Annotated in this window: 387 protein-coding genes, 2 tRNA genes, 1 other RNA gene and 1 pseudogene (2 of these 391 cut by a window edge); 251 read left to right on the plus strand and 140 right to left on the minus strand. The window is 57.6% G+C overall.

Annotation, left to right across the window (positions count from 1 at the left end):
* On the minus strand, positions 1–338 hold the 5' end (the start) of the coding sequence (locus OOT55_RS14235) for a sensor domain-containing diguanylate cyclase (RefSeq protein WP_265366512.1). It extends 739 nt beyond the left edge of the window; 338 of the gene's 1077 nt are visible here — the first part of the coding sequence; the start codon lies at positions 336–338; its stop codon lies off the left edge, out of view.
* A 114-nt stretch (positions 339–452) separates the two neighbouring features.
* Positions 453–1013 carry a gamma carbonic anhydrase family protein gene (locus OOT55_RS14240; RefSeq protein WP_265366513.1) on the minus strand — a complete coding sequence of 187 codons (561 nt, stop codon included), beginning with the start codon at positions 1011–1013 and terminating at the stop codon, positions 453–455.
* 170 nt (positions 1014–1183) lie between these two features.
* On the opposite strand from OOT55_RS14240, the gene prlC reads away from it, so the two are divergent.
* Positions 1184–3241 (plus strand): oligopeptidase A, encoded by a 2058-nt coding sequence (gene prlC, locus OOT55_RS14245; protein ID WP_265366514.1) that lies wholly within the window; start codon positions 1184–1186, stop codon positions 3239–3241.
* Position 3242: 1 nt separating this feature from the next.
* Positions 3243–3491, plus strand: a complete 249-nt coding sequence (locus OOT55_RS14250) for a YheV family putative zinc ribbon protein (protein WP_265366515.1) — start codon at positions 3243–3245, stop codon at positions 3489–3491.
* Between the two features lie 207 nt (positions 3492–3698).
* Here OOT55_RS14250 and OOT55_RS14255 read toward each other — a convergent pair whose 3' ends face one another.
* A complete protein-coding gene (locus OOT55_RS14255) occupies positions 3699–4667 on the minus strand; it encodes an integron integrase (protein ID WP_265366516.1) in 969 nt (322 codons plus the stop codon).
* Positions 4668–4996: 329 nt separating this feature from the next.
* Between OOT55_RS14255 and OOT55_RS14260 the strand changes: the two genes are divergently transcribed.
* From OOT55_RS14260 to OOT55_RS14375, 24 genes are all read left to right on the plus strand, one after another.
* Positions 4997–5632 (plus strand): DUF6988 family protein, encoded by a 636-nt coding sequence (locus tag OOT55_RS14260; RefSeq protein ID WP_265366517.1) that lies wholly within the window; start codon positions 4997–4999, stop codon positions 5630–5632.
* 41 nt (positions 5633–5673) lie between these two features.
* Positions 5674–6057, plus strand: a complete 384-nt coding sequence (locus OOT55_RS14265) for a hypothetical protein (protein ID WP_265366518.1) — start codon at positions 5674–5676, stop codon at positions 6055–6057.
* 486 nt (positions 6058–6543) lie between these two features.
* Positions 6544–7485 carry a hypothetical protein gene (locus OOT55_RS14270; RefSeq protein WP_265366519.1) on the plus strand — a complete coding sequence of 314 codons (942 nt, stop codon included), beginning with the start codon at positions 6544–6546 and terminating at the stop codon, positions 7483–7485.
* A gap of 94 nt (positions 7486–7579) precedes the next feature.
* Positions 7580–8467, plus strand: a complete 888-nt coding sequence (locus OOT55_RS14275; RefSeq protein ID WP_265366520.1) for a hypothetical protein — start codon at positions 7580–7582, stop codon at positions 8465–8467.
* A 100-nt stretch (positions 8468–8567) separates the two neighbouring features.
* A complete protein-coding gene (locus OOT55_RS14280) occupies positions 8568–8927 on the plus strand; it encodes a hypothetical protein (protein ID WP_265366521.1) in 360 nt (119 codons plus the stop codon).
* 886 nt (positions 8928–9813) lie between these two features.
* Positions 9814–10263 (plus strand): AAA family ATPase, encoded by a 450-nt coding sequence (locus tag OOT55_RS14285; protein ID WP_265366522.1) that lies wholly within the window; start codon positions 9814–9816, stop codon positions 10261–10263.
* 403 nt (positions 10264–10666) lie between these two features.
* Positions 10667–11191, plus strand: a complete 525-nt coding sequence (locus OOT55_RS14290) for a hypothetical protein (protein ID WP_265366523.1) — start codon at positions 10667–10669, stop codon at positions 11189–11191.
* A 64-nt stretch (positions 11192–11255) separates the two neighbouring features.
* Complete coding sequence (locus OOT55_RS14295; RefSeq protein ID WP_265366524.1) at positions 11256–11651, plus strand: hypothetical protein; 396 nt, start codon at positions 11256–11258, stop codon at positions 11649–11651.
* A 91-nt stretch (positions 11652–11742) separates the two neighbouring features.
* Positions 11743–12093, plus strand: a complete 351-nt coding sequence (locus tag OOT55_RS14300) for a hypothetical protein (RefSeq protein WP_265366525.1) — start codon at positions 11743–11745, stop codon at positions 12091–12093.
* A 109-nt stretch (positions 12094–12202) separates the two neighbouring features.
* Positions 12203–12583: a VOC family protein gene (locus OOT55_RS14305; RefSeq protein WP_265366526.1), complete on the plus strand. Its 381-nt coding sequence runs from the start codon at positions 12203–12205 to the stop codon at positions 12581–12583.
* Positions 12584–13566: 983 nt separating this feature from the next.
* Positions 13567–13974 carry a hypothetical protein gene (locus OOT55_RS14310; protein WP_265366527.1) on the plus strand — a complete coding sequence of 136 codons (408 nt, stop codon included), beginning with the start codon at positions 13567–13569 and terminating at the stop codon, positions 13972–13974.
* 55 nt (positions 13975–14029) lie between these two features.
* Positions 14030–14374: a nuclear transport factor 2 family protein gene (locus tag OOT55_RS14315; RefSeq protein WP_265366528.1), complete on the plus strand. Its 345-nt coding sequence runs from the start codon at positions 14030–14032 to the stop codon at positions 14372–14374.
* 90 nt (positions 14375–14464) lie between these two features.
* A complete protein-coding gene (locus OOT55_RS14320; protein ID WP_265366529.1) occupies positions 14465–14908 on the plus strand; it encodes a DUF4279 domain-containing protein in 444 nt (147 codons plus the stop codon).
* A 574-nt stretch (positions 14909–15482) separates the two neighbouring features.
* Entirely contained in the window at positions 15483–15764 is a 282-nt protein-coding gene (locus OOT55_RS14325) for a hypothetical protein (protein ID WP_265366530.1), read from the plus strand.
* Positions 15765–15845: 81 nt separating this feature from the next.
* Complete coding sequence (locus OOT55_RS14330; RefSeq protein ID WP_265366531.1) at positions 15846–16286, plus strand: hypothetical protein; 441 nt, start codon at positions 15846–15848, stop codon at positions 16284–16286.
* 77 nt (positions 16287–16363) lie between these two features.
* A complete protein-coding gene (locus OOT55_RS14335; RefSeq protein ID WP_265366532.1) occupies positions 16364–16714 on the plus strand; it encodes a hypothetical protein in 351 nt (116 codons plus the stop codon).
* Positions 16715–17621: 907 nt separating this feature from the next.
* Complete coding sequence (locus OOT55_RS14340) at positions 17622–17999, plus strand: hypothetical protein (RefSeq protein WP_265366533.1); 378 nt, start codon at positions 17622–17624, stop codon at positions 17997–17999.
* Between the two features lie 427 nt (positions 18000–18426).
* Positions 18427–18822, plus strand: a complete 396-nt coding sequence (locus OOT55_RS14345; RefSeq protein ID WP_265366534.1) for a DUF1801 domain-containing protein — start codon at positions 18427–18429, stop codon at positions 18820–18822.
* A gap of 98 nt (positions 18823–18920) precedes the next feature.
* Entirely contained in the window at positions 18921–19412 is a 492-nt protein-coding gene (locus OOT55_RS14350; RefSeq protein WP_265366535.1) for an AAC(3)-I family aminoglycoside N-acetyltransferase, read from the plus strand.
* A gap of 861 nt (positions 19413–20273) precedes the next feature.
* The gene (locus OOT55_RS14355; RefSeq protein WP_265366536.1) at positions 20274–20702 is read left to right on the plus strand and encodes a hypothetical protein; all 429 of its coding nucleotides are present in this window, start codon (positions 20274–20276) and stop codon (positions 20700–20702) included.
* A 100-nt stretch (positions 20703–20802) separates the two neighbouring features.
* Entirely contained in the window at positions 20803–21351 is a 549-nt protein-coding gene (locus tag OOT55_RS14360) for a dihydrofolate reductase family protein (protein ID WP_265366537.1), read from the plus strand.
* A gap of 155 nt (positions 21352–21506) precedes the next feature.
* Positions 21507–22163 carry a glutathione S-transferase family protein gene (locus tag OOT55_RS14365; protein ID WP_265366538.1) on the plus strand — a complete coding sequence of 219 codons (657 nt, stop codon included), beginning with the start codon at positions 21507–21509 and terminating at the stop codon, positions 22161–22163.
* Positions 22164–22385: 222 nt separating this feature from the next.
* Entirely contained in the window at positions 22386–23015 is a 630-nt protein-coding gene (locus tag OOT55_RS14370; RefSeq protein WP_265366539.1) for a MarC family protein, read from the plus strand.
* A 17-nt stretch (positions 23016–23032) separates the two neighbouring features.
* The gene (locus tag OOT55_RS14375; protein WP_265366540.1) at positions 23033–23434 is read left to right on the plus strand and encodes a hypothetical protein; all 402 of its coding nucleotides are present in this window, start codon (positions 23033–23035) and stop codon (positions 23432–23434) included.
* Between the two features lie 83 nt (positions 23435–23517).
* Here OOT55_RS14375 and OOT55_RS14380 read toward each other — a convergent pair whose 3' ends face one another.
* Positions 23518–24390, minus strand: coding sequence for an ion transporter (locus tag OOT55_RS14380; RefSeq protein ID WP_265366541.1), 873 nt, complete (start codon positions 24388–24390; stop codon positions 23518–23520).
* 203 nt (positions 24391–24593) lie between these two features.
* Here OOT55_RS14380 and OOT55_RS14385 point away from each other — a divergent pair, with 203 nt between their 5' ends.
* From OOT55_RS14385 to modA, 11 genes are all read left to right on the plus strand, one after another.
* Positions 24594–26708 (plus strand): BCCT family transporter, encoded by a 2115-nt coding sequence (locus OOT55_RS14385; RefSeq protein ID WP_265366542.1) that lies wholly within the window; start codon positions 24594–24596, stop codon positions 26706–26708.
* A gap of 12 nt (positions 26709–26720) precedes the next feature.
* Entirely contained in the window at positions 26721–27977 is a 1257-nt protein-coding gene (locus OOT55_RS14390; protein ID WP_265366543.1) for a hypothetical protein, read from the plus strand.
* Positions 27978–27982: 5 nt separating this feature from the next.
* Entirely contained in the window at positions 27983–29077 is a 1095-nt protein-coding gene (locus OOT55_RS14395) for an ABC transporter substrate-binding protein (RefSeq protein ID WP_265366544.1), read from the plus strand.
* Positions 29078–29311: 234 nt separating this feature from the next.
* On the plus strand, positions 29312–31099 hold the full coding sequence (locus OOT55_RS17795; RefSeq protein ID WP_322113813.1) for a fasciclin domain-containing protein: 1788 nt from the start codon (positions 29312–29314) through the stop codon (positions 31097–31099).
* A 189-nt stretch (positions 31100–31288) separates the two neighbouring features.
* Positions 31289–31927, plus strand: a complete 639-nt coding sequence (locus OOT55_RS14415; RefSeq protein ID WP_265366545.1) for an RpiB/LacA/LacB family sugar-phosphate isomerase — start codon at positions 31289–31291, stop codon at positions 31925–31927.
* A gap of 241 nt (positions 31928–32168) precedes the next feature.
* Positions 32169–34733, plus strand: a complete 2565-nt coding sequence (locus OOT55_RS14420; protein ID WP_265366546.1) for an EAL domain-containing protein — start codon at positions 32169–32171, stop codon at positions 34731–34733.
* 46 nt (positions 34734–34779) lie between these two features.
* On the plus strand, positions 34780–35874 hold the full coding sequence (locus OOT55_RS14425; protein WP_265366547.1) for a sulfotransferase: 1095 nt from the start codon (positions 34780–34782) through the stop codon (positions 35872–35874).
* Between the two features lie 13 nt (positions 35875–35887).
* The gene (locus tag OOT55_RS14430) at positions 35888–37063 is read left to right on the plus strand and encodes a glycosyltransferase (protein ID WP_265366548.1); all 1176 of its coding nucleotides are present in this window, start codon (positions 35888–35890) and stop codon (positions 37061–37063) included.
* A 5-nt stretch (positions 37064–37068) separates the two neighbouring features.
* Positions 37069–37761 carry a polysaccharide deacetylase family protein gene (locus OOT55_RS14435; protein WP_265366549.1) on the plus strand — a complete coding sequence of 231 codons (693 nt, stop codon included), beginning with the start codon at positions 37069–37071 and terminating at the stop codon, positions 37759–37761.
* 159 nt (positions 37762–37920) lie between these two features.
* The gene (locus OOT55_RS14440; RefSeq protein WP_265366550.1) at positions 37921–39366 is read left to right on the plus strand and encodes a phosphate ABC transporter substrate-binding/OmpA family protein; all 1446 of its coding nucleotides are present in this window, start codon (positions 37921–37923) and stop codon (positions 39364–39366) included.
* Between the two features lie 64 nt (positions 39367–39430).
* Positions 39431–40153 (plus strand): molybdate ABC transporter substrate-binding protein, encoded by a 723-nt coding sequence (gene modA, locus OOT55_RS14445; RefSeq protein WP_265366551.1) that lies wholly within the window; start codon positions 39431–39433, stop codon positions 40151–40153.
* On the opposite strand, the gene OOT55_RS14450 is transcribed toward modA, so the two are convergent.
* Entirely contained in the window at positions 40150–41193 is a 1044-nt protein-coding gene (locus tag OOT55_RS14450; RefSeq protein WP_265366552.1) for a GGDEF domain-containing protein, read from the minus strand. The two genes, modA and OOT55_RS14450, sit on opposite strands and share 4 nt — an antisense overlap.
* Positions 41194–41357: 164 nt before the next feature.
* Between OOT55_RS14450 and modB the strand changes: the two genes are divergently transcribed.
* From modB to OOT55_RS14465, 3 genes are all read left to right on the plus strand, one after another.
* A complete protein-coding gene (gene modB, locus OOT55_RS14455) occupies positions 41358–42041 on the plus strand; it encodes a molybdate ABC transporter permease subunit (RefSeq protein ID WP_265366553.1) in 684 nt (227 codons plus the stop codon).
* Entirely contained in the window at positions 42038–43135 is a 1098-nt protein-coding gene (modC, locus tag OOT55_RS14460; protein ID WP_265366554.1) for a molybdenum ABC transporter ATP-binding protein, read from the plus strand. Before modB ends, modC begins: the two co-directional genes overlap by 4 nt.
* 363 nt (positions 43136–43498) lie before the next feature.
* Complete coding sequence (locus OOT55_RS14465) at positions 43499–44053, plus strand: peroxiredoxin (RefSeq protein WP_265366555.1); 555 nt, start codon at positions 43499–43501, stop codon at positions 44051–44053.
* On the opposite strand, the gene OOT55_RS14470 is transcribed toward OOT55_RS14465, so the two are convergent.
* On the minus strand, positions 44043–44693 hold the full coding sequence (locus OOT55_RS14470; protein ID WP_265366556.1) for a hypothetical protein: 651 nt from the start codon (positions 44691–44693) through the stop codon (positions 44043–44045). The two genes, OOT55_RS14465 and OOT55_RS14470, sit on opposite strands and share 11 nt — an antisense overlap.
* A gap of 270 nt (positions 44694–44963) precedes the next feature.
* On the minus strand, positions 44964–46292 hold the full coding sequence (locus OOT55_RS14475) for an MATE family efflux transporter (protein WP_265366557.1): 1329 nt from the start codon (positions 46290–46292) through the stop codon (positions 44964–44966).
* Positions 46293–46705: 413 nt separating this feature from the next.
* Here OOT55_RS14475 and coxB point away from each other — a divergent pair, with 413 nt between their 5' ends.
* Genes coxB through OOT55_RS14495 form a run of 4 tightly spaced genes read left to right on the plus strand, consistent with a single transcriptional unit; the run spans position 46706 to position 50967 of the window.
* Positions 46706–47851, plus strand: coding sequence for a cytochrome c oxidase subunit II (gene coxB, locus OOT55_RS14480; protein WP_265366558.1), 1146 nt, complete (start codon positions 46706–46708; stop codon positions 47849–47851).
* A gap of 11 nt (positions 47852–47862) precedes the next feature.
* Positions 47863–49413 carry a cytochrome c oxidase subunit I gene (gene ctaD / locus OOT55_RS14485; RefSeq protein WP_265366559.1) on the plus strand — a complete coding sequence of 517 codons (1551 nt, stop codon included), beginning with the start codon at positions 47863–47865 and terminating at the stop codon, positions 49411–49413.
* 47 nt (positions 49414–49460) lie between these two features.
* Positions 49461–50024 carry a cytochrome c oxidase assembly protein gene (locus OOT55_RS14490; RefSeq protein ID WP_265366560.1) on the plus strand — a complete coding sequence of 188 codons (564 nt, stop codon included), beginning with the start codon at positions 49461–49463 and terminating at the stop codon, positions 50022–50024.
* Positions 50025–50046: 22 nt separating this feature from the next.
* A complete protein-coding gene (locus OOT55_RS14495; RefSeq protein ID WP_265366561.1) occupies positions 50047–50967 on the plus strand; it encodes a cytochrome c oxidase subunit 3 in 921 nt (306 codons plus the stop codon).
* Positions 50968–50987: 20 nt separating this feature from the next.
* Here OOT55_RS14495 and OOT55_RS14500 read toward each other — a convergent pair whose 3' ends face one another.
* Positions 50988–51212, minus strand: coding sequence for a DUF2909 domain-containing protein (locus tag OOT55_RS14500; RefSeq protein WP_123639442.1), 225 nt, complete (start codon positions 51210–51212; stop codon positions 50988–50990).
* A 96-nt stretch (positions 51213–51308) separates the two neighbouring features.
* Here OOT55_RS14500 and OOT55_RS14505 point away from each other — a divergent pair, with 96 nt between their 5' ends.
* The 14 genes from OOT55_RS14505 to OOT55_RS14570 all read left to right on the plus strand — a co-directional run bounded on the left by OOT55_RS14505 (position 51309) and on the right by OOT55_RS14570 (position 63767).
* On the plus strand, positions 51309–52097 hold the full coding sequence (locus OOT55_RS14505) for an SURF1 family protein (RefSeq protein ID WP_265366562.1): 789 nt from the start codon (positions 51309–51311) through the stop codon (positions 52095–52097).
* Positions 52090–52722: a hypothetical protein gene (locus OOT55_RS14510; protein ID WP_265366563.1), complete on the plus strand. Its 633-nt coding sequence runs from the start codon at positions 52090–52092 to the stop codon at positions 52720–52722. Before OOT55_RS14505 ends, OOT55_RS14510 begins: the two co-directional genes overlap by 8 nt.
* A 20-nt stretch (positions 52723–52742) precedes the next feature.
* Entirely contained in the window at positions 52743–53780 is a 1038-nt protein-coding gene (locus OOT55_RS14515; RefSeq protein ID WP_322113814.1) for a COX15/CtaA family protein, read from the plus strand.
* Between the two features lie 22 nt (positions 53781–53802).
* On the plus strand, positions 53803–54729 hold the full coding sequence (gene cyoE, locus OOT55_RS14520) for a heme o synthase (RefSeq protein ID WP_265366564.1): 927 nt from the start codon (positions 53803–53805) through the stop codon (positions 54727–54729).
* Positions 54730–54758: 29 nt separating this feature from the next.
* Positions 54759–55439, plus strand: a complete 681-nt coding sequence (locus OOT55_RS14525; protein WP_265366565.1) for an SCO family protein — start codon at positions 54759–54761, stop codon at positions 55437–55439.
* Positions 55440–55630: 191 nt separating this feature from the next.
* The gene (gene fucP, locus OOT55_RS14530; RefSeq protein WP_265366566.1) at positions 55631–56920 is read left to right on the plus strand and encodes an L-fucose:H+ symporter permease; all 1290 of its coding nucleotides are present in this window, start codon (positions 55631–55633) and stop codon (positions 56918–56920) included.
* The gene (locus OOT55_RS14535) at positions 56917–57759 is read left to right on the plus strand and encodes an amidohydrolase family protein (protein ID WP_265366567.1); all 843 of its coding nucleotides are present in this window, start codon (positions 56917–56919) and stop codon (positions 57757–57759) included. The genes fucP and OOT55_RS14535 overlap by 4 nt, the downstream gene beginning before the upstream one ends.
* Before the next feature lie 59 nt (positions 57760–57818).
* The gene (locus OOT55_RS14540; protein ID WP_265366568.1) at positions 57819–58613 is read left to right on the plus strand and encodes an IclR family transcriptional regulator; all 795 of its coding nucleotides are present in this window, start codon (positions 57819–57821) and stop codon (positions 58611–58613) included.
* A 126-nt stretch (positions 58614–58739) separates the two neighbouring features.
* Positions 58740–59774, plus strand: a complete 1035-nt coding sequence (locus tag OOT55_RS14545; protein WP_265366569.1) for an aldo/keto reductase — start codon at positions 58740–58742, stop codon at positions 59772–59774.
* A 3-nt stretch (positions 59775–59777) separates the two neighbouring features.
* Complete coding sequence (locus OOT55_RS14550; RefSeq protein WP_265366570.1) at positions 59778–60122, plus strand: UxaA family hydrolase; 345 nt, start codon at positions 59778–59780, stop codon at positions 60120–60122.
* Positions 60119–61336: a UxaA family hydrolase gene (locus OOT55_RS14555; protein WP_265366571.1), complete on the plus strand. Its 1218-nt coding sequence runs from the start codon at positions 60119–60121 to the stop codon at positions 61334–61336. Before OOT55_RS14550 ends, OOT55_RS14555 begins: the two co-directional genes overlap by 4 nt.
* 2 nt (positions 61337–61338) lie before the next feature.
* The gene (locus tag OOT55_RS14560; RefSeq protein ID WP_265366572.1) at positions 61339–62064 is read left to right on the plus strand and encodes an SDR family oxidoreductase; all 726 of its coding nucleotides are present in this window, start codon (positions 61339–61341) and stop codon (positions 62062–62064) included.
* 27 nt (positions 62065–62091) lie between these two features.
* Positions 62092–62940, plus strand: coding sequence for a fumarylacetoacetate hydrolase family protein (locus tag OOT55_RS14565; protein ID WP_265366573.1), 849 nt, complete (start codon positions 62092–62094; stop codon positions 62938–62940).
* 44 nt (positions 62941–62984) lie between these two features.
* A complete protein-coding gene (locus OOT55_RS14570) occupies positions 62985–63767 on the plus strand; it encodes a platelet-activating factor acetylhydrolase IB subunit (protein WP_265366574.1) in 783 nt (260 codons plus the stop codon).
* Positions 63768–63802: 35 nt separating this feature from the next.
* Here the strand turns inward: OOT55_RS14570 and OOT55_RS14575 are convergent, their stop codons facing one another.
* From OOT55_RS14575 to OOT55_RS14595, 5 genes are all read right to left on the minus strand, one after another.
* A complete protein-coding gene (locus OOT55_RS14575; RefSeq protein WP_265366575.1) occupies positions 63803–64663 on the minus strand; it encodes a UDP-2,3-diacylglucosamine diphosphatase in 861 nt (286 codons plus the stop codon).
* Between the two features lie 117 nt (positions 64664–64780).
* Complete coding sequence (locus OOT55_RS14580; RefSeq protein ID WP_265366576.1) at positions 64781–64996, minus strand: hypothetical protein; 216 nt, start codon at positions 64994–64996, stop codon at positions 64781–64783.
* A gap of 92 nt (positions 64997–65088) precedes the next feature.
* Positions 65089–65874 carry a zinc ABC transporter permease subunit ZnuB gene (znuB, locus tag OOT55_RS14585; protein WP_265366577.1) on the minus strand — a complete coding sequence of 262 codons (786 nt, stop codon included), beginning with the start codon at positions 65872–65874 and terminating at the stop codon, positions 65089–65091.
* A complete protein-coding gene (znuC, locus tag OOT55_RS14590) occupies positions 65867–66622 on the minus strand; it encodes a zinc ABC transporter ATP-binding protein ZnuC (protein ID WP_265366578.1) in 756 nt (251 codons plus the stop codon). Before znuC ends, znuB begins: the two co-directional genes overlap by 8 nt.
* Positions 66615–67106 (minus strand): Fur family transcriptional regulator, encoded by a 492-nt coding sequence (locus tag OOT55_RS14595; protein WP_265366579.1) that lies wholly within the window; start codon positions 67104–67106, stop codon positions 66615–66617. Before OOT55_RS14595 ends, znuC begins: the two co-directional genes overlap by 8 nt.
* 80 nt (positions 67107–67186) lie before the next feature.
* On the opposite strand from OOT55_RS14595, the gene OOT55_RS14600 reads away from it, so the two are divergent.
* Positions 67187–68128, plus strand: a complete 942-nt coding sequence (locus tag OOT55_RS14600) for a zinc ABC transporter substrate-binding protein (RefSeq protein ID WP_265366580.1) — start codon at positions 67187–67189, stop codon at positions 68126–68128.
* A 143-nt stretch (positions 68129–68271) separates the two neighbouring features.
* Here the strand turns inward: OOT55_RS14600 and OOT55_RS14605 are convergent, their stop codons facing one another.
* Positions 68272–68550: a hypothetical protein gene (locus OOT55_RS14605; RefSeq protein ID WP_265366581.1), complete on the minus strand. Its 279-nt coding sequence runs from the start codon at positions 68548–68550 to the stop codon at positions 68272–68274.
* Positions 68551–68907: 357 nt separating this feature from the next.
* On the opposite strand from OOT55_RS14605, the gene polA reads away from it, so the two are divergent.
* On the plus strand, positions 68908–71634 hold the full coding sequence (gene polA, locus OOT55_RS14610; protein ID WP_265366582.1) for a DNA polymerase I: 2727 nt from the start codon (positions 68908–68910) through the stop codon (positions 71632–71634).
* Positions 71635–71993: 359 nt separating this feature from the next.
* On the opposite strand, the gene yihA is transcribed toward polA, so the two are convergent.
* Positions 71994–72632 (minus strand): ribosome biogenesis GTP-binding protein YihA/YsxC, encoded by a 639-nt coding sequence (yihA, locus tag OOT55_RS14615; RefSeq protein ID WP_265366583.1) that lies wholly within the window; start codon positions 72630–72632, stop codon positions 71994–71996.
* Positions 72633–72807: 175 nt separating this feature from the next.
* Here yihA and OOT55_RS14620 point away from each other — a divergent pair, with 175 nt between their 5' ends.
* The 8 genes from OOT55_RS14620 (at position 72808) to OOT55_RS14655 (ending at position 81382) form a co-directional block, all read left to right on the plus strand.
* Positions 72808–73488: a c-type cytochrome gene (locus OOT55_RS14620; protein ID WP_265366584.1), complete on the plus strand. Its 681-nt coding sequence runs from the start codon at positions 72808–72810 to the stop codon at positions 73486–73488.
* Positions 73489–73575: 87 nt separating this feature from the next.
* Positions 73576–74214, plus strand: coding sequence for a thiol:disulfide interchange protein DsbA/DsbL (locus OOT55_RS14625; RefSeq protein WP_265366585.1), 639 nt, complete (start codon positions 73576–73578; stop codon positions 74212–74214).
* Positions 74215–74394: 180 nt separating this feature from the next.
* Positions 74395–75972 (plus strand): GGDEF domain-containing protein, encoded by a 1578-nt coding sequence (locus tag OOT55_RS14630; protein ID WP_265366586.1) that lies wholly within the window; start codon positions 74395–74397, stop codon positions 75970–75972.
* A gap of 61 nt (positions 75973–76033) precedes the next feature.
* Entirely contained in the window at positions 76034–76684 is a 651-nt protein-coding gene (locus OOT55_RS14635) for a methylamine utilization protein (RefSeq protein ID WP_265366587.1), read from the plus strand.
* 17 nt (positions 76685–76701) lie between these two features.
* Complete coding sequence (locus OOT55_RS14640; protein WP_265366588.1) at positions 76702–79023, plus strand: putative bifunctional diguanylate cyclase/phosphodiesterase; 2322 nt, start codon at positions 76702–76704, stop codon at positions 79021–79023.
* On the plus strand, positions 79020–79880 hold the full coding sequence (locus OOT55_RS14645; RefSeq protein ID WP_265366589.1) for a DUF3034 family protein: 861 nt from the start codon (positions 79020–79022) through the stop codon (positions 79878–79880). The genes OOT55_RS14640 and OOT55_RS14645 overlap by 4 nt, the downstream gene beginning before the upstream one ends.
* On the plus strand, positions 79880–80308 hold the full coding sequence (locus tag OOT55_RS14650; protein WP_265366590.1) for a group I truncated hemoglobin: 429 nt from the start codon (positions 79880–79882) through the stop codon (positions 80306–80308). The genes OOT55_RS14645 and OOT55_RS14650 overlap by 1 nt, the downstream gene beginning before the upstream one ends.
* Before the next feature lie 84 nt (positions 80309–80392).
* The gene (locus tag OOT55_RS14655; protein WP_265366591.1) at positions 80393–81382 is read left to right on the plus strand and encodes a CobW family GTP-binding protein; all 990 of its coding nucleotides are present in this window, start codon (positions 80393–80395) and stop codon (positions 81380–81382) included.
* Positions 81383–81438: 56 nt separating this feature from the next.
* Here the strand turns inward: OOT55_RS14655 and OOT55_RS14660 are convergent, their stop codons facing one another.
* A complete protein-coding gene (locus tag OOT55_RS14660; RefSeq protein WP_265366592.1) occupies positions 81439–82059 on the minus strand; it encodes a DUF3299 domain-containing protein in 621 nt (206 codons plus the stop codon).
* 33 nt (positions 82060–82092) lie between these two features.
* Between OOT55_RS14660 and OOT55_RS14665 the strand changes: the two genes are divergently transcribed.
* From OOT55_RS14665 to OOT55_RS14675, 3 genes are all read left to right on the plus strand, one after another.
* Positions 82093–82830 (plus strand): ABC transporter ATP-binding protein, encoded by a 738-nt coding sequence (locus OOT55_RS14665; RefSeq protein WP_265366593.1) that lies wholly within the window; start codon positions 82093–82095, stop codon positions 82828–82830.
* A 1-nt stretch (position 82831) separates the two neighbouring features.
* On the plus strand, positions 82832–84205 hold the full coding sequence (locus OOT55_RS14670; RefSeq protein WP_265366594.1) for an ABC transporter permease: 1374 nt from the start codon (positions 82832–82834) through the stop codon (positions 84203–84205).
* A gap of 111 nt (positions 84206–84316) precedes the next feature.
* Complete coding sequence (locus OOT55_RS14675; RefSeq protein ID WP_265366595.1) at positions 84317–86731, plus strand: acyl-CoA dehydrogenase; 2415 nt, start codon at positions 84317–84319, stop codon at positions 86729–86731.
* A gap of 117 nt (positions 86732–86848) precedes the next feature.
* Here OOT55_RS14675 and OOT55_RS14680 read toward each other — a convergent pair whose 3' ends face one another.
* The 12 genes from OOT55_RS14680 to tviB form a co-directional block, all read right to left on the minus strand.
* A complete protein-coding gene (locus OOT55_RS14680; RefSeq protein ID WP_265366596.1) occupies positions 86849–88096 on the minus strand; it encodes an ATP-grasp domain-containing protein in 1248 nt (415 codons plus the stop codon).
* Positions 88096–89316 (minus strand): GNAT family N-acetyltransferase, encoded by a 1221-nt coding sequence (locus tag OOT55_RS14685; RefSeq protein WP_265366597.1) that lies wholly within the window; start codon positions 89314–89316, stop codon positions 88096–88098. Before OOT55_RS14685 ends, OOT55_RS14680 begins: the two co-directional genes overlap by 1 nt.
* Entirely contained in the window at positions 89316–90449 is a 1134-nt protein-coding gene (locus tag OOT55_RS14690) for a PrpF domain-containing protein (protein WP_265366598.1), read from the minus strand. The genes OOT55_RS14685 and OOT55_RS14690 overlap by 1 nt, the downstream gene beginning before the upstream one ends.
* A gap of 21 nt (positions 90450–90470) precedes the next feature.
* Positions 90471–91286: a class I SAM-dependent methyltransferase gene (locus OOT55_RS14695; protein ID WP_265366599.1), complete on the minus strand. Its 816-nt coding sequence runs from the start codon at positions 91284–91286 to the stop codon at positions 90471–90473.
* A gap of 177 nt (positions 91287–91463) precedes the next feature.
* Positions 91464–92903: a hypothetical protein gene (locus OOT55_RS14700; RefSeq protein ID WP_265366600.1), complete on the minus strand. Its 1440-nt coding sequence runs from the start codon at positions 92901–92903 to the stop codon at positions 91464–91466.
* Positions 92900–93298, minus strand: coding sequence for a hypothetical protein (locus OOT55_RS14705; protein WP_265366601.1), 399 nt, complete (start codon positions 93296–93298; stop codon positions 92900–92902). The genes OOT55_RS14700 and OOT55_RS14705 overlap by 4 nt, the downstream gene beginning before the upstream one ends.
* Positions 93295–93957, minus strand: a complete 663-nt coding sequence (locus tag OOT55_RS14710) for a hypothetical protein (RefSeq protein WP_265366602.1) — start codon at positions 93955–93957, stop codon at positions 93295–93297. Before OOT55_RS14710 ends, OOT55_RS14705 begins: the two co-directional genes overlap by 4 nt.
* Positions 93954–95048, minus strand: coding sequence for a GNAT family N-acetyltransferase (locus tag OOT55_RS14715; protein WP_265366603.1), 1095 nt, complete (start codon positions 95046–95048; stop codon positions 93954–93956). Before OOT55_RS14715 ends, OOT55_RS14710 begins: the two co-directional genes overlap by 4 nt.
* Positions 95049–95113: 65 nt before the next feature.
* Positions 95114–95190, minus strand: a tRNA-Arg gene (locus tag OOT55_RS14720).
* 67 nt (positions 95191–95257) lie between these two features.
* The gene (locus OOT55_RS14725) at positions 95258–96169 is read right to left on the minus strand and encodes an XrtA system polysaccharide deacetylase (protein ID WP_265366604.1); all 912 of its coding nucleotides are present in this window, start codon (positions 96167–96169) and stop codon (positions 95258–95260) included.
* 9 nt (positions 96170–96178) lie between these two features.
* Entirely contained in the window at positions 96179–97186 is a 1008-nt protein-coding gene (locus OOT55_RS14730; RefSeq protein ID WP_265366605.1) for an NAD-dependent epimerase, read from the minus strand.
* Between the two features lie 28 nt (positions 97187–97214).
* Positions 97215–98489, minus strand: coding sequence for a Vi polysaccharide biosynthesis UDP-N-acetylglucosamine C-6 dehydrogenase TviB (gene tviB / locus OOT55_RS14735; protein WP_265366606.1), 1275 nt, complete (start codon positions 98487–98489; stop codon positions 97215–97217).
* Positions 98490–98725: 236 nt separating this feature from the next.
* Here tviB and OOT55_RS14740 point away from each other — a divergent pair, with 236 nt between their 5' ends.
* The 8 genes from OOT55_RS14740 to xrt all read left to right on the plus strand — a co-directional run bounded on the left by OOT55_RS14740 (position 98726) and on the right by xrt (position 109632).
* A complete protein-coding gene (locus OOT55_RS14740) occupies positions 98726–100135 on the plus strand; it encodes a TIGR03013 family XrtA/PEP-CTERM system glycosyltransferase (protein WP_265366607.1) in 1410 nt (469 codons plus the stop codon).
* Positions 100136–100232: 97 nt separating this feature from the next.
* Complete coding sequence (locus OOT55_RS14745; protein WP_265368839.1) at positions 100233–100799, plus strand: XrtA/PEP-CTERM system exopolysaccharide export protein; 567 nt, start codon at positions 100233–100235, stop codon at positions 100797–100799.
* Between the two features lie 14 nt (positions 100800–100813).
* Positions 100814–102328, plus strand: a complete 1515-nt coding sequence (locus OOT55_RS14750; protein WP_265366608.1) for an XrtA system polysaccharide chain length determinant — start codon at positions 100814–100816, stop codon at positions 102326–102328.
* Positions 102329–102339: 11 nt separating this feature from the next.
* Positions 102340–103164 carry a CpsD/CapB family tyrosine-protein kinase gene (locus OOT55_RS14755; protein ID WP_265366609.1) on the plus strand — a complete coding sequence of 275 codons (825 nt, stop codon included), beginning with the start codon at positions 102340–102342 and terminating at the stop codon, positions 103162–103164.
* A 45-nt stretch (positions 103165–103209) separates the two neighbouring features.
* The gene (locus OOT55_RS14760; RefSeq protein WP_265366610.1) at positions 103210–104529 is read left to right on the plus strand and encodes a hypothetical protein; all 1320 of its coding nucleotides are present in this window, start codon (positions 103210–103212) and stop codon (positions 104527–104529) included.
* A 256-nt stretch (positions 104530–104785) separates the two neighbouring features.
* Entirely contained in the window at positions 104786–105436 is a 651-nt protein-coding gene (locus OOT55_RS14765; RefSeq protein WP_265366611.1) for a hypothetical protein, read from the plus strand.
* 133 nt (positions 105437–105569) lie between these two features.
* The gene (locus OOT55_RS14770; protein ID WP_265366612.1) at positions 105570–108185 is read left to right on the plus strand and encodes a tetratricopeptide repeat protein; all 2616 of its coding nucleotides are present in this window, start codon (positions 105570–105572) and stop codon (positions 108183–108185) included.
* Between the two features lie 4 nt (positions 108186–108189).
* The gene (xrt, locus tag OOT55_RS14775) at positions 108190–109632 is read left to right on the plus strand and encodes an exosortase (protein ID WP_265366613.1); all 1443 of its coding nucleotides are present in this window, start codon (positions 108190–108192) and stop codon (positions 109630–109632) included.
* On the opposite strand, the gene OOT55_RS14780 is transcribed toward xrt, so the two are convergent.
* Together OOT55_RS14780 and OOT55_RS14785 are read right to left on the minus strand one after the other, a co-directional pair.
* Complete coding sequence (locus tag OOT55_RS14780) at positions 109595–110749, minus strand: DegT/DnrJ/EryC1/StrS family aminotransferase (protein ID WP_265366614.1); 1155 nt, start codon at positions 110747–110749, stop codon at positions 109595–109597. The two genes, xrt and OOT55_RS14780, sit on opposite strands and share 38 nt — an antisense overlap.
* Positions 110728–111738 carry a glycosyltransferase family 2 protein gene (locus OOT55_RS14785; protein ID WP_265366615.1) on the minus strand — a complete coding sequence of 337 codons (1011 nt, stop codon included), beginning with the start codon at positions 111736–111738 and terminating at the stop codon, positions 110728–110730. Before OOT55_RS14785 ends, OOT55_RS14780 begins: the two co-directional genes overlap by 22 nt.
* A 323-nt stretch (positions 111739–112061) precedes the next feature.
* Here OOT55_RS14785 and OOT55_RS14790 point away from each other — a divergent pair, with 323 nt between their 5' ends.
* From OOT55_RS14790 to OOT55_RS14800, 3 genes are all read left to right on the plus strand, one after another.
* Entirely contained in the window at positions 112062–113171 is a 1110-nt protein-coding gene (locus OOT55_RS14790) for a glycosyltransferase (protein WP_265366616.1), read from the plus strand.
* Between the two features lie 64 nt (positions 113172–113235).
* Entirely contained in the window at positions 113236–115044 is a 1809-nt protein-coding gene (locus OOT55_RS14795; protein ID WP_265366617.1) for an ABC transporter ATP-binding protein, read from the plus strand.
* 61 nt (positions 115045–115105) lie between these two features.
* Positions 115106–116020, plus strand: a complete 915-nt coding sequence (locus tag OOT55_RS14800) for a glycosyltransferase family 2 protein (RefSeq protein ID WP_265366618.1) — start codon at positions 115106–115108, stop codon at positions 116018–116020.
* A gap of 22 nt (positions 116021–116042) precedes the next feature.
* Here OOT55_RS14800 and OOT55_RS14805 read toward each other — a convergent pair whose 3' ends face one another.
* The 3 genes from OOT55_RS14805 to OOT55_RS14815 all read right to left on the minus strand — a co-directional run bounded on the left by OOT55_RS14805 (position 116043) and on the right by OOT55_RS14815 (position 118985).
* The gene (locus OOT55_RS14805; RefSeq protein ID WP_265366619.1) at positions 116043–116843 is read right to left on the minus strand and encodes a glycosyltransferase; all 801 of its coding nucleotides are present in this window, start codon (positions 116841–116843) and stop codon (positions 116043–116045) included.
* A gap of 70 nt (positions 116844–116913) precedes the next feature.
* The gene (locus OOT55_RS14810) at positions 116914–118065 is read right to left on the minus strand and encodes a glycosyltransferase family 4 protein (RefSeq protein ID WP_265366620.1); all 1152 of its coding nucleotides are present in this window, start codon (positions 118063–118065) and stop codon (positions 116914–116916) included.
* A 2-nt stretch (positions 118066–118067) separates the two neighbouring features.
* Positions 118068–118985 (minus strand): glycosyltransferase family 2 protein, encoded by a 918-nt coding sequence (locus OOT55_RS14815; protein WP_265366621.1) that lies wholly within the window; start codon positions 118983–118985, stop codon positions 118068–118070.
* A gap of 469 nt (positions 118986–119454) precedes the next feature.
* Here OOT55_RS14815 and OOT55_RS14820 point away from each other — a divergent pair, with 469 nt between their 5' ends.
* On the plus strand, positions 119455–120279 hold the full coding sequence (locus tag OOT55_RS14820) for a hypothetical protein (protein WP_265366622.1): 825 nt from the start codon (positions 119455–119457) through the stop codon (positions 120277–120279).
* 84 nt (positions 120280–120363) lie between these two features.
* Here OOT55_RS14820 and OOT55_RS14825 read toward each other — a convergent pair whose 3' ends face one another.
* Genes OOT55_RS14825 through OOT55_RS14835 form a run of 3 tightly spaced genes read right to left on the minus strand, consistent with a single transcriptional unit; the run spans position 120364 to position 124287 of the window.
* Entirely contained in the window at positions 120364–121281 is a 918-nt protein-coding gene (locus OOT55_RS14825) for a glycosyltransferase (RefSeq protein WP_265366623.1), read from the minus strand.
* An 11-nt stretch (positions 121282–121292) separates the two neighbouring features.
* Positions 121293–122576 carry an O-antigen ligase family protein gene (locus tag OOT55_RS14830; RefSeq protein ID WP_265366624.1) on the minus strand — a complete coding sequence of 428 codons (1284 nt, stop codon included), beginning with the start codon at positions 122574–122576 and terminating at the stop codon, positions 121293–121295.
* 1 nt (position 122577) lies between these two features.
* Complete coding sequence (locus tag OOT55_RS14835; RefSeq protein WP_265366625.1) at positions 122578–124287, minus strand: glycosyltransferase; 1710 nt, start codon at positions 124285–124287, stop codon at positions 122578–122580.
* Positions 124288–124570: 283 nt separating this feature from the next.
* Here OOT55_RS14835 and OOT55_RS14840 point away from each other — a divergent pair, with 283 nt between their 5' ends.
* From OOT55_RS14840 to OOT55_RS14855, 4 genes are all read left to right on the plus strand, one after another.
* Positions 124571–125746 (plus strand): ATP-grasp domain-containing protein, encoded by a 1176-nt coding sequence (locus OOT55_RS14840; RefSeq protein ID WP_265366626.1) that lies wholly within the window; start codon positions 124571–124573, stop codon positions 125744–125746.
* A 152-nt stretch (positions 125747–125898) separates the two neighbouring features.
* Entirely contained in the window at positions 125899–126765 is an 867-nt protein-coding gene (locus OOT55_RS14845) for a polysaccharide deacetylase family protein (protein ID WP_265366627.1), read from the plus strand.
* Positions 126766–126801: 36 nt separating this feature from the next.
* On the plus strand, positions 126802–127809 hold the full coding sequence (locus OOT55_RS14850) for a polysaccharide deacetylase family protein (RefSeq protein ID WP_265366628.1): 1008 nt from the start codon (positions 126802–126804) through the stop codon (positions 127807–127809).
* 15 nt (positions 127810–127824) lie between these two features.
* Positions 127825–129189 (plus strand): FemAB family XrtA/PEP-CTERM system-associated protein, encoded by a 1365-nt coding sequence (locus tag OOT55_RS14855; protein ID WP_265366629.1) that lies wholly within the window; start codon positions 127825–127827, stop codon positions 129187–129189.
* Here OOT55_RS14855 and OOT55_RS14860 read toward each other — a convergent pair.
* From OOT55_RS14860 to prsK, 3 genes are all read right to left on the minus strand, one after another.
* Positions 129173–130213 (minus strand): GNAT family N-acetyltransferase, encoded by a 1041-nt coding sequence (locus OOT55_RS14860; protein ID WP_265366630.1) that lies wholly within the window; start codon positions 130211–130213, stop codon positions 129173–129175. The two genes, OOT55_RS14855 and OOT55_RS14860, sit on opposite strands and share 17 nt — an antisense overlap.
* Positions 130214–130280: 67 nt before the next feature.
* Positions 130281–131651 (minus strand): PEP-CTERM-box response regulator transcription factor, encoded by a 1371-nt coding sequence (gene prsR / locus OOT55_RS14865; RefSeq protein WP_265366631.1) that lies wholly within the window; start codon positions 131649–131651, stop codon positions 130281–130283.
* A gap of 82 nt (positions 131652–131733) precedes the next feature.
* On the minus strand, positions 131734–133779 hold the full coding sequence (gene prsK / locus OOT55_RS14870; protein WP_265366632.1) for an XrtA/PEP-CTERM system histidine kinase PrsK: 2046 nt from the start codon (positions 133777–133779) through the stop codon (positions 131734–131736).
* A gap of 353 nt (positions 133780–134132) precedes the next feature.
* Between prsK and OOT55_RS14875 the strand changes: the two genes are divergently transcribed.
* Positions 134133–135398, plus strand: coding sequence for an ammonium transporter (locus tag OOT55_RS14875; RefSeq protein WP_265366633.1), 1266 nt, complete (start codon positions 134133–134135; stop codon positions 135396–135398).
* Positions 135399–135547: 149 nt separating this feature from the next.
* Positions 135548–135886 (plus strand): P-II family nitrogen regulator, encoded by a 339-nt coding sequence (locus OOT55_RS14880; protein WP_024461944.1) that lies wholly within the window; start codon positions 135548–135550, stop codon positions 135884–135886.
* 72 nt (positions 135887–135958) lie between these two features.
* Here OOT55_RS14880 and OOT55_RS14885 read toward each other — a convergent pair whose 3' ends face one another.
* Positions 135959–136300, minus strand: coding sequence for a hypothetical protein (locus OOT55_RS14885; RefSeq protein ID WP_265366634.1), 342 nt, complete (start codon positions 136298–136300; stop codon positions 135959–135961).
* Positions 136301–136605: 305 nt separating this feature from the next.
* On the opposite strand from OOT55_RS14885, the gene OOT55_RS14890 reads away from it, so the two are divergent.
* On the plus strand, positions 136606–136896 hold the full coding sequence (locus OOT55_RS14890) for a hypothetical protein (RefSeq protein ID WP_265366635.1): 291 nt from the start codon (positions 136606–136608) through the stop codon (positions 136894–136896).
* Positions 136897–136956: 60 nt separating this feature from the next.
* Here OOT55_RS14890 and OOT55_RS14895 read toward each other — a convergent pair whose 3' ends face one another.
* The 10 genes from OOT55_RS14895 to OOT55_RS14940 all read right to left on the minus strand — a co-directional run bounded on the left by OOT55_RS14895 (position 136957) and on the right by OOT55_RS14940 (position 150750).
* Positions 136957–137250, minus strand: coding sequence for a hypothetical protein (locus OOT55_RS14895; RefSeq protein ID WP_265366636.1), 294 nt, complete (start codon positions 137248–137250; stop codon positions 136957–136959).
* Between the two features lie 40 nt (positions 137251–137290).
* On the minus strand, positions 137291–138829 hold the full coding sequence (locus OOT55_RS14900) for a methyl-accepting chemotaxis protein (RefSeq protein ID WP_265366637.1): 1539 nt from the start codon (positions 138827–138829) through the stop codon (positions 137291–137293).
* A gap of 248 nt (positions 138830–139077) precedes the next feature.
* Positions 139078–142134: a S8 family serine peptidase gene (locus OOT55_RS14905; RefSeq protein ID WP_265366638.1), complete on the minus strand. Its 3057-nt coding sequence runs from the start codon at positions 142132–142134 to the stop codon at positions 139078–139080.
* Between the two features lie 288 nt (positions 142135–142422).
* Positions 142423–143199 (minus strand): ThuA domain-containing protein, encoded by a 777-nt coding sequence (locus OOT55_RS14910; RefSeq protein ID WP_265366639.1) that lies wholly within the window; start codon positions 143197–143199, stop codon positions 142423–142425.
* 42 nt (positions 143200–143241) lie between these two features.
* The gene (locus OOT55_RS14915; RefSeq protein ID WP_265366640.1) at positions 143242–144483 is read right to left on the minus strand and encodes a hypothetical protein; all 1242 of its coding nucleotides are present in this window, start codon (positions 144481–144483) and stop codon (positions 143242–143244) included.
* A gap of 13 nt (positions 144484–144496) precedes the next feature.
* Positions 144497–145966 (minus strand): 4-hydroxy-3-polyprenylbenzoate decarboxylase, encoded by a 1470-nt coding sequence (gene ubiD, locus OOT55_RS14920; RefSeq protein WP_265366641.1) that lies wholly within the window; start codon positions 145964–145966, stop codon positions 144497–144499.
* 92 nt (positions 145967–146058) lie between these two features.
* Positions 146059–147318 (minus strand): transcription termination factor Rho, encoded by a 1260-nt coding sequence (rho, locus tag OOT55_RS14925; protein ID WP_024461953.1) that lies wholly within the window; start codon positions 147316–147318, stop codon positions 146059–146061.
* Positions 147319–147708: 390 nt separating this feature from the next.
* A complete protein-coding gene (trxA, locus tag OOT55_RS14930) occupies positions 147709–148038 on the minus strand; it encodes a thioredoxin TrxA (RefSeq protein WP_265366642.1) in 330 nt (109 codons plus the stop codon).
* A 226-nt stretch (positions 148039–148264) separates the two neighbouring features.
* Entirely contained in the window at positions 148265–149956 is a 1692-nt protein-coding gene (locus tag OOT55_RS14935; RefSeq protein ID WP_265366643.1) for a sensor histidine kinase, read from the minus strand.
* A gap of 11 nt (positions 149957–149967) precedes the next feature.
* On the minus strand, positions 149968–150750 hold the full coding sequence (locus OOT55_RS14940) for a response regulator transcription factor (RefSeq protein ID WP_265366644.1): 783 nt from the start codon (positions 150748–150750) through the stop codon (positions 149968–149970).
* Positions 150751–150936: 186 nt separating this feature from the next.
* Between OOT55_RS14940 and OOT55_RS14945 the strand changes: the two genes are divergently transcribed.
* Together OOT55_RS14945 and OOT55_RS14950 are read left to right on the plus strand one after the other, a co-directional pair.
* A complete protein-coding gene (locus tag OOT55_RS14945) occupies positions 150937–152409 on the plus strand; it encodes a hypothetical protein (RefSeq protein ID WP_265366645.1) in 1473 nt (490 codons plus the stop codon).
* Positions 152410–152429: 20 nt separating this feature from the next.
* On the plus strand, positions 152430–153113 hold the full coding sequence (locus OOT55_RS14950) for a vWA domain-containing protein (RefSeq protein WP_265366646.1): 684 nt from the start codon (positions 152430–152432) through the stop codon (positions 153111–153113).
* A 2-nt stretch (positions 153114–153115) separates the two neighbouring features.
* Here OOT55_RS14950 and OOT55_RS14955 read toward each other — a convergent pair whose 3' ends face one another.
* Both OOT55_RS14955 and rpiA read right to left on the minus strand, forming a co-directional pair.
* Positions 153116–154741, minus strand: a complete 1626-nt coding sequence (locus OOT55_RS14955; RefSeq protein ID WP_265366647.1) for a methyl-accepting chemotaxis protein — start codon at positions 154739–154741, stop codon at positions 153116–153118.
* 459 nt (positions 154742–155200) lie between these two features.
* Entirely contained in the window at positions 155201–155878 is a 678-nt protein-coding gene (rpiA, locus tag OOT55_RS14960; RefSeq protein ID WP_265366648.1) for a ribose-5-phosphate isomerase RpiA, read from the minus strand.
* A 37-nt stretch (positions 155879–155915) separates the two neighbouring features.
* On the opposite strand from rpiA, the gene ilvA reads away from it, so the two are divergent.
* Both ilvA and OOT55_RS14970 read left to right on the plus strand, forming a co-directional pair.
* Positions 155916–157505 carry a threonine ammonia-lyase, biosynthetic gene (gene ilvA / locus OOT55_RS14965; protein ID WP_265366649.1) on the plus strand — a complete coding sequence of 530 codons (1590 nt, stop codon included), beginning with the start codon at positions 155916–155918 and terminating at the stop codon, positions 157503–157505.
* 301 nt (positions 157506–157806) lie between these two features.
* Positions 157807–157947, plus strand: coding sequence for a hypothetical protein (locus OOT55_RS14970; RefSeq protein WP_265366650.1), 141 nt, complete (start codon positions 157807–157809; stop codon positions 157945–157947).
* A gap of 27 nt (positions 157948–157974) precedes the next feature.
* Here the strand turns inward: OOT55_RS14970 and OOT55_RS14975 are convergent, their stop codons facing one another.
* The 4 genes from OOT55_RS14975 to OOT55_RS14990 form a co-directional block, all read right to left on the minus strand.
* Positions 157975–158589: a 5-formyltetrahydrofolate cyclo-ligase gene (locus tag OOT55_RS14975; RefSeq protein WP_265366651.1), complete on the minus strand. Its 615-nt coding sequence runs from the start codon at positions 158587–158589 to the stop codon at positions 157975–157977.
* Between the two features lie 69 nt (positions 158590–158658).
* Positions 158659–158836, minus strand: a non-coding RNA gene (gene ssrS, locus OOT55_RS14980) — 6S RNA.
* A 67-nt stretch (positions 158837–158903) separates the two neighbouring features.
* Positions 158904–159209 (minus strand): cell division protein ZapA, encoded by a 306-nt coding sequence (locus tag OOT55_RS14985; RefSeq protein WP_024461963.1) that lies wholly within the window; start codon positions 159207–159209, stop codon positions 158904–158906.
* Positions 159206–159436: a TIGR02449 family protein gene (locus OOT55_RS14990; RefSeq protein WP_369755570.1), complete on the minus strand. Its 231-nt coding sequence runs from the start codon at positions 159434–159436 to the stop codon at positions 159206–159208. The genes OOT55_RS14985 and OOT55_RS14990 overlap by 4 nt, the downstream gene beginning before the upstream one ends.
* Positions 159437–159560: 124 nt before the next feature.
* On the opposite strand from OOT55_RS14990, the gene OOT55_RS14995 reads away from it, so the two are divergent.
* The 9 genes from OOT55_RS14995 (at position 159561) to OOT55_RS15035 (ending at position 166867) form a co-directional block, all read left to right on the plus strand.
* Positions 159561–160187, plus strand: a complete 627-nt coding sequence (locus OOT55_RS14995) for a UPF0149 family protein (RefSeq protein WP_265366652.1) — start codon at positions 159561–159563, stop codon at positions 160185–160187.
* 51 nt (positions 160188–160238) lie between these two features.
* Positions 160239–161567 (plus strand): Xaa-Pro aminopeptidase, encoded by a 1329-nt coding sequence (gene pepP / locus OOT55_RS15000; protein ID WP_265366653.1) that lies wholly within the window; start codon positions 160239–160241, stop codon positions 161565–161567.
* Positions 161568–161599: 32 nt separating this feature from the next.
* Positions 161600–162883: a 2-octaprenyl-6-methoxyphenyl hydroxylase gene (gene ubiH / locus OOT55_RS15005; RefSeq protein ID WP_265366654.1), complete on the plus strand. Its 1284-nt coding sequence runs from the start codon at positions 161600–161602 to the stop codon at positions 162881–162883.
* The gene (locus tag OOT55_RS15010; protein WP_265366655.1) at positions 162880–164121 is read left to right on the plus strand and encodes a UbiH/UbiF/VisC/COQ6 family ubiquinone biosynthesis hydroxylase; all 1242 of its coding nucleotides are present in this window, start codon (positions 162880–162882) and stop codon (positions 164119–164121) included. The genes ubiH and OOT55_RS15010 overlap by 4 nt, the downstream gene beginning before the upstream one ends.
* 6 nt (positions 164122–164127) lie before the next feature.
* Positions 164128–164880, plus strand: coding sequence for an AAC(3) family N-acetyltransferase (locus OOT55_RS15015; protein ID WP_265366656.1), 753 nt, complete (start codon positions 164128–164130; stop codon positions 164878–164880).
* Positions 164881–164888: 8 nt separating this feature from the next.
* Positions 164889–165218, plus strand: a complete 330-nt coding sequence (locus OOT55_RS15020) for a hypothetical protein (protein WP_265366657.1) — start codon at positions 164889–164891, stop codon at positions 165216–165218.
* Positions 165219–165550: 332 nt separating this feature from the next.
* Positions 165551–165763 carry a cold-shock protein gene (locus OOT55_RS15025; RefSeq protein ID WP_027328212.1) on the plus strand — a complete coding sequence of 71 codons (213 nt, stop codon included), beginning with the start codon at positions 165551–165553 and terminating at the stop codon, positions 165761–165763.
* Between the two features lie 206 nt (positions 165764–165969).
* Entirely contained in the window at positions 165970–166287 is a 318-nt protein-coding gene (locus tag OOT55_RS15030) for a DUF3301 domain-containing protein (protein ID WP_265366658.1), read from the plus strand.
* Between the two features lie 19 nt (positions 166288–166306).
* Positions 166307–166867, plus strand: coding sequence for an NUDIX domain-containing protein (locus tag OOT55_RS15035; RefSeq protein ID WP_265366659.1), 561 nt, complete (start codon positions 166307–166309; stop codon positions 166865–166867).
* Between the two features lie 277 nt (positions 166868–167144).
* Here the strand turns inward: OOT55_RS15035 and OOT55_RS15040 are convergent, their stop codons facing one another.
* The 6 genes from OOT55_RS15040 to OOT55_RS15065 form a co-directional block, all read right to left on the minus strand.
* Positions 167145–168566, minus strand: a complete 1422-nt coding sequence (locus tag OOT55_RS15040) for a sugar porter family MFS transporter (protein WP_265366660.1) — start codon at positions 168564–168566, stop codon at positions 167145–167147.
* A 180-nt stretch (positions 168567–168746) separates the two neighbouring features.
* On the minus strand, positions 168747–170390 hold the full coding sequence (locus OOT55_RS15045; RefSeq protein WP_265366661.1) for a family 43 glycosylhydrolase: 1644 nt from the start codon (positions 170388–170390) through the stop codon (positions 168747–168749).
* 278 nt (positions 170391–170668) lie between these two features.
* On the minus strand, positions 170669–172000 hold the full coding sequence (xylA, locus tag OOT55_RS15050; RefSeq protein WP_265366662.1) for a xylose isomerase: 1332 nt from the start codon (positions 171998–172000) through the stop codon (positions 170669–170671).
* Positions 172001–172072: 72 nt separating this feature from the next.
* Positions 172073–173572, minus strand: a complete 1500-nt coding sequence (locus OOT55_RS15055; RefSeq protein ID WP_265366663.1) for a xylulokinase — start codon at positions 173570–173572, stop codon at positions 172073–172075.
* An 87-nt stretch (positions 173573–173659) separates the two neighbouring features.
* Positions 173660–174718, minus strand: coding sequence for a LacI family DNA-binding transcriptional regulator (locus OOT55_RS15060; RefSeq protein WP_265366664.1), 1059 nt, complete (start codon positions 174716–174718; stop codon positions 173660–173662).
* A gap of 254 nt (positions 174719–174972) precedes the next feature.
* Entirely contained in the window at positions 174973–176793 is a 1821-nt protein-coding gene (locus tag OOT55_RS15065; protein ID WP_265366665.1) for a hypothetical protein, read from the minus strand.
* A gap of 317 nt (positions 176794–177110) precedes the next feature.
* Between OOT55_RS15065 and OOT55_RS15070 the strand changes: the two genes are divergently transcribed.
* Both OOT55_RS15070 and gshA read left to right on the plus strand, forming a co-directional pair.
* Complete coding sequence (locus OOT55_RS15070) at positions 177111–177440, plus strand: hypothetical protein (RefSeq protein ID WP_265366666.1); 330 nt, start codon at positions 177111–177113, stop codon at positions 177438–177440.
* A 44-nt stretch (positions 177441–177484) separates the two neighbouring features.
* Entirely contained in the window at positions 177485–179101 is a 1617-nt protein-coding gene (gene gshA, locus OOT55_RS15075; protein WP_265366667.1) for a glutamate--cysteine ligase, read from the plus strand.
* A gap of 18 nt (positions 179102–179119) precedes the next feature.
* Here gshA and OOT55_RS15080 read toward each other — a convergent pair whose 3' ends face one another.
* Positions 179120–179563: a flagellar basal body-associated FliL family protein gene (locus OOT55_RS15080; RefSeq protein WP_265366668.1), complete on the minus strand. Its 444-nt coding sequence runs from the start codon at positions 179561–179563 to the stop codon at positions 179120–179122.
* Positions 179564–179695: 132 nt separating this feature from the next.
* Here OOT55_RS15080 and OOT55_RS15085 point away from each other — a divergent pair, with 132 nt between their 5' ends.
* From OOT55_RS15085 to OOT55_RS15095, 3 genes are read left to right on the plus strand one after another with little or no spacing between them, the layout of a single operon-like run.
* Positions 179696–180184: a disulfide bond formation protein B gene (locus OOT55_RS15085; RefSeq protein ID WP_265366669.1), complete on the plus strand. Its 489-nt coding sequence runs from the start codon at positions 179696–179698 to the stop codon at positions 180182–180184.
* A 37-nt stretch (positions 180185–180221) separates the two neighbouring features.
* Positions 180222–180689 (plus strand): sigma D regulator, encoded by a 468-nt coding sequence (rsd, locus tag OOT55_RS15090; protein ID WP_265366670.1) that lies wholly within the window; start codon positions 180222–180224, stop codon positions 180687–180689.
* A gap of 32 nt (positions 180690–180721) precedes the next feature.
* Positions 180722–181726 carry a WD40 repeat domain-containing protein gene (locus tag OOT55_RS15095; protein ID WP_265366671.1) on the plus strand — a complete coding sequence of 335 codons (1005 nt, stop codon included), beginning with the start codon at positions 180722–180724 and terminating at the stop codon, positions 181724–181726.
* 75 nt (positions 181727–181801) lie between these two features.
* Here OOT55_RS15095 and OOT55_RS15100 read toward each other — a convergent pair whose 3' ends face one another.
* Positions 181802–182542, minus strand: a complete 741-nt coding sequence (locus OOT55_RS15100; protein WP_265366672.1) for an FKBP-type peptidyl-prolyl cis-trans isomerase — start codon at positions 182540–182542, stop codon at positions 181802–181804.
* A 308-nt stretch (positions 182543–182850) separates the two neighbouring features.
* On the opposite strand from OOT55_RS15100, the gene OOT55_RS15105 reads away from it, so the two are divergent.
* Complete coding sequence (locus OOT55_RS15105; protein WP_265366673.1) at positions 182851–183870, plus strand: histidine kinase; 1020 nt, start codon at positions 182851–182853, stop codon at positions 183868–183870.
* Between the two features lie 106 nt (positions 183871–183976).
* Here the strand turns inward: OOT55_RS15105 and OOT55_RS15110 are convergent, their stop codons facing one another.
* Positions 183977–184468, minus strand: coding sequence for a TIGR02444 family protein (locus OOT55_RS15110; protein ID WP_265366674.1), 492 nt, complete (start codon positions 184466–184468; stop codon positions 183977–183979).
* A gap of 64 nt (positions 184469–184532) precedes the next feature.
* On the opposite strand from OOT55_RS15110, the gene OOT55_RS15115 reads away from it, so the two are divergent.
* Both OOT55_RS15115 and OOT55_RS15120 read left to right on the plus strand, forming a co-directional pair.
* Positions 184533–186416 carry an ATP-binding cassette domain-containing protein gene (locus OOT55_RS15115; protein ID WP_265366675.1) on the plus strand — a complete coding sequence of 628 codons (1884 nt, stop codon included), beginning with the start codon at positions 184533–184535 and terminating at the stop codon, positions 186414–186416.
* Positions 186417–186425: 9 nt separating this feature from the next.
* Entirely contained in the window at positions 186426–187931 is a 1506-nt protein-coding gene (locus OOT55_RS15120; protein ID WP_265366676.1) for a Ppx/GppA phosphatase family protein, read from the plus strand.
* 9 nt (positions 187932–187940) lie between these two features.
* Here the strand turns inward: OOT55_RS15120 and ppk1 are convergent, their stop codons facing one another.
* Entirely contained in the window at positions 187941–190031 is a 2091-nt protein-coding gene (ppk1, locus tag OOT55_RS15125; protein ID WP_265366677.1) for a polyphosphate kinase 1, read from the minus strand.
* A 250-nt stretch (positions 190032–190281) separates the two neighbouring features.
* On the opposite strand from ppk1, the gene OOT55_RS15130 reads away from it, so the two are divergent.
* On the plus strand, positions 190282–191688 hold the full coding sequence (locus OOT55_RS15130) for a sulfatase (RefSeq protein ID WP_265366678.1): 1407 nt from the start codon (positions 190282–190284) through the stop codon (positions 191686–191688).
* A gap of 12 nt (positions 191689–191700) precedes the next feature.
* Here the strand turns inward: OOT55_RS15130 and OOT55_RS15135 are convergent, their stop codons facing one another.
* Positions 191701–192597, minus strand: coding sequence for a hydroxypyruvate isomerase family protein (locus tag OOT55_RS15135; protein WP_265366679.1), 897 nt, complete (start codon positions 192595–192597; stop codon positions 191701–191703).
* Positions 192598–192762: 165 nt separating this feature from the next.
* Here OOT55_RS15135 and OOT55_RS15140 point away from each other — a divergent pair, with 165 nt between their 5' ends.
* From OOT55_RS15140 to OOT55_RS15175, 8 genes are all read left to right on the plus strand, one after another.
* Positions 192763–193323, plus strand: a complete 561-nt coding sequence (locus tag OOT55_RS15140; RefSeq protein WP_265366680.1) for an RNA polymerase sigma factor — start codon at positions 192763–192765, stop codon at positions 193321–193323.
* Positions 193320–194378 (plus strand): FecR family protein, encoded by a 1059-nt coding sequence (locus OOT55_RS15145; RefSeq protein ID WP_265366681.1) that lies wholly within the window; start codon positions 193320–193322, stop codon positions 194376–194378. Before OOT55_RS15140 ends, OOT55_RS15145 begins: the two co-directional genes overlap by 4 nt.
* 176 nt (positions 194379–194554) lie before the next feature.
* On the plus strand, positions 194555–195409 hold the full coding sequence (locus OOT55_RS15150) for a sugar phosphate isomerase/epimerase family protein (protein ID WP_265366682.1): 855 nt from the start codon (positions 194555–194557) through the stop codon (positions 195407–195409).
* A gap of 36 nt (positions 195410–195445) precedes the next feature.
* A complete protein-coding gene (locus OOT55_RS15155) occupies positions 195446–197131 on the plus strand; it encodes a GMC oxidoreductase (RefSeq protein WP_265366683.1) in 1686 nt (561 codons plus the stop codon).
* On the plus strand, positions 197131–197697 hold the full coding sequence (locus tag OOT55_RS15160) for a gluconate 2-dehydrogenase subunit 3 family protein (RefSeq protein WP_265366684.1): 567 nt from the start codon (positions 197131–197133) through the stop codon (positions 197695–197697). Before OOT55_RS15155 ends, OOT55_RS15160 begins: the two co-directional genes overlap by 1 nt.
* Before the next feature lie 96 nt (positions 197698–197793).
* Positions 197794–199242, plus strand: coding sequence for a sulfatase (locus tag OOT55_RS15165; RefSeq protein ID WP_265366685.1), 1449 nt, complete (start codon positions 197794–197796; stop codon positions 199240–199242).
* 231 nt (positions 199243–199473) lie between these two features.
* Positions 199474–201657, plus strand: coding sequence for a tetratricopeptide repeat protein (locus OOT55_RS15170; protein WP_265366686.1), 2184 nt, complete (start codon positions 199474–199476; stop codon positions 201655–201657).
* Between the two features lie 85 nt (positions 201658–201742).
* Positions 201743–202875, plus strand: a protein-coding gene (locus tag OOT55_RS15175; protein ID WP_416140963.1) for an IS3 family transposase whose coding sequence is annotated in 2 segments (ribosomal slippage) — positions 201743–201998 and positions 201998–202875 — 1134 coding nt in all. Because the reading frame shifts where the segments join, the coding sequence is not laid out codon by codon here.
* 259 nt (positions 202876–203134) lie between these two features.
* On the opposite strand, the gene OOT55_RS15180 is transcribed toward OOT55_RS15175, so the two are convergent.
* Positions 203135–204190: an IS5 family transposase gene (locus OOT55_RS15180; RefSeq protein WP_265368840.1), complete on the minus strand. Its 1056-nt coding sequence runs from the start codon at positions 204188–204190 to the stop codon at positions 203135–203137.
* A gap of 424 nt (positions 204191–204614) precedes the next feature.
* Positions 204615–207938 carry a TonB-dependent receptor gene (locus OOT55_RS15185; protein ID WP_265366687.1) on the minus strand — a complete coding sequence of 1108 codons (3324 nt, stop codon included), beginning with the start codon at positions 207936–207938 and terminating at the stop codon, positions 204615–204617.
* 157 nt (positions 207939–208095) lie between these two features.
* Here OOT55_RS15185 and OOT55_RS15190 point away from each other — a divergent pair, with 157 nt between their 5' ends.
* Complete coding sequence (locus OOT55_RS15190) at positions 208096–208785, plus strand: hypothetical protein (protein WP_265366688.1); 690 nt, start codon at positions 208096–208098, stop codon at positions 208783–208785.
* Here the strand turns inward: OOT55_RS15190 and OOT55_RS15195 are convergent.
* The 4 genes from OOT55_RS15195 to OOT55_RS15210 form a co-directional block, all read right to left on the minus strand.
* Positions 208770–209081, minus strand: a complete 312-nt coding sequence (locus tag OOT55_RS15195; protein ID WP_265366689.1) for a DUF4156 domain-containing protein — start codon at positions 209079–209081, stop codon at positions 208770–208772. The two genes, OOT55_RS15190 and OOT55_RS15195, sit on opposite strands and share 16 nt — an antisense overlap.
* A gap of 167 nt (positions 209082–209248) precedes the next feature.
* Positions 209249–210673 (minus strand): PepSY-associated TM helix domain-containing protein, encoded by a 1425-nt coding sequence (locus OOT55_RS15200; protein WP_265366690.1) that lies wholly within the window; start codon positions 210671–210673, stop codon positions 209249–209251.
* Positions 210674–210685: 12 nt separating this feature from the next.
* Entirely contained in the window at positions 210686–211240 is a 555-nt protein-coding gene (locus OOT55_RS15205; RefSeq protein ID WP_265366691.1) for a hypothetical protein, read from the minus strand.
* 3 nt (positions 211241–211243) lie between these two features.
* A complete protein-coding gene (locus OOT55_RS15210) occupies positions 211244–213424 on the minus strand; it encodes a TonB-dependent receptor (RefSeq protein ID WP_265366692.1) in 2181 nt (726 codons plus the stop codon).
* Between the two features lie 251 nt (positions 213425–213675).
* Here OOT55_RS15210 and OOT55_RS15215 point away from each other — a divergent pair, with 251 nt between their 5' ends.
* The 3 genes from OOT55_RS15215 to OOT55_RS15225 all read left to right on the plus strand — a co-directional run bounded on the left by OOT55_RS15215 (position 213676) and on the right by OOT55_RS15225 (position 218570).
* Positions 213676–214743: an efflux RND transporter periplasmic adaptor subunit gene (locus OOT55_RS15215; RefSeq protein WP_265366693.1), complete on the plus strand. Its 1068-nt coding sequence runs from the start codon at positions 213676–213678 to the stop codon at positions 214741–214743.
* Positions 214744–214758: 15 nt separating this feature from the next.
* Positions 214759–217887, plus strand: coding sequence for an efflux RND transporter permease subunit (locus tag OOT55_RS15220; protein ID WP_265366694.1), 3129 nt, complete (start codon positions 214759–214761; stop codon positions 217885–217887).
* A 119-nt stretch (positions 217888–218006) separates the two neighbouring features.
* Complete coding sequence (locus tag OOT55_RS15225) at positions 218007–218570, plus strand: BLUF domain-containing protein (protein WP_265366695.1); 564 nt, start codon at positions 218007–218009, stop codon at positions 218568–218570.
* Positions 218571–218587: 17 nt separating this feature from the next.
* On the opposite strand, the gene OOT55_RS15230 is transcribed toward OOT55_RS15225, so the two are convergent.
* The 3 genes from OOT55_RS15230 to OOT55_RS15240 form a co-directional block, all read right to left on the minus strand.
* On the minus strand, positions 218588–219136 hold the full coding sequence (locus tag OOT55_RS15230) for a DUF2058 domain-containing protein (RefSeq protein WP_265366696.1): 549 nt from the start codon (positions 219134–219136) through the stop codon (positions 218588–218590).
* Between the two features lie 82 nt (positions 219137–219218).
* The gene (locus tag OOT55_RS15235) at positions 219219–220427 is read right to left on the minus strand and encodes a methyl-accepting chemotaxis protein (RefSeq protein ID WP_265366697.1); all 1209 of its coding nucleotides are present in this window, start codon (positions 220425–220427) and stop codon (positions 219219–219221) included.
* A 156-nt stretch (positions 220428–220583) separates the two neighbouring features.
* Complete coding sequence (locus OOT55_RS15240) at positions 220584–222791, minus strand: FdhF/YdeP family oxidoreductase (protein WP_265366698.1); 2208 nt, start codon at positions 222789–222791, stop codon at positions 220584–220586.
* 300 nt (positions 222792–223091) lie between these two features.
* Here OOT55_RS15240 and OOT55_RS15245 point away from each other — a divergent pair, with 300 nt between their 5' ends.
* Positions 223092–224279 (plus strand): MFS transporter, encoded by a 1188-nt coding sequence (locus OOT55_RS15245; RefSeq protein WP_265366699.1) that lies wholly within the window; start codon positions 223092–223094, stop codon positions 224277–224279.
* Here the strand turns inward: OOT55_RS15245 and OOT55_RS15250 are convergent.
* Positions 224276–225292 carry a LacI family DNA-binding transcriptional regulator gene (locus tag OOT55_RS15250; protein ID WP_265366700.1) on the minus strand — a complete coding sequence of 339 codons (1017 nt, stop codon included), beginning with the start codon at positions 225290–225292 and terminating at the stop codon, positions 224276–224278. The two genes, OOT55_RS15245 and OOT55_RS15250, sit on opposite strands and share 4 nt — an antisense overlap.
* A 383-nt stretch (positions 225293–225675) precedes the next feature.
* On the opposite strand from OOT55_RS15250, the gene OOT55_RS15255 reads away from it, so the two are divergent.
* The 9 genes from OOT55_RS15255 (at position 225676) to OOT55_RS15295 (ending at position 240089) form a co-directional block, all read left to right on the plus strand.
* On the plus strand, positions 225676–227130 hold the full coding sequence (locus tag OOT55_RS15255; protein WP_265366701.1) for a sulfatase: 1455 nt from the start codon (positions 225676–225678) through the stop codon (positions 227128–227130).
* A 254-nt stretch (positions 227131–227384) separates the two neighbouring features.
* The gene (locus tag OOT55_RS15260) at positions 227385–230321 is read left to right on the plus strand and encodes a TonB-dependent receptor (protein WP_265366702.1); all 2937 of its coding nucleotides are present in this window, start codon (positions 227385–227387) and stop codon (positions 230319–230321) included.
* A 93-nt stretch (positions 230322–230414) separates the two neighbouring features.
* Positions 230415–231989, plus strand: coding sequence for a glucoamylase family protein (locus OOT55_RS15265; RefSeq protein ID WP_265366703.1), 1575 nt, complete (start codon positions 230415–230417; stop codon positions 231987–231989).
* A 57-nt stretch (positions 231990–232046) separates the two neighbouring features.
* Positions 232047–234371 (plus strand): beta-glucosidase BglX, encoded by a 2325-nt coding sequence (gene bglX / locus OOT55_RS15270; protein ID WP_265366704.1) that lies wholly within the window; start codon positions 232047–232049, stop codon positions 234369–234371.
* A 36-nt stretch (positions 234372–234407) separates the two neighbouring features.
* A complete protein-coding gene (locus OOT55_RS15275) occupies positions 234408–236060 on the plus strand; it encodes a sulfatase family protein (protein WP_265366705.1) in 1653 nt (550 codons plus the stop codon).
* Positions 236061–236115: 55 nt separating this feature from the next.
* Positions 236116–237093, plus strand: coding sequence for a metallophosphoesterase (locus OOT55_RS15280; protein ID WP_265366706.1), 978 nt, complete (start codon positions 236116–236118; stop codon positions 237091–237093).
* Positions 237094–237178: 85 nt separating this feature from the next.
* Positions 237179–239455: a tetratricopeptide repeat protein gene (locus tag OOT55_RS15285; RefSeq protein WP_265366707.1), complete on the plus strand. Its 2277-nt coding sequence runs from the start codon at positions 237179–237181 to the stop codon at positions 239453–239455.
* 162 nt (positions 239456–239617) lie between these two features.
* On the plus strand, positions 239618–239893 hold the full coding sequence (locus OOT55_RS15290) for an acylphosphatase (protein WP_265366708.1): 276 nt from the start codon (positions 239618–239620) through the stop codon (positions 239891–239893).
* A gap of 19 nt (positions 239894–239912) precedes the next feature.
* The gene (locus OOT55_RS15295) at positions 239913–240089 is read left to right on the plus strand and encodes a DUF2256 domain-containing protein (protein ID WP_265366709.1); all 177 of its coding nucleotides are present in this window, start codon (positions 239913–239915) and stop codon (positions 240087–240089) included.
* Positions 240090–240114: 25 nt separating this feature from the next.
* Here OOT55_RS15295 and OOT55_RS15300 read toward each other — a convergent pair whose 3' ends face one another.
* Positions 240115–240726, minus strand: a complete 612-nt coding sequence (locus OOT55_RS15300; RefSeq protein ID WP_265366710.1) for a DNA-3-methyladenine glycosylase I — start codon at positions 240724–240726, stop codon at positions 240115–240117.
* A 39-nt stretch (positions 240727–240765) separates the two neighbouring features.
* A complete protein-coding gene (locus OOT55_RS15305; protein WP_265366711.1) occupies positions 240766–241770 on the minus strand; it encodes a Gfo/Idh/MocA family protein in 1005 nt (334 codons plus the stop codon).
* 115 nt (positions 241771–241885) lie between these two features.
* Between OOT55_RS15305 and OOT55_RS15310 the strand changes: the two genes are divergently transcribed.
* The 3 genes from OOT55_RS15310 (at position 241886) to OOT55_RS15320 (ending at position 243322) form a co-directional block, all read left to right on the plus strand.
* On the plus strand, positions 241886–242167 hold the full coding sequence (locus tag OOT55_RS15310; RefSeq protein ID WP_123639311.1) for a peptidylprolyl isomerase: 282 nt from the start codon (positions 241886–241888) through the stop codon (positions 242165–242167).
* Between the two features lie 239 nt (positions 242168–242406).
* On the plus strand, positions 242407–243003 hold the full coding sequence (locus tag OOT55_RS15315; RefSeq protein ID WP_265366712.1) for a hypothetical protein: 597 nt from the start codon (positions 242407–242409) through the stop codon (positions 243001–243003).
* Position 243004: 1 nt separating this feature from the next.
* Entirely contained in the window at positions 243005–243322 is a 318-nt protein-coding gene (locus tag OOT55_RS15320) for a winged helix-turn-helix domain-containing protein (RefSeq protein ID WP_265366713.1), read from the plus strand.
* A gap of 78 nt (positions 243323–243400) precedes the next feature.
* On the opposite strand, the gene OOT55_RS15325 is transcribed toward OOT55_RS15320, so the two are convergent.
* From OOT55_RS15325 to OOT55_RS15335, 3 genes are all read right to left on the minus strand, one after another.
* Positions 243401–243877 (minus strand): methylated-DNA--[protein]-cysteine S-methyltransferase, encoded by a 477-nt coding sequence (locus OOT55_RS15325; RefSeq protein WP_265366714.1) that lies wholly within the window; start codon positions 243875–243877, stop codon positions 243401–243403.
* On the minus strand, positions 243874–245259 hold the full coding sequence (locus OOT55_RS15330; RefSeq protein ID WP_265366715.1) for a DNA-3-methyladenine glycosylase 2 family protein: 1386 nt from the start codon (positions 245257–245259) through the stop codon (positions 243874–243876). The genes OOT55_RS15325 and OOT55_RS15330 overlap by 4 nt, the downstream gene beginning before the upstream one ends.
* A gap of 128 nt (positions 245260–245387) precedes the next feature.
* Positions 245388–246623: an MFS transporter gene (locus tag OOT55_RS15335; RefSeq protein ID WP_265366716.1), complete on the minus strand. Its 1236-nt coding sequence runs from the start codon at positions 246621–246623 to the stop codon at positions 245388–245390.
* A gap of 222 nt (positions 246624–246845) precedes the next feature.
* Here OOT55_RS15335 and OOT55_RS15340 point away from each other — a divergent pair, with 222 nt between their 5' ends.
* A complete protein-coding gene (locus tag OOT55_RS15340; protein ID WP_265366717.1) occupies positions 246846–249377 on the plus strand; it encodes a TonB-dependent receptor in 2532 nt (843 codons plus the stop codon).
* A 166-nt stretch (positions 249378–249543) separates the two neighbouring features.
* Here the strand turns inward: OOT55_RS15340 and gcvH are convergent, their stop codons facing one another.
* The 4 genes from gcvH to OOT55_RS15360 form a co-directional block, all read right to left on the minus strand.
* Complete coding sequence (gcvH, locus tag OOT55_RS15345; protein WP_123639303.1) at positions 249544–249939, minus strand: glycine cleavage system protein GcvH; 396 nt, start codon at positions 249937–249939, stop codon at positions 249544–249546.
* 32 nt (positions 249940–249971) lie between these two features.
* Complete coding sequence (gcvT, locus tag OOT55_RS15350) at positions 249972–251075, minus strand: glycine cleavage system aminomethyltransferase GcvT (protein ID WP_265366718.1); 1104 nt, start codon at positions 251073–251075, stop codon at positions 249972–249974.
* 122 nt (positions 251076–251197) lie between these two features.
* Positions 251198–252880: an ABC transporter permease gene (locus tag OOT55_RS15355; RefSeq protein WP_265366719.1), complete on the minus strand. Its 1683-nt coding sequence runs from the start codon at positions 252878–252880 to the stop codon at positions 251198–251200.
* A gap of 105 nt (positions 252881–252985) precedes the next feature.
* On the minus strand, positions 252986–254035 hold the full coding sequence (locus tag OOT55_RS15360) for a Fe(3+) ABC transporter substrate-binding protein (RefSeq protein ID WP_265366720.1): 1050 nt from the start codon (positions 254033–254035) through the stop codon (positions 252986–252988).
* A 222-nt stretch (positions 254036–254257) separates the two neighbouring features.
* On the opposite strand from OOT55_RS15360, the gene OOT55_RS15365 reads away from it, so the two are divergent.
* The 10 genes from OOT55_RS15365 (at position 254258) to OOT55_RS15410 (ending at position 263644) form a co-directional block, all read left to right on the plus strand.
* Positions 254258–256462 (plus strand): AsmA family protein, encoded by a 2205-nt coding sequence (locus OOT55_RS15365; protein WP_265366721.1) that lies wholly within the window; start codon positions 254258–254260, stop codon positions 256460–256462.
* A 46-nt stretch (positions 256463–256508) separates the two neighbouring features.
* Complete coding sequence (mutY, locus tag OOT55_RS15370; RefSeq protein WP_265366722.1) at positions 256509–257582, plus strand: A/G-specific adenine glycosylase; 1074 nt, start codon at positions 256509–256511, stop codon at positions 257580–257582.
* Between the two features lie 15 nt (positions 257583–257597).
* The gene (locus OOT55_RS15375; RefSeq protein ID WP_265366723.1) at positions 257598–259469 is read left to right on the plus strand and encodes a glycoside hydrolase family 2 protein; all 1872 of its coding nucleotides are present in this window, start codon (positions 257598–257600) and stop codon (positions 259467–259469) included.
* A gap of 37 nt (positions 259470–259506) precedes the next feature.
* Positions 259507–259794 (plus strand): oxidative damage protection protein, encoded by a 288-nt coding sequence (locus OOT55_RS15380; RefSeq protein WP_265366724.1) that lies wholly within the window; start codon positions 259507–259509, stop codon positions 259792–259794.
* Positions 259795–259806: 12 nt separating this feature from the next.
* Positions 259807–260700: a lipid kinase gene (locus tag OOT55_RS15385; protein ID WP_265366725.1), complete on the plus strand. Its 894-nt coding sequence runs from the start codon at positions 259807–259809 to the stop codon at positions 260698–260700.
* A gap of 17 nt (positions 260701–260717) precedes the next feature.
* Positions 260718–261170 (plus strand): hypothetical protein, encoded by a 453-nt coding sequence (locus OOT55_RS15390; RefSeq protein ID WP_265366726.1) that lies wholly within the window; start codon positions 260718–260720, stop codon positions 261168–261170.
* Between the two features lie 92 nt (positions 261171–261262).
* Positions 261263–261338 (plus strand) — tRNA-Phe (locus OOT55_RS15395).
* Positions 261339–261659: 321 nt separating this feature from the next.
* The gene (locus OOT55_RS15400; RefSeq protein ID WP_265366727.1) at positions 261660–262193 is read left to right on the plus strand and encodes a hypothetical protein; all 534 of its coding nucleotides are present in this window, start codon (positions 261660–261662) and stop codon (positions 262191–262193) included.
* Positions 262194–262398: 205 nt separating this feature from the next.
* The gene (locus OOT55_RS15405; protein WP_024462033.1) at positions 262399–262605 is read left to right on the plus strand and encodes a cold-shock protein; all 207 of its coding nucleotides are present in this window, start codon (positions 262399–262401) and stop codon (positions 262603–262605) included.
* 166 nt (positions 262606–262771) lie between these two features.
* Positions 262772–263644, plus strand: coding sequence for a mechanosensitive ion channel domain-containing protein (locus OOT55_RS15410; RefSeq protein ID WP_265366728.1), 873 nt, complete (start codon positions 262772–262774; stop codon positions 263642–263644).
* A gap of 28 nt (positions 263645–263672) precedes the next feature.
* Here OOT55_RS15410 and mtnN read toward each other — a convergent pair whose 3' ends face one another.
* Positions 263673–264527, minus strand: a complete 855-nt coding sequence (gene mtnN, locus OOT55_RS15415; protein ID WP_265366729.1) for a 5'-methylthioadenosine/S-adenosylhomocysteine nucleosidase — start codon at positions 264525–264527, stop codon at positions 263673–263675.
* A 355-nt stretch (positions 264528–264882) separates the two neighbouring features.
* Between mtnN and OOT55_RS15420 the strand changes: the two genes are divergently transcribed.
* Positions 264883–265923, plus strand: coding sequence for a purine-nucleoside phosphorylase (locus OOT55_RS15420; protein WP_265366730.1), 1041 nt, complete (start codon positions 264883–264885; stop codon positions 265921–265923).
* Positions 265924–265956: 33 nt separating this feature from the next.
* Here OOT55_RS15420 and OOT55_RS15425 read toward each other — a convergent pair whose 3' ends face one another.
* The 6 genes from OOT55_RS15425 to OOT55_RS15450 are packed head-to-tail and all read right to left on the minus strand — an operon-like array spanning position 265957 to position 272740.
* On the minus strand, positions 265957–267336 hold the full coding sequence (locus tag OOT55_RS15425) for an 8-oxoguanine deaminase (RefSeq protein WP_265366731.1): 1380 nt from the start codon (positions 267334–267336) through the stop codon (positions 265957–265959).
* Positions 267333–268055 carry a TetR/AcrR family transcriptional regulator gene (locus OOT55_RS15430; protein WP_265366732.1) on the minus strand — a complete coding sequence of 241 codons (723 nt, stop codon included), beginning with the start codon at positions 268053–268055 and terminating at the stop codon, positions 267333–267335. Before OOT55_RS15430 ends, OOT55_RS15425 begins: the two co-directional genes overlap by 4 nt.
* Positions 268056–268099: 44 nt before the next feature.
* Positions 268100–269158, minus strand: coding sequence for a BMP family ABC transporter substrate-binding protein (locus tag OOT55_RS15435; protein WP_265366733.1), 1059 nt, complete (start codon positions 269156–269158; stop codon positions 268100–268102).
* A gap of 35 nt (positions 269159–269193) precedes the next feature.
* Complete coding sequence (locus OOT55_RS15440; RefSeq protein ID WP_265366734.1) at positions 269194–270120, minus strand: ABC transporter permease; 927 nt, start codon at positions 270118–270120, stop codon at positions 269194–269196.
* Positions 270121–270129: 9 nt separating this feature from the next.
* Entirely contained in the window at positions 270130–271206 is a 1077-nt protein-coding gene (locus OOT55_RS15445; protein WP_265366735.1) for an ABC transporter permease, read from the minus strand.
* Complete coding sequence (locus tag OOT55_RS15450; RefSeq protein ID WP_265366736.1) at positions 271196–272740, minus strand: ABC transporter ATP-binding protein; 1545 nt, start codon at positions 272738–272740, stop codon at positions 271196–271198. The genes OOT55_RS15445 and OOT55_RS15450 overlap by 11 nt, the downstream gene beginning before the upstream one ends.
* A 190-nt stretch (positions 272741–272930) precedes the next feature.
* Here OOT55_RS15450 and xdhA point away from each other — a divergent pair, with 190 nt between their 5' ends.
* Genes xdhA through OOT55_RS15490 form a run of 8 tightly spaced genes read left to right on the plus strand, consistent with a single transcriptional unit; the run spans position 272931 to position 281387 of the window.
* Positions 272931–274394 (plus strand): xanthine dehydrogenase small subunit, encoded by a 1464-nt coding sequence (gene xdhA / locus OOT55_RS15455; RefSeq protein ID WP_265366737.1) that lies wholly within the window; start codon positions 272931–272933, stop codon positions 274392–274394.
* Positions 274387–276747, plus strand: coding sequence for a xanthine dehydrogenase molybdopterin binding subunit (xdhB, locus tag OOT55_RS15460; protein WP_265366738.1), 2361 nt, complete (start codon positions 274387–274389; stop codon positions 276745–276747). Before xdhA ends, xdhB begins: the two co-directional genes overlap by 8 nt.
* Positions 276744–277619, plus strand: coding sequence for a xanthine dehydrogenase accessory protein XdhC (gene xdhC, locus OOT55_RS15465; protein ID WP_265366739.1), 876 nt, complete (start codon positions 276744–276746; stop codon positions 277617–277619). The genes xdhB and xdhC overlap by 4 nt, the downstream gene beginning before the upstream one ends.
* Positions 277616–278134, plus strand: coding sequence for a 2-oxo-4-hydroxy-4-carboxy-5-ureidoimidazoline decarboxylase (gene uraD, locus OOT55_RS15470; protein ID WP_265366740.1), 519 nt, complete (start codon positions 277616–277618; stop codon positions 278132–278134). The genes xdhC and uraD overlap by 4 nt, the downstream gene beginning before the upstream one ends.
* A 5-nt stretch (positions 278135–278139) precedes the next feature.
* Complete coding sequence (gene uraH, locus OOT55_RS15475) at positions 278140–278481, plus strand: hydroxyisourate hydrolase (RefSeq protein ID WP_265366741.1); 342 nt, start codon at positions 278140–278142, stop codon at positions 278479–278481.
* 11 nt (positions 278482–278492) lie between these two features.
* A complete protein-coding gene (gene guaD / locus OOT55_RS15480; protein WP_265366742.1) occupies positions 278493–279833 on the plus strand; it encodes a guanine deaminase in 1341 nt (446 codons plus the stop codon).
* 13 nt (positions 279834–279846) lie between these two features.
* Complete coding sequence (locus OOT55_RS15485) at positions 279847–281055, plus strand: urate hydroxylase PuuD (protein ID WP_265366743.1); 1209 nt, start codon at positions 279847–279849, stop codon at positions 281053–281055.
* The gene (locus tag OOT55_RS15490) at positions 281055–281387 is read left to right on the plus strand and encodes a DUF1330 domain-containing protein (protein WP_265366744.1); all 333 of its coding nucleotides are present in this window, start codon (positions 281055–281057) and stop codon (positions 281385–281387) included. Before OOT55_RS15485 ends, OOT55_RS15490 begins: the two co-directional genes overlap by 1 nt.
* Here the strand turns inward: OOT55_RS15490 and OOT55_RS15495 are convergent.
* The gene (locus OOT55_RS15495; RefSeq protein WP_265366745.1) at positions 281348–281851 is read right to left on the minus strand and encodes a cupin domain-containing protein; all 504 of its coding nucleotides are present in this window, start codon (positions 281849–281851) and stop codon (positions 281348–281350) included. The genes OOT55_RS15490 and OOT55_RS15495 overlap by 40 nt on opposite strands.
* Before the next feature lie 88 nt (positions 281852–281939).
* On the minus strand, positions 281940–282863 hold the full coding sequence (gene puuE, locus OOT55_RS15500; RefSeq protein WP_265366746.1) for an allantoinase PuuE: 924 nt from the start codon (positions 282861–282863) through the stop codon (positions 281940–281942).
* Between the two features lie 335 nt (positions 282864–283198).
* Here puuE and OOT55_RS15505 point away from each other — a divergent pair, with 335 nt between their 5' ends.
* From OOT55_RS15505 to OOT55_RS15595, 19 genes are all read left to right on the plus strand, one after another.
* Positions 283199–284650, plus strand: coding sequence for an adenosine deaminase family protein (locus OOT55_RS15505; RefSeq protein WP_265366747.1), 1452 nt, complete (start codon positions 283199–283201; stop codon positions 284648–284650).
* Positions 284651–284995: 345 nt separating this feature from the next.
* Positions 284996–287425 carry a TonB-dependent siderophore receptor gene (locus OOT55_RS15510; protein WP_265366748.1) on the plus strand — a complete coding sequence of 810 codons (2430 nt, stop codon included), beginning with the start codon at positions 284996–284998 and terminating at the stop codon, positions 287423–287425.
* Positions 287426–287484: 59 nt separating this feature from the next.
* On the plus strand, positions 287485–288234 hold the full coding sequence (locus OOT55_RS15515) for a DUF3450 domain-containing protein (protein WP_265366749.1): 750 nt from the start codon (positions 287485–287487) through the stop codon (positions 288232–288234).
* A gap of 9 nt (positions 288235–288243) precedes the next feature.
* Positions 288244–289617, plus strand: a complete 1374-nt coding sequence (locus OOT55_RS15520; RefSeq protein ID WP_265366750.1) for a MotA/TolQ/ExbB proton channel family protein — start codon at positions 288244–288246, stop codon at positions 289615–289617.
* A 12-nt stretch (positions 289618–289629) separates the two neighbouring features.
* The gene (locus OOT55_RS15525) at positions 289630–290145 is read left to right on the plus strand and encodes a MotA/TolQ/ExbB proton channel family protein (protein ID WP_265366751.1); all 516 of its coding nucleotides are present in this window, start codon (positions 289630–289632) and stop codon (positions 290143–290145) included.
* Between the two features lie 18 nt (positions 290146–290163).
* A complete protein-coding gene (locus OOT55_RS15530) occupies positions 290164–290571 on the plus strand; it encodes an ExbD/TolR family protein (RefSeq protein WP_265366752.1) in 408 nt (135 codons plus the stop codon).
* A complete protein-coding gene (locus OOT55_RS15535; RefSeq protein WP_265366753.1) occupies positions 290571–291215 on the plus strand; it encodes an energy transducer TonB in 645 nt (214 codons plus the stop codon). The genes OOT55_RS15530 and OOT55_RS15535 overlap by 1 nt, the downstream gene beginning before the upstream one ends.
* Before the next feature lie 5 nt (positions 291216–291220).
* The gene (locus tag OOT55_RS15540) at positions 291221–292471 is read left to right on the plus strand and encodes a tetratricopeptide repeat protein (RefSeq protein WP_265366754.1); all 1251 of its coding nucleotides are present in this window, start codon (positions 291221–291223) and stop codon (positions 292469–292471) included.
* Between the two features lie 31 nt (positions 292472–292502).
* Entirely contained in the window at positions 292503–293417 is a 915-nt protein-coding gene (locus tag OOT55_RS15545) for a hypothetical protein (protein ID WP_265366755.1), read from the plus strand.
* Positions 293418–293421: 4 nt separating this feature from the next.
* Positions 293422–294501: a purine nucleoside permease gene (locus tag OOT55_RS15550; protein WP_265366756.1), complete on the plus strand. Its 1080-nt coding sequence runs from the start codon at positions 293422–293424 to the stop codon at positions 294499–294501.
* A 5-nt stretch (positions 294502–294506) separates the two neighbouring features.
* Positions 294507–295688, plus strand: coding sequence for an amidase (locus OOT55_RS15555; RefSeq protein ID WP_265366757.1), 1182 nt, complete (start codon positions 294507–294509; stop codon positions 295686–295688).
* Positions 295685–297265 carry a gamma-glutamyltransferase family protein gene (locus OOT55_RS15560; protein ID WP_265366758.1) on the plus strand — a complete coding sequence of 527 codons (1581 nt, stop codon included), beginning with the start codon at positions 295685–295687 and terminating at the stop codon, positions 297263–297265. The genes OOT55_RS15555 and OOT55_RS15560 overlap by 4 nt, the downstream gene beginning before the upstream one ends.
* Positions 297262–298086, plus strand: coding sequence for a sulfite exporter TauE/SafE family protein (locus tag OOT55_RS15565; RefSeq protein WP_265366759.1), 825 nt, complete (start codon positions 297262–297264; stop codon positions 298084–298086). Before OOT55_RS15560 ends, OOT55_RS15565 begins: the two co-directional genes overlap by 4 nt.
* A gap of 1 nt (position 298087) precedes the next feature.
* Positions 298088–299344 (plus strand): pyridoxal-phosphate-dependent aminotransferase family protein, encoded by a 1257-nt coding sequence (locus OOT55_RS15570; RefSeq protein ID WP_265366760.1) that lies wholly within the window; start codon positions 298088–298090, stop codon positions 299342–299344.
* Entirely contained in the window at positions 299341–300603 is a 1263-nt protein-coding gene (locus OOT55_RS15575; protein WP_265366761.1) for an allantoate amidohydrolase, read from the plus strand. Before OOT55_RS15570 ends, OOT55_RS15575 begins: the two co-directional genes overlap by 4 nt.
* 65 nt (positions 300604–300668) lie before the next feature.
* Positions 300669–301802, plus strand: a complete 1134-nt coding sequence (locus tag OOT55_RS15580; protein WP_265366762.1) for a helix-turn-helix transcriptional regulator — start codon at positions 300669–300671, stop codon at positions 301800–301802.
* The gene (locus tag OOT55_RS15585) at positions 301799–302677 is read left to right on the plus strand and encodes an alpha/beta fold hydrolase (RefSeq protein ID WP_265366763.1); all 879 of its coding nucleotides are present in this window, start codon (positions 301799–301801) and stop codon (positions 302675–302677) included. The genes OOT55_RS15580 and OOT55_RS15585 overlap by 4 nt, the downstream gene beginning before the upstream one ends.
* Before the next feature lie 96 nt (positions 302678–302773).
* On the plus strand, positions 302774–303583 hold the full coding sequence (locus tag OOT55_RS15590; RefSeq protein ID WP_265366764.1) for an ATP-grasp domain-containing protein: 810 nt from the start codon (positions 302774–302776) through the stop codon (positions 303581–303583).
* Between the two features lie 287 nt (positions 303584–303870).
* Positions 303871–304737 carry a lytic polysaccharide monooxygenase gene (locus tag OOT55_RS15595; protein WP_265366765.1) on the plus strand — a complete coding sequence of 289 codons (867 nt, stop codon included), beginning with the start codon at positions 303871–303873 and terminating at the stop codon, positions 304735–304737.
* 64 nt (positions 304738–304801) lie between these two features.
* On the opposite strand, the gene OOT55_RS15600 is transcribed toward OOT55_RS15595, so the two are convergent.
* From OOT55_RS15600 to cobA, 4 genes are all read right to left on the minus strand, one after another.
* Complete coding sequence (locus tag OOT55_RS15600) at positions 304802–305449, minus strand: flavin reductase family protein (RefSeq protein WP_265366766.1); 648 nt, start codon at positions 305447–305449, stop codon at positions 304802–304804.
* Between the two features lie 146 nt (positions 305450–305595).
* Entirely contained in the window at positions 305596–305949 is a 354-nt protein-coding gene (gene nirD / locus OOT55_RS15605; protein WP_265366767.1) for a nitrite reductase small subunit NirD, read from the minus strand.
* Positions 305950–305992: 43 nt separating this feature from the next.
* The gene (nirB, locus tag OOT55_RS15610; protein WP_265366768.1) at positions 305993–308536 is read right to left on the minus strand and encodes a nitrite reductase large subunit NirB; all 2544 of its coding nucleotides are present in this window, start codon (positions 308534–308536) and stop codon (positions 305993–305995) included.
* 81 nt (positions 308537–308617) lie between these two features.
* The gene (cobA, locus tag OOT55_RS15615) at positions 308618–309439 is read right to left on the minus strand and encodes a uroporphyrinogen-III C-methyltransferase (RefSeq protein WP_265368841.1); all 822 of its coding nucleotides are present in this window, start codon (positions 309437–309439) and stop codon (positions 308618–308620) included.
* Positions 309440–309885: 446 nt separating this feature from the next.
* On the opposite strand from cobA, the gene OOT55_RS15620 reads away from it, so the two are divergent.
* From OOT55_RS15620 to OOT55_RS15645, 7 genes and pseudogenes are all read left to right on the plus strand, one after another.
* Positions 309886–312591, plus strand: a complete 2706-nt coding sequence (locus OOT55_RS15620; RefSeq protein ID WP_265366769.1) for a nitrate reductase — start codon at positions 309886–309888, stop codon at positions 312589–312591.
* Positions 312592–312968: 377 nt separating this feature from the next.
* Positions 312969–313229, plus strand: coding sequence for a hypothetical protein (locus tag OOT55_RS15625; protein WP_265366770.1), 261 nt, complete (start codon positions 312969–312971; stop codon positions 313227–313229).
* Positions 313230–313231: 2 nt separating this feature from the next.
* Positions 313232–313708: a hypothetical protein gene (locus OOT55_RS15630; protein ID WP_265366771.1), complete on the plus strand. Its 477-nt coding sequence runs from the start codon at positions 313232–313234 to the stop codon at positions 313706–313708.
* Positions 313709–313814: 106 nt separating this feature from the next.
* On the plus strand, positions 313815–314183 hold the full coding sequence (locus OOT55_RS15635; RefSeq protein WP_265366772.1) for a transposase: 369 nt from the start codon (positions 313815–313817) through the stop codon (positions 314181–314183).
* Positions 314184–314224: 41 nt separating this feature from the next.
* Positions 314225–314581, plus strand: coding sequence for an IS3 family transposase (locus OOT55_RS17875; protein ID WP_416141007.1), 357 nt, complete (start codon positions 314225–314227; stop codon positions 314579–314581).
* Between the two features lie 89 nt (positions 314582–314670).
* Positions 314671–315180 carry a DUF4410 domain-containing protein gene (locus OOT55_RS15640; RefSeq protein WP_265366773.1) on the plus strand — a complete coding sequence of 170 codons (510 nt, stop codon included), beginning with the start codon at positions 314671–314673 and terminating at the stop codon, positions 315178–315180.
* 62 nt (positions 315181–315242) lie between these two features.
* Positions 315243–315413, plus strand: a pseudogene (locus OOT55_RS15645) (AAC(3)-I family aminoglycoside 3-N-acetyltransferase); the annotation flags it as partial.
* An 18-nt stretch (positions 315414–315431) separates the two neighbouring features.
* Here the strand turns inward: OOT55_RS15645 and OOT55_RS15650 are convergent.
* Positions 315432–315635: a helix-turn-helix domain-containing protein gene (locus tag OOT55_RS15650; protein ID WP_265366774.1), complete on the minus strand. Its 204-nt coding sequence runs from the start codon at positions 315633–315635 to the stop codon at positions 315432–315434.
* Between the two features lie 13 nt (positions 315636–315648).
* Here OOT55_RS15650 and OOT55_RS15655 point away from each other — a divergent pair, with 13 nt between their 5' ends.
* From OOT55_RS15655 to OOT55_RS15670, 4 genes are all read left to right on the plus strand, one after another.
* Entirely contained in the window at positions 315649–316143 is a 495-nt protein-coding gene (locus OOT55_RS15655) for a hypothetical protein (RefSeq protein ID WP_265366775.1), read from the plus strand.
* Positions 316144–316486: 343 nt separating this feature from the next.
* Entirely contained in the window at positions 316487–316939 is a 453-nt protein-coding gene (locus OOT55_RS15660; protein WP_265366776.1) for a hypothetical protein, read from the plus strand.
* 387 nt (positions 316940–317326) lie between these two features.
* The gene (locus OOT55_RS15665; RefSeq protein ID WP_265366777.1) at positions 317327–318979 is read left to right on the plus strand and encodes a SulP family inorganic anion transporter; all 1653 of its coding nucleotides are present in this window, start codon (positions 317327–317329) and stop codon (positions 318977–318979) included.
* Between the two features lie 38 nt (positions 318980–319017).
* The gene (locus tag OOT55_RS15670; RefSeq protein ID WP_265366778.1) at positions 319018–319458 is read left to right on the plus strand and encodes a YqaA family protein; all 441 of its coding nucleotides are present in this window, start codon (positions 319018–319020) and stop codon (positions 319456–319458) included.
* 30 nt (positions 319459–319488) lie between these two features.
* Here OOT55_RS15670 and OOT55_RS15675 read toward each other — a convergent pair whose 3' ends face one another.
* Positions 319489–320379 (minus strand): alpha/beta hydrolase, encoded by an 891-nt coding sequence (locus tag OOT55_RS15675; RefSeq protein WP_265366779.1) that lies wholly within the window; start codon positions 320377–320379, stop codon positions 319489–319491.
* Positions 320380–320523: 144 nt separating this feature from the next.
* Here OOT55_RS15675 and OOT55_RS15680 point away from each other — a divergent pair, with 144 nt between their 5' ends.
* From OOT55_RS15680 to OOT55_RS15700, 5 genes are all read left to right on the plus strand, one after another.
* On the plus strand, positions 320524–321513 hold the full coding sequence (locus OOT55_RS15680) for a serine hydrolase domain-containing protein (protein ID WP_265366780.1): 990 nt from the start codon (positions 320524–320526) through the stop codon (positions 321511–321513).
* A gap of 94 nt (positions 321514–321607) precedes the next feature.
* Positions 321608–322837, plus strand: a complete 1230-nt coding sequence (locus tag OOT55_RS15685) for an efflux RND transporter periplasmic adaptor subunit (RefSeq protein WP_265366781.1) — start codon at positions 321608–321610, stop codon at positions 322835–322837.
* Positions 322837–324057: an ABC transporter permease gene (locus OOT55_RS15690; RefSeq protein WP_265366782.1), complete on the plus strand. Its 1221-nt coding sequence runs from the start codon at positions 322837–322839 to the stop codon at positions 324055–324057. Before OOT55_RS15685 ends, OOT55_RS15690 begins: the two co-directional genes overlap by 1 nt.
* On the plus strand, positions 324050–324781 hold the full coding sequence (locus tag OOT55_RS15695) for an ABC transporter ATP-binding protein (RefSeq protein ID WP_265366783.1): 732 nt from the start codon (positions 324050–324052) through the stop codon (positions 324779–324781). Before OOT55_RS15690 ends, OOT55_RS15695 begins: the two co-directional genes overlap by 8 nt.
* 54 nt (positions 324782–324835) lie before the next feature.
* Positions 324836–325348: a phosphate-starvation-inducible PsiE family protein gene (locus tag OOT55_RS15700; protein WP_265366784.1), complete on the plus strand. Its 513-nt coding sequence runs from the start codon at positions 324836–324838 to the stop codon at positions 325346–325348.
* Positions 325349–325406: 58 nt separating this feature from the next.
* Here OOT55_RS15700 and OOT55_RS15705 read toward each other — a convergent pair whose 3' ends face one another.
* The 6 genes from OOT55_RS15705 to nudE form a co-directional block, all read right to left on the minus strand.
* Positions 325407–327173, minus strand: coding sequence for an alpha-amylase domain-containing protein (locus OOT55_RS15705; RefSeq protein ID WP_265366785.1), 1767 nt, complete (start codon positions 327171–327173; stop codon positions 325407–325409).
* A gap of 336 nt (positions 327174–327509) precedes the next feature.
* Positions 327510–328316 carry a M48 family metallopeptidase gene (locus tag OOT55_RS15710; RefSeq protein WP_265366786.1) on the minus strand — a complete coding sequence of 269 codons (807 nt, stop codon included), beginning with the start codon at positions 328314–328316 and terminating at the stop codon, positions 327510–327512.
* Positions 328316–328795 (minus strand): YbjQ family protein, encoded by a 480-nt coding sequence (locus OOT55_RS15715; RefSeq protein WP_265366787.1) that lies wholly within the window; start codon positions 328793–328795, stop codon positions 328316–328318. Before OOT55_RS15715 ends, OOT55_RS15710 begins: the two co-directional genes overlap by 1 nt.
* Before the next feature lie 4 nt (positions 328796–328799).
* Positions 328800–329117: a YbjQ family protein gene (locus OOT55_RS15720; protein ID WP_265366788.1), complete on the minus strand. Its 318-nt coding sequence runs from the start codon at positions 329115–329117 to the stop codon at positions 328800–328802.
* Between the two features lie 77 nt (positions 329118–329194).
* Positions 329195–329404, minus strand: coding sequence for a hypothetical protein (locus OOT55_RS15725; protein ID WP_265366789.1), 210 nt, complete (start codon positions 329402–329404; stop codon positions 329195–329197).
* 146 nt (positions 329405–329550) lie between these two features.
* Positions 329551–330099, minus strand: a complete 549-nt coding sequence (gene nudE / locus OOT55_RS15730) for an ADP compounds hydrolase NudE (RefSeq protein ID WP_265366790.1) — start codon at positions 330097–330099, stop codon at positions 329551–329553.
* Positions 330100–330138: 39 nt separating this feature from the next.
* Here nudE and yrfG point away from each other — a divergent pair, with 39 nt between their 5' ends.
* From yrfG to OOT55_RS15750, 4 genes are all read left to right on the plus strand, one after another.
* A complete protein-coding gene (gene yrfG / locus OOT55_RS15735) occupies positions 330139–330807 on the plus strand; it encodes a GMP/IMP nucleotidase (protein WP_265366791.1) in 669 nt (222 codons plus the stop codon).
* Between the two features lie 8 nt (positions 330808–330815).
* Positions 330816–331208 (plus strand): RNA-binding S4 domain-containing protein, encoded by a 393-nt coding sequence (locus OOT55_RS15740; RefSeq protein WP_265368842.1) that lies wholly within the window; start codon positions 330816–330818, stop codon positions 331206–331208.
* A gap of 87 nt (positions 331209–331295) precedes the next feature.
* Positions 331296–332171 (plus strand): Hsp33 family molecular chaperone HslO, encoded by an 876-nt coding sequence (hslO, locus tag OOT55_RS15745; protein ID WP_265366792.1) that lies wholly within the window; start codon positions 331296–331298, stop codon positions 332169–332171.
* Between the two features lie 577 nt (positions 332172–332748).
* Positions 332749–333900 (plus strand): AGE family epimerase/isomerase, encoded by a 1152-nt coding sequence (locus OOT55_RS15750; RefSeq protein WP_265366793.1) that lies wholly within the window; start codon positions 332749–332751, stop codon positions 333898–333900.
* Between the two features lie 17 nt (positions 333901–333917).
* Here the strand turns inward: OOT55_RS15750 and OOT55_RS15755 are convergent, their stop codons facing one another.
* Together OOT55_RS15755 and OOT55_RS15760 are read right to left on the minus strand one after the other, a co-directional pair.
* Positions 333918–334955 carry a LacI family DNA-binding transcriptional regulator gene (locus tag OOT55_RS15755; RefSeq protein WP_265366794.1) on the minus strand — a complete coding sequence of 346 codons (1038 nt, stop codon included), beginning with the start codon at positions 334953–334955 and terminating at the stop codon, positions 333918–333920.
* Positions 334956–335040: 85 nt separating this feature from the next.
* A complete protein-coding gene (locus OOT55_RS15760) occupies positions 335041–336627 on the minus strand; it encodes an MFS transporter (protein WP_265366795.1) in 1587 nt (528 codons plus the stop codon).
* 363 nt (positions 336628–336990) lie between these two features.
* Between OOT55_RS15760 and OOT55_RS15765 the strand changes: the two genes are divergently transcribed.
* From OOT55_RS15765 to OOT55_RS15775, 3 genes are all read left to right on the plus strand, one after another.
* Positions 336991–338865 (plus strand): sodium:solute symporter family protein, encoded by a 1875-nt coding sequence (locus OOT55_RS15765; protein WP_265366796.1) that lies wholly within the window; start codon positions 336991–336993, stop codon positions 338863–338865.
* 222 nt (positions 338866–339087) lie between these two features.
* Complete coding sequence (gene mgp130 / locus OOT55_RS15770; RefSeq protein ID WP_265366797.1) at positions 339088–340272, plus strand: 4-O-beta-d-mannosyl-d-glucose phosphorylase Mgp130; 1185 nt, start codon at positions 339088–339090, stop codon at positions 340270–340272.
* Positions 340272–341483: an AGE family epimerase/isomerase gene (locus OOT55_RS15775; protein ID WP_265366798.1), complete on the plus strand. Its 1212-nt coding sequence runs from the start codon at positions 340272–340274 to the stop codon at positions 341481–341483. Before mgp130 ends, OOT55_RS15775 begins: the two co-directional genes overlap by 1 nt.
* Positions 341484–341933: 450 nt before the next feature.
* On the opposite strand, the gene OOT55_RS15780 is transcribed toward OOT55_RS15775, so the two are convergent.
* The 3 genes from OOT55_RS15780 to OOT55_RS15790 form a co-directional block, all read right to left on the minus strand.
* Positions 341934–343199, minus strand: coding sequence for an IS110 family transposase (locus OOT55_RS15780; protein ID WP_265365638.1), 1266 nt, complete (start codon positions 343197–343199; stop codon positions 341934–341936).
* Between the two features lie 99 nt (positions 343200–343298).
* Entirely contained in the window at positions 343299–345023 is a 1725-nt protein-coding gene (locus OOT55_RS15785; RefSeq protein WP_265366799.1) for a bifunctional protein-serine/threonine kinase/phosphatase, read from the minus strand.
* Positions 345024–345410: 387 nt separating this feature from the next.
* The gene (locus OOT55_RS15790; protein WP_265366800.1) at positions 345411–346886 is read right to left on the minus strand and encodes a NarK family nitrate/nitrite MFS transporter; all 1476 of its coding nucleotides are present in this window, start codon (positions 346884–346886) and stop codon (positions 345411–345413) included.
* 487 nt (positions 346887–347373) lie between these two features.
* Between OOT55_RS15790 and OOT55_RS15795 the strand changes: the two genes are divergently transcribed.
* Complete coding sequence (locus tag OOT55_RS15795) at positions 347374–349764, plus strand: TonB-dependent receptor (protein WP_265366801.1); 2391 nt, start codon at positions 347374–347376, stop codon at positions 349762–349764.
* A gap of 22 nt (positions 349765–349786) precedes the next feature.
* The gene (locus OOT55_RS15800; protein WP_265366802.1) at positions 349787–351130 is read left to right on the plus strand and encodes a hypothetical protein; all 1344 of its coding nucleotides are present in this window, start codon (positions 349787–349789) and stop codon (positions 351128–351130) included.
* Positions 351131–351248: 118 nt separating this feature from the next.
* On the opposite strand, the gene OOT55_RS15805 is transcribed toward OOT55_RS15800, so the two are convergent.
* Positions 351249–352370 (minus strand): MipA/OmpV family protein, encoded by a 1122-nt coding sequence (locus OOT55_RS15805; RefSeq protein ID WP_265366803.1) that lies wholly within the window; start codon positions 352368–352370, stop codon positions 351249–351251.
* Positions 352371–352534: 164 nt separating this feature from the next.
* Between OOT55_RS15805 and OOT55_RS15810 the strand changes: the two genes are divergently transcribed.
* Both OOT55_RS15810 and OOT55_RS15815 read left to right on the plus strand, forming a co-directional pair.
* Positions 352535–354304 carry an SLC13 family permease gene (locus OOT55_RS15810; protein WP_265366804.1) on the plus strand — a complete coding sequence of 590 codons (1770 nt, stop codon included), beginning with the start codon at positions 352535–352537 and terminating at the stop codon, positions 354302–354304.
* A gap of 178 nt (positions 354305–354482) precedes the next feature.
* Complete coding sequence (locus OOT55_RS15815; RefSeq protein ID WP_265366805.1) at positions 354483–356549, plus strand: glycoside hydrolase family 3 protein; 2067 nt, start codon at positions 354483–354485, stop codon at positions 356547–356549.
* Between the two features lie 144 nt (positions 356550–356693).
* Here OOT55_RS15815 and OOT55_RS15820 read toward each other — a convergent pair whose 3' ends face one another.
* Positions 356694–357242, minus strand: coding sequence for a gluconokinase (locus OOT55_RS15820; RefSeq protein WP_265366806.1), 549 nt, complete (start codon positions 357240–357242; stop codon positions 356694–356696).
* A 113-nt stretch (positions 357243–357355) separates the two neighbouring features.
* Complete coding sequence (manD, locus tag OOT55_RS15825) at positions 357356–358564, minus strand: D-mannonate dehydratase ManD (RefSeq protein WP_265366807.1); 1209 nt, start codon at positions 358562–358564, stop codon at positions 357356–357358.
* Between the two features lie 312 nt (positions 358565–358876).
* On the opposite strand from manD (OOT55_RS15825), the gene OOT55_RS15830 reads away from it, so the two are divergent.
* From OOT55_RS15830 to OOT55_RS15870, 9 genes are all read left to right on the plus strand, one after another.
* Positions 358877–361105: a glycoside hydrolase family 2 protein gene (locus tag OOT55_RS15830; RefSeq protein ID WP_265366808.1), complete on the plus strand. Its 2229-nt coding sequence runs from the start codon at positions 358877–358879 to the stop codon at positions 361103–361105.
* 142 nt (positions 361106–361247) lie between these two features.
* Positions 361248–362456, plus strand: a complete 1209-nt coding sequence (manD, locus tag OOT55_RS15835; protein ID WP_265366809.1) for a D-mannonate dehydratase ManD — start codon at positions 361248–361250, stop codon at positions 362454–362456.
* A 104-nt stretch (positions 362457–362560) separates the two neighbouring features.
* Positions 362561–363292 (plus strand): FadR/GntR family transcriptional regulator, encoded by a 732-nt coding sequence (locus OOT55_RS15840; RefSeq protein WP_265366810.1) that lies wholly within the window; start codon positions 362561–362563, stop codon positions 363290–363292.
* 444 nt (positions 363293–363736) lie between these two features.
* Complete coding sequence (locus OOT55_RS15845; protein WP_265366811.1) at positions 363737–365944, plus strand: TonB-dependent receptor; 2208 nt, start codon at positions 363737–363739, stop codon at positions 365942–365944.
* Between the two features lie 287 nt (positions 365945–366231).
* Complete coding sequence (locus OOT55_RS15850) at positions 366232–366936, plus strand: 3-keto-disaccharide hydrolase (RefSeq protein WP_265366812.1); 705 nt, start codon at positions 366232–366234, stop codon at positions 366934–366936.
* Positions 366937–366939: 3 nt separating this feature from the next.
* Positions 366940–369366 carry a PVC-type heme-binding CxxCH protein gene (locus OOT55_RS15855; RefSeq protein WP_265366813.1) on the plus strand — a complete coding sequence of 809 codons (2427 nt, stop codon included), beginning with the start codon at positions 366940–366942 and terminating at the stop codon, positions 369364–369366.
* A 2-nt stretch (positions 369367–369368) separates the two neighbouring features.
* On the plus strand, positions 369369–370562 hold the full coding sequence (locus OOT55_RS15860) for a Gfo/Idh/MocA family protein (protein ID WP_265366814.1): 1194 nt from the start codon (positions 369369–369371) through the stop codon (positions 370560–370562).
* 56 nt (positions 370563–370618) lie between these two features.
* Positions 370619–372013 (plus strand): divalent metal cation transporter, encoded by a 1395-nt coding sequence (locus tag OOT55_RS15865; RefSeq protein ID WP_265366815.1) that lies wholly within the window; start codon positions 370619–370621, stop codon positions 372011–372013.
* A gap of 3 nt (positions 372014–372016) precedes the next feature.
* Positions 372017–373123, plus strand: a complete 1107-nt coding sequence (locus tag OOT55_RS15870) for a Gfo/Idh/MocA family protein (protein WP_265366816.1) — start codon at positions 372017–372019, stop codon at positions 373121–373123.
* A 204-nt stretch (positions 373124–373327) separates the two neighbouring features.
* On the opposite strand, the gene OOT55_RS15875 is transcribed toward OOT55_RS15870, so the two are convergent.
* From OOT55_RS15875 to OOT55_RS15890, 4 genes are all read right to left on the minus strand, one after another.
* On the minus strand, positions 373328–374122 hold the full coding sequence (locus tag OOT55_RS15875) for a gluconate 5-dehydrogenase (RefSeq protein WP_265366817.1): 795 nt from the start codon (positions 374120–374122) through the stop codon (positions 373328–373330).
* 11 nt (positions 374123–374133) lie between these two features.
* On the minus strand, positions 374134–374973 hold the full coding sequence (kduI, locus tag OOT55_RS15880; protein ID WP_265366818.1) for a 5-dehydro-4-deoxy-D-glucuronate isomerase: 840 nt from the start codon (positions 374971–374973) through the stop codon (positions 374134–374136).
* Positions 374974–375018: 45 nt separating this feature from the next.
* Positions 375019–377544 carry a glycoside hydrolase family 88 protein gene (locus OOT55_RS15885; protein ID WP_265366819.1) on the minus strand — a complete coding sequence of 842 codons (2526 nt, stop codon included), beginning with the start codon at positions 377542–377544 and terminating at the stop codon, positions 375019–375021.
* 728 nt (positions 377545–378272) lie between these two features.
* On the minus strand, positions 378273–378740 hold the full coding sequence (locus OOT55_RS15890) for a hypothetical protein (protein ID WP_265366820.1): 468 nt from the start codon (positions 378738–378740) through the stop codon (positions 378273–378275).
* Here OOT55_RS15890 and OOT55_RS15895 point away from each other — a divergent pair.
* The 8 genes from OOT55_RS15895 (at position 378723) to OOT55_RS15930 (ending at position 387157) form a co-directional block, all read left to right on the plus strand.
* Entirely contained in the window at positions 378723–380243 is a 1521-nt protein-coding gene (locus OOT55_RS15895) for a UxaA family hydrolase (RefSeq protein WP_265366821.1), read from the plus strand. The two genes, OOT55_RS15890 and OOT55_RS15895, sit on opposite strands and share 18 nt — an antisense overlap.
* A 268-nt stretch (positions 380244–380511) precedes the next feature.
* Positions 380512–381666: a Re/Si-specific NAD(P)(+) transhydrogenase subunit alpha gene (locus OOT55_RS15900; protein ID WP_265366822.1), complete on the plus strand. Its 1155-nt coding sequence runs from the start codon at positions 380512–380514 to the stop codon at positions 381664–381666.
* A gap of 10 nt (positions 381667–381676) precedes the next feature.
* Positions 381677–381961, plus strand: a complete 285-nt coding sequence (locus OOT55_RS15905) for an NAD(P) transhydrogenase subunit alpha (RefSeq protein WP_024462101.1) — start codon at positions 381677–381679, stop codon at positions 381959–381961.
* Positions 381962–381973: 12 nt separating this feature from the next.
* Positions 381974–383380, plus strand: coding sequence for an NAD(P)(+) transhydrogenase (Re/Si-specific) subunit beta (locus OOT55_RS15910; protein WP_265366823.1), 1407 nt, complete (start codon positions 381974–381976; stop codon positions 383378–383380).
* 560 nt (positions 383381–383940) lie between these two features.
* Complete coding sequence (locus OOT55_RS15915) at positions 383941–384900, plus strand: TRAP transporter substrate-binding protein (RefSeq protein ID WP_416141008.1); 960 nt, start codon at positions 383941–383943, stop codon at positions 384898–384900.
* A 17-nt stretch (positions 384901–384917) separates the two neighbouring features.
* Positions 384918–385415, plus strand: coding sequence for a TRAP transporter small permease (locus OOT55_RS15920; protein WP_416140964.1), 498 nt, complete (start codon positions 384918–384920; stop codon positions 385413–385415).
* A 37-nt stretch (positions 385416–385452) separates the two neighbouring features.
* On the plus strand, positions 385453–386754 hold the full coding sequence (locus tag OOT55_RS15925) for a TRAP transporter large permease (RefSeq protein WP_265366824.1): 1302 nt from the start codon (positions 385453–385455) through the stop codon (positions 386752–386754).
* 19 nt (positions 386755–386773) lie between these two features.
* Positions 386774–387157, plus strand: coding sequence for a VOC family protein (locus OOT55_RS15930; protein WP_265366825.1), 384 nt, complete (start codon positions 386774–386776; stop codon positions 387155–387157).
* 62 nt (positions 387158–387219) lie between these two features.
* Here the strand turns inward: OOT55_RS15930 and OOT55_RS15935 are convergent, their stop codons facing one another.
* On the minus strand, positions 387220–388155 hold the full coding sequence (locus OOT55_RS15935) for a sugar kinase (protein WP_265366826.1): 936 nt from the start codon (positions 388153–388155) through the stop codon (positions 387220–387222).
* Positions 388156–388368: 213 nt separating this feature from the next.
* Between OOT55_RS15935 and OOT55_RS15940 the strand changes: the two genes are divergently transcribed.
* Both OOT55_RS15940 and OOT55_RS15945 read left to right on the plus strand, forming a co-directional pair.
* Positions 388369–389844 carry a mannitol dehydrogenase family protein gene (locus OOT55_RS15940; protein WP_265366827.1) on the plus strand — a complete coding sequence of 492 codons (1476 nt, stop codon included), beginning with the start codon at positions 388369–388371 and terminating at the stop codon, positions 389842–389844.
* A 64-nt stretch (positions 389845–389908) separates the two neighbouring features.
* Positions 389909–391009 (plus strand): pectinesterase family protein, encoded by a 1101-nt coding sequence (locus tag OOT55_RS15945; protein WP_265366828.1) that lies wholly within the window; start codon positions 389909–389911, stop codon positions 391007–391009.
* A gap of 62 nt (positions 391010–391071) precedes the next feature.
* On the opposite strand, the gene OOT55_RS15950 is transcribed toward OOT55_RS15945, so the two are convergent.
* The 6 genes from OOT55_RS15950 to glnA form a co-directional block, all read right to left on the minus strand.
* Complete coding sequence (locus OOT55_RS15950; RefSeq protein WP_265366829.1) at positions 391072–392124, minus strand: class I fructose-bisphosphate aldolase; 1053 nt, start codon at positions 392122–392124, stop codon at positions 391072–391074.
* A 172-nt stretch (positions 392125–392296) separates the two neighbouring features.
* Positions 392297–393556 (minus strand): 6-phosphofructokinase, encoded by a 1260-nt coding sequence (locus OOT55_RS15955; protein WP_265366830.1) that lies wholly within the window; start codon positions 393554–393556, stop codon positions 392297–392299.
* Between the two features lie 454 nt (positions 393557–394010).
* A complete protein-coding gene (gene glnG / locus OOT55_RS15960; RefSeq protein ID WP_265366831.1) occupies positions 394011–395438 on the minus strand; it encodes a nitrogen regulation protein NR(I) in 1428 nt (475 codons plus the stop codon).
* Complete coding sequence (gene glnL, locus OOT55_RS15965; RefSeq protein ID WP_265366832.1) at positions 395425–396498, minus strand: nitrogen regulation protein NR(II); 1074 nt, start codon at positions 396496–396498, stop codon at positions 395425–395427. The genes glnG and glnL overlap by 14 nt, the downstream gene beginning before the upstream one ends.
* 244 nt (positions 396499–396742) lie before the next feature.
* Positions 396743–397276: a DUF4124 domain-containing protein gene (locus OOT55_RS15970; RefSeq protein ID WP_265366833.1), complete on the minus strand. Its 534-nt coding sequence runs from the start codon at positions 397274–397276 to the stop codon at positions 396743–396745.
* A 124-nt stretch (positions 397277–397400) separates the two neighbouring features.
* The gene (gene glnA / locus OOT55_RS15975; RefSeq protein WP_265366834.1) at positions 397401–398807 is read right to left on the minus strand and encodes a glutamate--ammonia ligase; all 1407 of its coding nucleotides are present in this window, start codon (positions 398805–398807) and stop codon (positions 397401–397403) included.
* Between the two features lie 336 nt (positions 398808–399143).
* Here glnA and thiI point away from each other — a divergent pair, with 336 nt between their 5' ends.
* From thiI to OOT55_RS16000, 5 genes are all read left to right on the plus strand, one after another.
* Positions 399144–400601, plus strand: coding sequence for a tRNA uracil 4-sulfurtransferase ThiI (gene thiI, locus OOT55_RS15980; RefSeq protein ID WP_265366835.1), 1458 nt, complete (start codon positions 399144–399146; stop codon positions 400599–400601).
* A gap of 23 nt (positions 400602–400624) precedes the next feature.
* Positions 400625–401098, plus strand: coding sequence for a hypothetical protein (locus OOT55_RS15985; protein WP_265366836.1), 474 nt, complete (start codon positions 400625–400627; stop codon positions 401096–401098).
* Between the two features lie 132 nt (positions 401099–401230).
* A complete protein-coding gene (typA, locus tag OOT55_RS15990) occupies positions 401231–403054 on the plus strand; it encodes a translational GTPase TypA (protein ID WP_265366837.1) in 1824 nt (607 codons plus the stop codon).
* A gap of 442 nt (positions 403055–403496) precedes the next feature.
* Positions 403497–404717, plus strand: a complete 1221-nt coding sequence (locus tag OOT55_RS15995; protein WP_265366838.1) for a glycoside hydrolase family 88/105 protein — start codon at positions 403497–403499, stop codon at positions 404715–404717.
* Positions 404717–405514 (plus strand): sulfite exporter TauE/SafE family protein, encoded by a 798-nt coding sequence (locus tag OOT55_RS16000; protein WP_265366839.1) that lies wholly within the window; start codon positions 404717–404719, stop codon positions 405512–405514. Before OOT55_RS15995 ends, OOT55_RS16000 begins: the two co-directional genes overlap by 1 nt.
* A gap of 7 nt (positions 405515–405521) precedes the next feature.
* Here OOT55_RS16000 and OOT55_RS16005 read toward each other — a convergent pair whose 3' ends face one another.
* The gene (locus tag OOT55_RS16005; RefSeq protein WP_265366840.1) at positions 405522–406205 is read right to left on the minus strand and encodes a TrmH family RNA methyltransferase; all 684 of its coding nucleotides are present in this window, start codon (positions 406203–406205) and stop codon (positions 405522–405524) included.
* Positions 406206–406497: 292 nt separating this feature from the next.
* On the opposite strand from OOT55_RS16005, the gene OOT55_RS16010 reads away from it, so the two are divergent.
* The 7 genes from OOT55_RS16010 to OOT55_RS16040 all read left to right on the plus strand — a co-directional run bounded on the left by OOT55_RS16010 (position 406498) and on the right by OOT55_RS16040 (position 420748).
* A complete protein-coding gene (locus tag OOT55_RS16010) occupies positions 406498–407034 on the plus strand; it encodes an RNA polymerase sigma factor (protein ID WP_265366841.1) in 537 nt (178 codons plus the stop codon).
* A gap of 13 nt (positions 407035–407047) precedes the next feature.
* Positions 407048–408079, plus strand: coding sequence for a FecR family protein (locus tag OOT55_RS16015; RefSeq protein WP_265366842.1), 1032 nt, complete (start codon positions 407048–407050; stop codon positions 408077–408079).
* A 243-nt stretch (positions 408080–408322) separates the two neighbouring features.
* On the plus strand, positions 408323–410839 hold the full coding sequence (locus OOT55_RS16020) for a family 49 glycosyl hydrolase (RefSeq protein ID WP_265366843.1): 2517 nt from the start codon (positions 408323–408325) through the stop codon (positions 410837–410839).
* An 87-nt stretch (positions 410840–410926) separates the two neighbouring features.
* Complete coding sequence (locus tag OOT55_RS16025; RefSeq protein ID WP_265366844.1) at positions 410927–413515, plus strand: MGH1-like glycoside hydrolase domain-containing protein; 2589 nt, start codon at positions 410927–410929, stop codon at positions 413513–413515.
* Positions 413516–413660: 145 nt separating this feature from the next.
* Positions 413661–416417: a TonB-dependent receptor gene (locus OOT55_RS16030; RefSeq protein WP_265366845.1), complete on the plus strand. Its 2757-nt coding sequence runs from the start codon at positions 413661–413663 to the stop codon at positions 416415–416417.
* A gap of 179 nt (positions 416418–416596) precedes the next feature.
* A complete protein-coding gene (locus OOT55_RS16035) occupies positions 416597–419632 on the plus strand; it encodes a TonB-dependent receptor (RefSeq protein WP_265366846.1) in 3036 nt (1011 codons plus the stop codon).
* A gap of 165 nt (positions 419633–419797) precedes the next feature.
* On the plus strand, positions 419798–420748 hold the full coding sequence (locus OOT55_RS16040) for a SusF/SusE family outer membrane protein (protein ID WP_265366847.1): 951 nt from the start codon (positions 419798–419800) through the stop codon (positions 420746–420748).
* A gap of 117 nt (positions 420749–420865) precedes the next feature.
* Here the strand turns inward: OOT55_RS16040 and hemH are convergent, their stop codons facing one another.
* Positions 420866–421903, minus strand: a complete 1038-nt coding sequence (gene hemH / locus OOT55_RS16045) for a ferrochelatase (protein ID WP_265366848.1) — start codon at positions 421901–421903, stop codon at positions 420866–420868.
* A 133-nt stretch (positions 421904–422036) separates the two neighbouring features.
* Between hemH and OOT55_RS16050 the strand changes: the two genes are divergently transcribed.
* Both OOT55_RS16050 and OOT55_RS16055 read left to right on the plus strand, forming a co-directional pair.
* Complete coding sequence (locus OOT55_RS16050; RefSeq protein ID WP_265366849.1) at positions 422037–422357, plus strand: DCC1-like thiol-disulfide oxidoreductase family protein; 321 nt, start codon at positions 422037–422039, stop codon at positions 422355–422357.
* Between the two features lie 102 nt (positions 422358–422459).
* On the plus strand, positions 422460–422771 hold the full coding sequence (locus OOT55_RS16055) for a DUF6482 family protein (RefSeq protein ID WP_265366850.1): 312 nt from the start codon (positions 422460–422462) through the stop codon (positions 422769–422771).
* A 66-nt stretch (positions 422772–422837) separates the two neighbouring features.
* Here the strand turns inward: OOT55_RS16055 and OOT55_RS16060 are convergent, their stop codons facing one another.
* Entirely contained in the window at positions 422838–424001 is a 1164-nt protein-coding gene (locus OOT55_RS16060) for a PQQ-dependent sugar dehydrogenase (protein WP_265366851.1), read from the minus strand.
* 188 nt (positions 424002–424189) lie between these two features.
* Positions 424190–425332: an endo-1,4-beta-xylanase gene (locus OOT55_RS16065; RefSeq protein WP_265366852.1), complete on the minus strand. Its 1143-nt coding sequence runs from the start codon at positions 425330–425332 to the stop codon at positions 424190–424192.
* A gap of 238 nt (positions 425333–425570) precedes the next feature.
* Between OOT55_RS16065 and pip the strand changes: the two genes are divergently transcribed.
* Together pip and dtd are read left to right on the plus strand one after the other, a co-directional pair.
* Positions 425571–426542, plus strand: coding sequence for a prolyl aminopeptidase (gene pip, locus OOT55_RS16070; protein ID WP_265366853.1), 972 nt, complete (start codon positions 425571–425573; stop codon positions 426540–426542).
* Between the two features lie 17 nt (positions 426543–426559).
* Positions 426560–426997, plus strand: coding sequence for a D-aminoacyl-tRNA deacylase (gene dtd, locus OOT55_RS16075; protein ID WP_265366854.1), 438 nt, complete (start codon positions 426560–426562; stop codon positions 426995–426997).
* Positions 426998–427002: 5 nt separating this feature from the next.
* Here the strand turns inward: dtd and OOT55_RS16080 are convergent, their stop codons facing one another.
* From OOT55_RS16080 to OOT55_RS16100, 5 genes are all read right to left on the minus strand, one after another.
* Positions 427003–428292 carry a substrate-binding periplasmic protein gene (locus OOT55_RS16080; protein ID WP_265366855.1) on the minus strand — a complete coding sequence of 430 codons (1290 nt, stop codon included), beginning with the start codon at positions 428290–428292 and terminating at the stop codon, positions 427003–427005.
* Positions 428293–428412: 120 nt separating this feature from the next.
* Positions 428413–430077, minus strand: a complete 1665-nt coding sequence (ubiB, locus tag OOT55_RS16085; protein ID WP_265366856.1) for a ubiquinone biosynthesis regulatory protein kinase UbiB — start codon at positions 430075–430077, stop codon at positions 428413–428415.
* Positions 430078–430079: 2 nt separating this feature from the next.
* The gene (locus tag OOT55_RS16090; RefSeq protein WP_265366857.1) at positions 430080–430706 is read right to left on the minus strand and encodes a ubiquinone biosynthesis accessory factor UbiJ; all 627 of its coding nucleotides are present in this window, start codon (positions 430704–430706) and stop codon (positions 430080–430082) included.
* A gap of 1 nt (position 430707) precedes the next feature.
* Positions 430708–431457 carry a bifunctional demethylmenaquinone methyltransferase/2-methoxy-6-polyprenyl-1,4-benzoquinol methylase UbiE gene (gene ubiE, locus OOT55_RS16095; RefSeq protein ID WP_265366858.1) on the minus strand — a complete coding sequence of 250 codons (750 nt, stop codon included), beginning with the start codon at positions 431455–431457 and terminating at the stop codon, positions 430708–430710.
* Positions 431458–431544: 87 nt separating this feature from the next.
* Positions 431545–432537, minus strand: a complete 993-nt coding sequence (locus OOT55_RS16100) for a retropepsin-like aspartic protease (protein ID WP_265366859.1) — start codon at positions 432535–432537, stop codon at positions 431545–431547.
* Positions 432538–432950: 413 nt separating this feature from the next.
* Between OOT55_RS16100 and OOT55_RS16105 the strand changes: the two genes are divergently transcribed.
* The 7 genes from OOT55_RS16105 (at position 432951) to OOT55_RS16135 (ending at position 442104) form a co-directional block, all read left to right on the plus strand.
* Positions 432951–433703 carry a winged helix-turn-helix transcriptional regulator gene (locus tag OOT55_RS16105; protein ID WP_265366860.1) on the plus strand — a complete coding sequence of 251 codons (753 nt, stop codon included), beginning with the start codon at positions 432951–432953 and terminating at the stop codon, positions 433701–433703.
* Complete coding sequence (locus tag OOT55_RS16110) at positions 433700–435040, plus strand: MATE family efflux transporter (protein ID WP_265366861.1); 1341 nt, start codon at positions 433700–433702, stop codon at positions 435038–435040. Before OOT55_RS16105 ends, OOT55_RS16110 begins: the two co-directional genes overlap by 4 nt.
* 109 nt (positions 435041–435149) lie before the next feature.
* A complete protein-coding gene (locus OOT55_RS16115) occupies positions 435150–436967 on the plus strand; it encodes an IucA/IucC family protein (protein WP_265366862.1) in 1818 nt (605 codons plus the stop codon).
* Positions 436960–438747: an IucA/IucC family protein gene (locus OOT55_RS16120; protein ID WP_265366863.1), complete on the plus strand. Its 1788-nt coding sequence runs from the start codon at positions 436960–436962 to the stop codon at positions 438745–438747. Before OOT55_RS16115 ends, OOT55_RS16120 begins: the two co-directional genes overlap by 8 nt.
* Before the next feature lie 3 nt (positions 438748–438750).
* Positions 438751–440010, plus strand: a complete 1260-nt coding sequence (locus OOT55_RS16125; protein WP_265366864.1) for an AMP-binding protein — start codon at positions 438751–438753, stop codon at positions 440008–440010.
* A gap of 1 nt (position 440011) precedes the next feature.
* Entirely contained in the window at positions 440012–441274 is a 1263-nt protein-coding gene (locus OOT55_RS16130; protein ID WP_265366865.1) for a DUF6005 family protein, read from the plus strand.
* Positions 441271–442104 (plus strand): sugar phosphate isomerase/epimerase family protein, encoded by an 834-nt coding sequence (locus OOT55_RS16135; RefSeq protein ID WP_265366866.1) that lies wholly within the window; start codon positions 441271–441273, stop codon positions 442102–442104. The genes OOT55_RS16130 and OOT55_RS16135 overlap by 4 nt, the downstream gene beginning before the upstream one ends.
* 12 nt (positions 442105–442116) lie before the next feature.
* Here the strand turns inward: OOT55_RS16135 and OOT55_RS16140 are convergent, their stop codons facing one another.
* The 5 genes from OOT55_RS16140 to OOT55_RS16160 all read right to left on the minus strand — a co-directional run bounded on the left by OOT55_RS16140 (position 442117) and on the right by OOT55_RS16160 (position 446850).
* Complete coding sequence (locus tag OOT55_RS16140; protein ID WP_265366867.1) at positions 442117–442407, minus strand: DUF3325 family protein; 291 nt, start codon at positions 442405–442407, stop codon at positions 442117–442119.
* A 1-nt stretch (position 442408) separates the two neighbouring features.
* Positions 442409–444049 carry a PepSY-associated TM helix domain-containing protein gene (locus tag OOT55_RS16145; RefSeq protein WP_265366868.1) on the minus strand — a complete coding sequence of 547 codons (1641 nt, stop codon included), beginning with the start codon at positions 444047–444049 and terminating at the stop codon, positions 442409–442411.
* Complete coding sequence (locus tag OOT55_RS16150) at positions 444046–444354, minus strand: DUF3649 domain-containing protein (RefSeq protein WP_265366869.1); 309 nt, start codon at positions 444352–444354, stop codon at positions 444046–444048. The genes OOT55_RS16145 and OOT55_RS16150 overlap by 4 nt, the downstream gene beginning before the upstream one ends.
* 74 nt (positions 444355–444428) lie before the next feature.
* On the minus strand, positions 444429–446402 hold the full coding sequence (locus OOT55_RS16155; protein ID WP_265366870.1) for a TonB-dependent receptor domain-containing protein: 1974 nt from the start codon (positions 446400–446402) through the stop codon (positions 444429–444431).
* Between the two features lie 94 nt (positions 446403–446496).
* Positions 446497–446850: a DMT family protein gene (locus tag OOT55_RS16160; protein ID WP_265366871.1), complete on the minus strand. Its 354-nt coding sequence runs from the start codon at positions 446848–446850 to the stop codon at positions 446497–446499.
* Between the two features lie 99 nt (positions 446851–446949).
* On the opposite strand from OOT55_RS16160, the gene OOT55_RS16165 reads away from it, so the two are divergent.
* The 6 genes from OOT55_RS16165 to OOT55_RS16190 all read left to right on the plus strand — a co-directional run.
* The gene (locus OOT55_RS16165; RefSeq protein WP_265366872.1) at positions 446950–452289 is read left to right on the plus strand and encodes an MG2 domain-containing protein; all 5340 of its coding nucleotides are present in this window, start codon (positions 446950–446952) and stop codon (positions 452287–452289) included.
* A gap of 7 nt (positions 452290–452296) precedes the next feature.
* Complete coding sequence (pbpC, locus tag OOT55_RS16170; protein WP_265366873.1) at positions 452297–454645, plus strand: penicillin-binding protein 1C; 2349 nt, start codon at positions 452297–452299, stop codon at positions 454643–454645.
* A 254-nt stretch (positions 454646–454899) separates the two neighbouring features.
* Complete coding sequence (locus OOT55_RS16175; protein ID WP_265366874.1) at positions 454900–456909, plus strand: hypothetical protein; 2010 nt, start codon at positions 454900–454902, stop codon at positions 456907–456909.
* A gap of 61 nt (positions 456910–456970) precedes the next feature.
* Complete coding sequence (locus OOT55_RS16180; protein WP_265366875.1) at positions 456971–457897, plus strand: hypothetical protein; 927 nt, start codon at positions 456971–456973, stop codon at positions 457895–457897.
* A gap of 147 nt (positions 457898–458044) precedes the next feature.
* Positions 458045–460105 (plus strand): hypothetical protein, encoded by a 2061-nt coding sequence (locus OOT55_RS16185; protein ID WP_265366876.1) that lies wholly within the window; start codon positions 458045–458047, stop codon positions 460103–460105.
* A gap of 186 nt (positions 460106–460291) precedes the next feature.
* On the plus strand, positions 460292–461373 hold the 5' portion of the coding sequence (locus OOT55_RS16190) for a hypothetical protein (protein ID WP_265366877.1). 994 nt of this gene lie beyond the right edge of the window; 1082 of the gene's 2076 nt are visible here — the first part of the coding sequence; it begins with the start codon at positions 460292–460294; the stop codon falls past the right edge of the window.

The raw sequence follows: 461373 nt of genomic DNA on the forward strand, positions 1-461373 counted from the left end.
TCGGCGGATTCCGGCTCCAGAGCGTAGGTCATGGTCTGGCCCATCATCTCGTCCGGTGTATAGCCCAGCAGTTTGGTGACCGAGGGGCTCACGTAGGACAGGCGGCTCTGGGCGTCTACCACCCAGACAAAATCCGTCATGTTGTCGGTCAGTAACCGCAGGCGCTGCTCGCTTTCCTGGAGCTGCTCTACCTGGCGCCTCAGGCGGGCTTTCAACCAGTGATTGTGAATCAGCAATCCGATGGCAATTGCAGCCATCAGAGCCATTAACCAGGGGTCGATCCATGGCTGGAAGCCGCCCAGCGCGGCCCCTCCGGCGTTGGTCGGGTTGGATGTCATCGCGGGTCAGTCCTGCAGGTGTGACGTGAGCGCATCCGTTCATCGCGGGTGACTAGGTGTCCGCCGGTGCGATGGGGCCCCCCTGTAACTCTCACTCAATCACACAGTACAACATTAGACGGTTTCGTCTAAATACACATTTTTCAGTGTGACGTAGTTATCGGCTGAGTACCGGAAAAATTGACGTTCGGTTTCTTTCAGGGGACGAACGGGCTTACAGGGCGCCCCCATATAAAGGTAACCACTCTCCAGGCGTTTGCCGGGGGGCACCAGGGTCCCGGCGCCGATCACCACCTCGTCTTCCACCACGGCGCCGTCCAGAATGGTGGAGCCGATGCCCACCAGAATGCGGTTGCCCAGGGTGCAGCCGTGCAGGGTGACCGAGTGGCCCACGGTGACGTCATCGCCGATGGTGAGCGGGTAACCGTCTGGATTGAAAGGGCCGGCGTGGGTGATGTGCAGGCAACTGTTGTCTTGAATACTGGCCCGTTCGCCTATACGTATACGGTGCATATCGCCGCGAATGACCGCACAGGGCCAGACGGACGTATCACTGCCCAGTGTCACGTCGCCGATCACCACGGCGGCCGGGTCAACGTAGACGCGCTCGCCCAAGGTCGGAGCGACGCCTTGATAGCGGCGCAGGGCGGGTGAAGAGGAAGCAGAAGCGGTCATGGGTTACCTCATACAGTACATCAGACACGGAGCCTCGGCTGGAGCGGGCGTCTACCCGCCGCCGCGTAACGATGTATCATGGTAGCGTTCCGGGCCGCCGAGCGCGAATGTTCAGCGCGATGAACCCCGTTTTTTGAGTCACGCACACAGAGTTTTGGAGCGATAACGTTATGGCCAACCCCCTGCTGGAAACCCACGAACTGCCCCCGTTTTCAGCCATCAAGCCGGAGCATGTGGAGCCCGCCATTCGTCAACTGATTGAAGAGAATCGCGCGCACCGCGAACGGCTGCTGGCCGGGCTGAGCCAGCCGACGTGGGGCAACTTTGTCGCTCCGCTGGAGGCCGAAGAGGACCGTCTTGAGCAGGCCTGGTCCCCAGTGAGCCACCTGAACGCCGTGGTCAACAGCGAGGCTCTGCGTGAAGCCTACAACGCCAGCGTGGCGCTGCTGACCGAGTACAACACCGAAGTGAGCCAGGACAGGCGCCTGTACGAGGCCTTTCAGGCGATTGCCGACAGCCCGGAGTACGACGAACTGAACCAGGCTCAGCGCCAGTCCATCGATAACGCCCTGCGGGACTTCCGTCTTGGGGGTGTAGCCCTGGAGGGCGAGGCCAAAAAACGCTATGGCCAGATCAAAAAACGCCTGAGTGAGTTGTCCACCCAGTTCGCCAACAACGTGCTCGACGCCACCCAGGCCTGGTACAAACACTTTACCGACCCGCAGGATCTGGCCGGCTTGCCCGACTCCGCCCTGGAACAGGCCGCTCAGGCCGCCAAGCAGAAAAACCTGGAGGGCTATGTCACCACCCTGGACATTCCCTCCTTCCTGGCGGTGATGACCTACGCCGAGGACCGGGCCCTGCGTCGGGAAACCTACACCGCGTTTGTCACTCGTGCCTCCGCTGAAGGCCAGAAGGCCGATGGCAGCAGTGCCGCCCAGTGGGACAACACGGCGATCATCGACGAAACCCTGGCCCTGCGCCACGAGCTGGCTCAGTTATTGGGTTTTAACAACTATGCCGAACGCTCCCTGGCCACCAAAATGGCGGACAGCACCGAGCAGGTGATCAGCTTCCTGACCGAACTGGCAGAGAAGTCCAGACCCCTGGCGGAGCAGGATATTCAGCAACTGAAGCGCTTTGCGGAAAAAGAAGGCTGCACCGACCTGCAAGCCTGGGACCTGGCCTACTACAGCGAAAAACTCCGCCAGGCGGACTACGCCCTGTCCCAGGAAGACCTGCGCCCCTACTTCCCGGCCGAGCGGGTGATCAGCGGCCTGTTCGAGGTGGTCAAACGTCTGTACGACATCGACATTGTGCCGGTGGCGAGCTTTGATAGCTGGCACCCCGACGTGCGTTTTTATCAGATCTATAAAGACGGCGAACACATCGCCGGCTTCTACTTCGACATCTTCGCCCGGGAAAACAAGCGCGGTGGTGCCTGGATGGCGGATTGCCGGGTACGTCGCCAGACCGACCGCGGTGTGCAGCGGCCGGTGGCGTTCCTGACCTGCAACTTCACCCCGCCCGTGGGCGAGACACCTTCACTGCTCACTCATGACGAAGTGACCACCCTGTTCCACGAATTCGGGCACGGCCTGCACCACATGCTCACGCAAATTGACGTGGCCGCCGTCAGTGGCATTAACGGTGTGGCCTGGGATGCGGTGGAGCTGCCCAGCCAATTCCTGGAAAACTGGTGCTGGGAGCCGGATGTGGTACCGCTGATTTCCGGCCACTACAAAACCGGTGAACCGCTGCCCAAGGACCTGCTGGACAAACTGCTGGCGGCGAAGAACTTCCAGTCCGGCATGCAGATGGTGCGGCAACTGGAGTTCTCCCTGTTTGACTTCCGCCTGCACGCGGAATACGACCCGGCGAACCCCAAATCTCCCCAGCAATTGCTGGACGAAGTGCGCGACCAGGTGGCGGTCATCAAGCCGCCGGCATTCAACAAGTTCCAGAACAGCTTCAGCCACATTTTTGCTGGCGGCTACGCGGCGGGCTATTACAGCTACAAATGGGCCGAAGTGCTCTCCGCCGATGCCTTCTCGCGGTTCGAGGAAGAAGGCATCTTCAATCGGGACACCGGCGAGAGCTTCCTGAAAGAAATCCTCCAGCAGGGCGGCAGCCGCCCGCCAATGGAATTGTTCGTCAACTTCCGCGGCCGCGAGCCCAGTATTGCGCCACTGCTGCGCCACAGCGGCATCGACGAGGAGGCTGCCTGATATGACCTTCAGCAAAACGCCCCGGTTTATCGCCGGGGCCGTCTGCCCCCGCTGCTCCGCCATGGACCGCCTTCGCGTGTACAACGAAGACGGCAAAGACTACCGCGAATGCGTCGACTGTGGCTTCAAACAGGAACAGCACATCCAACCCCAGGTGCGCGAAATCGAAACCCGCGTCAACACCAGCCAAGAGGAACGCAAAGCCCAGGAGCAAGTCGTCAAAATCCTCTCCCCGGACGACAATACCTAAACCGACCTTGCCGTAGGGTGGATAAGCCGCGTAGCGGCGTCATCCACCTCAATCAATCTTTTCTAAAAACTTGCAATCCCCACCCCGCCTGCTACCTTACCCAAACAACCAAATAAGCCCCGTTGCCACATGCTCTCTGAAATACTTTCTACCAAGAGAATATGTCGCACTACGGGCGGTAGCGTGCCTGAACGCCCTTGTGGCACATTAATCCACCAAAGTGTCGAGCGGACTACGCGTCCCCGCATAGTGCTGCCCCAGCACATGGGTATAAATCTGCGTGGTCTTCACATCGTTGTGGCCCAATAGCTCCTGCACGCTGCGTATGTCATAGCCGCTCTGTAGCAAGTGGGTGGCGAATGAATGGCGAAAGGTGTGGCAGTTCACTTTCTTCCCGGTGACCCCCGCCGCCTTTACGGCACGCTGCAAAGATTTCCGTATAACGGTTTCATGGAGGTGGTGGCGGCAGGTGACACCCGTGAAGGTGTGCTGACATAGCGCTGACGATGGAAAAACAAACATCCACGCCGGCATCCGATAGCCGCTAGGGTACTTCTTCCCCAGTGCCCCTGGAATAGAGGGGCCGATGCCGTGAGCATTGTCACTTTCCTGAACGGCCAAAGCGACCTCAATCTGTTGTTTAAGTGCCGGGACAGCAGACTGGCTCAGCAACGTTTGCCGATCTTTGTTGCCTTTCCCGTCGCGCACGGTAAGCGCCAGTCGGTCGAAGCAGACATCCTGAACGCGCAGACGCAAGCACTCCGTAATTCTTAACCCACTGCCGTATAGCAGGGAAATGATAAGTCGGTCCCTCTCAGGCAGTTGGCGTAAAATCTGGCTTACTTCACGCTTTGTCAGCGTAGTGGGCAGGTGGCGTTGCTTGGTTGCCAGCTTGAAATCGAGTTCGCCCAGCTCTACTTTGAGGACTTTATGGTAGAGAAACACCAACGCATTCAATGCAACTTTCTGCGTATTGACGGCGACTTCTTTTTTAACGGCAAGCCAGGTAAGAAACTCTTTGACTTCATTGGCGCCCATCTTTGTGGGATGCTCTTTACCATGGAATATGATGTAGCGGTAAATCCAAAACAAATAGGTCTTCTCGGTTCTAAGGCTGTATCCGCGCAACCGGATCTCACCACGAACCATTTCCAAAAAGGGGCTTTTTCGCGCCATATGGATGTCCTCCTTGAATAGAGCATAATATATGTATATATGTACAGTATATTTTGCCGATGCGCAAATGTAATGCTCGTATTGTCTTTCTTCTATGCTCGTTTTTCGAGGAGAGAAGTTAAAAAATCTAATTAAAACAGTTGGTTACGTTTTCGGCTTGGAAGATTATCGCGCATGCGCCAGAATGATATTGCGCATGCGCGAATTTCTCCTGAATGAGAAATGCAGATTTGTTAAAAACCATTTGAGAATCAATAATCTATCCTCTGTTTTTAATTTACTATCTTGGGATTAATAGCGCGCATGCGCGATATACAAATGTTAAAACTATGAGTCTACTGCCTAATTTCAGAAATATGCTCGCATTCATAGACCCAAAGGTCCATGAGTTTGCGAGCGCTGACTCTCAGCGTAGCGCGGTAGCCGGAGCATTATATGATGTCGCCAACGAACACGCTAAGGGTATATGTACCTTACTCGAAAACCATCACTACGCTTCTGCATTCGCTTTGACGAGATCATTGTTTGAGACTTTCGTTCGCGCCGCATGGATACTACACTGCGCGACTGATAAGGAGTTCAATACTTTCGTAACTAAAGACAAGATTGAGTTAGAGAGCAAAGAACGTTTCACCTTTGGTGAAATGGTAAAGGCAGTAGAGAAGGCTAGGGACTGGCCGGATACTTTATCCGGGATCAAGGACCATGCTTGGAACGCTCTAAATAGTTATGCACATGGCGGTCAGCTTCAAGTAACCCGGAGGTATGATGGCGTTACAATTCAGCCGCATCACGATCCCGAGCAAGTCGATGAGATAGTGCGATTTTCTGCAATGCTTACATTTTTAACTTTTAGTGAAATTGCAGAAATATCGGGGAGCGAAGAAATGCATGTGCACGCCGAAGCTCTATACAAGAAGATTAGCCCTTGGTGTTTTAACAAAGCGCTCAAAAATGACGCTTGAAAAGCAGCGCATTTTAGCGCGGCGTTAGGCGATAAAGACGTATGAGTATTGAGCCACTAGCCGTCAAATATGAAGAATCAGCTCATCCTATAGCAGGGAGCTGGCGGCCAATCTTTCGAGAGGTAGTCAAGGCGTTTGCAGAGGATGATTTTGAACTTTCCCAAGGAGTCGCTGGAGTGGCGCTAGTTGACCCTAGCATTGCATCCCAAAACCGAGCATATGTTAGAAACTATGGCGAGCTTTTGGTGGAGTTGCCGGAAGATACATGGGCTACATCATGCGCGCAGTGGATGGGACAACATTGGGAGGTTTTAGTTGACCTATATACCGAGGGCGAGGGAGCTAGCGATTTAGTTTTAACGGGCTACATGAATGAACTGAACGGAAAGCCACAATTTACAGTGGGGCTTATCTATGTCCCGTAGCACTTTCGAACTTCGACGCCTAACCAACCAAAGCAGTGGGACACATTTTTGCTTCGCTGCGCTCAAAACGCAAAAATCTGCCCCTGTTTGGGGGCGTTATTGGGCTCTGATTGAAAAGCGATTTTCAAGGTAAGTTGGTAGCATGAAGTCCGCTGCCAGTAGCAAGTCTACCGGCATCAAAGCAAGGGCAGCGCGCCCCGGTCCTGCAGTTCCGTTCCTGGCGGCTTCGGCAAATACAACAGCACCGGCAACATCACAGCGTTCTTCGTGGTGTGCCACTAAGATAATAATTTGGGCCGGGAAACTCAGCATTCTTTCCGGCGTACTTTTCTGAGCTCAAGCGAAGCTAGGCGGTAGCGTGTCTTGCAGGTAGCCCAATAACCATGCAATCAAGTACGCTCCCTTCGGTCGCCGGACGCTCGTAAACTCGCGCCGCTTATTGCGGGCGTTAAGCATCTATTATTCACTCGGAGGTTGGGGTCGCTAATGGCTGATAAGGACTTATTAGTACTTGTAGGCGCCGGTGCGTCCTTTGGCCAACATGATAAGTTCAAACCTCCTTTAGGAGCCCGCTTAGCCGAGCACTTGCGGAGAAAAGATAGCAGGTTCTCGGCCATAGAGAATTTCACAAAAGTCAAGTGCGGTGAGGATTTTGAAGAATGGATCTCGAAAATCGAGAATTGCCCTGAGGCATTCACTGGTTCGGTAGCCGTAGTATCCCATTTCTTTAGGCAGTTCAAGCAGGTGCACAAAAGATCTCGATATTATGACCTAATATCAATAATCGGCGCTAAGAATATGCAGCGAGCTTCCTTCGTCTCTTTGAACTATGAGTCACTTCTAGAAATAGCCCTTCGCCGAAATGGCTATGTATTGGACTGGGGGTCTTGTTCTATAAAAGGTGATAGATTTAATTCATCAAAGGTAGGTGAAAAAGTCCCATTCTATAAGCCTCATGGCTCGGCGCACTTTATCGCGCTTCTCGGAAGCGGTCCTGCAACCCCACAGGCAACGACTCTTGACCTCACATCCCAAATTCATATGGAAACGGATGTTGTGGATCCAACCTCTATGGTTTTTCATGAAAATGTCCTGTCGGTAATTAGCGCCTACGAAGCTGAGAAGCGCAACCCATTTAATAACCGTTTCGTGGATGAGATTAGGGAGTCGACGCTGAAGACTGCTAAGTCATCGAAAACTCTACTGGTTATCGGGGTTAGATATATACCGACAGATGCATTTTTGCCGAAGGTTTTTGGTTCCGCTTTTAAGCCAGGACTACAAATTGGATACGTCGGTAGTTTGACTGATTTTGAGGGTTACAAGGCTGAATTTGAGAGTGAAGATGTTTTAGTGTCTCATCTTGGGGAATATTTCGATGGATCGTGCTTGCAGCGGATAGAAGAGTTCCTTGAGTGCAGGATGTGACTATAAGTCAATGCTTAACCAGTGTGTCAACGGGACCGGTTCTCCGCTGGCGCTCCAAACCGGCCCGTTACACAGACGTTATGAGTTTCTGTAGATGACCAAGCAACGTAAGCCATATCGAAGTAAAAAGCGTGAAGAACCGCGAGTACTTCACGCAACTGGATTTCTTGGCGACTCGGGAGAACCGCCCTCAGAATCACTCACTGGCAGTTTGACCTACCGAACGGCGGGTCCGAGCTTAATGGAAATATTTGGAGGGTCAACTCGACTAAACGAGGAACGAATATCGAAAACCTTCCACAAGGAAATCGTTCGAATCGAAAGCAGTATAAATTTTCAGTATGAGCTTGCCTCTCACTATATGTGGCTTATAAATGCGCCGATTGGTGTGCGTATAAACGAAGTAAATGACATATTGACTCCATGCTTTCATAAGTCAATGATTGGCCTCACGACGGCGTTTTATCTCAACAGGCAGGGGCTTTGGGGCGCCGCGCGGCCTCTAATACGACATGCTTTCGAATCTCTTATAGTCGCCAAGTATTGTTCAGTTAACAATGATTCGGAGATTTTCGATAAATGGGTTGATGGGCTCGGTATATATTTTACTAATGGTATTTTGAAGAAGATTGAGCATCCTTCAACTGAAGAGTTCTCTCGCTTTTGGGGCTTAATGTCAGAGTATTCTCACTCAACAGTTTATGCCTTGCAGCCAGATTTTAATTTCGATGACTATAGGGACGACATTGACCTTAACTTTGTGTTCATCGAAATAATGCTTGAGTGTAAGTATCATCTTCTAATCTCACATATTATTACAAGTGACATGAAATACTATCAGGACAGGTATAAGGACAAAGAGCGCGCGAGCGAGCTGAGAAGGTTGCTCACCGCCAATTACTCTGAGGCGAAGAAAGGTATGGCTAAGGGATCCCGCTGTCTCATAAAGGACTACCGATGTTCCTGGAAAATCAACTCATAACCAGGCCAATCACGGCGACAGCTTTTTCGTTACGGCTTCGCCTTCACTACAAAGCTGCGCGTGTTGGCGGCGTTATGTGGCCGACCAATCGGAGAGTTCAATGAAGGTATTTGCCTCTGTGTTGCTATTGTTGGCGAGCGTGAATGTGCTAGCGAACAAAACGTATACATGTACTTTTGACTCGTTTAGCGATAATGAAGGAAAGCATGATAGTGATCTCTCGCTAACTTACCTTTTAGACGAAGATGCCGAGAAGTTCTACGTGATTGGCAACAATGGAAGAGGTGAGGTTATACACATCTTTCGTGGTGACGCTAGGTCATTTATAGAAGTCACAGGTACAGGAAATGTTATGGTCACGACCATTACACCTGAATTAAGGGCAGTTCATTCACGGAACTCTGTCATGTTTGGCGAGCTTATTCCGTCGCAATATTACGGTAAGTGTGTTGTTGAGTAGTCCACATAACCAGACGTACCAGTTCGCCGTCGCAAGCGGCGGCAGGACGCTCGCAAGCTCGCGCCTCTGTACGCGGCGTTATGTGGGTAGACACATCCGAGATTATGGGTAGTCTCTTTTTGAGCGTGATAGTGTAATAGTCAATGTAAAGGACGAAAAAATGGCAAGAATAATTGAAGAGAAGCTTCAACACTGCAGAAAATGTGCAAGGACTACAAAACATCACCGTAACAACAGCAAGTCAAGCGGTTTCATGCTTCTTGTTCATCTTGTGCTGACAGTGGTTACTTTTGGCGTATGGCTAGCTTTAGTTACTGTTTGGAAAATTTTAAACGCACAGATTGGTGGCTGGAAGTGTAGTGAATGTGGCAGCTGAGAGGCACATAACAATCGGCTGTTGTCGCCCCTTCGGGGCTGGGACGGCCTTTTCGCCGCTGCGCGGCTACAAGCCCGCCCCAAAGCCGGGCGTTACATTCTTCGAAGCTTACTATAGCCATGTACAAAATAACTTTTCACAAGATCGTATGGGAAGAAAATCCAAATAGCTCCACAGACGAGCTCATTGAACAAACGTTACTCTATTTTGATATAGATTTACCATTCCCTCCGTATCCGGGGTTGGAAGTACTCGATTCTATATATGAAGGTCTAAAAGACTTCAATTCATCGGCTTACAAGCAATTTGAGTCTGGCATGATAACTGAAGTCTCTTGGCTGAATGACGAGAAACGATTTGCCTGTTTCACTGAGGATTTATGGCCAAACCATCCAAAGAATCGTTTAGAATTGAATTACTCTCAGCTCATAGATAAATACTTAGAAATTGGGTGGTACGAGTGAGCATGTGTAGAAATAGAGCGATGATTCACCGACAATGAAAACTCATATGATTCTGGCCCAAGAGTATGAAGAAGTGATTGATGCGATCAAGAAACATTTATATCCTCGGAGAAAATACTTGATCGCTATAGATGGGTATCCTGGAACTGGTAAGTCGAGCCTCTCTAGATTCTTGGCCTTTAAATTGGAAATGCCTGCAATAGAAACTGACTTACTTAGAGTTCTTGAGGAAGAACAGCCTTCCTACCGTTTAGGTGAATTGCGCAACCTTATACAATCTCGCCATGATCAAAATCGTCCAGTTATTGTAGAGGGAATATTCACTTTGGACACTCTCGATAAGATCGGACTTGTACCAGACTATCTAATATACGTTGATAATTCTGAGGCAAATTGCGGCTATTCTCTTCGGCATTCTATGCCTGAATACCTTGAGAAATACAAACCACATGTACTTGCAAGCTATGTCTGCAACACTGATTTCATTAAAATGTAACAATGCGTGCCAATACACCGCCGCAAGCGGCGGTGGGACGCTCGTAAACTCGCGCCCTTGCACGCGGCGTTATGTGTAATCGATAATGGTACAAATTTACCTTAAATTGAATGATGAAGGTACGCCGGTTTGGCGGCCGGTTGAGGCCTCTGAGAATTCAGATGGCACCTATACAATATCCGAAAATGTGTCGGTTCCTGACGATGAAAAATGGGAGTTTGGACCAGGAGAGAGAGTGGCATGTAAATGGCAAAGGCTTTCTGGTGAAACTCCAGTTTTAGTTGCATATGAGCTAGCGTAATGCCAATACACATAACCATGCCATTAAATTCGCTCCCTCCGGTCGCCGGACCTCGTTTCACTCGGCCGTTTATGGCGGGCGTTAGGCTAAAAAGGAACTTCAATGAAATATTTGACCGTAGTGGTAATGGCGTTGATTTCATTAAACGCTAACGCAGAACCAGTTGGAGACTGTAAAGGAACCCCTAGTTCAGCAGTAACGTCTTTGCCGGAGCCGCTAAATAAGTGGGGACAAATAGTCTGCACACCATACGGCCACATCATAACAAACAAAGAAGGTTGGATTTGGTCAAACCCTGGAAGCTATAGCCCTGTAATGATTCCATCTCAAATAGTCCGCGATAATCCAGAACCACTCGCTAACGAATCATACTTTACCAAGATAGAAATGAGCGAAGTATCAGGCAAAGAGGCTCAAGAATCAGTGAATCTATTTGAAAAGGGTTTTGATACATCCGAGAGCATGCCCAGTGTTTACTCCCTTAATGTCACTTCTAGTTCAGGTAAGTCGCTTGATTTTAAGTTCTTTGATTATGGTAATTCTCAGTGGGGTATGTGGTGCAACAAAGAGTGCGATCCAAATTCGAAGTTCATGCTATTAAATATGGCCAAAGAGCCTAACCAGTAAAGGCACAGGACGCAGCAAAGCTGCGCCCGTGCTTTAGACGTTATGCAAAATGCGGTTGTAGCGAATGAAAGGAAAAGTAAAAGGAATAGCCATTTTTGCCTTCGTAATAGTCGGCGCTTATTGGCTAATAGATAGCGAAATTAATAAAATCGGTGAATGGCCGGAGTCAATTGTAGAAAACAACTATGAATTCTGCACTCTCGCTACGATTAGCTTGTGCAATGGAGGGGACTGGCTCGGGATATATGAATCTGAGCTCCCTGAATTCTCCACGGTTAGCAGGGTTTCTACCAGAGCGGATCCTCGGAGTGTGCTATGTCAGCCTATTGGAGACCCGCCCTCCAGCCAAAAGCACCGCATAGTGGCCACACAGGGAGGCGACGAACTGTGGCTCTGCAGGCTCAAGCCTAAGGAAGAGTTATTGAACAGTATTGATAGCCTCACTAAGGGCGTCGAATAAATGCATAACCAACCAAGCCAGCGGACATATTTTTGCATCGCTTCGCTCAAAGCACAAAAATATGCCGCTGCTCAGGGGCGTTATGTGAGTCATGAATAGAGAGCAGGCAAAACAGAAAGTAGAAGCTTCTTTAGCTCTCGGGTGCTATACGGCTGCTCCTTGGGTAGAATACCGGGAAGCGTATATTGCAGAGAAGGCGGCTGATCTGATCGCGTGCATTATTCAACCTGTTTCAGCTACGGTTGTGGCCGCTTCTTTCCCGGAGTGCAGTTTTGCGGAATACCAAGAATCAAAGGTATGGGCTATTGCCAAGTCCGGGGATAACTGGCTCCTCACCTTGGAAGGGAAGCCTGATTTTGCTCTAGGGTTTGGCAGTGATCCAGCGAGCATAGAGATGCTGGGATTTTCTTCAGCGGACGCACTTGGAGAATGGCTTGGATAAATCACATAACCAAGCGCAGCACTACACAGCCTTCGGCTGTCGGACGCTCGCAAGCTCGCGCCGGTGTGCGCGGAGTTATGAGTATCCGCCCTAGTGAAAGGAGTCATCTATGTTTGAAGTAAAAGCCACTCAGCATGTCCTGGCGGTCAAGGATCTCGAGAACACCGAAAGCTACTTTCTCGACAAACTTGGGTTTTCCGTCCGGTTCCGCGTGGACGGATGGTCGTTCTTGAGTCTTGGCAGTTTTCATATAATGTTGGGTCACTGTCCGGACGAGCTTTCGGCCCGTGATACGCATGACCATTCGTACTTTGCGTATGTGAACTGCGTGGGCATTGACGACCTCTACCGTGACTATCAGCAACGCGGCACCGAGATTTTCCAGGCAATATCGGATAAACCTTGGGGGTTGCGTGAGTTTGGTGTAGCAACACCAGAGGGTCATCGAATCATGTTCGGTGAGGACATTGAACCATCAGGGAACTCATAACCAGGCGGTCAACCGGACGCCAAAAGCCTGCCGCTTTTGGTTCCCTGCGCTGGCGCTCCGGCGCCGGTTACCTAAGCGTTATAGCCGATGAAGAAACTAGTTTTAGCCGTATTTCTAGCCTTATTGTTCCTCGGATGCGTAAGCACCGAGACGAAACAGACTCGACTAAATGAATGGGCTGAACCTTGCTTGGTCAATGAGACAGACTTGAATGTAGCGATAGCTTGTCTGAAGGAAAAGGGATATAGGAAGTGGCAGGAAGGAACGTATTACGTTAGCACTCAAAGCTGTGGCCCGTACTGGGGGTTTCCTTTCGTGGCGTCGTGTTCCGGTATACGCATTCAGAGAGAAGGCAACGAAATTAAGTCTTTCAACCTCTGGGCGGAATATGACGCTATATAGAGCTATAACAAAGTGCAGCAGTTCGTGCCCTACCGGGCACCGGACGCTCGTAAACTCGCGCCGCTGTGCACGGCGTTAAGTGTAAATAATGACTGCTCATACGCAAACATGTGCACACTGCCAATCGAAAGTCGAGGGTCAGATATATCACCTAGGCTTTAGCAATATGGAGGCCGTCTATTGCAGTGACTGTCCAAAGGTTCTGCTTATCAAAGACCAAGATTTCTTCGAGAAGAACGGAGTGGAATTTCCCAGCTTAATGCCGGGGGACAACGGATGGATGGAATACAATAAGCATCTGTTACCATACTATGAAAGAGCTGAAAAACTATTCCCCCGTTGTCCTTGTGGCGGACATTTCAGGTTTATGGCACCTCCTCGGTGCCCCAAGTGCCTTGAGTTTATACTTGGTAAGGACTACGACGGAAAGCCCTACTATCGAAGCAGTGGATATGCGTTCGTCACGGTGGGCTCAATCTTGTTGAGAAATGGTGGTGCTTTTGAGAGCACTTAACAATCGCGTCAAATGCGACGCTCGTACCTCGCGCGCTTTACGCGGGCGTTAAATGCCAGTGAGTGTCATGAAGAGAATTGCAGGATACGCGCTCTTTTTTGTATTGGGTGTACTTTTTGCTTATCTATACAACGATTATTTGGACGCCCGAAAGCATGCAGCGCATGATATAAGTTCAATGTCAGAGTCTCTGATTTACCAAAGCGTACTTCTGGAGACATATAGTGAGCACTGCGATATAGAGGGGTATAAGGAATGGAGGGAGCACTTTAAAGGCTCTATCGGAACCTACAACTTTCGGATTGCTATAGGTGAGGACTTCCCTTTTGTAGATTCCCCAGAATATTTTAATGAACATCGTGAGCGATCCAAAGGATATTCCAATAACCTGGTGAAGTTCGATGCAAAGATCGAGCGTTGTCATCAAGCATTTAACAAGTCAATTAACTTCGCGCCTCCGGCACCGGACAGCTAAAAGCGTGGCTTCGCCACAACGCTGCCGGTTATTGAGGCGTTAAACGGTCTTTGAAATGGACGTAGCTCAAACCTTAATTGACTTTGAAATGGAGCTGGTGAACCCTTCGGCTAGAGAGAATCGTGAGCGCATGAAAGAACTCCTTGCCGAAGATTTTGAGGAGTTTGGTAGCTCGGGAAAAGTTATTTCCAAGGCCGATGTTCTGAAGGCTGATGGCCCAGTTCCAGCGTATGAGCTTAGCGATTTTTCGGTACACATGCTTGGGGAGAGGGCGGCGCTAGTGAAATACCGTGCCAGTATTCCAGGTCATAACTCGCACAGGAGTTCGGTTTGGGTGAACTGCGAGAATAGGTGGCAAGTGCTTCACCATCAATCTACGGTGGTGCCAAGTGACGTTTAACCAAGCGCAGCACTACGCAGCCTTCGGCTGCCGGATGCTCGCAAGCTCGCACCGGTGTGCGCGGCGTTATGAGTCAATGAAGATTTAAACATGGACTACGATGACGAATACCCGACATGTGCAAAAACAGATGCCCTTTTAAGAATATTCTCTGACGATAAAAGCCCCAGTGAAATTTCGGGTTTTTTGGGTATAGAACCTACGAGCTCGCAGGAAAAGGGAGGATTAAGAAACCCAAATAATCCGAAATCCAAGAGTAAAGTTAATTGTTGGTATTTCGGAAGTAAAGCGGACGTTCAATCAAACGATAGCCGCAGACATCTCGATTGGGTAATCGAGAGAATCTATCCAAAGAAGAAGGAATTTATCGAGCTGAAGCAAGCTGGCGCAGACATAAGTATTTGCTGCATCTGGGAGTCTAGTTCAAATCATGGTGGCCCAACGATTGATCCAACGCAGATGGGACCACTGTCTGAATTAGGAATTCCTGTATGGTGGGAATTTTGGTATAACTATGACACAGAAAACTCATAACCAAGCGCAGCACTACGCAGCCTTCGGCTGCCGGATGCTCGCAAGCTCGCACCGGTGTGCGCGGCGTTATGCGTATGAATAAGCTAGAGCTCGGACTATCAATTGCCGATACAAGCTACCCATCTATATTTAGCGGGCCGGGTGAAGTCCGCATTGAGTTCAAGAGCTCTCAAGGCGTACAAAGATCTATTCAGTTCGTCGGAGTGCCTGCATTTCACTGGCAGGAGGCCGAGATCATTCTCGCACAAGGAGAGCCGTGGGATGGTGCATTCGAACTATATGGTACTAAGTGGCTCGAACAGCATTCTGTCGGTGGCACAATTTATAGCGCTACAGGACTACGGCACTTAAGGTTAAATTTTAATGCTTGGGGGCACTTCGAAGTGCTATGTACAACGTTTAAAGTCAACGCATAACCAGCCAAGGCAGTGGGACATATTTTGCTTCGCTGCGCTTAAAACGCAAAATATGCCCCTGCTTGGGGGCGTTAGGCAATATGAAGATATTTAGGTTTATCACAACCGTACTCTTTGCATCATTGCTATTTAGCATACCTATGCATGTAGTGCTTCTGATGTCTGACAGTGCTGACTACAGAACGTGGGTATATATCCAAATGGCGTTGCTTTTGCTTGCCGCCGCAGCAGCATGGCAGGTGCTCAAATTGAATGTATATGGGCTGGTTCTTTTGGGCGCGTTGTGGGTATCAATAACCTACATCAACTCAACGTATCTAAATTACGGAAATGGACCTTTAATATGGATTGTCCCGCTGGCGGCGCTACTGTTGTATGTCGGGTCTTTCTGCTATACAAAATACCATTTGCGGAACGATCCCGGAAATGACCATGCCTAACAAAGCCATTAAATTCGCTCCCTTCGGTCGCCGGACCTCGTTTCACTCGGCCGTTTATGGCGGGCGTTACGTGGTTCAAATATGAGCACGACTCCATTAAAGATTGCCAGGAGCATTTTTGAAACCCTGAAAAGTGAGTTTCCCCATCTCTATATGGAGATTGAAGAAGCGCCGGAGTATACAGAGATAGAGTTAACCATTCCGGCCCAGGATGGATTGGATCACGAGGTTGCACTAAATCTCCAAAACATAGACGAGCTGCACTTTAACGTTGATGATTTCTGGGGTGAGTGGTTTCCATGCACTGACTCCAAGATAGCTGAGGGATTCCTTCAGGCAGTACGAGGCTTTTTATCGGGCAGGTACAGGGTTGTAGTCTATTCTAGAAAAGGGAAATCCTATAAACGCTTATTACAATCACCTGTAGAGGATTCATGGAACACCGAGTATACCCACACTTCGGTTCATTGGCCTGGTTTTAGTCCACAGGTAAGGTATGTGCAAAATGGCAGCACCACGTAACCAAGCAATAAAAATCGCTCCCTACGGTCGCCGGACGCTCGTTCCTCGCGCCGTTTATTGCGGGCGTTATACGTTCTATGGCTGAGAACATAATTTTTTACTCAATTTGCCTGTTCTTCTCACTGATCGCCTTGGGAGCGGTGTGGAGCCATCGGTATTCCTACACCAAAGTATATTTGGCTCTGTTCTTGGGGATCCCAGCAGCATTGATAGGGGTAATGGCTGCAGGTCTTGATGTGGTTAGTATCTTGGATGTCCGGGAGTTCTTTCCGTATACATTTGATGCGGACAATCAACTCGAGGCCCGCGGTAAAGGAGTTGTTGCCGTTTTAATGATCGCTGCCGTCGTGGCGTTTTTTACATCAACTATGTGCCTTTTGATTCAGGCACGAAAACGTATAACAAGTGCAGGCAAGGGACGCTCCTGACGTCGCGCCCCTGCTGCAAGCGTTATGAGTAGAGAGCGCATAGAGAGGAGGGTGGCGTTGTGAAATGCCCAAAGTGCGGAGAGGAATTTGGATATCTTCACCTTGAAGAGAAAATGAAAGAGGGAAACCACTACTTATTTTATTGTCCTCACTGTTCGTGTCACTTGAGTAATGCATCAATTTCGCAAAGTAGTCGGAAGCAGATGGTGCTTTTTGTCAGCGCTGGTGTAGTGCTTTTGGCAATAGTGGCAGGAATAGACCTGTTGAAGATAGGTGGAGAACTTGGACTCATAGTTACATGGGTCGGAGTATCAATTTCGGTTTTATTGCTGTTAATTGGCTGCTTGGAAGTAAAGCGGTTCTCATCGCTCTGCTATGACAGGGCTAGCAGTTGATCCAGCTCATAACAAACCAAGGCAGCGGGACATATTTTGCTTCGCCGCGCTCAAAACGCAAAATATGCCCCTGCTTGGGGTGTTAGTGAGTAATGTAGACAATGATAGGGTTCACTGTCGGGCTTTTTCTTATATTCTTATTACCGGTAGCGATTTCGGTTTTAGCTATACGTAAACTTCCTTTAGCTTACCAAAAGCCTACGTTTATTGGAGTATGCATACTCTTATTAACTCCTTCATGGGGTCCGGCTACGATAGTAGGAGTCTTGGTGCCGTTCGGGCTCCTCTTCTTTGTGAGTTTGTTCGGCGGATTTATTCATGAGCTTCCGTCGCTGGTGATCTCCCTTTGGTGGTGGCATATAATTGCCTTTCCCCTCGTTGGCCTGGTGGCTTACGTTGTTGGTGGGAGGTTGTTCACTAACAAGGCCATTAAATGCGCGCAGCAAGCTGCGCCGGACGGCCAATAAAACGGCCGCCGTTTATGGCGGCGTTAAGCGATAAAGGGAGTCGCTGTGGATGACATAGAGTCTTACGTTGTAGCAATGTTCTTTGTGCTTTTGAGCGGATTCTTTGCGGGTGGCGCTGGTAAGTACTTATCTCTTTACCGAGAAGGTAAGCTCAGCGAAGGCATATCTCCTTGGGTTGGAGTATATGTGCCATTTTGTGGATTAATATCGGGGATTTACGCGATTCTCTGGGCGCTTGCGCTTAATCATAAATTCCTAGTTATGATTCCATATATCGCCGCTTGGTTTCTTGGCGCATACATAGGAAATAATTTCTACGGATCGAGTAGGAGTTGGAAGGCATCCTTGGTTGGGCTATTGGTTGTTCCTATTTCATATCATTTGGTATCTCCACATGTTTTACAGCAATATCCGTTTCCGTAGCGAATCGCTTAACAAGGCGTGGCAATACACCGCCGCAAGCGGCGGTGGGACGCTCGTAAACTCGCGCCCTTGCACGCGGCGTTGATGCACATACAGAGAACGATTTTTCTCGCGCCACGAAATTGCTGTATATAAAAACAGTATATTAAGGCGTGGCAATATTGCAAGAAAAACTAAGCGGATCGTTGACGAAGCAACTTTTAGTCATTACCGTGAAGACCAGAGGGCGCGCTCAGAACAAGGCGTGGTTTGTTACTGAGGACGCCCTCTGGGCTTTACGGGAAAGCCCTCCTCGTCGCCGCTTTTTGCGGTCGTTCTCCTCCAGGTAAACCTGCACTTTTTCAAAAGGAAGCTTTAATTTGTCTTGGGAAAAGCAACAATCTTTACCCGTGTACATGGGTCGTTAGGCGAAAACGGAGGATCAGTTATGAAGAATCAGAAACCGCTGTCTTCGAAAAATCCGCCAAAACCGAATGAAGACCATCAACTCATTGAAGAGTGGATTGCGAATGCCAAACCTGCTCTCAATCCCATTGTGTCAGAATTGGACAGGCTTATTCTGCAAGAGCTTAAAAATCCGAGATTCGCCATTAAGTGGGGCAAAGCGTACTACGGATCTGAGGACGTCGGTTGGTGTATCGAACTGGTAGCTTATGACGTTTCTGTCAATATCGTCTTTCTTAATGGCAGTCAACTCAACAAGCCACCGGAGCTTGGAGACGAAACGCGTTATGTAAAAATCAGGGATATTGAAGAGGCTAAATCTCCTCAAGTTACTGAGTGGGTCAAGCAATCATGTCAAATGCCAGGATGGGCTTGGTGAGCTCGCCTAACAAGGCCATCAAATTCGCTCCCTTCGGTCGCCGGACCTCGTTTCACTCGACCGTTTATGGTGGGCGATATGCGGCTTAGGAGAGCGTAATGTCGTTGATAATTCATCAACTTACTTCCGAAGATACCAACTTGATGGAAACCCTGTCGGCAATGTTCGGTGAAGCCTTCGGAGATATGGGCACTTACACCGGATGCCGCCCGAGTGCAGACTACCTACGGCGACTGTTGGGCGGTGATTCATTCATTGCACTGGCTGCTCTGAAGGATGGAGTCGTTGTAGGTGGTATTGCGGCTTATGAGCTACAAAAGTTTGAGCAAGAGAGCAGCGAAATCTACATCTATGACCTGGCGGTTCTAGCGGATCACCGCCGAGAGGGAATCGCGACGGAGCTGATTTCGAACCTAAAAAGGATAGCGGTGCAACGTGGTGCCTATGTCATATTCGTTCAATCCGATAAGGGCATTGAAGATGAGCCCGCGATTGGACTATACACGAAGCTGGGAGTGCGTGAGGATGTCCTGCACTTTGATATCGCAGTTGAAGAGGCGCATAACCAAGCCAAGCACTGCGACCGCTAGCGCCGCGTGTGCTGGCGTCGTTATGCGATAAAAATATGCGCCAGGTATTCGTAGGTCTTCTAGCGCTTGTAGCTACAGGGTGTGCAGGAATCGGAGCCAATTCTCCTATGTCGTTGTGTGCCGGAGAAAATGCCTACGAGTATGAACAAGTCGTTCTGGAGACAGCGCTAAAGAAGGCTCAGGTGTGGTCAAATAGGATATGCGGAAAAGATTGCGTGGTTTGTGCTGAACTTCTACCAGATCCTTCGGGGTCACGTTTTGAGCTTCACATTACTAGCCCTGGTGACTTACTGTTCAACACCTCTGCCACTATGGAGTTCAGAAAATCTGATGGGAAAGTCATTGAAAGCGCGATGTATCATTCTTGCAAAGTACGATCCAAACCAGAAAGTGGTCCAGGTCCAGCCGCAAAGCGGCGCAAATGAGGCCGGGCGTTATGCACAAAGATGAAGTAGTAGCTGACGTCAATTCCGCTCAGGATATTGGGTTTATGTATAACCGAAACCTGGCGGACCCTGATGGCCATGTCTGGGAGGCCATGTGGATGGATCCAACTGCAATGCCCGCAGACGATCAGGCAGGTTAGGGCTGCGACTAGTCGCTGATGACCAGCGCATAACAAATCGTTGGATTAGAACGGAAATCAAAAGAGCTATTTCTAGAAGTATCGACCAACTCCAACGTCAGACTGGTTGGGAAATACAGTCACTTTTGGCGGAGTATTCAGCTCTCCAGGTGCGGTGCTTGAAAAACGCGTCAAAGGCGACAATTATCGGCTCCGGACGCAATAATAGCGCGCACCGGTTATTGAAGCGCTAATTATGTAATCGACGTTTATTAAGTAACTTAGAAGGAAATACAATGAAAGGTTCTGTCACTCTGGTTCTACTTTTGTTTGTAACTTTCAACGTACACGCTGATAGCGTATGCGATAAGGCTTCCCGGGAGTTTTCGGATGCCGTTGAGGTATACAAAAAGGAAGGCGGAAAGGCCTTCATGAAAAGAATTCTCAAAAACGGGCCTTTAGAGAATGACACTAGATCACTTAGCCAATCTCAGTCGTTAGGGCAAATTGAAGACTTTTTTGGGCCTATTGAAAGTGCCTCTATATTAAGCACCAAAGTATTGGGAAAAAAGTCCTGCTATATAATAGGAATACTGGAGTACGAAAACGGCCCCGCGTTCGCGGTGGCCAACTATTACAGCGGTGCTAAAGGTGTTGGAGCCACATCAATGTTTTTCCAAACTGAGCCTGAGCAAATATTGCCTAAAGAGTTTCTCGTCCAGTAAAGTATTCAACAAGCGTACCAGTGCACCACCGAGCAGGTTGGGAAAGCGACGCCTCAGAGAGGTTCGTCACAAATCCGGAATGGAGAGCGCAATAGGACTCTTGACTTTCACCATCAACGTCACGCTGGACGGCTGCGTCGACCACGAGGAGGGAATCGCTGACGACGAGACACGCGCCCTCTTCACCCGCCTCATGGACGAGAACGGGGCAATGCTGTGGGGCCGGGTCACCTATGAAATGATGGAGGGTTACTGGCCGGCAGTCGCCCGCGGCGACACGGAGGCACCGCCAGCGATGCGCGAGTGGGCGGCCAAGCTGGAGGTCAAACCGAAGTACGTGGTTTCCTCGACGAGAAAGGACTTCCCATGGGCCAACAGCCACCTTATCGCCGGCGACCTTCGCACGGCCGTTCAGAAGCTCAAAGACGCAACTCCGGACGGCGTGCTCCTCGGCAGCGGCAAGCTCGCGGCCGAACTGGATCGGCTGGATCTGATCGACGAGTACCAGTTGCTCGTCCACCCCAGGATCGCCGGCCACGGCCCGACTCTTTACGAGAGTGGGCTGGTCCGTGCTCGACGCCTCGAGTTAATTTCGGTGAAGCCGCTCCGCAACGGCGCGGTTGCCATGCACTACCGACGAGCGCGCTGAGTGGGAGATAGTCATTTTGCCTGACAAACTCAAGCCAATGGCGGTCACTGCATTCGCGCCGTTTGGCGAATAGATGAAGTGTTCGTAGGCTGTCGATTCTGCATTGCGCCATTCGATCAATGGTAGCAATTGCAGAGTCTACGCTGGAGTGTTCTATGATCCCTATCATCACCGCTTTCGAACAGTCCCCTGATCGCGGCCGGGGACTGGCACGTGACATGCCCGTGCGTTGGGCACTTGAAGAGGTAGGTCAGCCCTACGACGTTCGCCTTGTTTCCTTCGGCGATATGAAGGAGCGAGCTCATCGCTCCCTGCAACCGTTCGGACAAATTCCTACGTATGAAGAACATGATCTGGTCTTGTTCGAGTCGGGTGCCATAGTGTTCCATATTGCCGAGCGCTATAAAGGGCTGCTGCCGAACCACACGGGCGCGCGTGCGCGAGCGATCACCTGGATGTTTGCTGCGCTATCTACGGTGGAGCCAGTGATCGTTCAACGTGAAGTCTCCCTGTACTTGGAGAGTGACAAGCCCTGGTGCGAGGAACGTCTTCCGATCGTCGAGGAGCGCATTCGAAGTCGCTTGGCCGAACTTGGCGCCCGGCTTGGAAATCAGGAGTGGCTCGATGATGCGTTTAGTGCTGGCGATCTGCTGATGGTCCAGGTACTGCGCAGGTTGAGCGGATCGAACATCCTGGATGATTACCCAAACCTTGGAGACTATGTCGCCCGCGGCGAAGCGCGACCGGCCTTTAAACGTGCTTTCGAGGCTCAGTTGACGGTTTTCACTGGCAAGGCTGACACGAAACGTTAAGGATGGACACACGCCTCGTTGTTGGGGGCGGGTGCACGCCGGTTTCCCGGCAGGAGCTATACTGTTCGGTAATGACTTGTATGTACTGAATACAACCAGCCAGAATAAGGATCATCTGGGGTCAAAGCTGATGGCCATTTGGCTCGCCAATGGGGGCCAGACCGTCAGGCTATCAAGGTACCGGACAGTTTACGCGGCCTTTACGGCTGAGAGAATCACCCCATGGACTTTTTCCTGCAAACTTTTGTGCTCCTCCTGGTCGTCGTCGACCCGTTTGGCCTGACACCAATCTTTTCCGCGTTGACCAGCCGGGAGAGCGTGGCCGCGCGGCGGCAAATTGCCATCAAGAGCGTGCTCATTTCCGCCGCGGTGCTGGCGTTCTTTACCTTTGCGGGATCTTTGCTTCTGGATTATCTCGGTATCGGTTTGCCCGCTTTCCGCATGGCGGGTGGCATTCTTCTGTTCCTGGTGGCCATCGATATGCTGTCCGTACGCCACTCCGGCCTCAGTTCCGCTACCGAAAAGGAGCGCATGGAAGCCCGCGAGCGAGGCGACGTGTCGGTGTTCCCGCTCGCCATACCGCTGATCGCTGGTCCCGGCGCGCTCACCACCGTCATGCTGCTGACCAGCGACCGTGGCCTTATGCTCTCCATCGGCGTCCTCGCCATCGTCCTGCTTGTGCTCGCCATCACATTTGCCATGTTCCTGCTCGCTGGCCGTATCCAGCGCCTCTTGGGCGAAACCGGTATCAATGTCATCACCCGCCTGCTTGGTATTCTCCTCGCGGCGCTGGCGATGCAGTTCTTCGTAGACGGCCTGCGGGACAGCCTGCCAGTGCTGGTCGGGGGGTAGGTTAATAGGAGTAATCAATGCTTACGGTAATCGCTTTAAAGGCTCTGGTGATCTGGGGCGGCATTTTGGTGCTGGCCGTCGCTAATGGAGCACTGCGCGAGTCTGTACTGGTACCTGGCATCGGAAATCCCGCCGCGTTCGTGGTGAGCGGACTGCTGCTTTCAGCCTTGATCATTGGCGTGGCGTACTTATCACTTCCTTGGCTACACATTAGCCGCCCCGTCCATCTCTGGGCGGTCGGGTTGGGCTGGCTTGCGCTCACGCTCATTTTTGAATTTTCGTTTGGACTCTGGCAAGGCCAGTCATGGCCGGAATTGCTCGAGGCCTATACATTCAAGGGTGGCAATATCTGGCCTGTTGTTCTCGTGGCAACGGCCCTTGCACCGTACATCGCCGCGCAGCTCAGAGGTTGGGTGTAGTGCGCCTGACCAACCGTTGCGGTGGACGAACGACTCAGTGGCAGGATAAGCATCAGTAGCGGCTGCACCGTTCCGCGGTACGCTTAGTCCGGTCGGCTGCCAGTGTCCGAGCGCGGCTCTTTCGCTTCTTCATTCAACCAGGTACCGCAGTATTTGCAGTACTTGGCATCGTGCTCATGCTGGTTCTTGCCGCAACCCGGACAGGCTTCGTCGGAATAGCGGTCCTCACGCAAGGAGCGTATGACTTCCGCCGAGAATACGCCAGCGGGCAGAGCGATGATCGAATAACCCGCCAGCATGATCATTACCGAGATGAATTGCCCCAGGGGAGTAACCGGTGAAATATCACCATAGCCGACAGTGGTCAGGGTGACAATGCCCCAATAAATGGAGGTGGGGATGCTGGTAAAACCGGCCTCATGCGGTTCGATGAGGTAGAGAAAGGAGGAAAAAATGGTCACCAACATCAGAATGGTGAACAGAAACAGCATTATCTGACCTCGGCTGCGCTTCAGCGCGTCCAGGAGCAAGCGCCCCTGACCCACCAGGGCCATCATTTCCAACACTCGGAACAGACGCAGTGTGCGCAACAGACGAATGACCACCAGCGTCTGGGCACCGGGCAGAATCAGCATCAACCATGTGGGTAGAACGGCCAGCACATCAATAATGCCATAGAAGCTTTTCAGGTAAAGCAGGGGCTTATGCAGGCAATAGATGCGCAACCCGAGTTCCAGTGTGAACAACAGGGTGATCACCCATTCCGTATAATAAAATAACGTGCCAAATCGTTCGTGGTATTCCTGGACACTGTCCAGCAGAATGACACCGACACTCATGAAGATGAGTATCGCCAATAAAACATCGAAGCCTTTGGCAATCGGGGTATCCGATTCAAATATGATCTGGAAAAGGCGCGTTCTGATTCCAACATCGGCGGGCTTCAGTGACGACATGGGCTGATTATCCTGTAAACGGGCACCGTGGTATGAGTGGGAGCATAACACCACCGGCAGTCGTGCCCAATGGCTCGGTGCCTGGTTCTGTGTCTGCGCTCACTTGACAATGCGTCTATACTGAACTCAATTGCGTACCCATTTTACCTGTTCGGCCATGTTTCTGCCGAAGTAGTCACTTACCGTACAATAAGGATGAACTCATGACTCAAGATGCGTCAAAGCCTGGTGTCGGCTCCACGGTACTGATACCGGTCTTCATTCCCGCTGTGATTGTGATTCTGCTGCTGGTGGTCGGTACCATCAGCAACCCGGAGCTGGCGGGCAAGGCCTTTGCGACCACCCTGAGCTATATCACGGAGACTTTTGGCTGGTTCTATATGCTCTCCGTGGCGTTCTTCCTGGTGTTTATCGTCAGTATGGCGCTCACCAAGTGGGGCCATATCAAGTTGGGGCCGGATCACGCCGACCCGCAGTACAGCTTCCCGGCCTGGTTCGCCATGCTGTTTTCCGCCGGCTATGGTATCGCGCTGCTGTTTTTTGGTGTGGCGGAACCGGTGTTGCACTTTGCCTCGCCCCCGGAGGGAGCGGCGGAAACGGTGAACTCGGCCAAGCAGGCCATGCAGATCGCCTTCTTCCATTGGGGTTTTCACATTTGGGCGATCTATGGTCTGGTCGGTCTGGTCCTGGCGTACTTTGCGTTTCGTCACGGTCTGCCCTTGTCAATTCGCTCAGCGCTATATCCACTGATCGGAGACCGTATTTATGGACCGATTGGTCACGCCGTGGATGTGTTTGCCATTCTCGGAACCATGTTCGGTATTGCGACTACGCTCGGGTTATCTGTGGCACAAATCAATGCCGGTATGAATTACCTGTGGCCGGAAATTCCGGTTAGTGTGACCGTTCAGATTATCGCCATTGCGGTGATCACCGGCCTCGCCATCTTCTCGGTCGTTGCGGGGATGGACAAAGGTGTGAAGCGCCTGTCGATCCTGAATATGGTACTGGCGGTTTCGCTGATGATCTTTGTTTTTATCGTCGGGCCGAGCGTACACATTCTGGAAACCTTTCTGCAGAACACGGGCAGCTACCTGAATAACATCGTCGAGCGGACATTCAATCTTCAGGCGTACTCGCGCAGTGACTGGATTGGTAACTGGACGCTGTTCATTTTTGGCTGGACCATTGCCTGGGCGCCGTTTGTCGGGCTGTTTATCGCCAAGATCAGCCGAGGACGGACCATCCGTCAGTTTGTGGTTGGCGTGATGCTGGTACCGTCCGTCTTTACGTTCATGTGGTTCTCGGTCTTCGGGGATACGGCTCTGAGTCTGATCATGAATGAAGGCTACACCACGTTGATTGGCGATGTGCAGGCAGATCATGCCACGGCGCTGTTCAAGTTGTATGAGGCGCTGCCACTGAGTTCGATCATTTCGTTTGTCACCGTCATTCTCATCATCACCTTCTTTGTGACATCCTCGGACTCCGGCTCATTGGTGATTGACTCGCTCGCCTCAGGCGGTGCGATCCACACGCCCGCCTGGCAGCGGGTATTCTGGGCCACCTCAGAGGGGCTGGTGGCGTCGGCGCTGCTGTTGGCCGGTGGCCTGAGCGCCCTGCAGACCATGACCATTGCCAGTGCCCTGCCGTTTTCCATCATCATGATCATTGCGGCGGTCGGCATGTGGCGCGCCCTGGTGATCGAAGGCCACCACCATCGCAGTCTGAAAACCGACGTACAACAGCGTCTCTCGGGTACGTCCGGCAAAGGGCTCTGGCGCCGGCGTCTCGCCGGACTGGTGAATTTCCCGGATAAGGCGAAGGTCTGGGAGTTTATGACCACAACGGTCAACAAGGCCATGCACCGGGTTGAGCGTGAGCTGACCAAGCAGGGCTGGTCCGCTGAAACGCATGTGGACGAGGAGCATCATCGTCTGTATCTGGAGGTGATCAAAGAGGATCAGGTGGATTTCATTTACGAGATTCGGATGCTCGAGCACCTGTTGCCGGATTACGCTTATCCGGAAATGCCGGATGAAGAGACTCAGCGTCATTATTATCGTGCTGAGGTCTTTTTGCGCCGTGGTGGTCAGCTCTATGACATTTATGGCTTTGATCAGCAGGACATCATTACCGATATTCTCGATCAGTTTGAGAAGCACCTGCACTTCTTGCACATTTCTCCCGGCAGCCTGCCCTGGCGTATGGAGAAGCACGATGACCTGCTCAGTACGCCGCCGGAGCCGCCGACCGAGGAGCCCGGCGTGCAGGCCCCCGAGCCGGCGGCCAATCCGGAATCCCGTCGGGACCGGTGAGGAGGCATCATCATGTTGAAGCGATCAGAACCGTTTGTGCTTGGCGCGCTGTGCGCCGGACTGTCCCTCAGCGTATCCGCCCAGGGGGATCCGGAGGTGGATGCGCTGATCGAGGAGATTGACCGGCTCAAGGAGCGGGTCCAGCAATTGGAGGAGGATTCTGTCCGCAGCGAATCGGTTCGCGACCTGGGGGACACTGATGGCTCCGATGTTCAGGCGACGTTGAAGGAGCCGGCGGTGCATGTGGGCGGCGCCCTGCGGTTTAACATCGTGCACCGGGATTTTGTGCCCAGTTCCGATGGTAAGCGTGGTGAGAGTGGACTGGATGTGTTCCGTCTGAATGTGGACGGGGAGATCGATAACATCCTGATCTCTGCGGAGTACCGCTATTACTCCTATATGCACACTCTGCACCATGGTTGGATCGGTTACGAATTTGAAGACGAGAGTCAGCTTCAGTTCGGCGTCCATCGGGTGCCTTTCGGTCTTCTGCCTTACCCGGCCCACAACGCCTGGTTCGGCGTGCCCTATTATGTGGGGCTGGGCGATGATTACGATATGGGTGTGAAGTATCAGCGTTCTGATGGCCCCTGGAGTTGGCATTTTGCGTTTTACAAAAACGAAGAGTTGAATGATTCGAGCAATCCGAATCGTTACTCCTTCGATCTGATCCGCGTCGATGATCAACAGAATGAGGAAATCAATCAGGTCAATGGTCGAGCCGCCTATACCTTTGGGTTGGGCACCGCCTGTGAAACGGAAGTGGGCGGTTCAGTGCAGGCCGGTGAAGTGTACAACGCCACCACCGATCGTCGCGGTGACCACTGGGCAGCGGCGGCGCACATGGACAATCGTTGCGGGCGCTGGAACCTTCAGTTCAAAGGAATGAGCTATCAGTATGATCCGGTCAATCCGGCCGGAGTGGACAACAGCGCGGTGACTGTCGGGGCATTCGCCGGTACCTACGACATCGCCAGCGAGGCGGATATACTGGTAGCGAACCTGGCCTACAATGTGCCGTCTCCCTGGGAGAGCGTGGACAGCATCACCTGCTATAACGACTACTCCCGGCTTTACAAAGGCCAGGACGGCGTTCTGGATTCGCAGATCAATACCACCGGTTGTGCCATCGGCAGTGGGCCGCTATTCACCTATGTGGATTATATTCTCGCCAACAATATGGCCTACTTCGGTAACGGCTCCATGGCCGGTGGTGGTGAGGACGAATGGCATGGCCGCTTCAACGTTAATATCGGTTTTTACTGGTGAGCTTTATGAGACAGCGATTCAAGGTAATGGTCATTACGGCGCTGACCCTATCCCTGTCGGCGTTCGGTGCGGCGGCCCAGGATGAACTCAATGTCGTGTCCTGGGACGGGGCCTATGTGAAAAGCCAGATTCTTGGCTTCATCCGCCCTTACGAGGATGAGACCGGCACGCGGGTCAACGTGATTCAGTACACCGGCGGCATTGAGGAAATCCGTCGTCAGGTGCGCGCCTGGAATGTGAAGTGGGATGTGGTGGATCTGGAGTTGTTTGATGCCATCCGCGCCTGTGAAGAAGGACTGCTCGAACCCATTGACCCGGACAGCCTCCCGGCCGCGCCGGATGGAACGCCGGCGACCGAGGACTTTATCAGCGTCAGTCTGACGCCCTGTGGTGTGGGAAATGTCGTGGGCTCAACGGTGGTGAGCTACAGTCGGGAGCAGTTTGAAGAAGGTCCCAAAACCCTGGAGGACTTTTTTGATCTGAAGCAGTTCCCCGGTCGGCGCGGCCTGCGCCGCAGTCCACAGGGGAACCTGGAGTGGGCCCTGGTCGCTGACGGTGTTTCCCGGGATAACGTGTACGACGTGTTGTCAACCGAGGCCGGTGTCGATCGAGCGTTCAACGTACTGAACCGGATCAAGCCTTACATCGAATGGTGGGAAGAGGGCGAAGAAGCCGTGCGTTTGCTGGAGACAGGGCAGGTGGTGATGTCCTCCGTGTACAGTGGTCGAGTGGATGACGCGGTGCAACGGGGTGAACCCCTGGAGATCGTCTGGGATCATCAGGTCTGGTTTTACGATGTCTGGGGTATTCCGCGCCACGGTCGTAACACCGAACGGGCCATGGATTTTCTCAAGTATGCGACGTCGACCGAAAGCCTGGCGGCCCAGGCACGCTACATTCCCTACGGGCCGGTTCGTCAGTCGTCCCTGGCCTTACTGGAACCCGAGTTGCGCAAACGGTTGCCAACCTCGGAGCAGAACCTGAAAACGGCCATTGAGCTCGATGCCCACTGGTGGTCGAAGAATCTTGATCGAATCGCGCCGCGCTTTGAACGCTGGGCCGAGCGCCCGGTGATGGTACCCAAAGCCCTGCCCCGATAGCATTCCCGCCACGGCACCCCTCGGGTGCCGTTTTCCCCGCCTTACTTGCACCGAAATAAACCGCTTGTCGTCAAAAACATCGCATTGATTATTTTTTAATCGTTTCCTGTTCAGTTTGTGATCCTGGAAAAAAATTCCCCCGTATAGCGCCACGTAGTTCAACAGTAATGTTAACAATCAGGAGCTAACACCATGAACGCGTTATTGAAATATACGGGAATATTGGGTCTGTCTATGAGCTTGATAGCTTGTGGCAGTGATGATGACGATCCGCCTCCGAAGCCCGAACCGGAAGTGAATACCGTGGTTGACGTTGCTGTCGACAACGGCAATTTTACTACACTGGTAGCCGCCCTTGAAGCTACCGGTCTGGACGAAACCCTCGACGATCCGGAAGGTGAGTTCACGGTGTTCGCCCCCACCGACGATGCGTTTGCCTTACTCGGTGAAGAGACCATCGAAGCCTTACTGGAAGACACCGATACCCTGTCGGACATTCTTCTGTACCACGTCATTTCCGGTGCTGAAGTGGATTCTTCCGGTGCCATTGCCGCCGCGGGAACCACCGTGGAAATGGCCAATGGCGACAGCGTCGGTCTGTCCCTTTGGGGTGAAGACCTGCTGGTCAACCTGTCACTGGTTACCATGGTGGATGTGGAAGCCGACAATGGCGTGATTCATGTCATTGACGCGGTTCTGATGCCACCGGAAGAAAACGGTGATCGCGATCAGACCATTGCCGATCTGGCCGTGGCGACAGAGGAGCTGTCGACGCTCGTCACTGCGCTGGACACCGCTGGTCTGGTGCCAACCTTTGATGATCCTGATGCAACTTTCACGGTATTCGCGCCGACCAATGCGGCGTTTGAAGCCGTGGGCGAAGAAAACCTGCAAGCCTTGCTGGACGACCAGGAAGCCTTGACGGCGGTGCTGAGCCAGCACGTGGTGTCTGGAGCCGAGGTGAATAACGTCGCGGCTTACGCTGCGAATGGAACCAGTGTTGAAACACTGGGTGGTGCCGAGGTGCTCGTCGAGATCAATGACAGCCGCATGTTGACTGTTGGTGGTGCCGTGGTGTCCATGACCAATATCTATGCCAGTAATGGTGTCATTCATGTGATCGACTCTGTGATCGTGGGTGACGTCGAACTGCCGGCTCCGCCCATGTCCATTGTCGACGTGGCCAGCGAAGCGGGCAATTTCGAAACCCTGATCGCGGCACTGGAAGCGACCGGTCTGGATACCACCCTGGCGGACCTGGACTCTTCGTTCACCGTGTTCGCGCCGACCGATGACGCCTTCGCCGAACTGGGTCAAGACACCATCGACGCCCTGTTGGCGGATACCGACACGCTGTCCGACATCCTGCTGTACCACGTAATTGCCGGCGATCCGGTTCTGGCCGATGCCGCCATCAGCATTGCCGAGAGCAATGACTCCCTGGTCGAAATGGCCAATGGTGATAACGCCGGTCTGTCACTGTCGGGCGAGAGCCTGCTGATCAACACCTCGACCGTATCGACTCCGAACGTGTTGGCTGATAACGGTGTGATTCACGTGATCGATAAAGTGATGATGCCGCCGGCACCGCAGTCTGTTGATGCGACCATCACCGGTGCGGCTGCTTCCCAGGGGCGCTTCTCCACTCTGGTTGGCCTGCTGCAAGACGCTGGTCTGGATACGGTGCTTGACGATGCCGACGGAACGTTCACGGTGTTCGCGCCGACCAACGAAGCCTTCGACGCCGTCGATCAGGCAACCATGGATGCTCTGGCCGCTGATCCGGACCTGCTCGAAACGGTGTTGCTGACGCACGTGGTGAGTGGAGCGGCTGTGGATTCCGTGACGGCTTATACCCTCAACGGTACCACGGTGGAAACGGCTGCCAGCAACAATATCAGTGTTGAGATTGTGGATGGCATGCTGCAGGTTGGCGGTGCCAATGTCACCGAAGCGGACATCAACACCACCAACGGCGTAATCCATGTCATTGACGCGGTGATTATGCCTCCCGCCGAGTAATGCTGGGAGATGCCCGCTCCCTGAGTGGGTGTCGGTAACGTGCTTGACCCCGGTATCGTCTGATGCCGGGGTTTTTTTATGGCAGGTGCCGCCGATTGGACGACGCGACGGCGCAGAGCGTATAATGTCGTACAAATAAAAACGCATAACGTGTATCGATTTTTGATTTTCTTCGGGAGAATGAGTGATATGAGAATTGCATTGATGAACGAGTTCAGCCAGGCGGGCAAGAACCCCATTGTGCTGGAGCAGTTGAACGCCGTGGCTGACGACCTGGGACACCAGGTGTTCAACGTGGGTATGAACGGCGATAACGATCATCGCCTGACCTATATCCATCTGGGAATCATGGCCGGTCTGTTGCTGAACTCCAAAGCCGTGGATTTCGTGATCAGCGGTTGCGGTACCGGCCAGGGTGCGCTGATGTCCCTGAACGCCCACCCGGGCGTGGTCTGCGGTTACTGCATTGACCCCTCCGATGCCTACCTGTTTGCCCAGATCAACAACGGCAACGCGCTGGCATTGCCGTTTGCCAAAGGTTTTGGCTGGGGTGCCGAGTTGAACTGCCGCTACATCTTCGAGAAGGCCTTCACCGGCGAGAAAGGGCAGGGCTACCCGCCCGAGCGCAAAGAGAGCCAGGTGCAGAACGCCCATATTCTGGATGGCGTCAAAGACGCCATGTGCAAGGATTACCTGACCGGACTGAAGTCGCTGGACCAGGAGCTGGTCAAAACGGCCGTGACCGGCGAGCGTTTCCAGGCGTGCTTCTTTGAACACTGTCAGGACAAAGAGCTGGAAGCCTACGTGCGCAGCGTTCTCGAGGCCTGATTCCAGGTCTGAGCTGGTCGCACCATCGAAAACCCCACCATGGCGTGGGGTTTTTTGTATCTGTTCGCGAAAATCAACAAGACCTGCTCCAGCGTCTCTGCTATAACTAGAGTCTGATCGCATTGTGTCGTCCGGCTGATCCGGGCGCATTCACTCATCGGCGGTAAGGACTCCTCGTTTGCGGCTAGGTAACGTTCGTTTGGTGACACCCCGGTCCTTGGGGTGGTGGGCAGGGCTGCTCATGCTGGTCTGCGTTGCGCCGCTGTCGGTGATTTCCGCCGAGCCCGGCCGCGAATCCGATACCCCGCGCCTTCGGGTCGGCGTGTATGAAAACCCCCCAAAGATTTTCCTCGACGAAGCCGGCCAGCCGACCGGCATCCTGGGTGACTTGCTGCGCCATATGGCGGACCGGGAAGGGTGGCAGCTCGAGCCGGTTCCCTGTCTGTGGCAGGCGTGTCTGAGCGCCCTGGCGCTCGGGGAAATCGATCTGATGCCGGATGTGGCCCTGACGCCCTCGCGCGCGACGCGATTTGACTTCCACGAGGTACCGGCCCTGTTGAGCTGGTCGCAGATTTATGTGGCGGCGGGGCGGGAACAGCCCACCAGTCTGCTGGAGTTGCAGGGCCGTCGGTTGGCCGTGCTCCAGGGGTCCGTGCAGCACGACTATCTGATGACATTTTTCACTGGTATGGACTTGCCGGTGCGGTGGGTGTTGGTGGACAGTCTGGAGGCGGGCTTTAAGGCCGTGCTGGATGGGCGTGCCGATGCGGTCGCGGCGAATCAGTTTTACGGCGACCAGCGTGCCGAGGGCACGGACCTGATCAGAGCGCCGGTGGTGTTTTTACCCAGCCGCCTGTATTACGCCGCGACGCCCGGCCGTTCGCCGAAGGTATTGACGACCATTGATGATTACCTGGATCTCTGGCGCAATGATCCGGGCTCCCTTTATTTCGAGACACTGCGCCGCTGGGAGCCCCGGCGCGCGTCGGGGCCTCTGCCGGCCTGGCTCTGGTGGAGCCTGGGCGGGCTCAGCGCCATGCTGTCGGTGGCTCTGTTGTTTGGCGCACTGCTGCGCCGTCAGGTACAGCGTCAGACCCACCGACTGCAGGAAAGCGAGCAGAAGCTCAGCACTATCCTCAACAGCGTTCAGGCGCATATTTACATCAAGGGAACGGATTTCCGTTACCAGTATGTCAATCAAAAAGTGGCCGACCTGTTGGGGGCGCCGCCGGAAGCCATCGTGGGCTGCCGCGATGAAGACTTCTTTGATGCCGACACCTGTCGCTTATTGAAGGAAAACGACGGTCGTGTGTTGCTCAGGGGCGAACGTTTCTCCAATGAAGAGGTGAATCGGGTCAAAGGCCAGAAAGCGCCCCATGTGTTTCTCTCGGAAAAACTCCCCCTGCGCACCCCGACGGGCGAGATCTACGCACTGTGCGGTATATCCACCGATATCACCGAGCATCGTCAGATTCAGGAGCAACTCCACCAGCTCTCGTTCTTTGATGCCCTGACAGGCCTGCCCAACCGGCGGCTGTTACTGGACCGGGTCCGGCGCGGGCTGTCCAGCAGCGCTCGCACCGGGTATGACGGGGCGCTGGTTCTGTTGGACCTGGACAATTTCAAGAGCGTGAATGACACTCTGGGACACGACGCTGGCGACCGGTTATTGTGCGCTGTAGCGGAGCGGATTCAGAGGCGACTGCGCGCCACCGACACCCTGGCCCGACTGGGTGCGGATGAGTTTGTGGTGTTGCTGGAGGATCTGGCGCTGCAGCCGGATCGCGCGGTGGTGGCGGTGCGCCACCTGGCCGATGAGTGGCTGGCGGCGTTGGCTGAGCCTTTTGCGCTGGATGGGGCTCCCTATGTGATCAGCGTGAGTCTGGGTGTGGCGCTGTTTTCCGATGCCGCTGAAGATGTTGATACGCTGTTGAAGGGCGCCGATCTCGCCCTGCAGGCGGCGAAAAGGCTCGGGCACAACCGGTTGCAATTTTTCAATCCGGCCATGCAGGTGGCCATCAACCGGCGTAGCCAGCTCGAAGGTGCGCTGCGTCAGGCCATTGAGTCCCGAAGCCTGGCGCTGCACTTGCAACCGCAGGTCAATACCGCCGGTGAAACCGTAGCCCTGGAGGCGCTGGCCCGGTGGGAGGCCCCCGGGCTGGGAACGATTTCGCCCGCCGAGTTTATCCCTCTGGCAGAGAGCACCGGTCTGATTGTGCCGCTCGGGGAGTGGGTACTGGAGCAGGCCTGCGCCTATCTGGCCGACTGGCAGGGGGATGAGCAGCTCAAGCGCGTTGTCCTGGCGGTCAATATCAGCCCGGCTCAATTCCGTCATCCCAACTTTGTGGCGCACCTCGAAAGTACCCTTGAGCGCTCGGGGTGCCCCCCGGAGCGGCTGGAGTTGGAGGTGACCGAAAGCCTTTTGATCGACGAGCTGGAGCAGGTGATCCAGCGGATGGAAAACCTGCGGGCGCACGGTATACGGTTTGCGCTGGACGATTTCGGTACCGGCTACGCTTCGCTCAGCTACCTCAAGCGATTGCCGTTGGCGCTGCTCAAAGTGGATCAGTCGTTTGTCCGCGATCTGCTGACCGACCCGAATGATGAGGCCATTGTGCGAACCATCATTGCACTCGGGCAAAGCCTGGACCTGAAGGTGCTCGCCGAGGGTGTGGAAACCGAGGCCCAGGCAAAGCGCCTGAAAGCGCTCGGGTGCACCCTCCTGCAAGGCTACCTCTACGGTAAACCCGCACCGCTCGAGCGGTGGCGGGAAGACCGACGCCTGACGGTCGCCCCAACCAATTAATACCACTGTCATTGGATTGTCATGCTAGTGCGGTTGCATAGGCGCCATGCACCTGATGATGGCCTGGATGAGATTGGGTGGGCACCTGCTGAGCGCACTGCCCGCTAACGGTTGGCGCGCCTGCTGGTGGCGCTGGCCACTGCTGTTGCTGCTCTGGCTGGGCAGCGGCCTGTTGTTCCTTTGCCACGGCGTGGGTTTTCTGCTCGATGAGCTGCTGTTTCGCGGCTACCGTCGCGTCGCCGTGCGGGCGCCGGTGTTCATCGTGGGGGTGCCTCGCAGCGGCACTACCTTTCTGCAGCGCCGCCTGTCCGAGGATCCCGCGTTCACGACCCTGACACTGTGGGAGTGCCTGCTCGCCCCCTCGATTTCCGAGCGCTACCTCTGGGCGTTTGTCGGTCGGTGCCTGGCGCCCCTGATGCGCTGGACCGGGCGCTGGCGCTGGTCGGCGATGGACCAGGTGCACCGGCTGGCCTGGCAGGAGCCCGAGGAAGACTTTCTGCTGTTGCTGTACCGGGGCGGCTGTTTTCTTCCGGCCCCGCTGTGCCCGGATGCGGAGCGCTATTGGCGCCTGGCGTTCTTTGACGACGCTGTGCCGGCTCCGGAGCGGTGCGCGATGCTGGACTTCTATCGGCGTTGCCTGCAGCGGCACCTGTATTTTCACGGGTGCGACAAGCGACTGTTGAGCAAAAACCCCTCCTTCACGTCCTGGACGCAGGACCTGCGCACCGCGTTCCCCGATGCGCGCTTTATTGCCTGTGTACGCTGCCCGGAAGAGGCGGTGCCCTCCCAACTGAGTGCCCTGCGTCCGGTGTTGCGCCTGTGGGGTGCCGCCCAGGTCACCCCGGAGCTGGGGGAGCGGATGATCACCGTGCTGCACGGCTATTACCGACGCATTCAGGCGTTGCGTCAGACGCCCTGGGTCTATGTCCTGCCGCTGTCACAGCTGTCGGCAATGGACACCCGGGGGTGGTTCAGGCTGTATGCGTTTCTCGGTCAACCCTTGCCCCGGGTGAGCGCCCACACGATGGGTAGTGAACCGCGTCGCGACGCGCGTCCGGGCCATCGCTATGGGTTGGCGGAGTTCGGTCTGAGCCAGGCCGGAATTCGCCAGCGATTTGCGTCTGTCTGGCCCCACCCATGATCGGAGTTGTCCTATGAGTCCCGAACCACGCCAATCCCTGATGCTGCCCGAGGCCCTGCGCGTGGCCGTGGTGTCCGACGCCGCGCCAGGTCGAAACGGTGTGGGTGCTTACTATCAGGATCTGCTCGATCAGCTGGCGCCGGAGCTGGAGCGTATCGTACTGTTTTCGCCCCGGGTGGAGGCTGGCCGTTGGCGGACGGGGGTGGCCTTGCCGCTGCCCGGTGACCGAACCCAGAAGCTGTGTATTCCCAATCCCTGGGCGCTCAGGCGCGCGCTGCGGGATCTCGCGCCCCAGGTGATGATCGTGGCCACGCCGGGGCCCTACGGGCTCCTGGGCGTCCGATTGGCGCAATCGCTGGGTATTCCCGTGCTCGCCGGCTTCCATACGTCCTTTGAACAACTGACCGAACTGTACTGGCAGGGCTCCTGGCGGGGCCGTCTGGTCCACCGGCTCTTCGATCGCTCACACCGCTATCTGTTCGCGCGTTCCCGCTCGGTGCTGGGCAACTCCCGGGAGATGCTCGAGCTGGCCCAGCGTATGGGGGCGCCCTCGACGGGACTGATTGGTACGCCGATCTCGGCGGAGTTTGCCGGCACGCCCCGGCGTCCTTACGGTGGGCAATTGCGCCGGGTGCTGTTTGCCGGTCGACTGGCGGCGGAGAAAAACCTCGATGCCGTGGTGGATGCCGCCCGGGTGCATCGGGATATGGTGTTCAGCATCGCCGGCGACGGGCCCCTGCGTCGCGAGCTGACCGCCGCCGCGCGGGAGTGCCCCAACTTGCGGTTGCTGGGCTGGCTGGACCGGGAGGCGTTGCGGGCGGAAGTGGATGACCATGACTTGCTGCTGCTGCCCTCCCACTTTGAATCCTTTGGCACCATTGCCCTGGAAGCCATGGTGCGGGAGCGACTGGTCATGGTGTCGTCCGGCTGCGGCATTACCCAGTGGCCGGAGCTCTGTCCGGGCCTTGCGATCATCGACCCGTCACACAGTGCCGCCGAGGCGCTGACGCAGCTGCGCAGCCGTTCCCCGGCCGAACGTCGGGCGTGTGCCCGGGCGGCCGCGCAGGCGGCGAGCGCACTCAATGAGCGCTGTCTGGCGCACTGGTGTGAGCTGCTCACTCATACCGTGGCCCAGCGCGCCACACTGCCACCCGTTCCCTCGCCCGCCGCGGCCCCGGCACTGGATTAGGGTCGGTGCAGGCACTGTTGTCCATTCACGACGTGATGCCGGAGACGCTGGATCGGGTAGAGGCCTTGCTGTCCCTGGTGCCCGCGCCGGCCCGGCCCGGCACTGTGCTGCTGGTGGTACCGGGACGGGATTGGCGACCCGGTGATCTGGCCCGCCTTGGTTGCTGGCAATCCCGGGGCCTCGAACTGGCGGGCCATGGCTGGTTTCATCGGGCTGAACGGGTCCGGGGCTGGTATCACCGCTGTCACGCTCGTCTGATTTCCCGTCAGGCCGCCGAGCACCTCAGTCAACCGCGAGTCGCACTCAAGGCCCTGATGGCCGACAACCACCGCTGGTTCGCCGCGCACCGTCTGGCACCACCGGACCTGTATGTTCCCCCGGCCTGGGCGCTGGGCAACCTGACGTTGCAGGATCTGGCCGAGTCGCCGTTCGCTTATGTGGAAACAACCTCGGGTCTGCTTCATACCGCATCCGGGACCCGACGGCGATTACCCCTGGTGGGTTTTGAGGCGGACACCGCCCTGAGGGCACTGGGGCTGCGGTTCTGGAATCGCTGCAATCAGGGGCTCACCCGTGAGCGACGCCCCCTGCGCATTGCCCTGCATCCGGATGATGCCTCGCTCAATCTTGCCCGGGATCTGCGCCAAACACTCGATTCGCTGACCCGTTGCATCGATTATCGGGCACTTTTCCATTAAATCTCCCACGGGGTGATAACACCCCAGGGGTGCTCCCGGGTTCCGGCATGGCATTCGCACTCTGCGCAAAGCCCGAGTTGTAGCGCTCTTTGTCCATCGTCACAGGCTGGTAACAAAGGCGCTCTATGCTGGCGCGCCTGAATCCAAAGGAGTCCATGTATGAGACTGCGTAGTTTGACCTGGGTCGTGTCAGTCTGGTTATTGTCCTGCGGTGCCTTGGCGGCGACCACGCCGTTTGCCTCCGGGGAGAGTGGCCTGTTGTTCAGCCTGCACGGGTCCAATACCATTGGCGCCAGTCTGGCCCCCAATCTGGCCAAAGATTACCTCGTGGCCAAGGGCGCGGAGGAGGTCAGCATCCGCTCTCGCACTGAACCCAACGAGTACCGGGTAGAAGGCCGGGTGGCGGGTGAAACCGTCTATATCGATGTGGCCGCTCACGGCTCGGGCACCGGGATGCGCGGGTTGGCTACCGGAGAGGCACAGGTCGCCATGGCCTCCCGCCCCATCAAACCTTCCGAGCAGGCGTTGCTGGCGGACTTTGGGCCCATGCGTCACTTTGAGGCCGAGCATGTCGTGGCCATCGACGGGCTTGCGGTCATTGTTCACCCCAGCAACCCGCTGAATGCTCTGACCGTCACCGATATTGCCCGGTTATTTTCGGGAGACATCCGCAACTGGGCCGAGCTCGGCGGGCCAAACCGGCCGGTCAGCCTTTACGCCCGGGACAACAAGTCGGGCACCTGGGACAGCTTCAAGAGCATGGTGCTCAAGGGCGATTATTCGCTGGATGCACAGGCGCGCCGGTTTGAGTCCAATGACCGTCTGTCCGATTCCGTCTCGGCTGATCCAGGGGCCATCGGTTTTGTGGGGCTGGCTTCGGTACGTGAGGCCAAGGCGTTAAGCGTCTCCCAGGATGGCATCAGTCCATTGGGCCCGGAGCCCCTCTACGTGGCCACCGAGGATTACGCATTGTCCCGACGCCTGTTTCTGTACACCCTGCCGGGCCAGACGCCGCCGTTGGTGCGGGAATTTATCGGGTTTGCCCAGAGCGAGGCCGGTCAGCGCCGGGTCGCGCAAGTGGGTTTTGTATCCCAGAATCCGGTGAGTCTGAAGCCGGCCATTCACCCGGATGCACCTCCGGCATACAGTGATCTGGTTCGCCACGGCGAGCGGCTGTCCATCAATTTCCGCTTTGATGCGGGCAGTTCACGACTGGACAACAAGGCCCTCTGGGATGTGGAGCGACTGCGCCAGTTTATGAGCCGGCCGGAGAATCAGCACCGCCAGTTGCAGTTGATCGGTTTTGGTGATGGTCAGCAATCTGAAGAGCGGGCGCTGATTCTGTCCCGCATGCGGGCCTTGCGGGTCAAGTCGGCGCTGCGCGCGCACGACATTCACGCCGCTTCGGTGGTGGGCTTTGGCGGTGACCTGCCGGTGGCCGATAATCAGGAGGCGGGGCGGATCAAGAACCAGCGCGTTGAGGTCTGGTTGTTTGATCCGGCGGTGTCGACGGCGGTGAACGGCGCAAAATCGGCATTGCTGGAACAGCGCGATTCACTCGACTCCGAGGTCGCTTCGAGTGTCTGGCCGGGGCGCGCGCCGTAACCGAAACCTCACTTTGCCTTGCGGCCCGATGATAGAATCCTGACTCATTCATCGGGAGATCATCATGTCCAGGCCGATTCACTGGTTTCTGTTGCTCGTCGTGCCGCTGCTGGCCACCTCCGCGCTCGCGGCCGAGGTCAGGGTCGCGGTGGCGAGCAACTTTGCCGGGGCAATGGAGCCGCTGGCCACCGCGTTCACCGAAACGACCGGACACAAGCTGCGTCTGTCCTACGGAAGCACCGGCAAGCACTACGCCCAGATTCGCCAGGGGGCGCCCTTCGATGTGTTTCTGGCCGCCGATGAGGAACGGCCCCAGCGGCTGGAGGCCGAGGGCGTCGGGGTGCCGGGCACTCGATTCACCTATGCCAGGGGGGTGCTGGTGCTCTGGAGTCCCGATGACCCGATTGCGGATCCGGTGACATCCCTTGAGCAGGCGCGCCGTGTTGCACTGGCCAACCCCCGTCTGGCGCCCTACGGTCGGGCGGCGCGGGACACCCTGCAAACCCTGGGGCTATGGGAGTCTGTCGGCCCAGGGGCGGTGCGGGGAGAGAATATTGCCCAGGCCTACCAGTTTGTGGCCACGGGCAATGCGAGCCTGGGGTTTGTCGCCCTGTCTCAGTGGCGGGCCCATCCCCGGGGTGACTATTGGGTCGTGCCCGAGACGCACTACCAGCCCATCGTTCAGCAAACCATCTTACTGCGCGACACCCCCGCGGCCCGCGACTTTCATCGCTTTCTGCAAAGCGATTTGGCGCGCGCCCTCATTCGCGACGGTGGATACCACTAAACCACCTGGTTGCGGCCGTTTTTCTTGGCGTTATAAAGCTGCTCGTCCGCGCGTTCGACTGCGGCACTCAGTTCGCCGGTGTTGTGGCAGACCGTGGTACCGAAGCTTGCCGTGATTCGGTGCGCCTTACCTTTGATGGGAAAGACTGTCTTCGCCAGCTGTACCCGTACTTTTTCGGCGACGATGCGAACATCCGCCAGCTCGGTCCGGGGCAGGAATATCAGGAATTCCTCGCCCCCGGTACGACAGGCGATATCCTGCCGACGCAGGGTTTTCCGGAACAGGCGGGCGACCTCTCTGAGTACATGGTCACCGGCCTGGTGACCGAACTGGTCATTGAGCTGTTTGAAATGATCGATGTCGCACATCACGACGCCCAGTGGCAGAAACTCTTCGGGTGTCCGGTTCATCTGACGTTGCAGACTGGCATCAATAAAACGCCGGTTGGGGAGCAGGGTGAGCGGATCGGTGTTGGCCTGCCGTTCGCGGGAGAGCTGCAATGCGCTCATTTTGTGGTGGCTGCGCTCGCGAAAGTAGTCGTTGATGCCGGCCGCGATCACCGTAATGACCAGCGAGGCGTAAAACCGGGTGGTTTCTTCAACCCGGTACTCCGCACGAATCCAGTCCGGCGCGAACAGCATCACCGCGATCGCGAGCAGGACGACGGCATTGCTGATCAGCGCGTTGCGTACCCCCAGCAGTCCGAACAAAATCAGCGGGAATGGAAATATCCAGTACAGCGCCGTATTCCGATAGCCGCCGTGATAGATCAGGGTCAATACAAAGCCGACCACCAGCAGCGCTTCGATTTTACAGGCGAGATCAATATCGCCGGTACGATGGTAGTAGACGACCGTCAACAGGAAGGTCAGGGAGGTTCCGAGCAGCAGGGAGGCCAGCGCCACATTTCCGGACATCAGGTGGGGCAGGCCGTAGAGCAGAATTACGGTGCCGGAGATATAGCTCACAAACGACAGAATGTATTGGCGCCGATCCTTGTCGACGTTTTGGGCCTGGGTCTGACTTTCAAAAAAGGTCATCAGGTACAACCTGGTTGATGCGGCGCAGCCGCCATCGTTGCGGTGACGTTCCATACTAAGCCTAGTTCAGGGCCCGAGTCCTGTCATGCGGGGCGCGGGTGGCTTTTCAAATGGTCGGTCCGTGCTAAAGTGGCCGTCAGAAATGGACAGACAGAGCTCGTTGCATGGTTCAAACCGCCGATTGGGTAGCGCTGGGGATTACCCTCAAGCTGGCTGCGATCACCACGCTCATCCTGCTGATAGTGGGCACACCACTGGCCTGGTGGCTGGCGCGCAGTCGTTGGCGCTTCCGGTTTCTGGTTGAAGCCATGGTCGCCCTGCCACTGGTGCTACCGCCTACGGTGCTCGGCTTTTATCTCCTGTTGCTGTTGGGGCCGTCCGGTCCGTTGGGTCAGCTTGCCCAGTGGTTTGGCGGTCATTCCCTGGCGTTCACCTTCACCGGCCTTGTGATCGGCTCGGTGGTGTATTCACTGCCTTTTGTGGTGCAGCCGCTCACCAGTGCGTTTCAGTCTCTGGGGACGCGTCCTCTTGAAGTGGCGGCCACGCTGCGCGCCGGATTCTGGGACCGCTTTGTCAGTGTCGTCGTGCCGCTGACCCGCTCGGGCTTTCTCACCGCTGCGGTGCTCGGCTTCGCCCACACGCTGGGGGAGTTTGGCGTGGTGTTGATGATCGGGGGCAATATCCCGGGGGAAACCCAGGTGTTATCGATCGCCATTTACGACCACGTGGAGAGTCTGGATTACGACCGGGCGCATGTGCTGTCCGGCGGCCTGTTGCTTCTGTCCTTTGTTCTGTTACTGGCGGTGTATGGCTTTAATCGACACCTGAGCCTGGTGAGGACCCGATGATGACAAGGACGGAAACCACTGCGGCGGGTACCGGGTTGGCCCTGAGTTTCCGGATTCGTCGGGGCGAGTTTGAACTGGCGGTGGACCTGCAACTGCCCGGGCGGGGTGTGACCGGTATCGTGGGTCCTTCGGGGTGCGGTAAAACCACTTTGCTGCGCGCTGTGGCCGGGCTGGACAAAACGCCGGGCGGGCGTCTGTCGTTGGGGGAGCGCTGTTGGCAGGATGAAACGCAGTGTGTGCCCACCCACCGGCGGCGCCTGGGTTATGTGTTTCAGGAGCCCAGCCTGTTCGAACATCGGTCGGTACGCGGTAACCTGGAGTACGGCTGGCGCCGCACGCCCGCGGCCGAGCGGCGCCTGTCCCTGGAGGAGCTTACCGAGTGGCTGGGGTTGGCACCGCTGATGGGTCGCCCGGTCGCGGCCCTGTCTGGTGGCGAACGTCAACGGGTGGCCATTGCCCGGGCACTGGCCACCAGTCCCGATCTTCTGCTGATGGATGAGCCCCTGGCGGCGCTGGATCCGGCCAGCAAGCAGACCATCATGCCTTACCTGGAAACCCTGCATGACCGTCTCGCGATTCCGGTCCTGTATGTCAGCCACTCTCCGGAGGAGGTGGCACGCCTGGCGGATCATCTCGTGCTGATGGAACGGGGACGGGTGCTGGCGGCGGGACCGCTGGCCGAACTGATGACCCGGGCCGATTTGCCGCTGGCTCAGGCCGATGACGCGGCGTCGGTGCTGTCCGGCACCGTCGCGGAGCACGATGATCACTACGCGTTGACCCGCGTGGCGCTCAATGGCGGCACCGTCACACTGGCACGGCAGCCCCGTTCGGAGGGGCAGCGTGTACGGCTGCGGGTGGCGGCCCGGGATGTGAGTCTGACCCTGAGTCAGGCCCGGGATACCAGCATTCTCAATTGCCTGCCGGTTCAGGTGGTGACCATCGATCCGTTCGATGCCACGCGGGTCACGGTGCATCTGGACTGCGCTGGTCAGCCGTTGCTCGCCCGAATCACCCGCAAGTCTGCCGATGATCTCGCGCTGAGCGCGGGCCTAACCGTCTATGCCCAGATCAAAACGGCGGCGCTGTTGTAACCTTCTGAGGAGCATCAGCTCATCCAGGCATGCACTGATAGGGTGCACTGGTAAGCATTGCACTGACGTGAGCCCGATAATGGTGCGCCGGATAAAATTCCGGTGTGCTTGCTGGCGGGCGCCATAAACCTGGAGCTACACTCAAAGAAGGGTCTCACGCTGACGCAATCGGCTGGCATGGGAATTGCGCTGAAAAATGACCGAAGTCGTCTGTGCCTGGCGGATCGACCGGCAATTAGAAGACCCGCAAGAGATACAAACGACAACGTCGATGATCGGACCCTCATTGGGCGGAAATCGTCACCGATCCACTGGCGAAGGGACGCACGAGGCAACCCTTCCCGATTGACAGGACAACAGCGAATGGCCAAGAACTTGTATATGTTGCCTGAGGGCCTGCCCGAGCCCCAGGACGATGGTGCCTGCGACCACCTCCAGGGCATGGCAATACCCAGTGTGGCGCTGCCGAGTACCCGAGACGAACCGGTAGACCTCAGCGCCATCAGCGGCACGGCCGTGGTGTTCTTTTATCCCATGACCGGCAAGCCGGAGCAGCCGCCAATGCGCGGTTGGAACAAGATTCCCGGGGCGCGAGGGTGCACGACTCAGTGCTGCGCGTTTCGGGATCGGTATCCGGAATTCCAGCGGTTGGGGGTGGAAGTGTACGGGGTGAGTGCCCAGCCCCTCGACGATCAGCGTGAGACAGTGGCGCGCTTGCGCCTGCCTTACCCTCTGCTCAACGACAGCGAGCTGAAACTGGTCAGGGCGTTGGAGCTTCCCACCTTCGATTACGACCATTCCCGTTACATCAAACGGCTGACGCTGTTGATTGAAGGGGGTGTCGTCCGGCAGGTGTACTATCCGGTGTTTCCGCCCCACCTCAATCCGACGGATATTCTTGCCCAGCTCAGGAGCTGAGACGCAGGCCGATATCCAGGTTGGCCGCCAGGCAGGGCCAGCGGCGCAGCTCCTCGGACCAACCCCGGTCCCGGTGTTGCGCGATGTAGTGGTTGAAGCTTTCGCCCTCGAACGGGTACTCATTGAGGAGCAGTTCGGCGGAAAAGAGCACCGCCTGGTCCAACTCGTTGGCGAAGGGTTCACCGATCAGTTCGTGGGCGATGACATTGGCTCGGGTGGTGTCCATGGGGGCGAGCGGGATGCCGCAATAACCGATGAAACGATCGTTGACCTCCTCCAGCAGGCGGTGCGCCAGGTAGGCTTCGTCCAGCAGCGCCACCAGATGACTGCGACCGCTGACCAGGTCCGGTGGTGACAGGAAGTAATCACAAGCGATGTTGAGCAGTGGCGCTACCCGGTCGTTGATGCCCGCTTCCCGGGTGAGGGCGTCGATGGCGCCGATGAAGGCCGGCACGTGCTCCACATAGCGCACCACGAAATCATGCAAAGCGGCCTCGGCCTGGTGCTGGGGCAACTGAATCGCCACATGCAACTGATCCGCCCGACGCTGGATGATCCGGCTCAGTTGTCCTGTCTCCAGGTCTTGCTGTTTCGCGGCCTGAATCAGGGCGCGAATGTCGTCGAGTGGTCGCAGACACATGACCTTGGCATGAACCTCCCGGCTCGTGATGGCAAATGCTCGATGAGTGTGACGGTGGCGGTGTGCACCGTGCTTGGCGTCCAGCCTGGGTCAGTCGGATGGCGACTCGGCCAGTGATGCGTCCGCGGGGGGTACCCGCAGAGGGAAATGTCCGCACGGTGTGTGCTCCCCCTTAAACTTAATTCAAAAGCCGGTAAATACAAGGCCATTTTAAGAGTGATTGCTTATAACAGGCGGCGAAAAGTGCATGGAACGTTACTTGAGCCGGTGTCAGGTCCGTAGCAACCAGCGGCGACGATGATTCAGGTAGTAATAAACCGTACCCAGCGAGATCCCCCGGGCCCCGTTAAAGGCCAGGAAGGCCAGCCAAAGGCCGTGATTGCCCAACGGTTGCAGCCACCACCACAACGGCAGAAACACCAGCAGGGCTGAGCCGACGACGGAATACTGCATGAGGGCGGTTCGACCGCTACCGAGAAAGACCCCATCGAGCTGGTAGCCCCAGACCCCCACCAGGGGCACCAGACAAACCCAGACGTAGTGGGCCCGCACCTGCTCGAGTACGGGCTCCAGGCTGGTGAACAGCCCGGGCCACCAGGGCGCGCCTGCAACGAAGACCAGACTGATCAGCCCCGCGCAAGCCAGTGCCCAGAGGGTGGTCAGACGCACCGTCTGGCGCAAAGCCTCAGCCTGACGGGCGCCGACCGCCCGACCCGCCAGCGCCTCCGCCGCGTGAGCGAACCCGTCCAGGGCGTAGGAGGTCAGCATCAGAAACTGCAGCAGAACCGCATTGGCCGCCAGTACCTGATCACCCAGACGGGCGCCCTGGGCGGCGAAAAAGGCAAAGACCAGCAGCAGACACAGTGTGCGGATGAACAGGTGACGATTGACCTGTAGCAGTGCCTGGTAGGCCTGCCACTGATGCAGTTGGGCACGGTTGAGTTGCCCGGGCAGGCGAACCAGGTGATGCCTGAGCAGGCCCAGACCGAGCAGCAGGCCGCCATACTCGGCCAGCACGCTGGCCCAGGCAGCTCCGTCGCTGTTCATCCCCAGCCCGAGAATCAGCAGGGCATCGAGCAGGATATTGAGCAGGTTGGTGGTCAGCAGAATCATCAGCGGGCGGCGGGTATCCTGACGGCCGATAAACCAGCCGACCAGGGCAAAATTCATCAGGCTGGCGGGCGCGCCCCACAGGCGGATCTGGCCGTAATTCTGGGCCAGTGCGGCCACCTCCGGACTCGCGCCCATCCATCCCAGCGCGGTGGGTATCAGCCAGGGACCGAGGACGATGATCAGCAGCGCCAGGCCCAGAGCGAATATCAGGCTCTGGGCCAGCACCAGGCGGATGGTGTCGTGATCCTCCGCACCCGTCGCCCGGGCGGCCACGCTGGTGGTGCCCATCCGCAGAAATCCGAATGACCAGAACAGCAGGGTTACGACACTTGCGCCCAGGCTTACCGCACCGAGATAGACCGGACTGCCGAGGTGTCCAAGAATGGCGGTATCCACGGCGCCGAGCAGCGGAATGGACAGGTTGCTCAGCATCATGGGCCAGGCGAGCTGCCAGATTTGTCGGTGGTTGGGGCGGGTATCAGTCATGGCGCCAGTATCAACAGGGTGGTAGCCGTGGGGCCCTTTGGGGAGGGCGAGTGTAACGCCTCCATACCCAACAATAAATAAACGCTAAGGGTATAAAAGCATTGACTTTTTTTCGTTGCTATGGCCTCCTTGTTGCCGGTGGTTGCGACATTTAGCCGCAGTGCACTGGCCGTACCCCGCCACACGAACCCGTTGGTTGTTCAGCCGACATTGACTCTCGCCCCTGGTTGCCGATAGCTGACGGCAGGTGTGGGAGTGTCGTATCGCGTGTCGGTTGGGGCCGGACACTGGGTCTGGCGCTACCGGGCGGTTGATTCCGGACCGTGGGTGCGACGCGTCGCAACGTTGGGGCATTGCAAGAGCCCCAGTAGTTTCACAATAAACATAAGCTAGCTACACGGAGAATTTGGGCGATGTTTAAACGAGCGCATAGGCGGTTCGCCTGGCTGCTTGCCCCTGCCGTGCTGATGACCAGTTATCAGACCCTGGCAGACGAGGTTGAGCGTTGGAAGTTTAATATGACCGAGGGGGTGACACCGGTCAGTCGCGAGATCCAGGGCCTCCATATGGAGATGTTCTGGTGGTGTGTGGCGATTGGTGTGGTGGTCTTCGGGATCATGTTCTACAGCATGATCATGCACCGCAAATCCCGTGGTGTGAAACCCGCCAACTTTCACGAAAGCACTGGTCTGGAAATTCTCTGGACAGCAATCCCGCTGGTGATTCTGGTCATCATGGCCATTCCTGCCACCAGCAGTCTGATCAAACTCTATGATTCGTCCGAAGCCGAAGTCGATGTGCTGATTACCGGCTATCAGTGGCGCTGGAAGTATGACTACGTCGAAGACGATGTCAGCTTCTTCAGCAACCTGAGCACCCCGCGGGACGAAATCGAAGGCTTTGCACCCAAAAATGCCAATTATCTGCTCGAAGTGGACGAACCACTGGTGTTGCCGGTGGGCCAGAAAGTCCGCTTCCTGATTACCGCCTCAGATGTCATTCACGCCTGGTGGGTCCCCGACCTGGGCGTAAAGAAAGATGCGATTCCCGGTTTTATCAACGAGTCCTGGGCGCTGATTGAGGAGCCCGGTGTTTATCGTGGCCAATGCGCGGAGCTGTGTGGCAAGGACCACGGCTTCATGCCGATTGTGGTCGAGGCGCTGCCGGAAGAAGAATACAACCAGTGGCTGGCCGACAAGAAAGCCGAAGCGGAAGAGCTGGCCAAGCTGACCGAGCAGACCTTCAGCTTCGACGAGCTGTATGCGCGCGGTGAAGAGGTTTACGGCCGCTGGTGTGCCGCCTGTCACCAGGCCGATGGCTCCGGTGTTCCCGGTACCTTCCCGGGCTTGAAAGAGGGCAGCCTGGCGGTCGGGCCAATCGAGGATCATATCGATGTGATCGTCAACGGCGTTCCCGGCACCGCGATGCAGGCGTTTGGCGAGCAGCTCAGCGAAGTGGATATCGCCGCGGTCGTGACCTACGAGCGCAACGCCTGGGGCAACAACATGGGCGACGAAGCCCAGCCCATCGATATCTATAACCATAAACAGGGCAACTAGGAGGTATCGCAATGGCTCACGGCCCCGCAAAAGGTATTACTCGCTGGTTGTACACCACCAACCACAAAGACATCGGCAGCATGTACCTCTGGTTCAGCTTTGCCATGTTCTTCCTGGGCGGTATCTTCGCCCTGGTGATTCGCGCCGAGCTGTTCCAGCCCGGCCTGCAGATTGTCGAACCCAACTTCTTTAACCAGATGACCACCATGCACGGCTTGATCATGGTGTTCGGGGCGGTCATGCCGGCCTTTGTCGGCCTGGCCAACTGGATGATTCCGATGATGGTCGGCGCACCGGATATGGCGCTGCCGCGGATGAACAACTGGAGTTTCTGGATTCTCCCCTTCGCGTTCCTGATGCTGGTCTCTACTCTGTTCATGGAGGGCGGGGCGCCGAACTTCGGTTGGACCTTCTACGCACCGTTATCCACTACGTACGCACCGCCGTCGGTAACCTTTTTCATTTTCGCTATCCATATCATGGGTGCGAGTTCCATCATGGGTGCGATCAACATCATCGCCACGATTCTGAACATGCGCGCGCCGGGCATGACCCTGATGAAGATGCCGCTGTTCGTCTGGACCTGGTTGATTACCGCCTACCTGCTGATTGCGGTAATGCCGGTGCTCGCCGGGGTGGTCACCATGATGCTGATGGATATCCACTTCGGCACCAGCTTCTTCAGTGCCGCCGGTGGCGGCGATCCGGTTCTGTTCCAGCATGTGTTCTGGTTCTTCGGGCACCCCGAAGTGTACATCATGATTCTGCCGGCGTTCGGTATTGTCAGCGCGATCATTCCCACCTTCGCGCGCAAACCGCTGTTTGGTTATTCGTCCATGGTGTACGCAACCGCATCGATCGCTTTCCTGAGCTTTATTGTCTGGGCGCACCACATGTTCACGGTGGGTATGCCCATCGCTGGCGAGCTGTTCTTCATGTACGCCACCATGCTGATTGCCGTTCCCACCGGGGTGAAGGTGTTCAACTGGGTGGCCACCATGTTCCGCGGGGCCATGACCTTTGAAACCCCGATGCTGTTTTCCGTGGCCTTCGTGATTCTGTTCACTATCGGTGGTTTCTCGGGCCTGATGCTGGCCATTGCCCCGGCGGATTTCCAGTATCACGACACCTACTTTGTGGTAGCGCACTTCCACTACGTGCTGGTGCCCGGCGCGATTTTCTCCATCACCGCGGCGGTGTATTACTGGTTGCCCAAGTGGTGCGGTCATATGTACAACGAGACCCTGGGTAAAACCCACTTCTGGTTGGCGTTTATTGGCCTGAACCTGACCTTCTTCCCGATGCACTTCTCGGGTCTGGCGGGCATGCCGCGCCGGATTCCGGACTACCACATGATGTTTGCCGACTGGAACATGATCTCCTCCGTTGGGGCCTTCCTGTTCGGCGGCGCGCAGGTGCTGTTCCTGTACATCGTGGTTGCCACCATCATCAAGGGTAAGAAGGCGACGGCCGAAGTGTGGGATAACCCGGAAGGGCTGGAGTGGACGGTACCGTCCCCGGCGCCTTACCACACCTTCAGCACTCCGCCGGAAGTGAAGTAACCGGCAGTGAAGTAAGAGCAACGAGAGGTCGACCCGTGAAAAGGCTCATGCCCACCAATCCGATCGCCGCACTCAGCCTCAAGCTGGGTGTGACCGTGGTGGGCATGTTTGTCTTTGCCATCTGGATCATGCCGCCGTTGTACGATGCCTTCTGTGAAGTCACCGGGCTCAATGGCAAAACCGGGGGACGCTACGAGGCGACCGATGCCGGCATCGATACCAGTCGGACCATCAAGGTTCAGTTTGTGGCAACCAACAACGAAGGGATGCCGTGGGAGTTCGAGCCCACCATCCGTTCGGTGACGGTACACCCGGGGGAACAGAAGCGGATCGACTATCTGGCGCGCAATCCGACCGAGCGCGACATGGTGGGCCAGGCCATTCCCAGCCTGGTGCCGTTCAAAGCCACCAACTATTTTCACAAGACCGAGTGCTTCTGTTTTGAACAGCAGCCCTTGGCGGGCGGTGAAACGGCCGAGCTGCCCATGTTTTTTATTGTCGACCGGGATATCCCGAAAAACATCAACACCATCACCCTGTCCTACACTCTATTTGATGTGACCGACCGCTTTGGTGATGACCACAATGACTTGGCTAGTTTGAAACAATAAAAACGAGCGCGGAGTAATCGATATGGCGACAAGCGAAGGAACTTATTACGTACCGGAACAGAGCAAACTGCCGCTCTGGGCCAGCTTCGGGTTGTTTTTGACGGTCTTTGGTGCCGCCAATTGGCTGAACGGTAGCGGTTCCGGCCCTTATCTGTTTATGGCCGGGGGCCTGATCTTTGCTGTTGTACTCTGGAACTGGTTTGGTGCCGTCATCAATGAAAATATGGCCGGGCTGAATAGCGCCCAACTCAAGCGCTCCTATGTGTGGGGGATGGGTTGGTTCATCTTCAGTGAAGTGATGTTCTTTGCGGCCTTTTTTGGCGCCCTTTTCTATGTCCGTAACCTGGCGTTGCCCTGGCTGGGCGGCGATGGCAACAATGCGGCGACCAATGAGTTTCTCTGGAACGGGTTCGAGGCCGCTTGGCCGTTGATGACCACCCCGGATATGGCGGTCAATGGGGACGCGGCCACGGTGCGCGGCCCAGAGCAGAATATGAGTTACTCCGAGGCCGGATCGCTCTGGACCTGGTTGCCCTTCTGGAACACCGTGCTGCTGTTGACCTCCAGTGTCACCGTGCACTTTGCACACAGTGCCATCAAAAACAATGCTCGCAAGGCATTCAACTGGTGGTTGGGTGGCACCATCATTCTGGCGATTGCCTTCCTGATTCTTCAGGTCGAAGAGTATGTGCATGCCTATACGGAGATGGGTCTGACGCTGGAGTCCGGCATTTACGGCACCACCTTTTTCATGCTGACCGGCTTTCACGGTATGCATGTGCTGTTGGGCACCTTCATGTTGACCGTCATGTGGCTCCGGTCAGTGCTCAAAGGCCATTTCAAACCGGATGATAACTTCGGCTTCGAGGCCGCCAGTTGGTATTGGCACTTTGTGGATGTGGTCTGGGTCGGTCTGTTCTTCGCGGTGTATATTTTCGGCTGATCGGACTCCCGACTCGCGCCTTACAGGCGCGAGTCCCAGGGGGCCGAGCTGGTCAGAATACCGCTGTAGAAACCGTAAAATACGCACAGCATCATCACGCTGGCCAGCACGATCCGAATGCCCAGAGCGTACAGCGTCCGTTTGGATTCCGGGACGCCGGCGTCCTTGAGCAAAAAACGCAGGCCGCTGGTGAGGCTGGCCAGAACGCCGACAAACAGCACCAGGATAATGATTTTAAGCCACATAAAAATTCCTGTTGTCAAGCCTGTTGAGTGGTGAATTGTTATAGAACGGCAGCTCCCTCCATTGAGCGTCGGTGAGAGCTCCCCGAGGTATCCAGTGTGAACGCCCAGCGAACGCCCGCCGAGCCACAGTGTAGCACCGCCTTCCACTGGAAAGTCACGCTGCTGTGCCTGCTGACCTTTCCGGTCCTGATGGCGCTCGGTTTCTGGCAGTTGGATCGCGCCGATCAGAAGCGGGCCCGGGAGGCCGCTCTCGATGCGGTACGCGCCCAGCCGCCGGCGTCCCTACCCGGTACGGATTTGGCCGAGATCGAAGAGCAGCGCCGGCTGCTACTGCAGGGACACTACCTGGCGGGACGAAACTGGCTGTTGGACAACCGGCAGCGCAACGGACAGGTGGGCTATGAAGTCATTACGCCCTTCCAGTTGACCGACGGGCGGATACTCCTGGTCAATCGGGGCTGGGTGGCGGCGGGAGAGGACCGCGCCGACCGACCCGACCCCCCGGCGCCGAGCGGTGAGCACACGCTGTTTGCACGCTGGCAAACACCCAGCGAACACCCACTACTCGACGGTCGCCCGGCCGAGGCCGAATGGCCCAAAGTGATTGTCGCCATCGAGCCGGAGGCGATGGCGGACGCACTGGCGCAACCGGTACTGGGGCACTATGCCAGACTGGACGAGGGTAGCCCGGGCGCCCTGAGAACCGAGTGGCAGAATCTCGAGGTCAGCGCCGCAAAACACCTCGGTTACGCGGTGCAGTGGTTCGCCATGGCGGCCGCCGTGGTAATCTGGTTGACTGTGGCCCTCATCAGCCTGCGCAAACGCAGGCGTTCAACAACAGCGAACTCCGCAGAATGCGGTAGCGGGAGTAGCCGTAATGACTGATCAAGACCTGAACGACCGCCAGCGCCGATCCAGGCGCCGGGGCCAGATTACCGCCATTGGACTGATGGCGGTGGTGGCGCTGCCCATGCTGATTGCCTATGTGCTGTTTCAGACCGGCGTGGGTATCCCCGACGGGCAGGTCAATCAGGGCGAGCTGCTGGACCCACCCCAGCGCTTTACCCAGTGGCAGCCAACAACCCTTGACGGAGAAGGCTGGACCCTGGACCCGGAACGGAAACACTGGCGCTACGTGATTCCGGTCGATGCCGCCTGCGGCGAACGCTGCCAGGCCAATCTGTATCTGACCCGTCAGGTCCATGTGCGGTTGGCGGACAAAGCCTATCGGGTCAAACGCATCATCATGCCGGTCGGTGGCGAGCCCTCGGATGCACTGGTTGAGCAGTGGCGGGAAGAACATCCGGGCACCGAGGTTCTGCAACCGGACGAGACCGAGTTGATGGCCTCACTGGAGACCACCAACCTGCCGGGTAACCCGGTGAGTGAGGGCCGCTACTTTCTGATGGACCAGGAAGGGTTTGTGATGATGGCCTACGGCCCCGATCACACGGGCAACCAATTATTGAAAGACATCAAGCGCTTGTTGCGCTACTCCTACGAAGATTGACCGGCCGAGGAGACGGACTCGTGGCGACGCTGAAAAATCAACAAAAACACGGTTATCGCTGGGCTTTGTTTGCCACCGCCCTGTGCGCGGTGGTGGTGGTTCTGGGGGCGTTTACCCGGTTGGTGGATGCTGGTCTGGGCTGTCCCGACTGGCCGGGTTGCTACGGTCATATGACCTGGCCCAGCTCGGATGAGCACGTGGCCAAGGCCGAAGCCCTGTTCCCGGAATCGCCGGTGGAACACGATAAAACCTGGCCGGAGATGGTACACCGGTATTTTGCCGGCACGCTCGGCCTGGTGATTCTGGGCCTCACCCTGGCCACCTGGCGGTTCGCCGCCCGGGCGCCGGCCATGAATTACCCGCGCTGGCATGCCACCGGATTGTTGGCCCTGGTGGTCCTGCAGGCGGCCTTTGGCATGTGGACGGTCACGCTCAAGCTGTGGCCGCAAGTGGTGACCGCCCATCTGCTCGGCGGCTTTGCCACCTTCAGCCTGCTCTGGTTACTGACGCTGCGCCTGCAGAACCGCCCCTGGAGCCTGTCCAGCAACAGCTATCGACGGCTCGCGGGGCTGCGGCCCCTGATCTGGCTGGCGCTCATTGTGGTCGTCATGCAGATTGCGCTGGGGGGCTGGACCAGCTCCAACTACGCGGCCCTGGCCTGTACCGATTTTCCCACCTGCCACGGCGAGTGGTGGCCAGATACGGATTTTGAGCGGGGTTTCAACTTTGCCCAGAGTGTGGGCCCCAATTATCTGGGGGGCTTGCTCGAAGGCGATGCCCGGACCGCCATCCATCTGACGCATCGCATCGGTGCCCTGGTGGTGACTCTGGTGCTGCTGGTGCTGCTGTACCGCTTGTGGCAGGTACCGCTCAGTCGCGCCCGTCGTCTGACCGGCCTGATCGGCTTGTTGTTGGTGGTGCAGGTATCGCTGGGCATCACCAATGTGCTGGCGTCACTGCCCCTGTCGGTAGCGGTTGCCCACAACGGGGTCGGTGCGTTACTGTTGCTGAGCCTGGTGACTCTGGCCCACCGGAGTTACTCGGCGATACGAATCTAGGGGTATAAAAAGCAGGCATCCCATGGCGAAAATAATGGATAACACCCGCGCATCCGGAGCCAGCATGAGCTGGCGAGACTACTATGAGCTGTGCAAGCCCAACGTGGTCATGCTGATGATCCTGACCTCGGTGATCGGCATGCTGTTGGCGGTGCCGGGTATGGTCCCGCTCGATGTGCTGCTGATCGGGAACCTGGGTATTGCGCTGTGCGCGGGCTCTGCGGCGGCGGTCAATCACCTGGTGGATCGCCACGTGGACCAGAAGATGGCCCGGACTTTCAACCGGCCGGTGGCCAAGGGGCGGGTCGAGCCCATGCAGGCGGCGATCTTCGCCCTGGTGATCGGAAGCCTGGGTATGGCCCTGCTGGTGGTGTTCATCAACACCCTGACCGCCGTGCTCACCCTGGTATCGCTGTTGGGTTATGCGGTGGTCTACACACTGTTTCTCAAGCGCGCCACACCCCAGAACATTGTCATCGGTGGTATCGCCGGCGCAGCACCCCCGTTGCTGGGCTGGACTGCAGTGACCGGTGAAATTCACGGCCACGCCCTGTTACTGGTACTGATCATTTTCGCCTGGACGCCGCCTCATTTCTGGGCTCTTGCGGTGCACCGCAAAGACGAGTACGCCAAGGCGGATATCCCCATGCTGCCGGTTACCCACGGGGAACAGTACACCAAGCTGCATATCCTGCTGTACACCGTGATCCTGATACTGGTGACGATGCTGCCTTACATTACCGGCATGCTGAACTGGCTGTATCTGCTCGGCGCCCTGGTGCTCGGTGCCGGCTTCCTCTACTGGTCGCTGGCGTTGATGTTCAGCAAAAAGCCGTCGGTGGGTATGGATACCTTCAAGTATTCCATCGTCTACCTGATGGCGCTGTTTGTGGTGATGTTGCTGGACCACTACCTGCTGCCCGTGCCGACCGACTATCTGCGCCTCTGACCAATCCCTGATGTACCGGAGTCAAGCCTGTGACTGACACTGCCCCCAACCCCGACGACCGCCGCGCTCGACAGCAGCGCGGTATCCGCCGCACCGTGGCTATTCTGGTTGTCGTAGTGGCGGTAGTCGTGGGCTTACAGGTTTACAAGGTGACCCGGGAGCCGGCCCTGGACCGGGAGGCGCTGCGCGAGCAGGGCACCCTGGTGTTCGAGCAGCCCCGCCGGGTCAGCGCGTTTGAACTGGTGGATCACCGGGGTGAACCCTTTACCCCCGAGCAGTTGCAGGGGCGGTGGACCCTGGCCTTCTTCGGTTTCACCCAGTGCCCGGACATCTGCCCCATGGCAATGGCGGAACTGGCCCGGACTATGGAGGAGCTCCCCCCGGAGCTGGCCGAGCGCACCCAGGTGCTGCTGGTCACCCTGGATCCGGCGAGGGATAGCCCGGAGGTGCTGGCGGAATACGTGCCCTATTTTCACGAGGACTTTGTGGGCGTCACCGGCGAGTTCCTGACCCTCAAACGACTGGCCAACGAGGTCAATGTCGCTTTTGCCAAAGTCACCCAAAGTGACGATGACTATACCGTCGACCACAGCGGCAATATCGTCCTGTTCAATCCCATGGGCGATTACCACGGTTTCTTCAAACCGCCGTTTGATCCGGCCAGGCTGGCTGAACATTACGCGTCCATCGCCGCCGCTTTTCCTTACTAGCGTCCTTGTTTTCTTTCGATACACTGTAGCTCTCCCTGCGCTGGAAGCGGGGAGGCAGTACTGTTTTTAAAAATAAACACTATTTTACATGTAAAGATCCCTGTGCTATACAGACAGCATAATAAATCCTGCTCAGGCGATTGAATGGCGCCTCAAAAACCAGCAGGTCACACCCGAGGAGTGTCCTACCCATGCAGTCTTTGCCCCGGACGAGCCACCAGTATCCAACGCGCTCTGGAGTCGCTCTGTGGCTGCCGCTGGTACTGATTGTCAGTCTGTTTTTCATGTGGGGTGTGGCCAACAACCTTAACGACATTCTGATTACCCAATTCAAGAAAGCCTTTGTGCTGAGTGATTTCGCCTCTGGCTGGGTGCAGTCGGCGTTTTATTTCGGCTATTTCGCGTTGGCCATTCCAGCGGCTCTGGCGATGAAGCGCTTTGGCTACAAGGCGGCGGTGATTATCGGCCTGCTGTTATACGGGTTGGGAGCGAGCCTGTTTTATCCGGCGGCGCTGGCGCATGAATACAGCTATTTTCTATTGGCGCTGTTTGTCATTGCCAGCGGCCTGGCCTTTCTGGAAACCTCCGCCAACCCGATGATTGTCGCCATGGGTGACCCGGAGACCGCTGAGCGGCGCCTGAACTTTGCCCAGTCTTTCAATTCCCTCGGAACCATTTCCGGGGTGCTAATTGGTCGGGAGTTTATTCTCTCCGGAGTGGAGCACAGTCCCGAAGCGCTGGCAGTGATGAGCGACGCACAGCGAACCGCTTTTTACACCACCGAGGTGCAGGCCGTTGCCGGCCCTTATCTGGCCATTGCGGCGGTCGTCTTTTTCTGGGCGCTGGCCGTTGCCTGTGTGCGCTTTCCGCCCTTGGGGAATGGATGTACGCAGGAGGAACGCGCGTTTCGGTTGGCTGATTTCCGGGCGCTGCTGAAAGAGCGGTATTACCTGTTTGGTGTCGCGGCGCAGTTTTTCTATGTGGGCGCGCAGGTGTGCATCTGGAGCTATATGATCCGCTATGGCCAGACCGCCTTGCCCGACGCCGGTGAAAAGACGTTGGCCGACTATCTGGCGTCGTCTCTGGTGGCGTTCATGGTCGGTCGGTTTGTGGCTACGGCGCTGATGGGACGCTTCACCCCGGCGAGTCTGATGTTGGTCTATGCCCTGATCAGTGTTGCTCTCTGCGTGGTGGCCATAGTGCTTCCGACGCAACTGGGGCTATTGGCGTTGGTGTTCACCAGTTTTTTCATGTCCCTCATGTTTCCCACCATCTTTGCCTTGAGTATCAAAGGCCTGGGGCCCCTGGCCAAAGCGGGATCCTCCCTGTTGATCATGGCGATCATAGGTGGAGCGATTATCACCGCCCTGATGGGTCTGGTGTCGGATCTGACGCGTATCAATGTGGCGGTGGTCGTACCCCTGGTGTGTTTTCTGGTAGTGGCGGCCTTCGCCCGCCGCACGCTGAGAGGCGCGCGATGACTGGCCTGGGCATCATCGATGCGCATCAACACTGCTGGCAGTTGGCGCGGCCGGAGTGCACCTGGCCCACGCGGGACCTGCGGACGATCTACCGCGACTTCAACCCGGAGGACTTTTGGGGGGAGGCCTCGCCTCAGGGTGTGGTGGGCTCGATACTGGTGCAGTCCCAACCGAACGAGGCCGATACCCGGTATCTACTGGCCTTGGCCGAGCGGTGGGCCTTCATCCTGGGGGTGGTGGGCTGGACGGATCTGGCTCGGGAGACGGCGCCGGGGGCAATCAGGGCGCTGGCGCAGTCGCCCTGGCTCAAGGGGCTGCGCCCCATGTTACAGGCGCTGCCCGAGGATGACTGGATTCTGCGCCGGGCCAATCCCGACGCCTTGTCCACCATGGCGAAGCAAAGGCTGGTGTTCGATGCGTTGGTGTGCCCGCGACATTTGCCGGTTATGTTGGAGCTGGCTTATCGCCACCCGGATCTGACCATTGTGCTTGATCACGGGGCGAAACCGGATATTGCCGGAGAGGGCTTACAAAGCTGGCAGGACGCTCTTGGCGCACTGGCAGCCTGCCCCCGGGTGTACTGCAAGCTCTCGGGACTGGCGACCGAGCTGGCGGAGGGTCAGTCCTGGGAGGACTTGCTTCCCTATCTGGATTCGGTAATCGAGATTTTCGGCCCCGGACGGGTGCTCTGGGGCAGTGACTGGCCGGTGTTGAACCTGGCGGGAGACTACACCCGTTGGCTGGCGCTGGCCTGGCACCGGGTCAATGCCTGTGCTCCGGGGCAGGAGGCGGCCATATTCAGAGACAACGCCCGGAGGATATACCGCCTGGCGTTGTAGGCCCGGCCAGCGGTGCGTCGCGAGACTTTACTGTTAACAATCGGCAATGGACTCCCTGGATGAATGACGATTACCGGAAAAACAACACGAACACAGAGGCGGAGGCTGAGCGGAAGTACAAGGCCCCCGCCCTGGAAAAGGGGCTGGATGTGCTGGAACTGTTGGCCAGTAGCCGAGAGCCCCTCACCACTTCCCAGATTGCCGTCCGTCTCGGGCGCTCGGTGAGCGAGTTGTTCCGGATGGTGCTGGCGCTGGAGTATCGGGGTTATATCGTGCCCGCCGAAGGACGCGATGGTTATACCCTGAGCAACAAGCTGTTTGCTTTGGGCATTGCCCGGGCACCCACCAAAACCCTGATTGAGCTGGCACTGCCGGTGATGTCCGTGCTCGCCCGGGAAATCAACCAGTCTTGCCATATCGCCATGGCGTCCGGCGACCAGATCGTGGTGATCGGGCGCATCGAAAACCCGGGAGATCTGGGCTTCTCGGTGCGGGTCGGCTATCGACGGCCCCTGATCAAGGCGGCTTCGGGATTGGTTCTGTATGGTTTTCAGACCGAGGATACCCAGGCGGTGATGCGCGGACAGTTGGCGGCGGGAGAGGAGTCCCTGGCCGACTTTGCGGCCCGGGCTGAGGCGGCTCGAGCCCAGGGGTATGTGCGCACGCCCAGTGACTTTATCGATGGCGTCACCGACCTGTCGGCACCCCTGGTTGGCACGCGGGGCGCCGTGGCCGCGTTGACGATACCTTTCGTGCGCTATAAGCCCGAGCGCTGCACGGTGGATGAGGCGGTCGTAAAACTTTGCGCGGCGGCAGCCGATCTGTCGGGCACTCTTCGCCAGCACAGCCTTTAAGGCGCATCTTTTCCCAGGTTGCCATAAAGCGGTTGACAGGGCGCCGATTTTTACTTTTACTTGTGATCGGTTTTTTAATTATAAAAACCTGTTTGCAACGCTCAAGGTGACTTCAGAAGGACTATCGTGACGCAATCCCGCTCCCTGCAACGCCGACCCCTGGGCGACACGGCTTTGGCCCTGCCCGCACTGGGGTTTGGCGCGGCGCCCATCGGCAATCTCTACCGCCCGCTCCCGGACGAGCAGGCGCTGGCCACCATTGCGCAGGCGCTCGACGAGGGTATCGACTATTTCGACACCGCGCCCCACTACGGCTTTGGCCTGAGCGAACAGCGGCTGGGCTCGGTGCTGATGGGCCGCCCGGTCATCCTGTCGAGCAAAGTGGGCCGAACCCTTGTGCCCCTTGACCCTCAGGCACACGACCCGGTCCGTTTCGGTTTTGCCGGGGCCGCCGATTTCACACCGGTCTTCGACTACCGTTACGAGGCCGTACAGCGTCAACTGGAGGAGACGGCCGGGCGGCTTGGTCGCCTACCGGATATCGTCTATGCCCACGATCTGGGCCCTGTGACCCATGGCACCCGGGATGAGTTTTTCTGGCAGCAATTCCGCACGGGGGGATACCGGGCGTTGCTTGAGCGAAAGGCTGTCGGTGATATTCAGGCCATCGGGTTGGGCGTCAATGAGATTGGCGTCTGTGAGCGGGCGCTGGCTGAGCTGGACCTGGATGTTCTGCTGCTCGCCGGTCGCTACACCCTGCTGGAGCAGGAAGCGTTGGGGCGACTGCTGCCCGAGTGTGAGGCACGGGGCGTGTCTGTAGTCATCGGTGGTGCCTTCAATTCCGGCGTTCTTGCCACCGGCGTGCAACCCCCCGGGCCGCATTACTACAACTACGCGCCGGCCCCCGCCTCGGTGGTCCACCGGGTTGCTGCGCTGGAGGCCGTCTGTGCCGAGTTTGCCGTGCCGTTACCGGCGGCGGCACTGCAGTTCCCAACGGCTCATCCGGCGGTGGTCTCGGTGATCGCCGGCTGTGCCAGCACCGCGGAAGTTCGTGAGGCCCGAACCCGGATGGATCAGCCGATACCCGCGGAATTCTGGACGACGTTGAAATCCCGGGGTCTGCTCCCAGCGCAGGCACCCTGTCCGGTGGGAGTCTTCTGACCCATGCGTGAACACAGTTCCGTATCGAGCGATGCCCTGATCCTGTTGCACCCGGACGACAATGTTCTGGTGACCGCCCGAAGCCTGCCCGAGGGCGCGACGATGACACTGGATGGCCAGGCGCTGGTATTGACCGGCGCACTGCCGGTCGGCCACAAGTTGGCACGTCGTGCGATGGCCGCTGGTGACAAAATCGTCAAGTACGGGGTGCCCATTGGCTCGCTGTTGGCGCCGGTGGCCCCGGGCGAGTGGGTTCATATGCACAACATGACCAGTGATTACCTGGCCAGCCATACCCGAGAGTCCGGCCGTCAGGCCACCCAGCCGTCACAGGAGTCGAACTCGTGAGTGAATCCGTCGCCCCCCTTCAGGGCTTTGTCCGTGCCGATGGTCGCAAGGGCATTCGCAATGTGCTGGTGGTCGCCTACCTGGTGGAGTGTGCACACCACGTCAGCCGCCGGATCGCTCAACATTTTGATGATCTGGATGTGCACCTGATCGGTTTTCCGGGGTGTTTCCCCAACCAGTACGCCAGTCGGATGATGCGCGCGCTGACCACCCATCCGAACGTGGGGGCGGTGCTGCTGGTGTCCCTGGGCTGTGAAAGCATGGACCGGGATGCCCTCCGTGAGCATATCGTCGCCTCCGGCCGCCCGGTGGACCTGCTGGTGATTCAGGAGAGTGGCGGTACCGCGACCACCATCGCCGCAGGCATCGAAAAGGTCGGTGCCATGCGCACCGAGTTGGCCAGGCAGACACCCGTCCCCATGAGCCTGGATGAACTGGTGGTGGGCACCATCTGTGGCGGCAGCGACGGCACCAGTGGCATTACCGCCAATCCGGCCGTGGGGCGTTGCTTTGATCATCTGGTCGCAGACGGTACCGCTTGTGTTTTTGAGGAAACCGGCGAGCTGATCGGCTGTGAAAATATCATGGCGGAGCGGGCGGTGACCCCCGAGCTGGGCGAGCTGATTCAGGCCTGCGTGGCCAAAGCGGAGCGTTACTATCAGACCATGGGCTTCGGCAGCTTTGCACCGGGTAACGCCGATGGCGGGCTCACGACCCTGGAAGAAAAGTCCATGGGCGCCTACTCCAAATCCGGCGCTTCGCCCATCAGCGGCCTGATCAAACCCGGGGATATACCGCCCGGTGGAGGGCTTTATCTGCTCGATGTGGTGCCCGATGGCGAGCCCCGCTTCGGTTTCCCCAATATCGCCGATAACGCCGAGATTGTGGAGATGATCGCCAGCGGTTGCCACCTCACGCTGTTTACCACCGGCCGTGGCTCGGTGGTGGGCTCGGCCATCTCGCCGGTCATCAAGGTGTGCGCCAATCCGGAAACCTATCAGCGCCTGAGTGCGGATATGGATGTGAATGCCGGCAAGATTCTGACCGGCGAGGCCAGTCTGGATGCGGTGGGCGAAGAGATTTACCGGCGCGTCAAAGCAGTGGCCGCCGGCGAGCGCAGCGTCTCCGAAGCGCTCGGGCATCAGGAATTCATTCTTACCTATAAGTCATTTGAGCCCATTGGGCCCGGCTGCTTGCCGGTACGGCAGGTGTGATTATGGCCCGCCTCTCTGGAAAAACCGCCCTGATAACCGGTGCCGGGCAGGGCATTGGCAAGGCCACCGCCGAGCAGTTTGTCCGCGAAGGTGCGCGCGTCATTGCCACCGACATCAATGCCGGCGCGCTGGCTCTGCTGGACATGGAAACCCGGGTGTTGGACGTCACCGACGCCGTTGCCGTGACAGCGCTGGCGGAATCACTCGGTAACATCGATGTGCTGTTCAACGGCGTGGGCTATGTGCATTCGGGGACAGTGCTCGAGTGTGATGACGCGGCCTGGCTGCGCTCGTTTGATATCAATGTGTCGTCCATGCACCGAACCATACGGGCCTTCTTGCCGGGCATGTTGGCCAACGGAGGTGGTTCAATCGTCAATATGTCCTCCGTGGCCAGCTCCATCAAAGGCGCTCCCAACCGCTATGCTTACGGCATGACCAAGGCTGCGGTTATCGGGCTGACGAAGGCGGTGGCGGCGGATTTCGTTACTCAGGGGGTGCGCGCCAACGCCATCTGCCCGGGCACTGTCCAGACGCCCTCTTTGGAGGAGCGGCTCGAGGCGACCGGTGACTATGAGGCGGCCTACCGGGCCTTTGTCGCCCGCCAGCCCATGGGGCGTATGGGACGGGCCGAGGAAATCGCCCAGCTGGCCGTCTATCTGGCCTCCGATGAGAGTGCCTTCACCACCGGCACCATCAACGTGATAGACGGTGGCTGGAGCAACTGATCGTTTTCGAACCATAAGGGTTTCATTATGAAATTATTGCGCTACGGCGAGCCGGGCCAGGAGCGTCCGGGCCTACTGGATGCTCGGGGGCTGCTCAGAGACCTGTCCGACCGGATTGGCGACATCGCCGGGGCGGCCCTGTCCGATGTCGAGCTGACCCGGCTTCGGGCGGTCGACTCCGAAAGCCTCCCGCTGGTGCCGGGGCAACCGCGTCTGGGGCCCTGTGTGGGGCAGGTGGGCAAGTTCATCTGCATTGGCCTGAACTATGCGGATCACTGCGCGGAAACCGGTCAGGCGGTACCGGATGAGCCGGTGGTATTCATGAAAGCCACGAGTGCCATCTGTGGTCCCGATGACGGCATTCTTACCCCCCGGGGCTCGAAAAAACTGGACTGGGAAGTAGAGCTGGGGGTGGTGATTGGCCGGCAGGCCCGCTATGTGTCGGAGGAAGCGGCGGAGCGCTGCATCGCCGGTTACTGTGTAGTACATGACGTATCCGAGCGGGAGTTCCAGTTGGAGCGCGGTGGTCAGTGGGATAAAGGCAAAGGCTGTGACACCTTTGGTCCCATCGGGCCCTGGTTGGTGACCCGCGATGAGGTGGACAACCCGCTGGAGCTGGGTATCTGGCTGGAGGTCAATGATCGCCGCTACCAGCAGTCCAATACCCGTAACATGGTGTTCAGCCCGCGCCAACTGGTGGCCTACCTCAGTCAGTTCATGAGCCTGCAACCGGGTGATATCATCTCCACCGGAACGCCCCCCGGTGTGGGACTGGGGCAGAAACCTCCGGTCTATCTGAAACCCGGCGACCAGGTGCGATTGGGTATCGACGGGTTGGGCGAGCAGCGTCAGACCGTGTTGCCACCGCTCGAGTAAGTGCCCAGCGCCACAAGATCAATAATCACGATGAGGAAAAAACCATGATTCGAAGGACTCACGCCGCATTACTGATGCTGCTTGCAACCCTCTCGGGCTGCGCCACGTCCGGCGAGCAAACCGACAAGACCGACCGTCAGGAGACCACTGTGCCCGCATTGACCATGGCACCTCTGGAAGAAGAGTGGGCCATCGACTGGTGGATACCCCGGCACAAGGAAAAGCTGGCGGCCCGGGCCGATGATCCCGAGCTGGTCTTTCTGGGCGACTCCATCACCCAGGGCTGGGAAAATGAAGGTGCCGAAGCGTTTGAAGACGCCTTTGGCCAATGGCGTACCCTGAACCTGGGATTCAGCGGGGACCGGACGGAAAATGTGCTCTGGCGCTTGGAGCATGGGGAAGTGGAGGGCATCGACCCGAAACTCGTGGTGATGATGATCGGGACCAACAATACCGGACACCGGATGGATCCTCCGGACGAGGTGGCGGCCGGGGTTACGGCGATCGTCAGTGAGCTGCGCCGCCGGTTGCCAGAGAGCAAAATCCTCTTGCTGGCCATCTTTCCCCGGGGTGAAACCCCCGCCGACGAGATGCGCACCAACAATCGCGAAATCAATCGGATCGTCCGCTCCCTCGCGGATGGCTCCAATGTGTTCTACGCGAATGTGAACCGGGTATTTATGGACGGACAGGGCCAGTTGTATACCGATATCATGCCCGATTTGCTGCACCCCAATGCCGAGGGTTACCAGCGGCTGGCAGAGGCCCTGGAGCCGCTGGTTCAGTCCCTGATGACCCGGGGAACGCTGCCAGCCCAGGAACGCTGAGCGTCAATGCCCCGGTCTCATGACCTGGAAGCGGCTCAGGCAGCCTGAGCCGTCTCCGGTGCATCCAGGGCTTCGTCGGCGGCACGGGAGTGCCACTGCACCTGATCGCTGTAGTGCAGCAGGTGAATCTCCCCCTGGTGATCTTCCAGCAGGGCGGTGCAGCTCTCTATCCAGTCACCGGTGTTGGCATAGTGCATGCCGTCCTGCTCGAGCAGCGCGGCGGCGTGAATATGGCCGCAGATCACCCCGTCAAAGCCACGTCGCCGGGCTTCTTCCATGGCCTCGGTCTGGTACGTCTCAATCGCGGCCCGGGCGCCTTTGATGTTGCTCTTGATCAGCCCGGCCAGGGAAAAGTAGGGACGACCGAACCAGCGCCGGAAACGGTTGGACCAGCGGTTGATAAACAGCAACAGCTCGTAGGCCAGGTCGCCTCCAAAGCGGGTAATCCAGCTCAGGTTGATGTAGGCGTCCATGGCATCGCCATGCATGATCAGCCAACGTCGGCCATCGGCGCTCTGGTACTCGTGCTCCTCAGCGATTTCAATGGGTCCGAACAGATCGCCGTCGAAGCGGCGCATGGGCTCATCGTGGTTGCCGGGAACGTAGATCACCCGCACTCCGCGCCCGGCGAGCTCATAAAGCTTGAGCATCACCTGATAGTGCTCGGCGGGCCAGCAGAAACGCTTTTTCAGCGCCCAGAAATCGATCACGTCCCCCACCAGATACAGCGTTTCACACTGGATGTCGTCCAGAAAACGCAGCAGATACTCGGCCTTGCAGTCCCGGTTACCCAGGTGCAGGTCGGAAATCCAGATGGTGCGGCTATTGATCAGTGGTGAAGGTTTTTTGGGCGCCCGGCTCCGGGCCTGCATTGCGGGGGAGGTTGCGTCGGTCATTGGTGGTATCCCGTCGGCCTGTAATGCGAACCAGTCTGGAGGCCGGCAATGACGAAACGACAACAATGTGATGAAAGTTTGATGACAAGGGCGCCATCGAGTCGCCCCGGGTCTGATTCAATGCGGTTCCGGGCTCTGGCTCAACCAGTCCAGTACGGCATAGCGGCTTTCCAGCATATCCCGATACACTTTCAGTACCTGGGGGTTGGGATTGGTCTGGTTTTCAAGGCGCTGGAGGCGATCGGTGAGGAAGGCAATATCCTGATGTACCTTCGCGGCGATAGCGTCACCACGCACCGATTCGCTGCCGATGACGACGTTGGGGCTGGCCATAAGCACGTTCCTTCTGCACAACGTGAGTAGATAACCCAGTATTGCACAAAATTCGCACAATGAAAGCCGTTCGGCGAAAATAATTTGCCGGGTTAAACGTCCGCCCGGCGCAGCAACGAGAGGATAAACAGCCCGGTGGCGCACAGTACGATGGACGGCCCGGCCGGGCTGTCCCAGTAGAATGACGCCGCCAACCCTCCGAACACCGACAGCGCGCCGAGCAGGCTGGCGCACAGGGCCATGGTTTCCGGAGTGTGAGTCAGGCGGCGGCTGGTGGCGGCGGGGATGATCAGCAGGGCGGTGATCAGGAGCACCCCGACCACCTTCATGGCAATGGCAATCACCAGTGCCATCAGCAACATCAGGGCGGTGCGCACCGCGGTGACCGGAATCCCCTCGACCCGGGCCAGGTCCTCGTGCACGGTAATGGCCAGCAGCGGTCGCCAGAGCAGAAACAGCAATGCGGAAACGAGCACCGAAATGACCCAGATGGTGACCACATCCCCGACGCTGGCGGAAAGAATGTCACCGAACAGATAACCAAGAAGATCAATGCGACTGTTGGTGAACAGGCTGACCATCACCAAGCCCAGGGCCAGGGTGGAATGAGACAGAATCCCGAGCAGGGTATCGGTGGCCAGCAGCCGGTTGTGCTGCAGGGCCACCAGAATCAGCGCCAGAAGCAGACAGCCCAGCGCCACGGCCAGATTCAGGTTTATGTTCAGTAACAATCCGAAGGTCACCCCGAGCAGGGCGGAGTGGGCCAGCGTGTCGCCAAAGTAGGCCATCCGGCGCCAGACCACCAGTGCGCCCAGAGGGCCTGCGACCAGAGTCACCCCGAGACCGGCGAGCAGGGCGTAGAGGAGAAAGTCAGGCATGCCGGTGTTCGTCCTTTTCCACAATATTGCCGTGGTCGTCGTGCGTGTGGTCGTGGTGATGGGTGTAGGGGGCCACCAGCGGTTTGGCACTGTCGCCGAACAGCGCAATATACGCCGGATCGCTGGTTACGTGCTCGGGGTGCCCGTGGCAGCACACGTGCTGGTTCAGGCAGATCACTGTATCGGTGGTGGCCATGACCAGGTGCAGATCGTGGGAAACCAGTAGCACGCCGCACTCGCGCTGGCGACGGATGTCATTGATCAACCGGTACAGGGCCTCCTGGCCGGTCACATCCACCCCTTGGACGGGTTCGTCCAGCACCAGGAGGTTCGGGTCCCGAAGCAGCGCCCGGGCGAGCAATACCCGCTGGGTTTCGCCACCGGACAGGTTGCTCATGGTGGCGCCGGTCAGCGCCTCAATGCCGGTCAGCGCCAGTACCTCGTCCAGAGGCAGGCGGGGAGTGCCACCCAGGGTGAGGAACCGCTTGACGGTCAGAGGCAGGCTCGGGTCGATGTGCAATTTCTGGGGCATGTAGCCAATGCGCAGCCCCGGGCGGCGCTCGATCTGGCCCTCGTCCGGGCGAATCAGCCCGAGCACGCAGCGCACCAGGGTGGTCTTGCCCGCTCCGTTGGGGCCGATCAGGGTGACAATTTTGCCGGTTTCCAGGGTCAGGTCGGCGCCCTGAAGAATGTTTCTTCCGCCCCGACGTACTCCGACCTGGCGGGCGGTCAGTAGCGGTTCACTCACTGGCCTGCCTCCGACAGTCGGGACACAGACCCGTCACCTCCAGAGAATGACCCTCGAGCTTAAAGCCGGCATTGTCGGCGTTGGCCTGAATCGCTCGGGTGATGGCGCTGCTCTCCATCTCCACGGCGACCCCGCAGGCCCGGCAGAGTAGAAAGTGGCTGGGGTGACGGTGTTCCGGGCTGGGGCAGCCGACATAGGCATTGAGGCCGTTGATTCGATGGATCAGCCCCTGTTCCAGTAGAAAGTCCAGCGCCCGGTACACCGTGGGGGGCGCCACGCGACGGGTGGACGCCTCGGCCAACTGGTCCATCAGTTGATAAGCGCCCAGGGGCTTGTGACTTTGCCATACGAGCTCGAGTACCTGCTCGCGCAGAGGCGTCAGGCGCGCTCCCCGCTCGGCGCACAGGCTGCGCGCGGACTCCAGAGCGCTGTGCACGCAGTGGCCGTGGTTGTGGTGTCGAAAGGCGATGGGGGTGTCGGTCATGACCGTGCCTCAGAGCGAGTTCTTTACAGCAAAGATGTTACACTATAACCTTTTATCCCTTTTCGCGCGAGTGCCTGCTTATGTTGTCTCACAAACCCCTCTTGCCGCGTTGGTTTGCCGTGCCTGGCGGCGGACGTTGCGTCGGGTACGCCTGGCTGCTGTTGTGGGCGCTGACAAGTCCGGCCCGGGCCGACGTCGAGGTGCTGACCAGCATCAGGCCGCTGGCGTTGATCGCCGAAGCCGTGGTGGGAGATCAGGGCCGGGTGAGCCATTTGCTGCCCGCCAGCGCCTCTCCGCATGATTACCCGCTGAAAGTCTCTGATATGCGCCGGCTGGAGCAGGCCGATCTGGTGCTCTGGGTGGGAGAGGATCTGGAGACGTTCTTGCGTCGCCCGCTCCGCAGTCTGCCCGATGCGCGCCGCATAACGCTGATCGAGTTGCCGACCCTGCATTGGCCGGCCCCGGGGGAAGGGCACGAGAGCGACGGCCATCATTCGGACGGGCATCATCATGGGCATGGGAGCCGAGACCCTCACCTGTGGTTGAACCCCGAGAATGGACGGGCGATTGCCACCGCGCTGGCAGAGCGTCTGGCCGAGTTGGAGCCGGCCCACGCTGAAGGGTATCGGGCACGAGCCAGGGCGCTGGCGGACTCGCTTGTGGCTCTGGATCAACGCCTCAACGCCCGGTTGGAACCGGTGCAGGCGCGCCCTTTCGCGGTGTATCACGAAGGGTACAGCCATTTTGTCAGCCACTATCAACTGAATCAGGTGGCGTCGGTGACGCTGTCACCGGAGCGGCGCCCCGGGGCGCGACACCTGTACGAGCTGCGTCAGCAGTTGCAGGATGCCGTATGTCTGTTTACCGAGCCCTACTACGACATGAGCTCCGCGCGCAGCCTGGCGGATGAGCTCGGTCTGAAACTCGGCGAGCTGGACCTGCTGGGGGCGGCTGATTCGACCACCACGTATCCTGCCTTGCTGGAGGCGCTGGGTGAGGCGGTGGTGGACTGCCTGCGGTAGCGGGCGCGCGGAACAAAAAAATCCCCGCCGGGCCGTTCAGCCGGGCGGGGAGACAAGCGAGGAGAGTAAGTCGTAACAGAGCCCGGCATTCGCCGGACAGGGAGGAGACAAATAGCCCGCCTGGGGCGGGCGCAAGCGAGGGGTTAAAGGTCCGCCTGCAACTGGCGGCTGAGCTTTTCGTTCAACCGCTCGTTGAGCTTTGCTTCCAGTTTTTCATTCAGTTCCCGGGATTGTTTCTCCAGGTCCTTACGCATCAGGGTGTCCTGCTCGGTGCTGTCGCTTTCCGGCAGATCCCACTGCATGGCGACACCGGCTTCAGCGGCGGCAATGGCCATGTTGGGCTGTGCACCGGCGGTAACACCTTCAGCGGCCGCGTTTGCGGCAAACAATACGGATACGATAATCAGGCCAAGTTTCTTCATGGTTTCGCCCTCCATGGGTTTCCCCAGATGGAAGCTGTTCACCTTGGTATAGAACAGCTCGTGAATGTGTGTTTAGAGGGATCGCCTCTATGTGTTACCTATAGTAACACAGTTGTTACTATAGTCTAGTGGTATTTCATATTGATGATAAAAAAATGAGAGTTTTGTTAAGTAATTCGCATAGTTAGCAGTAATTCCGAAAGTGAAGCCTCAAAAATGAGTGGGTAACAGCCCAGTAACAAACTTTTGGTTATAAGGCACGGCTGAATCCCCCCTCGGTTTTGGGGTATGCTTGCCCTCAACCACTCATGATTCGACACTCAGCGTTGCGATTCAGATTCAGAGATAAGAGATCTTATGACCGAAAAAGCCCCCCTGGTGTTGGTGGACGGTTCCTCCTACCTGTACCGTGCCTACCATGCCCTGCCTCCCCTGAATAACGCCAAAGGTCAGCCCACCGGGGCCGTGAAAGGCGTCATCAGTATGTTGCGTCGGTTGCTGAAGGACTTCCCCGACAGCCCGGTTGCAGTCGTTTTTGACGCCAAGGGCAAGACCTTCCGGGACGAGCTGTTCGCCGAGTACAAGTCCCAGCGCCCGCCGATGCCCGATGACATGCGCCCCCAGGTGCAGCCGATCAAGGACATTGTGGAGGCCATGGGGTTGCCCCTGTTGGTCATTGACGGCGTCGAGGCCGACGATGTCATCGGTACCTTGGCCCGTCAGGCGAGCGAGCAGCAACGGGACATGATTGTCTCCACCGGGGACAAGGACATGGCGCAGTTGGTGAACCGACATATTTCCCTGGTCAACACTATGACCGGCTCCCATCTCGATGAGGAAGGGGTACGCGAGAAGTACGGCTTCGAGCCGCCGCTGATGATCGACTACCTCGCCCTGATGGGCGACAAATCCGACAATATTCCCGGGGTGCCCGGGGTGGGCGAAAAAACCGCCCGGGCCCTGATCGAGGGGTTGGGCGGGCTGGACGCCATTTACGCCAACCTGGAAGCGGTCCGGGAGCTGGGTTTTCGCGGCGCCAAGACCATGCCGGAGAAGCTCGAAGAGCACCGGGACCAAGCCTATCTGTCCCGCCAGTTGGCGACCATCAAGACCGACGTCGAGCTGGACCTGAGACCCGAGGATATCGCCCGGGGTGAGCCGGATAACGACAAGCTGCGGGAGATATTCACCGAGCTGGAATTCCGCGCCTGGATAACGGAGTTGGAGCCGGCGGTGGAAGATGGCGCCGAGCCCACCGTCAGCGAACCCGACGTGGCGGTGGATTACGAGATTGTCACCGGGAAAAAGCGATTGGACGCCTGGCTCAAAGTGCTCAAGGAGGCCGAGCTGTTCGCCTTTGACACCGAGACCACCAGCCTGCACGCCATGGAGGCCAAGGTGGTGGGGCTATCCTTTGCGGTGGAGCCCGGCAAGGCGGCCTATGTGCCTCTGGCCCACGACTACATGGGCGCGCCCGAGCAGCTCGATCGGGATGAAGTGCTCGCCGCGCTCAAGCCCCTGCTGGAAGACCCGAACAAAGCCAAAGTGGGGCAGAACCTCAAGTACGATCGCAATGTCCTGCGCAATCACGAGGTTGAGCTGCGCGGTATCGCCTTCGATACCATGCTGGAATCCTACGTGCTCAACTCCACCAGTGGCCGTCACGATATGGACAGTCTGGCGCTGCGTTACCTGGACTACCGCTGTACGTCCTTTGAGGAGATTGCCGGAAAGGGTGCCAAACAGCTCACTTTCAACCAGATCAAAATTGAAGATGCGGCACCTTACGCCGCTGAAGACGCCGACGTGACCTTGCGCTTGCACCGGCGGCTCTGGCCGGAACTGAAACAGATCAAATCACTGAAGCGAGTGTTTGCTGACCTGGAAATGCCCCTGGTGCCGGTGCTGGCCAACATCGAACGCAACGGCGCTCTGGTGGATGCCAAGGTTCTGGGTGAGCATAGCCGGCAGTTGGGCGAGCGTATGGCGCAGCTTGAAAAAGACGCTCACGATATCGCCGGGCGCCCCTTCAACCTGGGCTCCACCAAACAACTGGGTGAAATCCTGTTCGATGAACAGAAATTGCCGGTGCTCAAGAAAACCCCCAAGGGCAAGCCGTCCACCGCCGAAGAGGTGCTGCAGGAGTTGGCGCTGGATTATCCGCTGCCCAAACTGTTGATGGAGTACCGCGGGCTCAGCAAGCTCAAAAGCACCTACACCGACAAGCTGCCGTTGATGATCAACAAGGCTACGGGACGGATTCACACCTCCTACCACCAGGCGGTGACCGCCACCGGTCGGCTGTCTTCTTCGGACCCCAACCTGCAGAACATCCCGATTCGGACCGAAGAGGGACGGCGGATTCGCCAGGCGTTTGTGGCGCCCAAGGGCTACAAGGTGCTGGCGGCGGATTACTCCCAGATCGAACTGCGCATCATGGCGCACCTGTCTGAAGACAAAGGCCTGCTCAATGCGTTCGACAAGGAGCTGGATGTGCACAAGGCGACCGCTGCGGAAGTGTTCGGCACCGAGCTCGAAAAGGTGACACCGGAAATGCGCCGCCGGGCCAAGGCGATCAACTTCGGCCTGATCTACGGCATGTCCGCCTTTGGCCTGGCGAAACAACTGCATATCGGCCGCCAGGAAGCCCAGGAGTACATCGACCGTTATTTCGACCGCTACCCGGGGGTGCTTCGCTATATGGACAATACCCGTGCCCAGGCCCGAGAGCAGGGCTACGTGGAAACCCTGATGGGTCGGCGGCTGTACCTGCCCGATATCAACGCCCGCAATGGCAACCTGCGCCAGGGGGCCGAGCGCACCGCGATCAACGCCCCCATGCAGGGGACCGCAGCGGATATCATCAAGGCGGCCATGATCGATGTCGATCGCTGGTTGCTGAAGGAAAAGCTGGATGCCCGGATCATGATGCAGGTGCACGACGAACTGGTGCTGGAGGTGGCGGAAAGTCAGTTGACGTCGGTGCGGGACGGCATTGTCGAGCGGATGTCCAAAGCGGCGGACCTGAAAGTGCCCTTGCTGGTGGAAGCGGGCGTGGGGGATAACTGGGATCAGGCGCACTAAATAAGGAGCCTGTGGCGCCGCCAGAAAAAAATTTCAGGGGGAGTGAACTTTTGGCAAACGGGACGGGTCCCATAACACATGAACAGTGTGTTTCATGTGCAACTCCCCTAACGTGGCATGATGCCACTTGGCTAACCGCTTTACTCAGCTACCCCGGCTACTGGCCGGGTTTTTTTTGCCTGCCGAACGCGGCTTTACAAAACCTGACAAATTTTCAGGCTGAGGTGCCGGAACTTTCCCCAGTGGCCATCGTCCTAATGCACAGACGCAACGATTGCAGTCTTTCCTCCGCTTAACTGGCGCCACCCCAAGGGTGCCAGTCATTGCCCCCGGCGGCCGCCCCCTGGTCGCCGGTTTTTTTATGTCAGAAGCCCCGAGTCCTCTTCCGGCGCGGGCGTCAGCCACCCGGTCAGTTTGCTCTTCAACTCATCCACCCCGGTGCGTTTGAGCGACGAGAAGCACTGGGCGGTGACCAGGTCACCCACCCCGGCCGCCTGCATCTGTTTGCGTACTGCCAGCAGGGTGCTGTTGGCCGGCCCCCGCTTGAGCTTGTCCGCCTTGGTGAGCAGGATGTGCACGGGCATTTCCACTTCCACGGCCCAGTTGATCATCATGGTGTCAAACTCCTGCATGGGGTGCCGGATGTCCATCAGCAGCACCAGCCCCTGCAGGCAGTCGCGTTTTTGCAGGTATTCGGACAGGTTGCGCTGCCATTCCTCCTTCATGGCCCGGGCGACTTTGGCGTAACCGTAACCGGGCAGGTCCACCAGGCGTTGTCCCTCACCCACGCTGAAGAAGTTGATCAACTGAGTGCGCCCGGGGGTCTTACTGGTGCGGGCCAGTTTGGAGTTGTCTGTCAGGGTATTGATGGCACTGGATTTGCCCGCGTTGGAACGCCCGGCGAAGGCGACTTCCAGCCCGCTCTCCGGTGGACACTGATGAATACTGGGGGCGCTCTGCTCAAACGTGGCGCCGCGGAAGTTGATCTCTGTGGTCATAAAACCCTGCAAAAGCCTGTGTTATCCCATATAATGCGCGGTGCCCCGTTGGGGCCCCGGCGCGAAAAGTGGCCCTGGGGCCGGGTGGGGCAGCCGATTGTAGCCCGTAGGCGACCAAATGTCGCCCGAACACTGCGGAGCGGGCCCCACAATAAACGAATTGACAGGTTAGCCAATGAAATATTCAGTGAAGCATTTGCTCCTCGCGCTGGGCGCACTGGTTTTGGTTCCGGGCGCAAGCGCCGCTGGTGACCCGGAAGCGGGCGCCGAAAAAGTGGCTGTGTGTGCCGCCTGCCATGGTCAGGATGGTAACAGCCCCGCGCCGAGCTTCCCCAAGCTGGCCGGTTTGGGGCAGCCGTATCTGTACAAGCAGCTTCAGGATATCCAGGCCTGGGATAATGCCACCGGAGACGCCAAGGCCACTACCGGCCGGGAAGTGGTCCAGATGACCGGCATGCTCAAGGGGATGAGTGATCAGGACCTGCAGGATATCGCCGCCTACTACGCCAGCCAGACCATTCAGCTCAGCGGTGCCAAAGAAATGCAGGTGCAGGTAAATTCCGGTGCCCAGGTGGACGCCCTGGCCCTGGGTGAGCGGATTTATCGCGCGGGCAACCCGGAAACCGGCGTGCCGGCCTGTATGGGCTGCCATGCGCCCAACGGCCAGGGAAATGAGCCGGGCGCCTTCCCGCGCCTGGGCGGTCAATACCCCGAGTATATTGAAGCCCAACTGCGCGCCTTCCGAGCCGGTGACCGGATCAATGATGGCGAGTCGATGATGATGCGCCTGAGTGCCAAAAATCTCAGTGACGCTGAAATCAAGGCGGTGGCGAACTACATTGGTGGTTTGAACTGATCGAGTGGAACTAAAGCGGTCCGTTCGGGTTCTGAGACAATCTGAACGGGCCAGAGCCCTCCGATAACGAATAACGTGGAGCCAACTATGCGCATTGTGTTAGCTGTTCTGGCGATGATGGTATCGCTGACTGCCGTAGCCCAGACCCCCGAGAACGGAACCGACTATAAGGAAGGCGAGCATTACGAGACACTGGCCGAGCCGGTTCCCACCAGCACCTCGGACAAGATTGAAGTCGTCGAAGTATTTGCCTACACCTGTGGCCACTGCTACAACTTTGAACCGCTGATTCGCGCCTGGAAAAAAGAACAGAAGGATGATGTTGCCGTCGTGCAGACGCCAGCCATGTGGAATGCCACCATGGAAGCCTATGCCCGTGGTTTCTATACTGCGAAAGCCATGAATCTGCTGGACGATGTGCATATGGCGGTATTTACGGCCGTGCATCAGGAGGGCAAACAGTTCCGCAGCGCCGAGCAGTGGGCCGATTTTCTGGAAACCTATGGCGCGGACCGTGAGCGGGTGCTGAAAACCTTCAATTCGTTCGGTATCACCAGTCAGGTCCGTCAGTCGGACGCCCGGGTTCGTGGTTACAAGATTACCGGTACCCCCGAAATGGTGGTCGATGGCAAATACCGGGTCAGTTCCCGCATGACCGGCAGTCACAGTGAGATGCTGCGAGTGGTGGATCACCTGGTTGAGCAGATTCGCCAGGGCGCACTCTGAGTATCCCTGTTGCTTCCCCGTTATGTCGACAACGCCCGCTCCCAGAGCGGGCGTTGTCGTTTCTGGGCGATAGAATGGGCGGTGGCCGCTCGGTAACGCCAAAAAGGTCGTTTTGGCCGACAGCCCCTGCAGGGAGCGGCTATACTGTGTGGGCAGTTTTCAGCAAATGCGGGATTTTCCATGACCCTCCGAGCAACGGACGACGATACCTGGCGAGAAAAATACCTGGATGCTCTGGACGCGCACGACGCGCTTGAGCGGCAGGCCGACGAGCAATACCAACGGCTGCGTCGGGCCCTGGTGCAACTGAGCATAGTCGCCGATGGACAGGACCGTCAGTTGGATGAGCTGCTGGATGAGTTGCGCAAAACCTTGCGTGGAGATCAGGCACTGGAACGGCTGCCGGCGCTGACTGATCAGCTCGACGAGAGCGTCAGAAGTTTTGAGCACCGACGTGAATCGGCCGATACCGAAGTGCTGGAAGCGTTGACGGCGCTGGTCAAGCAGTTGCAATCCCTGGGGCCACCCCGCGAACTCAAGCGCGAACTGAATCATTACCTCAACCGGTTGCCCATGCGCAGCCAGAAATTTTCGCTTTTCCCGGCGCTGCTCCAGCAGCTTGCACAACTCCAGCAGCAGGCGCTGACCCTGACGCGTGAGGCCAGGCCCGGTCTGTTGGGCAGACTGCGCGGAGAGCGCGCCGTTGAGCCGGGCTCTGCAGAGTCCCTGGGTGATGAAATCAATCAGGTGCTCGAAAGCCTGATGAATGCCGTGAACACCGAATACATGGGATCTGAAACCCTCGAGGGCATGATGGTGCGCCTCAAGCAGGGCATCCCCCTGAACCAGTTGCCGGGGTTTCTCGAGGAGGTTCGGGACCTGATCATGCATTCCTGGCTGGCGGCCAATCGTGTGTTTGCCGGTTACCTGAACTCGGTCAACCGGGAACTGGCGGAAATCGCATCCCTGATCAATGGGGCGGCCGACCACCAGGCCTGCCAGCGCGAGGCGGGCCGCAGTCTGTCCGAGCAGGTGGCCGAGCGCTGCGAGTCCCTGGCGGGGAGTGTCGAATCGGCGCGTGACCTGTCGGAATTGAAAAACCAGGTCGCCTCCCAGTTGGGGCAGATCCGCGAGAGTCTCAGCCAGTACCAGCGGGCTGAAGCCGCCTCGGAACCACTCACCGACCAACTGGCCCAGCTTGCTTCCCGGGTCAAGCAGATGGAGGATGAGGCCGAGGAAAATCGCGAGAGCCTCCGTCGCCATCAACACAAGGCGCTGCATGATCCCCTGACGCAGTTACCCAACCGCGAGGCGTATGACGAGCGTCTGGCCCACGAGGTCAAACGCTGGGAGCGCTATGGTCACCCGCTGACCCTGGCCGTCTGCGATGTCGACCATTTCAAGCGTATCAACGATCAGTTCGGCCACCAGGCGGGAGACCGGGTACTCAAAGTGATCAGTAAAGCCATTCGTCGGCGATTGCGGGAGGTCGACTTCTTTGGTCGCTACGGCGGCGAGGAATTTGTCATTCTCATGCCCGAAACCCGTGCCCAGGATGCGCTTCAGGTTCTGGATGATGTGCGTGCGGCGCTGGCGGACACGGCTTTCAATTATCGCAAGGAACCCCTGCAGATCACCATTTCGCTGGGGATTTCCGAATTCAGAGAGGGTGATACCGCCGACCGGGTATTTGGTCGGGCGGACCAGGCCCTCTACGCGGCCAAGGCCGCAGGTCGCAATCAATGCCAAATCGGCTAGAATGAAGGATTCTGTGCCATCCAGTGTTGTTGACTGGCGGCATTTGGCCAAAGAGGATGTTATGACCCTAATCAAACGGGTGGTGGTGTTGCTGGTGGCCTGGTTGCCCGGGGCGGCCATCGCCTCGTCGCTGACCATCACGGTGACCGATGCCGGGGGGCAGCCCCTGGGAGATGCCGTGGTGGCGCTGTATGCCGATGAGGGTGCTGGCAGCGGGAGTGTGGCCGCCGCTGAGGCGATCATGGATCAGCGCGATCGTCAGTTCCTGCCGCACGTGCTGGCGGTGCGCGTTGGTACACTGGTGCGCTTCCCGAACAGTGACAACATCCGCCACCATGTGTATTCCTTTTCCCCCGCCAAGCGCTTTGAGCTGAGGCTTTACCACGGCACTACCGCCGAACCGGTGCAGTTCGATCAACCGGGCAAGGTAGCACTGGGCTGTAATATCCACGACGCCATGCTGGGCTATATCTATGTGGTGGACAGTGATCGGTTTGGGGTCACGGGCGCCGATGGTCAGTGGGCATTCGAAGCCGTGCCGGACGGCACCCATGAGGTGCGGATTCAGCACCCGCGTCGCGCCAATCCGCTGACCCGTTCCATTACCCTCACCGGAGCGTCCCGGACCGAGACGATTGCACTGGACGATTTGCAACCCGACCCCCGTCAGCAATCGCCACAAACCGATCTAGAGCGGTTGTTTGACCGCTAGGGCCGGGGGCCGATTTCATGCGTACAAGCTATCTCGTCAAAGTCCTGTCACTGTTGCTCGGCCTGGTACTGCTGGTTGAGCTGTCCTCCTACACCGCCACGCGTCTGGTGGTGCACGATACCGTGACCGACAATGCCCGCCTCGAACTGCAGCGAGGCGGCGAGGTGTTTGCCGAGCTGATTCAAGCCCGGGCCGAGCAGTTGTCCCTGTCGGCGGAGGTGCTCACCGATGACTTCGGTTTCAAGGAAGCGGTGGCGGTGGCCGATGCCCCCACTCTGGTGTCCGCTCTGGAAAACCATGCCGCCCGAATCAATGCCGATATTGCTCTGGTGGCCGGTCAGCAGGGCGAACTGGTGGCCAGTACTCAACCGCTGTCCGATGCCAGTTGGGCGTACCTGCGTCGCTACACCCAAGTGCAGGACAGTCGCACGCCCCATCGGTCACTGATGATTGATGGTCGCCCCTACCAGTTTGTGGTCTCGGAGGTGCGGGCGCCGCTACCGCTGGGCGTGGCGGGGCTGGGGTTTGAAATCGATAACCGCCTCACGGAAACCCTCAAGCGCCTGACTGGCCTGGAGATTTCGTTTGTCAGCCTGGAGAACAACGAGGCCCGCTATCTGAGCGGCACCCTCTCCGGTTCGCAGCGACAGACGCTGCTGAATTGGTTGAGCGAGCGCGCACCAGCGGCGGATACGGTCATCACCACCGAGCAACACATGACGCTCATGTTGCCGGTGGCGGAGCAGCCCACGCCCCTGGCGGCGGTGCTGCAGGTACCTCTGGAGCAGGTCATGGCGCCCTTTGCCCGGCTCAACGGCCAACTGCTCTGGATTGCCATGGGTTTCTCCATCATTGCCGCGCTACTGGCGGTATTGCTCGCGCGCAGTGTCACCCAGCCGGTGAGCGCATTGGCGAACGTGGCCCGGCGTATCGCCGGAGGCTATTACGACACGCCGGTGCCGGTGCGCTCCCGGGATGAGTTGGGAGAACTGGCCCAGGGCTTCACCCGGATGCAGAGCGCAATCGCTGAGCGCGAACAACAGATTCTGTATCAGGCCCAGCACGACCAGCTCACGGGCCTGATCAATCGCAACCAGCTGTTTCCGGAGCTGGAGTCCGCGATTGAAAAAGCCACCTGGTCCGAGCAGCATTTCGCCCTGATGGTGCTGGATATCGACAACTTCACCCGGGTGAACGATGCCCTGAGCCCGGAAATGGGCGACCGGGTACTGGCCGAAGTCGGGCGGCGCCTGCTCGCCCAGGCCGGCCCGGACGACCGGGTGGCACGCCTGGGCAGCGATGAATTCGCGTTGATGCTCTGGCAGGTCGGTGAGGAGGATATTCAGGCTCGGGCAAAAGCGATACTCGACGGGTTTGAGGAGGACATTCAACTGGAAGACCTGCGCCTGGGGGTCGACATCAATCTCGGTGCGGTGCTGTATCCGGGCGATGGTGATCAGCCTGAAGTGCTGCTGCGTCGGGCCAACCTGGCTCTCAATCAGGGACGTCTGGAGCAACACCGCATCACGCTTTATGAGCGCGGCTGGGACGAAACGCATCTGCGTCGGTTGGCGCTGTTCGGTGAGTTCCGTCAGGCACTGGAAGACTCGCAACTGGACGTCTACTACCAGCCCAAACTCTGGCTGGACGACAGCGGGACTCTTGGCGCCGAAGCGCTGGTTCGCTGGCGGCACCCGGAGATGGGCATGATCAACCCGGAAGAGTTTGTCGCGGTGGCCGAAAGCACCGGACAGATAGGCCTGCTCACCCGTTGGGTATTGCGCCGGGCCATCACCCAGGCCGCTGGCTGGGCGGTGCCGGCGCACCTGTCGGTCAACCTGTCGGCACTGGATCTGCTCGATGACGAGCTGCCCGATTTTGTGCATAGTCTTCTGAGCGAGACTGAACTGCCCCCGGAGCGCCTGTGCCTGGAGATCACCGAGAGCGCCATCATGCGCGAGGCCGACAAGAGCCTGCACAATCTGGAGCGGTTGCGGGCACAGGGCATCAGCCTGTCGATTGATGACTTCGGCACCGGCTACTCCTCCCTGTCTCAGCTGAAAAAGCTGCCGGTCTCGGAGCTGAAAATCGACAAATCGTTTATTCTCAACCTGGATCAGAGTGAGGACGATCAGTTGATCGTCCGGTCCACCATCGACCTCGGTCACACTCTGGGCCTGACCATTACCGCCGAAGGGGTGGAGAACCAGGCGATCGAAACCCGACTGGTGGCACTGGGTTGCGACCGGGTTCAGGGTTTTTACTACAGCAAACCGCTGCCGCACCGGGACTTCCTCGACTGGTTGTCCGGCGCCGAGCGACTGGAGGTCAACGCGTGAGATTCCGCTATTGTGCACTGCTGCTGATGGCCCTGTGCGGTACCGCCGGAGCGGACAGCCAACGCAGTCAACTGCTGGCCACCGGTGGCGCCACCACTCTGGAAGGGGCCGCCGGCGGCGGGATTGTACCCATGGCGGTGCTCTCCGGCTACGGTACCCGGGAAGAACAGGGTGGCACGGTAACGGCAAGTCACGTCAGCACCGGCGAGTATTCGTTGTCGGTGCTCGGAGCGAGCTGGAGCTGGCGCAACCGGGTCGAGCTGTCCCTGGCCGAGCAGCGTCTGAGCCATCAGGCCCTGTCGGACCGCCTGGGGGTGGAACCCGCCAGCATTAGCCAGCGGGTGTTCGGCGCCAAGGTTCGCTTGCTGGGAGACCTGATTTATACGCCTTGGCCTCAGGTGAGCCTCGGCGTCCAACACAAAAAGAACCGGGACTTCTTTGTACCCTCGGCCGCGGGGGCCCGGAATGATTCGGGCACCGACGTATACCTTAGTGCGACCAAGCTGGTGCTCGGCGGCCTGGCCGGGCGCAACCTGCTGTTCAATGCCACCGCCCGGCACAGCAAAGCCAACCAGTTGGGGCTGGTGGGCTTTGGCGGCGACCGCAACAACGACGCCGAGTGGCTGGCCGAGGCCTCCGCCGGGCTCTTTATCAACCGCCATTGGCTGGTGGGGGCCGAGTACCGGCAGAAGCCCGACAACCTGTCTTTTATCCGCGAAGATGACTGGCAGACCGCCTTTGTCGGCTGGTTTCCCAATAAACAGATCTCGGTGGTGGGCGCCTACGTCGACCTGGGTGAAGTGGCCAGCTTTCCCGACCAGACCGGCTGGTATCTGTCCGTTCAGGGGAGTTTCTGATGCGACTGTCTTTATTGGCGCTGGTACTTTTCCTGAGCGCCTGTACTTCCACCTCTACCACAACCGGCGGCGACCGCACCCTCTATCAGGCCCTCGGTGGTGCCGAAGGAGTGGACGCCATTGTCTATGACCTGATCGTGCGCATCGCCGACGACGAGCGGGTGGTGCATCGCTTTAAAAACGTTGACATTAACCGTTTCAAAAGCGGGCTGGAAACCTATATCTGCAGCGTCTCCGATGGCCCCTGTGACTACACCGGTGATTCCATGCGGGTGGTCCACGCCGGCCATCAGTACACCGACACCGAGTTCAATACCATCGTAGAGCTGCTGATCGAGGCCATGGAAGCGCAGGGGGTGGCGACGCCGACCCAGAACCGCCTGTTGGCCCGGCTGGCCCAGGACTACGAAGACGTGGTCTATCACTGACGGCGGCCGAATTGGCGATTGCGCTCCGACCAGAAAGTGTTATAACGTAACATTTTCGCGAATAAGCAGGAGCGCGTCCACGCCATGACCACCGCCGTGCCCACCAATATCATCACCGGCTTCTTGGGGGTGGGTAAAACCACCGCCATTCAGCACCTGTTGCGCCACAAACCGGCCGGGGAAACCTGGGCCGTGCTGGTCAATGAGTTTGGCGAAGTCGGGATCGATGGCGCCCTGTTGCGCGATGGCGGCGCGCGGGTGCGGGAAGTGCCCGGTGGTTGCATCTGCTGTGTGGCGGGTCTGCCCATGACCGTGGCGCTCAACCAGTTGCTGGGCCGGGAGCGCCCGGACCGGTTGCTGATCGAACCCACTGGCCTGGGCCATCCGGCCCAGATCATGGCCACGCTCACCGGCCCCTTTTACCAACAGGTGTTGGACGTGAGGGCTACGGTGACCCTGGTGGACCCGCGTAAGCTGGCCGATAACCGCTACACCGACAACGAACACTTTCAGGATCAGATTGCCATCGCCGATGTGCTGATCGCCCACAAACGGGATTTATGTGCGGAGTCTGATTGGACGCGGTGGGAGACACTGGTTGCCGAGGTCGATCCGCCAAAAGCCCTGGTTGAACGGGTAAGCCAGGGTGCCATTGATCCCGCCTGGTTGAACTGCCCTCGTTCGGAGCGGCCGTTACACCACCCGCACCTTCACCAGAACAACCCCCTGAAGGCACCCACCGCGCCCGTGGAAACCCTGGCTTTTCTTCCGGAGGGTGAAGTCATGGCCCGCCGTGCCAATCAGGGGCAGGGGCATTTCAGTGTAGGCTGGGTGTTTACCCCGGACTGGGAATTCGACTATGACCGCCTGTTCAGTTGGCTCAATGGCTTGAGCGTGGCGCGGGTCAAAGCGGTGATGATCACCGACGAGGGTATTTTCAGTTTCAACGGCCAGGATGATGTGGTCAGCGTCAGCGAGCTGGATGAGACCCCGGACAGTCGAATTGAGTTGATTGATGAAAAACCGATTGATGCGGATGACGTTGAGCGCACGTTGAAATCGCTAGTGGCGTAGGGCGTGGTAAGCCGAAGGCGCACCCGCCGTAACCCAACCGTTAAGCGTCCACCCAACTACTCGGTGTACTCCACAATCTCCGCCGCATCCATCGAATACACCGACAGCGCCATATCGTTTTCGGTGCGCTCCAGCTTCAGGGTCCCGGACACCCAGAAAGGCGTGTACAGTGTATCGAGCTGGAAACCGGCCGGGTACCGCACGAAAATGATCTGGTTGGGCGGTGGTGGCGGCACATGAATGCAGGCACCGTAATACGGCACCAGAAAGAACTCGCGGATGTTCATCTCGTCGTCGAACTCCAACGGAACGATAAAGCCTGGCAAGCGGATATCGGTGTTGTCGAATTCCGGCCGGGTGTTGGTGGACACCAGGGCGTCCTCCCAGGTGCGGCCGTCCTCACCGGCGGTGTCGCCCATGGCCTGGGCGATGGCATTTTCGACATCGCCGGCCAGATCCCGGTCCTGGGGGCGAAGCGACTGGTTTGCGGGGTCTTCCGCCAGCTCCTCATCGCTCAGGTCGCCGTGATCGACGGTGGGCATGGACTCGAGCAGGCGCAGATCCTCCTCCGGCATCAGGTCGGTCCACTCGATGGTTTTCGGGGAATCCGCGAACGAATTGAGAGTCCATAGGACTCCGAATATCAATGCCGCGCTTTGGTACCGGGGACGACGCATCTTCTAACAACTCCAACAACAGCTTTCAGGATTATGGACACTGACCACAAAAACACCCCAATGACTCCGGCCATCGCCCTGCGCGATGTGCAATTTGCCTGGCCTGGACAAAACACGCCCGTACTGGATATTCCGGCCTTCAGTCTGGCGCCCGGTGAGCGCCTGTTTCTGTACGGTCCTTCGGGCGCGGGTAAAACCAGCCTGCTCAACCTGCTGGCGGGCATTGTCCTGCCACAACGGGGCGAGGTGACCCTGCTCGGTCAGTCGATGGCTGCGCTCAGCGGTCGCCAACGGGACCGGTTCCGGGCCCGACACATCGGGGTGGTGTTTCAACAGTTTAACCTGATTCCCTACCTGAGCGTGTTGGCCAATGTGTGTCTGGCCGCGCATTTCGCCCAACGGGCCCCGGGTGAAGGCATCGGGGCGACCCCATCGGAAGTCCGGGATCACGCCCGGGAACTGCTGTGTGCGTTGGGCTTACCCCCGGAGATCGCGGAGCGGCCGGCCAGTACCCTGAGTGTCGGACAACAGCAGCGGGTGGCCGTTGCCCGGGCACTGATTACCCGTCCGGAGATTCTGCTCGCCGACGAACCCAGCTCGGCCCTGGACAGCGACCACCGGGATGCCTTTATGGAGGTGATGCTCCGTCAGGTGGCCGACACCGGCTGCACCCTGATATTTGTCAGTCATGATCGCTCCCTGGCGACCGCGTTCGACCACCAGCAGGATCTGCGCGAGCTATCGCGGGTATCCATCGGGGAGGAGCTTTGAGATGTTGATTCAGATTGCCCGCGCCAGCCTCTGGAACCGACGTACCACTGTGGCCTTGACGCTGCTGGCCCTGAGTATTGGTGTTGCGCTGCTTCTGGGGATCGATCATTTGCGCCATCAGGCCAAGGACAGCTTCCGGCAGACCCTCTCCGGCACCGATCTGATTGTGGGGCCACGGGGTGGCCAGACCAACCTGCTGCTCTACTCGGTATTCCAGATGGGGCAGCCCGGCACCAGCTTGAGCCCGAGCGCGTTTGAGCGCCTGGCGCACCATCCGATGGTGGACTGGGCGGTGCCCATTGCGTTGGGCGATACGGTCCAGGGCTTTCCCGTTTTTGCGACCCATTGGTCCTACTTCGAACACTACCGGTATGGTGAGCGTCAACCCCTGGCGTTTGCCCGGGGCCGGCCTTTTGCGGCCCACAGCGGGGATGAAGTGGTACTGGGCGCGACGGCGGCCCGCGAGCTGGGTTACGGGGTGGGGGATTCGCTGGTGGTGGCCCACGGCAGCGCCGGGGTGAGCTTCACCCACCACGATGATCATCCCATGACGGTGGTTGGCATTCTTGAACCCACCGGCACGCCCGCGGATCGGCGGGTGCATATGACCCTGTTGGCCATGGAGAGTCTGCATGGGGGCGAAGCTCACGACGCCCACCCTAATCACGCTGAGCACAGCGCCGAGAGCCATGAAGAGCCGCACGGTCACGACGATCCTGGTCAGAATTCTCACGACCACAGTGATCATGGGCATGAGCATCACGAGCCGGACCATCATGACCATCACGGCGGCGATCATGGCGGGGCGCTGGAGCCGGTACCGGGCAACATCAATGCCGTTTTACTGGGTCTGAAAAGCCGGCCCATGGTCTTCGTCCTTCAGCGGGAACTGAACACCGCCCGGGAGGAACCCATGACCGCAGTTCTCCCCGGGGTGGCGCTGACCGAGCTCTGGCAACTGCTGGCGGTCGCGGAAAATCTGCTGTACCTGATCAGCTTCCTGGTGTTGCTGGCGACGCTGGCGGGGATGATGACCATGCTGCTGGCGTCCATGGGGGAGCGACGACGGGAACTGGCCATACTGCGTACGGTGGGGGCCAGCGGCCTGACCCTGATGGTGCTCATTGAGCTGGAAGTCGCGCTGATCACGCTGCTCAGTCTGGTGCTCGGAACCCTGTTGTTGATGGCGGGATTGGCGCTCGCCCAGCCCTGGCTGGCGAGTGAGTTCGGATTGTTTATCGCGATTAATCCGATGGGCGCACAGACCGCGTATCTAATGCTGGGCATACTGGGGCTCGCTCTGTTGATGGGGCTGGTGCCGGCGCTGGCGGCTTATCGGCGCGCCCTGGCGGCGGGGCTGAACCCCCGCCAGTGACGTGACCGGGCGGGGCGGAAAATTGTCCCCAAGGGAACCGTAAATTACGCTATTGTTAGGACTGTGTGGGCCGGAGTTCGAGCCCGACGTTGGAGAATAAGGGAGAAGGTTATGGTATTGCTGTCCATTGTAGTGCTGTTGGTGGTTATCGGCGTGGTCATCTATCGGCGCATTCCGCTGCCGCTGGGCTCCGCTGCGGTGGCCCTGACCTGGTATCTGCTGGGTTATTTGACTCCGGCCTTCTGGTCTCTGTGGCTGGTGGTGCCACTGGCGGCGGTTCTCCTGATTCTCAATGTCCCGGCGCTGCGCCGGCCCCTGTTGTCCAGGCCGGTGTTTCAGGTGCTGGGCAAAGCCATGCCGAGCATGAGCACCACCGAGCGCGAGGCGCTGGAGGCGGGCACCACCTGGTGGGAAAAAGACTTGTTCAGCGGCCGGCCCGACTGGCACGAGTTTGCGCAAATCGGCTTGCCGCAACTGACCCAGGAAGAGCAGCGCTTCCTCGATAATGAAGTGGAAGAGCTCTGCGGCATGCTCGATGAGTTCGAGATCCACCATCATCGGAAGGATCTGCCGGAAGAGGCCTGGCAGTTTCTGAAAGACAAGGGCTTCCTGGGCCTGATCATCCCGAAAGAGTTTGGTGGTAAGGACTTTGGACCTTACGCCCAGAGCCGGATCATGAGCAAGATCGCCAGTCGCTCCGGCACCACCGCCGTGACCGCCATGGTGCCCAACTCCCTGGGCCCGGGTGAGCTGCTGATGAAATACGGCACCGACGAACAGAAACAGCGCTGGCTCCCCGGGCTGGCCAACGGGACCGAAATTCCGTGCTTTGGTCTGACCGGGCCGGAAGCGGGCTCCGACGCCGGCTCCATTCCGGATGTGGGCATTGTCTGCAAAGGTGAGTTTGAAGGGAAAGAGGTGTTGGGCCTCAAGCTGACCTTCAGCAAACGCTGGATCACCCTCGCGCCGGTGGCCACCGTGGTGGGCCTGGCGTTCAAACTGCACGATCCCGAGGGGCTGCTCGGTGATTCCAGCAAATCCGACTACGGCATTACCTGTGCCCTGCTGCCCGCCAACCATCCCGGAGTGGAAATCGGCAAGCGCCACCATCCGGGCTCGCCCTTTATGAACGGTCCGATCAAGGGCCAGGACGTGTTCATTCCGGTGGACTGGATCATTGGTGGCGCGCCCATGGCCGGCAAGGGTTGGCGCATGCTGATTGAGTGTCTCGGTGCCGGGCGCGGCATCTCGCTGCCGGCTCTGGCCACCGCCAGCGGGGAAATGCTCTATCGCACCGTGGGTGCCTACGCGCGTATCCGTCGCCAATTCAACACCGAAGTGGGCAAGTTCGAAGGGGTGCAGGAAGCGACGGCGGATATCGCCTGCTGCGCCTACACCATGGAAGCCTTCCGTCAGATGGTGACCAAAGGGCTGGAAACCGGCTCGCCTTCCGTCATGACCGCCATGGCCAAGTACCATGCCACCGAAATGATGCGCCGCGTGGTCAATCACAGCATGGATGTGGTGGGTGGCCGCGCCATCCAGCACGGCCCGCGCAACTTCCTGGCGTTGCCCTACCAGAGTGTGCCGGTGGCCATCACGGTGGAGGGCGCGAACATTCTGACCCGCTCCTTGATGATCTTCGGCCAGGGCGCCATGCGCTGTCACCCCTACCTGTTCGACGAACTGCAGGCCATTCAGGCCAGCGATCAGGAACAGGGGCTGAAAGATTTCGACAAGCTGTTCATCCGCCACATGGGGCACCTGTTCAGTAACCTGCTACGGGTCAAGGTGTTTGGCATCACCCGTGCCCGTTTCAGCGGCGTGCCGGAAAACGCGAATGCGTTCAGTCGCCGCTGGTACCAGCGCATCAACCTGCTCAGTGCCGGCCTTGCGGTCACCTCGGATATGGCTCTGGGCATTCTCGGTGGCGACCTGAAGCGCCGGGAACTGTTGTCCGCGCGACTGGGTGATGTGCACAGTCAGCTGTTTATTGCCTGTGCCATTCTGAAATACCATTCGGCCCATGCCCGTACCGACGAAGAGGATGCCCACGCCGACTACGCCTTGCGTCACGCCCTCTACACCGCCCAGGAAGCGCTGTATGACTTCTACCGCAACTTCCCGAAGCGCACCATGGCCTGCGCGCTCAAGTGGATGGTATTCCCCCTCGGCCGGATTCTCACCAAGCCAGACGACAATGCCATCCGCACGCTCGGCGGTCTGATCCTGGAAGACAACCCGGTGCGCAAAGCCTTCCGCCCGTTTGTGTATGAAAACGATAAGGCCGACGACCCCATTGGCCGGGTGGAAACCACCTACCAGATGTTGCTCTCATTGGAGCCCACCTGGAGCACCTTTGTTCGCGCCCAGGCGAAAGGGGAGCTGACCGGGGACACCCTGGATGAGCGACTGAATGATGCCGCCGCGAAAGGCCTGATCCGCAACGAGGACATTGCCCGGCTCAAAGAGTACGACGCAAAACGCTACGATTGCCTGCTCACCGACGCGTTCGATAAGTTGTAGGAACTCGACGCAGGTTTCGTGGATTACATACGGCGGATGCGCTGCACTCCGATGCGTCGGACCGATCCGTCCTACAGGGAGGCTCGCAAGGTTTGCGTAGGGCGGATTACGTTGCGCTTATCCTGCTGACTGTGCCGGCCGAAGGCGGCGTGTGACGCGCCGGGTTACTCGTTTACCCACTGACATCAACGCTCTGCCCACCGACACAAAGAACGGTTTTGGATCGTCCAGACACCAATATTGAAAGACGTTTCGCCCCAGCAGAGAGCGAAGCCACGCCCAGGTACTCCAGTCCCCGTGTTTTCGATAGTCGAGAAACGCCCGGATATCGTGACTGAAGAAAACGTAGTTCACACCTTCCTCTTGCCGGGGGCGAGGTGGCAGTTGAATTCCGAGTGTTTCCAGGCAAGCCAGGTAGGGCAGGTTCACTCCGCAACGTTCCGCCAGCAGATTCCAGGAGCTGGCCCTAGGATTTATCTCCAGCAGCTTGAACGCGCCCGTGCGGCTGTCTTGCTTGAATTGCAGGAGCGCCATGCCGGTGTAGTGAAGTTTTCGTAAAATGTCGATACCAGAGGATACGAGCTCCGGTACATACACACTTCGAACGAAACAGCCGATACCGGCGTATGTGGGGTAGGTTCGAATCTTCTGACCCGTAAAATACGCGACGGGTTCGCCCTGATGGTCCATGTAAATGTGAAGCGAGTAAAGTCGATCATCCCTTCCGGGAATATAATCCTGAATGGCCATGTCTTTATTCAACGGTGCAATGGCTCTGTATCGGGCAATCAAGGCCTCCGGTGTATCGATGACCAATGCTTTCTTTTCATCCACAATGCGTTGTATTTCCGGTTGACTCCAGGTTTGGGGTATTAGTGGCTTGAGAATGGTTGGATAACTGATCGAGCGAGAAAGCGTTAACAGCTCGTCGAAGTCGTTGGGCGTGTAGGTATGGGGGATCGGAAAGTTCAGGTGCCTGGCAAACTCGAAAAATTTTCCTTTATCAAGGCAGGTGTCAATGAGCTCCCGAGTAGATAAGAACAGATGGAAATAAGGTTCCAGCTTATCTCTGAGGTCTGATAGCACCGTCAGATCCGGATCAGCGGTGGGGAAAATGATGGGCTTATGCGATTCGGATTCAGCGATTCTCATAAGACACGTCAGTGCGGAATCCGGGTTCTGGGTAAACCCGGGCTCACAGATCATCCGCTCGGCGTAGCGGGAGTGCTGGGCGATACTGGATGGGTATTCGGAAAGAAGAATGACGGAAACACCCGAGCGGCCCAGCGCCCTGACGACGCCAAGGTCCCCCTGGGAGCCTCCCATACAGGAGGTGACTATCACTTTGTTGGGAAATGCGGCCATTACTGCCCCCTGGAATTCATTATTGATGTAAGCTGGCGACCATATCGCCGAGTGATTCTCAGCAGATATCGTATTGCTGATAGCAGGTAACTGATCATAAGCAATGGTCGACTGAACAAACAGTAGCCGTTCACTATGTGGGCCCGATCGGGCCAGAATTTTTCGATATAGGAATCATGGGACGAGCCGCTGTCGACATAGTGAACGGAGTTTCTGTTACGATCCAGATAGTGCAAAAATTCATATTCATTCAACATGCCAGGGCTGAACGATCGGAAATCGACATCCCAGGATACTTTGAAGGCGAACACCCTGTTATCTATGCGGAAATTGCAGGTGGACGCAATGATCAACTCGTCAATGAGTATTTCGGTAAAAAATATCCGATTTTCTCTGGAGAAGTTATAGACCATTTCACGAAAGAAAGCCTCTTCTCTTGGGGAGGATCGGATGGAGGTATTTTGTTCACCCTTCCAGCCCTTATGCTCAAGATCAAGAAATGCCTCAACAGTACATTCCGCAATGTCTGATCCTTCGACAATCCGCCAGTGATAGACTCCCTTTTTGCCAAGATTTCGTTTGCACCGCTCCAAGTCTTTGACTTTCTTATGGTCCAGCGCACCCACCAGGGAGCGTGTCGAGGACCGAAGGTCAATAACCGCCCTTCGGTAGGAGTCATGCAGGTAGACTCCCGAACAAGGCGCATTTGACAGTTGGTGGTAGACATTGGAGTTTATGTACAGGTCATCAATATACAACGCTTTATACTTTGATGTCCTTGATCGAAAGTAGTAGGTAATCGTTTCAAACACTTCTTTCTGGTGTGCCCTGCTGATCAATACGCCACCAATAAAAGAATGAGGGGACTTGAAGAGCGCATAATGGCGAAATGGAAATCGTAGATTTGCGGCTCGCTCGGTGATAATCAACATTCCTCTCAAGCAATACCCGGGATCACTGATCGCAACCAGGAGGAGTGATGCCGGATTGCTCAGGTGACGTGCTGCGGGGATTAAGAAGTCAGCGGATAAATAAGGGTTTGGCTCAGAGGCGTTGGCTTCCAGCGTCTTCCAGCGCTCAATCATCGATGAATCAGTGTCCGCCAGAGGGGTAATCGACACCAGGTAGCCGTTGGGGGATCTCAGGTCCGAAACGGTGCCGGACCTGACCTCTGGTGTGGCTCCCAAGTTCTCCGATGGGTTCGACGGATGAATGTTCATCAGGAATATTCTGAAGGGTCGGGAATGAATGCGGTTCCTCGCATGAGGATGCGCGCAGTTCGGGATACCTCAGCGCTGGATATGCGTATTTCTTTAGGCTTCTGCTCGAAATCCACGGTTGTGCACATCGTTCCGCTGGGGTGCCGGATTCTTATTCTGGCCGGGGACGGGCCCGATGGGCAGAAATTGTGAGCGATCGTTTCGGGAATGACGGTGGCGGTGGCCAGACAGATTGCACCTGAAACGGCAAACGCCTTGTGGACATTAAAGGGATTTATGACTTTCGCGACGATGTCAGCCTCAGTGTCTTGCACGTCGGGTGCCGCCAGTACCGCAATCTTGAGGTCTTTCTTGTTCAGCAACCCGCTGCCAGAATCAATGCGGGGTTGGTCACGCATTTTTTCATTGAATGCTTCGACCACTCGCTCCCGAGCGGCTTCGGAACATGCTTTGAACGTCATGTTGCAGTCAAGTTCAGCGGGCGTTTCATGCCCGGTAATCCCGAGCTCTTCTGCCAGAAAGAAGGCATAGAGCGTTCCGGAATCGACGAGTGAATAACTCAGTCGTTGACCGTTACTCAGGGTGATCACAGATAGTGGCTCATCCATGGGCAGTAATCTACCGGTTACCGCACCGGCCGGGTCGATAAAGTTCAGTCTGACTTCCGGACCGCTTCCTGGAACGCCATGGATAGTGTAGCTCCCGTGTAAATCCGGGTTCCCGTGAGCGCTCGGAATGGACGCTATGATCGTTTTTCCGTTGTTCCTGGAATAGATGACAATGGAGGTTTCGGGAGATACAGGGTCCACCATTCCTTCCATGATGGCGAAATAACCGACCCCCGCAGCCAGGTTTCCACACATGATGCTGTTGTTCAGCGTACCCTCTGAAATACCCACTTCAATGGATTCATACTCAACGTTGATGCCGGGTCGGCTCGATGGGCAAACCAGGGCCAGCTTGCTGGTCAGGGGGTCTGCACCACCCAGGCCGTCAATCTGCCGACTATGGGGGCTTCCGAACAGTTGCAGAATCTGCCGCTTTCTGACGGCCGGATCTTTTGCAAGATCCCCATCCTGAACGAAAATACCCTTGGATGTTCCGCCCCGAATGATTGAACAAGACAGCTCCATGGGATGCCCTCCCGAAAGGGGTTACAGGTCTTTGTTGGGTTTACGGTATATCCACAAGCTCACATCAGCCAGCCATTTACCCAGCGAACGGTGTAAATGAACGGAGTTAAGTAAGCGATCAATGGCTCGGTCGAGATTTATCGATCGGCGGTGAGAAAAAATCGTTTTGCCGTTCCAGCGAAAGGGACCCATACCGATACTGGTGTGGGTAAGATACTCAAAACCTTCTCGTTCTATGTCAGAGCGGACCGCCTTGAATTTGAGGAAACGGCCTACCGAATGGTCTTCATCGTGCTTTCTGAGTAACCATTTGATGAACGTCTTCAATCCGATAATCGGGTCAAAGAGCACCGGGTTGTATTTGTTCCTGAAACTGATGATCAACGTACCGCCGGGCTTTATTATTCGATACAGTTCTTTAAGCGCAGGCTGATAGTCCTGAATGTAGCTAATGACGCCAAGACAAACAATGATGTCGAAATGGTTGTCGGGGAAAGGGAGAGCCTGGCAGTCCGCCTGAAGCAAGGCGGCATTGTGCTGTTGGGACTGATTGAGAACGTCCCGGGAGAAGCGGAGCATGTCAAAGGAGTAGTCCAGCCCGATGCAGTCACGATCATTCGCCAGCAGGCGGCTGACCACGGGGGCGGCTCCGCAACCGACATCAATGATCGTGGAGTCTGGAGTCGAATGAGACAGAACGTAATTTACGGTAAAGTCCCGCCGGCTCTGAAAAAGATGCTCTTCAAAGGTGACCGGATGACCGCGATACAGGTCGTTCCACAGTTTCCCGTCCTTGCGGCCGGAAAACATACTGGTTACTTCGTCTCGCCACGCCATAAACATGCTTCCTTACGGAATGATTATGAGCGTCACCAGAGACTGCAAGAGTCACGGAACCGTGGCTCCTCCGTGGGCGCCGAAATGTGTATTCATGCGTCTGAGTATAGGCAGCCATTCGAGGGGTTGGCAACTGACGGTTTTTTTATCACTTGGGCATTTCGGAGGGTTACGGCTCTACTTCAAAGTACCGCCTTCGCAGCTTGTCAGACGCTCAAAGTCGGCCTTTGACTGAGGGTGGGCGTGGCGGCGGAACTGGTCGATCAGACGTGCCAAACGGGAAAGTCTCAGGAGTTTCTCCGCTTGTGTGTAATCCCGGCCAATTTGGAGCTGCTGTGCATTGAGTACTTCCACCTCGCTCTGTAGTCGAACCAGATCCCCGTACTCCTCTAGTGAGCGTATCTGTTCAGCCAGTGCTTCCAGGGTAGCTCGAGGCAACGCGTCCAGATGTTCAGAGTCAATGGGTTGTTCGACCAAAGCACGGATCTGTTCTTGTCGTTCACTGACGGCGCGACGTGCCTCGCGTAGTTCACGAAGGGTATCCCGTTCGGCTCGTGCCAGATCCCTGCGTTTGCTCAACAGTCCAAGTCCGCTTTCCGGGAGTTCATGTTCAGACCGTACGGTAGCTGCTGCGCCAGAGTAGTCGTTGTTGGCGTCAGTGCCGATAAAAGAGTTCCAGCGCAGGTACCAGGGTTCCCAGCGCTCTATGAAGGTTTCGCTGGTCGAGCGTGACAGGTCGCTGCTGTGGGCATTCGTCAAAGTGTAGACGTGTGCCTCATGGAAACTGACATCCCCCGAATGGTCGAGATCGATTTCCGTTAGCGGAATCGGCTCTCCAAGTCGGGTTTCCTGATCCAACGCGGCGAAGAAATAGGTCGTATAATCGCGAAACTCCGCCTGATTGGTGCCGAGGTCACAACCTTCGGCCTCGCGACGATCTGACTCGGCCAGAAATCCGCATCGGGGTTGGTCGGCCAGTGTATCGCTATAAGGGTTTTCGTAGATCAGCGAACTGAAAGAACCAGAAAAGCACTGGGTCAGGACAAATCGGATGGGAACGCTGCTGGGGGCGTGATCGAAAACGTCGTCCAGCTCGCTGATGGTCAGCCGAGTGTCTTCCCAGAGCATCAAGTTGTTCTTGCGGGTGTCGTTGGTGTTGATGTCGCCGTGACCGTTGTAAACCAGTAACACCGAATCATCGTCATTCAATGCCTTGAAGTCGTCGATGAGTGCGCTGGTCAGTTCTGACTTCTCGGTACTTCCGTCTATGTTCGTAAGGCTGTTGCGGCGAGTCCGTTGCGCATAGGACAGTCCGCTACCATAAACCCGCAGTATGGGCTCCCAGGTCGGGTCCCGCTCCTCGGCGTGAGCAAAGTAAACTACGTCGTGTTCCTCGCTACCGCCATCGGTGTAGAACGTGTTAACGGAAATCCCCTGCTGGCGGAATACGGATTGTAACCAGCGGACATTCTCCTCAATTTGACCCTGGGAGTTTTCCAGAGTGTTACCACCGCCTATAAGCCATACCCGTGTTTCAGCGTGCACAACACAGGAGTAGCTCAGCGTCAGTAATGCGACAGGGATCAATGAGGTCCATCGCGCTAGCACAGGAATCATGGGTTCCCCCTTTGCCACAGGGTGTGAAAGCAGAGGTTGAGAATGCCGGCCCAGAACAGGAGTGCGCCAAAGATCATGGGCAGAAATGGAGGGAAGAGAGAAAACACCGTGGCAAGTAATCCGGCCGATATGACAAGCGCATGAACCCGACGGGTGGGGAAGTAACGGCTCAGCCCCCGCACGGAAAACCATAAAAGGATGCTGAGCGGCAGGGCGCTGGCCCAGTCTCTGAGCACGTTGATGATGAGCTCCCGACGTGACCCGAAGAATAATTCATTCAGGAACTCGGCTTGACCCAGCAAGGTGTCGGCAACAATCACCATCGCGAGCGCGACCGGGTAGAGGAGCAGGCTCAGAAGTACCGTTGCGATGCTGTAGATGATTTTTCTGCTCATGGCCATAGCCCCTTGGCTTTCTCCAGGCGATAGCCAACTTTGCGGCAGCCCTTCAGATTGAATCCGACGTATCGTTTCCTGCCAAGAAAATAGGCGAAGTAGCCGATGACGTCAGCGCCAACGGAGGCGGTAGTGCGACGCGAGCTGAAGTTGTTTGAGTCTATAGCCACCAGTACACCTTTCTTGCCCTGTTTCTGGTAGAGCGTCAGTGCATGATTCTTCACCCAACGCTGAATGTGTTGGCCCCTGTACTTTGGAATCGTCAGGTTCTTGTAGGCGTAGGCATAATCTTTGTCGAAGTAGGTCGTCAACCGGTTGGATGACGTCGAGGGATTCTCGGCGTACCATGCGTAGGAGCACAGCTCTCCGTTCATAAACGCACCAATGCATTTGTCGTTGTTGGCCAATGCCTGGTCGACATGAGAGCGTGGTAGCTCAAGGCCCGGAGTATCAACGTACTGACCAAGCTCCTCGGGGGTCATTTCGTGAATGTCCAACCCGGGGGGCATCGTCTCCTCGAGATCCTTAACCTTGCTATGCAGATAGATAAACATGAGACGAAACCGGACGATTTTTTCGATCGCGCTAATCGCCATGTCGTGGAACATGGGCCATATTCCGAATCTCTGGTAGATGGCTCTGTAGGCCGAAAAATTCATAGAGCGTTGCTCCTGCCTTGGGGGCGGACCGCTTTGAGCGTTGCCTGAAGCCGCCATACCTGACGCAGTACTCGTGCCGTTATGGTCTTGTTGAAATAGGTGGCTGACCACTTTTGTTCGGTTGAAAAATGCCACCGACTTGCCCAGGGAGGGTTGGTCACCAGGTTCACCTCCCGGCTCTTGAGATGCTCAGATTCCAGGCAGTGGAGTAGGGCAATACCTCCTGGACCGACATCGCGGAATCGTTCATCAAAACCAATTTTCAACAAGAACAGTCGTTCCCCGGTCCGTAAGCCAAGTTGAGCCGCGACGGGTGTACCATTGAATTTGAGCAGGTTGATCAGCGCCGAGCCGGTTTCAGAGAATGTCCTTAGTATTTCCTGGTAAAACGCTCTGGCGTTTGGCCTGAGTCTAATGGCGCTTTGCGTGCCGTTTTCACCCTTCCAGCTCGCGGCTTCTACGATAAGGAATGTCTCGTAGGCTTGATCTATCAATGAGTTATCAGTGATCGATTCGAAGTGAGTAGGACCAAACTGTGCCTCGGCATTCTTCAGGTGTCGCCGGGTGTTCTTCACCTGCTTCTTCGAAAGAGGCTCGATCAGGTCGCCAGTCGGGCCCTTCTGAACGTAGGCGGTTCCCAGCACCATGGCACGGGCGTGGCTCCCCACCAGCCGGTGGGTGGTTGAACGGTCGGGAAAGTGTGACAGCTCAATGATATCCCAGGGTTCGGGCGAGTGACGTTGCAGGTGCCTGAGAAAGGTGTTGAGCAGCGCCGGAGTGGCCTGGTCGCGCCTGACCAGGCAATCCGCCACATCGATTGGCGTGTCGTAGGGAAAGGTGAGGTATCGAACCGTCATGCCCAGGCGCTTTCGGGTGGTCAATGTCAGCGGTATGACCGCAACCAGCCGGTTTTTCCGGTAAAACGCAAAATAGTGGACGGGATTATTACACAGATGGCTCTGAACGGCGTGATGCCAGCGCCAATCATTGTAGAAGGAGGGGTTGTCCGACTCGTCAAACAATGCCTGCCACTCGGACTTCAGTTCTCTGAGTCCCTCTGATCCTGTGAAACAACGGACATAAGTATCCAAGCGCGACCTTCCCGGGAGCAATCTCGTTAGTGTGTGCTTGCTGCTAGCTCAGACCTCATCAAATATGGCGCACCTGGCAGGATTTGAACCTGCGACCAACGGCTTCGGAAACCGCTACTCTATCCAACTGAGCTACAGGTGCGTGTTCTCGGGACTCAACATCCGAAGAGGTGCGGATTTTACATAAGCGAGCGGCGTTCGTCTATCCGTCAGGCCGTGGTGGGCGCTTTTTCGGCTTCCAGATCCCGTAAATCCAGCGTCTTGGCCAGCTTCACCGTTCCCAGGCTCTCGCTCATGGTGCCGAACGGAAAATCCGCCAGCATCCGCTCCAGCCGCGGCAGGCAGCGGCGCAGGTTGGTGTAGTGGCGAAACCGCGAGAACCAGCGGGCGTTGGGAATCCGGGGCTGGTCGGGATCGATTTCCCAGGGGTGAAGGTAAAAAATCTGGGGTTTCTGACCGTCATTACTGGCTTTCCGGAACAGCCAGCGCGAGAGGGCATAGGGGTACTGGCGGAAATAACCCCCTCCGGCCGCCGGTACCGCCTGACCCAGCACCTTGGCCGTGGTCAGCGGAAATTCGGTCAGCTCGGCGCCGCCGGAGGTAATGATGCGATAGGGCTCCTCCGGGCTGCCCGGAATGCCGTAGTTATCATGTCGGGTCGGGAAAATGCTGGAGTCCCAGGTAAAACCCAGCTCCGCCAGGATATCCAGCGCCCAGAGCGACTGGCGGGTGATGGAATAGCTCGCCGCCCGGTAGCCGGTCACCGGCTGACCGGTCAGGTCCTCCAGAATGCGCTTGGAGCGGGTGGTCTCCTCCCGGAAAAGCTCGGGTGTCTGGGTGTAAATCAGCCGATGACTGTAGCCGTGGGAGGCGACTTCATGGCCCTGGGCGTGAATCCGCTTGACCAGCTCCGGATGTCGCTCCGCCACCCAGCCGAGAATGAAGAAGGTAACTTTGATGCCGACGTCATCAAACAGTTGCAACAGCCGATCGGTGTTGGCTTCGACCCGCGACGGCCAGTGCTCCCAGTCCTCGGGCTTGACCACGTCAAAGAAGGCGGCGACCTGGTAGTAGTCTTCGACGTCGACGGTCATGGCGTGGGTGACGGTTGGTCGTTCCATGTAGCACCTTTAAACCTGATAATAATCCCGATACCAGCGCACAAAATTCTCAATACCCACTTCCACCGGTGTGCTGGGCTTGTAATTCACATCCTCAATCAGCGCGTCCACATCCGCATAGGTGTCCGGCACATCGCCCAGCTGCAGCGGCAGCAGATTCTTCTCCGCCTTCTTGCCCAGGCAGTCCTCCAGAACCTCGATATACCGCAGAAGCTCCACGGGGCTGTTGCTGCCGATGTTGTACAGTCGATAGGGTGCCTTGGACGTGGCGGGGTCCGGCTGATCGCCGCTCCAGTCCGGGTTGGCCGGGGCCACATGGTCCAGCGTGCGGATCACACCCTCGACAATATCGTCAATATAGGTGAAATCCCGACGGTGGTGCCCGTAGTTGAACACGTCGATCGGCTCGCCGGCCAGAATCTTGCGGGTGAAAATGAACAGCGCCATATCCGGGCGCCCCCAGGGGCCGTACACGGTGAAGAAGCGCAACCCGGTGGTGGGGATGCCGAACAGATGGCTGTAGGTGTGGGCCATCAGCTCGTTGGATTTTTTGCTGGCCGCGTAAAGGCTCACCGGGTGGTCCACGTTATTGTGCACCGAGAAGGGCATCGCCGTGTTGGCGCCATACACCGAGCTGCTGGAGGCGTACACCAGATGCTCGGTCCCAAAGTGGCGACAGGCCTCCAGGATATTGATGAACCCGGTAATGTTACTGTCGATATAGGCTTGGGGGTTTTCCAGAGAGTAACGCACCCCGGCCTGGGCCGCCAGATTGACCACCCGGTCGGGCTTGTGATCCTTGAACACCTGATCAATGGCCGCTTTGTCCTGCAGGTCGGCCCGGATATCGGTAAAACCCTTATAGGGGGTAACCCGCGCCAGGCGGGCTTTCTTGATGTTCACATCATAGTAGTCATTGAGGTTATCGACCCCAATGACCTCGTCGCCGCGCTCCAGCAACCGCAAGGCCAGATGGTTGCCAATAAAGCCGGCGGTGCCGGTGACCAGTACTTTCATAACGTATTCCTGTTGTTTTGCCGGCGCTTCAGAGTCGACCGTCTACCTGCTCTTTGGGCAGAATATGCTTTACATCATAAAGCACATGTTGGGCTTTACCCAGTTTGCGGATAGCGCCGGGCCCCATGGCGCGAAACTCCCGGTGTCCGACACAGAGCACGATAGCATCGTAATGCCCCTGGCGGGGCTCTGAAACCAGCTTGAGGCCGTACTCAAGCTCGGCCTCCTCTGGGTCCACCCAGGGGTCGTAGACATCCACATTGGAGTGGTATTCCTGGAATTCCTCAATGATGTCCACCACCCGGGTATTGCGAAGATCCGGGCAGTTCTCCTTGAAGGCCAACCCCATGATCAGCACATTGGCGTCCACCAGATGCAGCTTGCGCTGGGTCATCATCTTGACCACCGAGGCGGCGATAAAGTGACCCATGCCGTCGTTGATGCGGCGGCCTGAGAGAATCACCTCGGGATTGTACCCGACCTGTTGGGCCTTGTGGGTCAGGTAGTAGGGGTCCACACTGATACAGTGACCACCCACCAGGCCCGGCCGGAAGGGCAGAAAGTTCCACTTGGTGCCCGCTGCTTCCAGTACCTCCAGAGTATCGATGCCCAGCCGGCTGAATATCAGCGAAAGTTCGTTGACCAGGGCGATATTGATATCCCGCTGGGTGTTCTCGATGACTTTGGCGGCTTCGGCCACCTTGATGCTGCTGGCCTTGTGAGTGCCCACGGTGACCACCCGGCGGTACAGCGCGTCGACATAGTCCGCCGCTTCCGGCGTGGAGCCGGAGGTCACTTTCACAATGTTGTGTACCCGGTGCTCCTTATCGCCCGGATTGATTCGCTCCGGGCTGTAGCCGGCGAAAAAGTCGCGGTTAAAGGTCAGCCCTGAACCCCGTTCAATGATGGGTACGCATACCTCTTCGGTACAGCCTGGATAAACCGTGGACTCAAAGACGACCAGACTGTTTTTCCCGATGACGCGCCCCAGCAATTCGGAGGCTTTTTCAAGGGGGGTAAGATCGGGTTGCTTGCTGTCGTTAATGGGCGTCGGAACCGTCACAATGTAGACGTCGCAGGCTTTGATGTCGTTCTCATCGGACGTAAAGTTCAGTCGCTCGGCGGCCCTGAGTTCCTCCGGGGCGACCTCTCGAGTGTGGTCCCGGCCGCTTTTCAGCTCGGCAATCCGCTTCGGATTGATATCAAATCCCCGGGTCTGAACCTGTTTTCCAAATTCGGCCGCCAGAGGCAAGCCGACATAGCCCAGGCCGATAACGCAGAGAGTGGGGTCGGTGGCGAACATAAGGCGTTTTCCTTGAGCAAACGGGTAGATCCTGAGCGTGTCAGACACGCTTTTGACGCTTTAACTTAGCATATTTTCAGGGCCCAAAGCGAAATAGCGGAACGGCCTTTTTAACTGTCGGAAATCTTGTCACTTTTGCGGTTAAAAAGCGTTCATGAGCGGTCGAGAAACGCCGCGGAAACCCGCTATAATGAGGTGCTTCTAGCGCAAAACACACCCTAAAAAGGACGCGGGTCTTGTCTTACATTCGGCTGAATAAACACTACATTCATTTACCCTACCTGTATCTGGGCGGTATTGAGTTCGGATTGCTTATCGCGGCGGCGTGGGGTGCTGAGTGGTGGTATGCCCAACTGAATACAATGAGGCCTCTGTGGGCCGACTCATGGGCGCCCAAAGTACTGTTCGCGGTGGTGTTGAGTTGCTGTACGTTATCCATGGGGGTCTATCCTGCGCTGGTACGGGAAGGGTATTCCAGTATGGTGTTGCGCACCCTGGTCAGCTTCTTCCTGCTCGCCAGCCTGACCCTGTTCGTTCTGGCCGCTCTGGGGCCTGAGGGATTCCTGCCACAGGGCGTGATTTTCTGGGGGGTTATTTTTTCGACGGCTCTGGTGCTGTTGGCCCGAGCGATCTTCCTCAGATTGGTGGATACCCATGAGCTCAAGCGTCGGGTAGTCATCTACGGAGCGGGCACCCGCGCCCAACAGTTGCTGGACAACCTGGCGCCTGAGCGGGACGTGATCGGGGTGGAGGTCGTTGGTTGCATCCCCGGGGAGACCGAAGCGCCCGCGGTAGACCCGGCGCTGGTTATGCCCGTTCCGAAGGACTGGGTCCATTTTGTCAAAGCTCACCATGTATCGGAAATCGTGGTGTCTCCGGACGAGCGGCGCCAGCGTGAGGGGGGCGGCTTTCCCCTGAATGAGTTGATCGACTGCAAGTTGGCCGGGGTGCCCACCAGTGATGCCCTGGGGTTTTGTGAGCGGGAGCTGTGTAAGATCGATATCCGGCTGTTGAAGCCGGGCTGGATGCTGTTTTCGGATGGGTTCAAGTACTCCAGGCGTCGTTCCGCCGCCAAGCGTCTGTTTGACATTGGTCTCGCGGGACTCTTTGTGTTGATCCTCTGGCCCTTCATGTTACTGACGGCACTGGCCGTGATGCTGGAAAGTGGCCGGCCGGTTCTCTATTTCCAGGAGCGGGTCGGTTTAAATGGCAAAACCTTTCGCATCTATAAATTCCGTAGCATGCGGCAAGATGCGGAAAAAGAGGGCAAAGCCGTCTGGGCCCAGAAAAATGACAGCCGTGTCACCCGGGTAGGGGCCTTCATCAGAAACACGCGCCTGGATGAGTTGCCCCAGCTATACAATGTGCTCAAGGGTGATATGAGCTTTGTCGGGCCGCGCCCTGAACGCCCGGAGTTTGTTCAGGATCTGTCGGCACAGATTCCTTTTTACGGTATGCGTCATAAGGTAAAGCCGGGACTGATGGGGTGGGCGCAACTGAAATACCCATACGGCGCCTCGGTAGAAGACGCGCGCAACAAGTTGCAGTACGATCTGTACTACACCAAGAACCACAGCTTCTTGATGGACATGTTGATCCTGATACAGACTGTTGAAATTGTTCTGCTCGGGAAAGGGGTGCACTAGCACCCTGCCGGCGGAACGCCCCGAGAGGAGATGAGGCGTGACAACGATAAATGTATGGTCCAAAGCCGCTTACGGACTGCTGCTCACACTGGCAGTCCTGCTTTCTGCCTGCTCCAATACGCCGGTAACGCCGCCCCCGCAGACAACGGCCGTGCTGGATGAGTACCGCATTGGGGTGGGGGATTCGCTCAGAATCAACGTCTGGCGGAATGCTGAATTATCCAGCGAAGTCCCGGTCAGGCCCGATGGTATGGTCTCCCTGCCGCTGGTTGGAGATATAAAGGCCGCCGGGCGGACCACGGCCGAGTTGTCTTCCGCCCTGACGGAGGCGCTCACCGACTACGTCCGCAACCCCCAAGTGACCGTCATCGTGACCAACCCCAGCAGTTCCGATTTCCAGCGCCGGGTCAGGATAACCGGTGCGGTTCAAAGTCCCCAGTCTGTACCCTATCGAGAGGGCATGACGGTCCTGGACCTGGTGCTGATGGCGGGCGGTCCCAACGAGTTCGCCTCCGCCAACAAAGCCAAGTTGTACCGGCGGGTAGAGGGGGAGGTCAAAGTGTACCCGATCTATCTGAATGATCTGATCGAAAAGGGTCAGGTACAGACCAACTACCCATTACAGCCGTCGGATATTGTGACGGTACCGGAGCGGGCGTTTTAACGTCGGGCTGACTTATGGATAAAACGTTTATAGCTGATCTTCTCAAATCTCTGAAGTTTGAAGCCATCCGCTTCAGGGTGTGGGTTGTTCTTATCTTTATTGCCGTATCGTTTGGCCCCCTCGTGGTGGGCTATTTCTGGCCCAATACCTATGCGACCAGCGCATTGCTCTATGCGGATGAAACCAACATTATTGAGCCACTTCTGAAAGGTCGGGCCTCGGTCACGTCGGTTGATCGCGCCAAGCAGGCTCAGGAGGTGCTTTACTCCCGTCGCGTGATGGAGGATGCCGCCAAAGCAGCGGGTCTGGTAGGTGAAAACCACAGCGCTGATCAGATGGCGCGTGCGGTTCGCCATCTAAGAAGCAGTGTGCGAGTGGAGACTCAAGGCAGCAATCAGTTCCGGGTCAGTTACAGCGCGCCAAATCCGGATAAAGCGTTCACGGTTCTCAACAGTGTGGTAAACGTTTTTATCCAGGACACGGCCCGTCGTAAACGCGAAGAGAGCCTGGGCGCCTTCAACTTCATTGACAGCCAGGCTGACTCCTATCGGCGTCAACTGGAAGAGGCGGAACTCAAGCTCAAGGAATTCCGGGCTCAGAACACGGACGGAACGGAGGCTCAGGTCACGTCGCGGATCAATCAACTGCGCAACGACATTGAATCCCTGAAACTGGAGATTCAGGATTCTGAATCCCGGCTGACGTCCATAAAGCAACAGCTTAACGAAGAAAGTCAGTATCAGCAGGCGAAAGGTCAGATTGATCTCTTGCGGGACCGTCGACGAGAGTTGAGCCGACAACTCGATCAATTACGTCTCAGTTATCAGGATAGCTACCCCGATGTGGTTTCTGTCCGACAACAGATTCAGGATCTGGATGAAGAAATCGCGCAGCTGGAATTCGCCGGCGATTCATTCAGTCGGGGGGAGACGGTTGAAAATCCTCTGTATGAAGAACTCCGCAAACAGCAGTCAGTGGTTGAGGTGGACCTGTCGGCGCAGAAGCGGCGGATGGAATCCCTGGAGGGGATGCTCCAGCGTGAGCTGGAGCGCGCCGAACGGGTCGCGGCCAACCAGGCGGAACTGTCTGAGCTGACCCGGGATCTGGATGTGTTGCGGGATATATACAACGAAATGCTGCAGAGGAAAGAGTCTGCGCGACTGTCCATGACGCTGGATATTGAGGGGCAAGGGGTCAGTTACCGAATCCAGGATCCGGCGACGTTCCCGCTGGATCCGTCCGGCCTTCGCTATGTGCATTTCGCTGCCGTCGGGCCCTTCTTGGGACTGCTGGCACCCTTTGGGCTCCTGTTTGTCTATGTGTTTCTTGATCCACATATTCGCTCGGCGCGAGCGCTACAGCAGCAACTTCCTCAAGGCATTGAAGTGATCGGGGTCATTCCACACTACAACACGCCTCTGGCTGAGCGGTTGGTAAAGAAGGACATGATTCTTCTGCTGGGCATCGCGTTGCTGGCAATGATTGCGTACGTGGCACTGGGTGTTACCTGGTACGGCGTCAAGAACTGACGGGGTGAACGATGAGTGACGATAGCAGAGAAACCGCTGATCGAAAGTCAGGCAGGCCTGAATTGAGCCTGCGCTCGTTTATTGAGAGGATCGAAACCGTGAAAGATGATCACCCACAGGATCCGCTGATCAAGAGTGCGGTTTCGGAGCATCGCAAACGCGAACAGATCAAGAGCATGTCCACGCCGGTTATCTGGACGCAGGACGAGCTGTATGAAAAGAAAGTGATTTTCACCGGCATGCGTCAGCGGGAGCTGCTGAATGCGTTTCGTGAAGTCCGGATTCGTATACTTCAGAAGAGCAAAACCGATAACGTCGTGGTGTTGGTGTCATCCATTACTGAGGGGGGTGGTGGCAGCTTTGTTGCCTTCAACCTGGCGGCAACCTTTGCGTTGGACCGCCATAAAACGGCCCTGTATGTCGACTGCAACCCGTACCACTCATCGGCTGAACAGTTTACCGTGACGCCGATAGAGACGGGGCTCACTCAGTATCTGCATGATTATACCGTCCCGCTGAAGCACATCATCTACCCATCGGGCGTAGAGCGCTTGCGGGTTATTCCCTCTGGTGCCGGTAGTGAGTCGGCCGCTGAGTTTTTTAATTCCAAACGCATGGAAGTGCTTATTTCAGAAATCAAAACGCGCTATCCGGATCGGTTTATTGTGTTGGATGCACCCTCCGTACAGTCTTCTACGGAAGCGCGCATATTGGCCCAGTACAGCGATCATGCGCTTTTGGTGGTACCTTTCGGTAAGACAACCCAGTCCGATATTCTTGCCGGTATTGATGCCGTGGGGAAAGAAAAATTTTCGGGACTGATATTCAATCACTGACCTCTGTGTATGGAGAGGATCGTCGGCGGGCAAGGAGTGAGTATCATGGCAATTGATGTACATCGTAAGTCTTATCGGCCTACTGACGTAGCGTTCTGGACAATGGTGGCGACCGGTCTGTCCTGTGCGTCCTCTGCCGCCCTGGCCCAGGCCGACTGGGAACTCGCCATCGGCGTTGGAAGCGAGTACTCGGATAACGCCGCGAAGTCACAGACGGATACGCTGTCCGAGCGCCGTGACTCGGCCGAGCTTCGCTTGAACCTGGACTATACCAACCAACTTCTTGCGGCGGCAGCAAACTATCAGGCCACAGAAACCCGTTATGACAAGGACTCGCAAGAGGATCGCAGTGTGGTGGAAGGGTCAAGCCAGCTTCAGCTTGGCCAACCGCGCCATCCAATCGACCTTCTGGTGACCCACAGTCGTCGGCGTGTGCTTAACGCCCCCGACGCCGTTGATCTCCTGGCCAACAACGATGAACGAGAAATTCTGACCGCTGCGCCGGGGCTCCGCTGGCGTGCCAGTGATGTCGATCTGCTGGCACTCCGCGGTCACTACTCAACCATTGAGTATCGCTTCTCTCCCGAGTTGGAGTCTGAGCGCACCGGCGGCAGCGTGTTCTGGTCGCGACAGTTGTCCGAGACCGACCAGCTCGATATGACGGCCCAGACGATGGATGTCGCGTTCGATGTTTTACCGACGTTGGATTATCGCTTTGATGCCTACGATATTGGCTACGAAGTCAGCCTTCGCCGACTGCAGTATCGGCTGCAACTGGGTTATAACGAAACGACGCCAGAGATCGGAGGCGGGCTGTCCAGTCCGAGCTTTCTGGTTGAGGGGCTCTATACGAGTGGCGTCCATGATTGGCAACTGAATGCACAACGATTTATCACGGACAGCTCCAGTGGCAGCGGCAATCGAGGGGATCTGAGTGAGTTTTTGCCCGGGGATGCCACTACAGGTGAAATTGATCAGATAGAGCGCACCGAAATTGAACTTGAGTGGTCCACCGAAGCGTTTTGCCAACGGTGCGATACCGGTGTGGCGCTGTACACCCGATCCGATGATTATCGTCAGGTCGATGAAGACGGCAGTGCTTCGGGTGTGCGCATCAATATGCGGTACGAACTCAGTCGACGATCGTCGGCCAGCCTGACCTGGTCGCTCCGCGATCAGTCGTTCGAGTCCGACGTGGCACGGGAAGACTTTACGGACCAACAAACCCGCTTAACGTATCAGCGCCGTTTTCAGAATGACCTCGAATGGTCGGCAACGGTTCTTTATATCGACCGCGATTCTGATGACCTGAGCAGACGATACAATGAAACCGTTGGGGGAATGCGGATCGGGTATGTATTCTGAATTGCGTTTATAACCATACGATTGCTAATGGTCTGATCAATATAATCATAACGACTTATATGCCATTAAGTTATAGCACGCGCCAAAAATTTTGGGGTGTGTTCCGCATTGAGGTTGCGGGTTGTTTCCCGAATTATAAAAAAATCCCTGTTTAGTCATGAAATTACCTGTCCCGGATGGTACAAAGTGCGTAAGGAATTTCGACGAGAAGGAGATGTATACCACTTTGAAAGGCCCTATGGCCGGGAAACAACCCATGAATCTTCACACAGCGCTAACCGATTCCATCACCCTGCTGGCGGCCCGTCGTCTGGCGGTTTCCCTGTGCTTGGCGTCAACGATTGCATTGGTGGCCTGTGGCGGTGGTGCCGGCACGGACGGCTCGCGCCTGGACAACCAGGGCCCTGGGTCGGACAACGGCTCCTCATCGTCCAGCTCAACGGCCAGTAGCCAGTCGTCTTCCAGCGCTTCGTCAGAGCAGCCCGAACCGGAGGAGCCCTCTGATCCGGAGCCCGAAGACCCCAATGACGACGGCTCGGACGACTCAGACGCCGGGGGCAATGACAACCCTGACGACGGCTCCGGTAATGATGACGATAGCGCCGATAGCGGTAACGATGACGTCATTGAAGACGTGCTGGTTGAAGTCAGTGGTACCGTAGTGCTTGAGTGGCAGCAGCCCGAAGTTCGAGAGAACGGTGACCCCATCTACGACAATGAGCTGGGTGGCTACGAAGTCCGCTATCGCGAAGTCAGTCAGGAGCAGTTTACCTCACAGATCATTGATGAGTGGTCTGTTCAGTTTACTGAAATCCACGACCTGAGCGGGACCTACGAGTTCGAAATTGCAGCGTACGATACGAACGGTCTTTACAGTGAGTTCGTAAATATCCTACCGGCCCAGTAAGCGTTGTAACCCACAGGTCTCAGAAAGAGACCTGTGGGTGTCAAAATATCCGGCATGTTTAATCCGCTTCAGTGGCGGCGTATACTTCGACAAAGACCTATCCTAACAAGGTTACATTGCCGAAGGGACCGCCATGCACATCCTGCTACCCCGCCTTTCCCTGATCTTACTGGTTGTCTGCTTTTCCCTGACCGGCTGTAGCCGGGAAGGCGATACCCAACAGGCTGAAGACTATCTGAAACGAGCGGATGTGTACCGCGACCAGGGACAGTATCGCGCGGCGCTCATTGAGATGACCAACGCGATTAATAGCGCGTCGGACGACCCCCGTTACGCGGTGGCGATGGCTGAAATCTATACCACCCTCGGTGCCCCCAAAAGAGCCTCCGAGCTGTTGGAAGGGTATCTCCCGCAGGCACCCCAAGTGGTGGCATTGGCGTTGGCGGATGCCTATCTCCAGCAAGGTAAATTCCTGTCGGCGGAAGAGGCATTGGCACAGTTCACTCCGGGCTCGGAGGAAGAAACCTGGCGGCACGCCATGTACCGGGCGGATGCGCAGCGCCTGAGGGGGCGGCTGGAAGACAGTGAGGCGGGTTATCGCGAGCTGTTGCAGGCTCATCCGGAAAACCTTGATCTCGCACTGAGACTGGCTCAAACGTTACTTCAGCAAGGGCGCTCTGAGGTGGCGGACGCACAGCTGCGTGATCTGCGTAAAGCGTACCCTGAAGAGGCCGAGGTCTATTACCTGAGCGCGCTGTTGGCATTGAAAGAGGATGAGCGGGATCAGGCTGAACGTTATCTGACCCAGGCGTTGGCCCACACGCCCCAAACAGATCTGATGCTGCCCGAGCGGGCCATGATTCTCAGGACTCTGTCAGAGACGTTGACGGCGCAGGGCCGGACTTCCGAGGCGCTGATTTATAACAAGATTCTGGCCGAAGAGTCCCCGGAAACCATAGAAGCTCAGCAGAGACTCAGGGAAGCCACGCTCGCCGCCGAATCCGGCAACTATGAACAGGCGGAGACGCTGCTCACAAGACTGCTGAGCGATAATCCGGACAGCCAGTCTGCGACCTTGTTACTGGGGATGATCAACCTCAGTCAGGGCAATCTGTCGGAAGCCGAAGCCCTGTTATCGCGCAGCGTGGATGTGGAAACGGCGGATACCGACGTGATTCGGGCGACCGTCATGGCTCAGGCCGAAGTCGGTAATCTTGAACAGGCCCTGGCGACATTGGAACGGTCCCTGGAGGTTCGCCCGGATGACCCGATACTGTTGTCGATCTACGGCATGTTGGCGCTCAACCAGCCGGACGCTGAAGAGAAAGGCTACCTCAGCCTGCAAAAAGCGTTGGCCCGGGATCCTCACCGCGGCGGCGTAAGACTGGCCCTGGCTCGTTATCACCTGCAGAAGAACGAACCGGAGCAGGCGATGGCGCAGCTGCGAACCGCATTCAGCTTCCAGCCAGCCGACTGGCCGGTGACAAACGTTTATATGGATTTACTGTTTGCACGCGGCGACCTGCCGGAAATCGCTCAGGCCCTGGAGCAGTTGAAACAGGCCGCTCCCAAAGCCAAGGAGACCGCACTGTTCGATGCCCGGTATCGGTTCCACAATGGTACACCTCAACAGGGTGTTCAGCAGCTTCGAGCGTTGCTGCGTTCAGAGCCGGCCTATACTCGCGGTCACGCGGTGCTGGCCCAAATGTACCGGGAAGCGGGTGATGATGCCGCAGCACTGGCGACGGTCGAGCGCCTCGCGAGGTTGGAGCCCGCGAACCTGCAAGTGCTTCGCGCCGGGTTGGACATCATTGCGAGTCGCCCGCAGCTGGCGAAACCACACGATTGGCTGCAGGGCCTGGCAAATCACTCACCAGAGCTGAAATCGTCGGCGAATGTCGTCAGAGCCCTATTGTACCGGGATGCCGGAGAGCACCAGCGTGCCGTGGAACTGATTCGAAGTCTGCCTCCGGAAAGCGGTGACGAAATCCTTGAAGTCAAAGCCCAGGTGTTCCGAGATGGTGCCAGAGCGCTTGCCGGGAACGAGCGATACACGGAAGCCCGATCGCTGTTGATGGAGGCATTGGAACGGGTTCCCAGCAACAAAGCGCTCAATATGGATCTGGTCCAGTTGGAGGTCGCTCAGGGCCGCCACGAGCAGGCCCGCATTCTGTTGAGTGACCTCAAGACGCGTCACCCGGATGATCCTGAAGTGGCGGTACTGAGTGCCCGGGCGACACAAGTGATGGAAGGGCCTGCCGCCGCCTACCGGGAATTGAACCGCGCCTGGGATGAGCAACCGAGTAGCGTCATTGCGGTGCCGCTATTGGCCCTGGCCCGCCAGGAGGAGCCCGAAGCGGTCCCCGGCATTCTGGCAACCTGGGAGCAGGCGGATCCGCAGAACCGGGGACGGATGTTGTATATGGCGGACCAGTACCAACGCCAGGGGGATGAACCCGCCGCGATTACGACCTACGAGACCCTGCTGGCCAACGACCCGAACGATGCGGTCGCGCTCAATAACCTGGCCTGGCTGCTGAAGGACCGGGACCTGACCCGCGCTCGGGAACTGGCGGCGCGGGCGGTGCACCTGCAACCGAATGCACCGGCCATTCTGGACACCTACGGTTGGCTGTTGTACCTGAGCGGTGAGCGCAATGAAGCCCTCAAGCAGCTCGAACGAGCGCTGGAGCTGGCACCAAACGCCACGGAAATACAAAAAAATCTGGAGACGGTGAGACGCGGCTAGGGACATGATGAAAACCTTGCCCCTATTGTTGACCCTGGGATGGTTTGGCCTATACAGCCGTACCTTTGGAGACCTCTGGCAGCGATGGATACGCTGGGACAGCGAAATGGCGCATGGACTGCCTGTGATGCTCATTTTTGTTTACCTGCTATGGCGTGATTGCACCAAAACGGCCTGGAATGAGAAACCGTTCGGAAAAGGGGTTGCCCTGGTAGCGCTGGCGGCCTGCTCGCTGATGTGGTTTCTGGCGGCCCTGATCAACATCCAGATTGTTGAGCAGGTGTTGTTGATCCCGATACTCGTCAGCGCACTGGCCAGCCTTTATGGATGGCCGGCAATATGGCGGCGCCGGTTCCTGTTATTGTTCCCCATCTTTGCCATTCCTGTGTGGGGTAGCCTGAACGAAGGGCTGTTGAGCCTGGCCAGCCTGGTGGTGGGTGAGTCGGTCCGGCTCATGGCCATGCCGGCCCTGATTCAGGGCAACAGCATTTACCTGCCCTATGGCCACATTCTGATTGCCGATGGTTGCTCCGGCATCCGCTACTTTGTCATCGCACTGACCCTCGGGTACCTGATTGCTTACCTGAACGGCTATAAAGAGTGGCGAATGCTCCCCATGTTACTGGTCGCCGGCTTTTTGGGGCTATTGACCAACTGGGTGAGGATATTCGTGCTTATCGTCATCGGCCACTACACCGAAATGGAAAGCAGCTTGATGGAAGACCACGAGCTGTTTGGCTGGTTGATATTTGCCGCGTTTATTCTGCCCGCCGTCTATTTCGCACCCCACGCCTCATCGTCGCCTTCCGCCGAGCCGGCCCTGTCGGCGCAAAGCGTACCTAAAGCGCGACTCGCGATAATGACCTTGTTGGCCGTGGCGGGCCCCCTGCTGATAATCATTTATGGTGGGCATTTTAACCGGATTGATCGGCCTGCGCCGATCACTGGCACCCCGCCCGCCAACCAACCCCGTATGCCGATGATGGTTCGAGCACCCGCTGGCGCCCTGACCGAAATCAACAGCCTGGGCAATACGGGTGTCATTCGAACGGATCATTACTGGCGCGGCTCCCTGGAGGACAAGTTGGTCCCTTATCTTCCCCGCCTGTTTGATCACGAGCGTTGGCAGCAAGTCACTCAGACGTCAGTCAACATCGATAGTACGGGCGTTTCGCAGGCTGTGTATGCAGAAAAGGGCGGTGGTCGACGGGTGCTTCAACTGCAGTGGTTCGAGGTGGGAGGTCAGCGGACGTCGAGCCGCACCTGGGCGAAAATTCTGCAGATCCCCGCGACGCTGGGCGGGAGAAATGACTTCTCCATTGTGACACTCCAGGCCGAATGCCGCAGAGTATCCTGCGCGGAACAAGCCGAAGAACTACAGCGCCACGCGCAGGCTCGGATCGCCGCCGTTACCCGGTCGGATCAAGCTCACTCAAAATCGCGCTGATGATGAGCGCCTGGTGTCGGGCCGTGACCCGGGAGTGAACCGGAAGGGTCAACAGTCGCGATGCAAAGTCAGTGGCGTTCGGGCAAAGGCCCTCCTTGCGCAGATAGCCGGAATTCACGAAATGATCGATGGATCGCTGATAAAGCGTCGTCACACCATACCCTTTGAGCGTCGCCATGATCCGCTGTTGTGCGATGGCATCGGGCACTAACAGGGGGTAACGCAACAGGCGACGCCGACGGTCCGAGAATAATCCGGTCAGGGCGTTGACGTTCCCCAGCGCCTGATCGTAAGCCTGTTCCGCCCCCCTGGACCGACCACGGTGCTGAGCAATGTTGCGGTCCAGCAGCGAGTACCGCCGATCGTCCATCCCTTCGATGCTCCGCAGTGGGCTATAACGGGTCTCTCCCAGTTTGATCAGTGGGTTACGACTGAGTGCCTGGTAGTAGAAGGGCTCCAACAGTTGATTGTAAACGGCGTACTTGAGGCGAAGCCTCAGGCGCTGTGCGGCGGATAATGAGCGCGGTGCGGGAGTCGATGCCTCCAGTGGTTTTCGGTGCAGCAACACCCCCCCTCCCAGCAGGCTGACGGGTTTACCGCGCCCGAATGAAAAAACCACATAATCCCCTGTCAGCCGCGAGTTGTCGCTGGCATCCGGGAACCACTGCGCATTATCCTCAATCAATGCCACCTCCGGAAAGTGACTGAGCAATGACCGGAGGGCTCCGAGGTCGTCGGATAACCCAAGGAAATTGACGGCGATAACGGCACAGGTGGCATCGGATAATGCGCGGGTCAGGCTGCCGAGGTCATACCCGCAATCATCGACGGCCAGGTCAACCGCGACGGGGAATAACCCGGCATAATGGATGGCGGCGACAAGATCTGGGCAACAGTAGGCTGGAATGATGACCTCATTCCGTCCCTCCCGACGCTGCCTGCGGGCAATGTCCAATAAGCCCAGCGCTAGCGCCGAAGTACCTGAGTCCACCCAGGTAGCGAGATAGCCGGGAAACCGTGTGGCTTCGGATGCGGGAGCAGGAGACGCCGGGCCAACCAGCACTTTCTCCCCGGCCGGGGGCAGGTGCCCCCGGACTAACGAGCCGAAGGTTTCCATGTGGTCATCCGATTGCCGCGCAGGAACTTGATCGACGCATCCAGAATCGCCAGGTTCACCTGAATAAAGAAGTAAATGATCTTCACCAGTGATCGTTCGCGTGTTGCGGGCCAGAGCTGACCGATGACCGCGACCAGATAGAACGCCGCCTGCCCGATCAGCGTCAGCGAATAGATCGGATGCGTATTCAGCAGAAAAACATTACTGATCAACAGCCCGAGCAGAAACCAGGGAACCAGCCAGCGCATCAGTTTGTGGGAAAATACCTGGAAGGCGAACAGGCCGAACTTGAACGGGTTCAACACCTCACTGTGTCGGGCAAGGCCCGCCATGCCCCGGAGTACGGTGCGAACCTTGCGCATATACTCCTTTCGGGGGTCTTTGAGGTCCTTGTAAAACCCGAGTACATCCGGGGCGGTCACCGCCCGAAGTTTGAGCCGGGCAGTATTCAGCGCTGTATTGAAATCACTGGGGGCATGGATATCCCACTGCTCACAGACCTCCCGCCGGGCGGCAAAAAAAGACCCGCTAAGACCGACCAGACCCGCCAGCCGGGACTCCTGACGTCGAAGCCACATCTCGTACCGGACGTAGGCCCCCTCACCAGCCACCTTGCCGTCGGTACTGATAAACCGATCCTCACTGGATACCGCGCCGATGGAAGGATCCTGAAAGTAGCGCTCCAACGCCAAAAGGGCATCGCTCGGAATCTGGGTCGCGACATCGGAAAACACCAGGATATCGCCCTGGGCCGCCTGAATCGCGGTCTTCTGCGCGTTCTCCTTGCCCAGCCGATCCTGGGCGCGCACCAGCTTTACACCCTGTTCGGCGTACTCTCTGACGATGTCGTCAGTGCCATCATCAGAGCAGTCGGAGGCCACGATCAATTCCAGCCGATCCGCGGGAAAATCGAGGGCCAGGGTATTTTCGATTTTCTCCCGTATTCGGTCTTTCTCATTGAACGCTGTAACAATAACCGACAGAGACATCAAACGGTCGCTCGTAGAAGGCGGGGTGGAAAGTTTAAAGCGAGTGGCTACCATGAGGCAGATAGGGTAAATAAAATAGCTATATACAGCACAGATGAATAGCAGCCAGAATAGCGATTCAAGCATGGATTACCGCTCCTTTGGGTTTAAGTCTTTGTAGTTTACAGCTAGCATAGGTGTAAGCAAAGGATAATGGTTTCTTGCCTGTGTCAATAAACTTTACAGTTAGGGTCAGCCTGTATGGCAGGCTGATAAAGCGGTCTTTCCCACAATTGTGATATGGTAATGCCTTGCAACAAAGGACGTATATGGAACCCTCTTCCATGCCAGATAAAACACATCCCCTCAAGGTCATGCATATCATTTCGGGCGATTTGTGGGCCGGTGCCGAGGTGCAGGCTTATACGCTGATTAGCCACCTTCGCGAGCAATGTCTGGTAACTGCGGTGCTACTTAATCCCGGCCGTCTGGCGGATGAGTTATCTCAGCTTGATATCCAGGTTATTGTTCTTGATGAAACAAAGATGAATAGCGCGGCTTTACTTGTAAAACTTCGGAAGCTAATGAAAGCGCTACGTCCAGATATAATTCACACTCATCGCCAAAAAGAGAACGTGCTCGGAAGTATCGCTAACCTCATAAGCATTAGGGCGAAATGCGTTAGGACTGTACATGGCGCCCCCGAATTTTCTCCAAAGGGGTTACAGCGAGTACAGGCGAAGTTAGATAGTTTGGTAGGAAGATGCCTACAGGACGCAATTATTGCGGTTTCCGACGAAATGAGTGAAAGCTTAGAGAAGATATTTCCTAAGCATAAAATACATTATATTGCCAACGGTATTAACGCTGATCTATTACGGAAAATTTCGAATCAAGCCGATTTCAAGGAAAGGTGGCCAAATGACATTCATATTGGAATTATAGGCCGTATAGAGCCGGTAAAACGAGTCGATTTGTTTCTTGAAATGATACCTCTCCTGATGGGAGAGCTCCAGAATAGAGCGCTACACTTCCATATTATAGGAGATGGAAGCCTTAGGTTATTACTTGAAAGTCAAGTTGACGCAATGAACTTTTCGGAATCTATACACTTCCACGGATATCGAAGTGATATTCCTACCTGCATTCGATCCTTGGATGCAGTAGTCATGTGTTCTGATCATGAAGGTATGCCTATGACCGCATTGGAAGCGTTGGCCATCGGGACACCTGTAATAGCTCATAAAGTTGGAGGGATGGCTGAGATACTAGCCGATTATCCCGAATTTCTCGTTGAGGAGCATTCCGCTTTCGGATATGCCGAATGCTTGAGGAAAGCACTAAATGAAATCGATAATTATGAGATTAAATTACCAGATAATTATACAAGCAAAGAGAACTTTAAGAGCACTTTATACCTATATAAAAAGCTAGTAAGCAATCAAAAAAATTGAAAAATAGTGGAAATCTATTTAATTTTGCACAGTAAATTTTGATACTATATTGTAGAGATTTTAAATGTATATACTAAGTGTTATAAAAAACATATTCAAAATTCTGGATAGTGGTACCAGAAAAAAGTATATCGTTCTCCAAATTTTCTTTCTTTTCTCGGCAGTATTTCAAGTCATTGGTATTGCTAGTATTGGTCCTTTTATATCCATACTGTCAAACCCTGAAATTATCCATAGCAATGCCGTTCTATCGAGTATATATAGAATAGGTGGGTTCAATAGCGACAATCAGTTTATTGTTGCTGCTGCAGTAGGATCACTGGTGATGATTATAGTGTCCAACGCAGTTGGAGCAATAAGTATGTGGTTCACTTATAGATTCTCGGTAATTCTAGGGAGTAGAATTCAGCAAACAGTTTATCGAAGCTTTCTCAGAAAAAGCTATCTTTTCCATAAGACAAAAAACTACAATAAACTAATAGCGGTAGTTTCTCATCAGATCCCCAGATTTGTTTATATGGTTTTTCAACCATTCTTGCTTTTGACCAGCAGTCTTTTTATTGTTGGAATAATAATCTCAGGTTTAATAATACTTGATCCTGTGCTGGCCGTACTATCCGGAGCTCTGATTGGAGGTTCGTATTTGATTACTTACGTAGTTTTAAGAACCAAGCTTGCGTACCATGGGAAAGTACTTTCCGACAGAAATGATCAAGTGCAAAGCATACTTTCTGAGTCCTTTATTGGAATAAAGGATATAAAACTTGGTTCAATGGAGCAAAATTATATTAACCAATTTGACGCCGTAAACACCAAAGGATTACGCTCCCAAGCATTTATTTCGCTTTCGGGAGAAGTGCCTAAGTTTATCATTGAATCTATATCATTCGGCGCAATTCTGGTATTGGCGCTAGTCCTTATTGGAACGAAGGATAACATAGAAGCAGTTATTCCAATGTTGAGCATCTACGCTCTGGCCGGATACAAGTTACTACCCACAATGCAGCAGATCTACAAATCTATTTCAAGTCTAAGCGGACATGGAGAGGTGGCAGGTATTATTAAAAGTCATATCGAATCCAAACACTGTTTCGAGGAAGCAACCGGAAAACCAGAGACTATTCGCATTGAGCATGTGTCCATCAATGAGATAAGTTTTTCTTATCCAGAAAGCAGTGTTCCGGCTGTTAATAAGGTTTCTCTTGATCTCAATAGAGGAAATATATACTCGTTGGCAGGGCATTCCGGCTCTGGCAAATCGACATTGGCAGATCTAATGCTGGGTCTTCTTGAGCTCGAATCCGGACAAATTCTAGTGAATGGATTACCGTTGAATAAAAATAACTTAATTTCGTATAGAAATAGTCTAAGCTATGTTGCTCAGAATATTTTCATTCTAGACGACACGGTGATATCAAATGTTGCTTTTGGAATACCCGAAGATGACGTCGATTTAAATCGAGTCCGAGAAGCTTTAAATCTATCAGGAGCTTATGAGTTTGTAGAGCAGCTCCCAGAAGGGCTGTATACCGAGTTGGGGCAAGATGGGAAACTGTTGAGTGGTGGCCAGAGACAAAGAATAGGAATTGCTCGTGCTCTTTACAGACAAAGTGATCTGTTGGTTCTTGATGAGCCTACAAGTGCGCTTGACATGGAGTCTGAGTACAATTTATTGAAGACTTTAAATGAAATAAAAAAAGATACCATTATCCTTATAATATCTCATCGTCCCGCATCTATACGGCTTTCAGATTATGTCGTTTTGATGAGTGAAGGGAAGGTTGAGGCTTTTGGAAGCTATCAGAATCTCATTAGCGACAATAAAAGCTTCAAAAAGCTCATGGAGTCTGAAACCGATACAGTTAGTTCGTGAGATAAATAGCTATGAAATTCATTGCCTACCGTTGAGGCTTCTTATAAGGAGTCTATAATAAATGAGTGAACCATTAGTTTCAGTAATAATACCGGTTTATAACAGGCAGAAAACTATAGCCAGGGCAATAGATTCCGTATTGAATCAATCATACAAAAATACTGAAATTATCGTCGTAGATGACGGCTCAATCGATTTGACAGAAGAGGTTGTAAAGAATTTATACAGAAACATACTTTATATAAAGAAAAATAACGGAGGTCCCGCTTCGGCTAGAAATATAGGTCTAAAAAATGCATCAGGAGATTACATTGCATATCTTGATAGTGATGATACTTGGCCTAAAGATAAGCTATTAACTTATATTGAGACGGCGAAAAAGTTCAGAGGGAAAAATTTTCTAATTTTTTCTGATCACTACAGGATCGATAAGAGTAAAAAGATAAGTAAACACTCTGAATACTACTCGAATATACATGATTATATATATGATCGGATGACACCACTCTCAAACCCTTTGGAAAAACTTAATCTAATATTAGAACCATATACTTTCTACCCTTCAACATTTATGCTCTCGAAAGAGGCGCATAAAAAATTAAAATGGAGAACAACTCCAAAATTCAACGAAGATCTATTCTTTGTGCTTGATGCCTCAAGAGTTTGCGATTTTATTTATATTGATCGACCACTGATGAATTACTATTGCACGGAAGATAGCATTAGTGACTCTATTGGAGAGTCTTCTACAGGGTGGAGTGAACTTGAGTTTGAAATACTCAATACTTTTCGAAAAGAGTACATGCTAGAAGTTGAAGAAGAGAAAATCATTATAGAAAAACTGTATAAGTTGAAGCGCAGCTTGTTTATGGCAAATCTTTTTTCATTAAAGCCTGTAAGCGCTATAAAGTACGGGTTTTATCTAATAATAAATAGAGTTACCTACAAGAGGTTCCTCTATAAATTCATAAAATGATTGATTGGTCTAATAAAGATAATCAAGGTTTTATTTTTCTGTAAACGTACTCAATAAATGACAAGCAAAATCTATCTGCTGTCCATCTGAAAATAGAGAAGTTCTTGCTTAGAAAGAAAAGCGTACTAGATGAGGCAACCTCACAATCAGATTTTATCTGAGTTAATCTAGCTCCGTATCTATGTCCACTAGGTCCGGCGTAATGAATGAAGTAGCTCTTGAATCTATTGTGTGTATCCTTAAGAACGCGAGTTCTATTAAATTTGTAACCTAAATCAATAAAATCATAATTTTCATGGTTTACTAAGTAGTTTAAAATTGGTTGATCTGACATGATGTGATCATTGTTCTCCTCACAAGAAATCCATTTCCTCAGGATTGGATTCTCTGGATTGAACATATCTTTATGCTTCCTATCAAAAATCATAACGCCGGAGTTGAAGTAAGGACGAGTCCAATCTACAGCCCCCAGTACGCGCTGAGTAATTAACTTGTGAGCCTTCGACATTGAGTATTTTTCTTCGTTTGCAGCAGCAAATACTCCTGGGGGGCATAATTCAAATAAGTTGGGAGCGTTTGGGCATACAACGACATCTGTATCAATAAATAATACCTTGTCAAAAGTTCCATCTAAATAATCAAATACCTGAAACTTTTCGTAGGTAACCAGACCTAGATCCTTGTCAAGTTTTCTTTGATCTAGCACAATAAACTCGGCATTGCATTTTTCAGCGTATCGTTTCATCAGGGGGTGGGTGAACTTCCCCATCTCCTCAAATGATTTTCCTATGGCGAGAGTAATTACGACGTACTTAGCAGTCATTAGATGGTGTCCTACCAGTTTAACGCGATAGATAAAAAACGTAATTGAAAGTAGGCCTAACCCAACAAATCTATGTTGCCTTGTTATTGTTGAAGTCAGGGCTCCAGTCCATCACTTTTTCAAAAGCCTTGGTAAATCTTAACAGCATGGCACTTTCTGAGAAGTCGGTTTCCACTTTACTTCTTGCCGAACAGCCCATTTTAATTCTAAGATTCTTTGATAATATTAGTTTCTTAAGTGCTGATGCAGCCTCATCAATACACCCTTCGCGATAAATTAATGCGAACTCATTGTGGACAAGTGCGGAGCTGACGGAAGGGTTGTCGGAGGAAACTATTGGTATGGAGGCTCTCATATACTCAAGAATAGCAATCGACATAGCTTCCCCCTTAGAAGGATGAAATGCTATATCGCATTGGAGAAGACGCTCTGCTATGTTGTCTACGGACCCTTGAAGGTGAACATAATCCGATACATTCAACTTATCGGCCAACTTCCTGAACTCTATTAAATCCGGGCCGTCCCCATACAAAACATACCGAATATCTCGAACCCCCTCGTGATGAACGAGTTTAGATATTGTGCGAATCGCAAAATCAATCCCTTTGTAATAAGTTGCTCTTGCGACAGTTACAATGACAACTATGTTGTTGTTCTTCGGTGAATCAATAAATCTTTGGTCAAGAGAGATTCCGTTTGTGACACAGTGAACTTTCCTTTCGGGAACGCAATTGACTAATTTTAGTCGATCTTCAATATAAGGACTAACTGCAAAGCATGCGGTACATGATATAAAAGGTAGAGTATTTAACAATCTTTTAAGAGAGGCTTTTAAGTATCCGGGCCTGCTTCTAACACCGGGAGTGTGGTCATGAACAATAATTTTACTTACTCCTGCCAAGCGAAAAAGCATATATCTCAGCGAGTAAGTAGGGAAATCTGTTAAGTAAACAACTTTAATTGAGTTTCGTTTCAAAAAAGATATTTGACGAATTAGGTCAAGTATTGACCGAGATGTAAAGTCCAATTGGTTTATCTGAATACCTTCTTTCTTCAGGCATTCTGGAATTGTCGATACACTAGGAAAGCAAATATGCGTTTCATAATTATGGGCTTTGGCGTTTCGAGAAAGCTCACACCATAGTCGCTCCATAAGCCGCCAGGCGTAGCCTACATTCGAGTCAAAGTTTCCTACGGCCAGTAGGCCTGATTTACTAGACATAACTATCCTTGAACCCTGGAAATAAGTTTTTGGGACAGCCGTTTCCAGTTTTCTGGGTACTTAAAAGAGTGCAATAGACTTTTGATCCCCTCCGACTTTAAACCTTGGCTTAAATACGATCTTCCATCAGAGAAGTACTTTTGCGAAATATAATGATTGCATAGCGAGCGTTTTGTCTTAGGGGAGTAGAGATCTCTATAAAGTTTCATGCTGGCTAAATTGATCTTGTTCTTGGTTAAAAAATCAGCTGATTTATTAGAGCCATGTACTCGAACAGTGGCCAAACTTTGGTGTAAATAAGTAAATGAATAACGACTAGATATTTTCAAAACTAAATTAAAATCTTCCGATTTCAGTATGCCTGGATCCCATCGGTAGTGATCATGAACATCCCGCCGTACCGCAAAAGTCGAGGGGTATAGCGGGTAGCCCCGGAACAGTAATTCTAAAAGATGGTCACCAGAAATCTCAAAATGATCCCCCCCTAAAGGATTGGCCAAATCAAGAATGTAGGGAAACATATCAGTATTAGAGACTTTGTAAGGTTGACTGAGCGAAATATCATGTTTATGAAAATCTGAAAATATAAAGGCTGGGCTCTGCCGGCTGTCAATGAGCAATTTGTAAGTGGATAGTTTGTTCTTTGGCCATAGATCATCACTATCCAAGTAGCAAATGTATTGTCCACTTGATAGTGAAATTCCCGCGTTACGTGCAGATGCGACCCCGCCATTGATTTGTCGGTGATAGTGCAGCTTATTCGAAAGTGAAGTCATTATATCGGCTGTGTTGTCGCTGGATCCATCGTCCACGACAATTAATTCGAAGTCAGAGAAATCCTGATTGAGAACAGACTGCACTGCATCGCGAGCCATTTCCGAACGGTTATAGGTAGGAACTACTACGGAAAAAAACGGCATTCTCCCTGCCTCGCTAAAAGTAGTGAAAGTGTTGAAAAACGATGTGAAAGCTTGGTTTCTGTTACTTGGATCGTGAGCTAGTAATTAGCTGTCATAATACCTCAAGTTATAAGTGGGTAAAAGGGCGTCATGGCGTCAATTGGCGCTTTATTCCGCCTCCGATAAGTCATTATCCATATATCGAATTGATCTTAATGTGGTAGTTTTTTATAAATTAAAGCGCAGTGTAGTCTTAATTGTGCTGCCTGAATCACAGTTTGTTGGCCACATGTGAACTGGAGCAGATTTAATTTATTCGGCATATAAAATAACGATATTGCTTGTATGCTCATTGCTCTATCAAGGGAATGCACTGAGGGGATAGAATATTACGAGTTCATACCTAGGGCTCCAGTAGGATATTGGTACACGGTATGGGTCTCTACATCGATATTAGCAGGGACACCATTTTTATATGAGGTATTTAGTAGTGAAAAAATTGATATCCGGTCTGGTTGCGACCTTTTTTGCATTATCTGCAGTTTCCGCTAGCGCGTGGACGATACATGCTGACTTTGACCAAGGTGAAATTGGTGATCAAGCGGACGGCGGCGGAGATGGCTTTCATGGGGCAGGAGGTCTTAGTACTTATTCTAGTGATCAAAAGCTTAAGAATAGTAGTGCCCGAATAGCAATCAGGGAGGGGACCACTGGATATGGAAGCTGGGGTGGAGAATTCCGCTTCCCTGAAAAGGCGTATAAAGGAGAAACAATCTGGTTTTCAGTGCACACTTACATGCCTGAAGATTTTGATCATCACGCCTATGGGGAAGGTAACCGATTGAAGTTCCTTCGTATCCAAACGCTTAGCTCTTCCGGATCGAACCATGGGTATAATGACCTGTATTTTGATCAAAAAGGGTCGGAGTATCCCTTCAAGTGGATATACGAAGGTGCGTCCCAATGGGTGAATGTTGGTTCGGATAAAGATCGACCAAAAAAGGAAAGTTGGGAGAGTTATGAGATGGCTGTAACCTTAGACACCGTGCCGGTATCAGAGGGTGGTCAGGCAAAAATTAGAATTTGGAAAAATGGTTCTCTTCTTAAGGAAATTTTGGATAAAACAACGTTACGAGATGATCAAGGTTACAGCAATCGGGCTCTTTTATTTACGTATTGGAATGGTGGTGCCCCAAAAGATCAACATATGTATGTTGATGAAGTTGTTATTACCAACGAGCAGCCAAGCAATACCGACGATAATGGAAACCACTATGTAGGAAGCTTGATAAAGAAACGTCCTCTGATGAACTAGTAGGCTTCTTATTATGAGCGTCATATCAATAAGGATGTTACATATGGCGCTTTTGTTGTACTCGCACAAATGATAACGTAAAGCTTATCTGTGTCTTTTAACAGAAAAAGAAGTACACCTTGCGAAGCAGTAGATGCAGTGAAGATAAAATAATGAAAAATAATCACTTATAGAGCTAATGCTGAATCGCTTGTGAACTGCGTAAAGGTTCAGTGTGACAAATAAAGAAATAGCTACTAGTCCATAGTAATATTGACCGACCAAAAGAAGTATAAAGCTTGTTAAGAGTAATATGGTAAGAATACAGGAAAATACGGCAACTTTAGATTTGATAAACATACCAAATGATGCTAGGTCACCAGATCCGTGCCAACGCTCTCTTTTTAAAAATTGAATAATTGTTTTTGGGTAGCCTTCATGGTGAGCCTTAAAGCATCGGTTAATGTTAATCGATATTCCTGACTGAGTTGCTCTTCTGCAAAAATCCACGTCCTCGCCTGTGGCTAGATTTTCGTTGAACCCATTAATTTTATTAATAACAAATTTGGTTGTTATTAGGTTTCCAGAGTTTATGTAACTTGTGTTCTTCGATTTCATTTTTCCGAACCACGACCTCTCTAACCAGCCAGGCTTTTCTGATAAAGAATATCGGCATCCGGTAATCTGGTAGGGATTCGACTGGAGGTCATTAATATTATTAAAAAACGCTTCAGACCATTCATCTGTTATTAGAACGTCAGCATCAATGAATGCGATTACTTCATGACTTGATGAGTTAAAACCTATATTTCTCGCTTTTGATATTGTGGATTTATCTTTCAGGTTAATTAGTTTTACAGAGCCGAAAGAAGAGGCTATGGACTCTGTTTTATCCGAACTGGCATTGTTAACCACAATAACTTCAAGATTTATCGTGTTTTTGAAAACATCGAAAATTCGGCTTAATGTTGCCGCTAGAAATAGTTCTTCATTGTGCGCTGGTATTATGATAGATAGTCCCATGATTCGGCTTCTTATCCGGTCACGCTTGAATTGGTAAATTGGTGCTTATGCACTTCTTTTTCATGATTAACAGAGTTATACAAAGATTGAGCAAGCATCAAAAATAGATAAAGGTACGGATAAAAAGCTACCGACATAAAAGTTGATCCTATAATGTATCCTATAAAAGCGATATTAAGACCCGTGCAGTACCCATGTACCCATTTGTGACGTGAAATGGTGGATCCATTATCTATCAGTTTTCTGGTTTTTGATGTTAATCGAAAAAATATAAAGATCAATAGTAAGTAGATCGAGAGCCCTATATAACCCATCTCGCTGCCTACTTGTATGTAGCTGTTGTGAGCGACTTCGCGACGATATCTAAAGTTTTCAAAGTTTACAGAGTGTACGTATTTGTCTTCGAAGTAGGAAGGAAATGCATAATAGCCAACACCAAATAATTTGTGGTCATGCATCATTTCCAAACCTTTTTCCCAGTAAATAAGTCTGGATTCAGATGTTGCGTCATCCCCCATAGTGGAGAATCGTTCCTTCTGTTCTTCTGGGAGTAAAGTGAACCCCGCCCAGCAAACAATTCCGAAGAGCACCATGTTTCTGAATCTTAGCTTACCAATCATGATCGCTAATAAAACTGCCACGACGGCCATAGCTAACTGGCTTCCCCGAGAGCTGGCGGCCAATACGGTCATCACGGCGGTGATGGGGACGATATAATAATACTTACTTATTGACTTGTTCGCAGCGATGTAAGAGAAACTCATGGCAGCAAAAATGACCATCAGTAATGACAATTCTCCAGAGTTTTGAAAAAATCCCCTTGGCCCCGAAATTCCCCACGAGGTAAAGCTGAAGCCTCTCATTACCCATGTTTTTGCGCCAAAAAGAGACATTTTAAATAAAAAAAGAAAAAGAAGGATGGTCAATAACTTATACTGCTCAAGATTCCTGACGGCCCCTGTAAAGAAAATTACAACAACAAACCAGGATACGATGTAGTCAATTCGATTAAAAGAGGCGGTCGGATCATAAGAAAGAAAGCTGGAAATATAGGCGGCTCCGACAAAGCACAGCAGTACGAAATGCATCATCTGGAACTTCAACTGACCTTTCACAATTACATAGAATAGTCCGAGAAGAATGGTCAGTTGTGTCCATGGGAGTATGTCGATAAAGGGGTAGATAACGTGCGGTCTAACGTATTCTAATAAAAGGTAAAGGGCTGCGGCATAAAAGCCGAAGTCCTGACCCTTCATGGATCTTAATACGTTTTTAGTATCTTGAATGAGCTGCACTTCAGCTACTCTTTACAGCTATGTCGAAGTTTTTTGCGAGTGAGTGCGCGCTGTTGACGATGTAATCCGTACAGCTTTGTGCATAGGGTCTAGGTGATGAGTAAGGGTCGTGTATATAGAGTTTTCTGGGCCTGCCAAAATATCCAAGAAGTATGACGTTAATGTTTCCGTATATCTTTTTTAAAGATTCGATATGATCCGGCTCCATGCAGACAAATAGGTCGTTTTCAAGCGGAGTGAAATCTTCTGCCGCGGTAGTCAAGTGTTGGGTCATGTCGATGCCAATCGATCTTGCGTAATGCACTATGGGTTCGTGTCCCGCTTTTCCGGTGTGTGTGTCCAAGCCGATTGAGGCTGTAGGGACCATGCTATACTTGCGGAACGCATGCTCGGCCACTGCACTACGGCAGATGTTTCCTTTACAGACAAAAACGACACGCCCCACACCCTCTGGTAGCGTGCGGTATTTTTTGTTCTTACCGGTAAGCAGGTTAACGGTCGAGTGCTTCAAACTATTAGCTAACCCACGCTTGCTGCCATAACGTTTTATAAGCTGGTTTCTTAGCCAAGAAGGGGTTTCAGTGGGTTCAATATTGTTTCGCATGTGGGCTCGATAGAGTGTTTTGTAGTTTTCAAACATGGCGTCAAGACTGAAAGTCTGCTTTACAACTGATCTGGCTTTCTCGGTAAGCTGGTCTTTGAGTGATGGGCTTCGGTAGACATTAAGTATGTTCTCTGCTAATTGAGGGGCATTACCGCATTCGACCAACATTGCGGTTTCGCTGTGCTTCAATATCTCTTCAACGCCGCACTGCGTTGCGACTATCGGAACGCCGACTGCCATTGCTTGAGTAATTGCCAATGGGTGGCCCTCTGAGCTAGAGCTGAGCAGGAAGATATCAATGGCATTCAGGAAGGCTGGGGTGTCTTTATAGAATCCCAGCCAGACTACCTTATTCTGAATGTTGAGTTCCTGAGCGTACTGCTTATGCTCCTCCGCCAGGCTGTTGCTGTCGTCACCGGCGATAAAAAGTCGTGCATCGACTCCTCGGTCATCAAGAGCCTTTAGGGTTTCCAGCGCGAGGTTATAATTTTTGGCTCTGCGAACGTTGCCCAAGCAGCCAATCATAATAGCACTGTCGGGAACATCATAATCCCTTCGCAGGGGCGCGGATGGTCCCCGAGCATACAGTTCGGTATCGATGCCGTTAGGTAGGGTAATTACCTTGGACGCTAAAACCGTGGGAACTCGAATAAGCATGTCCCTTAGCTTCTGTGTGACGGCGACAATGGATTGGCTGCCCAGTTGGATAATCAAGAACTTGAGTAGTCGTAGGCGCTCGTTCGGAGAGACATCTACGTGGCCATGGAACGTGGAGATGACCGGCGTACTCGTCCATAGGCCGGCGAGGCTTCCATACAGGGAGGATCCGAGAAGGTGAGCCTGTATGAGGTCGATCTCTTCCGTTCGGATGATGTCTCGTAACGACCGCAGGAACGAGATATTAAACGACCCCTTGCAGTTAAGCACTCTGGTCTCCACACCCAGGCGTTCGAGCTCGCGTTGGACCCAGCCTGGCCCGCGTATTACGGCGATTGACCGGAAGCCCTGCTTTTGAGTGTATGCGGCAAGCTGAGTGAAAATCGTTTCCGCTCCGCCGGGTCCGGTGGTGTCAATAAGGTGTAATATTGACCCTTGAGGGTAGCTCATCCTAGCGTTCCTTCATAAGGCCAGCGGCAGTTGGCCAACCGCTGATAAAGCTGGGTAGTGTGCTTGAAGGTCGCAGCATTTGGCTGCGAGCCGTTAAGCCTGTTACAGGGCACGTCATGTAATGTTGACGTCTTTTGGTTTATCATTCCTTCAGTCCTGGTCGGAGAAACCGCCACGGCCCAATTTACACTAAAATACCGGTGGATAGCTACCGGATTAAGGGGCCGGCGACGACTCCTTTCACCGCTAAACGCCCAAAGGGTCTAGGGAAAGTAATAACATCATGAAGTCAGGTCGTGTGTTAGTTTTAGATGCCAACCAGCGCAGTGCATTGGCTGTTACCCGGTCACTGGGTCGATCTGGCGTTCTTGTCGATACGGCGGATTGTACTTCCACTTCATTGGCCGGTGAGTCCCGCTTTTCTCAGCGGTATCTGAAGAGCCCCAATGTGACAGAGAGTCCCCGTGAGTATTTATCCTGGCTGTCGAATATATTGACAGTTAATGATTATGATGCGGTGTTCCCTGTTACCGAAGTGACCAGTCAGCTCTTGCTGAAGCATTATAAAGAACCCGAAAAGATCGGCCTGCCTTTCCCTCCTATTGAGCGGGTCATGGAACTGGCCGATAAAGGACAGTTAATGCGCAAAGCTGGTGAGCTAAACCTTCCTTTTCCCGATACTCAGTGGTTCGATAGTTCATCTGATCTTGATAAATCGTCTTTGTCTTACCCTTTAGTTATAAAGCCTTGCCTGTCGAGAATTTTTACCGGAAGTCGCTGGATCAATACCCGGGTTAGGGTGATTCGGTCCGAAAAAGAATTGATGAGTGAGCTGGTGGTTTCGGATTATCTGAACCATTATCCATTCATGTTGCAAGAGTTTGTCCCGGGGCGCGGTGCTGGAGTGTTCTGCCTTTATAATCAAGGGAAAGCGGTTGCTTTCTTTGCACACAATCGCATTCGTGAGAAGCCGCCTGAAGGTGGTGTTAGCGTTTTAAGCGAAAGTGTTGAGGTCGATCCGGTGATGAAAAACCACGCTGTAAAATTGCTCGACGGTGTGGGCTGGCATGGCGTTGCTATGGTGGAGTTTCGAGTGTCGGACGATGGCACACCGTATTTAATGGAAGTGAACACGCGCTTCTGGGGATCTTTACAGTTAGCGGTTGATTCTGGTGTCGACTTCCCGCTCTGGTTGTGGCAGATTGGAACCAATAGATTCAACGGAAATGTACCGGAGAACTATCAGGTTGGCCGTCGGCTACGCTGGTTGCTCGGGGACCTGGACAGTCTGTATCTCATGCTTAAAGGACGGTTTCCCGTGAGTGTGAAATTAAAGCGCCTTCTTACATTTGTTATCCCTCAAGGATTGAGGTGTCGGCACGAGGTGAACCGTTGGGGGGATATGGGTCCCGCCTGGTATGAGCTTCGTCAGTACGTAAAACAACTGTTGGGTCGTTGATGCTCATGGGCGCCTTCCTCAAACCCTACATTAAGTCGGCGCTGCGGTCTGCTTCGGCGTCGCTTGGCCCACACCGGCTACCGGTGGGCGAACCTCGCCTTTGGATCCTGATGTACCACAGGATACTGCCGAGGGAGGATAAGCGCTTCGCCTTGGAAGAGCCGGGCATGGTGGTTCACCCGGATACGTTTCAGATGCAACTTCGGGAGCTGAAGCGCCACTTTGACCTGGTATCCCTCTCTGACTGGTTGGATGCCAGAGATCGCGGTGAGCAGCTGCCCAAGCGAGCCTGCGCGGTTACCTTTGATGATGGCTGGCAAGACAATTACCAGTACGCCTTGCCTATACTTGAAAGTGAGAGAGTACCAGCGACGCTGTTTGCCGTGGCGGAAAAGATAGGCACTGATTTTCAGTTTTGGCCAAATATCGTGGCCGGATTGTTGGCAGAGGGGTATGGACAACGACTTGCTCAGCACCCGACCCTGGCGCAAGTGATGACTGAACTTGACCTCTCTCGCGCTGTTTTGGATCGCGAGCGGGTAGCTAAATGCATCGGGACGCTGAAGAAACTGACCGACTCGGAAATTTTCGCTGCTTTGGAGTCGCTTGAGTGGCGACGCCTTTGTGGGGAGGCACTGGGGACGGCCCTTATGAGCTGGAATCAACTGAAGTCCATGCAAGCTTCGGGCTGGGTGACAATAGGTTCACATACCTGCAGTCACCAGCGATTGACACAGGCTCTTAGCGAGAACGCGCTTGAACAGGAGATTGTTGAAAGTAAACGGATCCTACAGCAAAACCTGGGAAAACCGGTCGACTTGTTCTGTTTTCCCAATGGTGACTATGACCCGCGAGCATTGAATCTGGTTCGCGAGCATTATCGTGCCGCGGTGACAACTCGCCGCGGAATCAATCGGGCCGGCCGGATCAATAATCATGAATTGACCCGTATCGGTATACACGACGATATCACGCACACTGCTCGGCTATTCAGTGCAAGGCTGTCCGGGTGGGTCTAGTTCAATAAAAACCGACGTCGGAGAGGCGGTGGTGCAATGAACAGGATATTTCAGTTGGCTATGGCGAGCAAAGGGCTTGAGCGGTGCTTCAATGCATTTGCGGGGCCCTACGTCACGATATTTATGTTGCACCGGGCTGAACCTGAAGATGGATCCTATCAGGGAACCTCCGAGGCGTTACTTAGGCGGTGTCTGGATTATGCAGTATCCAGGGGCTACGACTTCATGTTTCTGGATGAGGTAGTAGAGCGATCTCTGCGAGGAGAGCGAGTCAATCGCCCGACGTTGTGCTTTACCCTTGACGATGGCTATTCTGACCAGGTAGCCCGATTGGTCCCGATTCTGCTTGAGTATCAGGCGAAGCCAACCCTGTTTGTGATCACAGATTTTGTGGATGGTATCGACTGGCCCTGGGACGCAAAAATTGGCTATGCCGTCCGGGTTTGTAACAAAGAGAGCTGCACGCTATCGCTGGACGGAAAATCAGCAACTTTGGGTTTCAGAAACACAGATGAGCGAACAGCGACGCGACGACAGCTGAACGCACACGGGAAAACATTGAATACGAAGGAGTTGCTGGCCTATTTGGCTGCTATTGAGTCTGTTTTTGAGGTGACTCTTCCCGAAAAGGCGCCCATCGGCTATGAGCCCGCGACGTGGGATGAACTACGAGCGCTGGAAAAAAGAGGATTGCGTGTTGGGTCGCATACTCGATCGCATTTGATACTGAGTGCCAATCACCCGGATGACGCTGCGGTGGAGTTGTCTGAGTCCAAGGATCGCTTGTCCGATGAATTGGCAAACCCGTCAGGGGTGTTCTGTTATCCCTCAGGGACAACGCGGGATTTCGCGCCCAGTGACGAGCGCCTGGTTCGAAAAGCCAACTATCGGGGTGCGGTTAGTACAATTTCTGAAACGTCTTACCTGAAAGATATCAAGAGAAACCCTTATCGGATCACCCGTATTGGTTTTCCTTATGGATTCGAGCAGTTTGTCCGTTATGCCTCCTGGATCGAGGCGTTGCGCAGTAAGCTACCCGTTTAGCACCCAGACCATTCAATGGAAGGCCTTATCGTCGAGCAGCCCGTGAATCAAACTTCTATTTCGAAAGGAGCGTCGTCAGGCAGTCATGAGTCTGAGCTGGATGCGCTCAAAAAAAAGCTCAAGATCCTCAAAGCCCAAAAGGCGGATGTCGCTCGACAGTTCAGAACGGCAGAACCGGGTAGTGAAGTGCACTCTAACCTGGTGGAACAGATGCAAGCGGTATCCAGGGAGCTGAAATCGCTGGAGGCGCATATAAAAGCTCTTCGATCAGAACCTCGAGTCATGGGAGATGACCAGGAGAAGCTTCCCCCATTTTTCCTTTTAGCTGATCAGTCGCGCTACTCAGGAGAGTTTTCTATCAGGGAACTATCAGAGGCCGATTGGCCCAAGTGGGAGGCATATGTTTCTGCGAGTCCCAGAGCGCCGCTATACCTGCAGCGTCGATGGTCCGACCTGGTCCGCCGGTCGTTTGGCCATCCGACTCGGGTGTGGGTCGGCATTACGCCGGAGGGAGAAATCCTTGGTGGTGTCCCTCTTACGTTCTTTCGCAGTCGACTGTTTGGTCGCTTTGCCGTTGCTACGCCATACGTGAATTACGGCGGTGTTTTAACCCCCTACTGGAATGTCGCTCGAGCGCTATTTGAACGTCTGCAAACCGTTGCGATGCAGGAAAATCTATCGCATATCGAAGTTCGATCAATGCAACCTGGGCTTTGGCCGAACAGTAGCGAAAAAAAGGTATCCATGGTTCTGCCGCTGCCCGGAACTCTTGAGCAGCTTGAGGATAGCCTGACGGCCAAAGTGAGAGCACAATCCAGAAAAGCGGAAGAGCACCACCCTACGATTGCCTTTGGTGGTCTGGATTTGTTGGATGACTTCTACCGGGTCTTCGCGCGCAACATGCGGGATCTGGGCACACCGGTGTACGCCAAGGGCTGGTTTGCCAATGTGCTCTCTGAGCCCGGGTTGGCGGCAACCCTGGTGGTGGTCAAAGTCAGGGGCCGAGCGGTGTCTGCGGGCTTTCTGCTCGGGCATGGTCCAATGCTGGAGATCCCCTGGGCATCAACCATCAAACCGGCCAACGCGTTGAACACCAATATGTGGATGTACCGCAAGATACTCGACTATGCCGTCTCAGAGGGCTATGAGTTTTTTGATTTTGGCCGGTCTACCCGGGGCGCGGGTACCTACCACTTCAAGAAGCAGTGGGGCGCGAAGCCCTACGAGCATCACTGGTATTACATTACGCCAGATCATTCAAAGCCGCCAGAATTGAACCCGGATAACCCGAAGTTCCGCCTGATGATCGCACTCTGGAAGCGGATGCCGGTATGGTTGAGCCGGTTGGTGGGCCCTCCGATCGTCAAGCACCTTCCGTAATCGCCGTCTTCGACAATCTGTCCTGCACGCGATAGGCCAGTTTGAGCAGGGGATGTCGCACCAGCAACAGGGTAATCAGGTCGGCCTGGCAGTTGGCGAGAGAGGCTTTGTATTGCGTGTTCTTGCCTTCGCCCGCCATAAAGTCATAGTGGTCGTACTGGGCCTGAAACGCTTTCTCAATCTGGTAGCCAAGGTGCAGGGTGCCGAGAGACAGGTTCTTCACAAGATCTTCTGCATAGCCTGCCTGAAGGTTGTAACAGCGCCCCTGAGCCGCGATGTCCAGCGTTGTTGATACCGGCTCTCCGTCAAGGGTGATGACCGACAGATCAATGCGCGCGCCGGCCTGATCGAGACGGGTCAGCAGCTTATCAATGAATGCCAGGCTGCGGCCGCGATAACACGGCTTTCCCCACCGTTTCTCGTGAAACTGGTTGAGAGTCTTGTAAAAGGCTTCTCGTCGGCTGGGCCACCAGTTTTCCAGGGCGACCTTTCCGGCTTCCTCGAGCTTCTTGCGTCGGTTGAAGAGCTTCAGCCGGGTGTTTTTCCCAAGGCTTGCCAGATAGTTTTCAAATCCACCCACACTCAGATCCACGGCAAAGGCGGTGTTGCGTTCTTGTTCTCGCACTTGTAATCCCAGATTCCTCGCGGCGGCCTGAATGGCCCCGAGTTCGGGGAAGCTTTCGGATATATCGGGTAAGCAGAGTTGGTCCCATTTCTTTTCCGCGGTCAGCTTTCCAAGAAGCTGTTCCGCGCCCACATTGGTGGTGGCATCTGTCAGAACCAGATACTCGGCCCGGATGCTGCGTATGCCGGGAGAGGTTGCGCCGATTGGGGTGGCGCTGCGGACTGGCAGAAGTCCTTTGAGCTTTTGCGGGTAGCTGTAAAGGCCAGCGTCAGGGTGCAGTCTGATGGCGGGGTGGTTGCCGTAAGCCTCATGCCACGCCTCCTGCCAGGCGCTGGAGTAGAACAGGCCTTGGCGATGGTGGGGAGGGAAAAATTCATCTTGGTGCAGGGTTTCAGTCATCGAGGCCGCTAACTCGGTTGCGGCGGATGCGCGCTTGGCGCTTATCCGCCCTACGGGTCGTCCGGGGTTAGGCCAATGTGTTGCTGCCTAACGGGATGTCGTGTTTTTTGATCAAGTCATAAAAGGTTGGCCGGGTGATGCCCAGCAGCTTGGCGGCGGCCGAGATGTTGTTGTCGGTCATGGCCACCGCCCGGAGTATGGCGTGGCGCTCGGCTTCCTGGCGCACCTGGCGCAGGTTCAGAGAAAGGTCTTGGCCGTCGGTGACCAGGCCCAGGTCGTCCCGGGTAATGTGCTTCCCGTCGGCCATGATGACCGCGCGTTTGATTTTGTTTTCCATTTCCCGGATGTTGCCGGGCCAGCCGTAACACTCGATAGATTCCACCGCATCCGGGGTGAAGCCTTTGATTTTCTGATCGTGTTCTTTGGCGAATTTGAGCATGAAGTGCCGCGCCAGGAGCACCTTGTCGCCTTGCCGCGCTCTGAGGGGAGGAATCTCCACTGTCATCTCGCAGATACGGTAGTACAGGTCTTCGCGGAAGCTGCCTTCCTCCACCATCTCCTGCAGGTTTTTGTTGGTGGCGCAGATGACCCGGACATCCACCGGAATTTCCTCGCGACCACCCACCCGTTCGATGACGCGCTCCTGCAAGAAGCGCAACAGTTTGGATTGCAGGTTGAGCGGCATGTCTCCGATTTCGTCGAGAAACAGGGTGCCTTCGTGGGCGGTTTCGACTTTACCCAGGGTCTGCTTGCCGGCGCCGGTAAAGGCTCCTTTCTCATAGCCAAACAGTTCGCTTTCGATCAGGTTTTCCGGCACAGCGGCGCAGTTGATCGCGACAAAGCGTTTGTTGCGCCGGGGGCTCAACTGGTGAATGGATCGGGCCATGACTTCCTTGCCGGTGCCGCTTTCTCCCAACAGGGTGCAGGTGACATTGGTGGGGGATATCTTTTCCAGCATGCGACAGATCTTGAGCATCTGGGGATCGTTGGTCACCAGGCCTTCCAGCGGGGTCTGTTGGAGGCGGGCCAGCCGGCGGTTTTCTTCTTCCAGTTCAAAAATGTTGAAGGCTCGCTGAACGATCAGGTCCAGCGTCTGTGGGTCCACCGGCTTTTCGTAATAGTCGTAGGCGCCCATCGCCACGGCGCGGATGGCGTTGTCGTGATCGGTCTTACCGGTCATGACGATAATCTTGGTGGTGGGGGACATGCGCAGAATGTCCTGTATGCACTTGAAGCCTTCGTCCACGCCGTCCTGGTCGGGGGGCAGGCCGAGGTCCTGAATGACCACGGGAGACTCGTGCAGCCGGAGGGCGGCGATGGCGTCCTGACGGTTCTCGGCAAATACCGTTTCGTAGTCCTCGAAATGCCAACGCAGCTGGCTCTGCAGGCCTCGGTCGTCCTCGATAATCAGCAGGGTGTGCTTGTTGTTTTTGCTCATAATGCCTTAGCCTTTTTGCGGAGGGGTGTTCACTCCGTTGGGCCGCTCCCGGCGCTGGGAACCGAGCCGGCCCTGCTCGTTTTTACTCTGGCGTGACCGGTAGGGTGACGGTCACGGTGGTTCCTTCGCCCACGGCGCTGATCACATTCAGTGTGCCGCTCAGTTCATTAATATACTCGCGGGACAGGTAGACGCCAATCCCCATACCCTTGCCGGACTTGGTGGTTTCAAACGGCTTGAACAGCCGGTTGTGAATGAAATCCCAGTCCATGCCGCTGCCGGTATCCTCAATGGCAATGACCGCTTCATGGTCGTCGCACCGGAGGGTGACGTGTACCCGCCCGTCATCCGGTGTTGCCTCAAGGGCGTTTTTGATGAAGTGGGTAAAGGTCATCACCAAACGCACTTCATCAGCTTCAATGTACCTTATATCGTCGCTGATTTCAGCCGTCAGCATGGGTTTTTGTCGCCAACATTCGGCGACGGCTTTTTTTACAATGTCGTTGATCGACAGACGGGTAATCAGGTCCTTTCCGTCGGTACGCAGCTTTTTGAGGAGGTTGTTCATCCGATCGACGGAGTTGCTGATCGTGTGGATGGCATCGTCGATGAACTCGGGTTTGTCCTTGTGTTTTTCCGCGTTGCGTACCACCAGCGCCTGCTGGGCAATCAGGTTGTTCAGGTCATGGATGATGAAGGCAACGAGTTTGTTATAGGTGTCGAACTGACGTCCCTCGGCGAGCTGCTCTGCCTGTTGGTGCCGTTTGAGGTAACTGGCCAACTGACGCCCCATGGTTTTCAGCAGGTCCAGGTCTTCCCAGGTCAGGGAGGCGTCCGCCACCGGCTTGGTCAAAGCCATGAAGCCGATCAGCTCGTCACCGACAATAAAGGGGAAGAGCAGCCACAGGTCGGGAATGTTGTGCACCCAGGGCGGCAGGTATTCGTTGTACTGGCTCAGGGCGAGGTTGTCGCCGCTTTCAGGGAAGAACACCCACTCGGATTGTAAAAAAGTCTGACAGAAAGGGCTGTCCACCGGCTCTTCCTGAAGGTCAATATAGCTGGGCAGGCCACTTTGATAGACCGGTTCGTAAAAACCCTGCTTGCGAATCCAGATGGCACCCCCCGGGGTTTTGGTCACAGAAGCCACCGCAAAGAAAGCGCGCTCATTGGCTTCGCTGGTTTCCGCCGGCTGCGCCAGGTAGTTGATCAGGCGCAACCATTCGCTGCGGTAATCGTACTTGTGCCGGAACAGGTGTTTGTTGATCAGGACCGACAGACGAGAGCGGATGGTGGTGGACGCGAACACGGTGGTGATCAACAACACCGCGCCGATCAACACCAGGCTGTAGATGACGGTACCCCAGTTGCCGCCATACAGGCGCACATAGTAGCCACCCAGCGCAAGAATGGTGATCAGCACTCCGACGGCAATCAGGGAAGTGGTGTAAAACGCAATCGGCCGGGACAGGGTGAAGTTGGCCGGTCGGTCATTGCGCTGGAGGAGCAACAGACCCCCCAGGGCCATGAACAGGCAGGTGGCGATGGAAACGGCGGCCCGGGATTGCCACAGCAGAGGATCTATCTGCTGGAAGATCAGCGCGTGGGTAAACAGATAAATGTCGTACAGAAACAGCGCGGCCAGGTTCATGCACAGCAGCTTGATCTGCCGGTCGTTGCCGGCGGCGTAGCGGAACAGCTGCTCCACGCTCACCAGTCCGATCACGGCCAATGACAGGGTCAGCCAGGCCTCCAGTGAAAAAATCAGATCCAGTTGCGTGACGGCCGCGGCCAGCGCAAACAGTGTGACGGGCCATCCGATCAGAAACAGAATCTTGAGGCTTCGTGGCAGGCTGCTGTTGGCGGCACTGGCCTTCAGGGTCAGGTAGACCGAGAGTGTCCAGATGTTGTAATGCAGGCACTCGAAGAAAAACGTCCAGTGAGTGGCCGGCCAGGGTTGATTGATGCCGGCGACGATGACCAGAAGATTCAGGGTGTGTACCGCCGCCGCAGGGGCAAAGATGGCCGTCTTCTGTTCTTTGAAGAACTGATAGATGTACGTCAACGTCAGCAGCGCGGCGACGACGGCAGCGCTCAGGTACGCCATAAAGGTAACGTTGTCGTATTCCATCAAGATCAGATTCCTGCCTTCTTTATTCCTTGAGCATATCACAGTGGTTGGCCGGCACCGCATTCGTGCGCTTTTAATGGTGGATGCTATTGACCACTGTATTGGGTGCCATTCTAAAGCGGAAAGTGGTGCCAGTTCCAGTTTGGTGCAAAGTTGGTGCGCACCGGGGCGGTGCATGCGCCAAGATGGTGCGAAGTGGCTGGCCGGGACGCGACCTTCGATCGTAATTATTCCCTAAGTCATTGATTGATAAGTTTTTTATCTTGTTGGCCTGCTCTATGCACTGTCCGGGGTCAGGCCGGCAATATCAGCTGTTTTTTCAACTCACAATCCATAAAGACGGGGAAAATGCAATGGAAGAAAATATTTTTCATTTGCAGTATGCGATCGACACGTTTTACTTTCTAGTATGTGGGGCACTGGTCATGTGGATGGCCGCGGGCTTCTCGATGCTTGAGGCGGGTCTGGTCCGTGCTAAAAACACCACAGAGATTCTGACCAAAAACGTCTCTCTGTTCGCCATTTCATGCATCATGTACCTGGTGTGTGGTTACGCCATTATGTACGACGGGGGAATTTTCCTCTCCGGTATCCAGAACGTGGATGTCGCCTCTACTCTGGGTGAGTTCTCCGAGCGTGGTGACTTCACCGGTGGTTCCATCTACTCCGGCGCTTCGGATTTCTTCTTCCAGGTCGTGTTCGTGGCCACCGCCATGTCTATCGTCTCGGGTGCCGTCGCTGAGCGTATGAAGTTGTGGGCCTTCCTGGCTTTCGCCGTTGTCATGACCGGCTTCATCTACCCGATGGAAGGTTCCTGGACCTGGAACGGTGCCGACGTCTTTGGCATGTATAACCTGGGCGACCTGGGTTTCTCTGACTTTGCCGGTTCCGGTATTGTCCACATGGCCGGTGCGGCCGCTGCTCTGGCCGGCGTGATCCTGCTGGGCGCCCGTAAAGGCAAGTATGGTCCCAACGGTGAAGTGCGCGCCATTCCCGGTGCCAACCTGCCGCTGGCCACTCTGGGTATGTTCATCCTGTGGATGGGCTGGTTCGGTTTCAACGGTGGTTCGGTGCTGAAGCTGGGCGATATTGCCAACGCCAACTCCGTCGCCATGGTGTTCCTGAACACCAACGCCGCAGCGGCAGCCGGTCTGGTGGCGGCGCTGATCCTGGGTCGCATCCTGTTCGGCAAGGCTGACCTGACCATGGCGCTGAACGGGGCTCTGGCCGGTCTGGTGGCCATTACTGCTGAGCCGTCTACCCCGAGCGCTCTGGGCGCCAGCATCATCGGTGCCATTGGCGGTATCATTGTTGTCTTCTCCATCGTGGGGCTGGACAAGCTGAAGATCGACGACCCGGTCGGTGCCATCTCCGTTCACGGTGTGGTCGGTCTGTGGGGTCTGCTGGCGGTGCCGTTCACCAATAGCGACGTCAGCTTCCTGGGACAGATTGTGGGTGCACTGACCATCTTCGTCTGGGTATTCGTGACCAGCCTGATCGTCTGGGGCATCCTCAAGGCTGTGCTTGGACTGCGGGTTTCCGAGGACGAGGAATACGAAGGTGTCGACCTGTCCGAATGTGGTATGGAAGCGTATCCGGAATTTGTCAGCAACAAGTAAAGACCGGCCGGGGGTGCCTCGCACCTCCGGCGTTCAAGCCACTTGCTTTTGAGTGGCGGGAGATGACCCAAACCGCTGTAACGTGTATCTTAGAGGCATAGGTCACTTCACAACCGTCACTTTAAAGTCGTTTAAGTAAGGAACTCACAATGAAACTGATCACTGCTGTAGTAAAACCGTTCAAGTTGGACGACGTGCGCACCGCACTGTCCGAGGTAGGCGTTCAGGGCATGACGGTCACCGAGGTCAAAGGTTTTGGCCGCCAGAAAGGTCACACCGAGCTGTATCGGGGTGCCGAGTACGTGGTGGACTTCCTGCCCAAGGTAAAGGTCGAGCTGGCTGTTGACGACTCTCTGGTCGAGCAGGCGGTGGAAGCCATTACCAAGGCCGCCCAGACTGGCAAAATCGGCGACGGTAAGATCTTTATCACGCCGCTGGAGGAAATCATCCGTATCCGTACCGGTGAAACCGGCCCGGACGCGATCTGATCCCGATTGCTCCCGTTGTACGCAAAACCGGCGCCTTCAGGCGCCGGTTTTGTTTTATGGGGGCTGAACCTCTCAGTTCTGGTCCCGGCTTCGCTCCACGATGGTGTCCACCTCGGGCCTCAGTTTGGCCACATACTGTCGGTGGCGCAGCACCATGAAAATGGGCAGAACCACCACCATGATGATTCCCCCGGTCACCGGCCGTCCCAGCCCCAGCGCCGGTCCCGCCACCAGCGCGATAAACAGCGATACCGCGCAGATCCACACCAGGCTGATAATGTTCCCCCGCCAGTGGGTCAGCTTTCTCTCCGGCGCATAGGCGCGCTCGTGGGCCTGCTGCAGAATCGCCGCCTGTTCTTTTTCAGACAGCTCTGCCAGTTGGGGGAAGTGTTTGCTCAGTAGCCGAACGTTCATAACTGCTTCCGTTAGTGGTCGAAGCGGCGCCAGGGACGCGCTCCTTAGGGTGGTTTGTGGGACTATACGCCCGTTCCGATGGTGTCGATGTGTCGGAACGATCTGAGCGCACCTGGTGGTAATAACCAAAATTTTACCCCGATTGCCTGCTAAGGTAAAAAAAGCCTAAAAACACCTTCAAAAACTCATGACGTCGTCGTTTTCTTGCGCTATAAATTACGCGAAAACGGGTCAAAACCGGCCGTTCTAAGCCGGCTTTTTTCTGGCCCGGATTGACGTGTAACTGGCGTGGTGGAGGTGTCACTATGGCAAGTCAATACCCCCTCGATGATAACGATGTGGATGATGTGCTTGAGGATGAAGACAGTGCCGACGATGAGGTGCTGGACGAGTCTGAAGTCGAGCTGTCGTATTCCGGTAAAAGTGAAGGCTACGAAGACTTCAGTGTGGCCGCCCGTCAGCGTTTACGCGATGAGCTGGCTCGCCAGGTGGAGGCCTTTCTGGCCCGGGGTGGACACATCAGTGAAATTCCCTCCACTTTGAACAACACCCGACCGAAGAAGCCGGTGTCCGATTATGGTGATCGGATGATGTGATGGGGTTCAGTAACGGCGGATAAGCGCGAAGCGCGCATCCGCCGTCACCAATCCCCCAAATCAACTATTCCGCGACTTGAAGGTCCGGATCGCCTCGTTAAACTCCGCCGCAAAATCCTCCAGCGCGGAAATTTCCTTGCGTTTCTCACCGCCACTCATGCGGGCACAGCCCAGATACTCCTCCATGGCCTTAACATAGGCTTTGACTTCGTTGTTGGCTTTGACCATCTGTGCGGTCTCCGCCGTCATCGGGTCCGGAATGGCGGGTTTGGCATCCGGGGCGCTGCACGCCTGGGCCAGGCCAGGCAGACCGAGGGTGGCTACAACACTGCAAAGGAGTAGAGTTTTTTTCATGCTGTTGTTCTCTCTGGCTTTTGGTTATTGGTGCGCCGTCCTATAGCTTGAAGCGATTCACCAGGCTGGTGAGTCTTTCCGCGGTTTCCGCCAGGCTGCTGGTGTTGGAATTGATTCGGCTGGAACTCTCCGCCGTGCTCTGTGCAACCTGGGAAATACTGTCGATATTGCCTTCGATCTGCTGGGTAGCCGAGCTTTGCTCTTCCGAGGCCACCGCTACCTGATTGGTGCGGTCACGGATGACGCTGACCAGCTCGGTGATGTCGACCAGAGAGCTGGTGGCTTCTCCGGCTTTTTCCACTGAGGCCTCGGCCTGGCTGGTGCCCTGGGCCATCATTTCGACGGCTTCTTTGGCGCCCACCTGCAGCCGCTCGATCATTTCCTGGATTTCCGTCGTGGAGCTCTGGGTGCGGGAGGCCAGGGTACGCACTTCATCGGCGACCACGGCAAAGCCACGACCCTGCTCGCCGGCGCGCGCGGCTTCGATGGCGGCGTTCAGGGCCAGCAGGTTGGTCTGTTCGGCCACGCCGCGGATGACATCGAGCACGGAACCGATGCTGACGGTTTCCTTATTCAGACGATCAATGACCTCGGCGGCGCGGCGGATCTCAGAGGCCAGACTCTCGATCTGGCGGGTGGTGGCGTTCACCACCTGCTTGCCATTGGTGGCGGACTGATCGGCCTGATGCGCCTTTTCGGCGGTTTCACTGACGCTCTCGGTCACGTCCTGTACCACGTTGGCCATCTGCTTGATGGCGACCACGACCTGTTCGATTTCGGCCTGCTGGTTTTTGATGGCATTCTCGTTTTCATTGGACAGCTGCGACACCATATGGGCGTTTTCACTGACTTCCTGAGCCGTGTCGGCCACGCTGGCGATGATACTGTGGAGACGTTCCACGAAGGTATTGAAGCAGGTGGCCAGCTCGGCAATTTCATCGCTTCCGCTGACCGGCAGACGCCGGGTCAGGTCGCCCTCGCCCTCGGAGATATCGCGCAGAGCCCGCACCACCTGATTGACCGGCTTGATAATGCTCGCCTGAACCAGGTAGGCGATGGAGGCGGCGATCACACTGATCACGATGATGAGAATCACGGCGTCCGCAATGGCTTCGCTGACCAGCTTGTTCAGCTCGCTCATGTCCACGCGCGCGGAGATGGTGCCGATCTGGGTGTCACCTTCCATAATCGCTTCGGTCATCACGATATGGCCGTCCTGTTCGATCATCCCAGTCTGACGGGGGGTGCGGGGAATGTCGCTGGGCAGTGCCCCCCCCTCCTGGCCGCGAATGAACCAGGCGAAAGGCTTGCCGTCGCTGTAGATCACGGCGTTGAGAACACGTTCGCTTTCGGTCAGTGCCTCCAGTGAGTTCGTGACGGTGGTGGTGTCCCCGAAACTGATGGCCCCCACATTGGAGGCACCCAGAACCTGGGTCAGCGTACGGGTGTCTTCAATGATCGTCTCTTCCGTGGTGGCAAGGCCACCGCGGACGGTCACCACCGTCGTTACGATGACTGCCAGGATGCAGGTCAATGTGACGCTCAGTAGGATTTTCCATTTCAGCGATAAATTATTCACGATACCCTCATTCTTTATATTTCATGGCCGACGCGTTGTTCCCGCTGATCCGGAAAGTGCTCCGTGGCGTATTTTGTAACATTTTGCCACATTGATCCTGATCAGACACGGAATGTTCTAGAAAAAAATGTGATAAAAATCCTGAAGTCCGCTAATCCGGAGTATAGCGAACCCGGTATCAGGCCCGGTGTTGGGGTGGCGGGCCTGATGGTGGGGCGTCCTGCTTTAGGGTTAACGGCTGAATAGGATTACTCTTGAGGACCTCTTTGGCGCAGACGCTCGGGCGGGGAAACGTGTCGGGAGTAGGTTGTGGGTGGTTCGGGCGCGCCGGATCCTTGCTGGGCACTGGATTCAAGCAGGCCGCCCAGAATGCCCAGGGTGAAGTCGAGCCCGGAGCGGTTCGCGTCGGTCACTTCAATCACCTGCTCACGCTCCAGGCTGGGGTAGGCCCCACACTGCTCAGCGAGTTGGCAAATGATGCCGTCGGCGTCGATATCGGAGCCCGCGACAACGGAATAGCGGCCCGGGAGTACGCCGGTGATTTCGAAGGTGGCCTCTTCGTTGGAGGTGTCCGTGGGAACGGCCACGGCCTGGTAGGCGGTGCCTTCGGCGTCGTCCTGGTCAATCAGTAGCACGTAGGTTCGCGTGAGCTGGCCGGTGGTTGAGACCGTGCCGACCTCCATGAACACCTCCAATGTCAGCGTACTGTCGCTGTCCACGGTGAACAGCACCCGGCCCCGGTAGAAACCCGGGCTGTCTTCCAGGGGCGCGCGATCGACGGTAATCCGGTAACGGCCCAGCCCGTTGGACTGAACGTCAAAAGGCTCAACCGCCAGCCAGGATACGTCGGTGTCAAAGGTGATCGAGTCCGGCTCACCCTCTCCCTCTGAAATCAGTTCGACCAGCGTTTCCGAGGTGGTGCCCAGGTTGACCCGGGACGGCTGCACGCTCACTCGGGCGGGCCACTGAAAATCGGCGTCATTAGCGATTTGGTATGCTTTGCCTACCGCCAATTCGGCGTCAATCTGGCCGTAACCCAGCTCATCGCTGCGCGTGCCGTCCCCCGCGGTCAGGTCTCCCTGTTCCAGCAATTGAGTGAATTCAGCGGCCGTCAGACCGGGGTATACGGCTTTCATCAGGGCGGCGACCCCGGCCACATGGGGGGCCGCCATGGAGGTACCCTGGTAGGACAGGCTATAACCGGGTTGAATGGCTCCCGAGGCATCGCGCTCCCCGCTGGTGCTGAGGATACCGTCCGGGATGGCATCGCCATTGGCGTCCTCGCCCAGGTTGCCGCCGGGAGCGACCACATCCAGGGTTTCCCCGAAGTTGGAATAAGGCGCACGCTGTCCGGCCGCAGTGGTTGCTCCCACGGAAATCACAGTGGGGTAGCTCGCGGGAAAAAGCGGCTCGGCGGTGTTTTCATTGCCGGAGGATGCGACCACCAGTATGCCCAGAGCTTCACTGATCTGCCGGAAGGTATCCGCTTCGACCTGGGAGTTCCCGGGGCCCCCCAGGCTGAGATTGATGATATCCGCCGGGCGTTCGGGCAGGGTGCCACTGTCGTTTTCCAGCCCGGCGGCGTAGAGCACACTCTGCAAGATGTCGTAGCTGGTGCCGCCGCCGACTCCCAGGGCGCGAAGGGGCATAATCTGCGCGCCCCAGGCAATCCCGGCACCGCCCTCGCCGTTGTCGCTGGCGGCGGCCACGGTGCCGGCCACATGGGTGCCGTGCCAACTGTCCGGGTCCAGGCTGTCGCCATCGCCCGGGTCGCTTGGGTCGGCGTCGATGCCCGGTTGGTTGTCGTTGGCGCGCTCGTCGTCCCGGATAAAGTCATAGCCATCCCGCAATTGGCCCTGCAGATCGGGGTGCTCGAGTATGACCCCGGTGTCTACCACCGCGATAATGGGGGCATCGCCTGTTTCCGGAGTGCCTGTGGTCAGGTCCCAGGCGCGGGGCAGGTTGATGACGTCGTAATGCCATTGCAGGTCATAGCGCGGATCGTTGGGAACGCGCTGGACCTGACGCAGGTAGTTGGGTTCCGCCAGGGCGACGGCCGGGTCGAGACGCCGGGCCTTGATGGCTCTCAAGGTGGAGAGCTTCTGATAGGCGGCCGGATTGCGCTGGCTGAGGCTGGCCAGGGCGCTGCCGGGGTGGTGGTAGGCCCGGGCACTCAGTGGGACGCTCTGCTCCAGGAGCACGCGGGCCGGTTGTCCCTTGCTCAGGCTTTTCCGACCGGTCTCGGCGGGGATCACCAGCATCTGTCCCGGCACGAAATCGCCGGATTGCGTCTGGCTCAGATCGGTCTGTGGGGCAGTGCCCTCCGGGAGCAGGCGCAGTATGTACTTGGAGGTTCCCTGCGCAGCGGTCACTTCGATCAGGTAATCCCCGGTTTCCGCAATGGTCAGTTCCTCAAACTCACCGGTGCCGGTGGAGCTTCCGACCAGGTCCTCTGTGGCGGAGTATAGGTAGAGGTCCAGGTCGCCCTGGTACCGGGTTTCATCGCTGTCCACCGGGGCGTAATCCACCACCTGCAATTGGATCAGCTGTCCCTCCTGCAGGCTGACCCGATAGTAATCCGCCGGGTTGGGGGTATCGGCGAAGTGTGCCGGGAAGCGCGGGTCGATGTCGGCGGGTTCGGCGGTGGCAAAGCCGGCCAGGGTGGTGCGGTTATTGATGAACTGGGGGGTATCGAAGCTGTCGTTCAACGCCAGCTCGGTGCTGGCGTCATTGAGTGTGCCGTCAAACTGGTTCAGGGCGGTGGCGTTCAAGGTGCCGCTGACGGTGTACACGTCGGGCTCGAAGCGGACACTGATGGTGCAGGCGGCGCTTACCTCCGCGACGGTGTACCGGTCGTCTTCTAGGCGGCCGCCGCAGCCGGAAATACTGGCCAGCCGGTAATCTTCAGCGGGAAGCACGACAAACTCGGTGGTATCCTCGATGGTGACCAGGGCAGACTCTGGAGACAGTGTGCCCAAACCGCTTACCTGGGTACTGATCCGATAATCGCTGAGCTGGAAGCGGGCGCTGACGGTGCAGTCACTTTGAACCGTATCGGTGGTGAAGATATCCCGGGTGCGCTCGCCGCCACAGCCGGTAATGCTCTGAAGCTCGTAGCCCGGGTCCGGTGTGATGGTGAAGCTCGTGGTCTGGCCCGCCTCCACCTGGCGCTGACTGGGCGTGATCTGCCCGCCCGTATTGTTCTCCGCGCGGACTTCGTAAACGGTGGGCCCCGGGTCGCCGCTGCAGGCGATCAGTGCCGCCGCCAGGGCGAATGGCCAAAGGGCTCTGTAGATGACAGACATAGCGAATACTCAGCCGGTGGATCAGTCTTCACAGGCTAGTATACGTCTGGGATAGGCGACAGGTTGTGCGGTGGGTGGCAAAATGGTGTGAAATGCGCCAGCGGAGATTGGTTTAGGTGTGGTTACGGCGGATGCGCCCTACTCGAGCCGCGGAGGTGCGCGTAGGGCGGATCGGTCCGACGCCTCGGAGAGCGAAGCCCGCATCCGCCGTTAGCCCCGTAGGTCGGATTAGCGCGCAGCGCGTAATCCGACAAACCGCCCCCGAGGCGAGGGCGCTGACACGAAGATCTACTTCTTGAGACCTTTACCCGTGGCCGCCCACATCAGGCCGCCATAGATATGCTCCAGGAACAGCCGATCTTCATAGGTGGCGGGAATATGGCCCAGTGCGGTGTAGAACGCGCGGCCGCCATCGTACTCGTGATACCAGGCGATGGGCCGGAAATCCATGTCCTGGCTTTCCTTGTCACCCCACTTGGCGTAGGTGTCGTAGGTGTCGCCATTCACGGACAGAATGTAGTTCAGCGTATCAATCCGCTCGGTGCCGAACTCATAGAACTCATCGGTCCACCAGAAGTTGTCGGGCATGCGCTCAAGCCCCGGGAACTTGCGGTCCAGTACTTCGAGCTCGGCGGTCTGGTTGCGGGGGTGAATGTGGAAGGTGCGGCCCACCATCTTGGTGTACCAGTCCCAGTCGTATTCAGTGTCCGAGGCGCTGTGAATGCCCACAAAGCCTTTACCGGACTGGATGAAGCGCTCCATGGCTCCCTGCTGCTCTTCGTTCAGGATATTGCCGGTGGTGAGCAAAAACAGGATGACGTCGTATTGTTCCAGGTTCTCGTCATTGATCAGATCGGCGTCTTCGTGCCAGTCAACGGCGAACTCGTGCTTTTCGGCCATCTCCCGGATGGCGGCCACACCTTCATTCACCGATTTGTGATGAAAACCGTCCATTTTGGTGAACATCAGTACTTTAAATTGCGGGACGGACTGGGCCTGAACGCCGGTAAAGGTAAACAGCAGGCCGAGTACGCAGGCGGCGGTAAACAGATACTTCTTGAGCATTGCCGTGGATCTCCGGGTGTTGGGGTTATAGTTAGTGTGACGCTATTGTGCCTTGGGTTGGGGCGTATTGGAAGGTTTGCGAAGCAACGGTGTATCCAACACCTTTGATGGCTTACCCATCACCTCCTCCACCACCTCCACAAACATCTCGGTGGTCACCGTACGCTTCTCGATCAACACCCGCGCGACGTCATCCAGGTTGCGCTCACCGTCCGTCGCACTCTGAATTTCCCGATCCAGTTCATCCAGCAGCACCACTGCCCGGGCACTGGTGGCGCCGGCGGAGTATTTCTTGCGCAGGGTTTTGATGTCGCTGCCCCAGTCCGCCAGCCCCTTCATGACCCGCGTGCGTCGCGCCTCGGTCAGCGATCCGGCCCGGTACAAGAGTTCAACGGCGTAGAATTCCGCCAGGCCTTCCACCAGCCAGTCGCTTTGATTGCGGCTGTCGATCCGGGTGACGACATGGATCAGTTCGTGAATGACCGTGCTGGTGCCGTTTTCGCTGACCATGGGCCGGTCACCATGGAGGAACAGGGCGTTGGGTCCGGACAGGGCGCCGCGCCACATGGGGTCGCCGTGGCCGATGACCGCGAATTTGGGGGGGGCGGTTTGAAACGCTTTTTCGACCTCGGGCCAGACGTTGGTAATCAGGGTCACCACATCCATCCGCCGCAGGTTACTGCCCTTGGGCGCACTGACCACCAATTCGGTATCGCCCAACTTCTCCCGGCGGGTGCCCAGTTGCCCGGCAATCATCCAGCCGGTGGGGCGGTCGAAACGTCGCTCGGGATTGTCGATCCGAAAGCGACGCGCCCCGGCTTTTTTCCAGCCGGTGCTGACACTGGTCCAGTGGTCGGGGAGCGTAAAGTGCAGCCAAGCCTCGGCCTGAGCGCCTACTGTGGAGCGTACCCGTGCAGCGGGAATAATATCGTCCCCCCGAAAGATGGCCCAGTCCTCGGTCATCAGGGAGTCGTATTCGCCCGGGTCGCGCTCGTGGGACACGTCAACGTGGAGGGAGAGACGCGCGTTACGTTTGGGCGGCGTCCAGATGGCCCGACCGTCTTCAAGTTGCAGCTCGCCGTTGGCTTCCAGGTTGGAATAGCGGCCGGAGCCGATATCAAAGTCCAACAATTTCAGAAGACCGTGGTGGTCGCTTTCGATCACCACCTCGGCCCGGTCGTGTTCGGGGTTCAGGGTGACGTGGTAATGCAGGGGATAGGTCGGGTTCTCTGCGTTGGCTGCGAGAGAGAGGAGCAGGATCGATATGACAGAGAGTAATCGCATGCAGTTTGCCGGTTTATGAATCTATCCCCAGTTCATCCCACAACGCATCCACACGCTGCTTGACCTCGGGGTCCTGGACAATAGGACTGCCCCATTCGCGATCCGTTTCACCGGGCCACTTGTTGGTGGCATCCAGCCCCATCTTCGAACCCAGCCCGGAGACCGGCGAAGCAAAGTCCAGATAATCAATGGGGGTGTTATCCACCAGCACCGTATCCCGGCTGGGGTCCATGCGGGTGGTGATTGCCCAGATCACATCCTTCCAGTCCCGCGCATTGACATCATCATCCACCACAATGACAAACTTGGTGTACATGAACTGACGCAGGAACGACCAGACGCCCATCATGACCCGCTTGGCGTGACCGGGATACTGCTTCTTCATGGTCACCACCGCCATGCGGTAGGAGCAACCTTCCGGAGGCAGATAGAAGTCCACAATTTCCGGGAACTGCTTGCGCAGAATCGGCACGAACACCTCGTTCAGCGCAACGCCGAGAATGGCCGGCTCATCCGGCGGGCGGCCGGTATAAGTGCTGTGGTAAATCGGATCTTTGCGGTGCGTGATGCGCTCCACGGTAAAGACCGGGAAGCGATCCACCTCGTTGTAGTAACCGGTGTGATCCCCAAACGGACCCTCATCGGCCATATCGTCCGGTGCCAGATAGCCTTCCAGAATGAACTCGGCCGAAGCGGGCACCTGCAGATCGTTGCTCTGGCTTTTGACGACTTCGGTTTTATCGCCCCGTAACAATCCCGCGAAACCGTACTCGGACAACGTGTCCGGCACCGGAGTGACCGCGCCAAGAATCGTGGCGGGGTCCGCGCCCAACGCGATGGAGACCGGGAAGGGCTCACCCGGGTGGGCTTTCTGCCAGTCCCGAAAATCCAGAGCGCCCCCGCGGTGGGCCAGCCAGCGCATGATCAGACGGTTCTTGCCGATCTTCTGCATCCGGTAGATGCCCAGGTTTTGCCGCTCTTTCTCCGGGCCACGGGTAATCACCAGTGGCCAGGTGACCAGCGGCCCGGCATCGCCGGGCCAGCAGGTCTGAATGGGGAGCTTGTCCAGATCCACCGCGTCGCCTTCCAGCACCACGTCCTGACAGGGCGCCTTGCGTACGACCTTCGGCCCCATATTCAGAACCTGTTTGAAAATTGACAGCTTTTCCCAAGCGTCTTTAAAGCCTTTGGGGGGCTCCGGCTCTTTCAGAAAGGCGAGCAGTTTGCCCACTTCCCGCAGCGCTTCCACCGACTCTTCGCCCATACCCAGAGCGACCCGTTCGGGCGTGCCGAACAGGTTACCCAGCAGCGGAATATCGTAGCCCTTGGGATTTTCAAACAGCAGAGCGGGGCCGCCGGCACGCAGGGTGCGGTCACAGATTTCCGTGATCTCCAGGTAGGGATCGACTTCGGCGGTGATGCGTTTCAATTCGCCGCGTTGTTCGAGCAGGTGGATGAAGTCTCGGAGGTCGCGGTATTTCATAGGCGAGGGTAGTGGGGGTAGGTTGTTTTAAGGCGCGTCGCGTTTGGGCAACGGCGGATAAGGGCAAAGCCCGCATCCGCCGTAACCAAAACCTACTTCCGCTTCATGGACAGGAAGAACTCATCATTGGTCTTGAAGTCCTTCAGCTTGTCCACCAGGAACTCGGTTGCGGCCACGTCTTCCATGTCGTGCAGCAGGCGGCGCAGAATCCAGGCGCGCTGCATTTCATCTTCCTTCATCAACAGGTCTTCGCGACGGGTGCCGGAGCGGCGCACGTTGATGGCGGGGTAAATACGCTTCTCGGCGATTTTCCGATCAAGGTGCAGTTCGAGGTTACCGGTGCCTTTGAATTCCTCGTAAATCACTTCGTCCATCTTCGAGCCGGTATCCACCAGCGCGGTGGCGATGATGGTCAGGCTGCCGCCCTCTTCAATATTCCGGGCCGCACCGAAGAACCGCTTGGGGCGCTCCAGGGCGTGGGCGTCCACACCACCGGTGAGTACTTTACCGGAGGAGGGGATCACGGTGTTGTAAGCGCGGGCGAGGCGGGTGATGGAGTCGAGCAGAATGATCACGTCTTTCTTGTGTTCCACCAGGCGCTTGGCCCGCTCGATCACCATGTCGGCCACCTGCACGTGACGGGCCGGCGGCTCGTCAAAGGTGGAGGCGACCACTTCGCCGCGCACCGAGCGCTGCATTTCGGTCACTTCTTCCGGACGCTCGTCAATCAGCAGAACGATCAGGTGGCACTCGGGGTTGTTGCGGGTAATCGCCTGGGCAATGTTCTGCATCATCAGGGTTTTACCGGCTTTGGGCGGTGCCACGATCAGGCCGCGCTGGCCTTTGCCGATGGGAGAAATCAGATCGATGATACGTGGAGTCAGATCTTCGGTGGAACCGTTACCGGCTTCCAGGCGCAGACGCTCATCGGGGAACAGGGGGGTGAGGTTTTCAAACAGGATTTTGTGCTTGGAACTTTCGGGCTTGTCAAAGTTGATCTCGTTGACCTTGAGGAGGGCGAAGTAACGTTCGCCTTCCTTCGGGGGCCGGATCTTGCCCGCAATGGTGTCGCCGGTGCGCAGATTGAAGCGGCGAATCTGGCTGGGGGAGACATAGATGTCGTCCGGGCCGGCCAGGTAAGAGCTGTCGGCCGAGCGCAAAAAGCCAAAGCCATCCTGCAGAATTTCCAGGACGCCGTCGCCGTAGATGTCTTCACCGCTCTTGGCGTGGCGCTTTAGGATATTGAAGATGATGTCCTGTTTGCGCGAACGGGCCATGCTTTCCAGCCCCATTTCCCGCGCGATGTCGATCAGTTCTTCGATGGGTTTGGTTTTCAGGTCGGTTAAATTCATACAGTGTGACTTTGGTGTGAAGGTTAATGGATTTGTTGTTGCACGAAAATTGTGATTTTGCGCGTGCGGGACTGGTGGTGCCGGGGTGCCGTTATCTCTGCTTACAGGCTGACTGCAGGCCAGGGTGGCTGAGCCACAGAGCGCCGAAACAGGGAGAACAAGCGGGAATTTAATGGAAATCAACTGGCGTTTCAGTCAACTCCCCGGAGCTGCCCATCGATTTGGCTGGTCCATCAATCTGGATGGTGGTTCAGAGCTGAATCAAGGCCGGGCAAACATCGAATGAAGGGAGTATAGCGATAAACGCCGGGTAGTGCAAAGGCGCAGCGGTTTGTCCGTCACGCGTCCGGCAACCACCCGCCATGCGGGGGCTGCCGACGGGGGTCGGGCTTACAGAGCGCCTTCGATAAACTCGACCAGTTGCTGTTTGGACAGCGCGCCGACTTTGGTGGAGTCCGGTTCGCCGTTTTTGAAGATGATCAGCGTCGGGATACCACGGATGTTGAATTTGCCGGGGACTTCTTTGTTGGCGTCCACATCCATCTTGGTGATTTTGATCTTGTCACCATGGGTGCCGGCCAGCTCGTCCAGGATCGGGGCGATCATTTTGCAGGGACCACACCAGGCCGCCCAGAAATCAACCAGTACGGGCTTGTCGGCCTTCAGGACTTCGGCCTCGAAGCTCTCGTCAGTGACGTGCACTATAGCGTCGCTACTCATAAAGCTGTGTCTCCAAATCGGTATCGTGAGTGAAGCGGTGTCGACCGCGCCAAGCGGGTCGTGGCCGCTTTATACGTGTGCCAGCATAATAAGGATTGCATTGCGGCCAGGCAAGGGGCAAAAAGCAATGGCGCTTATAAATGCCAACAATATAAAAGCCTATGCTGGTAGTAACGTTTAATTATATATGGGGGCCAATAGCTGAATTTCAATATCGATAAAGCACTCAGCCACGGTACTCCTCAAGGGCTTCAAAGGGGCGGTTCAGGTCCTCCACCTGCGGTGCCAGAGCGTCCAGATCCTCATCGTCGCCTTCCACCCGGGAGGCGGCCGTGGGCAGCAGCACCCGGAAACAGACGCCCGCCACATCCAGAGGGGTAAAGGTGAGCTTGCCCCCCTTGCGTCGGGGTTGGACCTCCAGTGCCCAGCGGGGTATGGCGGGGTTTTGAGGATCCAGCAGGGTCTCCCGAGCGCCTGTGGGATCCAGTTCGAGCGCGAGGGTGTCCTGACTGCCCGTCGGGGTCAACTCGACCCGGGTGATGGCTTGTTCAAAGTCCCATTCCAGGGCGGTGGCCCCGGGGGCGGACGGGTCGCTCAGGGTCTGCGCCCGCCGGCATTGCGGCTGACCGTCCTCGTTCAGGGTGACTTCGATCACTTCGGTGGTCAGCTGTCCGTCGGCCAGGGCGATACGCAGGGAATAATAGGCGGATCGGTTCTCGATGTTTTCCACCTGCACCCGCCCTTCATACCCTTTGACGATCTCCTGTACAAAGAACAATCCGAGCCCCTTGCCGTGATGCTCCCGGGCGCGGCGGGTGGAGTAGCCGAGCTGGAAAATCTGCTCCATGGCGTCCGGGTCGATATGCGGGCCCCGGTTGTACACCGCGAGTTCGACCCGGGCCCCGCGCTGGCCCAGGGTAAGTGCAACGCGGTTGTATTTGGATTTGGCTTTTTTACGGGCGAAGAACTGGGCGTTTTTCAGCAGGTTTTCCAGCATCAGCACAAAATGGTTCTCGTTCCCGAGCAGACTGTCGGTCGGGTCCAGGTAAGCGCGGAACTGAGGGTCATCGTCCAGAGTCAGTCGCTCATTGGCGCGCTCATCCAGCGCTTCGAGACGGGTTGGAGAGTCCTGCAGCAGGGGCGCGAGCGCTTTCAGCGTCGCTCTTCGTGGCAGATAGTCCGGGCGATGGGGGACGGCCTCGGAGGTATCATCGTTGAGTAAGCGCTGGTAATAGTGCTCCTCACACTCGCACAACTGGTTGCCGATGTGCAGGGCAATATTGTCCGTGGTGGACAGGTCCAGCAGGTCCCAGAGGTAGCGCATGGCATCGAAGGCGTCCCGATCCCGGGCATGGTCCTCATCGCTCGGGTACTGGCCCTGTTCCAGGTGAGCCTGCAGGGCCGTCTGTACCTTGTCAAAGCAGATGACCCCGTTGTGGCGCACTTCGGCGGCGATGCTTTTGAAATGCAGAAATTTCTCGTCGTACTCGATGTACTCCAGCAGCTTTTCGCTGATGAACAGTTTCAGTTTGTCGGCGTGCCCGGCGTAAGTGTGAGCCTTGAGTTGCAGTTGTTTCTTGCTCTGCCAGACCTGGTTCAGTTCGGTACGCAAGCGCTCGATGTCCCGGTCAAAGGCGCTCAGCCGCCGGCTGTGGTGGAACACATCGCGCAGGATCAGCAGGGCAAAGATCAACAGCGCCGCCAGTTTGACCTCCAGCGTCTGAAGCAGTGGGTGCAGACGGTAGCCGTCGGGCATCAGGCCGAACTCGCGCAACAGCTGGGGCTCGCCCGCCGCCAGCAGGTAGGCGCCCAGCGCCAACCCGGCCAGGCTGCTCAGCCAGGGAAAAGCCACCCGTCGCGGGCGAACCGCGGGAGGGCTGGCGGCGGAATCAACCGCCTTGTCGGAGGTCTCGGCCACGATGCGGCTCCTTAATCTGATTGGACCGGCTTCCAGCAATAGGCGCCGAGGTCCCCGAAGGTGACAATGCCTTCTCCCCGCTGGCACAAGGCCATGAAATCCAGGGCCGGTTGAGCCCGCTGAATGGCGTGGCGCAGAGTTTTGATGTGCTGGCGGTAATTGGCGTAGGAAAAGCGTTCCGGGTCGGCCTCCAATGCCTCGGCCATTTGCAGGGTGGATACCGGCCGGGGTGAGGCTTCCACCAGATAACGCAGAATTTTCCGGGGTGTCGGGCCCAGTGGGCGACGGGGATTGTTGGGGTTCATCAGCTTGTGGCCGTGCCAGAAGACTTCCCAGGTGACCTTGTCCAGCGTCAGTGGCCCACTGGTGAGCTGTTCGGTTTTGGGGGCTTCACGTTGACGCAGGGCCGCCTTGATCCGCCAGCACAAGACCGCTTCGATATTGCGTTGATGCTTGGCGATGAAATCCTGAATGCCGCCCTGCTCGAACGCACTCTGCTCAATATCCGTGCCGCTGTACTCGGACAGATAGACCTGGGGGACGTCGGGCCATTTGCGCTGCAGTGCCCGGGAGACCGAGGCGCCAGCGGTGTCCCGGCCGTTCATCTGGGCGTCCAGCAGGGCGATATCCGGCGCCTGGCCGGCGTCGCTCTGCTTGATATGCTGGCAGGCTGCTTCGGCGAACCGGAATACGCGCACACGGGTGGGCCGACCATCAAAATCGGTGGCCTCGAGTACCGGCTGGAACTTTTCGATCCAGTGGGACTGATCTTCAACCCAGAGTATGTCTGCCATGGACAAAGTGTAGCATTGGCTGCCAGAAAGGCTGTGATGGCGGTCACTCTTGGGCAAAGCCGCCTTCTTCCGATGCGTCAACAATCTCCGTGCCTGACCAACTCACCGATTTTTCACTGACGTTCGCGATACTTCGAGTCAAGCCAATCCACTGATTGGCACAGTCATTGATTCGGAGGATTCAACATGTTCAATCAACTACTGACCCTCTGGTCGGATTCGCCAGCACTCTCGCTGGCGATCTGGCTGGTGATTCTGGTGGTGGTGCTCTATCTGGGGCGCCGCCATGCCCATCAACTGTTTCGCGCCAGTGGCCGGGCCGTACACGGGGCCATGCGCCTGTGGAGCCGGTCCATTGGCCAACTGGAAGATCGCCTGGTGGCGCGCAACCGGGATGTTCTGCTGGCCATGGGGCGTCGCTCGGCGGAAGCCGCCATCGAGCGGGACTTCAACCGGGTGCACACCATCATGGAGCGGGATCTGAGCCGCTACCCCAATCTGCACCGCAAGATTGCCGACGCCATCGAGAAAATCGAGGCCGATTATCAGGAGGCCAGCGATGCGCCGCCGCTACCACCGGCCTGGTCGGAGGTGATCGAAACCGTCTCCGGTCTGCCCGGCAGCAGTGACCCGGCGGTGCACAAGGTGCTGGAAAACATCCGTGAGGTGATTGAAGACGCCCATAAAGAGACGTTGAAGCTGTATCAGAAAAGCAGCCGGGAACGGCACCGGATTCTGGCCGGCATGCAGCCCCAGTGGCGCTCCCTGGATCAGAACCTGAGCCAGGTGAAGCAGACCATTGATGGGCTGGATGAGCGCAGCAAGACCATTGATGAACAGATGCAGGAATACGCAGCGATTCGCGCCGGGGAAGACAAGGCGGTGAATTCCCTGACTGCGTCCTCCATGACCCAGTTTCTGATTGCCGGACTGGTGCTGGCCGTTGCCCTGATGGGCGGGCTGATCAACTTCCACCTGATCGCCATGCCCATGTCGGAGATGGTCGGCAGCAATAGCTATGTGGGCTCCATGCGCATTTCGGACGTCGCCGCGCTGGTGATTATCCTGTTGGAAGTGGCCATGGGGGTGTTTCTGTTGGAATCCCTGCGAATCACCCACCTGTTTCCGATCATCGGCAGTATGGATGACCGGATGCGCCGGCGGATGATGATTGTCAGCCTGACGCTGTTGACCATTCTGGCCAGCATTGAGGCCTCACTGGCCTATATGCGCGACCTGCTGGCGCTGGACCGCGAGGCGCTCAACCAGACCCTGACCGGAGCCGCCGTGGTGGAGGCCCAGTTCCGTTGGATTCCCTCCATCGGTCAGATGGTGCTCGGTTTCATTCTGCCGTTTGTGCTGGCGTTTGTGGCGATTCCGCTGGAGTCGTTCATCCACTCCCTGCGCACCGTGGTGGGGGTGATGGTCGTGGCCCTGCTGCGCGGGCTGCGTCTGGTCGTGCGCCTGGTGGGCGGTATGGCCAATCATCTGAGCAAAATGCTGGTGCACCTGTATGACATGCTGATTGTGGTCCCTCTGGCCATTGAGCAGTGGGTGAGTCGCCCGCGTTCCAGTGAGCGCAAAGTCGACCGCGAGGACCCGCCCTGGGACGACAGTGAGGATCTGGAAACGACCAAAGTGGTGGGGGTGAAGCCATGAAGCGGACAACGGAAACAGCCATGAAGCCCGGCCTCGGTGTCGTTTGGCGCGGCGTTATCGCCGCCGCGCTGCTCGGTGCACTGAGCCTCATCAGCGCCTGCAGCGACACCCAGCGCCCGGATAACCGCGCCGTGTATCTGCTGCTGGATACCTCCGGGACCTACACCGAGGAACTGGACAAAGCGCAGTCATTGATTGCCTATCTGTTGGGTTCGCTGGACAGTGGTGATTCGATGGCGGTGGCCCTGATTGACGGCGGCAGCTTTACCGAGAAAAACATCGTCGCGAAAGTCACCTTTGACGATCGTCCGAGTGTGGCCAATGGCCAGAAGCGGGCGTTCAAGGAAACGTTGGACGAGGTGTTGGGGGGTATCGAGCGAGGGGCCGCCAATACCGACATCACCGGCGGCGTGATTCAGGGCCACGACTATCTGACTGAAACCGGCGCCGGACAGCGCTACCTGTTTGTGTTCTCCGATCTGGAGGAAGATCTTCAGGAGGGGCAGATCCGGGACTTTCCCATCGATATGTCCGGGGTGGAAGTCGTGGCCCTGAACGTCACCAAGCTGCGCCGGGACAACATCGACCCGCGGGATTACGCCAAGCGCCTGGAGCACTGGCAGGGCCGGGTGGAGTCCGGCGGCGGCCAGTGGCGGGTGATCAATGACCTGGAGCGGCTGGGCGACATGATTCAGTGGCGGTGATGTTACACCCGGAAATGTGCAATCTGGGTGGACAGATGCCGCGACAACTCATTGAGATCCCGCGCGGTTTTCGTGGACCCCTGGGCGCTCTGATGGGCGCCCTGGACCAGTTCCACCACCCGCTCAATGTTCTTGTTGATCTCCTCGGCGGCGTAGCTCTGTTCCTCGGCCGCCGTGGCGATCTGGGCATTCATCTCACTGATGCTGGCGACGGCCCGGGTAATTTCGGCTATCGCCTCTCCGGCCTCGCCGGCACTGGCCACGGTGTTTTGCGCCTGCTCCTGGCTGGCGGTCATGGCGGACATGGCGTTGGCGGCGCCGGCCTGCACGGCGTCGATGATTTCGGCGATCTCCCGGGTGGAGTCCTGGGTTCGTCGGGCCAGGGTCCGCACCTCGTCGGCCACCACCGCAAAGCCGCGCCCCTGCTCGCCGGCCCGGGCCGCTTCAATGGCGGCGTTGAGGGCCAACAGGTTGGTCTGCTCGGCGACGTTCTGGATCACTTCGAGCACACTGCCAATCCGGTTGGTTTCACCCTCCAGTTGACGCATGGCCTCGGCGACGGAATTCACGTCGTCGGACAGGTGGTTGATCGAGTCCAGGGTGGACTCCATCACCGAGCGACCGCGCCGGGCCCCTTCATCGGCCTGGGTGGCCGCCTCGGCGGCTCCCGAGGCGTTGTTGGCCACCTCCTGAACGGTGGAGGACATTTCGTTGACGGCGGTGGCCACCTGGTCGGTGGACTGTTCGGTATCGCCGGTCAGTCGGGTGATTTCATCGGCGTTCAGGTTGATGTGTTCGGAGGCGCGGTTGAGTTTCAGCGCCGAGTCTTTTACCGAGCCGATGACACCGCCCATCTCCGACTGTAGCCGGGTCAGGTTGTCGCTCAGTTGGCCCAGTTCGTCGGCTCGCTGGATGCGCACTTTGCCGGTGAAATCCCCTTGGGCCATTTGCTGGATGTGGTCCATCAAGGCTTTGAGTGGGCGCAGGAAGGCGGCTCGCAGCGTCCACCACAGCAGCACCACCACCAGCAGGGCGACGCTCGCAATGGCCACTTGCGACCAGAAGCTGACCTGAGCGCTGCCCTGTTCGACGTCGCGGGTGAGTGTGGCGACAGTGGCACTGATGTGTTCGGCGGCCTCGTCCAGCAGTCGGCTGGGTTCCCGGTCGATGCCGGAGACGGCGTTATCACCCACCGTCGGGTCGTAGTTACTGGCGCTGAAGGCTTCAAAACCGGTGCGGTATTCGCGGAACAGTGTCTGGTGGGCGTCGAGAAAGTCGGCTACGTCCTGGCGCACGGGGCCGGGCGCCATTTGGCTGAGCAGTGCCTGCCCTTCGTTCTGGATGATGTTGTGCTGTTCTTCGAACTGCTTCCAGTACCGGACGCGTCGGCTGTCGTCGTACCCACGCAGGAGGACGTTTTTCCACTCCTGAACCTGGACTTTGAAGTCGAAGTTCATCTGGTTGATGGCCCGTTCCTGGGCGATGTTGACGGTAATCAGTTCGTTGTAGCGGTCCAGCCGCTGGTTCAACTGACTGATGGCGATCACCGCCGTCACCAGCAAGCCCCCCAACCCGAGCCCCACCACGGCCATCAGCCGAGTCTGCATGCTGCGCTTGATCCAGTTCATTTTAGAACTCCTTTAAAACTTGTAAGCCGGGGCTGGTCGAGTGTGTCGCAGTCGGAAAGCCCAGAGCACTTGGGGTGAACCCTTCCAAGACACGCCGTAAACCCATCCTTGGGGGCTCGACGCGCGGAGTCCCTCCGCTTACGGTCTTGGAAGGGTTCACCCCAAGCGCTCCTCAGTGCCGGCATCAATGGCCGTGGATTCGACGCACTTAAAACCAAATATAGAAGGGTTGTCGGCTGAAGGGCGTAATCCTTGATTGGCAGGTAGTAAAGTAGTTCTAGGAGAGGGGCCGGGAGGAATGGCACGGAGGTCCGGAGGGAGGTGTACCTATCCCGGACCGTGGAGCCGGGGACCGGCGATGCGAGCCTACAGGGATGTATTTACGGCGTGTCCGGGATAGGTACACCTCCCTCCGGACCGGACTTTATGCACAGCTCTGCAGCTCGACTTCTCCCGAGTTTAATACTTGGGCTTGATGGTCTTCACACCTTCAGATGTGCCCAGCAGCAACACATCGGCGCCGCGTCGGGCGAACAGACCATTGGTTACCACGCCGGCGATCTGATTGATCTCCGCCTCCAGCTTCTTCGGCTCCATAATCTCCAGATGGTGCACATCCAGAATCACATTCCCGTTATCCGTCACCACACCCGTGCGATACACCGGATCACCGCCCAGCTTCACCAACTCACGCGCCACATACGAACGCGCCATCGGAATCACCTCCACCGGCAGCGGGAAAGCGCCGAGTATATCCACCCACTTGCTCTCATCCGCAATACACACAAACTCCCGGGACACCGCCGTGACGATCTTCTCCCGGGTCAGCGCTGCGCCACCGCCCTTGATCAGCTCCAACTGGGCGTTGCTCTCATCGGCGCCATCAACGTACACCAGCAGCTCGCTGACCTCATTCAGGTCATACACCGTGATACCCAGCTTCTGAAGACGTTCCGCCGAGGCATCCGAACTGGCCACGGCGCCCGCGAAATCGTCCTTCAGCTTACCGAGTGCGTCAATAAAGTAGTTGGCCGTAGAGCCGGTACCCACACCAATGATGCTGTCGCGTTGCAGTTTCGGAGCGATGTAGTCGACGGCGGCCTGGCCGACGGCCTGCTTGAGTTCGTCCTGAGTCATGATCACCTCGCTATTGTGAAGGCGCTTATTATACGCGATGGATGCCAGCGGTTCGCAAATTGTTTACCATGGGGGTTTGCCGTCTCACACAGCTTTGGTGCAACACACTCCTATGCCCGATTCCTACATCAAACGTATCCTCAATGCCCGCATCTACGACCTCGCCGTCGAAACGCCACTCGATCCGGCGCCGCTGTTGTCCCAGCGCACCGGTAATCAGGTGTTGCTCAAGCGTGAAGACCTGCAACCGGTGTTTTCCTTCAAGATCCGGGGCGCCTACAACAAGCTGCTGCAACTGAGCCCGGAACAGCGGGCCAAGGGCGTGATCGCCGCCTCGGCGGGCAACCATGCCCAGGGGTTGGCGATGGGGGCGCACCATCTGGGTATCAAAGCCACCATCGTGATGCCGCGTACCACGCCGCCGATCAAGGTGGATGCCGTGCGCGCCCGTGGGGGCAAGGTGGTCCTGCATGGGGACAGCTACGATGAAGCCTCCGCCCACGCCAAAAAACTGGTGGAAGAAAAGGGCATGACCTATATCCACCCGTTCGACGATCCGGACGTGATCGCTGGCCAGGGCACCGTGGCGATGGAAATTCTGCGCCAGTATCCGGGCCATATCGATGCGATTTTTGTTGCCGTCGGTGGCGGTGGCCTGTGTGCCGGGGTGGCGGCCTACGTAAAGTATGTGCGCCCCAATGTGAAAGTGATTGCGGTGGAGTCCGACGAGTCCGCCTCGCTCAAGGCGGCGATGGAGAAGAAGCGTCGGGTGACCTTGCCCCAAGTGGGCATTTTTGCCGACGGCGTGGCCGTGGCCCAGATCGGCAAGGAAACCTTCCGGGTGCTCCGCAAGACCATTGATGGGGTGATCACGGTCACCACCGATGAAATCTGTGCCGGTATCAAGGACATTTTTGAAGACACCCGCTCCATTGCCGAGCCGGCCGGTGCCATCAGCGTGGCGGGCATGAAGAAGTATGTGGCGGAGAACGGTATTACCGGACAGACCTTCGTCGCCATCGACTGTGGGGCGAACATCAACTTTGACCGGTTGCGCTACATTTCCGAGCGCACCGAAATTGGCGAGCAACGCGAAGCCATTCTGGCGGTCACCATTCCGGAGCGTCCCGGCGCCTATAAAGAGTTCTGTAAGGCGCTGGGCAAACGCAACATCACCGAGTTCAACTACCGCTATGCGGACAGCCAGGAGGCGAAGATCTTTGTCGGTATCCAGGTGGGCAGCGGCGGCCATGACCGCGCGGAGCTGGTGTCCGAGTTACGCGAGCAGGGCTATGAACTGGTGGATATGACCGATAATGAGGTGGCCAAAATGCACATCCGCCATATGGTCGGTGGGCATGCGCCGAATGTGGGGGATGAGATGGTGTTCCGGTTCGAGTTCCCGGAGCGCCCGGGTGCATTGCTCGCCTTCCTCAATCGGGTGGCCGGGCATTGGAATATTTCCATGTTCCACTACCGGAACCATGGCGCAGCCTATGGGCGGGTATTGATCGGTATGCAGGTGCCGAAAAAGGAGCGGGCGCAGGTGCGCAAGTTTCTGGATGAAATCAATTATCCCTATTGGGATGAAACCGACAATGAGGCGTATCAGTTCTTTTTGAGCTGAGGCGTATTGAGAAATCGTTGAGTCGGTGGATGACGGGCGACGCCCGTCATCCACCAAAAAACAGCGGTTGAAACGCACCCAAGTTCCTGTTCCCGCAAAAACCCGCCCCTAAAATGTGATTTTCAACACATTTACTTCAAAAAACGTCCATTTTTCCGACGTTTTCCTTGAACTGTCACGATTTTCGACTAACCTTAGACCTCGTTGCGATAAAAACGGTACGCCAACAGGGAAATTTAGTTCTGGACGGATGTCGATTAACTGAATACCTGAACGGTTAAAAAAGAAGGTTCCGAATAAAATGAAAACCGATATCGTTACTCTGGTTATTTTTGTGTTCTGCCTGGGTGTGCTGATCAGTGCGCTGGATCTCGGCCGCTGGTTTGGTGACGACGACAGCAGCGCTGCCTCGGTGGTCCTGCAGCAGGCCGATAATTCCTGAAGTCCACCGCTCGGCAAACCCACCTTTCTACCGAACGATCCCCCGGTCGGTCACCACCGCCGTCAGGGGGATGTCCCATGGCTCGATCGGCAACGCCGGTACCTGCTGGCAGGCGTGAGCCAGGCCAAACAGGTCCGGGCCGTGCCCCGGGATGTGATGATCGCCAGCCTTGAACGCAAAGGTCCGGTCGTAAAAGCCACCCCCCATTCCGAGTCGTCCACCCTTGGTATCGAAGCCTACCAGGGGCAACAGTACCAGATTCAGAAACGGCGCCGCCAGGCGTGGTTCCCGGTACGGGTTCGGTTCAGGAATGCCATAGCGATTGGGGTAGAGTGCGGTGCCGCGTTGCCAAAGCACAAACCAGAGGCGCCGCGGCTGAATGGGATGTAAGACTGGCAGATAGCACTGCTTGCCCAACTGCCAGGCGCGCTCGACGATCGGGGTGGGATCGATTTCGCCATCGTTGGGCCAATACACCGCAATGTGACGACTGCGAATGAATTCCGCCGTGCGGCAGAGCTGACGGGCCACGGCGTGGGCCGCGTCGCGGTGTTCCCGGGCGGACAGGGCGTTGCGGCGGGCGCGCAATCGCTGGCGCAGTTGTTTCTTGTCTGGAGCGGGGAATTCGGAAATCGTGCTCAAGGGCGAGACGTCCGCGGTTGAATCGTCCGATAGGAACCACCGGGCCATTATGGGCCGGGCGAGAGAAAGGAGAACCCCAAGGTGCCGCTGTCAATTGGGCCTTGAACCCTAAGGCTCAAGGTGGCGAGGTTCGCGGTCCATCAGGCTTCCCGTTCGCGCGGTAATGCTCAACAGGACCTACAGAACAACGCCTGTACTGCGGTTATCGGCTCAAGGACGTGTTGACTGGCGAACACCCCAGGGCGTGCTTTCAGTATAACCCGGAAGTCGGGGGTGGACGCAACCGGATTCCTCGACGCAATGAAGGGTGGCGGTCAGTGTTGTTCGAACTGCTCCAGGCTGCGATCGATTTTGTCGTTCAGGCGTTGCAGTTCGTTCTGGTCCAGATCCAGGGACGGCTGCTGCGGTTGGCGTTTGGCCTGCAACAGTTCATGGCTCAGGTTCAGCGCCGCCATGACGGCAATGCGCTCCAGCCCGATGACAGAACCGCTGCGCTTGATGGCACGCATGCGCTCATCCAGTAACTCGGCGGATTCCTGCAGCGCGGCGCGTTCCTCCCGGGGGCAGGCGACCTGATAGTCTTTATCCAGAATTTTGACGAAAACCGTTTCGGTACTCACGAGTCTGCCTCCAGGCTCTTCAGGCGCGTAATCATGGCCTCTACCCGGCCGCGGGCCAGCTCGTTTTTTTCAATCAAACGCACCCGTTCCCGCTGCCAGTCATTGGCTTTGGCCCGCAGTTCGTCGTTCTCCTGCTGCAGGCGTTCACAGACCTGGATCAGACGATCCATCTTGGCTTCCAGGGCTTCTAGCAGTTCATCGGACATGATTTCGGGGACCGGGTTCATTATTCGCGTGCAGCTACTATATTGCGCCCTTTGCAGAGGGTCAATCACCGCCCGCCGTAACCGTACTTGCCGCCGTCAAATCGGGATTCGTGTTAGCATATCCGGTCAACGACACGAGGTGCCCATGACGACCGAACCCGAAACACCCCCCCTGAGTTACGAACAATTGAGCGAGCTGTTACAACCCCTGGGTATTCTGATCAACCCGGCGGAATTGCAGGGGCTGTTGTGCGGGAAGTTCTGTGGCGGGGCCAAACCGGATGAAACCGAGTGGCTGCTTGAAGCGGTGGAAGAGCTGGACTTTACCCAGGCGCCGGATGAGACCGTCCGCAATGCGTTGACCCAGGTGTACCGGGATACCCGGGCGCAATTGACCGGTAACGGCTTTGCGTTGCAACCGCTGTTGCCCAAAGACGAACGGGAAATCACCCTGCGGGTGCAGTGCCTCGGTCAGTGGTGTCACGGTTTTCTGGTGGGCTTCGGCAGCGCCGGTCACGCCGGCGACACCAACCTGTCGGACGAAGCCCGCGAGGCGCTGGAAGATCTGGCCGCTATTGCCCAGGTGGAACTGGACGATGAAGAGTCCGCCCGCGAAGCCGAGAACGATTACGCCGAAGTGGTGGAATATGTGCGCATGGCGGCGCTTTCGCTGTTTATGGAGTTTGGCGCGCGGGCACTGGTGGACGCCAATGTTCCCGGTGCCGAGGCGACGCAGGCTCCCTCGGAGGATGAACCCCCGACCCTGCATTGATATCGCTACCCCTTTTCGCGTTACCTAAAAGCTGAGCCCTAAGGTCGATCCATGAAAATCACACGTCAGGAGTTCGCCCGTCGGCGCAAGGCGCTGATGGAAGTGATGGAACCCAACAGCATTGCCATCGTGCCCTCGGCGCCGGAGCGTCAGCGCAGTCGCGATACCGAGTACCCTTACCGCCAGGACAGCGACCTGCATTACCTGAGCGGTTTTCCGGAGCCCGGCGCAGTACTCGCGCTGATTCCAGGGCGTGAGCACGGCGAATTCGTCCTGTTTTGCCGTGACCGTGACCCGGACCGGGAAATCTGGGACGGCTATCGTGCCGGGCCCGAGGGCGCCTGCCGGGATTATGGTGCCGACGATGCGTTTCCGATCGACGACATCGACGATATTCTGCCTGGCCTGCTCGAAGGCCGGGAGCGGGTTTACTATGCCATGGGTAAGGATCGGGAGTTTGACCGCCAGGTCATGGACTGGGTGAACAGTATTCGCGCCAAGGTTCGTTCCGGCGCCACCCCGCCCGGGGAATTTCTCGATCTGAACCACTTTCTGCATGATCTGCGCCTGATCAAAAGTGCCGCCGAGCTTCGGCTGATGCGCCACGCCGGGGAGATTTCCGCCCGGGCGCATACCCGCGCCATGCAATACTGCCAGCCGGGCGTCATGGAGTATCAGCTTGAAGCGGAAATACTGCACGAGTTTGCCATGGCCGGTGCCCGCTTCCCCGCCTACAGCAGCATTGTGGGGGGCGGTAAAAACGGCTGTATTTTGCACTATATTGAAAATAGCGCCGCGCTCAGAAACGGTGACCTGGTGCTGATCGATGCCGGCTGCGAGTACGAAACCTATGCCGCGGATATTACCCGGACCTTTCCGGTCAACGGCACCTTCAGCCCGGAGCAGCGTGCCCTGTATGACTGGGTACTCAAGGCGCAGCGAGCGGCAATTGCCGAGATTCGCCCCGGCAACCACTGGAACCGCCCCCACGAGGTGTCGGTGCAGGTTCTGACCGAAGGGCTGGTGGAGTTGGGGCTGTTGCAGGGTGAAGTGGACGAACTGATCGCCAACGAGGCCTATCGCGACTTCTATATGCACCGGGTCGGCCATTGGCTCGGGCTGGACGTGCATGACGTCGGCGACTACAAAATCGATGGCCAGTGGCGCCTGTTGGAACCGGGCATGGTCATGACCGTGGAGCCGGGACTCTATGTGGCACCGGACAATGAGCGCGTCGCCCGCAAGTGGCGAGGCATCGGGATCCGCATCGAAGACGATGTGGTGGTCACCAGAGAGGGGTGTGAGGTGCTGACCGATGGCGTTCCCAAAGACCCGGATGCCATTGAAGCGCTGATGGCCGACGCGTCTCGTTCGCGGTGATGAACGTCATTATTCCTGTGTGAGGCCTGTCCATGAATGAATCGCTTGCCCTGCCGGACTACGACATCGCCATTGTGGGCGGTGGCATGGTGGGGTCTGTGTTGGCCGGACTTCTGTCAGCCAGTGGTGCCGGATGGCGTACCGTGTTGATCGACGCCGGTGTCCCGGACCGGTTGGCGAGCGCTCACTACTCATCTCACTACGACAATCGCTCGACCGCCATTTCCGCCGGCAGTGCCGATATTCTCGAGCGGCTGGGCTTGTGGTCCCGGCTGAAAACCCACGCGACCGCCATCACCGAAGTGCATGTGTCCGATCAGGGGCATCTCGGTGGGGCGTTGATCGATGCCCGTGAGCAGCAGCGCGATGCGCTGGGGTACGTTCTGGAAAACGGCTGGTTGGCGCCGACATTGCGAACGGCGGCCGTTCAGGCGCCGGAGGTCAAGATACTGGCCCCCGCCCAGGTAACGGGCCTGCTGCCGGGCCGACACTTGAATACCCTCACCCTGAAAGGAGAGAGCACGCCGGGAACACTGACGGCGCGACTGGTGGTGCTTGCCGATGGGGGGGCCTCCGAGCTGCATCGTCAGTTGGGTATTGAGCAGGTGCGCCACGACTACCAGCAGCACGCGGTCATTGCCAATGTCTCCTTTGAGCGACCTCATAACGGGCGGGCCTACGAACGTTTTACCCCTCGGGGGCCTCTGGCATTGTTACCTCTGGATGAATGCCCGCAGGCCCAGCGGGCCGCGCTGGTATGGACTCTGCCACCGGGCGAGGCGGACGCGTTGCGGAACGCTCCGGAGGCGGAGTTTCTCGACGCCCTGCAGCAGGCCTTCGGATGGCGTCTCGGGCGCCTGACCCGGGTGGGAGAGCGGCAGTCCTGGCCTCTGGCGCTGGTGCAGGCTCGGGAGCAGGTTCGGTCGCGTCTGGTGCTGCTGGGGAATAGCGCGCACTATCTGCACCCGGTGGCCGGACAGGGGTTCAATCTTTCACTGCGGGATGCGGCGGCTCTGGCCGCCGGCCTGCGACGGGCGCGTCAGGAGGGGGCCGACCCCGGCGCGCTACCGGTTCTGAACCGTTATGTGGCGCAGCGCGCCCGGGATCAACGTCTGACCATCCAGTTGAGCGATAAACTGGTGCGGGTGTTCTCCAATCGCCGTCTTGGGCTGATGGCGTTGCGTCATCTCGGATTTGTCGGACTGGATTTTCTGCCTGGGGTCAAAGACTGGTTTGCCGCCCAGACCATGGGCACGGCCGGGCCGAGGGCGCCCTGGGAGCCCTCTGTCCAGCGATTGTCGGAGGTGGGTTCATGAGCCAGACAACGCACGATGTGATCGTGGTGGGCGCGGGGCAGGTCGGGGCGACCCTGGCTCTGAAACTATCGCCCCTGCTGGCTGCCCGTGGCCTTCGGTTGGCGCTGGTAGAGGCGAGCGACGCCGAGCCCGCCGTATACCGGGGGGAACAATTCGATCCACGGGTAGTGGCGTTGACGCCGGCGTCCCGCCGTTGTTACGAGGAACTGGGGCTGTGGCGGCACATTGAGGCCGAGCGCGCCAGCCCCTACCGGGATATGCTGGTGTGGGATGGCGAGGCCAGTGGACGAATCGGTTTTCACGCGGATGAGCTCAATTGTGATCAACTGGGCCATATTGTGGAAAACAGCGTTCTGGTCCGGCACCTCCGTCAGGCCTTGACCTATCAGTCCACCGTGGAATGGTTCCGGCCGGTGTCGGTCGTGAGCCTGAGTCACCGCGATGATGATGTGGTGGCCGTCAGTCTCGACAGTGGTCATACGCTGGTCGCTCCCCTGGTGATTGCCGCCGACGGTGCCCATTCCCGCGTGCGGGAGTTGGCCGGTTTCAACGTACGGGAGTGGCCCTACGAGCAGAGGGCTATTGTCACCACGGTGCGCACCGAGCGGCCTCATGGCCAGACGGCACGCCAACGCTTTATGCGTACCGGGCCGCTCGCGTTTCTGCCCCTGCGCTGCCACTGGGGCGATGCGGAAAAAGGGGCTTCTCCGTGGGATGAGCACTACAGCTCCATCGTCTGGTCCGCTGACTCGGACCTGGCCGATGAGCTGCTGGCGTTGGATGATGCGGCGTTCTGTACGCGTCTCGGGCGGGACTTTGAGTACACCCTGGGCGCTGTCACCAGCACGGATCGTCGTCACGGAATTCCGCTTTATCAGCGCCACGCACGGGATTACATCCGCCCCGGCGTTGCCCTGGTCGGGGATGCGGCCCACAGTATTCATCCGCTGGCGGGCCAGGGCGTAAACCTGGGGCTGAAGGATGTGCTGGCGCTGAGTGAAGAAATTGAGCGCGCCCTGAAACGCGGTCTGCCACTGTCAGAGCCGTCGATCCTGCGCCGTTATCAGCGTCAGCGCCTGGGCGACAACCTGGGCATGATGGCCTCCATGGAAGGTTTCAAACGACTCTTCGGCAGTCGTTCTCCCGCCTGGATCGCCCTTCGCAATGTCGGGCTCCGTCGGGTGGATAATCTGCCATTGTTAAAAAACACGCTTGCTCAAAAAGCCATGGGAGTATGAGCTGCTATGAATATCAACCCCCATCTGGAGTTATCCAATCTTCTCAAAGACCTCGGGGTGAAACCCGGGGATACCCTGATGGTGCACGCGTCTTTGCGTTCACTGGGTGAAGCCATGCCCGCCGACATTGTATCGGCCGGGCTGCGTCGGGCGCTGGGGCCGGAGGGCACGCTGGCGATGCCGACGCTCAGTTATGAAACGGTCAACGCCGGGAATCCGCTGTTCGACACCGAGGAGACCCCCTCCTGTGTCGGCAGCCTCAGCGAGGCGTTCCGTCGCCAGCAGGGTGTGGTGCGCAGCCTCCACCCGACCCACTCGGCGGCGGCGATCGGCCCCAACACTTCGGATTTACTGGTGGGCCATGAAAAGGACCACACTCCCTGCGGCGAGCATTCCCCCTTTGCCCGTCTGCCGAGGCTGGGTGGCCGGATACTTTTCCTCGGTTGCGATTTTACTGTCAACACCATGATGCATGCCGTGGAAGAACAGGTGATGCCGCCTTACCTGCTGGAAGATGAGCCGGTGGACTTTATCCTGACCGATGCCCGGGGCCGTCAGATCACCAACGCGGTTCGCTGCCACAGCTTCAAAGGTTATGTGCAACGCTACGATCGCCTTGAGGCGCTGCTGCCCGAGGGTGCCATCAAGCGCGGTCAGTTGCTGGCCGCCGACTGCATGCTGGTGGATGCCCAGGCGGCCTGGGATGCGGCGCTTGAGGCCATCAAGAAAGATCCTCTGTACTTCGTGGACAAGGAGTGACGCCCGATATGCCGTTTCTCACCCCTGAGCGCAAGCATCGGCTGGACGCCGCGCTCAACGGTCTGCTGATCCTGTGCCTGTTGGCGGCCGGAGCGGTGTTTCTGGGCTACTCGACGGGCTACGGAATGCTGCTGGCCCCGGTGGGCTGGGCGATAGCACTGGGCATTTTCCGGCGCTGGCGTTGGGCCTATTTCGCCAGCGCGGTCTGGGCGCTGGCCTGCTACCAACTGGCCAAGGAAGGGCTGGAGTTCGAAGTACTGAAGCGCGTTGTGATGATATTCAGCATCCCTCTGGTGGTGCTCTCCATCTACCTGCACGAAGTACTCGCCCGTCGGTAGCGCACCCATGTGGTGCCTCACACCTTTTTCGGCACCCCATGGGTGCCGTGCGTTGTCGCTTCGGAACCCGCTCAAAGTTTCATCAAATTATGCTTGAACTGCCCGGGGCGAAGTGCTTTAATTTTTTTTGCTAGAGATTGTGAACGGCCAAAGGCTAGGCTCCCGCGAGGCACCCTCCAGTAACTTTGTTCGACCCTTCCCTTAGCACAACCCTTGAGGGTTGTTTCATCCCGGCTTTTGCGTTGGTCGCCGATGCGTTGACCAAGGTCGGTTCATGTCAGGCGGGTTTTTCGGTGTTTCGAACCTGCGTTAGTTTGCAAGACGAGGAAAGTATGTCAGATCAACTGGTATCTGGTGTTGTTAAGTGGTTCAACGACGATAAAGGCTATGGCTTTATCGAGCGTGAAGGCGGCTCGGATGTGTTTGTTCACTTTCGTGCCATCAATGGGTCAGGTCGTCGCACTCTGAAAGAAGGTCAGAGTGTCACTTTTGAAGTGACCCAGGGTCAGAAAGGGCCTCAGGCGGAAAACGTCACGCCGCTGTAATCTGACCGAAAGCAATCACTTGCGCGGCCGCCGGTTCCGGCGGCCCGTATCGAACCAGGGCCCTCGCGGCACTGGTTCAACGCCCCCGCTGCTTTTCGCTTGCGTTAAGCCACAGAGTTTTATGTGCTGAAAAATTTCTTTCCTTCAGGGTGGCTCCGCTTGCCACCAGACGGTATGCTTCGGGTTTATCCGGGGATCCTGGTTTCATGTTCGATTTGAAAGCGTTGGTCTGGCTGACGGTTCTGGGCCTGTTTATTTATTACTGCTGGCGTGCCTTTCAGGCGAAAGACCGGGCGTTTGTCGCGGCGCGCCGCCACTGTGAGCAGATGCAGGTACAGATGCTGGATCAGAGCGTGTACCTGCGCAGACTCTGGATCAAACGGGACGCCCGGGGCCGCCCCGGTTTGTGGCGCGCGTTTTATTTCGAGTTTACCGTCACCGGCGGTGACCGTTATTTTGGACGGGTGTTAATGCTCGGTCGACACATTCAGCGCGTTGAGCTTGACCCCCACCGGCTGCACTGACGCGCTGAGCGTCCCCCCGATGACTGAAGGTGAGAATGTGACTGATACGATTGGCGGCTGGCAGCGCAAGTCGACGCGCTGTGTGTACGAAAACCCCTGGATCAGGGTGTCCCATGAAGAGGTGATAACGCCTGCGGGAACGGATGGCATTTATGGCGTGGTGCATTTTAAAAATACCGCGGTCGGTGTGGTCCCCATTGATGAAGCGGGGAATACCTGGCTGGTTCGTCAGACCCGTTACACCATGGGTGAATACACGTGGGAAATTCCGGAGGGCGGTTGTCCCCGTGCTGAAGACCCCTTGAGTGCTGCCAAGCGTGAGTTGCAGGAAGAGGTGGGGCTTAGCGCACAGCATTGGGAAAAACTGCAAGAGCTGCAGCTTTCGAATTCGGTGACCGATGAAACGGCCATTATTTACGTTGCCCGGGACCTGCAAAACGTCGAGCAGAGTCTGGATGACAGCGAAGATATTGAAGTGAAAAAATTGCCGCTGACCGAAGCCATCGCCATGGTGGATCGCGGCGAAATCACCGATGCGATATCGGTCGCTGCGTTATTGCGTTTGGCACTTAGCGTTTGAGTGTGCATCACGTCCGGGCCGGGAAGGGGTAGCCCTTTCAAGACACGCCGTTAATACATCCATGTAGGCTCGACGCGCGGAATCCCTCCGCTTACGGTCTTGAAAGGGCTACCCCTCCCCGTCCCTCAGTGCCAACGTAACGTTCCGGGAAATAGCACGTTTCGAACTGCACTTTGGGTTACGGCGGATGCGGCCGCTGGCCTTATCCGCCCTACACGACCTGCCGTGCTATGCGTAGGGCGGATAAGCAAAGCGCATCCGCCGTAACCCAAGGTAATTACCCCTCCATCTCCTCCAATTCCTTCCCTTTGGTCTCATGCACCATCATCAGCACAAACACCACGGAGAGCGCGGCGAAGAAGGTGTAGATGCCGTAAGCGGCGGATAAACCAATGCCCGCCAGGAGAATCGGGAAGCTCCAGGTGACCAGAAAGTTGGCCAGCCACTGGGCCAGACCGGCGACGGCCAGGCCGGAACCGCGAATCTGGTTGGGAAACATCTCCCCGAGCATGATCCACATCACCGGGCCCCAGGACAGATTGAACAGAAATACGTAGGCATTCGCCGCGATCAGGGCCAGCAGACCGGCATCGTCGGACAGGTTCAGGTTGCCCGTTTCCAGGTCCACCGGTGCGCCCGCAAAGGCGTAGGCGACCAGGCCCAGCGTGATGGCCATACCTGCAGAGCCAAACCACAGCAGAGGCTTACGACCGATCTTGTCGACAAAGAAGAAAGTGATCAGACAGGCCGCGATGCTGATACTGCCTGAAATGACATTGATGGCCAGCGCGTCGTTTTCGGAGAAGCCCGCCGCCTGCCAAAGTACCGCCCCGTAGTAAAACACCACGTTAATGCCTACGAATTGCTGAAGTACGGCCAGGCCAATACCGATCCAGACAATGGTGCGCAGTTTTCCGGTCTGTTTGTTGATCAGATCCGACAGGCGCGGGCGATGGTGGTCCTTGGCAAGAGAGGTATTGATCTCTTCGACTTTGGTCTCAGCGGTGCTGCGTCCGTAGAGTCGGGCCAGTACACCGCCGGCTTTTTCCATCTTCCCGGAGGCCACCAGATAGCGGGGGCTTTCCGGAATGGCCAGCAGGGCGAAGAAAAAGATGAACGCCGGGATCAGCTCCATCCAGAACATCCACCGCCAGGTTTCAAAACCCAGCCAGAATTCCTTTGTTGAGCCACCGGCGAACTTGGCCAGCAGGTAGTTGCTGAAGAATGCCATGGTCAAACCGGTGATGATGGCAATTTGCTGCACTGATGTGAGCATGCCGCGGTAGCGGGCCGGGGCCACCTCACTGATATAGGCCGGTGCCATGACGCTGGCGGCACCGACGGCCAGGCCACCGAGAATCCGGTAGAAGACAAATTCTATGGTGCCGCCGGCCACGCCGGAGCCCCAGGCGGAGACGATGAAAAACACCGACGCGACAATCAGCAGGGAGCGGCGACCGTACTTGTCCGCGAGACGGCCGGCAAAGAAGGCGCCGACGGCACAGCCGAGCAACATGGACGACACACTCAGGCCGGTGCCGGCGCTGTCGGAGTTGAAGGCGGTCTGCAGGCCTTCAACCGTGCCGTTGATGACGCCGCTGTCAAAGCCGAACAGAAAGCCGCCAATGGTGGCGACACAGCTGATCAGCACAATAAACAGAGTACTTCCCTGTTCAGGGTGAGTTGCATTTGTAGTCATGGAGTGAATACCTATGGTTTTATCGGATTCCAGAAATTGCCAGACCGTGGTTGTTATCGTTGAACTGGTTGTTGCCCCATGTTGACCCGGGGCTGATCGGGGGGCGCGTGGTCCCCCGATCAGCCCCTGTGCGCCCGGCCATTATTGTCTGTCTGTGGAGCCGGGCGCGGGTGTAGCTTATCAGGGCAGAGCGCGATACACCATGTTGCTGAAGCGCACTTTGCCCTCTCCGGAGGCGTAGATCGCCGGGCGCAGACTCATAAACCCGTACGCCACATTGTGATGGTAACCGGAGACTTCCATCTGGGTCGGATATTTGATCCAGGTTTCGCCGCCATCGGTGCTGGTATGGATGGTGAGAATGTGCCGGTCATTGGTGATCCGCATCCGCAGTTGGGTATCCATGCCTTCGGGCTTGGGCGCGGTACGCTGGTCCATACCGTAGCGGTGCAGGACGAAATGCGCCTTGTTGACGCCCACACCGGCGTAGAGCCTGTCATTGTAGAACACCATGGCTCCGGCCTGTGCGCCCTCATCAAAATCGATGTCGACTTCAAACTGGTAAGAGTGATCGCCGGCAATGAAGGTCAGAGGCGAGCTGTTGCTGGGTGAGTCGCCCTTGGCCTCCAGCTCCAGAACGCCAGCGTCGTGGTCGTAGTGCACCCGTTCGTTTTCGGAAATATCCCCTCGGAAAAAACTGTACTGGATACCGAACTTGTTGGTGGTGAAATCATCCGAGAGAGGGATACCATGCTTGATGGCGGTGCCGCCTTCGGGCTTGGGGATGGGCTGGCTCATATCGTAGCCTCTGGTGACCAGCCAGCCATCGTCGGTCCACTCCACGGGTTCCATCAGAGTCTGACGACCCAGAGTGTAATAGCCGTTTTCATAGCCGTGGTACATCATGTACCAGTCGCCGTCGGTGGGGCCCTCCACCAGGGTGGCGTGACCGCGCGACCACCATTTTTCCGCAGCGCTCTCGGTGCGCACAATCGGGTTGTGGGGAGAGTCTTCCCAGGGACCATGGATGGACTTCGAGCGGGCGTGAATCACCATGTGGCCGGTGGGCGGACCGGCGGTGCCGCCGACGGCGGTGATCATATGGTAGTAGCCGCCGTGCTGCATGATCTTGGGGCCTTCCTGGCAGTCGCACTCCACATCCCAGTGCTCCGGGTAGTCCCAGGCGTCATAGACGTGTTCCATGTCGCCGGTGATGCTCAGGCCATCATCCGACAGCGGCACACGATATCCGGCGGACAGGAACAGGTAGCGTTTGCCGTCTTCGCCCACGGCGTGACCCGGGTCGATCAGATCGTTATCCAGCGCGATCGGATCGGACCAGGGGCCTTCGATATTGTCCGCATAGACCACGTAGATATTGTTGTTGCCCGGGAACTTGGCCGGAATGTACAGGTAGTAGCGTCCGTCGTGCTTGGTCAGCTCCGGCGCCCAGATGCTGCCGACGTATTCGGTCAGGGCGGGGCCGACGGGTTCCCAGTTCACCAGATCTTTGGAGTGCCAGATCGTCAGGGCCGGGTAGGCCTCAAACGAGGAAAAGGTCATGTAGTAGTCGTCGCCGTCTTTGAGAATACTCGGGTCGGGGCGATCGCCGGACATGATGGGGTTCAGATAAGTGCCATCACCGAGATCCGCCTGACGTTGACCTTCGTGGGTGGTCTCCCACTGTTGACAGTGTTTGACGTAGGGGTTGCCGAGGTAAGGGCTACAGTCTTCGGCGTCGGTTTGGGTTTGATGAGGGTTGTTGGCCGATGTGCAGGCGCCCAATAGCAGCGCTGCCCCGGCAAGGGATAGCCATGTTTTCATTGTTTTTCTCTCTCATGTTTTTGGTTAACCAGTGTCTGGTTTTATCGTTGTATATAGTGGTGTTGCTTTTCGTGCGTGTCTTTTTTGGGTGTCGGTTCTCCATCAAGTTGGGTTGAAGGTCTGAAACCGGAGCGAGGGGGCGGCATTGTCTGAAAACACATGAATACGTCCCTGTAGCTCGCTCGCTTCTTCCCTGAAGCGAGCGTTTCAGAAAATGCCGCCCCCTCGCTCTGGCTGCCTATCGCAAGCCTATGGTGGGGCAGCGATAGGGGTTCTGCTTAGCGTACGAAACGGTTGATGATATTTTCGTACAGCTCCTGCTGGCCACTGATCTGCTTGGGCTCGCCCAGGGCGTTGCCAATCTCGGCCAGTTGCTCCAGAGTGAGTTTGCCCTGCTCGAAGTCGGCACCTTTGCCGTTGTCGAAAGAGGCATAACGCTCGGCGCGCATTTTCTCCAGCGGCGACTTCTGGATCAGGTCGTCGGCAATCAACAGAGAGCGGGCGAACACGTCCATACCGCCGATGTGACCGTGGAAGGTGTCGTTCAGGTCGGTGGAGTTGCGACGACGCTTGGCATCGAAGTTGACGCCGCCGCCCTGGAAGCCGCCGTGGCGCAGCAGAACCAGCATCATTTCAACGGTTTCGTTGATGTTGTACGGGAACTGGTCGGTGTCCCAGCTGTTCTGGTAGTCACCGCGGTTGGCATCGATGGAACCGAGCATGCCGGCGTTGGCGGCGGCCTGCATTTCGTGGTCCATGGTGTGCTGGGCCAGAGTGGCGTGGTTGGTTTCGATGTTCAGTTTGAAGTCTTTGTCCAGGCCGTGATGACGCAGGAAGCCGATGACGGTTTCGCTGTCGAAATCGTACTGGTGCTTGGTGGGCTCCATCGGCTTGGGCTCGATCAGGAAGTTACCCTTGAAGCCGTTCTTGCGGCCGTAGTCGCGGGCCATGGTCAGGAAGCGGGCCAGGTGCTCCTGCTCGCGCTTCATGTCGGTGTTGAGCAGGCTCATGTAACCTTCGCGGCCGCCCCAGAACACGTAGTTCTCACCGTCCAGAGCAATGGTTGCGTCCATCGCGTCTTTCAACTGGGCGCCAGCGAAAGCGACCACGTCGAAGTCCGGGTTGGTGGAAGCGCCGTTCATGAAACGCGGGTTGCTGAACAGGTTGGAGGTGCCCCACAGCAGCTTCACGCCGGATTCTTTCTGCTTTTCCTTGGCCAGCTCGACCCAGTTCTGCAGACGCTTCTGGGTCTCCGCGCGGGAATCACCCTCTTCAATGACGTCCACATCGTGGAAGCAGTAGTAGGGCACGCCCAGCTTGGTGAAGAATTCGAACGCCGCGTCCAGCTTCATGCGGGTGCGGGTTTCGTGGTCCTTGCCTTCGCTCCAGGGGAAGTGGAAGGGGCCGGGGCCGAAGGGGTCGTGGCCCGCGCCGCAGAAGGTGTGCCAGTAGCACACGGCAAAGCGGAAGTGCTCTTTCATGGTCTTGCCGGCCACTACGCGGTTCTCGTCGTAATACTGGAACGCGAAGGGGTTGTCGGACTCGGGGCCTTCGTAGGCAATTTTGCCAACGCCGGGGAAATACTCTTTATCGCCTAGGGTGATGCTCATGGTAATGACCTTTTGTGCTTTGTGTGAAAAGAGGTGGGCGGCGGTTGGGCCACCGCCCGGTTTCGGGTGTCCTTATCGGGCCTCGGCAAGGCGGCGTTCGACCGCGTCGCGCCAGTGGCCATAGAGCTCCTGGTAACGGGATTGCAGCGCCGCCTCCGGCTCGAGAATCGCCTTGCGGGTCAGGGTGCGGAACACATCCTCGCGGGAGGTGTAGTAATCGCAGCCCCAGGCCGCGGCCCGGGCGACGCCCTCGGCGCTGTCGGTCTGATACAGTTCCAGCGGTGCGCCGGTCAGGTTGACAAAGGCGCTGCTGAAAATCGGACTCAAAAACATGTTGCTGTGCCCGGCGCGTACCACCCGGGTTTCCGCCCCCAGGCCCTTGATCAGATCAAAGCCCAGGTTCATGGCATAGGCCACGCCTTCCTGGGTGGCCCGGGCGATGTGGTTGACGCTGTGACGGTTCAGGTCCAGGCCATCCATCTGGGCGGACAGAAGCTTGTTGCGCATGATCCGCTCGGCACCGTTCCCGAAAGGATAGACGTTCAGGCCGTCACTGCCAGGTGCCACGGATTCGCCCAGCTCGTTCAGTTTCGGGTAGGAGACTTCCCCACCGGTGCTCAGCACACCGCGCAGCCAGCTGTTCATCCGGCCCGCGCCGTTGATACAGGCCAGCAGGCCCTTGTGCACCTCGGCCTCGCCTTTGTTGACGTGGCGGAAAGTGTTGATGCGCTGATCCGGGTCGGCAATGTTCTTGTCGGTGACCGCATAGACCACGCCGGAGGTGCCGGCGGTGGTGGCCACATCGCCCGGCTCCAGCACGTTCAGGCTCATGGCATTGGCCACCTGGTCGCCGGCGCGGAAGGCGATTTTGGCGCCCGGGTTGATGCCCAGCTCGCGCGCCGCCTGTTCGTTCACCTCGCCCTGCACGCCCAGGTTCGGGACCTGTCTGGCCAACAGGCTGGGGTCGATATGCCAGTGCTTGAGCAGCTTGTCGGAGGCCTTGTTCTCGGCAAAGTCCCAGAACACGCCTTCGGACAGACCGGAGGCGGTAGTGGTGCACTCGCCGCTCAGTTTGTAGGCGATGTAGTCGCCGGGCAGCAGAATCTTGTCGATTTTGGCGTAGGTGTCCGGCTCGTTTTCCTGCACCCAGCGCAGCTTGGCGGCGGTAAAGTTGCCCGGGGAGTTGAGCAGGTGCTCCATGCACCAGTCTTTGCCCAATTCGTCAAAGGCTTTCTCGCCGGTGGCGACCGCGCGGCTGTCACACCAGATGATGGAAGGACGCAATACCTCGCCTTGCGCATCGACGGCCACCAGACCGTGCATCTGGTAGGAAATACCGATGGCGCCGATCTTGTCTTTCGCTTCGGGATGCTCGGCCCACATCTGGGCGCAGCCCTGACGCACCGCGTCCCACCAGGCTTCCGGGGACTGTTCCGCCCAGCCGGACTGGGGCGCGCTGATGGTCATTTCCTGGGGCGGGTAGGTGGCATTTGCCACACGTTCGCCGGTTTCGCCGTTGATGACGGCCAGTTTGACCGAGGAGCTGCCGATGTCTAATCCTAAAAAGTACATAGTTCTACTCTTTTGTTTGTTGGGTTTGAGCCGCTTGCCGCCCATCTTATAGTTTAGTTGACTACCAGTAAATCGGTGTTGTTCGATTTAGACCATCCGTTCCGCCGACTGACTCTGAGCCTGGCCGGAGGTATCGGAGCGCGGTGGCGCCGTGGAATCCCGCACTATCAGCCGGTGCTCCACGATTTCCGGTGCCTCGCCAATATCGTGGCCCTCAATGGCGCTGATCAGCCGGCGCATGGTGCGCTCGCCGATCTCTTCCGTGGGCTGCACCACCGTGGTCAGGGGCGGATCCATGATGGCCGCATAGCGGGTGTCATCGAAACCGACCACCGAAATGTCCTCGGGGACGCGCAATCCCCGGCGCTTGATTTCATAGATCGCCGCCATGGCCATTTCATCATTGGCGCAGAAAATGGCGGTGGGTGCCTCGGGCAGGCTGAGCAGCTTGCGGGTGGCCCGGCGCGCCCCGTCGATGGTCTGGTCGCCGTTGACCACCCAATCCCGGTGTTCGCCCTGGGGGCTGGCTTTCATGGCGTCGAGGTAGCCGCGCTCCCGGTCCCGGGTCAGTAGTGAACCGCGCGAACCGGCGATAAAGCCGATGCGCTGGTGGCCGAGCTGGAGCAGATACTGGGTGGCCTCGCTCGCGGCGCGGCGGTTGTCGACCCGCACGCTGGGAATATGGACCATTTCGTCGGTGACGTTTTCGCAGCCGAGCACGATCGGGGTGCGCCGTGCCTGGGTGGAGTACTGGCTGGTGCCGGAGAGAGGCGAGGGACTGGCGAGCACGATGATGCCGTCGGCCTCCTTGGACATGACCATCTTGCAGTAGTCGTCCAGCTCGGGCTGGCTGCTGGCGGTCTCCCGGATCAGGATCGAATAGCCGGTTTCCCGGGCGACCCCGTTGATGCCGCGCATCACACCTTCCCAGAAGGGTAGCCCCACGGACTGGAGCACCACCAATACCAGGCCGGTTTTGCCCCGACGGAAGTTGCGGGCCAGGGCATTGGGGGCGTAGCCGGTGGCCTCAATAGCCGACTGAACCGCCGCCAGGGTCTTGGGTTTGACCTGGTCAGGGCTGTTCAGGCACCGGGATACCGTGGAGATGGATACCCCGGCCAATTTGGCCACTTGCTTGATTGACACGGTTTCGCTCCGTTAGCGTTGTGTGCTTTGACGCCCCGGCCGGAATGGCACTGTTACAAAAACGTTTATGAAAACGTTGCCATTTCGACTTATGGTCGTAAAGACACTGAATGGTGCAGATTATGAACCCGCTTTTGGGTGCTTGGCAAGTGATTTGGTCAAAAAAATAGAAACGTTTTCATGTCGGGCGAGAGGGGAAGATATACCGCAGACGTCGGGGCGCGGGGTCTTACCCGCGCCCGCTCATTCCGTGGTTAGTTGAGTGTGCCGGTGAAAGTGCTGGTGCCGGAGCAGTATGGATCGGTTTCACCGTCCAGGGTAAAGCTCCAGCTACTGGAACCGGACATGCTCATGGCGCCATTGCTGTCGACGGCAACGGTGGCCTCCAGGCTGGTTTCGCTGGTGCCGCCGTCCTCCGGGTAGCTGCCGGACCATACCAGAGCGTCGCCGGAGAGGCTGCCACTGTAGCTGTGGCCGCCCTCGTCGGTGACCTCCAGGTCGGTACCGGTCTGCACAACGACAAAGTTCTCGGTGCGATCGTCCTCGCACTCGGCCACCTCTGTAGAGTCATTGATCTCAAAGGTCCAGGTGCCGCTGATATCCAGGGCGGTATCGTCGCCACTGCCGCTGTCGCCACTCGTGCCCACTTCCACTCCGGTGGGGCCTATCCGGGAAAATGCTTCCGGCTCTTCGGCGGGGTCATTGGTTCCGAACACCAGAGCATTGTTGTCGGCGTCGAAGGTCAGGGTTTCCACGATATCCCCCCCGTCGGGGCCGCAGGTGGTTTCTCCGGCCGACAGGTCGGGGCAGGGGTGGGAGAAACCGCTGTCGCCATTGGTGTCGGTCTCCACGGTCCAGGTGACGGCGTTGGTCTCGGCCTCAATGCTGTAGGAGCCGCGCTCAATCCCGGCTGACAGGGTCTGTGGGTCGGTATCCTCTTCCAGGTAGGCGAACATGCCATCGGCAAAAAGATGCAGAAGCAGGAATTCGTCGGCGTCTTCCATAAACCAGGTGCCCACCCGACCGTCGGTGTCGCTGTACAACCGGCTGAACTCGATCACGACGTTGCCGTCGCCCTCGGCTTCGTCGCAATTCTCGCCGACGCCGGTATCGGCGCCCAGCAGCAATTTGTCATCGCCCGGGGTGGCGCCCGTGACCAGATCGAAGGTAAACAGGCTGTCTTCCTCTGAAGCGCAGGTGCCGCCGGATAGGCCAATCTCGCCGTTGTAGTCGCGCACGTTCGACAGGGTGACCTGGCCGTTGTTGATGTTCCAGTCGATATCACCGACTTCGAAGCCATCCATTTCCGGCCAGTCTTCGTCGTTAAATATGGCGAAGCGACCGTCGGCGAACAGGGTCAGTACGATCACAAACTGTTCTTCCACATTCGCCGCCGAGGTGTCGACGTAATACCAGCTACCCACGGCCTGGTCGCGGACATCGGCGATTGAGGCCTGCAGATGAGCCTGCGCGTCCTCGGCGGACACCAGCGTGGTGTTGCTGCTGCCGGAGTTGGCGACCAGATCGGCCACCTGGGCATCGAAATCGTCGGCTGAGAAGTCCACGGCGGTGGCCACCTCGGCGGCACCGCTGGCGATATCGATGCCATTGCTGGCATCGCCGTCAAAATCGAGGGTCTGCAGCAGGCGGGCGATATTGGTCGCCACCACATCGGTGGGTTCATCGGTGCCGGCGATGGTCAGTGGCGTGACCACGCCGCGGGCGGTTGTCGGGGGCAGGCTGAGATCGCCGATAGAGAAGGTGACTTCGTCGCCGGGCTCGAAGGTAAAGCGGCCCTGGGCGTCGGTGGTACCGGTGATGCCGCTGGGCTGGTTGGTGAAAGTGATACCGGCGACCGCGCTGTCGACAAAGGTGCCGGTACGGCTGCCGGCGGTGGGTTCGTCGTCACCCGTGCCGTCATCGTCATCGCTCCCGTCGTCATTGTCATCGTCGTTGTCATTGCCGCCACCGTCGTCGTTGGGCGGTGGGGTGGTGTCACCGTCGCTGCCACCGCCGCAGGCAGCGAGTGTCAGCAAGGCGAAGCTCAACAGTAAGGTTCGAAGGAATAAAAGCATGATCTGGCTCCAATAGAGTTATAAAAGGTCGGTACCGAATCCCGGTCCGGACGGGTCCCTGTCGCTGCCGAAGGAGCGGAACAGCGGCTCCGGGCGCGAAGTTGTCGCTAAACTCCTCGTGGCAGTCTAGTGCAGGCGAGATAGGGCGGCATCGCCCATTTGGGGTATATGGCCAAACGTGACGCCACTTGAACGGCGGTTTGGTAAAAACCCCTTGCACTCAAAGCCCTAACACTGAACAATTCCCGTTTCGGCGGAGGTCAGGCTCCGCACGCCCCTCCGTCCAGTGACGTTGAGTGACGACTGCAAGGTGATCAATGACAGAGCTGTATATTCTGCGCAATCAGCATGGGTATTTTCTGGGCAAGCAAAAGGATTGGCTGGACGGTCGGGACCGCGGCGCCCTGTACAAGACGCCTCACAAGGACGAAGCCATCAACCTGAAGGTGGAGGTGAGTGCCAAGGATTTTGAGCAGCGGATTCATATTCTGCCCTGTCAGCCCGATGAGCGCGGCCTGCCGGTGCTGGCAGTCGATGACATGCCGCCGCCACGGGCCCGAGTAAAACCGGTTCGGGCTGACAGTGCCGAACTGGCGCCGGAGGCGTCATCCGACTCCCCTGAGTCCGCCCACGAGGCAGAAGACTAACGCGTTTTCAATTCCGGCCGGTTCGTGCTGTAAAGGAGCCAATCTTGTCCCATTCCGAGCGATTCCGCCATCTCCTGACGCACTTTGCGTCAACGGCCAACCAGACGCTGGGCGGTATCCGCCGGGGCGTGGAAAAAGAGAGTCTGCGGGTGACGCCCGAGGGCGAGCTGTCCCAGTTCGCCCACCCGAAGGGGTTGGGGTCGGCGCTGACGCACCCGCATATCACGACGGATTACAGTGAGGCGTTGCTGGAGTTCATTACCGAGCCGTTCACCCGGGTCGACGCGCTGCTCAATCAACTGGATGATATCCACCGTTACACATACAGTGTGCTGGAGCGGGAGCTGCTGTGGCCCACGAGTATGCCCTGTGCGCTCAAAGGCGAAGAGGGCGTGCCGGTGGCCCGCTACGGGACGTCCAACAGTGGCAAGATGAAAACCGTGTACCGTCTGGGGTTGGCCCATCGCTACGGACGGGTCATGCAGACCATTGCCGGGGTGCATTACAACTTTTCACTGCCCGACGATTTCTGGCAAACGCTGCAGCAAGAGGAGGGCGATACCGGCACCTTGCAGGATTTCAAAACCCGGCGTTACTTCGACCTGATCCGCAACTTCCGGCGCTATTCCTGGCTGTTGATCTATCTGTTCGGTGCGGCGCCTGCGGTATGCCGTTCATTCGTGCGCAACCGGCCCCACAAACTGGTGCCGTTCGAGGGCGATGAGCACACCTTGCACGCCCCTTACGCCACCTCGTTGCGCATGGGGGATCTGGGGTACCAGAGCGATGCCCAGCAACAGATGATTGTCTGCTACAACGATCTGCCCTCCTATCTTCAGACTCTGTGCAAAGCCATCACGCAGCCTCATCCGGCCTATCAGGCGGTGGGGGTGAAGGATGCGGACGGCGAGTATCAGCAGCTCAACACCAGTCTGCTGCAGATCGAGAACGAGTTTTACAGCAGTGTGCGCCCCAAACGCACCACACGACGCGGAGAAACGGCACTGCAGGCGCTTCGGCTGCGCGGAGTTGAGTACGTTGAGGTGCGCTGTGTGGACCTGAACCCCTATGAACCCCTGGGTATCAGTGCCGAGCAGATTCACTTTCTGGATGCCTTCCTGCTGCATTGCCTGCTGGCACCGAGCCCGAAAGCCGGCGATCAGGAGTACCGCAACATTCAGGAAAATCAGGCGCGGGTTGTGTACCGTGGCCGTGAACCCGGCCTGACCTTATGCCGGGATGAAGGTGAAGTGGCAATGGCCGAGTGGGCCGGGACGCTGCTGCAAGAGATGGACGCCTGCGCGGGTCTGCTGGATCTGAATGCCGGTGATGGGCACTTCCGGGCGGCGGTGGCGCAGCAGCGTCGTAAGGTGGACGACCCGGCCCTGACGCCCTCGGCCCGGGTTCTGGAGGATATGCGCCGGGAGAAGCTGACCTTTTTCCGCCACGCCATGGGGCTGGCCGAGCAGCATCGGGAGGTGTTCCTGCGCCGTCCGCTGGATCCGGAGCGGCAGGCCGCCTACACGCGGATGGCGGAGCAGTCACTGAGCGACCAGGAAGCCGTCGAGGCGGAGGATCAGCTCAGCTTTGAAGACTACCTGGCCAACTATTACCGCCAGTATCAGGATTGCGGTTGCGCGGCTCCCGTTCCCGAGGCTTAACACCGGCCATCGAAGCCCTCAGCGTTGTACGACAAAGTTCCGGAACAACAGGTCGCGGACGACATCCTCCCGGCCTTCCTCCTGCGCGAGTAACGCATTGGTTTCCGCCAGGGCCGTCTGGCGAAGTTGCTCGCGGCCGCTCTGGGTGTTGATCTCCTCTTCCCCCTGACGACTGAACAACATGACCAGGTGGTGGCGTATCAGCGGCATGTGGTGACGGATCACGCTGGCATCCCGGGATTTATCAAGACGCAGGGAAATTTCGGCACGCAAGTACTTGAGTCGTCCCGGTCCCCCGTAGTTGACCACCAGTGGCTCACTCAGCGGCACGTAGAGTTCGCCATCCTCCAGCTCGTCGTCCTGGGCGCTGACAGACCAACTCAATAGCAGACCGATGCTGAGTGCCAATGAAAGGAAAAAAACCGTCGACAGTCTGAGAGACGTATGTTTGCAGATCGACATCGAAACCTACCGGTGATCCAATTCGGGAATCTGTGCGCTAAATGGTGGCGCGCTCAGGGCGTTATTGCGTACCATTGTAGCCTAAAGGCGGCGCACTGATAGCGCCTTGTGATGGCCCCACGAGAAACGATTATGCCATTGACCATTCGTATGACCAACCTGCTCATCGTGCTTGCGGTGGTGGCCATGATGGCCGTTGCGCTTTATATGGAGCACGCCATGGGGTTGGAGCCCTGTCCGCTGTGTGTCAGCCAGCGCATTTTTGTCATTCTGGTCGGGGTGTGGGCTCTGGTGGCGTTTGTGCACCATCCGGGTCGAATCGGGCGGGGCATATACGCGGGGTTGGGGGTGCTATCGGCGGTGGCCGGTGGCGCCGTGTCGAGTCGCCAGTTGTGGCTCCAGAGCCTCCCCGCCAGCGAAGTGCCGGCCTGTGGCCCCGGGGTGGATTACATTTTGGATACGTTCCCGCTACTGGATGCCCTGCGGGTCATGCTCACCGGTGACGGCAACTGTGCGGAAGTGGCCTGGTCGCTGTTCGGGATCAGTATTCCCGGCTGGACTCTCATTGGATTTATACTACTGGGGCTTGCGCATTTATGGCAGGCCCTGCGTCGTCGCTGAATCGGGCGGCGATATTTCACTCGGTTAAGGACGGGTTATGTTAGACAATTGTAAAGATGCGAAAGAGCGCTGGGGCGGCGTCAGTACGATCATTGATCGCTGGCTGGAAGAGCGGCGCAAAATGCTGGTCCAGTTCTGCGATCTCAGTGCGCTCAAAGCCGGAGAGGCCAGCGATGAGTTGCGCGGTCACAAGTTGCGCCACCTGTGCGAAATCATGGTGGATTACGTCTCGGCAGGGCACTTTGAAGTGTATGACCAACTGATCAAGGAAGGGCGTGAATTCGACGATGAGGATGCGCTGAAAGAGGCCAGCCAGCTGTTCAAAGTGGTGGATTTGACCACTCAGGAAGTACTGGATTTCAACGACAAATACCTGGAAACCGACGATCTGGAAGCGTTGGACCGGGATCTGTCAACACTGGGTGAAACGCTGGAGACCCGGTTTACCGCTGAAGACCGCATGATTGCCGTGCTGCACACGGCACACAAAGACCTGGTGGCCTGATCGCCGGCCACCGATGCGAGCGAGTCCCGCCTATGCGCAATGCTGAATCCGTGATTCGTCATCTTTCCCGCCTGGGGCTTTGCTCGCTCATTGGCATGGTGCTCACCGGGTGCGACCGACCGGCAGAGCCTTTGGACAGTCTTGAGGTGGCCTCACGCAGTGTCCAGTCGGGTGCCTTGTCCCGGGACGGTGCCTGGGCCGTTGTGGGGTCGGGTTATCAGGGGGGCAGCCTCTGGGCGCTCGACTCGGATGAGCGGCGCTATGACTGGAACCACAAGGCTGACAGCGTCACCCTGATCACCAGCGCGAGTTTCTCTCCCGAGGGCAACTACGCCCTCACCACCGATGAGCGCACGTTGGTGCTCTGGAATCGCCAGAGCGGTCAAGCCGAACAATACTGGAGCAGCCCGTCGGAGATTCTGGCCAGCGAGCTGGGGCCCGAAGGGGAGCGCGCGCTGTTGGGGTTGGCCGATCACCGCGCCTCACTGTACAACGTCCGCCGTGGCGGTATCATCCGCAACCTGCATCACAGTGACCGGGTCTCGACGGTGGCGCTGAGCGTTGATGGCGCTCGCGCACTGACCGGATCCGATGCGGGAACCTCGACGTTGTGGGATCTCGAGACCGGCGACGCCATTGCGCATCAGCAGCACGAATCCCCCGTGCAGTACGTGACAATGAGTCCGGACGGCCGGAGAATGCTCTCCGCGGCACGCTATGAACGCCCTCGGCTCTGGAATTCGGAAGGTGACCTGGTCTGGGAGTTGCCTTTGCCCAAAGAGCGGGTCAAGCGCGGTACCCAAGTGACCGTGGCGCGATTCAGTGACGATGGTGACTGGTTGTTGACCGGGCAACCGTCCGGTCGTGTCGATCTTTGGGACTTGCAGAGCCGGGCGGTGGTCTACAGTTGGCAACTGCCCAAGAGAAAGGCCTTCCATCCGACGGCGGTGGCGGTGATAGACCTCGCCTTCACCAACAACCCGGATGTTTACCGGGCACTCAGTTCCGATGGTTTTGTACACGACCTGACGTATTGATACCGGTTTCCCCCGCGCATAAAAAAAGCCGCCTTGTCCAGGGCGGCTTTTTTGTGGGTGCGAGTTGAATTCCGCTTATTCAGCGTCTTCACTGCCGGTGTCGGCCTGGTCTTCAACCTCGAGCAGTTCCACCTCAAAAATGAGTGCCGCATTGGGTGGAATGGGACCGTTACCGCCGGGGCCATAAGCCAGGTCGGAGGGGATGTACAGTTCGTACTTGGAGCCTTCCGACATCAGTTGAAGCGCTTCAGTCCAGCCAGCAATGACACTGTTCAGTGCGAAGGTGGCCGGTTGATCGCGCTCGTAGGAGCTGTCAAATTCGGTACCATCCAGCAGGCGACCGCGGTAGTGAACGGTCACGGTATCGTCGGCTCCGGGCTTGGCGCCGTCACCTTCTTCCAGAACCTTATACTGAAGGCCGCTGTCGGTCTGGCTGACGCCTTCGGCGCTGGCATTTTCGGTGAAGAATGCTTCGGCTTCCTTCTTGTTGGTTTCCGCGGCCGCTTCTTGCTCGGCTTCGCGGCGGGCCATTTCCTGTTCCTGGAAAGTCTGCATCACTTCGCGCATTTCTTCCTCGCTCAGGCGTGGTTCTACGCCGTCGCGCTTGTCGCGCAGGGCCTGGGCAAAGGCGTCGGGCTCAATTGTCACTCCGCCTTGAGCCAGATTTTCGGCCAGATTCGTGCCGAAAACATAGTTGACCTTCTCTTCCAGCGTTTCGAGTTTGGCAGGCTCATTCTCGGGTTCGGCCTGATTACAGCCAACCATCAGAGCGGTTGCACCGAGCAGCCCCGCGATCAGTCGTACATTGCGTTTCATGCGTTGCACCTTCTTTTATAGTGGTTTGTCAGTCTGCCCGCTTAGCCAGCGGTGTCAAAGAGCGCTCCATGGTAACCCAACTTGGGCGGCAATGGGCGCCTTTTTGCGGCGCTAACTGGCCACAATGAGAACCTGTTGGTCCTCTTTGGGTGGTTTAGGTTCCCCTGGATGCGTTAAATGGCGGAAATTTTTGCCAATCTGGCCCAAATCGGGGTGCTGCCATACACATTTTTGCCTGACGATACTACAATAGCCGCAGAGGTTCTCGCCGGTAATCGTTCACTTTCCAACTGCACAGGAATTTCACTATGGCCGCCAAGAAAAAAGCTACCGTCAGCGTGACCGATCTGGAAAAGCAGGTCGAAAAAGTCCAGTCGCAGCTGGACCAGGCTCGCGCCAAAAAACTCACTCAAACCGAGAAAGCCGTCACCCAGGCGAAGAAGACGCTGGATGCTGCCAAGCGCAAGCTGAAAACGCTGCGCAGCAAGAAAGTGGCGGCCGGTAAGGTCAAGGCGAAAACCGCCGCCGCCCAGCAGCGGTTGCGCAAAGCCGCCGATGCCGTTGCCGCCCAACAGAAGGTGGTGGGTGCGGCGCAAATTACGCTGGATGAGGCCAAGCAGGCGCTCGCCACGGCCAAGGCTGAGAAGAAACAGGCGGATCAACTGGCTCGCGAAATTCGCAAGGCGACCCGCGCGGTTGAGAAAAAAATGAAAAAGAAAGCGGCTGGCAAGCGCAGTCCCCGCAAGAAAGCCGCAAGCAAAGCCACCACTACCAGTACAACCGCGACCAAGAAAGCGGCCACCAAGAAGAAGGCCGGAACCAAGAAGACCAGCAGCAAGAAAACCGCCAGCAAAACCACCGCCAAAAAGGCACCGGCGAAAAAGACCCCCGCCAGGAAAGCGGCTGGCAAGAAAGCCACCAGTACGGCACCGGCCACGGAACAGGAGTCACCCCAAAAGGCGACCACCAAAAAGTCTCCAGCCAGGAAGGCGGCGGCAAAGAAACCCGCTGCCAGGAAAGCACCGGCGGCCAAAAAGGCGCCTGTGAAGAAGGCGTCGGCCAAGCCGGAGAGCCGGAAGCCGGCGGCGTCAGAGCGCGCTACCCCGGCAGCGGGAGCCACCAGCGAAAGCAACGCGGGAGTGAACCGTAGCCCGGAAACGCCTCCCGTGCAGCCCGCGCAAGAGCATCCCCATGAGCCGGTTCCCGGTCATCAGAGTACGGAGTTGATTGAGCCGGCCGACAAGCCCAAGGCCGAGCCCGTTCCGGATCACCCCGCGCCCGGAAGCCTGTTTGGGCGGGACTTTTTCGACAGCGATGATAAGTTCTAAAGGGTAGTCCATCCGGGCAACGGGCCCGGATCGGAACACCAGGTCACTGCGGTGGCAACACCGCAGAAACAACGGGAGGCCCAGCCTCCCGTTGTGCGTTTGGGGCTCAGGGGCGAACCAGTACCTCAAGCATCTCCCGGGTTTTGTCTTCGGGAAGGTTCAGCGCGCGGGCATAGACGGACAAGTTGGTACCCGGCGTCACCGGCGCTTTGCGTTGGCCACCCAACCAGGCGTTAGCCAGTTTTTCGAGGCGGGCCTGAACCGCCTGTTCAGCTTGCAGTTCGGCGGCCTTGATGGCCTGGCGGCTGGCCTCAATGGTCGGGTCTGCCGTGCCGTAGTGGCGTTTGATGTGTTGGCGCATGTGGCGCAGCGGTTCCACAATTTCAGTGCGCCAGGGGGCGATATAGGCCTGGGCCAGGCGCAAACGGGTGTCGTTGATAGCCAGACCTTCCTGTTCCAACCAACGCAGCCAGAGTAGAATATTCACGTCGCCGCCCCAGCCGTCCTGTAGGCTCAGGCACAAGGGCTCAACCCCCGGCTGCTGGTAAAGCTGGAGCGAAAAGTCCCACAAATGGGTGTGGAGCCGGGCGAGGTTCATTGCCAATTTCCTGTTGGGCCACTCAACGGCCAGCCGGCCATTCAGAACGTGTAGAATACGCGCCATGATCCAATTACAGCAAGTTTCCCTGCAGCGCGGTCGCCAGTTCCTGCTCGATCACGCCGACCTCACCCTCTTCCCCGGTCAGAAGGCGGGCCTGATTGGTCCCAACGGCAGTGGCAAATCCAGTTTCTTCCAGTTGTTGCTGGGGCGTCTGCAGACCGATAGCGGCCATTGGGACATTCCGCGCCAATGGCGCATTGCCCATATGGCCCAGGAAGTGGAAACCCTGGATCGCCGGGCGGAAGATTATGTGCTGGACGGCGACACCGAACTGCGGCGTCTGGAGTCGGCCATCGAGTCCGCCCACGACGATGGCGAGCGGTTGGCCCGACTGTACGCCGAGATGGAAAACATTCAGGCCTACTCCGCACCAGCCCGGGCTCAGCAGTTGCTTTCCGGGCTCGGGTTTGCGCCCGGCGATGGCGATCGTCCGGTGTCCGACTTTTCCGGCGGTTGGCGCATTCGCCTGAATCTCGCTCAGGCGTTGATGTGCCCATCGGACCTGCTTCTGCTGGATGAGCCCACCAACCACCTGGATCTGGATGCCACGCTCTGGCTGGAACAATGGCTACAGCGCTATCCCGGTACATTGATCATCATCTCTCACGACCGGGACTTTCTGGACAATGTAGTGGACCGCATTGTTGCTCTGGAGAACGCCAAGCTGAATCTGTACGTCGGCAATTATTCCGCGTACGAGCACCAACGTGCCGAAAAACTCGCACAACAGGATGCGGCCTTCAAGAAACAGCAGGAACAGATTGCGCACATGGAGGCCTATGTGCGCCGGTTTCGCGCTCAGGCCAATAAAGCCCGTCAGGCCCAGAGCCGTCTGAAGGCCATTGAACGGATGGAGAAGATTGCCCCGGCCCATGTCGACTCGCCGTTCAGCTTCCGGTTTTCACCCGCCGGGAAAATGTCCAGCCCGCTGATCAACCTCAGCGATGCCGATATCGGGTATGGCGACAAGCGCATCCTGAGTCAGGTGAATCTCGGGATTTTGCCCGAGACCCGAATTGGCCTGTTGGGCCCCAACGGCGCCGGTAAATCCAGCCTGATCAAAACCCTGTCCGGGGAGTTACCCCTGCTGAGGGGCGAGTGCCATACGGGCGACAACTTTCAGTTGGGTTATTTTGCCCAACATCAGTTGGACGCGCTGGATCTGGACGCCTCGGCGGCCCAACATATTCTGCGTATGACTCCCACCGCGCGGGAGCAGGAAGTACGGGATTTCCTTGGAGGGTTCGATTTTCACGGCGACCGGGCTTTCGAACCCATTACCCATTTCTCTGGCGGCGAAAAAGCCCGGCTGGCGTTGGCGATCATTGTCTGGCAGAGACCCAACGTGCTTTTACTGGACGAACCGACCAACCACCTGGATCTGGAGATGCGCCAGGCGCTGACCTTGGCGTTGCAGGATTTTGAAGGCGCCGTGTTGGTGGTGTCACACGATCGTCATCTGCTGCGCAGCACCGTGGATGAGTTTCTGTTGGTGGCCGACGGCCAGGTGAGTGCTTTTGATGGCGATCTGGACGACTATTATCGCTGGTTATTGCAACGGCGCCAGGAGGACAATGCCGTCGAGCGCGCCGCCGCGCCACCGCCCCAGCAAGACAAAAAAGCGCAACGCCAGGAGGCGGCGGCCCGCCGCGCCCAACTCAAGCCGTTGACGGATAAGCTGAAAAAACTGGAGCGGGAAATGGATAAGCTGAATAAACAGCTTGCCGGCATCGAGCCGGAACTGTCCGACCCCGCCATCTATGAAGCGGCCAACAAGCAGCGGTTGCAGGAGCTGCTAAAATCTCAGGGAGAGACTCAGGCGCAACTCGACGAGTGCGAGGAACAATGGCTCGTGCTCAGTGAAGAACTGGAACAATACGCATAGGGTAACTGGATGTTCAATCTGTCCCGCTTGTTTGGTGCCCGCGCCAGCCATATTGCCGCCATCGATCTGGGTTCCAACAGTTTCCATATGATTGTGGCCCGCTGGGAAAACGATCAGCTCACCCTGCTCGATAAACTGCGCGACCCTGTGCGGCTGGGCTGGGGGCTGACCGAGGATGGCCGTCTGGACGACGCCGCCCGTGACCGGGCAATGGCCTGTCTGGACCGGTTCGGTGAACGGTTGCGGGACTACCCCTCTCGCAGTGTGCGGATCGTCGGCACGAAAACCCTTCGCAGTATCGAGGACTCAAGCTCGTTCTTGAGCGACGCCCAGAGTCGCCTCGGGCATCCGGTGGAAATCATCTCGGGTGAGGAGGAAGCCCGTCTGGTGTATCTGGGCGTGGCCCATTGCATCGCCCCCGGGGAAGGACGCCGGATGGTCGTCGATATCGGCGGCGGTAGCACCGAGGTGATTCTGGGGCAGGGCATGTTGCCGGAGCTGAAGGAAAGCCTGAGTATGGGCTGTGTGGCCCTCACCAAACGGTTTTTCTACGACGGCAAAGTCACCGACAAACTGATCAAAAAGGCGCGCCTGGCGTGTCAGCAGGAAATTGCGCCGGTCCTGGACAGCTTTCTCGACCAGGGTTGGCAAGAGGTGCTGGGTGCGTCCGGTACCATCAAAGCGGCGGCCAAAGTCTGTGAGCAAAATGGCTGGACCGATGGCACCATAACGCTCGATGGTTTGAAAAAGATCATCAAGGCTTATCAGGATCACGGCAAACTGGATTTGAGCTTGAAAGGGCTCTCCAGTGACCGGGAGCCGGTGTTTCTTGGTGGTGTGATTGTGTTGACCTCGATTTTCGAGAGTCTGGGCATTGAAAAAATGCTCGCCGCCGATTGGGCGCTACGGGAAGGTCTGCTTTACGATCTCAAAGGTCGGCTGGAAAACCGGGATATTCGCCAGGAAAGTGTCGATGCCCTGGCCAAGCGCTTCCACGTCAATATTCCGAAGGCTGAACAGGTTGAACAGACCGCCCGGGTGCTGCTCGATCAGGTGGCCGAGGCCTGGGGAATGGATAATGTGGAGGCCGGCAAGTTGCTGGGTTGGGCAGCGCGGCTGTACCCTGTAGGCTTGGACATTTCCCACACTGATTACCACAAGCACAGTGCCTATATTATCGATAATGTGGACCTGGCGGGGTGCTCAAAAGCCGAGCAGGCGCAATTGGCGGCTTTGGCCCTCGCGCATCGCAAGCGTTTTCCGGTGAAGAAATTTCCGATGGATAACACCGAGTTGGTGCAGTTGGCCGTGGTGCTGCGGCTGGCGGTGATTTTCAATCGGGCCCAGAAGAAAACCGACAATCCACCGATAACGTTCAATGTGCAAAAACAGAATCTGACCCTGAGTGTTCCGGGGCAATGGGTGGAGAGTAATCCCTTGACCCTGGCGGATCTGGAAACCGAGGCGGGGTACTTGAAAGATATTGGTTACCAACTGGATATTGTTGCGGTGTGACCATAATCCCTAAACCGACGTCAACTGCCGCGCCGCCCACCGGTCCAACAGAATCGCCTGGGCATCCACGGCTTCTTCACCGCCTTTGGGCTGCAGGTGCTGGTAACTGCCGTCGGACTGCAAAATCCAGGCGTGGGTATTGTCCTGCAGATACAGCTCCAGGTCGTCAATGATCCGGTCGCGAATTTTCTTGTGCTTGATCGGAAAGCAGGTTTCCACCCGGTGAAACATGTTGCGAATCATCCAGTCGGCGCTGGAGCAATACAGTTCCGGGTTGCCGTCGTTCTCAAAGTAGAACACCCGGCTGTGCTCAAGCAGCCGCCCGACAATGGAGCGCACCTGAATGTTATCCGACAGCCCCTCAACACCGGGGCGTAGCTGGCAGATGCCGCGCACGATCAGGTCTACCTTGACGCCGGCCCGGGCGGCCGCGTAGAGCTCGTTGGTGAGCTCCTCTTCGTACAGCGAGTTCATTTTGGCAATGATGCGTGCCGGCTTACCCTTTTCCGCATTTTCTTTTTCCGTGCGAATCCGCCGTACCATCCCTTTGTGAAGGGTGAACGGCGCGTATAGCAGGCAATCCATCTTGGACGCCTTGCCCAGGCTGCTCAGTTGCAGAAACACCCGGTATACGTCTTCACCGATTTCCCGGTCACTGGTCATCAGCCCGTAGTCGGTGTACAGCATGGTGGTTTTCGGGTGGTAGTTGCCGGTACCCAGATGGACGTAATAACGCAGTTTGTTTTCTTCCCGGCGGGCGACCAGCAGCATTTTGGCGTGGGTTTTAAATCCGACCACTCCATAAATGACGTGAATACCATAGCGCTGCAGGCGCTCGGCCAGGGCGACGTTCTGCTCCTCATCAAAGCGCGCCCGCAGTTCGACAATGGCGGTCACCTCTTTGCCGGCTTTGGCGGCGGCCACCAGAGCGTCCACTACGGGCGAGTTGGAGCCGGTGCGGTACAGTGTCTGCTTGATGGCCAGCACGTTCGGGTCAGTTGCGGCTTCGCGTAGAAAATCCACCACGGCGTGGAAGGAGTCGAATGGGTGGTGTAGCAGGATGTCCTGCTTTTTCAGCGCCGAAAAATAACTGTTCGCCCGTTTAGGCAACTTGGGCATGTTCTGTACAAATGGGATGAAGTAATAGGCGCTGTCTTTGATCAGGTCAAACAGGTCCGATAATCGGTTCAGGTTGACCGGGCCGTTGATGCGATAGACATCCCGCGGCTTGATTTCGCAGCGTTGCATCAGAAAATCTTCGAGCTCTTTGGGGCAGGTGTCTGCCACTTCCAGACGTACTTCATCACCGTACTGGCGATACACCAGCTCACCCTGAACCGCTCGCAGCAGGTCCTCGCTTTCCTCTTCGTCGAGGAAAATATCCGAGTTGCGGGTCAGTCGGAACTGATAGCTGTCGATCACCGTCATGCCGATAAAGATTTCCGACATGAAATAGTGGATGATCGACGAGACGAAAACGAAGGTTCGCCCTTCACCACTGAACTCAGCCGGTAGCTCGATCATATGATTGAGAGATCGGGGCACCTGCACAATGGCGCGGCCGGAACTGCGCCCAAAAGCGTCCTTGCCGTCGAGCTTGACGATGAAGTTCAGGCTCTTGTTGAGAATGCGCGGAAAGGGGTGCGCCGGATCCAGTCCAATGGGGCTGAGCAGCGGCAGAATATCGGTTTCGAAATAGTCGTGCAGATAGTCGATCTGTGCCTCGTTCCACTCGTCCCGACGCAGAATCCGGATGTGGTTGTCCCTCAGTAGAGGGAATAGCTGATCATTGACGATGCGGTATTGCTCATCCACCAGGGCGTGCGCCCGCTCGGATACCTCGGTCAGGGTCTGCTCCTGGCTCAGACCGTCGGGCCCGGCCGGACTGGAAGCATTCAGCTCCAGCATTTCCACCAGACCACCGACTCGAACCTCGAAGAATTCATCCAGGTTGGTGGAGAAAATGCAGATAAACCGGAGTCGTTCCAGCAGTGGTAGCGAATGATCGTAGGCCTGGTAAAGGACCCGTTTGTGGAACTCAAGCAGACTGAGCTCGCGATTGAAAAACGCGTTGGACACGGTGTAACCCTGTTGCGCCATAAAACGAAGGCCCTACCTTATTGCAGAAATATGACAATCATAAGTCAGGCGCCAGGGCGATTCCCGTTGGCCACACTCATACCGCCTCCAGTATAGCACTCGGGCAGGGGCATTTTTTTTTGGATTGCAATCGATTGCAGGTCAGAGTTCGGCACGCTATGATCCGCAGAGAACCGGGTGTCACCCAGCCCGGGCGCCAATAATAACCACCGTGCCCCGTGAGGCCGCGGTCCAACGCGAGGACTTTCCCATGAAATGGCCCATGACCCGCCGTACCTTCTCCCGAAATGCCCTGACCGCACTGGGCCTGACTCTTCCCCTGGGGCAGCTGAGTGCCCAAAGGGCCGAGCGACCGCCCAACATCCTGGTGCTGGTGGCCGATGATGCCGGAGCGCGACACTTTGGTTGCTATGGCAACCCGGAGATCAAGACACCGCATATCGACCGCCTGGCGCGGGGTGGGTTGACCGCCGATAACGCCATTCTGACCACGCCCCAGTGCAGTCCGTCCCGAATCAGTATTCTCACCGGGCGCTACCCGCACGAAACCGGGGCCGAAGACCTGCATATGCCCTTGCCGGAGGGCGATCCGATCGTCCCGGGGTTGCTGCAGAACGCCGGCTACTTCACCGGGCATATGCAGAAAACCCACTACGGCCCCCACGCCGATGCCCAGTTCCAGTGGTATGACCCGGGGTTGGATCAGCTCGACGGGTTCATCGACGCGGCGCAGGGCAAGCCGTTCTTCATGTGGGTCGGGTTTGACGATCCGCACCGTCCCTATCAGGACGATACCATTCCCGAGCCTCACGACCCGGCACGTCTGCCCCTGGCCCCCTGGCTGGCCGATACCCCCGACACCCGCAGGGACCTGGCGCGTTACTACGATGAAATCGCCCGGATGGACGGCGTGATCGGGCGGATGATGGCTACCCTCGCGGCGCGCAACCTGGCCGAGGACACACTGGTGGTGTTTCTCAGTGATAATGGTGCGCCTTTTCCACGGGAAAAGGGCGCCCTGACCGATGCCGGCGTCAAAACCCCGTTGATCTTCCACTGGCCGGGCAAAGTGCCCGCGGGCGAGCGGACGGCAGACGTGATCAGCGTCGTGGACCTGGCGCCGACCTGGTTGCAACTGGCGGGGCTGGATCCGTTGGAGACCATGGGTGGCAGCTCCCTGGTGCCTCATATCCTGGGGCTGGAGCCGTTTCCCCGGGAAGCGGCCTTCAGCGAGCGCAACTGGCACGACACCGATGAGCATCTGCGCAGTGTGCGTACCCGACGCTACAAACTGATTCACAACGCCTATATCCACCTGCCGTTCGGCTCCCCGGCGGACGTTTCGGAAAGCCCCTCCTGGCGGGCCCTGTTCGACCTCAAGCAGAAGGGGCAGCTCAGTCCGGAGCAGGCCCTATTGTTTCAGTCACCCCGCCCGGAGATCGAGTTCTACGACCTGGAGCGCGACCCCTGGGAGTTGAACAACCTGGCGGGTGACCCCGCTTACCGGGACCGGCTGCGGGAGCACGTCAGGCTGCTGGAGGACTGGCGCGAGAGCACCGACGACTTTCCGCCCTCCCGCCGCCAGCGCCGGGGCCATACCGACCGGATCCGCGGGGTGTTTTTCTCCGATACCATACCGCCGATGACCAATCCCTAGGAGGCGACAACTCTAGACATCGCAGATCCGGATAGCCGAGACGAGCGACTCGACCTTCTCTTTATCTGTGGCCCGCTGGGGGATAAACTCCTGGGCCACATAGCCTTTGAAGCCCACCTCCTGGATGGCCCGCATGATGGCCGGATAGTATAGCTCCTGAGAGTCGTCGATCTCGTGTCGTCCGGGTACCCCGGCGGTGTGGTAGTGGCCGAAATACTGATGGTTGTCGCGAATGGTGCGGATGATATCGCCTTCCATAATCTGCATGTGGTAGATATCGTAAAGTAGTTTGAAGTTCGGTGAGTCCAGCCGTTTGCACAGTTCAATGCCCCAAGCCGAGCTGTCGCACAGGTAGTCTGGATGGTCGACCTTGCTGTTGAACAGCTCCATTTGAAGCACAACACCGCGTTTTTCGGCCTGTGCGAGGACTTTCTTCAGTCCGGTAACGGCCGCCTTCAAACCATCCTCGGGATCCATCCCACGGGCATTCCCGCTGAAACAGATGAGGTTGGTGTAGCCCGCGTCACTGACCAGGTCAATGTGCTTACGATAACTGTCGATCAGGGCGCTATGGTGCTCTACGTTACCAAAACCCTCCTCCAGGCTTAATTCCGCGCCATTGCACATGGAGGAGTCCACCCCGTGCTCCTTGAGAATATGCCATTCTTTGGGGCCTATCAGATCGATGGCCGAGAAACCGATGCGCTGGACAACCCGGCACAGCTCCTCAACGGAGAGAAAATTGTAGGTCCAGCGGGCCACAGAGTGGCGGATATGGCCTTTGAGTTCAGACGATTGGCCGTGATTGTGAGCCAGTGCGCGGGGGGTGATAGCACTCAGGCTGGTGACACCAAAAGCACTGGCGACGGCGCCTCGCAGCAGGGCACGACGGCTGAAAGAGTCGGTCATGGTTTCTTTCCTCTTATTGTATGGCGGTTTTCCCAGTAACGCTGGAGTATGATTTGGCAGACTGTACTGGCGGATTTTACACTCTAACACGTCTTGTATGACAAGGGCCTGAAGCCGCCAGGCTGGCTTGGCCGGTGAATCGATGTCACAAACGCGAAAATAACTATGACAGACAAAGACAGCCTTGAGAACATTTACCTGTCGGTCCGAAAGGGTCTGATGAGGGTTGTGTCCCGAATGGTGCCTCCCAAAGAGATTGAGGACATTGTTCAGGAGACCTATGTGCGGATCTGCTCGGTCAAACAGTCAGAGCAGATCCGGCACCCACGGTCATTCATGTACCAGACAGCACGAAATCTGGCCCTTGACCACCTGAAGCGGGCGGAAACCCGGATGGGGGTTAGCATGGAAGAAGAGGGAGTGAATCCGGACTGGATGACTGAAGAGCTCGATCAGGTGTACGACCAGGTGTCAGCCAAGCAGGAGTTTGAACACTTCTGCGAAGCGGTTAGGCAACTGCCGCTGCAATGCCGTCGGGTGTTTGTGTTGAAGAAAGTATATGGCTACTCCCAGAAAGAGATAGCGAAAAGTCTCAATATCAGTGAAAACACCGTCGAAAAGCACATAGCCTCGGGTATGCGACGGTGTCAACAGATTATGAAAAGTGGTTCTATTGAGTCGCCCCGGAAATCAGAGTCCGGAGTGCGTCAAGGGCGAAAATCATGAGTAATGTAATTCCGTTGCAAACGGACGAGAGTATCTACGATGATGCCAGTCTCTGGATTGCTCGGCTTGATCGAGGTTTATCCGAGCAGGAGACCAGTGATCTGCGCCGATGGCTGAGTCAGAGCTCCCGTCATCGTGAGTGCCTAATGGAAATGGCGGAACTGTGGGATCGCATGGACAGCCTGTCTGTGCTCTCCGAGCTGTTTGACCCGCCGGCTCACTCGACTCGAGGCAAGTGGTTTGGCTTGGGGGCAGCAACAGCCGTCGCTGCGTCGGTGCTGTTTGTGGTGTCGGCGTTCGGGCTTTTCGCCCCGCTTGTCCCGTGGTCTGGAGAAAGCCAACCGCCCGAACTATCGACTATGGCTCAAGAGAACACCGTCTACGAGACGGGTATCGGCGCTCACTCCACCGTTAATTTGCCGGATGGCACTCGTATGTTGCTCAATACCAATACGCTGGTGTCGGTCACCTACTCCAACGATGAGCGTCTGCTTGAGTTGACCCGTGGTGAGCTTCATGTCGAAGTCGAACACGATCCGAGTCGGCCGCTCCGTGTAAAGGCCGGCGGAAAGGTTGTTGAAGCAGTTGGTACGGCTTTCAATGTGTACTTGATTGACGATGAGGATGTCGATGTCATTGTCACGGAGGGCACCGTGCATGTGAAATCAGCGCTTTCGGAATCCACGGATGAGCCTGTTCAGGAGTTGACCAAAGGGCAGACGCTGGCTATCCGTGCCCAGCAGCCCAAGTATGTTGGCGCGATGGATGAAGCCGTGATAGAGGACCGTCTGTCCTGGCGAGACGGAAACCTCGTATTCCGGGGAGAGACTCTCCAGGAGGCTTTGGCAGAAGTTAGCCGCTACACCACGTTAGAGTTCAAGGTTGCCGACCCCGCCATCACCAAGGTGCGCATCGCTGGTTTGTACCGGGCGGGCGACATTGATGGCCTTCTGATGGCGCTGCGTGAGAACTTCGATATTGAACATCATCGGACTGACGGTGGGACAGTTGTTCTGTCTTCCATGGATTCCACGACGCCGCCTAACGGCGGCTAATAATCAAAATAATTGATTCATTCTTGGTATCTCTCGGAGCTCCTATGCGTATTACAGTAAGTAATTTCCGGTCTGGTATCTGCCAAGCCGTTCTGAAACCGGTTGCGATGGTTGCGGCCGCGCTTCTAATGTCATCCAGCGTAAGCACCTTGGCCGAAGAGCCTGATTACGAGGGAGTGTCAGTTCAGCTGTGGTCAGTCAAAGAAGACGTGGCGGCGGATGTGCGGGCCACGCTAAAGTCACTGGCGGGGATGGGCTTTGACGGCGTTGAGTTGGCAGGTGATCTCGGTGACTTTTCCAATGATCCGAAAGGATTTAAGAACTATTTGGATCAATTGGGAATGACCATCAGCGCGGCCCATGTCGGGGTGGATCAGTTCAGCGAAGAGAATTTTGAAAAAACCATCGAGCTCTATCAGGCATTGGACGTTGATCAACTGATCGTTCCCATGGACGGACGGGCCTGGGACCCAGAGCAGGTCGATAGCCTGGTCGCTGATCTCAATCGCATTGCCGAGGCACTGGAGCCTTATGGCATGCAGACCGGTTATCACAATCACCATCGTGAGTTTGATGCCTATAAGGACAACACCTTCTTTGATTACATCGCGCGCAACACCCCGGACAATGTGCTATTGCAAGTGGATGTCGGTTGGGCCTACTTCGCCGGTCAGGATCCTGCCGAGATTCTGACTCGTTACCGGGACCGCATCAAAACCGTCCACTTCAAGGCCCAAATGACCCGCTATGCGGATATTCGTGAGCAGGCCGAGGAGGCAGCCAAAGAACACCCCTTCGGCGAGTTCGGCGTGATATTCCAGCACAACCAGGCCGCAGCGGACAACCATGACACCATCCAGCCGCTGATCGGGCAGGACCGGTTGGACTGGCCTTCCATTATTGAGGCATTGGACAGTGCGGAGAACCCCGTCTGGTTCGTCGTAGAGCAGGAAATCTACCCGAAAAAGATGGACCCGATGACGGCGGTTGAAGTCTCTATGAATGGCTTAAAAGCCGAGTTGGCAGAATAGCGAGCATTGCAATAATAACCAGAGTGAGAAGTACCCATGGCAGATAATCATTACGACGCAATTGTGGTCGGCTCCGGCATCAGCGGCGGCTGGGCCGCCAAAGAGCTGACCGAAAAGGGCCTGAAAGTGCTCCTGCTGGAGCGTGGCCGGAATATTGAACACGTGAAGGACTACACCAATGCCACCAAGGAGGTGTGGGACTACCCTCATCGCAATAAACCCACTCAGGAGATGATTGCAAAGTACCCGGTGCTGAGTCGGGACTACCCGTTGAACGAAGCGACCTATGGCATGTGGGCGGATGAGCAGAAGAACCCCTACGTAGAGGAAAAGCGCTTTGACTGGTATCGTGGCTATCACGTCGGTGGCCGGTCGTTGCTCTGGGGACGTCAGAGCTACCGTCACAGCCCCATTGATTTCGAAGCCAACGCCCGCGAAGGCGTGGCGATCGATTGGCCCATTCGCTATGACGATATCGCGCCCTGGTACGACTATGTAGAACGTTTTGCGGGCATCTCGGGGAGTCGCGATGGTCTCGATGTGTTGCCTGATGGGCAGTTCCTGCCGCCCATCCCGCTGAACTGCGTGGAGGAGGACGTCGCCAAGCGCCTGGAAAAGGCCTATGGCGGAACGCGGCACATGATCCACAGCCGGGTGGCCAACATTACTGAACCCAAGCCTGAACAGGGCCGGGTCAACTGCCAGTACCGCAACAAGTGCTGGCTGGGCTGTCCCTTCGGTGCCTACTTCAGCACCCAGTCCTCTACCCTGCCGGCGGCCATGAAAACCGGCAACCTGACCCTGCGGCCCTTCTCGCTGGTGAAGGAAATCATCTACGACAAGGACAAAAAGCGGGCCAAGGGCGTGGAGGTGATCGACACCGAAAACAACCAGACCTACGAGTACACCGCCGATGTGGTGTTCCTGAACGCCTCCACCTTCAACTCCACCTGGATTCTGATGAACTCCGCCCGGGATGTCTGGGACGGTGGTTTGGGCAGCAGCTCCGGCGAGCTGGGCCACAATGTGATGGATCATCACTTCCGTGTGGGCGCCGGCGGGATCGTTGAAGGCTTCGAAGACAAGTATTACTTTGGTCGCCGCCCGGCAGGCTTCTATGTACCGCGCTTCCGCAACGTGGGGAACGACAAGCGCGACTACCTGCGTGGGTTCGGTTACCAAGGCTCCGCCAGCCGCCAAGGTTGGGACCGCAATATCGCGGAACTTGACGTGGGCGCGGGCCTGAAGGATGCCCTCAGTGAGCCCGGCGCCTGGTCCATCGGGATGATCGGCTTTGGCGAGATTCTTCCCTATCACGACAATCGTATCTCACTCAATCATGAGGTGACCGATGCCTGGGGTCTGCCGGTGCTGGCGATGAACGTTGAGATCAAGGACAACGAGAAAAAGATGCGTAAGGACATGATCAATGATGCGGTGGAGATGCTGGAGACTGCCGGCCTCAAGCATGTTCAGCCCTTTGACTGGGGCTACGCACCGGGGCAGGGTATCCACGAAATGGGTACCGCCCGCATGGGCCGGGACCCGAAAACCTCGGTGCTCAACGCCCACAACCAGGTGTGGGACGCGCCCAACGTCTACGTCACCGACGGCGCCTGCATGACCTCCGCCTCCTGTGTGAACCCGTCCCTGACCTATATGGCGCTGACCGCCCGGGCCGTGGACCACGCGGTGAATGAACTGAAGAAGGGGAATCTGTGATGAATCGACGTGAACTCCTCAAACTGATCACCGCCGCCACCGGTACCGCCATGATCGGCAGTACCGGGGTCATCGCCGGCTGCGCCTCCAAAGAGGAGGCGGCCCCGAGCCTGAGCTTCACCGAACAGGACGTGTTCCTGCTCGATGAAGTGGCGGAAACCATCCTGCCGCGCACCGACACCCCGGGGGCCAAAGACGCCGAAGTGGGCCAGTTCATGACCGTGTTTGTCCGGGACTGCTACACCGAGGCCGAGCAGGCAATTTTCCACAGCGGTATGGATCAATTGAACGCCGCGGCCAACGAGCAGTACGGCCGCGACTTCATGAACCTGAGCGGCGAGCAGCGCACGGAGTTCATCCGGGCGCTGGATGCCGAGGCGAAAGCGGTGGCCGCCGCCGGCACCACCCCGCCGCACTACTTCACCATGATGAAGCAGCTGACCCTGTTCGGCTTCTTCACCTCCGAGGTGGGGGCCACCCAGGTGCTGCGCTACATCGCCATTCCGGGCCGCTACGATGGTTGCATGCCCTACGAGGAAGGCGATCGGGCCTGGGCGACCACCTGAATGTTATGTCTACGTCGTGAAAGTGGCCACTTATTATGGTGTGTATCTAGGCTTCACAGCCATCCAGTTGAATAAAATGCATAAGAGGATTTTAACATGTTGAGAAACGCAATACTGTATTTTGCAATAGTCTATGCAATTTCTGGCTGCTCCAGTGCAGCGTATACCTCAGGTTCGTCAGCAGATTTAGATAAGAAAAGTTCAGAAAAGCCAAATGTGGTTGTTATCTTTACCGATGATATGGGTTATGGAGACGCAGGATTCTCTGGTCACCCAACGATAGCCACCCCAAACCTAGATGAACTCGCCAATGAGGGGCAGAAGTGGACTAGTTTCTATGCGGCGGCCCCTGTTTGCACGCCTAGTCGAGCGGCATTGATGACGGGTAGGTTGCCAGTAAGAAGCGGTATGGCTTCATCAAAGCGACGTGTATTATTTCCAGATTCAAACGGAGGAATACCCCAAAGCGAAGTGACAATTGCTGAAGCTCTTAAATCATTGGGATATAAAACCGGAATGGTCGGTAAGTGGCATTTGGGGCACCTGCCAGAATACCTGCCAACAAATAACGGCTTTGACTCTTGGTATGGAATTCCATATTCGAATGATATGGATTTAAATATAGACCTTGTAAAACAGGTTAATGGAGAGGAGTGGGGATTTGATACTTGGCATAAAGGTGAGCATTGGGAGAACCCAAAACCTGAGTATTGGCAGGTTCCCCTTATGGTTGGTCAAAACATTGTTGAACGTGCTCCTGATCAAAACCTGCTGACAAAAAACTACACTGAGAAGGCAGTAGAATTTATTAGGAACAGTAAAGACGAGCCGTTCTTCTTGTATCTTGCGCATAGCTTGCCGCATGTTCCACTATTTGCTTCTGATGATTTTGATGGGGAAAGTAAAAGAGGACTGTATGGCGATGTTATCGAAGAGATAGATTGGTCTGTAGGTCAGGTTGTTAAAGCCCTAAAAGAAGAGGGCGTCGCTGAGAATACATTAGTGGTTTTTACATCTGATAATGGTCCATGGATGCTTTTTGATACGCAAGGAGGTAGTCCTGGGCTGCTTCGTGGTGAGAAAGGAGATACTTTTGAAGGGGGGATGAGAGTTCCAGCGGTGTTCTGGTGGCCGGGAAAAATACATTCTGGTGTCGTTATGGATATAGGAAGTACACTAGATCTGCTTCCTACAGTGGTTAGCCTTGCTGGGGGAAAACTGGATCATCAAACAGACGGTTATGATTTGTCTGAAGTTATTATGACCGGAAAAGGATCTGATAGAGATGAAATGTTTTACTATAGGGGGGATAAACTATTTGCTGTTCGCTCAGGGAAGTATAAGGCTCACTTTTTTACTCAGCCGGCATATGGTGAAGAAGGACCGGTAAAGCAGAATCCGCCACTACTATTTAATCTGGATGAAGATCCCTCAGAAAAATACAATATTGCGGACTCTCATCCCAATGTAATCAAAGAGATAGCTAAGTTGAAGAATGATCACGAAAGAAGTGTAGAGCCTGTTGAGAATCAGCTGGAAAAATAAACTTTTAGTTAAGTTTTAGATGCCGAAACAGCTATCAAGTTATCGCAGGGATGCGGTGAGCGGCACCCTGATAAGGTCGAGTGCTCGCGGACTGTCCAACTTGGTCTACGGGCACTCCATCGGGAATACCAGAGGTGCTGGATAACAATGTATAAGTTTATTGCTATATGCTTGGCCGTCTGTTTCAGCTTAATGGGGCCTGTTTCCTGGGCAAGTGGAGACGAGAGTTTCGTGGGCACGGAGGTCTGCGCCCAGTGTCACGGCAAGCAGCATCAAGCCTGGCAAGGCTCCCACCATGACTGGGCCATGAAACCCGCGACCCCGGAGTATGTGCTCGGGGACTTTGAAGATGTTCGCTTCAAGCACTACGGTGATAAAAGCCGCTTCTTCCGGCGCGATGACAAGTACTACGTGGAAACCGCCAATGCTGAAGGCGAGCAGGAAACCTTCGAAATCGCCTACACCTTCGGTTTTGAGCCCCTGCAACAATATCTGGTTGCCACCTCTGGCGGCCGGCTACAGGCACTGAGCCTGTCTTGGGATAGCCGCCCAGAGTCCGAGGGTGGGCAGCGTTGGTTTCATCTGTACCCTGATGAAGCTATTCCCCACGATGACGTTCTGCACTGGACCGGGCCTTACTTTAACTGGAACAGCCGCTGCGCCCACTGCCACTCCACCAACCTTGATAGAAACTACGACCCCCTGGAAGATCGCTACGACACCCAGTGGTCGGAAATCAATGTCGCCTGCGAGTCCTGCCATGGGCCGGGCGAGGAACACATCGAGTGGGCGAACAATCAAGAGACCGACGCCGATAACCGGGGGCTGGAGCGGTCCTTGAGCGCCATGGGGCGCTGGGTTATGGCGCAGGGCGACAGTACGGCACATCTTGAACAGGACGCCTCCCGGGGCCTTGACGGTCAGTTGTCGGCCTGCGGCAGCTGTCATTCCCGGCGTCAGCTGATTGATGATCCCGACCTGCCCGGCCATTTTCTGGACAAGCACCAGTTGGAGTTCCTGAGCCCACCGCAGTACCACGCCGACGGCCAGATCCGTGATGAGGTCTATGTGCTCGGCTCCTTCCTGCAAAGCAAAATGTATCAAGAGGGTGTGGTCTGCTCCAATTGCCATGAGCCCCACAGCCTCGAATTGCGCGCCGAGGGTAATGGCGTCTGTGCCCAGTGTCACAAGCCCTCGGTGTTTGACAATAAGCGGCACCACCATCACCCGGACGGCGCTGGCGCCCAGTGTGTCAGCTGCCATATGCCCGAAGAAACTTATATGGTGGTGGATCCGCGCCGCGACCACAGCCTGCGTATTCCGCGACCGGACCTTAGCGTCCAATTTGGAACCCCCAACGCCTGCAACCAGTGCCACAACGACCAGTCCGCAGAATGGGCGGCCGGTGCGGTCGATGAGTGGCTGGAGGCCTCAGGTAAATCGCTGCCAGCGCACTTCAGCGAGCAACTGGCGGCGGGCCTGACGGGAGCACAGAATGCCGAAGAACACCTCAGACAGCTTGCCGCCGACAAGGATGCCCCCGGTATAGCACGGGGCACAGCTCTCTCCCAATTGTCCGATATGTCCGGTGGTCACTCCCTACGGACCGTCCGGGCCAACCTGGACGATGATGACCCCCTGGTGCGCATTGGGGCGCTGAGGGCCATGACCATGCTCTCCGCCGAACACCGGATTGAGGATGTGTTTCCTCTGCTCACCGACCCGGTGAAAGCGGTACGAATTGAGGCAATCCGGCTATTGTACGAGGTGCGTCCTCAGGCCTTGACCCAGGCACAGCGAAAGACCTTAAGTGAGGCCGTAGAGGAGTATCTGGCGGTGTTGCAGCGTCACTCCGATACCTCCTCCGGGCAGTTCAATCTGGGTGTGTTTTACTTCGCACAAGGGAATTTCGATAAGGCGGAGCAAGCCTATCTCAGAGCCGTATCGCTCGACGCCCATAACCTGGCCGCCGTTATGAACCTGGCGGACCTGTACCGCGAGCGCAATCAGGACGCCAAGGGTGAGCCTTTGCTGCGAGCTGCGATAAAGGCCAGACCCGAAGAGCCTGATCCTCACCATGCGTTGGGACTGCTTCTGATTCGACAGAAACAGTATGACGAGGCCGAACAATACCTGGCACGCGCTGCGGAGCTGGCACCGAAGAACATCCGCTACGGATATATTCACGCGGTGGGCCTGATTTCGAAGAATAAAATCCGTGCCGGTCTGACGGTGCTCGCGGAATTGCATGAGCGTGAGCCCAAGAACCTGGAGGTGCTGTACGCCCTGGTGGATACGCACCGAAAGGCGGGGCACTGGCAGAAAGCGTTGGCGTATGCCGAATCGTTGCAAGCATTAGAGCCAGACAATGCACAATTCGAGCGGCTCGTTAAGTATCTAAAGCAAAACCTTTGATAGTTTTAATTTCTCAGTGAAGTGGACCCCAAATTTTGGACAGGTGCCTAAGCTCTGATTCATCATCTCCATAAGGAGGAGAATCATGAGCAAGAAACGCAAGCAATACAGCGCATCATTCAAGTCCAAAGTTGCCCTGGCTGCCCTCAAGGGTGACCAGACCACATCCGAAATTGCTGCCCGTTTCCAGATCCACCCCACCATGGTCAGCACCTGGAAGCGCGAGCTGCTGGAGAATGCACCGGGCCTCTTCAAAGGCAAGAAGAAGGCCGGCAAGCAATCCGATGAACCCAGCACAGACGAGCTGTACCGCGAGATTGGCCGACTGACGGTGGAACGCGATTTTTTGTCGCGCAAGCTCGATCAGTAAGCCGTCAACAGCGGTTGGCGATGATCGAGCGTGGTCATCCCCAAGTCAGTCTTTCGCGCCAGTGTGAGCTGCTCAAGCTGAGCCGCTCATCGGTGTACTACGTCCCTCGTGAGCAATGTCAGGAGGATTTGCATCTGATGTATCTGATTGATCAGCAGCACCTGGAAACGCCGTACTATGGCTCTCGCAAGATGCGGGTTCACTTGCAGCACCAAGGCTACCGCGTCAATCGGAAACGGGTGCAGCGGCTGATGCGCACCATGGGCATTCAGGCGGTGTATCCGCGCCCCAGAACCAGCATTCCGGGCGATGGGCACAAGGTGTACCCGTACCTGCTCACAGGGCTGAAAATCGACCGCCCCAACCAGGTGTGGGCAACAGATATTTCATATATCCCGCTGGCCCGGGGCTTCATGTATCTGGTTGCCATCATCGACTGGTACAGCCGCAAGGTGTTGTCCTGGCGAGTCTCCAACACCATGGACACAGACTTCTGTGTCGATGCCCTGGAGGAGGCTCTACAACGCCACGGAAAGCCGGAAATCTTCAATACTGATCAGGGTGCCCAGTTCACCAGTGAAGCCTTCACAGGCGTTCTCAAAGAGCATGGCATCCGGATCAGCATGGACGGCAAAGGCTGCTACCATGACAACATCTTTGTGGAACGGCTCTGGCGCAGCGTCAAACACGAGTGCGTCTACCTAACTGCCTTCGAGGATGGCCGACACTTGAAGCAGGCGCTCCACCGGTACTTCCGGCATTACAATCAGACCCGGTACCACCAAGCCCTTGATTACCAAACGCCCGATGAGGTGTACTACGGGCAACCCATAACCTTGGCAGCCTGAGCCAGGGAAACAACCGGATCATAGCTTAGGGACACCATCAGGTTGTCCAACTGACTGGGTCCACCTCACAGTGCCTAGCAGGCTGTTGAAAAAGCTGGTTTTCCTGATCGCTACAACCTTTCTACAAATCGAGCCTCAATAAAATTTATCTTGGTATTTCTCGATGCTTCAGCACCAATAATCTTCCTGCAGCAAGTCTTGTTCAAAATTTGATCAAAACACTCGTAAATGTCAGCTATCAAAGCCCTTAATTGCCCTTTCAGACAATCAACACCTTCAATCGGGTCAAATTATAGGCAGCCGCCGTAAAGCGGAAGACCCAAGAGACCTTGGCTCGCCCAACATGACGAAGTTTTCTCATCAGCCCTATATCTTTCATCCAGCCGAAGCACTCTTCAATTCGCTTGCGTTTGACTTGGCTGATTTTATAGCCCTCGGTGCCCGTCGTTCGTTTATCAATGCAGCTACGCAAGGACTTGGCAGCTACGTGTGGGGTAATGCCCAAGCCACGACTACCCTCAACAAATTCCAGGGTGTCGTAGCCTTTATCGGCACCTACGGTTCTTCCGGGACGTGTTCCCTGTTTTGCCAACATCGTGGTACCCGCATCCCACTCTCGGCTTGTGCCGGCTTCAGTGACTTCAGCCTCTACGATCAGTCCGTTTCGATTCTCCGTCAGGATGTGCCCCATGTGACACAGCTTTGACTCTTTCCCTTTGCCCTTGCGAAACAGCTTTGAGTCCGGATCTGTGCTTGATTGATGGGTCTCGTTGCTCCGCTTCTGGCCATGAAAGTTTTGACCATCACTGTCGTCGTCACCACCGTCATCTTTCGGCTTAAAAGATTTGACCGAGGCGCAGGCCTCCAGCAAGGTGCCATCCACGCTGAAATGATCTTTCGACATAAGCTGACGGGCGCTCGCTTGCCTCTTGATGGCATCGAAGAACAGCTCGTCGATCTCACTGGCAAGAAGGCGATCCCGGTTCTTTGAGAACACCGAGTGATTCCATACCTTGTCATCCATAGACAACCCAACAAACCAGCGGAACATCAGATCGTAGTCCAGGCGTTCCATCAGTTGACGCTCTGACCGGATCGTAAAGAATATCTGAAGAAGTAGTGCCCGAATCAACTGCTCTGGGGGGATCGACGGACGGCCAACAGCCGAATACATCTCAGAAAACGCAGGTTCAAGCTCGATCAACGCCTGATCGACTATTCCGCGCACCTTTCTGATGGGGTGCGACGTAGGAATTCGACTCTCCAGGTCAATATAGCTGAAAAGTGCCGCTTGAGTTTTGGATTGTCCCCGCATCGTCATTGCCCTTTGTAAACGGATGCGATATTTTCTCATAAATCGGGTTTTTCAACAGCCTGCTAGAACGCTGAACTATAGAAGCTTTGAATCCTGAGTGCTAACGATAACACTAAAATTGACACTCCGGGTTGCGTTATAAGCATTTTCGTAAGCTGGATTTTTCGAAAGCCTCGAGCTAGCTTTCATCGTTTCTGACTGAATTTCCCCTGGGTTCTCATTCTTATATCTTCGGTGTAATCTTAGCTGCTCTAGTTTTTTGAAAGTAAGTCCTACTATTTGAAAAATCTTCCATACTCTTTATCTGAAAATTCGAAAGGGAATTGGCTGGCGCCGATCAATGAATGCTGACCAAGAAACTAGATCCATAAAAAAGGCCGCCCGAAGGCGACCATAAAAAGCGTCTCTAATAAAGGGGACTGGCTTAAAACGTGTATCTAGCTCCGAGCTGGTAGCGAGCGCCTAGCTCTTCAAGAAACCACATTTGGCGGACTGACCGGCCATGCATCCTGATATTTTCTTCAGTTAAGTTTAACCCTTCAAAAGAGAGTGATAAATTGTCTGTTAGATCGTAACTTACATTCAGGTCCACTTGCGAATACTCCTCTGTATATTCTGGACTTCTGTAGCTCCCTCTGTTTGTGTTTGAGAGGAACTCGTCGCGCCAGTTGTAAGTAAGGCGTGCGGACAATCCGTAATTTTCATACATCAGTGCAAGGTTAGCGGTATCGCTTAGCCCAACAAGAGCGAACTGCGATGCGCTGGTTGAACCGGTGTCATCGAAGCCAATGTCACCTTTAACCATTGTGTAGTTGGCTTGAATTCCGAAACCAGAATCTCCGAAGAAGTGCTGAACAGCCCATTCAAAACCATAAATTTTCGCTTCCTTATTGTTCACGGGAATTGAAGTCAAGAACTCGTATTCTGGATCACTTTCATTTGGAACGATATCGTATTCGGTTGCGATTTGGGCCGCAAACTCACCTGATGGGTCGTAATCGTCAGCCCCGTTTGGAAAGTCCTGTGGATTATCTAAAACCGCTGTCATTACAAATAGTTCGGTTTCGTTGATAAAGCCATCATGATCATCTCTTGCGGCTAGTTCCTCGGCAGCTCGTTGAGCTCTGGGTCCGGCGGTAGCATCCCGTAGGCCAAAGTGGGGTTGACTGATTTGCTCATTACCTATGAAATTGGTAACCCTCTTCTCGTAGAAACCCAATGATACATAACTAGAGTCATCAAAATACCATTCGGCAGATAAGTCCAAATTATCTGACTCAAGTGGAACCAGTTCTGGATTAGAGGCAGAGGCTGTCGCTTGGATTCCAGTTAAAGTGGGGCCTGAAGGGTTTCCAATATTAACCGCTGACCGTAGTGCGTCGTAATTTGGACGGGCTATCGTTTTGCTGTAAGAAAAGCGTGCGATGAGATTGTTTACTATCTCAATGTCGAAGTCAAAGCTCGGTAGTAAGTGCTCGTATGAGGTTGATTTTGAAAAAGGCGTAATTGACGATTCTCTGTCTACGCGAAAATCATTGTTATCTGTCCATCGAATTTGTGAAGGTAATAACATAAAGGACGTCGACTTAACGTCAGTAGATTCATACCTCACGCCAGCCAGAATATTATATGGCATTTCTCCCAGGTCTTCTTGTAGCGAAAACTGAAAGTAAAAGGCATCGGTCTGCTCATCAACCTCATGGTTATCACTGAAACTCGGGTTTATGCCAAAGTCATGTCCATAGTGCTTGGCACCCCATTGGGATAGCGCTAAGGCATCACCGCGCCAACCTGAATTGCTCGCGTTAGATGTATCAAAATCTTCAAACTGACATGATATACAATAGGGGCTAAAAAGATCTTCGGGTAGTTCGCCAGGATTTGCAACACCGAAGTCTCCAAGGACCATATAGTTTTGTGACCACTTTTGACCCATAACGTTTGAACCAGATTCAATGCCAATGTTGAATTCCCCGTTGTCAAACTCAAGTGAACCATCTAGCTTGATTTGAGTTGTGTCCGTTACTTGAGAGCTATAGAACACTTCAGAAATCTGAGAACCCATGTCGGATTTGTCTAAGACCCCGTTGTTGTTACCTAGAGAGTCATCTATTTCAAATTGAAATGTCGGGAGAGTGCTGTTGTACATTGCACTGTGTGACGATACTACTGGTGCGCCGAAGAGAAATTGAACTCGACCTAAGCCCTCCGGGCCAGAAGGTAAACTTTCCATCGTAGAGTCATGAGCGTCAAGCGTTAGCTCAAGGGAGTCGGTTGCTTGCCAGTTTGTGTTGAAACCGAACGACTTGAGGGTATTTGTTTGATCATTATACATTTGTGTTGAGGGGGCAGGTTTGGTGTTTACAATGTCTTCGGATATAAAGACAGGCGTCGCAACTGGCTGGTCAGTGTCAAATTCGACACCATTCGATATTCTTGTAAACCAAACGGACTGACTCCCTTGCCAGTCTCGAAGTTTATTCTCGGCAAATGTATAATCGGTTGTGAAGGAAATATCATTTGAGGGTTGATATTGAAGGGTTATCTGTGCATTTATCCTCTCCCGCTTCCTGTCAGAAAATTGGTAGGCTAGGTTATTCGGTAGCCCATATAGTTGGCCTGGGGCGGGCTCATTAACAAGCTCTGACCCAGGTGTTAGCTCCATGGCCCCTGGATTCCCTTGAGGGATCCACTCGAAAATCCGCCAATCGGCGACATTTGCTGTCATCGCACCGCTGTGGCGTTTTTGGAAGCTTCCAGACACGGCTGCACCAAAGGTATCAGAACTGTCTGTCCAACTTACTAGGCCTGAGAGCTCCGGTGTGGCATCGTCACCAATGCGATTCGTTGTATCGTGTACTAATTTTCCACCCAAGCTTGCACTCAGCCCAGGGTTATCTAAGGGGCGGGCGGTTTTAATGTCGATCGTCGCGCCGATTCCGCCCGTTGTCAAGTTGGCTTTCCCGGTTTTGTACACTTCAATAGCGCTAACGCTTTCGGAGGCCAGGTTGGCGAAATTAAATGCGCGTGTTGTTCCTTGTGTGGTGCCATACGCATCGGCTGCAGGCATTTGGCGGCCATTCAGTGTAACCATATTGAAGCTTGCGCCGAAACCCCGAACAGTTACTCTGGCACCTTCACCGTTCTGTCGGTCTATTGAGACGCCAGTGATTCTCTGCAGGGATTCCGCCAAGTTGCTGTCCGGAAATTTACCCATATCTTCGGCGGAAATGGCATCAACCACACCGGAAGAGTCCCGCTTTACGTCCATTGCCCGCTCAAGTGAAGCGCGGACACCGGTGACCAGCACTTCCTCTAGTGCTCCTCCAGCGGAGTCCTGCGCAATGGCTTGGGCGCCAGCAAGCGAGGACATGGCCAGAACGACTGCACTGGATAGTTTATTTTTTTGTAGCATGGAATGATTCCCCTTAACGTCGTCTTCGGTTCGAATAAAGAGCTGGCCGTTGTTGCTGAACGAGAGCTTCAGGCCGGTTCCTTCAAGGAGATGAATGGCTGCGTCCACTAAAGGGTAGCGACCTTTCAATTCTGGGGTTTCGATGCCGACGACCTGGTCGTAGGGTACGATCACCGTCATGTTGGATTGCCGGGCAAACTCGGTCAGCGCGACGTCCGCTCTTTGTTTGGGAATGTTGAAGTGACTGGCAGCGCCCAGCGCAGGGCTTTCGGCCTGAGCCGAAGGAACCCAGAACAACATGGGTGAAAGCAGGGCGACAAAGTTCTTATTCAATTCAACATCTCCCTAACGGGACAGGCCCCGTTATCGAGTAGGACGAACGGAGAATTCTTTTCCTCCATACCTTTTTCAATTTGATTGCGAAAAGTGCCAAAAAAGGGTAAAACGCCAATATAGCGTATAACAAATCCGCAGTGTGTGCCGGGCGAGCATGTCAGGCACTAAAACAACGGTGATTCATAATAACGTGGATTTCTCTCGGCACAGAATAAAATCGGTTGTTGTTCATATCGCCATGGGGTTTCGTGCACCTACGCTAATGGTCAACGGGACCCTAAGCTGGCTTCGGCGGCCAGTGGTAATGGGTGCTCTTGCTCTCATCCTGGTCAGTTCGACCATACACTGTAAGGAAGTCAGCGAAACGGGGCTGGCGGCAGGGCTATCCATTATGTTGCCGGAATCCCTTGCGGTACACGAATATTACAGGAATGACGCTGACGAATTTCCGATTCTGATTGGTGAGATTGATGGTGAGCCTGCCTATTTCCTGGGTGCCGTCAGAGTGAAACGCTGGGAGCGAAGTAATGTCCTCTGGACCAAGTTGGAGACGGAGCTCCGCTACATAGATCCCTCAGACAACCTGTCGGTGATCGCCCGGGGTGGTTTTACTACGGATGGTGGCCAGGAAGTCAGATATCGAGGCTATCGGTTTCGACACAAAGAGGGGTTCCGGCGTCAGGTATATTTTCTGTTGCGGAGTGATACCCAAATTTACTGGTTAACCCTAACCGCTGTTGAAGGGGCAGACTTGGCAGTCGTTATTCCTTTGGCTCAGGCGCTGATCCGGCGCGCCCACCTTGTTGATGAGACGCGCCAGGATAGTTCTTACTGGCAGCGATAGATAGAGAATGTCTGGCGGCCATCTTCAGGCTCGCCTTGGGGTACGATGGTGTCGCCACCCAGGCGAATGGCTTCGTTCTTGCCCATGTTCAGCAGCTCGATCGCCACTTTCTCTTCGCTGCGGCTGATTGGTCCGATGCTGTCGGCGACGCTGACGTTGGTGTCGCTGAGTTTCTCGCAGCCGCGCACGTTGGCCTCTTTGCCGACGACGATGTCTTCGGCTTTCTCATCCACTTTCACCCAGGTACAGGCGCTGGCCAGGCTGGCCATCAGGATCAACAGGGATAATTTTTTCATGGAAGTGTCCTCTAGCAAAGGGTAAGTGTCCGTTTGGTGCCGGTGAGACCACGTGTTGGCGGGTTGGGTTCCGGCGTTGTAGGGCATCTTATACCAAAGCCTGAGGTGGCGTCACAAGCGACTGGGCCGCAACCCTGAGGATTGGCGGCCCGGTAAGATGGTGATGTTTAGTGGGTAGGTTGCCGCCAGGCCATCAGGCCCAGTGCCAGGGCGGCGAGCAGCAGGCCGGCGTTGATGCCTGGCGCCGCACCGGCGAAGGCATCGGCGCCGAAGCGCAGGGCGTGGCCCAGCGCCAGCAGCACCAGGCCGGCACTGGTCAGCCCCAGCAGCCAGCGCTTGGTGGGGGGATGCCGGTCGCGCCATTGCGCGAGGATCATGGTGGCCAGGATCACGCCCCAGAAAATCCATTTGGAAGGCCATTGGAGCAGCACCTGGGTAATGGCGCTGACGACAAACGCTAGGGGCGTGCCCCAGACAATGCCGGTCCAGAGGTTGTTCAGGGCATCCCGGTGTTTGCGTTTCGCCAACCAGATATTGATGCCACTGACTGATACCACGGTCAGCGCCAGGCCGAGCGCCACCCAGAGCAGTTTCACGCCCAGGCCGCCAAAGTGCCCAAAGTGGATGCGATAGACCGAGAATATCGCCTGCCGCCCGGGTTCACCGTCGCTGAAACCCACCTTGTTCAGGAAGTTGCCCGCGCCGTCGTAGTAAAACTGCTCGGCATAGATAAGCCGATCCGGATAGTGAGTGCCCACCAACAAATGTTCCTCGTCGGTATCCGGGTGCTCAACGGTGACGTAGATGGGACGGGTTCCATCCGGGGCGCGCTCTACGCTGTCCTGCAGGGCGCGAGCAATGCCCAGCGGGCCCTCGCGCTCGGGCAGGTTGTCCGGGTGGCCGCCGTACACGGTTTCAACCACCGCATCGGTATCACCGTCGTAAAAGGCTTCGGCCGCCACCCAACTGAGCATGGCGGCGAGACCGTAAAAGGCGCCGGTCACGGCAATCATGATGTAAAAGGGCAGCCCCCAGACGCTCAGTCGGTTGTGCAGGTCGGTCTGTTCCAGGCGCGCGTTGCCCTTGCGTCGGAAGTGAAAGGCATCCTTGAACAATCGTGGGTGGGCCAAGACACCGGAAACAATCAGGGCCAGCAGCATGGCGCCCAGTGTGCTAACCAGCACCATGCCCCAACTGCTCGGCAAGTGCAGGTACAGATGCAGGTCGGTCAGTATGTGAGTCCAGGGGTGTGCGGCGGGCGCCCCCAGGCTGCCGTCGGCATTGAGCACCCGCGCGCTGTGGTCGGACATCAATACCGTGCGGGGCATACCGGGGCGGGGCAGCAGGACGTAGGCGTGCTCGGTGGGCTCCTGGCCCTCCATGAAACGCTGGTAGGCGCTCTGGATGGCTTCGGGGTTTACCTCGGTGTACTCCGATACGGTCGGCGTCTCCCAGCGCTCGAACTCCGGATAGAGCACCGCCAGAGTGCCGGACAGGCACACCCAATACATCAGCGCGCCGATGGCGATGCCCATCCAGCTGTGGCTGGCCAGGGAGTTTTTTACCAGTTGGGGAGAAAGTCTGAAGGCCATAGGAGAGTGTCGTTATAGGAGAAACAGGTAGCCGGCGCTAAGCGCGCCGGTTGTGATCAGGACCAGCGTCGGGCGCCAGAGTCGGGTGTCGGCCAGCACCCAGTAGCTGGCCAGGCCCCAGAAAACCGGCATCATCAGCACCCCGGTCACCAGGCGGTTGACCGCCTCCCAGGGCAGCAGATCGGTGACCGCAAAGCTGAACAGGGCACTGGCGAGGCCCGCCAGAGGTACACTGATCACCAGTTTGAGCAATTGCTCGCCCAGTACCCTGAGCCGGGGCCAATTCAGAGTCCGCTGTTCCAGTTTGGTGTCCCGCGCGGGCTGCCGATCCGGGCTGGCCCAGCCGATCCAGAGCCAGGCGAGCAGGGCCGGGACGGTCAGCGCGAAGCACACGGCAAACTCCGCCGGCTGGGCCCAGAGCCAGGCAATCAGCGACAGCACCAGCAGTATCCAGCCCAGGCGGCGCCAGTGCGTCGGCTTGGGCAGGGGCAAGCGCCAGCTGCGGTAGAGACTCAGTACACCGGCAAAGCCGGTGGCGGTGGCCAGGGTTCCCAGTATCCAGCTCATGACTTAAAACTCGATCGAGGCGGACAGAACCAGGTTGCGCGGCTCGGACAACACCAGGTAGTTCGAGCCCGGGAAGCCGCCGACGGAGGCCCAGTAGTTTTCATCCGACAGATTGTTCAGTCGGGCTCGCAGGGTCAGGCCCCGTCCGTCCCACTGGGTCTGATAGCGGGCGCCCAGGTCCCAGCGGGTCCAGGCGGGGGCGCTCACGGTGTTATCGGCATTGGCGTACTGGTCATCGGTGTGAATGACCCGGGTATCCAGCGTCAGACCGGGCAGGGCGGTCAGGTCCCACTCCAGGTTCAGGTTCAACTGGAACTCGGGTACCCCTACCGCCTGCTTGCCGTCGTAAAGGCCGCCCTGGGTTTGGGTCTGCTCGCTGTCCAGGAAGGTCAGGCCGCCGAGCACACGCACTGTGTCCAGCGGCTGACCGAAAGCGCTCAACTCCAGCCCCCGATTGCGCTGCTCGCCGTTGACGGAAAACCGGTTGTTCTCCACATAGCCGCTGGGCAGCGCGGTATCAAACAGGCTGACGCTGCCGCCGTAGGTGTCGGCGTCGTATTTGAGCCCCACTTCGACCTGTTCGGCCTGATAGGGCTCGAAGACTTCGCCGGCATTGTCGACCGGCTCACCGCCACTGGTGGCCGGAGCCACATCGCCGGGCATCAGCCCTTCGATATAGTTGCCGTAAACAGACACCTGATCGCTGGGCTGGTAGACCACGCCGGCGACCGGTGATAAGCGACCTTCGTCGTACTCCGAGGTCAGATTGCCGCTGTTGTAATCGTAGCTTCGGGTGTGAATGTCCTGATAGCGGGCGCCCAGAGTCACCAGCAGACTGTCATCCCAGAAGCCCAGCATATCCGCCAACGCGACACTCTGGTTGTCCACCCTCTCGGTTACTAACGGGTTGTTCAAATCGCCGCCTGGGAACGTTATGTTGGTCGGCGGTGTTGCAGTTTCAGAGGCGTAGAGGTTATCTGAAAACCCATCATAGAAAGAGAAGGCATTGCGTGATTCAGAGGAATAGTCCGACGCCGAAATGACCGCACGATGATTCACCGCTCCAGTTTGAAATTCGCCCTGCAGTCCAAGGTCCGCGGAGCGAATACTGTCTTCACGAATGTTATCGAAACGTGAAGCCGTCATGTTCCCCTCAGCATCGCTGTTGGGGTTGGCCAGAATGTTGTCTTCCTCTCCTTCGCGCAGTCCGGCGGCGGCCCAGCCGGTGATGTGGTCGGTCAGGTCATACTCGGCCCGCACCACACCGAACAGCTGTTGTTCGTCGGTGTAGGTCCAGGGCTGGGCAAAATTGTGGTCCGAGTCCGGTGCCGCCGGCAACTCACCGGTGGGGGTCACACTGGGGCGGGGCGCATCAATACGGTGATCCTGAAACCCCAGGTCGGCGGACAGACGCAGACGCTCGCCCCGGTAATCGGTACCGACGGCGGCCAGGCTCAGTTCCCGCTCCTGGTTCTCCACGGCGGTCTCGCCGTCCCGGCGAACCAGGTTGGCGCGCACCCCGGTTTCCTGCTCAGTTCCGAAACGTTCGCCGATATCCAGCGCGGCGTAGCCCTGGCTCTGTCCCTCAAGTCCGAGCGTTACCCGGCGCACGCCGTCATCCGGTGCCCGCTTGGGCACCAGATTCACCGAGCCGCCGATGCCGCTGCCGCCGGGTGCCGCGCCGCTCAGGAAGGTGTTGGCACCGCGAAAGACTTCCACCCGCTCCAGCAACTCCGAGGCGACGTACTGCCGGGGCAGAATGCCGTACAGGCCGTTATAGGTCATATCGTCGGAGAACACGGGAAAGCCGCGAATCACATACAGCTCCTGGAAGTTGCCAAAGCCTTTGGCCACCCGGACCACGGGGTCGTTCTGGAGCACGTCCGCCACGCTGCTGGTCTGCTGGTCCAGCATCAGCTCGGCGGTGTAGTTGGTACTGGTAAACGGCGCATCCATCATGTCCAGGTTGCCGAACACGCCCACCCGGCCACCTCGCGCCACCTGACCACCGGCATAGGCCTCCGGCAGCAGTACCTGGGAGCCATCGGCGGTGACCACCATCTCTTCAATGCGCTCGGAAGACCCGGTCTGCGCCAGCGACGTTGAACACAGGGCGCTGGTCGAAATCAGCAGGGCGAGCGATTTGATCGGTACAAACTTGCGGGAGGGCAACGGGTTGCGCATCGGTGTCAGCTCCGGAGAGTCAATAAACGTGGGGATGTTGAATAAAATGCATGATAACGAGATAGTTTCTCATTTACAATAAGATTTGTGTCCAGCCGCGTTTTACGTTGAGAAACTGGTGTCCCGCATCCAACTCGGTCCTGCGGGCGCGTGTAAATTAGTGTTAAAGCATCAACCGGAGTCGTCTGGCATGGGGTGACTGGGCGTAAAATCGGCGGCTTACCCCAAGATCCCGACGAGCATTTGACGCAATGAACAAACCCCTCGCGCTGCCCCTGTTGATTCTGTCTCTTTTCTGGGCCGGCCTGGCGCACAGCCAATCCGGTGATCCGGGTGTCATTGTCCAGACGGTGGTTCAGGAGCCGATTCGTAATCGCATTGAGGCGCTGGGGACGCTGCGGGGCAATGAGTCCATCCGGTTGACCTCCAATGTCACCAAAACCGTTACCCGCCTGAACTTTGAAGACGGTGAGCGGGTAGAGAAAGGCCGGGTGCTGGTGGAAATGACCAGTGCCGAGGAAATTGCCCTGCTCGAGGAAGCGCGCACCAACGCCGAAGACGCCGAGCGACAGTGGCGCCGGGTGCGCTCATTGGTGGAGCAGGGGGCGGCATCGCAATCCATGCTGGACGAGCGGCAGCGGGAGTACCACTCGGCCCAGGCGCGGTACAACGCGCTGCAAGCGCGGCTGGAAGACCTGCGGCTGCGCGCGCCTTTTGATGGCGTGGTGGGGCTGCGCAATATCAGCGTCGGCGCCCTGGTCACCCCGGGTGATCTGATCACCACGCTGGTGGACGATCATCAGATGAAGCTGGACTTCACCTTGCCGGCGGTACACCTGCAAGCGGTGGAACCGGGTCTGGAAATTCGCGCGCGCAGCCGGGCGCTGGGCAACCAGCTGTTCGAAGGCCGGGTGTCGAGCATTGATAACCAGGTGGATCCGGTCACCCGGTCCTTTACGGTGCGGGCGCTTCTGCCCAACGATGACGGATTGCTCAAGCCCGGGCTGTTGATGACGGTGGAGCTGCTTACCCGCGAGCGCGAGGCGATCATGGTGTCGGAGGCGGCGGTGATGTCCGAGGGGGGGATTCACTATGTGTTTGTCATCAACAGCCCGGACAGCGAGCCGGTGGCCGAACAGCGAACCGTCGAGATTGGCGAACGGTTTGTAGGCTGGGTGGAAATTCTGGAGGGGCTGTCCGCCGGAGAAAAGGTGGTGACGCACGGCCTGCAGAAAGTGCGCCCCGATCAGCCGGTGGTTATCACCGCGGAGGATGCGGGCAGCGACCCTTTGCCCGAACTGCTCAATCAGTCCCGATAACCGAGGAGACACACCATGTTGTTGTCCGATGTCTCCATCAAACGGCCGGTGTTCGCCTCGGTCATCTCCCTGATTCTGATTGCCCTGGGCCTGCTGGCCTACGATCGACTGACGTTACGTGAATACCCGGATATCGATCCGCCGGTGGTGTCCATACGCACCAACTACCCCGGCGCTGCGGCGGCGGTGGTCGAGACCCGAGTGACCCGGCTGCTGGAAGACCGGGTGGCGGGTGTCGAGGGCATGGAATATATCGAGTCCTCCAGTGAGAATGGCCGCTCGGATATCACCATCCGCTTTGATGTGGGCCGGGATATTGATGCCGCCGCCAACGATGTCCGCGACCGGATTTCCCGCGCCCTGAATAACCTTCCCACCGAAGCGGATCCGCCCGAGGTGCAGAAAGTCAGCTCCGACGAGGATGTGATCGTCTGGTTCAATCTGGCGGGCGAGGGCCGTTCGGTGCCGGAGCTGTCCGATTACGCCGAGCGTTATTTGCGAGACCGCTTCTCGGTCATTGATGGGGTGGCGCAGATACGAATCGGTGGGCAGCAGCGTTATGCCATGCGCATCTGGCTGGACCGTCAGGAAATGGCGGCCCGTGGTCTGACCGTCGCCGATGTGGAAAATCGCCTGCGCGAAGAGAACGTCGAGTTGCCCGCGGGCAGTATCGAATCGGATCAGCGGCACTTCACGGTGCGCATGGCCCGGCTCTATCGGGAAGCCGAGGACTTCGGCCAACTGGTGCTGGCCGAGGGCAGCGATGGTTACCTGGTGCGCCTGAGTGATATTGCCCGGGTGGAAAAAGGCACCGAGGAAGACCGCAATATTTTTCGCGGTAACGGCATCCCGATGGTGGGCATCGGCATTGTCAAACAGTCCACCGCCAACACGGTGGATGTGGCGCGGGCCGCGCGCGAGGAAGTCGAGCGGCTCAATGAAACCCTGCCGGAAGGTATGCGCCTGGAACAGAGTTTCGACAGCTCGGTGTTTGTCGGTCAGGCGATCAAGGAGGTGTATTACACCCTGGCGTTTGCCATTGCCATGGTCATTCTGGTGATTTATCTGTTCCTGGGCAGCGCCCGGGCCATGTTGATCCCGGCGGTGACCGTACCGGTATCGGTGATCGCCACCTTCACCGTGTTGGCCGTGCTCGGCTTCTCGATCAATCTGCTGACGTTGCTGGCGCTGGTATTGGCCATTGGTCTGGTGGTGGACGATGCCATTGTGGTGCTGGAGAACATCGTTCGCCACATTGAGGAAAAAGGGAAACCGCCGCTGCTCGCCGCCTATCGCGGCACGCGGGAAGTGGGTTTTGCGGTGGTCACCACCACCCTGGTACTGATCTCGGTGTTTGTGCCCATCGCCTTTCTGACCGGCGATGTGGGGCGGCTGTTTTCCGAGTTTGCCCTCACCATGGCGGCGGCGGTGGGTTTCTCCTCGCTGGTCGCGCTGACGCTGTCGGCCATGCTCGCCTCCAAACTGATCAAGAAAAAAGAAAACACCTCCTGGTTGGTGACCAGGCTCGATCAGGGCATTGTCTGTCTGCGTCACTACTACGGCAGGGCCCTGCACCAGTGCCTGCGCCACGCGCGTATCGTGGCGGTGGTGTTTGTCGGCTTGCTGGTGGGCACCTGGTGGGTATCGCAACAGTTGCCACAGGAATATGCGCCGCGGGAAGACCGGGGTGCCTTCTTTGTCATCGTCGACGGTCCGGAAGGGGCGAGTTACTCCTACATGGTGGAGTACATGGACGAGATCGAAAAACGCCTGATGAAATACGTCGACCAGGGGGAGATGGCCCGTCTGCTGGTCCGTGCCCCCCGGGCCTGGGGGGCACTGGAGCGGTTTAACAGTGGCATTGTGATTGCGACCCTGACCGACTGGTCCGAGCGGCGCAGCGGTTTTGACATCATGGACGATGTGCGTGCGGATCTGGCCGACTTGCCGGGCGTGACGGCCTTTCCGGTCATGCGCCAGGGCTTTGGTTCCTCCACCCAGAAACCGCTGCAGTTTGTCATCGGCGGTGGCTCTTATGAGGAACTGGCCGAGTGGCGGGATATCCTGCTGGAAAAAATCGAAGCGGATAATCCGGGACTGACGGCGATCGACTGGGATTACAAGGAAACCCGGCCTCAGGTGGAGGTGATTGTCGACCAGGACCGCGCCGCCGACCTCGGCGTCAGTGTGGCCAACGTCGGCCGCACCCTGGAGACCATGATGGGCTCGCGTCGGGTCACCACTTTTATTGAGGACGGTGAAGAATACGAAGTGATGCTTGAAGGTGAGCGCAGCGAGCAGCGTACCCTGGACAGCCTGGAGAACATCTTCGTGCGCTCCGAACGCAGCGGTGAACTGGTGCCGCTGGCCAGCCTGGTCGAGCTGCGGGAATTTGCCGACGCCGCCACCTTGCGACGCTATAACCGGATACGCGCCATCACCATAGAGGCCAACCTGACCGACGGACTCACCCTGGGAGACGCACTGACCTATATGGAGGGGCTGGTGGCCGAGCACCTTCCGGAGAGCGCCGTGATTGATTACAAGGGGCAGTCCCGCGATTACAAACTGGCTGGCGGCTCGGTGGCCTTCATTTTCCTGATCGGTATTCTGATCACTTTCCTGGTGTTGGCCGCACAATTCGAAAGCTACATCCATCCCTTCGTGATCATGCTGACCGTGCCACTGGCCATGCTCGGGGGGCTGTTGGGGTTATACCTTACCGGTAATTCGCTCAACCTTTACTCCCAGATCGGCCTGGTCATGCTGGTGGGGCTGGCGGCCAAAAACGGCATTCTGATTGTGGAGTTTGCCAACCAGCTGCGGGACCGGGGTATCGCCTTCGACCAGGCGTTGGAGCAGGCCTCGCTGGCCCGCCTGCGGCCCATTCTGATGACCGGCATCACCACGGCAGTGGGTGCGGTGCCCCTGGTAATGTCTTCCGGGGCCGGCTCGGAAACCCGGGCGGTGATCGGGGTGGTGGTGATCTCCGGAGTCCTGGCGGCCACCCTGTTCACTCTGTTTATCGTGCCCACGGCCTACAGTCTGCTCGCCCGCCATACCGGCTCACCCAATGATGTGAAGCGCGAGCTGGAACGGGTGGCGGATGAGTACGATCGCAAACAGCAGAAGCACCCGTCCTGATGGATGAAGCGCCAGGGATGGCACTTATTTCCGCCTTTTAGGGTTGACCGGCCATCCAGGCCGGACTCCCGTGCGTATATAAAAAGACTCTCAATAACGCACAAATGGAGTGTTCCCCCATGACCGATCTTGTCCAGGTGGTATATATCAGCCGGGCCACTTTCAAAGCCATGCCCGCCTCGGGTGGCGTGGAGCCGCATGTCGCGCGCATCCTGCAACAGTCACGCACCAATAACCCCCGCCTGGGCCTCGGCGGCGTGCTCTATTACGGGGAAGGTTGCTTCTTCCAGTGTCTGGAGGGCGAGCGCGATGTGGTGGATAAGATGCTCAACAAGCTGAAAGGGGATGACCGCCACAAGGACTTCAAAATTGTGCTGCAGCGCAATATTACCCAGCGGCAGTTCACCGACTGGTCCATGAAATACATTCCCACCAATGCCACGGTCAAAGGGCTGCTGGCGCGGGCCGGCTATGACCGGTTTGACCCCTACCAGTTTGACCAGAAAACCATTGAAGATCTGCTGACCACCTTCCGCGAATTGCGCGCTCAGGCCGACCGTCCCATTCCCAGCCACGCGCCCCAGCCCCAGGTACGGGCCAATGATTCGGGCGCCATGCCCTATGTGCTGGCTGGTGTTGTGGTCTTGGTGTGTGCCGTCGCGGTGGGCTGGTTCGTGTTATAGCGAACGCTGATCCGCCGTTACCACATCAGGTCGTCGGGGATGACGTAATCCTTGTAGGGATCGTCCTCGTCGACCGCTTCCTGGGTTTTCTGGTTGGCGACCACAATATAGTTCGGGTCGCGCTCGGCGATCTTGTCCGATACCACTTTCGGAATCAGTTCGTAGTTCTCCCCGGCGCGGACCACAATGAGTTGGCCGCGGATGATCTGCTGTTGCACCCGAGGGCTGACCAGCAGCTTTTTGATCTTGGTGCCGTCGGTAAAGTTGTACTCCACTTCCCCTTCGCCGCTGCCGCGCTTGGCCTGCTTGTGGGTCTGGATCAACTGGCGGATCTGCGCCTCAATGGCTTTTTTCTCGGCGGCGGCCTGCCGCTCGCGATTCAGGGCCCGGTCCCGCTCGGCCTTTTCTTCACGGGCCGCCTGAGCCGACTGGCGGATTTCCGCGTGGGGGTCCTCACCGGTATGGCGGGCCTGTTTTTTCTGTTTGCGCTGCTCTTTTTTTACCTGCTTGGCTTTCTTGTCGTCCACCAAACCGGCTTTCAGCAGTTGATCCTGTAGGGAAGGCATAAGGGGTACCATATGGGTTGTGCTCGTTGGCGGTCATTATGCCAGCTTGGCGCCCATCGAGAAACGACGGGCGCCTCGGCCACTAGACTTTAAGCGCCGCCAACTGCTGTCCCAGGCTCTGGGTGTCTTTCTGCAGGTGCCGGGCGGAGTTACGCAGCTCGCCGCTGGTGCGGGTACTCTCGTCCGCGACCCGGGAGATGTTGGTGATGTTCTGATCGATTTCCTGCGCCACTTGGGACTGCTCCTGGGCGGCGGTGGCGATGAGCGTGCTCATTTCCTGAATCTGGTCAATGGCCGCAACCACATTTTCCAGGGCCCGGTTCGCCTCGCTGATTCGCTCAGAGCTGGCGTGGGCCTTCTCTGTGCTGGAGGCCATGGAGGTCACCGCTCGAGCGGACTGAGCCTGCAGACGTTCAATGATCTCCTGGATATCAGCCGTCGACTCCTGGGTGCGTCGGGCAAGCGTGCGCACCTCGTCGGCGACCACGGCAAAGCCGCGGCCCTGTTCGCCGGCCCGGGCGGCTTCAATAGCGGCGTTCAGCGCCAACAGGTTGGTCTGTTCGGCAATGCCGGTAATGACAGTCAGTACCTTGCCTATTTCCTGACTGTTGCGGTCCAACTCCTGCATGATGCCGACCGTATCGCTCATCGTCGTATTGAGTTCGTCGAAGGTGCGGTGCGTTTCGCGTACCACCCCGTGGGTGCGTCCGACTTCCCGGTTGGCGTCATCGGCCTGGGCGGCGGCGTCGCTGGCATGGCTGGCCACTTCCCCGACACTGGCGGACATCTCGTTCATCGCCGAGGCGGCCTGGTCCAACTCTCGGCTCTGGCTCTGGCTGCTTTGTTCGGTGTGCGCGGCGGCCTGCTCGAGGGTTTCCATCTGGGTGACAATGGTCCCCGAGAGCTGCTGAATCCCCCGGGTCAGGTCGCCCACCTGCTGAATCACGGTGTTGTAGGCCGCGAACATCTGACCGACCTCGTTGTCACTGGCGGCTTCGCAGATGGGGGCCGTAAAGTCACCAGTGCTCATTCTGTTCAGGTGATGGCGCAGCAGGGTGATCTGCTGGATCAGCCAGATCAGTCCCAACTGATGGGTCACCAGTGCCACTGCGATGATCAATAGAATGAGCACCGTCACCGGGCCGAAGCCTTCGGCGAGGTACTGGAGAATGGCCGCCACCAACGCCAGAGTGATGATGACCAGAAACGACAGGCCAAATTGGGCGTTGATGGATTTGAAGCCAATAGCCCTCATCAAGGCGTTAAGCCCGTAGGCCAGGTGGGTGCGCATGGGAAAGTCCATAATCATTGCGTGGGAAATTGTGCCAGATGATAGCCAACCGACCGATGATTCTCCATCAGTGATTAGCCTTTCCAGAGCTTGGGGTCAGGTGGATGGGTGGGTTTTGAACTGAAATTTGATGCAGGTCAACCCGTTGATGAAGGGCTATCCGGCCGGTACCAGTCGCACCGGTACCGACTTGAACGCCGGGGTCTGGCTGCGAGGATCCTGCTCGGTGCCGATCAGAATGTTCGCCTCCGGGTAGTAAGCGAGCAGGGAGCCGGCGGGCAGGTTGAACGGGCAGACCGTCAGGTTTTCCATCACCCCGTGAGCCGAACGCAAAGTGGCTTTGTCGCCGGCTTTCAGGTTCAGGTGTTCCCGGTCTTCCGGTCCGACCAGCACACACCAGCGGTGCTCGGTGCCCCGGTAGCTGTCCGACTCTTCGTAGATGATGGAGTTGAACTGCCCCTCGCTGCGGATACTGGCCAGGATAAAGGGGTAATCCGGCCGGCGTGCGACCGGCAGAGAGTGCACCTGAAAACGGGCCTTGCCGTTGGGGGTGTTGAAGGTCGGCGATGTCAGCAGGCGACCGCCAATGGTGAATTCCCGATGGCTGGTGCCGATGTCGGCCAGCGCCTCCATGCCGGGCACCGTCGCCGCTATGGCTGAGCGCACCCGGTCGTGCTCCCTAAGCGCCCCGAAATCAAAAGGCCCGGCGGGCAGTAAGCGCTTACCCAGTTCCGCCAGGATGGCCACTTCCGAGCGGACATTGGCCAGCCGGCGAATGCCGCCATCGCTTAGGCGCACATAGTTGAACATGGATTCCTGGGTGGTGCTCTGGGGTTCTTCGTCCCGGGCGGTCACTGGCAGAATCAGTGCTTCGCTGTGCTCCACGCCATGTACGTGTCCCTGGTTCAGGGTGGTGGTCAGATACAGCTTGAAACCCACCCGGTCCAACGCCCGTCGAGCGAAGTTGGCATCCGGCGTGGCCGCATAGAGGTTGCCGCCCATCAGCAGGGCCGCGTCCATGTCCCCGGCATCGGCCGCGCGCAGGCAGGCGAGGGTGTCCAGCCCCTGAGTGCGGGGCAGTTCAAGGTCGAAATGCGATTCCAGCGCCGCCAGCACATCCTCGGACAGCACCGGCTTTACGCCGATGGTGCCGATACCCTGGACATTGCTGTGGCCCCGCAAGGGCAGCAGTCCCGCCGACGGTTTGCCCAGCATGCCGCGCAGCAGTGCCAGATTGGCGATGGCCTCGACATTGTCCACGCCGTTGCGGTGATGGGTGATACCCATGCCCCAGGCAAACACCGCGTGCTCGGCCTGGGCGTAGTCGGCGGCCAGGGCTTCGATCTCGGTTTGACTGAGGCCACAGGCGGACGTCAGTGACGCCCAGTCCGTTTGTTCCAGATCGGCACGATAGGCTTCGAAGCCCTCGGTGTGGGCTTCAATAAAAGTGGTATCCAGCGCGTGCTGTTCGAGCAGGGCTTTGCCCACGGCTTTCAATAGCGCCAGGTCCGAGCCAATGTTCGGCTGCACATAGCGCGAGGCAATCCAGGTGCCGCCACTTAACATGGACCGGGCGCTTTTGGGCACGGCAAAGCGTACCAATCCCGGCTCTTTGGCCGGATTGATCACAATCACCTGGCCGCCGCGCTCGCGGCAGTGTTGTAACTGGTGCACAAAGCGTGGGTGATTGGAGGCCGGGTTGGCACCAATCACAAAAATCAGGTCCGCCCCACCCAGGTCTTCCAGGCTGATGGTGGCAGTGCCGGTACCAATCACATTGCCCAGGCCCACGCCGGTGGCCTGGTGGCAGTAATAGGAGCAGTTGTTGACGTTGTTGGTGCCGTACAGCCGGGCCAACAGCTGCAACACAAAGCCCGCTTCGTTGGAGGAGCGGCCGGAGGAGTAGAAAAAGCTGCGTGCGGGCTTGGTGGCCGCGAACCGCTCGGCGGCCAGCGCCAGGGCCTGATCCCAGCCGATGGGCTGGTATCGGTTGCTGCCGGCGGGCTTGTACAGTGGCGTATTCAACCGCCCCAGATGTTCCAGCTCATGGGCCGACAGCTCCTTGAAATCATCCAGCGTGTGCTCGAACAATTCGTCGGGAATCGGTGGCTGAATATCCGTGGACTGGGCCTGAATGCTCTTGTTGCACACCGAGGGGAACTCGTCCAGCTCATTGGTCATGCCCCCGCGCTGCCCACCCATGCCCAGGCCGCAGGCCTTGCAGGTGTTGCGGGATTTGAGTGCCTTGGTGGAGTTGAGCAGCCCGATCCGGCTCAGGGTGCGCAGCGTATACAGCACCTTCTTGGGGCCACCGCCTACTATCGTGATGGGATCGGCGGAGGTTTCGGAGGCACGCTCAGACATGGCAGACTCTTGGGTTACGGATGGCAACGGACAGACTATGCCGAACCGGCAAGCGAGGCAATACGTCAATCGCACCGACTCTCTGATCCGTACCTTTTCTATTGCTCGGTGCAAGTCTATGGAATCATGGTGCTTGCATGCGAATCTTGCTCGATACAGGCCCCCGTCCTATATGTCTTCCAGGCGAGATGCAATCAATTGTCGGGTACGTTATTATCGATCAGCGATCCAGGCGTGTCGGGATGACGCTAACGAGTTCCAGTCTCTTCTTTTCTAATAACAAACGAGTCGACAAATTGAATGTTTCATCCCATTAAATCCGTACCATATTGGCGGCTATCGAGCTTTTACTTCTTTAACTGTGCTGTTTTAGGCGCAATACTTCCCTACTGGGGGCTATATCTGAAGGACCTGGAATTCACCGCGAGCCAGATAGGTACCGTGGGCGCGGTATTGATGGCGACCAATATCCTGGCTCCAAATGTGTGGGGAGGGCTGTCTGACAGAACAGGGCAGAGGATGCGCATCATCCGTTGGGGGAATTTTGCGGCTTTCTTTGTCTTTCTGGGGGTGTTTGCCTTCAGCGACTTCGTACCTGTTCTTATCATCATCGCTTTGTGTAGTTTCTGTTGGCAAGGGCTCAACTCTCAGTTCGAGGTTATAACGCTGACGCACTTGAGTGACCGCTCCAACCTCTACGGATATATTCGTATGTGGGGCTCAATTGGCTTTGTCGTCTCGGTCAGTGTGCTTGGTGCGTTGCTTGATATCGTCGAAGTGAAATGGGTGCCATGGGTAGTCGCTTTGTTTCTTATGATGACCTGGGGGAGCGTGCTGATCGCACCGGCCCCGTCGAATACCGTGCTGAAAACACACCTGTCTGATGGGAACATCTGGAAAATCCTGCGTAGAAGTACTGTCTGGGGGCTATTTTTGGCTGTCTTTCTGCTACAACTCAGCCATGGGCCGTACTACACTTTTTTCAGTGTTTACCTGGATGGTTTGGGGTATCAACGAAGCTCGATCGGTTTGCTTTGGTCTTTGGCGGTCGCGTCCGAGGTATGCATGTTTATGGCGATGCACTGGCTTTCGGAATGGTTCAGTTTGAGAACCTTGCTGATCGCAAGCCTGGCTATCGCCACGGTACGGTGGTTGATGGTGGGATTTCTATCGGATTCAATTTGGTGGGTTGGGGTATCACAGCTAATGCACTCTTTCACCTTCACTGCCGCCCATGTTGCCGTGGTACAGCTGATCCGAAAGCATTTCGGCGACCGCTATCAGGGTCAGGGGCAAGCCTTATACTGTTCCTTTTGTATCGGCGGTGGAGCGGCGCTGGGAGCCTGGTCGAGTGGCGTGTTGTGGGACTGGAGTCCGAAAGGCACCTATTCCCTGGCAGCTGCCGCCTCACTGTTGGGGATGGCAGTCGCTTGGTTCAGTGTAGTGGGGTTGAATCGGTCTGCGCCCAGGCATACTGATACTGCCTAAGCTGGTGCGGGGCCGGTCGTTTTCCGAATGATCAGCTCATGGGGGAGCAGAATCAGTTTATTTGCAGGAGCCCTTCCCTCAATCAAATCTATCATCGTCGCCATGCAGGTTTTGCCAATCTGTTCCATCGGTTGGGCCACCGTGGTTAAGGGCGGCGCTGAATAGCGGCCCATGGAAATGCCGTCAACGCCTATGACCGAAATGTCATCAGGTACCCGGAAGCCAAGCTCTCTCAGAATGTGCAGAGCGCCCAATGCCACAAGGTCACCGAGGCAAAAAAGGGCTGTCGGTCGATCAGGACGCAGCATCAGTTTTTGAACCCCTTCGATGCCGGACTCCGTTGAGTAGTCGCCGTAAAAAATGGCTTGTGGATCAACCTTCAGGCCGGCTTTCTGCATCTCTTCGTGAAAACCGAGCATTCGATCCTTTGTGGTTCTCAAATCCGCCGGGCCAGCGATCAGTCCGATCCGCCTGTGGCCCAACTCCAATAGATGGCGGGTGGCGGTACGTCCAACCTCTACGTTATCGACAACCACGCGTGGAATTTCTTCTTCATCCACAATTTCGGAGGCGCTGACAATCGGGGGCAGCCGAGAGGCCTTTTCGGGGCGCCGAAGATAATCAAACGGAATTCTCTGAGAGTTGATGATGACGCCATCCGCCTGCCGGCTGCGAACCATGTTGGCGAAGGCATGTTCCAGCTTGGGGTCGTCCAGTGTGTCGCCGAGAAGTACAGAGTAGCGCTTGGCAATGGCCTCTTGTTCAATGGCTCTCACGATAGGAGAGAAGTACGGGTTGGTGATGTCCGGCAACATTACGAGTATGTTGCGGGAGCTTCCTTGCCGAAGACTGGCGCCGAGGCTGTTCGGGGTGTAATCCATCTGTTCTACAACGGCCAGAACTTTCTTGCGGGTTTTTTCGGAGACGATATCCGGGTTCCGTAACGTTCTGGATACTGTGGCCTCGCAAACTCCAGCCGCTTTTGCAATATCTTTGATCTTGATGTTCGACACCGCATTTCTCCTCGACATAGAATGCCTCTGGGTATGCATCGGAATGACTGCCGTGACCGATGATATCGATTTCATGTCCCGGTTAGCGCATTATGATCCCAGAAAAGCCTTTGGATGACAATTCCAGTCGGTATTTTGATGTAATTATCAGCAAAAACTGGGGCAGTACGCCTTTTTTGGCGATAACCCATTGAAATTTATAGGGAAACCAGGGATATAAAAATCCCCGGGGCAAGATTGACGGCCCGGAAATCAATTGGTAACATAATGACATCGATTTCATTTTGGTTCGGATGGCTTGCTCGGACCCCAATCGATCAGGTGCCATGTCTGCACCCTTAATACGTAATGACATACGTAATGACCCAAAGAGGTTTTGCAAATTGAATAATAATACCCATTGGTACGGCAATTTCGGTCCCCTCGCGTTGTTCCTCCTGTTTTTCGTGGCGGTGTCGCCCCCAGTGGAGGCGCAAAGGAACGTTGTGTTCATTTTGAGTGACGATCACCGCTATGATTTCATGGGCTTTATGGATGAGGCTCCGGATTTTCTGTCCACTCCAGCGCTCGATCGCATGGCGTCGGAAGGAATGCACGTGCGTAATGCCTTCGTCACAACGTCCTTGTGCTCCCCCAGCCGGGCATCCATCCTGACGGGCCGGTACGCCCACAACCATGGCATCGTCGATAACACCAGTCCGATTCCGGAAGGCACCCAATTTTTCGCCGAAGACCTTCGGCGAGCGGGATACAGCACCGCTTTTATTGGCAAATGGCATATGGGGGAAGAAAACGACGAGCCGCAGCCCGGGTTTGACCATTGGGTCAGCTTCGAAGGGCAGGGCGTGTATCAAGACCCCCACCTCAATATTAATGGCGAACATGTTCAGCAGGATGGTTATATTACCGACCTGTTGACCAACCATGCGTTAGATTGGATGCGGCAACAGAAAGATAAGGAAGCTCCCTTTTTCGTCTACCTGTCTCATAAGGCCGTGCATGCTGAGTTCAAGCCGGCGAGCCGGCATGAGGGGGGCTATGGTGATGTGGACATTCCGTACCCTGAATCAATGGCCAAAACCGAAAGCAATTATGACGGGAAGCCTGATTGGGTGAAGCAGCAGCGAAATAGCTGGCACGGTGTGGACTTTGCCTATCATGGCGCGATGGACTTTGATCAGTTCTATCGCCGTTACGTTGAAACACTGATGGCAGTGGATGAAAGCGTTGATCAAGTAATGAACTTCCTGAAAACCAATGACCTGGAGGAAGATACTCTGGTTATTTACATGGGTGACAATGGCTTCCTGTTGGGGGAGCATGGCTTGATTGACAAGCGAAACGCCTATGAGGAATCGATTCGGGTGCCGATGCTGGCGTGGGCTCCAGGCGATATATCACCCGGATCAGTGTTGCAAAGCCAGGTCAGGAATATTGATATTGCGCCAACCATTCTGGAACTTGCTGGCGCCGGTACCAGTATCCCGATGGACGGAAGATCGGTGCTCTCGTTGCTTCGGGGGAATGATGAAGCCGAGGATCGAGAGTTCCTTTACGAGTACTACTGGGAACATGCATTCCCCCACACGCCCACAACATTCGCGATACGCAACGATCGCTTCAAGTACATCTACTATCATGGGGTTTGGGATACCGCTGAGCTTTATGACCTGAAATCCGATCCGAAGGAACAGCATAATCTGATAGATGTGCCTGCGTACAGCGATGTGGTCCGCTCTATGAGCGCACGCCTGTTTGATCGCCTGGAGGAGGATGACGCCATGAGAGTCCCCATGCGTCGAGGTCACTGGCAGGCCGGGGAGCGGTTGCTGGACTAGCGGTCGCCCCCAGCGGAGCAGCGGCGGGGCGGTATGGCGGTTGCTGTCAGGGTTTCTGGAAGTTTGCGTTACACGAACATGAGTGTTGCGACACTCATTCTTAGGGAGTGAGATGAAATCGATTTCTTTTTGGCGCAAAAGCGCTGATACGAAAACGATTTCTGCGCTGTAGATAAGTGCATGGGTTTTTGCCATGCATGAACAATAAATCTAAACGACGAAACTGAACGTCTCAACAAATCAGGAGAGCCAACATGAATAAATACTCAAAGTGGTTGAAGCGGAGCGCTTTGTCTCTGGCGGTTGCCTCGGTGGGAATGTCTGCCCTTCCCGCCCTGGCCCAGATCGACAGCGCCAGTTTGCGAGGTAAGATCGCCAGTGGCGAAACGGTTCGAGCCGGACTGAAAGTCATTGCTACCGACGTTGATAGGGGATACACCTACACGGCGTTTACTAACCAGGATGGCAGTTATACATTCGTCGGGCTAAAGCCGGGAGAATACCGGGTACGCTTGGAAGGCCAGGCGCCCGGGCAAGGCGAAGAAATTACATTGAGGGTAGGTCAAAGTGCTTCGCTTGATTTTGGCGTGACCCGACAGCAGGCTGCCGACTCTCTCGAAGAGGTCATTGTGACCGCCCAGCGTGTTCAGGGGTTTGAGGGTGGCAGCGTAGGTACCAGTATTACACCGGAGCTGATGGCACGTCTGCCGCAGGTGAATCGAAACTTCCTTTCCTTTGCCGAGTTGGCTCCCGGCGTGCAGTTCCAGCAAGGTGCGGATGGCAGCTCCAGCATCCGTGGTGGCGCGCAACACCAGCGCGGCGTCAACGTGTTCCTGGATGGCGTCAGTCAGAAAGACTACGTGCTGAAAGGTGGCGTGACCGGTCAGGACTCCAGCCGCGGCAACCCCTTCCCGCAATCAGCCGTGGGGGAATACAAGGTTATTACCCAAAACTACAAGGCCGAGTTTGAGCACGTCGGTAGTACCGCAATTACTGCTGTCACCCGCTCGGGCACCAATGAATTCAAGGGTGATGTATTTTACGATTTCACCAACGAAGATCTACGCTCCTCTACCCCCCTGGAGCAAGATGCCGGTGAAAAGGCGGCTTCCTCCCAGGAACAGTATGGTCTGACGCTCTCCGGTCCAATCATCAAAGACAAGCTCCATTACTTCCTCGCTTATGAGAAAAAAAGTAATGAAGACCCTCGGGACGTGATGGCGGGCAACATAGCGGCGGACCTGCCTGCTGAGTACGAAGCCATGACCGGTCGCAAAGTCTCGCTTTTCAATGAAGATCTGTTTTTTGGTAAATTGGATTGGTCGATTAATGAAGATCAATCATTGGAAGCGTCCATCAAGTTCCGCCAGGAAGACGAAGTGGGCGGTTTTGGTGGCGCCAATACGGTCTCCCACGGCTCCAGCCGTGATCAGGAAGATACTCGTGTGAACATCAAACACACCTATTCGGGTGATGGTTGGGAAAACGAGTTGCGTTTCACCTACGAAGATTCCTTCTGGAATCCACGTCCGCTGACCTCGGGTTACGGCACCATTCTGGAAAATGGCTCCGGGGGGCGTGTGCTGGCGTTCGGCTCCAGCCCCAATTATCAAAACAAAGGGCAGGAGGGGTGGTCGCTGCAGGACGACATCACGTTCACCGAAATTGACTGGTATGGCGAACATGTCATAAAAACCGGTATCAAATACAAGGACGTAACGCTAAGATCACAGCAGCAGATTCCCTATAACCCGCAGTTCTTCTATAACGTCGAGTTTAACGGCGAAGGCAGCTTTGATCTGGTTCAGCCCTACAAAGTTGAATGGGGTGTTGGTGTTGAGGGGAAAGATAATAAAGGAGCAATTGAATCCGACAATATGCAGCTTGGCCTGTACATTCAGGACGACTGGTATGTCACAGATCGTCTGGTGTTGAATCTGGGTGTTCGCTGGGATTACGAGGAAACCCCTTCCTACAAGAACTTCGTGACCCCGCCGGAAGTAGCCGACGCTCTGCGTAACTGGGATAACATTCAGAATACGGACTATGACATCGAGAACTGGATCAGTACCGGCTCGGAGCGTGATTACTTCACCGGTGCCTGGGCACCGCGTCTCGGCTTTTCCTATGACCTGGATGCCGATGCACAGCATGTCCTGTTTGGTGGCTATGGCCGATCCTACGACAGAAATCAGTTCGATTACCTACAGATTGAGCAGACGAAAGGTACCTTCGTAAGTACTACCATCAACTTCGAAGGTGACCCGGATCACCCCTGCTCCGGTGACAATTGCGTAGATTGGGATCCGAAATACCTGACACCGGGCGGACTTGATGAACTGCGCACCAGCGTTTCGGGGGCTGGTCAGGAAATCAACCTTCTGAACAACGATATGAAAATGCCCTATTCCGATCAGTTCAGCCTGGGGGTTCGAAGCACTTGGGGCGACTGGAACACCGAAGTGACGTTGTCACGAGTTGAAGGCAAAGACGGGTTCAACTGGCTGTTGGGCAACCGTCGTGAAAATGGCGAGTTCTTCGCATCAGGATCCACCTGGGGGGCTCCGTGGGGCTTCTCTCCGGAGGGGTACGGTAATGTCATCCTGTCCAGCAACGATATGGAAACCAAGACCGATTCGGTTTACGTAAAAATCGAGCGTCCGCACCTGGATAACTGGGGGGTCAATGTCGCTTACACCTTCAGTGATGCGAAGGAAAACTGGCTTTACAGCGGACACTACACTCTGGATTACCCGAAAGTTTCCGACTATGGCTGGCGTGATTCTGTCGGTGTCTCCGATCACCGCGTAGTCGCCACCGGAACCCTGGATCTGCCCTGGGATATTCTGATGTCCGGCAAGCTGACCTGGGCGTCTCCGGCCTCGCATCAGTTTGTGAACTGCCTGAATGGTAATGATCAATGCTTCTTTGATCGAGTGGACCCAGATGAAGGTGGATTCAAACAGTTCGACCTGGCGCTGAGCAAGCATATTCCAACAGATTACCTGATGGACGGCTCCGAGTTCCGTATCCGCTTCGATGTGCTGAATCTGTTCGATACCCACAACTGGCGCAACTTCGATCTCTATCCGGGTAGTCCCACCGAAGCCAATCCGAACTTTGGCGATCCGCGTCGTGATCTGGCCGGTCCGTCCCGTACAGCGAAATTCTCAGTGGGATGGAGCTGGTAACAACACCGGGTCGACATGCCCCGGACGTAATGGCCGGGGCATGTCTTCAGCGCGGTAATAGCGCCTATTTACAGAACTTCAGAGGTAATCACAATGAACAATCAATGGGGCAAGGTGGCTGTCGCCGGACTGATGGTGATGCTGAGTGCCTGCACCTCGGCAACCTCCGTCATTTCGGCGGATGGTTATGATCGTCATGTTGAACTTAACTGGGATAGCGTCTACAGCCCGGATAAGACCTACGTGGTCAAGGCGTCCATCGACGGCGGTGACTGGGTCGAGCGAGTGGTAACGTCCAGCGACGGCTATCTGGATTATGTGGGTGATCAGGGGCGTAACCTGACCGTGGATTACAAGCTTTTCGAGCAGCGGGAAAACGGACTGTTTGAAGTTGGGGAAACGACGGCTGAAACCCGTGATTTTTCAGACGAAGAGCTCATCGATATGGTCCAGAAGTATACATTCCGGTATTTCTGGGACAATGCGCACCAGGAGACGGGCTGGGCTTATGAACGGATTCCCAACCCGAAAGACGGCGACATCATCACTTCTGGTGGCACCGGTTTCGGCATTATGTCCGTCATCGTGGGCGCCGAGCGCGGCTGGATTACCCGTGACCAGGCGGTAAAGCGAATGGAAACGCTCGTCAGCTCTCTTGAAGCGCTTGAAACCTTCCATGGCATGTGGGCGCACTGGTATGACGCATCCACCGAAGAGGTTTTCCACTTCAGCAAATACGATGACGGTGGTGATATCGTCGAATCCGCCTTTATGGCGCAGGGCCTGCTGGCCGCCCGCCAGTACTTCAACGCCGAGAGCACCGAGGAAGCCGCCTTGCGGGAGCGCATTACCGGCCTGTGGCAAGCGATGGAATGGGACTGGTACACCCAGGGGGAAAATGTTCTCTATTGGCACTGGTCCAAGGAACACGGGTGGAAGATGGATCACCCCATTCATGGTTACAACGAGGCGCTGATCGTCTACGTGCTGGCAGCCTCATCACCAACCCACGCCATAGATCCAGCGGTTTATCACGAAGGCTGGGCATCCTGGGACAGCCCTACCTTTGGTAACTACAATGATTATTACGGCATGGCGCTACCGCTGGGCAACAAAAAACACATGGGCGGACCCCTATTCTTTGCGCATTATTCTTTCCTGGGGCTGGACCCTCGCAATCTGCGCGACAGCTACGCCAATTACTGGGAACAAAACAAGCGCCATACCCTGATCAACCGGGCGTACTGCATTGATAACCCACATGGTTGGGAGGGCTATGGTGAGGATTTTTGGGGCCTCACTGCGGGTGACCGGGTGCCAGCCGGCTATGCCGCGCATGCGCCCGGATTCCGCCGGGATGAAGGGACCATCACGGTTACCGCCGCACTATCCTCCCTGCCCTACACGCCGGAAGAGTCCATGGAGGTGCTGAAAAACCTTTACTACAACCACGGTAAAGAGCTGTTTGGGAGCATGGGCTTCTACGATGGAATCAATCTCTCCGTTAGTGATGACCCCAAGGAGCAAGTCAGAAAAACTTACCTGGCCATCGACCAGGGGCCGATTGTGGCCATGTTGGAGAACTATCGCACGGGCCTTTTGTGGGAATACTTTATGCGCGACGAAGACGTCCAGAAAGGTCTGAAGCGACTGGGCTTCTCTTACTGAATAACTGCTGTGAACCTTAGTGCATAGGCTTGAACTCACAAACGTTTGGAATGAGACATGAATACTGCCAAAACATTACTGGCTTCTCTTCTGATTGGAGGAGCCCTGGGGATACTGGCCGGCTGCTCGGGCGACGTGGCTAGCGAAGCGGCAACGACCCCCGACAACATCGAGTCGGAACAAGAGAAGTCACCTATCCGCCAGGATGCGGAAATGAACGCTTTCATTGACGACCTGATGGAGAAAATGACGCTGGAAGAGAAAGTAGGGCAGCTTAACCTATTGACCAGCAACTGGGACAGAACCGGCCCGACCATGAAGGAGGACTACAAAAAGGATATTCGTGCCGGTCGGGTTGGTGCGATTTTCAATGCTTTTACCGCGGACTATACGCGTGGGCTGCAGAAAATTGCGGTGGAGGAAACCCGCCTGGGTATTCCTCTACTGTTTGGTTATGACGTCATCCATGGACATCGAACCATTTTTCCGGTCTCCATCGGTGAGTCTGCTTCCTGGGATCTGGGTGCCATAGAACAGGCTGCACGTATCGCGGCTATCGAAGCGTCTGCCGAGGGTGTTCATTGGACCTTCGCTCCAATGGTGGACATCGCACGTGACCCAAGATGGGGACGAATCTCCGAAGGCGCGGGTGAGGACGTTTTTCTGGCTACGGAAATCGCCAAAGCCCGGATTCGTGGCTTTCAGGGCGATGACCTGAGCGATACGGATACCGTCCTGGCCTGTGCCAAACACTATGCGGCTTACGGTGCGGCCCAGGCTGGTAGGGATTACCACACTACCGATATGTCCGAGCGTGAGTTGTTCAGTACTTACCTGCCACCCTTCGAAGCAGCGGTGGAAGAAGGCGTCGCCACCTTTATGACAGCGTTCAACGATCTGAACGGTGTGCCGGCGAGTGCCAGCAATTACCTGCTCAATGACCTTCTGAAAGATCAGTGGGGCTTTGATGGTTTTGTTGTCACCGACTATACCTCCATCAACGAACTGGTGCCCCACGGTTACGCCCGCGACGAAAATCATGCGGCAGAGCTGGCTATCAATGCCGGAGTCGATATGGATATGCAGGGAGCCACCTTCTACGAACACATGAGTGGTCTCGTCGAGGAAGGGAGGGTTGCTGAAGATCGAGTGGACGACGCGGTTCGACGAATTCTGGAGATGAAGTACCGCCTTGGTCTGTTCGAGGATCCGTACCGTTATTCGAACAAAGCGCGCCAGCAGGAATTTGTCTATAAAGATGAACATCTGAGGGCCGCGACCGAGATGGCCAAAAAGTCGATGGTGCTTTTGAAAAACCAGAACGACACTCTCCCGCTTCGCAAAAATGATCTGTCCATCGCGCTGATCGGGCCCCTGGCGGACAGCAAAGAGGACATGATCGGATCCTGGTCTGCTGCCGGCGACCGGTATGAGCGACCCGTCACGTTGTTGGAAGGTATCCGCGAAAAAGTTGGGGACAGCGTGGAAATCAATTACGCCAAGGGCGCCAGCTACGAGTTCGACAGCAAGGGAAGCGCCAGTGGTTTCAAGGAAGCCATTGAAAAAGCGCAACAGTCCGACGTTATCGTTCTGGCCATGGGGGAGAAGTGGAATATGACCGGCGAGGCTGCGAGTCGGACCTCCCTGGATATGCCAGGTAATCAGCTTGCACTGATGAAAGAGCTGAAAAAGCTGAACAAACCGATGATTCTGGTGTTGATGAGCGGTCGCCCCATGACGTTGACCTGGGAGGACCGCAATCTCGATGCCATTCTGGAGGCCTGGTACCCCGGCACCATGGCGGGGGTAGCGGTGGCCGACGTGCTGTTTGGTGACTACAACCCGTCCGGCAAGTTGACCTCAACCTTTCCGCGCACTGTGGGACAGGTTCCTATTTATTACAACATGAAAAATACCGGACGCCCCTATGAGCCGGAAGGTGCCGAACAGAAATACCGGTCTCGGTACCTGAGTACGCCGAACGAACCCCTGTATCCGTTCGGCTATGGATTGAGCTATACGACGTTTGAATACACCAACCTGACTCTCGGCGCCGATACAGTGACAATGGGAGACACGCTGACCGTCTCCGTGGATGTGACCAACACCGGAGACAGGAGTGGTGAGGAAGTTGTTCAGCTCTATGTCCGGGACGTGACCGGTAGTGTCACCAGACCGGTGAAAGAGCTGAAAGGATTCCGGAAAATTTCTCTGGAGCAGGGCGAGCGCAAAACTGTGGAGTTCACCCTCAGCGAGGAAGACCTGTCGTTTTACCGCGCGGACATGAGCTACGGCGCTGAGCCCGGCCAATTCACGGTGTTCGTCGGTTCCAGTTCCCGGGATGTGCTGGAAGCGGGCTTTAAACTGGTGTCCAACAAATAACAAGCAGGGGAAACCCCCGATCACTGGAGCATTAAAATGTTAAACCAACTCCTGAAAACTCACGCGAAAGTGGCGCTGGCGGCGTTGCTTTCGTCCACCACCCTGCTCAGTGCCTGTGTGCAGTCCGGGCAGGCCACGGTGGAAGCGCGAAAGCCGCCCAATGTGGTTTTCATCCTGGCGGATGATGTCGGCTTTGGTGATCTTGGCTCTTATGGTGGCAAGGTCCCGACCCCTAATATTGATCGCCTTGCCGAAGAGGGAATGCGGTTCACTGATGCCCATTCACCGGCGGCGCTCTGTGCGCCCAGCCGATTCAGTTTGCTGACCGGTAGCTACCCCTACCGTAACGGGCGGCCCGGCGGTAGCTGGGACGTGAACAACAGCTCGGGTTTCAGCGCAAACGGTGATCGCACCGACGCGGGTCGTCATATCACTGTTGCCGAAGTAATGCGGGAAGCCGGTTACAAAACTGCCTTCTTCGGTAAAATGCACCTGGGGGGAACCGTCTACAATGAAGATGGCGAACCCATTCGGGAAAAGGACAAGCTGAACACCAAGGATTTCAGTCGCGGCTTTGATGACGGTCTGAATGAACACGGTTTTGATTACTGGCTGGGTCTGCCCAGTGGTATTCAGCACGAGCCTTACGCCTTTTTCGAAAACGGCAAGTTCAAACCCATTGACCCGAGCAATCCGGCTGACAACTCCAGTACCCGTTTGTACCGGGACGGATTTTACCGGATCAGCGATAACGGCTTGTCCGAGATCGTGGAAGCCGCGCATGTACCGGCACGTGGCGACGTGGACTACGATTCCAGCCAGGTTGGCATTCAATTGACCAATGCTACGGCGGACTTTATTACGTCTCACGTTGAGAACAATCGCCGTACGGGAAGTGATCAGCCCTTCATGGTCTATTTCTCCTCCCAGGCGATCCATGTTCCGCACACGCCGCCTTTTGATTTCGATGGCGACCCCAGTTCCATTGATGAGCAGGTCTATGGAAAAACCGGCGCGATGACCTCCGACGTGCTCTATGAGTTGGATCTGCAGGTCGGTAAAATTCTTGAAACTCTGGAAGCGCAGGGCGTCGCTGACAACACGCTGATTTTCTTCACCAGTGATAATGGCGCGTTATGGCCCCGGATTACCCACTATGGCGACCCGTCTCATGACAATAATGGCCCGCTTCGTGATTACAAAGCCTCTATATACGAGGGGGGACACCGAGTGCCATTCATTGCCAAGTGGGGGGATGGAACGCCGGCGAATTCCGTCATTCGTCCGGGTAGCGTCTCGGACCAGTTGATAATGGGCCTGGATTGGGTGGCGACCATGTATGAGATGACGGGCGTACCAATGCAGAAAGACCAGGCGATGGACAGTATCTCCCTGCTGCCCGTGTTGACCGGAGAGCAGGATGAGAGCGACCCACTGCGTGAGTTTGCCATTTATCAGGCCGGCTTCGCCTACGACGGCGCGATCAGGGAAGGGGACTGGGTCCTGGTGGTGGACAAAGACAATCGGGCGACCGAGCTCTATAATCTGAAGAACGACCTGGCTCAGGAGTATAATCTGATCGATGATAAACGTTATCGAAACAAGGTTCGTTATCTGAAAGAGAAGTTTCTCACCTATAACGATCACGACGACGATACGGTCGAACCCAGAAGTACCCAGGTGCTGTGATCCCCATGTTTTCCCCCGGTAAAACGGGGGTTTTTTTTAGTTCATGAGTAGGTTGATGACCATGCGATATGCGTTTTTCATGATGCTGGCTTTGATCATTCTGACGGGGTGTTCCGCTGCCAGGCCTATGACGTTTGTGTTGGTACCCGACACACAAACCTATTCGGAACAATATCCGGAAATCCTGAAATCCCAAATTGACTGGATACTTGAAAACCGGGGATCAATTGATTTTGTCCTCCAGCAAGGGGATCTGACACAAAATAATAGCCTCGAGGAATGGAGTGTCATAACGGATAACTTTTACCGGTTGAACGGCGTGGTGCCATACACTGTTGCCGTTGGTAATCATGACATGGGGAGCGGCCCCGGTAAGTTCGCAGATGTTCGGGACACTAGCCTGTTCAACCACGCTTTTCCGGTCCGGATGTTGCGGGATATGCGTTTCTTCAGAGAATCTTTCCCCGAAGGAAAAAGTGACAACACTTACCATATTTTCAGCGTGGGTGGTCGAAAATGGATGGTCTTAAGCCTGGAGTTTGGTCCGAGAAATAAAGTGCTGGACTGGGCCAACAATGTGGTAAAGCGACACCCTGACGCCACGGTAATCCTGAATACCCACGCCTACATGTACTCGGACGACTCCCGTCAGGGGCGGGGGGACTATTGGCGGGCGCAGGATTATGGCATTGGGCAAGATAGCGGTGAAGATGCCGTAAACGATGGTGAGCAAGTATGGCAAAAGCTGGTTTACCCCAATGACAATATACGTTTTACCGTCTCCGGCCACGTTCTCAATGACGGGGCAGGAACCCTGGTGAGTACTAACAGAAGCGGAAAGAACGTGTACCAATTCTTGGCAAACTTTCAAGAAGGGGTAGCCGGCAGCGAGAATGGCGGCAACGGATGGCTGAGGATCATGAGGATATGGCCGAAATCCGGTAAGGTAACAGTGGAAACTTACTCCCCACACCTGGATTTGAAAAAGGACGATAAGAAGCATAATCTCGTGTTCAGAAATTTTAAGTGGTAATGGCGTACTTTTTTATCCTGAGCGAGGATGTCCGTTTGAGAAATGTAAGGCGGACGCCTTTTGGGTGGCGACAGTGTCAGGCTTTGTGAGCAAGATAGTTAGGTCGACTTTCTTCGGTTTGATTGCTTTTTTTCTGTTTCCGGCCATCAAGTTGTGTGCGGCGGAGGACGGGTTTGTCGGCTCCGGAACCTGTGCCGGCTGTCATGAAAAGCAGTACGAGCTCTGGCAGGGCTCGCACCATGACTGGGCCATGAAACCCGCCACACCCGAATATGTACTCGGCAATTTTGATAACGTCACCTTTGACCATTATGGCGATAAAAGTCGATTCTTCCGCCGCGACGATCACTTTTATGTGGAGACCGCTAACACCAGAGGTGAGAAGGAAGTGTTTGAAATCGCCTACACGTTCGGTGTTGAGCCTCTTCAGCAGTACCTGATTGCCTTCCCGGACGGTCGGTTGCAGGCGCTGAGCCTGTCCTGGGACAGTCGGCCGGAGTCCGAGGGCGGCCAGCGCTGGTTCCACATCTATCCCGATGAACGGATTCCCCACGATGACGTCCTGCACTGGACCGGCACCTATTTCAATTGGAACAGCCGCTGTGCCCACTGTCATTCGACCAATCTCGAAAAAAACTACGACCCCGAGACCAACCGCTACGATACCCGCTGGTCGGAAATCAATGTTGCCTGCGAGGCCTGCCACGGGCCGGGAGAATCTCATGTGGAGTGGGCCGGAAAGGACGAGGCTGAAACCGATGTCGGCAACCGGGGACTCGAGCGTTCCCTGAGCGCCATGGGCCAGTGGCTGCACAGTGAGGGGGAAAGTACCGCTCAACTCAAAGAGACGACCTCACCAGGCCTTGATGGGCAGTTATCTGTCTGCGGTAGCTGCCACTCCCGGCGTATGCTGATCGATGATCCGGACCTGCCCGGCCACTTTCTCGACAAACACCAGATCGAACTGATCAACCCGCCTCAGTATCACGCCGACGGTCAAATTCTTGAGGAGGTCTATGTCATGGGCTCCTTCTTGCAGAGCAGAATGTATCAGCAGGGGGTCGTCTGCTCCAACTGTCACGAGCCACACAGTCTTGAGCTGAAAGCGGAGGGTAATGCCGTTTGTGCCCAGTGCCACAAGCCCTCCGTGTATGACACCCAAAAACATCACCACCATCCCGCCGGCAACGGCGCTCAGTGTGTCAATTGCCATATGCCGGAGAAAACCTACATGGTTGTGGATCCCCGGCGCGATCACAGTCTGCGGATCCCCCGCCCCGACTTCAGCATCAAACTGGGCACGCCCAACGCCTGTACCCAGTGCCATGAGGAGCGATCTGATGCCTGGGCGGCCAGCGCTATGGAAAGCTGGTTGAAAGAAGTGGGCAAAGAGTTGCCCGACCATTATGGCGAAGCTCTGGCCACGGCCCAAACAGGAGCAGCAGACTCGGAAAGGCGGCTGAGTCAATTGGCGAACAGAGAGGGAGAGTCTGGCGTCGTTCGCGGCACGGCCCTGTCCCTGTTATCCGGTCAGCCTGGCAACCAGGCGCTGGTCACGGCCCGCGAAAACCTGAATGACGACGATCCGTTGGTTCGCCTTGGTGCTCTGCGCGCACTGGAAGTGCGTCCTCCCGAGCAGCGGTTGAAGGATGTGTTTCCGCTGCTGACGGACCCACGCAAGGTGGTGCGTCTCGAAGCCACAAGACTCCTGAACGACGTTCCTGACCGGGCCTTGACGGATTCACAGCGGGCAGTGCTGGAGGAGGCGAGGGACGCGTATGTGACCGTACTGCAGCAGAACGCCGACATGCCTGGCGCCCAAGTGAATCTGGGGATATTTCATGTGGCTCGAGGCGATCATGAGCGGGGCGAGAGAGCCTTCCGCCAGGCGCTAGTGCTGGAACCCTACCACCTGGCGGCGACCATGAATCTGGCGGACTTGTATCGTGTCCGCAATCAGGATACCAAAGGCGAGCCCCTGCTGCGGGCCATCCTTGAGGCCCTGCCAGAGGCGGCGGGCCCTCATCATGCCTTGGGCCTTCTGCTCATTCGACAAAAGCGCTACGAGGAGGCAATCAAGTTTCTCGACCGTGCCGCGGAACTCGAGCCAACCAACATTCGTTATGGCTACGTCCATGCGGTGGCGTTGACCTCCCTCGGTCAAGTTGCCGAGGGACTGGAGGTCCTGAGTGAGCTGCATGTGCGCCAACCCGATAACCTGGAGGTTCTTTACGCTCTGGTGGATACCCATCGGCGAGCCGAGCACTGGCAGCAGGCGTTGATTTACGCCCAAAAGGTGCGGTCGTTGCAGCCGGGCGATCCGCGAATCGAGCAGCTTATCCGTTACCTGAAGCGGCAATGACTCCATGGCAATAGTAGACGCGCTTACTCTCCCTCCTGGACCCACCCCCTACTATCGTGATGGGATCGGCGGAGGTTTCGGAGGCACGCCCAGACATGGCAAACTCTTGGGTTATGGATGGCAACGGACAGACTATGCCGAACCGGCAAGCGAGGCAATACGTTGATTGACGCTAAACACTACCTGATTCAGGGGCGCGTTCAGGGCGTTTCCTATCGCGCCAACACCCAGCGCAAAGCCCGGGAACTCGGCCTCACCGGTTGGGTTCGCAACTTGCCCGACGGTCAGGTCGAAGCGCTGGCCCAGGGGGCTCCCGAAACACTGCAAGCCTTCGAAACCTGGCTTTGGCAGGGCCCGGCGCTGGCGGAAGTCACCCAGGTTGAGGTCAGCGAGGCCGACAGCGAGCCGGCCGATTCAGATTTCATCGTGCGCTACTGATCCGCTGGAGCCACTCTACATGGCCAAAGCCCGTAAAAAGCGCAACCTGCCCAGCAAAACCTGCCCGGTGTGCGGGCGACCTTTCACCTGGCGGAAGAAATGGGAGAAGGACTGGGATAACGTCAAATACTGCTCCGAGCGCTGCCGCCGAACCGGGGCTGCGCCCGACCTGCCAAAACTCAGTAGGTCGGATTAGTGCGCAGTACGTAATCCGACAAGACTCACACAACTGGCCGCCTAAACCGCTTACGCGCCTTATCAATCTCCTGCCGCATACAACACTCGTGGGCATGATCATTCACCAGCCCCATTGACTGCATAAAGGCGTAAACCGTGGTCGGCCCGACAAACTTCCAGCCGCGCTTTTTCAGGTCTTTCGACAGTGCGACCGATTCCGGCGAGGTGCTCTGCGTCTGCGGGTCCACATCCGGTCGCTCCGTCGGCTCAAAACGCCACACATAGGCGGCCAATGATCTCTCCTCGGCAACCAGTTCTTTGGCTCGCTGCGCGTTATTGATCACCGCCTCGATTTTGCCCCGATGACGAACGATACCGGCGTCTTCCAACAGGCGCTGAACATCCTTTTCGGTAAAGCGGGCCACCTTGTGAAAATCAAAGCTTTTGAACGCTTTCCGGAAGTTATCCCGCTTGGCCAGGATCGTGCGCCAGCTCAAACCGGACTGAAAGCTCTCCAGGCACAGCTTCTCAAACAGCTGGCGATCGTCATCCACGGGAAAGCCCCACTCCCGATCGTGATACTCAAAAAACTCCGGTGCCGCCTTGCACCAGAAACAGCGCGGCTTGCCATCCGGTCCGGGTACGGTGTTGGTCATGGTCATTCTCCTTTTGATGGGGTGTTGTCAGGGTGGTTATCAAAGTCCGTCATTCTCGCACTCGTACTGCAGAGGCAATTGCCGTCGGATTTCGTCCATGACCGCCATGATTGCTACGGTTTCCGCCACGGGAATCACCGGGCTTTCCCGCAGACCGGCGCGCAGGCAGCGGGCGGCTTCCCGGACCTGAAAAATAAAGCCGTTGTCCGCGTTTTCGGTGCGGATGATTTCTTCGCGATCGATGGCACGATCTTTTAAGTACTTGACGGTAAAGGCGTCACTCTGCTGAAACTCCGGATAGTCAATATAGCCCTTGTCACCAAAGAACAACGCTTCCTGACGCATCAACAGATTGAAGCTGGTGTTCACCGTGGCAATGCAGCCTGAGGGGAAAACCAACTGGTAGGAGGCGATTTCATCAACGCCGGTGTCGCTGAACCGGGCGGTGGCGTGAATACTGGCGGGCCGTTCGCCCAGCACGTAGCAGAGCATGCTGATCGGGTAGATGCCCATATCCAGAGTGACGCCGCCGGCCAGTGCCGGATCAAACAGCCGTCCCCGGTAATGGTCCGGGGCAATGCCCCCGAAATTGATACTGGCGACTTTCACTTCACCGATGGTGTGGTTCCCGATGGCGTCACGCAGCGCTTTCATGCTGGGCAAAAATCGGGTCCAGATGGCTTCCATCAGGAAGCAGCCCTTGGCTTCGGCGGCGCTTTTCAGTCGACGTGCCTGCTCGGCGTTGACGGTAAAGGGCTTTTCTATGACCAGGTGCTTACCCTGCTCCAGCGCCATAAGCGCGTTGTCGGCGTGGAAGTTGTGGGTCGTGGCGATATAGATCACGTCGACATCGTCGCGTTCGACCAGCGACGCATAGGTGTCGGCCTCAATGGCGTACTCCCGGGCGAACAACTCGGCCTTGTCCGGAGATTTAGAGGCAACGGAGATGAGCTTGTTGCCTGTTTCAAGCTGGATGGCCTCGGCCATTTTGTGGGCAATCACGCCTGCGCCGATAATACCCCAGCGAATCGTCTTGTCTGACACTATGATTTCTCCTGTTGAAGGGCGCTCTCACGGTAACCCATTCCGGGCTGGATCTGAACGGCGTTACCGATTATCGTATGCCCTCAATCTACACCCATGACAAAGAGACACGATTATGCCTCAAGCAGCCGCCCGTCACATCCTGGTCGACAGCGAAGCGACCTGTAATGAACTGAAAGCCAAAATCGAAGCCGGTGAGGACTTCGCCAAACTGGCGCAGGATCACTCCAAGTGTCCCTCGGGTCGCAATGGTGGTGACCTGGGCACCTTTGGTCCGGGCCAAATGGTACCGGAGTTCGACAAAGTGGTTTTCAGCGCACCGGTCAATGAGGTGCAGGGCCCGGTGAAGACCCAGTTTGGCTATCACCTGCTGGAAGTCACTCAGCGCCAGGACTGAGCCTGATCGAATCGTCAGCGGCACCCATGGGGTGCCGCTTCCCTCGCTATCCATTCTGAACGCCCCCCAGCCCTGACCGCCATCGCCCAACCCGGAAACCAAATTTCATTTGACTGGGCATACAAAACAAAGTACTTTGTAAAACAAAGTATGGATGTAATCAGTGCCTCCTGAGAAGTGGGCTTTACGCCAGGGCGCTGAAAGATGCTTTTATTCTTTTGGTTAACAAGGAGAGCGAGATGACTGAACGTGCACAAAGCGACCTGGCTTACATTCGGGAGCTGATGAGCGAAACCCGCCGGGCGGCCTGTATCAGTGGCGGCTATTTCATAGTTTGGGGCGTCGTGGTAAGCGCGGGGCTCCTGCTGACCTGGTTACAGGTGGTCGGTGTTCTACCCTATTTACCCTACGTGACCTGGGTGCCCTGCATGATCCTGGGCATGCTCGGGAATGTCATTCTGGTACGCCGGGATAGGCGCGAACCGGTGCAGAGCTACGCGGGACGGTTAGTTGGCATGGTCTGGATAGCGCTAGGTCTCACCCAACTGTTGTTCTTTTTTGCAGGGCTGGGGCAAGGGGCTTTGCCAGGCGCCTATCTTCCCGCGGTATTTGGTGGACTCATTGCTGTGGGCATTTTTCTGACCGGCATACTGGCCGGGCTTGGTTGGCTGCGAAACATGGCCTTTGGCTGGTGGCTTGGGTCTCTGGCAATGTTTATCTGGCCGGGTGAAACCGCCATTTTATTGATGGGTGTCCTGTTGTTGCTGTTCTACGTGCTGCCCGGCGTACTCTTGATTCGGATGCGTCACCATCGGTTGGACGCGGTGGGAGCCTGAGGTGTCGGATTTTGATCATACCCAGATCGACGATCTGATTCACTCGCGCATTCGCTTGGCGGTCATCGCAGTACTGGCCGGCGTGGATAAAGCAGAGTTCACCTTTATCCGCGACCGGGTCAAAACCACTGACGGCAACTTGAGCACTCATTTACGCAAGCTGGAAGATCGTCGGTACGTGGCAATTGAAAAACGCATTGATGGCCGCAAACCGGTCACCGAGGTATCTCTGACCGAGTCCGGTCGAGAGGCGTTTGAGCGCTATTTAGCTCACCTTGAGTCGATGCTTGGTGCAGCGCAAAGCAGGGGCCAAACCTGAAAGCGGTATCATCGATCGCCCGCGGCCAGAAGGGCGTTGCGCAAGTGGTCGAGCCCGTTTCTGGTTCTGCTGGAAGCGTTACAGAGCGGCTGCACAGCGCCGCTCAAGGGCCAGTAACCAGGCTTTGCGTTCAACACCGCCGGCATAGCCGGTCAGTTTGCCGTTCTTGCCGATAACCCGGTGGCAGGGCACGACAATGGCAATCGGGTTGGCGCCGTTGGCGGCGCCGACGGCCCGGACGGCCTTGAGGCGCTGAATGAGTTCCGCCTGTTCGGCATAGGATCGGGTCTCGCCATAGGGAATGGTCAGCAGGGCCTTCCAGCAGGCCTGCTGGAAGTCGGTGCCGGCGGCGGCCAGCGGCAGGTCGAACGTCCGACGCTGACCGGCGAAATAGTCGCTCAGTTGCTGGCGGGCGAGCCGGGTCAGGGTGTTTTCAGCACGGGCGGGTGCGTCACCGGTATCGATAAAGTCAATGTGGGTGATGGCATCGTCACCGGCCAGAATGCGCACAGTGCCGATCGGTGAGTCCAGCAGGCTTTGGTAACGGGCGGTCATAGCAGACTCCACAGATAAACGGTCAGATAACTCTGCCAGGGCGAGGCATCCTCTGGCCGCCATTGGCGGCTTTGTTCCCCCAGCGCTTTTTGCACACCCAGATCGGAACCGAGCCAGACATCGCTGTCGCCCAGGCCCCGCATCCGGGCATAGTTTACCGTCCAGGGGCCGATGCCGTTGAGCGCCAGCCAATTGTCAGGGGCTGCCGCCCGCGCCGGCTGGCTGTTGAACAGCTCCGCCAGGTCGAGCAGGGTCTGGCGTCTACGACCGGGTATTTTCAACCAGCCGAGATCATTACCGGTCAGCTCGGCCGGGCCTGGGAATAGCCGGTACTCATTATGTTGGCCGGGTATTGGCTGACCCAACTCGGTGACCACCCGGGCGACGAGGTTGCGCGCCGCCGCAACGCTGATCTGCTGCCCGAGAATGGCGCGAACGCCGGCTTCAAACGGATCCCAGATACCCGGCAGGCGTAAACCCGGCCGCAACGGACCCAGATGCCTCTGGATCGGCGCCAGGTGAGCGTCGATGGTGCTGCTGTCGGCATCCAGGTCCAACAGGCGACGGATGGTCCGGACCACCGGCAACAGGGCGGTTGGTTGGCTCAGTTCCAGACTGACCTCGAAGCCAAAACGCTCGGGCCGGTGCCAGGCGGTAAAACGGCCACTGTGCCCGTCGGCCAGGCGAAAGGTCCGGCCGTAGTAGTCATCGCCGCACCATTCCAGGGTGTCGATCAGGCGGGTCTGGAGAAAGTCCCGCAGCGCTGGCCAGTCGTAGGGCGGCCGGTAACTGAGCAGGAGGCGCATGCCGGCCTCCGGGAGTTGGCGGGACGTCTGGCGTCGCAGGGCGCTGGGTGTCAGTCGCAGTGCTCTGGCAAAACAGTCATTGAAGCGGCGCACGCTGCCGAAGCCGGAGGCCAGGGCAATTTCGGTGACCGGTAGCCGGGTCTGTTGTAGCAGGCTCTTGGCGAACAGCACCTGCTGATAGAGACCGTACTGTTTCGGACTGGTGCCAACGTTTTGCTGGAACAGCCGGCCGAGGTAACGGCTGCTGATGCCGAGCCGGTCGGCCAGGTCGGTCACGCTGCCTTCCAGCAGTGCCCCGTCATCGATCAATCTTAGCGCCCGCTCCAGGGTGGTGTCGGTCCCTTTCCAGGCCCAGGAGGTCGGGGCGCTGTCCGGCCGGCAGCGCAGGCAGGGCCGAAAACCGGCGTTGGCCGCGGCAATGGCGCTGTCGAAATAGAGAACGTTCCGCTCTTTCGGCGCCGGGGCCGGGCAAATCGGACGACAATAGATGCCGGTGGTTTTCACCGCGACAAAAAACCGGCCATCGAAGCGATGGTCTCGGGCCAGTCGGGCTTGTCGGTAGTGGCTGTTGGTCACGGTGCCGTCCCCCAGGTCAATAAGGTCAGTGTAACCCGGGACGCAGAAAAAACTGGCCGGAAACGGAACTCAATAGGAGATTCGCAAAGTGGCCAGATCCAGATCCTTCAATGTGGCAGTGTCGATCACTACTCTTCAAAATCCGGGTTGCGGGGGTCCAGTACCTGAAGGCCCAGGGTCGCCTCGGGGGTGGTGGTGATGAACTGCTCCTGCTGGCTGACCGGAGTATGTTTTTCGTGGGTCTTCTTGAGCATGAACAGACTCAGTCCGCCCAGCACCAGAGCGCCGGTGATAAATAAACCGCGCGGCCCCAACACTCCCATAACCACACTGCTGACCACGGGGCCAATGCAACTTCCCACGCCGTAACTGAGCAAGAGGGCCGTGGCGGCGGCGGTGATTTTGCTGCTGTCCATCAGATCATTGGTAATCGCCACCGCGATGGGGTAAAGGGTGGCGGTGATTCCCATGTAGAGCCCTGCGCAGAGAATCAGCAGCGGCATGTTATGGTTGCCAAGCAAGGCTGCCAAGACACTGAAAGTCCCACCGCTTAACGATACCGCCAGCATAACCCGGTAACGGTCGTAGCGATCACAGATTTTCCCGACCGGCCAGGCCAGCAGCATGGCGCCAATAATGGCCGAGGCCATAAAGTTGGAGATCTGGTTTATCTCCAGCCCCATTTGATTGGCGTACACCGGGCCCATGGCATAGAAAGCGCTGATCAGAAAGCCGGCCAGCAAAGACCCTGTCGCACCCACAGAAGAGGCTTGATACAGGCGCCGCAGTGACATGCGTCTGCCCTGCTCAATAACCGGGGATTCGGTACGGGTAAGCGACAACGGAATCAGAGCCAGAATCACCAGGATGGCGGCCAGAGTGAAAGGCACATACCCGGCGGGATCGCTGACCCGAATCAGCACCTGGCCTCCGGTGGTGGATAGGAAAAACACCACCTGATAGATGGCGAACAGACTGCTGCGATTCTGATTGTCCGCTTTACTGCTGATCCAGCTCTCCACCACAATCATCAATCCGGCCATGACAAAACCGGCGAGAAAACGCAGCAGGCCCCAGAGTCCCGCCTGGACCGCCAATGGGTGCAGAAGGATCGCGACCGACAGCAGGGCGGCAAAAACCGCGAAGGCGCGGATATGACCGACGCGTTCGATAATCTTCCCGGCATAGAGCGTGCCGCCGACAAAGCCGATGGAATAAAAGACCAGAATCCAACCGATTACCTCCGCGTTGAAGCCGTCCAAGCTGAGCCGCAGTCCCAGGAGTGTCATCAGAAAAGCGTTGCCGGTTACCAGGAGAACAATACTGGTAATAAGCGCCGACAGGCTGAACGCCGTCTGTTTCATAGGTCCCTCCGGCGTGTTGGAGTGCAAGCAGGCGATGCGTTGGATGAGTGACGTTCACCTGAACATAGTGGCCACGGAAGGGCATTTCAACCAGGTTCTTCAGGCTGGGCAAGTTCACGCAGTTGTCATCAAACGGGAATCCCCCTGTCACATTCTCTCGTCACTATAACGATCCACAGAATCTCACGCCAATAATTCCACGATCAGTTATAAGGGGATGTTATGAAGTTCCGTCAAATGCCATTGGCAATCGCCGTTACCGCACTGTCTGCAGGTAGTGCCTCGCTGGCTTATGCCCAGCCGTCCAACTTGCAGGAAGAGTTGGTTGTTACCGGGCAGCGTGAAGCACGTAATGAAGCTATCGACCTGTACCGGGACTCGGACAGCATTACCAACTTTATTGCCTCGGACGCCATGGGTCAGTTTGTGGACCAGAACGTGGCCGAGTCCCTGCAGCGCCTGCCGGGGGTGTCCATCTCCCGTGACCAGGGCGAAGGCCGCTTTGTCAGCGTGCGCGGTGTGAGTGCGGGATTGAGCTCGGTATCCATTAACGGTATGCGCATCGGTACCCCGGAAGACGGCTCCCGCGCGGTACCGTTGGATGTGATTCCCACCGGCTCCGTTGAGCTGATCGAAATCACCAAGGTACCCACGCCGGATATGCCCGGTGACGCCATCGGCGGTGCGGTCAATGTGAAGTCTGGCTCCGCCTTTGATTACGACGGCGACACTTTCCGCTATCGTGCCGAGGGGTCCTACAACGAGTTGAGCGAGAAGACCAGCCCCAAACTGCAGGCCAACTACACCGACGTGGTGAATGCTTTTGGTGGCTCTGAGAACTTCGGAATCTCCCTCGGCGCCAACTTCCTGGATCGCGAATTCCAGTCCGACAATATTGAGGCCGCCTATTACGAAAACGATGATCTCGGTGAGACCGTCAAGGCCCTGCAGGAAGTTCAGCTGCGCAAGTACTACGTCAACCGCGAGCGCATCGGCGCCAACGTCAACCTGGAATATCGTCCGGATGACACCAGCCGCTACTACATGAATACCGTATTCAGTCGGTTCACGGATGCCGAAACCCGTCAGCGTAGTATTTACGTGTTTGAAGACGGCGCTCTGACCAATTTTGATGGCAACAATGGTACCTTTGAAGACATCGCCGAAGACGGCTTCCGTCGACGCATCCGCTTCCGCACCAAAGAGCAGGACACCACGGCTCTCGCGCTAGGGGGTGAGCACATCATGGAATCCATGGAATTGGATTACCAGTTGGGCTACTCGATGACCCGTGAGGAAGTGCCCGATGAAACCGAGGGTCGGTTTGAGTACCAGACCCAGGCGCTCGACGGTGAGTTCACCATTGGCCAGGGGATTCCGACCTTCCGTATTCTGAACGACGGCGTTGAAGATACCAGTCACCTGAATCACGCCGAGTATCTGCTGGATCGCGTGGTACTGGAGCCGAAATTCATCGACGATGACGACCTGAACTTCTCGGCCAACGCCCTGTTCCGCGATGCCTTTGGCCAGCGCAACTTCTCTCTGAAAACCGGTATTGATTTCCGGGCGAAAAGCAAAGATGTCGACGTCAATGAGATCGAACTGCGCGATGTGCCCGAGCTGGGCCTGGAGCCCTACACCATCGGCGCGCCGGATTACCCGTTCGCCAATTTGGGTGCGGGAATCAGTGAATCAATGTTCCTGAGCGATTTCTACGCTGACCGCGATGCATTCCAGATTCGCCCGCAGGATGAAGACGAAGCGCGCGAGTTGCAGCAGGCCGAAGATTTTGTGGCCGACGAGGATGTGCTCGCTGGCTACCTGATGGGCACCTGGCAGGCCGATAACTGGCAGGTGATCGCCGGGGCGCGGGTGGAGTACACCGACTACAGCGCCACGGGCAATCAGTTGGAATTTGATGAGAACGGGGATCTGTCGATCACCGATCGCTCCGTGGAATCCGACTACTCCAATGTGCTGCCCGGCCTGCATTACCGTTACAACCTGAGCGACGACATGGTACTGCGGGCGGCCTGGAGCACTACCGTCGCCCGTCCCAGTTTTTCCGACATCTCCCCGCGTTTTTCCATCAACCGGGAAGACCAGGAAATTGATGCCGGTAACCCCGATCTAGATCCCTACCAGTCCACCAACTTTGACATTATGTTCGATTGGTACCGCGAGGGGGGTGTGATCTCGGCCGGCGTTTTCCACAAGGATATCGACGATTACATCGCTGAATTCACCACCACGAATAACGCCGAGTTTGCCGGGTACGAAGTGACCACACCGGTCAATGGTACCGACGCCTCGGTGACCGGGGTGGAATTCAATCTGGAAGAGCAGTTGGGCGCCTTCCTGGTCGGCGGTAACCTGACTTTCCTGGACACCGAGTTGTCTCTGGAGCAGCGCGAGGGCGAAACCTTTGCCCTGCCCGAGTCGGCCGAACAGTCCGGTAACCTGTACGTCGGTTACGAGATGGGCCGCTTCAGCACACGCTTGAGTATTTCCCACCGTGACGAGTATCTTAGTGAGGTGGGCGACAGCCGGGCGTTTGATATTTATGTGGCGCCGCACACCCAGGTGGACCTGACCGCGTCGTATCGCCTGGCGGAAAGTCTGGATCTGGTGTTCGAGTTGGTGAATATCAATGACGAACCGCTGGAGTTGTATCAGGGTTCTGAGGGTTACACCTACCAGTTGGAGGAATACGGTCGCACCGCGTCGTTTGGGGTTAAGGGGAGTTTTTAACCCGCTTGGGTTACGGCGGAGCGCAGCGGCATAAACACACGTAGGGCGGATCGGTCCGACGCCTCGGAGCGGAGCGCATCCGCCGTAAACTCACCCGACGACACCACCAAACAAAAAACGGCACCCTCGGGCGCCGTTTTTTTATGCGTGCTTCCCAGGCTTTTTCTTAAGCCCCTTCGCTCTCCACCGCGTTCCGATACCCATCGGCATCCAACGCATCGTCCAGCTCCGCCGTATCGGTCGGCTGCACACGGAAGAACCAGCCATCGTCGTAGGGCGAACCGTTCACGGTTTCCGGCGAATCTTCCAGCGCGTCGTTGATGGCAATCACTTCGCCGCTGACCGGCGAGTAAATGTCGGAGGCGGCCTTCACCGATTCCACCACCCCGGCTTCCTCGCCCTTGCTGACGGTGCTGCCGACTTCCGGCAGTTCCACAAACACCACATCACCCAGACTGTCCTGGGCGTGATCGCTGATGCCGATGGTGACGGTGCCATCCTCTTCCAGCCGAGCCCACTCGTGGCTGGGCAGGTATTTCAGTTCATTGCGAATCTCGCTCATGGCTCGCTTTCCTGTGGTCAGTTGAATAAAAATTAAATGAGGGCTTTGCCGTTGCGGACAAACGCCGGTTTGGTGACTGAAACGGTCACCCACTTGCCGCGCAGTTCCACTTCGCACTGCTCGCCCACCTCGATGGGCACCCGGGCCAGGGCGATGCTGTGGCCCAGGGTCGGGGAGAAGCTGCCGCTGGTGATCACACCTTCGCGCTCGATCCCCGCAACACGCACTCGCTGGCCAGCGCGCAGCACACCGCGCGCGGTCATGCTCAGGCCCACCAGCTTGTCCTGCACACCGGCTGCCTTCTGGTCGGTCAGCGCCTGACGGCCGACAAAGTCGCGTTGCTCCGGTATCCAGGCGATGGTCCAGCCCATATTGGCCACCAGGGGCGAGGTCTGCTCATCCATCTCATGACCGTAGAGGTTCATGCCCGCTTCCAGACGCAGGGTGTCACGCGCGCCCAGACCGCAGGGCGCTACCCCGGCTTCAGCCAATGCTTTCCAGAGTGCCTCTGCCTGCTCGCCGGGCAACACGATTTCCAGTCCGTCTTCACCGGTGTAACCGGTGCGGCCGATAAACCAGTCGTCCGCCTCATGGGCTTGAAACACGCTCAGTTGTTCAATGCCTTCGGCGTACTGGGGCAACACTTGAGTCACCCGGGCAATCGCCTCGGGGCCCTGAACCGCGATCATGGCCAGATGCGGGCGCTCATCAATTTCGACATCGTAATCCTGACCGACTTCACGCATCCAGGCCAGGTCCTTTTCCCGCGTGGCACAGTTCACCACCAGCCGATAGTGGCCTTCACGCAGAAAGTGTCCCTCCCGATTGTAGACAATCAGATCGTCCACCACGCCGCCCTCGTGGTTGAGCATGCCGCTGTACAGGGCCTTGCCGGGCTTGCCGTCCAGCTTGGCCACATCGTTGGCCAGCAGGTACTGCAGGTAGGGTTTGGCGTGGGTGCCGCAGACGTCCACCACGGTCATGTGGGACACATCGAACATGCCGGCGGCCCGCCGCACCTGGTGGTGCTCTTCCATTTGCGAGCCATAGTTCAGTGGCATGTCCCAGCCGCCGAAATCAACGATTTTCCCACCCATGGCGACATGGGTGGCGTACAGAGGGGTGCGGTTGCCCATAGTGTGCTGGTCCAGAACGTGGGATCGGGCGGAAGCAATGGCTCCCGTAAGACCGGTAAAAGGCCGCTATTTTAGCGGCCCGGGGGCGTTTTAACCAGTGGGGGCGTCCGCTCGTCCGAGGGTCAGGGTTTCGGGCCGGAGCTGAGGGTGGTGGCCGTGCGCGCGGGCAACCGGCTCTGGCGGATCATCAACATCACCGGCGCGATACTGAGCACGACCAGGGTCAGCGCCGGCAGGGCGGCCCGGCGCCACTGGCCCTCGCCGGTGAGTTCGTAAATGCGTACCGCCAGGGTGTCCCAGCCGAAAGGGCGCAGCAGCAGCGTGGCGGGCATTTCTTTCATGGTATCCACCAGTACCAGCAGTGCCGCGGTCAGCAGCCCGGGGGTCAGCAGGGGCAGGTACACCCACAGCAGCACACGCCATTGATTGGCGCCCAGGCTGTGGGCGGCTTCCTGATAGCTGGGGCGAATGCGCTCCAGGCTCGACTGCACCGGGCCAAACGCTACCGAGAAAAAGCGGATGGCGTAGGCGAGTATCAGTGCCAGCAGAGTGCCCACCAGCAACTGTCGGGTTTCCAGGCCCAGCAGCGACTGCACCCGGTTGATGATTTCCCGGTCGATAAACGCAAAGCCGATCATGATGCCTACCGCCAGTACCGAGCCGGGCAGGGCATAGCCCAGGCTCGCCAGGCGCACCGCGCCACTGACCTGATGCTTGCCCAGCAGGCGCTGGCCGTAGGCCACCAGCAGCGCGAGCAGCGTGGTGGCCAGTGCCGCCACCCCGCCGAGAATGAAAGTGTGGCGAATCAGGCTCCAGTAACGACTGTCCAGCGCGGCGGCGCCTTCGGCCCAGGTCCACAGGGCGAGCTGGCCGATGGGGATGACGAAGGCGACCACAAAGACGGCGGTGCAGTAGCCGCTGGCCAGCCAGGCCTGGGTGCCTTTGAGTGCATAGCGCTGGGTTTCCCGGCGCGGGGTCTGGTGAAAGCGGCTGCGGCCCCGGCCTTTTTGCTCGGCGAACAGCGCCAGGGCGACAAACAGCAGCAATAACGAGGCGAGCTGGGCGGCGGCGGTCAGATTGAAAAAGCCGAACCAGGACTTGTAGATGGCGGTGGTAAAGGTGTCGTAGTTGAACACCGCCACCGCGCCAAAATCCGCCAGCGTTTCCATCAGCGCCAGGGAAATACCCACCGCAATGGCCGGCCGGGCCATGGGCAGGGCGACCCGCCAGAAGGCACCCCAGGGGCCTTTACCGAGCAGCCGGGCGGCGTCGGTCAGGCCGCGCCCCTGAGCGATAAAGGCACTGCGTGCGAGCATGTACACATAGGGATACAGCACGCAGGTCATGATAAACACGACCCCGAGCGGGCCACGAACCGGGAGGAAGTCCACGTCCGGGCCGAGCCAGGCGCGCCAGAGGCTCTGAATCGGTCCGGCGTAATCGGTGATCGCCAGAAACACAAAGGCGACCACATAAGTGGGTACTGCCAGCGGCAACATCAATGCCCAGTCCAACCAGCGGCGGCCGGGAAAGTCGCACACCGCCACCAGCCAGGCGAGGCTGACGCCCAACAGGAGCGTCCAGAGCCCGACCCCCACCACCAGAATCAGGGTGTTTTCCAGCAGACGCCCGAGCTGGGTCTGAATCAGGTGCTGCCAGATGTCCGTCTGCGCATCACCCCAGCTCAGCAGAATGACACTCACCGGCATCAGCACCAACACCGCCATGAACCAGACGGGCAGGTGCCACAGGCGGGCCTGCCAGTAGTGGCGGCGACGTTCGCGCTGGATCACGCTGTGAGTCATGGCTGGATTGGTCAATCGTGGACCTTGACGCGGGGGTTTAACAACAACTTCGGGAGCCGGCCCCACAAGGCCGGCTCCCGATACGGCGGTATGCCTGAATACCGATTACCGGTAGCCGGCGCGATCCATCAACTTGATGGCATCACTCTGCAGGCGACCGGCGGATTCTACATTGACCGAGTCCGCTTTGAAATCACCCCAGGCGGCGACAAAGTCAGACGGCTCGACGCTGCTATTGGCGGGGTATTCCTGATTGGCCTCGGCAAACTGCTCCTGGGCTTCGGGGCTGGACAGCCATTCGAGCAGAGCCTGAGCCGCTTCGGGTTGCTTGGCGTGCTTGGTCAGGCCGGCGCCGGAGACGTTGATGTGTACACCGCGGTCGTTCTGATTGGGCCAGAAGATGGCCAGCTTCACATCCGGATTTTCTTTCTGGAGACGGCCGAAGTAATAGGTATTCACCAGAGTGACGTCACACTGCCCCGCCAATACCGCTTCCATCGCGGAGGTGTCGTTGGAGTGCGGGTCGGTGGCCAGGTTTTCCACCCAGCCGGTGACGATTTCTTCCGTGGCCTCTTCGCCCAACGTATTGATCATGGTAGCGACCAGCGACTGGTTGTACACCTTCTTGGCGGTGCGCAGGCACAGGCGGCCCTGCCATTTGTCGTCGGCCAGGGCTTCGTAGGTGCTCAGCTCGCTGGGGTCGACGCGTTCGGTGGAGTAAACGATGGTTCGGGCCCGTACCGACAGGCCAAACCAGTCGTTGTTGTCCGCCTGCAGGTGGTCCGGGATGTTGCGTTCCAGTACCTCGGACTCAATGGGCTGGAAAAGACCTTCCTGGGAGGCCTGCCACAGGTTGCCTGCATCCACCGTCAGCAGCAGGTCCGCCGGGGTATTGCTGCCTTCAGCCTTCAGTCGCTGAATCAGCGCGCCGGCGCTGTCGGTAATGAAACGGATCTTCACGCCGGTTTCTTCGGTATAGCGCTCGAAGATCGGTTGAATCAGGTGTTCGGCGCGGGCCGAATACACCGTGACGGTGGGTTTGGCCTCGGCCCGGTCGGTCTGGCCTTGCTCGCCGGAGTCGCTGCAGGCCGCCAACAGCAGACCGGTGGTTCCGGCCAGCAGGCCGCCAATAAGAGTGCGGGTCAGTTGTTTCATAGAGAAGCCACCTAATATGCCGATGAATGCTGTCGTTCAAGCAGGAAGTGTAACGCTGCGTAAGATGATAAGTATTCTTATTTACAGAAGCAAACGCTTTCTTAACGTTTTTATACCGCGGTTGTGATGTTGAGACGTCTACACTTGGGCTGATTTCGCTTTGGGCTTACACTGAGTCCTTTCCATCACAATTTCCGCCGTAGTGCGACAGGGGAGTGCCGGGTGAAACTGTTAAGACGTCTGTTCAAGGTTCTGGTAGCGCTGGTGTTGTTGATCGTTATCGCCGCGGTCGCACTGGTGTTTGTGTTCGATCCCAACATGTTCAAGCCACGCCTCGAAAGCCTGGCCCGGGAGCAGGGGGTTGAGCTGGAGATCAACGGTAACCTGGGCTGGCAGTTATGGCCGGCGTTAGGGGTTGAGGTCAACGACATCCGGATCGCCGCCGTCAGCGCGCCGGAAACAGGCATTGCCGAGTTGAACCAGGCGAGTCTCCGACTTGCCATCCGCCCGCTGCTGCGGGGCGAGGTGGCGGTGCACCACATCCTGGTGGATGGGGCCGCGTTGAACCTGGCCGTGGACGAGCAGGACCGAGGCAATTGGGAGGCGCTGCTGCCGGAAGAGGGTGCCTCAGAAGAGCCTGCGCCGGAACCGGCGACCGCCAGTGAGGCCGAGTCCGGCGAGGCTCTGCAACTGGCCGTGGAGCAGATCACCTTGAGCAATGCCTCCTTGCGCTATCGCGATCAGGGCACAGGCCAGGACCTGACTCTCTCGCCCCTGAATCTGGGCATTACCGGCTTCAATCTGCAGGGGCAGCCGTTCAGTCTCGCCCTGGGCTGGGAGGCGGCCATCGAAGATCCCGCCACTCTGGGTAATGAACCGCTGGCGGTCGCGGGCGACCTCGAGGGGCAGATCACCCTGGCCGAGGACTTCTCGCGTCTGGTGCTGGGCAACGGCCGCCTTCGGGTTGACCTGGCCCGGGCCGGAGCTTCCGACGATATTCGCCTGACCCTCAACGCCCGTGTCGATGACCTGCTGACCGGCCCGCGCTACCAGAGCGACCTGACCCTGGAGCCGTTCAGTCCCAGAGCGCTGATGGCCGTGCTGTCGCTACCGGCGCCGGAGATGGCGGATCCGGACGCCCTGTCTCGGGTTGCGGTGAGCGCCCGTGTCGAGGGCAACACCGAGCAGGTGTCGGTGGACCCGCTGCGCCTGGAGTTGGATGAGACCATCATTGAAGGGCGGGCGGCGGTCACCGATCTGTCGCAAATGGCTCTGAATGTCGCATTGACGGGTGACCGGATCAATATTGACCACTACCTGCCGCCCCCATCCGAGGACGAGGCAGAGGAAGACACCGAGAGCACCGGAGACGAACCCCTGATCCCGCTTGAGCTGGTCCGCTCGCTGGATGTCGCCTTCGGTCTGGACTTCGGCGCCCTGACGCTCAAGGGCCTGGAAATGCAGGATCTGAGCGTGCGTCTGCTCGCCCGCGACGGTGTGGTCAATCTGGAACGGGCCACGCTCAACGCCTATGAGGGTCGGCTCGACGCCAACGCCCGCCTGGACGGCAGCGGTGAAACGGCGGTCGTGGATCTGGTGGCGGATCTGAGCGGGCTCCAGTTGGGCCCCTTGCTGGCGGCTCTGGAGTTGGATGAAAAGCTGCAATTGACCGGCGCGCTGAATGCGGACGTGGCGGCGGATACCCGGGGCCTGACCCTGAATGAACTCACCTCGGCGCTGGATGCCCAAGCGGCCTTCTCTGGCGCGCAGGTGCGGCTCGCGCCGCTGAACATTGAGCAGAAGTTCTGCGAAATCGTCAACCGGGTGACTCAGGCGCAAGCCGATCCACAGAAAGCCTGGGCGAATTACACGGAGATGAAGGCGCTGTCCGGAAAGGCCACCATCAAGGATCAGGTCATTCGCCTGGAATCCCTGCAGGCGGGGGTTGAGCGACTGACCGTGGGGGCTCGCGGCCAGTTGGATATGAAGCAGGCGCTGTACGACTTTACCCTGCCCATGCGTCTTGGGAGCGAACGTACCAGTGAAGGCGGTTGCCAGATCAGCAGCAATTACTGGCTGGACCGTAGCCTGTCGCTGCTGCGCTGCCGGGGCTCGCTGGATAACCCCAACCCGCTCGGTGACTGCCGTCTGGATGGTGACGGGGTGCAGTCTCTGATCAAGGAATTTGCCGCTTACAAACTCAAGGAGCAGCACGGCGAGCGCATTGAAGCGGAGAAAGCCCGTGCCCAGCAGAAAGTGGATGAAGAGAAAGCCCGCGCTCAGGAAAAGCTCGACCAGGAAAAGCGCGAGCTTGAAGAGCGGGTGCGAGAACGCCTGCTGGGTGGTGATGATGAGGAAGCGACCGATGAGTCGGGCGAGTCCGAGCCGAGTGCGGAAGAGCGGCTGAAGAATCTGTTCCGCCGCTGATGGTTGCGGCGGCTTGTGTGGTACCGACTGTAGTGACGAGCTGTAAATGAGTAATACCCCCTTTGCCCGTGCCGTGTTGCGTTGGTTTGATCGGCACGGACGCAAGCATTTGCCCTGGCAGCAGAATATCAATGCCTACCGGGTCTGGTTGTCGGAGATCATGCTCCAGCAGACCCAGGTGACCACGGTGATTCCGTATTTCGAGCGATTCATGGAGCGCTTTCCCACGGTCGAACAACTCGCTGAAGCCCCGGTGGATGAGGTGCTGCACTTGTGGACCGGGCTGGGCTACTACGCCCGGGCGCGCAACCTGCACCGTTGTGCCCGGCAGGTGGTCAGCGAGCACGGGGGTGCCTTCCCGCGCCGTGTTGAGGCGCTGAGCGATCTGCCGGGTATTGGGCGCTCCACCGCCGGGGCCATCGCCAGCATCGCCTATGGTGAACGCGCGGCGATTCTCGATGGCAACGTCAAGCGGGTGTTGGCCCGTCATTATGCCGTGCCCGGCTGGCCGGGCCAGACGGCGGTGCAGAATGCCCTCTGGGAGTACGCCGAGGCCAATACGCCAAAACGTCGGGTTGGGGATTACACCCAGGCCATGATGGATCTGGGGGCGACCCTTTGCACCCGCAGCCGCCCGCAATGCGACCAGTGTCCGGTCAATGACAGTTGCATTGCCCGGGCCCAGGGCAATCCCGCCGACTATCCGGGCAAGAAACCGAAAAAAGACAAACCGGTCAAAGCCGTGCAGTTCCTGATGTTGCGCAACCCCGCAGGGGATATACTGTTGCAGCAGCGGCCGCCGCAGGGTATCTGGGGTGGGCTCTGGGGCTTCCCGGAGCTGGCGCGGGATGAGGACGCCCAGGCTCATGTGCAGCATCACTATGGCGATGTGGTGGATCGGGAGGTCTGGGACAGCTATCGGCACACGTTCAGTCACTATCACCTGGATATTACTCCCGTGTTGTTGCAGCTTGCACGGGAGCCCGACACCGTGGGCGAGCGGGCCCAGACCTGGTATCGGCTCGATCGGCCGGAAGCGTTGGGGCTGGCCGCGCCGGTCAAAAAACTGCTACGGCAATTGGCGGAACTGGACCCGCGCGCACTGACGGCGGCGGAATAAACACAGGAGGCACAGATGAAAACGATAATAATGTCCGCGTTGGGCGCGCTGCTTGGGCTGGGATCTCTGTCGACATCGGCCACGAATTTTGAGCCCTTCCAGACCTACACCCGTCCGGCCCTGCCACTGAACGGCGAATGGAAAATCATTGTCGACCCGTATGAAAACGGCTACTACAACTATCGGTACGAGCCGTTTGATCAGATGGAAAATCCGCCGCGCAGCGCCTATTTTCGCGATGCCAAGCCGCGCCACTCCGGGGATCTGATCGAATATGACTTTGACGCCTCCGAGAGCCTGACGGTACCGGGAGACTGGAACACCCAAAAAGAAAAACTCTATTACTACGAAGGCTCCATCTGGTATCGCAAGCTGTTCAATGCGCCCGATATGGAGGACAACCAGCGGACGTTTCTGCATTTTGGCGCGGCGAACTATCGGGCGGATGTTTACCTCAACGGTGAGAAGCTCGGGCACCACATTGGCGGCTTTACCCCGTTCTATTTTGAAACCACCGGCAAGCTGAAACCGCAGAACAACTCCCTGGTGGTCAAGGTGGACAACCAGCGCCAGCGCGACGGTGTACCCACCCTCAATACCGACTGGTGGAATTACGGCGGCATCACCCGCAGCGTGCGACTGCTGGTCACGCCCGAAGTCTTCGTCCGGGATTACAAAATCCAGCTCAATGACCACGATACCGGCGAGCTGTCCGGTTACGCGGTGGTCGACGGGGCCGGCGCCGGACGGGAAGTGCAACTGACCCTGCCGCAACTCAATATTGATGTCCGGGCCACCACCAACGCCGAGGGTGTTGCGACCTTCAATGCCCGGGTAGTGGGCGCCCAGCTTTGGTCGCCGGACAGTCCGCGCATGTATCAGGTTATCATCCGTAGCGGCAATGATCGGCTGGACGACGAAGTGGGTCTGCGCACGATCGAAGCCGAAGGCAAACAGTTATTGCTGAACGGCAAGCCGATTTTCCTGCGTGGCGTTTCGTTGCACGAGGAATACGCCGTGGACGGTGGTGGTCGTGTCACATCGGTCGATGAGGCTCGTAAACAGTTGCAGTGGGCGCGCGACCTGAACGCCAATTTTGTGCGCCTGGCGCACTACCCGCATAATGAGCACATCGTGCGTCTGGCGGATCAACTGGGCATCATGCTCTGGTCGGAAATTCCGGTGTACTGGACCATCAACTGGGACAGCGAGGACACCTACCAGAACGCCCAGGCGCAGTTGGAAGAAATGATCGGTCGGGACAAAAACCGCGCCTCGATCATCATCTGGTCGCTGGCCAATGAAACGCCGGTGAGCGACGCGCGCAACCGGTTCCTGACCCGCCTGGCCGAACGGGCCCGGTCCCTGGACAGCAGCCGACTGATCAGCGCCGCCATGGAAAAGCATTACGACCCCGACGATCCCGAGCGGGCCATTGTGGAAGATCCCCTGGCGGACCTGGTGGATATCGTCAGTTTCAACCAGTACATCGGCTGGTACGACGGGTTGCATGAAAAAGCCGAACGGGTGAGCTGGCACATTCCCTACGACAAGCCGGTGTTTATCAGCGAGTTCGGCGCCGGCGCCAAGCAGGGCCTGCAGGGCGACTCCAACACCCTCTGGACCGAAGCCTACCAGGCCGAGCTGTACCGCAAAACCCTGGCCATGCTCGACAAAATCGACGGTTTCGTGGGCACCTCGCCCTGGATACTGGCGGACTTCCGCTCGCCGCGCCGCCCGCTGCCGGGCATTCAGGATGACTTCAACCGCAAAGGCCTGTTGTCCGAAACCGGTATGCGCAAGGAGGCCTTTGGTGTGCTCCGCGAGTACTATCGCCAACGGGCACTGGAGCGGGTCACTGTGGAAAAGGCGGAACAGAGTGAGTAGTATCCCGGCCACACTGATGGCTTAGGAGGCACGCCGTATGTCCCGCACCGTATTCTGTCGAAAGTACCAACGTGAGCTGGAGGGCCTGGAGCGTCCTCCGCTGCCCGGCCCCAAGGGCCAGGATATTTACGACAATATCTCCCGACAGGCCTGGCAGGAGTGGCTGGCGCATCAGACCATGCTGATCAATGAAAAACACCTGAACCTGATGGATATGGGATCGCGTACCTACCTCAGCGAACAGATGGACAAGTTCCTCTCCGGGGAGGACTACGACAAGGCCGAGGGTTATGTTCCGCCCAGCGGCTCCGGCCCACAAGCCTGACGGACTTCGCCTGTGCCCGGCAGCAATGCGATTCGTACCCTGTTGATCGTCAACCCCGGCAGTCGACAGGGGGCCGAGGCGACGCTGGATGAGGGCGTCGAGCGTCTGCGCGACGCCGGGTTCGAAATCGAGGTGTACCTGTCTGAAGGGCCGGAGCAGAGCCGCCGGGCGGTGCGCGAGCGCCGCGAGCGACTGGATCTGGTCATCATGGCCGGGGGCGACGGCACCATCAGCTCCATGGCCCAGACCCTGTATGAATGTCGACTGCCGCTGGGCACTGCCAACGACCTCGCTCGGACATTGGGGGTGCCTCAGGAACTGAGCGCCGCCTTTGACGTCATCGCCGCCAACCAGCGCCGCCGAATAGATCTCGGAGTCGTCAACAAGCACCATTTTTTCAACGTGGCGAACCTTGGGCTCGGGGTGCAGGTCACAGAAGAGCTGACCGACGAGGTCAAGAAGCAGTGGGGCGTGTTCAGCTATCTCAGAGCGTTCTTTGCCGCGTTGCTGCGGCGCCGTCAGTTCCGGGTCCGGTTGGGCGTTGATGGTCAGTGCCAGAAACTGCGCTCCATTCAACTGGCGGTGGGCAACGGTCGCTATTACGGCGGCGGCAATGTGATCCGGGATTGCGCCAGCGTTGACGATGGTCTCCTGTCGCTGTATAGCGTCCGGCCTCTGGGTGTCTGGGAGCTTCTGACCCTGGCGCCGCTGCTGCGCGAGGGTCAGTATGATCTGGACCACCGGGTCGTAACGGCGCGGGGGCGGCGGATCGACATAGACACCCGGCCGACCGGCATGTCGATACACGCGGACGGCGAGCCGATAACCGCCACGCCGGCACAGTTCCACTGCCTTCCCGGCGCGCTGGAAGTTGTAGCCCCGTCCACAGCGGACAACACTTTTTGACCTGACAGGCTTACTCTATGAACTTGCTCAGAACCGATCTGCAAACCGCCCTGCAAAACCTGCACGTGGGGGCCCAGGAAAGCGCGGACAACCTGCGCGATCTGGCGGAATTTATTGGCGATGATGAAGTGAGCCAGCTGTTTTCCCGTCTGGCCGATGCCCGCGATGATCTGGCCGACGGCCTGGCCAATGCCATCCGTGACGCCGGAGACCTGCCAGCCGCCCCCAATAGCGAAAAGGAAGCCGGTGAGCATCTGATCCACCGCATCAGGGCCCTGTTCTCGGCGGATCAGACGGTCAGCCTGATTCGTCAGTGTCTGGAAGCGGAAGAGCACCTGCATCAGGTATTGACCGAGTGTGATGCTCTGAACCCGGGCGCGCCTTATCCCCACTGGCGGAAAACGGTGAGTGACCACTTGGACCACAGCCGGACACAGTTGGAAGCGTGCCTGAAAAAACATCGGCGCTAGGAATTTGCCAACCCCTCTTGACTCATTGAGTCTGAAACGGTTTAATACGCGCCTCTTGTCGCCGAGCCCCCGGGGCTGGCAGACCAAGAATGGCCCGGATAGCTCAGTCGGTAGAGCAGTGGATTGAAAATCCTCGTGTCGGTGGTTCGATTCCGCCTCCGGGCACCATACAAAAACCCCCGCCTGCAAAGGTGGGGGTTTTTTTATGGTGCCCGGAGGCTGGATGAGAGCCACCGTCTGGTTCGACAAAATTGTCTGGAACAATTTTGGACGCCCGAAGGGCGGGCCGCAGGCCGAGCCCCATGGATGGGGCGAGCATTCCGCCTCCGGGCACCATACTTTGAAAAGACCCCGTCAGTCCCCGTGGCTGCGGGGTTTTTTTATGCCTGGAGGTCGGATGAGAACAAGCCGCCTTATCCATGGTCCAATTACTATCTATCGGGACATCGTCTTGATTCTGATTGCGTTGTCACCTCCGGGAGGCCAGTCATGACGTTATTCAGCAAAGTGAGCGGTGAAGCGATCGACCATAAGCTCGCCGCCGTATTCGACAATGACGCAGACGCCCAGCATTCCGCCGAAGCGATTTTGGAAGCCACCAGTCTCGATCCGGACCAGGTGAAGGTCGTGCGCCCAGGGGACACTCATCCCGGCTGGGAGCTTGAACCTGAAGATCGTGGTATCTGGCGCACGCTCGTGCGTTCTCACCTCTGGCTGGGGCTGTTGGGCGCTTTGACAGGCCTGGCTGTGTTTATGGTTCTGTTCATGATTGGTGTCGGCTTTATTGTGGATAACGGCCTGGTGGCCGCGGCTGTATTGGCGGCGCTGTTCGCTGTTCTGGGTCTGCTCCTGGCCGGGCTGGTGACGCTTCGCCCTGACCACATGCCCTATATTGTGACCGCTCAGTCGGCACTTCGCGCCGGCAAGACGGTCGTTGCCGTCCATGCCAGGGATCGAAATCAGTTGAAGGAGGCAAGGAAAGAGTTGCAGGGGAGGTTTGGCAAAACGGTATCCAGTGTTTAGCACCACAGTATTTGCCAAAAAGTTCTTGACGCCGGCTACAGAACAGATACTATGGGCCCTGCTAGAAAGCTTGTTTTATATTTATGCACAACCATTTCGATTCCTGCCTGTAGCAAGTCGTCCTGTCCGTCATAAGTAATAGCACCATTTCCAGCACAACCGACCCTCGGGTCATCTACACATTTTGATTGATTAAGGTAAGACTATGTCTACAGTTACTGGTACCGTTAAGTGGTTCAACGAAGCAAAAGGTTTTGGTTTCATTGAGCAGGAGTCCGGTCCGGACGTTTTCGCTCACTTCAGCGCCATTCAGGGCACTGGCTTCAAAACCCTGGCCGAAGGCCAGAAAGTAAGCTTCACCGTGACTCAGGGCCAGAAAGGTCCTCAGGCGGAAAACATCCAGCCTATGTAAGCGATTGTCGCTTCGCTAGGTCGCTTGCCCCTCGAGGCAAGCAACGAAAAACGGCGCTCTTCGGGGCGCCGTTTTTTTATGCCCGGTCTTCATGGCTTCGCCGCCGGATTTGCTACACTGCGCCCATTACTGTTGCCCGTCCCGGGCGTGTGATCAGGACACCACCATGCTGGAAACCATTGGCATCAATCCCGCCGAACTGGCGGCCTCGGAAACGCTGCTGAAGCTGCTGATCAGCACGGCGCTGCTGATCACCGTCGTGATCGTGATCCGGGCCCTGTCGGCCCGTTACATCCGCCGTAACGTCACCTCCATGGAATTGCGCCGCCGCTGGCTGGTGCACTCGCGCAATGGTCTGCTGCTGTTCATGTTGCTCGGCCTGATCATCATCTGGGGGGAGGAGCTGCGCACCCTGGCGCTGTCGGTGGTCGCCATAGCCGTGGCGTTTGTGGTGGCCACCAAGGAGCTGATCCTGTGTGTGACGGGCTCCATTCTCAAAGCCGGTGCGGGGTCCTTCAATATCGGGGATCGCATTCAGGTGAAAGATTTTCGCGGTGATGTGATTGATCAGAGCCTGCTCGCAACCACCATTCTGGAGGTGGGGCCGGGCAAACTGACCCATCAGCGCACCGGGCGGATGATCGTCATTCCCAACGCCCTGTTTGTCGCCGAGCCGGTCATCAACGAGAGCTACACCCACGATTATGTGCTGCACGTGTTCACCGTTCCCTTCAAGCGCACCGCCAACTGGCAGGCCGCGCAACAGGCGCTGTTGGCCTCGGCGAACGAACACTGTGCGTCCTATCTGGCCGAAGCCAAGCGCTATCTGAAAAAGCTGAACGAATATCGCGGCCTGGATGCGCCCTCGGTGGAGCCGCGCATCACTCTGCAAATGCCCAGTGCCGAAGAAATTCATCTGGTGGTGCGGATACCGGTGCTGACCGACCGGCGCAGCGCTATTGAGCAGTCCATTCTGTCGGAGGTATTCACGCGTGCCGAGCTTTTTACCCCCAAGACAGAGGACAGTCCCGCCAAATGATCAGCCATCTGAGGCTGTGGTGCGTTGATTAAAGGTACTCAAGCAGATGCAGAGAAAATTTGGCCGCCTCCCTGGCTGCAGTCGGGCCCAAACGGAGGTAATCGTCGTTGGGTTCTTCTTGGGCAAGGTTGCTTCCAGAGCGGATGATCAGATAAGGAACACCGAAGGTCTCGCATACATGGCCCAGTGGAGCGGACTCCATCTCCATTATATCGGCCTTGAACCGCTCTCGCAGCAGCGTTAGCCGGCGTTCCGTCACCCCGAACAGGTCCGATGAAGCAACTACTCCGAACCGGACAGCATTTCTGTAGGTGTCATTGTTGGCCATGACGGTTTGCCTGGGGTAGGTTTCCATTGCCCGCTTCGCCAGCTTCAAAAGATCCTCACTCGGGGTAAATTCATTCTCCACTTCTGTTCCGCCGTTCGGGCTGTTCATGGGGCGATAGGTCATGCCGGTAGAGGTCAGGCTGCCGTAATCGTGTTCATAGGTATGGGTGGCCACCACCACATCGCCAGTTCTCAGATCAGGGTTCACACGGGCGCCTGTGCCCGTCATCAATACCAGCCTGGGCCGGAACTCCCGAAGAAACAGGGTGGTGGTCATGCCGGTGTAAGTCTTACCGATACCGGTAATGGCGACTACTACAGGCTTGCCGTGTAGTGTCCCCTGCCAGTAGGGAATACCCCACAGACTCTTCTTCTCCGGGTTCATAAGCGCATCGGTCAAAACTGGAATTTCCTGAGGCACTGCACCAAGAATGACGATTGTCTCCGTGGGCTCATAGACCAGATTGGTGTCTGCGTGGCTGAACTGTGAAAGCAGAAGACATAGGCACAAGACCACGAAGGTCGCCCGCAAAGGAGAGGGGGAACGAGTAATCATAGTGGGTTCTCATGTTGTGTTGGTACAAAGCGTGAAGTAATGAATCGTCGTGTCACCACTGACCTTCAGGGCCCGATTAGTGATCTCACTAATATCAGCAAATTCCATACCCAACTACTATTTTTCTGACTGAATCGTCAGAAAATGGGGGTAGTGCTATCAATGACATATGAAAATGATCAAAAAAAGCGCTCTTTGTGATGACATTGCCCGCAAACTGTGCGCTTTCTCTCGATCCAGACCTCACTCCATAGCGTTCTTCGGGATCTTTCGGGCTTTGTTGATATGTTGTCCGGTTGGACAGTATTTTGCATAAGTGACTTTGATCTTTTTAATCCGATAGGAGAGGTAACTTGTGAAAACATTGATTCTGCGTTCGGGGCTGTTGCTGGCCGCGTTGTTCATGTCCTTTGCCGCCCAGGCGGCGATTCCGGTAAAAGTAGTGGTGGTCGCCATGTTCGAAAATGGTGAGCTGACGGGAGACGAGCCGGGGGAATACCAGTTCTGGATTGAACGTCTGAAGCTCGAGAAAGTGGACTTTCCCCTTGGAGCTCACGATCTGCATGTCAACGACGACGGTGTGCTCGCGATCTGCACCGGCGGTGGTGTGACCAACGCCACCGCGTCCATCATGGCGCTGGGTCTGGATGATCGTTTCGATCTGTCCAATGCCTATTGGGTGATTGCGGGTATTGGCGGTGGAGATCCGCTGGATGTATCGCTGGGCACGGGGGTATGGGCCAAACACGTAGTGGATGGCGATCTTCTCTACGAGATTGACGGTCGGGAAATTCCCGACAGCTGGGATTATGGCCTGATTCCACTGGGTGCCAAAGAGCCCAATCAGGTATCCACCGGTTGGACGGTGGATACCATCTCCTACGATCTGAATTCGTCCCTGGTGGATTGGGCCTACGAATTGACCAAGGACCATCCGGTGGCGGACACGCCTGGGCTCAAAAGCTTCCGGGAACAGTATGAAGGCTACCCCAATGCGCAAAGACCCCCTTTCGTTACCATAGGCGATACGCTGGGGGCCAGCACCTATTGGCACGGTGAGTTGCTCAACAAATGGGCCAATGATTGGGTCAAGCTGCATGCGGGTGATGATGCCAATATGGTCACCACCAATATGGAAGACAACGGCACACTGACCGCGCTGCACCGACTGGCAAAAACCGGCCGCGTGGATACTGATCGGGTGTTGGTACTTCGCACTGTCAGTAACTTCAGTCTGCAGCCGCCGGATAAAACAGCGGCCTGGAGCACCACCGCGCCTTATCCGGATGACAGTCTGCCGGCTTATGAAGCGGCTTTCGGCCTGGGCAATCGCGTCGTGCAGACGCTGTTGAAGGGATGGGACACCTACAAGGACAAAATTCCGGGAGCGCTTTAGCGCATTCTGATCGGGGTCGCGCATGCGGCCCCTTCAATGGGTCTTTGTCGACGTCAGTAAGGCCGCTTTGTCGCGAAGACGTTGAGCTGCCCGCGTATGCTCGGCAATAATCCGGTCGATATCATTGCCAATCAGCTCGCCAGCCTTCACTTTCCAGCGGCCTCCCACCATGACGAAGTCCGCTCGATGAGCCCCGCACAACAGCAGTGCCGCAACTGGGTCCCCGTGCCCGGAGAACCGTGGTTCCTCCAGACGAAACAGTGCCAGGTCGGCCTGTTGTCCTTTTGCCAGCGTCCCCAGTTCCGGTCTCTGCAACAGGGCCGCGCCGCCGCTGGTCGCCATGGTTAACGCATCCAGGTGGCTGCATCCCGCTGCGCCGTAAGTCAGCTTCTGCATCAGCATGGCCAGGCGCGCCTCCTGAATCATGTTGGAGCCATCGTTGGAGGCCGAGCCGTCTACCCCCAAGCCCAAGCGCACCCCAGCGTGGCGCATCTCCTGCGCCCGGCATTGGCCCGAGCCCAGCAGCATGTTAGAGCTGGGGCAGTGGCATACGCCCACCCCGCTACCCGCCAGACGTTGAATTTCGCTGTCGTTGAAATGAATACCATGGGCGAGCCAGACGCGCTCGTTCAGCCAGCCCACGCTGTCCAGATAGTCCACCGGTCGCTGATTGAAGCGATTCAGGCAGAACTGGTTCTCGTCTTCGGTTTCCCCAAGGTGGGTGTGCAGCAGCACATCTTTCTCGACTGCCAGTTGGGCACTCTCACGCATCAGATCCGGAGTCACTGAAAACGGCGAGCAAGGCGCCAGAGCAATTCTGCAAAAGGACTCGGGGCGTCGGTCGTGGTAGCGGTCAACCAGTCGCCGGCTTTCACTCAGAATGCTTGCCTCGGTTTCCACCAGGAAGTCCGGTGGCAGCCCCCCTGCTGATTTGCCAAGGCTCATGGAACCGCGTGTCAGCGTGACCCGCATGCCGATGCTGTGTGCGGCCGATACCTGAGTATCAATGGCGCGGGGCAATAGCGTGCTGAACACGTAATGATGATCAGCAGCGGTGGTACAGCCGGACATCAATAGCTCGGCCAATGCCAGTCGGGTTGATGCGTAAATGGCATCGTCGTCAAGGTTCATCCACACCGGGTAGAGCGTCTGGAGCCAGTCGAACAGACCTTTGTTCAGTGCGGGGGGAAAGGCCCGGGTCAGGGTTTGGTAAAAATGATGGTGGCAGTTGATCAGGCCGGGAAACAGCACATGGTTCGAGGCATCGAATGCCTGATCGTAGGCGGTGGCGGGCTCCCGGCCTTTCGCCACCAGCTCGACGATGTGGTTGTCTCGCACCACCAACCCGTTGTCGGCATTCTCCCCTGTGCCGGTCCAGCATGCCAGCGGGTGGCGCAGCCATAGAACACTCACGACTCGGCTTCATCCAACGCGGTTTGCGCCGCCGGCCGCGCGGGGGGCTCAAGGCCGCAGCCGCGCAAGATCAACTGGCTCAGAAAATCGGAAATATCGCGGATCATATCCGGTTCGTACTCCGCCCGGTTCATGATGGTGAGTACCTGAGTGTCGAAGTCGGCGTAATGCTGAGTGGAGGACCAGATCAGGAAGATCAACTGCATGGAGTCCACCTTCGCCATGCGCCCCTGCTCGATCCAGGTATCGATGACCGCCGCCTTGCGCCGGACCCATTGACGCATTTCGGTGCGAATGTAGTCTTTTAAATGCGGTGCGCCCTGAACGATTTCCATGGCGAACAGTTTGGATGCGCGAGGGTGCGTGTAGGACAGCTCGACCTTCTTCCGGATGAACTCATCAAGTACCACCGCCGGATCATCCTTTTCGGTAATTTCGTCGAAAAAATTGTTCCACAGATGGATCAGGTTATCCAATACCGCAATGTACAGGTTGGACTTGCTCTTGAAATAATAATGGACGTTGGCCTTCGGAATCTGGGCCCGGTCGGCGATGGCCTGGATGCTGGTACCCCGGTAGCCATGTTGAACAAATTCTTCCTCCGCCGCCTTGATAATGTTGGTCAGGTTGCGGTCCCGAATTTTCCCCGCCCGGTACTTGCCGGTCGGGGTTTCGTTGGGGTCGAAGTCCATCGCGTTTTCCAGTGCTTTATTGACCATTGTTATTACGTTCTCCGTTGTAGGGCTCTGATTCCCTGTTGCCTTTATCCGTCGATGCCTTTCACGTACCATTCCAGCTCAAGCAGATCCTCGTCGCTCAGCTCTTCACCCTCTTTCACCATCAGCTCACCGGCCTGATTGTAGATCGGGCCTTCAAAGACAGCATGCTCGCCATTGATGATCTGCATTTTAACGCTATTGACCTTTTCAACAACCCACTCGGGCACCGCCTCGTTAAACGGCGCCACATCCACTACGCCTTCCTTCAGGCCGTGCCAGATGGCGGTCGGCTCCCAAGTACCGTCAAGAACGGCCTGAATCTTGTCGCGATAAATGCTTTCCCAATGCATAACGGCCGCGGTCAGGTGGGATTTGGGGCCATAGCTGCTCATGTCCGAATTGAAACCCACGGAGTAGACGCCGCGCGCCTCGGCCGCCTGAATCACGGCGGGGGAGTCCGTATGCATGGTCAGCACGTCCACGTCCTGAAGGATCAGGCTGTCCGCCGCTTCACGCTCCTTGGCCGGATCGTGCCAGGTATTGATCCACACTACCTTTACTGTGGCGTCGGGGTTGGTTGCCTGAGCGCCCAGGGTGAAGGCGTTGATGCCACGGATCACTTCGGGAATGGGGAAGGCGGCCACGTAACCGATCTGGTTGGTGTCGCTCATGGCACCGGCAGTCATGCCGGCCAGGTAGCGTGCCTGGTAGGCGCGGGCCTGATAGTTGCCGACATTGCGCGCGGTCTTGTAACCGGTGGCGTGTTCGTATTTCACCTGGGGAAAGCGCCGAGCGACTTTCAAGGTCGGGTTCATGTAGCCGAAGGAGGTGGTGAAAATCAGATCGTGGCCACGGGCGGACATATTGCGGATCACCCGCTCGGAATCGGCCCCTTCGGCGACGCTTTCGACGTAGGTAGTTTCGATCTTGTCTCCGAACTCTTCGGCCACAATTTTTCGCGCCCGGTCGTGCATGTAGGTCCAGCCCGCATCGCCAATGGGACTGACGTAGACAAAACCGACCTTGAACGGTTCGGCCGCCTGGCTGGCCAGGCTCCAGCCCAATAGGGCGGTGGTGAGAGCCAGTAGGGGTTTGAGTTTCATACGGTTATCCTCGTTAAGGGCAAAGCGAAAGTCGGTTACTGTGGTGGGTGATACGGCTGCCCCAGGGAGCGGGGGGCGAACAACCCTTTCGCGCCCTTGCGGCTCATCATGAACACCAGCACCACAATGGTGACGGCATAGGGCAGCATCGCCAGCAGATTGGAGGGCACATCGTAGCCGAAGCCCTGCAACAACAGGTGCAGAATGCTGGCAAAGCCGAACAGCCAGGCGCCCAGCAGAATGCGCTCGGTGCGCCAACTGGCGAATACCACCAGAGCCAGGGCAATCCAGCCGCGCCCGGCGGAAATGCCTTCGGCCCACATCGGTGCGTAGGACAGTGACAGGTAGGCGCCGGCCAGCCCCGCCATGGCGCCGCCAAACAGCACCGCCGCGTAACGCACCACCAGAACCTTGTAACCCAGAGCGTGGGCGACCTGTGGGTTTTCGCCCACGGCGCGGATGATCAATCCCAGCCGGGTCGAGCGCATGGTCCAGAACACCAGGGCGAACAGAGCCAGACCCAGATAGACCATCAGATCCTGGCCGAACAGGGCGGGTCCGATCAGGGGGATTTTGTGCAACAGCGGAAGCTCGACCCGGGTCATTCCCTCAATGGACTGGCCCACATACTCGGCTCCGAGAAAGGCACTCAGTCCGGTCCCGAAAATGGTCAACGCCAGACCGGTGGCCACCTGGTTGGAGATCAGCGTCAGTGCGACGAAGGCGAAAATCAGTGAGACCAGAGCGCCCGCCAGGGCACCGATGATGACTCCCAGCAACAGCGAGTCGGCGCTGTAGGCCGCAATAAACGCACAGGCCGCCCCCACCAGAATCATTCCTTCCTGCCCCAGGTTGAGTACCCCGGAGCGCTCTGAAATCATGGCTCCCAAGGCGACCACCAGCAGCGGCGTACCCGTACGGACGGTGGCAAACAGAATATTTTCAAGCAATGCGAGATCCATAACGGGCCCTCAAGTGGTCGCGACACCGGTCGCTCGTCCGTTGAGAACAAGCCGGTAGTGGATGAGCAGATCGCAGCCAAGCAGAAAGAACAACAGCATGCCCTGGAACAGGCCGGTGATGGACTTGGGCAGACCCAGATCGATCTGGGCCATTTCGCCCCCGAGGTAGGTCAGCCCCAGCAGCATGCTGGCCAGCACGATGCCCACCGGGTGCATACGCCCCATGAACACCACAATGATGGCGGCGTAGCCATAGCCCAGTGACAGGGTCGGAATCAGTTGTCCTACTGGCCCGTTGGTTTCGGAAATGGCGGCCAGGCCTGCCATGGCGCCACTGAACAACAGCAAAAACCAGATGATGGCGCGACTGTTAAAACCGGCGAAGCGGGCGGCATTGCGATTTTCCCCCAACACCCGCAACTGAAAACCGAGCAGCGAACGGGCCAACAGGACCCAGATCACTACCACCATAAACAGTGCGATAAACAACGCAACGGTGACCCGGTAGTCGAACGACAGCAGCGGTAACAGGGTGTGCTCGGCGAACAGGGCCGACTCCGGGAAGTTGAAACCGGCCGGGTCTTTCAGTGGCCCGTGAACGCCCCAGAGCAGAAGATTGACCGCGATGTAATTGAGCATGATTGTGGTCAGAATCTCATTGGTGTTGAAGTGCGTGAGCAATAGCGCGGCGATGCCGGCCCAGGCCATGCCGGCGAGCACGCCGCTGAGCAGAATGACCGGCAGGACCCAGAAGCCTTCTACTTCGGTCAGTTGCAGGGACACCGCTCCGCCGATCAGGGCGGCGAACACAAACTGCCCCTCGGCGCCGATGTTCCAGATTTTGGCTTTGAAGCAGAGTGTCAGCCCGGTGGCGCACAGCAGCAGGGGCGTGACCTTGACCGCCAGCTCGGACCAACCGTAGGTGTCGCGCAGCGGCTCGATAAAAAAGATCATCAGGCTGGCGATGGGGGCATGGCCCAGCGCCGCGAACAACAACCCCCCGGCGATCACCGTCAGCACCAGGGCCAGCACCGGCGACAGATAGACCATCGTCTGAGAGGGCTGTAGTCGTTTCTCAATGCGCATGGGCGCCCTCCCCCTGTCCGTTCCCGAAGGCCCCGGTCATCCACTCGCCCAGCTGCTCCAGCGGTACCTCGGTCTTGGGCCGGATCGGCGACAGCCGGCCCCCGCAAAGGGCGCCCAATCGATCCCCCAGAAGATAGAGTTCATCCAGGTCCTCGCTGATCACCAGCACCGCGGTACCGCGATCACGCAGCGCCACCAGCTCTTTGTGAATATGGTTGGCGGCGCCCACGTCCACCCCCCAGGTCGGATGAAAGCAGATCAACACTTTGGGCTGCTGTTCGATCTCCCGGCCGATAATGAATTTCTGCAGATTACCACCGGAGAGGCTACCGGCCATTGACGCGGGCCCGGTGGCTTTTACCCCATAGTCCCGGATGATGTCGGCGGCGCGTTTGCGCACGGCGGGCCAGTTCACCAGTGAGTGGCGAACGCCGTGGTTTACATAGCCGGTCAACAGTTGGTTCTCGGTCAGTGACATTGAAGCCACCGAACCCCGACCGACCCGGTCTGCCGGCACTGTGCCCAGCCCGCGTCGACGCCGGCCGACGATACTGCAGCCGGCCAGGGGCATATCGTCCAGGGTAAGCGAGCCCCGGTCGGGTTTGAGTTCGCCGTTGATCAGGTCCACCAGTTCGTCCTGACCGTTACCCGCGACGCCGGCCAGACCGAGAATTTCGCCGGCCTTCAAGTCCAGGCTGATATCGTGCAGATGAATGGCGAACTGACTGGTGGGCCTTACCTCTACCTCCCGTAATTTGAGGCGTACTGCCCCGGCATTGCCCGGTGGCAGGTCGTGGTCCAGAACCAGCTCATCCCCGAGCATCAGTTTGGCCATATCACCGGCGCTGGTTTCCGATGGAATGCAAGAACCGGTTACTTTGCCCCCACGTAGAATGGTGGCCCGGTCACATAGTGCATTCACTTCGTGCAGTTTGTGGGAAATGAACAGAATGCTGCACCCTTTGCGGGCAAGTTGCTTGAGAACATCAATGAGCTGGGCCACCTCCGGAGGGGTGAGCACGGCGGTGGGCTCGTCCAGAATCAGCAACTGAATATCCTGCAGAAGACAGCGGATGATCTCCACGCGCTGCTGTTCACCCACCGACAGGGTGTGCACTTGCCGGTCCGGATTGATCGCCAGGCCATATTCCTCGCCCACTGCCACGATGCGCTGGCGCAACGCGCTTATGGAACCGTATTCCGCCGGGGTCAGGTATAGCGCGATATTCTCCGTGACGGTCAGAGTATCGAACAGAGAAAAGTGCTGAAACACCATGCCCATTCCGAGCGCCCGGGCCTGGGCGGGTCCCTCGATTGACACTTCCTTATTGTTCCACAACACCTGACCGGCATCGGGCTTGACCACGCCATAGATCATCTTCATGAGGGTGCTTTTGCCGGCGCCATTCTCCCCCAACAGTGCGTGAATTTCACCGGCCGCGACTTTGAGGTTCACCGTGTCGTTGGCGATGCAGCCCGGATAGGCTTTGGTGACACCGATCAGTTCCAATCGTGTTGCGTTCTCTTGAGACATAAACCTGACTGTTTAGACAAAAATGGTTTCAAGGCTAAAGCAAGGAGTATGCCATTGGCTGATTTTGAGGCGATCCGCAGGACAGATTAAAAAAATTGTCTGTCTGGCCAGATTTTTGCTTTGTACCAGTGAGACAGGGTTTGGCGAAAGCGAAAACCCGCCTGAATCAACGTCCACTGGAGGACTTATCGTGCGTTTGGTTGTCAACAAGGTCTCGGTCGACACCGGCCCCCAGGCGCCGGAGATGACACTGCTTCGCTTTCTGCGCGAACAGCGGCGGCTGACCGGTACCAAAGAAGGTTGCGCCTCGGGCGACTGTGGTGCCTGCACCGTCATGCTGGTAGAGCAGGGACCGCAGGGGCCGGTCAGTCACACTGTGAACAGTTGTATCTGCCCGCTGGGCAGCGTGGCCGGCCGGGAAGTGATCACGGTTGAGGGCTTGGTGGTCGAAGGGGATCTGCACCCGGTGCAGGAGGCCATGGTCGACTGTCACGGCTCCCAGTGCGGCTTCTGCACGCCCGGGTTTGTGATGTCGCTGGCGTCGCTGCACTCGGAACAGGCCACACTGCTGGCGGCCGATGACCGAGAACAACGCCACCGCATTCTCGATGCAATTTCCGGAAATCTGTGTCGTTGCACCGGTTATCGTCCGATTGTGGAAGCCGGTTCTCAGGCTCTTAAAAAACCTGCCCGATTGGCCAATATTGTGCAAAATGAGGGTGAGAGTGCACCGTTTGCGAGCAGTGAAGCGTTGTCCGACGGGGACTCGGGCTATCATCGTCCCACCTCGGAAGAGGCGCTTCGGCAATGGTTGCTCGACGAACCCCACGCGCGCCTGATCGCCGGCGGGACCGACCTGATGCTGGAGGCCACTCAACTTTACCGCTCGTTTGAAACGCTGATCGACATCAATGCCATCGAGAGCCTCAAGCAGGTTTCGGTGACCGACGAGCGCATCGCCGTTGGGGCTGCCGTCACCTACACGGAGCTGGAGCGAACCCTCGGAGCCCGTTCCTCGGAGTTGATGCAGATGTTGAGCCGCCTGGGGTCGCGTCAGATTCGCAATCGCGGCACCATCGGCGGCAATATCGGAAATGCTTCCCCCATTGCGGATATGCCGCCCTATCTGTTGGTACTGGAGGCGGAGCTGATCATCCGCAATGGTCGCGGCGATGAGCGACGGGAAAAGCTGACCGATTTTTACCTCGATTACAAAAAGACCACGCTGGCACCGGGAGAGTACCTGGCGCAAGTGGTGTTTGAGCGGACCGCCTTTGACGAACCGCTCAAGCTGATCAAGCTCAGCAAACGTTACGAGGACGATATCTCTGCGGTCATGGGAGCGTTTCGCTGGCGCGCCGACGGCTCTCTGGTCATTGCCTATGGCGGTATGGCCGCTACACCCAGACGCGCACTGGAGACCGAGGCGCTGCTCAACCAATCGATCTGGCAGCGCGAGGGCGAGCTCAATGAGGCGGAGCTTGATCGGGCCTGCGAACAGTTGTCCCACGAATTTACACCCATGACCGACGTGCGTGCCTCGGCGGATTACCGTATGGCCATGGCCGGCAGTCTGTTGCGCAAAGCCTGTCGGGCTCTGGCGGCGGCGCGTGCCGGGAAGGCCGTGGAGCCGGGGGTATTCACTCATGCGTAAGTTGACTGATCGCCGCCCGGAAGACAGTCCCGCCGCGCTCGCCTTGGACCGGGCCGTGGCTCATGAATCCGCGCGCAAACACGTGGCCGGCGCTGCCCGTTATATTGATGATCTCCCGGTGCCGGTCGATCTGGCATACGTTGCTACCGGCCAGTCGAGTCAAGCGCATGCGCGCATCAAGCGTGTGGATCTGAGCCGCGTCAGAGCTGCCACCGGGGTTCTCGATGTGGTGGTGCAGGCCGACATTCCCGGCAAGATTGACGTGGCGCCGGTGTACGGTGGCGATCCACTGCTTGCGGGCGACGAAGTGGAATATGTGGGCCAGCCCATTTTTGCGGTGGCGGCCACCAGTCAGGAAGCCGCGCTGCGGGCGGTGGCCCTGGCCGAGGTGGAGTACGAGCCCCTTGTCGCCCACCTGACGGTAGAGCAGTCGATCGCTGCGGACAGCTACGTTCTGCCGGAACACCATCTGATGATGGGTGACCCCGACGGCGAACTGATGCGTGCGCCCCACCGGATCGAAGGTGAGATTTACGTGCGCGGCCAGGAGCACTTTTACCTCGAAGGACAGGTGGGGCAGGCCAGTCTCACCGAGGATGGCGGCATTCATGTCATCAGCTCGACCCAACACCCCTCCGAAATTCAGAAGTTGGTGGCGGAAGTGTTGGCGTTGCCCTTTCATCATGTGGTTGCCGAAGTCCGTCGCATGGGCGGCGGGTTCGGTGGCAAGGAAAGTCAGGCGGGCCCGCTGGCGTGCTTGTGTGCGCTTTTCGCTCACCGCCTGCGTCGGCCGGTGCGTTACCGGATGCCGCGTCGGGACGACATGGTGCAGACCGGCAAGCGCCACGATTTTCTCAACCGCTGGCAGGTCGGTTTTGACGATGACGGACGTATCCAGTCCGCCAAAATGGTGTTGGCCGGCAAGTGCGGTTACTCCCCCGACCTGTCCGAAGGCATTGTCGATCGGGCGATGTTTCATGCCGACAACGCCTACTACCTGAGCAGTGCTTCCATTCTCGGGCTGCGTTGCAAAACCCACACGGTTTCCAACACCGCCTTTCGGGGTTTCGGTGGCCCCCAGGGCATGATGGCCATAGAAACCATCGTCGAGGATATCGCCCGGGCCCTGGGCAAGGACCCGCTCGATGTGCGCAAGGCAAACCTGTATCAGCCGGGACGCGATGAAACGCCTTATGGGCAGACCATCGAACAACATATGCTCGTGGACCTGATGGAGCGGCTGGAGGAAAGTTCAGACTACCGCGCCCGCCGCGAGGCCATCACCGCGTTCAACCGGGCCCCCGGTTTTCTGAAAAAAGGCCTGGCATTGACGCCGGTGAAGTTCGGTATTTCCTTTACCGCCAAGCATCTCAACCAGGCCGGTGCTCTCCTGCAGATTTACACTGACGGCACCCTGTTGATCAACCACGGCGGAACTGAAATGGGGCAGGGATTGTACACCAAAGTTCAGCAGATAGTGGCCAACGCCTTCGGCCTGTCGGTGGGACGGGTGCAGGTCAGTTCGACCCGGACCGACAAGGTGCCCAACACCTCTCCCACGGCGGCCTCATCCGGCACAGACCTGAACGGCATGGCCGCCCGGGATGCCTGCGACCGGATCAAGTCGGATCTGCTCGCCTTTGCCGAAAGTCACTATCGGGTTTCTCCGAACACTGTGCGTTTTGAAAACAATCGTGTGTATCTTGATAAGGACTCCATGGCGTTCGAGGACTTTATCAAGGCGGCTTACCTCAATCGCGTGCCGCTGTTCTCCATAGGTTACTATCGCACTCCGAAAATCCACTACGACCGGACCACCGCCAAAGGGCAGCCATTTCTGTATTTCGCCAACGGCGCGGCGGTGTCGGAAGTCACCGTGGATACCGATACCGGTGAGTACAAAGTCAACCGGGTGGATATTCTCCACGATGTCGGTCAGTCCATTAACCCCGCCATTGATATCGGTCAGATCGAAGGCGGCTTCATTCAGGGCATGGGCTGGCTCACCACCGAGGAGCTGTTGTGGGATGAGGCCGGGCGGGTAATCTCCAACAGCCCGGCCAACTATAAAATTCCCACCGCCTTCGATACCCCGGAAGTGTTCAACGTGGCGCTCTACAATCGGCCCAACAACGAGGAGACCGTCTATCACTCCAAGGCGGTGGGCGAGCCACCACTGATGCTGGCGATTTCCGTCTGGGCGGCGCTGCGCGATGCCTGTGCGAGCCTGACGGGTTACCGCTTCAGTCCGCGGCTCGATACCCCAGCAACGCCGGAGCGGGTCTACTGGGCGCTGCGTGAATGCGAGTCTTTCAATCGCACCGGCAAGCCGGTCGAGGAGGTGGCCGAATGAATCCGCGTATGAACTGGCAGGAAGCCATTGCGTATTGCGCGCGCCAGGGACGTGGCTACGTGATTGCCACCGTCATCAGCACCCAGGGCTCCACCCCGCGCGATGGCGGCAGCAAAATGGTGATTGATTCCGAGCGCACCTATGACACCCTGGGCGGTGGCCAGTTGGAATTTCTGATCGTGCAGCAGGCCCGGAAATATCTGGCGGCAAATGAAAGCGGTCAATGGCTCAAACCCTTTCCGTTGGCCGCCGAAGCCGCACAGTGCTGTGGTGGCAATGTCACCGTGCTGCTGGAAAGTTACCCCACCAGCGACTGGACCCTGGCACTGTTCGGAGCGGGCCATGTCAGCCGCGCGCTGACCACGATTCTGGGCGAGTTGCCCTGCCGGGTGGAAATCATCGACAACCGCCCGGAGCTGATGACCGAGTCGCCACCAGAGAATTGCCACTACCACTATTGTGAATCCCCGATCAGTCGTATCGACGCCTTGCGGGACGATACCTGGGTGGTGATTTTTACCCATGATCACGCTCTCGACTTTGCCCTCTGTGACCATTTACTGGCGGATTATCGCTGGGCGTTTACCGGGTTGATCGGGTCCGACACCAAAGCCCTGCGCTTTCGCAAACGATTGGCACAGGCCGGCCACGACAATGCGTTGATTGATCGCCTGGTCAGCCCCGTCGGCCTGCGCGAGGTCAAAGGCAAGCGTCCCATGGAAGTGGCGGTTTCCATTGCAGCGCAACTCCAGAGCCGGTATTACGCCGAGGCGCGCCCGCGTCCAGGGACCTCATGGCGAGAGATCAAACGCCTGCTCGCCAGCCCCGAGAACCGGAGCGCCGACACCACGGCCAAGGAACCTTTGAAATGACCCCGACTGATGCGATCGACGAACTGAACCTCTCCCCCATGGAGCAGGCCTTCGAACAGCTATACGACTGCTGTCACTGTCGCCGCTGGGCCCACGATATGGTCGCCGCCCGACCTTTCGAAAATGCGATGGACGTACTTACTCATGCCGAGCGGTTTTGGGCGAGCGCTACTGAATCGGAAATTCTGGAAGCCTTTTCCGGTCATGCCCGAATTGGAGATATCGAAAAGCTCCGTTCGCGCTTTGCCGGAAGGGCCAAAGACGAACAGGGTCAGGTGCTGAAGACCGACGAATCGGTACTGCGTGAGCTGAACCAGTTGAACATCGATTATGAGCAGCGGCATGGTTTTATCTTTATCGTCTGTGCCAAGGGCAGAAGCGCGGAAGCGATGCTCCAGACGTTGCGCGAGCGCATCGACAATTCCCGCGCCGAGGAGTTGCGCAACGGCGCCAGCGAGCAAGGACAGATCACCCGCCTGCGGCTTCTGCAGTGGCTACAACCAACCAAGCAGTGAATACTATGACAACACGAGCCCCGATAACCACACACATTCTTAACCTCGATTCCGGCAGACCCGCGGCGGGTGTCAGCGTTCATCTCTTCCGTTTGGGCGATAAGCAACCCCTGGTGACGGGCGTCACCAACAGTGACGGTCGTGTCGGCCAATGGTCAGCGCCGTTCTCGGTCGACCCCGGTGTGTATCGGTTGAGCTTTGCCGTTGCCGAGTGGTTTGCGTCTCAGGGGCAGAGCAGTTTTTACCCTCAGGTGGAAGTCTACTTTAATGTCGGCTCCGACCAGGAACACTACCACGTGCCGCTGCTTCTGAACCGCTTTGGTTACTCGACCTATCGTGGCAGTTGACGGAGCGGTTTATGACGGCAGTATTTGACAAGGCCTATCGCGCCGCCATTGTACATTTTACCGATGAGCCCGATCCGCACACCGAAGCCGGCCTGGAATATTTTGAAGACGGCGTACTGCTGGTCGACGATCGGGGGCGGGTCGTGACCGTCGACCATGCCAGGGTCCTGCAACGTCAGGGCCTGGATCTGAACCGGTGTCGACACAGCCCCGACCGGTTGCTCATGCCGGGGTTGATCGACAGCCACATTCACTACCCACAGACCGAGGTGATCGCCTCTTACGGCGAGCAGTTGATCGACTGGTTGAACCACTATACGTTTCCCGCGGAGCAGGCGTTTTCCGATGCCGAGTACGCCCGGCTCGAGGCGGAGCGCTTTGTCGACCTGCTGCTCGCCCACGGCACCACCACCGCCATGGTGTACACCACCGTCTACCCGCAGTCCACCGATGCCTTCTTCGAGGTCGCCCGACAGCGGGACCTGTGCATGCTGGCGGGCAAGGTGATGATGGATCGCAATGCCCCGGAGGCGTTGCTCGATACCGCCACCGGGAGCGAGCGACAGTGCCGGGCGTTGATTGAACGCTGGCACCACAACGGCCGTTTACATTATGCCCTGACGCCACGTTTTGCGCCGACCAGCACCCCCGAGCAGCTGCGCCTGACCGGGGAGCTCTACCGGGCCTACGACGACCTTTACCTGCAGACCCACCTGTCGGAAAACCTGGATGAAATTGCCTGGGTCAAAACACTCTTTCCCGACGCCCGGAATTACCTTGATGTCTACGATCACTACGGTCTTCTGGGCGAGCGCAGTGTCTTCGGCCACGGTCTGCACCTGAGCGATGTCGAGCTGAAACGCCTGGCCGACACCGGCTCCTCGGTGGCGTTCTGCCCGACGTCCAATCTGTTTCTCGGTAGTGGCTTACTGAATGCCCGGCGGTTGACCGACGCGGGGGTCGGGATCTGTATCGCCACCGATGTCGGGGGCGGCACCAGTTTTTCCATGCTGAAAACGCTGGCGGAAGGTTACAAGGTGCTTCAGCTTCAGGGCCAGAGTCTGCATCCGTTGCAGGCCTTTTACTGGATCACCCTGGGCAATGCCCGGACGCTGAAGCTCGATCACCGCATTGGCAACTTCGCTCCGGGCAAAGACGCCGACTTTATTCTGATCGACCGCTCGCCCACTCCACTTCAGGCGTACCGGCAGATGAAAACGAAGACACTGGCGGAATCCTTGTTTGCATTGATGATGCTGGGGGACGAGAACAATATCGCGAGCACTTATGTGATGGGGCGGCCACAGTTTCAACGACAGTCAGCCACGGCCCAACAGACGGCTTACGTATAAAAGGGGAACGGATTTGGACACAGTATTGATTGATTGGCTGAACCTGGCGGTACGTTGGTTTCATGTGGTGGCCGGTATCGCCTGGATCGGAGCCTCGTTTTATTTCATCTGGCTCGATCTGAACCTGCGCGAGCCACCGGCATGGAAAAAAGAAAAAGGCATCAAGGGCGATCTCTGGGCGATACACGGAGGGGGTATTTACGAAGTCGGAAAATATCGGCTACGACCGGAAGCCATGCCCGAGAAGCTGCACTGGTTCAAATGGGAGGCCTACAGCACCTGGCTGAGCGGGACTCTGTTATTGATCCTGCTTTACTACGTTCAGGCCCGTACCTATCTGGTGGGGTCCGACGCCTGGATCGGAACTCCGGGGGCCGCGATCGTGGCGAGCCTGCTGTTCATCGCTCTGGGGCAACTGTGCTACGAAGCGCTGCTGAAAACACCGCTGATGAAAAAAGGCTGGTGGTTCGCCGTGGCGTTGGTACTGTTGATCACTCTTGCCAGTTGGTTGGCACAACAACTGTTTTCCGGGCGGGCTGCCTATCTTCACGTCGGGGCGGTGATCGCCACCTGGATGGCGGGCAATGTGTTCTGGGGCATTATCCCCGCGCAGAAATCGTTTGTGGTGGCGGTGAGCGAAGGACGGGAGCCGGATCCGGGCAAAGCCAAGTTCGCCAAGCTGCGTTCCACGCACAACAACTACCTCACGCTGCCGGTTATTTTCTGCATGATCAGCAACCATTACCCGTTCCTTTACGGCCACCCACAGGCCTGGTTGGTATTGTCCGCCGTGGGTATTCTGCTCGCTTGGGGCCGGCATTACTTCAACCTCAAGCATAAGGGCCACCATCGCCCGGCGGTGCTGCTCTCCAGTGCGGCGGGTCTCGTCGTGGTCGCGGTACTGGCCTCATGGCCCAGTTCCGATTCGTCGGCCGGCGCAGCATCGGAATTGCCGGCGCCGGCGCAAGTGGATGCCTGGGTGACCCGGCACTGTGCCAACTGCCATGGGGTTGACCCGGTGCAGCCCGGCTTTCGGGCGCCACCAGCCGGGCTGGTCATAGAGTCCTCGATGGATCTGGCAGCGCACAGGGGCCTTGCACTGCCGGCAATCCAGTCGAGCTATATGCCTCTGGGTAATATGACCGGACTGACCGATAAGGAGCGAATCGCCCTGGTCGCTTGGTTGAAGGCGCAGAACTCTCTGGAAAAGGAGGCTCCGTAATGGTGGCTTACATTATTGTCGATATCGATGTGCATAACCCGGAACCCTATCGGGAGTATCTGAAAAAGATTACGCCCACAGTGGCAGCGTGCGGCGGTCGCTATCTGGTGCGTGGGGCGCGGACCAAAGTTTTACATGGCAATTGGCAGCCCGAACGAGTAGTCGTCATGGAGTTTCCCGATTGGGAACGTGCCCAGCACTGGGCCACCTGCGAAGAGTACCAGCCCATCCACCAGTTAAGGCAGGCCAACGCCAGCGTTCGTATGATTCTGGTTGACGGCTCGGTGGAAGCTCAATGCCGGGTGAGTGCTTCGATCAGTACGCTGTGTTGAGGGAATAGTTCGATTAAGCCAGTCCGCTTTCCCAGAGTCATATCAGCAAAATCAAACCCCGGCGATACGGCTTCACTGATCAAACCGTAGCCACTGGTCCCAGACAATAGGCGCGATGCCTTCCAAGTACCACCCTGAACCGTCAACTGCAGGCGCTGCCCCCTGGTCACATTTGGTCCCATTACAACGCGTTCCAGTTTACCGTCCGGGTGGATCAGGAAGTACTCGATCGGGTCGCCGAGGTGAAAGTAATGCACAATGTCCGAGCGGTTAAGGTGGAAATGACCTACTGGTGAGGTGTCGGTCAGCAGGTAGTGAATGGACGTCATTAAAAACCGCTCGCCGTAGCGGGTCATGATCGGGTCGCGATCATCGGCCTGAAAGGTGCGACGATAAAACCCTCCCTCCACGTGTTGTTCTAGTCCCAAAGCCCGGATGACCGCTTCAGCGCTCGGTGTGGTCATTGTTGGATCTCCTTGTGCGGTGTGGCCTTGGCAGGCGGTAAGTGCCGAGACGCATAGCCCAATGATAAGATATCGATAAACCATAGCATCAACTCTCCTGTTCGGTGGCAGGGTGATGCTGGTGCCAGTGACGGGCGATATCCACCCGGCGGCAGCACCAGACATCCTCGTGGTCGAGTGCGTAGCGGACAAAGCGCTCCAGTGCCTGGAACCGACCTGGCCTGCCAATGATGCGACAATGCAGCCCGACACTCATCATTTTCGGTGTCTCGACGCCCTCGGCATAAAGGGTGTCGAAGCTGTCTTTCAGGTATGTATAGAACTGCTCACCACAGTTGAAACCTTGTGGCGCGGCGAAACGCATGTCGTTGTTGTCCAGCGTGTAGGGAATGATCAGGTGTGACGGTTTACCCTCGTCATGATGCCAGTAAGGCAGGTCGTCGGCGTAAGAGTCGGAATCGTACAGGAAGCCTCCGCGCTCAATGATCAGTGACCGGGTGTTCGGACTGTCCCGTCCGGTATACCAGCCCAAGGGCGGCTCGCCAGTCACCCGAGTATGAATCTCAATGGCTCTCTCGATTTGCGCCCGCTCCTCTTCGATAGGCATAAACTGGTGGTCGATCCAGCGATAGCCATGACTGGCAATTTCCCAGCCGGCCGATAGCATGGCTTCCACGGCGGCCGGGTTGCGTTCCAGGGCCATGGCCACTCCATAAACGGTGACGGGTACGCGCCACTCGCTGAATAAGCGGTGCAATCGCCAGAAACCGGTTCGGCTTCCGTACTCGTAAATGGACTCCATGCTCATATGTCGGTCGGGATAGGCCTTGGCGCCAATGATCTCGGACAGAAAAGTCTCCGAGGCGTCGTCGCCGTGAAGCACGCAGTTTTCTGCTCCCTCTTCGTAATTGATCACAAACTGCAGGGCCATACGGGCGTTCCCGGGCCAATTGGCCTTGGGGGGACGGTTGGCATAGCCGATCATGTCTCTGGGGTAGGAACTGTTCATCATGGGACTCACTTGGGCGAAATAATCAAAGCAGAGAGTTGTATTACTTTCATTGTATGTTCAAAAACTGTGCCATTGGACAGGGTATGATGAGCACGGTATGTAGAGGCAAATTGCCGTATTTCGGGGCAAGACGGGTTAAAGGTGCACCATCAGATTACAAATCTCGACCATATAGACAGGTTATTTTATGGCGGCGTATAGCGTTAACACGGCGTTCATGGCGTAATCAGAAAATTGGTACTGCAATTGCTAGCCAAAGGGAAGAGAGTAACGAATCCAGCGCCGCACCCGTACGTGCTGCACTTGGTAAGCCCATCACTTGAACGGATCACTGAATGAAAACCACTCCGCTTTCCAAGACCTTGATCTTAGCCTGGTTGTCGGCGGCCTTTTGGTTGGTGCTCGGCGCCGCACAGGCCGAAGCCGAGGACGACTGGTTTGAACGCTTCAAGTCCAAAGCTTCAGACCGCGAACTTTATACTTTTTTATATGCCATGCCCAAGGGCGGCGACTTGCACAACCATATGAGTGGCTCGGGGCTTCCCGAATGGTGGTACGAGCTGGCTCTGGAGCAGAAGGCCCACGGCTACGAGTTCTACACCAAGGTAAAAATCAACAACTGCAAGCCGTATGGCCACAACGAGTTCGGACAGCAGCCCTACTTGCTGTTGTTTCACAACATACTGGCCTCGACCTATGAGTCTCTCCCTGAGTGCGAGCGCTCTGAATACAAGCTGTTGTCGGAGCTCAACGAGAAGGAGGTTGAGGGTTGGAAGAACAGCCTGGTGCTCAACCACGATCATGAGGGGCGGGAGGAATTTTTCTCCACCCACTGGCAACGATTTGATGAACTGCTCAACAGCCCATATTTGATGATGGAGATTCTTTACCGCAATATGGAGGCGTTCGGACGGGAGGGCCTGATTTACCTAGAAACCATGATGGGCGCCAAGGGCTTTACCGAACCGGACGGGACACCCATTCCCGCGAATAAGGTAGTGGCCATGTACAAGGAGCGGTTGAATCAGAAGGATGCCCGGGGAACCGGTGTTACCGTGCGTTTCCAGGAATCGATCCTGCGTTTTGCGCCCAACGCTGAACAGCAGTTGATCGACGCCTATGAGTTCGTCTCCGAACATCGGGATCTGTACCTTGCGGTGAACATGGTCGGACGTGAGGATAACGACAAAGGTTACCCTATGCGGTTCAGGGAAACGTTGCGGGACCTGCGCCGAACATACAGTAATGTACGCCTGTCTATTCACGCCGGTGAACTGGATGAGCCTAACCGGCATATTCGAGATACCCTGATGCTGGGCGCGGATCGCATTGGTCACGGTATTCAACTGATCAATGACGAAGAACTGCTTCGCGAGCTACGCCACGGGCCCTACCTGATCGAAATCAATCTGATTTCCAATCTGCTGCTCGAATATGTAGACGATTACGCTGATCACCCGTTTCCCGAGTATTTGCGTATCGGCATTCCGGTGGCTCTCTCAACCGATGACAGGGGCATGTGGGACTCGAACATTACCGATGAATTCTTCGTCGCGGTAAAGGAGTACAATCTTTCCTGGAGAGAGCTGAAACAACTGAGTCGCAACTCCCTTACCTATGCGTTTGTCGAGGATGAGGTCAAGCAGAAATTATTGGATACCTTTGATGAACGCATCGCAGACTTCGAGTCGCACTTCATACGACACGGGCTGTCGTCAATAAAGTCTGTCGAGCCGATCAGTCATGGCTTCATCTGCAATCATTATCAGCTCTGCCTATCGGATTGAGCCGTCTCTCTCCTCACCGTTACAGGTGACTTTTTTTCACCGGCGGGCCTTGGCCCGACCGGTTTTTTTTATTGTCGATCACAAAAAGTCACCAATTGGTGCAGCCGGGTTCAGCGTGCATCAGCAGTGACCTCCGGGTCTCGCTTATGCACTGCCACAAGGCGTCGCTTTTTCTTCCAGATAATCATTTGAACCAAATTTCGATGAATGCAACCATTTGATTTTAATGAACTATTTAGAAATAAACTAAAATCGTAACCAAATGGACAGGAAATGGCATGGCGCTTGCAATCTCCTTGGTAGCTGTTCAGGCAAATACAAAACAGACTTTGGAGTGCACGTACTATGACCACGAACACCCGCTTTAAATACAAAGAGCTCGCACTGGTTATTGGCCTTGGCTGCGGTCTGGCAAGCGCCGGCGCCATCGCCCAAGACGAGGAAACGGAAGAAGAGTCCGTGGATCTCGGCACCTACACCACCGAAGGCGCGGTGGAAGATACCATGGGTCTGATGCCCACCGAGCCGGTCGAATCCGTTTTCGGGTTCGGAAAAACCCTTCTCGAAACACCGCGCGGTGTGACGTCAGTCAGCGCCAGTATGATGGAAAGTTTCAATATTACCGATATCGACGATCTGGTGCTGATCGCCCCGGGTTCCTTCACCCAGTCGTTCTTTGGCGTGGCCGGGTCGTTGGATGTTCGGGGCACCCCCGGTGAGGTTTACTTTCGTGGCGTCCGTCGCGTGAATAATCCGGGCAATTACCCAACTCCGATCGGGGCGTCGGATCGCATCGATGTGGTGCGCGGCCCCGCGAGCCCGATTTACGGTCCTTCCAAAATTGGGGGTTATCTCAACTTCGAGCCCAAATCCGCGCGCGCGGAAACCGGCCAGTACCTTACCGAGCCCACGGGTGAGCTGTCCGTTACCCGTGGAAGCTGGGACAAAAACGTGTTGACCGCTGAAGTTGGCGGACCGGCCAGTATTGGTGACAAGCCAATGGGTTACTACATATACGCGGAAACAGAGAACTCCGGTAGCTATTACGATAATAGCGGCACGGATCAAAATATTTTTCAAGCCTCGTTTAACTTGGATGTCAGTGCGGATACACGCTTCGAGTTTGGGGGCATGTATCACGAATACGATGGGAACCAGGTCGCTGGATGGAACCGCGTAACCCAGGGCCTTGTCGACAACGGTACCTACATAACCGGCACCGCACAGCCAGTGGATACCAATGGCGACGGATATAACTCCCCAGATGAGTATGACGCCTGGAAGGCGACGTTTGTTAACCCCAACAACTTTTTTGTTCCCGCTTCGTCTGCGACTGATGCGGATATGGACCCTGCCTGGGCGCTGGAGGACTCCGGAACGACTCAACTGGAGGGGAATCAGGTTCTGGTTGGGCCAGAGGACTTCCTGAGAACCAACGTTGAAACGCTTTACTTCGACATTATTCACCGGATCAGTGACAACTTTACTATCACCAACAAAACCTTCTATGAAGGCGTGGATAATCTCAATGAAAACGCCTACGGATTCAGTGCCAAATTCGATACCTACGCGATTGAGAACCAGACGATTTTCGCTTTTGACGCGAAGCACAGTGACTGGTTGCACGGCAGCTATCAAATATCTCCGAGTATTCGGTATACCGATTTTGAGCACGGCGAAGAATTTGATTACGAATACTTCGACCGTCGTGACCTGAGTCAGCCGATTGCTGGTATGGACCGGATGCTGCTGGCCACCATGACGGATACTGATTACTCCAGCTATAAGGTGGGCGACTTCACCGATTATGGTCTGGCGTTCCTAGCGGATTATGACATCGGCGAGAATCTTGATGTGATGCTGGGTGCCCGTTACGACAGTATCGAGTTCAACACTGACGTGGTCACCGAAAAAGTCCGCGTTGTGCCGGGCGTAACCTCCGCCTCCGAAACCGAGGATGGGGTGTCCTGGACTGCCAGCGTATCTTACAAAATGCCCTTCGGTGTAACGCCTTACGTCACCGTCTCCGAGCAAGCAACAATTATCATGGGGCAGGGTTCTGAAATCAGTCCGGACCTCGTGGCTAGTGGCGATGTTCTGGCCGATTCCGAGCTGAATGAAGTGGGTCTTAAAGGAAGCTTCCTTGATGATCGTCTGTATGTGTCGGGTGCCTGGTTTGAGCAAAGTCGAACCAATTATAGCGCTCAGGATCTGGTGAGTAACAACACCACAGAAAGTGAAGGTTATGAGTTAGAAGCTCGCTTCTTGGTGACCGACCGCTTCACAATGACTGCGGCAGTTACACATGTCGAAGTGACCAACCTGACCGCATTGGAGAGCTCCGGTAGCCAGTTTGGATTCCAGGGTGCTGAAGATATGACCGGTGTCACTGATCCCGCGCTTTTTTATGGCTACGTGATGCAGGGGCTGACACTGGTTGGCTCAGAAGATGAAGCCCGGAAAACCGGAATTCCGGAGAACATGTATAGCCTGACCGGTGCGTATGAATTTGGTGATGGCTATCGCTTCACGGCTAGTGCGGTGCACGCTGACTCCACTTATAGTGGCTTTTCGCGCGGTGTGGAGCTGCCTTCCTACACCCTCCTCAATGCCGGTCTGAGCTATAGCAATGACAGTTGGAGCGTCAGTGCACAGGTGAAAAACCTGACCGACGAGCGCTACTTTCGGGCCAACTTTCCGGACCTGTTCGGTAGCACCATCGTGTTGCCGGAGTTGCCGCGTCACTACTCCGTCAGCCTGTCTTACAAGTTCTGATAGCGATTGTGAGCTTAAGGGGCCGGTGTTGCCGGCCCCGAATTGGATAGAGGTTAATTATGCGACTTCGTAATTCACTGCTTCTGGCCGCCCTGTCGGTGTCGACAATGCCTGCGTTGGCCGTTGATAACAGCATGGCTCGCCAGGAGCAAATGGACCGTGACGGCGCCGCCAGCCAGGAGCGGATCGATCAACTGGACGATCAGGCAAAAAGCGATTTTCAGGAATTTCGCACGGCCTCCCGTCGTCTGGAGAGTCTTAAAATCTACAACCAGCAGATGGATAAGCTGATTCAATCCCAGAACACGGAAATGCAGAGCATCCGTAATCAGATCGAAACCATTGACGATATCGAAACCGGGGCCCTGCCGCTCATGCTGGAAATGACCGAAACGCTATCGGAGGTGGTCGCCTCTGATGTCCCGTTCCTTCAGAACGAGCGGGAAGAGCGTGTCGCCAATCTGAGTGAGTTGATTGATCGGGCCGACGTCAGTGCCGGCGAAAAGTATCGGCGTATTCTGGAAGCCTACCAAGTGGAAGTAGAGTATGGCCGAACCATTGAAGCCTATCGGGGCGATCTGGTGATGGACGGTGAAGCGCGCAAGGTGGAGTTTCTGCGTATAGGCCGTGTCGGGCTCTACTACCAGACCATCGACGGCAACCGCGTCGGCCGTTGGAACAGCGAACGCGACAGCTGGGAAGCGTTGGATGCGGGTTACCGTACCGCCATCCGCGACGGTCTTCGGGTCGCTCGCAAACAGGCGCCGCCTGAACTACTGACGCTTCCCATCAACGCGCCGGAGCAGTGAGGAAACCCTATGAAAGCAATGATTCGACCGTTTAAGGGATGGACGTTTGCGGCACTGGCCGTTGTGTTCTCAGCGCCCATTCTGGCTCAGGATTCGCTCGAAGCGCTGTACCAGAAAGTCAGTGCCGATGCCCGTGCCGAGGCGGCCTACAACAGTACCCGGGAGCAGGAGTTTCTGGCCCGCGCCAATGAGCGCGAGCAGATGCTCGAAGACGTGAAGGCCCAATTGGCCGCCGAGGAGCGTCGCCGGGAAGAAATGAAAATCGTGTTCGACGAGAACGAGACAGTACTCTCGGATCTGACCGAACAACTCGACCGACGGGTAGGGAACCTCGGAGAACTGTTCGGCGTGTTCCGGCAGGTAGCCGGTGATATGCAGTCCATCTTTTTCGATTCCATCGTCTCGGCGGAATTTCCCGATCGCCTGGACACCATTGAACGGTTGGCGGAAGCCGAGGAGGTGCCGACCATTCCGGAAATGCAGGAGCTCTGGTCGGTCATGTTGCAGGAAATTGCCGAGTCAGGGAACGTCAGCCGGTTTGACAGCGACGTGATTCAGGCCTCGGGTGAGACCTACAGCGCCCCGGTCGTCAGGGTCGGTACCTTTAACGTCATCACAGGCGATACCTATCTCGACTACGAATCCTCCACGCAGGAGCTGGTGGAACTGCCGCGTCAACCTTCGGGTTCAGTCCGCTCCTCCGCGGAAGATCTCTACTCCGCTGCGGGGGATACCACCGTGCCGTTCGCGCTCGATCCCTCACGCGGTTCTCTGCTCGGTCTGCTGGTACAGTCCCCCAGTCTGGGCGAGCGGGTTCAGCAGGGTAAGGAAGTGGGCTACGCCATCATCGTGGTGGGCGTCATCGGCATGCTGATTGTGATCGAGCGCTTGATCAAACTGGCGCGGGTATCCAAGCGCATGCGTCGTCAGCTCAAGGATATGGAACACGCCGAAAACGACAACCCTCTGGGCCGGATGATGCAGGCCTACTACGAGAACAAGCACCTGAATGATCTCGATGCGCTCAGTAAAAAACTGGAAGAGGTCATCTTCAAGGACCTCGCCGAGCTTCGCCGGGGCCTGTCGATCATCAAAGTGCTTGCCGCCATTGCCCCGCTGATGGGTCTGCTCGGCACGGTCACCGGCATGATCGGTACCTTCCAGGCAATCACCCTGTTCGGCACCGGCGATCCCAAACTGATGGCCGGCGGCATCTCCCAGGCGCTGATTACCACCGTGCTTGGCCTGGTGGTCGCCATTCCGCTGTTGCTCTCCAGCAGTCTGCTCAGCAGTCGTGTGCAGCGACTGAGCAAAATGATTGGTGAGCAGGCCTCGGGCATGATCGCCGATAAAGCGGTCGACATCGCCAAGACCAAAGCCTAAGCGGAGGCCGAGATGGAAGTCTTATCCAAACTGAGCGACTTCCTGGATGCCGGTGGTGATGTGCTCTGGGTCATTCTGGCCGTCACCATCTGGCTCTGGTGTCTGATCGTCGAGCGCTACTGGTTTTTTTTGCGCGAATTGCCGGAGAACCGGTCCGGTCAGCTCGACCACTGGCGGGAAGTCCACAGCGGGTCGCGTTGGTTTAACCAGCAAAAGCGCCGCCAGCTGTTCTCTGAGGTGGAGTGCTCAATGTTGCGCAACCTGAAACTGATCACCGTGCTGATTGCCTTGCTGCCCATGCTCGGGTTGCTCGGCACCGTGACCGGCATGATCCAGGTCTTCGATGTGATGGCGTATATGGGTTCGGGGAACCCGCGTGCCATGGCGGACGGCGTCAGTGCCGCCACCATTCCCACCATGGCGGGCATGGTGGTGGCGATTCTCGCCATCCCTTTTGCGACGGAGTTGAACCGTCGCTACCAGCGTGAACGGCGGCGGTTGCACACCGCCATGTCGCGCGCAGAATGACAGGCCACCGAGGTTGCTATGAGTGATAACCAGTTTTTCATGAACGAAGACGACGACAACGATATCGACATGACACCCATGCTCGATGTGGTGTTCATCATGCTGATCTTCTTTATCGTCACTTCGACTTTTGTCAAAGAAGCGGGCGTCGATGTCACTCGGCCCCAGGCGGACACCGCCGTGCAGGCGGAAGCCAACAGCATCCAGATCGGCATCGACGCCTCTAACCAGGTGTTTATGGACAAGCGTCAGATCGACAAGCGCGCGATCCGCGCCAACGTTGAGCGTGGTCTGGCGGAAAGTCCGGGGGCCGCGGTCATTATTGTTGCCGACCGCGACTCAAATACGGATACCTTGATTCAGGTGATGGACCAGGCCCGGCTTGCCGGCGCCGAATCGGTATCGGTGGCGTCGGAGAATAACTGATGTGGGTGAAATATTCGGTAAGTTTGGGCGCGGCGGCGCTGCTTGGCCTGCTGATCTTTATCGGCATGCAGGTGCTGATCGCCACCGACGGTCGATTCGCCGATGGCGGTGGTGATCAGCCCGCTTTGAACTTCGTTCGCATCGATGCGGCCGAGGACAAGGTGGAAACCAAAGACCGGCGCACGCCGGAGGAACCTCCGGAGCCGGATACGCCCCCGGAGACTCCCACGGCTGCGGTGGAAGACAATCAGGTGCAGAACCAGACCGCACTGTCGATGGATATGCCGAGTATGGATATGCCTTTGCAGACCGGCGGCGGCCCCAATATGGCGGGGCTCTCCGGCAGTGGTGGCACCGGTATGGGGGGCTTTGATTCGGATGTGATTCCCACGGTGAGAATTCCGCCGAATTATCCGCAGCGCGCCCGTCAGGCCAAGTTGGAAGGGTACGTCACCATGCACGTACAGATTCGCGCGGACGGCACCGTCTCCGATGTTGAAGTGGTCGAGTCGAACCCGCCCCGCCTGTTTGACCAGGCCGCGGTCCAGGCCATGCAGCGCTGGCGCTTCCGCCCGAAAATGGTGGACGGTGAGCCCCAGCCTCAACAGGCGCAACAGACCATTGAATTCAAGTTGGGAGAATGACCGACATGCGTAATGTGATTGCCCAATGCCTGCGCCGCGCTTGTCGACCGTTGATGGTGACGCTTGTGCTGGGATGCAGTGCGATCGCGTCGGCTCAAGGCGACTCCCTGAGCGGCAGCACCTACAACAAGCTGACTGACATACAGGAGTTGATGGCGGAGGAGAAAACCGAAGAGGCGTTGACTGAACTCAGGGAGCTGCGCGAGGACGTGGAGCCGGACACCATGGATCTGGCCATGGTGCTGCAGATGCTCGGCTACGTCGAGCTCACCCGGGATAACTACCCCGAAGCACTTGAGTTGATGCGTGCCAGTCTGGATATCGGAAAGCTCCCCGAGCAGATGAAGGTGGAACTGGGCTACATGGTGGCCCAGCTTTACGCCGCGCAGGAGCAATTTGACGAGGCCATCCGTTTTGCTCAGGAGTGGTTCGAAACCCTCGAAGAACCCAAGCCGCAACAACTGATGTTCATGGCCAACCTGCTGGCGCAGACCGAGCGCTACGCCGATGCGATTCCGTTCGCCGAGCAGGCGGTCACCATGACCGACGACCCGCAGGAGAGCTGGTACCAATTGCTGATTGCCGCTAGCTTCCAGTTGGAGGAGTACGACAAAGCCGCCCGCTTTCTGAAGGGCGCCGCCGGCCACTGGCCCGAAAAGCCTCAGTACTGGGAACAGTTGGCCAGTGTCTACCTGATGCTGGAACAGGAAGGAAAGGCGCTGGCCAGCCTGCAGCTCGCCTGGCGCAACGGGGTGCTGGAAAAGGAAAGCTCCGTACGCTCACTGGTGCAATTGGCCATTGCCGAAGGCATTCCCGATCGTGCCGGTCGTTTTCTGGAAGCAGCGCTCGAACAGGAGCTGGTCCCGCGCGATGAGACCTTCCTCGGGTTATGGGTCAACGCCTGGAACAGTGCCCGTGAATACGACAAAGCTGTGGCCGCCTTGCAAGCGTTGGCCGAAGCTACGGGCGAGGGTGACCCTTACCTGCGCATTGCCAACATCCGCGTGGAGCAGGCCCGTTGGGCCGACGCCGTCGCGGCGCTGGAAAGCGCGCAACAACGGCCCCTGAAAAAGCCCGGACAGGTCTGGTTGACCTTAGGTATCGCATTGACCGAACAGGAAAATTTTGAAGCGGGGCTGGACGCCCTGCGCAAGGCGCGCGCCTACGATGATACCCGGGAGCAAGCCAACGGCTGGCTCAAATACGCCGAAGGCCTTCGCAGTCAAAGTCGTTGGCAGAGCCGCAACAACAGCTGAGCACCCGCTCTCAATATCTGGAGACACATTCATGTTTCACAAATTATTCCGACCATTTCGCTTCGTCGTTCTCGTGTTCTTCCTGTTGGCCGCCGGTATGGCCGGTGCAGCCCAACCCAAGGCCCGCATCGCCATACTGGGTGGCACTTTTTTGAACGACATCATTTTTCATCGCGACGGTCTGATTCAGTCCGAGTTCACGATTAATACCAAGGTGGGGCAGTCGCCCACCATCTACTATGCCGAGCACAAGGGCATTCCGTTCTACTACATTCACGCCCACGGTGAGGGCAAGTGGCTGGAAACCTGGGTGGCGTTGTACGACCTGGGTGTCGAGGAAGCCATCGGTGGAGCCACCGCCGGTGCCATCAACCGCAGCATGGAGGTGTACGACTACATTCTGGTGGATGACTTCATCGACCTTAATATCGACCGGCCCATCAGCATTCCCCACGAAGTGTATCGGGACCCGGACGCCATTCCACTGCCTCGCTTTGTACCGGCGGTGGATACTGACATTCGCGATATTCTGCTCGAGGAAACCCGCAAGGCCATTCTGGATAACCCGGACTACCAGGACATCAGCATTCACGACGGCGGCACGGTTCTACAGAGTCGGGGCGGCCGGTTTGAAACGGTGGCCGAAGTGGAAATGATGGCCCGCATGGGCGGTGACATTGTCACCATGAACCTCGCCTCGGAAATGGTCTATTCCAGAATGCTCGGAATCAACTACGCCGCCCTCGGTGTAATTTCCAATCCGGCCGAGGGGCGGGCCGACTGGGACTTTTCCCTGATGAAAGAGCTCTACCCGCGAGTCAATCCGCTGAGCCTCGATATCGTACTGGCCTCGCTGCCCGCCATCGCCAAACTCAAAGGCAAGCCCCGCGTGTCCGACGGCTTGATCAACCACCCCGAAATGACTTCCCAAAAGAAACAGGACTGATTCCATGTTGAAATTGACTAAACTCTCTGTAACTGGCTTTTTGTGCGCGCTGCTGCTCGGCGGTTGTGCCCAGCAGGCCACCAAGGCGCCCGAGCCGATCAAAATCAAATTCGTGGTGGTTTCCATGTTTGAAATTGGCGATGTGGAAGGCGACCAGGCGGGTGAGTTCCAGTTGTGGAAAGAGCGCGCCGACCTCGACACCGTTCTGCCGTTCAAGAACTCACCGCACGATATTTACCTTAACGAAGAAACCGGCGTACTCGGCATCATTACCGGCATCGGCACCGCCTATTCCGCCGGTACCGCCATGGCGCTGGGCATGGATCCGCGCTTTGACCTGACCGACGCCTACTGGCTGGTGGCGGGTATCGCCGGGATCGACCCGGAGGATGCCTCCATTGGTTCGGCCGCCTGGGCCGAGTACCTGGTCGATGGCGACCTGGGGCACCAGATCGATATGCGGGAAGTACCGGAGGATTGGGAGATTGGTATTTTTCCCCGTCACACCCGCAAGCCTTACGACCCGAACAAACCCGAACCCACGTTTGAAATGTTGCAGCTAAATTCCGAGTTGTCCAATTGGGCTTTTGAACTGACCAAAGACGCCGAGCTGCCGGATATGGAAGGGCTGAAGGAGACCCGTTCCCTGTACACCGAACACCCCAACGCGCAGAAGCCGCCGTTCGTTCTCAAGGGTGACCAACTGGCGGCCATGCGCTTCTGGCACGGTGAAATTCTCAACGACTGGGCCAATAAATGGGTCGATTACTGGACCGACGGCAAGGGTGAGTTCGTCACCTCCGCCATGGAAGACACCGGGACCTTCCTGTCCCTGAGCCTGTTGGACAATCTGGGCAAAGTGGATAAAGACAGGGTCATGGTACTGCGCACTGGCAGTAACTACACCATGCCGCCTCCGGGCGTGACCGCGGTCGACAATCTGCTGGCGGAAAATGACGGTTACGCCGGGCTGGATGCGGCACTCGAAAGTGCCTACATCGTCGGTTCCGAAGTGATGGAGGAAATTCTGACCAACTGGGATACTTACCAGGACCGCATTCCTTCGGTGGCTGATCTGCCCTGATGCCTATGGACCCGTGTGCATATACCTGGCGGCCCGAAAAACGGGCCGTCTTCACCGTCGGCGGCGGCCCTCTGTCGGGGCTGCGGCTGGCGGTCAAGGACCTGTTCCATGTCGCCGGTCTGCCCACGGGCGCCGGCAACCCGGACTGGCTCGCCAGCCATCCGTTGCCCACCCGCACCGCACCGGTGGTCGCGCGACTGTTGGACGCTGGCGCCGAACTGGTGGGCAAAACCCTGACCGATGAGCTGGCTTACAGCCTCAATGGTCAGAACATTCATTACGGCACGCCCATGAACCCAAAAGCCAAGAATCGCCTGCCCGGCGGCTCCAGTTCCGGTTCAGCCGTGGTGGTGGCCGCTGGCGAGGCGGATATCGGCCTGGGCACCGACACGGGGGGGTCCATCCGTGTGCCCGCGAGCTACAACGGCCTGTTCGGTCTGAGGCCCACCCACGGCGAGCTGAGTCTGGAGGAGACCGTGCCACTGGCCCCGCGCTTCGACACCGCGGGCTGGATGACGAACACCCTTGCCTTGCTCAAACGGGTCGGTGAGGTTTTGTTGCCGGAGGATATGCCGAGCCGAACCGCCAGCGGCCCGATCACGCTGGCGGTACTGGTGCCGGAGCAGGGCGATCAACCGCTCTGGAGCGAAGAGCATGATGCCTGGCTTCAGTCCCTCGGCACTTCGGCGGTGATTCTTCGGCGAATTGACGTGAACGGGGATTGGTTCAACCACGCCAGCGAGTGTTTCCGAACCCTGCAGGGGCGGGAAATCTGGCGTACCCACGGCCGCTGGATCACCGAGTGCAAACCGGTGTTCGCCCCGGACATACAGGCGCGTCTGCAATGGAGCCGGGGTTTGACCGAGGCCGATGAGCTCGCCGCCGAGCGCGACCGGGTACAACTGTGCGCCACCATCGCCAGTTGGTTTGAAGGCGTGGAGGCGGTGCTGATGCCCACCACGCCCGGGCCCGCTCCAAGGCTTGACGCCGCCAGTGACCGGATCGCGGTCTATCGCAGCCAATTGATGAGCCTGACGGCCCCGGCGGGGCTGTGCAGTCTGCCGCAGTTGCACCTGCCGGTGCTCTCCCGCGACGGGGCGCCCATGGGCGTTTCTCTGCTGGGCGCGCACCGGCACGACAAGGTGCTGCTCGAACTGGCACACACCCTGACGGAGATCCGCTCATGACTGAAGTGGCGTTCAGCGCTCCCCACCGCGAGGCGGCAAATATCGGCCTGAAAGTGTTGGAAGACGGCGGCAACGCGGTGGATGCCATGATCGCGGGGGCCGCCGCCATCAGTGTGCTCTACCCCCATATGAACAGCCTGGCTGGCGATGGCTTCTGGTTGATTCATGAACCGGGCCACGCCCCCCGGGCCATCGACGCCTGTGGTACCGCCGCCGAACGGGCCAGCATTGATTACTACCGGGAACAGGGGCTGGAGGCCATACCTCCGCGCGGGGCTCCGTCGACCCTGACCATGGCCGGTACCCTGTCCGGCTGGCAGCGGGCTCGGGAGCTGATCGGCGAAACCCGCCACCTGAAGCCGCTGAAAGAGTTGCTGGCGCCGGCCGCCACTCTGGCGCGTGAGGGCGTTCGGGTCACCGAGTCTCTGGCCGCCGCCAGCCGCAAGGTGTCGACCGAACTTCAGGCGGAAGCCGAATACCAGTGGCTCTTTACCCGAAAGGGAGCGCCGCTCAAGGTGGGTGATACGCTGCGCAACCCGGAGCTGGGGGACTTTCTCGACCGCCTCGCCCGCCAGGGACTGAAAAGCTTTTATCGGGGCGAGATCGCCGGGGAACTCGCGGCCGCGCTGGAAGCGGCGGGCAGTCCGTTGCGCCTGTCGGATTTCGAGAACTACCACGCCAAGCTGGTGAGGCCGCTGTCGGTCACCACCCGCTTCGGCGAATGTTACAACCTGCCGGCACCCACCCAGGGGTTGGCCTCGCTGATCATCCTGGCGCTCTACGACCGCCTCTATCGCGACGACTGGTCGGAAGCCCAAAAGATTCACACCCTGGTGGAGGCCACCAAGCAGGCCTTCCTGATCCGGGATCGGGAAATTACCGACCCGCGCTACATGCGCCAGCTCGGCCAACGGTGGCTGGCGAACCAGACGTTGAACGAGTTGGCGGGACGCGTTGGCGATACCGCCTCGCCCTGGCCCCGGGTCGCCGAGCAAGGTGACACCGTCTGGATGGGCTGCGTGGATCGGCGCGGCACCATGGTCAGTTTTATCCAGAGCCTCTACTGGGAGTTCGGCTCCGGTGTGGTGATTCCCGGCACCGGCCTGGTGTGGAACAACCGGGGCCTGAGTTTCCGGCTGGACCCGGACCACCACAATGCCCTGCGCCCTGGCGCTCGCCCTCTGCACACGCTCAACCCTGCGTTGGCCCTGTTCAACGACGGCCGACGCATGGCCTACGGCACCATGGGCGGGGAAGGCCAGCCGCAGACCCAAGCGGCGCTGCTGACCCGCTACTGGTACGACGGCCTGCCCCTGGACGAAGCCATCAATCGTGGTCGCTGGCTGCTGGGCAGAACCTGGGGCGAGACCGATGACGCCCTCAAACTGGAAGCCGACCTGGCGGACTGGGTGGGTGATGAGTTGGCCCGTATGGGGCACCGAACCCGCACCGTGCCGTCACACAGTGAAATGATGGGACACGCTGGCGCAGTGGTCGCGCTAAATGGCGGTTTGGTCAACGCCGCCAGCGATCCGCGCAGCGACGGCGCCGGCCTGGTAGGGAGGTCCGCGCGATGAGTGCGTTTCTCAATGAATGGTTGCCGACTCTTGTGGCCATGCTGGCCACCGGAGCGCTTGCCGGGGTGCTCGCCGGTCTTCTCGGGGTGGGTGGCGGCATCGTCATCGTGCCAGTGCTGTATTTCGTGTTGCAGGGGCTGGGCATTGACCCCGATGTAGCCATTCGCGTGGCGACCGGGACTTCCTTGTTGGTCATCGTTCCCACTAGTGTGTCCTCGGTTCGCTCCCACCATCGGCGGGGCAATGTCGACTGGGCGCTGATCAAGCGCTGGTGGCCTTTTATGGTGCTCGGTGTCATTGCCGGGAGCGCCACGGCCCTGGTGGTCAATGGCCAGGTCATCAGCGGTGTGTTTGGCGTTATCGCCCTCCTGGTGGCCGCCAATATGCTCTTTCGCCCCAAGGCACCGCCAGTGTCCGAGTCGCTTCCCGGCCTGCCGGGGCAGGGGGTAATGGCCGGCGCCATCGGCTACTTCTCGGTGATGATCGGTATCGGTGGGGGCACCCTGGGCGTACCCATGCTCGCCGCCTGCAACGTCGCCCCGCACCGCGCCGTGGGCACCGCCTCCTTCTTCGGCCTTCTGATCGCCCTGCCGGGCGCCACCGCCATGCTGCTGGCCCAGACGCCCGCGGGTGCCCCCGCCGGCATGGTCGGACTGGTCAACCTTGCCGGTTTTGCCGCGATTGTACCCTTAACGGTCCTGCTTGCGCCGATCGGTACCTGGTTGGGCTCCAAACTGAACGCGCTTTGGCTCAAACGCGTGTTCGCTATCTTTCTGTGCATCAGTGGCGCACGCATGCTGATGCAGACTATGGGAGTGTGATATGTCCGAAACGCTTCAACCCGCCTCCAATCTGATGCGGCCCTTCTCTCCCCCCCCCCGCCTGTTGATGGGCCCGGGCCCGATTACCGTGGACCCGCGGGTGCTGCGCGCCATGTCCGCGCAGTTGGTGGGCCAGTACGATCCGGCCATGACCCGGTGCATGAATGAGACCATGGCCCTGTACCGGGCGGTGTTCGAGACCGATAATGAATGGACCTTTCTGGTGGACGGCACCTCGCGGGCGGGCATCGAAGCGGTGCTGGTGTCGTTGCTCGAGCCCGGGGACAGAGTGTTGGTGCCCATCTTTGGCCGCTTCGGTCACCTGCTCACCGAGATTGCCGAGCGTTGTGGGGCCGAGGTGCACACCCTTGAGAAGGAGTGGGGCCAGGTTTTTACCCCGGAGGAGATTGAAACCGCCATCCGCGAAGTACGGCCCAAAGTGCTCGCCGTGGTGCAGGGCGATACCTCCACCACAATGCTGCAGCCGTTGGAAGCGCTGGGCGCGATTTGTCGCGAGCACGGAGTTCTGTTCTATTCCGACGCTACCGCCTCCATTGGCGGTAACCCCTTCCGCACCGATGACTGGGGCCTGGATGCGGTATCGGTAGGCCTGCAAAAATGCCTCTGCGGACCGTCGGGCAGCGCGCCCCTGACGCTGAGTCCAAGAGCCGTGGACATCATTCGCCGCCGCAAACATGTGGAGGCGGGGATTCGCAGCGAACACCACAGGGACGGTCAAGGTCCGCGCATTCCCTCCAACTATTTCGATCTGGGCATGATCATGGATTACTGGGGAGAAGAGCGACTCAACCACCACACCGAAGCCACCACCATGCTCTACGGCGCCCGGGAGTGCGCCCGCATTCTGCTGGAAGAGGGCGTCGAGGTGGCCATTGAGCGCCACCGCATTCACGGTCGCGCCATGGCCGAGGGGCTGGCTGCTATGAATCTCACACTGTTTGGCGATCAGGCGAACAAAATGCACAACGTCGTGGGTGTTTATATCCCCGGTGGTATTCCTGGAGAGTTGGTACGGCAGGCCATGCTGAACGACTTCGGTATTGAAATCGGTACCTCTTTTGGCCCTCTGCGCGGCAAAATCTGGCGCATTGGCACCATGGGCTATAACGCTCGTAAAGACGCCGTACTGCAGACTCTGGCTTCGCTGGAAGCGGTGCTTCGCCGGTGTAGGCACTCACTTACCGCTGGTGCCGGAACCGATTGTGCGCTGGAAATATACACCGAGGAGGGCTTATGAGCGTCGATCTGAATCTCTCGGAAGAGGCTCTGGCCGAGCCGGCCGCTCGCCTGATGACCCGCTGTGACGAATTGGCTGGCATCAGTTCGGATCCCGACTGCCTAAGCCGTTTTTATCTGACGCCTGAACACCGCAAGGCCAACGATCAGGTGGCGGGATGGATGAGAGCAGCGGGTCTGGAGACCTGGGAGGATGCCGCCGGCAATCTGTGGGGTCGCTACGCCGCCGCCGAGCCGGCTGCGACCCAAGCGTTGATTGTGGGTTCCCATCTGGACACCGTGCCCAATGCCGGTCGCTACGACGGTATGCTGGGAGTGCTGACTGCACTTTCCGCCGTCGAGCAGTTGCGAGCGGCCAAGGTACGGCTGCCTTTCCATATTGATATTGTCGGTTTTGGTGATGAGGAAGGGGCGCGTTTTGGCACCACCTTGTTGGGTAGCCGTGCCGTCGCCGGCACTTGGCAGGATTCTTGGTGGGAGTTGACTGACGCAGAAGGCGTCTCTCTGCGCTCGGCCTTTGAACGGTTCGGTTTGAACCCGGCGAAAATTGGTGAGGCAACCCGCTCGTCGCAGGGTTTACTGGGCTATCTGGAGCTCCACATCGAACAGGGGCCGGTGCTTGAACAACGGGACGAACCCTTGGGGGTGGTCACAGCCATCGCTGGTGCTCGCCGTTTTGATATTGAACTGATTGGTCATGCAGGTCACGCAGGCACCGTGCCAATGAATATGCGGCGTGATGCTTTGGTTGGTGCGGCAGAATTTATTCTTGTAGCCGAGAGAGTGGCCCGGGAGGTGGGGGTTGTTGCCACTGTGGGACGGTGTGAGGTGTTACCCGGTGGTGTCAATGTTATTCCTGGCGCAGTGAACCTGTCATTGGATATCCGCTCCGCAGATGATCGCCTTCGCGATCACGCGTTGACGATCATTCGCGACCAATTAAAGCATATTGAAACGCTCCGGGAGTTGAGCTCTCAGTGGCGGGAAATCCATAATGCTCCTTCAGTTGACTGTGCTGAGTGGTGGCAACAATTACAGTGCTCCGTGCTGTCAGACCTCAATCTTAAGGCGTTGCGTTTGATGAGTGGGGCGGGGCACGATGCAATGGCCATGGCGGAAATTACTGATTGCGCGATGTATTTTCTGCGCTGCAAAGGTGGTATCAGTCATCATCCAGACGAGTCCATTGCGCAAGCGGATCTGATTCCCGCAATAGCAACTCTGGTCCAAACACTACTTCGCTTGGGAAGATCGGGATGAAACCCGCGACCGCCTGTGCTTTAATGAGGCGAAGCACACAGTTCTTTGGCCCTCAGGAGTCAGCGGTGCCCTCTGCCAAGCCCACAGCCCCGGACTTGTTTGAAAGCCTCTATGACGGCGCGATGAACCCGGAGCGGTGGCCCCGGTTTCTCGGTCAATTGGCCGCCCGGTTCAATGGTGGGACCGCCTCCCTGCGTATCACCGATATCGAAAAGCCAATGGTGTACACCTCTTTCACCCAGGGGTTCGATCCCGAAGCCAATCGCCGCTACATGGAAGAATCCGTGGCGGTCGACCTGTTTCGGGACGCGCTGTCGGCGGCGCCGTTGGGCACCACGCTGGCCAGTCACGAGATTGTTTCCGATCGCGAGTTTGAGCGCAGCGCTCACTACCAGGCGGTGTTCCGTCCCAACGGTAACTTTTATGCCATGGGCGCCCAGTTCGAGCGTCAGGCGTCCCGGGCCGCGCATATCGGCGTTCATCGTCCCCGTAGTGCCGGACCTTTTTCCCGCTCGGAGCGGCGCGAGCTGGATGTTTTTTATCCCCACCTGAAACGCGCCGCCCGCATGATGCAATTATTGGGGGAGTTTGAAGTCGCGCTGGGGCAGGCGAGAGCCGCGCTGGATTGTCTGCCTTATGGTGTGTGGCTGGTAGATCGACAGCGACGCTGTCAGTGGCTCAATGCCGTGGCTGAAGAGGCCATCCAGACGAATGTCTATGGCCTTGGAATGGCGAATGAACGCCTGCAGTTGCGCAATGCCATGGAAGAGTCCCGGTGGCGATCCGTCTGTGATCGGGTGAGCCGTGGCGAAATCAGCGCCGATGTGCTCCCCATTGGGCAAACCGGCGCGACGTTGGTGGCCATGCAGTACCGCCGGCCTTGCGCCCGGGCCCTCATGGGTCCCGAGCAGGAGGCGCTGCTGGTGTTTCTGCTGGACCCGGAGCGGCCGGTCAAACCCAACGCGCAGCGGCTTCGCACACTCTATGGCCTGACCCAGGCGGAAATTCGTCTGCTGGGGGAACTGTTGCGAGGCTATGAACTGTCCGAAATCAGCACCAGCCTGAGTCTGTCCATTCATACCGTGCGGGCGCAGTTGAAATCGGTCATGCGCAAAGTCGGCGTCACCCGCCAGGTGCAATTGATCCGCAAGCTGTTGATGGTGTGCGCGGCCCTGCCATCGGATGGGGAGCCGCTTTGACGATCGAGAGCTTTATCGACCGACCGGATGGGCGACGGCTGCGTCTGCTGGAACAGGGGGAACCCGACGCGCCGGCATGGATGTACTTGCACGGGCTGCCGGGGGCCGCGGATGAGGCCTGGTTGCCCGAGCCCCTGGCGGGGCGGGTGCGTCTGTTGTCTTTTGATCGACCGGGCTTCGGGGGTTCCACGCCCTGTCCCGACTATACCCTGGCCATGCTGGCCGACGATATCAGCGCGATCGCCGATGCCCGATCCGTATCGACAATCCGCTTGTTGGGTTTTTCGGCGGGTGGTCTGTTTGCTCTTGCCTGCGCCGGGCGGATCGGAGCGCGGGTTGCCCGGGTGGTGTCGGTCGGTGCCCCGGCGCTTCACTGGCTGAACGATCCCGATCGGGAGGCGGCGGAACTGACCGCCGGTGCCTGGCAGGGCGCCCGGGACAATCCGGAGCAGCTCGCCGAGTCTCTCACCGCGCTGACCGGTAATGGGCCGACCTTGCAGGACGCGATGCGCAGCAGTCTGTCAGCGGAAGATCTTGCGGTCCTGGATCAGTCCGACACAAAGCACCGGTTCGCGCAGACCATGGCACAAGCCACCCGACACGGGGCCGTCACATCGGCGTCGGCCCTTGCCCGTGAGTTGCAGTTGATGGTGTCGCCCCGGGGCTACGAGCTCGGAACGCTGCCGGCCTCGGTGTGTTTTCTTCATGGCGACAGTGATCAGCTGTTGACGGTGCGTCATCTGGAGGCTTTCCATCGAAGCTTCCCGCAGAGCGAGGCTGTTGTCTTGCCGGGGCAGGGGCATTACTCCCCTTTGTTGGGGCCCGGCGCGCCGACTTTATGGGCCGACTGGATGCTCAACGAAGTCCGGGAATAAAGGCACCGAACGGGCGATGAAACCGCTTGTCAAAGGCGACACTTTGAGGGCAAAATTCGCGTCCTCCGCGGCTCGCCGTTTCTCTGAGTCTTTGCCATGCGTTTCGCCAGTTTCGATGTGTTTCGCACCCTGGGGTTTCCCGATACCCGCCATTTCAAACCCGATCACCTGTTCCGTCATCAGTCCGAGCTGAGCGCGGCCGAGTGGGTACTGTTTCCCGAGTACTGGCAGGTCAATGCGTTGATCTACGGCATGGGTTGCCGGGTATTTCCCAGCCAGGCCAGCTATCTGCTGGGGCACAACAAAATTGAAATGACCCGGGCGTTTCAGGCCGTGGCACCGGCTCATGCACCGGTGACCCACATTCGCGCGAATACGCCGGACAATGCCCATGAGTTGTGGCAGGAGATGACCCACCCGTTCGTCGCCAAGCTCCCCAAAAGCAGTATGGGGGAGGGCGTGTGGTTGATCGAGGAACGGGAGCAGTGGCGCGAGTACCTTGAGCGAACCGACACCCTCTATGTGCAGGAGTGGCTGCCCATCGATCGGGATGTGCGGGTGGTGGTTGTGGGGGATCAGGTGCTGGCGGCCTACTGGCGGCTGCAATCCGGGTTCAGCTTCCATAACAATGTGGCCCGTGGTGGAAGCGTGGATTACAGCCCCGTGCCGGCGGTGGTGACCGATCTGGCGTTGACGGTGGCCCGCAAGCTGGGGGTGGATCACGCCGGGTTTGATATCGCTCTGGTGGGCGATCATCCCTACCTGCTGGAATTCAACCGCCTGTTCGGCAACCAGGGCATTCCGGGCGGTGGCCAGCGTCTGCGCGAGGCAATACTGGGTTACCTGGATCGTCAATCCGTCCAGAATGATGATCCCAACCGTCCACCCGAGCCGGTAGCGGCCTGAAAACAGGCCGCCAGATTATACAATCTTCAAATAACGCCGCTTTCCTTCTATTTCATTTCATTGTTAAAACGCCGCATAAAGTGTGATGATTTCCGCAATCATCCCCATTCTGATGAATTATCCGTCATGGTCGCGCCTTGATAGTAAATAACAAATAATATTTATATATTTGTAAGAAACTATCTAATGTGCTTTTATCCCTTTTGCCTTCCGAATCAAAACCGACCGGTTGCGATCCGAAAGGCCTGCGTCTATTCAAATTCACACCACGAAAGGGGTAAATAACAATGAAGACTCAGTGGTTTAACCATCTCACCAAAGCATTCAGCGTCGGGTGCCTGACTCTCGCGGCGGCGGCCGCCCCCCAGTGGGCCAATGCCCACGGGACCATCACCGCTCCAGAAAGCCGGATCTGGAACTGTAAGGAGCAGGGCCAGAACCCGAGCTCCGCCGCCTGCGCGGCCGCCATTGCCGAAAGCGGCACCCAGCAGATTTATGACTGGAACGGGATTCGCCAGGGTGCGGCCGATGGCGACCATCAGTCGGTCGTGCCCGATGGGCAACTGTGCAGCGGCGGCGACCCCGGCACCTTCGGCGGCATGGATCTGGCGCGTGCCGACTGGGAGGCCACGCCCGTGTCCGGCTCCCAGACCTTCACCTGGTATAACTCGGCGCCGCACAAGTCGCTGTACTATCGCTACTACATCACCAAAGAGGGGTACGATCCCACCCAGCCGCTGGCCTGGAGTGACCTGGAATATCTGATGGAAACCGACCCCAAGCCGGGTGAGACGTACCCGAGCCACACCGTCAGCCTGCCCAACCGCACCGGCAAGCATGTGGTGTACGCCATCTGGCAGCGCTCCGACAGCCCGGAGGCCTTCTACGCCTGTGTGGATGTGGAGTTCAGTGGCGGCAGCTCGAGCAGCTCCAGTTCTTCGAGCTCATCGTCCAGCAGTTCCAGCTCTTCCGACAGCGGTAATACCTGTGTCGGTATTCCCAACTGGGATTCGGAAACCGTCTACCTGGCAAACGATCAGGTGCGTTACAACGACAACCGTTATGAAGCCAAGTGGTGGACCCAGGGACAAGTACCGGCGGACAACAGCTCTGAATGGGCGGTCTGGATCGACCAGGGGGGTTGTACCGAGTAAGAGAGACGTTTCAGTACGGAAACAGAAAAACCGCCGGGGTAGTCGACCGGCGGTTTTTTTGTGATCAGTCGTCCAGCGCGCGCGGCGGCTGATCGGGCTTGGCGTAGGCCAGCCGTTCCAGCCGTTCGGTGCGGTGGTAGCTGTCCAGCCCGGAAATGGTGACCGCGTCCAACGCTTCGATATCCACATAGCCGTCCGGTTGAATCACATTCGGCTCCACATGCACCGCGACGATTTCACCGACGATAAAATCGGTGTTATTGAAGGCCAGGTGTTTGCACTCCAGCAACTTCAGTCCGATTTTCAGGCGGCTTTCCTCCACATAGGGCGCGGGATGACCTTCGCGGAAGCCGGGCGTGAGGCCTGTGGCATCGAATTCGGATTGACCCCGTGCGTAGCGCGCCGAGGTCTGATGGGCCGGGCGGATCATGCCGCCGTGCACCTGATTCAGGGTGTAGTAACCGGTGGCCAGAATATTTTCAACGCTGTGCCGTTCCACCGTGCGCGGGCGCGTCACCATACCCATCAGCGGTGGGTTGGCCCCCAGGTGAATGACCGAGTTGACGATCGCCAGGTTGGTGTGGCCGTCCCGATCCACGGTGCCGACCAGATTGGCGCTCTTGAAGCCCGCCAGGGAGTTGATGAATTGCGCGCGGTAGCGCTGCTCCATCTGGTCGATGGTCGAACGGTCAAAGTACAGGGAAGAGGTCATAGTCGCTCCACAGTGGCTTGTGGAAACACTATACGACAAGGCAGGGGCAATGGGTCAAAAAAAAGGGGTGGTCGGGGCCACCCCAAAGGATCAACTTCATGAAGCAATGAAGAAGAAGGGGAAATGTGGTTTGGCAGGATCGGGCGTCAGATCTGAATACTGACTACGCCGTTTTCCACGCGAACCGGGTACACCGGCACCGAGTGCGCGTCGGACTCCAGACACTCACCGGTGCGCAGATCGTAGTGCTCCTTGTACAGCGGTGAGGCCACCACGGTGCGCTCGCCCAGAGAACCGATAATGCCCCGGCTCAGGACGTTGGCTTTGCCAATCGGGTCGTAGTTGCCGATGGCAAAGACTTCATCAAGGGTCTTGCTGTAGAAAATCGCGACCTGTTTCTGATGGATCAGGGCACACAGGCCGCTGTTGGGTTGCAGGTCGGATTTGGTGCACACCTCAACCCAGGTCTGTTCCACTTTCTTGGCGACGGCGGTATTCATGGTGATGTTCTCCTTAAAGGCAATCGGTCATTGAACACAAACTTCAGGAACGGATTTCCACCAACGGAATGCGGTTTTTGCGCTCCTCGTCGGTGGCGGGGCGACGCTGCCCGCGCTCGGCCACATAGGCGAGGTTGTCATCGATCTCGTCACTGTTGATGAAGTGGCGGAAGCGCTTGAGCTTTTCCGGATCTTCCAGCGTGGTCTTCCACTCGCACTGGTAGTTGGCCAGGTTGCGGGTCATGTCATCTTCCAGTTCCCGGCTGATGCTCAGCTTGTCTTCAATCACCACTTCTTTCAGGTAATCCAGCCCGCCTTCGAGGTTCTCCATCCACACCGAGGTGCGCTGCAAGCGGTCGGCGGTGCGGATGTAGAACATCAGAATCCGGTCGATGTACTGAATCAGCGTGTCGTCGTCCAGGTCGGTGGCGAACAGGTCCGCGTGGCGCGGACGCATGCCGCCGTTGCCGCAGACGTACAGGTTCCAGCCTTTTTCCGTGGCAATCACGCCGATGTCTTTCGACTGGGCTTCGGCGCATTCGCGGGTACAGCCGGACACGGCGAACTTGAGTTTGTGCGGCGCGCGCAGGCCCTTGTAGCGGTTCTCGATGGCGATGGCCATATCCACGCTGTCCTGCACCCCGTAGCGGCACCAGGTGCTGCCCACACAGGATTTCACCGTGCGCACGGATTTCCCGTAGGCGTGGCCGGTTTCAAAGCCGGCGTCGATCAGTTTCTTCCAGATGACCGGCAACTGGTGCAGTTGCGCACCGAACAGGTCCACCCGCTGACCACCGGTAATTTTGGTGTACAGGTTGAACTCTTTGGCGACTTCACCGAGCACGATCAGTTTTTCCGGGGTGATTTCGCCCCCGGCCACTCGGGGCACCACGGAGTAAGTGCCGTCCTTCTGCATGTTGCCCAGATAAATGTCGTTGGTGTCCTGCAGGCCCAGGTGTTCTTCCTTCAGAACGTAATCGTTCCAGAAGGAGGCGAGAATCGAGCCGACCGTGGGCTTACAGATATCGCAGCCCAGGCCTTTACCGTGACTCGCCAACAGCTCGTCGAAGGTTTTGATCTGCTTGACGCGGACAATATCGGCCAACTCCTGACGGCTGTACTCGAAGTGCTCGCACAGGTGATTGTTCACCTCCACGCCCAGGGCGCTCAGCTCGGCGTCCATCACCTGCTTGGTCAATGCCGCGCAGCCACCACAACCGGTGGCGGCGCCGGTGCAGGACTTGATGCCGCCCATGTCGGTACAGCCATTCTGCACCGCTTCGCGAATCGAGCCTTTGGTGACATCGTGGCAGGAGCAGATCTGGGCCGTGTCGGGCAGGGCATCCACACCCATGCCCACCGGTGCCTCGCCGTCGGTGGCGGGCAGAATCAACTGCTCCGGTGACGCAGGCAGGTCCATCCCGTTCACGCAGATCTGTTGCAGCGTACCGTAGGCGTCGGTGTCGCCCACCAATACCGCACCCAGCAGCTTTTTGCCATCTTCGGAGACGATCAGGCGTTTGTACACTTCGGCCACGCCGTCGCTGTAGGTATAGCTCTGGGCGCCGGGTGTCATCGCCAGAGCATCGCCCACACTGCCCACGTCCACGCCGAGCAGTTTCAGCTTGGTGCTCATGTCGGCGCCGGTGAAAGATTGCTCGGTGCGGCCCTGAATATGCTCAACGGCAATTTTGGCCATCTGGTAACCCGGGGCTACCAGACCGAAAATCTGGTTGTTCCACAGGGCGCATTCGCCAATGGCGTAGATGTTGTCCGCCGAGGTCTGGCAGTGGTTATTGATGGCGATGCCGCCGCGCTCACCCATCGCCAGGCCCGCCTGTTTGGCAAGTTCATCCCGCGGGCGAATACCGGCGGAGAAAATCACCATATCGGTTTCCAGGTGCGAGCCATCGGCGAAGTTCATCCGGTAGCGGCACTCTTCACCTTCGATAATTTCCTTGGTGTTCTTGCCGGTGTGCACACTCACACCCAGTTTTTCGATTTTCCGACACAGCAGTTGGCCGCCGCCTTCATCCAGTTGGCGGGCCATCAGGCCATTGGAAAATTCCAGTACGTGGGTTTTCAGGCCCAGGTTCTTGAGCGCATTGGCCGCCTCCAGGCCGAGCAGGCCACCGCCGATGACCGCGCCCACCTGGCTGTTCTGGGCCGAGGCGGTAATGGCTTCCAGATCTTCAATGGTGCGGTACACCAGGCAATGATCCTGATCGCCGCCGGGAATGGGCGGCACAAACGGATAGGAACCCGTGGCCAACACCAGCTTGTCATAGGCCTCGGTGCGACCGTTCGCCGTAGTCACCGTTTGCTCGTCCGGCTGGATGCTCACCACCTTGTCGTTCAGGGTGTACACCACGCCGCGTTCACGGTAATCGTCCTCGGTGGTCAGCGCCAGGTCCTCGACTGTGGAGCCGTCAAAATAGCTGCTCAGCTTGACCCGGTCATAGGCCAGGCGCGGCTCTTCGGAGAAGGTGATGATCTCGTAGTCACCGGCGTTTTCCACACTCAATAAAGTGTCGATAAACTTATGCCCGACCATGCCGTTGCCGACCACAATAATGCGCTGTTTCATAAAACCACTCCTGACTAAACTCAAAATTCTGATTCCGGTTTTACCGGTATTGGTGGATGACGGCCTTCGGCCTTATCCACCCTACGCAATCGACCGCTGCTGCGCCTCACTCAAAAACTGCTCTGGTGCCAACTGGTCCGCCAACCGAACCACATCCCCCACCACAATCAACGCCGGGGATTGCACCGCGTCGCGCTCGGCGGTCTCGGCCAACGCTGCCAGCGTGGTGGTCAACACCCGCTGATTCGCCCGGCATCCGTTCTCAATAAACGCGGCTGGCGTATCGCCACTCAAACCGTGCGCCATCAGTTGCCCGGCAATTTCTTCCGAGCGACTTACGCCCATGTAAAACACCAGGGTGTGATTCAATTGCGCCAGCGCTTGCCAATTGGCGGTCACTTCGGTTTCGCCGTGGCCGGTCACCAGGGTGCAGCCCTGGGACACACCGCGATGGGTCAACGGCATATGGGCGCTGCTGCTGCAACCGGAGGCGGCGGTTATGCCCGGTACCACCTCGGCGTTCACACCGGCCTGGCGCAGGGTCATCAGCTCCTCACCGCCGCGACCGAACACAAAGGGGTCGCCGCCTTTAATGCGGCATACGGTTTTGCCCATCAGCGCCTGGTCCACCAGGCGCTGATTCAGATCGTCCTGCGCAATGCTGTGATGATTCTTCGATTTGCCGACATAAAGCGCGGGGGTGCCGTTCGGAAACAGCGCGCGAATATCCGCACTCACCAACTGGTCGTAGAAAATGATGTCCGCGCTTTCAATCGCGCGCAGTGCTTTCAGGGTCAGCAACTCGGCATCGCCGGGGCCGGCACCCACCAGCCATACTTTCCCGTTTGATACGGGAATCGAGCGGGTCGGCTTGGCCGAGGGGATCAAAGGTTCAATGTTCATCTGGTTCATAACGGCTGCCCTGAAAAATCGTTTTACGAATGCATGGTTGGGGTAGAGCAAAGACAGTGCCACTCACTGACAAACCTTATAAAAAAATTCATAACCCCTTATTTTTCATGCGTTTAGCGGGCACACATTCCGCGGCGCGGGATTTTTATGCGTTACAAGTTCACGCGAAACGAGCACCAAGGCCGTGCAAAGGTGCGCTGAAATAATGCAAAACGGTGCAGACGTGCGATGGACAGTTTGCGTTGAAAGTGTGCAAGTGGTGGTGCGTCGTGCGCCATCCCGGTGCTCATTCAGATATTCCGCTGGAATGAGTGCGTGAATCGCGGTCAATCCGGTCCGGCGGCGACCATTTAACAGAAAGAAAAGAAATTGGCGTGGCGATTGCAGTACTTGACGGCGTGATGACAACAGACACTTTCTATATTGCAGGTTGACCCATGACAGTCCATCGGTACGAACCCATTCCCATCGCCCAAGCCGAGTCCACGGTACAGACCACCTGTGCCTACTGTGGTGTTGGCTGTGGCATAAAAGCCACGGTGAATACCGAGGAACGGAAGGTGTTGATCGAAGGAGACGAGACACATCCGGCCAACTTTGGGCGACTCTGTTCCAAAGGCCTGGCGCTGGGGGAAACCCTGGTGGATGCCGGTCGACTGCTCCACCCGAAAGTGCACGGCGAACAGACCAGTTGGAATCGCGCGCTGCAGACCGTGGCTCAGGGATTTGTGGATACCATCGTCGAGCACGGCCCGGACTCGGTGGCCTTTTATGTGTCCGGGCAACTGCTGACCGAAGACTACTACCTGGCCAACAAACTGATGAAGGGCTTTATCGGCAGCGGCAATATCGACACCAATTCCCGCTTGTGTATGTCCTCCAGCGTGGCCGGGCACAAGCGCGCCTTTGGCAGCGATACGGTGCCGGGCTGCTACACCGATCTGGAACAGGCGGACATGATCGTACTCACCGGCTCCAATCTCGCGTGGTGCCACCCGGTATTGTTCCAGCGCATCAAGGCCGCCAAACAGCAGCGCCCTCATATGAAGGTGGTCGTGATCGATCCGCGCCGCACGGACACCTGCGACATCGCCGACCTGCATCTGCCCATTCATCCGGGCACCGATGTGGCGTTATTCAATGGTCTGCTCAGTTATCTGGCCCAACACAACGCCATTGACGAGGATTTTGTGCAGGCCCATACCGAGCATTTTACCGAAGCCCTGGTGGCTGCCATGGAAGACGCCGGACAGCGCCCGGCACTGGCCCAACAACTCGGCGTCGCCGACTATCAGTTGGAAACCTTTTTCCAGTGGTACGCCCAGACCGAGAAAACCGTCACCGTCTATTCCCAGGGGGTGAATCAGTCCACCGCCGGCACCGACAAGGTCAATGCCATCATCAATTGTCACCTGGCCACCGGCCGTATCGGGCGGCCGGGCGTGGGGCCGTTTTCCGTCACCGGCCAGCCCAATGCCATGGGTGGCCGTGAGGTCGGCGGTCTGGCGAACACGCTGGCGGCCCATATGGAGTTTGACAACCCGGAGCACTGGCAATTGGTGCGGGACTTCTGGGAAGCGGACAACCTCGCCACTCGTCCCGGCCTGAAAGCGGTGGACATGTTCGACGCCGTCGCCTCCGGCAAAATCAAGGCCATCTGGATCATGGCCACCAACCCGGTCATGAGCCTGCCCAACGCCGATAAAGTCAAACAGGCCCTGAAGGACTGTCCGCTGGTGGTGGTGTCCGACTGCATTGAAGACACCGACACCACGCGCCTCGCCGACGTGCTACTGCCCGCCGCCGGCTGGGCCGAAAAGTCCGGCACCGTCACCAACTCCGAGCGGCGCATCTCCCGCCAACGGGCCTTGCTGCCGCCTCTGGGGGAAGCAAGGCCGGACTGGTGGATCATCGCCGCCGTGGCCAAACAGATGGGCTACGGGCGCGCCTTCGACTACGCCAGCGAAGCCGAAGTGTTCAGCGAATACGCCCGCCTGACCGCCACCGACAATAACGGCACCCGGGATCTCGATCTGGGTCACTACAGTCACTTGACCCTGAATGATTACGACAGCCTGCTGCCGCGGCAATGGCCGCTGCCGACGAAAGCCCCGTTGCCCGACGGTGACCAGCGTCTGTTTGGTGATGGCGTGTTCTTTACCCCGTCCGGCCGGGGGCGGTTCGTGTCGGTACGCTATCGCGCACCGGCCACCGGGGTGGATAGCCACTATCCCCTGACCCTGAACACCGGCCGAATCCGCGACCAGTGGCACAGCATGACCCGCACCGGCCTCGCTTCACGCCTGTGCGGCCACCTGCCGGAGCCGTTTATCAGCATTCACCCAAAGGATGCCGGGCGTTACCAACTGAAAGACGGCGCCCTGGCCGACGTCACCAGCCGACAGGGCCAGGCGCGGGTGCGCGTGCAGCTCACCGATCAGGTCAACCTGGGTGAAGTCTTCATGCCCATGCACTGGAACGACGTACACGCCAGCCGCGCGCGGGTGGCCGCCCTGGTGGGTGAATACGTCGACCCCACCTCCGGCCAGCCGGAAAACAAATACACCCCAGTTCAGGTCCAGCCCTGGTACGAACAGGCCGAAGCCCTACTGGTCAGCCGTACCCCACTGCCCGAACTGGAAGCCGACTACTGGGCCATGCGTCGGGTCAACGGCGGCTACCTCTATCGTATCGCCAGCGAACGGCTTGCCACCGACCTGGATAAACAGCTCCAGAGTCTGTGCCAGGACGGCGATCAACAGCTCGCCTTCGGCCATCCCGAGCACGGCGAATTCCGACGCGCCTTTGTACGCGAAGGCCAACTGCATACCGCATTCTCTGTCGCCAAACAGTTCGGTACCCGGGATTTCAACTGGCTTGGCGATCTGCTCGAAGGCGACTTCGCCGCTACCGCCATGCGCGCTCTGCTCAGCGGCAAGCCGGACCGGCAACACAGCCAGGGCAAACTGGTGTGCGCCTGCAAACAGGTGGGCTACAACACTCTGTGCAGCGCCATCCGCGAAAAAGGCATCGACACCGTCGACGCCCTCAGCGCCGAAACCACCGCCGGCACCGGCTGCGGCTCCTGCCTGCCGGAGCTGGAGCAGATCATTGCCAGGGAGAGTGCGCACGAGGCGGCCTGAACCTGAAACCAGGGAAGGTTAAATTCTGATCAATCCATACAGTATATTGGCAGCCGGGCCAAAATCGGGCACACTTTGTAAACCGAGCGCGCTCGTTTACACACCGTGGCTCATAAAAAAGACAATAAATTCAATGCATTACCAAACCGGGCGGCGAATTAACGCGCACCGCCCGTCAGAAAAACGCGCATGCACGCTTTTTCACCCTGACAACTTGGATGTTCAGCATGAAAGTACCCGAATATCAGATAGTTGCGAAAAGCTCTTCGAGTGAATGCTCGGAGGGATATTGCGCGTGCGCGATATACAAATGTTATGTGGACCGAGTTCCCCAAAAAAAGTAGACACCTAATCCCCACTTAACGGAGGGTGTCATTATGACCAAGGGAAAGAAGGCAATACTTTGGGTTGGTGTAATATCAGGGCTACCCGGACTCGTGTACTTTTTCACAGCGGCTATCTTCTATGCTTGGCTAAGTGCCGCAGAGCCAGAGCGCTGGCCTGCTGAAAAAGCTGCTGCCTGGGCAGGTGGTTCGCTCTTTTTAGGTGTCATCTTTACGGTCTATTTTGGCTATTCTGTATTCTCATTAATTAGAGAAAGCAACAGGAAATACCGTGAGAAAATCAAAGAAACGTAACCATGCGCAGCACTACACAGCCTTCGGCTGTCGGACGCTCGCAAGCTCGCGCCGGTGTGCGCGGCGTTATGCATAAGGTAGAAAAAGACATGAGATTTGAGTTTTTATCCTCTCTATATAAAAAGTTCCTGTGGGTGGTCGTGTGCGGAATACTGATATGGGATGCAATAAACTATCCATTCCTGTTTATGGATAAATACAGAATATCTACCGTAATGCTAGTAATTGTCTCGCTCGGTATAGCTCTAAAAGTATCTATATTGGTCACTTTAGTTAGAAAAAAGGGACCAATAAAGCCTTTGGTTGGTGTGTGGGGTGCTCTTATGATTGCAGGCGGTTTATTTGGTTTCGTTTCTATTCTTGCGGCTACAGAACAGCAATCAACTACCCTCATTTTAGGGAAATCGCTTCTGCTAATGTTCGGCTTGGCACTTGTATTGCCTTTGGCCAAATGTATTCATACCCCGGCCAATGCATAACAAAGCCATTAAGTTCGCGCACTACGTGCGCCGGACCTCGTTTCACTCGGCCTGATCTTATATCACTTTAGTGGACAGTATTTTCTGTCAACTAAAGAGGTCCAACATGGGGCAAACAAAGAAGCAAAACTACGACCGATACACCTTGGCTTACAAGCTGCAAGCCGTTAAATTGGCGAGCCACCCTGACGTTAAGGCCAAAGATGTCGCCGAGTCTCTAGGGATCCATCCCGTGATGCTCTACCGCTGGCAAATGGAGTTCAGGAATGGCGAACTTCGTGAGAATAAAAACATGAAACCCAGGAAGCCGTCGCCTAAGAGGCGGCCTGACAGAGCCGATCCGGCTCAAGAGCTAAAAGATAAGCTGACCAGCGCAGAAAAGCGGATCAAACAGCTGGAGCGAGAACTGGAAAACCGGAATGATGAGCTCGATCTGCTAAAAAAGGCCGAACGGTTCTTCGAAAAGAGAAAGTGAAGATCTTCGAATTGATTGAGAAGAACCGTGATTGCAGGAACGTGCGAAAGTTGTGTGATCTGTATGGCGTTTCCGCAAGCGGCTACTACGCCTGGAAATGCCGACCTGAGAGCGTCAGAGACCAGCATGATCAAGTATTGAAGGCGGCCATCCGGACGGCACACCAAGGGCTGAGAAGGGCCTACGGCACGCCTAGGCTGCATAGCTACCTGAGGCAGCAAGGGCTGGCGTGCAGTGTTCGGCGGGTCAATCGGTTGATGCGGGAAATGGGCATCAAGGCTTCCACCACTGGCTTGTATGCCTGGCGCCCCGGCCAGCACGACTTCTACAATCGTGAGCGGCTGCATTCCGCTCTGGGGTACCAATCACCAGCTGAGTATGAAAAACTGTGTGCTTAGAAGTGTCCACTAAAGTGGTACAAGATCATTCCGAGGAGCACGGCGTTACACTAAGTGTTTTCTGAAAATCATTTGGCTAGGAGAGATTCATGAAAAGAGTTCTATTGATAGCGGCTATATCATCTATATTATGTGCTTGCGGTACAGCGCACGTAGCCATCCAAATTGATGATGAGTATCGGACAAATGATGAGACAAAAGTTGTACTTGGGGAAACTAAGAATGAAACTGGAAATGAGTACGATGTAGATATTACTGGGATGCTTGAAAGTGCTCTAGAAAAACAATTACGAGAGAATAAGATTCTAAGCTCGCTAAGCGAGAAAGGAAACATTGTCATTGTAAGTAGAATAATGGAATATGAAAAAGGAGATGCATTTAAGCGCTGGCTGATGCCCGGATACGGTTCAACTAAATTGGCAGTGAACAGTGATATAAAAGATTCTCAAGGAAATATTATCGGTTCAATTACATCTAAGCATACAGTGGATTCAGGTGGTGCTTATTCGGTAGGCGCGTGGGAAAAAATATTTGGAAATGTCTCGGAAGATATCGTTAAAGAACTTATTATAGAGTTCAGGGAAAATCAAGAATCCTGATATGGATTCGGGGTTGTACGCATCCGAGCTCTGGATGTTACATTCTTTTTAGTAAACAGACTGCTACCGCCTTGATCGATGAGTCGATGGCGACTGCGAAACGTCGTGGTGCCTAGGTGATTTTCGTTCAGGCGGATACCGCAGAGGAAGACAAGCCGGCTATTGCGCTATACAGCAAGCTGGGTACCCGTGAAGACGTTTTACACTTTGATATTCCGGTTGATCAGGGCTAGCCCGATACCGTTTCCCGGTCATCTGGATTGGTACTCCAGTAAATCTCCAACCTCACATTCGAATAACTGGCAGAGTTTATCGATAGCGTCCAAGTCCACTTTCTGTGCCGTCTCTTTATAGAGCAGTGTGATAGTGTTCCGATTAAGGCCAGTCTGCCTGGCGACATCGGCGATCTTGAGCTTGTGCTCACCCATAAGTCGGGCTAAATGACATTTAATCAAGAAAACCTCCAAAATGAAAAAAATGTCATTTGAAATAGCGTTTTGCCTTCCAAATGGTTTTTGGTGTGATAAATTGCAATTCCAAATGGCGATATGGCGTTCTGAATATAAAATAACCGGCGAGGATAGCACTGGCGGGGCTGGTGTGCCTAGCGTTTCGGCGTCGGGGTGGCGAGTTAATACTGTCTTTTTGACTGATCACAGATGCATGGAAGAGGTGATTATGGCGAGTTTTACTCAGAAGTTGGTTGGCGCTACGGTCGCGCTGGAGCTAATGGATATTTACGACGACCTGGTGGATCACGAAGCGGGCTTGGAGTTTCTCTGTGCCGCACTGGGTGCTATAGCTGCGTCTGGCGATTCTCCGATGTTCAGCGGCCCCGAAAGTGATGCGCTGATTCTTTACGTTCAGCAGGCACGAAACCAGGCGACGACGTTAAGTGAACGGATGGACAAACTCAGGCGCTTGATTCATCCGGTAGATTCGAGCGGTAGTACGAATGCCTGATGTCAGGCTTGTAAATTGAGGCTCGGGTGATATTCTCCATGATTCGGTTAAAAGGGACGAAAAGGAGCTTATATGCTTACGGAACAGGATAGGAAACAACTTAAACAGCTGATCTCAGGGAACCGACACGAAGTGTTTGTGAATTCGGTCGAAGAAATGGATGCCATAGTTCGTTCTTCTCCCCGATGTAATCGTCCGGGTATAAAGGACAGTTGGAGAATGATAAAGGATAAGGCGGCGCTTGGCTTTTAATTGACTATGCGCTCGATTCCGCGAAAACCATCGTGATTGACGCAGGCAAAAACACCATGGATGAGTTTCTTTCCGGGAGGCCCCGACTGCAGTGAGTATCGGCCCGGCTCCGTTCTTGACTACGAAACTTCTGAGTGTAGGTTTTTTCCTGCTGTTGGCGATCGGCTCGTTGCTGTGGTTTCTTATCAGTCTGATGGAGTTGATGTCTAGGGCTTTGTCCGGCGCTGATACATTTTCGTTCGACAAGGGCGCCATGTATATGCTCGGCGTGGGGATTGGGCTTCTGACCTTGTCTCTCGGCGGTCTGGTGCAAGGCGTTTTGGATAGACCGCAGACAGCGCGATCCGAGAAGCGATTCAAGCAAGTTATGCTCGGGTCCTTCTTGGCCCTGATCATTGTTCCCCAACTGGCACACCTTGTCGTTTTTGAGTGGTCAGAAAGTCGGTTCTACAAGGTATGCGAAAAGAGTACTTACCGGTGGTTATTGTACGGTAAGTACTACTTCGCCAAGTTTGAAGAGGGATGCGATAGCATCGGACGGTAATGATTCCTTACCCCACACTCCATTGATACTGGCAGCCTATGCAGCACTTTGCGGAACTCGGCTGCCTCGCCCTCTACCCGTCCGTATTCCCCGCTGCGACGATATTACCCCTCAGGCTCCGAGGTAGTGCCAAGCGGCTTATTGCTGATCAGCCTGTTGCCGGCGGCTCTGGTCACCGCCTCTACCGTAGGGAATGTCTAATTCCCCCATCTGGCAGATACGGGGTCGGGGTATGAATTTTAGTGTAGTGGCGGATGAGAATGGTTTAATACAGCATAGCGCTTGGTTTGCTAGGTTTCCGGACGGTGGTGGTATACTCCTGTCTCGTGCTCAATAGCAGCCAATTCAGTACCTGAACCTACACCGAATCGACGGAGATGCAAGTCAATGACGTATGGTTTTGTCAACCAGCTCTTTAACCAGATCAACCTCAAAAACCTGCGGGGCGATGTTTTTGGTGGTCTGACCGCGGCCATTGTCTCACTGCCGATGGCCCTTGCATTCGGGGTTGCCTCAGGTGCAGGTGCGGAGGCTGGCCTATATGGGGCAATTTGTGTTGGGCTCTTCGCGTCGCTATTCGGTGGTACCCCTACGCTAATCTCCGAGCCGACCGGCCCGATGACGGTTGTCATGACCGCCGTTTTAACCTCTCTCGTGGCGAGTCATCCGGAAAACGGTCTGGCAATGGCATTTACGGTGGTGATGATCGCCGGCCTTTTCCAGATTTTGCTCGGTCTATTGAAGCTGGGGCGGTATATCACCATGATGCCCTACAGTGTGATATCCGGGTTTATGTCCGGTATCGGGATCATCCTCATTATCCTGCAGTTCGGCCCCATGCTGGGTCAACCCTCGGTCAGCGGCGGTGTGCTCAATAACCTGTTGGCCATACCCCAGTTTATTAAGAATCTGAGCGTGGCTGAGCTTTCCATTTCGTTAACGGCCCTCCTGGCGCTCTTCTTTATCCCAAAACGCATCGCAAAAGTTGTGCCCCCGCAGCTCATTGTGTTGGTGTTGGGTACCACTATTGCACTGCTGCTGTTCGGCGATAATCTGCGTTTGGTAGGCCCTATTTCGTTGGGCATACCCGACTTTTATCTCCCGTACTTTACCGCTGATCAGGTGACCACCATGCTAATCGATGGCATGGTTCTGGGGACGTTGGGCTGCATCGATGCCCTGTTGACGGCGGTCATCGCAGACAGCCTGACCCGCAATGAGCACAATTCCAATAAGGAGTTGATCGGTCAGGGTATCGGGAATCTGGCCTCAGGCTTTATTGGCGGGTTACCCGGCGCTGGCGCTACCATGGGAACGGTGGTGAATATCCAGACGGGCGCCCGGACGGCCCTTTCTGGGATCGTGCGCGCCGCTGTTCTATTGGTGGTCGTTGTGTTTGCCTCGGGGTTGGCCTCCAGTATCCCCCTCGCCATACTGGCAGCAATCGCTGTGAAGGTTGGTCTCAGTATATTGGATTGGAGCTTTTTAAAACGGGCTCACCGCGTTTCGACCAGCGCTACCCTCATCATGTACCTGGTCATTGCGCTGACGGTGCTGGTGGATCTGATGGTGGCTGTCGGCCTTGGTGTCTTCATCGCAAACATCATTACCATCGATAAGCTGAGCCGATTACAAGCGCAACGGAATATGCAGGTTATCAGCGATGTCGACGATAACATCTCGCTCGAAAGCGAAGAAAAGAAAATCCTTGAAAAGAATCGCGGCGACATTGCCTTGTTGTACTTCAGTGGTCCTTTGATTTTCGGTATGTCGAGAGCGTTGGCACGCGAGAGAAACAGCCTGAATGCGTTCAGGAAAATTCTCATCGACCTCACCGATGTGCCGACACTGGATACCACCATGGTGCTTGCGTTGGAAAACACCATTCAAGACGCTGTGCAAAGCGGCAAGTTGGTCACAACGGTTTGCTCAAATACCAATCGACACACGTCGCTGCACGAGTTTTTGGAATCAAATCAGATCCCAAAGTTTACCTCCCGGATCGAGGCGTTGACCTGGTTGGCTGATAAGGAAGTTTAGGTCAATGCGTTGAGTCCACCCCTTCGGTGAGATGATTGATGCAGCACTTGGCGGAACTCGGCTACTTGGGCCTCTTCCTGTCCGCATTCCTGGCGGCGACGATATTGCCCCTCAGCTCCGAGGTGGTGCTCAGCGCCTTGTTGCTGAGCGGCCTGTCGCCGGTGGTTCTGGTTTCGGTCGCCACCGTCGGCAATGTGCTCGGCTCACTGACCAACTATGCCTTGGGCTATTGGGGGAGTCTGGTGGTGGTCAAGAAGTGGCTGCGGATGTCGGAAGACGACTTTGTCCGGGCCGAGGCGCGGTTCCGCAAGTATGGGATGGTGTCGCTGTGCTTTGCGTGGGTCCCCATTATCGGGGACCCCTTGACCGTGATCGCCGGCGTATTGCGGATTCGCCTGCGCTGGTTTCTGCTGCTGGTGACGGCGGGTAAACTGGCTCGCTATGTTGTCATCAGCTACATGACGCTCGCGTTTCAGTGAGCCATTGTTTCCATATTGCCTGACACTTTGCTAAGGCAAATTCTTCTTGTCGACGGTCCATTCAGGGTGCTCGGCCAGCCCCGGTGGATTGCCGGTAAACAACATCCCTGCCGTTTGGTCATCCTTCAATTGCCACTTAAACCAGGCGGTCGCCACTCGGGCAAATTCCCCGCCGTGGGGCTGGCCGTAGGTGCCGCCGTGGCCCACATCCATATTGCCGACAAACACCGGCACATGGTCAATGCGTTCCACGTCGTTCATGCCGTTGCCGTAGGCAATGTCGGATTCTCCGCCCAGTAGGTACAACGTCGGGGTATGGATGCTTTCCAATTGTTTTTTGGTCAAGTTGGGAATGCCGGGCAGCGGGTCTTTGGGTGGTTCATTGAAGATGCCGCTGTTGAAGACCCCCAGGGTGGTGACCCGAGGGTCGTCCGCGACGTCCAGCGCCTGCAGTCCGCCGCAGGACATGCCCGCAACGCCAATCTCGGTGGTGTCCAGCGTCTGGTGGTAGGGGCTGCTCTCGTTGTCATTCTGTGCGATGGCCCAGTCGATGGCGTCGGTCAGCTTGGAGGAGGTGGAGCGCTCTGTCTTCTGCTCACCGTCTTCTGTGGGCATGGTGCCGATAGCGACGACCATAAAACCGTGGGAGGCGATTTCGTTCAGGAAGTTCACGTGTTCCCAGGGGGAGTCGAAGCAGGCGCCGTTGCCCCAGACCACAATTGGCAACTTCTCGTCGCCCAGTTCGTCAATGTTGTCGGGCCGGAACAGGGTATGGGTGGGCAGCGAGGCATCTGTTGCCATAATGGCGCGGTAGGGGCCGGTGCCGCCGTCTTCGACGACACGTGATGCGATGGTTTCGCCAAAACCGGAATTTGCTACGATGCACGACAGAATAACAATGAGGACTTTAACCTTTCTCATGGGCTTGATCTTGTTGTTGAGGGTTGGGAGCGGTCATTATGGAGGTGAACGAATTGTGCGTCCACTTTACGGGCATAGATCCGTTCCGTTGTGGTGGGCGTATGCTGATTTCAACGAGGTATTTCCCGGTCCATGAGTACTCTTATGTCCAAAGCGTTCGTTCTTTTACTGCTGCTCGCCACCAGTGCCGCCCTCGGCAGCGGTGAGGATTGGCGTGCCGACCTGAAACGGGACGCAGAGCGCCTGCCTCGCTTGCACTCGCTGTTGGTGTTGCACCAGGGCGAAGAGGTGGTCGCGCTGGCTATCCGGGGGCCGGGGCTGGATAGGCCGGTCAATATCAAATCCCTGTCGAAAACGGTGTTGGCGGCGCTGGTGGGCGTTGCGATTGAGCGCGGTGTGTTGGAGGGGGTGGACCAGCCCGTTGTGGCGGCGCTGGGAGATCAGGTGCCCGACTCGGCCACGGAAGGGGTGGAGCGCATTACCTTGGGCAATCTTTTGTCTCTTCAGGCGGGGCTGCAGCGGACCTCGGGGCGCCATTACGGGGCCTGGGTCAACAGCGACAATTGGGTACACCATGTGCTCACCCGGCGGTTTGTGGACAAGCCGGGTGGGCGGATGCTCTATTCCTCCGGCAGTACACATTTATTGTCTGCTGCACTGACCGAGAGCGCGGGGCGCAGCACGCTCGCGCTGGCACGTGAGTGGCTGGGAGAGCCACTGGGCATCGCTTTCCCGGCTTGGGACCAGGACCCGCAGGGTATTTATTTTGGTGGCAATAATATGCTGATGTCGGCCCGGGAGCTGGCGACCATCGGCGAGCTGTACCGCAACGGCGGCCGGGTGGGCGAGCGGCGCCTGTTTTCCGAAGACTGGGTCGATACCTCCTGGACCGGCCGGGGCGAGTCCGCCTATACCGATGATCCCTATGGTTATGGCTGGTTCCTGCGCTCGTTGGGTGGCGAGCCGGGCTACTACGGGCGAGGCTTTGGGGGGCAGTTGTTGTATGTCGTTCCCTCTCTGGAACTGATAGTGGTCATGACCTCGGACCCGACGCCGCCGTCTCCCGGGTCACGTTACCTGCGTCAGCAGTTGCGCCTGCTGGAAAAGCATGTGATTCCCGCCGTTCGTCCGTAACCGCGATTAGGCGCCGGGTCGCCCGCTGTCGTGGCGGATCGGCGTCGGGTATGAGATTCTATCGGCTTATCGAGTGTTGGCCAGGAGAGCTAAAGTGCGTCGGGTTCCTTCCAAAGTGTATGTGGTTATCGCCGTGGTGACTCTGTTGGTCGTTTATGTCGGCTGGCGGACCTGGCAGGGACCGGAGGTACAGGGTTACGTTATCGAGCCGGTGCCCCTGGTGCAGACGGTGGTGGGGACCGGGCGGGTAACCACGGCATCGCGCGCTCAGGTGGGCAGCCAGATCACTGCTGTGGTGAAAGAGCGCCTTGTACAGGAGGGCGATACCGTCGCGCCCGGTGACCTTCTACTGGTGCTGCGCGCCGAGGACATTGCCGCCGAGGTGCGCCAGGCCGAGGCGGCACTGTCGGAGCTCGAATCGACCCGTCATCCGCAGGCATTGATCGCATTGGCGCGGGCCGAATCGGAGCTGGCTCAGGCGCGCCGGGAAACGGTGCGGCGGCGGGCTCTGGCGGAGCGCTCGCAACTCTCCGCCGAGGCACTGGAGCGAGCGGAGGAGGCGGAACGTCTGGCAGAGGCGGCGGTTGAGTCCGCGCGCCTGACCGCATCGTCCCTGGCGCCCGGTAACGAGGAGGCAACCCGGCTGCAGGAGCGCCTGGCCGCGCTGCGCGCCCAACTTGCCAAAACCGAAGTACGCTCCGAAGTTGCCGGTACCGTATTGACCCGCAACGTCGACCCGGGCGATCTGGCGCAGCCCGGTCGCGTGCTGTTTACTATTGCGCTGGCCGGCGGAACGGAAATCCGCGTACCCCTGGATGAGCGCAACCTGTCCCGACTGGCGTTGGGGCAAGACGCCATGGCCATCGCCGATGCCTACCCGAATGACCCGTTTCCCGCCCGCATCAAGTTTATTGCACCGAGCATTGACCCCCAGAGTGGCACCGTGGAAGTGCGTCTCGCGGTCGAGCCAGTGCCGGAGTTTGTGCGTCAGGACATGACCGTGTCGGTCACCATTGAAACCGGTCGGCGCGAGCGTGCGCTGGCGGTTCCCAACGACGCCTTGAGATCGGTGCAGGGCGACGAGGCTGAGCTGCTTCTGCTGCGGGATGGTCGCGTGCGGCGTCAAGCGGTAACCCTGGGGCTGCGAGGGTTGGCCATGTCCGAAGTGGTGAACGGTTTACGCGAGGGCGACCGGGTGGTGGCAGACACCGCGGAGGACCTGACCGAGGGCGCAAGAGTACGATTCACCGCCCGGCAGGCGCCGGTCTCAAGCGATCGCGATGATGCCGCCAGCCGCAATGAACTACCGGTGAATTTCGACTGATGGACCGGATGAAACGTCTGTGGACGGAGTGGACCCTCGCCATCGGCTTTTTGCGCGAGGGGCGAGTTCAGTCGCTGATGATTGCCATCGGTGTGGCGGTGGGTGTGGCGGTGATTGTGTTTATCACCGCGCTGATTCAGGGGCTGCAGAGCAATACCATTGAGCGCACCCTGGGTACCCAGGCGCATATCCGGTTGCTGGCGCCTGAGGAGGTCAACCATGTGCATCCGGCATCGCCGGGGACGCTGCAACTGGTGTTGGAAGACAAACGTCCGCAGCGCCTGCGCTCGATCAATAACTGGCAGGAAATCACCGCGACCCTCGACCAACTGCCCGACCTGAGTGCCGTGTCGCCGGTAGTGTCTGGCCCCGCTTTTGTGCGTCGGGGCGAAGCACTGGAGTCGGTGGCACTGGTGGGCATAGACGCGGAACGCTATCAACGGATCATTCCGTTGGACGATTATATGGTGGCAGGGGCCTTGCGCGTAGGAGCGGGCGATGTACTGATTGGTGCCCGCCTGGCCGAGGACCTCGGCGTGAGCCAGGGCCAAAAGCTGCGGCTGGAGTCCGGTGAACAGAACAGTGCGGTGGTCAACATTTCAGGCATTTTCGAGCTGGGTGTGCGGGAGTTGGATGAGCGGTACGTGTATCTGGATCTGAAGCAGGCGCAGTCGCTGCTGGATTTGCCGGGCGGTGTGACGGTCATTGATCTCACCGTACCTGACATTTTCACCGCCGACCGGGTTGCGGATCAGATTCAGCGTCTGATCGACCTGGACGCGCAGAGCTGGATCGAAACCAACGCACAACTGATGAATGCGCTCACCGCTCAGAGTCTGTCCACCAATATGATCATGGTGTTTGTGGCCATCTCGGTGGCCTTTGGTATTGCCAGTGTACTGTCGGTGAGCGTGGTACAGCGCACCCGGGAGATCGGGATATTGCGCGCCACCGGCGCGACCCGTGCCCAGATTCTGCGGGTGTTTCTGATCCAGGGCGCGCTGCTGGGCCTGCTGGGGTCGGTGATGGGTATCGCGGCCAGTTATGGATTGGTATGGGTGTTCAACACCTTTGGTCCCGGCCTGTTTTATATTCCGGTTCCCGTGAGCCTGGTGTTGGCCACGCTGGTGCTGGCCACCCTGACCGGGGTTCTGGCGGCGGCGGTGCCCTCGCGTCGCGCCGCACGACTCGACCCGGTGGAGGCGATTCGCTATGTCTGATACCGTCGATCAAGTGCTGCGTCTTGAGGGCTTGAGAAAGTCCTACAACCTCGGGTTACCCAACGAGGTGGAAGTATTGCACGGACTGGACCTGACCATTGGCCGCAACGATTTTGCCGCACTGATTGGTCCTTCGGGTTCGGGCAAAAGCACGCTGTTGAATGTGATTGGTTTGCTGGACCGTCCCACCAGCGGTGAGTTGTTTCTACTCGGACAGGCCACCAGTGGGATGGATGACACGGGCCGAACGGCCTTGCGCGGTTCCAGTATCGGTTTTGTGTTTCAGTTTCACCATCTGATAAATGCGTTCACGGCGATCGATAATGTGCTGATGCCCTGGATGCTGACCCAAGGCAAACCGGATCGCCGGGCTCGCGACAAAGCGCGAACGTTGTTGGCGGCGGTGGGGCTGGAAAAATACGCCGACACCAAACCCAACCAACTGTCCGGCGGCCAACAACAGCGGATCGCCATCGCCCGGGCACTGATCACCGAACCGGCCCTGTTACTGGCGGACGAACCGACCGGCAACCTGGATTCCCAAACGGCGGCTGAGGTGTTTGAGCTGTTTCGCCGGGTCCAGCAAGAACGCGGATGCGCGGTCCTTCTGGTCACCCACGACCCTCGGCTGTCCGCCACCTGCGACCGCACGATTAATCTGGTGGATGGCCGTATTGTCAGCGATACTGTGAACAACCGGGATGAGGCTGTCATCCCGCATTGAGATGCCATCAGACTGATTCCAACGCAGCGTAAGTGGCCACTGGGGAGCGCAACAATGGCAGAGACTGAAAAAACCGCCGAGTCCGATCAGGGCGCGGGCCGCAAGCATGAGCTTCACCAGGAGCTCCCGATGGATTTTCCGGACCCTTTTTTCCGGGGCTTGCACGGAATCATCCGCTTTGCGATTCGGGTGTTGGCGGTCCTGATGGTAATGGTCATCCTCTGGGGCGTGGGTGATGTCATTTACATCATTTACCAACGGTTGCTGACTCCGCCGTTTCTACTGCTCAACATCAACGATATTTTTTACACCTTCGGCGCCTTCATGGCCGTGTTGATTGCGGTCGAGATATTCATCAATATCCGGCTGTACCTGGGCACCAATGTCTTTCCGGTCCAACTGGTGGTCGCCACCGCGCTGATGGCGATCGCCCGGAAAGTCATTGTTCTGGATTTCGAGACGCTGACCCCGATGTACCTGATTGGCATCGCGGCCACGACCCTTGCCTTGGGTGTGACCTACTGGCTGTTAAGGCAGGGCAATCAATACCATGAATGGGATGATTGAGTGCGGTGAATAAACGGAGGGCCGATGGCCCGGCCCTCCGTTTCACTTTGCCTGCCTTTCAGAATCCGCCGTTAAAACTCGGGTGCAGGTTGGTTTCATCGTGATTGCTGCCGCTTTCCCAATCGACGCCACTCGAATCACTCGGGCCTTTGCGGACTTTCCATTCGAAGGTACCCGGGTCCTCAATGGTGACTTCCCACACATCGCCCGTGGTCCAGGTGCCCTCGATACCGCCACCCCAGTTACTCAGGCTGCCGGTACTGCCGGTAAAGTACAGCGAGTTGCCGTAGCCGACATCCTTGGTCATGCGCAAAGTGATGGTGTCGGTGCCGGTGGCTTCGCCCTGCGGCACCCACACGGACCAGCCCGACCCCTCGGTGACGTTGACCGGGAAGTCGCCGTAGCCGGTTGAGTCGGTAGTGACGGTACCGCTGGCATTGCCGGTGTAGTCGTAGAAGACGGTGTTCGGTTGATGCGAGTTGATATTGAAGCTTTGCTGAGTGCTCCAGTCTCGCCCCGCAATCAGCATGACCAGACCGGTGCCCGACGCTTCGCTGATACCCTCGCGTACATAGGCGTAGACGGCTTCAGTATTGCCGGCGTATTCATGGCCCGGGCCATAGGCAAAGTAACGGCGCGCTTCAATGAGCTTGTTCAGCGTCGGTGCCATACCAAACTCGTCGTAATCGCGAGCGAAGACGGTGGGTACGCCCTGCTCGCGCAGCATGATGTAGGCGTAGGCCTGGTTTTTGTAGTTGATGACCTGCGGCGTGCCGTAGGGGTTACCCTCGCGGCTGGTGTCGTGGTTGTCCACGAAAGTGACGGCGCGGTCGCCGGCATAGCTGTTCACCAATCCGCCCCACCAGCGCATGTCCTTGTTGCCGCTGCTCAGGCTTACGAAGTCTTCACGCAGGCCGAAATCGAAGGCGCGCATATGGGGTGTGTCAACGTGTTCGAGATAGCCGGCGATGTCGCCGACCCAGGCTTCGCCGACAAAAAAGATGTCGTTATTGGTCACCGCCTGAACATGATTGACCCACTCGCGGGTGAAATCACTGTCCACATGCGCAATGGCGTCCATCCGAAAACCGGCGAAGCCAATGTCTTCGATGATCCACTCGCCCCAGGCTTTGAGTTCGTCTTTGACTTCGAGGCGTTTGACGTCGACGTCATTCCCCATCAGGTAGGGGAAGTGGTAGGTATTGCCCCAGGATTTGCCGGGGAACAGACTGTTGTCGACGCCGTTGAACGCCGTCCAGTCCCACTCGAAATCGTGCCACAGGCCGCCCCAGTTTTGTTGCGTGTAGTGCGCATCGCGACCGGCCGGATCGAAGAAGGTCCAGGCGGTGCCCCAGCCGTCAATGTTCTCCTGCGCATCGGCCCCCATGCGATGGTTGAACACCACATCGAAATAGGCGTCGATGCCCAGGGTGTCCAGCGCTCCGATGGCCGTTGCCAGCTCCTGACGGGTGCCATAGCGGGTGGCCACCGCGCCCTTCTGGTCGAATTCCCCGAGATCCCAGAAGTCGTAGGGATCATAACCGACGCTGTAGGTACCGGAGTTCCCTTTGGTCGCCGGTGGTAACCACATGGAGGTGATGCCGGCATCGGCGAGTGGTTCGGCCATGTCGGCCAGGTCGTTCCACAGGCCGGGGTAGGCGTCCCAGTAGAAGGCTTGATAAATGGTGTTGTTGACCTGATTCTCGGGAATGTCGGGCAATGCCTGTTGGGCGCTTGCGCCCAGGCTGAGCAATGCACCAAATATACCCAGGGTGAAGTGCGAGAGAGCTCTGGTGAGCCAATGACGATTCGTTGTTTTGATCATAAGAGGGTGCCTTTTAGCTTGTGCGTATTATTCGAACACGAGCATCGACGGGCCACGGACTGTGGCTCACAAACCGACATGGAAATGTGGGCCGAGTGAGGTGCGGCGATGTGTTCGATCGTTATTGTCGGACACTGAAGCGTGTCAGGCCTTCCGTATGCGGGTAACACTCCGGCGCCTGTACGCGAGGTACGGGCAGGGTGTCGGGAATGAATCGGCAGCGGTTATGTTTTAGTGTTTGCTGCACCTTCATCAAAACGCGAATGGGGACTTGGGGCAAGATGAATACGTATGCAACGTGAGTGAAGGGTGGCGGCGCGGGAGTCTGACGGCCGATTACCGGGTGACGCTGGGGATGGTGGTCAGAGGGCCGTCGGTCGGGTACCCGAGAGCGGTGGATAACTGTTCGAGGCGCTCCAGCCGTGCCCCGGTATCCGGGTGGGTGGACAGCCACTCGGGCAGGGCGCCGGCCTGCTGCTGTTCGGCCAGCCAGCGGAATAGTGAGTCCGCGCCGGCGACGTGGCCGTAGTGGTTGTACAGCGCTTGTAGCGCCCAGGCGTCGGCTTCACGCTCCATGTCCCGAGAGTAATCCAGCATGGCGAGTTGTCCGCCTGAGCCGGCGATCCAGTTTAGATCACTGCGCCCGAAAACCAGTGCGCTGATCAACCCGAGCCCCGCCTGGCGTGCGGCGTTCTGTAGTGGGTGACGATAGTGGATGTGGGCGATTTCGTGCGCGAGCACAAAGGCGAGGCCCTGCTCGCTCTCGACTTTCTCAAGCAACCCGTCCAGCACAATAATGTGACCGCCGAGAGTGGCGAAAGCGTTGACGGTATCCTGCGCCTGATGGTGAACCACCAGGCTCAGTTCCGGATTGAGCCCTCCGGCTCGGGCCAGGTCATCCGCCAATGTCTGCAGGTACCCGGTGCGTTCGGTCGGTTCGCGCTGTTCATTCAGGGAGGCGCTGAGCGATTGCTCCCAGGAGAAGGGAATCCAGCGGGCGCTCCAACCCAATACCAGAATGACCAACCAGGTCAGTAGCGCCAGGCCGGCGGCAAAGCCGAGGACCAGGAGTATGAAATCCCGTTGCCAACCCTGGGGTTCGTAGTTGATGCCCTCTGGAGGCTGTCGGTTCTGATAGCCCATCAATGTTGTGGAATCAGCACCGTGCCGTAAGCGAGTACTTCCAGAGAACCGACGCTGTTTTCCCGTCCGCGCCCGGCGATGGCGGCGGTTTCAAATTTGATGTTGAACACCCGGTCGGCGCCCAACGCGGCGGCTTCCTCGCGCAGTCGCAGTAGCGCTTCGCGACGGGCCCGATCAATGAGGGATTCGTAGCTGTTCAGGCGCCCACCCACCAGCAGTCGCAGGGCGGCGATAAAGCGTTTGAAGTAGTCCACCGACACGACGACGGAGCCCATGACCAGTTGCGTGTGCGGAGGCTTCAGTTCCGGAGGCGGCAGGCGCTCGGAAAATACCATGACCTGTCCGGGGCGCGTTTCGGCTTCAATGATGCGCTGATAGTGGCGACGTTCGAGTATGCGGCCGGAGACAAAACCGGTGGCCAGAAGCACAAGTCCGAACAGCAGTGGGCCGAGCAACTGCAGCGACATGAGTGTGTTCATGCAGTCAGTCCTCGAGCACCACGGCACTGCCATAGACAAACAATTCGGCGGCACCCTGGGCCACTGAGCTGGTGGAGAAGCGGACATTGAGTACGGCATTGGCACCAATGGCCTCCGCCTGGGCTTTCATCCGCTCGATGGCCTCCTGGCGGGAATCGTTGAGCAGTTCCGTGTAACCTTTGAGTTCACCGCCGAAGACGTTTTTGAAGGAGGCGGCGATGTCGCGGCCGACGTGCTTGGCGCGCACGGTGCTACCCTGAACCAGGCCCAGGTGATCTTTGACTTTGCGACCCGGTACGATCTCGAGATTGGTAATCAGCATCCATTGAATCCTTGTATGATTGGATTGTCAGGATGCCAGTATAGCGAAAACGACGCGGGTTGCAGACGCTGTGGCGATTAAAACGACGCCGGCAGTTGCGCCAGCATCTCCCGGCGGGAGTGAATCAACTCCTTGTAGGTCTGCATCATGCTGAAATCGACGGGTTCGTCGCTGGCTTTGAGTGCATCCAACTGACGTTCAAATCGGGTGATTTCTCCGACGAGTTTTTCACGGAGTTGCTCGGTCCCCTTGAGCGAGGCGCTGAAGGCGTGGTTGGGACGGGTCATAGTGGGTCTCCTTGCGTGTCCTTTGATGTCTAGGATAGTCCAGTTTGCCTGCGCCGTTCTGTGTTCCGATAGACTGTTTTGTTACCAAAACCGGCGTTTGGCGCGCGGCTCCTCCCGGTGGGTTATAAGGCCCGGAACCTGTGGTGTCAGCCGTGCCGGTCGAGCCAGGCTTTGGCGTAAAATAACGCGGCAATAGAGCGCCCTTCACACACCTCGTCCCGCATGGCGAGTTCCAGCAGGTCATCAAACACCATGGGGACCACCTCGATCGGTTCGGGCTCGTCTCCCTCGAGGGTTTCCGGATAGAGATCCCGGGCGAGAATCACGTTGATACCGTGCTCCATGTAGGCGGGCGATAGGTGCATCCGTTTGAGAAAGCGCAGGTCCCGGGCGCCGTAGCCGGTTTCTTCTTTGAGCTCGCGGTTGGCGGCATCCAGGATCTCCTCGCCCCGATCCACGGCACCCTTGGGCAGCGCCAGGTGGTAATCGTGGATGCCCGCGGCGTACTCCCGGATCATCACCACCCGGCCGTCGTCCAGTATGGGCACCATCAACACCGCTCCGGGGCCACCGGCACAGAGCTTCTCATACACGCGCTCTTCGCCATTACTGAAGCGCAGCAGCAGCTCGTCGGCGCGGAACAGGCGGCTGCGGGCTACGGTGTGGCGCTTTAATATCTCGGGTTTTCTGGGCATACTGGACATCAAACTCCGTTGTAATAGGCTGTTCCCGGCATGATCAATTGGCAAGAGATCGACACCGTGCTGCTCGATATGGATGGTACCCTGTTGGACCTCCATTTCGACAACTATTTTTGGCTGAATCACCTCCCCAAGCGCTACGCGGAAATCCACGGGCTGGATCAGGCGGTGGCGACCGAGTTCCTGATGGAGCGCATTGAAGCGCGCCAGGGCACCCTGGAGTGGTATTGCCTGGAGCACTGGTCCCGCTCACTGTCGCTGGATATCCGGGGCCTGAAGGAAGAGGTGCGCCACAAAATCCGGATTCGTCCCCATGTGGAAACCTTCCTGACCCGTCTGCAGGAGCACGGCAAACGCCGGATTCTGGTGACCAACGCGCACCCGCTGAGTCTGTCCCTCAAGCTGGAGGAGACCGCCATTGACCGCTGGTTGGATGGTATCATTTCGTCTCACGAGCTGAAGGAGTCCAAAGAATCCCGGGTGTTCTGGGATCGCCTGAAAGAGCGGGAGCCCTTTGACCCGGAGCGGACCCTGTTTGTGGACGATACCCCGCGGGTGCTGGCCTCGGCCCGTGACTACGGTATCCGCCACCTGCTGTGTATCCATCAGCCGGACAGCCAGAACGAGCGGTTGGTGGAGGATTACCCGGCCATTCACCATTTCGATGAAATTACACCCCCGGAACGACCGAAAAGCGCATGAGTGACCCTTTGGAGAAAGTCCGTATCGACAAATGGCTGTGGGCTGCCCGGTTTTTCAAAACCCGCAGCATCGCCAAGCAGGCTGTCGAGGGCGGCAAAGTCCAGTGTGACGGGCAACGGGTGAAGCCGAGTAAGGAGATCACCGTGGGGCTCACCCTGAAAATCCGTCAGGGGTTCGACGACAAGGTCGTGACGGTTCGCGCCCTGTCGGATCAGCGCCGGGGCGCCCCCGAGGCCCAGTTGCTCTATGAGGAAACCGCTGAGAGCCTTGCCCTGCGTGAGGAGCGGGCAGCGCAGCGCAAGGCCGGTGGGCTCGCCGGCCAGATCATCAGCGACCACCGGCCGAACAAGAAGGAGCGTCGCCAGATCCATCGCTTCCGGCGCCAGGAACTGGAACCGTAAAGCGTCCACCCGGCACCTACATGGTGTCAAAAACGATCTTAGTGCACCGTCACGGGTGCCATATCTACAAAGAGACCTCAAATCCCCATGTTCGATAACGACTTACTGCACCGTTTTCTGTTCGATGAATGCGACGTCCGGGGTGAAATTGTCACTCTGGGCGACAGCTACCGGGAGGTCATGAACAACAACCCCTATCCGGATGGCGTGCGTGAGCTGCTCGGAGAATTCCTGGCGGCGGTGGCGCTGCTGAGCAATACCCTGAAGTTCAACGGCATGATCAGCCTTCAGGCCCAGGGCGATGGTGCGGTCAGTATGGTGATGGCCGAATGCGACTACCACAAGAATCTGCGCGGTATTATTCGTCTGAAGGACGCCAACGACCGGCCTCAGGGGCATGGTGTGGGAGAGTTGCTGGGCAAAGGCATCATGGCCATCACCATCGAGCCGGAGCAGGGCGAGCGCTATCAGGGGGTGGTGCCCATGGACAGCGACAGCCTGGCGGAGTGTCTTGAGCATTACTTTTACCAGTCAGAGCAGCTCAAAACCCGGCTGTGGTTCGCCACCGGTGATCATGCCTGTACCGGACTGATGCTCCAGGCGCTACCGACCCAGAAGCAGGCGGAGCCGGACGAGAACCGGGATCACTGGGAGACCCTGGGAACCCTGGCCTCGACGGTCAAGTCCGAGGAGTTGCTGGGGCTGCCCCATGCCGATGTCCTGTATCGGCTGTTCAACGAGTATCAGTTGCGCCTGTTCGATCCCAGCGAGCTGCGTTTTCGCTGCAGTTGTTCCCGCGAGCGCAGTGCCAATGCACTGCTCTCACTGGGGCGCGAAGAGGTGGACCAGTTGCTGATTGAGCAGGGGGGCAAGATCAGCATCGATTGTCAGTTCTGCAATCAGCATTATTCATTCAATGCCGGCGATATCCGGGAACTGCTGGGCGATCAGACGCTGCACTGAAAAATCTTTATTGTCACCTTGACAATATCGCGAATCCGGTCTTATACTCATTATTACCATAAGCGATGTCCCTGGTGTGGCGTGGGCCCGTCCCCTTTCAGGGCTCCCGCCCGGGTTGCAGGCACCCCTTGCGACCGCCAGGCAGAGCTGTGTCTTGGTAGACGTTGTTTTGGTTGTATCTTTTGTTCTCTCCATGTTTTGCCGGGCTGCGTTGGTAGCCCGGCTTTTTTCGTTCTGGTTTCCTGACTTTCTGATTCGCTGACCGGGAATTTTCCGGAATGTGTTGAAACCGGTTACAAAAGTGCGCACAATACCACCCTGATGGGCACGAGACGTGGGTTATCCTGCGGTAAACCGATTTCATCCTGTGCCGATCAGTGCCGCTGTGGGCGTCGCCAGGATCGGCGGCTGTGCGCGGTGAGCTTTTTACCCAAGCTGTTGTACCCTTTCACCCCGGCTGTTCCCAGCCGGGGTGCTTTATTTCGGGGGTGCTCTGCAATGCCTTCATGGGTAAACTGTCGTCGGTGCGAAAGCACCCCTCATTCCTGATGAACCTGTATGGCTGGAAATACCGGATATGACTCACACCCTCAAGGACGCGGCCGAGCGTCTCGAGCGCTGGATCGCCCAAGAATCGCTGCCACTATGGCAGCAGGTTGGCCTGAACCCTGAGCAAGGGGGGCATTGGGAGGCTCTGAATGCCGATGGTTCCATCGACCGTGGCGCCAATATCCGGGTGCGTGTGCAGGCCCGACAGGCGTTTGCATTTGCGTTTTCCACCGCGCGCGGCTGGTGCGACGGCGAGGCCATGGCCCGCCAACTGATGCGCTTTGTGGTCGAGCGGGCGGCCCATCCCCACGCGGGGGGCGGCTTTACCCACCTGATGAGTCCGGACTTCCAGGTCATTGATCAGAAGCAGGATCTGTACGATCACGCGTTTTTCCTGCTCGCCTATGCCTGGTGTTACCGGGCGTTTGGGGACAAGGCTTATCTGGACGGCGCCGAGACGCTGATGAGCCATCTGGATCGGTGCTTCGCCTCGGTGCATGGCGGTTGGACGGAAGGCGACTACGAGTATGAGCAGCGTCGTCAGAACCCCCATATGCATTTGTTCGAGGCCATGATGGCGCTCCATGAAGCCAGTGGTGACGGGAAGTGGCTGGCCCGGGCCGGCGAGTTGTTTGCGCTGTTTCAAACGCGCTTCTTCGACCCGGAGCGGGCTGTGCTGTTCGAGTTTTTTGAAGAAGACTGGCGCCTGAAGCACGCTCCTGAGCAGGCACCGGTGGAGCCGGGGCACATGTTCGAATGGGTGTGGTTGCTGGACTGGTACCACCGCCTGAGTGGGCACCCGGTCGATGTCTATACCGAGGCGCTGTATCGCCGGGGGTTGGCCATTGGCCAGGTGGGCTCTGGCCTGGTGCTGGATGAGGTGCTGCCCGACGGTACGCCTCTCAAAAACACCAAGCGCTGCTGGGGGCTGACCGAGTTGATCAAGGGCAGTCTGGTGCGCGCCCGTGCCGGCGATCCGGAGGCGGAAGCCCGGGCCGTGCGAGCGATTGATGATCTGTTCACCTACTACCTGACCGCAACCACGCCCGGCGCCTATGTTGATCAGCGCGGTGCCGATGATGAGGTGGTGTTGGACAAGGCGCCCGCCAGCACCCTGTACCATCTGGTGGTGCTGGCCGCCGAGGTGGCGGACTACGTTAAAGGTCGGGTCGGCCTCTAGGCGGGCGCCCACCCTGATCAGGAGGCGGGGGTGACCTTTTTGGGGGTGTTGGGCAGTTCGGCGCCCGGTGCCGGGGCGGTACTTTTGCGGATAATGAACTCCGTCGGTAACACGCACTCGGTCTGGGTCAGAGGTTCGCCTTCAATGATTTTGAGCAGCATGTCCATGGCCATTTTGCCCATTTCCTCGGCGGGCTGGGACATGGTGGTCAGGCTCGGATCGGTGTACTTGGCGTAGGCGATATCGTCAAAACCGGTGACCGACATATCTTCCGGCACCCGGATGCCCTGGGACTTCAGCGTCTGAATGGCGCCAATGGCCATTTCGTCATTGGTGGAGAAGATGGCGGTGGGCCGGTTTTTCATGTGGCAGAACTGAAAGGCGCTGTTCAGGCCCGACCACATGGTGAAGTCGCCTTCGGCCACCAGGTCCGGGTCGAATGGAATGCCGTGTTCGGCCAGGCTTTCTTTATACCCTTTCATCCGATCGATGGCGTGCGGGTTGTCCTTCAGGCCCGAGATGGCGCCGATGCGTCGGTGCCCCAGAGAGATCAGGTAATCCACGATGGTTTTTGCCGCGCCCCGGTTGTCGATGCGCACCGACGGACCGGTGGTGTACTCACAGCCACAGGCGTTGACCGTGGCGATGTCCGGCGGAATCACATTGTGGGTTTTTTCCGAGTGGGGGCGCAGTTGCAGCAGGCCGTCCGCCAGCCGGGTTTCCACCCGGCGGATGTACTCCAGCTCACGCTCCGGCGTGCCCCGGGTATCCCCGAGCAGGACCGCGTAGCCCTTTTGTTGGGCGCGGTCCTCGATGGCGCGGATGACCAGAGAGTAAAAGGGGTTGGCGATGTCCGGGACCAGTACCACGATGGCGTAAGAGCGCGCCGAGCGGAAGTTGCGGGCCAGCATGTTGGGTCGGTAGCCGACCTTTTCGATGGCGCGGTGCACCTTGTTCATGGCCTCTTCGGAGACCTTTTCGGGCATGCTCAGGGCACGTGATACCGTGGCGACGGAGACACCCGCCTCGCGGGCGACATCTCGAATGCTGGACATAGCGTAACTCGTTTATTGGATTGGACGGCCGACAGGTCAGCCTTACAAGGTACCGTATTCCGCGGCTGGCGCCAATCCCTTCGCATCAGCTGTCGCTGACCCCCGCTTCGCGGCGGCGCAGGCGCAGTTCATATTCTATCTGATTCATGCGCTCGGCGTTTAACGGATACACCACCAGCAGCAAAATGGCCAGGAAGGCGAACAGGGCCGGAATCCAGCTCATCAGATGCACCATACCGGCGGTGGCCGCCTTGATGGTATCCGGGTCGGTGCCAACATAGCCGTAGCCGGCCAGTACGACCAACACCAGCGCCCCGGCGAAGCCGCCGCCGGTTTTCTGGATGAAGGTACCCGCCGAGTAGAACAGCCCCGTCGCCCGGCGCCCGTGTTTCCACTCGGAATAGTCCGCCGTGTCGCCGAGCATGCTGAAGGTGAGCACCGGCATGAAGGCGGCGAAAAATTCTGCAGCGCCACCAATCACAAATACCCAGAGGTATTGCTCGGGCGGCAGGAAAACAATGAGGCACGTCAACGCACCGCTGACGGCCAGGGAAATGATAAACAGGGTTTTCTTGCCCAGCAGTCGGCCCAGGTAACCGGCGGTCAGCGCCGCGACAATGGACACCGCCAGCAGCACCATGAAGTAGATCCCGGCCAGGGCCGCGTCGCCCACGTAGTGGGTGAAGTAATAGGCCACTACGCCGTACTTGATGCCGTTAAACAGCATGGTCAGAAAGCCCAGACCCAGAACCATCAGCCAGGGTTTGTTGGTGAGCAGGTCGATCAGGTCCCGCTGTGACGGGGTGGTGGCGCTCTCGGGCATGCGGATCAGGCGCCGTACAAAATAGCCGGTACCCGCCAGAACCAGCAGACACACCAGCCCGGTGATGGTCGGGTCGAGGGTATAGCGGGCATCCGGGCCCTGGGTCAGGCTGTAGAAAAAAGCCGATATGGCCATCAGTGGCACAATGATCAGGGGCAGGTTGAACGCCAGATCCTTCAGTTCCTGGCCGAGAGACGCCTGGTTGGCTGCCGACTCGACCCGTTCACGAGTGGTGACGAAGGTGATGATACAGAGTGTGACCAGCAGTGCCGCGAACACGTACATGGTCCGCTGGTACCCTTGGGCGGAATCGCCCTGGCCAAAATACTCCACCATCATGGGGGTGAAGCCCATCACCAGAATGCCGCCCAGAAAGGCGCCGGCAAAACGGTAGCCGGAGAGCACGCTGCGCTCATTGTGACTGGGGGTCATTACGCCCATCAGGGCGGAGTAGGGGACGTTGTTCACCGTGTAGGCCAGGGTCAGGCCGATGTAGGTGAAGTAGGCCCAGACCAGCTTCATCTCGGGGCTGAGGTCGGGGGCGGTAAAGGCCAGCACCATAAACAGGCCCAGCACCGGGGCGGACCAGAGAATCCAGGGGCGGAAGCGCCCGTGGCGGGACTGGGTACGGTCAGCCACCATGCCCATCACAATGTCGGTCATACCGTCCGACAGGCGTACCAACAATAGCAGTAGCGCCGCGGCCGCGGCGGAAATGCCGAGGGTGTCGGTATAGAAAATGGCGAGGTAGGGCAGTGCACCGCGCCATACCAGATTGGCGGCGGCATCACCCATGGCGTAGCCGGATTTCTCGAGAAGCGATAGTTTGTGCTGGGAAGGTTCGTTCACTGAACACCTCATTATTTATTATGTGGTTGTGTGGAAGCCGGAGCCTGTGCCGATTGCGGGAGGCGCCTGCAGGAGGCGGCATCCCTCAGGCCCACAGGGTTCTCTGATGTGGTCCCTGCGACTGTAAGCGGAGCTAGGATAATCGCCTCTCCCGAGGTTGTACAGCCGGATGAGAGGTTGGATGCCAGTGATCGGGGGTGTGCGGGCGGAGCGGCGCTTGCAATGCATTGTGGAACCGGTTACATTTGCGCCTCTTTCAGCGTTCACGGGGCGTTTTGCCGTGCCGTGAATGGCCATGACAACGGGATCGGCACTCAACACGGGTTGACCGCGACCCCGTCAATAATAATGGGACTCTTCACTATGCAGTTCAATCTCGCCCCGTTGGATCTCGCGATCATCCTGCTGTACGGCGTTGCCACCCTCGGGGTGGGTCTGTGGGTGTCGCGTCGGGCTTCGGACAATATCCGCAGTTATTTTCTGGGTGGCAACAAACTGCGCTGGTATTACCTGGGTATTTCCAACGCCTCCGGGCAATTCGATATCAGCGGTACCATGTGGCTGGTGTCGTTGCTGTTCATCTATGGGCTGACCAGCATCTACATTCCCTGGCTCTGGCCGGTGTTCAACCAGATTTTCCTGATGGTTTTCCTCTCGGTGTGGTTGCGCCGCTCCGGGGTGATGACTGGCGCGGAATGGATCACTTTCCGGTTTGGAGATGGTCTGGGCGCGCGCCTCTCACACCTGAGCGTGGTGGCCTTCGCACTGATTGGCGTGCTGAGCTTTCTGGCCTACGGTTTTATCGGGATCGGCAAGTTCGCCGCCGTGTTTCTGCCCTGGCAATTACATCCCGACACTTACTGGAATGAAATCTATTACGGTCTGATCATCACGGCGGTCACGACGGTGTATGTGGTCAAGGGCGGCATGTTCAGTGTGGTATTCACCGAGGTGCTGCAGTTCTTCATCATGACCATCGCCTGTGTGGCGGTGGGTATCATTGCCATGCAGCAGGTCTCCCCCGAGGTGTTGCAGGCGATCATCCCCGACGGGTGGACCAGTGTGGGCATTGGGTGGACGCTCGATCTGGACTGGGGCGGTACCCTGGAAGCGGCCAACGCACGCATCGCCGCCGACGGCTACGATCTGTTTGGTGTGTTCTTCATGCTCATGTTGCTCAAGGGCATTCTGGTGAGCATGGCGGGCCCGGCGCCCAACTACGATATGCAACGCATTCTCTCTGCCCAGTCACCCGTTGAAGCGGCCAAGGTCAGTTGGTTTGTCAATGTGGTGATGCTGTTTCCGCGCTATATGCTGATTACCGGCCTGACGGTTCTGGCGCTGGCCTTTTTCATGGACGATCTGCGGGCCATGGGCGATGCGGTGGATTTTGAGCAGATACTGCCGTTAGCCATGAAGCACTATGTTCCCACGGGTTTACTCGGGCTGCTGATTGCCGGCTTGCTGGCCGCGTTCATGTCCACTTTTGCCGCGACCACCAATGCGGCGCCGGCCTATGTGGTCAATGATATCTACAAGCGCTATATCAACGATGAGGCCGAGCCGAAGCGCTATGTCTATTTGAGCTATCTGGTCTCCATCGCATTTGTGGTGGTGGGCGTTGGCATTGGGCTGTTTATCCCCACGCTGCACGAAATCATTTCCTGGATTGTCAGTGGGCTCTACGGTGCCTACGCGGCCTCCAATGTGCTGAAGTGGTATTGGTGGCGCTTTAACGGTTACGGATACTTCTTTGGCATGGTGGTGGGGTTGATCATTGCCCTGGCGCTGCCGGCGATGACCGATCTGGACCCGCTGTACGCCTTCCCCTACATGTTGGTGGCCTGTCTGCTGGCCTGCGTGCTGGCATCGTTACTGACCGCGCCGGATGATATCGAGGTGCTCAAGCGTTTCTATGTGAAAGTGCGTCCCTGGGGGTTCTGGGGGCCGGTGCGAGAAGCGGTGCAGGCCGACCATCCCGGGGTGAAGGTCAACCCGCACTTTGCCCGCGATGCGCTCAATGTGGTGGTGGGGGTGGTGTGGCAAACCGCTCTGGTGGCGATGCCGATCTTCATGGTGATCCAGCACTGGCAGGAGTTCGCGCTGGCCACACTGGTGGTCGTGCTGACCAGCCTGTTTCTGTGGCGCAACTGGTGGTGCAAGCTGGAGGATTATCCGGACGATATGCCCGCCGAGATGGTCCGGGAAGCGGACGCCCATATTGTCTCCAGGCATTGATGGCAGATGGTCCGTGCGTCTGAGTGAAACAGAAGCGGTCGCAGGGACCATCGAGTGGCCCGAAACCTTGCAATCCGGGTTGTAACCGATTACATTAGGTGGCATCACGGGGTGTCGGCCGGCTTCATCCGGCCCGTGCTCCATACGTTACGCCGAATACGACTTTCGAATACTTGCCGGGCGGCTCGCCTTTGCCCGGTCAACTGTCAGGACCCCTTGTACATGAGCGATTTTCAACAAGCCGTGCGGTCGCTGCTGAGCGACCATGAAACTCTGATTACCCGCAAGAACCAGCCTGTCCCGGGTGGCAACGGTATTTACCAGCGTTGGCAATACCCGATTCTGACCGCTGCGCATACGCCGGTGTTCTGGCGTTATGACCTGAATCCGGCCAGCAATCCTCACCTGATGGAGCGGCTGGGGGTGAATGCCACGTTCAATTCCGGAGCGCTTTTCTGGGAGGGCAAATACCTTCTGGCGGTGCGTGTGGAAGGCGATGACCGGAAGTCCTTTTTTGCGATCGCCGAGAGTCCCAACGGGGTGGACAACTTCCGTTTTCGGGAATACCCCATCACGCTGCCGGAAACCGAACGGCCCGATACCAATGTCTACGACATGCGGCTGACTGCCCACGAAGACGGCTATATCTACGGCCTGTTCTGTACCGAACGCAAAGACGAACGCCGGCCCGATGACCTGTCGGCGGCGGAGGCTCAGTGCGGCATAGCGCGGACCAGGGATCTGGTGAGCTGGGAGCGGCTGCCGGACCTCATCACCTATTCCGGTCAACAGCGCAACGTCGTTCTGCATCCGGAGTTTGTGGACGGTCAATACGCGCTGTACACCCGCCCACAAGACGGTTTTATCAGCGTGGGTAAAGGCGGTGGCATCGGCTGGGGGCTGTGCCGCTCGATGGACAGCGCCGAGATCAAAAACGAAGTGATTGTCGACGGCAAGGAATACCACACCATCAAGGAAGTGAAAAACGGTCAGGGCCCGGCGCCCATCAAAACCGATCACGGCTGGCTGCATCTGGCCCACGGGGTGCGCAACACTGCCGCGGGGTTGCGTTACGTGCTGTACGTGTTCATGACCGAGCTGGAGCGACCCTGGGTGGTCACCCATCGCCCCGGCGGTCATTTTATTGCCCCCAAAGGGGATGAGCGGGTGGGGGATGTATCCAATGTGGCGTTTGCCAATGGCTGGATCGTCAACGACAACAACGAGGTGTTCATCTATTACGCCTCATCCGATACCCGCATGCATGTGGCGACATCGACCGTCGACAAACTGGTGGATTATGCGATCAATACGCCGGAGGATGGGCTGCGTTCTGCGGCGTCGGTGGCAACGCGAAAGCAACTGATTGAGGCCAACCTCAAGCTGCTGGAAGGAATGAAAAACTGATGGCGTTACACGAGCCCGCTGTACACACCCGACGGTCGGGGATGAGTCAGGAATTCTATTCGGAGCTGCTGTGTATCGCCGACTGGTGGCTGGCATATGCCCAGGATCCCGAGCGTGACGGATTCTACGGTGAGGTCGGTGTCGATAATGTGCCGGTGAGGGAAGCTGACAAGGGAATCGTGCTGAACACACGTATCCTGTGGTTTTTCAGCGAACTGGCTCAAGCGGTGGATGACCCCCGCTATCGCGCGGCCGCCGAGCGCGGTTACCGGTATCTTCTGACCCATTTTCTGGATGAGGCACAGGGCGGCTTTTTCTGGACGCTGGATGCGTCCGGTCGACCCAAGGATACAAAAAAGCAGGTGTACGCCCAGGCCTTTGCGATCTATGCATTGGTTGCTTACTACCAACTGACCGGGGAGCCTCGGGCTTTGCAGGAAGCCCGGAGCACCTTTGAGTTACTGGAGCGTCATACCGTCGATGGTACGAGGGGCGGTTACCTGGAAGCGTTCAACCGGGGGTGGGGCGTTCTGGATGATGTTCGCCTGAGTGACAAGGACCTGAACTTCCCGAAAACCATGAACACCCACCTGCATGTGGTGGAGGCGTACACCACCCTGTATCAGGTGGATGCCCGCGCTTCGGTCGCCGACGCGCTGCGTTACGCGATTGACTGTTTTGATCGACACATCATCAACAAAGACAATTTTCACCTGCGCATGTTCATGGATCACAACTGGGAAGATCACTCGCCCGGTTATACCTATGGACACGACATTGAGTGCAGTTGGCTGTTGGCAAAAGCCACCGAGTCGCTCAATGAGCGGGCCGTCAGTGAGCGTTTACAGTCGAGTATTCTGGGAATTGCCGAGGTATGCCTGCGCGAAGCCATGGGTGAGCACGGCGAAATGTACGACGGTTTTGAGTTTGCGACTCAGGCCTTCAATCACGAACGGGTCTGGTGGGTGCAGGCCGAAGCCATGGTGGGTTACTACAAAGCCTATACCCTGTCCGGCAACAAGCGTTTCGTCGCGGCGGCTGAGCGACTCTGGTCGTTTATCAAACGCCATCACCGCGCCGACAACGGCGAATGGCTGTGGTTGTCGACCCTGGATGATCAGAATCACGCGCCTTCGTACAAGCTCGGCCCCTGGAAGGGGCCTTACCATAATGGTCGGGCCATGTTGGAAATGCTGCGTCTGCTCAAATGAAGCACTCCGGTTTGTATTGTCGGATTACGCTTTGCCAATCCGACCTCTCATAACTCAGTCAAGTCCCTTTATTTAATCATTTTACCTGCCTGTTGGGCACACGAGTCTGCTGGCATTGCCTGAGTCGTTGACGCACATGCCGGTGGTACTCGTGTGTTTAGCCTGTGTGCCAGCTCGAAGGCCTCCCGGATGAACGTCCATGGGGTCAACCGAACCTCTCGCATCGGATGTCCGCCTGGCGGCATCAACTCAGTTACCTTGGGTATCGCGTTCCATGGATCATCCCGCGGGCTGCCTCTTGACTACTTAGGAGCCTCAAGACTGGGCTAGAGGTCGGATCGAAGGTCAGCCCGAAGGAAGACTCGTTGCCAGCGTGTTACGGCTGGATTAACTCATTGCTCGCTCCTGTTGCTCGTCTCTGTTCGTCCTCATCGGTCGACTCGGTGGTGCTTATGCCACTTCGGCCCGGGGTGGCTCGGCAAAGAGCTTGGCCGGATCGAACCGCTTGCCTTGAGCCACATGCCACAGCGCCTTGGCCAGCTTGCGCATCAGCGCGATGATCAGTTTGCCCTTGGGGCCTCGGTGTCGGGCCAGCTTGGCGTCATACCAGGCTCTGGCCGGGCCTGATTGACGTATCAGGCGAAGGGCGGCGAAGTACAGGTAGTGGCGCACCACCCCGGGCCCTCGCTTGGTCAGCTTCAGCTGCCCTTTGTGTTTGCCGCTGGAGCGCTCTTTGAGGTTCAGCCCCGCCGCTTTCAGATAGCTGGCCGCACGCGGGTAGTCATTGGCCGAACCCAGGGCACAGTAAAGCACCACCGCGCTGTTATGGCCCAGTGCCTCGGCCATCCAGGCCAGCTCCCGGGTGTGCTCGACGTGCTCGGACAGCGCTCGCTCCAGCTCGCGGGACTGCGCCCGTGTGTCCAGCATCTCCTGGGCCAGGGCCCGGATGAGTTCGTGTTCGGTCTCGACCACCGGCACGCCCAAGGTCGTGGCGGCACTGCGCAGCAGGCCTTCGCGCTTGGACGTCTTAAGCATGTGCCCACCGACTCGGCGCAGCAGTCGGTCCGCCTGCTCCGGCTGTGCCGTCACCCGAACCGGGTCGCCGTACTCGGCCAGCAGGTGCAGCAAGCTGGCGCTCTGCAATGTCAGCCAGCACAGCGCCTCCGGCCAGTGCCGGGCCAACAACGCTTCGAGCCGATTCAGTGCCCGCTGGTGGCGCTCCTGTACCTGCTCCAGCCGATTCAGTAAGGCTCGCAGAGCTCGACGCGCTTCACTCGGCTCGCGCCAGCGCTGACTGATGCCATCCAGGTGCAGCCGGCCGATCAGGTAAGCCGCCTTGGCGTCGTGCAGGCTCGGGACCCCGTCATACACTTCAGCGGCGTCGTGCACCCGCTTGGGGCTGACCCGGTAGATTTCGGCACCCAGAGCTCTCAACTGGTAGCGCAAGGCGTCGCCATAGGTACCGGTCGGCTCCATGACCGCCTCCAGGCGCTGAGCCTTGAGGTTCGCCAGTTCCCGCAGCAGGGCCGGGCTCTGTTGCGGATGCTCCCAGCGGATGGTCTTCAGAACCGTCCGGTCCGGCTTCATCAGCGCCACGTAGAAGTCCTTCTTGGCCACATCAATCGCCAGAATCAACCGCTCGCCCGCCGTCTGCTCACGCAGTTGATCCCAGTTCACCTTCTGGAAATTTTGGGCACGATAGTTATACTTGCGCATAAGGGGACACCTCCAATGCTCTCGGTTCTTCGCACCTTGCTGTTACAGCAAGTTACCGAGTTATGAGGGTCCCCTTTCTTTTTTCTACCTTATAACTGACTACGGCCGCCACAGCTGCCAGGCCAGGACCAGGGCGATGGCCCATCCGCTGATGGCCAACACCGGCCACACCCATTCGGGTCGACGTTGTAATAAGGGTAGCCCCGCGTCCTGCTCCCACTTCGGGTTGGGCCGCTGCAGATCCTGCCACCATTCAGACAGCGCGTCGTAGCGTTGCTGTGGGTGCAGGCTCAGGGCTTTCTCCAGTGCCTTGTCCAACCAGTAGGGCACCATCGGGTTGTGTCGGCGGGCGGGCAGATAATGTAACTTCTGCAGTTGGCGTTCGTTCAGGGCCTTGCCGTAAGCCTCTCCATAGGGCTTGTGACCCGTCAGCATTTCGTAGAGCAACACGGCCAGAGAGAACTGGTCGGAATGCGGCCCGGTCTGTCCGCCGTATCGGTATTCCGGAGCCGAGTAGTCCATTGTTCCCAGAATCTGGTCTCGGGTAAAGGGCGCGTCCAGTTCATCGACGCTGGCGACCCAACAGGAACCGAAGTCCACGATCACCGGCCCCTTTGGCCCCATCACAATATTGTCGGGCTTGATGTCCTGATGCAGGGTTTCCTTGCGATGAAAGGCGCGAATACCCTTGATCAACTGCCCGGTAATATCCACTGCGTCATTGATGGACAGGGGGCCGCGTTCGGTCATCAATTGCCCGAGCGTCGGCCCGGGTATGTACTCGGTCAGATAGTACAGGCACGAACGGGGCTGGGGACCGGCTATCACCTTGGCGACCTGAGGGCTCTGAATCCGTGCGCCTATCCAGGCTTCCATCACAAACCGTTCGAGGTACGCCGGGTCGTCGCTGTATAAAACCGAGGGGGTTTTCATGATCATCGTTCGTCCGGCGTCGTCCCGCACCCGGTAGACCTGACTCCGGTTGGACTCGTGCAGTGGTTTTTCCACTCGCAATCCATCCAGGGTCTGCCCTGCGTCGAGTAATGGCGGAAAAGGCAGTCGCGCCAGCACGTCCATGGCGTCGTCCTGATTGGCGTGCCCCAGTTGACGCACGACCGCCACCTGTATGCTCAGGTTGTCGTCACTGCCATTGTCCAGTGCGGCTTTGCAGGCTTTTTCGACCAGTTGTTGTGGGTGATCGCAGTGGGTTTTGATCAATACCCGCAGCCGGTCGTTGGGCAGGTGATCGTGAATGCCGTCGCTGGTCAGTATGAAGACATCACCGACGCGCACTTCCAGCGTGTGAAAGTCCACGTCGACACTGACATCGGCGCCCAGGGCACGGCTCAGGTAGGTGTCGTGCCGGTTGAGGGTCTGGCAGTGGTCCCGGGTGAGCTGTTCGAGCTGGCCGCTGCGCCAGAGGTAAATGCGTGTGTCGCCGACGTGGAAGAGGTAGGCGTTGGTGCCTTTGAGGATGACGGTGCTGAAGGTGGTGAGCAGCCCTTCGCCGCGCACGCTGTTGCGACTGAGGCCCCAGAGGCTGCGGTTGAGCGATTGCAGTACCCGCTGGCCGGATTGTCGGGTGCTCCAGGTGTCGGGGGTGGCGTAGTAGTCGGTGAGAAATCCGGTGATGGCGGTCTGGCTGGCTTCACGCGCGGCGGCGCTGGAGCTGACACCATCGGCGATGGCGATGGCGATGCCTTTGTGGGTAAGCGCTGCGCCATCGGGCAATTGCGCCCCAATGGTATCCTGATTTTCGCCTTTGCGCCCGCCGTCACTATATTGGGCAAAGTCGATGGTTATTTTCGATTTTATATGGTCCATAAATTCTAGGGTGGTAGCTGGAAAGTACGGACACTCGTGGGGTATACCGTTTGTAGACCCGCCGTGAACCCATCCATGGGGGCTTCTCGTCGGCTCCCTGTCTCGGCTTTGGCTCCTGCGTCGCTCTAACACCTACATCCATGTAGGCGTCCGAGAGTCTACAAACGGTATACCCCACGAGCGCCCTCCGTGCCATCTATTTGGCTTTTTTAGAGTGGATCATCGGTGCCTATTCGCTGGCATTGAGGGTCGGGACAGGGTGAGGCCTTTGGAGACTCTCGGAGGCAGGGAGCCGACGAGAAGCCTACAGGGATGTATTCACGGCGGGTCTCCAAAGGCCTCACCCTGTCCCGACCCGGACTTCCTACAACCTAATAAGCCCAAGCATCAAGTCAGCTCAATCTTCTGCAAAGTACCATCGGCCATCATCTCGCTCATATGGCCTTTGGGTTCGGCCAGCATCTGGACGAGGAAAAAGGTCGCTACGGCCGAGGCGCCGATCACCAGAAAGAATGTACTCGCATCCATGAAACTATAGGCCGTCAGATAAGTGACCGCACCCACGTTTCCGTAAGCGCCGGCCATGCCTGCAATCTGACCGGTCATGCGACGCTTCACCAGCGGCACCATGGCAAACACCGCGCCCTCACCCGCCTGGACGAAGAAAGAACAGCACATTACCGCCACGACCGCCAGCCACACCGGCCAGCCGCCGGTCACTTGCGAGAGAATGAAATAGCCCACCGCCAGACCGCCGATAAAAATCGACATGCTGCGCCGGCGCCCGAAGTTATCGCTGATCCAGCCGCCGCCCGGACGGGCCACCAGGTTCATGAAAGCGAAGGCGCCACCGAGCATGCCGGCTTCGGCCAGGCTCAGTTGAGTGAAGGTTTCCAGAAAGAAGGCCGGCAGCATGGAGACCACCGCCAGCTCGGAGCCGAAGGTCACGAAGTAGGCCCAGCTCAATACCGCCACCTGCTTGAATTCGTATTTGTCATGCTCCGGCACACCATGCTTGAGCATATCCTTGTTCACCCGATAAATCTGGCTGAACTGAAACGCGAACAGGCAGAGGAGCACCAGGTACATCAGGTAGACCGAGCTCTGGGTGAGCAGGCTGATGTTGGACGGGCCCAGGCGCCAGGCCAGTACGGCGAGGATCGCGTACATCGGCACGTTCATTGCGATGTACAGCCAGAAGTCCCGCTTGCAGGACACTTCCAGGCCGCCGGATTTTTTGGGTTTGAAATAGGTGGAGCCTTTCGGGGTGTTACGGGCTCGCCAGTAGAAAACCGCGGCGTAGGCAATGGCGATGAGACCGGTGCAGGCAATGGCGGCGCGCCAGCCGCCGACGCTGCCGAATACGACCACCGCCAGGGTGGGCAGGGTAAAGGCCGCGGCGGCGGAGCCGAAGTTGCCCCAGCCACCATAGATACCTTCCGCCAGGCCGACCTGCCGGGCGGGGAACCATTCACCGACCATTCGGATGCCGATGACGAAGCCGGCGCCCACAAAGCCCAGCAGAAATCGGGTCAGGGCAAGTTGCTCGAAGGATTGTGAGGCGGCGAAGGCCAGACACAGTAACCCTGAAAAGGCGAGCAGACCGGAGAACACATTCCGGGGACCGAACTTGTCCACCAGGATACCGATCACGATGCGTGCGGGAATGGTCAGTGCCACGTTGAGAATCAATAGCGCTTTCCACTGGGCGCCGCTCATGTTGAGCGTTTCGGTGATCAACGGTTTTAACGGGGCATGGCTGAACCACACCACGAACGAGAGGAAAAAGGCGAACCAGGTCAGGTGCAGGACCCGAATGGACGGCTGGGAAAAATCCAGCGGATTCAGTTTGTTCAGGCTCATAGGGCATCAATCCAGAATAGTGGGCCGGGAATTCTGTGCGGTGCTCCGATACGAATGAACCGCATTGGGGCACGCTTCGCGCTGCTCAGTGGTCCTCTGTTGTGCCCGGGACTCAAGGGCTGACAAAAAGCCGGCAGCGCGACTGGGTCTGGAATTGCAATGCCTGTGCCAAACAAAAAACTTTTTTAACATACTGTTTTTAAAGCCATTTTCAATTTGGCGTTCGATGGGCGAGTCGCCTTGTTCATGGATTGTCGCGCTTTTGGAGTGCGGGGCCGGCTCAGGATGGTGCACTTTCAGCCGGTATGGTCGGGGCGTCAGGGAGAGTGGACCAAAGGAAAGCGAGTTAAAGATGGCGCATAAATCTTCTGCACTGTGGAGTGACTCAAAAAGGGGCATTGCGGAAGGAGACGAGAGGGGATTTCCATTTTTGTAGTTATGTTATACCATAACAAAAGTAAATGAGATTCAGACCCCGGAGGTTGTTGTGCAGAAGAACTGGTTGCAATGGAGTGGTGTTGGGCTGTTGTGGGCCGGATTGGTCTCCCCAAATGTCCTGGCGGAAACCCTGAGCGGGGAAGTGCGAGACGTCGACGGTCAGCCGGTGGCCGGCGCGGTGGTCGAATGGGTGGGCAGTAACCGGAAAACCCTGACCGATGCGGCGGGCCGTTTCTCGCTGGAGGATCTGCGTGGCGATGAAGTTGAGCTGCACATCATGGCGCCCCGGTTTGTGCATCAGCAGTTGCATGTCGACCTTGATGAAGGGCCCGTGACCATTCGTCTGCGGCCCACCCGCATTGAAGTCATCGAAGTCGTGGCCCTGCCCTGGCACGCCTCGACCCTGGAATCAGCGCAGCCGGTGAACGTGATTGCCGGCGACACCCTCGCCCGTCAGCAGTCGTCAACCCTCGGGGAGACTCTGAAAAATGAGGTGGGGGTGCATACCAATTACTATGGTCCCGTGGCGAGCAGCCCGGTCATCCGGGGCCTGGACGGCCCCCGTGTCCTCATCACGCAGAACGGCCTGGATGCCGGTGATGTATCCCGGGTAGGCCCGGATCATCTGGTGACCACGGAGACCTCGACCGCCGAGCAGGTGGAAGTGCTGCGCGGCCCGGCCACCCTGTTTTATGGCAGCGGCGCTATTGGCGGGGTGGTCAATATCGTCGACGGCCGGGTGCCAACGGACAATGAACTGTCCGGCCAGTGGCACTTGAAGCACGACAATGTGGCGGATGAAAACCTGGTCAGCGCCAGCGTCACCGGAGGTGCGGGCTCCTGGGCCACGCATGCCGACGGTTTCTGGCGCGAGTCCAACGACTACCGGATTCCGGTGGCCGCCGAGCGTGAAGAGCACGAGGCTGGCCATGAACACGACCATGCCGACGAGGCGTTTGACGGACGCCTGGATAACTCCGCTTACCGCGCCAAGGGCGCCAATGTCGGGGCCAGTTATTTACTGGATAACGGCTTTGTGGGTGTCTCTGTCGGACGGCTGGAGAGAACCTACGGCATTCCCGGGCACAGCCATGAAAGCCATGACGGTGAGGGCGACGTGGATGTCTACGCCGACCTGGAGCAGGACCGGGTACAACTGATCAGCGAGCTGAGCCTGGACCACCCCTGGTTCAGTGCCCTGAATACGCGCCTCGGCTATACCGACTATACCCACTCGGAGATTGAAGAGGGGGTGCCTCTTACCACCTTCGCCAGCACCAGTCAGGAGTTGCGAGCGGAGCTGTTCCATCACCCGGTGGCCGAGTGGCGCGGTGCCTGGAGTCTGCAATACAAGCATCAGGACTTCTCTGCCGAGGGGGCTGAGGCCTTTACACCCCCGTCGGAAACCGAAAGTCTGGCGCTGGGCTGGATGGAGGAGCGGCACTTTGGTCCGGTGCAGGTTCAGTTGGGCGCGCGCGCTGAACGGGTCGAACTGTCCGCTGATCAGGTGACGCTTCCGATGGAAGATCAGCCGGGATTGCTGGCGGCCTATCAAGTGAAACAGACCTTTGAGCCGTTCAGCCTGTCCGCCGGTGCGGTGTGGGATTTCACCGAGGGTTACAACCTGGGGCTGGCACTGTCCCGCGCACAGCGTGCCCCATCGGCGGCGGAGCTCTATTCCTTTGGCCCTCACATTGGTACCAGCAGTTATGAAGTCGGAGCCCTGTATGAATTGCACGAAGAGGCGGATGGACACTTTCACGCCGAGGTCAGTCCGGCGGCGGTGGAGCTGGAAACTTCCAACAATATTGACCTGACCCTGCGCAAGTTTGAAGGCGATGTGGGCTTCACGTTGAACGCCTTCTACAACCAGATGGACGATTTCTATTACCTGTCGGCCACTGGCCTGGAGGCGGAGGACGACCACGCCGATGAACATGATCACGGTGAGGCAGAGCCTGGAGCGGAAGAGCATGAGGAGGAAGAGGCCTTGCCGGTGTATCACTACACCGCCCGGGATGCACGCCTGTATGGTCTGGAAGGCCAATTGGTGTGGCAACTGGCCAGTCCCTGGCGTCTGACCCTGATGAGTGACTACACCCGAGCGAGTCTCCATGGCGGCGAGCCCATACCGCGTATTCCGCCGCTGCGGGTGGGAGCAACGCTGGAATATCAACTCAATGGATGGCGAACAGAGCTGGGTGCGCAGCACTACTTCGATCAGGACCGCACCGCCAATCTGGAATCTGAAACCGACGGTTACACCCTGGTGGATGCCCAACTGAGTTACGAGTGGGAATGGGCCGCGCAGACCATGACCTTCTATATCCAGGGCAACAACCTCACGGACACCGAAGCGCGTCCGCACACGTCATTTTTGAAAGACAGGGCGCCCTTGCCCGCACGCTCGATAGCGGTGGGTTTGCGCTCGAAATTTTAAGCAACGAACAGGAGTTCCTGGCATGGCTTGGCAACACACTTTTTCATCGGCCTTGGGGCTGAGTGTTTTTCTGGTATTGAGCGGTTGCGGTGGCAGCAGCACCGAGATTGTGGAGCGCGACCCGGTGGAAGATCATTCCGACGATCCTGATCATCAGGATGAGCATGATTCGGCCCATGGTGACGCGCCGGAAACCAAAGGCCGGTTACTGGTCGCCGCCTACGATGAGGCCGAAGTGGTTCTCTACGATCTGGATGACGGTGACGAGTTGGCCCATTACGAAATGAATAACCCCGCCTCGGCGGTATATGCCAGCGCGAACCATCGGTTTGGCGTGGTGTTGCAGCGCGACGCGGATGAAGTGAACGCGGTGGACTCGGGTCTGATTCGCGAGTACCACGACGATCATTGGGACTACACGATCACCTCCCCGAGCTTTGCCGATTTCTCGGCGCCGGGTCCACGTCCGACCCATTTCACCACCGGTGGTGAGCGCTCGGTGATCTTCTACGATGGCAATGCCGATCTCGGTGAGGCGGCTCAGGTCGGCGTCTTCTCCGAAGCCGACCTGGCCGATAACAGCGGTGGCCAGTGGCTGACCCTGGATACCCATCAGCACGGCGCCGCGCGACAGTTCGGTGACTTTCTGTTCGCCACCGTCCGGGACGCCAATGATGAGAGTACGACGTTGCCCGACCAGGTGGCCCGCTATCATTGGCACGACGGCGAATACGAGCTCGAGCAGACTTTTGACACCCTTTGCCCGGGACTTCATGGCAGCGCTCAGTGGCATCATGGCGTCGCGTTTGGCTGCACGGATGGCGTGCTGGTGATCCATGAAGAAAACGGTGAGTTTGTCGGCGAGAAAATCGCTAACCCGGAAGGCTTTGAAGGTCGGATTGGCTCGCTGTACGGAATGTCCGAAGGTGACGTTCTGGTTGGCATCGCCTCGGGCGAACTTCACCTGATCGATCCGGAAGCGGGCACCATGGAGCCTCTGGATTGGCGTGGCGATGTTGAGCGCACGGCAATCAGTTACGGCTTCGATGCCGAAGGCGAACACTTTCTGGTGCTGGATAGCACCGGTGATCTGATCCGCCTCGAAATCGTCGATGGCTGGGCCGCTCGGGAGCCGATTGACGCAGTCACCAGTGACCTGAGCGGTTTGGCAGAAGATCTGCGCCCGGTAATGAGCGTGTCCCATGCCAGTCACCTGGTCTACATTACTGATCCGGTGGCCAACTCGGTAGTGGAAGTGGATCTGGAGTCCGGTGCGGTCGAGACCGTCCTCAATCTGGACGTGACGCCGGCCAAGGTAGCGTGGCTTGGATTTGAAGGGGCTTTCGAGCACGACCACGAGCATTGAGACAGGTTACGGCGGGTGCGCGGTGCTTACCCGCCCTACGCAACCCGCCGTGTTATCCGTAGGGGCTGAGCGCAGCGATTGGACCGCGCATCCGCCGTCACCTCACCCGGTCAAACACCTAAAACGTATAGGTCAACGACACAAACCCTTTCATCAACCGCTCCTCATCCACAATCGGGCTATCGGTCAACTCGTCGTCGAGTTGCTCCACGCCGATATTACCCACCAGTTGCCATCCCTGGGTGATTTCGTAAAAGAACGTCACCCCGGCCTCCGGGTTGACGGCTGAAGCCGGTTGATAGGCGGGCCGCTCGGCGGTGGCCGCCTCTGTCGGCACGCCAAACTCGTAGTCCGCCAAATCGGCGCTCAGCCAATTCAACCCTAAAAACGGTGACAGTCGCCAATTCCCCCACTGAAAACCGCGACTGAGCGACAGTTCCGCCTGCTGCCCGCCGGAGCGGTCGAACAGATCCTGACTGCCGCTGACAGTAAAATCGATGCCGGCGGGAAGCTCCCGGGTCCAGGCCAACCCCAGCATCAGGGTGGTGTCCCTATCGCCCAGTCCGGCGAGGAAGGGGCTGTCCTGCTCTTCGTAGGCGCCCAGGCGTAAATCCCCCTGAAGCGCCAGTCGCCAGTCCGTGCTGCCCGCCAGGGTGTAGCGGATACGCGGGCCCGTCCATTGCAGTTTCTCACCGATGTAGACGATGGCGGGAATCACCGTGCCGGGTTGTTCGGTGCTGCCACGGTAGGGCGAGGTCTGCCCGACTGCGCCGATGCCGACGCCCCACTGGCCCGTATCGCCCAGTATCTGGCTCAGGGAGAGGGTCTGTTGCGTGGGCGCGTCGTCGCTCAGGGTCAGCCGGGCCCGATTGAAGTTGGGCGGCCCCTTGGGGCGATAGTTGTTGGACAGGGCAATGGGCTCCCGGGGAATGCCGATAAAATTGCGATCCAACTCGCCGTTGCCGTTTTCATCCACAAACAGCAGAACGGCGTAGTCGCCTTCCGGGACGGACAGCCGAATCGGTTGTCCGGCGACAAAGCGCTCCCGGTACTGAGCGGTGCGCAGGCTGCCGAAGGTGTCGGCATCCTCAAACAGCAGGACGTAGAGGGGGCCGTCAGCCGGCGGGTTGGTCAGCTCGATATCCAGTTCGGCAGCCGTGCCGGGCAGGGTGATCAGGGCGCTCAACAGCACCAGCCCGCGAAGAGCGGCGGTGCGCATTGCACAGCGACGAGAAGCCATGAAAGTTTCCTTGTTCGGGTGGTTGTCCAGCCAGTACGAAGGGTCGGCAAACCTGGATGCGTATATGCTCCAGTGTTATAACCCTAGAGCCAATAACTATTTTCTCTTAGAACCCGCTTTGGTTATGCTCGCGGGCATTATTACCCTAATCTGGACGAGACTGTATGGAATGGCAAGGCTTGTTGTCCCTTCTGCTGACCCTGGGGGCACTGGGCACTCTTATCTTCACGCGCATTGGCCCGCACTTGGTCATGACTGGCGTGATGGTGATTCTGCTGGTCTCGGGTGTACTGACGCCGTCGGAAGCCTTTTCCGGTTTCAGTAACAGCGGCCTGATCACCGTGGCCGCCATGTTTGTGGTGGCCACCGGTATTCATGCCTCCGGTGGCATCGAGCTGATCGTGCATTATCTGCTCGGTGAGCCGAAGAGCGTGCGGCGCGCCCAGATACGGGTCGCCCTCCCGGTCGCGCTGTTCAGCGGCTTTCTGAACAATACCCCGGTGGTCGCCACCATGATTCCGGCCCTGCGGGCCTGGGCCAAGCGCATTGATGTCCCCGTCTCGAAGCTGATGATTCCCCTGAGTTACTCCGCCATTTTGGGGGGCACCCTGACGCTGGTGGGCACCAGTACCAACCTGGTGGTCAACGGTCAGTACCAGTCCATGACCGGAGAGGCCGGGTTCTCGCTGTTCTCGATTACCGCCGTGGCGTTGCCGGTGGCGATCATCGGCCTGGTTTTCATTATCGTGTTCTTCCCCCGCTGGTTGCCGGATCGGCGGGAAAAGGAAATTTTCGGCAACCTGCGGGAGTTCACCCTGGAGGTGGCCGTGGCCGCCGATGGGCCCCTGGTGGGCAAGACCGTCGTACAGGCGGGCCTGCGTAACCTGAAGCGGATTTACCTGGTGGAGATCGAGCGCGCCGGGGCCATCGTACCGGCGGTAGGCTCGGAAGAGCCTTTGCAGGCGGGCGACCGGTTGATTTTCGCGGGTAATACCGAAGCGATTTCCGATCTGCTGCGGATCAAGGGAATTGTGGCCTCCACCAATGGTGAGCCGACCTTGGGAAGGGAGCACAGCGAACGGCGCCTGGTGGAAGCGGTGATTTCCCCGCACAGTAACTGCATCAACCAGACCATCCGGGACTCCCAGTTCCGGGAGCGTTACGGGGCGGTGGTGCTCGCCGTGGCCCGCAACGGTGAACGAGTGCCGGGCAACCTGGGCACCATCAAGCTCAAGCCCGGTGACACCCTGCTGCTGGAAGCGCGGCCGGCGTTTGTCAGTCGCCAGCAATACAACAAGGATTTCCTGCTGATCAACGACCTGCAGACCGAGGCGCCGCGCCATCAGCGGGCCTACCTTGCCTGGGGTATTCTGCTCGCCGTGGTGCTGGTATCCGCCACGGGTCTGCTGCCGATTCTGCACGCGGGCCTGCTGGGCGCTGCGGCCATGTTGATTACCGGCTGCTGCTCCGCCCCCCAGGCCCAGAAAAGCCTGGACATCACGGTATTGCTGACCATCGCCGCGTCCTTTGCGCTGGGGGTGGCGCTGGACAAAACTGGCGTGGCCCGACTGCTCGGAGAGACGCTGGTCAGCCTCAGCGGTGGCCACCCCTGGCTGATACTGTTGATGGTCTATATCTCGGTGTCCCTGCTGACGGAGAGCATTACCAACAACGCGGCGGCCATCATCATGCTGCCGGTGGTGCTCGAGATCACCGAAAAAGCGAGCCTGAACCCGGAGCCCTATATTTTCGCCCTGATGATCGCCGCCTCCGCCAGCTTTGCCACGCCATTGGGGTACCAGACCAACCTGATGGTCTACGGTCCGGGGGGCTACCGCTTCACCGACTTCCTGAAGGTCGGGGCGCCGATGAATGCCGTGATCGGTATTTCGACCATTGTGGTACTGATTCTGGGTTGGCCGCTGACCGTCTAGCCTGGTGCTTCTGCCGGGTCAGCGCGTAGTCCTGCAAGGAGAAGACTTTACTTTAGGTGGTCTTACCAGTTGACCATCGGACCAATATCGCATTATCCTTCCGAAACGCTGTACCGCTGGAGGCGCACTGCTGGTGTGCCTTTTACCCCAATGATTACCAAATTCGGTAGGTCAGGCTATGAATAGAATCCAAGACTTCTTCACCGGCAACGGCTTACGCTCGGCTCGGTTCGCAGTCGTTGCGTTGGCGGTCGCACTTGCGGCTTGCGGTCAAACATCGTTAGTTGAAGAACCTCAGAAAAGCTACAGTCAACCTGAGCTGGAAGTCCGAACCAGTGAACTGCTAAGAGCGGACGGCTATCAATTCAAAGACCTGAATAAGAATGGGGCGCTGGACACCTATGAAGACTGGCGCCGACCTACCGCTGAGCGGGTCGAGGACCTGGTCGGCAAAATGACGCTGGAGGAGAAGGTTGGCTTTATGCTGATCAGCTCGGTGAGTATGGACGGCGGGAGTGCTTTCGGCTTAAGGGATGGGGGTGGAGAGGTAACGAGTGGTCTGTCCGAGGAGGACATCGTCATGGAGATGAATCTCTTCACTAAGCAGCCTCTACCTGAGCCGATGCTCATGTTTTCCGGTACCACAAAGGGAATAGAGGAGCGCCACCTCCGACACCTGATTTTGCGTACCAATGCCGATCCCCGGTTAATCGCGGAGTGGGCCAACAACGTTCAAGCGGTCGCGGAAGGTACCCGCTTGGGAATTCCCGTGATCGTTTCATCCAACCCGCGTAATCATGTCACTGTAGATAACGCTATGGGGGTTGGTTTGGGCGATACCACCTTCTCCACTTGGCCCGGTGAGCTGGGGCTCGCTGCCATGCGAGACCTTGAGTTGACCCGAGAGTTCGCTGAAATTGCCGGTCATGAGTGGGCGTCGGTCGGGCTGCGCAAAGGCTATATGTACATGGCGGATCTCGCGACGGAGCCGCGCTGGGAACGTGTCGAAGGCACCTTCGGCGAGAACGCCGACTTGGCAGCGGACATGATCCGTGAGGTGACTCTGGGCTTTCAGGGAGAGAGCTTGGGGAAAGGTTCGGTCGCCCTGACCACTAAACACTTTCCCGGTGGCGGCCCTCAGGTTGACGGGCAGGACCCCCACTTCTTCTGGGGCAAGGATCAGCATTATCCTGGCGACATGTTCGATTACCATCTGAAGCCGTTCAAAGCGGCCATTGAAGCTAAAACCGCATCCATCATGCCTTACTACGCTAAGCCGGTAGGCACAGATTTTGAAGAGGTGGCGTTTGCTTACAACAAGCGGGTCTTGACCGGACTGTTAAGGGAGCAAATGGGGTTTGAGGGGATTATCAATTCGGATACCGGACCTATCGAGATGATGCCTTGGGGAGTGGAGTCCCTGTCATTGCCGGAGCGCTACCGCAAGGCATTAGACGCCGGAGTTGACCTCTTCTCCGGAACGGCGGATCCGACCGTTCTTCTAGAAACCGTGAAGAGCGGGCTGGTTTCGGAAGACCGTCTGGATGACTCCGTCCGACGCTTGTTGGCGGAGAAGTTTGCCTTAGGATTGTTTGAGGATCCTTATGTAGATCCCGACTATGCCGAAAGGGTTGTGGGTAGTGAGGCACATCAGGAGCGGGCCGATCTCGCATTGCGTAAATCCGTGGTGCTTCTGCGCAATGACGAATCGCTCCTTCCGCTGAAATCCGGCTCCAAGGTATATGTGGAGCGTTATCGGGACGACTTGAAAGGTGGCAATCCCAGTGAAGTCTTCGCTCCGATATCCCATCCTTGGGACGTTGAGTTTGTGCGCACACGTGAAGAGGCGGATGTCGTGGTGCTTTGGTTGCTCCCCAATAACGGTGGCCTGTTTGGCTCCACGGGTGACTCAATTGACCTCAGGCTTAGCGAGAACGGCGTCGATGTAGAACGCGTGAATCAAGTGCTGCAAGACAAGCCCACGGTGGTAGCGATCAATTTCAGCAATCCCTGGGTGATCAATGAGATTAATCAGGGTTCATTGAACACAGTTGTGGCGACTTTTGGCACATCCATGGAGGCGCTGATGGATGTTGTGGAGGGACGGTTCGCGCCCACCGGGAAGCTGCCCTTTACCATTCCCATCTCACAGCAAGCGGTGGAGACCAATCGGTCAGATGTTCCCGGTTACCTTGAGCCAGAGGGTTATGCTCTGTTTGAGTTTGGTGCAGGTTTGACCTATTGATACACCGGGATAGCAACTCCGTGAAGCGCCATATGCTTTATGCAGGTCTCGCGACAAAGAACCTGGCTGAGGCGGTGGCGCTTCCGGGTATTATAGAAGCGTTGGGCTGTGAGATACCGGGGTGGATATACTCGTTGTTCAACGTTAGGAATTGCCGTGTTGGTTTATCAATTTTTCGGCTTGAATCAATAGATCTTCCAACGGCGCTTCAATGGCTAGCGAGAAAACGTCTTCTTCATCTGCCGGGACCTCCAAGGTTTCCAGTTGGCTATCCAACAGGCTGGGAGGCATAAAATGATCGTTACGTGCGAGCATACGTTGCGCCAAAGTCTCCCGCTCACCGGTCAAGTGAAGGAATATCACGGGTAAACCGCAATGACGCAAAGGCTCACGGTGGAACTTTTTAAGACCGGAGAAAGCAAGAATGGCTGGCTTGTTGTCTTCGGCGTGTTCTTTAAGTTCTTGACAGATAGCCGATATCCAGGGTTTTCGCATGTCATCGGTCAAGGGCTTTCCTGAGGCCATGTGCGCACGAGACTCAGCGCTGTGAAAATCGTCGGCGTCCAGGAAGCGCCAATTCAGGTGGCCCGCCAGCGCCTTTCCAAGAGTTGTCTTGCCAGATCCTGACACGCCCATTACCACGATCAAAACAGGAGTGCGTGACTCCTTCGGGAGGTTTGAAGAGGTTGTCATAGTCAAAAGCCTGTTTGCGTGTAATGCCACCTCTACAGCTCTTCTCATGTAGCCAAGACTCGCTGTAAAGGGATCGGAAGGCTGGCCTGGTAAGCCAGCCTTATCCAAAGTACCTACCAATTATAAAGCGTGCCGTCTTCAAGCCGATTTACCGGCAGGTAGGCGCGTTTGTATGGGTAGCGAGCGGCCAGTTCCTCATCAATGTCCACGCCATGCCCCGGAGCGGAGCCGGCGTGAAGGTAACCATCCTCAAAATGATAATCGTGCGGGAACACTTCGTTCGTTTGTTCTGTGTGCCGCATGTACTCCTGAATGCCAAAATTGGGAACCCAGGTATCAAAATGTAGAGCCGCTCCCATGCAAATGGGGGATAGATCTGTGGGGCCGTGACAACCGGTCCGCACATTGTACAGGTCGGCCAGGTTGGCAATGCGGCGGAAATGGGTGATGCCGCCAGCGTGAACGACGGTGGCCCGGATATAATCAATCAACTGCTCCGAGAACAGCTGTTGACAGTCATAGATAGAGTTGAAGACTTCCCCGACGGCAAGAGGGGTTGTCGTGTGTTGGCGGATCAACCGGAAGTTTTCCTGATTTTCCGCCGGTACGGCGTCTTCAAGCCAGAACAGGCGGTAGGGTTCCAGGTCTTTACCCAAGCGTGCCGCCTCAATGGGCGTCAGGCGGTGATGGGCGTCGTGCAACAAATGATGCTCAAAGCCAAACTTCTCCCGAAGCTTATCAAACAACTTGGGCACATGGTTCAGGTACTTTTCGGTTGACCAAACCTGCTCGTCAGGCAGGCCGACATCGGCAGGCTCATAAAACATCTTGTCCTCGGTCACCCCATAAATGGAAGGAATGCCGGGAACCCCACACTGAGCTCGGATCGCTTTATATCCCATGTCGATGAACTTGGCGACTTCGTCGACGGTTTCCTCAATATCGACGCCGTTGGCGTGTCCGTAAACCATAACGCCGTTGCGCGAACGGCCTCCCAGGAGTTGATAGAGTGGTAGTCCTGCCACTTTACCTTTGATATCCCAAAGGGCGATGTCTATACCCCCGATAGCTGCCATGGTAACGGGACCCCGGCGCCAGTAAGCGCCGCGATACATGTATTGCCAGATGTCCTCAATATCCTGGGGGTCCCGGCCGATGAGGCAGGGAAACAGATGATCCTCAAGGTATGAGGCAACGGCCAACTCCCGACCGTTAAGGGTCGCATCCCCTACACCGTAAACCCCTTCATCCGTTTCGATTTTGACGGTAACGAAGTTACGGCCAGGGCAGGTTACAATAACCTTGCAATTAACAATTTTCATATTGACTCCGAGTGACTAGGTATATCGAGACTGTCGAGCTCCGTGAATGCTCTCTCACGGGTCGTCTATAGACGTCGGCGTACGGGTCGGCGTCGCAGTGGTCTGATTTGTGGCCTTACCACTTGGCCATAATACCAGCAGGGAGGGTGTCGTCAACATGTTTATAGATAATATAAAACTATTTTTTTGTGGGGCGCACCTTTGAGCCATGCGGTTTGAGTTTGGTTTGGGCCTGATCTATTGATGCATCGGCACAGCTACTGGTCACCTATGGGGCGCCAGGAAGGCTGAGCGCCCCTCTCTATCCCTTTTATGTCTTCCATTCCTTCGGTCATTTTTCCTCAAAACCGGTTGACTTTTGGGATTCATTTGATCATCATGGTAAAGTGGTCAGGCCACCAGGCAGCGGGTGGTTTGGCCATCTTCGAAAATAACAGTTTCCGACCTGTAGGGCCGGAATCAACAGGTGAGGTTATAACCATGGGTGAGATACATAAACAGCTACTGCGAGCGGCCTTGTGCTGTTTGTGGGTGGTGGCGGCCTCAGTAGGGGCAGCTGAAGGCGGTGACGAAAACGACTCGGATAATGAGTTTTTCTCGGTTTTTCCTGATGCAGACGTTTACCCGCAACCCGCGCCATTGCTGACCAATATCTACGGTCGCGAGCGTCGCTCCCTCAACGGCATGTGGGACATTAAAGTGGATGAAGCGGGCATCGGCTGGAGAATCGGTGGATACATCAATGACCTGAACCGAGACCAGCTCACCGGCATGGAGCTCAAAGAAACCTCGTTTGATGATCGAAGCCAGCTTAAGGTTCCCGGTGACTGGAACAGCCAGCGTGTCGATCTGGATCGCTACCGCGGAAAAATGTTCTATCACAAAATTGTGCCGATTGATAAGGAAGAAGGAAAAAGGTACTTCGTTCATTTTGGTGGCGCCAACTATGTCACTGACCTGTTCGTCAATGACGAGCTGGTGGGTCGACATGAGGGCGGCTACACCGCATTCAATTTTGATGTGACAGACCACATCAAAGACGGAGAGAATACGATTATCGTTCGCGTCGATGCTTTTCTGGACGACAGTACCATCCCGACGATGCGCACCTCTGATTTCTGGAAATACGGTGGCATTACTCGCGATGTAAACCTGCTGACGCTGCCTGAAAAGCATGTCAGCCAGTATCACGTATACCTGGATGATCGGGAGAGTGGGGAGATCAGGGGCTGGATTCAGTTGTCCGATAACGTTCAACGTGGGGCTGTGACGGTAGAAATCCCCGAAGCGGGTGTCAAACAGACGGTGTCTGTGGGTAAGAACGGACGCGCTGAGTTCAGCACCCAGGCCGATCTTCAACTCTGGAGCCCGGAAAACCCGAAACTATATGAGGTGAAAATCAGCTATGACGGGCGTGAGATCAAGGACCAGATAGGATTTAGAACCATCGAAACCGAGGGTCAGAACATCGTACTTAATGGTAAACCTGTAAAGCTCTATGGCATCAGCATGCATGAAGAAACTCCCCTGCGTGCGGGGATGGCCAACTCACCTGAGGATGCCGAAGTACAGATGAAGCTGATTAAAGAGCTGGGTGGAAACTTCGTGCGTCTCGCTCATTACCCCCACAATGAGCACACTGTCAGAATGGCCGATAAGCTAGGGTTGATGGTTTGGAGTGAAATTCCCATTGTCTCCTTGATTGACTGGGATAACGAACACACGCAACAGGTTGCTCAAGCTCAAATTAGCGACAATGTTACCCGGGATTTGAATCGAGCCTCTATCGTCATGTGGTCTATCGCCAATGAGACCTTTCCTCAGTCCCAGGAGCGTTTGGATTTCCTCAAGGGGCTCGCTGAAACCGCGAGGTCGTTGGATGCCAGTGATCGCCTGATCGCCTCGGCTCTGATCGGTGACTTTTCGAAGGAGTTTGAAGAGGTGGGTAACCATCTTTTGTATTCGCTGATACATGATTCAGAGCTTCCCGAGGCAGAGAAGGATCGTCTGAGAGCAATGTTTGAAAAGACCGCGCCTGACGACTTCGACAAAAATGATGTGGTTACGGTCATGATCAAAGACCAGCTGGGTGAAGTGGTTGATATTGTTGGTTACAACGAGTATTTCGGCTGGTATTACTCCGCCTTTTTTGCCCCCGAGCTCGGGGTAGATGAGGGACTGATTCGAGATACTATGTTCAAGTTGATGCCAAAAATGCGATTCAATAACGTCTTTGGCAAGCCGATGATCATCTCTGAGTTTGGGGCGGGTGCAAAAGCCGGATTCCATTCCGAAGAGGGCGTCATCTGGTCGGAGGAGTATCAGGCCAGAGTGTACCGGGCTCAAGTGGACATGCTGGAACGAAGTGAAGCGGTTAAAGGCATGTCCCCGTGGATTCTGACGGATTTTCGTTCCCACCTTCGTGAGCTGAATGGAATCCATGAGACTTACAATCGCAAAGGTCTGATTTCTGAAACCGGTGAAAAGAAAATGGCGTTTGATGTGCTTAAAAACTTCTATCACGAGCAGCGTGATTTGTAGGTAACAGTTGATCTCCCTTGACGGGCGTACTCATATCTTCTGGTGCGCCCTTTTTTGGCCTATTTTTGAAAGTGTATCAACGTACATTTCCAAAAGCTGGCCCGGCTGATATTCGGTAATACCTGTTGAAGTGGTTATTTTTATGAAAATTGTAAACTGTAAAGTGATTGTGACCTGTCCGGGTCGAAACTTCGTGACCGTAAAGATCGAGACTGATGAGGGTGTATACGGGATTGGCGATGCGACACTTAACGGACGTGAACTGTCGGTCGTTTCTTATCTGGAGGATCATCTGTTTCCCTGTCTGATAGGGCGAGATCCTCAACAGATTGAAGATATCTGGCAGTACCTGTATCGAGGTGCATATTGGCGTCGTGGACCGGTTACCATGACCGCTATTGCGGGTATAGATACGGCTCTGTGGGATATTAAAGGAAAAATTGCCGGACTTCCGCTTTATGAGTTGCTTGGCGGACGGTCACGAGATGGCGTGATGGTTTATGGACATGCGAATGGCGTGGATATTGAGGAGACGGTGGATGAGGTGGCCAAGTATATTGATCTTGGTTACAAAGCCATTCGTGCCCAGTCCGGCATTCCCGGGATTCCCTCCACCTATGGGGTCGCCAAAGAGAAAATGTACTATGAGCCGGCGGACTCGGATTTACCCTCTGAAAACGTCTGGTCCACTGAGAAATATATGAACCATGTCCCTAAGCTTTTCGATAAGCTCAGGGAGAAATTCGGCTTCGAGCACCACTTGCTTCACGATGCCCATCACCGGCTGACACCGATTCAGGCCGCTCGCGTGGGCAAGGATCTTGAGCCCTATCGCCTGTTCTGGTTGGAGGACTCTGTTCCCGCGGAAAACCAGGAGAGTTTCCGCCTGATCCGTCAGCACACGACAACCCCCTTGGCCGTGGGGGAAATCTTCAACTCCATCTTTGACTGTCAACAACTGATCACCGAGCAACTGATTGACTATATTCGCACCACGGTGGTGCATGCCGGTGGTATCACCCACCTTCGGCGAATTGCGAATCTGGCGGACCTGTATCAGGTCCGTACGGGCAGTCATGGCGCGACAGACCTTTCTCCCGTCTGTATGGGTGCCGCGCTGCACTTTGATACCTGGGTACCAAACTTTGGCATCCAGGAGTATATGCGCCACACCGAGCAGACTGACGAGGTGTTTCCCCACGACTACCACTTCGATAAAGGCTATCTGTACGCAGGAAGCGCCCCGGGCCATGGTGTAGATATTGATGAAAAGCTGGCCGCAAAATATCCGTACAGTCCGGCGTACTTGCCGGTCAATCGTCTGGAAGACGGCACCATGTATAACTGGTAATGGGGTTGAAGGTATCCAGGGATGGATTGACTCGAGAGCAGACTGATGCGATTATTGTTGGCCTGACCACCAGATATGTTAACCAACACAATAGAGCAGCGCCAATGGAAATACAGGCAGTCAAAGTCCGTCGACTTTACCTCGAGGTCGCCGGTCAAATCGAGTCGCAGATCAAAGCCGGAAAAATCAAACCGGGCGGACGACTTCCCTCCGAGCGGGACCTGGCGGTTAAATTTGATGTCAGTCGGCCCACTATTCGTGAGGCCATGATTGCCCTGGAAATTGCCGGACTGGTGGAGATCCGAACCGGGCGTGGGATCTACGTGGTCAAGCAGCGCTCGCCGCAAGAGCTGGAGGTTAGGGATGAGGGGCCGGGACCGTTTGAGATCCTTGAGGCCCGCCGCTGCCTGGAAACCGAAACGGTGGCGCTGGCGGCGGCACGGATTACCCAGCAGCAATTAATGGATCTCGAGCTTGCCTTGCGGGAAATGGAAGACGAGGGGGCTGAAGGGAGTGTGACGGAGCGCGCCGATGAGCGTTTTCACTGCATTATCGCGGAAGCCTCCCAAAACAGTGCGCTGGCGGCCACCGTAAGGTGGTTGTGGCAGCTCAGGAATGAGTCCGAGATTAGCACTCTGTTTCACAAGAGGGTGCGAGAAGAGGGTGTGCACCCTTCTGTGAACGAGCATCGCCGAATCTTTAATGCGCTGAAAAACCGGGATCCAATTGCCGCAAAGAATGCGATGAGAGCCCATATTTCAAGGGCGTTGGAGCGGGACTGGGCGCTTTTGGATGACGGTGCTGGCAACATTGATTCTGTAGACGAAGACGACTGATCCCATAGGCCATTAATAAAGGTGTACTCCTCAACCTGGCGGTGCACCTGTGGCTCCTTCCCGTCCCCCCCCCCCTCTTCGGTCTATCTATACCCTGTAATTTGCACTACCGCTCATTTTTTGTTCAAAAAAAGTACAAGCAATTGCTTGACTCCTAAGGTTTACGGGGTTAAGGTGGCCTTACCACTTGGCCATATGGCCTTGGCGAGCATGCGCAAACACGCAGTCAGCATGAGGATCGGTAATCTGTCCTCGTCGCTCGACCACAAAAGGGGTAGGAGAGACTTCAATCAGCCAAGAGGCGTCTTTGGGGCGCCGTTAGGATGTTGCAGCGGGTAGTTTGTGGCGCTTTGGATAAAGCGGATGTCCACAAGAGCTGTAGCGGCGTTGGCATCAGCGAGGTTCCCACTGACGCTCTAATATTAAATAAATGAGGCGTTAGTTATGAGCGTAAACATCCTGTCAAAGAAGCGACTCAGCATCGTAGTTGGCCTGTTGAGTGCAGGTATTGGCTTTCCGGGCGCAGTCCAGGCCCAACCGCAGCTTGAAGAGGTGCTTGTCACCGCCCAGAAGCGGGAGGAGAGCGCCCAGGACATTCCTGTAGCGGTGTCGGCCATCGATAGCGAAAGCCTGGAGAATATGGGCGTGAACGATTTCAATGACCTGACCAAGGTGTCGCCGTCATTGACCATTACCCAGGGTGATCAAGCCAATAACAGTCCGATTGCACTGCGGGGTATTGGTACTTTTGCGTTCGGCATGAGTATTGAGCCTAGCGTTGCGGTGATTATCGACGATGTGCCCGTCGCCGCGAGCGCTCAGGCCTTTTCGAATCTGGTGGATGTTGAGCGAATAGAAGTGTTGCGTGGGCCGCAGAGCACTTTGTTCGGGAAGAGCGCGTCCGCTGGTGTGATCAATATCACCACCAAGGGCCCGTCCGAGTACCCCGAAGCCACGATCGAGTTGAGTGCGACCGATGATGAAGAGGTTCGCGTGCTGGGCTCGGCGTCAGGCATGTTGACCGATACCCTGGGTGTCCGGGTCAGTGGTTATCATTCAGATTACGAAGGTCATGTTGAAAACCTGCATACCGGCAACACCATTAACGGCAAGGAAAGTAAAGGCCTCCGTTCAAAATTCCGTTGGGATGCGAGCGCGGATCTGACACTGACGCTAATTGCGGATATCAATGAGTCGGAAGATAACTGCTGTGCGTCGCCCTTCAACTATGCATCTCCCGAAGCTCGCAATATCAACGGCGACCCTCCAGCGGTATGGCTGGAAGGTATTACACCTTCTAGAGAGAACGACCAGGTTCGAATAGATGCCGAGCCGCGAAATACTTCCGATGACTGGTCAACCACACTGAAGGCTGAGTACGACATGGGTGAACACACCCTGGCGTCCATCACCGGGCTTCGGAAATGGGAATATACGTTTTTCCAGGATATTGATGCGACCCAGACCTTTGAGTTGAATCAATCATCTGGTTATGAAACAGATCTTCTGACGCAAGAATTTCGATTGACATCGCCTGCATACGATAAGTTCGACTACGTGGCGGGCCTGTACTTTGAGAAAAAGGATAATTCCCGCTGGTTCCAGCGAGGCCCCGTGTTTGTCGCTGACTGGAGCGCCGAGGCGGACAATGAGATTGCTGCCGTGTTTGCTCAGGGTAAGTATTCGATCAACAACAGTCTGACCATGATTGGTGGACTGCGCTACCATGAAGAAGATATTGGTGTGAGTTTCCTGCGGCCGGGAGATGATCCTCTTACTGGCACATCTTCAGATGATGTGGTTTTGGGGAAATTGTCCCTCCAATATTTCACTGCGGGTGATCTGATGTTCTTTGCTAGCTACAGTCAGGGTCATAAAGGTGAGGGTTATGACATTACCAGCTCCTTCTCTGAGAGCTCTGCTGAATCTCCGGTAGGTGCAGAGACCTCTGACTCTTTCGAGCTTGGTATGAAAGGTACCTTCTTGAACCGTCGGCTTCAGCTGAACACCACTTTGTTCTCAACCTCCTATGAGGGTTTTCAGGCGCAAAGCACCGTGACTAATGCGGAGACCCAAACGCTTGAATTCAAGCTGAATAACGTGGGCGATCTGCAAACATCCGGTGTTGAAGTTGATGCAGTCGCACTTTTGACTGAAAATCTTCAGGTCGATATGGGATTGGCCTTGATCGACGCAGAAATCGACGAGTTTACCGGAGCTGATTGCTATGGCCTTCAGACGGAAGCTCAGGGCTGCGTGGATGGAAAGCAGGATTTGAGCGGCACTAAGCTGAATAACTCGCCGGATCTCAAAGTGACCCTGGGGGCAAACTATGATTGGCGCTTCGATGACATGCCTTTTGATGGCTTCATCAACGGTTCTTATCAGTGGCAGGATGAAGTTAGATTCAGTCTGCTGAATGACCCGACGACCTACCAGGATGCTTACGGCATATTCAATCTGAATGTCGGTATTCGCGATAAGGACGATGCCTATAAACTGACCCTGTTTGTCAACAATGTGACCGATGAGTCCTATGTGAGCGGGGCCGGACAGTCGCAAGGGCTATTTGGCGGGGAAAGCGTGCTGACCCACCAGGTGCCCCGTGCCGCACAGCGTTATGCGGGGGTGAAGCTCAAGCTCAATTTCTAGGAATCTGGCGGCTACCCGTGTTCTCTCTCTCACTTGGGGTAGCTGCCCAGTGTGGAAGCCAGTCGGATTAACAGGGATGTGCACACTTTATCCGGGGCTTGTCATTCAAGCCTCGGCTTTTTGCTTTGCGCTTCAGCGCCGCAGTAGTGCTTTGTGGGGAAACGTAAAGTTACTATATTGTGTATTGCAAGCAGTCAGGTAAAGCGATAAGGTGGCCTTACCGCTTTGCGGTGACCGAATTCGCTCGTTGGATATGTAAAGTTCTCCTAAATATGGACGGCTTAGTCATGAAAAAATTAATAATTATCTTTCTCGCAACAATCTCAATTGCTGGCTGTTCGACGCAAAAGAAAGCCGAGCCCGGTTCAACTAACCTTATCGATGACTCCCTGAGTCATTTTGAGAATATTTATAATTATGGTGAGGCTAGAGTCGAAAACGGTGAGTTGATACTTCGCTCAACCGGTAATTGGTTCTTGACGACCAAAAAACGCTACCAAGATTTTATTCTGACGGCGGAAGTGATCATGCCCGACGTCAACGAATACAGCAACTCGGGCATAATGTTCAGAGGCCAGGTTAAAACGACCGGAGATGATCGAGAGGCTATGGGCTATCAGGCCGAAATTGATCCGAGTGATCGTAAGTGGAGCGGCGGGCTTTATGATCAGGCTCGTCGTCAATGGCTGCACCCGGTGCACCCAACGCGCTCTGAACCTGATGAAGATTTTAAAGAAAACTATCTGTCTGGCTGGACCGATGAAATGGCCAACGCCTATCGCCATCTCGAGTGGAACAAGTACCGAATCGAGTGCCGAGGAAGTGATATTAAGATATATGTCAATGGCGTTCTGACCACCCATGTTCGAGACACCAAGGACAGTGAAGGTTTTATCGGCTTGCAACATCATGGCAGTCAATTATTGAAAGAGACCGGCCGTACCAACAATATTGTACGTTTTCGAAATGTCACTATTACTGAGTTGGAGTAGGTTGTGCGGACAGATAAAAATTTCAAGAAGAATAGTGTAGCCGTATTGGCTCATACCCTGGTTGGCCTCTCGATTGTAGGTTGTTCGTATGCGGTGTTAGAGGACGATTCTCAGTCTGGCTCCGGGACATCGGAAACCGAGGCGACGACAACAAACCTGGGTGATCGCGAAGGTCACGACATGACGCCGCCCATTGCCGCCGAGGATATTCCGCCCGCACCGGTTCTGACGGTTCCCGAGGCCTTGGCGTCCATGCAGATACAGTCGGGTTTTGAGTTGGAGAACGTCGCGGCCGAGCCCTATGTCTTCAATCCAGTGGCCTTGAGCTTTGACGGTGACGGGCGTATGTGGGTTGCGGAAATGACCACGTTCATGCCGGATCTGGATGGCAATAATGAAGAAATTCCCGTTGGAAGCATTGCCATTCTGGATGATACCGATGGCGACGGGAAGGTGGATAAGCGAACGGTATTTCTTGACGATATTATCCTGCCCCGCACCATAGCGCTGGTAAAAGGTGGCATTCTGTACTCCGACCAGACCCAACTGTACTTCGCCGAAGTCAAGGCGGGGGATGAGCTGGGTGTTCGCGAAGTGGTTGATCCGGATTACGCACGGGGCGGCAGTGTAGAGCATAAGCCCAATGGAATGCTCTACGCTCTGGACAACTGGTACTACAACGCGAAAAGTGATCGTCGCTACAAAGTCCTTCCTTTGGATGAAAAGCTACCTGAAGGATCCGAAGAGGTCTATCGTAATCAATACTGGAAGATGGCGCTCTCCAAAACGGAATCCCGTGGACAGTGGGGCATCAGCATGGACGATTATGGTCGACTTTTCCATAACTGGAATAGCGTACCTGTACAGGGGGAATTTTTACGTCCTAATTCGCTAAACCGTAACCCCGGCCTGGTTCAGGAGATAAAAGCCCATAGCATCGGCGACAAGCGGGTATACCCCGTGCGAATCAATCCCGGTGTGAATCGAGCCTATTTGCCGGAGACACTGGTTTCCGAAGGGCCCGACAAGGGCAAACTGGTCAACTTTACCGCCTCTAGCGGCAGTGTGGTTTATCGGGGCAATCAGTTTCCTGATGAGTATTACGGTGTGACTTTCGTTCCTGAGCCGGCAGCCAACCTGATTTCCGCCAGGCGTATCGTTGAGGGGCAGGGCGAGCTGAGCGGTGAGGAGCTCTATCCGCAAAGTGAGATGCTGGCATCTACTGACGAGCGTTTTCGGCCGGTCAATCTTTATACAGCACCTGACGGAACCTTATACATAGTCGATATGTACCATGGCGTAATTCAGCATAAGGAGTTTCTGACTACCTATTTGCGGGAACAGTCTGAAGCTCGTGACCTGGACGAAAATAACAACAATATGGGCAGGATATACCGGTTGCGTTGGGCTGAGAATGAGTTGCCGGAAAAGCCTCAGTTGCTCAATAAAACCAGTTCGCAGCTGGTGCCATACTTGGCTCATGCGAATGGTTGGCACCGGGATACCGCCAGACGCCTGATTGTCCAACGCAATGACAGAAGTGTCGCGGAAGAAATTACTCGGCTTGTGGTAACAAGCAACGACCATCGAGCTCAGATCAATGCGCTGTGGACCTTGGAAGGGCTGAAAGCTGTCAACCGGGAAAGCATCCGAGCCGGTTTGAATTCGCCGCACGCTAAAGTAAACGTTTCAGCGATTGAGTTGCTGACACGCCTTTCTGAGAATGAACAGCAGGAATTTGCGACGGATCTTGTCAGATTGTCGACCAGCGACTATGAGATTGCGCTGCAATTGGCATTGAGTGCCGGAGAGCTGAAAATTGACAGCACGATGGAGCTGTTGACGTCGGTGTTGAATGAGTATGGCGATCGGCCACTGATCAACGAGGCAGTGGTCAGCGGAATTGCGGGTCGAGAGCAAGAGTTGGAGTCCTACCTAGGTGATGACATTAATGAGAAGCTAAGTAGTCTCCTGAATCTGGTGGGAAACCAACAGATTGTTGAAAGTAACGTAGATTATCTCGTGACCAGGGAACAGATCCAGTATATGAGGGGCCAGGAGATGTATGAAGGCCGTGCTGCCTGTGCGGGTTGCCATGGCCAGCATGGGAAAGGTCAGGAGGGTATGGCGCCGCCGCTGGCCAATAGTGATTGGGTCACCGGTGAATCGGAAGTACTGATTAGAGTTCTTCTGCACGGCTTGCGTGGTCCGATCAAGGTCAATGATGTTGAATATGAATTTCCTCTCGTTATGCCCGGGCTGGCCGATAATGACAGCTTTAGTGATCAGGATCATGCTGATATCGCCACGTACATCCGAAATAATTGGGGTAATGCGGCAGGTGCTGTCAGTGCCGATGAGGTCAGAGAGATTCGAGAGCAAAGCGCAACACAGAATCAACCGTATACAGCCAGTGATTTAGGTCGATAGTCATGGAAAAACCTAACCAGGGGCCTTCTGACGGCTCAGTAGAGAATAACTTGCCTGCGGTTCGTGTCGGCATTGTGGGCCTGGGAAATATTGCCCGGCAACACATTCAGAATATCGTCGATGGAGCGGTTCAGGGTTGTGAAATTGGAGCCATTTGTTCGCGCAGTGGCTCCGAACTATCGGATGAGCTTGGGGTACAGCACTTCTCTGATTACCGCGCGTTGTGCGATTCGGGGCTGGTGGATGCGTTGATCATTGCCTCGCCCACCATGCAGCACTTCTCCATGGCCAAGTACGCCCTGGAGCGGAAGCTTCATGTGATGCTGGAGAAGCCGATCGGTCTGTCTTCGTTTGAAGGTGAAACGCTTCTTCAGTACGCCGACGAGAATACCGTGTTTGCGTTGATGCTGAATCAGCGGACCGATCCCACCTTCAGCAAAATGAAGGAAATTGTGGAGAGTGGCGTTTTGGGGCCGATCCAAAGAACCCATTGGACCATGACCAACTGGTTCAGGCCTGAGATCTATTTTGAGGTCAGTGACTGGCGCGCTACCTGGAGGGGAGAGGGCGGTGGTGTACTGCTCAACCAGTGCATTCACAATCTGGATGTATTTCAGTGGATCTGTGGTCTTCCCAACGAGATTCACGGGTTCTGTGAGTTCGGAAAGTATCATCAGATCGAAGTTGAAGATGAAGTGACGGCGTATCTGCGCTACCCCAATGGCGCCACGGGATTGTTTGTCGGCTCTACCGGTGAGGCTCCGGGCGTCAATCGTTTCGATGTGATCGGCGACAGGGGCAGCTTACACTTTGATTCGGGTCAGCTTACCTTGGTCCGAAACCAGCAGAGTACATCGGAGTTCAATCGACAGACCGACGATATGTTCGGTATGCCTGAGAGCCACTCCGAGATTGTCAGTACGGGTGGCAAAGTGAATCAGCACGCCCTGATCATGACCAACTTTGTGGATGCCATCCGAAAGGGCGAGACACTTCTAACTCCTGCGGAGCAGGGCCTGGCGTCCTTGGATATAGCCAACGCCATGTTGTTATCGACATGGCTTAAGAGACCGGTAAAGCTACCGCTTGATCGACAGACTTATCAAGCGGCGCTGGAGGACAGGATTGCTTCGTCATCGCTTCGTAAAAAGTCGAATAGAAAGGCCAAGGTCGATATGTCAGCCTCGTATCGCTGAGCGAACATCGATTGCCTTTTATCCTACAGACTATTCAATGAAATCCAGGATCCAGTATGAGTGACTCCGCTAATAATGAGCTGGCAACCTTAAGCCGCATTTCCGCTAAGCCCTGGTACGCCCGGGTTCCAACCTATCTGATACTGAGCGGTCCCGGATGGTTGCAGGGCGCCATGACTCTTGGCGGCGGGAGTGCCGTTACTTCCCTGACCATTGGTGCTTTGTTTGGGTACGAGTTTCTATGGGTGCAGCCGGTATCAATGATCATTGGCTGCGTGATGTTATTTGCGCTATCGCATCAAACCCTGCATACCCAGATCAAACCTTTTGAAGCAATGAAAAAGTATGTCAACGCCCCGTTGGCATGGCTTTGGGCGATCGCAGCATTTGCTTCCAGTATTATCTGGGGGTTCGCTCACTATCCGCTCAGTGCCGGAATGATTGAAGAAATTGTCGTGGTATCCACAGGGTGGTCCGTGGATGAGGGGAACACGGTTGGACGTGATATGTATCTGTTGGCTCTGGCGATTCTGGTCTGGGCGGGCTGCGCATACACCGCATGGAAATATGGTGAACAGGCCGGCGAGTCAGGCGGAAATAGGTCGGGTAAGGCCAATGCGATCAAGATATTCGAGACCGGTATTAAACTACTGAGTGGGTCGGTAATTTTTGCCTTTGCTTGGGTGGTTATCAGTGCGAGCTTGAATGGGAAGGTCGATTGGGGAGCTGTGATGGCTGGTTATATTCCCACTTCACTGCCTCAGGATGCAGAGGGCGTCACTATAATGATGGCGGCGCTGGGAAGCGCGGTGGGTATTAATATGACCTTTATCTATGGCTATACGCTTTTGTATAAAAAGTGGACGCCAGCGCACGTCGAGCTCTCACGGTACGATATCGGCTTTGGTTTGGTGTTGCCTTACGTTCTGGTCACCAGCTTGATCTCGATTGCGGCGGCAGGGGCTTTTTTCAATTCTGATATGGATATTCAAGGCAAACTGAGCCCTGCGGTTGCGGGCAAGATGTTTATGTCCGCAGGGTTGGATGAAGTGACCAGTCGCCTGATCTTTGCTTTTGGGATATTGGGCATGGCGGTCGGTTCCCTGGTTATGCACATGCTGTGTTGCGGCTCTGCCGCGGCAGCCATGTTCAATTGGCCGGAGGGGAGCTTGAAGTACAAGTTGGCTTTGCTATCACCGACCCCGGCGGTATTGGGTGTATTTGTCTGGTCAACCATGGGCCCCTACGTGGTTTTGCCCACGTCGGCAATATGTGGGTTGTTGCTACCCATTGCGTATATCGGCTGGGCAATTTTGCACAATAGACCCAGTTACCTGGGTGACGCCATGCCAACCGGATTAAACAGAGTGTTTTTTAATCTGGCAATGGTGTTATGTATTGTGACTGTAATGGCCAGTGTGGCTTATTCAACCTGGGTACAACTGGTGTAGAACATGGCAGAATCTTCTTCAATAGACATAAAAGACGGCGCCAATTACGCGCCGCTTGGTAAATCGGAAAAAGTCGTTGCACCTGAGGAATTCGGCTTTTCGGTCGCCTGGCTGGATCACGGCCATATTTATGGGCAGACCAATGGCCTGTTGCAGGCCGGCGGAACGCTTCGCTATGTGTACGATCCGGATCCCAAAAAGCTGGCGGCCTTCTGCGAAAAGTATCCCCAAGCCAAGGTGGCTGACAGCTTTGATCAGATACTGGCCGATGACAAAACGTTATTGGTGGCATCCGCAGCGATCCCCAATGTGCGGGCGGACATTGGCGTTCAGGTGATGCAGGCCGGAAAGGATTACTTTACCGACAAGGCGCCGTTCACCACCCTGGAGCAGCTCGATCGGGTCAAACAGGTGGTGGCGCAAACGGAGCGCAAGTATGCGGTGTACTACGCCGAGCGGTTACACAATGAAGCGGCCTGGGCGGCGGGAGAACTGATTGCCGAAGGGGCGATTGGTCGGGTACTTCAGGTCATCAATCTCGCACCCCATCGATTGTCCAAGGCGACCCGCCCCGACTGGTTTTTTGATAAGAATCAGTATGGCGGCATTCTGACGGATATCGGTTCACACCAGGTGGAGCAGTTTTTGACCTATGCAGGTGTCACAGAGGCAAGCATCAATTTTGCGCGGGCCTGTAATCTGAACAATGCCGACAAACCCGAGCTGGAAGATTTCGGTGAGATGTCCATGACGGGGGACAATGGTGCGTCCTTCTATACCCGGGTTGATTGGTTTACCAGCGATGGACAGGCGACCTGGGGTGATGGCCGCACCTTTATTCTCGGTACCGAAGGGAATATTGAGTGTCGTAAATACAACGACGTGGCAAGACAGGCGCCGGCATCAAAGGTGTTTTTGACCAATGCTCAGGGTGAGCGGGAAATTGACTGTCTGGGGCAGTCGAGTTTCCCGTATTTTGGTCAGCTGATTCTGGATTGTCTGCACCGGACCGAGACTGCCATGAGTCAGGCGCATGTGTTCAAGGCCGCCGAGTTGAGTCTGAAAGCGCAGGAGATGGCGGATGAAGGTCGTCGGGTTACGCTGCGCTAACCCGACCTACCAGAAGGTCCGGCACCGAGCGATCCCGTAGGTCGGGTTAGCGCAGCGTAACCCGACGACCAGCTCGGAAGTCCAGCGATCCTGTAGGTCGGGTTAGCGCAGCGTAACCCGACAGACCCCAGAGGGACTTTTCTGAAGCACAAAAAAACGGCGCCGAAGCGCCGTATCAAAACCGCAGAAAGGGTCTGCTGAAACTTACTCGTTGGCAGGCTTGCCAATGGTGGCGAGAATGCCGCCGTCCACGTAGACGATCTGACCGGTCACAAAGTTGCTCGCCTTGGAGGACAGGAATACCGCGGCGCCCTGCAGGTCATCCGGGTCGCCCCATTTGCCCGCCGGAGTGCGGCTGATGATGAATTCGTTGAGCGGGTTGCCTTCCACCCGGATCGGGGCGGTCTGGCTGGTGGCGAAGTAGCCGGGGCCAATGCCGTTGACCTGCACATTGTGGCGCGCCCATTCGGTGGCCATGTTACGGGTGAGCATTTTCAGGCCACCCTTGGCGGCGGCGTAGGCGCCGACAGAGTCGCGGCCCAGCTCGCTCATCATGGAGCAGATGTTGATGATCTTGCCCTGCTTGCGCTCGACCATTTTGCGGGCGACCGGACGGGTCATAGTGAACACGCCCACCAGGTCGGTATCGATCACCTGCTGGAACTCTTCCACGGGCATTTCGAGCATGGGAACACGCTTGATGATACCGGCGTTGTTCACCAGGATATCGATTGGGCCGACTTCTTTCTCGATCTTGTCGACCGCCGCAATCACCTGATCTTCTTTGGTGACGTCGAACTTGTACCCAAAAGCCTTGTAGCCCTCGGCTTCATACTCGGCCACGGCCTTGTCGATCTTCTCTTGGGAGGAGTGACCGTTGACCACAATGGTAGCACCGGCGCTGCCCAGGCCCTTGGCCATGGCCATGCCGATACCGTGAGTGGCGCCGGTAACCAGCGCCACTTTGCCTGTCAGATCAAACAGGGGATGATGACTCATAAAGAAGCTCCTTACTTCAGTTCGTGTGGCTGGTGGAAGTCCATGTCGGTGTAGTCGAGGTTTTCACCGGCCATGCCCCAGATGAACGTATAGTTTGCGGTGCCCACGCCGGAGTGCATGGACCAGGGCGGAGAGACCACCGCCTGTTCGTTGTGGATCCACATATGGCGTGTTTCTTCTTTCGGGCCCATGAAGTGGCACACGGCCTGATCTTCGGGCACATTGAAGTAGAAGTAGGCTTCCATACGGCGGCTGTGAGTGTGCACCGGCATGGTGTTCCAGATGCTGCCCGGCTGCAGTTCGGTCATGCCCATCTGTAACTGGCAAGTCTCGACCACGCCGTTGATCAGCAACTGGTTGATGCGTCGCTCATTGCAGGTCTCCGAGGAACCCAGCTCCAGCACTTTTGCGTCGTTCATGCCGACCTTTTTGGTGGGGTAGGCGTGGTGCGCCGGTGCGGAGTTCATATAGAACTTGGCCGGGTTCTTCGGGTCAGCACTGCGGAAAGTGACTTCCTTGACACCGCGACCGATGTAGATGGCGTTCTTGAACTCCATCTCATGCTCGGTGCCGTCGACAGTGATAAAGCCCTTGCCGCCGACATTGATGGCGCCCAGTTCACGCCGATCCAGGAAGTGGTCGGCTTTCTGCTGGTAAACCGGCTCCAGGCTCAGGGTCTGGTTCACCGGCTTGGCGCCGCCCACCATGATGCGCTCGTAGTGGGTATAGGTGAACAGCACTTCGTCATCGGCAAAAATCTTTTCGATCAGAAAGTGCTTGCGCAACTTCTCGGTGTCGTAGTGCTTGAAGTCGTCCTGATGGACGGCAAAGCGTTCTTCAATAATCTTCATAAAACCTCTCTCGCTATAGCGCTTTCTTTGCAGGGTACCAGTCTGTTACTGGTCCTTCAGCAGTCGGTGCATTTCGATGCCGGCAAGGATAAACGGTCCGGTGCCTTTCGGGTCGTTTTCCCACACCGGCTCGCTCATGTAGTAGTGATAGCTGCCATCCCGGCCAAAACCCAGTCCCGCGACCAGACAGATGTTGGTCATGCTGATCTTGCCATCCTCATGGACGGTGACAAACTCATTGATCAGACCATCGTAGGCTTTCCGGGCAACCGGAAGGAAGCTGTCATCCAGGTAGCCCATGCGTATGGCCTTGGCGTAGAAGTAGGCGAACATGGCGGTCGCACTGGACTCCCGGTAGTTACCCGGTGCCTCTGGCTGATCCATGATCTGCCACCAGGTGCCGGTGGGGTCCTGGTACTTCTGCAGATCCACGGCGATTTCCTGGATCATATCAATGATCGGTTGGCGCAGCTCGGTTTCTTCTTCCGGAATAAAGTCGAGCACATCGACGGTGGCCATGGTGAGCCAGCCAAAACCGCGTCCCCAGAAGTGCTCGGACAGGCCTGTTTCGGGATCGGCCCAGTCCTGCTGCTTCTTTTCGTCCCAGGCATGGTAGTACAGCCCGGTTTCGGGATCGCGCAGCTCTTCGCGGGTGATTTCAAACTCCTTGACCACCTCGGACCAGCTCTCGTGTTGCTGCTCACCCTCTTCAAAAAGCCGGGCGTAATGGGCCATGAACGGCATGGCCATGTAAACGCCGTCCAGCCATACCTGCCAAGGATAGCGCTCCTTGTGCCAGAAGGCACCACCGCTGGTGCGGGGGTGTTTATGCAGGTGCTCACGCAGCTGATCGGCGGCGAGTTTGAAGCGCTCTTCTCCGGTCTGTTCCCACAAGCGTAGGACGCCCACACCGGGCTTGACGTTATCCACACTGAAGTTGGTCATTTTATAGCGGGCAATCTCACCATCTTCGCCAATAAAGCTGCCGGTCACATGGGGCAGAACTTTGGCGTAACGCTCCGCCGGTGCCACTTCGTTGAGTTCGTCATAGGCCATCGGCAGCAGGCCGATGATGTCGTATTCAAACTTGGGCGGACGCTCGCGGTTGGTGTCCCAGCCGTCCACATGGTACTTCATGGTTTTGCGATCCAGCTCGGAGTCGGCCAGGCGCTTGCTCCAGTTCAGCGCCGCCTCGGCGTCCGCAGGTGCACTTTTCTGTTCCTGGCTGTGAGCGGTGGTGAGCCGCTCGCGCGGTGCCAGGGTCAGGCGTTCGGCCTCGCCTTCAAGGTATTCGACAAACGCCTCACGAGTGGTAATGCCGTCCAGCTCGTGCTGCCAGGCCGCCAGAAAGTAGTAGTCCACATCGTCGCCCGCCGCGTCGAGTACGGTCACGTAGTTGTGGTCGTCTTCGGTCTGCTCCTCGCGGTCGGATTTGCGGAACAGCAGGGCCATGCCCAAATAGTCGTCTTCACCGCTCAGGCTCTGTTTGCCCCAACTGGCCACATAGGTGTAGGCCTTGCCGGTAATGTCCACTTCACCTTCAATCAGCTCAGTGTCCGGGTGCTTGACGATACCGGTGGTCAGGTTGTCCAGCTCGTCGCTCAGTTCCAGGTCGACGTGCACCAGGCGGCTGCCAGCGGTCATGGACAGTTGGGCGGTCAGATCAACCCTGGTGTCGGCCACCTGCCAGCCTTTGTAGTGGATACTGAATGAAGAATAGAGGTCGCCGTTATCCAGAATCCTGGCATCCCACCCGTCCACTTCGGAAACGCGGTGTACTTGCTCGCCGTCCCAGTATCCGTAGCCGCCGACGCCCAGGGCATCGCCGACCTTGAGAATGTCCATGCCCCAGTCGGCCGGCTCGTGGTAGGAGTCGTAGCCGTCCTGACCGACATCCTGCAGAACCATGTCGTGGGTTTTCTTGCCGAAAATATCGAAGCCGTTGCGCCAGTCGAGGTAGACCCGATAACCCACCCGGTCCGACTCGATGCCGGGGCCCTCGTAGCGGATATAGTAGGAGTGATCAGAGTGCTCTTCCGGCGGCGTCAGGCGGTCGACATTTTCAAACTCGCCGCCGACATACTCGTACATGCCTTCACGGTTTTCATCGGAATGGGGCTGCCATTCGCCGCCGACCCTATGGGAAATTTCCGCCTGTGTGCGCTTGGCCACCGCCGGCGCCTGACTGGCGAGCCCGCGATCAATAATCAGTTCAATGTGGCCTGCCGCGGGGAGATTGACCAGCGTGAGCAGGCCGTCTTTCTGTCCATCGCCGTCACGATCAATGAGCTGCGTGGCGACAGGAGTCCCGTTTACGGTGGCACCGAGTTCGCTGCTCAGGGCGTCCTGATGCGTCAATCCGAGCTCGTCAAAGCTGACATAAAAGGGTTCATCGCTGAGGGCGCGGCTCAGGGCGTTGGACAACTGGACCTGGGCGACCGGGGCCGCCTGGGCCTGTGTTGGCTCGGGGCTCGGCGTTTTCGGTTCGGTGGTGGGGGACTCCTGGCTGCAGCCAGCCAGCGCGGCCGCCGCTACCAATAGCGTGCCGGAAAGCGGTGGGTATTTCAGCATAGTTATCACCTTTCTGGTCTCTCTTTTTGAATGTGCTTTTAGTTATTGGCCGGATTTCGCCCGTCTCTTGTCGGGAACTGAAGCTCGAGTCGGGGTGTTCCGTGGAAGGGGGTCTGTCCCTGATCCGGATGCCCGATAACCGGTTGATCCGGGCACGACCTCACCCGCCAGCGGTTGTACCGCTGGCGGGGTCTTGGCCTTATTGGTTGATGTCCCCAAAGATCGGCTCTGGTGGCCTTTGATTTCGGGGGTGCTCGAAACCGACACTGCTTGCAGGTTGGTTGCCGAGCGATTGGAGCGGTCTCTCTCACCGTGTATATACCGGTCGGTATATACATTTGCCCCACTTCTCTCCCTCTTGCCTCTTTACATCGTCGCACGAGAGGCTCGAGCACCCGGTCATTGGATGTTTTTGGGTTGCTCGATACCGCTGGCATTCAGACTCTTCCGGATTGGCCGCACGCAGAACGGAAAATACGAACGGTTCGTGATAACGGTCTGTCGTTAGAGTCTTGCAATTTCCTCTGCGGAAATGCGTATGCCGTTATGCAGTGGATTCATTCTGGTACGGCCCGACGGGAAAATCAAGGCCGCAGAACAATTTTTTTCCTTTAATCTGCATTATTTTAGTTTGACTATTTCGGTATTTCTTATGTAAACGGTTGCATATAATTTTATTTGTATCTGTAATCGTTTACATTTTGCGTGAACTTCGGAATGAGACGGTTTCATGGCTTTGATGGCGGGTCTTTCACAAAAAAATTAACGGATGAGCTTGCTCCTAACGCAATGTGTATGACAGCGATGTCAATTGGGATGAGCCGCCCCTTTTGAGCAAATGACAACGCTGTCAGATTGCGTTTTCCGAAATTTTTCCAGGCGGGACTTCTCCGTTGAGTGCGTCTGATGGTTGCGGTGTCCGCTTTGTCGGTGCTAAATTTGATCCCGGTATTGACCGAATACCATTGCCGATTTTTCAGGCGCCGCAAGGCGCCTGTTTTTTTCTGTATCTGAAAAAGAGTCCCGAACAACAAAAAGCCCTGGCCCAGCATGGTCCGCGGCGCGGGAAATTGGCAGGCCGGTCTGGCGGATTCAGGCGGGCTGTTTACCACCGAACGGTTTCTGTTCTGCCAGGTGAGAGTGGCGTCAGAGACTCCAATCTTTGGGTGATCATTATTTTGGCGAACATCATTCATCTGCACGAGCGCGATAATGTTGGCGTGTGTAAAGGGGCTATTCCGGCGGGTACGGCGCTGATTGAACCCGAGTTGACGCTGCTCGACGATATTCCGGCCATGCATAAAGTCGCGCTGGTGGATATCCCGGAAGGACAGCCTATATTGAAATACGGCCAGGTGATCGGCTTTGCCTCCGGGGCCATCAAGGCCGGTCAGCATGTACACAGCCATAACTGCAAAATGGGTGAGGCGGAAAAAGACTATGGTTTTTGCCGCAACGCCAGGCCAACGGATTTTGTGCCCGAGAGTGAGCGCGCCACGTTCCGGGGCTATCGGCGCGCCAATGGCAAGGTCGGGACTCGCAACTACATCGGTATCCTGACCACCGTGAATTGCTCTGCGACGGTCGCCAAGGCCATCGCCCAGCACTTTACCTTCTCCGGCGAGCTGGACGATTACCCGAATATTGATGGCGTCGTGGCCTTCACCCACGAAACCGGCTGCGGTATGCGCTCCGATGGTGAAGGGTATGAAACCCTGCGACGCACCTTTGACGGTTATGCTCGTCACCCCAACTTCGGCGGCATTCTCATGGTTGGACTCGGCTGCGAAACCATGCAGGTGCGCCGGGTAATGGAAGAAAGCGGCCTGGGGGATACCGATACCTTTCAGGCGTACACCATTCAGGATGTCGGCGGTACCCGCAAGGCGATTGAGCGCGGTATCGAGGTGCTGCGCGGCATGTTGACCGGGGTGAATCAGCACACCCGCGAAACTGTTCCGGCCAGCGAGTTGACTCTGGCGGTCCAGTGCGGCGGTTCAGATGCTTTTTCCGGTATTACCGCCAACCCCGCGCTGGGCGCGGCGGGGGATATTCTGATCCGTCACGGCGGCACCGTCATCTACTCGGAGACGCCGGAAATTTTCGGCGCCGAGCACTTGCTGACCCAGCGCGCCAGGACGCCCGAGCTCGCCCAAAAGTTGCTCGATCGCATTGAGTGGTGGCAGGATTATACGGCGCGCAACGATTTTGAACTGGACAACAACCCCTCTCCCGGCAACAAAGCCGGCGGTTTGACCACCATCATGGAAAAGTCTCTGGGGGCTCAGGCCAAGAGTGGCTCCACCGAAATGGTGGGTGTGTACCTGTACGGGGAAGAGGTGAAAGAAAAGGGGCTGGTGTTCATGGATAGCCCCGGGTTTGACCCTGTGTCGGTTACCGGGCAGGTTGCCTCGGGCGCCAACGTGGTATGCTTTACCACCGGTCGCGGTTCCGCATTTGGTTTCAAGCCCGCGCCGAGTCTGAAGCTGGCCAGCAATTCCGAGCTGTATCAGCGGATGCAGGAAGACATTGATATCAATTGCGGTGGTATTCTGGATGGTGAGAAAACCCTGCAGGAATGCGCCGAAGAAATCTTCCGGGTCGTACTCGCGACGGCCTCGGGAGAGCTGACCCAGAGCGAGAAACTCGGGTACGGTGATAATGAGTTCAACCCCTGGAAAATAGGGGCCGTGGTGTAGGAGATCAATCCGGGGGTCCAAAGGGCACCCACAGAACGCGGATCAACGGAGGAGAGCGCCCCGGGAGGTGAGAGACCCGGTGTGTTCTCCGCGCAGGACCAAGGCGATATAACGCCGGCTGACGCACTCCGTTGACTCCAGACAACAAAAAACGAGGCCCTGATACCCTCAGGCGCCCGTTGATTAGGACATCATTCCGTCTAATCCCCACCTTTTGCGGGAAAAGCGGCTATGTTTAATGGTGTCTATCACTTGAGGGAGACGTTTCATGAAAATAGCGATACCCAAAGAGCGTCGCGAGCACGAGCGGCGTGTGGCCGCAACACCCGAGACGGTCAAGAAACTGATTGCACTCGGTGCCGAGGTGGCGGTGGAGGCGGGCGCGGGCCTGTCCAGCCGCATCACCGATGCGGCCTACGAGGCGGCCGGTGCCACTCTGGTCAACGACTTGAGCACGCTGCTCGGCGATGCCGATGTGGTGTTCAAGGTCCAGCGCCCCCTGCTGGGCGAAGGCGATCAGCCCGATGAGCTGTCCCCCATGAAGAAAGGGGCACTCCTGATCGCAGGTCTGTCCCCCTATGCTGAACCCGACGCGATCAAACGTTATGCCGAGGCCGGTGTGACCGCCATCGCCATGGAGTTTGTGCCCCGTATCACCCGTGCCCAGAGCATGGATATCCTCAGTTCTCAAAGCAACCTCGCCGGTTACCGTGCGGTATTGGAGGCGGCTTACGTCTACGACCGTGCGATGCCCATGATGATGACCGCCGCCGGGACCATCGCCCCGGCCCGGGTGATGGTGCTCGGGGCCGGTGTGGCTGGTCTGCAGGCCATCGCCACCGCCAAGCGCCTGGGCGCCATCGTCTCGGCCACCGACGTTCGCCCCGTCGCCAAAGAGCAGGTGGAAAGCCTGGGCGGCAAGTTTGTGATGGTCGAGAGCGACGAGACCAAAGAGGCGGAAACCGCCGGTGGTTACGCCAAGGAAATGAGCGAAGACTACAAGCGCAAACAGGCGGAGTTGGTGGCGGAAACCCTGAAGAAGCAGGACATCGCCATCTGCACCGCGCTGATCCCCGGCCGCAAGGCCCCCATCCTGATCAACGACGAGATGGTGCACAGCATGCGCCCGGGGTCGGTGATTGTGGATCTGGCGGCAGAGCAGGGCGGCAACTGTACCCTGTCCAGGCCTGGAGAGGTGGTGGATGTGAACGGTGTGTCGATCATTGGCCACTACAACATCCCCAGTCGACTCTCCGCCGACGCCAGTTCGTTGTTCGCCAAGAACCTGCTCAACTACCTGACGCCCCTGATCGACGCCGAGAGCAAGACGCTCAACGTTGACTGGGACGATGAAATTGTCGCCGCCTCGGTACTGACGCGCGACGGTCAGGTGGTTCACTCCGCTTTCCAGTCCGAACAATAAGGGGGCCGTCATGGAAGCCAATTTCATTCAGCAGTTATCCATTTTCGTGCTGGCGATTTTCGTCGGCTACTACGTCGTCTGGAGTGTCACCCCGGCACTGCACACCCCGCTGATGGCTGTCACCAACGCCATCTCCAGTGTGATCATTGTGGGCGCGTTGATCGCCGCCGGCCCCGAGAGCATGAGCCTGTCCAAAGCCCTGGGCTTTGTGGCCATGACGCTGGCCGCGATCAATATCTTCGGTGGCTTTACCGTCACCCAACGCATGCTCGCCATGTACAAGAAGAAAAAGTAACCGGGGGAACTTATGACTGAACTACACGCGAATCTGACCTCGCTGGCCTATCTGGTCGCGGCGGTCCTGTTTATCATGGCCCTGCGCGGCCTGTCCTCGCCGGAAACCTCACGGACCGGCAACATCTGCGGCATGCTCGGTATGCTGATTGCGGTGGTGACCACCGTGTTCAGCCCGGAAGTGCAATCCTACGAATGGATTGTGGCGGCCCTGGTACTGGGCGCGGTGATCGGTATCACCATCGCCCGGCGCATCGCCATGACTGCGATGCCGCAACTGGTGGCGGCTTTTCACAGCCTGGTGGGTATGGCCGCCGTGTTGGTCGCCGGAGCGGCTTTTACCAATCCAGGCGCGTTTGATCTGGTGGGCTCCACCGGCGACATTTTTATCGCCAGTCGCGTTGAGATGGCCCTGGGCGTCGTGATCGGTGCCATCACCTTTTCCGGGTCCGTGATTGCCTTCACCAAACTGCAGGGCCTGGTCTCTGGCGCGCCGGTGTCTTTTGGTGGCCAGCATTTTCTGAACGCATTGCTGGGTCTGGTGATTCTCGGGTTGATCGTCTACTTCTGCATCGATCAGCAGCCCTGGATTTTCTGGACCATGACCGCCCTGGCGTTCATCATCGGCGTGCTGATCATCATCCCCATCGGTGGTGCCGACATGCCGGTGGTGGTCTCCATGCTCAACTCCTATTCCGGCTGGGCGGCGGCGGGTATCGGTTTTACCCTGAAGAACGATGCTCTGATCGTCACCGGCGCTCTGGTGGGGTCTTCGGGCGCGATTCTGTCCTACATCATGTGTAAAGGCATGAACCGTTCCTTCTTCAATGTGATTCTCGGTGGCTTTGGTGGCGATTCGTCCGCTGGTGGTCCCGCGGGCGCGGCGGATGATCGTCCGGTCAAGCAGGGCAGCGCGGAAGATGCGGCCTTCATCATGAAAAACGCCGGCTCGGTCATCATCGTGCCTGGCTACGGTATGGCGGTTGCCCAGGCTCAGCACGCGCTGCGTGAAATGTGCGATGAGCTGAAGGAGGCGGGTGTGACGATCAAGTATGCGATTCATCCGGTGGCGGGTCGTATGCCCGGTCACATGAACGTATTGCTGGCGGAAGCGAATGTACCTTATGACGAGGTGTTCGAGCTGGAGGATATCAACAGCGAGTTCCAGACTACAGACGTCGCCTTTGTGATCGGCGCCAACGATGTGACCAACCCGGCGGCGAAGACTGATCCGGCGAGCCCGATTTACGGTATGCCGATTCTGGATGTGGAGAAGGCGAAGACGGTACTGTTCGTCAAGCGCGGTATGTCGGCGGGTTATGCCGGAGTGCAGAATGAGTTGTTCTACAAGGACAACACCATGATGCTGTTCGGTGACGCCAAGAAAATGGTTGAGACGATTCTTCGTAACCTTGACTAAGTTGGGTGGTCTTTCGGTTTCGGGGGTGGGTGCGGGGCATACCGGTTCAAGACACGCCGTACATACATCCCTGTAGGCTCGGATCGCGGGTCCCCCGCTCTACGGTCTTGAACCGGTATGCCCCGCACCCGCGTACCGATTGGTAGAGGTAACGACTTAAGTGGCTGCGATAACCTCTCAGTGTTGTGACGTTAAAGAACATACAATGACGAAAGGTTTCTGCCCAAGTGAGGGCTGCCATGGGGTACACCGTTTCGGGACCGTAGAGCGGGGGACCCGCGATCCGAGCCCCCAGGGGCCGCTCCTTGGCATCCATGCCATCGCGGCATTAGTGAATCCGTTCACGTCATGGGTTTACGGCGTGTCCCGAAACGGTGTACCCCATGGCAGCCCGGATTCGAAGCTCCCAAGTTCAAAACACCGAAGTCAAGGACGGTCAGTATCCAAAATTGGCAAGCAAGGTTTAATTGAGAGAGGGTAGGCTGCCCTGTATCATGGTCAGCCCGACAATAAGAGAGAAGGTCATTATGCAATCAAACCAACCAAACACCTGGCGGCGGATGCTCGGTTGCATCGCCGTTGCCATCGGCCTGGCCGGTTGTGACGCCGTGGTGGACGACACCGTCTACATGAAAATGGGGCATGACCTCGATCGAAGCACGCCCGTGCACAAAGCCATGGTCCACATGGCCGACCGGTTGCATGAACTGTCGGACGGAAGCGTTCAGCTTGAAGTCTATTCCAATGGCCAGCTCGGTTCCGAACGGGAGCTGATTGAACTGCTCCAGATCGGCAGCCTGGCCATGACCAAAGTCTCCGCCAGTCCGATGGAAAGCTTCGTGCCGGAAATGAAAGTGTTCAGCCTGCCTTACGTATTCAGGGATCACGAACACTTCTGGGAGTTTCTCGACAGCGAGGCCGGTATCAGAATGCTCCAGTCCGGTGCCAGTGTCGGACTGCGGGGCCTGGGTTACTACGATGCGGGCAGTCGTAGCTTTTACACCGTTGGCAAACAAGTACATAGTCCGGAAGACCTGGCCGGTATGAAAATCCGTGTTCAGGAAAGCCAGACCTCAATGGCGATGGTCAGCGCCCTGGGTGGATCGCCCACGCCCGTCTCCTGGGGTGAACTGTACACCGCCCTGTCTCAGGGAGTGGTTGACGGGGCGGAGAACAACCCCCCCAGTTTCTTCCTCTCCAAACACTACGAAGTTGCCAAATTCTACTCGCTCAACGAGCACACCTATGTGCCGGATGTTGTGTTGATCAGTAACTACGTCTGGAACTCGCTGGATGAACAACAGCAGGCCTGGTTGCAGCAGGCAATGGATGAGTCGGTGATCTACCAGAAAAAACTTTGGGCCGAAGCGACCGAACACGCGCTGGAGGAAGTGCAGAAAGCCGGTGTGGAAGTGGTATACCCGGACAAGACGCCGTTTATGGAGCGTGTCGAACCCATGCATGAAGCGTTGCGCGGTGAACCCGTGTACGAGCTTCTGCAGCAGATCAAATCCATGTGAGCGCGGAGACGAGACCCATGAACAGAGTAATGAGAATGATTGATCGCGCCCTCGCCTGGGTGTTGATGGTACTGATGGCGGTGATGGTGATTGACGTCACCTGGCAGGTGGTCACCCGCTTTGTTCTGTCCGAGCCCAGCTCCGTGACTGAGGAGCTGGCTCGCTTTCTGTTGATCTGGATCGGGCTTTTGGGGGCCGCTTACGCTTTTCGCGTACGCGCGCATCTGGGGCTGGATATCATCACTTCCAGCCTGCCTCGCGAGGCTCAGGTAAAAACCGAAATATTGATCAACGTGCTGTGTTTTGCATTCGCCGCGAGCGTGATGGTGGTCGGCGGTTTCAAGCTGATGATGCTGACTCTGGATCTGAATCAGATTTCGCCAGCCCTGCAGATTCCGATGGGGTATATCTACAGCGTTGTCCCCATCAGTGGAATACTGATCTGTCTGTTCGCCATTGATCACATTCGATTGCGCGAAATTCCGGGTGCCAATGAAGACCTGCCCATCGATTAACGCTGCCAGAGAGAACGAATAAGAGAGGCGAACCCCTATGGAACTGTCAATTGTCGTGTTGGTGCTCAGCTTCGCTGTGTTGCTGTTTCTCAACGTCCCCATCGCGATCAGTATCGGCATATCAACCCTGCTGACGATGCTGTTCACCATTGATTTCACGCCCGCCGTCATGACGTTGGCGCAGCGAATGGCGGGAGGTATCAACAGCTTTGCCCTGTTAGCCATTCCCTTCTTTATCCTGTCGGGTATTCTGATGGGGCAGGGAGGCATTGCGCACCGCCTGATTGAGTTTGCCAAGGTGTTTTTCGGGATGCTGCCTGGCGGCCTGGCCTTTGTGAATGTGATCAGCTGTACGCTGTTTGGTGCCATTTCCGGCTCCGCTGTGGCGGCCACGTCGGCTGTGGGTGGTTTCATGGTCCCGGCCATGACCAAAGAGGGCTACGACCGGGGCTTTAGCGGTGCGGTGACGGTGACCGCTTCCACAACCGGTCTTCTGATTCCTCCGAGCAACGTGTTGATCGTTTACTCGCTCGCCAGTGGCGGTGTTTCCATTGCCGCCCTGTTTATTGCCGGTTATATTCCGGGCCTGCTGTTGATGGCCGGCTTGATGGCGGTGTGTGGTATCTGGGCCAAGATGAAAGGGTACCCGGTGGGCGAGCGTATTCCGTTTCGTGATGCGGTACGTAAAACTGTTGATGCGATACCGAGTCTCTTGCTGATCATTATCGTCATCGGCGGTATTGTGGCGGGCTTCTTCACCGCCACCGAGGCCAGCGTGATCGCGGTGCTCTACGCTCTGGCATTATCGGTGTTCATATACCGGGAGGTGAAGATCAACCAGCTTCCGTCCATTCTGGTCAAATCGGTGGAAACCACGGCCATCGTGATGTTATTGATCGGTACATCAACCGCCATGTCCTGGGTGATGTCCTATGAAAATATCCCGCAGACCATCAGCGATGCCCTGATTGCGCTGAGTGACAACCCTTATGTCATTCTACTGACCATCAATCTCATTCTGTTGATTGTCGGCATTTTCATGGACATGACACCGGCGGTCCTGATCTTCACGCCCATCTTCCTCCCGGTAGTCACCGAGCTGGGCATGTCGCCGCTGCACTTCGGTATCATGATTGTCCTGAACCTGTGTATCGGGTTGTGTACCCCGCCGGTGGGGAGTGTGCTCTTTGTGGGCTGCGGTATTGCCAAAACAACCATCGCCAAGATGTTCAAACCGCTGTTGCCCCTGTATGCCGCAATGTTTATTGTCCTGATGCTGGTGACCTATGTGCCGGCGTTCAGTGAAGCCCTGCCGCGCTTGTTCGGGCTGTACGAATAATCTGGAGCAGTAGAATACTATGAAGATTGAGCACTTTGCTTACAATGTGGCTGACCCGGAAGCGGTGGCGGAATGGTATACCGGGAATCTGGGGATGACCGTTGCCCGGAAAATGGACGGCGGGCCCCGGACTCATTTTCTGAAGGACTCCGGTGGCCAGGTCATGATTGAGATCTACAACAATCCGCCGGGCGAAGTGCCACCCTATGCGGATATGAACCCGCTGATTCTGCACCTGGCGTTTGTGTGTGACAATCCGGAAGCGAAGCGGGTGGAACTTGAAAAAGTGGGCGCGACGTTCGTCGAGGAAGTGAAACCTCAGGACGGCTCACATCTGGTGATGATGCGTGACCCGTTCGGGTTCAGCATCCAGTTGTGCAAACGCGGCGTGCCGATGCTGTAAGCAGTGGGGCCTTGCCTGAGTAGTGGAAAAAGGCGGCGCCGGCGCGCGCCGCCTGTTCGGTATCAGCCGTTGATACCAGCTTCAAACAGGGTTTTCTCGATCACACCGCCGCGGTGCTGAATGACGACCCGCGCACAGCGGGTGCCGTTGGCCGCGGCTTCCTCCGCCGAGGCGCCGCCCAGTCGCGCGGCCAGATAGCCGGCGTTGAAAGTGTCTCCCGCGCCGGTCGTGTCGATCACATTGTCGACCTTGGGAACCGGGACTCGCTGCTCTTCGCCATCGACAATCAGTACGGTGTCGTCAGCACCCCGTTTCAACACCAACTCGGACAGTGCTGTGTAGCGTTTCTTGCAGCCTTCAATGGAGTCATCGCCCCACAGAAGCTGCTCATCATCCAGTGTCAGCAGGGCGATGTCGGTGTGCTTGAGCATGGCCAACATGGCATTCTGGGCGTCTTTGGCCGCGTTCCACAGGCGTGGGCGATAGTTGCTGTCGAAGATGACCTTGGCTCCTTTGCCACGAAGTTTGGCGAGCGCATCAAACAGGCTTTGCCGCGCGGTATCGGTCATGATCGCCAGCGTAATGCCGCTCAGATATACGGCATCGAAACCCTGAAGTTGCTGGTACAGCCGCACGCTCTCGTTGGGGTCGGAAAACAGTTCGCGGGCCGGTGCTTCGCGGCGCCAGTAGAAGAATTCACGCTCACCGTCGGGCGTATTGCGAATGATGTACAGGCCGGGTGAGCGACCGGCAACCCGCTCAATCATGTCGGTGCCGACATTTTCGTCATGCATTCGCTGGATGATCTGCTCGCTGTAGGGATCATCCCCCAGGCGGGTGACGTAGTGGGTCTCCAGCCCCAGACGGGACATGTAGACGGAGGTGTTATACGTATCTCCGGCGTAAGAGAGGGCCATGATTTCACGGGTCTCCTCCTGCGCGGTAGGATAGGGCGATAGCTCCACCATAACTTCGCCAATTGCTGCTATACGTGCCATAAAGAGGGTGCCTGTTGGTTGATCGTTGATGTTGTAATGGTTGTGCCGCGCGCTCTGGGCATGAATGCCGGGGCGGCAATTGCAGGGCAGTGAACAGAAAATATACCATCGAGTGGGAGAGATTGCCAATGTGAGTACGATTGACAACGCTGCCATAGAGCAGTGATGCGCCCGACTCACAATTGCCTATCAACCAAAAGAAAGAGTGATGTTATGAAACGTTTAAACAATGAAACTTTGGGGCAGGTGCCCGCTTCCGTTCTTACTCCCGACTATGACCGGTCGGCCCTGAAAGCGGGTATTGTCCATCTGGGTATCGGTGCTTTCCATCGGGCTCATCAGGCGTTCTACACCGAAGCGGTACTGAATCAGCTTGGTGGGGACTGGGGTATCATCGGGTGCAGTCTGCGCTCTGCTTCCGTACGTGAGCAGCTCGCTCCCCAGGACGGTTTGTATACCCTGGTTGAACGCTCCAGCGACAGTGAAAAACTGCAGATCATCGGTGCTGTGAAAGCCGTCATGGTTGGTCCGGAGGACCCAAAGGAGCTGGTTTCGGTGATGGCAGATCCGGCCATCAGAATTGTGTCGATGACAGTGACGGAGAAAGGTTACTGTCACGACCCCGCTACCGGGAATCTCAACCTGAACAATCCGGATATTCAGCACGACCTCAAGAATCTGGACAAGCCGCGGTCCGCTATCGGTTATCTGGTCTCGGCGCTCAAAGCCCGAATGGAAGCCGGGGTTCCCAGCTTTACCGCGCTAAGCTGCGACAACCTGCCCAACAATGGTCAGGTGCTAGAAAAGGCGCTGCATCAGTTCGCTGAACAGGTGTCACCACAGCTGGCGCAGTGGATCCGTAGCAATACCACTTTCCCGTGCACGATGATCGACCGGATTGTACCGGCGACGACCGATGAAGACCGCCAGCACGTAGAGGCGCTTCTGGGGTTGCGCGATGAGGGCACCGTGTTTACCGAGCCGTTCACCCAGTGGGTCATTGAGGACAACTTTGCCAACGGCCGGCCCGCCTGGGAGAAGGTAGGCGCGCAACTGGTCGATGACGTGGAGATCTTCGAGAAGATCAAGCTGCGACTGCTTAATGGTGCCCATTCGACTCTGGCGTATTCCGGTTATCTTGCCGGTTTTGATTATGTCAGTGAAGTGATGGCCGAGCCCGCGTTCGTGAAGATGGTGGAGACCTATCATGCCCGGGAGGCCGGTGAAACAGTCAGTGCGCCGGACGGGTTTGACATTGAGTTCTATAAGGGTCAACTCCGCGATCGGTTTCGTAACAAGTCGCTAAAGCACCGTACCTGGCAGATCGCCATGGACGGTTCCCAGAAGTTGCCCCAGCGTTTGTTGCATACCTTGCGTGATCAACTTCAGGGGGCGGGACATATCGATATCATTACGCTGGGTGTGGCGGCGTGGATTCGCTACGTCTCCGGCGTCGATGAGAAAGGCGAGCCGATAGACGTTTCCGACCCGCTGGCGGATACGCTCCGTGCCGCCTGCGATTCGGCGAAGGGTGACCCGGCCGCCATGGTCAGAGCGGTGGTGTCCATCAAAGAAGTGTTTGGCTCGGATCTCATCAATGAGCCAGCCTTTGTGGCGTCCACGACGCGCTGGCTTACGTCCTTCTACGATAAAGGCGTACTGGCGACAGTGCGTGAGCATTTTGGCTAGATATCTGTCTGGCCGGGCGGATTTAGCCCGGCCTTTTTGCAGAATAACCGTTGAGATAATCACTATGAGATTCGTTTCCTGCGCCTTTGCGTTGCTGGTCGTGGTGTTGGTTGGTGGTTGTGGCGACGCTCGTCGTGATCTACACGCTGTAGTGGACCCGCAACAGCGCGCGTTCGATGATCTTCCGGTGTATGAGACCGTACAGGCGGCGCTGGATGCCGCCCCGGACTCGAGGGAGGCGCCCCATCGTATTCTGATTCGTGCGGGCGAGTACCGGGAAAAGCTTCGAATCGACAAACCGTATATTCACCTTCTGGGTGAGGGCATGGAACAGACCCGGATTCACTACGATGATTTCGCTGGCCGGAGTGACGGAGAGGGGGGAAACCTCGGCACTTTTCGCAGCTATACGGTCAGCGTGACCAGCACCGATGTCCAGTTTCATTCTTTGAGTATCGAGAATCGCTTCGACTTCGTCGCCAACGATGCCTTGCCCAAGGACCACCCGGACCGGGTAAACGGCACTCAGGCGGTTGCGTTGCACCTGGACAAGGGCAGTGACCGAGTGCTGGCACGGGACGTTCAACTGCTCGGTCATCAGGACACACTGTATATGAATGGCGAGCGCGCCTGGTTCGACAAGTCGCGGATCGCCGGTAACGTGGATTTTATCTTTGGTGCGGGAAATGCGTTGTTTACCGATTCGGATATTGTGACGAGGGCCCGCGGCAGACAACATGAGACTCACGGTTATGTGACGGCGCCCTCCACCGACATCCACTCCGAGTTTGGCTTCACCTTCCTCAACTCCCGTCTGATCCGGGAAGCGGGAGTGCCGGATAACTCCACGGCCCTGGGGCGCCCATGGCACCCCACGACCACTTTTGATGACGGTCGTTATGCAGACCCGGACGCGATTGGTAAGGCGGTATTCATAGGCTGCCATATGGAGGCACACATCAAGGAGTCCGGATGGGACAAAATGGGCGGTACGGCTCCGGATGGCGGCAAGATGTGGTTTTACCCGGAAGACTCCCGCTTCTTTGAATACGGCAGCGAAGGCCCCGGCGCGCAACAGCATGAACAGCGGCGTCATCTATCCGAGGCGGAGGTCAAGCGCTACCGGATTGATACGATTTTTGGGGACTGGGCTCCGGAGGAGTAACCGGTGATATAAAAACGGCAGGACATGCCTGCCGTTTTCGTTGGTCGCCGGTAGCGCCCGAGTTACGCGATCGTGATGCGCTTGTCCAGGTACACATCCTGAATGGCATTCAGCAGTTCCACCCCTTCGTTCATCGGTCGCTGAAATGCTTTGCGACCGGAAATCAGTCCCATGCCGCCGGCGCGTTTGTTGATCACCGAGGTGCGCACTGCCTGAGCGAGATCGCCCGCACCGGTGGAGGCGCCGCCGGAATTGATCAGACCGATTCGACCCATGTAGCAGTTCGCCACCTGATAGCGGACCAGATCGATCGGGTGGTCGCTGGACAAGTGACTGTAAACTTTCGGGTGGGTCTTTCCGACTTTCACCGCGTTAAAGCCACCGTTGTTCTCCGCCATTTTCTGCTTGATGATATCCGCCTTGATGGTCACGCCCAGGTGGTTGGCCTGTCCGGTCAGGTCGGCTGCCGTATGGTAGTCAACGCCATCCTGTTTGAAATCACCATTGCGCAAGTAGGTCCAGAGAATGGTCATCATGCCCAGCTCGTGCGCCTGTTCGAAGGCGGCACTGATTTCCTGCAGCTGACGGCGGGAATTCTCCGATCCGAAATAAATGGTGGCGCCGATGGCGACGGCCCCCATGTCGTAGGCCTGCTTGACCTGCCCGAACAGCGTCTGATCGTAAGAGGTCGGGTAGACCAGGGCGTCGTTGTGGTTCAACTTGACCACGAACGGAATACGGTGGGCGTACTGACGGGCGACAGAACCCAATGCCCCCAGAGTTGACGCCACCGCATTGCAGCCCCCCTCAATGGCGAGCTCGACAATGTTCTTGGGGTCAAAGTACAGTGGGTTGGGCGCGAAGGAAGCGCCCGCCGAGTGCTCAATACCCTGGTCAACCGGCAGAATCGACAGGTAGCCGGTGCCGGCCAGGCGGCCGTGATTGAGCAGTTGCTGATAGGCCCGAAGTACCGGAATCGGTCGATCGGTCTGGGAAAAGGTCTGGCTGACGTAATCGGCGCCGGGAAGCGTCAGCTGATCCTGAGTGATTTTTTCACAACGGTGAGTGAGCAGGCTGTCCGCCTCTTCACCCAACAGCTTGGTGATATCGTTCATGTCTTTCGTCTCTCAGTTGGTTGATACGCGCACTCGAGTGCGTCTCTATCGCGTTGGCCATCGGCGATGGCAGGTTGGGCTCCCCCCGGGATTGACAGAAACACCTTCTCCGGCCGAAAGCTCTCACCCCTTCCGCCGAAAATCACGGGTGTCCCTGTCTAAATCAATTCAGTTAAAGATCGTTAAATTCCGCACACTTTTTGGGAATCACGGACTTGTTCAGTACCCGGTAATCGGGCAGACCGTTCTGATAGGGAGGATAGGCCTCCCCTTCGATCAGTGGTGACAGGTAGCGGCGTGCCTTGTCGGTAATATGAAAACCGTCGTCGGTAATATAGTCGGCAGGCAGACACCGTTCGACATTGGCCACGGCGGACAGGGGCGCCTTGTCAATGTGCCATCGGTAGGGTTGGTCGGATTCTCGAACCACCACCGGCATGACGGCATTTTCGCCGTTGACCGCATAGCGCACGGCGGCACGACCGAGCTCATACGCCTGATCCACATCGGTTTGCGAAGCGATATGACGAGCGGCACGCTGCAGATAATCGCACACCGCCCAGTGGCATTTGTAACCCGCGTGCTGCTTGATTTTGTTCACAATGACCGGAGCAACCCCGCCGAGCTGGGCATGACCGAACGCATCGGTGGTGCCGGAGCTGGAGAGAAACTCGCCCGTTGCATCCTTCGCGCCCTCGGACACGACAATCATGCAGAAGCCGCGCTCGGCAACGACCCGGTCGATCTGCTCCAGAAAACGCGCTTCATCCAATGGCACTTCCGGGAACAGAATGATGTCCGGTCCCATGCCCCGCTCGTCTCGTGCCAACGCGGCACTGGCGGCAACCCAGCCAGCGTGCCGACCCATGACTTCCATGACGAACACCTTGGTGGAGGTACGTTGCATGGAGGCGACATCGAACGAGGCTTCCAATATGGACACCGCAGTGTATTTGGCGACAGAGCCAAAGCCCGGGCAGCAGTCGGTGATCGGCAGATCGTTGTCCATGGTTTTGGGCACGCCGATGCAGGTGATGGGAAAGCCCATCTTTTCAGACAATTGCGAGACTTTATGCGCGGTGTCCTGTGAATCGCCGCCACCATTGTAAAAGAAGTATCGGATATCGTGGGCCTTGAACACCTCAATCAGGCGCTCGTACTGGGTGCGATGTTCCTCTATCGACTTGAGCTTGTAGCGGCAGGAACCGAAGGCGCCGGACGGCGTGTGCAGCAGCGCTGCCAGATCGCTTTCGGACTCGGCGGTGATGTCGATCAACTCTTCGGTCAGTGCGCCAATGATGCCGTCTCGGCCAGCGTAAAGCGTACCGATGGTATCGGGGTGGGCTTTGGCTTCGGCGATCACGCCGGCAGCCGACGCATTGATCACGGCGGTCACACCGCCGGATTGCGCGTAAAATGCATTGTGTGGCACGGTCTGTTCCTTTGGCTGATAGCAATGACGTTCTTCTTCATTGCCGGTCTCTCGTCTCTCATCCGTGGGCGCTTTTTCTGGACGTCTGCCGACAGGGCAATAGCCCTTGTCAGTGAGTGCGTCGCGCCTCACGCTATTTCATCATGGTGTTGGTATCGCACTCCGTAATCGATTGAGGAGTGTGTAATCCAGTGCCGATTTGATCGTCTTCTTGGGAGACGTTCTGTTTGGTGAGTTTTTTATAGGGGGAACGAATTCTAGCACAGGCAAGATTGCTTGCAATGGTTGATTGGGTATAAATGGAATGTAACCGTCACGCCTGTTTCGCAAACGTTATCCACACACAGTGCGCACCGTTTACATAAGTATGACAAAGCAACAAGTGTGAATTAGGCGTCGGGTGTCATTCGCCACCCGACGATTCCGGTTATGGTGAGGACGACTGTTTCCCTGGTCACAGTTCGGCCGTATCATCTCCGCCCGCCATATCCAGTTCTTTCAGTTTACGGGTCAGTGTGTTCCGTCCCCATCCCAAAAGATTGGCCGCATCGCGTTTTCGACCAGCGGTGTACTTCAGGGCGGTTTCAATCAGTGCGCGTTCAAAAGTGGGTACCGCTTCACTCAGCAGTTGATGATGACCCCGTGCCAATGCCTGATCGGCCCAGTGACGCAGGGCTTTTTCCCAGTCATCGGCGGGTGCGTTGTCTTCCTTGTGATGAAGCAGTTCCGGGGGCAGATCTTCGATGTGCACTTCGCGCCCGGACGCCATGACGGTTATCCAGCGGCAGGTGTTCTCCAACTGGCGGACATTCCCCGGCCATGACAGGGCGCAGAAAAACTCCTCGGTTTCCGGCAGTAGAATTTTGGTATCCACATCCAGTTCGCCGGCGGCTTTCTGCAGGAAAAACTTGGCCAGCTTGGGAATGTCTTCCCGGCGGTCGGCGAGTTTCGGGATGTGAATGCGAATGACGTTGAGCCGATGGAACAGGTCTTCGCGAAAGCGACCGTCGGCGACCAGATTTTCGAGGTTCTGGTGCGTGGCGGCAATGATGCGCACGTCCACTTTGACCGGCGTGTGGCCGCCTACCCGGTAGAACTCTCCATCGGCCAGGACCCGCAGCAGGCGGGTCTGGGTTTCGGCGGGCATATCGCCAATTTCGTCCAGAAACAGCGTGCCGCCATTGGCCTGTTCGAAACGGCCCTGGCGCTGCGCCGCCGCGCCGGTAAAGGCACCTTTCTCATGACCGAACAGTTCCGATTCCATCAGGTCTTTGGGAATCGCGGCCATGTTCAGGGCAATGAAGGGTTCTTCGCGACGTGGGCTGTGACGGTGAAGGGCGTGTGCGACCAGCTCCTTGCCGGTACCGGACTGGCCGTTGATCAGTACTGTGATGTTGGACTGTGACAGGCGCCCGATGGCCCGGAAAACTTCCTGCATGGCCGGCGCTTCACCGATGATTTCGGTGTTGACTTCAACCGCTTCGCTGCCATCGCTGTCACTTTTCTGTTCCTGGGCATGGGCCAGTGCCCGCTGGGTTACCGCCACCGCCTCGTCGACATCAAAGGGTTTGGGCAGGTATTCGAAAGCGCCGCCCTGGTAAGCGGCCACCGCACTGTCCAGGTCGGAGTGGGCGGTCATGATGATGATCGGAATGTCCGGGTGCTGGGCGTGCAGGTCTTTGAGCAATGCCAGGCCATCAATACCGGGCATCCGGATGTCACTGATGATCGCATCGGGCACTTCCCGTCCCAACTGGCTGATGGCGCTGTCACCGGAGTCGAAGGCCCGCGCCTCGATACCGGCACCCTGCAGGGCTTTTTCGAGCACCCAGCGAATGGATCGGTCGTCGTCGATTATCCAGACTCGGTTAGACTTCTGCATGTTGAGCTTCCATAGGTAGGTAGAGCGAAAAGCGGGTTTGCCCCGGCTCACTGTGGCATTCGATCAGCCCCTGGTGCTGGTGAATCAAATGCTGCGAAATGGTCAGTCCCAGCCCGGTGCCATCGGCCCGGCCGGAAATCATGGGGTAAAAGATATTGTTGAGAATGTCCTGGGGAATGCCCGGGCCATTGTCGATAATGTCAATGCGGCACACCAGCGGATGGTGGTGTCGACCGATGGTATAGCGGCGCTGAATTCGGGTCACCAGACGAATGTCCGCTGAGGGGGTGCCATTTTCCAGCAGCGCCTGCATGGCATTGCGGGCAATATTGAGGAGCGCCTGAATCAGTTGCTCTTTGTCCGCATTGAGATCGGGAATGCTCGGGTCGTAATCCCGGGTCAGGGTGACAGAGCCGCTGCTCTCGGCCTTGATGATCGTCGCCACCCGCTCGAGCACCTCGTGGATGTTCAACCACTGGCGCTGGGGCAACTGGTTCGGCCCGAGCATCCGGTCCACCAGATTGCGCAAACGGTCGGCCTCATCAATGATGACACCGGTGTATTCCTGCAGCTCGCTGCCGGGCAGCTCCCGGGCCAGTAATTGCGCCGCGCCTCGAATACCGCCCAGGGGGTTCTTGATCTCGTGAGCCATCCCACGTACCAGATTACGGGTGGTTTCCTGTGAAGAGGTCAGCATTTCCTCACGACTGATGCGCAGAAGGCGGTCGATGGGTTGTACTTCGATGACCAGCCCGGAGGCGTCACCGAAGGGCGTGACCGTGTAGTCCACGGTAATCTGGCCCCCGGTCAGCAACTGCCACTCGGCGTGCCGCTTGGTGTAATGGTTGGCCTGTTCGGCGGCCGACTTGAGCTGCCCGGGCGTTTCACTGGACTCGAAGAAAAACTGGGTGAGAGGTTCGCCGAGCGTTCGTTCGCAACTGACCGCCAGCAGCGCCTCGGCCGCGGGGTTCATGTGGCGCAATCGCAGTTGGCCGTCCACCAGAATGATGGCGGTACTGAGGCTGTCCAGCAGCGGTTTGTGAAGATCTCCGGTACTCACTCTCGGATCGACTCCCGGTCTGATTGAAGAAAGGCGGCTGAAGTGCGTCTTTGTGCACTGAAATGGAGCCCGCCCTCAGGGCAGGTCTATGCAAAAAGCAATCCAACTGCGTATTGGCGGGAGGGCCCATTTTTGGGCGCTCCCAGACAGGAGTGTAGGCGAGTTCAGATGACTGTGCACCATAATGGTGCTTGTGGCGCGAAGCTCCGCCGTTCGCGCCATGAAACGGTGCGTCGGGGCCCGCCTAGGAGCCACCTCGGGGAATGACGCTGGGTCGGTGCACATGAACGGTGACAGGGGCTGTCGCTGCCAGGACCTGCCCCCGGGGGCCCAGGACTTCAACCCGGATGGTATGGGTTCCGCGGTAGATTTCCTTGACGATATGCTGTGTCGACTGGGTCTCGGCAACGGGGTCGCCGTCCAGGTAATAGGCCAGGGTGTGCCCGGGCTGCAAGGCTGGCTGAAGTTGCACCGATATGGGGAGGTCTCGCTGGCCGGGTGGAACGCTACTGTCCGGCGATGGTGCGATAATCTCAATCGAATAATTGACCGGCTCGGGGGCCTCGTCATCGGAGGGAGCGGGGCGCCTTGGGGGCGCGGCCTGCCCGGGAACGTTGTTGACGGGTGGCAACTCCGCAGACGCACCGTTCCGGTCGCCGCGGGGTGGTTTGTCCGAGTAAGTGACGCGACCCTCTTCATCCACGGTCTTGTAGATTGGCTGGGCCATTGTCAGCAGGCTGACCAGCATCAGGGTGACGAGCAGCAGAAAATGTCGCATAAAGGGGTCCCGTTTCGGCCTTTGCTAAAGCTTACTCCTTGGACCCTGAAAAGCAAAAGCCCGTTCAGTCGCCTGAACGGGCTTTTGGTCATCCACCGGCTCGAAAGCCGGCGCCTACAGCGTCTTAACAGCTATAGTACAGCTCGAACTCGACCGGGTGCGGAGTCATGTTCAGACGCTCGATTTCCTCGCGCTTCAGCTCAATGAAGGCGTCGATCACGTCGTCAGTGAACACACCGCCGGCTTTCAGGAAGTCGCGGTCCTGGTCCAGTGCGTCCAGAGCCTGTTCCAGGCTGGAGGCCACGGTGGGAATCGCCTTGCCTTCTTCCGGCGGCAGGTCGTACAGGTTCTTGTCGGCGGGGTCGCCCGGGTGAATCTTGTTCTGTACGCCGTCCAGGCCAGCCATCAGCAGCGCCGCAAACGCCAGGTAGGGGTTGGCGGTCGGGTCGGGGAAGCGGGTCTCGATACGACGGGCCTTGTCGCTGTTCACGTACGGGATACGGATCGACGCGGAGCGGTTGCGGGCCGAGTAGGCCAGCATGACCGGTGCTTCAAAGCCGGGTACCAGACGCTTGTACGAGTTGGTAGAGGCGTTACAGAAAGCGTTCAGCGCGCGAGCGTGCTTGATGATACCGCCGATGTAGTACAGGGCGGTTTCGCTCATGCCGGCATAGCCGTCGCCTGCGAACTGGTTCTTGCCGTCTTTGGAGAACGACTGGTGCACGTGCATGCCGGAACCGTTATCACCGATCAGCGGCTTCGGCATGAAGGTGGCGGTCTGGCCAAAAGCGTGCGCCACGTTGTGTACGCAGTACTTCAGGATCTGTACTTCGTCCGCTTTCTTCACCAGGGTGTTGGCGCCAACGCCAATCTCACACTGGCCGGCGGTGGCCACTTCGTGGTGGTGTACTTCGATTTCCAGGCCCATGGCTTCCATGGCGTCACACATGGCGCCACGCAGGTCGTTCAGAGAGTCGACCGGAGGCACCGGGAAGTAGCCGCCTTTCACGCCCGGACGGTGACCGGTGTTGCCGCCGTCGTAGCTTTCGCTGGAAGACCAGGCCGCTTCTTCGGAATTGATTTTGTAGAAAGCGCCGCCCATGGTGGCGTTCCACTGAACGCTGTCGAAAACGAAGAATTCGGGTTCCGGACCGAACAGGGCGATGTCACCCAGACCGGTAGACTTCAGGTACTCTTCAGCGCGCAGGCCGATGGAGCGCGGGTCGCGGTCGTAGCCCTGCATGGTCATCGGCTCAACGATGTTGCAGCGTACAATGACGGTGGGGCTGTCTGAGAAGGGGTCCATAACGGCCGTTTCGTCGTCCGGCATCAGGATCATGTCGGAGTCGTTGATGCCTTTCCAGCCATTGATGGAAGAGCCATCAAACATCTTGCCGTCTTCAAAGAAGTCATCGTCCACATCTTTTGCGGGAATGGTCACGTGCTGTTCTTTACCGCGGGTGTCGGTAAAGCGCATGTCGACCCAACGCGCTTCGTGTTCTTTGATCAGGTCCAGTGTTTTTTTAGACATTGAATGCCTCCAATTGAGAATAGCCCGGGGGCTACGGATAAGAAAACCTGTGCATTAAACCGTGTTTTCACGCTGGCGGCTACATCGGATTGTGGTGACCTTGCCAGCGCCAGTGACCGATAAAGGGGCAAGATGTGTGCCATCGTGCGCAAAAGCGGCAGATCGGGGCGTCCAGGGGTGCTGTTGCACCAAGATGGGCACTCTTGCGCTCCATTATGGTGCACAGAAACAGGGTGTTGCATCATTATGGTGCGCCCGATCTTTTTGTTTGGGGTGGCCGCATGATTTATAATGCGCGCCTTTCCCGCAAGACAAGTTCTTCAACAGTAGGCGTTCATGCATTTTATCGTCAAGGTTTTTCCTGAGATCATTATCAAGAGCCCGCCGGTGCGCAAGCGTTTCATCAAGCAGTTGCGCGACAACCTGCGCCGGCTGTTGCAGCCGCTGTCGGAGGACATTCAGGTCAAGCGGGACTGGGAGAAAGTGGAGGTGCAGGCCCCCGGTGCCGACGAACGGCTCACGCGCCAGGTGGCCGATGTGCTGGCTCGCACGCCGGGTATCGACTCCTTCGCATTGGTTCAGGCCTACCCTCTGGGGGATCTGGACGACATTCTGGCCAAGACCCGGGCACATTGGGCCCAGGCCCTGGCGGGAAAAACCTTCTGTGTGCGGGTCAAGCGCAGCGGTAAGCACGATTTCAGCTCCACTGACATTGAGCGCTACGTGGGTGGTGGTCTGCTACAGCAGACCCGGGCAGCGGGTGTAAAGCTGCGCGACCCGGACATTACCGTGCGGCTGGAGGTCAAGCGCCAGTGGCTGTTTGTGCTGGAAAACTTGCGCCGCGGGCTGGGTGGCTATCCCCTGGGCGCCCAAAACGATGGCGTGCTGTCTCTGGTGTCCGGTGGCTTCGACTCGATTGTGGCAAGCTACCTCACCATGAAGCGGGGCATGCGTACCCACTTCTGCTTCTTCAGTCTCGGTGGTCACGCCCATGAGATGGCAGTCAAGGAGGTGTCTTACTATCTGTGGCAGAAATACGGAGCCTCCCATAATGTTCAGTTTGTCACCGTGCCCTTTGAGGGGGTGGTCGCCGAGATCCTGGAGAAGGTCGACAACGCCTATATGGGAGTAATTCTCAAGCGTATGATGCTGCGCGCCGCCAACCGGGTCGCCGAAGAGCTGGATCTCAAGGCGCTGGTGACCGGTGAGAGTGTCGCCCAGGTGTCCAGTCAGACCATCCCCAATCTGAACGCCATTGATCGGGCCACGGATACCCTGGTGCTGCGGCCGCTGATCGCCATGGATAAGCGGGATATCATCCAGTTGTCCCGGGATATCGGCACCGAAACCTATTCGGCGAATGTGCCCGAGTACTGCGGGGTGATTTCGGTGCGTCCGACCACCAACGCCAAATTGCATCGGGTGGAGTCCGAAGAGGCCCGCTTTGATTTCGCCGTGCTGGAGCGGGCCCTTGAGGATCGCGCGCAAACGCCGATACATCATCTGGTGGATGCAGGTGAGACGGAGCTGGATGTGGCGGTTGAGCCGCAGGTGGGCGAGGGCGATGTGGTCATTGATATTCGCCATCCCGACGAAGCGGGGCTCAAGCCCCTCGCGTTGACCGGAGATCAGTTGCTGGAAATTCCGTTTTTCAGGCTTAATGGACAGTTCGGGAAGCTGGATCCGCAGCGCCGCTACCTGCTGTACTGCGAGAAAGGGGTGATGAGTCAGCTGCACGCGGCCCACCTGATGGATGCAGGCCATCGTAATATCGCTGTCTATCGGCCCGAGTAGGGCCGCCTCAGGAGAGTCAGAGTATGTCCCGACCCGGTGCGCGGTCCCGAAATGAGTCTACCGGCCAGAAATGGGCGCTGGTGGGCATCGCTTTTCTGTTGGTATTTCTCTCGGTCGGCTCGACGCTGTACGTCTCCGGCATTCCCGAGGGGCTTTGGGGGTCGCGGAACAGCGAGGAGGCCCGGTACCGGCACACGACATTGACCGATGCAGAGGCCGTCTGTAAGGCCCGCGCCCGGGAGGTGTTTGGTCGCCGGCTGACCAACCTGCGGGTGGACCGGTTCTCAAGCCGTCTGGACCGGTCGGACGGTCAGTATAAGGTGTTCATGGAGGCGGATATTTTTCCCAACCGTTCCCGGGAGGGCGTGGCGCTGGAAACCTTCATCAACTGCTTTACCGCCACTGACTCCGCGGACATCGAGCTGTTCCAGTACGCCAAAGACGGCACCCAGTTCATCGCGCCCGGCGAGGAAGAGAAGGGGATGTTCGGTCTGTGAGGCCCGTTCGGGCCGCTCCGGGCTGACTTTTTTGCCTTTTTGCGCACTTTTCCCGCGATTTTCATATCTGTGAAGCCTTCTGGCAGGTATAATGCCCGCCTTTTTCCAGAGTCCTCCCTCCTGAGAGTTTTCATGACAGACCAATCCGCTATTCAGAACTTGCGTAACATCGCCATTATTGCCCACGTTGACCACGGTAAAACCACCCTGGTCGACAAGCTGCTGTCTCAATCCGGTACCCTGGATCGACGCAGCGAAGGCGCCGAGCGGATCATGGACTCCAACGACCAGGAGCGTGAACGCGGCATTACCATTCTGGCCAAGAACACGGCCATTCGTTGGAATGACTACCGCATCAACATCGTGGACACCCCCGGACACGCCGACTTCGGCGGTGAGGTCGAGCGGGTGCTGTCCATGGTGGATTCGGTATTGCTGCTGGTGGATGCCGTCGATGGCCCCATGCCCCAGACCCGCTTCGTGACCAGCAAAGCCTTCGAAAAGGGGTTGCACCCGATTGTCGTGGTCAACAAGGTTGACCGTCCCGGCGCCCGTCCCGACTGGGCCGTGGATCAGGTGTTCGACCTGTTCGACCGCCTGGGCGCCACCGACGAGCAGCTCGACTTCCCGATCATTTACGCCTCTGCCCTCAATGGTGTGGCAGGCTTGGAGCCGGACGAGCTGGCCGATGACATGACTCCTCTGTTTCAGATGATTGTCGATAACGTCAAGGCGCCGGATGTCGACATCGAAGGTGATTTCCAGATGCAGATTTCCGCGCTGGACTACAACAGCTATGTGGGCGTTATCGGTGTGGGCCGCATTACCCGCGGTAGCCTGTCGCCCAACCAGCAGGTGATTGTGGCCCGTCCCGATGGCAAAACCCGTAAGGCGAAGGTGTTGCAGGTGATGGGCTATCACGGTCTGGAGCGGGTGGAAACCACTCGCGCCACCGCCGGCGATATCGTCTGTATTACCGGTATTGATGGTCTGGACATCTCCGACACTCTGTGCAGCCCTGAGAATGTCGATCCGCTGCCCGCGCTGAGTGTGGATGAGCCCACTGTCAGCATGACGTTCCAGGTCAACGACTCACCCTTCGCCGGTAAGGAAGGCAAGTTTGTCACCTCGCGCAATATCCGCGAGCGTCTGGATCAGGAACTGATTCACAATGTGGCTCTGCGGGTTCGTCAGGGCGACAGCCCGGACAAGTTCGTGGTCTCCGGTCGTGGTGAGCTGCACCTGTCGGTTCTGATTGAAAACATGCGCCGGGAAGGCTTTGAGCTGGGTGTCTCCCGCCCGGAGGTTATCCAGAAAGAAATCGACGGTCAGATTCAGGAGCCGTTCGAGCAGGTGGTGATCGATGTTGAAGATCAGCACCAGGGCGCGGTGATGGAAGAGCTGGGCCTGCGCAAGGCGGAAATGACCAATATGGAGCCGGACGGTAAGGGTCGGGTGAAGTTGGAGTTCATGGTCCCGTCGCGTGGTCTGATCGGTTTCCGTGGCCAGTTTCTGACGCTGACGTCGGGTTCGGGCATCATGACCAGTATTTTTGATCATTACGGCCCGGTCAAAGCGGGTGAGGATCACAAGCGTCAGAATGGCGTGTTGGTTTCCATGGTCAAGGGCAAGACGCTGGCTTACGGTCTGCACCCGCTGCAGGATCGCGGTCGTCTGTTTATCGACGCCGGGGTTGAGGTCTATGAAGGCCAGATCGTTGGTCTGCACTCGCGCAGCAATGATCTGGTGGTGAATCCGACCAAGGCGAAGCAGCTGACCAACGTGCGTGCGTCCGGCACCGATGAGAACCTGACTCTGTCACCACCGGTTCGTCATACCCTGGAGCAGGCGTTGGAGTTCATCGAAGACGATGAGCTGGTGGAAGTGACGCCCCAGAGCATTCGTCTGCGCAAGAAGCTGCTCACCGAAAACGAGCGTAAGCGCGCGAAGAAGTAAGACCCAAAGAAGTGGTTCTTAGACGGTGCGGTGGGGTGGAGGTATGTGGTTCATAGACCCGCCGTGAACCCATCCATGGGGGCTTCTCGTCGACATCCATGTCTCCGAGAGTCTATGAACCACATACCTCCACCCCACCTCTCTGCCAGCGAATTAACTGCGCCCTTTTTCCCGGGGTGCGGCACGGCCAAATCCGACACCTCCGACTAGAGATACAACGGGTAGTTAGTTGGCACTTAGGCATCTGCGGGGTACACCCGTCGGAGACTCTCTGAGGCATGGATGCCGATGAGAAGCCCCCATGGACGGGTTCACGGCGGGTCTCCGACGGGTGTACCCCGTAGATGCCGAACCTTCCAGAAACCCCCAATACCCAGCCCTTTGAATCTCCCCAAACACCCGCTATAGTCCCGGTACAAAAACCAAAACCGGGAGAGAGACAATGAATCATCAACCCTTATGGCGTTTGGCCGGCGTTGCACTGCTGTCCGTCGCCGCTCTGTACGCCTGCACTATCAACACCAATCCTTCCGCATCAACCACCGACCGACCGCTGTCCGTCTGGATGGCCGACTCCGACATCGAACGCAACCCCGAAGGCTGGATGATCGACTTTCGGAAAACCCCGAAATGGGAATACACCCACGGCCTGATGATGACCGCCCATGAACGCGTGTGGCGGGCCACCGGTGAGGAGCGGTTTTTCGATTACCTGAAGGACTTCGCCGATTTCATGATCAGCGAGGACGGCGAGATCAGAACCTACGACCCGAGTCTGTACAACATTGATCGGGTGAATCCGGGCAAGTTTCTGATTGGACTTCATCAGGAAACCGGCGAGGACAAGTACCGACTGGCGATCGAGCAATTGCGCCACCAGATGCGCGATCATCCGCGCACGACTGAGGGCGGCTTCTGGCACAAAAAGGTGTATCCGCATCAGATGTGGCTCGACGGCCTGTATATGGGCACGCCGTTTCTGTCCCGCTATGCGGCCACCTATGGTGAGCCCGAACTGTACGATGACATCATCCATCAATTCCGCCTGGTGGCGAAACATCACTGGAATGCCGAACAGCAGTTTTTCTACCACGGCTGGGATGAAAGCCGGGAGCAGCGTTGGGCCGATCCCCAAACGGGCTTGTCCGAGCTGCCCTGGGGGCGGGCCATGGGGTGGTTGGCCATGGCCATTGTCGATGTGCTCGACGACCTTCCGGAGCAACACCCCGACCGCGAGGTGATGCTGGATATCGCCGACAAAATGGCCCGCGCCATCGAAACCCATCGCGATCCGGAGTCGGGGGTCTGGTGGCAGGTGGTGAATATGGGGGGGCGCGAGGGGAATTACCTCGAGTCTTCGGCGTCAACCATGTTCACTTACTTCCTGCTCAAGGGCAGCGAACAGGGTTATATCGACGAGCGGTATCGAGCCTTGGGGCTGAGTGCTTATCAGAGTGTGGTGGAGGAATTTATTCGCCATAACGACGACGGAACGATCAGCATCACCAACGTCTGTGCGGTGGCCGGATTGGGCGGTGATCCTTACCGGGAGGGCACCTATGACTATTATATCAGCGAGCCGCGCCGGGCGGATGACCCCAAAGCGGTAGGGCCCTTTATCATGGCGTCGCTTCTGTACGAGGATATGACCGGAGCTTATTGATGCAGGAATGGTTGCTGGGCTTTATGGCGCTGGGGGTGGTCACCGGGTTGGTGGCCGGCCTGTTCGGCATTGGCGGTGGTGGCCTGATGGTGCCGGTGCTCACCCTGTTGTTTGCCGCTCAGGGGCTGCCCGAAACGCATCTGGTGCACCTGGCATTGGGTACGTCCATGGCCGCCATTGTGCCCACGGCGGTGGCCAGCCTGCGAGCCCATCACGGTCATAAAGCGGTGCTCTGGCCCGTGGTGGCACGCATGGCACCGGGGGTGTTGGTGGGGACCTTCGCGGCCACCTTTCTGGCGGCCTGGTTGACCCCGGAGCCGCTGGCGATCTTCTTTTCGGTTTTCATGGCGTATGTCGCCGTGCAGATGATCCTGAACCGTCGTCCCGAACCTTCCCGCCAGTTGCCCGGAACGCCGGGGCTGGTCGGTGTGGCGTCGGGTATTGGCGGAGTCTCGGCTCTGGTGGCCATCGGTGGCGGCACCCTGACCGTGCCGTTTCTGACCTGGTGTAATGTGCGCCTACCGGTGGCCATTGGCACCTCGGCGGCGGTGGGCCTGCCCATTGCCCTGGCGGGTGCCGTTGGGTATGCGGTGAATGGTTGGGACGTGGCGGGGCTACCGGCGCATACCTTGGGCTATGTTTACTGGCCCGCCGTGCTGGCGATTGCGTCCATGAGTTACCTGACCGCGCCCGTGGGTGCCAGGCTGGCGCACCGGTTGCCGGTGACCTGGCTCAAGCGGTTGTTTGCCCTGTTGCTGGTGGGGCTGGCAGTGGAGATGTTACGAACGGTTCTGTAGCGATCGCTCATCCCTTGGGGCTGCGATAGCGCTCGTCTTCGGGTGGGATGATGTCCCCATCCTCATCCATGTCCGGGAAGGGCAGTCGGTAGCGCTCGCAATAGCGCACCATCTGCGGGTGCATCCAGCGGAACAGAATCTCCCGCACCGCCGGATCCCACTCGTCCAGTTCGCGATCGTACATACCCTGCTGCTGCCGTTGATGCATGGCCTCCTGCAGAATGATCGCGGCGGCCACACTCACGTTGTAACTCTCCACCATTCCAATAATCGGAATGGTCAGGTGCTCGTCGGCCTGCTCGGCGGCGTAGTCACTCAGGCCTTCTTTTTCAGCCCCCATCACCAACGCGAAGGGTTGAGTGTAGTCGGCCTCCCGGTAGTGCATGGCGCGGTCGGACCAGTGCGCGGCGTAGAGTTTGAAGCCCTTGTCCCGAAGCACACCCATGCCGGTCTGAATGTCCGGGTGGACGACCGTTCCGGTAAAGCGCCCGCTGCCGCCGGCGGTGTGGTGATACACCAGCCGGCCCCGGCTGGGCTGAACCATGTGAATCTCCGGCATCCCCACCGCGTCCGCGGTGCGCAGCATCGCGGAAATATTCTGGGCTTTGTGGACCTGATCGGTCAGCAGCGTCATATCGTGCTGGCGCTGGCGCAGGACCTGTTTGAATTTCTCGAAACGGGCGCGGGACATAGGCGAAGGTGTGGTTCGGTTAAAAGCTGGCCATTATAGCACCCGGCGCTGTCCAGTAGCGTGGGCCCAGTCGACGGATCAGAGCCGCATCCATAAATCGTCATACGTGGGGGTTGGATTCCTTCCTGCCAGCCGTCTTATGGTCATGCCGAACTCAATAACAGCCAAAAGCACGGTGCCACAGTCGTCTCCTCCTGAATGGGCGGGGTCTGAGACTTGGTATAGAATGCCGGGCGCGGCTCCAGATGCCGCTGTCGTCCCATTCTCCTCCAGGCGGAGCCAGGTTGAATCAGTGAGTATCGGCACAGAAGAAAAAGACCAGCGCATCCGGGAGGTGTACAGCCGCTATCGTGACGAGCTGTGCCACTATCTCGCCCGGCACTACACGCTGGATCCAGCGGAGGCTGAAGATGTGGTGCAGGCGGTGTTTACCCGGGTGGCTGAGACGAACATCGTCCTGACCCTGGATAACCCCAGGGCGTTTTTATACAAGATGGCGGCCAACACCTGCATTGATCTCAAGCGTCGGGACAAGGTTAGGGCCAGCTACCAGACCCAGGTGGTGGAAAGCGACGAGGAGCGGGAATTCGATCATACCGATCCCGCCCGCGAGGTGGAGGCGGACCAGCAATTGCGCTGCGTGACCGACGCCCTTCGGACGATGCCGGAGAAGCGTCGGCGATTGCTGCTGATGAACCGGCTGGATGGCTTGTCTTACGCGGAAATCGCCCGGCGGGAGAAACTGTCGGAAACGGTGGTCCGCAAACATATTTTCAAGGCGCTGGCGGACTGCCAGAAAGCCTTGCAGAATCAACCCAAACACAACTGAAAGGGTGCAACGCGTGGAAAACCCAGAGGTTCAGGCTCGCGAATGGTTTATGCGGGTCCAGTCGGGAGAGCTCTCCGACCAGCAGCAGGAAGCGCTGGCGGACTGGCTGTGCGAGAGCCCCGAAAATGTGGCGGCCTATCAGCACTGCGAGGCGGTGTGGGAGCAGCTGGGCCGTCTGGACGCGGCTGAAATGCCGGTTGAGCGGGATGATCGGGCCGAGGGGGCGCTCTGGCAACGGCTTCTCTCGGCCGCCGGCGCCCGCTTCAATGGTGGCTTTTTTCCCGGCTGGAGAACATCCGGTTTCGCCCTGGCAAGCATTATTGCCTTGGTGTTCGGTGTGCTGCTTTGGAATGGTCAGCCAACAGGGCCCGACGCCCTGAAATTCGAGACCAGTATCGGGGAAGTGGCGACCTATCAACTGGACGACGGCAGTGAACTGACGTTGGGCGCTCGTTCCCGGGTGCGGGTGGTCATGAGTGAATCGGTTCGTCGCGTCGACGTTCAGGCGGGCCGGGGATACTTTGATGTGGTCAGCGACCCGGCACGGCCGTTTCACGTTTATGCACACGATGCGAGGGTCGAAGTTGTCGGCACCCAGTTTGACGTGCTGCGTACGGAACGGCGAGTCACCGTCAGCGTTCGTGAGGGTATTGTCGATGTGCTTGCCGCCGACCCTGATCAGGTGGCGGCAGAGCAGCCGTCGGTCACCTTGCGTGCGGGAAACCGGGTCACCAGGGTGCGTCACGAAACGTTTTCGGCGATCGATACCCTGCCGGAAGAAGATATCAGCGCCTGGCGTCAGGGCCGTCTCGTCTACCACCGAGCATCTCTGGATGATGTGGTGGACGAACTCAACCGCTATTCGAGTGATCGCTTCACATTGGCTTCTCCGGATCTGGGAGACATTGAGCTGACCGCTTCCTTTCAGATCGACCAGCTCGATGCCTTGCCGGAACTGCTCTCGAAAACCTTGCCGGTGCGTGTGCAGGAAGAGTCGGACGGGCACTACATTGTATTTCCTGCAAGCGTTCCTTATGGCTCGTGAGGAAACCGTGAGCGGGGGGTAGGAATCGGCCCCGTTGAGCGTCTTATTGAGGTGATCGGTACCGACCGTTGCCGATTGCATGGTTGAACCGGAGTTGTCCCGGAACTCTCCCCTTGGTTTTGCCCCTGATTCTCTGAGTCAGGGGCTTTTTTTGTTTCAGGGGATTGGAATTCAGCCGTTGGTGCGTCTTATCCACAGCAGACAGACTTTGACTAAAAAGATAACAGCATGAGGGTTACTGACGTGCACACACCATCCGATCAGACCGTACCGCGCAAATCATTGAAAACGCTGCTCTGGCCTATGCTGCTGGCCCTGCCTCTCGTCGCCTGCGGTGGAGCGGGTAGTGGCGGCGATGAAAATGATCAGGACAATGGAGGCGATCCGCCGCCGACGTTGGGTTCCGCGCCGGAAAACCGTTACGCGCCCCATGAGGTCGATCTTTACGCCTGGAGCCACAGCAATGCGGATGCCAACGAAGACGCCGCTGTTGCCGATGAACAAGTGCGGGCATCGACGCACTATCGGGCCCGGGTGGCGTTAACGTCTGAGACGGATCAGTACGCGGATTCGTTTGTGTATATGACCCTTCCCCGAAGCGGTCGTGCCAAAGAAGGGTACAACCACGAGGATGGCGCCGAGTTTGCCGACAGCGCAAACCTGACCATGAGTTGGACCAGCTTCCTGTACAACGACGACACCTGGCTTGAGCTGGAATTACTGAATGGCCAGACGATTGAATCGCTCGATCAGGTGACGATTCGACCGACCACTCTGGACTTCGAACTGGAGTGGGTGGCCGAGGATCGTGTCCGTATCAAGGTGCCCTACCATGCCGACGGACAACGTTTTTCCGTGGAATTTGAGCCGGATCTGGTGACCAGCTACAACGATCTGGAAGGCAACACCGGTACCCTGACCGAGGGGCCCGATGGCGCCCGGGTGCATACCGAGCCACGCAACGCCATGTTGGTGTTTGCCGAGCCTACCTTGTCTGAAACGCTGCAGCGCGACTGGATTCCCGGTGATGAGGATGGGGAAATCTATTACCCCGAGGCCGGAGAGGTTGATAATCTGGATGTCGTCGACGCTGACATCATCTATTTTAAACCCGGTACTTACTATTTCCCCTGGAACTATCACGCCCGGTTGCCCGGTCGGGTTCGCTGGGTATATCTCGCGCCCGGCGCCTATGTGAAAGGGGCGCTGGAGTTTGCCGGGTCTCGTGCGGAGTACAAGGTGACCGGCTACGGGGTCCTGTCGGGGGAAAAGTATGTGTATGAAGCCGACACCAACACGGCCGGAGGTCACGAGGCCTACACGCATCGCTCAGACTCTCAGAGTGACTGCCACGGAAGCTGCGTAAAAATGTTGCGGTTTTCTTCGGGCTCCAGTAATCAGACCCTGACCATTCAGGGCGTCACCATCAATGAACCGCCGTATCACTCCTTTGTGATTTACGGGGACGCGGGCAGTTTCCAGACACAGGTGTCCGGTTACAAGCAAATGGGTGCCTGGTATTGGCAGACCGACGGCATTGAGCTGTACGACAACGGTCGGCTAAGCCACAGCTTCTTCCACGCCAATGACGATGTGTTCAAGCTGTATCACAGTAACCTGTTGATTGATGATGTGGTGGTCTGGAAATCCGAAAACGGACCTGTCTTTCAGTGGGGATGGGAATCCAGACACATTGAGAATATCCATGTTCAGAATATCGATATCATTCACAATCGCCTCTACTGGAAGGACCAGAAGCACAACACCTGTCTGATCAACTCCGCTCGGGCCTGGTGGGATGTGAATGCCGATAATACCGCTGACCCCGACGCGACCGTGGCCAATATCCACCTTGAAAATATTCGTTCTGAGGGGATGAACCTCTGCGCCATGCGCCTCTATGCCCAGTCCAACTGGGACAACATCCATATTGACGGGTTGGAAATCGAGGCCTGGAACGACCTGCCACTCAGTGCTCAGGAGAGTCAATTCGAGGTGCTCTGGAATGAGGCTCGCTCCGAAGCCGTTACCGTAGGTGAGGGCGATAGCGGTCTGCGTTTGACCGACTACATTGTAGATCGTCAGCCCGTCACCCGAGCGGCGGACAACTGGCGTGCCGATCAGTTGGGTCGACTGAATTTCAGTGTCGATTTGTGGGATTCCTGGAGTGCCACGTCCGATCGCGAGACCCAATGTACTGCACAGACCATTGACATGACGGTGGCTGAAACACTGGAGGCGGGCCAGAGCACCGAACTCATGGCCAGCGCCAGTTCCGGTTTGCCGGTCCGCTTTTACCTGCTCAATGGGGATGGTTCTGTCGACGGGACAACCCTGACCGCAGGACATCAATCCAATGCCCTGACCCTGGCCGCCGTGCAGGATGGCGATACGACCTTCTGCTCGAGTCGGACCACGGCGGAGCTTTCCGTCACCGGCGCCGAGGGCGTCGCGCCGGGCCCACGCTGGATAGGGGCTTCCTGGGAAGGCTGGTCCCCCGGCAACCTGCCGATGGAGTGGGACGGAGACTCCGAGTTTGTGGTCACGGTGACGCTGGAGGCCGGAGATCACGCCTTCAAATTTACCGATACCGAAGACTGGTCGGGAGACGACTGGGCGGACAGCACCGGTCTGACCGGTACCGCCAAGCTGACCACCGGCGGGGGACCGAACATCGAGTTTACCCTGGAGGCCGGGGGCGATTACGAGATTCGGTTTGACCCCTACAGCCTGGATTACGCCATCACTCCGGTGGAGTGACCCAATCTGCATTTGGCCGCGCTCTGGATACGGGGCGCGGCTGCTTCCTGAACGCCCCATTTCACTGCTATGTCTTTTGGAGGACTCGTGTTAAAACCGCTTTTCGTTGTGGGCTGTGCCCTGTCCCTGTCAGCCTGCCTGACTCAGAAGTCCCAGGATGAGCTCGATGAAACCGGCTCACCGGAGCGCTCAGCCGAGATTCAATATCAACCCTATTCATTGGATCCGGAAGGGCGTGTTGAAAGCGTCACCATCCAGTCGTCGGAGACGTCTTCGGGTGAGCGTCGGTTTACCCTCAAGTCCAGTCAGTTCCAGCGCGACGATATGCCCCGTGAGCGTACCTTTGTAGAGTCCGCTGACGCCCTGCGTGTCGAGACCGGTAGTGTGCTGTTTGACGGTCTGTTTGCCATGGCGGTGGACGACCTGAAGCTGCTCAGTGTCGATGCCATTCGCGATGATCAGTACAACCAGGGTAACGAGATCGATTGCCAGTGCTTTCAGACCGGAGAAAAATGGCATTACGTCTGGACCCGGGATCTGGCGTATGCAGCGGATCTGTCCCTGGCCGTTGTCGACCCGCAACGGACGATCAATTCACTGCGCTTCAAAACCAGCGACTTCCGGCCGGAAGCCTCCGCACCGGATCACCTGCCAGAAGGCAGCCGGCAGATCATTCAGGATACCGGCTCCGGGGGCAGTTGGGCGGTCAGTACCGACCGGGTGTCCTGGGCGCTGGCGGCGGAGCGGGTCATGCATCAGCTGTCGGGTGAAGAGAGGGAATCGTTTGAGCGGGATACCTTTGCCAGCTTACGAGGCACTGTTGAAGCCGACCGTCGCGTCGCCTTCGACCCCCAGGACGGCCTCTATGGCGGCGAACAGTCCTATCTGGACTGGCGCGTACAGACCTATGCTCCCTGGATCACCAACAACCTGAGCCGAATGTCTGAAAGCAAGGCGCTGTCGACCAACGTGATGCATTACCGGGCGATTCTGCTGGCGGCATCCCTTTCGGAGCAGCGTGGGGAGCCTGCCCTGGCCGATCGTTATCAGCAGTGGGCGTCGGATCTGAAGCAGCGGATCAATGAGCGGTTCTGGCTGCAAGCCGAAGGGCTGTATGCGAGCTTGACCGGACCCAATGAGGTACCGGTGGTTACTCGTAAATACGACATGCTGGGCACCGCCTTGGCGATACTGTATGGCATCGCCGATGAGGAACGGGCGAGGGCTGCCATGAATCATTACCCGCACGCCCCTTTCGGGGTTCCGGTGTATTACCCCCAGCAACCCGAACAGCGGGTGTATCACAACCGGGGTATCTGGCCGTTTGTTACTGCCTATGCGCTCAAAGCCGGTGCATCGGTGAACAACTATAAAGTCGTCGACAATGCGGTGAATTCCCTGATGCGGGGAGCGGCGCTCAATCTTTCCAATATGGAGAATCTGGAATGGCTGACGGCGAAACCCTGGTATGACGATGGTCCTGTCATCAATTCCCGTCGCCAGCTGTGGTCGGTGGCCGGTTACCTCACGATGGTAATGGAAACCGTCTTTGGCTATCGGGTGAATTCCGACGGGATAGAGATCGCTCCATTTCTGACGGTGGACACCCGACGTCGCCTGGGGGATCAACCTTCCGCCTGGTTGCGCTCCGTGGACTACAAAGGCAAAGCAATTGCCATTGAGCTGGTATTGCCGGACAACGCCGATGGCGATGGCTATTATCCGGTCGACAGTGTCCGACTCAATGGGGACGTCGTTGAGGGGCGCATCACAGAGGAGATGCTCGCAGAGAGCAACCACATTCAGGTGCGCTTCGCGGCCCGGGTCAACAATGATAGCCGTCTGACCACTGTGCCGGCTGTGGATCCGCTCAGTCGCACAGAGCCCGCGGTGTTTTCACCCGCAGCGCCTACCATTGTTTCTCTCGAGTCTGATGGACAATCGCTGGTGGTGCGTTTCTCTGATGATGCCAATATCGGGACTGACGCATCGGTCCGTTACAACCTGTACCGCAATGATATACAAGTGGCGAGCGACCTGGACAAACTCCAGTGGACGGATCGTTCCGACGGGCTGGGGGATCACCGTCAGTGCTATGCCGTCGAAGCCGTATATCGTCAGAGCGGCCATCGCTCCCATCTGTCTGAACCGGTGTGTCACAACGGCGCTGGCGCTCAGGACATCGCGGTCAATGACGAGCGGATAACCTCCAACCTTCCCATCACACCGCCTTCGGCGATGCTGGATGCTCCGACGTTGAAAGAGTGGGGCCAGGAGGGGGACTCTCTGTCGCTTGACGGGTGGGCCGTCGAACGTGACGGACGCTACGTGGTGCGCCTGCGCTACAACAACCGGCAGCACACCATTGACTCCGGTGTCACCAATGCCATCAAGCAGCTCGTCATTCGCGACGCCAATGGAGTGGAAGTGGCGCGGCGCATTGTTCAGATGCCCAATGTGGAGGATCGCGACGGCCGTCACCCTCTGCGCCGTTCAACGGAGGTGGAGGTATCGCTGAACCGGGGCGAATACCAGCTGCAATTGGAGGATTATTTCAATATGAGTTACCTGTCTTCCAATCGTACCTATGGCGCCAGAGGTGGCCAGAATGGGCCAGTGAACCGTGCCAGCATTGCCGCCTTTGAACTGATCTACCTCGGTGAGGCACCAGAGTAAAAAATTGATGTGGGGGGAGTGGTTTTTACCGGGCTGTGCGTCTCAATGGCAGCATCGGGAAAATCACCTCCCGTGCCCACCCCAGCTGTCTGCACTCCCATTGGGAGTGACCATCAGACCCAATAATAAATCAGGAGAGGTAATTGTGACCGCAACCTACAATAACGCCCAGCGAGTGAATCCGGGCTTCAAATTGAAAGCACTCAGCGCCACACTCTTACTTGTCGCCGGCTCAACGGCCGTGCAGGCTCAGAGCACGAACGGCGCCGAGCCCATGCTTGAAGAAATCGTTGTCAAGGGCATTCGCGCGAGTATGGAGTCCGCCTCCGAACTCAAGCGCAACGCCGCTGTGGTGGTTGATGCCATCACCGCCGAGGATGTGGGCAAATTCCCCGATCCCAACGTGGCCGAGGCGCTGCAGCGTGTGACCGGCGTACAAATCAGCCGGGACCGCGGTGGTGAAGGCCGCTGGGTGTCCATCCGCGGCTTGAGTAGCCAGTACAATATGACGCTGTTGAACGGACGGACCCTGGCCACCGACAACGCGGGCCGTGATTTCAGTTTCGATGTGATGCCCTCGGAAGCCATTTCCGGTGCCGAAGTCTATAAAACCAGCATGGCCTCTCTGCCTGAGGGTAGCATTGGTGGCCTGGTCAATCTGACCACCGCCAAGCCCCTCGACAATCCTGGTTTGCACGCCTCCGGTTCAGCGGGTGCCTTTTACGATGGCGCTACCGAGGACTGGACCGGCCAATATTCCGGCGTTTTGAGTAACACCTTTCTGGATGACACCGTCGGTGCGTCTGTCGGTATCTCCTATTACAAACGCAACTGGCGGGCCAACACCTTCGACAGCTTCACCTCCAGCACCGAGCAGGTTGATGCCAATAATGATGGCGTCAAGGAAGAGGCGGTTGATGGTCGGGGGATCTTCCCGGGCATCATTTCCTACCAGACCAAATTCGGTGAGCGCGAACGCCTGGGCTTTACCGGTGCTTTGCAGTTCCGCCCGAACGACAATTTCGAAACGACGCTGGATGGCTTTTACTCCAATTACAAAACCCCGGAGTCTGCCTACTCGTTTAACGTCAACTTCTACAGTAATGACGGCTGGGATCGGTTCGAGAATTACGAGCTGGAACCTTACAATGGCGATGAGGTTGATCGCTGGTTGATCAGCTCGTTTGATCTGACCAATATCCCGCTGGAGATCGGCACCGACACCAAGGCCCGCGAGGCCGAGACCTACATGGTCGGCTGGAACTCCATCTGGAATGTCCGTGAGGATCTGGAGCTGACTTTCGATATTGCCTACTCCGAAGCCGATCGTCCCATTAACGGGACCGAATACTACACGGTGGCCGGTGTGAACGGTGGTAATTTCAGCTTCGAGGCAACGCCCGAAGTGCCGACCGTCACTTGTGTGCTGGACGATGGTCGTAACTGCCTGGATGTGACCAACGACGAAATCGGTCTGCACTTCATGGAGCCCAAGGGCGAAAGCGTCAATGACAAGGCACTGTCGGTTCGCTTTGACGGTGACTACCGTCTGGATAGCGTGGAGCTTATCGATTCCATCGAATTTGGTGTGACCTACTCCGGCCGGGAAAAAGATAAAGTGAACTGGCGTCCGGACAATGCCTGTGGTTACTGTGGCTTTGGCGACACACTGGGTGAAGTCGGTGTTCAGGCGGTTGTTCCCTTCCCGGGTGAGTACGAATACGACAGCGGCTTCGATTCCTGGCCCGCACTGGACCCGATCCAGCTGTTCCAGGCGGCGAGGTTGCATCGCGGTGACGAGTACTTCCGCTCCAACATTCTCGCCCAGCCGGAGCTGCGCTCCTCGGCCCTGATCGAAGAAGATGTCAGCGGTGGTTATATCCAGGCCAATTTCGCGGGTAACCGCTGGTCCGGTAATGTCGGTGGTCGCTGGGTGTATACCGAAACCCTCTCCATGGGGCACTCCCAGCAATTGCTGGAACTGCAGGAAATACCGAACAGCACCAACTGGAACGCCGAGTTCACCGAGGTGGTGCCGGTCAGTGAGTCGAACTCCTACGATAACTTCCTGCCTTCGGCCAACTTCACCTATGAGTTGAGCGAAGAGTATCTGATGCGGGCATCCGCATCCCGCTCCATTACCCGCCCGACCATTTCCCAGCTGGGACCGGACGTCAACTGGGAGGTGAACAGCCCACCGCCCCGGGTCAACCGCAACGGCAACCCCGAACTTGAGCCCTTTGTGGCCGACTCGCTCGACCTGTCCCTGGAGTGGTATGGCGGCGGTGGCAGCTCGGCGGCCATTGCACTGTTCTACAAGGATATCGGTGGTCTGATTACCAGCGAACAGTTTGGCGATGAATTTCAGGTGCGGGTGGTTGATGAGGACGGCAATGCCTCGGATGAAGCTCTGGACTTTGAAGTCACGGCACCGGTTAATGGTGATAGCGCCAAAGTGTTTGGCTCCGAACTGGCCTACCAGTACCTGTTTGATAACGGCTTCGGGGTCATGGCCAACTTTACCTGGGTAGACAGCGAAGCCGAGCTGACGGTGGACGGTGAGAAGATTGACACCGAGCTGAGCGGCGTGTCGGAGTACACCTACAACCTCGCCGGTATTTACGAGCGCGGTCCGGTCAGTAGCCGTCTGGCCTGGAGTTACCGGGATGAATTCACGGCCTGTAACACCTGTGCTCCGGGTGGGCGTCCTACCACGACCAAGGAATTCGGTTCGCTGGACTTCAGCGCCAGCTATGAGATTACCGATAACCTCTCGGTCTATCTGGAAGGGCAGAACCTGCTGGAGGAGGATAACCACACCTACAGCCAGGATGTCCGCATAACCCAGAACTACGAGGCGTACAGTCGTCGCTTCGAGCTCGGCGTTCGGGCGAGCTTCTAAAGTCGTTCGACCTGGTTGAACGACAATACCCGGCTTCCTGATTCAGGAGCCGGGTATTGTCGTTGCACCCTGTTCATGAACCGAGCGGTCGGTCAATCGATCTGGCCACTGAATTGCGTTATAGTGAAACCCGAAAGAAACAATAATGACAGTCAATAAGACTTCAACGGTTCGGTTTCATGTTGCTGAAAAAATCGCCCTTGCGCTGCGATGGATATTTCGCCGCCCTCCCGATGGTCCGGACGGGGCGCGGCATTCTATTGCTGTGGTGTTTTCTGCTGCATCCGCTCGCCTGGGCCGATGAGCCACACTATACCTTTTCAGTGTCTGCTCAGCCTCTGGATCAGGCGTTGCTGGAGCTGTCCAGTCAGGCCCGCGTGAACGTCCTGGGCTTGTCTCGAGCGCTGGAAGGGCTGCAATCCGCACCAGTTGAAGGGAGTATGAGCCTTGATCAGGCTCTCGGCCGAATGTTGGCGAACGTTCCGCTGTCCTACGAGCTGCTTGAATCGGGCTCGGTCATTATTCAGGCGCCCACCCCTGCACGCACGTCAGCCGAACCGGAAACACCGGTTATTGTGGAGGAGCGTCCGACCTACGATATTCTGGTAACCGGTATTCGACAGAGCCTTCGTACCTCTGCCGAGTTCAAGCGACTGGCGCCGGTGATTGTGGATACCATCACGGCGGAAGACGCCGGCAAATTTCCGGATCCCAATGTGGCCGAAGCCCTTCAGCGTGTGACCGGCGTTCAGATCAGCCGTGATCGCGGCGGAGAGGGACGCTGGGTGTCGGTTCGGGGCTTGAGCAGTCAGTACAATATGACCACGCTCAATGGCCGCACGCTGGCGACCGACAACGCGGGACGGGATTTCAGTTTCGATGTCATGCCATCGGAGAGCATCGCCAGTGCCCGCGTGTACAAAACCGCCATGGCGTCGCTGCCTGAAGGAAGCATTGGCGGGTTGGTGGATCTGCAGACGACGCAGCCCCTGGATGATCCGGGATTTCGCGGACATGGTTCGGTCGGCGGTTTCTTCGATGGAGCCACCCGCCAATGGACAGAACAGTACGCCGGTACCCTACAGAACAGTTTCCGGGACGGCACCTTGGGACTCTCTCTAGGCGGCTCCTACTACCAACGGGACTGGCAAGCGGATACCTACGACAGCTTTGTCTCTGGAACCGAACCGGTGGATGCCAATGGCGATGGTGTTCGCGATGAAATGTTGGACGGTCGCGGAGTCTATCCGGGCATTATTTCCTTCCAGAAAAAATTCGGACAGCGCGAACGTCTCGGGATTACCGGTGCTTTGCAGTACCAGCCGGATGATGATTTTGAAATCACACTGGATGCGTTTTACTCCCGTTACAAGACCCCCGAGTCGGCCTATTCGTACAACGTCAATTTCTACAGCAATGATGGCGCCCGTCGGTTTTCCGATGCCGTGCTCGAAGCCTTTGACGGGGATGGCCAGGATCGCTGGCTGATCAGGGACTTTGAACTGAACGATATTCCGGTGGAAATCGGCAACGATACCAAAGCCCGGGAGGCGACAACGGCCATGGTGGGTTGGAATACCCGTTGGCGCGCGAACGACGACCTGACGCTAACGCTTGATCTGGCGCTCTCTGAAGCGGACCGGCCGATCAATGGTACGGAGTACTATACCGTCGCTGGCGTCAATGGTGGCAACTTCCGGTTTGAGGCGCAGGATCCCGTGCCCCGTGTGCGCTGCACCTTTGATACTGGCGAGCCCTGTCTGGACGTCAACAACGACTCAATCGCGCTGCACTTTCTGGAGCCGAAGGGAGAGAATGTCAATGATCAGGCACTCTCCTCGCGATTGGAAGGGCGGTGGGTGACGAATGAGTTGAACTACCTGGACGATCTACAATTCGGTTTGATCCACACCCGGCGACGTAAAGAGAAAGTGGATTGGCGCCCCTCAAACCCCTGCGCGTTCTGCGGGTTTGAGGACACCCTGGGGGAGGTCGGGGTAACAGCAACGGTACCCTTTCCGGGGCATTATGATTATGCGTCCGGGTTTGATCGATGGCCGGCACTGGATCCCCTGGCTTTGTTTGAAGCGGCGAAAGCACACCGCGGCGATGCATTCTTTGAGCGCAACATTCTGGCGAAACCACGGCTTCGGGCCTCGTCGGTTATCAACGAGGATGTGAGCGGTGCCTTTGTTCAATTCAATCTGTCGGGCGCTCATTGGTTTGCCAATCTTGGAGGACGCTGGGTCATCACAGATACCCTGTCCCGAGGCCACAGCCAGCAACTGCTTGAGCTGCGGGAAATTCCAGGCAGCACCAACTGGAATCCGGTTTTCAGCGATATTGTGCCGGTGGCGGAAAGTCATCGGTACCGGAACTTTCTTCCTTCGTTCAATGCGAGCTACGAGTTTACCGAGTCGTTACTGGGGCGTGTGGGACTCTCCCGGAGTATGACGCGGCCCACGTTATCCCAATTGGGGCCGGACGTCATGTGGGAGGTCAATAGTCCGCCACCCCGGGTCGAGCGCAATGGTAATCCGGGGCTCGAGCCGTTTATTGCCGACTCCGCGGATCTGTCTTTGGAGTGGTACGGACGGGGCGGAAGTTCGATGGCCGCCGCGTTATTTTACAAAGACATCCGCGGTTTGATCACCAGTGATGTGTTTGAAAGCGACTTCTCCGTTCAGGTTGTGGGTGTCGATGGGTCGGAAACCGAGGAGATTCTGACGTTCGATGTGTTGGCACCGGTGAACGGAACCGACGCCAGGGTACAGGGCGTGGAGCTTGCCTATCAGTATCTGTTTGATAATGGGTTTGGTGTGATGGCCAATATGACCTGGGTCAACAGTGATGCGACCTTGACGAGCGAAGAGGCCCAAAGTCACACTGAACTGAGCGGTGTGTCCGAGTACACCTATAATTTGGTTGGACTTTATGAGCGACGGGCGTTCAGTGGCCGTCTCGCCTGGAATTATCGGGGTGAATTCATCGCCTGCAATACCTGCGGCCCTGGCGGCGTACCCACGACAACCGCCGCGTTCGGCTCGCTGGATTTCAGCCTCAGCTATGATTTAAGCGAGCGTCTGTCCCTCTATGCGGAAGGGCAAAACCTGCTCCGGGAGGACAATCACACCTACAGCGTTGATCGCCGTCTTACCAACAGCTACGAAGCCTACAGCCGTCGCTTCGAGCTGGGTATTCGCTTCTCTTTCTGATCGTTCACGCAACGTTGCCTTCCGTTCCCCAGTTTCTTTGATTGGGGGGAGTGGAATGCCTGCCCCCACCCGTCCTATTAATGCAGAAAAAGACGATCCGATGGCAAATGTCGTCCGTGGGTCGTGGTCACCCTGTACTCCCTCTAATAATGAAAGAGAGCGACTATGAATCTTTATCACTTCCTGACTGCAAATACCTTGCGTACCTGGCTGTTCGCACTGACCCTCGGCGGGCTTCCGATGATGATGACTGCTTGTGGTGGCGAAACGCAGACTGGCCCCGATTTGCCACCTTTACCGGAGCAGGAGCAAAATGATGATCAGACGCCCGGTAACGATGACTCGGATGATGGCTCGGCGAATACCGATGTCGACCCGCTCTACATGGTAGGCAGCGCAACGCCCGGCGGTTGGTCCCTGGACAACAAAGAAGCGTTGCAACCGCAAAGCGATAATGAAGCGGTGTACCAATGGCAGGGCGAGCTGGGGACCGGCGAAATCAAGTTCGCCCATTACGAGGCGACGGATTTCTGCGGTGGTGCCTGGCTGCTGGCGAGCAGTGAAGCTGAACCGGTCAGTCTCGATGGCAGTGGCAATGCCTATACCTGGACAGAAGACTGTCCTGATGAGACAGGCGTGTCCGACTGGAAATGGACGGTGGAAACCGCCGGCGTCTACGAGATTCGGGTCAACACCGACGAAGAGCGTGTGTACTTCGCGTTGGAGGAAGCCGATAACAATACTGAAGAGCCGGGGGAGAGCGGTGTTCACCTGTTTTTGGTGGGTGACGCCACGCCGGGTGGTTGGAGTCTGGACGATGCGACCATGATGGACCGGGGAGCCGACAATACACGCCAGTACACAGTGACCCTGGAGCTGACCAGCGGAAGCTTCAAAATTGCCATGGCGGAATCGGCCTCAGAACTGTCATTTGATCCGGGGCACGACTGGATCCACCCCAACACGGAGGGTCAGCCGCTGGCCGAAACGGCGTACTCCATTGTGACGGCGGGCGAGGGTGAAGATTACAAATGGCAGATTTCGGAAGATGCAGCGGGTACTTACGATATCGCGGTAGATCTGGAAGCGGAAACCATCCTGATCGACCCACAATAAACGTTTCGTCTCGTTTCGTTTCGGTGTGCGGCGGGTGCGCTTCGCTTACCCGCCCTACGTAAACTGCGGAGGTCGCGTAGGGCGGGTAAGCGAAGCGCACCCGTTACCGAAGGCGGATTAAAGCTCCCGACGCAACACATCCACAATCGCCGCAATATGGTCTTCCCGGTCATTCAGGGCGGGAATGTAATGATAGGTCTCGCCACCGGCTTCCATAAAATACTCGCGGTTCTCCTCTTCCAGCTCTTCCAGCGTCTCCAGACAGTCAGCACTGAACGCTGGCGACAGTATGGCAATGTGCTTGATGCCATCCTTTGGAAGCTGCTTGAGCGTTTCATCGGTGTAGGGCTTGAGCCACTCCTCCCGACCGAAGCGGGACTGAAAGGTGGTCAGGCACTGCGACTCCTCAAGTCCCAGCTTTTCCCGCACCAGACGGGTGGTCTTGTGGCACAGGCAATGGTAGGGGTCGCCGTTGTCGAGATAGCGCTTTGGCGTGCCGTGGTAGGAGAACAGAAATTTATCCGGCATGCCGTGCGTATTGATGTGGTCCTGCACACTCTGGGCCAGGGCGCTGATGTACAGCGGATTGTCCACGTAGCCGCTGATGAAACTGATCGAGGGCACCCAGCGCCAGGTTTTCAATTCATCGGCCAGGGCGTCGAACGTGGACGCTGTGGTGGGGGCCGCGTATTGCGGGTACAGCGGCAGTACCACAACGCGCCGGATACCCAGTTCCTGGAACTCCCGCATCCCCTTGGGAATGGAAGGGTTGCCATAGCGCATGGCGAGCTTGACGATCACCTCCTCGCCCAGGGCTTTCTGCACGGCGTCACGCTGGCGCTGGCTGATCACCATCAATGGTGAGCCCTCGTCGCTCCAGACCGAGGCGTAGGCTTCGGCGGACTTCTTTGGGCGAATCCGCAGAATGATGCCGTGGAGGATGACCTTCCACAGCAGACGGGGCACCTCGATGACACGGGGGTCAGACAGAAATTCTGCCAGGTAGCGGCGCAGCGCCGGAGGGGTGGGCGCATCGGGCGTGCCCAGGTTGGTGAGCAGCACCCCGGTTTTTTGCTGGGTGCGGCGGGTCTCATCCGAGGGTTTGTGAAAACGCTCTTCGATGCGGTCGTTGACCGCCCGGTATTGCTGGCTCATGAAGTCTCCTGTCTGTTGGCCCGAACCGCAAACATAGCGGGTTGGGAGGGATAATGCTACCGCCGGTGGTGCTTTGATCCAGTGGTCCGCGGCAAGCGTATTCCCCGATAATGGAAAAGAGGTTGTACCCGTGATGAATCGTTCTACTGCCAAGCGTTCAATCAAAGCAGATATTCCCACTCCGCAGCCCGGTCAAACCGTCACCACCCTGTATTACGACGGTTTATGCCCTTTGTGTCAGCGTGAGATGACTTTATTGAAGCGTCTCAAGTCAGCGCAGCTCCGTCTGCTGGATATCCACAAGCAGTGGCAGTTGCCGGCGGAGCAGCGCGAGGCCATGTTGCGCCAACTCCACCTGAAGCTGCCCGATGGTCAGTGGTTGCTGGGCGCCGATGCCAGTGTCGAGGCACGAGGGTGGGCTGGCTGCTCAAGCCGCTGCGTTGGCCCCTGGTAGGCCGGATCGTGGACCGGATTTATCGGCGTTGGGCCAAGCGACGTTTCAAACGGTTGTACGGCAGTGGCCGTTACCTGTGTACCTTGCCTGAGGAGGCGCAAAATGATCCCTGAAGCGAGTCGTCCGGAGCGTCGTGCGGTGGTGATGAGTTTTGCCGATTGCGCGCATTATCTGGTGGGTTATACCGAGACGCCGGTGGGCTGGGCGGACGAAATCGAGGTGGTGCGGGACGAGCGGGGACGGGCGCAGAAGTTCCCCAGCCTGTACGCGGCCAAGCGGTGGCTGGCACAGCGGGGAGCGGACAGAGCCTGGCTGGTGATGCAGACGCCCTATGATGAGATGGTGGGGCGGCCGACACCGGAAGAGTCGATGAGTGAGATTCCCTTGGTGCTGGTGGAACAGAATCACCGTTAGCGCCTTGCGTCGGGTTAGGCCAACGGCCGTAACCCGACAATTCCAACCATTCCTTCAGCCTGCTGTCTATTTGGCCGGCTCAACCTTCAGAATTTCCCCGTTGCGATCGTCGGTCAGCAGGTAGAGGTTGCCATCCGGCCCCTGAACGATATCGCGCAGACGCTTGCCGATGCTCTCATCGAACATCCGCTCCTCGTGAGTGACTTTCTCACCGTCCAACTCCAGGCGTGACACCAGTTGGAACTTGAGCGCGGTGACCAGCAGGTTGCCGCGCCATTCGGGAAACTGGTTGCCGGTGTAGAACGTCATGCCGGCATTGGCGATGGATGGCACCCAGTAGTGGACGGGTTGCTCCATGCCCTCTTTTTCAGTGCCCTCACCGATTTTTCCACCGCCGTACTGTTCGCCGTAGGTAATGATCGGCCAGCCGTAGTTTTTGCCCGCCCGGGTCACATTGATTTCGTCACCGCCCTGAGGGCCGTGCTCGCCGGTCCAGAGTTCGCGAGTGTCCGGGTGCAGGTCGGCGCCCTGGACGTTGCGATGGCCGTAGGACCAGATTTCCGGCTGGGCATCTTTGTCGCCGACAAACGGATTGTCATCGGGCACACTGCCATCGGGGTTGATGCGGGCCACGGTGCCGATGTGACTGTCCAGTTCCTGGGGATAGTTGTCCTCGAAATCCTGCTGGCGATCCCCCATGGTGATGAACAGTGTACCGTCGTCGCGGAACACGAGACGTGAGCCGAAGTGCCCATTGCTGCGCACCTTGGGCTGCTGGCTGAAGATGACTTCCACGCCCTGCAGCTCATCCTGGTGGTTGGGCATCAACTTGCCCCGGGCCACAGCGGTGCTGGTACCGCCCTCACCGGGCTCGGAAAAGCTGAAGTACACCCAGCGGTTATCGACAAAGTCGGGATCAATCGCCACATCCAGCAGACCGCCCTGACCGCGGCTGGCAATCTCGGGCAGGCCCTTGAGTGCGGGACCCTTGGTGCCGTCGGCCCCGACAATCCGCAGGTCGCCGGAGCGTTCGGTGACCAACATATCACCGCCGGGCAGGAACGCCAGACCCCAGGGATTGCGCAGCCCGTCGGTGACCTGGGTCACTTTCAGGGTGGCTTTCTCGGTTTCGATAATGGTGGCGTGATCGTCCGCCTGAGCGCCAGTGGCCAGAAGGCCCAGCGCCGCGCAGGCCAGCACGGGCGACAAACGTGTCAACAGTGAAGCCATGGTCAGTCTCCTCAAGTCAGTGAAAAAGGGTGTGACCTGATGATACGCAGCCCACGTGGGTTTGAATCAGTGGGCAAGGATGTCAGGCACTGTAAAGAATGGTGTATACAGCCTAGCACAGGCAGTGTGAAGAAGGGTTAAGCGCGGGGCTGACGCCGCCGCGCATCAGACGCTGCAGATCCCGGAGGTCAGCGCTTCAGATCGGCCACGGCGAAATAGGCTGGTTTGGGCTGCATGTCCCGGTCGAACAGCAATGGGTAGTTGGTGCGTCCGCCCACCGGGAAGTTGTTCTTCCAGGATTCGCCATCGTGGGTGCCCCAGAGGGTAATCCGGTCGATCTTGTCCCGGTGCTTGAGGAACAGCTTGAACATTTCCACGTAGCGTTCGGTCAGTCGCTCCTGCATGTCCTCGGGCAGGCCGTCCGGGTAGGGGTTCAGCTCGTCGGCATACTCGAAGTTGTCCGAAATGTTCGCCCCGGTGTGCTCCCAGGCGACCGGCAGTACGTCGATTTCCAACTCGGTGCAGTGAATGCGCATGCCTTCGGCGGCGTAGGCCTCGATACTGGCTTCGAATTCGCCCAGGTCCGGATAGTCCAGACCCACGTGGCTCTGCAGGCCAACGCCGTGAATCGGCACGCCGCGCTTTTTGTAGTCGCGGATCACATCGACCAGGAATTCCCGTTTGCCCGGGTTGTGCATGTTGTAGTCGTTGTAAATCAGGTGCGCGTCCGGATCCATTTCGTGGGCCAGTCGGAAGGCACGCTCGACATAGTCGGCTCCGCCCATGGTTTTGAACCAGGCGCTCTCTCTCCAGCCTTTGTCTTCATCAATCGCTTCGTTGACCACATCCCAGATCTTGATTTTGCCCTTGTAGCGCTCCATCAGGGTGCGAATGTGGGTGTCCATCCGCTTGATCAGCTCCGAACGGTCGATGGGGCGGCCGTTCGGGTAGACGAAGAAGTCTTCCGGAACCTGGGAGTGCCACACCAGGGCGTGCCCGACGATGTCCATATTGTGCTGTTGGCCGAACGCCACAAAGCGGTCCGCCAGCTCCCAGTCCCACTCGCCCTGGCGGGGCTGCACCAGCGCGGACTTCATGCAGTTCTCGGCGGTGATGGAGTTGAACTCCCTGGCGATCAGGGTTTTCAGGTGCTGGTCGTCATCGGCCAGGGTCTGATTGCTGATGGCGGTGCCCATCAGGAAGTCATCCCCGTAGAGATTTTTCAGTCCGGTCCGTTCGGCGGCGCCGTTGATGGCACAGGCCTTGAGGTTGGCCAGGGCGGCCAGTGAGGCGCTGCCCAGCAGGAATTTGCGTCGGGAGATGGGGTTCATAAGCATGACCTGTTACGTTTGGGCCCGGCCTGAACGGCGGGCGTCTATCTTATATTCAGGCTGACCATTAAAGCACGGATGGCGGCTCGCGAAAAGTGTTCAGCGCCACTCCCGGTCCGCGTGTGGGGGATGATTCTTCTGCCTTACGCTGCATGGGGGTTGCATCTTACCTACACTGGGTTATAAAGGCACATCGAGTTTATAAAAACCGTCTCTGGCACAGCAGCAAAGGGCCACTATGCTCACCTATTTCCCCGAAATCAAACCTTACGCGCGCCACCAGGTTCCTGTTGGTGGTGGTCATCAGTTGTACGTGGATGAGTCCGGTAACCCCGAGGGAATTCCGGTCCTGTTTGTCCACGGTGGTCCCGGCGCCGGCTGTGGGAAATACGATCGCCGCTACTTTGATCCGGAGTGTTACCGCATCATTCTGTTCGACCAGCGCGGTGCCGGTCGCTCTACGCCCCATGCGAGCCTGGAGGGCAACAATACCCGGGCGCTGGTGGCGGACATGGAAGAGATCCGCCGCTTTCTGGGGGTGGAGAAGTGGGTGCTGTTCGGTGGCTCCTGGGGTTCGACCCTGAGTCTGGTGTACGCCGAAACCCACCCGGAACGGGTGCTTGGACTGATCCTCCGGGGGATTTTCCTGTGCCGACCGCAGGACCTGCAGTGGTTCTATCAGGGGGGGGCCGCCCATGTCTTCCCGGATTACTGGCAGGAGTTCCTGCAGCCCGTGGCTGAAGAGGAGCGGGGCGATCTGATCCAGGCTTACTATCGATTGCTGACCGGCGACAATGATCTGCTCAAAATGGGCGCGGCCAAGGCCTGGTCCATATGGGAGGGGCGCTGCGCCACCCTGCGACCCAATCATGAGGTGGTCGAGTCGTTCTCCAAGCCCCATCGTGCCCTGGCCCTGGCCTGTATCGAGGCGCACTACTTTGTGAACCAGGCCTTTCTGGAACCGGACCAGATTGTGCGCAACGCGCACCGTTTATCCGGCATCCCGGGGGTGATCATTCACGGCCGTTACGACATGGTCTGCCCGCTGGATAATGCCTTTGAGCTGCAGAAAGCCTGGCCTGACGCCGAATTGCAGATCATCCGTGAGTCCGGGCATTCGGCGTCCGAACCCGGAACCGTGGATGCGCTGGTGCGGGCCACCGAAGATATGGTCCGTCGGCTACGCCATGAAGACGACAATCTGGCCTGAGTTGGGGGAGCGTCGTCATGTTGGGATTGATTCAGCGAGTCCGCCACGCCAGTGTGGCGGTGGACGATCAGGTCGTGGGCGAGATCGGTCCGGGGTTGCTTCTGTTCCTGGGGGTTGAAAAGGACGATGATGAAGGAACGGCCGATGCGTTACTGAAGAAGGTATTGGCCTACCGGGTATTTGCCGATACCGAGGGCAAGATGAACCTGAATGTGCAGCAGGCGGGTGGCGGGCTACTGGTGGTGTCCCAGTTCACCCTGGCCGCCGACACCCGCAAGGGGCTGCGGCCGAGTTTCTCACGTGCCGGCTCTCCGGCGCTCGCCGAATCTATTTACGATTATTTTGTCTCCCGTGCCCGGACCCTGCACGAGCCGGTCGCCACCGGCGTATTTGCGGCCGATATGCAGGTCAGCCTGCAGAACGATGGGCCGGTCACCTTCATGCTGTCCGCCTGAAAAGGTCAGTGAAGCGGTCGGGAGCACAGATGATCGGGCCAGGGGCGAATCCAGGTATTGCTTTGGCCGAGAAAAGCCGGATCGCTGTGCTGCGGATTGCATAGGTAGAGCAGGGTGCGCTGGTCGAGATTCAGCTGCTCAAAGACGGCCACGATCAGCGGGTGCGAATGGAAAAATGTGTCGAACGAACCGTCGGCTTTGGCGCGCCGCAGCCCCTCCTCCACCCGCTCGGCCAGCGCGGTGTGCTCCTTGTTCACGTAAAAGTACACTGGCCAAGGGTAGGCCAGTACCAGATTCGACTCAACGGCCAGTCCACTGATATCAAAGCTTTGCGCCTCACTCATGACTTCCTGGGCGCCCCGGGGAAAGAAGTCAAAGCGTCCCGCTCGAAGCATTCGGAACAGGGACTCGTACTTGCTCGTGGTGGTGACCGGAATGCCGTGCATTCGCAGTACTTGTACATCAAACCAGCCCTCACCTTGACCGGCCCGGAAGGCGCTCAGGTCCTTCAGGGTTTTCACCCGGTCGAAACGGGGTTGATCATCAGCGCGGATAAACGCTATCCGATACCCCATCAGGCCTTTCAATAACGGGACGGGAATGGCCCGGAAGCGCTCATTACGTTCAGGCATGACGGTGGCATCAATGATGTGAATATTTTCCTGCCGGGAGAGTTCCTGGTACAACCTGGCCTGAGGTTTGGGTTGCTGGGACAGGGTAACCTTGCAGGGACCAAAATCACGTTCGGTTTTATCCAGTGCCAACTGCAACAATTGGGCAAAGTAGTTGCGGTGGTCATGGCGGATTTCATCGCGTAGGGGCAGCACCAACCGGTCGGTGGTCGTGTCGCGATCCAGTTGGCACGCAGCGGCTGCGGTTTCACTGAGCATTACAAAAGGCAGACTCATTAGCAAAGTGACGATTGCCGCCGGGAGCGAACGGGCGCGCGGGGTTTTCAGATAGGCACAAAAGGTCTCTGCGCCCTGAAGAATCGAGTGGATGAAAGGCGGGTTCACAGTGCGCGATGACTCCAGTGGTATATCCGTCTGGTCCAGTGTAGGAAGAGTCGCGTTTTTACACAAGTGTGTTGGCCAGGGTTGAATCCAGATGTTGGCCCGCTGGAGCAGATCCGGGTCCCGGTGGTGGGGGTAAGCCAGCAGCAAAGCCGGCTCAATAATCAAACCTTCGGTATCAAAATTGGCCTGTTCGTCGAGAATTATCTGAGCGCCGCGTGGAAAAAAACCGAATCGTTCCGCTTGCAGCATACGAAACGGGGATTCGATGCGGGCAAACACCTGTTTATCTGATTTCCGGATAAAAAAGTCGGTAGCCGATCAATCCTTCCAACAGTGGCACCGGTATCGCCAGGAAGCGCTCACTGCGCCCAAGTGCGGCGGTTGCGCAATAACCATCTTTTATTTGCGCAGGATCAATACCGCCAAACCGAGGGTTAACAAGGCCCAGCTCTCCGGGGGAATCTGTCCCCAGTCAATGCGCTCAGCCCAAGCGGTGAGGGGGCCTCCCAAATGGGGCCAGGCAGTAATGCCGGCGCCGATCAATGCCAGGGTGGCAATCACGGTGCGGCGGCGTCCCCGGCGCCGGTTCTGTTGCTGGCGCTGCAGTTCCTGGGTCTGTGCTTCCAGGTGGTGGGATACTTTGCTGAGGCTCTGCAGTTGTTGCAGACCACCAAAAATCAGTTCCGGCACTTGGGGGAACTTCTCCATCCACTCCGGCGCATAACGTTGGAGCTGACCCCAGAGCGCCTTGGGGTGGAAGCGGTTTTTCAGCCAGCGTTCGAGGAAGGGGTGGGCGGTGACCCACAGATCCAGGTCCGGATAGAGTTGGCGACCCAGTCCTTCAATATTGAGCAGGGTTTTCTGCAACAACACCAGTTGCGGCTGAACTTCCATATCGAACCGGCGCGCGGTGCGGAACAGACTCATCAACAGATGCCCGAACGAAATGTCTTTCAGCGGTTTTTCAAAAATCGGTTCGCACACGGTGCGCACCGCGGCTTCGAGTTCCTCGACCCGGGTGCCCTCGGGGACCCAGCCACTTTGCACGTGCAGCTCGGCGACCTGCCGGTAGTCGCGCCGGAACATGGCGAGCAGGTTGCGCGCCAGGTAGTACTGATCTTCCCGGGTCAGGGAACCGACAATGGCCATATCCACAGCAATGTACTTGGGGTACTCCGGGTTTTCAGTGGCGACGAAAATATTGCCCGGGTGCATGTCCGCGTGAAAAAAGTTGTGCTCAAACACCTGCTTGAAAAAAATCTCCACGCCGCGTTCGGCCAACGCTTTCATGTCCGTGCCCTGGGCCTGAAGCTCGTCAATGTGCGTCACTGGGATGCCGTGAATGCGCTCCATCACCAGCACGTTATTGCGGGTGTAGTCCCAGTAGATTTCCGGAACATACAGTAGCGGAGAGCCATCGAAGTTGCGCCGGAGCTGGGAGGCGTTGGCCGCTTCGCGCTGCAGGTCCAGCTCATCGAAAATGGTATTGCGATAATCGCGAACCACATCCACCGGGTGCAGGCGTTTGCCATCGATGCTGTAGCGCTCCACCAGTCGGGCGATCATCATCAGCAGACGCACGTCCTGCTCAATGACCCGCTCGATGCCGGGGCGAACGATTTTGATCACGACGCGCTGACCGTTATGCAGCGTGGCGCCGTGCACCTGGGCCACCGACGCCGAAGCCAGCGGTTCCTGCTCGTAGCTGGCAAACACCGTGTCGACGCTTTCCCCCAGGCCCCGCTCGACCAGAGCACGAAATTCGGACTTGTCGAACGGCGGCACCTTGTCCTGCAGCCGGTTCAGATCGTCCATCATATCCGGTGGCACCAGGTCCGGACGGGTCGAGAGCAACTGACCAAACTTGATGAAAATCGGGCCCAGATCTTCCAGTGCCCGGCGCAGTCGCTCCCCCCGGGTCATATTACCGGCGGGTTTGAGTTTGCACGGCAGCAGGAACAGCCGCACGTACCAGGGCAACTGACCGGGCGGAATCAACAGATCCAGCCGGTAGCGCCAGATGACAAAACTGATGGTGAGCAGGCGACGGAGTACGACTAACACGCTTAGTCCTTAGTGGTTCGGTGCAAGAGAGTATGCAAGTGTTGGATTCTCGCTTCGGTGCGCTCCAGCGCCAATGCCAGTTCGTCCACTTCCCGATAGAAATTGTCCAGCTCGGCGCGACCCGGGACCAGTCCCGCCTCCTGGGTGATGAACTCGCCGAGCAGTCGACGGGCCTGGCTATCCCGTGCTTTCAACCAGCGTCCGCCCGAGCGCAGCAGTTCCGCGCCCTGATGCCCCAGTACATCACCGAGCACTTCACTCAGGGCTTCTTCCCAGTCAATATCCAGTTGCCCGAGGATACGTTGCAGTGACTGAACCAGATGGGTGCTGCCTTCCAATTGCACACCGGAGCCCGCCAGGCTGGTCTGTTCGCCGCGAGCCAGGCCGATAAAGTTTTTCAGTGGGCCGGTCAGCCGCGTCTGGATCTCTCCCTCCCAGTGACTGCTGAAGCTCAACCCCGCTTTGCCGGGAAGAACATAGACGGTCCATTCGGGCTGGGTAAACTGCAGTGCCAGTACCTGCCCATCGAGTTCGCTGAGTGCGAGTCGGCTGGCGGGGTCGTAGCGCAGGACGCGCTGGACGATGGCTTCGGCGGCCGAAAGGGCGGCGCTCGTCAGAGTCGCATCCATATCAGGGCTTGATGCCTTTGTGCAGAGCCACCACACCGCCGGTCATGTTGTGGTACTCGGTGTTCACAAAACCGGCGGCATCCATCATGCCCTTCAGGGTTTCCTGGTCCGGGTGCATGCGGATGGACTCGGCCAGGTAGCGATAGCTGTCGGCGTCGTTGGCGACCACTTTGCCCATGAAAGGCAGCAGCTTGAACGAGTAAGTGTCATAGGCTTTTTCCAGCAGCGGGTTCTGCGGTTTGGAGAACTCCAGTACCAACAGTCGTCCGCCGGGTTTGAGCACCCGCAACATGGAGCGCAACGCCAGGTCTTTGTCAGTGACATTGCGCAGGCCAAACGCAATGGTGATGCAATCGAAGGTGTTGTCCGGAAAGGGCAGGTACTGGGCGTCGGCCTGGGCGTATTGCAGGTTGCCGGCGATACCCCGGTCGGTCAGTCGGTCGCGACCCACATTGAGCATGGATTCGTTGATGTCGGCGAGCACCACCAGACCGTCCGGCCCGACTTTTTTGGCAAAGGCGTAGCTCAGGTCTCCGGTACCACCGGCAATATCGAGGATGGTCTGTCCGGGACGGACCGCCGCCAGCTCGATGGTAAACCGCTTCCACAATCGGTGTACGCCGCCGGACATGAGGTCGTTCATCAGGTCGTAGCGGGCGGCGACGGAGTGAAACACATTCGCCACACGGCCGGCCTTTTCCTCAACGGCCACCTGCTCGTAGCCAAAATCGGTGGTTCTCTTCTCACTCATGAGGTCGTCCATCATCGGAATTCACAGAGCCAGTATTGTACACGCGTAGGGTGGATAAGGGCGAAGCCCGTCATCCACCAATACCTTCTATTGCCGCGGCTGCAACAACAAAACCTCGTCGTCCTGATCCACCTCAAACCGAAACCGGCTCAACACATTCATGCCGAGCAGCCCGTCCACATGATCGGGCGTATTGAAATCCAACACCGCCACCGGCACATCGGTCAACCGATGATCACCAATCTGGATACTGTCCACCCGATACACCATCCCACGGGTGGTGCCGCTGGCGGTATTGAACATCTGAGGCCCTAACTCGGTAAAACGGACCGAAGCGCTGATTCGATCAAAACTGCGTTGCGTCAATGTCGTCAGACTGGCCCCGGTATCGATCACCAGTTGTACCTCTTCCCGGCTATCCAGTCCGAGTGGCAGCAGGTAATGGCTGCCGATGGTGTCCAGTTCAATGCTTCCCACTGGTGGGGGTGGGCGCCGCTCCGTCACCGGGGGTGGTGTGGTGTGGTTGAGCAGGGCGGTGGCGCGGGCGCCCAGAGTGGCGTGGGTGGTCAGCGCTTCCAGCAGGTTGCGGCCGTAGGTGGTGTCGCCGTGGTGCAGGTGCAGCTCGCCCAGACGCAGGCGCTGCTCGGCACCCCCCAGGTCCAACTGCTCAAGCGTCTCGTAAAAGCCCAGCAGGCTCTGCCAATGCTGCTCGCCCGCCAGTTGATCGTCCACCTGCCGGACAAATTGTTCAAAGGCCTGGCTGACCCGGCTGCGTTGACCGGGTTGAGTCGCGCTGTAGGCGAAGGTGAGCTGGAAGGTACGCGCCGCTTCGGCCCAGTAGTCGGACTGGAGCTGGTGGCGGGCGAGCAGGAGCAACACGTCAATATCATCGTAATGCACCGACAAAAAGGCGTCGGCCAACGCGGTCAGTGCGTAGTCATCGCCTGCGCGCAGGTAACCCTCCAGGTAGTCCAACACCAGCTCCCGCAAACGACCCGCCAGGGCCGAATCCTGCCGCTCCGCCTCCTGGTAGAGCCCCATGGCGGCATTGAAAGCCTGCTGGTCCAGAAGTGCGCGCATTTCCTCATCCCGGTTGACGGGCTGGGGAGGTGCGTCGTTGGCGGGCGCTGGGTCGTCCGACGTTGTCGTCGTCTCAAGCGCATTGCGGGAAGGCGGGCTAACGGAGGGGACTCGCGCTGCCGTTGAGGAAACGGACCCGCTGAGAGAGGCGTTTGATGGAGGCTTATCCGGTTCCACACGGACCGCCGGCTCGACCAAAACGGGCGCCAGCGCCCCGCGCAGCCACCAACCGCCCGCCAGCCCGGTGGCCAGAAGCAGGCTTGCCAGCAGCGGTCGGAATGGAGACGGAGCGCTCATAAGAGTACCGGGGTCGGGTAAAGGCTAAGGGTAACCAAATTTGTGACGGGCTTCTATTGCTCTTTATTTAATAATGAGTATGATTCGCATTATTGATAAAGAGCGATGGAGGCACAATGGAAACGTGGGCGAATCGACCATCCGAGATCAGGGTGCTGTGGGTAGGGCAAACCTCGACCTTACAAGCGCGAATCCATGCGGCCTTGCGCGCGCGGGGTTGGTCGCTGGTGGTCTGCCGTGCCGGTCGTGAGGCGCTGGACTGTGTGCTCAACACCGAGGCCGATCTGTTGCTGCTCGACGTCGATGCTGACGCACTGGACCCTTGGGGGCTCCTGGCCGAGTTGCGCCAATGGCAGGCGACGCCCGTCATTGCTCTGGCCGATGAGCCCGGACGCAGTATCGACGCCTTTCGGCGCGGCGCCGATGACTTCGTCGCCAAGTCGGCAGACCCGCTGGAGCTACTGCTGCGCGGCCGGGCGTTGTTGCGGCGCACGCGGCAGTTGATGCCCGCAGACCCGGGCGGGGAGCGTCTGGTGGTGGGACCCTTGTCCCTCAGTCGCGAGGATGCGTCGGTTCGCTACGACGACCGTCCCCTTCGGGTGACCGCCATCCAGTTCAAACTCCTGTGGTGCCTGGTGGAGCATCACAACACCCTGTTGAAAAAATCCGAACTGCACCGCTGGGTGCTGAATAAATCCTATTGCCGGGACGACCGCAGCATCGATATGCACCTGAGCCGCATCCGCCGGAAACTGATTGCGGCGGGTATGCCGCCCGATGCGGTTCAGACGGTGCGCGGGCAGGGTTACCGGCTGTCGCTATTGTCCAACCGCGTGCCAGTGGGTCTTGATAGGACGGTGCAAGGATGAGCCGGGGCGAAGCGGTTCTCGAGGCGCCGGCCCTGCCCACCTTCCTGCGCTATGTGGGCGCCTCCACCCTGGGCTTGCTGGCCCTGACCAGCGCGGCGGTAGTGGACGGGTTGATGGTGGGCAAATGGCTGGGCGCCGACGCTCTGGCGGCAGTGAATCTGCTGATTCCCCTCTGGATTCTGCTGTTCGGCAGCGTGCTGATGCTGGCCATCGGTGCCAGCGTAGTGGCCGGTCATTACCTGGGTGCCGGTCGACGGGACGCGGCCAGCGGAGTGTTCTCGGCCTGCGTGTGCCTGGCGCTGGTTTTTGGGGTTGCCGTGACGCTGCTCGGCCTGGTGTTTGGCGACTATCTGTTGCAGTGGCTTGCCGTGCCGGAGCGGCTGCAGCCGTTGGTAAAACCCTATTTCCAACTGGTGTTGCTGGGCCAGGTGCCGCAGTGCGCAGCGGTGGTGCTCTACTATTTTCTGCGGGTGGCAGGCGAACCCCGGCGCGCCAGCCGGGCCCTGGTGCTCGGCGCGTTGGTGAACATCCTGCTGGATGTGCTCGGGCTGGCGGTACTGGGCTGGGACTTGCGCGCCGCCGCCGGCGCCACAGTGGCGGCACAGCTGACCCAGTGTTTGGTGCTGTTACACCTGCTGCACAGTGGTCGAACGCCGCTGCGCCTGCGGCCGAGCTGGCTCTCCTGGCGGCGTCTGGTCTCATTCTGTGGTAACGGCTTTTCCGAGTTCCTGAACGAAGTGTCGGCGGGGGTGGTGCTGTTCGTGTTGCACTGGCTGCTGGCGCTGACCGGTGGTGTGGCGGCGGTGTCCGGTTTCGCCCTGATTCACTACGCCCTGTTACTCAATGTCATGCTCGCCTGCGCGGTGGCCGAAGTGGTGCATGTGCTGGCCAGCCAGAATCTGGGCGCGGGACAGCCGGTCCGGGCCCGGCGCTTCCGGGACTATGGTCTGGGATTGGCGGCCACTCAGGGGCTGCTGTTGTGGACGTTGGTCTTCCTGGGAGGGCCGGCCTTGAGCGACTGGTTCTTCGAGGGTTCCGCGGCGGACTATGCCGCCCGCTTCTGGCCGGTAATCGCCCCGGTGTTTCTGTTGACCGGGCTCAACCTTGTGTTGTCCGCCTGGTTCACCGGTTGTCGGCAGCCGCGCCGCTCGGCGTTGCTCGCCTTGGCGCGCAGCCTGGTCCTTCCCCTCCTGTTTCTCGCCGCGCTGTTTCCCTGGCGCGACCGGGTGTCGTTCTTGTGGGCTCTACCCCTGGCGGAGTTCCTGACGCTGGGGTTGGCGCTGGGAATGTTGACGGACAAAACCACGTTTCGGCGCGTTCTTCCACTGAGGGAATGATTGAGCTGTCAGGAAACGTAACAATCGTAAAACCCAATGACATTGAGAATTGTTCTCATATAATCGGTCCTAACTCCTCCCTCATCGGATTGGCAACGAGGACTCTGTTATGGCCGATTTTGCGCGACACCTGGCCGAGTACGCCAGCTTTCAGGCATTCGTCAATTGTTATCTGCGGGAAGTGGATGGCGGGCGCTGGCTGAGCCCGGACTCTCCCCAAGCCCGAAGCATACTGCCGCAGACGCTTCTGACCGGCAAATCCCTGCTGCAACTGACCCTGCCCCGGCAGGAGCTGACCCTGTGGCTACTGGTGAGTTATCGCTCCCGGGTCGGGCGCCAGCGCATCGAGGCCGTCTTCTGCCAGCAGGGCGCACAACTGCGACAGGAGGGCTTCTGGAGCACGCTCCTGCTGCTGGTCAAGGAGTTGTTCCACGAGCGCAACGCCCAGCCCGGCGCCGGGCTCAAGCGTCGGCAGTTGGAACTGACCCACCGGTTGACCGACAGTCTGCAAAACACGGTGCGCTACCTGGAGGCCCGTTGGCCCCAGCCCTACCGCACGCCGTTGAGCTTTTGCCGCGCGGAGCAGAGCCTGGTGCTGGGCCACTGGTTACACCCCACCCCGAAAAGCCGGCAGGGCATTCTTGACTGGCAGCATCCCCTGATCACGCCGGAGCTGGAGGGCCAGTTTCAATTACATTATGTGGCCGTGCACCGGGACTGGGTCGAGCAGCAGTCGCTGTTGCCCCAGTCCGCCGAGACCCTGGTACGTGAGGCGCTGATGCAGAGCGACCATTCGGTGTCGATCGGCCCGGACGAGGTGTTGATTCCCGTCCACCCGCTGCAGGCTCACTGGTTACTTGCCCAGCCCCGGGTTCAGGCTTGGCAGGAGGCCGGTCGGCTGCGCTACCTGGGCCCGCTCGGGCACACCTTCACGGCCACCTCCTCGGTGCGCACCGTCTATCACCGGGACGCGCCCTGGATGTACAAGCTCTCCCTGCCCGTGAAGATTACCAACTCCCTGCGGCAGAACCGGGTGCGGGAGCTGCGCGCGGGGGTGCTGATGGCCGGTCTGCTGCACAACCTGCAATTCTCCCGGCGCTTTCCCCGCTTCCAGGTGATTGCCGATCCCGCCTATCTGACAGTGCGTGACCCCGAAGGGGGCGACAGCGGGTTCGAGGCCATCGTGCGGGCAAACCCCTTTGGCGCCGAAAGCGATCAATCGGTGCTGTGTCTGGCGGCGTTGGTGCAGGAACCCTGGCATCCACGTCAGCGCCGCGCCGTGCTCACGGAGCTGATCGAGCGGCAGGCGCTGGAGGAAGGGCGGGCGCCGGGTGCGGTCGCCCGGGACTGGTTTGATGCCTACTGGCACTGCGCGGTCGAGCCCTGCCTGGTGTTGTTTGACCACCATGGCATCGCCCTGGAAGCCCATCAGCAGAACAGCCTGCTGCGGCTGACTGATGGCTATCCGGAGACTTACTACTACCGGGACAACCAGGGCTTCTACCTGGACGAGCAACAAAAGCCCAGGCTCCTGCAGTGGCAGCCGACATTGGAGGCCGACAGCGATCTGTTCTACCCCACGGATGCCATTCTGGACCGCTTCGGTTATTACCTGCTGGTCAATCAGGTGTTCGCGGTGGTGGACCGGCTGGGCGCCGATGGCCTGCTGCCGGAGGCCGAGCTGATTGAGCGGGTGCGGGACAAGCTGGAGGCACTGCGTCTGACGCTGTCCGGCAATGGCCGGGTCCTGATTGAGCGCTGGTTGACCCAGACCCAGTTACCCGCCAAAGCCAACCTGTTGACCCGGGTGGAGGATATCGACGAGCTGGAGGCGGACATGGAGCTGGCCGCTTACACCACCATTGACAATCCGCTCTGCGCACCCGCGCGGATTGAGCGAGCGCTTGAGGAGGTGGCTCATGTCTGAAGCCCTGGCGCTCGGCGTTCCACAACAGGCATCGGCGGTGGCGGTTGACGCCCTGCCGAGAATCCTTCGACAGGCTCTGGAGGCGGCGCTGTTTGAAGGCCTGCTGGACTACATCGTTGTCCCCCGTCGGGAGCGACCCTCCCGCTGGTGCACCCTGTACTTCAGGCTCGGAAAGGTGGATTACGCCTGCCCGGCACGGGTGCGGGGCTTTGGGCGCATCCGCTTGCAGCTGTCGGGGTTGACCCGGGTCCAGCCCGTCGCCCGCCGGCCGGACCTGGAGGAGGTCCTGCGCCAACTGTTGGTCTGCCTGCCCGGCGACGCGGAGCGTAAACAGGCGCTGACCCGGGAATTGAATCAGACCCGGATCTGGTGTCAGTGGAATGCGCGCGAGTTGCCACCGCTGGCAGTGCGTCGGGAGCTGCCATTGGTTGCGCTGGAGGGCGCCCTTCGCGAGGGGCATCCCTACCATCCCTGTTTCAAAGCGCGCATCGGCCTGAGTGAAGCCGACTACCAACGCTACAGCCCCGAAGCCGCCGGCCCGGTGCGCCCGCACTGGATCGCCGTTCCCCGGAACCGGGTAGTCGGCTCCGGCGCGGCTCAGGACCCGGATGCTTTCGCTCTTCGTGAGCTTGGACCGGCGCTGCTGCAGGCGCTGCGGGCCCGCTGCCGGGCCCGGGGCGTGGATCCTGAACAGCGGGTGTTTGTACCGGTACATCCCTGGCAGTGGCAGCACCGGATACTGCCGCGCACGCAGGGTTCGAATCCGCGCTTGCTCGATCTGGGACAACCCGGAGACGACTACCGGGTCAGTCAATCCATGCGCACCCTGATGAATGATTCCCGGCCGGAACGGGGTGATCTCAAGCTGCCCCTGGATATTGTGCTCACCTCCTCGCGGCGTCACCTGCTGAGCCATGGTATCGAGTCCGGACCGGTTTTGTCTGACTGGCTGGCGGAGACGGTGGCGGGGGACGGATTCTTTCAGCAACAGCCTTTGGTGATTCTGCGAGAGTACGCCGGCTTGCGGGTGGAGGAAGCCGGCCTGTTAAGCCCGACCGAGCCGGATATCTGTCAGTTCGGTGCCCTCTGGCGCGAAAGCCTGCCGTCCCGGTTGGCCCCCGGCGAGCGGGCCGTGCCGGCCCAGGTCCTGGCCCTGATGGAGTCCGATGGCAAACCCTTTATCGACCCCTGGGTAAACGCCTATGGCCTGGAGCCCTGGCTGACCCGCCTTTTCGACACCCTGATCCTGCCGGTCTGGCACTTGCTGGCCCGTCACGGCATCGCGCTGGAAGCCCACGGCCAGAACCTGCTGCTGGTCCATCGGGACGGCTGGCCGCAATGGCTGGCGGCCCGGGACTTTCACGAGAGTGTGGAATACGTGGAGAGCTTTCTCGCCGCCCCGGACGCGGCGCCGGTGTTCCGCCACCAGGCGCGTTACGCCGGCGCCCGGCCCAGTGAATACTACTGGATGGACTCGGTGGAGGCCCTGCGCGAATTGGTGATGGATACCCTGTTCGTTTTCCAGCTCTCGGAGCTCGCCGCCCTGTGCGAAGACCATTACCGCTTACCCGAACCACGTTTCTGGGCCCTGGTGCGTGCCTGCCTGGCGCGTTACGCCGGCGGCGGCCACTGCGATCCGGCGCGCCTGGAGGCCTTGGGTTACCGGGCACCCATGGTTCAGGTGGAATCCCTGCTGCGCAAAAAGCTCAGCGCCGCCCAGCCGGAATACCACCACCGCGTGTTCAACCCGCTATCGGAAACCGTTCGGAAGGAGGCGTGAGCCATGCTTTTTTATCTCAATGATCGACCCTACGACCAGGCAATGCTGGAGTCGCGCTGGCGCCCGTTGACCAGGGCTCTCACGGCACTGTCCGGTCGGCGTCTGGCCGTTTGTACCCACGATTCAGTCGAATGGCTGGCCCTGGTGCTCTATGCCCGACAACAGGGATTGTCCATCGCGCCGTTACCGGCGGACACGCCCCGGGCCACGGCTCTGGAGAAAGCCCGGGCGCTGCACTGCGACGGTTTGATCTGGCAGAGCGCGGAACAGCTTGTCCCGCTTGAGCGCACGGCGTCGGCTCGGGAAAGCACCCTGATTCAGTTCAGCTCCGGCACCACCGGTGAAGCCAAACCCATTGAGCGCACCTGGTCGGAGATCGACACCGAAATCACCCATTACAATCGGGCGCTCGAACTGCCCCCCGAGGTGGTGCCGGTGGTGGCCTGTTCCATCAGCCATTCCTACGGTCTGATCTGCGGCGTGCTTGCGGCCCTGGACCGGGGGGTGGCGCCGCGCATCGTCACCGGCTGGAATCCCAAGTACCTGCTGAAAGTGTTGCGCGCGGAATCCCGGCCCCTGCTGTACAGCTCGCCCACCTTTATCCGCACCCTGATGATGCTCTGGCTACCGGGCGAGCCCCTATACGGGGTGATGACCTCGGGCAGCGTCATGCCCGAAGCCTGGTTCGATGAGGTGCGCGGCAAAACCGACAACCTCTGGCAGCAGTACGGCTGCTCCGAGGCCGGCTGCGTGGCGCTGGCCCGGCAACCGGAGCGGGCGGACATCATGGGTGCGCCACTGGGGCACGGCGAGCTGCGTGCGGGTAGCGGTCCGGAAGAACCCGAAGAGGTGGTGGTCATTCAGCAGGGCCGACACATCGCCACCGGCGATGCCGGCTATCTGGACAGCCAGGGGCGCCTGCGCTTCTGCGGACGCCTGGATGACACCATCATCGCCGCCGGTTTCAACGTCTATCCCCAGGAGGTGGAAAACATTCTGATGCGCCACGCCGGTATTCGCGAGGCGGTGGTGTTCAAGCAGCCCGACCCCATGGCGGGGGAGCGGGTGGCGGCGGTCTATACCGGGACCGCAGCCTTGAGTGATGCCGACCTGCGAGCGTTCTGCCGCCAGCACCTGGCGAGCCATCAATGGCCCAGCCGTTTTTATCACCGCGAGCGGATACCGCGCCTGCCCAACGGCAAGGTCAGTCGTCGGCAACTGGCCGAGCAGTTTGCCGCCGACGCCACACAGGGGGTGGCTTGAGATGGCCAGTGAAACCTTTGTTCGTCAACTGCGCGACCTGATGACCCGATACCTGCCTCGAATACCCTGCGAGGATCTCTCGCCGGACAGTCACCTGACGTACCAGCTCGGGCTCGATTCGGTGGAGCTGATGCAACTGCTGGTGCTGCTGGAAACCGAGTGCGGCTATGTGCTGCCGGAGGAAGCATTGAGCGCCGGCGATCTGGAACGGGTGAGCGATCTGGAGGCGCTGGTGCGACCGGTGGCGGCCAACGACACGGTCGGCGAGCCGGAACTGGATGTGAAAGTGCACTGCGTGGTCAGTTGCCTGTGTCACCCGATCAAGGCGCGAGGGATTGATCACCGGCCCCTGTATTTCGGTGTCTGGGACGCCGAGGTGTTTGTCGACGATCAGGCGCGACTGCGCTACCACGACGAGGCGGTGGACCACGGGTTTTTCCTAACCTGGTTCGAGCGTCTGTACGGGGCCGAGGTCTCCCCCTGGTATGACCCGGCACTGAGCAAGGCCCGCAATATCGCCACCTTGGAAACCCGCCTGGCGCAGCGCAAACCCCGGGAGCATCTGATGGTGATGCTGGACCTGTACCGGCTCCCCGAGCGGGAAAACCGCTTTCAGCTCAACCCTTTCCCGCACTACGTTCTGCTGGAAAACGACGCGGATCCGGATCGGCTCTGGATGTGGGACCCGGACTTTCGCTGGGAGGGCAGCCTGGATCGTCGGAGGGTGTTGCACGCGGTGGAGTCACCCGCCGTGGCGGGCGGTGTCCGGTTGGATACCCGCCACCTGCACGAGCCGGAACCAGAGGCGGTGATGGCGTACTTCGAAGTCTGCTTCCAGCCCACCGATAACACCCTGACTCAGGCGGTAGAGCAGGTGGTGCGCCGCCACCTGCCCGGCGGCGAGCAACCGCTCGAACGCTTGGGCGCGGCCTTGGCCGAATTGCCGGTGCTGGCGATCCGCAAATACGCCTATGAGCATGGTCTGGCCTACTTCTGGCGGGCGCTGGAGCGCCCGGCGGATGAGTTCGAGCACTGGTGCGATGAGATCGAGGCGTTGGTCAAAGGCTACGACGCCGTTCTGTATCGGGCCAATAAAGTCGCTCACACCCGGACGCGGGAAGATCTCGCCCGGCTTTCTCGCCGGATCGCGGAACAGCACCACCGGGAATACCGGGTCAAGCGCGCCCTGTTTCACGCCTTTAATGACTGGCGCAAACAGCGGTCGAATCGCGGCTCTGAGCCCCGGGAGGTGGCCGTCCTATGATGCATCTGTCGCTCTGTACCATCAGTTTTCGCCACCAGTTGGTTTCCCTGCCGGAGCTGGCCACCTTTGCCGTGGGGGCCGGGCTGGATGGCATCGAACTCTGGGCGGCGCACGCCCGGGGTCTGAGGCACCAGCCGGCGTTGAACGGCGATTGGCTCGAGGCCATGGGGTTGGGGGTGAGCATGCTCAGCGACTACCTGCCTTTTGCCGGCCCCTACCCCCAGGGACGGGAAAAGCTCCGGGAGCTGTGCGTCCTGGCCCGTCACTGGAATACCCGCAAGATCCGGGTATTCGCCGGGAAGAAAGCCAGTACCGAATGCACCGCCGCCGATTGGCACGCCCTGGTCTGTCGATTGCGGGATTATTGTTTACAGGCGGAGGAGGCGGGCATGACCCTGTTGCTGGAAACCCATCCGAATACCGGGGCCGATACCACCGAGGCCACCGGGGAACTGCTGGCGGCAGTGGACCATCCGGCCCTGAAAGTGAATCTGGATGTGCTGCATATCTGGGAGGCCGGGGAGGACCCGGTGCGCGCCTGGCGCCGGCTCGCTCCTCAGGTGCAGCACTTGCACCTGAAGAACATCCGTCACCGCCAGTACCTGCCGGAATTCGCCCCCGACAATGTCTATTCCGCCGCAGGTAGCCGGGCCGGCATGGTGCCGCTGTTCGAGGGCGCCTGTGACTTCGCTGACTTTCTGCACAGCCTGCCCGATGAGCGGGTGCACTCGGCCTCCCTGGAGTGGTTCGGGCCGGACCCCTTTGAGGTGATTGCCCGGGACAGCCAGCAGATTCGACGCCTGCAAACGGAGCGGCTGTGCCATGCGTGAGCGTCGAGCCAATCAGCGGGCATGGCGGCGATTGAGGAACTCCAGCCCAAGTGCCGCACTCAGCCCCGTGAGCGCAAACAGACCGAACCAGTAAGTGAGCCCCAGAGCGGGGCCCCAGTGAACCATGGCGAGCGCGGCCGATGCTGTCAGGAGTGGATAACCGATGCTGCGCAACGCCAATGCCAGGCGCCGGAATCGGGCCGGGTTCCGGGCCAGGACGGGGGTCAGGGTGCGCAAATGAGCGGGTAGGGACAGAGCCAGCAATAGCTGCGAGACAAACAGTGCGATTACGACGCCGGTCATTTCAAACCTCCTGAATGACGGTCGTGTGGCCAGTGCGTTGGCTGGCCAAAACCTGACGATAACCGTACCCCGCCATCAGGGCAAAGCTCGCCGCCAGAGCGAGGGCGGTCAGATCAAAACCAGCGAGCACCCAGTCGCCCACGGCCAGGCTGCTGCCCAGGTGACGGTCGCTGGTCAGAGCGTTGACGACAGGCAACAGACCCCAGCCCAGCGCATTCAGGACCAACAGTTCCCGCCAGATCGCGGCTCTGGGTCGAAGCCAGGTGAAGACACCACTGACCAGCCAGGCCAGAAACAGGCAGTGCATTTCCCAGTCGGCCCGCCCGGCAAGGTCGACGGGAATCAGTCGATTACTGAAAAAATACACCGCGATCGCCAGGGGCAAACCGAGAATGACCGCCGCGTAAAAACGCTCCACATTGGCGTACTCAGCGGGACGGCTGGCGGTGCGTTTCTTGACGAAGTACAGGGCGCCGGTGGCGATCATGAGGATGCCCATCAGGCTGCACAGGATATAGAGCCAGCGCAGCGGCCAGTCGGCAAACAGCCCCTCGTGCAACGCAATCAGGGTTTTCTCCACCGAGGCAGCACCACCGTACTGTTGTTCACCGCCGTCGAGCCGCTCACCGGTACTGGCCCGATACAACAGCTTGTGGGGTTTGCCTTGATAGTGTCCCGGTGAGGGCTCCGGTAGATAAAACGAAAGCCGGGCATTTTTATCGCCGGGGTGCAGCAGGTACATCTGTTCGATTCGTTGACCGGTTTCCGCCTGCGCCTGTGCCAGCAAGGGCGCAATGGCCACGCTGTCCGCTTTCTCTCCGGCTTTCGCGTCCGCCTCGGTCTCGGGAAAGGCTTCTTCATAGAAAGTCCGGGTGCCCTCGTCGCCATAGCGGGCCGTGACGATGGGCTCCATAAAGGTGACCGCAAAAAAGACCAGGCCGCTGTAGACGATCATGATCTGAAAGGGCAGGGCGAGAACGCTGCTCAGGTTGTGCAGATCCAGCCAGGAGCGGGCGCGGCGAAAAAGACGCAGGGTGAAAAATTCGCGGAAAATACGCCGGTGAATGATCACCCCGGAGACCAGGCCGACCAGCATCAACAGGGTGCACAGCCCGACGATCCAGTAGGCAAGCGTGTCCGGCAGATAGTGCAGGCGCCAGTGCAACCGGTACAGTGCCATGCCGCCGCCGGTGTTCCGGGGTTGAATCCAGTGTGGCTCGCCGTCGCGAAAATCCAGATACTCCGCTTCCCGTTCCGTCCGCTCCCCGTTGGCGTCTCGAGGCGGTTGCCACTCCACCCAGAAATTGCCGTTGCGCGCCGTGGGCAGAATTATCCCCCACCAGACCGACTCGGAGTGCGCTTTTTGCTGAAGGCGTTCGGTGCCGAGTTCAATCAAGGTTCGGGTGGACAGGTTTAGTTCGCCCCGGTCGGTATAGACGGTGTAACGATCGGTGTCGGCGGAGTGCCATTCGTCGTCAGACCATTGCATCGCCAGGGGACGTTCCGGCTCCATCCAGCGGTCCATTTCGAAATGGAAAAATCCGGTGGTGCCGGTGACGAAAATAAAGTACATCAGAGCACTGAAAATAATGCCCGCCCAACGGTGCAACCAGGCCATGGAGGCGCGAAACGTCGACTTCATAAGGCCAGATCACCCGCCAGTATCAGCCATCCCGTAGCGAGGCTACCGCTCACTAATGCGGGTAACAGCAACCCGCTCCAGGCGCGCCAGTGGCTGCGCACGCCAAACGCCCACAGGAAGGCCCCGGTGTACACGAGAAAACTGAGCAACAGGGCCGTCATCGTCGCCGGGCCCCGTTCCATCGGTAATAGCAAACCCACCAGCACGGGCAGGGCGATGCTCAGGGTGTAACCGCCGAGCAGGGCGGCCAGACTGCGGGAGAGCACATCCAACAGGAGGGGCGTGTGGGAAACGGATCGGGCCATGGCAATAATGCTCCCTGGAAAATCACAGCGCGGAGAGAAAACTCCGCGCTGGTAAGCGGACGTTCCTGATCGGATCAGAAACGCAGCGCCAGACTCAGGCGAATATCACGCCCGGGCGCCGGGTAGCCAACAATGCCTTCATAGTCGGGCACATGGGTAAAGTCCTCGATACTGCCGTGGTCCAGGTACTGTTTGTTGAAGGCGTTTTTCACCGTGAGCGTCATGCTCAGGTTTTCGGTGACGCGCGGTTCCCAGTGCAGATAAAAATCGTGCACGCCGTAGCCGGGTTTATCGACGCTTGCATCCGCCGCGACGACAAAAATGTCGTCCACGCCCTCGACCAGTGTGGCGATCCAGCCCGCATCCAGACCGTCGGTAATCTGGTAGGAAGTGTCGATCGACAGGGTGTCACCAGTGGTCGTGCCCAAGTAGCCGTAGGAGTAGCGGGTGACCTGCTCGCCGTCAATCTCGGCGGTGGTATCCAGAAAAGTCCATTTGGAGAACAGTCGCTGACCGCTGTAGGTCACGCCCAGGGTGTAGCCGTCGGACTCCAGATCCCCCAGATTCTCGTAATGACGGGACCAGGGCACGGCGTTGCCGATGGCATCTTCAATGGTGACATCGTGCACCCCGGCGGAGAACACAAAGCGTCCGAGTTCGTAGTCCGCACCGAACTCCAGGTTTTTGGCGCGCTCGGCTTTCAGGTCCGGGTCATTGGTGGTGCCGAACAGCTTGAAACCGTCATTGGTTTCCACGCCGCGCAGCGCTTCGGCATAGCCACCGCTGAAGGTCAGTCGACGGGTCGCCTTGTAGGAGAAACCCACATTGGGGCTGAAGCCCTCTTCGGTAAACTCGTTACCTTCCTTATCCACCGCCTCAAACTCGTCGTAGCGGGTGCCGAAGCTCAGCAACAACTTGTCGGTGGCCTGATAGCGATCCTGCACAAACAGGCCCAGTACCTCACTGGTTTCGGTAAAGGGGTTGGCATCGTCCGCCTCGCCGGCGGTCACTTCGTCGTCCCGATAGTCCACACCATACTCCACGTTGTGACGGGCCAGTTGGCTGGTGTTGCCGAAGGTGAAGCCCCGGGTATCCACCGCGCTGGTGTAGTTGTCCCAGGGCCGGTAGATGTCGAATTCGGTCTGGTAGACATTCGCCTCCAGAAGAACGGTGTCGTTACCCGGCGCATCCCACTGATAATTCAGGGTGCTGGTCTGGCGTTCAAACTGCAGCTCGCGCAGCGGGTTATTGGGGCCTTGGCCCCACTCCGGGCGGGTCAGCTTTTCGCCCTCTTCGGTCAGTTTTTCGTGACTCAGACGCAGGGTGTGGCCAGCGCCCAAGTCACCCACCAATTTGACAAAGCCCAGTTCCTGGTCCGAATTGGTGCCGGGCAGTTCGTTGCCCTCGGCGTCTTCCATATTGCCCTGATCGGCGTCTACGTAGCTGGCCATGGCACTGAAGGTATCGTTGAAGCGGCCATAGACCGTGGCGCTGTTTTTGGTGCCTTCGGTATTGGAGAAGTAGCCGGTTTTCAGCAGGGCGCCGAAATTGTTGGAACCCAGCAGGTCCTCGGGGTCTTTGGTCTCAAACCGGATGGCGCCCCCCAGGGCGCCGGGGCCATTGGTGGCATCGCCGGCGCCCACCTGTACCCTTACCTGCTTGAGCAGTTCAGGCTCGACGGAAATCCGGCCGGTGTGATGGTAGGTCACCCCGGACTGGGTGGCGCCATCCACCATGATGTTCAAAGTGTCTTCGCCGAGGTTGCGCACATAGATTTTCTGGGCAGCGCCTACGGAGCCGCCTACCAGTACAGAGGACACGCCGGAGAAAATATCGTCCAGGTCATTGGCCTGTTTGCGCTCGATATCGTCGCTGTCCATCAGGCTGTCCAGCGGTTGGCCGACCACCACCAGTTCTTCGCTGATCAGGGTGCGGTTGTGCTGCTGTGGGTCGGCGTCGGGAGTGGCGTTTTGTGCAATGGAGGCCATGGGCGCCAGGGCGATGGCCAGAGCGAGTGGACTCAGACGGGAGGCATTCGGTGCGGTCATGAGGGAGCTTCCTTTTCAATAAATCTAAAAAAGAAGCATTATCATTAACGTGTGTGGCGCTGTAAACGATTGTTACAGTTGTTACGTTAGAGGCTTAAAGCCCGAGTTTTGAGCGAAACATGAAAAACACGGCACCCAGCAGGCATAAGCCGGCCCAGAGGTAATCCAGTTTCAGCGGTTCCTTGAGATAAAAGAGGGCGAAAGGCACGAAGACACTCAGGGTGATGACTTCCTGCAGAATCTTGAGCTGGCCGACGCTCATTACGGTATAGCCGACCCGGTTGGCCGGTACCTGGAACAGGTATTCAAACAGGGCGATTCCCCAGCTCACCAGCGCAGCGATGATCCACGGCTTGTGGTTCAGTTCCTTCAGGTGGCTGTACCAGGCGAAGGTCATGAAGATATTACTGCACAGCAGCAGGCCGATGGTAATCAACGCGGGCGGCATGGTGAACTCTCGGGGGTGGTGGACGTCTGGGATTATAGCTTGGGTCTCGGCTAAACTGAACGCAGTTACCTTCCTGCTCACTGACAATCAAGGACTCTTATGGACAAGCTGTATTTACCGACAGACGTGATGGTCTGGAATTCGGTCTCATGGATACGTTGTGTGTTGATCGGTGCCGCCCTGTCGGCGCTGCTGGCCTGCAGCCCGGGCGAGGACCCGACGCCGGCCACGGCTTCCTCCTCTTCTGAAGCTTCCTCAACGTCTGCTCGGGGGGCTGCCCCACCCGTCAGTTTTGAACTGACGGTGGGTGGTTTGGCACCGTCGGAGAGGGCCGGCGAGTTATCACTGTCCGGCGAGCTCTATGTGCCGGACGGTGCGGATCGGAACGCTGTGGAATCGGTTCTGACGGCGGAGCTTGGAGGAGAACCGGTGTCGGTACAGTGGCAGGAGACCGCCAAGCCGGTGCGCTTCGGTTTCCATCTGGACGCCTTGCCTCAAACCGACCGGGACCAGACGCTGGTGCTCGCCTGGGACGGCTCGAGCATCGGGTCGTCACAGAAGGGCCAACGAACCCTGACGCTTCCCGCGCGTGACACCTTCGTGGTTACCGGCGCGCAAGTGGTGCGCGGTGGGCAAACCTATGTGGAGGTGAGCTTTTCCCAGCCGCTCGATCGCGAGCAGAACCTGAGTGGGCTGGTGGAGCTCGGCGGGGAGGCGGTTCGCGCTCGAGTAGACGGCAGTCGCCTGCGTCTGTACCCCCGGGAGCAAACTGACGAAGCCGTCACCCTGACCGTCACCGACCTGGTACGCAGCGCCCGAGGCCATCGCCTTGGCAAAGGCTTTGAACAGACGCTGCGCCTGAATCTGGTCACCCCCGGTGTGCGCTTTCTGGGCAACAGCAGTATTCTGCCGCCCGCCCGCCAATTGTCCGTTCCGTTTGAAGCGGCGAATATCGACTCGGTTCAGGTGACCGCCTTCAAGGTGTTCGAAGGCAATATGGGTCAGTATCTGCAGAATCATGGTTTGACCGATGCCGGGCCGGACGGTGCCACCGGTCGTTATTTGTGGCGCAAAACCTATCGCCTGCCCGAGCCCGCCAGCGATGGATGGCAACGCTACAACCTGGATCTGACCGAGCTGATGGCAGAGCACCCGGAGGGCATGATTCAACTGGCCCTGGGTGTGGACCGCAGCAACTCACTCTATCCCTGCGATGTGCCGCGCCCCGAGCAGGCGGAAGATCCGGAACCGGAAAGCCACGAGGGCGACTGGTCCTACCAGAATGAGTCCACGCCCGCCTGGTATCGGCAGTACTATGAATCCCGTGGTTACTGGGTCTACAGCGAACGCAACAACCCGTGCCACGAAAGTTACTACCGCTACAGCGATCAGGTGCAGGCCCAGCGCGCCTTTCAGGTATCCAGCATGGGCCTGATGGCCAAGCTCGGTGGCGATGACCGGCTGGAAGTGATTGCCACCGGCCTGCTTGATGCCGCACCGCTGCCGGACGCCCGCATCCGGGTGTACAACTTCCAGCAGCAGCCCATTGGCGAAGGCCGCACCGATGAATATGGCATGGCCTCAATCCGCACCGATGGCCAGCCGTTTTATCTGATGGCCGAGCGCGACGGTAAAACCGGCTATCTGCGCCTGGCGCGCAACGAAGCGTTACCCACCAACCAGTTTGATGTGGATGGTGAGCCGGTGCGCGATGGTTTGAAAGGCTTTCTCTATGGCGAGCGGGATGTCTGGCGGCCGGGGGATGATATCCACCTGACCTTTATTCTCGAAGATCGCGACGACCAGTGGCCCGAGGATCATCCGGTGACCCTGGATCTGTTTGATCCCCAAGGAAAGAAAGTCACCAGCGAAATCGCCCGCGACCCGGTGGACGGTTTTTACCGCTTTACCCTGAGCACCGAGGAGTCGGCGCCCACGGGCAACTGGCGCGCGGTAGTGCACCTGGGCAACCGCTACTTCGACAAGGTACTCAAGATCGAAACCATCATGCCCAACCGGCTGAAAATGGATTTGAGCTTTGCCGAGACCCCGTTGCGTCTGGATGCCATGCCGGCCGAGGCCGAGCTGTCCGCCCAGTGGCTGCACGGCGCCAGTGCCGCCGGGCTGAAAGCGGATACCGAGGTCCGGTTGATTCCCAAGACCACCCGCTTCGACGGCTACAGCCAGTTCACCTTTGACGACCCGGCCCGGGAATTTGCCGGGGCCACTCAGAAGGTGTTTGAAGGGGTATTAGATCAAACGGGTGAGGCGCGCTTTCCGGTGAACCTGCCGGTGGCCTCACCGCCGCCGGGTCAATTATCCGCCGTATTCATCAACCGCGTGTTCGAGCCGGGCGGGGCGTTCAGCACGGCGCTGCGTCGGTTCGATTACCTGCCTTTCGAACAGTGGGTGGGCATTCATGTACCCGATGGCAGCGGTTACAACGGGGCCATCGCCCGCAATCAGGATCATGAAGTCAGCTTCCAGAGCCTCTCCAGCGACGGCGAACCATTGGCCGGCCGCGACCTGAAACTCACCCTCTACAAAGTGGACTGGCGCTGGTGGTGGGATCGCGGCAGTGACGACCTGGCCAGCTTTGTGGCCAGTGAAAATCGCGCGCCCTTAAGCGAAGACTCGCTCACCACCGATGCCAATGGCCTGGCCCGCTGGACCCTGGAAAAGGACCGGTACGATTGGGGCCGCTACCTGCTGCGGGTCTGTGATGAGAACAGCGGTCATTGCGCCGGGGAGCTGTTGTATCTGGGTTGGAGTCGCAGCAACGCGGTCAATCCCGCCAGCGCCACCCAACTGATGCTGTCCACCGATCAGGATCAATACGAAGTGGGCGAGACCGCACGGGTCCGATTGCCGGAGGTTGAGCGTGGCCGTGTGCTGCTCAGTCTGGAAAACGGTCGGCGCGTATTGGAGCGGCGCTGGCTGGATCTGGAACCGGGGCAGACCGATATCGAGATTCCGGTCACCGCCGAAATGGCGCCCAATGTCTATGTCCACCTGAGCCTGTTGCTGCCCCACCAGGACCGGGCCAGTGATGCCCCCATGCGCCTGTATGGGTTGGTGCCCCTGGCGGTGGAAGATCCCGACACCCGCTTGGAGCCGGTTATTGAGGCGCCCGAGCAGGTGCGTCCGGAGTCCACCTTTGCGGTTGAGGTCAGCGAGACCAATGACCGCGCAATGACCTACACCCTGGCCCTGGTGGATGAGGGCTTGCTGGGCATTACCGGTTTCAAGGCGCCCGATCCTCACGACCATTTCTATCGTCGCGAAGCCCTGGGGGTATACACTTGGGACCTGTTTGATCAGGTGGTCGGGGCCTACGGTGCTTCCCTGCAGAGAGTGCTCGCCATCGGTGGTAGCGATGCCGACGACGAGGCTGATGCCAACCCCCGTGAGCGCCGGTTCCCGCCGGTAGTACAGTTCCTCGGCCCCTTTACGCTGGCCGCGGGCGAGACCCGGACCCACGAGATCTCCCTGCCGCCATACTTGGGCGAAGTCCGCGCCATGGTAGTGGCGGGCCAGCAGGGCGCCTATGGCAAGGCCGAACAGAGCGTCACCGTCACCCAACCGCTCAGCCTGCTGGCGACGCTGCCCCGGGTGGTCGGCCCGGGCGAGACCATCTCCCTGCCGGTGCAAGTGTTCACTAACGACGAAGCCATTGATCAGGTGAACATTGAGGCCAGCGCCAGTGACCTGTTCACCCTGGAGCAGAGTACAGCGGAACTCAGCCTGGACGGGCAACAGGACGCCATCACCGAGCTGACCCTCAAGGTCAACGATCAGGTCGGGCAAGGGCAGGTGACCGTCACCGCCCGCAGCGGTGAGGAGACGGCCAGCCAGACCATTCATATTGAATCCCGTGCGGCCAACCCCCCGTCGGTGCGCCGGGAGCAGGTTGTCCTGGCGCCGGGCGAGGAGTGGCGCTCTTCCCTGGAGGCCCACGGCATGGCGGGCACCAATGAGGCCAGCATCGAGATCAGCCGGTTGCCGCCAATCAACCTGGAGCAGCACCTGGGCTACCTGCTCAACTACCCCCACGGCTGTCTGGAGCAGGTGACCTCCGCCGCGTTCCCGCAACTCTATCTGGATCGACTGGTATCCCTGTCCGATGACCAGGAGCGCGAGCGGGAAAGCAACCTGCAGGCCGCTATCGAGCGGCTGGCCCGCTTCCAGTTGGCCAACGGTGCCTTCAGCTACTGGCCCGGCGCGACCTATGCCAATGACTGGGCTTCACTCTACGCGGGGCACTTCCTGGTGGAAGCCCAGCGGCGCGGCTATGGTGTTGAGGCCGACGGCTTGCAGCGCTGGCTGGACCACGAGCGCCAACAGGCCCGCCGCTTCAGTCAGGGCGAAGACTACCGGACCCAGGTACAGGCCTATCGCCTTTACGTGCTGGCCCTGGCGGGCGCGGCGGAAACCCCGGCCATGAACCGGTTGCGGGAGCGATTGAACCAACTGAACGGCGATCAGCAGGTGACCGCACGGCGTCTGCTGGCGAGTGCTTACTATCAGCTCGGGCTCAAGGATGCCGGGCGGGAGCTGATGCCCGAGGTCGAGCGCGTGCCGGAGTACGATGAACCCGGCTATACCTACGGTTCCAGCCTGCGCGACCGGGCCATCGGCCTGAAATTGCTGGTTCAGGCCGGTGAGCAGGAAGCGGCCTGGCAACAGGCGGAACAGATCGCGGATCGGCTCTCCGAGTCCGACTGGTACAGCACTCAATCGGTGGCCTGGGCCCTCACCTCCCTGGCGAACTTCGCCGGAGACGTAGACGCCGAGGAACCCCTGCGCTTCGCGCTGGATACCGAGGGCGATTGGCAGCCTCTGGAAAGTCAGAGTCACTGGTATCGGCAGTCATTGATGAATATCCAGGCCGGGGTGCGCAACGACAGCGATCAGAACCTGCGGGTGCTGCTCAGCAATCGCGGCACGCCCGCCGCCACGGATGAGCAGCCGGAAGCGGAGGGACTGAATCTGGACGTGCGCTTCGCCACGCTGGAAGGCGAAACCCTGGACGTCACCGAACTGCCTCAGGGCACCGACTTTATGGCGGAAATCAGTGTGTCTGCCGACTTCGGTGAACTGGGCCGTGCGCGGCTGGAGGATATAGCCCTGAGTCTGGTGATGCCCAGCGGCTGGCAGATCCGCAACGAGCGACTGGAGGGCGGCGATGCGCCCGACGGGTTTGATTATCTGGACATTCGCGACGACCGGGTATTGGGCTACTTCAGCCTCTGGAGGGACTACCGGTGGCGCTGGCGCTATCAGGACCACCGTCAGGAGCGGGTCACACTGAAAATCCTGCTCAACGCTTCCTACGCCGGGGATTTCTATCTCCCGGGCTGGCGTACCGAAGCCATGTACAACGAACGGATTCGGGCGGGTACCGCCGGGCAGTGGGTCCGTGTGATCAAGTCGGACTGAGGCGGCGGTGAGTAAGACGTTCGGCAAGTGGATACGTCAGCCCTGGCTGGTGGGGGTGGCCGGGGGCATGCTGGTTGTCTTGCTGCTCCTGCAGTACTGGCCGCTGCCGTCGGGCTTACAAAACCGTGACTACGCCCGTCTGATACTCGCCGACAATGGCGAACTGCTCGGAGCCCGGATTGCCGGTGACCAGCAATGGCGCTTTGCCCCGGTTACCGGGTTGCCGAACAAATACGAGCAGGCCCTGTTGCGGTTCGAAGACCGACGCTTTCATCTCCACCCGGGCATCGACCCCCTGGCCATCGTCCGGGCCGGTTGGGGCAATATCAGAGCCGGCCGGGTCACCAGCGGCGGCAGTACCCTCACCATGCAATTGGCCCGAATGCTGCGCGACGACCCGCCCCGAACCCTGGGCAATAAAGCGCTGGAGGCGCTGAGTGCTCTGCACCTGGAGTGGCATTTCAGCAAGGATGAATTGCTGACCCTTTATGCCAGTCACGCCCCCTTCGGCGGCAACATCGTCGGTCTGAGAGCCGCCGCCTGGCGCTACTTCGGTCGCGAACCAGAGCAGCTTTCCTGGGCTGAAGCGGCCACTCTGGCGGTACTGCCCAACAGCCCGGCGCTGATCCACCCCGGGCGCGACCGCGAGCGCCTGCGTCAAAAGCGGGATCAGTTGCTGCGCCGTCTGACCGAGGCTGGTGCCCTGAGTGAGCTGGATCTGAGGTTGGCGCTACGCGAGCCACTCCCCGAACGACCCCGACCGTTACCTCATCTGGCGCCCCACCTGCTGACCACGTTGGCCGCCGAGGCCCCCTCGCAAGCGGTGTTCCACACCACCCTGAATGCCGACCTGCAACGGCGCATCCAACACATAGCCGAGCAGCAGGGGCGGCGACTGGCTCGGGACGGCGTCCACAACCTGTCGATTCTGGTGCTGGACCATGAGCGGATGCGCACCCTCGCTTACGTGGGCAATCAGGCCGCGGGGGATGACCACGCGCCAGCCGTGGATATCATCCAGCGGCCGCGTTCCACCGGCAGTATTCTCAAGCCTCTGCTCTACGGTCTGATGTTGGAAGATGGCGAGCTGCTGCCCACCACATTGGTACCGGACATTCCCGCCTATTTCGGTGGCTACCGACCGGAAAACTATGACCGTCAATACCGCGGCGCCGTGCCCGCTCACCGGGCGCTGGCCCGTTCGCTGAATGTGCCGGCGGTGCACATGCTTAAAGATTACGGCATTGAGCGGCTGCACCATCGTCTGCAGGAATTGGGGGTGAGCACCCTGCATCGCCCGGCCGAAGACTATGGCCTGAGTCTGATTCTGGGCGGTGCCGAAGGCACTCTGTGGGAACTGACCAACCTCTACGCCCGAATGACCTCCATGGCCCGTGCGGGCACCTGGCCCGCCGAAGCACAGCGGGTCCATGGCGAACATAATGTGGCAAAGGGCGATCCCGGTCTGGGACAGGGCGCCGCCTGGTTGACCCTGCAGGCGTTGCTCAATGTCGTCCGCCCCGGCACCGATGCGCTCTGGCGGGATTTCAGCGGCAGCCAGGCCATCGCCTGGAAAACCGGCACCAGTTACGGCCTGCGCGATGCCTGGGCGATTGGCAGCAACGGCCGCTACACCGTGGGCGTCTGGGCCGGCAATGCCGGCGGTGAACCGGCGCCAGCGCTGAGCGGCCAGAAAAGTGCCGCGCCGGTACTGTTCGAAGTGTTTGCCCAACTGGGCAATCATCGCTGGTTTGACCGCCCGACCCAGGCTCTGAAAACCGTCTCCGTGTGCATCACCGATGGCTATCTCGCCGGTGGCCAGTGCGAGTCGCGCGAAATTGATATTCCCCGGCACAGCCACTTTCAGCAGGTCACCCCGCACTACCAGCGGGTCCAACTCGATGCCACCGGCCAGTATCGGGTGCACGCCGGTTGTGAGCGGGTCAGCGCCATGGTCTCGGCCGACTTGTTCACCCTGCCGCCGCTCCAGGCGCACTTCTGGCGCCTGCATCACAGTGACTACCGTCCGGTTCCCCCCTGGCGCCCGGACTGCCTGGCCGCCGTTCATCACTACGCCGATGACCAACCCATGGACCTGCTCTATCCCCGTGAGGGTAGCCAGGTGTACATCCCGCTGGAATTGAGTGGGCGGCGCGGCCGCACCGTTCTTCAGGCTGTCCATCGTCATCCTGAGGGAGAACTGTTCTGGCATCTGGATGATCGCTACCTGGGCAAAACCCGCCTGTTTCACGAGCAGGCGGTTTCCCTCGACCCGGGTTGGCACAAATTACGTCTGGTGGATGGGGATGGCTACCAACTGGAGCGTTGGTTTCGGGTTCTGGGCGGCGAGGGCTAGAACTGAGTCACACATTGGCGATAGACGTTGTGGCATAATTCGCGCTGCAAATGACAGGGATTACAAGGAGTGGCTGAGTCATGCTGCCTGCAAGAGTGCCTTACCTGAACGACCTGCTTGGTCGATATTACCGCTTTTATCACCCCAGCCAGGGACCTCGCCCGACATCGCGACCGATGTGGTTTGGCGACAACTTCTATGCGCATCAATTTCTGATTGGCCTGGATTGTGACCCCGATTTCTGGCTGCAACTGTTGGTCAGTCTCGGCGAGGAGTATCCTCCTGTTGACCCCGACGACGCCCGCCGTCTGATAGCCGACTGGATCGCCCAAGGGCGCGTGCAGGTGTACCCAAGCGCCAATCCGGCACTGCTCAATAACCTCAGCGGATTGACCTGCTTCCGTCGCAACCGCGACACCGCCTTGTCAGTGATGCCCGCCGCCAACAGCGACCAGGGCCGCAAACCCGCACGCCGCTTCAGCAGCCTGAACGACGCCAAAGCCTTCGTACAAAGCCTCGATCCCAGCGCTGAGCAACTCAAAGCCACGGGTAAACTGTTGCCCCCCGGCCAGTGGCAGCCACAGACCCCGGTCCATTCCATCGCCCAGGCGTTGCACAACGGTGAGCTGGTCGTGGTCGAAGAACCGCTCCGCACCGGCGCAGGCAAACCAATGGACGGCAACAACCTGGTGGAAGAGCTGCTTGAGGCCACCGCCGCCGGTACCGCCCAGACCCTCGGCCCCCACGCCGATGAGGGCGGCGACGGTGCCCGGAACGACGAACCCGCCGAAGAAATTCCCGTGTGCGAACTGCAGAAGTTCATGCTCCGGTGCTCCCACTACGGCTCACGCGGCTACATGCTCGACGTGCTCAATGGCGAGCCCAATATGAACGGCACCCAGAAAGTGCTGCAGGTGATCACCCAGGACGATCAGCCCGACAAAATCACCGTCGACTTTGCCGGCGCCTGCGGCCATGGCAAAAACGCCTGCCCCTCCATCAACCTGAGTGGCCCCGACGGCGACAGCGCCATCAAGCAGAGCGGAAAGGAAATAGCGGTTCTGCCCCCGAGTAACGACCGACCGGTGGAAACCTTCAGCGACTTCCTGCGCCGCTATCTGTTACCGGGTGATATCGACTTCAACACCTACCGTTTCAGGTCCTCCGGCTGCTCAGAAATCGAGCAGGTAGAGGGAATCGTGCATGCGTTTCCCACGGTGAAGTGGGAGGGCGGCGTTAAGGCTGGATACTCTCAGAGTAGTACGTCTAAAAGCCTTGATAGTAATGAAGGCTCAACCGGAGACTGGGCACTCTCCGGGAAAGTGTCCGGTCAGGTGAATACTCACCATTGGGAGCTCGGATCGGAGAAAAACTTGACGGTGGACGACTGTTTCCCTGAAATCCGCTCAATGATGGACACCGTGACCGAAAGCATCGAAAAGTACACCCGCAGAGGGAAAAATCGGAATGAGTCCAATCGAAACAAGGTTGAACTGACTTGGCCGACCGTAGAGTTCAAAGGGGGTGTTGAACTTAAAGAGGTTGAACAGCGAAACGATATCGCGGTATCGGGAAGTATATCATTGTCCATGGCGCCGCTGCTTAAAGCTGATGTGTGTGTCGATATTCTCGATACCATAATCAGCCTGCAGGGGCCCCACTCCACGATTCTTAAGGAGATTCGAGCGCGCGCGCAACAAGGGATAGGAACAGAGCAGCTCAGCGCGGGCGCCGTGGTCGCGCTGGACTTGCTTATTTCCGGTGAGCTTTCGGGCAGCTTATCCTGGGAAAAGAACGCAGGAAAACGCTGGCTGGCCAAAGACGGAGTAACAACGACCAATAGAAGTGCTCTGAGTCTGTTGATTGGCGTAGAAGCCAGAATCGAGGCGAAAGCAAAAATCTTCTATGTCGAAGTCAGGGCGGGCATGGCCATGTCTCTCAAGAGCGCTGGCTCGGAGTCTAAGGGTATTGGTGCTGTCTTTGAACTTACATCAACGGTCAAAGGAGGTGAGCCCGCGATTGGTGGAAGTGTGTTGTTTACGGGTGCGGCGCTCTACTACACCTATTATGCGGAGGTAGCCAAAGGAACCGTGGATTCAAAGAATGCTGAGGATGAAGATGACCGGAGAAGGAGAAGTCGCTACAAGAAAGCAGAAAACGAAAAACTAAAAGAGAAAGAAATGAAAAAACTTAGGGAGATACTGCCAGAGGCCAGGTTTCCAAAAGAGAAAAAGGAGTATTCCCTTGATGAAGCTCCATTCTAAGCTGTTTCTAGTGTTATGTATCCTTTTATCTTCATCCTGTTCTAACGGTAAAGGTGATGGAATGAGTGTGCTTGAAAAAAAACCGCTGTTTTACTTGTTGGTAGAGAGTAATAATGTCGAATCTTTCGTAAATCTCAATGGTGTGAAGGTCCATCAGGTGAATAGTCTGATGGGTCAGTCGAAAGCAGAGGTTCCCGTCAACAATTATATGCATCCTGAAAAAAACACTTTGTCCCTTGGGCTTTTCGCGCCTGAAACGGGATCTGAGTATCCCAAGTCAGCGAGGCTCTCAGTGAGCTTGGTTGTTAAACCGGATGAAGATTTGAGCGTCAGCCATAAGATAACAGATATTGTATTCGATGGGAGCGAAACTGATCTCGTGGCCCTGAACGGCGGTTCTGGAAGTCGTCAGGTAGACCCAGAGAATGATTTCATCGAAAGTTCCCGCGGAAATGTTGTTATACATCCTTTAGATATAGAGCAACCAGAAGAGGAAATGGCCGGTCCTACACTTACAAGAAGGGTAGACATCCCTAACAGCTTACCTTTGTGGAAGTTCTTTGTAAGCGATGAGCTTCCTGATTACTTTGCCGTTTCAGACGAGACGTATTACAGGGACAGGGATGAGCTTTACAACGAATATGAGAAGATTGAGAAAGCCCTCATTGAGGGAGATATCGACGTTATAATGACAATGTTCGAGGAGAGGAACTCCGAAACTGACAGGGCTTTTTACTTGCAGGATGGAACAACGGCGGAAGAGCTGAGAGCGAGCCTTAAAAAGTCGCTAAGTAACCCGGACTTGAAACTCGTTAGATCAGGAAATGAGAAGTTTGGATTGATCCACGAACCAAATGGAAAGCTGGTTTCGTTAGTTCGGTCAGATGATGGCCCCGCAATCGCCTTCAACTTCGTTGATGAGCCGGGGTCTGTCAGGTACAGCCTTGTATTTCGACGCGAAAATGGAGAGTGGATTCTAGCCCGCTAGAACCAAATGCTTTCGGTATTTCCCGTAGCTTTTCTGTTGATCTTGAGGTGTTTTGCGCCAACTTTAACTGCATCACACAAAAATGGATAAAGGGCTGGCATAATGCCGCCCTTTGAAGTCTGACACGGAACACAAGGAGTGCACGTCATGCCCCTCGCTTTACTGCGCCAGCTTACTCTGGCTTCTCTGATGACCTTTGGTTTGACCGCCTGTGGCGGCAGTGGTGGGGGCGGCCCGGAGCCCGACTCATCCAGCAGCCAATCGTCCAATTCATCCTCGTCTTCCAGTGTGCCGCAGACAAGCTCAAGCTCGTCTGAGTCCTCTGTCAGTTCCAGCTCAAGTTCCAGTTCAGTATCAAGCTCCAGTAGCTCGAGCCAACCCGCCGACCTTGAGCCCGCCCCTTTCTCGTTTGAGCCTCAAGTTGATGTAGAGCCGGGTGCCACACTTGCCAGCAATACCGTCACCGTCAGCGGTATTGATGCCGCCACCACGATTTCGGTTACCGGCGGTCAATACAGTATCGGCGGTGGCGCTTATACCGACGCCGACGGCGAGGTGGATCTGAATGACGAGGTCAGGGTTCAAGTGACGGCCTCCGGGAGTTTCAGCACCGAGGCGTCTGCCACCCTGACTATCGGTGGCGTGAGCGGCACCTTTACCGTTACCACCGAAGCCGAAGATACCACACCGAATGCCTTTGGCTTTGCCCCCCAGGAAGGGTTGGCGCCCGAAACAGAGGTAACCAGTGACGAGGTCGAGATCAGCGGGATCAACACTCCTGTGGCCGTCAATATCACCGGTGGTGAGTACCGCGTCAACGGTGGCGATTTTACCGCTGAGGCGGGAGAACTTCAGTCGGGAGATACCATCTCTCTGCGTGCAGTAACGCTTAGCGGTCCCGACCAGACCCGGGAGGTTGCAATTACCATCGGAACCGAAACCGTCGAGTGGACGTTGACCACCGCCCCGGATGAAGAGCCTCCGGTCGGTGAAATCGCGTTCCCGCCCCCCATGAGCGCCAGCGGCGCTGAAACCCTTACCATCCGTGGCCGTGCCTCCGATAAGCTCAGTGAGGTCGCAGAAGTTACCCTGACCGTACACCACGAGGACAGCACCGTCCCCTATACCCTGGAACCTGACGAAGAAACCGGCTTCGCCGAATGGCAGCAGAGCATTACCCTGGCCCCAGGTGAAAACCGGGTATCGCTTCAGGTCAAAGACGAAGCGGGCAATGAGCTGGAAGAGCCGGTGGAAGTTACGGTGGTGGGACAGGACTATACGGCGCCGTTTCCGGATAATGAGCAGCGGCAATTTCAAATTAGAGAAATGGTTTATGACGAGGCCCAAAACCGTCTCCTTTTGCTTGGCGATGATAAGGACGAAGGTGTGGGCGTAGATCGCGCTATTTTGGCGGTGGACCTTATTACTGGCGTGCGATCAGTCTTCGCCACAAATGACGGAGAAAACGAGACCCTGAGTTTTGGAGTTCTCGATCTAGGATCCATCGATTCTGAGCACAACCGATTGATTGCAACTCGTATTAATGGAAGCGCTATATATGAGATAGATCTTGAGACTGGCAACGGTGCAGAGCTTATGCAATCGAAGTCCGGAGATCTTGCTTCGGCTTTTGATTGGCCTAGGGGTATTGTTATGTCCTCGTCAGATTCTGAAAGCGTTTATATCCTATCGGGAAGTAATGGCGGTGATTACAATCGCCTTTTGAAAGTCAACTTGAAGAGCGGTGAGCGTGAGGTTATCTCAGATCCTGAAGCGGGTGTTGGTTCAGGTCCTGACTTTTTGTCGGGGCGCGGACTTCTAATTTCGGGAGACGAGAGGTGGGGTTACATTGAAAGTGGGTCAGACGTATACAAAGTGGATTTGAACACTGGCAACCGAGAAGAGATTTTTTTGGATTACCCTACAGACTTTATTATCAGAGCGTTTAACGATTTCTTTCTTTTAGGCGAAGATCTGACTATCTTCGAGATTTCTCGTGGGTTAATGAAGAAAGATAAACAGGCCGAGGAGTGGACTGTCATACACCCCTACGATGAGAATGATGAATTTGATTCCCGATTGTCCGAGGGTGTTCACTATGTGGAAGAAAATAATTATATTTTTGTCGCTCAAGACCACTACAAAGCAGTCCTTGCCTATGATCTGACCACAAACGAATTTGTGGTGATATCCCGCTATTCCGAATAACTCAAGTACGTTGTCGACCTGAAAACAGGCCCGAGCCGATCTCTCGGGCCTTACGTCTGATAAGGATTGTTACCGTGATGCTTGTACCGTCCCAAACCAATTTTAACTGCATCACACAAAAATGGATAAAGGGCTGGCATAATGCCGCCCTTTGAAGTCTGACACGGAACAAAAGGAGTGCACGTCATGCCCCTCGCTTTACTGCGCCAGCTTACCCTAGCTTCTCTGATGACTCTTGGATTGACCGCCTGTGGTGGCAGTAGTGGGGGCGGGCCGGAGCCTGGCTCATCCAGCAGCCAATCGTCCAGTTCATTCTCGTCTTCCAGCGTGTCGCAGACAAGCTCAAGCTCGTCTGAGTCCTCTATCAGTTCCAGCTCAAGTTCCAGTTCTGTATCAAGCTCCAGCAGCTCGAGCCAACCCGCGGACCTTGAGCCCGCCCCTTTCTCGTTCGAACCTCAAGTTGATGTCGAGCCGGGTGCCACGCTGACCAGCAATACCATCACTGTCGGCGGTATTGATGCCGCCACCACGATTTCGGTTGCCGGCGGTCAGTACAGTATCGACGGTGGTGCTTATACCGACGCTGACGGCGAGGTGGACCTGGGTGACGAGGTCAGGGTTCAAGTGACGGCCTCCGGGAATTTCAGCACCGAAGCGTCTGCCACGCTGACGATTGGTGGGATTAGCGGCACCTTTACCGTTACCACCGAAGCCGAAGATACAACGCCGAATGCCTTCGGCTTTGCCCCCCAGGAAGATCTGGATCCCGAAACAGAGGTAACCAGTGACGAAGTCGAGATCAGCGGGATCAACACTCCTGTGGCCGTCAATATCACCGGTGGTGAGTACCGCGTCAACGGTGGAGAGTTCACCACCGAAGCGGGAGAGCTTCAGCCGGGAGATGCTGTCTCACTGCGTGCAGTAACGCTTAGTGGTCCTGACCAAACCCGGGAGGTGACGATCACCATCGGAACCGAAACCGTCGAGTGGGCGTTGACCACCGCCCCGGATGAAGAGCCTCCGGTTGGTGAAATTGCGTTCCCGCCCCCCATGAGCGCCAGCGGCGCTGAAACCCTGACCATCCGTGGTCGTGCTTCCGATGAACTCAGTGAGGTCGCCGAAGTTACCCTGACCGTACACCACGAGGACAGCACCGTTCCCTATACCCTGGAACCTGATGAGGAAACCGGCTTTGCCGAATGGCAGCAGAGCATCACCCTGGCCCCAGGTGAAAACCGGGTATCGCTTCAGGTCAGAGACGAAGCGGG

The sequence above is a fragment of the Marinimicrobium sp. C6131 genome, assembly GCF_026153455.1.
GTDB lineage: Bacteria > Pseudomonadota > Gammaproteobacteria > Pseudomonadales > Cellvibrionaceae > Marinimicrobium.

Bases quoted from the DNA above. Each gene is read 5' to 3' on its own strand.
- OOT55_RS15520 (WP_265366750.1), top strand. From the start codon at position 288,244: ATGAAAGCAATGATTCGACCGTTTAAGGGATGGACGTTTGCGGCACTG.
- hemH (WP_265366848.1), bottom strand. From the start codon at position 421,903: ATGAGCCAGCAATACCGGGCGGTCAACGACCGCATCGAAGAGCGTTTT.
- OOT55_RS15950 (WP_265366829.1), bottom strand. From the start codon at position 392,124: ATGAACGATATCACCAAGCTGTTGGGTGAAGAGGCGGACAGCCTGCTC.
- OOT55_RS15360 (WP_265366720.1), bottom strand. From the start codon at position 254,035: ATGAAACAACTGACCCGCACTCTTATTGGCGGCCTGCTGGCCGGAACC.
- OOT55_RS15275 (WP_265366705.1), top strand. From the start codon at position 234,408: ATGTTAAACCAACTCCTGAAAACTCACGCGAAAGTGGCGCTGGCGGCG.
- OOT55_RS15930 (WP_265366825.1), top strand. From the start codon at position 386,774: ATGAAGATTGAGCACTTTGCTTACAATGTGGCTGACCCGGAAGCGGTG.
- OOT55_RS14275 (WP_265366520.1), top strand. From the start codon at position 7,580: ATGACCAAGCAACGTAAGCCATATCGAAGTAAAAAGCGTGAAGAACCG.
- OOT55_RS14620 (WP_265366584.1), top strand. From the start codon at position 72,808: ATGAAATATTCAGTGAAGCATTTGCTCCTCGCGCTGGGCGCACTGGTT.
- OOT55_RS14970 (WP_265366650.1), top strand. From the start codon at position 157,807: ATGAAAACCGATATCGTTACTCTGGTTATTTTTGTGTTCTGCCTGGGT.
- OOT55_RS15575 (WP_265366761.1), top strand. From the start codon at position 299,341: ATGAGCGTCGATCTGAATCTCTCGGAAGAGGCTCTGGCCGAGCCGGCC.
- OOT55_RS14310 (WP_265366527.1), top strand. From the start codon at position 13,567: ATGAAGAGAATTGCAGGATACGCGCTCTTTTTTGTATTGGGTGTACTT.
- OOT55_RS15690 (WP_265366782.1), top strand. From the start codon at position 322,837: ATGGACCGGATGAAACGTCTGTGGACGGAGTGGACCCTCGCCATCGGC.
- OOT55_RS15155 (WP_265366683.1), top strand. From the start codon at position 195,446: ATGGCAGATAATCATTACGACGCAATTGTGGTCGGCTCCGGCATCAGC.
- OOT55_RS14430 (WP_265366548.1), top strand. From the start codon at position 35,888: ATGAGTCCCGAACCACGCCAATCCCTGATGCTGCCCGAGGCCCTGCGC.
- OOT55_RS15920 (WP_416140964.1), top strand. From the start codon at position 384,918: ATGAACAGAGTAATGAGAATGATTGATCGCGCCCTCGCCTGGGTGTTG.
- OOT55_RS14910 (WP_265366639.1), bottom strand. From the start codon at position 143,199: ATGCTCAAGAAGTATCTGTTTACCGCCGCCTGCGTACTCGGCCTGCTG.
- OOT55_RS15120 (WP_265366676.1), top strand. From the start codon at position 186,426: ATGTTCAATCTGTCCCGCTTGTTTGGTGCCCGCGCCAGCCATATTGCC.
- OOT55_RS15095 (WP_265366671.1), top strand. From the start codon at position 180,722: ATGCGCAATGCTGAATCCGTGATTCGTCATCTTTCCCGCCTGGGGCTT.
- OOT55_RS15200 (WP_265366690.1), bottom strand. From the start codon at position 210,673: ATGGCCTTCAGACTTTCTCCCCAACTGGTAAAAAACTCCCTGGCCAGC.
- OOT55_RS15550 (WP_265366756.1), top strand. From the start codon at position 293,422: ATGTTGAAATTGACTAAACTCTCTGTAACTGGCTTTTTGTGCGCGCTG.
- OOT55_RS15755 (WP_265366794.1), bottom strand. From the start codon at position 334,955: ATGTCCAGCATTCGAGATGTCGCCCGCGAGGCGGGTGTCTCCGTCGCC.
- OOT55_RS15490 (WP_265366744.1), top strand. From the start codon at position 281,055: ATGGTGGCTTACATTATTGTCGATATCGATGTGCATAACCCGGAACCC.
- OOT55_RS14640 (WP_265366588.1), top strand. From the start codon at position 76,702: ATGCGTACAAGCTATCTCGTCAAAGTCCTGTCACTGTTGCTCGGCCTG.
- OOT55_RS15225 (WP_265366695.1), top strand. From the start codon at position 218,007: ATGACCGATCTTGTCCAGGTGGTATATATCAGCCGGGCCACTTTCAAA.
- OOT55_RS15405 (WP_024462033.1), top strand. From the start codon at position 262,399: ATGTCTACAGTTACTGGTACCGTTAAGTGGTTCAACGAAGCAAAAGGT.
- OOT55_RS14705 (WP_265366601.1), bottom strand. From the start codon at position 93,298: ATGAGCAGAAAAATCATCTACAGCATCGCAACGGTACTTCTGAGCCTG.
- modB (WP_265366553.1), top strand. From the start codon at position 41,358: ATGGTTCAAACCGCCGATTGGGTAGCGCTGGGGATTACCCTCAAGCTG.
- ubiE (WP_265366858.1), bottom strand. From the start codon at position 431,457: ATGAGTGAGAAGAGAACCACCGATTTTGGCTACGAGCAGGTGGCCGTT.
- OOT55_RS16135 (WP_265366866.1), top strand. From the start codon at position 441,271: ATGATGCATCTGTCGCTCTGTACCATCAGTTTTCGCCACCAGTTGGTT.
- OOT55_RS15020 (WP_265366657.1), top strand. From the start codon at position 164,889: ATGCCGTTTCTCACCCCTGAGCGCAAGCATCGGCTGGACGCCGCGCTC.
- OOT55_RS14780 (WP_265366614.1), bottom strand. From the start codon at position 110,749: ATGGAAACCTTCGGCTCGTTAGTCCGGGGGCACCTGCCCCCGGCCGGG.
- coxB (WP_265366558.1), top strand. From the start codon at position 46,706: ATGTTTAAACGAGCGCATAGGCGGTTCGCCTGGCTGCTTGCCCCTGCC.
- OOT55_RS14655 (WP_265366591.1), top strand. From the start codon at position 80,393: ATGACCACCGCCGTGCCCACCAATATCATCACCGGCTTCTTGGGGGTG.
- OOT55_RS14695 (WP_265366599.1), bottom strand. From the start codon at position 91,286: ATGGCGTGGCGAGACGAAGTAACCAGTATGTTTTCCGGCCGCAAGGAC.
- OOT55_RS14335 (WP_265366532.1), top strand. From the start codon at position 16,364: ATGGCTGAGAACATAATTTTTTACTCAATTTGCCTGTTCTTCTCACTG.
- OOT55_RS14895 (WP_265366636.1), bottom strand. From the start codon at position 137,250: ATGAAAAAAACTCTACTCCTTTGCAGTGTTGTAGCCACCCTCGGTCTG.
- OOT55_RS15065 (WP_265366665.1), bottom strand. From the start codon at position 176,793: ATGCTTTTATTCCTTCGAACCTTACTGTTGAGCTTCGCCTTGCTGACA.
- OOT55_RS15450 (WP_265366736.1), bottom strand. From the start codon at position 272,740: ATGTCTCAAGAGAACGCAACACGATTGGAACTGATCGGTGTCACCAAA.
- OOT55_RS14510 (WP_265366563.1), top strand. From the start codon at position 52,090: ATGACTGATCAAGACCTGAACGACCGCCAGCGCCGATCCAGGCGCCGG.
- OOT55_RS14855 (WP_265366629.1), top strand. From the start codon at position 127,825: ATGGAAGGCCTTATCGTCGAGCAGCCCGTGAATCAAACTTCTATTTCG.
- OOT55_RS14725 (WP_265366604.1), bottom strand. From the start codon at position 96,169: ATGGAACGACCAACCGTCACCCACGCCATGACCGTCGACGTCGAAGAC.
- OOT55_RS16125 (WP_265366864.1), top strand. From the start codon at position 438,751: ATGCTTTTTTATCTCAATGATCGACCCTACGACCAGGCAATGCTGGAG.
- OOT55_RS14955 (WP_265366647.1), bottom strand. From the start codon at position 154,741: ATGAACTGGATCAAGCGCAGCATGCAGACTCGGCTGATGGCCGTGGTG.
- OOT55_RS15900 (WP_265366822.1), top strand. From the start codon at position 380,512: ATGAAAATAGCGATACCCAAAGAGCGTCGCGAGCACGAGCGGCGTGTG.
- OOT55_RS15805 (WP_265366803.1), bottom strand. From the start codon at position 352,370: ATGGCTTCTCGTCGCTGTGCAATGCGCACCGCCGCTCTTCGCGGGCTG.
- OOT55_RS15710 (WP_265366786.1), bottom strand. From the start codon at position 328,316: ATGGGCTATCAGAACCGACAGCCTCCAGAGGGCATCAACTACGAACCC.
- OOT55_RS14690 (WP_265366598.1), bottom strand. From the start codon at position 90,449: ATGGAGCTGTCTTGTTCAATCATTCGGGGCGGAACATCCAAGGGTATT.
- OOT55_RS16165 (WP_265366872.1), top strand. From the start codon at position 446,950: ATGGACAAGCTGTATTTACCGACAGACGTGATGGTCTGGAATTCGGTC.
- OOT55_RS15870 (WP_265366816.1), top strand. From the start codon at position 372,017: ATGGCAGAATCTTCTTCAATAGACATAAAAGACGGCGCCAATTACGCG.
- OOT55_RS14305 (WP_265366526.1), top strand. From the start codon at position 12,203: ATGTTTGAAGTAAAAGCCACTCAGCATGTCCTGGCGGTCAAGGATCTC.
- OOT55_RS15515 (WP_265366749.1), top strand. From the start codon at position 287,485: ATGCGACTTCGTAATTCACTGCTTCTGGCCGCCCTGTCGGTGTCGACA.
- OOT55_RS15400 (WP_265366727.1), top strand. From the start codon at position 261,660: ATGACGTTATTCAGCAAAGTGAGCGGTGAAGCGATCGACCATAAGCTC.
- OOT55_RS15160 (WP_265366684.1), top strand. From the start codon at position 197,131: ATGAATCGACGTGAACTCCTCAAACTGATCACCGCCGCCACCGGTACC.
- OOT55_RS14390 (WP_265366543.1), top strand. From the start codon at position 26,721: ATGTTGAAGCGATCAGAACCGTTTGTGCTTGGCGCGCTGTGCGCCGGA.
- OOT55_RS16180 (WP_265366875.1), top strand. From the start codon at position 456,971: ATGAGTGTGCTTGAAAAAAAACCGCTGTTTTACTTGTTGGTAGAGAGT.
- glnA (WP_265366834.1), bottom strand. From the start codon at position 398,807: ATGTCTAAAAAAACACTGGACCTGATCAAAGAACACGAAGCGCGTTGG.
- nirD (WP_265366767.1), bottom strand. From the start codon at position 305,949: ATGAATACCGCCGTCGCCAAGAAAGTGGAACAGACCTGGGTTGAGGTG.
- OOT55_RS15430 (WP_265366732.1), bottom strand. From the start codon at position 268,055: ATGGTCAATAAAGCACTGGAAAACGCGATGGACTTCGACCCCAACGAA.
- OOT55_RS14875 (WP_265366633.1), top strand. From the start codon at position 134,133: ATGGAAGAAAATATTTTTCATTTGCAGTATGCGATCGACACGTTTTAC.
- OOT55_RS16145 (WP_265366868.1), bottom strand. From the start codon at position 444,049: ATGAAGTCGACGTTTCGCGCCTCCATGGCCTGGTTGCACCGTTGGGCG.
- OOT55_RS14685 (WP_265366597.1), bottom strand. From the start codon at position 89,316: ATGAACATTCATCCGTCGAACCCATCGGAGAACTTGGGAGCCACACCA.
- OOT55_RS15535 (WP_265366753.1), top strand. From the start codon at position 290,571: ATGTGGGTGAAATATTCGGTAAGTTTGGGCGCGGCGGCGCTGCTTGGC.
- OOT55_RS15375 (WP_265366723.1), top strand. From the start codon at position 257,598: ATGAAAACGATAATAATGTCCGCGTTGGGCGCGCTGCTTGGGCTGGGA.
- puuE (WP_265366746.1), bottom strand. From the start codon at position 282,863: ATGATGAACAGTTCCTACCCCAGAGACATGATCGGCTATGCCAACCGT.
- OOT55_RS14290 (WP_265366523.1), top strand. From the start codon at position 10,667: ATGAAATATTTGACCGTAGTGGTAATGGCGTTGATTTCATTAAACGCT.
- OOT55_RS14550 (WP_265366570.1), top strand. From the start codon at position 59,778: ATGCGTGAACACAGTTCCGTATCGAGCGATGCCCTGATCCTGTTGCAC.
- yrfG (WP_265366791.1), top strand. From the start codon at position 330,139: ATGATCAATTGGCAAGAGATCGACACCGTGCTGCTCGATATGGATGGT.
- OOT55_RS15800 (WP_265366802.1), top strand. From the start codon at position 349,787: ATGGCTTGGCAACACACTTTTTCATCGGCCTTGGGGCTGAGTGTTTTT.
- thiI (WP_265366835.1), top strand. From the start codon at position 399,144: ATGCATTTTATCGTCAAGGTTTTTCCTGAGATCATTATCAAGAGCCCG.
- OOT55_RS14625 (WP_265366585.1), top strand. From the start codon at position 73,576: ATGCGCATTGTGTTAGCTGTTCTGGCGATGATGGTATCGCTGACTGCC.
- gcvT (WP_265366718.1), bottom strand. From the start codon at position 251,075: ATGGGCAACCGCACCCCTCTGTACGCCACCCATGTCGCCATGGGTGGG.
- nudE (WP_265366790.1), bottom strand. From the start codon at position 330,099: ATGCCCAGAAAACCCGAGATATTAAAGCGCCACACCGTAGCCCGCAGC.
- OOT55_RS14785 (WP_265366615.1), bottom strand. From the start codon at position 111,738: ATGTCTCTGTCGGTTATTGTTACAGCGTTCAATGAGAAAGACCGAATA.
- xdhB (WP_265366738.1), top strand. From the start codon at position 274,387: ATGCGTAAGTTGACTGATCGCCGCCCGGAAGACAGTCCCGCCGCGCTC.
- mutY (WP_265366722.1), top strand. From the start codon at position 256,509: ATGAGTAATACCCCCTTTGCCCGTGCCGTGTTGCGTTGGTTTGATCGG.
- OOT55_RS14885 (WP_265366634.1), bottom strand. From the start codon at position 136,300: ATGAACGTTCGGCTACTGAGCAAACACTTCCCCCAACTGGCAGAGCTG.
- OOT55_RS15815 (WP_265366805.1), top strand. From the start codon at position 354,483: ATGAATAGAATCCAAGACTTCTTCACCGGCAACGGCTTACGCTCGGCT.
- OOT55_RS14805 (WP_265366619.1), bottom strand. From the start codon at position 116,843: ATGACTGCTAAGTACGTCGTAATTACTCTCGCCATAGGAAAATCATTT.
- OOT55_RS15775 (WP_265366798.1), top strand. From the start codon at position 340,272: ATGGCGTTACACGAGCCCGCTGTACACACCCGACGGTCGGGGATGAGT.
- ilvA (WP_265366649.1), top strand. From the start codon at position 155,916: ATGGATGCCAGCGGTTCGCAAATTGTTTACCATGGGGGTTTGCCGTCT.
- OOT55_RS15875 (WP_265366817.1), bottom strand. From the start codon at position 374,122: ATGAGTCATCATCCCCTGTTTGATCTGACAGGCAAAGTGGCGCTGGTT.
- OOT55_RS16110 (WP_265366861.1), top strand. From the start codon at position 433,700: ATGAGCCGGGGCGAAGCGGTTCTCGAGGCGCCGGCCCTGCCCACCTTC.
- OOT55_RS15355 (WP_265366719.1), bottom strand. From the start codon at position 252,880: ATGACTCACAGCGTGATCCAGCGCGAACGTCGCCGCCACTACTGGCAG.
- OOT55_RS15115 (WP_265366675.1), top strand. From the start codon at position 184,533: ATGATCCAATTACAGCAAGTTTCCCTGCAGCGCGGTCGCCAGTTCCTG.
- OOT55_RS17795 (WP_322113813.1), top strand. From the start codon at position 29,312: ATGAGCTTGATAGCTTGTGGCAGTGATGATGACGATCCGCCTCCGAAG.
- OOT55_RS14630 (WP_265366586.1), top strand. From the start codon at position 74,395: ATGACCCTCCGAGCAACGGACGACGATACCTGGCGAGAAAAATACCTG.
- OOT55_RS15680 (WP_265366780.1), top strand. From the start codon at position 320,524: ATGTCCAAAGCGTTCGTTCTTTTACTGCTGCTCGCCACCAGTGCCGCC.
- OOT55_RS14330 (WP_265366531.1), top strand. From the start codon at position 15,846: ATGAGCACGACTCCATTAAAGATTGCCAGGAGCATTTTTGAAACCCTG.
- OOT55_RS15030 (WP_265366658.1), top strand. From the start codon at position 165,970: ATGTTCGATTTGAAAGCGTTGGTCTGGCTGACGGTTCTGGGCCTGTTT.
- OOT55_RS14560 (WP_265366572.1), top strand. From the start codon at position 61,339: ATGGCCCGCCTCTCTGGAAAAACCGCCCTGATAACCGGTGCCGGGCAG.
- OOT55_RS15865 (WP_265366815.1), top strand. From the start codon at position 370,619: ATGAGTGACTCCGCTAATAATGAGCTGGCAACCTTAAGCCGCATTTCC.
- OOT55_RS15435 (WP_265366733.1), bottom strand. From the start codon at position 269,158: ATGAAACTCAAACCCCTACTGGCTCTCACCACCGCCCTATTGGGCTGG.
- OOT55_RS15045 (WP_265366661.1), bottom strand. From the start codon at position 170,390: ATGAAAACATGGCTATCCCTTGCCGGGGCAGCGCTGCTATTGGGCGCC.
- OOT55_RS14795 (WP_265366617.1), top strand. From the start codon at position 113,236: ATGTATATACTAAGTGTTATAAAAAACATATTCAAAATTCTGGATAGT.
- gcvH (WP_123639303.1), bottom strand. From the start codon at position 249,939: ATGAGCGAGATTCGCAATGAACTGAAATACCTGCCCAGCCACGAGTGG.
- OOT55_RS14240 (WP_265366513.1), bottom strand. From the start codon at position 1,013: ATGACCGCTTCTGCTTCCTCTTCACCCGCCCTGCGCCGCTATCAAGGC.
- OOT55_RS15810 (WP_265366804.1), top strand. From the start codon at position 352,535: ATGGAATGGCAAGGCTTGTTGTCCCTTCTGCTGACCCTGGGGGCACTG.
- OOT55_RS15905 (WP_024462101.1), top strand. From the start codon at position 381,677: ATGGAAGCCAATTTCATTCAGCAGTTATCCATTTTCGTGCTGGCGATT.
- bglX (WP_265366704.1), top strand. From the start codon at position 232,047: ATGAATACTGCCAAAACATTACTGGCTTCTCTTCTGATTGGAGGAGCC.
- OOT55_RS14365 (WP_265366538.1), top strand. From the start codon at position 21,507: ATGATCCCTATCATCACCGCTTTCGAACAGTCCCCTGATCGCGGCCGG.
- modC (WP_265366554.1), top strand. From the start codon at position 42,038: ATGATGACAAGGACGGAAACCACTGCGGCGGGTACCGGGTTGGCCCTG.
- ubiH (WP_265366654.1), top strand. From the start codon at position 161,600: ATGAATGAATCGCTTGCCCTGCCGGACTACGACATCGCCATTGTGGGC.
- OOT55_RS14325 (WP_265366530.1), top strand. From the start codon at position 15,483: ATGTCTGACAGTGCTGACTACAGAACGTGGGTATATATCCAAATGGCG.
- OOT55_RS15035 (WP_265366659.1), top strand. From the start codon at position 166,307: ATGACTGAAGGTGAGAATGTGACTGATACGATTGGCGGCTGGCAGCGC.
- ctaD (WP_265366559.1), top strand. From the start codon at position 47,863: ATGGCTCACGGCCCCGCAAAAGGTATTACTCGCTGGTTGTACACCACC.
- tviB (WP_265366606.1), bottom strand. From the start codon at position 98,489: ATGTTCGCCACCGACCCCACTCTCTGCGTTATCGGCCTGGGCTATGTC.
- OOT55_RS14945 (WP_265366645.1), top strand. From the start codon at position 150,937: ATGTTCAATCAACTACTGACCCTCTGGTCGGATTCGCCAGCACTCTCG.
- OOT55_RS14500 (WP_123639442.1), bottom strand. From the start codon at position 51,212: ATGTGGCTTAAAATCATTATCCTGGTGCTGTTTGTCGGCGTTCTGGCC.
- manD (WP_265366809.1), top strand. From the start codon at position 361,248: ATGAAAATTGTAAACTGTAAAGTGATTGTGACCTGTCCGGGTCGAAAC.
- OOT55_RS15280 (WP_265366706.1), top strand. From the start codon at position 236,116: ATGACCATGCGATATGCGTTTTTCATGATGCTGGCTTTGATCATTCTG.
- dtd (WP_265366854.1), top strand. From the start codon at position 426,560: ATGTTGGGATTGATTCAGCGAGTCCGCCACGCCAGTGTGGCGGTGGAC.
- glnG (WP_265366831.1), bottom strand. From the start codon at position 395,438: ATGCAGAAGTCTAACCGAGTCTGGATAATCGACGACGACCGATCCATT.
- OOT55_RS15830 (WP_265366808.1), top strand. From the start codon at position 358,877: ATGTCTTCCATTCCTTCGGTCATTTTTCCTCAAAACCGGTTGACTTTT.
- OOT55_RS14465 (WP_265366555.1), top strand. From the start codon at position 43,499: ATGGCCAAGAACTTGTATATGTTGCCTGAGGGCCTGCCCGAGCCCCAG.
- manD (WP_265366807.1), bottom strand. From the start codon at position 358,564: ATGAAAATTGTTAATTGCAAGGTTATTGTAACCTGCCCTGGCCGTAAC.
- OOT55_RS15995 (WP_265366838.1), top strand. From the start codon at position 403,497: ATGAATCATCAACCCTTATGGCGTTTGGCCGGCGTTGCACTGCTGTCC.
- OOT55_RS16000 (WP_265366839.1), top strand. From the start codon at position 404,717: ATGCAGGAATGGTTGCTGGGCTTTATGGCGCTGGGGGTGGTCACCGGG.
- OOT55_RS14650 (WP_265366590.1), top strand. From the start codon at position 79,880: ATGCGACTGTCTTTATTGGCGCTGGTACTTTTCCTGAGCGCCTGTACT.
- OOT55_RS14710 (WP_265366602.1), bottom strand. From the start codon at position 93,957: ATGAATTTTTCGGCCTACAGAGCCATCTACCAGAGATTCGGAATATGG.
- ubiD (WP_265366641.1), bottom strand. From the start codon at position 145,966: ATGAAATACCGCGACCTCCGAGACTTCATCCACCTGCTCGAACAACGC.
- OOT55_RS14990 (WP_369755570.1), bottom strand. From the start codon at position 159,436: ATGAACCCGGTCCCCGAAATCATGTCCGATGAACTGCTAGAAGCCCTG.
- OOT55_RS15850 (WP_265366812.1), top strand. From the start codon at position 366,232: ATGAAAAAATTAATAATTATCTTTCTCGCAACAATCTCAATTGCTGGC.
- typA (WP_265366837.1), top strand. From the start codon at position 401,231: ATGACAGACCAATCCGCTATTCAGAACTTGCGTAACATCGCCATTATT.
- hslO (WP_265366792.1), top strand. From the start codon at position 331,296: ATGTTCGATAACGACTTACTGCACCGTTTTCTGTTCGATGAATGCGAC.
- OOT55_RS15860 (WP_265366814.1), top strand. From the start codon at position 369,369: ATGGAAAAACCTAACCAGGGGCCTTCTGACGGCTCAGTAGAGAATAAC.
- xrt (WP_265366613.1), top strand. From the start codon at position 108,190: ATGATGAAAACCTTGCCCCTATTGTTGACCCTGGGATGGTTTGGCCTA.
- OOT55_RS14665 (WP_265366593.1), top strand. From the start codon at position 82,093: ATGGACACTGACCACAAAAACACCCCAATGACTCCGGCCATCGCCCTG.
- OOT55_RS15100 (WP_265366672.1), bottom strand. From the start codon at position 182,542: ATGAAACGCAATGTACGACTGATCGCGGGGCTGCTCGGTGCAACCGCT.
- xdhC (WP_265366739.1), top strand. From the start codon at position 276,744: ATGAATCCGCGTATGAACTGGCAGGAAGCCATTGCGTATTGCGCGCGC.
- OOT55_RS15700 (WP_265366784.1), top strand. From the start codon at position 324,836: ATGGCAGAGACTGAAAAAACCGCCGAGTCCGATCAGGGCGCGGGCCGC.
- OOT55_RS15640 (WP_265366773.1), top strand. From the start codon at position 314,671: ATGAAAAGAGTTCTATTGATAGCGGCTATATCATCTATATTATGTGCT.
- OOT55_RS14565 (WP_265366573.1), top strand. From the start codon at position 62,092: ATGAAATTATTGCGCTACGGCGAGCCGGGCCAGGAGCGTCCGGGCCTA.
- mgp130 (WP_265366797.1), top strand. From the start codon at position 339,088: ATGAGCGATTTTCAACAAGCCGTGCGGTCGCTGCTGAGCGACCATGAA.
- rpiA (WP_265366648.1), bottom strand. From the start codon at position 155,878: ATGACTCAGGACGAACTCAAGCAGGCCGTCGGCCAGGCCGCCGTCGAC.
- OOT55_RS14755 (WP_265366609.1), top strand. From the start codon at position 102,340: ATGAGTGACGATAGCAGAGAAACCGCTGATCGAAAGTCAGGCAGGCCT.
- OOT55_RS15080 (WP_265366668.1), bottom strand. From the start codon at position 179,563: ATGTCGATCTGCAAACATACGTCTCTCAGACTGTCGACGGTTTTTTTC.
- OOT55_RS15985 (WP_265366836.1), top strand. From the start codon at position 400,625: ATGTCCCGACCCGGTGCGCGGTCCCGAAATGAGTCTACCGGCCAGAAA.
- OOT55_RS16160 (WP_265366871.1), bottom strand. From the start codon at position 446,850: ATGCCGCCCGCGTTGATTACCATCGGCCTGCTGCTGTGCAGTAATATC.
- OOT55_RS15620 (WP_265366769.1), top strand. From the start codon at position 309,886: ATGACAGTCCATCGGTACGAACCCATTCCCATCGCCCAAGCCGAGTCC.
- OOT55_RS15630 (WP_265366771.1), top strand. From the start codon at position 313,232: ATGCGCAGCACTACACAGCCTTCGGCTGTCGGACGCTCGCAAGCTCGC.
- OOT55_RS15785 (WP_265366799.1), bottom strand. From the start codon at position 345,023: ATGGACCATATAAAATCGAAAATAACCATCGACTTTGCCCAATATAGT.
- OOT55_RS14395 (WP_265366544.1), top strand. From the start codon at position 27,983: ATGAGACAGCGATTCAAGGTAATGGTCATTACGGCGCTGACCCTATCC.
- OOT55_RS16155 (WP_265366870.1), bottom strand. From the start codon at position 446,402: ATGACCGCACCGAATGCCTCCCGTCTGAGTCCACTCGCTCTGGCCATC.
- cobA (WP_265368841.1), bottom strand. From the start codon at position 309,439: ATGAACATTGAACCTTTGATCCCCTCGGCCAAGCCGACCCGCTCGATT.
- OOT55_RS15570 (WP_265366760.1), top strand. From the start codon at position 298,088: ATGTCCGAAACGCTTCAACCCGCCTCCAATCTGATGCGGCCCTTCTCT.
- OOT55_RS15890 (WP_265366820.1), bottom strand. From the start codon at position 378,740: ATGAATGATGTTCGCCAAAATAATGATCACCCAAAGATTGGAGTCTCT.
- OOT55_RS15915 (WP_416141008.1), top strand. From the start codon at position 383,941: ATGCTCGGTTGCATCGCCGTTGCCATCGGCCTGGCCGGTTGTGACGCC.
- uraD (WP_265366740.1), top strand. From the start codon at position 277,616: ATGACCCCGACTGATGCGATCGACGAACTGAACCTCTCCCCCATGGAG.
- OOT55_RS14470 (WP_265366556.1), bottom strand. From the start codon at position 44,693: ATGTGTCTGCGACCACTCGACGACATTCGCGCCCTGATTCAGGCCGCG.
- OOT55_RS15945 (WP_265366828.1), top strand. From the start codon at position 389,909: ATGAGATTCGTTTCCTGCGCCTTTGCGTTGCTGGTCGTGGTGTTGGTT.
- OOT55_RS15220 (WP_265366694.1), top strand. From the start codon at position 214,759: ATGTTGTTGTCCGATGTCTCCATCAAACGGCCGGTGTTCGCCTCGGTC.
- OOT55_RS15315 (WP_265366712.1), top strand. From the start codon at position 242,407: ATGACTGAACGTGCACAAAGCGACCTGGCTTACATTCGGGAGCTGATG.
- yihA (WP_265366583.1), bottom strand. From the start codon at position 72,632: ATGACCACAGAGATCAACTTCCGCGGCGCCACGTTTGAGCAGAGCGCC.
- OOT55_RS14680 (WP_265366596.1), bottom strand. From the start codon at position 88,096: ATGGCCGCATTTCCCAACAAAGTGATAGTCACCTCCTGTATGGGAGGC.
- OOT55_RS14635 (WP_265366587.1), top strand. From the start codon at position 76,034: ATGACCCTAATCAAACGGGTGGTGGTGTTGCTGGTGGCCTGGTTGCCC.
- OOT55_RS14440 (WP_265366550.1), top strand. From the start codon at position 37,921: ATGAGACTGCGTAGTTTGACCTGGGTCGTGTCAGTCTGGTTATTGTCC.
- OOT55_RS16120 (WP_265366863.1), top strand. From the start codon at position 436,960: ATGTCTGAAGCCCTGGCGCTCGGCGTTCCACAACAGGCATCGGCGGTG.
- kduI (WP_265366818.1), bottom strand. From the start codon at position 374,973: ATGAAGATTATTGAAGAACGCTTTGCCGTCCATCAGGACGACTTCAAG.
- OOT55_RS14355 (WP_265366536.1), top strand. From the start codon at position 20,274: ATGAAAGGTTCTGTCACTCTGGTTCTACTTTTGTTTGTAACTTTCAAC.
- OOT55_RS14475 (WP_265366557.1), bottom strand. From the start codon at position 46,292: ATGACTGATACCCGCCCCAACCACCGACAAATCTGGCAGCTCGCCTGG.
- OOT55_RS15790 (WP_265366800.1), bottom strand. From the start codon at position 346,886: ATGAGCCTGAACAAACTGAATCCGCTGGATTTTTCCCAGCCGTCCATT.
- OOT55_RS14265 (WP_265366518.1), top strand. From the start codon at position 5,674: ATGAGTATTGAGCCACTAGCCGTCAAATATGAAGAATCAGCTCATCCT.
- OOT55_RS16065 (WP_265366852.1), bottom strand. From the start codon at position 425,332: ATGAACCCCATCTCCCGACGCAAATTCCTGCTGGGCAGCGCCTCACTG.
- OOT55_RS15665 (WP_265366777.1), top strand. From the start codon at position 317,327: ATGACGTATGGTTTTGTCAACCAGCTCTTTAACCAGATCAACCTCAAA.
- OOT55_RS14270 (WP_265366519.1), top strand. From the start codon at position 6,544: ATGGCTGATAAGGACTTATTAGTACTTGTAGGCGCCGGTGCGTCCTTT.
- OOT55_RS14315 (WP_265366528.1), top strand. From the start codon at position 14,030: ATGGACGTAGCTCAAACCTTAATTGACTTTGAAATGGAGCTGGTGAAC.
- OOT55_RS15540 (WP_265366754.1), top strand. From the start codon at position 291,221: ATGCGTAATGTGATTGCCCAATGCCTGCGCCGCGCTTGTCGACCGTTG.
- OOT55_RS15595 (WP_265366765.1), top strand. From the start codon at position 303,871: ATGAAGACTCAGTGGTTTAACCATCTCACCAAAGCATTCAGCGTCGGG.
- OOT55_RS15180 (WP_265368840.1), bottom strand. From the start codon at position 204,190: ATGCGGGGACAATCCAAAACTCAAGCGGCACTTTTCAGCTATATTGAC.
- pip (WP_265366853.1), top strand. From the start codon at position 425,571: ATGCTCACCTATTTCCCCGAAATCAAACCTTACGCGCGCCACCAGGTT.
- OOT55_RS15625 (WP_265366770.1), top strand. From the start codon at position 312,969: ATGACCAAGGGAAAGAAGGCAATACTTTGGGTTGGTGTAATATCAGGG.
- prsK (WP_265366632.1), bottom strand. From the start codon at position 133,779: ATGGAATACGACAACGTTACCTTTATGGCGTACCTGAGCGCTGCCGTC.
- znuB (WP_265366577.1), bottom strand. From the start codon at position 65,874: ATGCCTGACTTTCTCCTCTACGCCCTGCTCGCCGGTCTCGGGGTGACT.
- OOT55_RS14670 (WP_265366594.1), top strand. From the start codon at position 82,832: ATGTTGATTCAGATTGCCCGCGCCAGCCTCTGGAACCGACGTACCACT.
- OOT55_RS15340 (WP_265366717.1), top strand. From the start codon at position 246,846: ATGAAGTTCCGTCAAATGCCATTGGCAATCGCCGTTACCGCACTGTCT.
- OOT55_RS16105 (WP_265366860.1), top strand. From the start codon at position 432,951: ATGGAAACGTGGGCGAATCGACCATCCGAGATCAGGGTGCTGTGGGTA.
- OOT55_RS14800 (WP_265366618.1), top strand. From the start codon at position 115,106: ATGAGTGAACCATTAGTTTCAGTAATAATACCGGTTTATAACAGGCAG.
- OOT55_RS14880 (WP_024461944.1), top strand. From the start codon at position 135,548: ATGAAACTGATCACTGCTGTAGTAAAACCGTTCAAGTTGGACGACGTG.
- OOT55_RS15820 (WP_265366806.1), bottom strand. From the start codon at position 357,242: ATGACAACCTCTTCAAACCTCCCGAAGGAGTCACGCACTCCTGTTTTG.
- OOT55_RS14905 (WP_265366638.1), bottom strand. From the start codon at position 142,134: ATGTCTGTCATCTACAGAGCCCTTTGGCCATTCGCCCTGGCGGCGGCA.
- OOT55_RS14490 (WP_265366560.1), top strand. From the start codon at position 49,461: ATGCCCACCAATCCGATCGCCGCACTCAGCCTCAAGCTGGGTGTGACC.
- OOT55_RS15410 (WP_265366728.1), top strand. From the start codon at position 262,772: ATGCTGGAAACCATTGGCATCAATCCCGCCGAACTGGCGGCCTCGGAA.
- OOT55_RS15715 (WP_265366787.1), bottom strand. From the start codon at position 328,795: ATGAACACACTCATGTCGCTGCAGTTGCTCGGCCCACTGCTGTTCGGA.
- OOT55_RS16005 (WP_265366840.1), bottom strand. From the start codon at position 406,205: ATGTCCCGCGCCCGTTTCGAGAAATTCAAACAGGTCCTGCGCCAGCGC.
- OOT55_RS14835 (WP_265366625.1), bottom strand. From the start codon at position 124,287: ATGAGCTACCCTCAAGGGTCAATATTACACCTTATTGACACCACCGGA.
- modA (WP_265366551.1), top strand. From the start codon at position 39,431: ATGTCCAGGCCGATTCACTGGTTTCTGTTGCTCGTCGTGCCGCTGCTG.
- OOT55_RS15240 (WP_265366698.1), bottom strand. From the start codon at position 222,791: ATGTCTGAGCGTGCCTCCGAAACCTCCGCCGATCCCATCACGATAGTA.
- OOT55_RS14915 (WP_265366640.1), bottom strand. From the start codon at position 144,483: ATGCGATTACTCTCTGTCATATCGATCCTGCTCCTCTCTCTCGCAGCC.
- OOT55_RS15335 (WP_265366716.1), bottom strand. From the start codon at position 246,623: ATGAAACAGACGGCGTTCAGCCTGTCGGCGCTTATTACCAGTATTGTT.
- OOT55_RS15600 (WP_265366766.1), bottom strand. From the start codon at position 305,449: ATGACCTCTTCCCTGTACTTTGACCGTTCGACCATCGACCAGATGGAG.
- OOT55_RS16185 (WP_265366876.1), top strand. From the start codon at position 458,045: ATGCCCCTCGCTTTACTGCGCCAGCTTACTCTGGCTTCTCTGATGACC.
- OOT55_RS15310 (WP_123639311.1), top strand. From the start codon at position 241,886: ATGCCTCAAGCAGCCGCCCGTCACATCCTGGTCGACAGCGAAGCGACC.
- OOT55_RS14350 (WP_265366535.1), top strand. From the start codon at position 18,921: ATGTCGTTGATAATTCATCAACTTACTTCCGAAGATACCAACTTGATG.
- OOT55_RS15675 (WP_265366779.1), bottom strand. From the start codon at position 320,379: ATGAGAAAGGTTAAAGTCCTCATTGTTATTCTGTCGTGCATCGTAGCA.
- rho (WP_024461953.1), bottom strand. From the start codon at position 147,318: ATGAATTTAACCGACCTGAAAACCAAACCCATCGAAGAACTGATCGAC.
- OOT55_RS15840 (WP_265366810.1), top strand. From the start codon at position 362,561: ATGGAAATACAGGCAGTCAAAGTCCGTCGACTTTACCTCGAGGTCGCC.
- OOT55_RS14450 (WP_265366552.1), bottom strand. From the start codon at position 41,193: ATGACCTTTTTTGAAAGTCAGACCCAGGCCCAAAACGTCGACAAGGAT.
- OOT55_RS14770 (WP_265366612.1), top strand. From the start codon at position 105,570: ATGCACATCCTGCTACCCCGCCTTTCCCTGATCTTACTGGTTGTCTGC.
- OOT55_RS14595 (WP_265366579.1), bottom strand. From the start codon at position 67,106: ATGACCGACACCCCCATCGCCTTTCGACACCACAACCACGGCCACTGC.
- OOT55_RS15565 (WP_265366759.1), top strand. From the start codon at position 297,262: ATGAGTGCGTTTCTCAATGAATGGTTGCCGACTCTTGTGGCCATGCTG.
- OOT55_RS14860 (WP_265366630.1), bottom strand. From the start codon at position 130,213: ATGACTGAAACCCTGCACCAAGATGAATTTTTCCCTCCCCACCATCGC.
- OOT55_RS14790 (WP_265366616.1), top strand. From the start codon at position 112,062: ATGCCAGATAAAACACATCCCCTCAAGGTCATGCATATCATTTCGGGC.
- OOT55_RS15130 (WP_265366678.1), top strand. From the start codon at position 190,282: ATGAAATGGCCCATGACCCGCCGTACCTTCTCCCGAAATGCCCTGACC.
- OOT55_RS15300 (WP_265366710.1), bottom strand. From the start codon at position 240,726: ATGACCAACACCGTACCCGGACCGGATGGCAAGCCGCGCTGTTTCTGG.
- polA (WP_265366582.1), top strand. From the start codon at position 68,908: ATGACCGAAAAAGCCCCCCTGGTGTTGGTGGACGGTTCCTCCTACCTG.
- OOT55_RS14570 (WP_265366574.1), top strand. From the start codon at position 62,985: ATGATTCGAAGGACTCACGCCGCATTACTGATGCTGCTTGCAACCCTC.
- OOT55_RS15210 (WP_265366692.1), bottom strand. From the start codon at position 213,424: ATGCGCAACCCGTTGCCCTCCCGCAAGTTTGTACCGATCAAATCGCTC.
- OOT55_RS14940 (WP_265366644.1), bottom strand. From the start codon at position 150,750: ATGGCAGACATACTCTGGGTTGAAGATCAGTCCCACTGGATCGAAAAG.
- ppk1 (WP_265366677.1), bottom strand. From the start codon at position 190,031: ATGGCGCAACAGGGTTACACCGTGTCCAACGCGTTTTTCAATCGCGAG.
- OOT55_RS15245 (WP_265366699.1), top strand. From the start codon at position 223,092: ATGTTTCATCCCATTAAATCCGTACCATATTGGCGGCTATCGAGCTTT.
- OOT55_RS14250 (WP_265366515.1), top strand. From the start codon at position 3,243: ATGACCTTCAGCAAAACGCCCCGGTTTATCGCCGGGGCCGTCTGCCCC.
- OOT55_RS15545 (WP_265366755.1), top strand. From the start codon at position 292,503: ATGTTTCACAAATTATTCCGACCATTTCGCTTCGTCGTTCTCGTGTTC.
- OOT55_RS15260 (WP_265366702.1), top strand. From the start codon at position 227,385: ATGAATAAATACTCAAAGTGGTTGAAGCGGAGCGCTTTGTCTCTGGCG.
- OOT55_RS14260 (WP_265366517.1), top strand. From the start codon at position 4,997: ATGAGTCTACTGCCTAATTTCAGAAATATGCTCGCATTCATAGACCCA.
- xylA (WP_265366662.1), bottom strand. From the start codon at position 172,000: ATGAGCATCACCCTAGGCGATAAAGAGTATTTCCCCGGCGTTGGCAAA.
- OOT55_RS15525 (WP_265366751.1), top strand. From the start codon at position 289,630: ATGGAAGTCTTATCCAAACTGAGCGACTTCCTGGATGCCGGTGGTGAT.
- OOT55_RS14760 (WP_265366610.1), top strand. From the start codon at position 103,210: ATGGCAATTGATGTACATCGTAAGTCTTATCGGCCTACTGACGTAGCG.
- OOT55_RS15530 (WP_265366752.1), top strand. From the start codon at position 290,164: ATGAGTGATAACCAGTTTTTCATGAACGAAGACGACGACAACGATATC.
- OOT55_RS14425 (WP_265366547.1), top strand. From the start codon at position 34,780: ATGCACCTGATGATGGCCTGGATGAGATTGGGTGGGCACCTGCTGAGC.
- OOT55_RS15040 (WP_265366660.1), bottom strand. From the start codon at position 168,566: ATGACTACAAATGCAACTCACCCTGAACAGGGAAGTACTCTGTTTATT.
- OOT55_RS14295 (WP_265366524.1), top strand. From the start codon at position 11,256: ATGAAAGGAAAAGTAAAAGGAATAGCCATTTTTGCCTTCGTAATAGTC.
- OOT55_RS15055 (WP_265366663.1), bottom strand. From the start codon at position 173,572: ATGTACTTTTTAGGATTAGACATCGGCAGCTCCTCGGTCAAACTGGCC.
- OOT55_RS15590 (WP_265366764.1), top strand. From the start codon at position 302,774: ATGCGTTTCGCCAGTTTCGATGTGTTTCGCACCCTGGGGTTTCCCGAT.
- OOT55_RS14580 (WP_265366576.1), bottom strand. From the start codon at position 64,996: ATGGCCAGCCCCAACGTCGTCATCGGCAGCGAATCGGTGCGTGGTGAC.
- OOT55_RS14950 (WP_265366646.1), top strand. From the start codon at position 152,430: ATGAAGCCCGGCCTCGGTGTCGTTTGGCGCGGCGTTATCGCCGCCGCG.
- OOT55_RS14600 (WP_265366580.1), top strand. From the start codon at position 67,187: ATGTTGTCTCACAAACCCCTCTTGCCGCGTTGGTTTGCCGTGCCTGGC.
- OOT55_RS15560 (WP_265366758.1), top strand. From the start codon at position 295,685: ATGACTGAAGTGGCGTTCAGCGCTCCCCACCGCGAGGCGGCAAATATC.
- OOT55_RS15505 (WP_265366747.1), top strand. From the start codon at position 283,199: ATGAAAACCACTCCGCTTTCCAAGACCTTGATCTTAGCCTGGTTGTCG.
- OOT55_RS15765 (WP_265366796.1), top strand. From the start codon at position 336,991: ATGCAGTTCAATCTCGCCCCGTTGGATCTCGCGATCATCCTGCTGTAC.
- OOT55_RS14540 (WP_265366568.1), top strand. From the start codon at position 57,819: ATGAATGACGATTACCGGAAAAACAACACGAACACAGAGGCGGAGGCT.
- OOT55_RS14380 (WP_265366541.1), bottom strand. From the start codon at position 24,390: ATGTCGTCACTGAAGCCCGCCGATGTTGGAATCAGAACGCGCCTTTTC.
- OOT55_RS14815 (WP_265366621.1), bottom strand. From the start codon at position 118,985: ATGCCGTTTTTTTCCGTAGTAGTTCCTACCTATAACCGTTCGGAAATG.
- OOT55_RS14840 (WP_265366626.1), top strand. From the start codon at position 124,571: ATGAAGTCAGGTCGTGTGTTAGTTTTAGATGCCAACCAGCGCAGTGCA.
- OOT55_RS14730 (WP_265366605.1), bottom strand. From the start codon at position 97,186: ATGAAAGTACTGGTCACCGGCACCGCCGGCTTTATTGGCAACCATCTG.
- OOT55_RS15695 (WP_265366783.1), top strand. From the start codon at position 324,050: ATGTCTGATACCGTCGATCAAGTGCTGCGTCTTGAGGGCTTGAGAAAG.
- prlC (WP_265366514.1), top strand. From the start codon at position 1,184: ATGGCCAACCCCCTGCTGGAAACCCACGAACTGCCCCCGTTTTCAGCC.
- OOT55_RS14605 (WP_265366581.1), bottom strand. From the start codon at position 68,550: ATGAAGAAACTTGGCCTGATTATCGTATCCGTATTGTTTGCCGCAAAC.
- OOT55_RS16040 (WP_265366847.1), top strand. From the start codon at position 419,798: ATGAATCTTTATCACTTCCTGACTGCAAATACCTTGCGTACCTGGCTG.
- OOT55_RS15445 (WP_265366735.1), bottom strand. From the start codon at position 271,206: ATGCGCATTGAGAAACGACTACAGCCCTCTCAGACGATGGTCTATCTG.
- OOT55_RS16140 (WP_265366867.1), bottom strand. From the start codon at position 442,407: ATGACCGGCGTCGTAATCGCACTGTTTGTCTCGCAGCTATTGCTGGCT.
- OOT55_RS15010 (WP_265366655.1), top strand. From the start codon at position 162,880: ATGAGCCAGACAACGCACGATGTGATCGTGGTGGGCGCGGGGCAGGTC.
- OOT55_RS14890 (WP_265366635.1), top strand. From the start codon at position 136,606: ATGGCAAGTCAATACCCCCTCGATGATAACGATGTGGATGATGTGCTT.
- OOT55_RS15015 (WP_265366656.1), top strand. From the start codon at position 164,128: ATGAATATCAACCCCCATCTGGAGTTATCCAATCTTCTCAAAGACCTC.
- OOT55_RS15165 (WP_265366685.1), top strand. From the start codon at position 197,794: ATGTTGAGAAACGCAATACTGTATTTTGCAATAGTCTATGCAATTTCT.
- OOT55_RS15940 (WP_265366827.1), top strand. From the start codon at position 388,369: ATGAAACGTTTAAACAATGAAACTTTGGGGCAGGTGCCCGCTTCCGTT.
- OOT55_RS15635 (WP_265366772.1), top strand. From the start codon at position 313,815: ATGGGGCAAACAAAGAAGCAAAACTACGACCGATACACCTTGGCTTAC.
- OOT55_RS15135 (WP_265366679.1), bottom strand. From the start codon at position 192,597: ATGACCGACTCTTTCAGCCGTCGTGCCCTGCTGCGAGGCGCCGTCGCC.
- OOT55_RS15655 (WP_265366775.1), top strand. From the start codon at position 315,649: ATGAAAAAAATGTCATTTGAAATAGCGTTTTGCCTTCCAAATGGTTTT.
- cyoE (WP_265366564.1), top strand. From the start codon at position 53,803: ATGGCGAAAATAATGGATAACACCCGCGCATCCGGAGCCAGCATGAGC.
- OOT55_RS15025 (WP_027328212.1), top strand. From the start codon at position 165,551: ATGTCAGATCAACTGGTATCTGGTGTTGTTAAGTGGTTCAACGACGAT.
- OOT55_RS15230 (WP_265366696.1), bottom strand. From the start codon at position 219,136: ATGCCTTCCCTACAGGATCAACTGCTGAAAGCCGGTTTGGTGGACGAC.
- OOT55_RS15970 (WP_265366833.1), bottom strand. From the start codon at position 397,276: ATGCGACATTTTCTGCTGCTCGTCACCCTGATGCTGGTCAGCCTGCTG.
- OOT55_RS15190 (WP_265366688.1), top strand. From the start codon at position 208,096: ATGTCAGGCACTAAAACAACGGTGATTCATAATAACGTGGATTTCTCT.
- OOT55_RS14675 (WP_265366595.1), top strand. From the start codon at position 84,317: ATGGTATTGCTGTCCATTGTAGTGCTGTTGGTGGTTATCGGCGTGGTC.
- OOT55_RS14385 (WP_265366542.1), top strand. From the start codon at position 24,594: ATGACTCAAGATGCGTCAAAGCCTGGTGTCGGCTCCACGGTACTGATA.
- OOT55_RS15780 (WP_265365638.1), bottom strand. From the start codon at position 343,199: ATGCGCAAGTATAACTATCGTGCCCAAAATTTCCAGAAGGTGAACTGG.
- OOT55_RS15140 (WP_265366680.1), top strand. From the start codon at position 192,763: ATGACAGACAAAGACAGCCTTGAGAACATTTACCTGTCGGTCCGAAAG.
- OOT55_RS14415 (WP_265366545.1), top strand. From the start codon at position 31,289: ATGAGAATTGCATTGATGAACGAGTTCAGCCAGGCGGGCAAGAACCCC.
- OOT55_RS15205 (WP_265366691.1), bottom strand. From the start codon at position 211,240: ATGAGCTGGATACTGGGAACCCTGGCCACCGCCACCGGCTTTGCCGGT.
- OOT55_RS16115 (WP_265366862.1), top strand. From the start codon at position 435,150: ATGGCCGATTTTGCGCGACACCTGGCCGAGTACGCCAGCTTTCAGGCA.
- OOT55_RS14285 (WP_265366522.1), top strand. From the start codon at position 9,814: ATGATTCTGGCCCAAGAGTATGAAGAAGTGATTGATGCGATCAAGAAA.
- OOT55_RS15750 (WP_265366793.1), top strand. From the start codon at position 332,749: ATGACTCACACCCTCAAGGACGCGGCCGAGCGTCTCGAGCGCTGGATC.
- OOT55_RS15720 (WP_265366788.1), bottom strand. From the start codon at position 329,117: ATGCTGATTACCAATCTCGAGATCGTACCGGGTCGCAAAGTCAAAGAT.
- pepP (WP_265366653.1), top strand. From the start codon at position 160,239: ATGAAAATCACACGTCAGGAGTTCGCCCGTCGGCGCAAGGCGCTGATG.
- OOT55_RS15705 (WP_265366785.1), bottom strand. From the start codon at position 327,173: ATGATCAAAACAACGAATCGTCATTGGCTCACCAGAGCTCTCTCGCAC.
- OOT55_RS15440 (WP_265366734.1), bottom strand. From the start codon at position 270,120: ATGGATCTCGCATTGCTTGAAAATATTCTGTTTGCCACCGTCCGTACG.
- OOT55_RS15725 (WP_265366789.1), bottom strand. From the start codon at position 329,404: ATGACCCGTCCCAACCACGCCTTCAGCGCCTCGCTCAAGGGGACCGAG.
- OOT55_RS14370 (WP_265366539.1), top strand. From the start codon at position 22,386: ATGGACTTTTTCCTGCAAACTTTTGTGCTCCTCCTGGTCGTCGTCGAC.
- OOT55_RS14765 (WP_265366611.1), top strand. From the start codon at position 104,786: ATGAATCTTCACACAGCGCTAACCGATTCCATCACCCTGCTGGCGGCC.
- OOT55_RS16100 (WP_265366859.1), bottom strand. From the start codon at position 432,537: ATGCGCGCACTTCTGGACCAGCAGGCTTTCAATGCCGCCATGGGGCTC.
- OOT55_RS14280 (WP_265366521.1), top strand. From the start codon at position 8,568: ATGAAGGTATTTGCCTCTGTGTTGCTATTGTTGGCGAGCGTGAATGTG.
- OOT55_RS15105 (WP_265366673.1), top strand. From the start codon at position 182,851: ATGGCCGCCAAGAAAAAAGCTACCGTCAGCGTGACCGATCTGGAAAAG.
- OOT55_RS15495 (WP_265366745.1), bottom strand. From the start codon at position 281,851: ATGACCACACCGAGCGCTGAAGCGGTCATCCGGGCTTTGGGACTAGAA.
- OOT55_RS14495 (WP_265366561.1), top strand. From the start codon at position 50,047: ATGGCGACAAGCGAAGGAACTTATTACGTACCGGAACAGAGCAAACTG.
- OOT55_RS15935 (WP_265366826.1), bottom strand. From the start codon at position 388,155: ATGGCACGTATAGCAGCAATTGGCGAAGTTATGGTGGAGCTATCGCCC.
- OOT55_RS14660 (WP_265366592.1), bottom strand. From the start codon at position 82,059: ATGCGTCGTCCCCGGTACCAAAGCGCGGCATTGATATTCGGAGTCCTA.
- OOT55_RS15380 (WP_265366724.1), top strand. From the start codon at position 259,507: ATGTCCCGCACCGTATTCTGTCGAAAGTACCAACGTGAGCTGGAGGGC.
- OOT55_RS14255 (WP_265366516.1), bottom strand. From the start codon at position 4,667: ATGGCGCGAAAAAGCCCCTTTTTGGAAATGGTTCGTGGTGAGATCCGG.
- OOT55_RS16130 (WP_265366865.1), top strand. From the start codon at position 440,012: ATGGCCAGTGAAACCTTTGTTCGTCAACTGCGCGACCTGATGACCCGA.
- prsR (WP_265366631.1), bottom strand. From the start codon at position 131,651: ATGAGCAAAAACAACAAGCACACCCTGCTGATTATCGAGGACGACCGA.
- OOT55_RS14825 (WP_265366623.1), bottom strand. From the start codon at position 121,281: ATGGGACTATCTATCATAATACCAGCGCACAATGAAGAACTATTTCTA.
- OOT55_RS15145 (WP_265366681.1), top strand. From the start codon at position 193,320: ATGAGTAATGTAATTCCGTTGCAAACGGACGAGAGTATCTACGATGAT.
- OOT55_RS15555 (WP_265366757.1), top strand. From the start codon at position 294,507: ATGGACCCGTGTGCATATACCTGGCGGCCCGAAAAACGGGCCGTCTTC.
- OOT55_RS15070 (WP_265366666.1), top strand. From the start codon at position 177,111: ATGACAGAGCTGTATATTCTGCGCAATCAGCATGGGTATTTTCTGGGC.
- OOT55_RS15670 (WP_265366778.1), top strand. From the start codon at position 319,018: ATGCAGCACTTGGCGGAACTCGGCTACTTGGGCCTCTTCCTGTCCGCA.
- OOT55_RS15885 (WP_265366819.1), bottom strand. From the start codon at position 377,544: ATGCTGAAATACCCACCGCTTTCCGGCACGCTATTGGTAGCGGCGGCC.
- OOT55_RS14300 (WP_265366525.1), top strand. From the start codon at position 11,743: ATGAATAGAGAGCAGGCAAAACAGAAAGTAGAAGCTTCTTTAGCTCTC.
- OOT55_RS14575 (WP_265366575.1), bottom strand. From the start codon at position 64,663: ATGACCGACGCAACCTCCCCCGCAATGCAGGCCCGGAGCCGGGCGCCC.
- OOT55_RS14320 (WP_265366529.1), top strand. From the start codon at position 14,465: ATGGACTACGATGACGAATACCCGACATGTGCAAAAACAGATGCCCTT.
- OOT55_RS14535 (WP_265366567.1), top strand. From the start codon at position 56,917: ATGACTGGCCTGGGCATCATCGATGCGCATCAACACTGCTGGCAGTTG.
- OOT55_RS15925 (WP_265366824.1), top strand. From the start codon at position 385,453: ATGGAACTGTCAATTGTCGTGTTGGTGCTCAGCTTCGCTGTGTTGCTG.
- OOT55_RS15215 (WP_265366693.1), top strand. From the start codon at position 213,676: ATGAACAAACCCCTCGCGCTGCCCCTGTTGATTCTGTCTCTTTTCTGG.
- OOT55_RS14810 (WP_265366620.1), bottom strand. From the start codon at position 118,065: ATGTCTAGTAAATCAGGCCTACTGGCCGTAGGAAACTTTGACTCGAAT.
- OOT55_RS16050 (WP_265366849.1), top strand. From the start codon at position 422,037: ATGAATCGTTCTACTGCCAAGCGTTCAATCAAAGCAGATATTCCCACT.
- OOT55_RS14420 (WP_265366546.1), top strand. From the start codon at position 32,169: ATGCTGGTCTGCGTTGCGCCGCTGTCGGTGATTTCCGCCGAGCCCGGC.
- OOT55_RS15510 (WP_265366748.1), top strand. From the start codon at position 284,996: ATGACCACGAACACCCGCTTTAAATACAAAGAGCTCGCACTGGTTATT.
- fucP (WP_265366566.1), top strand. From the start codon at position 55,631: ATGCAGTCTTTGCCCCGGACGAGCCACCAGTATCCAACGCGCTCTGGA.
- rsd (WP_265366670.1), top strand. From the start codon at position 180,222: ATGTTAGACAATTGTAAAGATGCGAAAGAGCGCTGGGGCGGCGTCAGT.
- mtnN (WP_265366729.1), bottom strand. From the start codon at position 264,527: ATGATTACTCGTTCCCCCTCTCCTTTGCGGGCGACCTTCGTGGTCTTG.
- OOT55_RS14850 (WP_265366628.1), top strand. From the start codon at position 126,802: ATGAACAGGATATTTCAGTTGGCTATGGCGAGCAAAGGGCTTGAGCGG.
- OOT55_RS16150 (WP_265366869.1), bottom strand. From the start codon at position 444,354: ATGGCCCGATCCGTTTCCCACACGCCCCTCCTGTTGGATGTGCTCTCC.
- trxA (WP_265366642.1), bottom strand. From the start codon at position 148,038: ATGAGTAGCGACGCTATAGTGCACGTCACTGACGAGAGCTTCGAGGCC.
- guaD (WP_265366742.1), top strand. From the start codon at position 278,493: ATGACGGCAGTATTTGACAAGGCCTATCGCGCCGCCATTGTACATTTT.
- OOT55_RS15295 (WP_265366709.1), top strand. From the start codon at position 239,913: ATGGCCAAAGCCCGTAAAAAGCGCAACCTGCCCAGCAAAACCTGCCCG.
- OOT55_RS14995 (WP_265366652.1), top strand. From the start codon at position 159,561: ATGACGACCGAACCCGAAACACCCCCCCTGAGTTACGAACAATTGAGC.
- OOT55_RS15325 (WP_265366714.1), bottom strand. From the start codon at position 243,877: ATGACCGCCCGTTACCAAAGCCTGCTGGACTCACCGATCGGCACTGTG.
- OOT55_RS15390 (WP_265366726.1), top strand. From the start codon at position 260,718: ATGAACTTGCTCAGAACCGATCTGCAAACCGCCCTGCAAAACCTGCAC.
- OOT55_RS15845 (WP_265366811.1), top strand. From the start codon at position 363,737: ATGAGCGTAAACATCCTGTCAAAGAAGCGACTCAGCATCGTAGTTGGC.
- OOT55_RS16090 (WP_265366857.1), bottom strand. From the start codon at position 430,706: ATGGATGCGACTCTGACGAGCGCCGCCCTTTCGGCCGCCGAAGCCATC.
- OOT55_RS14345 (WP_265366534.1), top strand. From the start codon at position 18,427: ATGAAGAATCAGAAACCGCTGTCTTCGAAAAATCCGCCAAAACCGAAT.
- OOT55_RS16035 (WP_265366846.1), top strand. From the start codon at position 416,597: ATGTTGCTGAAAAAATCGCCCTTGCGCTGCGATGGATATTTCGCCGCC.
- OOT55_RS15235 (WP_265366697.1), bottom strand. From the start codon at position 220,427: ATGCGCACCCACCTGGCCTACGGGCTTAACGCCTTGATGAGGGCTATT.
- OOT55_RS14700 (WP_265366600.1), bottom strand. From the start codon at position 92,903: ATGATTCCTGTGCTAGCGCGATGGACCTCATTGATCCCTGTCGCATTA.
- OOT55_RS15110 (WP_265366674.1), bottom strand. From the start codon at position 184,468: ATGAACCTCGCCCGGCTCCACACCCATTTGTGGGACTTTTCGCTCCAG.
- nirB (WP_265366768.1), bottom strand. From the start codon at position 308,536: ATGAAACAGCGCATTATTGTGGTCGGCAACGGCATGGTCGGGCATAAG.
- OOT55_RS15265 (WP_265366703.1), top strand. From the start codon at position 230,415: ATGAACAATCAATGGGGCAAGGTGGCTGTCGCCGGACTGATGGTGATG.
- OOT55_RS16060 (WP_265366851.1), bottom strand. From the start codon at position 424,001: ATGGCTTCACTGTTGACACGTTTGTCGCCCGTGCTGGCCTGCGCGGCG.
- OOT55_RS15910 (WP_265366823.1), top strand. From the start codon at position 381,974: ATGACTGAACTACACGCGAATCTGACCTCGCTGGCCTATCTGGTCGCG.
- OOT55_RS16055 (WP_265366850.1), top strand. From the start codon at position 422,460: ATGATCCCTGAAGCGAGTCGTCCGGAGCGTCGTGCGGTGGTGATGAGT.
- OOT55_RS15195 (WP_265366689.1), bottom strand. From the start codon at position 209,081: ATGAAAAAATTATCCCTGTTGATCCTGATGGCCAGCCTGGCCAGCGCC.
- OOT55_RS14375 (WP_265366540.1), top strand. From the start codon at position 23,033: ATGCTTACGGTAATCGCTTTAAAGGCTCTGGTGATCTGGGGCGGCATT.
- OOT55_RS14750 (WP_265366608.1), top strand. From the start codon at position 100,814: ATGGATAAAACGTTTATAGCTGATCTTCTCAAATCTCTGAAGTTTGAA.
- uraH (WP_265366741.1), top strand. From the start codon at position 278,140: ATGACAACACGAGCCCCGATAACCACACACATTCTTAACCTCGATTCC.
- OOT55_RS15085 (WP_265366669.1), top strand. From the start codon at position 179,696: ATGCCATTGACCATTCGTATGACCAACCTGCTCATCGTGCTTGCGGTG.